At 60.0% G+C, this 453943-nt stretch carries 460 protein-coding genes, 7 tRNA genes, 3 rRNA genes, 1 other RNA gene, 3 pseudogenes and 3 riboswitches (2 of these 477 running past the window's edge); of the genes and pseudogenes, 192 read left to right on the plus strand and 282 right to left on the minus strand.

What is annotated here, in order from left to right; all coding sequences use genetic code 11:
* The 3 genes in view from AB1495_RS02165 to kdsA are tightly spaced (each overlapping or abutting the next) and all read left to right on the plus strand, a layout consistent with a single transcriptional unit that may run on beyond the window.
* Positions 1-432, plus strand: the 3' portion of a protein-coding gene (locus AB1495_RS02165; protein ID WP_005849402.1) for an ABC transporter ATP-binding protein. It extends 228 nt beyond the left edge of the window; only the last 432 of its 660 coding nucleotides appear in the window; the start codon falls outside the window, past its left edge; it ends in the stop codon at positions 430-432.
* Positions 410-2119, plus strand: a complete 1710-nt coding sequence (locus AB1495_RS02170; RefSeq protein ID WP_074634653.1) for a capsule biosynthesis protein — start codon at positions 410-412, stop codon at positions 2117-2119. Before AB1495_RS02165 ends, AB1495_RS02170 begins: the two co-directional genes overlap by 23 nt.
* On the plus strand, positions 2116-2949 hold the full coding sequence (kdsA, locus tag AB1495_RS02175) for a 3-deoxy-8-phosphooctulonate synthase (protein ID WP_074634654.1): 834 nt from the start codon (positions 2116-2118) through the stop codon (positions 2947-2949). Before AB1495_RS02170 ends, kdsA begins: the two co-directional genes overlap by 4 nt.
* A gap of 18 nt (positions 2950-2967) precedes the next feature.
* Here kdsA and AB1495_RS02180 read toward each other — a convergent pair whose 3' ends face one another.
* The 8 genes from AB1495_RS02180 to trmB form a co-directional block, all read right to left on the minus strand.
* A complete protein-coding gene (locus tag AB1495_RS02180) occupies positions 2968-3612 on the minus strand; it encodes a phosphoribosylanthranilate isomerase (RefSeq protein WP_074634655.1) in 645 nt (214 codons plus the stop codon).
* Positions 3613-3646: 34 nt separating this feature from the next.
* Positions 3647-3997, minus strand: a complete 351-nt coding sequence (locus AB1495_RS02185) for a LapA family protein (RefSeq protein ID WP_005849409.1) — start codon at positions 3995-3997, stop codon at positions 3647-3649.
* Positions 3997-4281: an integration host factor subunit beta gene (gene ihfB, locus AB1495_RS02190; RefSeq protein ID WP_005849411.1), complete on the minus strand. Its 285-nt coding sequence runs from the start codon at positions 4279-4281 to the stop codon at positions 3997-3999. The genes AB1495_RS02185 and ihfB overlap by 1 nt, the downstream gene beginning before the upstream one ends.
* A 275-nt stretch (positions 4282-4556) precedes the next feature.
* Entirely contained in the window at positions 4557-6233 is a 1677-nt protein-coding gene (rpsA, locus tag AB1495_RS02195) for a 30S ribosomal protein S1 (RefSeq protein WP_235183804.1), read from the minus strand.
* Between the two features lie 305 nt (positions 6234-6538).
* Positions 6539-6916, minus strand: a complete 378-nt coding sequence (locus AB1495_RS02200) for a rhodanese-like domain-containing protein (RefSeq protein ID WP_037944690.1) — start codon at positions 6914-6916, stop codon at positions 6539-6541.
* Positions 6917-7008: 92 nt separating this feature from the next.
* Positions 7009-7623 (minus strand): d(CMP) kinase, encoded by a 615-nt coding sequence (locus AB1495_RS02205; RefSeq protein ID WP_005849417.1) that lies wholly within the window; start codon positions 7621-7623, stop codon positions 7009-7011.
* Positions 7623-8975, minus strand: a complete 1353-nt coding sequence (gene aroA, locus AB1495_RS02210; RefSeq protein WP_074634656.1) for a 3-phosphoshikimate 1-carboxyvinyltransferase — start codon at positions 8973-8975, stop codon at positions 7623-7625. The genes AB1495_RS02205 and aroA overlap by 1 nt, the downstream gene beginning before the upstream one ends.
* A gap of 92 nt (positions 8976-9067) precedes the next feature.
* Positions 9068-9769 carry a tRNA (guanosine(46)-N7)-methyltransferase TrmB gene (trmB, locus tag AB1495_RS02215; RefSeq protein ID WP_244268809.1) on the minus strand — a complete coding sequence of 234 codons (702 nt, stop codon included), beginning with the start codon at positions 9767-9769 and terminating at the stop codon, positions 9068-9070.
* A 200-nt stretch (positions 9770-9969) separates the two neighbouring features.
* On the opposite strand from trmB, the gene AB1495_RS02220 reads away from it, so the two are divergent.
* Entirely contained in the window at positions 9970-11580 is a 1611-nt protein-coding gene (locus AB1495_RS02220) for a BCCT family transporter (RefSeq protein WP_074634658.1), read from the plus strand.
* Between the two features lie 66 nt (positions 11581-11646).
* On the opposite strand, the gene metK is transcribed toward AB1495_RS02220, so the two are convergent.
* The 8 genes from metK to miaB all read right to left on the minus strand — a co-directional run bounded on the left by metK (position 11647) and on the right by miaB (position 19516).
* Positions 11647-12831, minus strand: coding sequence for a methionine adenosyltransferase (metK, locus tag AB1495_RS02225; protein ID WP_074634659.1), 1185 nt, complete (start codon positions 12829-12831; stop codon positions 11647-11649).
* A gap of 4 nt (positions 12832-12835) precedes the next feature.
* Positions 12836-12883, minus strand: a riboswitch (SAM-SAH riboswitch).
* Between the two features lie 8 nt (positions 12884-12891).
* Positions 12892-14409 carry an apolipoprotein N-acyltransferase gene (lnt, locus tag AB1495_RS02230; protein ID WP_074634660.1) on the minus strand — a complete coding sequence of 506 codons (1518 nt, stop codon included), beginning with the start codon at positions 14407-14409 and terminating at the stop codon, positions 12892-12894.
* Positions 14409-15317 (minus strand): hemolysin family protein, encoded by a 909-nt coding sequence (locus tag AB1495_RS02235; RefSeq protein ID WP_005849427.1) that lies wholly within the window; start codon positions 15315-15317, stop codon positions 14409-14411. Before AB1495_RS02235 ends, lnt begins: the two co-directional genes overlap by 1 nt.
* Before the next feature lie 20 nt (positions 15318-15337).
* The gene (gene ybeY, locus AB1495_RS02240) at positions 15338-15862 is read right to left on the minus strand and encodes an rRNA maturation RNase YbeY (protein WP_074634661.1); all 525 of its coding nucleotides are present in this window, start codon (positions 15860-15862) and stop codon (positions 15338-15340) included.
* Positions 15863-15929: 67 nt separating this feature from the next.
* The gene (locus AB1495_RS02245; protein WP_009825126.1) at positions 15930-16919 is read right to left on the minus strand and encodes a PhoH family protein; all 990 of its coding nucleotides are present in this window, start codon (positions 16917-16919) and stop codon (positions 15930-15932) included.
* 154 nt (positions 16920-17073) lie between these two features.
* Positions 17074-17385, minus strand: a complete 312-nt coding sequence (locus AB1495_RS02250) for a hypothetical protein (protein WP_005849430.1) — start codon at positions 17383-17385, stop codon at positions 17074-17076.
* Between the two features lie 15 nt (positions 17386-17400).
* Entirely contained in the window at positions 17401-17976 is a 576-nt protein-coding gene (locus AB1495_RS02255) for an OmpA family protein (RefSeq protein ID WP_005849431.1), read from the minus strand.
* A 220-nt stretch (positions 17977-18196) separates the two neighbouring features.
* A complete protein-coding gene (gene miaB / locus AB1495_RS02260; RefSeq protein ID WP_074634662.1) occupies positions 18197-19516 on the minus strand; it encodes a tRNA (N6-isopentenyl adenosine(37)-C2)-methylthiotransferase MiaB in 1320 nt (439 codons plus the stop codon).
* A gap of 114 nt (positions 19517-19630) precedes the next feature.
* On the opposite strand from miaB, the gene AB1495_RS02265 reads away from it, so the two are divergent.
* Complete coding sequence (locus AB1495_RS02265) at positions 19631-20506, plus strand: glycosyltransferase family 2 protein (protein WP_037966229.1); 876 nt, start codon at positions 19631-19633, stop codon at positions 20504-20506.
* Between the two features lie 42 nt (positions 20507-20548).
* Here the strand turns inward: AB1495_RS02265 and irrA are convergent, their stop codons facing one another.
* Complete coding sequence (irrA, locus tag AB1495_RS02270; RefSeq protein ID WP_005849434.1) at positions 20549-20968, minus strand: iron response transcriptional regulator IrrA; 420 nt, start codon at positions 20966-20968, stop codon at positions 20549-20551.
* A 193-nt stretch (positions 20969-21161) separates the two neighbouring features.
* On the opposite strand from irrA, the gene fabA reads away from it, so the two are divergent.
* The 3 genes from fabA to AB1495_RS02285 all read left to right on the plus strand — a co-directional run bounded on the left by fabA (position 21162) and on the right by AB1495_RS02285 (position 23879).
* On the plus strand, positions 21162-21671 hold the full coding sequence (gene fabA, locus AB1495_RS02275; RefSeq protein WP_005849435.1) for a bifunctional 3-hydroxydecanoyl-ACP dehydratase/trans-2-decenoyl-ACP isomerase: 510 nt from the start codon (positions 21162-21164) through the stop codon (positions 21669-21671).
* Positions 21672-21848: 177 nt separating this feature from the next.
* Positions 21849-23078, plus strand: coding sequence for a beta-ketoacyl-ACP synthase I (gene fabB, locus AB1495_RS02280; RefSeq protein WP_005849436.1), 1230 nt, complete (start codon positions 21849-21851; stop codon positions 23076-23078).
* Between the two features lie 9 nt (positions 23079-23087).
* Positions 23088-23879 (plus strand): enoyl-ACP reductase, encoded by a 792-nt coding sequence (locus AB1495_RS02285; protein ID WP_074634663.1) that lies wholly within the window; start codon positions 23088-23090, stop codon positions 23877-23879.
* 97 nt (positions 23880-23976) lie between these two features.
* Here the strand turns inward: AB1495_RS02285 and AB1495_RS02290 are convergent, their stop codons facing one another.
* Together AB1495_RS02290 and AB1495_RS02295 are read right to left on the minus strand one after the other, a co-directional pair.
* On the minus strand, positions 23977-25089 hold the full coding sequence (locus tag AB1495_RS02290; protein WP_074634664.1) for a class I SAM-dependent RNA methyltransferase: 1113 nt from the start codon (positions 25087-25089) through the stop codon (positions 23977-23979).
* A 96-nt stretch (positions 25090-25185) separates the two neighbouring features.
* Positions 25186-25614, minus strand: coding sequence for a peptidylprolyl isomerase (locus AB1495_RS02295; RefSeq protein ID WP_005849439.1), 429 nt, complete (start codon positions 25612-25614; stop codon positions 25186-25188).
* Positions 25615-25797: 183 nt separating this feature from the next.
* On the opposite strand from AB1495_RS02295, the gene AB1495_RS02300 reads away from it, so the two are divergent.
* The 9 genes and pseudogenes from AB1495_RS02300 to AB1495_RS02340 all read left to right on the plus strand — a co-directional run bounded on the left by AB1495_RS02300 (position 25798) and on the right by AB1495_RS02340 (position 33942).
* Positions 25798-26484 (plus strand): haloacid dehalogenase type II, encoded by a 687-nt coding sequence (locus AB1495_RS02300; RefSeq protein ID WP_074634665.1) that lies wholly within the window; start codon positions 25798-25800, stop codon positions 26482-26484.
* Positions 26484-27308 carry an alpha/beta fold hydrolase gene (locus AB1495_RS02305; RefSeq protein WP_074634666.1) on the plus strand — a complete coding sequence of 275 codons (825 nt, stop codon included), beginning with the start codon at positions 26484-26486 and terminating at the stop codon, positions 27306-27308. The genes AB1495_RS02300 and AB1495_RS02305 overlap by 1 nt, the downstream gene beginning before the upstream one ends.
* Positions 27305-28276, plus strand: coding sequence for a threonine/serine dehydratase (locus AB1495_RS02310; RefSeq protein WP_074634667.1), 972 nt, complete (start codon positions 27305-27307; stop codon positions 28274-28276). Before AB1495_RS02305 ends, AB1495_RS02310 begins: the two co-directional genes overlap by 4 nt.
* A 20-nt stretch (positions 28277-28296) precedes the next feature.
* Positions 28297-29085 carry a 3-oxoadipate enol-lactonase gene (gene pcaD / locus AB1495_RS02315; RefSeq protein WP_074634668.1) on the plus strand — a complete coding sequence of 263 codons (789 nt, stop codon included), beginning with the start codon at positions 28297-28299 and terminating at the stop codon, positions 29083-29085.
* Positions 29078-29788 (plus strand): alpha/beta fold hydrolase, encoded by a 711-nt coding sequence (locus AB1495_RS02320; RefSeq protein ID WP_074634669.1) that lies wholly within the window; start codon positions 29078-29080, stop codon positions 29786-29788. The genes pcaD and AB1495_RS02320 overlap by 8 nt, the downstream gene beginning before the upstream one ends.
* A gap of 3 nt (positions 29789-29791) precedes the next feature.
* On the plus strand, positions 29792-31117 hold the full coding sequence (locus AB1495_RS02325; protein WP_074634670.1) for a lyase family protein: 1326 nt from the start codon (positions 29792-29794) through the stop codon (positions 31115-31117).
* Positions 31118-31142: 25 nt separating this feature from the next.
* A pseudogene (locus tag AB1495_RS02330) lies at positions 31143-31409 on the plus strand (MFS transporter); the annotation flags it as partial.
* Between the two features lie 145 nt (positions 31410-31554).
* On the plus strand, positions 31555-32646 hold the full coding sequence (locus AB1495_RS02335) for a zinc-binding dehydrogenase (RefSeq protein WP_074634672.1): 1092 nt from the start codon (positions 31555-31557) through the stop codon (positions 32644-32646).
* 63 nt (positions 32647-32709) lie between these two features.
* Entirely contained in the window at positions 32710-33942 is a 1233-nt protein-coding gene (locus AB1495_RS02340) for a mandelate racemase/muconate lactonizing enzyme family protein (protein ID WP_074634673.1), read from the plus strand.
* 45 nt (positions 33943-33987) lie between these two features.
* Here AB1495_RS02340 and AB1495_RS02345 read toward each other — a convergent pair whose 3' ends face one another.
* Complete coding sequence (locus AB1495_RS02345; RefSeq protein ID WP_005849449.1) at positions 33988-35211, minus strand: acyl-CoA dehydrogenase; 1224 nt, start codon at positions 35209-35211, stop codon at positions 33988-33990.
* Between the two features lie 98 nt (positions 35212-35309).
* Between AB1495_RS02345 and AB1495_RS02350 the strand changes: the two genes are divergently transcribed.
* Positions 35310-36203, plus strand: a complete 894-nt coding sequence (locus AB1495_RS02350; protein ID WP_037966280.1) for a LysR substrate-binding domain-containing protein — start codon at positions 35310-35312, stop codon at positions 36201-36203.
* Between the two features lie 111 nt (positions 36204-36314).
* Positions 36315-36671, plus strand: a complete 357-nt coding sequence (locus AB1495_RS02355) for a hypothetical protein (protein WP_005849451.1) — start codon at positions 36315-36317, stop codon at positions 36669-36671.
* A gap of 98 nt (positions 36672-36769) precedes the next feature.
* On the opposite strand, the gene AB1495_RS02360 is transcribed toward AB1495_RS02355, so the two are convergent.
* Positions 36770-38326 carry a bifunctional UDP-sugar hydrolase/5'-nucleotidase gene (locus AB1495_RS02360; RefSeq protein WP_037944716.1) on the minus strand — a complete coding sequence of 519 codons (1557 nt, stop codon included), beginning with the start codon at positions 38324-38326 and terminating at the stop codon, positions 36770-36772.
* A gap of 169 nt (positions 38327-38495) precedes the next feature.
* On the opposite strand from AB1495_RS02360, the gene AB1495_RS02365 reads away from it, so the two are divergent.
* The 3 genes from AB1495_RS02365 to AB1495_RS02375 are packed head-to-tail and all read left to right on the plus strand — an operon-like array spanning position 38496 to position 40314.
* Positions 38496-38843 (plus strand): DUF952 domain-containing protein, encoded by a 348-nt coding sequence (locus tag AB1495_RS02365; protein WP_074634797.1) that lies wholly within the window; start codon positions 38496-38498, stop codon positions 38841-38843.
* Positions 38843-39274: a DUF1330 domain-containing protein gene (locus AB1495_RS02370; protein WP_037954495.1), complete on the plus strand. Its 432-nt coding sequence runs from the start codon at positions 38843-38845 to the stop codon at positions 39272-39274. The genes AB1495_RS02365 and AB1495_RS02370 overlap by 1 nt, the downstream gene beginning before the upstream one ends.
* Positions 39271-40314 (plus strand): quinone-dependent dihydroorotate dehydrogenase, encoded by a 1044-nt coding sequence (locus tag AB1495_RS02375; RefSeq protein ID WP_074634674.1) that lies wholly within the window; start codon positions 39271-39273, stop codon positions 40312-40314. The genes AB1495_RS02370 and AB1495_RS02375 overlap by 4 nt, the downstream gene beginning before the upstream one ends.
* A 67-nt stretch (positions 40315-40381) precedes the next feature.
* Here the strand turns inward: AB1495_RS02375 and AB1495_RS02380 are convergent, their stop codons facing one another.
* From AB1495_RS02380 to AB1495_RS02390, 3 genes are read right to left on the minus strand one after another with little or no spacing between them, the layout of a single operon-like run.
* Complete coding sequence (locus AB1495_RS02380; RefSeq protein ID WP_074634675.1) at positions 40382-41746, minus strand: MATE family efflux transporter; 1365 nt, start codon at positions 41744-41746, stop codon at positions 40382-40384.
* Positions 41739-42251, minus strand: coding sequence for a PaaI family thioesterase (locus tag AB1495_RS02385; RefSeq protein ID WP_064217103.1), 513 nt, complete (start codon positions 42249-42251; stop codon positions 41739-41741). The genes AB1495_RS02380 and AB1495_RS02385 overlap by 8 nt, the downstream gene beginning before the upstream one ends.
* The gene (locus tag AB1495_RS02390; protein ID WP_074634676.1) at positions 42248-42670 is read right to left on the minus strand and encodes a PaaI family thioesterase; all 423 of its coding nucleotides are present in this window, start codon (positions 42668-42670) and stop codon (positions 42248-42250) included. Before AB1495_RS02390 ends, AB1495_RS02385 begins: the two co-directional genes overlap by 4 nt.
* A 114-nt stretch (positions 42671-42784) precedes the next feature.
* On the opposite strand from AB1495_RS02390, the gene AB1495_RS02395 reads away from it, so the two are divergent.
* A complete protein-coding gene (locus tag AB1495_RS02395) occupies positions 42785-43162 on the plus strand; it encodes a MerR family DNA-binding transcriptional regulator (protein ID WP_005849459.1) in 378 nt (125 codons plus the stop codon).
* 119 nt (positions 43163-43281) lie between these two features.
* Here AB1495_RS02395 and AB1495_RS02400 read toward each other — a convergent pair whose 3' ends face one another.
* Positions 43282-43527, minus strand: a complete 246-nt coding sequence (locus AB1495_RS02400; RefSeq protein WP_005849460.1) for a hypothetical protein — start codon at positions 43525-43527, stop codon at positions 43282-43284.
* Between the two features lie 99 nt (positions 43528-43626).
* Complete coding sequence (locus tag AB1495_RS02405) at positions 43627-44373, minus strand: LuxR family transcriptional regulator (RefSeq protein ID WP_037966187.1); 747 nt, start codon at positions 44371-44373, stop codon at positions 43627-43629.
* A 228-nt stretch (positions 44374-44601) separates the two neighbouring features.
* Between AB1495_RS02405 and AB1495_RS02410 the strand changes: the two genes are divergently transcribed.
* The 7 genes from AB1495_RS02410 to AB1495_RS02440 all read left to right on the plus strand — a co-directional run bounded on the left by AB1495_RS02410 (position 44602) and on the right by AB1495_RS02440 (position 51838).
* Positions 44602-45003: a MerR family DNA-binding transcriptional regulator gene (locus AB1495_RS02410; protein WP_037944722.1), complete on the plus strand. Its 402-nt coding sequence runs from the start codon at positions 44602-44604 to the stop codon at positions 45001-45003.
* An 88-nt stretch (positions 45004-45091) separates the two neighbouring features.
* Positions 45092-46873, plus strand: a complete 1782-nt coding sequence (locus AB1495_RS02415) for an acyl-CoA dehydrogenase C-terminal domain-containing protein (protein ID WP_074634798.1) — start codon at positions 45092-45094, stop codon at positions 46871-46873.
* Positions 46874-46927: 54 nt separating this feature from the next.
* A complete protein-coding gene (locus tag AB1495_RS02420; RefSeq protein ID WP_005849464.1) occupies positions 46928-47140 on the plus strand; it encodes a hypothetical protein in 213 nt (70 codons plus the stop codon).
* Positions 47141-47442: 302 nt separating this feature from the next.
* Positions 47443-48081 (plus strand): glutathione S-transferase family protein, encoded by a 639-nt coding sequence (locus AB1495_RS02425; RefSeq protein ID WP_074634677.1) that lies wholly within the window; start codon positions 47443-47445, stop codon positions 48079-48081.
* 18 nt (positions 48082-48099) lie between these two features.
* The gene (locus AB1495_RS02430; protein ID WP_005849466.1) at positions 48100-49311 is read left to right on the plus strand and encodes an acetyl-CoA C-acetyltransferase; all 1212 of its coding nucleotides are present in this window, start codon (positions 48100-48102) and stop codon (positions 49309-49311) included.
* A gap of 97 nt (positions 49312-49408) precedes the next feature.
* Positions 49409-49636: a hypothetical protein gene (locus AB1495_RS02435; protein ID WP_244268811.1), complete on the plus strand. Its 228-nt coding sequence runs from the start codon at positions 49409-49411 to the stop codon at positions 49634-49636.
* Positions 49637-51838 carry a 3-hydroxyacyl-CoA dehydrogenase NAD-binding domain-containing protein gene (locus AB1495_RS02440; protein ID WP_074634678.1) on the plus strand — a complete coding sequence of 734 codons (2202 nt, stop codon included), beginning with the start codon at positions 49637-49639 and terminating at the stop codon, positions 51836-51838.
* Positions 51839-51924: 86 nt separating this feature from the next.
* Here the strand turns inward: AB1495_RS02440 and AB1495_RS02445 are convergent, their stop codons facing one another.
* Positions 51925-52575 carry a sulfotransferase family 2 domain-containing protein gene (locus AB1495_RS02445; RefSeq protein ID WP_074634679.1) on the minus strand — a complete coding sequence of 217 codons (651 nt, stop codon included), beginning with the start codon at positions 52573-52575 and terminating at the stop codon, positions 51925-51927.
* Between the two features lie 140 nt (positions 52576-52715).
* Between AB1495_RS02445 and AB1495_RS02450 the strand changes: the two genes are divergently transcribed.
* Positions 52716-54341 carry an AMP-binding protein gene (locus AB1495_RS02450; RefSeq protein ID WP_074634680.1) on the plus strand — a complete coding sequence of 542 codons (1626 nt, stop codon included), beginning with the start codon at positions 52716-52718 and terminating at the stop codon, positions 54339-54341.
* A 6-nt stretch (positions 54342-54347) separates the two neighbouring features.
* On the opposite strand, the gene AB1495_RS02455 is transcribed toward AB1495_RS02450, so the two are convergent.
* A complete protein-coding gene (locus AB1495_RS02455; protein WP_005849471.1) occupies positions 54348-54872 on the minus strand; it encodes a GNAT family N-acetyltransferase in 525 nt (174 codons plus the stop codon).
* Positions 54873-54977: 105 nt separating this feature from the next.
* Here AB1495_RS02455 and AB1495_RS02460 point away from each other — a divergent pair, with 105 nt between their 5' ends.
* Positions 54978-55991 carry a hypothetical protein gene (locus AB1495_RS02460; RefSeq protein WP_037966171.1) on the plus strand — a complete coding sequence of 338 codons (1014 nt, stop codon included), beginning with the start codon at positions 54978-54980 and terminating at the stop codon, positions 55989-55991.
* Positions 55992-56078: 87 nt separating this feature from the next.
* Here AB1495_RS02460 and AB1495_RS02465 read toward each other — a convergent pair whose 3' ends face one another.
* From AB1495_RS02465 to AB1495_RS02485, 5 genes are all read right to left on the minus strand, one after another.
* Entirely contained in the window at positions 56079-57404 is a 1326-nt protein-coding gene (locus tag AB1495_RS02465; protein WP_244268813.1) for an SPOR domain-containing protein, read from the minus strand.
* Positions 57405-57494: 90 nt separating this feature from the next.
* Positions 57495-58127: a uracil phosphoribosyltransferase gene (upp, locus tag AB1495_RS02470; protein WP_037945097.1), complete on the minus strand. Its 633-nt coding sequence runs from the start codon at positions 58125-58127 to the stop codon at positions 57495-57497.
* A 175-nt stretch (positions 58128-58302) separates the two neighbouring features.
* The gene (locus AB1495_RS02475; protein WP_074634682.1) at positions 58303-59496 is read right to left on the minus strand and encodes a phosphopentomutase; all 1194 of its coding nucleotides are present in this window, start codon (positions 59494-59496) and stop codon (positions 58303-58305) included.
* Positions 59496-60800, minus strand: a complete 1305-nt coding sequence (locus tag AB1495_RS02480) for a thymidine phosphorylase (protein WP_074634683.1) — start codon at positions 60798-60800, stop codon at positions 59496-59498. The genes AB1495_RS02475 and AB1495_RS02480 overlap by 1 nt, the downstream gene beginning before the upstream one ends.
* Positions 60801-60803: 3 nt before the next feature.
* The gene (locus tag AB1495_RS02485; protein ID WP_074634684.1) at positions 60804-61199 is read right to left on the minus strand and encodes a cytidine deaminase; all 396 of its coding nucleotides are present in this window, start codon (positions 61197-61199) and stop codon (positions 60804-60806) included.
* 252 nt (positions 61200-61451) lie between these two features.
* On the opposite strand from AB1495_RS02485, the gene AB1495_RS02490 reads away from it, so the two are divergent.
* Entirely contained in the window at positions 61452-63725 is a 2274-nt protein-coding gene (locus AB1495_RS02490; protein WP_005849479.1) for an NADP-dependent malic enzyme, read from the plus strand.
* Between the two features lie 60 nt (positions 63726-63785).
* On the opposite strand, the gene AB1495_RS02495 is transcribed toward AB1495_RS02490, so the two are convergent.
* On the minus strand, positions 63786-63914 hold the full coding sequence (locus tag AB1495_RS02495; RefSeq protein ID WP_074634685.1) for a malic enzyme: 129 nt from the start codon (positions 63912-63914) through the stop codon (positions 63786-63788).
* A gap of 304 nt (positions 63915-64218) precedes the next feature.
* Here AB1495_RS02495 and AB1495_RS02500 point away from each other — a divergent pair, with 304 nt between their 5' ends.
* Positions 64219-66114, plus strand: a complete 1896-nt coding sequence (locus AB1495_RS02500) for a propionyl-CoA synthetase (RefSeq protein ID WP_005849483.1) — start codon at positions 64219-64221, stop codon at positions 66112-66114.
* 71 nt (positions 66115-66185) lie between these two features.
* On the opposite strand, the gene AB1495_RS02505 is transcribed toward AB1495_RS02500, so the two are convergent.
* A complete protein-coding gene (locus AB1495_RS02505) occupies positions 66186-66383 on the minus strand; it encodes a CsbD family protein (protein WP_005849485.1) in 198 nt (65 codons plus the stop codon).
* A gap of 111 nt (positions 66384-66494) precedes the next feature.
* Positions 66495-67250 (minus strand): NAD kinase, encoded by a 756-nt coding sequence (locus AB1495_RS02510; RefSeq protein WP_005849487.1) that lies wholly within the window; start codon positions 67248-67250, stop codon positions 66495-66497.
* 171 nt (positions 67251-67421) lie between these two features.
* Between AB1495_RS02510 and glyA the strand changes: the two genes are divergently transcribed.
* On the plus strand, positions 67422-68699 hold the full coding sequence (gene glyA / locus AB1495_RS02515; RefSeq protein ID WP_074634686.1) for a serine hydroxymethyltransferase: 1278 nt from the start codon (positions 67422-67424) through the stop codon (positions 68697-68699).
* A gap of 163 nt (positions 68700-68862) precedes the next feature.
* On the opposite strand, the gene AB1495_RS02520 is transcribed toward glyA, so the two are convergent.
* The gene (locus AB1495_RS02520) at positions 68863-69237 is read right to left on the minus strand and encodes a hypothetical protein (RefSeq protein ID WP_074634687.1); all 375 of its coding nucleotides are present in this window, start codon (positions 69235-69237) and stop codon (positions 68863-68865) included.
* A 54-nt stretch (positions 69238-69291) separates the two neighbouring features.
* Here AB1495_RS02520 and AB1495_RS02525 point away from each other — a divergent pair, with 54 nt between their 5' ends.
* The 4 genes from AB1495_RS02525 to AB1495_RS02540 all read left to right on the plus strand — a co-directional run bounded on the left by AB1495_RS02525 (position 69292) and on the right by AB1495_RS02540 (position 75566).
* Entirely contained in the window at positions 69292-70056 is a 765-nt protein-coding gene (locus AB1495_RS02525) for an alpha/beta fold hydrolase (protein WP_074634688.1), read from the plus strand.
* Between the two features lie 148 nt (positions 70057-70204).
* Entirely contained in the window at positions 70205-73564 is a 3360-nt protein-coding gene (carB, locus tag AB1495_RS02530; RefSeq protein ID WP_074634689.1) for a carbamoyl-phosphate synthase large subunit, read from the plus strand.
* A 164-nt stretch (positions 73565-73728) separates the two neighbouring features.
* Entirely contained in the window at positions 73729-74853 is a 1125-nt protein-coding gene (locus AB1495_RS02535; protein WP_074634690.1) for a beta-ketoacyl-ACP synthase III, read from the plus strand.
* Between the two features lie 134 nt (positions 74854-74987).
* Positions 74988-75566 carry a thymidine kinase gene (locus tag AB1495_RS02540; protein WP_005849498.1) on the plus strand — a complete coding sequence of 193 codons (579 nt, stop codon included), beginning with the start codon at positions 74988-74990 and terminating at the stop codon, positions 75564-75566.
* On the opposite strand, the gene AB1495_RS02545 is transcribed toward AB1495_RS02540, so the two are convergent.
* The 5 genes from AB1495_RS02545 to AB1495_RS02565 all read right to left on the minus strand — a co-directional run bounded on the left by AB1495_RS02545 (position 75563) and on the right by AB1495_RS02565 (position 78765).
* A complete protein-coding gene (locus AB1495_RS02545) occupies positions 75563-76513 on the minus strand; it encodes a D-glycerate dehydrogenase (RefSeq protein WP_074634691.1) in 951 nt (316 codons plus the stop codon). The genes AB1495_RS02540 and AB1495_RS02545 overlap by 4 nt on opposite strands.
* Positions 76510-76848: a tRNA-binding protein gene (locus AB1495_RS02550; RefSeq protein ID WP_074634692.1), complete on the minus strand. Its 339-nt coding sequence runs from the start codon at positions 76846-76848 to the stop codon at positions 76510-76512. The genes AB1495_RS02545 and AB1495_RS02550 overlap by 4 nt, the downstream gene beginning before the upstream one ends.
* Positions 76841-77656, minus strand: coding sequence for a pyrroline-5-carboxylate reductase (proC, locus tag AB1495_RS02555; protein WP_074634693.1), 816 nt, complete (start codon positions 77654-77656; stop codon positions 76841-76843). Before proC ends, AB1495_RS02550 begins: the two co-directional genes overlap by 8 nt.
* 34 nt (positions 77657-77690) lie before the next feature.
* Complete coding sequence (locus AB1495_RS02560; RefSeq protein WP_005849506.1) at positions 77691-78191, minus strand: YbjN domain-containing protein; 501 nt, start codon at positions 78189-78191, stop codon at positions 77691-77693.
* A 331-nt stretch (positions 78192-78522) separates the two neighbouring features.
* The gene (locus tag AB1495_RS02565; protein WP_005849508.1) at positions 78523-78765 is read right to left on the minus strand and encodes an accessory factor UbiK family protein; all 243 of its coding nucleotides are present in this window, start codon (positions 78763-78765) and stop codon (positions 78523-78525) included.
* A gap of 96 nt (positions 78766-78861) precedes the next feature.
* Here AB1495_RS02565 and lgt point away from each other — a divergent pair, with 96 nt between their 5' ends.
* From lgt to AB1495_RS02590, 5 genes are all read left to right on the plus strand, one after another.
* A complete protein-coding gene (gene lgt, locus AB1495_RS02570; RefSeq protein ID WP_074634694.1) occupies positions 78862-79746 on the plus strand; it encodes a prolipoprotein diacylglyceryl transferase in 885 nt (294 codons plus the stop codon).
* Positions 79743-80807, plus strand: a complete 1065-nt coding sequence (locus AB1495_RS02575) for a class I SAM-dependent methyltransferase (RefSeq protein WP_074634695.1) — start codon at positions 79743-79745, stop codon at positions 80805-80807. The genes lgt and AB1495_RS02575 overlap by 4 nt, the downstream gene beginning before the upstream one ends.
* Positions 80804-81559, plus strand: a complete 756-nt coding sequence (pgeF, locus tag AB1495_RS02580; RefSeq protein WP_074634696.1) for a peptidoglycan editing factor PgeF — start codon at positions 80804-80806, stop codon at positions 81557-81559. Before AB1495_RS02575 ends, pgeF begins: the two co-directional genes overlap by 4 nt.
* Before the next feature lie 267 nt (positions 81560-81826).
* Positions 81827-81970 (plus strand): hypothetical protein, encoded by a 144-nt coding sequence (locus AB1495_RS02585; RefSeq protein ID WP_005849514.1) that lies wholly within the window; start codon positions 81827-81829, stop codon positions 81968-81970.
* A 200-nt stretch (positions 81971-82170) separates the two neighbouring features.
* Positions 82171-82953: a Hint domain-containing protein gene (locus AB1495_RS02590; RefSeq protein WP_074634697.1), complete on the plus strand. Its 783-nt coding sequence runs from the start codon at positions 82171-82173 to the stop codon at positions 82951-82953.
* Between the two features lie 3 nt (positions 82954-82956).
* Here the strand turns inward: AB1495_RS02590 and AB1495_RS02595 are convergent, their stop codons facing one another.
* Entirely contained in the window at positions 82957-83457 is a 501-nt protein-coding gene (locus AB1495_RS02595; RefSeq protein ID WP_005849518.1) for an Lrp/AsnC family transcriptional regulator, read from the minus strand.
* Between the two features lie 219 nt (positions 83458-83676).
* Here AB1495_RS02595 and trxB point away from each other — a divergent pair, with 219 nt between their 5' ends.
* Together trxB and AB1495_RS02605 are read left to right on the plus strand one after the other, a co-directional pair.
* Positions 83677-84681 (plus strand): thioredoxin-disulfide reductase, encoded by a 1005-nt coding sequence (gene trxB, locus AB1495_RS02600; RefSeq protein WP_005849520.1) that lies wholly within the window; start codon positions 83677-83679, stop codon positions 84679-84681.
* A gap of 167 nt (positions 84682-84848) precedes the next feature.
* Positions 84849-86561 carry a bifunctional sulfate adenylyltransferase/adenylylsulfate kinase gene (locus AB1495_RS02605; protein ID WP_074634799.1) on the plus strand — a complete coding sequence of 571 codons (1713 nt, stop codon included), beginning with the start codon at positions 84849-84851 and terminating at the stop codon, positions 86559-86561.
* A gap of 132 nt (positions 86562-86693) precedes the next feature.
* Here the strand turns inward: AB1495_RS02605 and AB1495_RS02610 are convergent, their stop codons facing one another.
* Both AB1495_RS02610 and AB1495_RS02615 read right to left on the minus strand, forming a co-directional pair.
* Positions 86694-86912: a DUF1150 family protein gene (locus AB1495_RS02610; protein ID WP_009825186.1), complete on the minus strand. Its 219-nt coding sequence runs from the start codon at positions 86910-86912 to the stop codon at positions 86694-86696.
* 1 nt (position 86913) lies between these two features.
* A complete protein-coding gene (locus tag AB1495_RS02615; RefSeq protein ID WP_005849527.1) occupies positions 86914-87330 on the minus strand; it encodes an Hsp20 family protein in 417 nt (138 codons plus the stop codon).
* Positions 87331-87491: 161 nt separating this feature from the next.
* Between AB1495_RS02615 and AB1495_RS02620 the strand changes: the two genes are divergently transcribed.
* The 3 genes from AB1495_RS02620 to AB1495_RS02630 all read left to right on the plus strand — a co-directional run bounded on the left by AB1495_RS02620 (position 87492) and on the right by AB1495_RS02630 (position 89353).
* Entirely contained in the window at positions 87492-87716 is a 225-nt protein-coding gene (locus tag AB1495_RS02620; RefSeq protein WP_005849528.1) for a YdcH family protein, read from the plus strand.
* 82 nt (positions 87717-87798) lie between these two features.
* On the plus strand, positions 87799-88287 hold the full coding sequence (gene purE, locus AB1495_RS02625) for a 5-(carboxyamino)imidazole ribonucleotide mutase (RefSeq protein ID WP_197145821.1): 489 nt from the start codon (positions 87799-87801) through the stop codon (positions 88285-88287).
* Positions 88280-89353 (plus strand): 5-(carboxyamino)imidazole ribonucleotide synthase, encoded by a 1074-nt coding sequence (locus tag AB1495_RS02630; RefSeq protein WP_074634698.1) that lies wholly within the window; start codon positions 88280-88282, stop codon positions 89351-89353. Before purE ends, AB1495_RS02630 begins: the two co-directional genes overlap by 8 nt.
* Before the next feature lie 18 nt (positions 89354-89371).
* On the opposite strand, the gene AB1495_RS02635 is transcribed toward AB1495_RS02630, so the two are convergent.
* Positions 89372-90514: an alpha-D-ribose 1-methylphosphonate 5-triphosphate diphosphatase gene (locus AB1495_RS02635; RefSeq protein WP_074634699.1), complete on the minus strand. Its 1143-nt coding sequence runs from the start codon at positions 90512-90514 to the stop codon at positions 89372-89374.
* Positions 90501-91310 (minus strand): triacylglycerol lipase, encoded by an 810-nt coding sequence (locus tag AB1495_RS02640; RefSeq protein WP_074634700.1) that lies wholly within the window; start codon positions 91308-91310, stop codon positions 90501-90503. Before AB1495_RS02640 ends, AB1495_RS02635 begins: the two co-directional genes overlap by 14 nt.
* A 49-nt stretch (positions 91311-91359) precedes the next feature.
* Between AB1495_RS02640 and AB1495_RS02645 the strand changes: the two genes are divergently transcribed.
* The gene (locus AB1495_RS02645; protein WP_083350858.1) at positions 91360-91836 is read left to right on the plus strand and encodes an NUDIX domain-containing protein; all 477 of its coding nucleotides are present in this window, start codon (positions 91360-91362) and stop codon (positions 91834-91836) included.
* Here AB1495_RS02645 and AB1495_RS02650 read toward each other — a convergent pair.
* The 4 genes from AB1495_RS02650 to AB1495_RS02665 all read right to left on the minus strand — a co-directional run bounded on the left by AB1495_RS02650 (position 91802) and on the right by AB1495_RS02665 (position 95633).
* Positions 91802-92650: a DMT family transporter gene (locus AB1495_RS02650; protein ID WP_074634701.1), complete on the minus strand. Its 849-nt coding sequence runs from the start codon at positions 92648-92650 to the stop codon at positions 91802-91804. The two genes, AB1495_RS02645 and AB1495_RS02650, sit on opposite strands and share 35 nt — an antisense overlap.
* A gap of 110 nt (positions 92651-92760) precedes the next feature.
* Positions 92761-94413 (minus strand): chaperonin GroEL, encoded by a 1653-nt coding sequence (gene groL, locus AB1495_RS02655; RefSeq protein ID WP_074634702.1) that lies wholly within the window; start codon positions 94411-94413, stop codon positions 92761-92763.
* Positions 94414-94486: 73 nt separating this feature from the next.
* A complete protein-coding gene (locus AB1495_RS02660) occupies positions 94487-94774 on the minus strand; it encodes a co-chaperone GroES (protein WP_005849542.1) in 288 nt (95 codons plus the stop codon).
* A gap of 178 nt (positions 94775-94952) precedes the next feature.
* Entirely contained in the window at positions 94953-95633 is a 681-nt protein-coding gene (locus tag AB1495_RS02665) for a DUF2161 domain-containing phosphodiesterase (protein WP_074634703.1), read from the minus strand.
* 132 nt (positions 95634-95765) lie between these two features.
* Here AB1495_RS02665 and AB1495_RS02670 point away from each other — a divergent pair, with 132 nt between their 5' ends.
* Positions 95766-96686: a manganese-dependent inorganic pyrophosphatase gene (locus AB1495_RS02670; protein WP_074634704.1), complete on the plus strand. Its 921-nt coding sequence runs from the start codon at positions 95766-95768 to the stop codon at positions 96684-96686.
* Positions 96687-96790: 104 nt separating this feature from the next.
* Here the strand turns inward: AB1495_RS02670 and AB1495_RS02675 are convergent, their stop codons facing one another.
* A complete protein-coding gene (locus AB1495_RS02675) occupies positions 96791-97357 on the minus strand; it encodes a carboxymuconolactone decarboxylase family protein (RefSeq protein ID WP_005849548.1) in 567 nt (188 codons plus the stop codon).
* A gap of 99 nt (positions 97358-97456) precedes the next feature.
* Between AB1495_RS02675 and AB1495_RS02680 the strand changes: the two genes are divergently transcribed.
* From AB1495_RS02680 to AB1495_RS02705, 6 genes are all read left to right on the plus strand, one after another.
* Entirely contained in the window at positions 97457-98029 is a 573-nt protein-coding gene (locus AB1495_RS02680; RefSeq protein WP_074634705.1) for a TetR/AcrR family transcriptional regulator, read from the plus strand.
* A 98-nt stretch (positions 98030-98127) separates the two neighbouring features.
* Positions 98128-99000: a TIGR01459 family HAD-type hydrolase gene (locus tag AB1495_RS02685; RefSeq protein WP_074634706.1), complete on the plus strand. Its 873-nt coding sequence runs from the start codon at positions 98128-98130 to the stop codon at positions 98998-99000.
* Positions 99001-99090: 90 nt separating this feature from the next.
* Complete coding sequence (locus AB1495_RS02690; protein WP_009825199.1) at positions 99091-99534, plus strand: MaoC family dehydratase; 444 nt, start codon at positions 99091-99093, stop codon at positions 99532-99534.
* Between the two features lie 105 nt (positions 99535-99639).
* Positions 99640-100572: a bifunctional riboflavin kinase/FAD synthetase gene (locus tag AB1495_RS02695; protein ID WP_074634707.1), complete on the plus strand. Its 933-nt coding sequence runs from the start codon at positions 99640-99642 to the stop codon at positions 100570-100572.
* On the plus strand, positions 100569-101039 hold the full coding sequence (locus tag AB1495_RS02700; RefSeq protein WP_037944761.1) for a YcgN family cysteine cluster protein: 471 nt from the start codon (positions 100569-100571) through the stop codon (positions 101037-101039). The genes AB1495_RS02695 and AB1495_RS02700 overlap by 4 nt, the downstream gene beginning before the upstream one ends.
* Positions 101039-102076, plus strand: a complete 1038-nt coding sequence (locus AB1495_RS02705) for a low specificity L-threonine aldolase (RefSeq protein ID WP_074634708.1) — start codon at positions 101039-101041, stop codon at positions 102074-102076. Before AB1495_RS02700 ends, AB1495_RS02705 begins: the two co-directional genes overlap by 1 nt.
* A gap of 3 nt (positions 102077-102079) precedes the next feature.
* On the opposite strand, the gene AB1495_RS02710 is transcribed toward AB1495_RS02705, so the two are convergent.
* Together AB1495_RS02710 and AB1495_RS02715 are read right to left on the minus strand one after the other, a co-directional pair.
* On the minus strand, positions 102080-102868 hold the full coding sequence (locus tag AB1495_RS02710) for an alpha/beta fold hydrolase (RefSeq protein ID WP_074634709.1): 789 nt from the start codon (positions 102866-102868) through the stop codon (positions 102080-102082).
* Positions 102865-103461: a 2-hydroxychromene-2-carboxylate isomerase gene (locus tag AB1495_RS02715; protein WP_074634710.1), complete on the minus strand. Its 597-nt coding sequence runs from the start codon at positions 103459-103461 to the stop codon at positions 102865-102867. Before AB1495_RS02715 ends, AB1495_RS02710 begins: the two co-directional genes overlap by 4 nt.
* A gap of 108 nt (positions 103462-103569) precedes the next feature.
* Between AB1495_RS02715 and AB1495_RS02720 the strand changes: the two genes are divergently transcribed.
* The gene (locus AB1495_RS02720) at positions 103570-104589 is read left to right on the plus strand and encodes a ribose-phosphate pyrophosphokinase (protein WP_005849565.1); all 1020 of its coding nucleotides are present in this window, start codon (positions 103570-103572) and stop codon (positions 104587-104589) included.
* Between the two features lie 31 nt (positions 104590-104620).
* Here the strand turns inward: AB1495_RS02720 and AB1495_RS02725 are convergent, their stop codons facing one another.
* The 7 genes from AB1495_RS02725 to AB1495_RS02755 form a co-directional block, all read right to left on the minus strand.
* Positions 104621-104959 carry an H-type lectin domain-containing protein gene (locus AB1495_RS02725; protein WP_081858800.1) on the minus strand — a complete coding sequence of 113 codons (339 nt, stop codon included), beginning with the start codon at positions 104957-104959 and terminating at the stop codon, positions 104621-104623.
* Between the two features lie 127 nt (positions 104960-105086).
* Positions 105087-105524, minus strand: coding sequence for a F0F1 ATP synthase subunit epsilon (locus AB1495_RS02730; RefSeq protein WP_005849569.1), 438 nt, complete (start codon positions 105522-105524; stop codon positions 105087-105089).
* A 12-nt stretch (positions 105525-105536) separates the two neighbouring features.
* Complete coding sequence (gene atpD / locus AB1495_RS02735; RefSeq protein WP_009825206.1) at positions 105537-106961, minus strand: F0F1 ATP synthase subunit beta; 1425 nt, start codon at positions 106959-106961, stop codon at positions 105537-105539.
* A 19-nt stretch (positions 106962-106980) separates the two neighbouring features.
* Entirely contained in the window at positions 106981-107859 is an 879-nt protein-coding gene (locus tag AB1495_RS02740; protein WP_009825207.1) for a F0F1 ATP synthase subunit gamma, read from the minus strand.
* Between the two features lie 14 nt (positions 107860-107873).
* Positions 107874-109412, minus strand: coding sequence for a F0F1 ATP synthase subunit alpha (gene atpA, locus AB1495_RS02745; RefSeq protein ID WP_005849573.1), 1539 nt, complete (start codon positions 109410-109412; stop codon positions 107874-107876).
* A complete protein-coding gene (locus AB1495_RS02750; RefSeq protein WP_174226613.1) occupies positions 109413-109973 on the minus strand; it encodes a F0F1 ATP synthase subunit delta in 561 nt (186 codons plus the stop codon).
* A 278-nt stretch (positions 109974-110251) separates the two neighbouring features.
* Positions 110252-111022, minus strand: coding sequence for a methyltransferase domain-containing protein (locus tag AB1495_RS02755; RefSeq protein ID WP_005849577.1), 771 nt, complete (start codon positions 111020-111022; stop codon positions 110252-110254).
* A gap of 151 nt (positions 111023-111173) precedes the next feature.
* Between AB1495_RS02755 and gloB the strand changes: the two genes are divergently transcribed.
* From gloB to AB1495_RS02770, 3 genes are all read left to right on the plus strand, one after another.
* Positions 111174-111941: a hydroxyacylglutathione hydrolase gene (gene gloB / locus AB1495_RS02760; protein ID WP_074634711.1), complete on the plus strand. Its 768-nt coding sequence runs from the start codon at positions 111174-111176 to the stop codon at positions 111939-111941.
* 175 nt (positions 111942-112116) lie between these two features.
* Positions 112117-114438 (plus strand): ATP-dependent Clp protease ATP-binding subunit ClpA, encoded by a 2322-nt coding sequence (gene clpA, locus AB1495_RS02765; RefSeq protein ID WP_005849580.1) that lies wholly within the window; start codon positions 112117-112119, stop codon positions 114436-114438.
* Positions 114435-115403, plus strand: coding sequence for a M23 family metallopeptidase (locus tag AB1495_RS02770; protein WP_074634712.1), 969 nt, complete (start codon positions 114435-114437; stop codon positions 115401-115403). Before clpA ends, AB1495_RS02770 begins: the two co-directional genes overlap by 4 nt.
* Positions 115404-115405: 2 nt before the next feature.
* Here AB1495_RS02770 and AB1495_RS02775 read toward each other — a convergent pair whose 3' ends face one another.
* The 3 genes from AB1495_RS02775 to AB1495_RS02785 all read right to left on the minus strand — a co-directional run bounded on the left by AB1495_RS02775 (position 115406) and on the right by AB1495_RS02785 (position 118964).
* Positions 115406-117154 (minus strand): peptidoglycan -binding protein, encoded by a 1749-nt coding sequence (locus AB1495_RS02775; RefSeq protein ID WP_074634713.1) that lies wholly within the window; start codon positions 117152-117154, stop codon positions 115406-115408.
* A 2-nt stretch (positions 117155-117156) separates the two neighbouring features.
* Complete coding sequence (locus tag AB1495_RS02780) at positions 117157-118359, minus strand: hypothetical protein (RefSeq protein WP_005849585.1); 1203 nt, start codon at positions 118357-118359, stop codon at positions 117157-117159.
* A 74-nt stretch (positions 118360-118433) separates the two neighbouring features.
* Positions 118434-118964, minus strand: a complete 531-nt coding sequence (locus AB1495_RS02785) for a gamma-glutamylcyclotransferase (protein ID WP_005849587.1) — start codon at positions 118962-118964, stop codon at positions 118434-118436.
* 70 nt (positions 118965-119034) lie between these two features.
* On the opposite strand from AB1495_RS02785, the gene AB1495_RS02790 reads away from it, so the two are divergent.
* Positions 119035-120057, plus strand: coding sequence for a DUF2125 domain-containing protein (locus tag AB1495_RS02790; RefSeq protein WP_074634714.1), 1023 nt, complete (start codon positions 119035-119037; stop codon positions 120055-120057).
* Positions 120058-120068: 11 nt separating this feature from the next.
* Here the strand turns inward: AB1495_RS02790 and AB1495_RS02795 are convergent, their stop codons facing one another.
* The 4 genes from AB1495_RS02795 to rpsD all read right to left on the minus strand — a co-directional run bounded on the left by AB1495_RS02795 (position 120069) and on the right by rpsD (position 123631).
* Positions 120069-120842, minus strand: a complete 774-nt coding sequence (locus AB1495_RS02795; protein WP_074634715.1) for an extensin family protein — start codon at positions 120840-120842, stop codon at positions 120069-120071.
* Positions 120839-121759 carry a prephenate/arogenate dehydrogenase family protein gene (locus AB1495_RS02800; protein WP_074634716.1) on the minus strand — a complete coding sequence of 307 codons (921 nt, stop codon included), beginning with the start codon at positions 121757-121759 and terminating at the stop codon, positions 120839-120841. The genes AB1495_RS02795 and AB1495_RS02800 overlap by 4 nt, the downstream gene beginning before the upstream one ends.
* Before the next feature lies 1 nt (position 121760).
* Positions 121761-122843, minus strand: a complete 1083-nt coding sequence (hisC, locus tag AB1495_RS02805) for a histidinol-phosphate transaminase (protein ID WP_074634717.1) — start codon at positions 122841-122843, stop codon at positions 121761-121763.
* A gap of 167 nt (positions 122844-123010) precedes the next feature.
* Positions 123011-123631: a 30S ribosomal protein S4 gene (rpsD, locus tag AB1495_RS02810; RefSeq protein ID WP_005849596.1), complete on the minus strand. Its 621-nt coding sequence runs from the start codon at positions 123629-123631 to the stop codon at positions 123011-123013.
* A 486-nt stretch (positions 123632-124117) separates the two neighbouring features.
* On the opposite strand from rpsD, the gene AB1495_RS02815 reads away from it, so the two are divergent.
* Positions 124118-125041 (plus strand): PleD family two-component system response regulator, encoded by a 924-nt coding sequence (locus AB1495_RS02815; protein ID WP_074634718.1) that lies wholly within the window; start codon positions 124118-124120, stop codon positions 125039-125041.
* 15 nt (positions 125042-125056) lie between these two features.
* On the opposite strand, the gene AB1495_RS02820 is transcribed toward AB1495_RS02815, so the two are convergent.
* The gene (locus AB1495_RS02820) at positions 125057-125644 is read right to left on the minus strand and encodes a DNA-3-methyladenine glycosylase I (RefSeq protein ID WP_367581976.1); all 588 of its coding nucleotides are present in this window, start codon (positions 125642-125644) and stop codon (positions 125057-125059) included.
* Positions 125645-125740: 96 nt separating this feature from the next.
* On the opposite strand from AB1495_RS02820, the gene AB1495_RS02825 reads away from it, so the two are divergent.
* From AB1495_RS02825 to phbB, 3 genes are all read left to right on the plus strand, one after another.
* Positions 125741-126613 (plus strand): EAL domain-containing protein, encoded by an 873-nt coding sequence (locus AB1495_RS02825; protein ID WP_340287908.1) that lies wholly within the window; start codon positions 125741-125743, stop codon positions 126611-126613.
* 121 nt (positions 126614-126734) lie between these two features.
* Positions 126735-127910, plus strand: coding sequence for an acetyl-CoA C-acetyltransferase (locus AB1495_RS02830; RefSeq protein WP_005849602.1), 1176 nt, complete (start codon positions 126735-126737; stop codon positions 127908-127910).
* A gap of 183 nt (positions 127911-128093) precedes the next feature.
* Positions 128094-128816, plus strand: coding sequence for an acetoacetyl-CoA reductase (gene phbB, locus AB1495_RS02835; protein WP_005849603.1), 723 nt, complete (start codon positions 128094-128096; stop codon positions 128814-128816).
* 92 nt (positions 128817-128908) lie between these two features.
* Here the strand turns inward: phbB and AB1495_RS02840 are convergent, their stop codons facing one another.
* The 3 genes from AB1495_RS02840 to AB1495_RS02850 form a co-directional block, all read right to left on the minus strand.
* Positions 128909-129073 (minus strand): YdcH family protein, encoded by a 165-nt coding sequence (locus AB1495_RS02840; RefSeq protein WP_005849604.1) that lies wholly within the window; start codon positions 129071-129073, stop codon positions 128909-128911.
* Positions 129074-129185: 112 nt separating this feature from the next.
* Entirely contained in the window at positions 129186-129935 is a 750-nt protein-coding gene (locus tag AB1495_RS02845; protein WP_074634720.1) for a tRNA1(Val) (adenine(37)-N6)-methyltransferase, read from the minus strand.
* A 5-nt stretch (positions 129936-129940) separates the two neighbouring features.
* The gene (locus AB1495_RS02850) at positions 129941-130162 is read right to left on the minus strand and encodes a DUF2007 domain-containing protein (protein ID WP_074634802.1); all 222 of its coding nucleotides are present in this window, start codon (positions 130160-130162) and stop codon (positions 129941-129943) included.
* A gap of 59 nt (positions 130163-130221) precedes the next feature.
* Between AB1495_RS02850 and AB1495_RS02855 the strand changes: the two genes are divergently transcribed.
* Positions 130222-131220, plus strand: a complete 999-nt coding sequence (locus AB1495_RS02855) for a polyprenyl synthetase family protein (RefSeq protein ID WP_074634721.1) — start codon at positions 130222-130224, stop codon at positions 131218-131220.
* A 27-nt stretch (positions 131221-131247) separates the two neighbouring features.
* On the opposite strand, the gene AB1495_RS02860 is transcribed toward AB1495_RS02855, so the two are convergent.
* From AB1495_RS02860 to soxR, 4 genes are all read right to left on the minus strand, one after another.
* The gene (locus AB1495_RS02860; RefSeq protein ID WP_074634722.1) at positions 131248-132105 is read right to left on the minus strand and encodes a 4-(cytidine 5'-diphospho)-2-C-methyl-D-erythritol kinase; all 858 of its coding nucleotides are present in this window, start codon (positions 132103-132105) and stop codon (positions 131248-131250) included.
* Positions 132102-133820, minus strand: a complete 1719-nt coding sequence (locus AB1495_RS02865) for a tetratricopeptide repeat protein (RefSeq protein ID WP_074634723.1) — start codon at positions 133818-133820, stop codon at positions 132102-132104. Before AB1495_RS02865 ends, AB1495_RS02860 begins: the two co-directional genes overlap by 4 nt.
* Positions 133821-134064: 244 nt before the next feature.
* A complete protein-coding gene (locus AB1495_RS02870) occupies positions 134065-135714 on the minus strand; it encodes an electron transfer flavoprotein-ubiquinone oxidoreductase (protein ID WP_074634724.1) in 1650 nt (549 codons plus the stop codon).
* A 152-nt stretch (positions 135715-135866) separates the two neighbouring features.
* A complete protein-coding gene (gene soxR / locus AB1495_RS02875; RefSeq protein ID WP_074634725.1) occupies positions 135867-136319 on the minus strand; it encodes a redox-sensitive transcriptional activator SoxR in 453 nt (150 codons plus the stop codon).
* 93 nt (positions 136320-136412) lie between these two features.
* Here soxR and AB1495_RS02880 point away from each other — a divergent pair, with 93 nt between their 5' ends.
* From AB1495_RS02880 to AB1495_RS02890, 3 genes are all read left to right on the plus strand, one after another.
* Entirely contained in the window at positions 136413-136796 is a 384-nt protein-coding gene (locus AB1495_RS02880) for a VOC family protein (protein ID WP_064217159.1), read from the plus strand.
* 138 nt (positions 136797-136934) lie between these two features.
* Entirely contained in the window at positions 136935-137405 is a 471-nt protein-coding gene (gene greA, locus AB1495_RS02885) for a transcription elongation factor GreA (protein WP_005849618.1), read from the plus strand.
* A gap of 15 nt (positions 137406-137420) precedes the next feature.
* The gene (locus AB1495_RS02890; RefSeq protein WP_074634726.1) at positions 137421-138455 is read left to right on the plus strand and encodes a hypothetical protein; all 1035 of its coding nucleotides are present in this window, start codon (positions 137421-137423) and stop codon (positions 138453-138455) included.
* 3 nt (positions 138456-138458) lie between these two features.
* On the opposite strand, the gene glp is transcribed toward AB1495_RS02890, so the two are convergent.
* Genes glp through AB1495_RS02910 form a run of 4 tightly spaced genes read right to left on the minus strand, consistent with a single transcriptional unit; the run spans position 138459 to position 142505 of the window.
* Positions 138459-140534: a gephyrin-like molybdotransferase Glp gene (gene glp, locus AB1495_RS02895; protein WP_074634727.1), complete on the minus strand. Its 2076-nt coding sequence runs from the start codon at positions 140532-140534 to the stop codon at positions 138459-138461.
* Positions 140531-141022 carry a molybdopterin-guanine dinucleotide biosynthesis protein B gene (gene mobB / locus AB1495_RS02900; RefSeq protein ID WP_005849624.1) on the minus strand — a complete coding sequence of 164 codons (492 nt, stop codon included), beginning with the start codon at positions 141020-141022 and terminating at the stop codon, positions 140531-140533. The genes glp and mobB overlap by 4 nt, the downstream gene beginning before the upstream one ends.
* Positions 141019-141621, minus strand: a complete 603-nt coding sequence (mobA, locus tag AB1495_RS02905; RefSeq protein WP_074634728.1) for a molybdenum cofactor guanylyltransferase MobA — start codon at positions 141619-141621, stop codon at positions 141019-141021. The genes mobB and mobA overlap by 4 nt, the downstream gene beginning before the upstream one ends.
* On the minus strand, positions 141618-142505 hold the full coding sequence (locus AB1495_RS02910; protein WP_074634729.1) for a formate dehydrogenase accessory sulfurtransferase FdhD: 888 nt from the start codon (positions 142503-142505) through the stop codon (positions 141618-141620). The genes mobA and AB1495_RS02910 overlap by 4 nt, the downstream gene beginning before the upstream one ends.
* Before the next feature lie 48 nt (positions 142506-142553).
* Between AB1495_RS02910 and AB1495_RS02915 the strand changes: the two genes are divergently transcribed.
* Entirely contained in the window at positions 142554-143288 is a 735-nt protein-coding gene (locus AB1495_RS02915) for an AzlC family ABC transporter permease (RefSeq protein ID WP_005849629.1), read from the plus strand.
* The gene (locus tag AB1495_RS02920; RefSeq protein ID WP_009825231.1) at positions 143288-143620 is read left to right on the plus strand and encodes an AzlD domain-containing protein; all 333 of its coding nucleotides are present in this window, start codon (positions 143288-143290) and stop codon (positions 143618-143620) included. Before AB1495_RS02915 ends, AB1495_RS02920 begins: the two co-directional genes overlap by 1 nt.
* Here the strand turns inward: AB1495_RS02920 and AB1495_RS02925 are convergent.
* The 5 genes from AB1495_RS02925 to AB1495_RS02945 all read right to left on the minus strand — a co-directional run bounded on the left by AB1495_RS02925 (position 143609) and on the right by AB1495_RS02945 (position 147720).
* A complete protein-coding gene (locus AB1495_RS02925; protein ID WP_074634730.1) occupies positions 143609-144211 on the minus strand; it encodes a hypothetical protein in 603 nt (200 codons plus the stop codon). The two genes, AB1495_RS02920 and AB1495_RS02925, sit on opposite strands and share 12 nt — an antisense overlap.
* A 31-nt stretch (positions 144212-144242) precedes the next feature.
* Positions 144243-144377: an aa3-type cytochrome c oxidase subunit IV gene (locus AB1495_RS02930; RefSeq protein WP_009825233.1), complete on the minus strand. Its 135-nt coding sequence runs from the start codon at positions 144375-144377 to the stop codon at positions 144243-144245.
* 89 nt (positions 144378-144466) lie between these two features.
* Complete coding sequence (locus AB1495_RS02935) at positions 144467-144952, minus strand: DUF6173 family protein (protein WP_005849637.1); 486 nt, start codon at positions 144950-144952, stop codon at positions 144467-144469.
* A gap of 3 nt (positions 144953-144955) precedes the next feature.
* Entirely contained in the window at positions 144956-146005 is a 1050-nt protein-coding gene (locus tag AB1495_RS02940; protein WP_074634731.1) for an MBL fold metallo-hydrolase, read from the minus strand.
* Entirely contained in the window at positions 146005-147720 is a 1716-nt protein-coding gene (locus tag AB1495_RS02945; protein ID WP_074634732.1) for an acyl-CoA dehydrogenase, read from the minus strand. Before AB1495_RS02945 ends, AB1495_RS02940 begins: the two co-directional genes overlap by 1 nt.
* A gap of 152 nt (positions 147721-147872) precedes the next feature.
* On the opposite strand from AB1495_RS02945, the gene AB1495_RS02950 reads away from it, so the two are divergent.
* The gene (locus tag AB1495_RS02950) at positions 147873-148817 is read left to right on the plus strand and encodes an L-threonylcarbamoyladenylate synthase (protein WP_074634733.1); all 945 of its coding nucleotides are present in this window, start codon (positions 147873-147875) and stop codon (positions 148815-148817) included.
* Between the two features lie 27 nt (positions 148818-148844).
* On the opposite strand, the gene AB1495_RS02955 is transcribed toward AB1495_RS02950, so the two are convergent.
* A complete protein-coding gene (locus AB1495_RS02955; protein WP_244268817.1) occupies positions 148845-149426 on the minus strand; it encodes a YqgE/AlgH family protein in 582 nt (193 codons plus the stop codon).
* Positions 149427-149534: 108 nt separating this feature from the next.
* Here AB1495_RS02955 and AB1495_RS02960 point away from each other — a divergent pair, with 108 nt between their 5' ends.
* Positions 149535-150332, plus strand: a complete 798-nt coding sequence (locus tag AB1495_RS02960) for a protein-disulfide reductase DsbD domain-containing protein (RefSeq protein WP_244268819.1) — start codon at positions 149535-149537, stop codon at positions 150330-150332.
* On the opposite strand, the gene AB1495_RS02965 is transcribed toward AB1495_RS02960, so the two are convergent.
* The 5 genes from AB1495_RS02965 to AB1495_RS02985 all read right to left on the minus strand — a co-directional run bounded on the left by AB1495_RS02965 (position 150333) and on the right by AB1495_RS02985 (position 157255).
* Positions 150333-153734, minus strand: coding sequence for an efflux RND transporter permease subunit (locus tag AB1495_RS02965; RefSeq protein WP_074634736.1), 3402 nt, complete (start codon positions 153732-153734; stop codon positions 150333-150335).
* Positions 153735-153738: 4 nt separating this feature from the next.
* Entirely contained in the window at positions 153739-155199 is a 1461-nt protein-coding gene (locus tag AB1495_RS02970) for an efflux RND transporter periplasmic adaptor subunit (protein WP_074634737.1), read from the minus strand.
* Positions 155200-155341: 142 nt separating this feature from the next.
* On the minus strand, positions 155342-155884 hold the full coding sequence (gene moaB, locus AB1495_RS02975; protein ID WP_005849653.1) for a molybdenum cofactor biosynthesis protein B: 543 nt from the start codon (positions 155882-155884) through the stop codon (positions 155342-155344).
* The gene (locus AB1495_RS02980) at positions 155881-156489 is read right to left on the minus strand and encodes a LysE family translocator (protein ID WP_074634738.1); all 609 of its coding nucleotides are present in this window, start codon (positions 156487-156489) and stop codon (positions 155881-155883) included. Before AB1495_RS02980 ends, moaB begins: the two co-directional genes overlap by 4 nt.
* The gene (locus AB1495_RS02985; RefSeq protein WP_074634739.1) at positions 156482-157255 is read right to left on the minus strand and encodes a uracil-DNA glycosylase family protein; all 774 of its coding nucleotides are present in this window, start codon (positions 157253-157255) and stop codon (positions 156482-156484) included. Before AB1495_RS02985 ends, AB1495_RS02980 begins: the two co-directional genes overlap by 8 nt.
* Before the next feature lie 156 nt (positions 157256-157411).
* Between AB1495_RS02985 and AB1495_RS02990 the strand changes: the two genes are divergently transcribed.
* The 7 genes from AB1495_RS02990 (at position 157412) to AB1495_RS03020 (ending at position 162171) form a co-directional block, all read left to right on the plus strand.
* Positions 157412-158359 (plus strand): aspartate carbamoyltransferase catalytic subunit, encoded by a 948-nt coding sequence (locus AB1495_RS02990; protein ID WP_009825243.1) that lies wholly within the window; start codon positions 157412-157414, stop codon positions 158357-158359.
* Positions 158356-158796 (plus strand): hypothetical protein, encoded by a 441-nt coding sequence (locus AB1495_RS02995; RefSeq protein WP_074634740.1) that lies wholly within the window; start codon positions 158356-158358, stop codon positions 158794-158796. The genes AB1495_RS02990 and AB1495_RS02995 overlap by 4 nt, the downstream gene beginning before the upstream one ends.
* Positions 158793-159308, plus strand: a complete 516-nt coding sequence (locus AB1495_RS03000; RefSeq protein ID WP_074634741.1) for a hypothetical protein — start codon at positions 158793-158795, stop codon at positions 159306-159308. Before AB1495_RS02995 ends, AB1495_RS03000 begins: the two co-directional genes overlap by 4 nt.
* Complete coding sequence (locus AB1495_RS03005; protein WP_037944808.1) at positions 159305-159841, plus strand: hypothetical protein; 537 nt, start codon at positions 159305-159307, stop codon at positions 159839-159841. Before AB1495_RS03000 ends, AB1495_RS03005 begins: the two co-directional genes overlap by 4 nt.
* Before the next feature lie 155 nt (positions 159842-159996).
* Positions 159997-161277 carry a dihydroorotase gene (gene pyrC, locus AB1495_RS03010; RefSeq protein WP_074634742.1) on the plus strand — a complete coding sequence of 427 codons (1281 nt, stop codon included), beginning with the start codon at positions 159997-159999 and terminating at the stop codon, positions 161275-161277.
* A 2-nt stretch (positions 161278-161279) separates the two neighbouring features.
* Positions 161280-161891 carry a glycerol-3-phosphate 1-O-acyltransferase PlsY gene (plsY, locus tag AB1495_RS03015; protein WP_005849669.1) on the plus strand — a complete coding sequence of 204 codons (612 nt, stop codon included), beginning with the start codon at positions 161280-161282 and terminating at the stop codon, positions 161889-161891.
* Positions 161892-161895: 4 nt separating this feature from the next.
* The gene (locus AB1495_RS03020) at positions 161896-162171 is read left to right on the plus strand and encodes a hypothetical protein (RefSeq protein WP_074634743.1); all 276 of its coding nucleotides are present in this window, start codon (positions 161896-161898) and stop codon (positions 162169-162171) included.
* Here the strand turns inward: AB1495_RS03020 and AB1495_RS03025 are convergent.
* The 3 genes from AB1495_RS03025 to AB1495_RS03035 form a co-directional block, all read right to left on the minus strand.
* Positions 162165-163535 (minus strand): glutamate--cysteine ligase, encoded by a 1371-nt coding sequence (locus tag AB1495_RS03025; protein ID WP_074634744.1) that lies wholly within the window; start codon positions 163533-163535, stop codon positions 162165-162167. The genes AB1495_RS03020 and AB1495_RS03025 overlap by 7 nt on opposite strands.
* A 60-nt stretch (positions 163536-163595) precedes the next feature.
* On the minus strand, positions 163596-164123 hold the full coding sequence (locus AB1495_RS03030) for a hypothetical protein (protein WP_005849675.1): 528 nt from the start codon (positions 164121-164123) through the stop codon (positions 163596-163598).
* Between the two features lie 97 nt (positions 164124-164220).
* On the minus strand, positions 164221-164943 hold the full coding sequence (locus AB1495_RS03035) for a 16S rRNA (uracil(1498)-N(3))-methyltransferase (RefSeq protein ID WP_074634745.1): 723 nt from the start codon (positions 164941-164943) through the stop codon (positions 164221-164223).
* A gap of 12 nt (positions 164944-164955) precedes the next feature.
* On the opposite strand from AB1495_RS03035, the gene ubiA reads away from it, so the two are divergent.
* The 3 genes from ubiA (at position 164956) to AB1495_RS03050 (ending at position 168220) form a co-directional block, all read left to right on the plus strand.
* A complete protein-coding gene (gene ubiA / locus AB1495_RS03040) occupies positions 164956-165930 on the plus strand; it encodes a 4-hydroxybenzoate octaprenyltransferase (protein WP_074634746.1) in 975 nt (324 codons plus the stop codon).
* A gap of 63 nt (positions 165931-165993) precedes the next feature.
* Complete coding sequence (locus AB1495_RS03045) at positions 165994-167892, plus strand: OmpA family protein (protein WP_074634747.1); 1899 nt, start codon at positions 165994-165996, stop codon at positions 167890-167892.
* A gap of 1 nt (position 167893) precedes the next feature.
* Complete coding sequence (locus AB1495_RS03050) at positions 167894-168220, plus strand: hypothetical protein (RefSeq protein ID WP_005849689.1); 327 nt, start codon at positions 167894-167896, stop codon at positions 168218-168220.
* A 16-nt stretch (positions 168221-168236) separates the two neighbouring features.
* Here the strand turns inward: AB1495_RS03050 and AB1495_RS03055 are convergent, their stop codons facing one another.
* The 16 genes from AB1495_RS03055 to AB1495_RS03130 all read right to left on the minus strand — a co-directional run bounded on the left by AB1495_RS03055 (position 168237) and on the right by AB1495_RS03130 (position 182798).
* Positions 168237-168680, minus strand: coding sequence for a molybdenum cofactor biosynthesis protein MoaE (locus tag AB1495_RS03055; RefSeq protein WP_009825254.1), 444 nt, complete (start codon positions 168678-168680; stop codon positions 168237-168239).
* A gap of 1 nt (position 168681) precedes the next feature.
* The gene (moaD, locus tag AB1495_RS03060; RefSeq protein ID WP_005849691.1) at positions 168682-168927 is read right to left on the minus strand and encodes a molybdopterin converting factor subunit 1; all 246 of its coding nucleotides are present in this window, start codon (positions 168925-168927) and stop codon (positions 168682-168684) included.
* Positions 168927-169592: a CDP-diacylglycerol--glycerol-3-phosphate 3-phosphatidyltransferase gene (gene pgsA / locus AB1495_RS03065; RefSeq protein WP_074634748.1), complete on the minus strand. Its 666-nt coding sequence runs from the start codon at positions 169590-169592 to the stop codon at positions 168927-168929. The genes moaD and pgsA overlap by 1 nt, the downstream gene beginning before the upstream one ends.
* Positions 169593-169714: 122 nt before the next feature.
* Positions 169715-171580 carry an excinuclease ABC subunit UvrC gene (uvrC, locus tag AB1495_RS03070; protein WP_074634749.1) on the minus strand — a complete coding sequence of 622 codons (1866 nt, stop codon included), beginning with the start codon at positions 171578-171580 and terminating at the stop codon, positions 169715-169717.
* A 284-nt stretch (positions 171581-171864) separates the two neighbouring features.
* Complete coding sequence (locus AB1495_RS03075) at positions 171865-172644, minus strand: SDR family oxidoreductase (RefSeq protein WP_074634750.1); 780 nt, start codon at positions 172642-172644, stop codon at positions 171865-171867.
* Positions 172645-172656: 12 nt separating this feature from the next.
* On the minus strand, positions 172657-173610 hold the full coding sequence (locus AB1495_RS03080; RefSeq protein WP_074634751.1) for a calcium/sodium antiporter: 954 nt from the start codon (positions 173608-173610) through the stop codon (positions 172657-172659).
* Positions 173611-173783: 173 nt separating this feature from the next.
* Positions 173784-174581, minus strand: a complete 798-nt coding sequence (locus AB1495_RS03085; RefSeq protein WP_037944821.1) for a S49 family peptidase — start codon at positions 174579-174581, stop codon at positions 173784-173786.
* Positions 174582-174633: 52 nt separating this feature from the next.
* The gene (locus tag AB1495_RS03090) at positions 174634-175395 is read right to left on the minus strand and encodes an ABC transporter permease (RefSeq protein ID WP_005849702.1); all 762 of its coding nucleotides are present in this window, start codon (positions 175393-175395) and stop codon (positions 174634-174636) included.
* Positions 175392-176321, minus strand: a complete 930-nt coding sequence (locus AB1495_RS03095) for an ABC transporter ATP-binding protein (protein WP_074634752.1) — start codon at positions 176319-176321, stop codon at positions 175392-175394. The genes AB1495_RS03090 and AB1495_RS03095 overlap by 4 nt, the downstream gene beginning before the upstream one ends.
* Before the next feature lie 65 nt (positions 176322-176386).
* Positions 176387-176911 (minus strand): CoxG family protein, encoded by a 525-nt coding sequence (locus tag AB1495_RS03100; RefSeq protein ID WP_064215833.1) that lies wholly within the window; start codon positions 176909-176911, stop codon positions 176387-176389.
* Positions 176912-177049: 138 nt separating this feature from the next.
* Positions 177050-178012 (minus strand): NADPH:quinone oxidoreductase family protein, encoded by a 963-nt coding sequence (locus AB1495_RS03105; RefSeq protein WP_009825263.1) that lies wholly within the window; start codon positions 178010-178012, stop codon positions 177050-177052.
* Positions 178013-178131: 119 nt separating this feature from the next.
* The gene (locus tag AB1495_RS03110; RefSeq protein ID WP_005849709.1) at positions 178132-178242 is read right to left on the minus strand and encodes a DUF2474 family protein; all 111 of its coding nucleotides are present in this window, start codon (positions 178240-178242) and stop codon (positions 178132-178134) included.
* A complete protein-coding gene (gene cydB, locus AB1495_RS03115) occupies positions 178242-179249 on the minus strand; it encodes a cytochrome d ubiquinol oxidase subunit II (RefSeq protein WP_005849712.1) in 1008 nt (335 codons plus the stop codon). Before cydB ends, AB1495_RS03110 begins: the two co-directional genes overlap by 1 nt.
* A 10-nt stretch (positions 179250-179259) precedes the next feature.
* A complete protein-coding gene (locus AB1495_RS03120; protein ID WP_074634753.1) occupies positions 179260-180675 on the minus strand; it encodes a cytochrome ubiquinol oxidase subunit I in 1416 nt (471 codons plus the stop codon).
* Positions 180676-180786: 111 nt separating this feature from the next.
* The gene (locus AB1495_RS03125) at positions 180787-182130 is read right to left on the minus strand and encodes a HAMP domain-containing sensor histidine kinase (RefSeq protein ID WP_074634754.1); all 1344 of its coding nucleotides are present in this window, start codon (positions 182128-182130) and stop codon (positions 180787-180789) included.
* Complete coding sequence (locus AB1495_RS03130) at positions 182127-182798, minus strand: response regulator transcription factor (protein WP_005849717.1); 672 nt, start codon at positions 182796-182798, stop codon at positions 182127-182129. The genes AB1495_RS03125 and AB1495_RS03130 overlap by 4 nt, the downstream gene beginning before the upstream one ends.
* Before the next feature lie 157 nt (positions 182799-182955).
* On the opposite strand from AB1495_RS03130, the gene AB1495_RS03135 reads away from it, so the two are divergent.
* Entirely contained in the window at positions 182956-184074 is a 1119-nt protein-coding gene (locus AB1495_RS03135; protein WP_074634755.1) for a Do family serine endopeptidase, read from the plus strand.
* Between the two features lie 152 nt (positions 184075-184226).
* On the opposite strand, the gene AB1495_RS03140 is transcribed toward AB1495_RS03135, so the two are convergent.
* From AB1495_RS03140 to AB1495_RS03170, 7 genes are all read right to left on the minus strand, one after another.
* Entirely contained in the window at positions 184227-185372 is a 1146-nt protein-coding gene (locus tag AB1495_RS03140) for an iron-containing alcohol dehydrogenase (protein ID WP_074634756.1), read from the minus strand.
* 5 nt (positions 185373-185377) lie between these two features.
* Positions 185378-186754 (minus strand): aldehyde dehydrogenase family protein, encoded by a 1377-nt coding sequence (locus tag AB1495_RS03145; protein WP_074634757.1) that lies wholly within the window; start codon positions 186752-186754, stop codon positions 185378-185380.
* A gap of 3 nt (positions 186755-186757) precedes the next feature.
* Complete coding sequence (locus AB1495_RS03150; RefSeq protein WP_005849725.1) at positions 186758-188119, minus strand: glutamine synthetase family protein; 1362 nt, start codon at positions 188117-188119, stop codon at positions 186758-186760.
* A gap of 73 nt (positions 188120-188192) precedes the next feature.
* Entirely contained in the window at positions 188193-189230 is a 1038-nt protein-coding gene (locus AB1495_RS03155) for a TRAP transporter substrate-binding protein (RefSeq protein ID WP_005849726.1), read from the minus strand.
* A gap of 67 nt (positions 189231-189297) precedes the next feature.
* Entirely contained in the window at positions 189298-190623 is a 1326-nt protein-coding gene (locus AB1495_RS03160) for a TRAP transporter large permease subunit (RefSeq protein WP_074634758.1), read from the minus strand.
* Positions 190613-191134 carry a TRAP transporter small permease subunit gene (locus tag AB1495_RS03165; protein ID WP_005849730.1) on the minus strand — a complete coding sequence of 174 codons (522 nt, stop codon included), beginning with the start codon at positions 191132-191134 and terminating at the stop codon, positions 190613-190615. The genes AB1495_RS03160 and AB1495_RS03165 overlap by 11 nt, the downstream gene beginning before the upstream one ends.
* Positions 191131-191898, minus strand: coding sequence for an N-formylglutamate amidohydrolase (locus AB1495_RS03170; protein ID WP_074634759.1), 768 nt, complete (start codon positions 191896-191898; stop codon positions 191131-191133). Before AB1495_RS03170 ends, AB1495_RS03165 begins: the two co-directional genes overlap by 4 nt.
* A 114-nt stretch (positions 191899-192012) precedes the next feature.
* Here AB1495_RS03170 and AB1495_RS03175 point away from each other — a divergent pair, with 114 nt between their 5' ends.
* The 3 genes from AB1495_RS03175 to AB1495_RS03185 all read left to right on the plus strand — a co-directional run bounded on the left by AB1495_RS03175 (position 192013) and on the right by AB1495_RS03185 (position 195373).
* Complete coding sequence (locus tag AB1495_RS03175) at positions 192013-192873, plus strand: MurR/RpiR family transcriptional regulator (RefSeq protein WP_005849734.1); 861 nt, start codon at positions 192013-192015, stop codon at positions 192871-192873.
* A gap of 127 nt (positions 192874-193000) precedes the next feature.
* The gene (nspC, locus tag AB1495_RS03180) at positions 193001-194095 is read left to right on the plus strand and encodes a carboxynorspermidine decarboxylase (RefSeq protein ID WP_074634760.1); all 1095 of its coding nucleotides are present in this window, start codon (positions 193001-193003) and stop codon (positions 194093-194095) included.
* A 30-nt stretch (positions 194096-194125) separates the two neighbouring features.
* On the plus strand, positions 194126-195373 hold the full coding sequence (locus AB1495_RS03185) for a saccharopine dehydrogenase family protein (RefSeq protein ID WP_074634761.1): 1248 nt from the start codon (positions 194126-194128) through the stop codon (positions 195371-195373).
* Positions 195374-195581: 208 nt separating this feature from the next.
* Here AB1495_RS03185 and AB1495_RS03190 read toward each other — a convergent pair.
* The 4 genes from AB1495_RS03190 to AB1495_RS03205 form a co-directional block, all read right to left on the minus strand.
* Positions 195582-195658: transfer RNA gene (locus tag AB1495_RS03190), tRNA-Arg, on the minus strand.
* 77 nt (positions 195659-195735) lie between these two features.
* Entirely contained in the window at positions 195736-197121 is a 1386-nt protein-coding gene (locus tag AB1495_RS03195) for a HAMP domain-containing sensor histidine kinase (protein WP_074634762.1), read from the minus strand.
* Positions 197122-197132: 11 nt separating this feature from the next.
* A complete protein-coding gene (locus AB1495_RS03200; RefSeq protein WP_074634763.1) occupies positions 197133-198551 on the minus strand; it encodes an NAD(P)/FAD-dependent oxidoreductase in 1419 nt (472 codons plus the stop codon).
* On the minus strand, positions 198548-199282 hold the full coding sequence (locus AB1495_RS03205; protein WP_074634764.1) for a TVP38/TMEM64 family protein: 735 nt from the start codon (positions 199280-199282) through the stop codon (positions 198548-198550). The genes AB1495_RS03200 and AB1495_RS03205 overlap by 4 nt, the downstream gene beginning before the upstream one ends.
* A 298-nt stretch (positions 199283-199580) precedes the next feature.
* On the opposite strand from AB1495_RS03205, the gene rpmH reads away from it, so the two are divergent.
* The 9 genes from rpmH to AB1495_RS03250 all read left to right on the plus strand — a co-directional run bounded on the left by rpmH (position 199581) and on the right by AB1495_RS03250 (position 206986).
* Complete coding sequence (rpmH, locus tag AB1495_RS03210; protein WP_005849748.1) at positions 199581-199715, plus strand: 50S ribosomal protein L34; 135 nt, start codon at positions 199581-199583, stop codon at positions 199713-199715.
* A gap of 46 nt (positions 199716-199761) precedes the next feature.
* Positions 199762-200172 carry a ribonuclease P protein component gene (rnpA, locus tag AB1495_RS03215; RefSeq protein ID WP_005849750.1) on the plus strand — a complete coding sequence of 137 codons (411 nt, stop codon included), beginning with the start codon at positions 199762-199764 and terminating at the stop codon, positions 200170-200172.
* Entirely contained in the window at positions 200169-200390 is a 222-nt protein-coding gene (gene yidD, locus AB1495_RS03220; protein WP_074634766.1) for a membrane protein insertion efficiency factor YidD, read from the plus strand. The genes rnpA and yidD overlap by 4 nt, the downstream gene beginning before the upstream one ends.
* Before the next feature lie 95 nt (positions 200391-200485).
* Positions 200486-201313 carry a tRNA 2-thiocytidine(32) synthetase TtcA gene (gene ttcA / locus AB1495_RS03225; protein ID WP_074634767.1) on the plus strand — a complete coding sequence of 276 codons (828 nt, stop codon included), beginning with the start codon at positions 200486-200488 and terminating at the stop codon, positions 201311-201313.
* Between the two features lie 390 nt (positions 201314-201703).
* Positions 201704-202474, plus strand: coding sequence for an EAL domain-containing protein (locus AB1495_RS03230; protein WP_074634768.1), 771 nt, complete (start codon positions 201704-201706; stop codon positions 202472-202474).
* 115 nt (positions 202475-202589) lie between these two features.
* Positions 202590-204404, plus strand: coding sequence for a membrane protein insertase YidC (yidC, locus tag AB1495_RS03235; RefSeq protein ID WP_074634769.1), 1815 nt, complete (start codon positions 202590-202592; stop codon positions 204402-204404).
* 447 nt (positions 204405-204851) lie between these two features.
* Positions 204852-205502, plus strand: a complete 651-nt coding sequence (gene yihA, locus AB1495_RS03240; protein WP_074634771.1) for a ribosome biogenesis GTP-binding protein YihA/YsxC — start codon at positions 204852-204854, stop codon at positions 205500-205502.
* 30 nt (positions 205503-205532) lie between these two features.
* Complete coding sequence (gene argB, locus AB1495_RS03245; RefSeq protein WP_174226614.1) at positions 205533-206396, plus strand: acetylglutamate kinase; 864 nt, start codon at positions 205533-205535, stop codon at positions 206394-206396.
* A 92-nt stretch (positions 206397-206488) separates the two neighbouring features.
* Positions 206489-206986: a histidine phosphatase family protein gene (locus tag AB1495_RS03250; RefSeq protein WP_064215818.1), complete on the plus strand. Its 498-nt coding sequence runs from the start codon at positions 206489-206491 to the stop codon at positions 206984-206986.
* A gap of 31 nt (positions 206987-207017) precedes the next feature.
* Here AB1495_RS03250 and AB1495_RS03255 read toward each other — a convergent pair whose 3' ends face one another.
* From AB1495_RS03255 to rpmC, 27 genes are all read right to left on the minus strand, one after another.
* A complete protein-coding gene (locus AB1495_RS03255) occupies positions 207018-207788 on the minus strand; it encodes an amino acid ABC transporter ATP-binding protein (RefSeq protein WP_005849767.1) in 771 nt (256 codons plus the stop codon).
* A gap of 15 nt (positions 207789-207803) precedes the next feature.
* Positions 207804-209099: an amino acid ABC transporter permease gene (locus AB1495_RS03260; protein ID WP_009825287.1), complete on the minus strand. Its 1296-nt coding sequence runs from the start codon at positions 209097-209099 to the stop codon at positions 207804-207806.
* A 1-nt stretch (position 209100) separates the two neighbouring features.
* Complete coding sequence (locus tag AB1495_RS03265) at positions 209101-210315, minus strand: amino acid ABC transporter permease (protein ID WP_037944857.1); 1215 nt, start codon at positions 210313-210315, stop codon at positions 209101-209103.
* 124 nt (positions 210316-210439) lie between these two features.
* On the minus strand, positions 210440-211456 hold the full coding sequence (locus AB1495_RS03270) for an amino acid ABC transporter substrate-binding protein (protein ID WP_037944858.1): 1017 nt from the start codon (positions 211454-211456) through the stop codon (positions 210440-210442).
* Positions 211457-211641: 185 nt separating this feature from the next.
* Positions 211642-212355: an ATP12 family chaperone protein gene (locus AB1495_RS03275; RefSeq protein WP_074634772.1), complete on the minus strand. Its 714-nt coding sequence runs from the start codon at positions 212353-212355 to the stop codon at positions 211642-211644.
* Positions 212352-213401 (minus strand): RluA family pseudouridine synthase, encoded by a 1050-nt coding sequence (locus AB1495_RS03280; RefSeq protein ID WP_005849777.1) that lies wholly within the window; start codon positions 213399-213401, stop codon positions 212352-212354. The genes AB1495_RS03275 and AB1495_RS03280 overlap by 4 nt, the downstream gene beginning before the upstream one ends.
* Positions 213398-213778, minus strand: a complete 381-nt coding sequence (gene crcB / locus AB1495_RS03285; protein ID WP_074634773.1) for a fluoride efflux transporter CrcB — start codon at positions 213776-213778, stop codon at positions 213398-213400. Before crcB ends, AB1495_RS03280 begins: the two co-directional genes overlap by 4 nt.
* A gap of 31 nt (positions 213779-213809) precedes the next feature.
* Complete coding sequence (locus tag AB1495_RS03290; protein ID WP_074634774.1) at positions 213810-215117, minus strand: replication-associated recombination protein A; 1308 nt, start codon at positions 215115-215117, stop codon at positions 213810-213812.
* A 4-nt stretch (positions 215118-215121) separates the two neighbouring features.
* Positions 215122-216492, minus strand: coding sequence for a trypsin-like peptidase domain-containing protein (locus tag AB1495_RS03295; protein ID WP_074634775.1), 1371 nt, complete (start codon positions 216490-216492; stop codon positions 215122-215124).
* 138 nt (positions 216493-216630) lie between these two features.
* Complete coding sequence (gene rplQ / locus AB1495_RS03300) at positions 216631-217050, minus strand: 50S ribosomal protein L17 (RefSeq protein ID WP_005849785.1); 420 nt, start codon at positions 217048-217050, stop codon at positions 216631-216633.
* Between the two features lie 131 nt (positions 217051-217181).
* Complete coding sequence (locus AB1495_RS03305) at positions 217182-218198, minus strand: DNA-directed RNA polymerase subunit alpha (protein WP_005849787.1); 1017 nt, start codon at positions 218196-218198, stop codon at positions 217182-217184.
* Positions 218199-218314: 116 nt separating this feature from the next.
* Entirely contained in the window at positions 218315-218704 is a 390-nt protein-coding gene (rpsK, locus tag AB1495_RS03310) for a 30S ribosomal protein S11 (protein ID WP_005849789.1), read from the minus strand.
* A 15-nt stretch (positions 218705-218719) separates the two neighbouring features.
* Positions 218720-219088, minus strand: coding sequence for a 30S ribosomal protein S13 (rpsM, locus tag AB1495_RS03315; RefSeq protein WP_005849790.1), 369 nt, complete (start codon positions 219086-219088; stop codon positions 218720-218722).
* Between the two features lie 311 nt (positions 219089-219399).
* Positions 219400-220047, minus strand: coding sequence for an adenylate kinase (locus AB1495_RS03320; protein WP_037965940.1), 648 nt, complete (start codon positions 220045-220047; stop codon positions 219400-219402).
* On the minus strand, positions 220044-221408 hold the full coding sequence (gene secY / locus AB1495_RS03325) for a preprotein translocase subunit SecY (RefSeq protein WP_037945112.1): 1365 nt from the start codon (positions 221406-221408) through the stop codon (positions 220044-220046). The genes AB1495_RS03320 and secY overlap by 4 nt, the downstream gene beginning before the upstream one ends.
* A gap of 120 nt (positions 221409-221528) precedes the next feature.
* Positions 221529-222011: a 50S ribosomal protein L15 gene (gene rplO, locus AB1495_RS03330; RefSeq protein WP_009825296.1), complete on the minus strand. Its 483-nt coding sequence runs from the start codon at positions 222009-222011 to the stop codon at positions 221529-221531.
* A 236-nt stretch (positions 222012-222247) separates the two neighbouring features.
* Complete coding sequence (rpmD, locus tag AB1495_RS03335; protein WP_005849797.1) at positions 222248-222436, minus strand: 50S ribosomal protein L30; 189 nt, start codon at positions 222434-222436, stop codon at positions 222248-222250.
* 2 nt (positions 222437-222438) lie between these two features.
* A complete protein-coding gene (gene rpsE / locus AB1495_RS03340; RefSeq protein ID WP_005849799.1) occupies positions 222439-223020 on the minus strand; it encodes a 30S ribosomal protein S5 in 582 nt (193 codons plus the stop codon).
* A 109-nt stretch (positions 223021-223129) separates the two neighbouring features.
* Positions 223130-223489, minus strand: coding sequence for a 50S ribosomal protein L18 (rplR, locus tag AB1495_RS03345; RefSeq protein ID WP_005849801.1), 360 nt, complete (start codon positions 223487-223489; stop codon positions 223130-223132).
* 11 nt (positions 223490-223500) lie between these two features.
* A complete protein-coding gene (gene rplF / locus AB1495_RS03350; RefSeq protein WP_005849804.1) occupies positions 223501-224034 on the minus strand; it encodes a 50S ribosomal protein L6 in 534 nt (177 codons plus the stop codon).
* A 10-nt stretch (positions 224035-224044) separates the two neighbouring features.
* Entirely contained in the window at positions 224045-224437 is a 393-nt protein-coding gene (rpsH, locus tag AB1495_RS03355; protein WP_005849806.1) for a 30S ribosomal protein S8, read from the minus strand.
* 12 nt (positions 224438-224449) lie between these two features.
* Entirely contained in the window at positions 224450-224755 is a 306-nt protein-coding gene (rpsN, locus tag AB1495_RS03360) for a 30S ribosomal protein S14 (RefSeq protein WP_005849808.1), read from the minus strand.
* A 19-nt stretch (positions 224756-224774) separates the two neighbouring features.
* Positions 224775-225338, minus strand: coding sequence for a 50S ribosomal protein L5 (gene rplE / locus AB1495_RS03365; protein ID WP_005849810.1), 564 nt, complete (start codon positions 225336-225338; stop codon positions 224775-224777).
* Positions 225331-225642: a 50S ribosomal protein L24 gene (rplX, locus tag AB1495_RS03370; RefSeq protein ID WP_005849812.1), complete on the minus strand. Its 312-nt coding sequence runs from the start codon at positions 225640-225642 to the stop codon at positions 225331-225333. The genes rplE and rplX overlap by 8 nt, the downstream gene beginning before the upstream one ends.
* On the minus strand, positions 225642-226010 hold the full coding sequence (gene rplN / locus AB1495_RS03375) for a 50S ribosomal protein L14 (protein WP_005849814.1): 369 nt from the start codon (positions 226008-226010) through the stop codon (positions 225642-225644). The genes rplX and rplN overlap by 1 nt, the downstream gene beginning before the upstream one ends.
* 157 nt (positions 226011-226167) lie before the next feature.
* Positions 226168-226407 carry a 30S ribosomal protein S17 gene (gene rpsQ, locus AB1495_RS03380; RefSeq protein ID WP_005849816.1) on the minus strand — a complete coding sequence of 80 codons (240 nt, stop codon included), beginning with the start codon at positions 226405-226407 and terminating at the stop codon, positions 226168-226170.
* 15 nt (positions 226408-226422) lie between these two features.
* Positions 226423-226629 carry a 50S ribosomal protein L29 gene (rpmC, locus tag AB1495_RS03385; protein ID WP_005849818.1) on the minus strand — a complete coding sequence of 69 codons (207 nt, stop codon included), beginning with the start codon at positions 226627-226629 and terminating at the stop codon, positions 226423-226425.
* 161 nt (positions 226630-226790) lie between these two features.
* Here rpmC and AB1495_RS03390 point away from each other — a divergent pair, with 161 nt between their 5' ends.
* Positions 226791-227411 (plus strand): TIGR02466 family protein, encoded by a 621-nt coding sequence (locus AB1495_RS03390; RefSeq protein ID WP_009825297.1) that lies wholly within the window; start codon positions 226791-226793, stop codon positions 227409-227411.
* Here the strand turns inward: AB1495_RS03390 and AB1495_RS03395 are convergent.
* On the minus strand, positions 227408-227620 hold the full coding sequence (locus tag AB1495_RS03395; RefSeq protein ID WP_005849822.1) for a hypothetical protein: 213 nt from the start codon (positions 227618-227620) through the stop codon (positions 227408-227410). The genes AB1495_RS03390 and AB1495_RS03395 overlap by 4 nt on opposite strands.
* Before the next feature lie 213 nt (positions 227621-227833).
* Here AB1495_RS03395 and AB1495_RS03400 point away from each other — a divergent pair, with 213 nt between their 5' ends.
* Positions 227834-228298, plus strand: a complete 465-nt coding sequence (locus AB1495_RS03400; protein WP_074634776.1) for a hypothetical protein — start codon at positions 227834-227836, stop codon at positions 228296-228298.
* A 92-nt stretch (positions 228299-228390) separates the two neighbouring features.
* Here the strand turns inward: AB1495_RS03400 and rplP are convergent, their stop codons facing one another.
* The 14 genes from rplP to rpsL form a co-directional block, all read right to left on the minus strand.
* Positions 228391-228804 (minus strand): 50S ribosomal protein L16, encoded by a 414-nt coding sequence (gene rplP, locus AB1495_RS03405; RefSeq protein ID WP_005849828.1) that lies wholly within the window; start codon positions 228802-228804, stop codon positions 228391-228393.
* Positions 228805-228817: 13 nt separating this feature from the next.
* The gene (gene rpsC / locus AB1495_RS03410) at positions 228818-229525 is read right to left on the minus strand and encodes a 30S ribosomal protein S3 (RefSeq protein ID WP_005849830.1); all 708 of its coding nucleotides are present in this window, start codon (positions 229523-229525) and stop codon (positions 228818-228820) included.
* A complete protein-coding gene (gene rplV / locus AB1495_RS03415; RefSeq protein ID WP_005849831.1) occupies positions 229525-229905 on the minus strand; it encodes a 50S ribosomal protein L22 in 381 nt (126 codons plus the stop codon). Before rplV ends, rpsC begins: the two co-directional genes overlap by 1 nt.
* A gap of 3 nt (positions 229906-229908) precedes the next feature.
* Complete coding sequence (gene rpsS / locus AB1495_RS03420; protein ID WP_005849833.1) at positions 229909-230187, minus strand: 30S ribosomal protein S19; 279 nt, start codon at positions 230185-230187, stop codon at positions 229909-229911.
* 3 nt (positions 230188-230190) lie between these two features.
* Positions 230191-231033 (minus strand): 50S ribosomal protein L2, encoded by an 843-nt coding sequence (gene rplB / locus AB1495_RS03425; RefSeq protein WP_005849835.1) that lies wholly within the window; start codon positions 231031-231033, stop codon positions 230191-230193.
* A 272-nt stretch (positions 231034-231305) separates the two neighbouring features.
* Positions 231306-232181, minus strand: a complete 876-nt coding sequence (locus AB1495_RS03430) for a DUF1206 domain-containing protein (RefSeq protein WP_074634777.1) — start codon at positions 232179-232181, stop codon at positions 231306-231308.
* A 204-nt stretch (positions 232182-232385) separates the two neighbouring features.
* Positions 232386-232682, minus strand: coding sequence for a 50S ribosomal protein L23 (locus AB1495_RS03435; protein WP_005849839.1), 297 nt, complete (start codon positions 232680-232682; stop codon positions 232386-232388).
* Positions 232679-233296, minus strand: a complete 618-nt coding sequence (gene rplD / locus AB1495_RS03440; RefSeq protein ID WP_009825301.1) for a 50S ribosomal protein L4 — start codon at positions 233294-233296, stop codon at positions 232679-232681. The genes AB1495_RS03435 and rplD overlap by 4 nt, the downstream gene beginning before the upstream one ends.
* Positions 233293-234135, minus strand: a complete 843-nt coding sequence (gene rplC / locus AB1495_RS03445; RefSeq protein ID WP_005849843.1) for a 50S ribosomal protein L3 — start codon at positions 234133-234135, stop codon at positions 233293-233295. Before rplC ends, rplD begins: the two co-directional genes overlap by 4 nt.
* Before the next feature lie 18 nt (positions 234136-234153).
* Complete coding sequence (rpsJ, locus tag AB1495_RS03450) at positions 234154-234471, minus strand: 30S ribosomal protein S10 (RefSeq protein ID WP_005849850.1); 318 nt, start codon at positions 234469-234471, stop codon at positions 234154-234156.
* Positions 234472-234791: 320 nt separating this feature from the next.
* On the minus strand, positions 234792-235967 hold the full coding sequence (gene tuf, locus AB1495_RS03455) for an elongation factor Tu (protein ID WP_005849852.1): 1176 nt from the start codon (positions 235965-235967) through the stop codon (positions 234792-234794).
* A gap of 104 nt (positions 235968-236071) precedes the next feature.
* Entirely contained in the window at positions 236072-238198 is a 2127-nt protein-coding gene (gene fusA / locus AB1495_RS03460) for an elongation factor G (protein WP_037941636.1), read from the minus strand.
* A gap of 83 nt (positions 238199-238281) precedes the next feature.
* A complete protein-coding gene (gene rpsG, locus AB1495_RS03465) occupies positions 238282-238752 on the minus strand; it encodes a 30S ribosomal protein S7 (protein ID WP_005849857.1) in 471 nt (156 codons plus the stop codon).
* A gap of 176 nt (positions 238753-238928) precedes the next feature.
* The gene (gene rpsL, locus AB1495_RS03470) at positions 238929-239300 is read right to left on the minus strand and encodes a 30S ribosomal protein S12 (RefSeq protein ID WP_005849863.1); all 372 of its coding nucleotides are present in this window, start codon (positions 239298-239300) and stop codon (positions 238929-238931) included.
* A 404-nt stretch (positions 239301-239704) separates the two neighbouring features.
* Between rpsL and AB1495_RS03475 the strand changes: the two genes are divergently transcribed.
* Positions 239705-240511, plus strand: coding sequence for a putative rhamnosyl transferase (locus AB1495_RS03475; protein ID WP_074637834.1), 807 nt, complete (start codon positions 239705-239707; stop codon positions 240509-240511).
* Here the strand turns inward: AB1495_RS03475 and AB1495_RS03480 are convergent.
* The 12 genes from AB1495_RS03480 to AB1495_RS03535 all read right to left on the minus strand — a co-directional run bounded on the left by AB1495_RS03480 (position 240508) and on the right by AB1495_RS03535 (position 256175).
* Entirely contained in the window at positions 240508-241386 is an 879-nt protein-coding gene (locus tag AB1495_RS03480; protein ID WP_074637836.1) for a DMT family transporter, read from the minus strand. The two genes, AB1495_RS03475 and AB1495_RS03480, sit on opposite strands and share 4 nt — an antisense overlap.
* 167 nt (positions 241387-241553) lie before the next feature.
* The gene (rpoC, locus tag AB1495_RS03485) at positions 241554-245801 is read right to left on the minus strand and encodes a DNA-directed RNA polymerase subunit beta' (RefSeq protein WP_005849869.1); all 4248 of its coding nucleotides are present in this window, start codon (positions 245799-245801) and stop codon (positions 241554-241556) included.
* 94 nt (positions 245802-245895) lie between these two features.
* Positions 245896-250032, minus strand: a complete 4137-nt coding sequence (gene rpoB / locus AB1495_RS03490; RefSeq protein ID WP_005849870.1) for a DNA-directed RNA polymerase subunit beta — start codon at positions 250030-250032, stop codon at positions 245896-245898.
* A 284-nt stretch (positions 250033-250316) separates the two neighbouring features.
* Positions 250317-250688 (minus strand): 50S ribosomal protein L7/L12, encoded by a 372-nt coding sequence (rplL, locus tag AB1495_RS03495; protein WP_005849872.1) that lies wholly within the window; start codon positions 250686-250688, stop codon positions 250317-250319.
* Positions 250689-250763: 75 nt separating this feature from the next.
* Positions 250764-251279 (minus strand): 50S ribosomal protein L10, encoded by a 516-nt coding sequence (rplJ, locus tag AB1495_RS03500; protein ID WP_037941629.1) that lies wholly within the window; start codon positions 251277-251279, stop codon positions 250764-250766.
* 399 nt (positions 251280-251678) lie between these two features.
* Entirely contained in the window at positions 251679-252377 is a 699-nt protein-coding gene (gene rplA / locus AB1495_RS03505; RefSeq protein ID WP_074637838.1) for a 50S ribosomal protein L1, read from the minus strand.
* 1 nt (position 252378) lies between these two features.
* Positions 252379-252804 (minus strand): 50S ribosomal protein L11, encoded by a 426-nt coding sequence (gene rplK, locus AB1495_RS03510; protein WP_005849876.1) that lies wholly within the window; start codon positions 252802-252804, stop codon positions 252379-252381.
* Positions 252805-252963: 159 nt separating this feature from the next.
* Complete coding sequence (gene nusG / locus AB1495_RS03515) at positions 252964-253497, minus strand: transcription termination/antitermination protein NusG (protein WP_005849878.1); 534 nt, start codon at positions 253495-253497, stop codon at positions 252964-252966.
* Between the two features lie 205 nt (positions 253498-253702).
* A complete protein-coding gene (gene secE, locus AB1495_RS03520) occupies positions 253703-253900 on the minus strand; it encodes a preprotein translocase subunit SecE (RefSeq protein ID WP_005849880.1) in 198 nt (65 codons plus the stop codon).
* 130 nt (positions 253901-254030) lie between these two features.
* Positions 254031-254106, minus strand: a tRNA-Trp gene (locus AB1495_RS03525).
* Positions 254107-254267: 161 nt separating this feature from the next.
* Positions 254268-255443 (minus strand): elongation factor Tu, encoded by a 1176-nt coding sequence (gene tuf, locus AB1495_RS03530; RefSeq protein WP_197145831.1) that lies wholly within the window; start codon positions 255441-255443, stop codon positions 254268-254270.
* A gap of 132 nt (positions 255444-255575) precedes the next feature.
* Entirely contained in the window at positions 255576-256175 is a 600-nt protein-coding gene (locus tag AB1495_RS03535) for a hypothetical protein (RefSeq protein WP_235208576.1), read from the minus strand.
* 127 nt (positions 256176-256302) lie between these two features.
* On the opposite strand from AB1495_RS03535, the gene AB1495_RS03540 reads away from it, so the two are divergent.
* The gene (locus AB1495_RS03540) at positions 256303-257652 is read left to right on the plus strand and encodes a cytochrome P450 (RefSeq protein WP_074637183.1); all 1350 of its coding nucleotides are present in this window, start codon (positions 256303-256305) and stop codon (positions 257650-257652) included.
* Here the strand turns inward: AB1495_RS03540 and AB1495_RS03545 are convergent.
* The 3 genes from AB1495_RS03545 to AB1495_RS03555 are packed head-to-tail and all read right to left on the minus strand — an operon-like array spanning position 257649 to position 262383.
* Positions 257649-258743, minus strand: coding sequence for a M48 family metallopeptidase (locus tag AB1495_RS03545; protein WP_074637185.1), 1095 nt, complete (start codon positions 258741-258743; stop codon positions 257649-257651). The two genes, AB1495_RS03540 and AB1495_RS03545, sit on opposite strands and share 4 nt — an antisense overlap.
* On the minus strand, positions 258740-259999 hold the full coding sequence (locus AB1495_RS03550; protein WP_074637330.1) for a DUF898 family protein: 1260 nt from the start codon (positions 259997-259999) through the stop codon (positions 258740-258742). The genes AB1495_RS03545 and AB1495_RS03550 overlap by 4 nt, the downstream gene beginning before the upstream one ends.
* 56 nt (positions 260000-260055) lie before the next feature.
* On the minus strand, positions 260056-262383 hold the full coding sequence (locus tag AB1495_RS03555) for a DNA topoisomerase IV subunit A (protein ID WP_074637187.1): 2328 nt from the start codon (positions 262381-262383) through the stop codon (positions 260056-260058).
* 201 nt (positions 262384-262584) lie between these two features.
* Here AB1495_RS03555 and AB1495_RS03560 point away from each other — a divergent pair, with 201 nt between their 5' ends.
* The 6 genes from AB1495_RS03560 to AB1495_RS03585 all read left to right on the plus strand — a co-directional run bounded on the left by AB1495_RS03560 (position 262585) and on the right by AB1495_RS03585 (position 266764).
* Entirely contained in the window at positions 262585-263238 is a 654-nt protein-coding gene (locus tag AB1495_RS03560; protein ID WP_074637189.1) for an SH3 domain-containing protein, read from the plus strand.
* Positions 263239-263268: 30 nt separating this feature from the next.
* The gene (locus AB1495_RS03565) at positions 263269-264096 is read left to right on the plus strand and encodes an SDR family oxidoreductase (protein WP_074637190.1); all 828 of its coding nucleotides are present in this window, start codon (positions 263269-263271) and stop codon (positions 264094-264096) included.
* 58 nt (positions 264097-264154) lie between these two features.
* On the plus strand, positions 264155-264361 hold the full coding sequence (locus AB1495_RS03570; protein ID WP_074637192.1) for a twin transmembrane helix small protein: 207 nt from the start codon (positions 264155-264157) through the stop codon (positions 264359-264361).
* Complete coding sequence (locus AB1495_RS03575; protein WP_074637195.1) at positions 264361-264933, plus strand: cob(I)yrinic acid a,c-diamide adenosyltransferase; 573 nt, start codon at positions 264361-264363, stop codon at positions 264931-264933. The genes AB1495_RS03570 and AB1495_RS03575 overlap by 1 nt, the downstream gene beginning before the upstream one ends.
* Before the next feature lie 146 nt (positions 264934-265079).
* Positions 265080-265838, plus strand: coding sequence for an electron transfer flavoprotein subunit beta/FixA family protein (locus AB1495_RS03580; protein ID WP_005849900.1), 759 nt, complete (start codon positions 265080-265082; stop codon positions 265836-265838).
* Entirely contained in the window at positions 265838-266764 is a 927-nt protein-coding gene (locus AB1495_RS03585; RefSeq protein ID WP_005849902.1) for an electron transfer flavoprotein subunit alpha/FixB family protein, read from the plus strand. Before AB1495_RS03580 ends, AB1495_RS03585 begins: the two co-directional genes overlap by 1 nt.
* A gap of 50 nt (positions 266765-266814) precedes the next feature.
* On the opposite strand, the gene AB1495_RS03590 is transcribed toward AB1495_RS03585, so the two are convergent.
* Positions 266815-267639, minus strand: a complete 825-nt coding sequence (locus AB1495_RS03590) for a DUF6473 family protein (protein ID WP_074637197.1) — start codon at positions 267637-267639, stop codon at positions 266815-266817.
* 158 nt (positions 267640-267797) lie between these two features.
* Here AB1495_RS03590 and AB1495_RS03595 point away from each other — a divergent pair, with 158 nt between their 5' ends.
* Positions 267798-268673 carry a 3-hydroxybutyryl-CoA dehydrogenase gene (locus AB1495_RS03595; RefSeq protein ID WP_005849905.1) on the plus strand — a complete coding sequence of 292 codons (876 nt, stop codon included), beginning with the start codon at positions 267798-267800 and terminating at the stop codon, positions 268671-268673.
* Positions 268674-268738: 65 nt separating this feature from the next.
* Here the strand turns inward: AB1495_RS03595 and AB1495_RS03600 are convergent, their stop codons facing one another.
* The 7 genes from AB1495_RS03600 to AB1495_RS03630 form a co-directional block, all read right to left on the minus strand.
* On the minus strand, positions 268739-269629 hold the full coding sequence (locus AB1495_RS03600) for a lysophospholipid acyltransferase family protein (protein ID WP_074637199.1): 891 nt from the start codon (positions 269627-269629) through the stop codon (positions 268739-268741).
* Positions 269630-269684: 55 nt separating this feature from the next.
* The gene (locus tag AB1495_RS03605) at positions 269685-269954 is read right to left on the minus strand and encodes an HPr family phosphocarrier protein (RefSeq protein ID WP_005849908.1); all 270 of its coding nucleotides are present in this window, start codon (positions 269952-269954) and stop codon (positions 269685-269687) included.
* A 15-nt stretch (positions 269955-269969) separates the two neighbouring features.
* The gene (locus AB1495_RS03610; protein ID WP_005849910.1) at positions 269970-270362 is read right to left on the minus strand and encodes a PTS sugar transporter subunit IIA; all 393 of its coding nucleotides are present in this window, start codon (positions 270360-270362) and stop codon (positions 269970-269972) included.
* On the minus strand, positions 270359-271252 hold the full coding sequence (rapZ, locus tag AB1495_RS03615; protein WP_009825323.1) for an RNase adapter RapZ: 894 nt from the start codon (positions 271250-271252) through the stop codon (positions 270359-270361). Before rapZ ends, AB1495_RS03610 begins: the two co-directional genes overlap by 4 nt.
* Positions 271245-271562, minus strand: coding sequence for an HPr kinase/phosphorylase (locus tag AB1495_RS03620; RefSeq protein WP_367581969.1), 318 nt, complete (start codon positions 271560-271562; stop codon positions 271245-271247). The genes rapZ and AB1495_RS03620 overlap by 8 nt, the downstream gene beginning before the upstream one ends.
* A gap of 117 nt (positions 271563-271679) precedes the next feature.
* Positions 271680-273359, minus strand: coding sequence for a sensor histidine kinase (locus AB1495_RS03625; RefSeq protein WP_244269017.1), 1680 nt, complete (start codon positions 273357-273359; stop codon positions 271680-271682).
* A 41-nt stretch (positions 273360-273400) separates the two neighbouring features.
* Positions 273401-274102 carry a response regulator transcription factor gene (locus AB1495_RS03630; RefSeq protein ID WP_005849917.1) on the minus strand — a complete coding sequence of 234 codons (702 nt, stop codon included), beginning with the start codon at positions 274100-274102 and terminating at the stop codon, positions 273401-273403.
* Positions 274103-274466: 364 nt separating this feature from the next.
* On the opposite strand from AB1495_RS03630, the gene AB1495_RS03635 reads away from it, so the two are divergent.
* Positions 274467-276065, plus strand: a complete 1599-nt coding sequence (locus tag AB1495_RS03635; protein ID WP_074637202.1) for a phosphoenolpyruvate carboxykinase — start codon at positions 274467-274469, stop codon at positions 276063-276065.
* A 47-nt stretch (positions 276066-276112) separates the two neighbouring features.
* Here the strand turns inward: AB1495_RS03635 and AB1495_RS03640 are convergent, their stop codons facing one another.
* Both AB1495_RS03640 and AB1495_RS03645 read right to left on the minus strand, forming a co-directional pair.
* A complete protein-coding gene (locus AB1495_RS03640; protein WP_074637204.1) occupies positions 276113-276829 on the minus strand; it encodes a hypothetical protein in 717 nt (238 codons plus the stop codon).
* A gap of 78 nt (positions 276830-276907) precedes the next feature.
* Entirely contained in the window at positions 276908-277738 is an 831-nt protein-coding gene (locus tag AB1495_RS03645; RefSeq protein ID WP_009825327.1) for a LysR family transcriptional regulator, read from the minus strand.
* 220 nt (positions 277739-277958) lie between these two features.
* Between AB1495_RS03645 and AB1495_RS03650 the strand changes: the two genes are divergently transcribed.
* Entirely contained in the window at positions 277959-278318 is a 360-nt protein-coding gene (locus AB1495_RS03650) for a helix-turn-helix domain-containing protein (RefSeq protein ID WP_005849925.1), read from the plus strand.
* 3 nt (positions 278319-278321) lie between these two features.
* On the opposite strand, the gene AB1495_RS03655 is transcribed toward AB1495_RS03650, so the two are convergent.
* The gene (locus AB1495_RS03655) at positions 278322-279089 is read right to left on the minus strand and encodes a sulfite exporter TauE/SafE family protein (RefSeq protein WP_074637206.1); all 768 of its coding nucleotides are present in this window, start codon (positions 279087-279089) and stop codon (positions 278322-278324) included.
* A gap of 146 nt (positions 279090-279235) precedes the next feature.
* On the opposite strand from AB1495_RS03655, the gene AB1495_RS03660 reads away from it, so the two are divergent.
* Entirely contained in the window at positions 279236-280921 is a 1686-nt protein-coding gene (locus AB1495_RS03660; protein ID WP_074637207.1) for an acyl-CoA dehydrogenase family protein, read from the plus strand.
* A gap of 50 nt (positions 280922-280971) precedes the next feature.
* Positions 280972-281367, plus strand: a complete 396-nt coding sequence (locus AB1495_RS03665) for an META domain-containing protein (protein ID WP_074637209.1) — start codon at positions 280972-280974, stop codon at positions 281365-281367.
* On the opposite strand, the gene recO is transcribed toward AB1495_RS03665, so the two are convergent.
* From recO to folK, 11 genes are all read right to left on the minus strand, one after another.
* Positions 281339-282076, minus strand: coding sequence for a DNA repair protein RecO (recO, locus tag AB1495_RS03670; protein ID WP_005849930.1), 738 nt, complete (start codon positions 282074-282076; stop codon positions 281339-281341). The two genes, AB1495_RS03665 and recO, sit on opposite strands and share 29 nt — an antisense overlap.
* Positions 282076-282405, minus strand: coding sequence for a DUF1491 family protein (locus tag AB1495_RS03675; protein WP_037966773.1), 330 nt, complete (start codon positions 282403-282405; stop codon positions 282076-282078). Before AB1495_RS03675 ends, recO begins: the two co-directional genes overlap by 1 nt.
* A 60-nt stretch (positions 282406-282465) precedes the next feature.
* On the minus strand, positions 282466-283374 hold the full coding sequence (gene era, locus AB1495_RS03680) for a GTPase Era (protein WP_037966775.1): 909 nt from the start codon (positions 283372-283374) through the stop codon (positions 282466-282468).
* The gene (gene rnc / locus AB1495_RS03685; protein ID WP_005849933.1) at positions 283371-284057 is read right to left on the minus strand and encodes a ribonuclease III; all 687 of its coding nucleotides are present in this window, start codon (positions 284055-284057) and stop codon (positions 283371-283373) included. Before rnc ends, era begins: the two co-directional genes overlap by 4 nt.
* Positions 284054-284890, minus strand: coding sequence for a signal peptidase I (lepB, locus tag AB1495_RS03690; RefSeq protein ID WP_074637211.1), 837 nt, complete (start codon positions 284888-284890; stop codon positions 284054-284056). The genes rnc and lepB overlap by 4 nt, the downstream gene beginning before the upstream one ends.
* Before the next feature lie 105 nt (positions 284891-284995).
* Positions 284996-285409: a holo-ACP synthase gene (acpS, locus tag AB1495_RS03695; RefSeq protein WP_074637213.1), complete on the minus strand. Its 414-nt coding sequence runs from the start codon at positions 285407-285409 to the stop codon at positions 284996-284998.
* A gap of 9 nt (positions 285410-285418) precedes the next feature.
* On the minus strand, positions 285419-286171 hold the full coding sequence (locus AB1495_RS03700; RefSeq protein ID WP_009825335.1) for a pyridoxine 5'-phosphate synthase: 753 nt from the start codon (positions 286169-286171) through the stop codon (positions 285419-285421).
* A complete protein-coding gene (locus AB1495_RS03705) occupies positions 286155-286850 on the minus strand; it encodes a DUF2062 domain-containing protein (protein ID WP_064215905.1) in 696 nt (231 codons plus the stop codon). The genes AB1495_RS03700 and AB1495_RS03705 overlap by 17 nt, the downstream gene beginning before the upstream one ends.
* A gap of 34 nt (positions 286851-286884) precedes the next feature.
* The gene (locus AB1495_RS03710; protein ID WP_074637215.1) at positions 286885-289035 is read right to left on the minus strand and encodes a bifunctional (p)ppGpp synthetase/guanosine-3',5'-bis(diphosphate) 3'-pyrophosphohydrolase; all 2151 of its coding nucleotides are present in this window, start codon (positions 289033-289035) and stop codon (positions 286885-286887) included.
* A 36-nt stretch (positions 289036-289071) separates the two neighbouring features.
* Complete coding sequence (gene rpoZ, locus AB1495_RS03715; RefSeq protein WP_005849941.1) at positions 289072-289425, minus strand: DNA-directed RNA polymerase subunit omega; 354 nt, start codon at positions 289423-289425, stop codon at positions 289072-289074.
* Positions 289426-289495: 70 nt separating this feature from the next.
* Positions 289496-290098 carry a 2-amino-4-hydroxy-6-hydroxymethyldihydropteridine diphosphokinase gene (gene folK / locus AB1495_RS03720; protein ID WP_244269019.1) on the minus strand — a complete coding sequence of 201 codons (603 nt, stop codon included), beginning with the start codon at positions 290096-290098 and terminating at the stop codon, positions 289496-289498.
* Positions 290099-290226: 128 nt separating this feature from the next.
* Between folK and AB1495_RS03725 the strand changes: the two genes are divergently transcribed.
* The 5 genes from AB1495_RS03725 to AB1495_RS03745 all read left to right on the plus strand — a co-directional run bounded on the left by AB1495_RS03725 (position 290227) and on the right by AB1495_RS03745 (position 293461).
* Complete coding sequence (locus tag AB1495_RS03725; protein WP_005849944.1) at positions 290227-290772, plus strand: NYN domain-containing protein; 546 nt, start codon at positions 290227-290229, stop codon at positions 290770-290772.
* A gap of 144 nt (positions 290773-290916) precedes the next feature.
* Positions 290917-291867 (plus strand): 4-hydroxy-3-methylbut-2-enyl diphosphate reductase, encoded by a 951-nt coding sequence (gene ispH, locus AB1495_RS03730; protein WP_064215903.1) that lies wholly within the window; start codon positions 290917-290919, stop codon positions 291865-291867.
* Positions 291864-292316 (plus strand): DUF3429 domain-containing protein, encoded by a 453-nt coding sequence (locus tag AB1495_RS03735; protein WP_074637217.1) that lies wholly within the window; start codon positions 291864-291866, stop codon positions 292314-292316. The genes ispH and AB1495_RS03735 overlap by 4 nt, the downstream gene beginning before the upstream one ends.
* A 69-nt stretch (positions 292317-292385) precedes the next feature.
* A complete protein-coding gene (rnhA, locus tag AB1495_RS03740) occupies positions 292386-292841 on the plus strand; it encodes a ribonuclease HI (protein WP_005849948.1) in 456 nt (151 codons plus the stop codon).
* Positions 292838-293461, plus strand: coding sequence for a trimeric intracellular cation channel family protein (locus AB1495_RS03745; RefSeq protein ID WP_009825341.1), 624 nt, complete (start codon positions 292838-292840; stop codon positions 293459-293461). Before rnhA ends, AB1495_RS03745 begins: the two co-directional genes overlap by 4 nt.
* A 2-nt stretch (positions 293462-293463) precedes the next feature.
* Here the strand turns inward: AB1495_RS03745 and AB1495_RS03750 are convergent, their stop codons facing one another.
* Genes AB1495_RS03750 through def (AB1495_RS03770) form a run of 5 tightly spaced genes read right to left on the minus strand, consistent with a single transcriptional unit; the run spans position 293464 to position 296128 of the window.
* Entirely contained in the window at positions 293464-293703 is a 240-nt protein-coding gene (locus AB1495_RS03750; protein ID WP_005849950.1) for a hypothetical protein, read from the minus strand.
* A gap of 3 nt (positions 293704-293706) precedes the next feature.
* Positions 293707-294621 carry a methionyl-tRNA formyltransferase gene (gene fmt / locus AB1495_RS03755; protein ID WP_074637218.1) on the minus strand — a complete coding sequence of 305 codons (915 nt, stop codon included), beginning with the start codon at positions 294619-294621 and terminating at the stop codon, positions 293707-293709.
* Positions 294622-294651: 30 nt separating this feature from the next.
* Positions 294652-295149, minus strand: coding sequence for a peptide deformylase (gene def, locus AB1495_RS03760; RefSeq protein WP_074637220.1), 498 nt, complete (start codon positions 295147-295149; stop codon positions 294652-294654).
* The gene (def, locus tag AB1495_RS03765; protein ID WP_074637222.1) at positions 295146-295613 is read right to left on the minus strand and encodes a peptide deformylase; all 468 of its coding nucleotides are present in this window, start codon (positions 295611-295613) and stop codon (positions 295146-295148) included. The genes def (AB1495_RS03760) and def (AB1495_RS03765) overlap by 4 nt, the downstream gene beginning before the upstream one ends.
* Entirely contained in the window at positions 295610-296128 is a 519-nt protein-coding gene (gene def / locus AB1495_RS03770) for a peptide deformylase (RefSeq protein ID WP_037941269.1), read from the minus strand. Before def (AB1495_RS03770) ends, def (AB1495_RS03765) begins: the two co-directional genes overlap by 4 nt.
* 99 nt (positions 296129-296227) lie before the next feature.
* Here def (AB1495_RS03770) and AB1495_RS03775 point away from each other — a divergent pair, with 99 nt between their 5' ends.
* Entirely contained in the window at positions 296228-297397 is a 1170-nt protein-coding gene (locus AB1495_RS03775) for a MalY/PatB family protein (protein WP_074637224.1), read from the plus strand.
* 2 nt (positions 297398-297399) lie between these two features.
* Here AB1495_RS03775 and AB1495_RS03780 read toward each other — a convergent pair whose 3' ends face one another.
* Positions 297400-297759 (minus strand): hypothetical protein, encoded by a 360-nt coding sequence (locus AB1495_RS03780; protein WP_005849957.1) that lies wholly within the window; start codon positions 297757-297759, stop codon positions 297400-297402.
* A gap of 174 nt (positions 297760-297933) precedes the next feature.
* Between AB1495_RS03780 and AB1495_RS03785 the strand changes: the two genes are divergently transcribed.
* Positions 297934-298908 carry a glutathione S-transferase family protein gene (locus AB1495_RS03785; RefSeq protein WP_074637226.1) on the plus strand — a complete coding sequence of 325 codons (975 nt, stop codon included), beginning with the start codon at positions 297934-297936 and terminating at the stop codon, positions 298906-298908.
* An 11-nt stretch (positions 298909-298919) separates the two neighbouring features.
* Here the strand turns inward: AB1495_RS03785 and smc are convergent, their stop codons facing one another.
* Positions 298920-302375, minus strand: a complete 3456-nt coding sequence (gene smc, locus AB1495_RS03790; RefSeq protein WP_074637228.1) for a chromosome segregation protein SMC — start codon at positions 302373-302375, stop codon at positions 298920-298922.
* A 173-nt stretch (positions 302376-302548) separates the two neighbouring features.
* Complete coding sequence (locus tag AB1495_RS03795; protein WP_340248260.1) at positions 302549-302857, minus strand: hypothetical protein; 309 nt, start codon at positions 302855-302857, stop codon at positions 302549-302551.
* Positions 302858-302982: 125 nt separating this feature from the next.
* Here AB1495_RS03795 and AB1495_RS03800 point away from each other — a divergent pair, with 125 nt between their 5' ends.
* Positions 302983-303750 carry an FCD domain-containing protein gene (locus tag AB1495_RS03800; protein WP_074637232.1) on the plus strand — a complete coding sequence of 256 codons (768 nt, stop codon included), beginning with the start codon at positions 302983-302985 and terminating at the stop codon, positions 303748-303750.
* A gap of 57 nt (positions 303751-303807) precedes the next feature.
* On the opposite strand, the gene AB1495_RS03805 is transcribed toward AB1495_RS03800, so the two are convergent.
* From AB1495_RS03805 to AB1495_RS03825, 5 genes are all read right to left on the minus strand, one after another.
* The gene (locus AB1495_RS03805; protein ID WP_083350906.1) at positions 303808-304368 is read right to left on the minus strand and encodes a F0F1 ATP synthase subunit B; all 561 of its coding nucleotides are present in this window, start codon (positions 304366-304368) and stop codon (positions 303808-303810) included.
* Positions 304369-304371: 3 nt separating this feature from the next.
* The gene (locus AB1495_RS03810) at positions 304372-304923 is read right to left on the minus strand and encodes a F0F1 ATP synthase subunit B' (protein ID WP_005849969.1); all 552 of its coding nucleotides are present in this window, start codon (positions 304921-304923) and stop codon (positions 304372-304374) included.
* Positions 304924-305009: 86 nt separating this feature from the next.
* Positions 305010-305246, minus strand: coding sequence for a F0F1 ATP synthase subunit C (locus tag AB1495_RS03815; RefSeq protein ID WP_005849971.1), 237 nt, complete (start codon positions 305244-305246; stop codon positions 305010-305012).
* A 61-nt stretch (positions 305247-305307) separates the two neighbouring features.
* Positions 305308-306066, minus strand: coding sequence for a F0F1 ATP synthase subunit A (locus tag AB1495_RS03820; protein WP_037941251.1), 759 nt, complete (start codon positions 306064-306066; stop codon positions 305308-305310).
* A gap of 1 nt (position 306067) precedes the next feature.
* Positions 306068-306397: an AtpZ/AtpI family protein gene (locus AB1495_RS03825; RefSeq protein WP_005849975.1), complete on the minus strand. Its 330-nt coding sequence runs from the start codon at positions 306395-306397 to the stop codon at positions 306068-306070.
* Positions 306398-306648: 251 nt separating this feature from the next.
* Between AB1495_RS03825 and AB1495_RS03830 the strand changes: the two genes are divergently transcribed.
* Entirely contained in the window at positions 306649-307029 is a 381-nt protein-coding gene (locus AB1495_RS03830) for a helix-turn-helix transcriptional regulator (protein ID WP_074637233.1), read from the plus strand.
* 206 nt (positions 307030-307235) lie between these two features.
* Here the strand turns inward: AB1495_RS03830 and AB1495_RS03835 are convergent, their stop codons facing one another.
* Complete coding sequence (locus AB1495_RS03835; RefSeq protein WP_074637235.1) at positions 307236-308126, minus strand: DMT family transporter; 891 nt, start codon at positions 308124-308126, stop codon at positions 307236-307238.
* On the minus strand, positions 308126-309001 hold the full coding sequence (locus AB1495_RS03840; RefSeq protein WP_005849981.1) for a LysR family transcriptional regulator: 876 nt from the start codon (positions 308999-309001) through the stop codon (positions 308126-308128). Before AB1495_RS03840 ends, AB1495_RS03835 begins: the two co-directional genes overlap by 1 nt.
* Positions 309002-309124: 123 nt before the next feature.
* On the opposite strand from AB1495_RS03840, the gene AB1495_RS03845 reads away from it, so the two are divergent.
* From AB1495_RS03845 to AB1495_RS03900, 12 genes are all read left to right on the plus strand, one after another.
* Positions 309125-309706: an FMN-dependent NADH-azoreductase gene (locus AB1495_RS03845; RefSeq protein ID WP_074637237.1), complete on the plus strand. Its 582-nt coding sequence runs from the start codon at positions 309125-309127 to the stop codon at positions 309704-309706.
* A gap of 202 nt (positions 309707-309908) precedes the next feature.
* Positions 309909-311417, plus strand: coding sequence for a signal recognition particle protein (gene ffh / locus AB1495_RS03850; protein WP_005849983.1), 1509 nt, complete (start codon positions 309909-309911; stop codon positions 311415-311417).
* A gap of 88 nt (positions 311418-311505) precedes the next feature.
* Entirely contained in the window at positions 311506-311802 is a 297-nt protein-coding gene (locus AB1495_RS03855) for a chorismate mutase (RefSeq protein ID WP_005849985.1), read from the plus strand.
* A gap of 46 nt (positions 311803-311848) precedes the next feature.
* Entirely contained in the window at positions 311849-312235 is a 387-nt protein-coding gene (gene rpsP / locus AB1495_RS03860) for a 30S ribosomal protein S16 (protein WP_005849986.1), read from the plus strand.
* A 181-nt stretch (positions 312236-312416) separates the two neighbouring features.
* On the plus strand, positions 312417-312566 hold the full coding sequence (locus tag AB1495_RS03865; protein ID WP_005849987.1) for a hypothetical protein: 150 nt from the start codon (positions 312417-312419) through the stop codon (positions 312564-312566).
* Positions 312563-313084 carry a ribosome maturation factor RimM gene (gene rimM, locus AB1495_RS03870; RefSeq protein ID WP_005849988.1) on the plus strand — a complete coding sequence of 174 codons (522 nt, stop codon included), beginning with the start codon at positions 312563-312565 and terminating at the stop codon, positions 313082-313084. The genes AB1495_RS03865 and rimM overlap by 4 nt, the downstream gene beginning before the upstream one ends.
* A gap of 39 nt (positions 313085-313123) precedes the next feature.
* Positions 313124-313915, plus strand: coding sequence for a tRNA (guanosine(37)-N1)-methyltransferase TrmD (gene trmD / locus AB1495_RS03875; protein ID WP_037941238.1), 792 nt, complete (start codon positions 313124-313126; stop codon positions 313913-313915).
* 19 nt (positions 313916-313934) lie between these two features.
* Positions 313935-314894 (plus strand): phosphoribosylaminoimidazolesuccinocarboxamide synthase, encoded by a 960-nt coding sequence (locus AB1495_RS03880; RefSeq protein WP_074637239.1) that lies wholly within the window; start codon positions 313935-313937, stop codon positions 314892-314894.
* 235 nt (positions 314895-315129) lie between these two features.
* A complete protein-coding gene (gene rplS, locus AB1495_RS03885) occupies positions 315130-315513 on the plus strand; it encodes a 50S ribosomal protein L19 (RefSeq protein ID WP_005849991.1) in 384 nt (127 codons plus the stop codon).
* A gap of 11 nt (positions 315514-315524) precedes the next feature.
* Positions 315525-315746 (plus strand): 50S ribosomal protein L31, encoded by a 222-nt coding sequence (gene rpmE, locus AB1495_RS03890; RefSeq protein WP_005849993.1) that lies wholly within the window; start codon positions 315525-315527, stop codon positions 315744-315746.
* Between the two features lie 205 nt (positions 315747-315951).
* A complete protein-coding gene (locus AB1495_RS03895; RefSeq protein ID WP_074637241.1) occupies positions 315952-316269 on the plus strand; it encodes a hypothetical protein in 318 nt (105 codons plus the stop codon).
* A 155-nt stretch (positions 316270-316424) separates the two neighbouring features.
* On the plus strand, positions 316425-317234 hold the full coding sequence (locus AB1495_RS03900) for a division plane positioning ATPase MipZ (protein WP_074637243.1): 810 nt from the start codon (positions 316425-316427) through the stop codon (positions 317232-317234).
* A 93-nt stretch (positions 317235-317327) separates the two neighbouring features.
* On the opposite strand, the gene AB1495_RS03905 is transcribed toward AB1495_RS03900, so the two are convergent.
* Positions 317328-317774, minus strand: a complete 447-nt coding sequence (locus tag AB1495_RS03905) for a MarR family winged helix-turn-helix transcriptional regulator (RefSeq protein WP_037966814.1) — start codon at positions 317772-317774, stop codon at positions 317328-317330.
* 99 nt (positions 317775-317873) lie between these two features.
* On the opposite strand from AB1495_RS03905, the gene fahA reads away from it, so the two are divergent.
* Both fahA and AB1495_RS03915 read left to right on the plus strand, forming a co-directional pair.
* The gene (gene fahA / locus AB1495_RS03910; RefSeq protein WP_074637244.1) at positions 317874-319127 is read left to right on the plus strand and encodes a fumarylacetoacetase; all 1254 of its coding nucleotides are present in this window, start codon (positions 317874-317876) and stop codon (positions 319125-319127) included.
* Between the two features lie 301 nt (positions 319128-319428).
* On the plus strand, positions 319429-321096 hold the full coding sequence (locus tag AB1495_RS03915) for an ABC transporter substrate-binding protein (RefSeq protein WP_074637246.1): 1668 nt from the start codon (positions 319429-319431) through the stop codon (positions 321094-321096).
* Between the two features lie 77 nt (positions 321097-321173).
* On the opposite strand, the gene AB1495_RS03920 is transcribed toward AB1495_RS03915, so the two are convergent.
* From AB1495_RS03920 to hemE, 5 genes are all read right to left on the minus strand, one after another.
* Positions 321174-322490 (minus strand): TRAP transporter large permease, encoded by a 1317-nt coding sequence (locus AB1495_RS03920; RefSeq protein ID WP_074637248.1) that lies wholly within the window; start codon positions 322488-322490, stop codon positions 321174-321176.
* Between the two features lies 1 nt (position 322491).
* The gene (locus AB1495_RS03925; protein WP_074637250.1) at positions 322492-323073 is read right to left on the minus strand and encodes a TRAP transporter small permease; all 582 of its coding nucleotides are present in this window, start codon (positions 323071-323073) and stop codon (positions 322492-322494) included.
* 95 nt (positions 323074-323168) lie between these two features.
* Positions 323169-324203 carry a TRAP transporter substrate-binding protein gene (locus AB1495_RS03930; RefSeq protein ID WP_037941222.1) on the minus strand — a complete coding sequence of 345 codons (1035 nt, stop codon included), beginning with the start codon at positions 324201-324203 and terminating at the stop codon, positions 323169-323171.
* 215 nt (positions 324204-324418) lie between these two features.
* Positions 324419-324495: transfer RNA gene (locus AB1495_RS03935), tRNA-Met, on the minus strand.
* A 62-nt stretch (positions 324496-324557) separates the two neighbouring features.
* Entirely contained in the window at positions 324558-325607 is a 1050-nt protein-coding gene (gene hemE, locus AB1495_RS03940) for a uroporphyrinogen decarboxylase (RefSeq protein WP_005850013.1), read from the minus strand.
* 109 nt (positions 325608-325716) lie between these two features.
* Here hemE and hemC point away from each other — a divergent pair, with 109 nt between their 5' ends.
* Both hemC and AB1495_RS03950 read left to right on the plus strand, forming a co-directional pair.
* Entirely contained in the window at positions 325717-326670 is a 954-nt protein-coding gene (gene hemC, locus AB1495_RS03945; protein ID WP_005850014.1) for a hydroxymethylbilane synthase, read from the plus strand.
* 102 nt (positions 326671-326772) lie between these two features.
* Entirely contained in the window at positions 326773-327339 is a 567-nt protein-coding gene (locus AB1495_RS03950; RefSeq protein ID WP_037953936.1) for a fasciclin domain-containing protein, read from the plus strand.
* A gap of 107 nt (positions 327340-327446) precedes the next feature.
* On the opposite strand, the gene hemF is transcribed toward AB1495_RS03950, so the two are convergent.
* From hemF to clpS, 4 genes are read right to left on the minus strand one after another with little or no spacing between them, the layout of a single operon-like run.
* Positions 327447-328340 carry an oxygen-dependent coproporphyrinogen oxidase gene (hemF, locus tag AB1495_RS03955; protein ID WP_005850020.1) on the minus strand — a complete coding sequence of 298 codons (894 nt, stop codon included), beginning with the start codon at positions 328338-328340 and terminating at the stop codon, positions 327447-327449.
* Between the two features lie 27 nt (positions 328341-328367).
* On the minus strand, positions 328368-329168 hold the full coding sequence (locus AB1495_RS03960; protein WP_009825372.1) for an SDR family NAD(P)-dependent oxidoreductase: 801 nt from the start codon (positions 329166-329168) through the stop codon (positions 328368-328370).
* Between the two features lie 29 nt (positions 329169-329197).
* Positions 329198-330190, minus strand: a complete 993-nt coding sequence (locus AB1495_RS03965; protein WP_074637252.1) for a class I SAM-dependent methyltransferase — start codon at positions 330188-330190, stop codon at positions 329198-329200.
* 3 nt (positions 330191-330193) lie between these two features.
* Positions 330194-330535: an ATP-dependent Clp protease adapter ClpS gene (gene clpS / locus AB1495_RS03970; RefSeq protein WP_005850026.1), complete on the minus strand. Its 342-nt coding sequence runs from the start codon at positions 330533-330535 to the stop codon at positions 330194-330196.
* A 90-nt stretch (positions 330536-330625) separates the two neighbouring features.
* Between clpS and AB1495_RS03975 the strand changes: the two genes are divergently transcribed.
* Both AB1495_RS03975 and AB1495_RS03980 read left to right on the plus strand, forming a co-directional pair.
* Positions 330626-331318, plus strand: a complete 693-nt coding sequence (locus tag AB1495_RS03975; protein ID WP_074637254.1) for an HAD family hydrolase — start codon at positions 330626-330628, stop codon at positions 331316-331318.
* 245 nt (positions 331319-331563) lie between these two features.
* Positions 331564-333072: a D-alanyl-D-alanine carboxypeptidase family protein gene (locus tag AB1495_RS03980; protein ID WP_037941210.1), complete on the plus strand. Its 1509-nt coding sequence runs from the start codon at positions 331564-331566 to the stop codon at positions 333070-333072.
* An 11-nt stretch (positions 333073-333083) separates the two neighbouring features.
* Here AB1495_RS03980 and AB1495_RS03985 read toward each other — a convergent pair whose 3' ends face one another.
* The 5 genes from AB1495_RS03985 to AB1495_RS04005 form a co-directional block, all read right to left on the minus strand.
* The gene (locus AB1495_RS03985) at positions 333084-334682 is read right to left on the minus strand and encodes an ABC transporter ATP-binding protein (protein WP_009825375.1); all 1599 of its coding nucleotides are present in this window, start codon (positions 334680-334682) and stop codon (positions 333084-333086) included.
* A complete protein-coding gene (locus tag AB1495_RS03990; RefSeq protein WP_074637256.1) occupies positions 334679-335785 on the minus strand; it encodes an ABC transporter permease in 1107 nt (368 codons plus the stop codon). The genes AB1495_RS03985 and AB1495_RS03990 overlap by 4 nt, the downstream gene beginning before the upstream one ends.
* Before the next feature lie 5 nt (positions 335786-335790).
* Positions 335791-336879 carry a microcin C ABC transporter permease YejB gene (locus AB1495_RS03995; protein ID WP_005850034.1) on the minus strand — a complete coding sequence of 363 codons (1089 nt, stop codon included), beginning with the start codon at positions 336877-336879 and terminating at the stop codon, positions 335791-335793.
* Positions 336880-336888: 9 nt separating this feature from the next.
* The gene (locus AB1495_RS04000; RefSeq protein ID WP_074637258.1) at positions 336889-338838 is read right to left on the minus strand and encodes an extracellular solute-binding protein; all 1950 of its coding nucleotides are present in this window, start codon (positions 338836-338838) and stop codon (positions 336889-336891) included.
* A gap of 187 nt (positions 338839-339025) precedes the next feature.
* Positions 339026-339535 carry a cytochrome c family protein gene (locus AB1495_RS04005; protein ID WP_074637260.1) on the minus strand — a complete coding sequence of 170 codons (510 nt, stop codon included), beginning with the start codon at positions 339533-339535 and terminating at the stop codon, positions 339026-339028.
* Between the two features lie 132 nt (positions 339536-339667).
* On the opposite strand from AB1495_RS04005, the gene AB1495_RS04010 reads away from it, so the two are divergent.
* Complete coding sequence (locus tag AB1495_RS04010; RefSeq protein ID WP_037941199.1) at positions 339668-340516, plus strand: prephenate dehydratase; 849 nt, start codon at positions 339668-339670, stop codon at positions 340514-340516.
* A gap of 23 nt (positions 340517-340539) precedes the next feature.
* On the opposite strand, the gene AB1495_RS04015 is transcribed toward AB1495_RS04010, so the two are convergent.
* On the minus strand, positions 340540-341007 hold the full coding sequence (locus AB1495_RS04015) for an SRPBCC family protein (protein WP_005850040.1): 468 nt from the start codon (positions 341005-341007) through the stop codon (positions 340540-340542).
* Between the two features lie 36 nt (positions 341008-341043).
* The gene (gene nudC / locus AB1495_RS04020; RefSeq protein ID WP_074637262.1) at positions 341044-342012 is read right to left on the minus strand and encodes an NAD(+) diphosphatase; all 969 of its coding nucleotides are present in this window, start codon (positions 342010-342012) and stop codon (positions 341044-341046) included.
* A 148-nt stretch (positions 342013-342160) separates the two neighbouring features.
* On the opposite strand from nudC, the gene ffs reads away from it, so the two are divergent.
* Positions 342161-342258, plus strand: an RNA gene (gene ffs, locus AB1495_RS04025) — signal recognition particle sRNA small type.
* Between the two features lie 237 nt (positions 342259-342495).
* On the opposite strand, the gene AB1495_RS04030 is transcribed toward ffs, so the two are convergent.
* Positions 342496-343341, minus strand: a complete 846-nt coding sequence (locus tag AB1495_RS04030; RefSeq protein ID WP_005850043.1) for a neutral zinc metallopeptidase — start codon at positions 343339-343341, stop codon at positions 342496-342498.
* Positions 343342-343404: 63 nt separating this feature from the next.
* Between AB1495_RS04030 and AB1495_RS04035 the strand changes: the two genes are divergently transcribed.
* The 4 genes from AB1495_RS04035 (at position 343405) to recR (ending at position 346671) form a co-directional block, all read left to right on the plus strand.
* Complete coding sequence (locus AB1495_RS04035; protein ID WP_037966831.1) at positions 343405-343767, plus strand: DUF202 domain-containing protein; 363 nt, start codon at positions 343405-343407, stop codon at positions 343765-343767.
* A 34-nt stretch (positions 343768-343801) separates the two neighbouring features.
* A complete protein-coding gene (locus AB1495_RS04040) occupies positions 343802-345550 on the plus strand; it encodes a DNA polymerase III subunit gamma/tau (protein ID WP_074637264.1) in 1749 nt (582 codons plus the stop codon).
* Between the two features lie 110 nt (positions 345551-345660).
* Positions 345661-346005: a YbaB/EbfC family nucleoid-associated protein gene (locus AB1495_RS04045; protein ID WP_005850050.1), complete on the plus strand. Its 345-nt coding sequence runs from the start codon at positions 345661-345663 to the stop codon at positions 346003-346005.
* Between the two features lie 72 nt (positions 346006-346077).
* Entirely contained in the window at positions 346078-346671 is a 594-nt protein-coding gene (gene recR, locus AB1495_RS04050; RefSeq protein ID WP_005850052.1) for a recombination mediator RecR, read from the plus strand.
* A gap of 12 nt (positions 346672-346683) precedes the next feature.
* Here recR and AB1495_RS04055 read toward each other — a convergent pair whose 3' ends face one another.
* Genes AB1495_RS04055 through AB1495_RS04065 form a run of 3 tightly spaced genes read right to left on the minus strand, consistent with a single transcriptional unit; the run spans position 346684 to position 348904 of the window.
* Positions 346684-347631, minus strand: a complete 948-nt coding sequence (locus tag AB1495_RS04055) for a 3-hydroxyacyl-CoA dehydrogenase NAD-binding domain-containing protein (protein WP_074637266.1) — start codon at positions 347629-347631, stop codon at positions 346684-346686.
* On the minus strand, positions 347624-348202 hold the full coding sequence (locus AB1495_RS04060; protein WP_074637267.1) for a histidine phosphatase family protein: 579 nt from the start codon (positions 348200-348202) through the stop codon (positions 347624-347626). Before AB1495_RS04060 ends, AB1495_RS04055 begins: the two co-directional genes overlap by 8 nt.
* Before the next feature lie 30 nt (positions 348203-348232).
* On the minus strand, positions 348233-348904 hold the full coding sequence (locus AB1495_RS04065) for a TetR/AcrR family transcriptional regulator (protein ID WP_037966840.1): 672 nt from the start codon (positions 348902-348904) through the stop codon (positions 348233-348235).
* A 519-nt stretch (positions 348905-349423) separates the two neighbouring features.
* Here AB1495_RS04065 and AB1495_RS04070 point away from each other — a divergent pair.
* From AB1495_RS04070 to AB1495_RS04090, 5 genes are all read left to right on the plus strand, one after another.
* A complete protein-coding gene (locus AB1495_RS04070; RefSeq protein ID WP_074637269.1) occupies positions 349424-351637 on the plus strand; it encodes an NADP-dependent isocitrate dehydrogenase in 2214 nt (737 codons plus the stop codon).
* 216 nt (positions 351638-351853) lie between these two features.
* Complete coding sequence (locus AB1495_RS04075) at positions 351854-353338, plus strand: phosphomannomutase/phosphoglucomutase (RefSeq protein ID WP_074637270.1); 1485 nt, start codon at positions 351854-351856, stop codon at positions 353336-353338.
* A gap of 91 nt (positions 353339-353429) precedes the next feature.
* Complete coding sequence (gene gmd / locus AB1495_RS04080) at positions 353430-354554, plus strand: GDP-mannose 4,6-dehydratase (RefSeq protein ID WP_074637272.1); 1125 nt, start codon at positions 353430-353432, stop codon at positions 354552-354554.
* 4 nt (positions 354555-354558) lie between these two features.
* Positions 354559-355527: a GDP-L-fucose synthase gene (locus AB1495_RS04085; RefSeq protein ID WP_074637274.1), complete on the plus strand. Its 969-nt coding sequence runs from the start codon at positions 354559-354561 to the stop codon at positions 355525-355527.
* 54 nt (positions 355528-355581) lie between these two features.
* Positions 355582-357003 carry a mannose-1-phosphate guanylyltransferase/mannose-6-phosphate isomerase gene (locus tag AB1495_RS04090; protein WP_074637275.1) on the plus strand — a complete coding sequence of 474 codons (1422 nt, stop codon included), beginning with the start codon at positions 355582-355584 and terminating at the stop codon, positions 357001-357003.
* Positions 357004-357078: 75 nt separating this feature from the next.
* On the opposite strand, the gene AB1495_RS04095 is transcribed toward AB1495_RS04090, so the two are convergent.
* On the minus strand, positions 357079-357624 hold the full coding sequence (locus AB1495_RS04095) for a biotin transporter BioY (protein ID WP_074637277.1): 546 nt from the start codon (positions 357622-357624) through the stop codon (positions 357079-357081).
* Between the two features lie 95 nt (positions 357625-357719).
* Positions 357720-359180: a cobyric acid synthase gene (locus tag AB1495_RS04100; protein WP_074637279.1), complete on the minus strand. Its 1461-nt coding sequence runs from the start codon at positions 359178-359180 to the stop codon at positions 357720-357722.
* Between the two features lie 167 nt (positions 359181-359347).
* Positions 359348-359566, plus strand: a riboswitch (cobalamin riboswitch).
* Positions 359567-359659: 93 nt separating this feature from the next.
* Between AB1495_RS04100 and AB1495_RS04105 the strand changes: the two genes are divergently transcribed.
* The 7 genes from AB1495_RS04105 to cobJ are packed head-to-tail and all read left to right on the plus strand — an operon-like array spanning position 359660 to position 367560.
* A complete protein-coding gene (locus AB1495_RS04105) occupies positions 359660-360040 on the plus strand; it encodes a DUF1636 domain-containing protein (protein ID WP_074637282.1) in 381 nt (126 codons plus the stop codon).
* On the plus strand, positions 360037-361071 hold the full coding sequence (gene cobW / locus AB1495_RS04110; protein WP_074637283.1) for a cobalamin biosynthesis protein CobW: 1035 nt from the start codon (positions 360037-360039) through the stop codon (positions 361069-361071). Before AB1495_RS04105 ends, cobW begins: the two co-directional genes overlap by 4 nt.
* 6 nt (positions 361072-361077) lie before the next feature.
* Entirely contained in the window at positions 361078-364338 is a 3261-nt protein-coding gene (gene cobN / locus AB1495_RS04115; RefSeq protein ID WP_074637285.1) for a cobaltochelatase subunit CobN, read from the plus strand.
* Positions 364335-365477: a precorrin-3B synthase gene (cobG, locus tag AB1495_RS04120; RefSeq protein WP_074637286.1), complete on the plus strand. Its 1143-nt coding sequence runs from the start codon at positions 364335-364337 to the stop codon at positions 365475-365477. The genes cobN and cobG overlap by 4 nt, the downstream gene beginning before the upstream one ends.
* Complete coding sequence (locus AB1495_RS04125; RefSeq protein ID WP_074637288.1) at positions 365478-366107, plus strand: precorrin-8X methylmutase; 630 nt, start codon at positions 365478-365480, stop codon at positions 366105-366107. It abuts the gene before it with no gap.
* Positions 366108-366109: 2 nt separating this feature from the next.
* Entirely contained in the window at positions 366110-366826 is a 717-nt protein-coding gene (locus AB1495_RS04130; RefSeq protein ID WP_074637290.1) for a precorrin-2 C(20)-methyltransferase, read from the plus strand.
* On the plus strand, positions 366823-367560 hold the full coding sequence (gene cobJ, locus AB1495_RS04135) for a precorrin-3B C(17)-methyltransferase (protein WP_074637292.1): 738 nt from the start codon (positions 366823-366825) through the stop codon (positions 367558-367560). The genes AB1495_RS04130 and cobJ overlap by 4 nt, the downstream gene beginning before the upstream one ends.
* On the opposite strand, the gene AB1495_RS04140 is transcribed toward cobJ, so the two are convergent.
* Positions 367536-368285 (minus strand): cobalt-precorrin-6A reductase, encoded by a 750-nt coding sequence (locus AB1495_RS04140; protein ID WP_074637294.1) that lies wholly within the window; start codon positions 368283-368285, stop codon positions 367536-367538. The genes cobJ and AB1495_RS04140 overlap by 25 nt on opposite strands.
* Between AB1495_RS04140 and cbiE the strand changes: the two genes are divergently transcribed.
* The 7 genes from cbiE (at position 368284) to cobF (ending at position 374465) form a co-directional block, all read left to right on the plus strand.
* Positions 368284-369480 (plus strand): precorrin-6y C5,15-methyltransferase (decarboxylating) subunit CbiE, encoded by a 1197-nt coding sequence (gene cbiE, locus AB1495_RS04145; RefSeq protein WP_074637296.1) that lies wholly within the window; start codon positions 368284-368286, stop codon positions 369478-369480. The genes AB1495_RS04140 and cbiE overlap by 2 nt on opposite strands.
* On the plus strand, positions 369477-369836 hold the full coding sequence (locus AB1495_RS04150; RefSeq protein WP_074637335.1) for a cobalamin biosynthesis protein: 360 nt from the start codon (positions 369477-369479) through the stop codon (positions 369834-369836). Before cbiE ends, AB1495_RS04150 begins: the two co-directional genes overlap by 4 nt.
* Positions 369833-370618 (plus strand): precorrin-4 C(11)-methyltransferase, encoded by a 786-nt coding sequence (gene cobM / locus AB1495_RS04155; RefSeq protein WP_074637298.1) that lies wholly within the window; start codon positions 369833-369835, stop codon positions 370616-370618. The genes AB1495_RS04150 and cobM overlap by 4 nt, the downstream gene beginning before the upstream one ends.
* The gene (locus tag AB1495_RS04160; RefSeq protein ID WP_039911596.1) at positions 370615-371940 is read left to right on the plus strand and encodes a cobyrinate a,c-diamide synthase; all 1326 of its coding nucleotides are present in this window, start codon (positions 370615-370617) and stop codon (positions 371938-371940) included. Before cobM ends, AB1495_RS04160 begins: the two co-directional genes overlap by 4 nt.
* Complete coding sequence (gene cobA, locus AB1495_RS04165) at positions 371937-372653, plus strand: uroporphyrinogen-III C-methyltransferase (protein WP_009825406.1); 717 nt, start codon at positions 371937-371939, stop codon at positions 372651-372653. Before AB1495_RS04160 ends, cobA begins: the two co-directional genes overlap by 4 nt.
* A 26-nt stretch (positions 372654-372679) precedes the next feature.
* A riboswitch (cobalamin riboswitch) is annotated at positions 372680-372896 on the plus strand.
* Positions 372897-372967: 71 nt separating this feature from the next.
* Positions 372968-373651 (plus strand): energy-coupling factor ABC transporter permease, encoded by a 684-nt coding sequence (locus AB1495_RS04170; RefSeq protein ID WP_074637300.1) that lies wholly within the window; start codon positions 372968-372970, stop codon positions 373649-373651.
* A gap of 61 nt (positions 373652-373712) precedes the next feature.
* Positions 373713-374465, plus strand: coding sequence for a precorrin-6A synthase (deacetylating) (cobF, locus tag AB1495_RS04175; protein WP_074637303.1), 753 nt, complete (start codon positions 373713-373715; stop codon positions 374463-374465).
* A 9-nt stretch (positions 374466-374474) separates the two neighbouring features.
* On the opposite strand, the gene cueR is transcribed toward cobF, so the two are convergent.
* A complete protein-coding gene (cueR, locus tag AB1495_RS04180) occupies positions 374475-374861 on the minus strand; it encodes a Cu(I)-responsive transcriptional regulator (protein ID WP_074637305.1) in 387 nt (128 codons plus the stop codon).
* A gap of 20 nt (positions 374862-374881) precedes the next feature.
* Complete coding sequence (locus AB1495_RS04185; protein ID WP_074637307.1) at positions 374882-377338, minus strand: heavy metal translocating P-type ATPase; 2457 nt, start codon at positions 377336-377338, stop codon at positions 374882-374884.
* Between the two features lie 205 nt (positions 377339-377543).
* Here AB1495_RS04185 and AB1495_RS04190 point away from each other — a divergent pair, with 205 nt between their 5' ends.
* On the plus strand, positions 377544-378497 hold the full coding sequence (locus AB1495_RS04190; RefSeq protein ID WP_244269022.1) for a NodZ family protein: 954 nt from the start codon (positions 377544-377546) through the stop codon (positions 378495-378497).
* Here AB1495_RS04190 and AB1495_RS04195 read toward each other — a convergent pair.
* From AB1495_RS04195 to AB1495_RS04205, 3 genes are all read right to left on the minus strand, one after another.
* On the minus strand, positions 378488-379456 hold the full coding sequence (locus AB1495_RS04195; RefSeq protein WP_074637309.1) for a glycosyltransferase family 2 protein: 969 nt from the start codon (positions 379454-379456) through the stop codon (positions 378488-378490). The genes AB1495_RS04190 and AB1495_RS04195 overlap by 10 nt on opposite strands.
* Entirely contained in the window at positions 379450-380130 is a 681-nt protein-coding gene (locus tag AB1495_RS04200; RefSeq protein WP_074637311.1) for a sugar transferase, read from the minus strand. Before AB1495_RS04200 ends, AB1495_RS04195 begins: the two co-directional genes overlap by 7 nt.
* 211 nt (positions 380131-380341) lie before the next feature.
* Entirely contained in the window at positions 380342-381691 is a 1350-nt protein-coding gene (locus tag AB1495_RS04205) for a glycosyltransferase family 4 protein (RefSeq protein ID WP_244269024.1), read from the minus strand.
* 105 nt (positions 381692-381796) lie between these two features.
* Between AB1495_RS04205 and AB1495_RS04210 the strand changes: the two genes are divergently transcribed.
* Together AB1495_RS04210 and serA are read left to right on the plus strand one after the other, a co-directional pair.
* Positions 381797-382936: a phosphoserine transaminase gene (locus tag AB1495_RS04210; protein ID WP_074637315.1), complete on the plus strand. Its 1140-nt coding sequence runs from the start codon at positions 381797-381799 to the stop codon at positions 382934-382936.
* Positions 382937-383017: 81 nt separating this feature from the next.
* Positions 383018-384613 (plus strand): phosphoglycerate dehydrogenase, encoded by a 1596-nt coding sequence (gene serA, locus AB1495_RS04215; protein ID WP_009825417.1) that lies wholly within the window; start codon positions 383018-383020, stop codon positions 384611-384613.
* 153 nt (positions 384614-384766) lie between these two features.
* On the opposite strand, the gene tdh is transcribed toward serA, so the two are convergent.
* The 5 genes from tdh to ubiE all read right to left on the minus strand — a co-directional run bounded on the left by tdh (position 384767) and on the right by ubiE (position 390013).
* Positions 384767-385810 (minus strand): L-threonine 3-dehydrogenase, encoded by a 1044-nt coding sequence (tdh, locus tag AB1495_RS04220; RefSeq protein WP_074637317.1) that lies wholly within the window; start codon positions 385808-385810, stop codon positions 384767-384769.
* The gene (locus AB1495_RS04225; RefSeq protein ID WP_064215849.1) at positions 385807-386994 is read right to left on the minus strand and encodes a glycine C-acetyltransferase; all 1188 of its coding nucleotides are present in this window, start codon (positions 386992-386994) and stop codon (positions 385807-385809) included. The genes tdh and AB1495_RS04225 overlap by 4 nt, the downstream gene beginning before the upstream one ends.
* Positions 386995-387112: 118 nt before the next feature.
* Complete coding sequence (locus AB1495_RS04230) at positions 387113-387679, minus strand: helix-turn-helix domain-containing protein (RefSeq protein WP_074637319.1); 567 nt, start codon at positions 387677-387679, stop codon at positions 387113-387115.
* Positions 387680-387724: 45 nt separating this feature from the next.
* Positions 387725-389257: a 2-polyprenylphenol 6-hydroxylase gene (gene ubiB, locus AB1495_RS04235; protein ID WP_074637321.1), complete on the minus strand. Its 1533-nt coding sequence runs from the start codon at positions 389255-389257 to the stop codon at positions 387725-387727.
* A 3-nt stretch (positions 389258-389260) separates the two neighbouring features.
* Positions 389261-390013: a bifunctional demethylmenaquinone methyltransferase/2-methoxy-6-polyprenyl-1,4-benzoquinol methylase UbiE gene (gene ubiE, locus AB1495_RS04240; protein WP_005850121.1), complete on the minus strand. Its 753-nt coding sequence runs from the start codon at positions 390011-390013 to the stop codon at positions 389261-389263.
* 89 nt (positions 390014-390102) lie between these two features.
* Between ubiE and mutM the strand changes: the two genes are divergently transcribed.
* The 10 genes from mutM (at position 390103) to AB1495_RS04290 (ending at position 401729) form a co-directional block, all read left to right on the plus strand.
* Positions 390103-390954, plus strand: a complete 852-nt coding sequence (gene mutM, locus AB1495_RS04245) for a bifunctional DNA-formamidopyrimidine glycosylase/DNA-(apurinic or apyrimidinic site) lyase (RefSeq protein ID WP_037941132.1) — start codon at positions 390103-390105, stop codon at positions 390952-390954.
* A 64-nt stretch (positions 390955-391018) separates the two neighbouring features.
* The gene (locus tag AB1495_RS04250) at positions 391019-391795 is read left to right on the plus strand and encodes an enoyl-CoA hydratase (protein ID WP_005850125.1); all 777 of its coding nucleotides are present in this window, start codon (positions 391019-391021) and stop codon (positions 391793-391795) included.
* A 168-nt stretch (positions 391796-391963) separates the two neighbouring features.
* Entirely contained in the window at positions 391964-392227 is a 264-nt protein-coding gene (gene rpsT, locus AB1495_RS04255) for a 30S ribosomal protein S20 (protein WP_005850127.1), read from the plus strand.
* A 525-nt stretch (positions 392228-392752) separates the two neighbouring features.
* Positions 392753-394111, plus strand: coding sequence for a chromosomal replication initiator protein DnaA (gene dnaA, locus AB1495_RS04260; protein ID WP_005850129.1), 1359 nt, complete (start codon positions 392753-392755; stop codon positions 394109-394111).
* 135 nt (positions 394112-394246) lie between these two features.
* Positions 394247-395365: a DNA polymerase III subunit beta gene (gene dnaN / locus AB1495_RS04265; protein WP_005850131.1), complete on the plus strand. Its 1119-nt coding sequence runs from the start codon at positions 394247-394249 to the stop codon at positions 395363-395365.
* Between the two features lie 46 nt (positions 395366-395411).
* A complete protein-coding gene (gene recF / locus AB1495_RS04270; RefSeq protein ID WP_074637322.1) occupies positions 395412-396509 on the plus strand; it encodes a DNA replication/repair protein RecF in 1098 nt (365 codons plus the stop codon).
* On the plus strand, positions 396506-397126 hold the full coding sequence (locus tag AB1495_RS04275) for a LysE family translocator (protein WP_074637324.1): 621 nt from the start codon (positions 396506-396508) through the stop codon (positions 397124-397126). The genes recF and AB1495_RS04275 overlap by 4 nt, the downstream gene beginning before the upstream one ends.
* Positions 397127-397204: 78 nt before the next feature.
* Positions 397205-399619 carry a DNA topoisomerase (ATP-hydrolyzing) subunit B gene (gene gyrB, locus AB1495_RS04280; protein ID WP_074637326.1) on the plus strand — a complete coding sequence of 805 codons (2415 nt, stop codon included), beginning with the start codon at positions 397205-397207 and terminating at the stop codon, positions 399617-399619.
* A gap of 672 nt (positions 399620-400291) precedes the next feature.
* Positions 400292-400855 (plus strand): TetR/AcrR family transcriptional regulator, encoded by a 564-nt coding sequence (locus tag AB1495_RS04285; RefSeq protein WP_244269026.1) that lies wholly within the window; start codon positions 400292-400294, stop codon positions 400853-400855.
* A gap of 19 nt (positions 400856-400874) precedes the next feature.
* Positions 400875-401729: an SDR family oxidoreductase gene (locus AB1495_RS04290; protein WP_074637328.1), complete on the plus strand. Its 855-nt coding sequence runs from the start codon at positions 400875-400877 to the stop codon at positions 401727-401729.
* A gap of 42 nt (positions 401730-401771) precedes the next feature.
* Here AB1495_RS04290 and AB1495_RS04295 read toward each other — a convergent pair.
* Both AB1495_RS04295 and AB1495_RS04300 read right to left on the minus strand, forming a co-directional pair.
* A pseudogene (locus AB1495_RS04295) lies at positions 401772-402941 on the minus strand (IS3 family transposase).
* A 104-nt stretch (positions 402942-403045) separates the two neighbouring features.
* A pseudogene (locus AB1495_RS04300) lies at positions 403046-403355 on the minus strand (IS3 family transposase); the annotation flags it as partial.
* Between AB1495_RS04300 and AB1495_RS04305 the strand changes: the two are divergent.
* The gene (locus tag AB1495_RS04305; RefSeq protein ID WP_139283891.1) at positions 403327-404085 is read left to right on the plus strand and encodes a zinc ribbon domain-containing protein; all 759 of its coding nucleotides are present in this window, start codon (positions 403327-403329) and stop codon (positions 404083-404085) included. The pseudogene AB1495_RS04300 and the gene AB1495_RS04305 sit on opposite strands and share 29 nt — an antisense overlap.
* Here the strand turns inward: AB1495_RS04305 and AB1495_RS04310 are convergent.
* From AB1495_RS04310 to clpB, 9 genes are all read right to left on the minus strand, one after another.
* A tRNA-Met gene (locus AB1495_RS04310) sits at positions 404042-404118 on the minus strand. The two genes, AB1495_RS04305 and AB1495_RS04310, sit on opposite strands and share 44 nt — an antisense overlap.
* A gap of 70 nt (positions 404119-404188) precedes the next feature.
* A 5S ribosomal RNA gene (gene rrf, locus AB1495_RS04315) occupies positions 404189-404303 on the minus strand.
* A 183-nt stretch (positions 404304-404486) separates the two neighbouring features.
* Positions 404487-407394, minus strand: a 23S ribosomal RNA gene (locus tag AB1495_RS04320).
* A 603-nt stretch (positions 407395-407997) separates the two neighbouring features.
* A tRNA-Ile gene (locus AB1495_RS04325) sits at positions 407998-408074 on the minus strand.
* Between the two features lie 100 nt (positions 408075-408174).
* A tRNA-Ala gene (locus tag AB1495_RS04330) sits at positions 408175-408250 on the minus strand.
* A gap of 248 nt (positions 408251-408498) precedes the next feature.
* Positions 408499-409958 (minus strand): 16S ribosomal RNA (locus tag AB1495_RS04335).
* The 16S, 23S and 5S rRNA genes sit together here with 3 tRNA genes alongside, the layout of an rRNA operon.
* A 683-nt stretch (positions 409959-410641) precedes the next feature.
* Complete coding sequence (gene msrQ / locus AB1495_RS04340; RefSeq protein WP_074636298.1) at positions 410642-411226, minus strand: protein-methionine-sulfoxide reductase heme-binding subunit MsrQ; 585 nt, start codon at positions 411224-411226, stop codon at positions 410642-410644.
* A 33-nt stretch (positions 411227-411259) separates the two neighbouring features.
* Positions 411260-412168, minus strand: coding sequence for a protein-methionine-sulfoxide reductase catalytic subunit MsrP (gene msrP, locus AB1495_RS04345; protein ID WP_074636300.1), 909 nt, complete (start codon positions 412166-412168; stop codon positions 411260-411262).
* 174 nt (positions 412169-412342) lie between these two features.
* Positions 412343-414958: an ATP-dependent chaperone ClpB gene (gene clpB, locus AB1495_RS04350; protein ID WP_074636301.1), complete on the minus strand. Its 2616-nt coding sequence runs from the start codon at positions 414956-414958 to the stop codon at positions 412343-412345.
* Between the two features lie 417 nt (positions 414959-415375).
* Here clpB and AB1495_RS04355 point away from each other — a divergent pair, with 417 nt between their 5' ends.
* From AB1495_RS04355 to AB1495_RS04365, 3 genes are all read left to right on the plus strand, one after another.
* On the plus strand, positions 415376-415690 hold the full coding sequence (locus AB1495_RS04355; protein WP_005850153.1) for a hypothetical protein: 315 nt from the start codon (positions 415376-415378) through the stop codon (positions 415688-415690).
* Between the two features lie 218 nt (positions 415691-415908).
* On the plus strand, positions 415909-416598 hold the full coding sequence (pyrF, locus tag AB1495_RS04360) for an orotidine-5'-phosphate decarboxylase (RefSeq protein WP_005850154.1): 690 nt from the start codon (positions 415909-415911) through the stop codon (positions 416596-416598).
* Positions 416599-416921: 323 nt separating this feature from the next.
* The gene (locus tag AB1495_RS04365; protein ID WP_074636303.1) at positions 416922-418175 is read left to right on the plus strand and encodes a DNA polymerase IV; all 1254 of its coding nucleotides are present in this window, start codon (positions 416922-416924) and stop codon (positions 418173-418175) included.
* On the opposite strand, the gene AB1495_RS04370 is transcribed toward AB1495_RS04365, so the two are convergent.
* Entirely contained in the window at positions 418176-419036 is an 861-nt protein-coding gene (locus AB1495_RS04370) for an N-formylglutamate amidohydrolase (RefSeq protein WP_074636305.1), read from the minus strand.
* A 150-nt stretch (positions 419037-419186) separates the two neighbouring features.
* Here AB1495_RS04370 and AB1495_RS04375 point away from each other — a divergent pair.
* The 4 genes from AB1495_RS04375 to AB1495_RS04390 all read left to right on the plus strand — a co-directional run bounded on the left by AB1495_RS04375 (position 419187) and on the right by AB1495_RS04390 (position 421649).
* A tRNA-Val gene (locus AB1495_RS04375) sits at positions 419187-419261 on the plus strand.
* A gap of 76 nt (positions 419262-419337) precedes the next feature.
* The gene (gene ykgO / locus AB1495_RS04380) at positions 419338-419463 is read left to right on the plus strand and encodes a type B 50S ribosomal protein L36 (RefSeq protein WP_005850168.1); all 126 of its coding nucleotides are present in this window, start codon (positions 419338-419340) and stop codon (positions 419461-419463) included.
* 172 nt (positions 419464-419635) lie between these two features.
* Entirely contained in the window at positions 419636-420502 is an 867-nt protein-coding gene (gene yghU, locus AB1495_RS04385; protein WP_074636307.1) for a glutathione-dependent disulfide-bond oxidoreductase, read from the plus strand.
* 130 nt (positions 420503-420632) lie between these two features.
* Positions 420633-421649, plus strand: coding sequence for a Fe(3+) ABC transporter substrate-binding protein (locus tag AB1495_RS04390; protein WP_074636309.1), 1017 nt, complete (start codon positions 420633-420635; stop codon positions 421647-421649).
* Positions 421650-421732: 83 nt separating this feature from the next.
* On the opposite strand, the gene AB1495_RS04395 is transcribed toward AB1495_RS04390, so the two are convergent.
* From AB1495_RS04395 to AB1495_RS04430, 8 genes are all read right to left on the minus strand, one after another.
* On the minus strand, positions 421733-423403 hold the full coding sequence (locus tag AB1495_RS04395; RefSeq protein WP_074636744.1) for an iron ABC transporter permease: 1671 nt from the start codon (positions 423401-423403) through the stop codon (positions 421733-421735).
* Between the two features lie 136 nt (positions 423404-423539).
* Positions 423540-424766 (minus strand): phenylacetate--CoA ligase family protein, encoded by a 1227-nt coding sequence (locus tag AB1495_RS04400; RefSeq protein WP_074636311.1) that lies wholly within the window; start codon positions 424764-424766, stop codon positions 423540-423542.
* Between the two features lie 63 nt (positions 424767-424829).
* A complete protein-coding gene (locus tag AB1495_RS04405; RefSeq protein WP_037942846.1) occupies positions 424830-425666 on the minus strand; it encodes an ABC transporter ATP-binding protein in 837 nt (278 codons plus the stop codon).
* A 76-nt stretch (positions 425667-425742) separates the two neighbouring features.
* Positions 425743-427023: an ABC transporter substrate-binding protein gene (locus AB1495_RS04410; protein WP_009825439.1), complete on the minus strand. Its 1281-nt coding sequence runs from the start codon at positions 427021-427023 to the stop codon at positions 425743-425745.
* Positions 427024-427120: 97 nt separating this feature from the next.
* Positions 427121-428197 carry a branched-chain amino acid ABC transporter permease gene (locus tag AB1495_RS04415; RefSeq protein ID WP_005850182.1) on the minus strand — a complete coding sequence of 359 codons (1077 nt, stop codon included), beginning with the start codon at positions 428195-428197 and terminating at the stop codon, positions 427121-427123.
* A gap of 75 nt (positions 428198-428272) precedes the next feature.
* Positions 428273-429262: a branched-chain amino acid ABC transporter permease gene (locus AB1495_RS04420; RefSeq protein ID WP_005850184.1), complete on the minus strand. Its 990-nt coding sequence runs from the start codon at positions 429260-429262 to the stop codon at positions 428273-428275.
* A gap of 35 nt (positions 429263-429297) precedes the next feature.
* Positions 429298-430107 carry an ABC transporter ATP-binding protein gene (locus AB1495_RS04425; RefSeq protein ID WP_174226616.1) on the minus strand — a complete coding sequence of 270 codons (810 nt, stop codon included), beginning with the start codon at positions 430105-430107 and terminating at the stop codon, positions 429298-429300.
* 85 nt (positions 430108-430192) lie between these two features.
* A complete protein-coding gene (locus tag AB1495_RS04430) occupies positions 430193-432163 on the minus strand; it encodes an AMP-binding protein (protein WP_074636313.1) in 1971 nt (656 codons plus the stop codon).
* Between the two features lie 205 nt (positions 432164-432368).
* On the opposite strand from AB1495_RS04430, the gene AB1495_RS04435 reads away from it, so the two are divergent.
* The 4 genes from AB1495_RS04435 (at position 432369) to AB1495_RS04450 (ending at position 435772) form a co-directional block, all read left to right on the plus strand.
* Positions 432369-434279, plus strand: coding sequence for a PAS-domain containing protein (locus tag AB1495_RS04435; protein WP_074636746.1), 1911 nt, complete (start codon positions 432369-432371; stop codon positions 434277-434279).
* Positions 434276-434977: a response regulator transcription factor gene (locus tag AB1495_RS04440; RefSeq protein ID WP_005850190.1), complete on the plus strand. Its 702-nt coding sequence runs from the start codon at positions 434276-434278 to the stop codon at positions 434975-434977. Before AB1495_RS04435 ends, AB1495_RS04440 begins: the two co-directional genes overlap by 4 nt.
* On the plus strand, positions 434968-435438 hold the full coding sequence (locus tag AB1495_RS04445; RefSeq protein ID WP_074636315.1) for an N-acetyltransferase: 471 nt from the start codon (positions 434968-434970) through the stop codon (positions 435436-435438). Before AB1495_RS04440 ends, AB1495_RS04445 begins: the two co-directional genes overlap by 10 nt.
* 106 nt (positions 435439-435544) lie before the next feature.
* Positions 435545-435772 carry a WGR domain-containing protein gene (locus AB1495_RS04450; RefSeq protein ID WP_005850193.1) on the plus strand — a complete coding sequence of 76 codons (228 nt, stop codon included), beginning with the start codon at positions 435545-435547 and terminating at the stop codon, positions 435770-435772.
* Here AB1495_RS04450 and AB1495_RS04455 read toward each other — a convergent pair.
* Positions 435761-436966, minus strand: a complete 1206-nt coding sequence (locus AB1495_RS04455; protein ID WP_074636317.1) for a Zn-dependent hydrolase — start codon at positions 436964-436966, stop codon at positions 435761-435763. The genes AB1495_RS04450 and AB1495_RS04455 overlap by 12 nt on opposite strands.
* 2 nt (positions 436967-436968) lie before the next feature.
* Complete coding sequence (gene fdhF, locus AB1495_RS04460; RefSeq protein ID WP_074636318.1) at positions 436969-439737, minus strand: formate dehydrogenase subunit alpha; 2769 nt, start codon at positions 439735-439737, stop codon at positions 436969-436971.
* Between the two features lie 210 nt (positions 439738-439947).
* Between fdhF and AB1495_RS04465 the strand changes: the two genes are divergently transcribed.
* From AB1495_RS04465 to AB1495_RS04475, 3 genes are read left to right on the plus strand one after another with little or no spacing between them, the layout of a single operon-like run.
* On the plus strand, positions 439948-440601 hold the full coding sequence (locus AB1495_RS04465) for a histidine phosphatase family protein (RefSeq protein ID WP_005850200.1): 654 nt from the start codon (positions 439948-439950) through the stop codon (positions 440599-440601).
* Positions 440602-440612: 11 nt separating this feature from the next.
* The gene (locus AB1495_RS04470) at positions 440613-441233 is read left to right on the plus strand and encodes a glutathione S-transferase family protein (protein ID WP_074636320.1); all 621 of its coding nucleotides are present in this window, start codon (positions 440613-440615) and stop codon (positions 441231-441233) included.
* Positions 441230-442285, plus strand: coding sequence for a saccharopine dehydrogenase (locus tag AB1495_RS04475; RefSeq protein ID WP_074636322.1), 1056 nt, complete (start codon positions 441230-441232; stop codon positions 442283-442285). The genes AB1495_RS04470 and AB1495_RS04475 overlap by 4 nt, the downstream gene beginning before the upstream one ends.
* A 36-nt stretch (positions 442286-442321) precedes the next feature.
* On the opposite strand, the gene AB1495_RS04480 is transcribed toward AB1495_RS04475, so the two are convergent.
* From AB1495_RS04480 to AB1495_RS04530, 11 genes are all read right to left on the minus strand, one after another.
* Positions 442322-443053: an SDR family oxidoreductase gene (locus AB1495_RS04480; protein WP_074636324.1), complete on the minus strand. Its 732-nt coding sequence runs from the start codon at positions 443051-443053 to the stop codon at positions 442322-442324.
* Positions 443050-443613, minus strand: coding sequence for a DUF3833 family protein (locus tag AB1495_RS04485; protein WP_074636326.1), 564 nt, complete (start codon positions 443611-443613; stop codon positions 443050-443052). The genes AB1495_RS04480 and AB1495_RS04485 overlap by 4 nt, the downstream gene beginning before the upstream one ends.
* The gene (locus AB1495_RS04490) at positions 443610-444851 is read right to left on the minus strand and encodes an MFS transporter (protein ID WP_074636328.1); all 1242 of its coding nucleotides are present in this window, start codon (positions 444849-444851) and stop codon (positions 443610-443612) included. Before AB1495_RS04490 ends, AB1495_RS04485 begins: the two co-directional genes overlap by 4 nt.
* Entirely contained in the window at positions 444848-445609 is a 762-nt protein-coding gene (locus AB1495_RS04495; protein WP_074636330.1) for a DUF1365 domain-containing protein, read from the minus strand. The genes AB1495_RS04490 and AB1495_RS04495 overlap by 4 nt, the downstream gene beginning before the upstream one ends.
* A complete protein-coding gene (locus AB1495_RS04500; protein ID WP_074636331.1) occupies positions 445606-446925 on the minus strand; it encodes an NAD(P)/FAD-dependent oxidoreductase in 1320 nt (439 codons plus the stop codon). Before AB1495_RS04500 ends, AB1495_RS04495 begins: the two co-directional genes overlap by 4 nt.
* Before the next feature lie 143 nt (positions 446926-447068).
* Entirely contained in the window at positions 447069-448310 is a 1242-nt protein-coding gene (locus AB1495_RS04505) for a DNA recombination protein RmuC (RefSeq protein ID WP_074636333.1), read from the minus strand.
* The gene (gene mutL, locus AB1495_RS04510) at positions 448307-450205 is read right to left on the minus strand and encodes a DNA mismatch repair endonuclease MutL (RefSeq protein WP_074636335.1); all 1899 of its coding nucleotides are present in this window, start codon (positions 450203-450205) and stop codon (positions 448307-448309) included. Before mutL ends, AB1495_RS04505 begins: the two co-directional genes overlap by 4 nt.
* A 73-nt stretch (positions 450206-450278) precedes the next feature.
* Positions 450279-451502 carry a urate hydroxylase PuuD gene (locus AB1495_RS04515; RefSeq protein ID WP_037965249.1) on the minus strand — a complete coding sequence of 408 codons (1224 nt, stop codon included), beginning with the start codon at positions 451500-451502 and terminating at the stop codon, positions 450279-450281.
* A gap of 11 nt (positions 451503-451513) precedes the next feature.
* The gene (locus tag AB1495_RS04520) at positions 451514-452956 is read right to left on the minus strand and encodes a uracil-xanthine permease family protein (RefSeq protein WP_005850223.1); all 1443 of its coding nucleotides are present in this window, start codon (positions 452954-452956) and stop codon (positions 451514-451516) included.
* 59 nt (positions 452957-453015) lie between these two features.
* On the minus strand, positions 453016-453507 hold the full coding sequence (locus tag AB1495_RS04525; protein WP_074636338.1) for an ureidoglycolate lyase: 492 nt from the start codon (positions 453505-453507) through the stop codon (positions 453016-453018).
* Positions 453504-453943 carry the 3' portion of a bifunctional allantoicase/(S)-ureidoglycine aminohydrolase gene (locus tag AB1495_RS04530; protein WP_074636340.1) on the minus strand. The gene runs 376 nt beyond the window's last position, so the window shows 440 of its 816 coding nt (coding positions 377-816); its start codon lies beyond the right edge, outside the window; it ends in the stop codon at positions 453504-453506. Before AB1495_RS04530 ends, AB1495_RS04525 begins: the two co-directional genes overlap by 4 nt.

Raw genomic sequence — 453943 nt, forward strand, 5'->3', positions numbered from 1 at the left:
GGTGTCGTCAACAAGGTTTCCGCGGTAGAGAATGCCCGCTATATTGCCCGTCTCTATGGGCTGGACCCTGACTACGTCGAAAGCTTTTGTCGCTGGCTGTGTGGGTTGGGGGAATATTTTGACCAGCCCGTCGGGACATATTCGGCCGGGATGAAATCACGGTTTTCGTTTTCACTGCTGCTTGCGCTTGATTTCGACATCTATTTGATCGACGAAGGCATGCCGAGCACCACAGATGTGGAGTTCAACCGCAAGGCGGGCGAAATTCTGCAAGAACGGCTGCGCACGACGACGATCATCATCGTTTCGCACCAAGCCGAGACGTTGGAACAATTCGCGCGGTCCGCTGCTGTCTTGCTTGGCGGAAAGCTACATATCTTCGACACCTTGGAAGAGGCCAAACAGCTTTATGACTACGAAACCCAAGGCTAGAAAATTCCGCATCAAACGTGCGACCCCTGCTGCGGCCCCCAAGGGGAACGATGCGGTCGAACGTGATGCCCCCGCGTCAGCCACGCCAAAGCCGCAGGCCCCTGACGCGCCACGCGCTGCGGCTGCATCACGCGGCGAAGCACCGAAAGCTGCAGCGCCCAGCCAAGCTGCCGCTGCCTCCGCTGCGCGCCCGACCCCGCCCTCCGACGCCCGCAGCGGCGAGGTGTCATCAGCGACCGAAGTCAGTGGAGAGCAGGACATCGACGCGATCCGCCGCGAAGGGCTGACCGGCCGCCAGCTGCGCATGGCCCGTCGCGTGGCGCAAAAACACGGGCTTGCCCCGACCTCTGACTTCGATGCGGTGCGGTTGCTGCGCGCCGAAGGGATCGACCCGTTCCAACGCTCCAACATGCTGGAACTGGTCGTTCCTCAGGACAAGCAATCCACCGGCACGGCACTGCAAAAAGGGCGCATCCAGCTTCCCCAGACAGTCCCTGCCGGGGGGCGCAATCTGCCCTCGACCGACGTTAATCCGATGGAACGCCGCATGCGCGAGATCTCGGACATCCAGCGTGACATCACCAAGCGCCGCCGTCGCAAGATGGGGCTGCTTATGGTGCGTCTGGCGTTCTTTGTCGGGCTGCCCACAATCATGGGCGGGTATTATTTCTACAACATCGCCACGCCGATGTATGCGACAGACAGCCAGTTCCTGATTATCCAGAACGAAGGCACGGGCGGGCTTGGCCCCCTTGGCGGACTGCTGCCGACGCAATTTGCCAACTCTGCCGATAGTATCGCGACACAAAGCTACCTGCAGTCAAAAGACGCGATGCTGCGGCTGGACCGTGATGTCGGCTTTATGAAGCATTTCTCGGACCCGGCCATCGACCCGATCCAGCGGATGAACCCTGACGCGTCGAACGAGGAAGCGTATAAACACTATAAAGACAACGTTAAAATCGGATACGATCCGACCGAAGGCATGATCCGGATGGAGGTGATTGCCGCCGATCCCGAGGTCGCGAAAGACTTTTCCGAACACCTGCTGGAATATGCCGAAGAACGCGTGAACGCCCTGTCGCAGCAAAAGCGCGAAGATGGCATGCGCGACGCCCGCGAAGCCTATGAGCAGACGGTCGCCAAACGCCGCGAGGCGCAGGAAGCGCTGATCAAGCTGCAGGTCGACAACGGGGTGGACCCGCAGGCGGTGATCGCATCGATCCGCGGGCAGATCACCAATTATGAAACCTTGCTGCTGGAAAAAGAGCTTGAACTTGCCGCCCTGCTCGACAACCCGCGCCCGAACCGCGCCAAGGTGGACGGCGCCCAAGGCGACGTGCGCCGGCTTAGCGCACAGCTGGACAAGCTGAACGAACGCATGAACAGCGCGACCGAGGGCACCAACTCGCTTGCACAACAAGCGGTCAGCTTGCAACTGGCGCAGGCCGATCTGGCCGCGGCAGATGCCGCCTTGCAGGCGTCCCAGACCCAGATGGAACAAGCCCGAACAGAGGCCAGCCGTCAGGTCCGCTATCTGACCGTCGCGGTGCGTCCGGTGGCGTCGCAAAGCGCCTCATACCCACGCAAGTTCGAGAACACGATTTTGACATTCCTGATCTTTGCGGGCATCTACCTCATGCTATCGCTGACCTCCTCTATTCTGAAAGAACAGGTAACAAAATGACCCAAGTCACCGTTGGAAATGTCGTCATCGGGAATGATCGCCCGCTGACGGTGATCGCAGGCCCCTGCCAGCTGGAAAGCGAAACCCACGCCCAGATGATCGCCGGCCAGATGAAAGAGGCATGCGACGCCGTGGGCGCCCAGTTCGTGTTCAAGGCGAGCTATGACAAAGCCAACCGCACCTCCCTTGGCGGTAAACGCGGGCTTGGCATCGACGAAGGTCTGGCTGTGCTGCAATCGGTGGGCAAATCCATCGGCGTGCCCGTCCTGACCGACGTGCATACCGAAGCGCAATGCGCCATCGCGGCCGAGGCTGTCGACATCCTGCAAATCCCCGCCTTCCTGTGCCGCCAGACCGATATGCTGCTGGCCGCGGGCAATACGGGCAAGGTTGTGAACGTCAAAAAAGGTCAGTTTCTGGCACCGTGGGATATGCCAAACGTCGTCGCCAAGATCGAATCCACCGGTAACAAGCGCATCCTGCTGACCGAACGCGGCACCTCCTTTGGCTACAACACGCTGGTCGCTGACATGCGCAGCCTGCCGCAGATGGCGCAAACCGGATACCCTGTCGTCATGGACGCGACCCATTCAGTCCAGCAGCCCGGCGGGCAAGGTGGCTCCAGCGGCGGACAGCGCGAGTTCGCCCCCGTCATGGCGCGCGCAGCGGTCGCGATTGGCGTAGGCGCGGTATTCATTGAAACCCACGAAGACCCGGACAACGCACCGTCGGACGGGCCGAACATGATCTATCTGGATCAGATGCCTTCGCTGGTTGCGTCGTTGATGAAATTCGACGCGCTGGCCAAGGAATACCCCCTCACCTTCTAAGGGGCCATCCTGCCAATACTAGACCTTCGCGGCGTTTCCGAATGCCGCGATCAGCCCCGCGTCCTTTACACCCGGCACACTTTCCACACCGGAAGAGACATCTACCTGCCGTGCCCCGGTCATACGGGCGGCCTGAGCCACATTGTCAGGGGTCAGCCCCCCTGCCAGCATCCACGGCTTGTCCCATGTGCGATCTGCGATCAGGCGCCAGTCAAACGACAATCCATTGCCACCGGGCAGCGCGGCCCCTTTGGGCGGTTTCGCGTCGATCAGGATCTGGTCCGCCACGGCCATATAGGCATCAATCTGTGGCAGGTCATCTGCATCGGCCACACCGACCGCTTTCATCACCGGCAGCCCATAGCGCGCCTTGACCTCGACGACACGCTCGGGCGTTTCCTTGCCGTGTAGCTGCAGCATATCAATAGGCACAGCGGCCGTCAGCGCATCCAGAAAGGCGTCATCCGCGTTGACCGTCAACGCGACCTTACACAGCCCCATTGGCACCTCTACAGCCAGTTCAGCGGCTTGAGCAATCGTGACGTGCCGAGGGGATTTTTCAAAGAAGACAAAGCCGACATAGCGCGCACCGGCCGCAGCGGCCGCCGCAATATCCTGCGTGCTGCGCAAGCCGCAGAATTTCACGTGCAAATTTTGGGTCATCGGATACTTCCTGCGCTAAGGGGCATAGGCCCGCTTAGCTTGCTTGATCCAGCAGCGCCAGAACCTCGTCCTGGTCCTGATACTTCTCGCCCTTCAGGCGTGCGACTTCACGTTCCAGCCGGCGCATTTCGCGGGCCTGACGTGCGGCTTCGGCACGCTGGCCGTATTCGCGGATCCACTCCCAGACGAAACCCACCAGCAGACCGGCGATGATGCTGCCCAGAATAACAAGGAACAGCGGCACCTGAATTTCAGGGTTCAACGCGAACCAGCCCGATACCTCGGTCGGTAGCAACTTCAGCGACACCATAGACCGGTTGGCCAAGGCAACCGCGATCAGTGCAATGGCGAAGATTGCGATGCAGAGGTAGCGAACATAACGCATTAGGAATTCCCGTTTAAACGATCTCTAAGCAGTTTACCGGTCTTGAAGAACGGCACGTGCTTTTCTTCTACATGAACCGTTTCCCCAGTGCGAGGGTTCCGGCCCACACGGGCGTCACGTTTTTTCACTGAAAAGGCACCAAAACCGCGCAGCTCTACCCGATCACCATCGGACATCGCGCCGGTGATCTCTTCGAAGATGGTATTTACGATCCGTTCCACGTCGCGCTGATAGAGATGGGGATTGTCGTCGGCAATCTTCTGGATCAGTTCTGACCGGATCATTTAACGTCCTCCGAGGTGCGCAATTAATGTCTTAACTAGATGGGACTATAGCAAACCAAACGCGTTCGTGAAGTCATGCATATTTCTATTATTGCGATTAAGTAGCGGGAAGTCGCTGTTTTCCAGTCATTTTTTAGTCACATTTCACGCAACCACCCGGAACAGCGCTGCCAGCCGCCCTTCCTTGCCCCTCGCCACAGATTGCGATTCGCAACGAAAAAGGGCCCCGCAGTCTGCACTGCGAGGCCCCTGATCTGTGCAACAAGCGCTAAGGCTTATTCGTCGCCTTTCAGAGCGGCACCCAGGATATCACCCAAGGATGCGCCGGAGTCAGAGGAGCCATACTGCTCGACTGCTTCTTTCTCTTCTGCGATTTCACGTGCTTTGATCGACACGCCCAGACGGTGCGCTTTCGCGTCAACGTTGGTGATGCGGACGTCAACCTTGTCACCAACCGAGAAACGCTCGGGGCGCTGTTCGGCACGGTCACGCGACAGATCGGAGCGACGAATGAAGGCTTTCATGCCTTCGTATTCGACTTCGATGCCACCGTCTTCGATGGAGGTCACGGTCACAGTCACAACGGAACCGCGCTTCACGCCGCCCACTGCTTCTGCGAACTTGTCGCCGCCCACACCTTTGATCGACAGGCTGATGCGTTCTTTTTCCACGTCAACTTCGGAAACAACGGCCTGAACCGTGTCACCTTTGCGGTAGTCCTGGATCGCTTCTTCGCCGCGCTGGTCCCAGCTCAGGTCCGACAGGTGAACCATGCCGTCGATGTCGCCTGGCAGGCCAACAAACAGACCGAATTCGGTGATGTTTTTGACTTCGCCTTCAACTTCGGTGCCTTCTGGGTGTGTTTCAGCAAACACTTCCCATGGGTTGCGCATGGTCTGTTTCAGACCAAGGGAAACGCGACGCTTGGCACCATCGATTTCCAGAACCATGACTTCGACTTCTTGGCTGGTGGAAACGATCTTGCCGGGGTGTACGTTCTTCTTTGTCCAGGACATTTCGGAAACGTGAACCAGACCTTCAACGCCTGGCTCCAGCTCAACAAATGCACCGTAATCGGTGATGTTGGTGACACGGCCAGTGTGCGTGGATTCCAGCGGGTACTTGGCTTGAACCAGATCCCATGGATCTTCTTGCAGCTGTTTCATACCCAAGGAGATGCGGTGCGTCTCTTTGTTGATCTTGATGACCTGAACCTTGATGGTTTCGCCGATCGACAGGATCTCGGATGGGTGGTTCACACGGCGCCATGCCATGTCTGTGACGTGCAGCAGGCCGTCAACACCGCCCAGGTCAACGAAGGCACCGTATTCGGTGATGTTCTTGACCACACCGTCAACTTCCTGACCTTCGGTCAGGTTGCCGATAACTTCGGCACGCTGTTCGGCACGGGATTCTTCAAGGATTGCACGACGCGATACAACGATGTTGCCACGACGACGGTCCATTTTCAGAACTTGGAACGGCTGCTTCAGACCCATCAGAGGGCCGGCATCGCGCACGGGGCGCACGTCAACTTGGGAACCGGGAAGAAAGGCAACTGCGCCGCCCAGATCAACGGTAAAGCCACCTTTAACGCGGCCAAAGATCGCGCCTTCAACGCGCTCTTCTGCGGCATAGGCTTTTTCCAGACGGTCCCAGGCTTCTTCGCGACGGGCCATCTCGCGCGAGATGACAGCTTCGCCACGGGAGTTTTCTACCTGACGCAGGAATACTTCGACTTCGTCGCCGACTTCCACTTTGGGTGCTTCGCCAGGCTCGGCAAATTCTTTCAGTTCAACGCGGCCTTCCATCTTGTAGCCTACGTCGATAATAGCTTGGCCCGCTTCGATCGCGATAACCTTGCCTTTGACAACAGAGCCCTCTTCGGGCGTGTCCATTTCAAAGCTTTCTTCCAAAAGTGCTTCGAAGTCTTCCATTGAGTTCATAGCCATGTAGCTTGATTTTCCTTTAGCATTTGGTTTCTGGCCGCGCGGTTGTCTCCGCCGGTCTGTGGTTAAAATTGTCATCCGCGATGGGATTCGATCCGCAAAACAAAGAGGGCCGGATGAAACCGACCCTGCCTGATATCTCGCGCCCGAAACGTGTATCCGCCCCTTAGACAGTCGCGCGTATAGCCCTGTTTCGGGGCAAAGGCAAGGGCTGGCACGGGTGAACCCCTGTTCATACAGGGCGATGTCAGCAAAAAGGGCAGACCGTAGCCTGCCCTTGTCCATTCCGTCATCCGCGCAATGTGGTATCAGCTTTCGGTAGGGCCGCCCGCGTCTTTCCAGCCGGGGAAACCGCCGATGTTGGTGACATTGGTATAGCCCATGTCGTGCAGCGTCTTACCCGACAGCGCGGCCTGACCGCCCGCGCCGCAGACCAGGTAAATCTCCGCGTCTTTTTCGAAGATCGGGTTATACATCTCTTCCTTGTTGGGGTCGGCGCGGAACTCGATCATGCCGCGCGGCACACGATGCGCGCCCTTGATGGTCCCGCTTTTAGCGATGTCGCCGGAATCGCGCACGTCGATAAAGACACCCTTGCCTTCGGCATGTTTCGCAATCGCGTCCTTGGCGTCCATCTTGGGGACAACGGCATTCGCATCGTCGAGATAGTCTTGAGCGGTCTTCATAGTCAGCACCTCTTGTTTATTCCTATCGTGCCCAGCCTACCGCCAGACACATCCCAAACCAACGTCGGGCACCGACATTCGTTCCGCCGCGTTTAGTCACGTCGACGTGCGGCCACCAGTTCGATGGCGCGGGCCACGGCTGTTTCGATATCCATGGTCGAGGTATCCATCAGCTCTGCATCCTCGGCGGGCTTCAGCGGTGCTTCGGCGCGGGTGCTGTCGCGGGCATCGCGGGCCTGCACATCGGCCAACACCCCTTCCAGCGTGACCTCGGCCCCCTTGGCGCTAAGCTCGGCAAAGCGGCGCTGTGCACGGACCTCGGGCGTGGCGGTAATGAACAGCTTGACCGGCGCATCGGGGCAGATCACCGTGCCGATGTCGCGCCCGTCCAGCACCGCGCCCCCTGCCCGCATGGCAAAGCTGCGCTGGAAATCGACCAAGGCGGCCCGCACAGCCGGGATCGCAGCGGCGCGGCTCGCGGCCTCTGCCACGGCGTTGGTGCGCAGTTGGTCATTCTCAAGATCATCGGCTTGCAGGGTCAAGGCGGCCTCTTCGGCGGTCATGCCCTCCAGCACTTTCGCCCCTACGGCGCGATACAGCAGGCCGGTATCCAGATGCGCAAAGCCGAAATGCGCCGCAACAGCGCGCCCCACGGTGCCCTTGCCCGCCGCAGCCGGCCCGTCAATCGCAACGGTAAAGCCCAGCATCACGCATCCCCCCGCGTCACATCCGCGCCAAGGCGTTTCATCAGCGGCTCGAAGATCGGGAAGGACGTGGTGATTGGCGACCCGTCGTCCACACTGACAGGCGAGGTTGCGGCCATGCCAAGGATCATAAAGGACATCGCGATGCGGTGGTCCAGCTGGCTGGCGCAGGTGGCCCCGCCCGGCACGTTCCCGTGCCCCCGTCCGGTGACCGCCCACCAATCGGGGCCCTCGTCCACTTCGATCCCGTTGGCGCGCAGCCCCTTGGCCATCGCGTCGATCCGATCGCTTTCTTTGACCCGCAGCTCTTTCACGCCGCGCATCATGGTCTGGCCCTGCGCAAAGGCGGCCACGACAGAAAGCACCGGATATTCGTCGATCATCGACGCCGCGCGCGCTGGCGGCACCTCGATCCCTTTGAGGTCGGGCGAGAATTTGGCGCGCAGGTCGGCGACGGGCTCGCCGCCCTCCGTCCGCTCATTCTCATAGGTCAGATCGGCCCCCATCTCGCGCAGCGTGGTGAACAGCCCTGCCCGTGTCGGATTCAGCCCGATCCCCGGCACCAGCACGTCGGATCCCGGAACGATCAAGGCGGCACAGACCGGAAACGCAGCCGAGGACGGATCGCGCGGCACATCAACATGTTGGGCCTGTAGCTCTGGCTGGCCGGTCAGGGTGATCACACGGCCCTCATCCGTGTCTTCCACCGAGATCTCGGCACCGAAGCCCGCCAACATCCGCTCTGTATGGTCGCGCGTTGCCTCGGCCTCGATCACGACGGTCTTGCCGGGGGCGTTCAGCCCTGCCAGCAAGACGGCGGATTTCACCTGTGCGGACGGCACTGGCACGGTGTAGCGCACGGGCACCGGGTCAGCCGCCCCCACGATGGTCATGGGCAAGCGTCCGCCCTTGCGCCCGACAGATTGCGTGCCGAACAAGGCCAACGGATCGGTGACCCGCGCCATGGGGCGGCCGTTCAGGCTGGCGTCGCCGGTGAATGTCGCGGTGATGGGGGAGGTCGCCATTGACCCCATGATCAAGCGCACCCCTGTGCCCGAGTTTCCGCAATCGATCACCCCGTCCGGTTCTGCGAAACCGCCCACGCCCACACCGCGCACAGACCAGTTGCCGCCGCCCATATTGGTGACTTCCGCGCCAAAGGCCTGCATCGCCTTGGCCGTGTCCAGCACGTCGTCGCCTTCAAGCAATCCGCTGATGGTGGTTTCGCCAATGCACATCGCGCCCAAAATCAAGGACCGGTGCGAGATCGACTTGTCCCCCGGCACCTCGGCCACGCCGGACAGCGGGCCGCAAGCGGTAGAGGTCATCGGGACGGGCGTGGCGTGGCTGGACATGGATAACCCTCAAAAAAACTTCCTGAAAGCCCGTCTTAAACCAGCGATCCCGCCCCGTCCATTGCCAGCGTTCTTGGCCCGCGCCCGCCCGCTCAGGTCTTGCGGAAAGTCAGGTAGTGCGGCACGCGCCCCTCGCGCAGGGCTTTTTGTTCGTAGCGGGTAGAAATCCAGTCGCCCCACGGCTCTTTCCAGTCGCCGGGGCGTTCCGCCAGCCATTCGAACCCGTGGCGTGGCACCTGCTCAAGCGTCTGGCGCACATAGTCTTCGATGTCCGTGGCAACGCGAAAGATCGCGCCGGGCTTGAGCACCTTTGCCAGCGGCTCAAGATGTTCCGGCGTCACAAAGCGGCGGCGGTGGTGGCGCGTTTTCGGCCACGGATCAGGGTACAGCAGGAAAGCGCGGTCAATCGACGCCTCTGGCAGCACGTCAAAGATATCGCGTGCATCGCCCGGATGGATCGCCACATTATCAACACCCGCGCGGCGGATCTTGCCCAACAGCATCGCGACCCCGTTGATGTAGGGTTCGCAGCCGATGATGCCTACGTCAGGGTTTTGCGCCGCCTGATGCACCATATGTTCGCCGCCGCCAAAACCGACCTCCAGCCAGACGGGTTTGCCGCCAAACAGCGTCGGCAGGTCCAGCGGTGTACGGTCGGGGTTCACATCCCAATCGACAGGACCGGGCGACAGCGCCTCTAGATCCTCTTCGATATAGCCTTTCTGGCTTTGCTTAAGCGATTTGCCTTTAAGGCGACCGTAGAAATTGCGGCGGGGGCGTTCAGGATGTGTCATGGCGCTGGCTTTAGCCTGCGCGGGGGACGGGCGCAACATTTCGCGTAATCCTGCGCCGCAAAAGCCAACGCGCCCCATGCGCAACGGCGGTGCCGCCCCTGTGAAGCGCAGCAAACCCGGAACGATCACGAAGACTTTACGTTGAGCTACAGGGTTCTACCTGACCAAGAACCGATAATAATGCAGCGGAGGACATGCGAATGCGGGAACTGGCAAGCCGACTAGGACTACGAACGGATCCTACGATATTCTTTGTTTCCGCCCTGTGTACCGCCCTATTTGTACTGGCTCTTGTCCTTGCCCCTGAACCTATCGGGGATGCGTTCGCTACAGGCCGCGCTTGGATCGTATCACATCTGGGGTGGTTCTTTATTCTTGGCGTCAACGTCTGGCTGGGCTTTCTGATCTGGGCCGCGATGAGCCGTCACGGCCATATCCGCCTTGGCCCGCGCGACAGCCGCCCCGACTATACAAACCTGTCGTGGTTCACCATGCTATTCGCGGGCGGCATCGGCACCGTGCTGATGTTCTGGGGCGTGGCAGAGCCGATCAGCCATTTTTCGGACCCGCCCCTGCCCGGCGTTGAACCTTTTACGGAACAGGCCGCACAAGACGCCATCTCTATCGCCACATACCACCTTGCGCTGCACACCTGGACGATCTTCGCGCTGCCCGGTCTGGCCTTTGCGTATTTCATCAACCGCTATGATCTGCCCGTGCGGGTCAGTTCGGTCTTTTACCCGCTGTTGAAAGAGCGCATCCACGGCCCTTGGGGCAAGGCGATCGACATTGCGTCGATCCTCGGCACGCTGTTCGGCGTCGCGGTCTCGCTTGGGTTGGGGTCATCGCAGATCGCAGCGGGTCTGTCGGCGCTATTTGGGTGGGACGACGGCGTGCCGCTTCAGGTCGGCATCCTGATCGCGCTGACAGCCGTAGCCGTGGTGTCTATCGTGGCGGGGCTCGATAAGGGGGTAAAGCTGCTGTCCAACCTCAATATCGGCATGGCCGTGGCGTTGATGGTCTTTGTGCTGGTGACCGGTTCGACCCTGTTCCTGCTGCGCGGCATGGTCGAGACCTTTGGCCTGTACCTAAGCAACCTGCCACGGCTCGCCTTCTGGAATGATATGCTTGCCGATACCAACCCCTCGAATGGGGATTGGGGCTGGCAGGGCAGCTGGACGGTGTTCTACTGGGCCTGGACGGTCACGTGGTCGCCCTTCATCGGGCTTTTCGTCGCGCGGATTTCGCGGGGGCGCACGATACGGGAGTTCGTCTTTGGCGTGCTGCTGGCGCCGTCGCTGTTCACGTTGATCTGGTTCTCGATCTTCGGCTGGCAAGCGATGGAGATTGATGGCATCGGCACCGCCGCGCGCACGGCTCTTGGCGCGCAGGCCGGTTCGCTGAGCGCTGCTGTGGCTGACTCAGTCCCGCTTGCCATGTTCGCGTTTTTCGAAAGCTTCCCTTTCGCCGATATTGTGCAGGGTATCGCCGTGCTGGTGGTGGCAATCTTCTTTGCAACATCTTCGGATTCCGCATCGCTGGTTGTCGACATGCTGTGCACCGGTTCGCCCGAACCCGGCCCCACCCGCCAGCGGGTGTTCTGGGGCGTGTCAGAAGGGCTGGTCGCCGCGATGCTGTTGATCCTTGCAGGGGACTTGGGGCTGACCGCCTTGCAACAGGTGATCACGGTCGTCGGCTTGCCGATCTTCCTGCTGGTCTTTGCGATGATCCCCTCGCTGATCAAAGGGTTCCGGACCGAAGATATCGACCACGTCTCTATCGGCAAACGCCCCCGTCTAGGGGATCTGTAGCAGCCCCCACCAACGCAGAAGGGCAGCCCATTGGGGCTGCCCTTTCCTGTGCCATGACGCATGTGTTTACAGCGCAGATTTTAGCGCATCGACCAGATCGGTCTTTTCCCAGCTAAAGCCGCCATCCGCTTCGGGCGCGCGTCCAAAGTGGCCGTAGGCCGCGGTGCGTTCAAAGATGGGGCGGTTCAACTGCAGATGCTCGCGGATGCCGCGCGGTGTCAGGTCGATGATCTGACGGATCGCCTTTTCAATCGCCGCATCCGTAACATCCGCGTCGCCACCATAGGTATCGCAGTAGATCGACAGAGGCTTGGACACGCCGATGGCATAGCTCAGCTGGATCGTACACTTTTCGGCCAGACCGGCAGCCACGACGTTTTTCGCCAGATAGCGCGCCACATAGGCGGCAGAGCGGTCAACCTTCGTCGGATCTTTCCCCGAGAACGCGCCGCCCCCATGAGGAGCCGCACCGCCATAGGTATCCACAATGATCTTGCGCCCGGTCAGGCCCGCGTCGCCGTCAGGGCCGCCGATGACAAAGGTCCCCGTCGGGTTCACCCACCATTCGGTGTCGGGGGTGATCCAGCCTTCGGGCAGAACCTGGGTGATATAGGGTTCGACGATGTCGCGGATGTCGGCACTGGTCTGGCCTGCATCGGCGTGTTGCGTCGACAAGACGATAGAGGACACGCCAACAGGCTTGCCGTCTTCATAGCGCACGGAAAGCTGGCTTTTGGCGTCGGGGCGCAATGTCGGCTCTGTCCCGTCTTTGCGCACCTCGGCCAGACGGCGCAGGATCGCATGGGCATAGTGGATCGGTGCCGGCATCAGCTCTGGCGTCTCGTTGGTGGCGAAACCGAACATGATGCCCTGATCGCCTGCGCCTTCTTCCTTGTCGCCTGACGCGTCCACGCCTTGCGCGATATGTGCCGACTGCGGGTGCAGCAGGTTGGTGATCTCGCAGGTGGCGTGGTGGAATTCATCCTGCTCGTAGCCGATGTCCTTGATGCAGGCGCGGGCGATGCCGTCGATCTTGCCAAGGTATTCATCCAGCTTGTCCTTGTTCGACAGGCCAACCTCGCCGCCGATGACCACGCGATTGGTGGTCGCAAAGGTCTCCGCTGCGACACGCGCTTCGGGTTCTTCGGTCAGAAAGGCATCAAGTACGGCGTCGGAAATCCGGTCGCAGACCTTATCCGGGTGGCCCTCGGAAACGGATTCCGAAGTGAACGTGTAGTTTTTGCGGGACATTTAGTGCTCCAATAGATTTCTTAGCCACGTCAGGAAGCCGTTGTGGCCGATTAACGGGGCTTAGCTTTGCCTGCCCCTTTGGTCAAACTTTAAGTTGCGTCGTCGGCGCAGGATAACAAGGGCAAACCCCGCCAAAGTTATGAAAAGAAACGGCCATTCGCCCCATCTGCTATAGGGTGTCGCAGGGCGTGGAGCGGGCAGAGGGGCATCCAGAAAGCCTGCCTCGTTCAGGGCCAAACTCTTTGTGATGCGGCCCCAGGGGTCAATCATCGCCGAAACGCCCGTGTTGGCGACGCGTGCCATGGGCAGACCTTGCTCTATCGCGCGCATCCGGGCCTGAGCCAGATGCTGCAACGGCCCCTGCCCCTTGCCGAACCACGCATCATTCGTGAGCTGCATCAAGAACGCAGGCCGCGCAGGTGCGGCGTTAACGTCCCGCGCAAAGACGGCCTCGTAGCAGATCAGGGGCAGCGCCTGGCCCAAGGGCCCCAGATCCATCAGCGCGGCCCCCGGACCCGAGGAAAACCCGCTGCCAAACTGCGCCGCCATGCCGCGCAGACCGATACGGCCCAACAGATCGCCAAAGGGGATATATTCGCCAAAGGGCACGAGGTGGTGCTTGTCATAGGTCTGCACAACCTCGGCATCTGGCCCCAGCACCACGGCCGAGTTGTAATAGGCCATGTCGTCGCGCCGCTGCACCCCCAGCACCACAGGCGTACCGGCGGCGGCTTCGCTGATATAGGTCAGCGCGCCATGGGCCAAATCAAGCGGCCATGCGATGGCGGTTTCGGACCAGAGGATCAGATCAGGCGCCGCATCCCCCTGCGCAGGCGGTGCAGCGGTCAGCGCCAGCTGACGATCAAAGAATTCGGGGATTTTGACGGGGTCCCATTTGTCTTTCTGCGCCGCGTTCGGCTGCACCATACGGATCATATGGTCGGTGATCGGCGCGTCGCCACCCCAAAAGGGCACCGTCAACGCCGCCACGCCCAAGACCCGCGCGCCCCAGACAGCGCCCTGCCGCAGCAACGGCCCCCGCGCGCGCTGTACCACCGCCACAGCCAGCGCGACAAAGGCAAGGGTCATGCCGTAGGGCCCCACCAGCGCAAGCCCCTGCCCGGGCCAATGGTTGACCAAAGACTGAGAGAACATCCCCCACGGGAAGCCGGTGAACAGATAACCGCGCAGCATTTCGGCGGCGGGCAGGACGAAGATCAGCGGCCAGACCTGTGCCGACAACCGGCGGGACACGTAGAACGCCAAAGCCCAATACAACGCCAAACCGCCCGTCAGCCCTGCCACAGCAAAAGGTGCCATCCAGGCATAGCGTTCAGGGTCGACCATGAAGGGCGATACCAGCCACGACCATCCGTGCAAGAAATAGCCAAAGCCAAAGCCCCAGCCGATCGCTGCGGCCTGCCGAGGCGTCGCAGCAAAGCGGTAGATCAACAGAACAGCCGCAAGTGCAGCCAGCAAGACCAGCGGCAGGTCATACGGCGCCTGCCCAAAGGCGGCGACAACGCCCGCAAGCACCGCGGCCCCGAACCGCATCCAAGCGGCACTACGCAAAGTCATCAGTGAGATCCGGCCATACGCACGCGCAAACGCTTGATCCGGCGCGGATCGGCGTCGATCACCTCGAACTCGGGGCCATCGGGATGCACGACCACTTCGCCACGTGCCGGCACCCGTCCCGACAGCATGAAGACCAACCCGCCGAGGGTGTCGATCTCTTCTTCGTCAACATCATCGTGGTCGGTCAGCGAATGGCCAATCTCGGCCTCGAAATCATCCAGAGGCGTCTTGGCCAGCGCAAGGTAGCAGCCGGGCTTTTCGACCGTCCAATACTTGCCTTCGTCCACGTCGTGTTCGTCTTCGATCTCGCCGATGACCTGTTCGATCAGATCCTCGATCGTGACCAGCCCGTCGACGCCGCCGTATTCGTCAATCACCAGCGCCATGTGGCGCCGTTCGGCCTGCATCTTGGTCAGCAAGACGCCAATGGTCATGGACGGCGGCACGAACAGCAAGGGACGCAGCATCGCCTGCAGGTCAAATTCGGTGTTTCGGCCGTTAAAGCCGTGGGTCAGCGCCAGATCCTTGAGGTGGGCCATGCCAACGGGCGTATCGAGCGTGCCGTCATACACCGGCAGGCGCGTCAGACCGCTGTCCTTGAACACGCCGACCAGCTCATCCAGCGTCGAGGTCACCGGCACGGCGGTGATATCCGCCTTGGGCACCGCCACATCATCCACCCGCATCCGGCGCAGGTTCATCATGCCGCGGGTCGACAGCCTGTCAGCCTGTGCCGCGGTGATCTCCTCCTCTTCCTCGTTGTCCGACGCGCTGAGTGCGCCCATGACCCGGGAAAAGAAGCCACCGGATTTCGGGGTGTCTTCGGTTTCTTCGGCCTCGGAGGCCGGTATGATGTCTTCCAACTGCGCGCTCTGCGCCGCCTCAGATGATCCGTCTGTGTCGCCCATCGGGTCCTGTCTTTATGTGTTTAGGCAGGCGGTTGCACTGCGTCGTCTCTATATGGGTCATCCAACCCCAATTTGCCAAGTATTTCTACCTCTAACCGTTCCATCAGGGTCGCATCCCCGTCCCGTTCGTGGTCATACCCCAACAGGTGAAGCAGCCCGTGCACGATCAAATGGGTCACGTGATCGGCCATCGGGCGGCCTGCGGCCTCTGCCTCGGCGTGGCAGGTGTCATATGAAATCGCGATGTCGCCCAGTTCCAGCATATTGTCGAACCCCGGCGTGACCGGTAGCGGAAGTTCGCCGTCGCGCGCGGCTCCGCGTTCCTCGGCAGGCCAGCTAAGCACATTTGTCGGCGTGGGCTTGTCGCGGAAATCTGCGTTCAACGTGGCGATATGGGCATCGTCGCAGGCCAGCACCGTCACCTCGGCGGTGTCGGCATCCAGCGACAGATGCGCCAATGTGGCGCGCATCGCGCGGGGGCATAGGGCATCAAGGTCCAGACCGGCCCAACGGGGGTCTTCCTCTATCACGTCAAGCGCCTGCATCAGCGCCCCACCGGGGGCCAGCCCCCGGCCCCCCGGAGTTTATCTGGCAAAATGAAGCAGCCGGGCATCACGCGTGGCCTGCATCTGCTTCATAGGCTTCGATGATCGCGGCCACGAGCGGGTGGCGCACCACGTCTTTCGAGGTGAAGTAGTTAAAGCTGATCTTGGGGATCGTCTTGAGCAGCCGTTCCGCGTCTTGCAAACCCGATGGCACGCCGCGTGGCAAGTCGATCTGGGTCCGGTCACCGGTGATCACCATCCGCGAGCCTTCGCCCAGACGGGTCAGGAACATCTTCATCTGCATCGAGGTCGCGTTCTGCGCTTCGTCCAGCACAACAAAGGCGTTGGACAGGGTCCGCCCGCGCATGAAGGCGAGCGGCGCGATCTCGATCTTTTTCTCTTCGATCAGTTTGGCCAGTTGTTTACCGGGCAAGAAATCGTTCAGCGCGTCATAAAGGGGCTGCATGTAGGGATCGACCTTGTCCTTCATGTCACCGGGCAGGTAGCCGAGTTTCTCCCCCGCCTCAACGGCAGGACGCGACAGGATGATGCGGTCCACGTGGCCCCCGATGAACATCGACACGCCGACGGCCACCGCAAGATAGGTTTTACCCGTACCGGCAGGGCCGATGCCGAAGGCCAGTTCGTTATCGAACAGTGATTGCACATAGGCTTTCTGCGCAGCCGTGCGGGGTTCGACGCGTTTCTTGCGGGTCTGGATTTCGACGCCGCCCAAATTCGGCATCTCGATCTGGTCGCCCGGGCGCACCCCCGTCCCAGCCGCTGAATCGCCCATGCGCAGCAAACTGGTGACATCGGCGGGCTCCACACTGCGCCCGCCTTCCAGTCGGGCGTAAAGCCCTTCGAGCACAGAGGCCGCGCGGGTGGTCGCGTCTTCCTCTCCCATCACCGACAGATGGTTGCCCCGACGCACGATCTGGACCTCAAGCGCCGTCTCTACGGCGGTCAGGTTGGCGTCATAGGGGCCGCAGAGATCGATCAGAAGCCGGTTGTCCGGAAATTCAAGCTGCTGCGCGTGAGAAGCGGGAGGCGTCATTGTGTCACTAGATGGCAAAGCGTTTTCCTAATTGGAGGTGTCTTTGGATTAATATGGGTCCCATATTCAAACTATGTACCCCTTTGAGCCGACAAAAAAGGGCCGGAGCGTAAAACGCGCCGGCCCGATCCTATGTGCAGGAGTGGTCGCAAGATCAGTTGGGATCTCGGACGCGCGAGCCGCCTTTGAAGTCGCCCGCCGTATATGTGGGCTGGGCCACGCCAGAGCAGACCGGCTTGCCGTATTTGTCCAGTCGCTGGCTCAGGTAGCCTTCGACGCCGTCATCGATGATCCAGTGGTCGCAGCCGTTGGGATCGACCCAGATGCCGGCCTGAAGCTGGCTCAGGTGCTTTTTGTCAAAGCCACGGTCGACGGTTTTATCGGCGGGATAGCCCCGGCCTTCGTAGTCAGCGCAGGCACCCAGTGTCAGGGCGCAGGCGGTGACCATCATAATCTTAGCTTTCATCACGTTACTGTCCCTTTAGCGAATGCAGATGATTTCGACGCGGCGATTCTTGGCCATACCGCCCGCTGTGCCATTGGACGCCGCTGGCATCCGTTCGCCATAGCCACGGACATCCGCGATGCGGGCCCCCGATTGCTGGGCGATGCTGGCAACCGCATTGGCACGGTTCAGCGACAGCTTCATGTTATAGGCATCCGACGCGCGGCTGTCTGTGTGCCCGCTGATGATATAGGACACGGCACCCGTGGTCTTGAAGAATTCAGCCAGACGGGCGCGGCCCTGCGGGTGCACACGGTAGCTGTCGGTGTTGAAAAACTGGTCCGTATTCATCACGCCGCAGACGTTACCCCGGCGGCAGACCGGAATACCCTGACGGGTGACATGCGGTGTCATATAGCCTTCGGCACCGTCATCCATGACCCAATGTTCACACCCATCGGGGTCAACCCAGATCGTTGGAATATACTGGCCCTTGTCGCGGCCCTGTTGAGATCTTGTTTGTGCATCGGCAGCAGATGCCTGAAGCACGAATGTTGCGGCAATCATCGTGCCCGCAAACAGCCGTAGCCCCTTGGAAATTGTATTAAACACAGCCCTCGTCCTTTTCTTACTGTCCCCCAGCCGGAAGACCCACAGATACCCCAGGCACCACGGTCGTCCGCTATATGTTGTGAGATTAAGAGGTAAACGCGCTTCTGTGAAGCGCGAATGCGGCCATATTTACTATATTACTGCCACACTTACGCCATTTTCCGGCCATTGCAGCCGTTTTGGTCTACAATCATTGCGGGCAAATCGCGACCGGTGACACCTAAATCTGACGCGCCGTCAGCGAATTGGTTTTGGCATCAACGATTCTGACGCGGACAACGTCGCCAATTTCGGCCTGCGCCTCGTCGATATGCACAGAGTGGAGGTATTCGGATTTCCCCACCATCTGCCCCGCCTCGCGGCCCGCTTTTTCGACAAGAACAGAAACATCGCGCCCCACCATGCTGTTCTGGATCTCGCGCTGTTGACCGGTGATCAGCCCTTGCAAGCGCTGGAGGCGTTCGTCGGCTATGGCGGGCTCTACCTGCGGGCGTTCGGCGGCGGGGGTGCCGGGACGGGTCGAGTATTTGAACGAATAGGCGTAGCCGTATTTCACCTCGCGGACGAGCGCCATCGTGGCTTCGAAGTCTGCGTCGGTTTCTTCGGGGAAGCCGACGATGAAATCGCCCGACATCACGATATCGGGGCGAGCGGCGCGGATGCGTTCGATCAGCCGCAGATAGCTTTCGGCGGTGTGGCTGCGGTTCATCCGCTTGAGGATACGGTCCGAGCCGGATTGCACGGGCAGGTGCAGATAGGGCATCAGCTTGTCGATCTCGCCATGGGCGGCGATCAGCGCATCGTCCATATCGTTGGGGTGGCTGGTGGTGTAGCGAATACGCTCTAGCCCGTCGATCTTGGCCAACTCCTTGATCAGGCGGGCGAGCGTGTAATCCGCCCCCTCTTCCCCCACGCCGTGATAGGCGTTGACGTTCTGACCCAGCAGGGTGACTTCGCGCACGCCGCGTTCTACCAGTTCGCGCGCTTCGGTCAGCACGCGGGTCGCGGGGCGCGAGACTTCGGCCCCGCGGGTATAGGGCACCACGCAGAAGGCGCAGAATTTGTCGCAGCCTTCCTGCACCGTCAGAAACGCAGACGGCGCACGCGTCGCTTTGCCGCGGCCTTTCAGCTTTTCGAATTTATCCTCTTCGGGGAAATCCGTATCAAGCGCGGTTTTGCCAGAGCGCACGCGCGCCTCCATCGCGGGAAGGCGGTGATAGGATTGCGGCCCCACGACCAGATCGACGGCCGGCTGACGGCGCATGATCTCTGCCCCTTCGGCCTGCGCCACGCAGCCTGCGACGCCAATCTTCAAATCGGGGTTCAGTTCTTTAAGCGGCTTTAGGCGGCCCAGTTCGGAATAGACTTTTTCTGCTGCCTTTTCACGGATGTGACAGGTGTTCAGCAGGATCATATCGGCGTCAGCTGCGGTCTTTGTCTCGACGTAGTTATCGCCCAGAGACTCGGCCATACGTTCACTGTCGTAGACATTCATCTGGCAGCCGTAGGTCTTGATGAACAGCTTTTTTGGCGCGGTCATGGCAGGGTCCGTTGATCAAAGGTGCAAAAGCGCGGTCTAACAGCGCCAGCGTTCTCTTGCAATGCGTCCCGATTTGACAGATTTAAGGCACAGTACAAATAGAGCCGGGGTGTCATGCAGTACCGCAGTCTTGACCATTTTATCAGCGACAGCAAAGCGGTGCTGAGCAAGGGGCCCATTGCCCTCATCATGGTCGAGGACGCGATAGAGATCGAGACGACCCTGCGCCACCACCAGCAGCTTGGCTTTGCCACCGTTGTCGCCTTTATGCCCGCCAGCTTCGCGCTGGCCCGTGATGTCGCCGAAAGCAAAGGCGTGCTGCGCGTGGACTACGACATGGACCGCGAGGGCGCGCTGGAAAATGCCGTAAACGCCGTGATCGAGGCCGCACCGGGGCAATGGCTTTATACCTGCTACAACGCCGAATATCTGTTCTACCCTTTCTGCGAGACGCGCACCGTGGGGGAGTTGCTGGCCTTTCACACGGAAGAGCGCCGCGATGCAATGCTCACCTATGTCGTTGATCTTTATGCAGATGATCTAGATGCCGCCCCGAACGCGGTATCGCTGGACAACGCCTTTCTGGACCGGTCCGGCTATTACGCGCTGGCGCGGCCTGACGGCACGCCGGACAACCATCCCAAGGAACGGCAGCTTGATTTCTTTGGCGGATTGCGTTGGCGGTTCGAGGAACATGTGCCCGCCGCGCGGCGCAAGATCGACCGTATCTCGCTGTTCCGCGCCAAGCCCGGCTTGCGGATGCGGGACGATCACACCTTCACGGATGAAGAATACAACACCTACGCCTGCCCGTGGCACCACAATATCACGGCGTCGATCTGTTCTTTCCGCACGGCCAAGGCGCTCAAGTCCAACCCGGGCAGCAGGGATAGTATCGCCAGCTTCAAATGGCACAACTCCGCGCCGTTTGAATGGCATTCTCGCCAACTGCTGGATCTGGGGTTGATGGAACCGGGGCAGTGGTTCTGAACGCACGGGACCGGTAAAAACCGTGCCCCAGACCGAACGACCCTAGCCCTTGCGGCGCAGACGGATCACCACATCGACCGAGGCGATCTCGGCCCCTTCGGGGGCGTCGGGCAGTTGCGCGATCACCAATTGGTCAGAGGGCGCATCGGACAGGCGTGCCTCGTCCTCCCAGAAAAAGTGGGGGTGATCATGGGTGTTGGTATCGAAATAGCTTTTGGACCCGTCAACCGTGACTTCCTGCATCAGCCCCGCGTCGCAAAAGGCGCGCAGGGTGTTGTAGACCGTTGCCAGCGACACGGCATCGCCCTGCCCCTTGGCCGCGTCAAACAGGCTTTCGGCGGTGACATGGCGGTGCTGACCGTCGCCCACCAACAGATGCGCCAGCGTCATGCGCTGCCGCGTGGGGCGCAGGCCCGCCTTGGCAAGCCACTCAGAACTGATCTGCTGTGTTGTTTGGGTCATTGGCTATAAGTCCCTCTCATGCGCTATATATAAGGGGCAATGGGGGCGGTTTTCAAACGGAAATCCGGAAACTCTTGCCAGCGCAGCCTTTCGCCGTCGCGTAAATGCGGTGTGCCTGCGCCCTTGCGGGCCTGCGGCGCGCAATGCTAAACCTGCCGGGATTTGAAATTCAGCCCTCAGGAGCCGCGATAATATGGCCGACTACCCCACCAGCTTTGACAAAGAAGCCCTGCTCAAATGCGCCCGTGGCGAGCTTTTCGGCGAAGGCAATGCGCAGCTGCCCGCCCCGCCGATGCTGATGATGGACCGGATCACAGACGTCTCCGCCGATGGCGGTGCCCATGGCAAAGGCCACATCACGGCGGAATTCGACATCACGCCGGACCTGTGGTTCTTTGACTGCCACTTCCCCGGCAACCCGATCATGCCCGGCTGCCTTGGCCTGGATGGTCTGTGGCAGCTGACCGGCTTTAACCTGGGCTGGCGCGGCTGGCAGGGGCGCGGCTATGCGCTTGGCGTGGGCGAAGTGAAGCTGACCGGCATGGTACGCCCTGACCGCAAGATGCTGACCTACAAGATCGACTTTACCAAAGCGATCCAGACCCGCCGCCTGACCATGGGCGTTGCCGATGGCATCGTCGAAGCCGACGGCGAAGTGATCTATCAGGTCAAGGACATGAAGGTCGCGCTAAGCGAGAGCTAAGCCCACCCGTCAGATCATCGCTCGGATCACCTTGCTGATCATCCAGACAGACTGATGACTTGATTTGTCGCCCCATAGGCGGCAAACGGGTAACGAACGTGCGGCCCCGCGACAAGCGTGCGGGCCGCGCAGCATCAAGAGGGCACCCGCCCCACACAGATTAAGGGAGTGCAGCCCATGCGCCGCGTCGTCGTCACAGGATTGGGAATTGTCTCGTCCATCGGAAACAATGCAGAAGAAGTTCTGGCATCGCTGAAAGACGGGACCAGCGGCATCGTCGCCAGCCCCGAAATGACAGAGCACGGCTTTCGCAGCCGCGTTGCAGGGACGCTCAAGATTGATGTGGCCGACCACATCGACAAACGCGCGCTGCGTTTCATGGGCGGCGGTGCGGCTTATGCCTATATCGCCATGCAGCAAGCCATCGCGGATGCGGGCCTGAGCGAAGACCAGATCAGCAACCCGCGCACCGGCCTTGTGGCGGGCTCTGGCGGGCCGTCGACATCAGCGCTGTTCACCGCACATAACGTGGTACGCGACACCGGCGCGACCAAGCGGATCGGACCGTTTGCCGTGCCGAAATGCATGTCCTCCACCGTCAGCGCGAACCTGTCCACCGCCTTCAAGATCAAGGGCATCAACTATTCCATCACCTCGGCCTGCTCTACCTCGCTGCATTGCATCGGCAACGCGGCGGAACAGATCATGCTGGGAAAACAGGACGTGATGTTCGCTGGCGGCGGCGAAGAGCTTGACTGGACGCTGTCCTGCCTGTTCGACGCCATGGGCGCGATGAGCAGCAAATATAACGACGCCCCCGAAACCGCGAGCCGCGCCTTTGACGCCAACCGCGACGGGTTCGTCATCTCGGGCGGCGGCGGTATGCTGGTGCTCGAAGAGCTTGAGCACGCCAAGGCGCGCGGTGCCACGATCTATGCCGAAGTCACCGGCTATGCGGCGACATCCGATGGTCATGACATGGTGGCCCCGTCCGGCGAGGGCGGCGAACGCGCCATGCGCTTGGCACTGGAAACCCTGCCCGAGGGCCGCAAGGTCGGCTATATCAACGCGCACGGCACCTCCACACCTGTCGGCGACGTGGGCGAGATCGAAGCGGTCCGTCGCGTCTTTGGCCAAGGCAGCACGCCCCCCGTCAGCTCGACCAAGTCGATGACCGGCCACGCCCAAGGCGCCGCCGGCGCGCTCGAGGCGATCTTCTGCCTGCTGATGCTCAAGAATGACTTTATCGCCAAGTCCATCAACGTCGTTGATCTGGACCCGAAACTGGACCCGTCCGAAATCGCGCTGGAGCGTGTGGACAATGCCGGCCTAGATTCGGTGATGACCAACTCCTTCGGGTTCGGCGGCACCAACGGATCGATGATCCTTTCCAAATTCCAAGAGTAAGGGCAGCAGATGTCAGACATGCTTAAAGGAAAACGCGGCCTGATCATGGGTGTCGCGAACGAACGCTCCATCGCTTGGGGCATTGCCAAGGCGATGGCCGAAGCCGGTGCGGAACTGGCGTTCACCTATCAGGGCGAGGCCTTTGGGAAGCGTCTCGAACCTCTGGCGCAGAGTGTAGCGTCGGACTTCATGGTCGATGTCGATGTCACCGACGACGCCTCGCTTGATGCCGCGTTTGACCAATTGGGCGCGCGTTGGCCAACGATCGATTTCGTCGTCCACGCCATCGCCTTTTCCGACAAGTCCGAGCTGACTGGCCGCTTCCTGAACACCAGTCGCGCGAACTTCAAGAACTCCATGGATATCTCAGCCTACTCCTTCATCGAGATCGCCCGCCGTGCGCACCCGCTGATGGTCGAGAATGGCGGCACCCTGCTGACGCTGACCTATATGGGATCCAACCGCGTGACGCCCAACTACAACGTCATGGGCGTGGCAAAGGCCGCACTGGAAAGCGCCACGCGCTATCTGGCGAATGATCTGGGCCCCGAAGGCATCCGCGTCAACGCGATCAGCCCCGGCCCGATGAAAACGCTTGCCGGTGCCGCGATTGGCGGGGCGCGCAAGACCTATAAGCACACCGACACAAACGCCCCCATGCGCGCCAATGCGACGTTGGAAGCGGTTGGCGGGACCGCGGTCTATCTGGCCTCGGATGCCGGGGCTTGTACAACGGGCGAGATCATCCGCGTCGACGGCGGGTTCCATGTGCTGGGGATGCCGCAAGCCGAGCATCTTTGACGGTACTGGCGGACCGGGGCGCTGCCACAAAGTTCTATTTACGGGGCTCTGCCCCGGACCCCGGGATTTCAGACCATTTGGAAATAGGGCGTCGCGTTTAGCGCAGGGGCGGGGTTTGGTAGAGCCAGACCTTCATGCCGCCATGGGCGATCGCAGGGCCTTGGGGTTTCCACGGCAGGCCCGTGGCTTTGGCCAAGGGCGGCTCGGACGTGACGAGGCCAACGCGCCAGCCTTTAAAGCGGGTCAGCAGCGTTTGGCCGAGCGTACCATAAAGCGGATAAAGCAGTTTCTTGTTGCCGATGCGCCCGCCGTAGGGCGGGTTCACCATGACAAGGCCGGGGGGGCCATCGGGCGGCGTCAGCTCCCCCGCGGCGTGGTTTTCGAAGGTTACGGCATCGGCCACCCCTGCCCGTTCGGCATTCATACGGCTCATCCGGACGGCACCGGCGTCGCGGTCGGAACCGTAGAACCGCAGCGGCGTCGACGTGGCGGGGGTGTCTCGCATGGCGGCCCATTGGTCAGCGTCAAAACTGGCGAGGTCTTCGAAAGCGAAATGGCGCGAGCGGCCGGGGTTGAGGCCCATGGCGATCTCGGCCGCCTCGATTACGAAGGTCCCTGAGCCGCACATCGGATCGACCACCGTCTCGGTGCCCGTGTACCCCGCCTGACGCAGCATCAGATAGGCCAGATTTTCGCGCATCGGCGCTTTGCCCACGGCTTCCTTGTGGCCGCGCTTGTGCAGCGCATCACCCGAAGTATCGAGGCTGATGGTCACCACATTGTCGTCGATCCGGACCTTGAGCACGAGTGCCGCCTCGGGCGAGATCGTAACCCCGAGACTTTCGCGCAAGGCGGTTTCAATCCGCTGCGTCGCGGCACCGGCGTGATAGATTTTAGAGGCTTTCGTGGTCACCTGCACCCGTAGCGGCACATCGGCTCGCAGCACATCGCCCCAGGGGAACTTGCGCGCGCGCTTGTCCAGCTGCGCCAGATGGAACGCCATGAAGGACCCGATCCGCGCCAGCACGCGCGAGGCTCCGCGCAGTTGCAGGTTCGCGCGCCAGACCTCGGGCCAGCCGCCCTGCACCGTGATCCCGCCGGGCGAGGCCACAGGATTGGCAAAGCCTTTCTCTGTCACCTCGGCGAGAAGCATGTCTTCCAGACCGGGGGTGGCCACAATAAAAATGTCGAAGGTGTTTTGACTGTCCATAACCGCTGCTTACTGCGCGGCGCGCGAGGTTTCGAGCGGTTTCTTAGGACAAGACAGTCCGGCGCGATCAAAAGCGCCGGACTGTATGGGCCTGGTTCAAGCGATTTTTACCAGTTCGATGTCGAACTGCAGGTCTTTGCCCGCCAGCGGGTGGTTGGCGTCAAGTGTCACAGTGGCGTCGTCAACCTCGACAACCATCACCGGCATCGCCTGCCCGTCCGGGGTTTGCATCTGCAACTGCGTGCCGATTTCCAGCGGGATATCCGCAGGGATGCCTTCGCGTGGCACGGCCTGACGCATCTCGGGGTTCACATCGCCGTAGGCCTCTGCGCTACCGATCTTGACGACTTTCTTGTCGCCGACTTCCATGCCGGGCATCGCGCTGTCGAGGCCGGGGATGATCTGGCCGGACCCGACCGTGAACTCCAAAGGCTCGCGCCCTTCCGAGCTGTCGAAGGTGCTGCCGTCAAGCAGGGTACCAGTGTAGTGAATAGCAACAGTATCGCCGGATTTAACCTGCGTCATAGAAAGCTCCGATCCATAAAGGGAAAATACAGGAGGCCGCGTATCTGCGCGGGTGCTCCGGGTTCGGCGCGCAGTGTTTCAAGCCTGCGTCCCGTCGTAAACCCCCATGAGGCCAGTTTTTCGGCCTTTTCTGTCGTGACGGGTCGTGACAGTCTTGCGAAAGAAATATTCAGGGGGGAAATCATGGCGATTACAACATGCGTGTTCGACGCATATGGCACCTTGTTCGATGTGGCCGCAGCCGCACGACAAGCCGCGTCAGAGCCGGATTTTGCAGCGATAAAAGACAGCTGGCCGCAGGTCGCCGAACATTGGCGGCAAAAGCAGCTTGGCTATTCCTGGCTGCGCGCTGTCACCGGTGCACACGATGATTTCTGGCAGGTCACCCAAAACGGGTTGGACTGGGCTTTGGCCAAGACCGGCCACGATAACGACCCCGCCCTGCGCGAACGCCTGCTGGCGCTTTACTGGGAGCTTCAGGCCTTCCCCGAAGTACCCAAGATGCTGAAAACACTGAAGGAAGCTGGGCTGAATACCGCGATCTTGTCGAACGGATCACCAGCCATGCTGGACGGTGCGGTTTCCTCCGCCAATCTGGGTGACACGCTGGATGCGGTGCTGTCGGTGGAAAGCGTCGGCGTCTTCAAACCACATGCGAAAGTCTATGAACTGGTCGGACAGCGCTTTGATTGCGCGACCTCAGAGGTGTTGTTCGTCTCGTCCAACGGATGGGATGCGGCGGCGGCGACAGGCTTTGGCTTTACCACCGCCTGGGTCAACCGCGCGGGAGAGCCGATGGACCGGCTGCCGTGGCAACCGGCCCATGTGCTGCAGGACCTCAACGGCATCCCAGAACTGGCAGGCGTATAATGGCTCATTTCACCACATCCGACGGGCTATCGCTCTATTTCACCGACGAAGGGGCGGGTCTGCCGATTCTCTGTCTTGCAGGATTGACCCGGACCACAGCGGATTTCGACTATGTCACCCCCCATCTGAAGGGCGTGCGTCTGATCAAGATGGACTATCGCGGGCGCGGGCAATCTGACTTCGACCCTGACTGGTCACACTATTCCCCCCCTATTGAATGTCGTGATGCGCTGGAGCTGCTGGATCATCTTGGCATCGACAAGGCCGCCGTGCTTGGCACCTCGCGCGGGGGGCTGAATGCATTGGGGCTGGCCAAGGGAGCCAAGGATAGGTTGCTGGGCGTCGCCTTTAACGACGTTGGCCCGCATATTGACCCGCAGGGGCTGGATTTCATCATGGGCTATATCGGCCGCAACCCTGCCGCCAAGACCCATGCCGAGGCCGCCGCCGCCATGCCGCGTGTGTTTCCCGAATTTGACGACGTGCCCGACAGCCGGTGGATGGAAGAGGCGCAAAAGCATTACACCCAGACCGAAAGCGGCTTGCAGATCACGTATGACAAGCACCTGCGCGATGCGGTGGCCAAGGCGTTCTCTGCCCCCTCCCCCGACCTGTGGCCATTCTTTGACGCGCTTGACGGGCTGCCAATTGCCTGCATCCGTGGCATGGCGTCCAATCTGCTGAGCGAGGAAACCTTGCAAGAGATGGAACGCCGCCGCCCCGATATGGTGGTCGCGCGGGTGCCGGGACGTGGGCATATTCCGTTTCTGGACGAACCAGAGGCGGTTGCGGCCTTGAACGAATGGATCGGGAAGATGCAATGAATATCGACATGATCCGCGCGGCAGCGCGGCGGCTGGAGGGGCACGTGCGGCGCACGCCTTTGCTGAACTCTCCGTTTCTGGATGACATCGCGGGGCGGCGCGTTTGGGTCAAGCCCGAGTGCCTGCAACACACCGGCAGCTTCAAATTTCGCGGCGGCTGGTCGGCGGTGTCAGCACTGGAGCCCTCCGTGCGCGCCAAGGGGGTCATCGCCTTTTCCAGTGGCAACCACGCCCAAGGTGTTGCCTATGCGGCCAAGCTGCACGGGGTGCCTGCGGTCATCATCATGCCCGCCGACGCCCCCCGTCTGAAGATCGCCAACACCCGCGCGCTTGGGGCCGAGGTCGTGCTTTATGACCGCATGACCGAGGACCGCGACGCCATCGGCGCGGCTATGGCGGAGGAACGCGAATTGACGCTGATCAAACCGTTCGACGACCCGCTGGTGATTGCCGGTCAGGGGACAACGGGGCTCGAGATCGCGCAGCAGGCCGCCGAAGCGGGGATCGCCCGCGCCGATGTGATTGCCTGCTGTGGTGGCGGGGGGCTGACCTCTGGCATTGCGCTGGCGCTTGAAGCCGAGGCACCGGGGCTGCGCGCGCGTACCGCCGAGCCCGAAGGCTTTGACGATGCCGCGCGGTCGCTCGCCGCAGGAGAGATCACGCGCAACGCCGCCCTTGGCGGGTCGATCTGCGATGCCATCGTCACGCCGCAACCGGGCGATCTGACCTTTCCGATCTTCAAGCGGCTTTGCGGCCCCGGCCTTGTGGTCAGCGACGCAGAGGCGCTGCAGGCGATTGGCCATGCGTTCAACCGGCTGAAACTTGTGGCCGAACCCGGCGGGGCTGTGGCCCTCGCCGCCGCGCTGTTCCGGCAAGACGAGATCGACGGCGACGATGTGATCGTCACCATCTCGGGCGGGAATGTAGACAGTGATATTTTCTCGCGGGCGCTTGCCACGCTTGACTGACGCCCACAGGAGGTTCTGACATGAAGATTTTCGATACTGGCGACGTGCGTCTGCATTACCGTGTGGATGGCCCCGAGGACGGTGCGCCTGTGGTCTTTGCCAATTCACTGGGGACTGATCTGCGCCTGTGGGATCCGATCCTGCCGCTGCTGCCCAAGGGTCTGCGCATCATTCGTTTTGACAAACGCGGCCATGGGCTGTCGTCCTGCCCGCCTGCGCCCTATGCGATGGGGGCGCTGATTGGTGATACGGAAAAACTGCTGGATCATCTGGGCGTAAAGGGCTGCGTCTTTGTCGGGCTGTCCATTGGCGGAATGATCGCCCAAGGGCTCGCCACCAAGCGGCTGGACCTGATCCGCGCCATGGTGCTGTCCAATACCGCCGCCAAGATCGGCACCAAGGACATGTGGGCAGACCGTGTGCGCGCAGTGCAAGAAAGCGGGATCGAACCGATGGCGGACACCATCATGGAACGCTGGTTCGCCGCCCCCTTCCGCGCCACGCCCGAGCTTGAGCTTTGGCGCAATATGGTCGTACGCCAACCGGCAGAAGGCTATGCCGGTTGCTCTGCCGCGATTTCGGGGACGGATTTCTACACGCCCACGGCGGCGCTGCGCCTGCCAGTGCTGGGGATCGCGGGCTCCGAAGACGGGTCCACCCCCCCTGATCTGGTGCGCGAGACCATCGACCTGATCCCGGGATCCAAGTTCAAGATCATCCGCAAGGCCGGCCACCTGCCCTGTGTCGAACACCCACAGAAGTATGCAGCGCTGCTCACCGAGTTTTTGCAGAGCGTCGGCCATGTCTGACATCCTTTTGGTCCACGGCTCGTGCCACGGTGCGTGGTGCTGGCGTGATCTGATCCCTGCGTTGCAAGAATTGGGCCACAGCCCCCGTGCGATTGACCTGCCCAGCCACGGCGACGACACGACGCCGGTCAACGCGGTCACGCTCGATAGCTATGCCGATGCGGTGCTTGCGGCCTCTACCCCCGATACGGTGGTGGTGGGTCATTCGATGGGCGGTTTTGCCATCGGGGCGGCGGCACAGAAAGATCCAAGCGCCATGGCGCGGCTGATCTATCTATGTGCCTACGTCCCTGCGGCGGGGCTGTCGCTGGCCGAGATGCGCAAACAGGCCCCGTCGCAACCGCTGATGCCCGCTGTGCGCCTCGCCCCCGACGGCAAAAGCTTTACCCTTGATCCCGCGATGACAGAGGCGCTGTTCTATCACGACTGCCCGCCGGATGTCGCAGGTTTTGCCGCACCGCGCCTCTGCGCGCAGGCCGTGGCCCCGACGATCAAGCCTCTGGCGGATACTGCCCGTGCGGACGCCATGCCACGCAGCTATATCCGCTGTATGGACGACCGCACCATCCCGCCCGCCTATCAGGTCACGATGACGAAAGACTGGCCAAGCGCGGATGTTCATGAGATGGCCTGCGGGCATTCACCCTTCTTTACCGATCCCGCCGGTCTGGCGCGGATCATTGACGACATTATCCCGAGGTAACCCATGGCCGCCAGCGTCTTTGACAGCCCCCTGTTCGCACAGCTTTTCAACACCGGTGACGCAGGCCGCCTGTTCTCGGACAGCGCTGCGATCCGCGCGATGCTGCTGGTCGAAGGGGCGCTGGCCAAGGTGCAGGGCAGCCTTGGTATCATCCCCGAGATGAGCGCCGCCGCGATCCACCGCGCCTCTCTCGAGATTCAGGTCGACCCCGGGGCGATCGCCGCCTCTACCGGAGAAAACGGCGTGTCCGTGCCGGGGCTTCTGGCCCAATTCCGCGCCGAGATGCAGGCACCGGAATTTGCCCAGCACGTGCATTGGGGCGCGACCAGTCAGGACATCATCGATACCGCGCTGATGCTGCGCCTGCGTCAGGCGCTCAAGCTGGCGGAAACCGATCTGCGCGAGATCATTGCGGCCTTTGCGGCAGGTGCCGAACAGCACCAATCCCTGCCGATGCCTGCCCGCACCTATGGCCAGCACGCCACCCCCACCAGCTGGGGCGCGGTGCTGGCGGAATGGGGCATGCCACTGTGCGATGCGCTCGACCAGCTTGAGGCGCTGCGCGAAGGGGCGCTGTTCGTGTCCCTGTCGGGGGCGGCGGGGACGGGCTCTGCCCTTGGTCCCAAGGCTGCCGAGACCCGCGCGCAGCTGGCCCAAGCGCTTGGGCTGCAAGACCCCGGGCGCAGCTGGCATGTGGACCGCGGCCCCGTGCTGCGCATCGCCGATTGGCAGGGCCGCGTGATGGCAGCGCTGGCGCATATCGCGCAAAGCACGCTGGCGCTGACCATGACCGAAACCGCCGAGCTTGCCCTTGGGGCGGCAGGCGCGTCGTCGACCATGCCGCAAAAACAGAACCCCGTGGGGCCCTCGGCGATTGTCGCCCTCGGGCACCAGTTCACCGGCCAGCGCGCCACGCTACAGGCCGCCGCGGCGCATCAGCATCAGCGTGATGGCGGCGCGTGGTTCGCGGAATGGATGGCCGTGCCCCAGCTGGCACTGAGCCTTGCCGCCGCGCTGAACCACACAAAAAGCCTTGTCGCGAGGCTGACGCCGCACCCTGTGAAAATGCACAGCGCGCTGACAGAAGGGCTAGGCCTGATCCACGCCGAAGCGCTGAGCTTCGCCCTGGCCAAGACGATGCCCCGCCCCGCGGCCCAGAAGATCACCAAACAGCTTTGTCAGGATGCGCTGGCCAAACAGGTGCCGCTGGCCGATCTGGTCCACGCGGATTACCCCGACGTGGCCGAGACCCTTTTCGACCCGTCAACCCAGATGGGACAGACCCCCGCAGATGCAGCCGCTTTTGTGGCCCGCGCGCGTGCGCTGTAACCGCGCAACCGGCGCGCGATAGCCCATGCGTCCGGCGGTCATATTTATCATCCTGACCGTCATGATCGATGCCATGGGCATTGGTCTGATCATCCCTGTGATGCCGGACCTGATCGCGCAGGTCCAATCCGCCGATCTGTCACGCGCCGCGCTGTGGGGCGGTGTGTTGGCGACGACATTCGCGGTGATGCAATTCCTCTTCAGCCCGCTGGTGGGCAGCCTGTCCGACCGCTTCGGGCGCAGGCCGGTGCTGCTGACCTCGCTGACCGTAATGGCGCGGGTGGTCGCCTTGGTGCTCTTCCGGCGCGTGCGTATAAATCCCGCGCATGTGGACTGACATAACGTAAGCCTGACGCAGCGCGGCGCATATAGCGCTTGCGGGAGGGGGCAGAGCTTGCCACCCTCCCCCAAAACTCACGCGCCCGGAAGGACCCGTTATGCCGTTGATCAAAGCCGCCGTTTGCCATGAATTTGGTGCTCCTCTGAAAATCGAAGACGTAGAACTCCGCGCCCCCGAGGGGGCAGAGGTCGAGGTGACGCTGGATGCCGTAGCGATCTGCCATTCGGACATTTCCTTTGCCAGTGGGGGCTGGGGCGGATCGCTGCCCGCGGTCTATGGTCACGAGGCCGCGGGACGGGTGACCGCTGTGGGCGACAGGGTAAGCGGCGTCTCGGTCGGGGATAGCGTCGTGGTCACGCTGATCCGCGCCTGCGGCAGCTGCCCCAACTGCGCCAGCGGTCGTCCTGTGATCTGCGAAACCCCCTATGACGGCGACACCGGCCCGCTGAAAACCAAAGACGGCGGCAAGCTGCATCAGGCCATGGCATCCGGTGCCTTTGCCGAAAAAGTCGTTGTGGATCAGGCGCAGGTCGTCAGGATCAGCGCCGATATTCCCAAGGATGCCGCCAGCCTGATCGCCTGCGGGGTGATCACCGGCGTCGGTGCGGTGGTCAATGCTGCGCAATTGCGGGCCGGTCAAGACGTTGTGGTCATCGGCGCCGGTGGCGTCGGGCTGAACGCCATTCAGGGCGCGCGCATCGCCGGGGCCCGCCGCATCGTCGCCGTGGATATGAGCGCCGAGAAGCTGGAGATCGCCAAGGAGTTCGGGGCCACGGATGGTATCCTTGCCACCGAAGACAAACCCTGGGGGCAGTTGGGACAGGCGATTGGCCGCAAGGGCGTGGATGCGGTGATCGTGACCGTTGGGGCGATCCCTGCCTATAACGACGCCCCGAAATACCTTGCCGCGGGGGGGCGTGTGGTCATGGTCGGCATGCCTCATATCGGCGACGGCGCGACCTATGACCCCGGCACATTCGCCGCAATGGGTCAGGGCACGGTCGGCTCCAAAATGGGCGATGTGGTGATCCAGCGCGATATTCCGTGGATGGTCGATCTATATGCCCAAGGACGGCTGAAACTGGACGAGCTTATCTCGGGGCGGTGGTCGCTGGAGCAGATCAACGACGCGATCGAGGATACCAAGACCGGTGCCGCGCGGCGCAATGTCATCCTGTTTGACCGCTAGCGCCACGGGGGCCAGCCCCCGCACCCCCGGGATTTTGAACCATTTGGAAAAGAGGATCACGCGATGAAATTGCAAGATCTTGAGGTTATCGTCACAGCGCCCCCTGCCCCCGGTTGGGGCGGGCGCTATTGGATATTGGTCAAGCTGACCACGGATACCGGCATTGTAGGCTGGGGCGAATGCTATGCCGCGTCGGTCGGGCCGCAGGCCATGCGCGCGGTGATCGAGGATGTTTTTGCACGTCACATGCAGGGCGAGAATCCCGAAAACATCGAGCTGATGTACCGCCGCGCCTATTCGTCAGGCTTTACCCAGCGGCCCGACCCGACCGTCATGGGCGCGTTTTCGGGGCTGGAGATCGCCTGCTGGGATATTCTGGGCAAGGATCGGGATCGTCCGGTCTATGCCTTGATCGGCGGCAGGATGAACGAGCGCGTGCGGGGCTATACCTATCTCTACCCGCTGCCGCATCACGATATGACCGCCTTCTGGACCTCGCCCGAGATGGCGGCGGAATCGGCGCTGGACTGTGTGGCGCGTGGCTATACCGCGATCAAGTTCGATCCGGCGGGGCCCTATACCATGCGCGGCGGGCATATGCCGGCGATGACCGACATCTCGCAATCTGTCGCCTTTTGCAAAGCGATCCGCGCGGCCGTTGGCGACAAGGCCGATCTGCTGTTCGGCACCCACGGGCAATTCACCACCGCAGGCGCGATCCGTTTGGGGAACGCCATCGCGCCCTATAGCCCGCTCTGGTACGAAGAGCCGATCCCGCCGGATGCGGTGGAGCAGATGGCCGCCGTAGCGCGTGCCGTGCCGATCCCAGTCGCGACCGGAGAACGGCTGACCACCAAGGCCGAGTTTGCGCCGGTGCTGCGGTCCGGGGCGGCGGCGATCCTGCAGCCTGCCTTGGGCCGTGTCGGTGGCATCTGGGAAGCCAAGAAGATCGCCGCCATGGCAGAGGTCTATAACGCGCAAATTGCGCCGCATCTTTATGCGGGCCCGGTGGAATGGGCGGCCAATATCCATCTGGCCACGTCGATCCCCAATATCCTGATGTGCGAATGTATCGAGACGCCCTTCCACGACCAGTTGATCAAGAGCACGATCAAGGTGGAGGACGGGTTTATCACAGCCCCCACCGCAGCCGGTTTGGGCATTGAGGTGGACGAGGCATTGGCCCGCGCGCATCCGTATACCGGCAACGGGCTGCACCTGGAAATGCAGTCAGCGCCTTGTGATTACGTCAACGGGAATGCGTTTGAAGGGGGGGCACCGTCGGTCAAATCCTGACGGGTCCGGTGGTATGAGGGGGCCGCAGCCCCCTCAGCCAGAGATTTAGAAGAACGCCTGCAGGCCGGTCTGGGCGCGGCCCAGGATCAGCGCGTGCACGTCGTGCGTGCCTTCATAGGTGTTCACCGTCTCGAGGTTCATCATATGGCGGATCACCTGGAATTCGCCGCTGATGCCGTTGCCGCCGTGCATGTCGCGGGACATGCGGGCGATGTCCAGCGCCTTGCCGCAATTGTTGCGCTTGACGATAGAGATCATCTCGGGCGCGGCGTTGGCGTTGTCCATCAGACGACCCACTTGCAACGAGGCTTGCAGGCCAAGCGCGATTTCGGTCTGCATGTCGGCAAGTTTCTTTTGGAACAGCTGTGTCTGCGCCAGCGGCTTGTTGAACTGTTTGCGGTCCAGACCGTATTGACGCGAGGCGTGCCAGCAGAATTCAGCGGCCCCCAGTGCACCCCAGCTGATGCCATAGCGGGCGCGGTTAAGACAGCCGAACGGGCCTTTCAGACCTTCGACATGAGGCAGCAGGGCATCTTCGCCGACTTCGACGTTGTCCATCACGATCTCGCCAGTGATCGAGGCACGCAGCGACAGTTTGTTGCCGATTTTGGGCGCGGACAGACCCTTCATGCCTTTTTCAAGGATGAAGCCGCGGATCTTGCCGCCGTGCTCTTCGGACTTGGCCCAGACCACGAAGACATCCGCGATCGGCGCGTTCGAAATCCACATCTTGGAGCCGGTCAGCTTGTAGCCGTTGGCGGTTTTCACCGCACGGGTTTTCATGCCCGCAGGGTCAGAGCCTGCATCGGGTTCTGTCAGGCCAAAGCAGCCGATGAATTCGCCGCTGGACAGTTTGGGTAGATACTTCATCCGCTGCTCTTCCGAGCCATAGGCGTAGATCGGGTACATGACGAGGCTGGATTGCACGGACATCATCGACCGATAGCCGCTGTCCACACGTTCCACTTCGCGCGCAACCAGACCGTAAGACACATAATTGCCGCCCAAGCCGCCGTATTGTTCGGGCACGGTGACACCCAGAAGGCCCATGTCGCCCATCTCGCGGAAGATCGCGGGGTCGGTGGTTTCATTGGCGAAAGCGTCGATCACGCGGGGCTGCAGTTTTTCCTGCGCATAGGCGCGCGCGCTTTCCTGGATCATGCGTTCGTCTTCGGTCAGCTGTTCGTTCAGGCGGAACGCATCCGCCCAATCAAAGCTGCCCATGTCGGGGGCGTCTTTGGCTTTCAATACGGGCAATTCGGTGCTCATGGTATGTCCTCCTCGGGGTTCGGATTTGGGCGCAGTATTGCAAAGCCCGGCGGCAATGACTATCGCTGGTTACTCCTGAACCTATGAGTCAAAGTCATATGATCGCCCCGCGTCGCTTCCTTCCGTCGGTCAACGCCCTGCTCGCATTCGAGGCAGTGGCACGCTTGGGCAGTGCCACATTGGCGGCGCAGGAACTGTCCCTGACGCAAAGCGCGATCAGCCGGCAACTCAAGACGCTAGAGGCGCAGTTGAATGTGGCGCTGCTGGATCGCCAGGGGCGTCAGCTGGTACTGACAGAGGCGGGAAAAAGCTATGTTATTCAGGTGCGTGACGTTTTGAACAGGCTGGCTCAGGCATCCATCACCGCGCGCACGAACCCGATTGCGGGGGCGCTGAACCTTGCCATTCTGCCGGGGTTCGGCATGCATTGGCTGGCCCCGCGGTTGCGCGACTTTGCCCAGTCCCACCCGGAGGTGACGGTGAACCTCAGCACGCGGTTGCATCCGTTTTCCTTCCAGAACAGCCCCTTTGACGCTGCAATACATTTTGGCAAGGAAGACTGGCCCGGCGTGCGCTATTTGCCGCTGATGCCCGAGACGGTGGTCCCCGTCTGCGCGCCCGAACTGCTGACCGAACCGCTGGAGGATCCCAGCCAGATCCTGAGGTATGCGCTGCTGCATCTGGAGACCCGCCCGCGCGGCTGGTCGCGGTGGCTGAGCGCGCTTGGTGTCACGCAAGAACCCCCTGCCGGCATGATGTTCGACCAGTTCTCAACCATGGCGCAGGCGGCGGTGCACGGGTTGGGCGTGGCGCTGCTTCCTACCTTTTCGGCCGAGCCCTACCTGCGAGACGGGCAGCTTGTGCTGGCATCAACGCAGACGACACAGAGCATCGGGAATTACTACCTCGTCTGGCCCGAGGACCGTGCCGAAACCGCGGCCTTGCAGTCGTTCAAGACGTGGCTCGACGGGCAAACGGGTCAGGTTCTTTAGCATAGGCCAAGGTTCTGAGGCATATCCGCCCTATTTCCGCCGCAATCCTGCATTAGCACACCCTTCATCAGTTTTAAGGGGGGGGGGCCCCTTTTGAAAGGGAGCATGGATATGCCAATTTCACTTACCAAACTCATTTCTGCTGGCGCGACAGCGGTCACACTTGCGGCTGCCACCGCAGCGACCGCGCAAACCCACGACGTCGTGATCTTTGACGACGCCTTCTTTCCTGCCGTGATCTATGTCGACGCCGGGGACGAGCTGCGCTTTGTCAACAACGCCAGCGCCGCGCGCAACGTCAGCGCGGGTGACGGGTCGTGGTCATCCGGCACGCTGGAAACCGGCAGCAGCTTTAGCCAAACGGTAGAGGCAAACAGCCAAGTGACCTTTATCGGCACGTCGCTTGGGGAAAACCCCAAAAGCTACTCCGGCGAGATCAGCTTTGACCCCGCACCGCTGAGCGAGTGATCGGGTCCATCTCTGCGCTTGTCGCAGGTGCTTGAAATAAAAACGGCGCGCCCCTGTTTCCAGCGGCGCGCCGTTTCGCATTGACATGGCGATGTGGCTTACTTCACCGTGATGCGGCCATCGGTATAGGGCGTATAGGCCCCGTTGGCGGCGATGAATTCAGCCGTCACATCCGCCAGATCGGGACCGTAGTCATAGGCGTTCTGCGCAGAGGTAAACGGCGCATAGCCGTCGCCGCCATTGCGCACATAGTTGTTGGACACGACGCCATAGGTTTTTTCGGGATCAAGCGGCATGCCGGATACGGTGACATCGCTGATGCGGCTGCCCGGCTCGGCGCTGGTGTCCACGGTAAAGGTCATGCCCGCCACTTGCGGGAAACGACCTGCGACCTCTTCGATCTGGCTCACGCCATTTTCCAGCGCCTCTACCAATGCCGCACCGGTGACCTGAAAGGTCGACAGGGTGTTCTGGAACGGCAGCACCGCCAGCACTTCGCCCATGGTCACCTCTCCGGCGTCGATGGAAGAGCGCAAGCCGCCGCTGTTCTGGATCGCGACCTCGATCCCCTGATCCGCCACACGGGCCAGCATCGCATCGGCGACGAGATTGCCCATCTGACATTCCTGCACGCGGCAGACCGACCGGTCGCCCTCGATCGGTTCGGTGGTTTCGGCGACGACTTTGCTGCGCAGTTCTTCAAGCGGTTGGGCCAGTTCGCCGATACGGGCGACGGTGGTCTCGTCCTCTGCGACGCCTGCGTCGATCAGGATCGGATCGCCCGACGCTTCCTTGATCTTACCCTCGTCATCGAAGGTCACGTTCAGCTCGCCCAGATATTTACCGTAGGCATAGGCCTGCACGATCGCCGTATCCTTGACCATCGTCGGATAGGCCCCTTCGGCTTTTTCATCGGTATTGGACAGCAGCGTATTGGTGTGCCCGCCGACGATCACATCAACACCTGTGGTATTCTCGGCGACCATCTGATCGACCCCATAGCCCGAGTGGCTGAGCACGATGATCTTGTTGATACCCTGCGCGGTCAGCAGATCGACCTCGCCCTGAACGGCAGCTACGGAATCGGTAAAGACAACGTTGTCTCCGGGGCTCGATAGTTCGTGAGTGTCTTCGGTGGTCAGCCCGATCAGGCCGATCTTTTCACCGCCACGCTCGATCACGGCAGATTTCGCCAGCTTGTCCGCCAGCAGCGGTTCGGCAGAGACATCGGCATTCGACATCAGGATGGGAAAGTCGATCGCCTCCATGAAACCGGCAAGCACTTCGGGGCCATCGTCGAATTCGTGGTTGCCCACAGTCATGCCGTCATAGCCCAGCATGTTCATCATCTCGGCTGCCATCTTGCCCTTGTAGTGGGTGTAGAACAGCGAGCCCTGAAACTGGTCCCCGCCGTCGACCAGCACATAGTTGTTGGTGCGGGCCTTGGCATCCTTGATCGCGTTGACCAGCCGTGCGGTGCCCCCGAAACATTCACCGGCGGTATTGTCCTCGGCGGAACAAGGGCCATCGTATTTGCTGATCGGTTCAAACCGCGCGTGGAAATCATTGGTGTGCAGAATGGTCAGACTATAATCCGCCGCTGCCATGCCCGAGGTCAGCGCAAGCGCTGCCGTGGCTGTCAGGAATCGTTTCATGATGGGTCCCCCCTTTGGGTTGAATTATGCACCTATGGTGACCCCCAGTTTGCCCCCTTGTCAAAGACCATCTGAGCGCAAACCCGCCCTTCCCCAAGGTCACCGCCCTACACTGCCGCAAAGCGCACAGCCCTTGACCGTTTGCACCGACCAAGGCATCACAGCGGCTATGTTGATTTACAAAATTTTCCGCTCCGATGAATGGCAGGCCCTGCGCCGCGACGGCTCTACCACGGGCGCGCCGGTTGATGTCGCCGATGGCTATGTGCATTTCTCGACCTCTGAACAAGCGGCTGAAACCGCTGCGAAACACTTTGCCGGTGAGGCAGACCTGTTTCTTCTGGCCGTAGAGACCGACCGCCTTGGTGATGCGCTGAAATGGGAGGTGTCGCGCGGCGGCGCCAAGTTCCCGCATCTGTACCGCATGCTCATGCTAGAGGATGTGGTTTGGGCCCAGCCCCTGCCCTTGCTGAACGGGGCGCATGAATTTCCCGCTGGCTTTAAGGAAGCTGAATGATGACAGGATATATCGACCCGGATCGCGCACAGTTCGACGCCTTCAAGGGGCTGGACCGCGACACGCCGCTGAATATGGTGAACCTTGTCAAACTGCGCGACAAGGCCGCCTACCCAGACGATCACGCGCTGGCCGCCAAGGCGCTGACAGGGGCGCAAGCCTATAAGAACTACGGTGCGGAAAGTGGGCCGGTGCTGGCAGATGTCGGCGGATCGATCCTGTGGCGCGGCCAGTTCGAGGCGACGCTGATCGGCCCCTCGGACGAGGATTGGGATGTGATGTTCATCGCACAATACCCCAACGCCCACGCCTTTTTGCAGATGATCTCGGACCCGCGGTACAAACAGGCTGTGGTGCACCGTCAGGCCGCGGTTGTGACATCGCGCCTGATCCGCAGCGCACCGCTGCCCCTGACGGATGAATTTGCATGAAGCGCATGGCCGAGCAGCTGGGGCTGCGCGCCCTGCATCAGGTTGACCCCGAAACGGCCCATGGTCTGGCAATCACCGCGCTGCGGCTTGGCTTGGCCCCTACCCCCGGTCCGGTCACATCGAAGCGGCTGAAAACCTCGCTTGCCGGGATGAGCCTGCCCAACCCTGTCGGCCTTGCCGCGGGGTTTGACAAGAACGCAACCGCCGTCGCGCCGCTGTCCAACGCGGGTTTCGGCTTTATCGAGGTCGGGGCCGCCACGCCCCTGCCCCAACCCGGCAATGACAAACCCCGTCTGTTCCGCCTGACCGAGGACCGCGCGGCGATCAACCGCTTTGGCTTCAACAACGAAGGCATGCAGGCGATCTGCACGCGTCTGGCGCGCCGTGGCGCGGGCGTGCCCGTGGGGCTCAACCTTGGGGCCAACAAGACCAGCACCGACCGCGCCGCCGATTTCGCCCGCGTGATGGAGCTTGCCCGCGATCACGTGGATTTCGCCACGGTCAATGTATCCTCGCCCAATACCGAAAAGCTGCGTGACCTGCAGGGCAAGGCCGCCCTCGCAGCACTTCTGGCCGGCGTGATGGAGGTGCGCGGCGATACGCCCGTGTTCCTGAAAATCGCCCCCGACCTCACCGAGGCGGAGATCGCCGATGTGGCCGAGGTCGCCAATGACGCAGATGTTGCCGCGATCATTGCCACGAATACAACGCTGGACCGCACCGGCCTGAAGAACGCGCAGCGTGACCAGATGGGGGGGCTGTCGGGCGAGCCCCTGTTCGAAAAATCCACGCGCGTGCTGGCGCGCCTGTCGACGCTTACCGATATTCCGCTGGTGGGCGTCGGGGGCATCAGCTCGGCCGAGGATGCCTATGCCAAAATCTGCGCAGGCGCTTCGGCGGTGCAGCTTTATACGGCGCTGGTCTATGGCGGGCTGTCACTGGCGGCGGATATCGCCAAGGGGCTCGACAAACTGCTGAAGCAGGACGGGTTTGACACCGTGGCCGATGCCGTGGGCAGCAACCGCAGCGCTTGGCTTTGACAGGACGCCCCGGCGCAGATCGGGGCGCTATCCGCGCGACTTCGCCCCGACCCTGCGCGGGCGGGGCCTATCCCGCCGCACGCTCCAACGCGGGGTACCGCAGCGCCAGCGTGACCCCACGCGCGACAAAGGACACCAGCAGCGAAATCCACAGCCCGTGGTTGCCCAGCCACGGCACCAGCAGCGCCGCACTTGCACAGTAGATCACAAAGGACACCGCCATCATGTTGCGCATGTCCCGCGACCGCGTGGCCCCGATAAAGATTCCGTCCAGCATCCATGACGCCCACCCCAGCAGCGGGGCCGCGACCATATAGGGCAAGAACACCCGCGCCTCTTCGCGCACAAGCGGGGCCGTGGTCATGAGGTCGATGATCATGCCCCCGCCCCATGCGAAGCCCACGGTCATCAAGGCACAGGTCAGCAGACCCCAGCCGCTGGTCAGCACCGCGCCCCGTCGCAGAACATCACGCTGCTTGCCGCCCATGGCCCGCCCGACCAGCGCCTCGGCCGCAAAGGCGAAACCGTCAAGCGCAAAGGCCGTGATCATCAGGAATTGCAGGAGCACCTGGTTGGCGGCGAGCTTTACATCCCCCAACCCCGATCCCAGAAACAGGAACGAGACGAACACCGCCTGCAACAGAAGCGACCGCACAAGGATGTCGCCGTTGACCTTCATCATGTTGATCCAGCGCGGCCCGTCGAACACCTGCGCCCAGTCCCGCCATGCGGGCACTCCAAAAGCCGCACGGCAGAACCACAGCCCAAGCGCCGCCCCCGACCATTCAGCCAGAAAGGTCGCGATGGCGACGCCCTGGATACCCCAGCCGAGCCCCAGCACGAACCACAGGTCCAGCGCGATATTCAGCCCGTTCATCCACAGTTGCACCACCAGCACGGCACGGGTGCGTTCCTGCGCGATCAGCCAGCCGGTGATCGCGTATATCGCAATCGCCGCCGGGGCGGACCAGACGCGGATCCCCATATAGGACCGGGCGAGGTTCTCAACCTCGACGCTGGCCGGAGAAACCTGAAACGCCGCCCAGAACAGCGGTATCTGCAGCATCACCAGCGCAAGGCCCGCCAGCCCGCCGATCAGCAGCCCGCGTGTCAGCAGTGCCGCGACCTCTGCCGCGTCGTTGTTGCCTGCCGCCTGCGCGGTCAGCCCGACGGTGCCCATCCGCAGAAAGCCGAATACCCAGTAGAGCGATGACAGGATGATCGCGCCGATTCCCACGGCTCCGATAGGGGCCGCCAGCCCGATCTGCCCGACGACGCCGGTATCCACCGCGCCCAAGATGGGCACGGTGGCGTTGGAGATAACAATCGGGATGGCGATGTTCAGCACGCGGCGGTGGGTCACCACCTCTTTCGCGGATAGTTTGCCTTGGGCGACGGCGCTGACTTCGCCCTTGGGAATCGCGTCAGTCACGGCGTTGGGGCATCAGGAAATGGCCCGTTGCCTGCGCGAAAAGCTTGCTGCGGTTGTCCTGCCATGCCTCGACATGCACCGAGGCATAGCGCCGCCCCGACCGGTTGATCCGCGCGCGCGCATAGGCATCGCGCGGCAGACCCGAACGCAGGTAATCGACGGTGAAGTCGATGGTCTTGGGCAGCCGTGGCAAATGCGTCGCATCCATCTTGTCGACGGCCAGCGCACCGGATTCAAGATCCTCCCACAGGTATTCCCAGCTGAGCGTGATGATCGACGTGACCTCAAGGAACGAGGCCGTGACCCCACCGTGCAGCGCCTGCAACAGCGGGTTGCCGATCAGCTTGTCGGAAAACGGCAGAACGCCGGTCAGCTCGTCGCCACGGCGGTCGAACTCGATCCCCAGAAAGCTGATGTAGGGCACGCCGTCCACCAGCGCGCGCAGCGCCGCATCGCGACGCTTTTTGACGACCTGTACCGCCTCGGGTTTGCTCCGTGTGCTCATCGTTTGCCCTCCACCGTGAAACTGCCGGTGGCGGTGGCGACCGGGCTGCCGTCTTCTTCGTCCTGTGCCGTGGCGCGCACAAAGGCGACATTCCGCGTCACGTGATAACATTCTGCCCGCGCCGTGATCCGTTGACCGGGCACAGCCGCGCGCAGATATTCGATGCGCAAATCAATCGTCGCCGTCCCGCCGGGGTTGCTGGGGTGGCTCATCACCGCGGCCCCGCAGCAAGTATCCATCAACGCCGACACGGCCCCGCCATGCAAGACACCTGTGCGCGGATCGCCGATCAGCCGTTCATCATACGGCATGTCGATCACGGCGACGCCGCCGTCCAGCTCTTGCAGTCCCATGCCCAGGGCACCGCTGTAAGGCAGCGCCGCTATGAACTGCTTGGCGATGCGAAGTTTGTCTGACATTTTTTACTTCCTTGGCGTTATTCTCCCCATATCAACCGAGCGGCCAAGCAAGAGCAACCCCAGTGTTGCGCTTGGAAAGTGAACCGCATAGTTTCCGAACTTGAGGAGACCAAGATGACAGACAAACGCCTGAACTTTAAAGAAATGTGTGCGGAGTTTGACGTCACGCCGCGCACGTTGCGCTATTACGAGTACATTGAACTGCTCCACCCCGAGCGCGAAGGCCGGTCCCGCAGCTATGGCGCGCGGGAAATCGCCCGCATGAAGCTGATCATGCGGGGGCGCAAGTTCGGGTATTCGCTGGAAGGCATCCGCCAGTGGCTGCTGATCTATGAGAACGAAGGCACCGAAGCGCAAATGCGGGCGTGGGTCGTGAGCGCGGACCGCCAGTTGGGAGAGTTGGCAGAACAGCGCAAGCAGTTGGACGAGGCCATCGAAGAACTGCAAAAATCCCGCGACGATACAGAGGCCGCATTGGCCAAGCGCGACTGATATTTGTGTAGCGCCTTGGGTTTACGGGGCGCTACCATATCTGACAGCCGCTGGCTGGAGGGTGCCGTCGTTGGCAGCATCGAGCTATGGTATGAGAAACCGATGCGATGCGGGCCGGCTTACGCCTGCCGCGCGGCCATCCGACCCATCACATCGGAAAGACGGGTCAGGTCTGCTGCTGTCACAATCAGCTCCGACAGTGAATCAGCGTCGAGGCAGGCAGCAAATTCATACGCCACGTCTTCAACGAGCTTGGCCGCATCCTTGAGCCCCCGCGATGCGGAAGACGCGGAAATCACCGGCCCCTGCGCAAGATCATAGGTATTCGGTGTTGTTGAGGGTTTCGGGGGTTTGTTCTGCGCCACGGCCTGTCCACTTACAGTTGAGAATTCGCCACGACTATGCGTCCGACGGGTGATGCGCACGTCCCGTAAGTGCGCGACATCCGGTCACGCTCCCTTGCATTACGACAGGTTATCCAGCGACGGGTCGATCAGGCCAAAGGCCAGCCCCCGCACCGCAGCGCGGGTCCGGTCGGTCACATCCAGTTTGCCAAACAGACGCCGCATGATCGTATCGACCGTGTGTCGCGACACCCCCATGATCTGCGCGATCGAGGTGTTGCTCTTGCCGCGCGCGATCCAACGCAGCAATTCCAGCTCGCGCGGGGACAAGCGCCGATTGGGTGCAGCAGGGCCTGCCACAAGCGCGCAAAACCGCATATGGGCAAACTGGCTGGCGACGTGCAGGTCCAGAACCTCTGCATCGGTCGGGCGCGGCCTGTCGTGGTGGAAGCCGATACTGACCAAAGCATTGCGCGCCTGTGGCCCAAAGACCTGACAGACCAGCCCATCGGCAAAGCCGAACTCTCTCGCTCTGTTCAGATAGGCTTTCTGCTTTTCGGTCAAGGTGGTCAGCTGCGGCAGGTCACGCCAGAAAAACGGGGTAATCTGTGAGGCCGCGAAGGGAGGAAACGGATCGTCCAGATACAGGTGCTCTTCGGTATACATCCGGTGAAACTCTGCCGGGATACCGATCGCGACAGCGCCAAAGCTGGAGTCCCCAAGCGATTGCACATCAATACTGTGATAGGTGACCGTGCGAAAATCCTGCGCTTTGGCAAAGCGTTGCACCAGCAGCCATAGCGCCGAAACGCTGCTGACCTCGCGCAGACACTCTGTGAATAATCGCGGATCCATATCCTCGGACATATCCCCCCCGGCCGATAAAACTTGCTCCCCCACATCACTTAGTCGGCGCGAGATACCTATCAATGACCGCCTCGGGAAAATCCCCGTGGGGTTACGCAGATTTACTCAACGTAAAGCAAATGTTTGACGTAGCGTCCAAGTTACGTAAGCTTGTTTCTGGGTTATACCGCTCCCAGTTTAGGTGAAGTTGACCGTTCTACAGCAGTGATAGAATAGCGAGTAACTGATATGTCCAACACTACGATGACCATCCGCGAGATGTGCACCGCCTTCGATGTGACCCCGCGCACCTTGCGGTTCTACGAAGCGAAAGAACTGCTTTTCCCCGAACGTCAGGGACAAAAGCGCCTGTTTACCAAACGGGACCGTGCGCGGCTGAAACTGATCCTGCGTGGCAAGCGCTTTGGCTTCAGCCTCGAAGAAATCCGCCAGTTGCTGGACCTGTACCACATGGGCGACCAGCAACAGACCCAATTGGCGCGCACCTATGACATCGCGCGCGAACGTCTGGCCGACCTCGAAGCACAGCGCGAGGATCTGAACAACGCCATCGACGACCTGCAAAACCAGTTGAAATGGGGGGAGAAAATGATCGCCTCCATCAACAGCGCCCGCAACGCGGCAGAATAGGCCCGCAGTCCGGCGCACCCGAACACCTGATACACCGACCTAGATATACTGACCAAACGACGGCCAGATGGCCAAGGGAGAACACCACATGCCGAGCTACACCGCCCCGATCAAGGATATGCAATTCGTCCTGCACGATGTGCTGAACGTCACCGCGTCGTCCACCCCCGGTTACGACGAGCTTGAGGCGGATTTCACCTCTGCCATTCTGGAAGAAGCAGGCAAGCTGACCTCCGAAGTCCTCGCCCCGCTGAACGCGGTGGGTGATCAGGAAGGCTGCCGTCTGGAGAACGGCGTCGTCTACACCCCCAAAGGGTTCAAGGACGCCTTTGCGAAGGTCAAGGAAGGCGGCTGGACCGGTCTGGACATGCCAGAGCAATACGGCGGCCAGAACATGCCCTATATCCTCGGCACCGCCGTGGGCGAGATGTTCTCGGCGTCCAACCAGGCGTTCACCATGTATCAGGGCCTGACCCACGGTGCGGCCTCGGCGATCCTCGCCCACGGCTCTGACGCACAAAAAGATACGTATCTGCCCAACATGGTGTCCTGCGAATGGACCGGCACCATGAACCTGACAGAGCCCCACTGCGGCACCGATCTGGGCCTGATGCGCACCAAGGCAGCGCCACAGGAAGACGGCAGCTATAAGATCACCGGCCAGAAGATCTTTATCTCGTCCGGTGAACACGACATGGCCGATAACATCATCCATCTGGTGCTGGCCAAGATCGAAGGCGGCCCCGAAGGCATCAAGGGCGTATCGCTGTTCATCGTGCCCAAGTTCATGGTCAAGGAAGACGGCGCGCTTGGCGAACGCAACGCGGTGTCCGTCGGCTCCATCGAAGAGAAAATGGGCATCCACGGCAACTCTACCTGTGTGATGAACTATGACGGCGCGGTCGGCTACCTGCTGGGTGACGAACACAAAGGCATGCGCGCGATGTTCACCATGATGAACGAAGCCCGCGTGGGCGTCGGCATGCAGGGTCTGGCGCAGGCCGATGTGGCCTATCAGAACGCGCTGGCCTACGCCAAGGACCGCCTGCAAGGCCGTGCCGTCACCGGCACAGAGCACCCCGACAAGCCTGCCGATCCGCTGATCGTCCACCCCGATATCCGTCGCAGCCTGATGGAGCAGAAATCCTTTGTCGAAGGGGCGCGGGCGTTCATTCTCTGGGGGGCCAGCCTGATCGACGCGGCGCACCGCGCGGATGACAAGGATGCCGACGGGCTTGTCTCGCTGATGACCCCCGTCATCAAAGGCTTCCTGACCGACATCGGCTATGACATGACGGTCAAGGCGCAGCAGGTCTATGGCGGCCACGGCTATATCGAGGAATGGGGCATGTCCCAGTTCACCCGCGACGCCCGTATCGCCATGATCTACGAAGGGGCCAATGGCGTTCAGGCGCTGGACCTCGTGGGCCGCAAGCTGGCGCAGGACGGTGGCAAACACGTCATGGCCTTCTTTGATATGGTCAAGACCTTCATCAAGGAAAACGCAGGCCAGGACGCCGAGTTCGACGCCAGCTTTATGGAGCCGCTGAAGGCTGCCAGCAAAGATCTGCAGTCGGCGGGCATGTACTTCATGCAGAACGGCATGAAGAACCCCAACAACGCGCTCTCGGGGTCGAATGACTTCATGCATATGTTCGGGCATGTCTGTCTGGGCCTGATGTGGGCGAAAATGGGTCTAGCCGCGAAGAAAGCGCTGAAAGATGGCACCGGCGACGCGTCTTTCTACGAGACCAAGCTGGCAACCGGCCGTTTCTACATGGCCCGTCAACTGCCCGCGACTTCGCTGCACCTAAAGCGGATCGAAACCGGCGCGGATACTGTGATGGCGCTGGACGCGGCAAACTTCTAGGTTGCACCGGGGTGGGGACATCCCCCACTCCGATGCTGACTGAAAGGACGCCCGATGCCCAAACGTTTCCGCCTGACCCGCCGCTTCCCTGTCGCCATGACCGAAGACGGCTACCGCCGCCTGAAGAAATTTGCGGCAGAGGCCGGATTGGATGAAGGCGAAGCGCTGTCGTTTCTCTTCGAGAACTTCAACAGCGTGATCGACGAAGAGAACCTGACCGCGCGACTGCGGCTGTTCAACGCGGAACTGGACGGACGAAAGAGGTAGCACACCACCACGCCCTGAACGCCCTGCCGAACCCGACCCTTCGGGGAGAGTTTAAGGGGCAAAATGAAGCGCAAACACCCTGCCCTGATCCTGCGACCCGCACGACCAAAGCAGGGCTTCACTTTGCACGCGGCTCAGCTCTCCAGCCTGCCGCGCGGGGGTTGAATACGACAGGATGATTAGTAACTGATTAACGCAAACCCGCGCATCTTCATTTTGCCGGATAAACTCCACGGGGGTGTGGGGGTGTGAAACCCCCCACGGGACGACGATCGACACACAGGACTTGAGGGAGGGTTCAGATGACCATCAAACTGCATTGCTTCGGCGAAAGCGGAAACGCCTATAAGGCGGCGCTTGCGCTGCAGCTGTCGGGGCTCGACTGGGAGCCGGTGAAAGTTGATTTCTTCGGCGGCGAAACCCGCACGCAGGATTACCGCACGACGATCAACAACATGGGCGAAGCGCCGGTGATGATTGATGGCGATATCCGTCTGACCCAATCCGGCGTGATCCAGGATTATGTCTCGGAGCAATCCGGCAAATTCGGCGGGGGCAATCCCGAAGAGCGCCGCGAGATCCTGCGGTGGGTGCTGTGGGACAACCACAAGCTCAGCTCGAACGCCGGTATGACGCGTTTTTTGATGAACTTCCTGCCCGAAGACAAGCAGCCCAAAGAAGTCATCGGCTTTATGCAGGGGCGTTTGTCTGCTGCCTATGCCGTGCTGAACGACCATCTGAACGGCCGCGACTGGATTGTCGGCGACGGGATCACCAACGCCGATCTGAGCTGCTGCGGCTATCTGTATTACCCCGAGCCTTTCGGCTTTGTCCGCAAGGACTGGCCCCATATCGACGCGTGGCTCACGCGTCTGAGCGACACACCGGGCTGGAAAGCCCCCTACGACCTGATGCCCGGCAGCCCTGCTGACCGCGCCTGACCCAAAGGGAGACACCACATGACCGAAGCATATATCTACGACGCCCTGCGCACCCCGCGTGGCAAGGGCCGCAAAGACGGCGCCCTGCACGAGCTGACTTCGTTGCGCTTGTCCGCGCTGACGCTCAATGCGATGAAAGAGCGCAACAACCTCGAAGGCCACGCCGTCGAGGACGTGATCTGGGGGAACGTGACCCAGGTGATGGAACAGGGCGGCTGTCTGGCGCGCTCGGCCGTGCTGGCATCCGATCTGGATGAACGCATCCCCGGCCTTGCCATCAACCGTTTCTGCGCCTCTGGCATGGAAGCTGTGAACCTTGCCGCCAACCAGGTGCGCGGTGGCGCGGGCATGGGCTATATCGCCGGTGGCGTTGAAATGATGGGCCGCGTGGCGATGGGCAGCGACGGTGCTGCGATTGCCGTTGACCCTTCGCTCGCAATGGAGCGGTATTTCGTGCCGCAGGGCATCTCGGCTGACATCATCGCGACCGAATACGGCTTTACCCGTGACGAGGCCGACAAGCTGGCGATGCAGTCGCAGCAGCGTGCCAAGAAAGCCTGGGACGAAGGACGCTTTGATAAATCCGTGATCGAGATCAAGGACCAGAACGGCCTGTCGATCCTCAGCCATGACGAATACATGCGCCCCCAGACCGACATGCAGTCGCTCGGGTCGCTGAACCCTGCGTTCCAGCAGATGGGCGAGGTCATGCCTGGCTTTGATAAGGTCGCGCTGATGAAATATCCGCACCTCGAGAAGATCAACCACATCCACCACGCGGGGAACTCCTCGGGCATCGTGGACGGTGCGGCGGCTGTGCTGATCGGGAACAAGGAATTCGGCGAGAAATACGGCCTCAAGCCACGCGCGCGCATCCGTGCAACCGCCAAGATCGGGACCGACCCGACCATCATGCTGACCGGTCCTGTTCCCGTGACCGAAAAGATCCTTGCCGACAATGGCATGAACATCAACGACATCGATCTGTTCGAGGTCAACGAAGCCTTTGCCGCCGTGGTCATGCGCTTCATGCAGGCGTTCGACGTTGATGAAAGCAAGGTCAACGTGAACGGCGGGTCGATCGCCATGGGTCACCCCTTGGGTGCCACCGGCGCGATGATCATCGGCACGCTGCTGGACGAGCTTGAGCGTTCGGACAAGGAAGTCGGGATGGCCACGCTCTGTATCGCCTCCGGCATGGGCGCCGCCACCATCATCGAGCGCGTTTGATGGGCGACCAGCCGCATCCTTTCCACGCTGTGGCCGATCTGGCAGCGCGGCGTGGGTTGAGGGACCTTAAGCTCGCAGAAGAACGCGGGGGCAATATGTGCGCCTGTATCAGGCCACGCCGCCGCTGTTCTTCAAGCATCGCAACGATCCAAGCGACAGCTATGACCGCGAGCGGTTCAAGGACTTCAAACGGATACTGCTAAGCGAGGAAGACTGCGACAAAGGCCCAGAAGCCACCATCGCCTTGATCCGCTCACTGCTTGAAAAATTCGCTGACTATACGCCTCAGCGCTCGCAACACACTCCAAATCAGGGAGAGATTTAAATGACCGATTTCACCATGAAGACAGACGCCGACGGCGTCGCCATCATCACCTGGGACGTGCCCGGAAAATCCATGAACGTCATGTCGATCGAGGGCCTGTCCGAGCTGGACAGCATCATCGACACGGTCCTGTCCGACGACGCCATCAAGGGGGCCGTGATCACCTCTGGCAAGGACGGGTCCTTTGCCGGTGGTATGGACCTGAACCTGCTTGCCAAGATGCGCGAAGACGCGGGCGATGATCCGGCGCAAGGGCTGTTTGACGGCACGATGAAAATGCATGCTCTGCTGCGCAAGATCGAACGCGCGGGCATGGACGCCAAGACCAACAAGGGCGGCAAGCCGATTGCCTCTGCCCTGCCCGGCACAGCCGCGGGCATCGGGCTTGAACTGCCGCTCGCCACGCACCGCATCTTTGTCGCAGACAACCCCAAGGCGCGTATCGGCCTGCCCGAGATTATGGTCGGTATCTTCCCCGGCGCGGGCGGTACCACCCGTCTGGCGCGCAAACTCGGCGCGATGGCCGCATCGCCCTTCTTGCTGGAAGGCAAGATGGTTGCGCCTGCTGCTGCGAAATCTGCCGGTCTGATCGACGAAGTCGTCGCTGATCCGGTAGCCGCCGCGAAAGAATGGGTGCTGAATGCCAAGGATGCGGACATTCTGAAACCCTGGGACGCCAAGGGCTACAAGATGCCCGGTGGTGCCCCCTATCACCCTGCGGGCTTCATGACCTTCGTCGGGGCCAATGCGATGGTCAACGGCAAGACCCAAGGTGCCTTCCCTGCGGCCAAGGCCCTGCTGAGCGCCGTTTACGAAGGTTCGCTTGTGCCGTTTGATACCGCGCTGAAGATCGAGGCGCGCTGGTTCACCAACATCCTGCTGAACCCGTCCTCCTCTGCCATGATCCGGTCGCTGTTCCTGAACAAGGAAGCGCTGGAAAAAGGCGCGGTACGTCCCGAAGGTGTTACCGATCAGCGCGTCAAGAAACTGGGCGTTCTGGGCGCTGGCATGATGGGTGCGGGCATCACGCTTGTGTCCGTGCAAGCCGGGATCGAAGTCGTGCTGATCGACCAAACCCAAGAAGCCGCTGACAAGGGCAAAGCCTATTCCGCCAGCTTCTTTGACAAGGGCATCGCGCGCAAGAAATCCACCGAGGAGAAGAAAGCCGCCGCCCTTGATCTGATCACCGCGACCACCGATCTGGACGCGCTGAAAGGCTGTGACCTGATCATCGAAGCCGTCTTCGAAGACCCTGCCGTCAAGGCCGAGATGACCAAGAAGGTCGAAGCCGTGATCCCCGAGGATTGCATCTTTGCCTCCAACACCTCGACCCTGCCGATCACCGAGCTGGCCAAAGCGTCTAGCCGGGCGGATCAGTTCATCGGCATCCACTTCTTCTCGCCCGTCGAAAAAATGGCGCTGGTCGAGATCATCAAGGGTGCCGAGACTGGCGACCGTGCGGTGGCCAAATCGCTCGACTATGTGCGCCAGATCCGCAAGACGCCAATCGTGGTCAACGACGCGCGTTTCTTCTATGCCAACCGCTGCATCATCCCCTATGCCAACGAAGGCGCGCGGATGATCACCGAAGGGGCGGCACCGCAACTGGTCGATCACGCGGCACAGCTTCTGGGTTTCCCTGTGGGGCCGGTGCAGCTGACCGATGAGACCTCGATCGATCTGGGGGCCAAGATTGCCCGCGCGACCAAGGCGGCCATGGGCAATGCCTATCCTGCCAGCCAAGCCGATGATCTGATCTTCTGGATGGAAGATCTGGGCCGTCTGGGCCGCAAGGCGAACGCGGGCTTCTTTGACTATGACGAAAAGGGCAAGCGTCAGGGCTATTGGAAGGGGATGCACGACAAGTTCCCGCTGGCCGAGGAACAGCCAGACCTGCGCGATGTGCAGGACCGTCTGATGTTCGTGCAAGTGCTCGAAGCGGTACGTGCGCTGGAAGAAGGCGTGCTGGAAGACATCCGCGAAGGCGACGTGGGCGCGATCCTTGGCTGGGGCTTTGCGCCCTGGTCCGGCGGCCCGTTCAGCTGGCTCGACATCATCGGCACGCCCTATGCCGCGGAACGTTGTGACCAGCTTGAAGCGCAGTTCGGCGAGCGGTTCAAATGCCCTGACCTGCTGCGTGAAATGGCCGAGAAGAACCAGACCTTCTATGGTCGCTTCGGGCCGGACGCCAAAGCCGCCTAAGACGGCAACGCCCGATAGAGAAAACGGAAGCGGCCAGCAGTTCTTGCTGGCCGTTTTGCTTTGCGGGAGATGTACCGCCCGCGCGCTCAGCCGTCGAAGCTGTAGCCGAAACGCGCGATATCCTCGGCGCAGGTCGTGGCGATCAGGTCGCGGGTTTGGGGGGTGTAGTAGTCCCGATAGCCCGCCGCGCGGTCCGACGCATTCGCATGCGGCAACGTCAGATCAAAGCCCAGATGGTCGAACAGCGGCTGCGCGTCCTGCGCGAAATGCTCGATCCGGATGAACAGGTTGCTTTGATCCTCGCCTGCCCCGTCACGCATATATGACCCGTAGGGAGAGGCCAGAAGGCTGCCCTGCACGGTAGGCGTCTGCACGAAGGCGTCAAACGCCAGCGACTTGGCAAGCCCCACGGCGGGATGATCGAACCCCTGCGCGCGCAGCCAATGGTAATAGCTGACCATCCGGTCCCACGGGTTACGCACAAGCGCAAAGGCGAACATCTGGGCAATCTCTTGGCGGGTGACCACGCCCTCGATATCGGCGAGGGTTGCGTGTTTCCAAAGCCGCCCTGCCGACGCGGCCCCTGCCAGACGCTTGCGCCGCTTGACCGCCTTGGGCGTGTCGCCCAGCATCAGATCCTCTTTCATTGCGCGCGCTTCCAGCGCGAGCGCAAGGGACGTGCCTCCGGTCTTGGGGATATGCACAAAGATATAATTGCGCCCGCGGCTGATGATCATGACCGCCCCGCCGCATCTGTGGTTGGCCGCTTTACGCTCGTGCCCATATCCTGCCTCTGCCCTGCTTTTATCATCCTTCCCAAAACGGGGGATGCTGCGCAATAGTAACCGGGACAAAGCGAAAAAAGACAGGGTGCGCCATGGGCTGGATGACGAACGAAAACGGGTTGGACAAATGCGCCGCGAATTACGTGCCGCTCACGCCGCTGTCGCACCTGAAACGCGCGGCCCATGTCTTTGCCGATATGACGGCGGTGATCTACGGCGCGCATCGGGTGAGCTATGCGCAGTACCATGCGCGCTGTTCGCAGCTTGCTTCGGCCTTGGTGGCGACGGGGGTTGAACCGGGTCAGGTTGTGGCGACGATCCTGCCCAATATCCCCGCGCAGGCAGAGGCGCATTTCGGCGTGCCCGCCTGCGGTGCCGTGCTTAACACCATCAACACGCGGCTGGATGTGGATACGGTGGGCTACATTCTCGACCACGGCGAAGCGCGGGTGCTGCTGGTCGATACGCAGTTCGTCGATCTGGCAGAAGCGGCCTGTGCAACGCTCGACGGCCCGCCGCCGCTGCTGATCGAAGTGCCTGACCCTGCGGCGGGGTTCCCGGCAACGGGTCGCCACACCACATACGATGATTTCATCGCCACCGGCGACCCTGCGTTCAACTGGATCATGCCCGACGACGAATGGGAAAGCCTTGCGCTAAACTATACCTCTGGCACGACGGGGCGGCCCAAGGGCGTGGTCTATCACCATCGCGGTGCCTATCTGATGACCATGGGCACGGTGGTCAGCTGGCGTATGGTGATGCGGCCCGTGTTCATGCAGATCGTACCGCTGTTCCACTGCAACGGCTGGAACCACACGTGGATGATGCCCCTCTTGGGGGGCACACTGGTCTGCTGCCGCGACATCACTGCCGCCGCGATCTATGACGCCATCGCCAACGAAGGCGTGACCCATTTTGGCGGTGCCCCCATCGTGCTGAACATGATGGTGAACGCGACGGAAGACGAACGCCGCGCCTTTGATCATCAGGTGGAGGTCTTCACCGCCGGTGCGCCCCCTGCCCCTGCCACCCTGTCCAAGATCGAAGCTTTGGGGTTCAACGTCACGCAGGTCTACGGGCTGACCGAGACCTACGGCCATGTCACTGAATGTCTGTGGGATCCCGCATGGGACAGCGCCCAAGGGGCCGAGCGCGCCGCGATCAAGGCCCGTCAGGGCGTCGCCATGCCGATGATGGAAGAGATCACCGTCATGGACAGCGAAATGGCCCAAGTCCCGCTGGACGCTGCCACACAGGGAGAGATCATGATCCGCGGCAATTCGGTGATGAAAGGGTATTTCAAGAACCCCGCCGCCACGCGCGCGGCCTTTGCGGGCGGGTATTTCCATTCGGGCGATCTGGCGGTGCAGCATCCGAACGGACATATGCAGATCGCCGACCGCGCCAAGGACATCATCATCTCGGGCGGCGAGAACATCTCGTCCGTCGAGGTCGAAGGCGTATTGATGGGCCATCCGGATGTGAACCTCGCCGCCGTTGTCGCGCAACCGGACGAGAAATGGGGCGAAGTGCCCTGTGCTTTTGTCGAGCTGAAACCCGGCCGGAGCGGAGACGAAGCCGCCATGATCGCCTTTGCGCGCGACACGCTTGCGGGGTTCAAAGCACCCAAACGCGTGGTGTTTCAAGAGCTGCCGAAAACCTCGACCGGGAAGATCCAGAAATTCGAACTGCGCGCGCAGGCCGCCAGGCTTTAGTGCAGTCTACATCGCGCGCTGTGTGACAACCGGATCGGCGACGATCACCGCCTCTGCCTGCTCTTGCGGGCCGAGCCGTTTTTCGTACCGCCAAACGTCAATCTGCAACGGCCCCTCGCCGGTTTCGACCTCGTAAGGGATTGTGCCCGCCTGCACCCAGCCGCAGGCCTCATAGAACCGCGCGGCACGGGTGTTGCCAACCGAACAGGCCAGCCATTTCAGCCCATGTCCCAGTTCTGCTTCCGTCGCCGCCATCATCTGCTGCGCCAGACCGCTGCCCTGAAAGGCATCACTGACGTAGAACTGGTAGATCTCGTCATGGTCCACCATGAAGAACCCGGCGATCTGCCCTTCGACCCAGACCACCTGCGTATGCTTAAGGTGCACCCGCATCCGCATCGTGAACTCTTCGAAACTGCGCAGGGCGGTCAAGGCGGGCGGCACGACATCGGCATGGGCCTGATGCCAACCACGATACCAGATCTCGACAAGTCTGGCGGCATCATCGGGATGTGCGGGCTTGATCTGCATGGGACGCTCCTTTCGAATTCTCCTATGCTGTCTTAAGTCCACCCATTGCTCAACCCGTGTCAGGTGGTAAACTATCCAAAACAGTTAGGCACTATACTTCAGGATATGACAGCCCTTTCCAAATACGCCCGGTTGGAAGCAACCGGACTATGGCGTTCGGCCCCCGATGCCCAACGTCGCGAGGTCATCGTGTCGATCGGCGATGCGACACTGGTGATTTCCGACCTCAAGGATCAGGCGCTGACCCATTGGTCACTGGCGGCTTTGGCGCGTTCAAACCCCGGCACCCGCCCCGCGATTTTCCACCCCGACGGCGACCCCAGTGAAACGCTGGAAATCCCCGACAGCGAGGGAGAGATGATCGACGCCATCGAAACCCTGCGCCGCGTGGTCGAACGCCGTCGCCCCCGCCCGGGGCGGCTGCGCTTTGCCGGGGTGCTGACCTCGGCGCTGGTGGTGGCGGCGGTGGCGCTGTTCTGGCTGCCGGGTGCGCTGCAAGATCACACGCTGCGGGTGGTGCCCAAGGTCAAACGCGCCTCCATCGGGGCGGCGCTGCTGAAAAAGATCGAACGGGTGTCCGGCCCCGCCTGTACCAACGCCCGCGGGCGCACGGCGCTGGCAAAGCTCGGCGCGCGGCTGTCGTCTGATCCGATGGTGGTTCTGCCCGCCATGACCCGCCCCAGCCTGCACCTGCCCGGCGGGCTGATCGTGCTGAACAAGACCCTGTTCGAGGATTACGAGTCCCCCGATATCGCGGGCGGCTATATTCTGGCGGAGCAAGCGAAACGCGCCGTCACGGACCCGCTTGAACATATGCTCGCCACCATCGGCATCCGCGAAAACTTCCGCCTGCTGACCACAGGCGATGTCTCGGATGCGGCCCTCACACGCTACGCCGAACATCTGATGGCCGAACCCGCGCCGGAACCGCCCGTTGACGCCCTGCTTGCCCGTTTCGAAAAACAGCGCCTGCACAGCACGCCTTACGCGCAAGCCCGTGACATCACCGGAGAGACGGTGCTGCCCCTGATCGAAGGCGATCCGATGAACGGCAAGGAAACCGACCCTCTGCTGAACGATGCCGACTGGCTACGGCTGCAAAATATCTGCGGCGGCTAAGGCAGAGATACACACTCCGACCTTCAACGCAAAAGGCCAGCCGGATCGCCCCGACTGGCCTTTTATCTGCACTGTCGTGCGGTTGCGTCAGCGGATGTAGGCATCGCCGTAACCGGCACCGCGCAACTTACCCAAAGCCGCAGGTGCAGAGGACGCGCCAAAGGGCCCCGCCTGCACCGACAGATAGGTCTTGCCGCCGCGGGTGGACTTGCCGATGCGCGCGCCCATCCCCATCCGCGCGATACGTTGTGCCGCACGCTGCGCGTTCGCGCTGTCCCCATAGACGCCGATCTGCACATAGGTCTTGCCCGCGGCACGCGGGGTCGCTGGGGCTGTGGCGACTGGCTTGGGGGTCGAACGGCTAGAGTAAACCGGCTTGCGCGCGGCAGGCGCTGCGTTCTTGTTGCGTACGATACGTTTGACCAGCTGGCCGTTGCGCTTGGCAAAGGTCACCTCGCCCAACTCGCGGCGCTGCTGCTCGACCGAGGTATAGGGGTAGACCAGCGGCAAACGCGCGGTCACGTCCTGCCCTGTGCTTTGGTTCACTAGACGGCGCGGCACGGTGTTGGTCCAGATCAACAACATCTTGGACCGCCCCTCAAGGTTCTGTTCGGCCCGCTTGGGGTTCAGACGGTCGTCTTCCCACACGGGGCGGTATCCTTTGGGCACCGAGACGTTGGCATAGGTGTTCTGGCGGTTGATCGCGACATGTTTCGGCACGATCCGCGTATGCGCATGCGCCGCTGCGGGTCTCGCCGTAGTTGTGACGCTGCCTGTGGCTGCCCCATAGGACGGCGCAGATGCCACGGCCCCGGCCTGCGCGGTGGAGGGCAGGATCGGCGCGGTTTGTGGGCCGCAACGCACGGCGAGCCCCTTGGTCCGCGACCCGGAGTATTGCTGGCTGATGGCAGAGCGTCCGGCACAGGTGGTCGGCACCTGCGCCACCGCCACCGGCGCTTGCGCGCGCGGTGCGGCTGGCACGTCGACCGAGCGTGGTACCGGCTGGCGCACCGGCTTGGGTGCTTTCTGGCGTACAACAACCGGCTTGGCCTTGCGCTGTGGCAGAGGGCGTGCCGCAACCGTGGGCTGTTTGGCCGCGGCGGGCGCGTTGTTCACGGTGATCTGCACCGGCGCATCAGCACCACCGGCAGGCGCGCTGGCCGCTGTCTGCACATTGGTCGGCTTGAAGCCGCAGACACCCTGACGTTTGCGCGACACGCGCGGCACCCAGGTCACATTGCCGTCGATACCGGCCCGAATAAACACACAGCCTTTGCTGTCGACATATTGCTTGCCCTTATACGAGGCCGACGGGAATTCCGCCGGTTGATCGCGAAAGCTTTGCGCTTGGGAAATACCTGCCCCAAACGTCGTCATCAATGCCGCAACTGCCACAATACTAGTAAATTTCATCTGCGCCCCCACACAATGTAGTAAATAAACCATGCGCGATCCCGGTTTCAGAGTAAAGCACCCTGATCACCGGATCGCCCATTTTGCGCCTTACTTGGTCCCGAACATCCGGTCACCGGCGTCACCAAGCCCGGGAATGATATACCCCTGCTCGTTCAGCTTCTCGTCGACCGCCGCGGTGACGATCGGCACATCGGGATGCGCCTCTTTCATGCGGGCCACGCCTTCGGGGGCCGCCAGCAGACACAGGAAGCGGATATTGGTCGCACCGGCTTTCTTCAGCATGTCGATCGCAGCCACGGATGAATTACCAGTGGCGAGCATCGGGTCCACGGCGATCACCAGACGGTCGTCCATACCCTCTGGCACTTTGAAATAGTATTCTACCGGCTGCAACGTTTCCTCGTCACGATACAGGCCAACAAAACCTACCCGTGCCGACGGGATCAGCTCAAGCACGCCGTCCATCAAGCCGTTGCCCGCCCGCAGGATAGAGATCAACGCCAGCTTCTTGCCGTCCAGCGTAGGTGCGTCCATCGGCTGCATCGGCGTGTCGATCCGCTTGGTCGTCATCGGCAGGCCGCGGGTCACCTCATAGGCCAGAAGCTGGCTGATCTCGCGCAGCAACTGGCGGAACGCCGCGGTCGATGTGGATTTATCCCGCATGATTGTCAGCTTGTGCTGCACCAGCGGATGATTAACGACGGTCAGGTGTTCAACGATATCGGACATCGGGGCGCTCTCCATATTACTTGGCTGAACTCATGCCCCGAAAAGCCGTGCCCCGCAACCATCGCATCTTCGCCAGCTTCATTTTGCCAGTCAAACTCCGGGGGGATCGCGGCCCTGCCGCGATGGGGGCTGGCCCCCACCCGACCGATACGCCGCCGAACAGGGTTTAGTCGGGCACCGCAACCCCAAGATGCCGCGCCACCAGCCCAGCGACATCGCGAAAACCGATCTGCCCCAAGCTGCCAGCGCCCTGCCCTGCCACCAGAACCGGCGCCCGTTCGCGGGTGTGGTCGGTGCCCACCCATGTCGGGTCGTTCCCGTGATCTGCGGTCAGCACCAGCAAATCCCCGTCACGCGGTTGCCCCAGCAGCTTACCGATCTCGGCATCAAACCACTCAAGCGCGCGGGCATAGCCCGACACATCGCGCCGATGCCCATAAAGACTGTCAAACTCCACAAAATTCGCAAACGTCAGGCTGCCGTCCTCGGCGCTTTCAACCAGATCACCAAGATGCCCCATCAACGTCTCGTCAGACCCTTTGCGCACCTCGTCAAAACCGGTCATCGAAAAGATGTCACCGATCTTTCCAACGGCATAAACACGGGCACCACTGTCCTGCACCCAGTTGCTCAGCACCGGCGCGGGTGGCGTGATCGCAAAATCACGACGGTTGGTGGTGCGGGTAAAACCGCTTTGCGCATCCCCGACGAAGGGACGCGCGATCACCCGTCCGACTTTCATCTCATGCGCGATCGGGGCCATGTTTTCGCATAGCTCCAACAGCCGTTGCAGGCCGAAACTCTCTTCATGCGCGGCGATCTGCAACACGCTGTCGGCCGAGGTATAGCAGATCGGGAAACCGGTCTTTATATGCTGCGCGCCGAACTCCTCGATAATGGCGGTGCCGGGGGCGTGGCAATTCCCCAAAATCTCGTCCGTGCCGGCAAAGGCCGCAAGCTGCGCAACAAGCGCAGGCGGAAAGGACTTCGACACATCGGGAAAGTAATGCCACTCCCACGGGACCGGCAAACCGGCCAATTCCCAATGGCCCGAGGGCGTATCCTTGCCGCGCGAGATTTCGGTCGCCGCGCCCCATGTGCCGCTGACGGCGCCATCAAGGCTTGCGATATGCAGCCCGCTGGCCAGTTCAATCGCGGGGCCAAGCCCCAGCGACGCCATATGCGGCACGTTCAATGGGCCGCTGCGCCCGTCTTCTGCACGGCCCTCCGCACAGGCCTGCGCGATATGACCAAGGGTATTCGCGCCGGTGTCCGGCACGCGCCCGTTAAAGAAGGTGTCCGCATCGGGGGCACCGCCGATACCGACTGAATCCATCACAACCAGAAAAGCACGCGCCATCAGCCGACCCTCTCTACAATCAAATCCGGCACGGCGACCGGCTTCGGGCCGATGGTAATCGCACCGCGCACCGCCTGTGCGGCCCGCTCTGCGTCACCGGCGCGGGCGGCATGAACCACCGCCAGTGGCCCCTTGGACGATACTTTCGCGCCTAGGCGGACGACATCCGAAATCCCCACGGCCGGGTTGATCTGGTCCGTCTCGACCGCACGCCCGCCGCCCAAAGCGACGACCGCAAGGCCCAAGGCCTCGCCATCAATCGCGGTTACATATCCGGTTTTCGGTGAGGGGACCTCTCCGATGATCGTCGCCTCGGGCAGGAACCGCGTCCAGTTTTCGACAAACTTCGCAGGCCCGCCCATGGCCGCGATCATCACGCCAAAGCGTTCCGCCGCGCGGCCCGACCGGATCGCCTGCACGATCATATCCGCCCCGACCTGCACATCGCCCGCCAGACCTGCATTGGCCAGCAACACCCCCCCAAGAGCCGCACAGACCGAGACAATCGGCCCCTTGTTGTGCCCCGTCAGCACGCGCATCACCTCGGCCACTTCCAGCGCGTTCCCAAGGCTCGGCACCAGGGGCTGGCTCATATCGCTGATAACCGCCGTCGTCCGGCACCCGCTGGCGTTTGCGGTCTTGGTCAGCGCCGTCGCCAGCGCCTGCGCCTGCGCCAGATCTTTCATGAAGGCACCGCTGCCGACCTTGACGTCCAACACCAAACCATCCAGCCCCGCCGCCAGCTTCTTCGACAGGATCGACGCGGTGATCAGATCGAGGCTGTCCACGGTCGATGACACATCGCGCACCGCATAAAGCCGCTTGTCTGCGGGGGCGATACCGTCGGTCGCACTGACAATCGCACAGCCTGCCTTCGCCACCACGGCGCGAAACTGCGCCTCGTCCAATGTGGTATTCACACCCGGAATGGCCTCAAGCTTATCCAGCGTCCCGCCGGTATGCCCCAGCCCACGGCCCGAGATCATCGGCACATAGGCCCCGCAGGCGGCCAAGGCAGGGGCCAGCACAAGGCTGACGCAATCGCCCACACCGCCCGTCGAATGTTTATCCAGCACCGGCCCGTTCAGATCCCAGTCGAACACCCGCCCGCTGTCGCGCATGGCGAGCGTCAGGGCCACACGGCCGACATCGCTCAGCCCGACCTGACAGACCCCCATCGCAAAGGCCCCCGCCTGCGCATCACTGACCCGCCCGTCGGCAAGGGCCATCGCGAACCAGACAAGCTCTTCTCGGTTCAGCGACCGCCGGTGCCGCAGTTTGGACAGGATCGCGCGGGCATCCATGACTTAGCCCTCCATATGCGCGCGGCCAAAGGCACCGGGCAACAGCTCGGCCATGGTCATCACCTCTTCCACGCCCGACAGGGTCGCCATGGTCACCCGCGCGTCCCCCTCACCGAATTCCGCCAGTTTCTGACGGCAGCCGCCACAGGGGGTGACGGGCGTGGGGCTGCCCGCAATCACATAAGCCTCGACAAAAGCCGTCTCGCCCGCCGCGATCATGGCGGCGATGGCACCGGCTTCGGCACAGGTGCCTTCCGGGTAAGCGACGTTTTCCACGTTGCAGCCGACAAACACCGCACCCGAGGCCGTGCGCAACGCGGCCCCCACCTTGAAATTGGAATAGGGCGCATAGGCATTTTCCTGCACGGCGCTGGCGTGCTGTCGCAAATCACTGGTCATAATTCCCCCAAGTTTCACAAAACTATAAAAACCTTTCGCCAAAGTTGCGATGCCAAAAGCGGAAAAATGCCATGCTTCATTTTGCCAGACAAACTCCGGGGGAATCGTGGCCTGCCACGATGGGGGCTGGCCCCCTTCCCGCCCTACAATCTGCGCCGCATGGGCGGTGACACGCCCCGCTCCAAAAGTCGTGTTGGCGCGGCTGGTAAAATAGTTTAACGCTAAACTACTCTCTTAAAGGACCGCCAAAACATGACCGATGCGCCCAATCTGCGCCAAGCCGCACTTGACTATCACGCTTTCCCCAAGCCCGGAAAACTCGAAGTGCGCGCGACCAAACCACTGGCGAACGGCCGCGATCTGGCGCGCGCCTATTCCCCCGGCGTGGCCGAAGCCTGCCTTGAGATCAAGGCCGACCCGACCACAGCCGCGCATTACACCACCCGCGCGAACCTTGTGGGTGTGGTGACCAATGGCACGGCGGTTCTGGGGCTCGGCAACATCGGCGCGCTGGCCTCCAAACCGGTGATGGAGGGCAAGGCCGTCCTTTTCAAGAAATTCGCCAATATCGATTGTTTCGACATCGAGCTGGACCAGAATGACCCCGAAAAGCTCGCCGAACTGGTGTGCGCACTAGAGCCGACCTTCGGCGCGATCAACCTCGAAGACATCAAGGCCCCCGATTGCTTTACCGTCGAACGCATCTGCCGCGAGCGAATGAACATTCCGGTTTTCCACGACGACCAGCACGGCACTGCGATTGTCGTTGGGGCCGCCGTGAAGAACGCGCTTTTCGTGGCGGGCAAGAAGTTCGAGGACATCAAGATCGTCTCCACAGGCGGCGGCGCGGCGGGCATTGCTTGTCTGAACATGCTGCTGAAACTCGGCGTGAAGCGCGAGAACGTCTGGCTTTGTGACATTCACGGTCTGGTCTACGAGGGCCGCGAGATCGACATGAACCCGATCAAATCGGAATACGCGCAGAAATCCGACCTGCGTGATCTGGCCGACGTGATCCATGATGCCGACCTGTTCCTCGGGCTCTCTGGTCCCGGTGTCCTGAGCCCCGAAATGGTGCAGAAAATGGCGCCGCAGCCGATCATTTTTGCGCTGGCCAACCCCACGCCGGAGATCATGCCCGATCTCGCCCGCGCGGTGGCCCCTGACGCGATTATCGCAACGGGCCGGTCGGATTTTCCCAATCAGGTCAACAACGTATTGTGCTTCCCCTTTATCTTCCGCGGTGCGCTGGATGTGGGGGCAACCACCATCAATGACGAGATGAAGATCGCCTGTATCGACGGGATCGCCGCGCTTGCCCGTGCCACCACCTCGGCCGAGGCTGCCGCCGCCTATCAGGGCGAACAGCTGACCTTTGGCCCCGACTACCTGATCCCCAAACCCTTTGACCCGCGCCTGATCGGGGTCGTGTCTACCGCCGTGGCGAAAGCCGCGATGGACACCGGCGTCGCCACCCGCCCGATCGAGGATCTGGCCGCCTATCGCCACAAGCTGGACAGCTCGGTCTTCAAATCGTCCATGCTGATGCGCCCCGTGTTCGAGGCCGCGCGCGTGGCCCCGCGCCGGATCGTCTTTGCCGAAGGCGAAGACGAACGCGTGCTGCGCGCCGCCCAAGCCATGGTGGAGGAAACCAAGGAACGCCCGATCCTGATCGGCCGCCCCGAGGTGATCGAACGGCGCATCGAAAAGGCTGGTCTGACAATCAAGCTGGGCGAGACGGTGGATCTGGTGAACCCCGAAAACGACCCGCGCTACCGCGACTATTGGGAGACCTATCACAACCTGATGGCCCGCCGCGGCGTGTCGCCTGATATCGCGCGCGCCATCATGCGCACCAATACCACCGCCATCGGCGCGGTGATGGTGCACCGCGAAGAGGCCGACAGTCTGATCTGCGGCACCTTCGGGGAATTCCGCTGGCATATGAATTATATCGAACAGGTTCTCGGTCGCGACGGGCGGCGCCCCCATGGGGCCCTGTCGCTGATGATCCTGGAAGATGGGCCGCTGTTTATCGCGGATACGCAGGTGCATCTGCACCCCACCCCCGAACAGATCGCCGAGATCGCCATCGGTGCCGCGCGCCATGTGCAACGTTTCGGCATCGAGCCCAAGATCGCCCTGTGTTCGCAAAGCCAGTTCGGCAATCAGGGCGAAGGGTCGGGCAAACGTCTGCGCGCGGCGCTGCGGCTGCTGGATGCGGGCAACCATGATTTCTGCTATGAGGGCGAGATGAACATCGATGCCGCACTCGACCCCGAGCTGCGCAGCCGTCTGCTGCCCTCGAACCGGATGGAAGGTGCTGCGAATGTTCTTGTCTTTGCCCATGCGGATGCGGCATCGGGCGTGCGCAATATTCTGAAGATGAAGGGAGGCGGGCTTGAGGTTGGGCCGATCCTGATGGGGATGGGCAACCGTGCCCATATCGTCTCTCCGTCGATCACCGCGCGCGGGCTGCTGAACGTCGGTGCGATCGCCGGTACGCCGGTCGCCGAATACGGCTGACGCCCCGCGTGAAAACGCCGCCCTTATACGGGGCGGCGCATGGACCGGAACCGGCCGGAATTACTTGGCCGGTTTGGCGCCCTTGGCCGCAAAGGGTGCCTTGATGTCAGACACGCTGCTTGGCATCGGCTTGGCAGGCCGTGCGTCTGCTTTGGCCTTTTTCTTCTTGTTGGCGAGCTTATCACCCATTGTTCTGAACCTTTGTTCAAAGACGAAGGGCGGCGACATGCCGTCCCTAACCGCGATGCTGCGCCCCTTTGCGCGATTGATCTGATCCAAATTCGACGCGGTAGGTCATATTCGACATGAGCTGCGCGAAATTCTGTGCGCTACCGGAAATAGGCCGAAACGCGCTTGTAAATTTTGACACCGCGCGCGGGGGAGCGGCTGTAAACTTTGTTGCCGGATGGCCGCGATATAGGCGCAAGCTCTTGCTCTTTCCCGCGGCCGTGGCCTACCAAATGGTATTCGCGTTCACGGGAGGGAGCCGCATATGGGATATCACGACATTTACAAAAGCTGTCAGGACAACCCTGAAGCCTACTGGCTAGAGCAGTCCAAAGCCATCGATTGGGAGGAAGCGCCCCGTCAGGCGTTGTTCGACAAGGGCAATGATCTGTACGAATGGTTCGCCGACGCCAAAGTAAATGCGTGCTACAACGCCGTTGACCGCCATGTGGAAAACGGCCGTGCCGATCAGGTGGCGATCATCCATGACAGCCCGATCACCGGCACCCAGACCAAGATCACCTTTGCCGAGCTGCAAACCCGCGTCGCCGCTGTCGCCGGTGCGCTACAGGCCAATGGCGTGGGCAAAGGCGACCGCGTGATCATCTATATGCCGATGGTGCCCGAAGCGCTTGAGGCGATGCTCGCCTGCGCACGGATCGGGGCGGTACATTCGGTCGTGTTCGGCGGCTTTGCCTCGAACGAACTCGCCGTGCGGATCAACGACTGCACCCCCAAAGCGATCATCGCCGCTTCCTGCGGGTTGGAACCAGCGCGCGTCGTGGCCTATAAGCCGCTGCTTGACGGGGCCATTGAACAGGCCGACCACAAACCCGATTTCTGCCTGATCCTGCAACGCGAACAGGCCCCCTGCGATCTGACACCGGGGCGCGATCTGGATTGGCACGCGGCGCAAAAAGGCACCACCCCCGCGCCCTGCGTCGCGGTGGAGGGCAACCACCCCGCCTACATTCTTTACACCTCGGGCACGACCGGCGCGCCCAAGGGCGTGGTGCGCCAAACCGCGGGGCATCTGGTGGCGCTGAACTGGACGATGAAGAACATCTACAACGTCGATCCGGGCGATGTCTTCTGGGCCGCCTCCGATGTGGGCTGGGTCGTGGGGCACAGCTATATCTGCTATGGCCCGCTGGTGCATGGCAACACCACCGTCGTGTTCGAAGGCAAGCCCGTGGGCACACCCGATGCGGGCACCTTCTGGCGCGTCATTTCCGAACACAATGTCCGCAGCTTCTTTACCGCCCCCACCGCGATCCGCGCCGTCAAACGCGAAGATCCCAAGGGCGAGGAGATTGGCAAATATGACATTTCCTGCCTGCGCGCGCTGTATCTCGCGGGCGAGCGCGCTGACCCAGACACCGTGATCTGGGCGCAGGAAAAGCTGGGCATACCCGTCTATGACCATTGGTGGCAAACCGAAACCGGCTATACCATCGTGGGCAACCCCGCCGGACTAGAGGCGCTGCCGGTCAAGGTCGGCTCCCCCACGGTGCCGATGCCGGGTTATGACGTGCAAATCCTGAACGAGGCGGGTGAACCGCAACCCGCTGGCACTTTGGGGTCTATCGCGATCAAGCTGCCCCTGCCTCCCGGCACGTTGCCCACCCTGTGGAATGCCGAAGATCGCTTCCGCAAAAGTTACCTTACGACCTATCCCGGATACTACGAAACGGGGGATGCGGGCAGGATCGACGAGGATGGATATCTTTATATCATGGCGCGCACCGATGACGTGATCAACGTCGCCGGTCACCGCTTGTCCACCGGCGCGATGGAGGAGGTTCTGGCAGGCCACCCCGATGTGGCTGAATGTGCCGTGATCGGCGTCAGCGATCCGCTGAAAGGACAGGCTCCGATGGGGTTTGTGTGCCTGTCCAAAGGGGTCGACCGCCCCCATGCCGAGATTGCAGCCGAATGCCAGCAACGGGTGCGTGACCAGATCGGGCCAGTGGCTGCCTATAAGATGACGCTGGTGGTGGATCGCTTGCCCAAGACGCGTTCAGGCAAGATCCTGCGGGCGACGATGGTCAAACTGGCCGATGCAGAGCCGTTCAAGCTGCCCGCGACGATCGACGATCCGGCCATTCTGGACGAGATAAAGTCGGCGCTGCAAACCATCGGCTACGCCAAGGACACCTGATAGATCCGGCACCCCAGAACGCGAAAAAGGCGGCTGTAACAGCCGCCTTTTCTATTCAATATCCAGGCCAGTTAGTGTTTGGCCACGAAGCTGTCTACCTGACGCTCCGCCTCGTCTTTGGCAACGCCGTAGCGCGCCTGAATCTTGCCGACCAGCTGGTCGCGTTCGCCGGCGGCTTCTGTCAGGTCATCGTCGGTCAGATCACCCCATTCTTCTTTGACCTTACCGGTCATCTGGCTCCAGTTACCTTTGATTGTATCCCAATTCATGTCAGGTCTCCTTTTGCTAAAATTCCAAACGATGAAAGCACCTGAATGGCCTCTCATGCGTCTCGCAATATCAACGCGCCAAAGGCACCGCGGTTCCGCCTGAAACGCGGATTAGTTGAACTGCTCGCTGATCAGCCGTTCTTCCAGACCGTGGCCCGGATCGAACAGGATACGGTGCTTGATCAACGGGTCCGAGGTGATCTCGACCGCAACGACATCGCGGTAGGAATTCCCGTCGGCGTCGGCCATCACAGGACGTTTGGCGGGCTCCAGCACATCAAAGCGCACGGTCACCGTTTTCGGCAGCAAAGCCCCGCGCCAGCGCCGTGGCCGAAACGCCGCCATCGCCGTCAGGGCCAGCACATCCGCGCCAATCGGCAGGATCGGGCCGTGCGCGGAGTAATTATAGGCGGTGGACCCGGCAGGCGTCGCCACCAGCGCACCATCGCAGACCAGCTCTTCCATCCGCACGCGCCCGTCGACGCTGATCCGCAGCTTGGCGGCCTGCGGCCCCTCGCGCAGCAAGGCGACCTCGTTCAAGGCCAGCGCCTTGGAAGTCTCGCCATTCGCATGTGTGGCGACCATCACCAGCGGGTTGATCACCGCCTCTTCTGCTGCGCGTAGACGATCCACCAGATCCTCTTCGGCATAGGCGTTCATCAAGAACCCGATGGTGCCGCGGTTCATGCCATAGACCGGCGTCGACAGCTCTTGCGAGTCGTGCAGCGCCTGCAGCATGAACCCGTCCCCCCCGAGCGCGACGATAACCTCTGCCTCCTCGCGCGTGACATTGCCGTATCGCGCGCTCAGCGCCGTCAACGCATCCTGTGCTACATCAGAGCGGCTGGCGATAAAAGCGATCTTCATGGGCGGATGTTTCCAATGAGGGATATTCACAGTCAAAAGAACCACATATCGCGCCGACCTACCAGCTTTGCCGCATATGACGGTGCGACCGGCGCATTACGACCTTCACCCCCGTGCCGGATTAAGCTAGATAGCCCGCAACCCGCACACGTAGTCAAAGGAACCACGCCCATGTCCGGTTTTTTCACCACCCCCCTGTCCGAAGCCGATCCCGAAATCTTCGGGTCCATTACAGACGAGCTGGGTCGCCAGCGTAACGAGATCGAACTGATCGCCTCCGAAAACATCGTGTCTGCGGCTGTCATGGCGGCGCAGGGGTCGGTGATGACCAACAAATACGCCGAAGGCTACCCGGGCCGTCGCTATTATGGCGGGTGTGATTTTGTCGATGTGGCGGAAAACCTGGCGATTGAACGCGCGTGCAAATTGTTCAACTGCGATTTCGCCAACGTGCAGCCGAATTCGGGCAGCCAAGCCAACCAAGGCGTGTTCACCGCGCTGCTGCAACCCGGTGACACCATTCTGGGCATGAGCCTCGACGCGGGCGGCCACCTGACCCACGGGGCCAAGCCGAACCAATCCGGCAAATGGTTCAACGCCATCCAGTACGGCGTGCGCAAACAAGACAACCAGCTTGACTATGACCAGGTCGAAGCGCTCGCGAAGGAACACCAGCCCAAGCTGATCATCGCCGGCGGTTCCGCCATCCCGCGCCAGATCGACTTCAAGCGGATGCGCGAGATTGCCGATATGGTCGGTGCCTACCTGCAGGTGGACATGGCCCATTTTGCCGGTCTGGTCGCTGCGGGCGAACACCCCTCCCCCTTCCCCCATGCGCATGTGGCGACAACCACCACGCATAAAACCCTGCGCGGTCCGCGCGGCGGCATGATCCTGACCAACGACGAAGCGCTGGCGAAAAAGTTCAACTCGGCCATCTTCCCCGGTATTCAGGGTGGCCCGCTGATGCATGTGATCGCGGCCAAGGCCGTGGCCTTTGGTGAAGCGCTCAAGCCCGAGTTCAAGACCTACATCCAACAGGTCATCAAGAACGCCCAAGCACTCAGCGACCAGCTGATCAAAGGCGGGCTCGACACGATCACCCATGGCACCGACACCCACCTGCTGCTGGTCGACCTGCGCCCCAAAGGCGTCAAAGGGAACGACACCGAAAAAGCTCTGGGCCGCGCGCATATCACCTGCAACAAGAACGGTGTGCCGTTTGACCCTGAAAAGCCCATGGTCACCTCCGGCATCCGTTTGGGCTCGCCTGCGGCAACAACACGCGGGTTTGGTGAGGATGAATTCCGTCAGATCGCCGACTGGATCATCGAGGTTGTCGACGGGCTGGCTGCCAATGGTGCCGATGGCAACGCCGAGGTCGAAACCAAGGTCAAAGCCGAAGTCGAAGCGCTCTGCGCCCGCTTCCCGATCTACCCCAACCTCTAAAGCCCCAACCTTCAAAGCGATGTGCCCCGGGCCCTTCCAAATGGATTAAATCCCGGGGGGCCCGCAAGGGCGGGGCAGCGCCCCAAACCACGCCTAAAAACAAAGCCCCGCTTGCAGGTCCGCAGCGGGGCTTTTGCGTATTCGATCGTAACAGCAGCGCCCGTCAGACGTAGCCGCGCCACCACAGAAATGTGATGAACGCCACCGCAACGCACATCAGGTTGAACGCCACACTGGCCGCAAGACCAAGCCAGCGGTCCTTGCGCCGTTCGGCCACGTCGATCCCGGCAAGATGCTCCATCACGCGGTCATAGGCGGACTGCACCGTTGCCCCCTCGAGCCTGCGTGCCATCTTGGGGTTGCGCGCCATAAAAGCCGCCTGTGCAAAGACCTTGCCCTCACGCCGCACCCGCGCGGGCAGACGGCGCCCTGCGCGCGCCAACGCATGAGAGACATCGCGCCCCTGCACACCCAGCTTTGCCTGCAAGCCGCGCTGCATTTCACGTGCCTTGGTCTCTAGGTCTTTTTGATCCAGCATGTTTCAACCCTAAACGGTCTGGCACATCGGCTGCAATGGCCCTACATCTTGGGCATGTTGAATTACACTGAATATGGCACCGCAGGCGACGCCCCTGCCCTGCTGATCGTGCATGGTCTTTTCGGGTCAGGCCGCAATTGGGGCGTGATCGCCAAACGGATGTCCGATCAGCGCCGCGTGGTGACCGTCGACATGCGCAACCACGGGGACAGCCCGCGCGCGCAGACGCAAAGCTACCCCGAAATGGCCGCCGATCTGGCAGAGGTCATCACCCATCTTGGCGCGCCAATGGACGTCTGCGGGCATTCGATGGGCGGTAAGGCGGCCATGATGCTGGCGCTGAACCATCCCGAACTGGTGAAACGCCTGGTGGTCGCCGATATCGCTCCTGTCGCTTATGGCCACAGCCAGCAAGAGTTTATCGATGCGATGCGCACGGTCGATCTGGGTACGCTCACCCGCCGCTCCGACGCCTCTGACCAATTGGCGGCTGCGGGGGTCGAGCCCGCATTGCAAAGCTTTTTCACCCAGTCTCTGGATGTGCCCAACAAGGTGTGGAAGCTGAACCTTGATGTGCTTGAGGCAGAGATGTCCAAGATCGTCGGCTGGCCCGATGGGGTCGATGGACAATACGAGGGGGAGGTGCTGTTCCTGTCCGGCGGCAACTCAACCTATGTCAAACCCGAAGACCGCCCCGTGATCAAGGCGCTGTTCCCGCAAGCGCGCTTTGCCAAGCTGCCGGACACGGGCCATTGGCTGCATGCAGAAAAGCCGCGCGACTTCGAGGCGTCTTTGCGGGCCTTCCTGACGCTGGGGTGAGGCAAAGGGGCACCGCATCGGGCGGTGCTGCGCCCCTGCCACATGGGTGTTGCCTGAAAACACGCCCCATATCCCGACATGCCCCCTTGCACCTCTCCCCCCAAAGCCTATAACGCGGAGAATTTGCAAACATCCGGGGGCCTGAGCCATGCCAAAAAGAACCGATATCCAGTCGATCATGATCATTGGAGCGGGGCCCATTGTCATCGGTCAGGCGTGCGAGTTCGACTACTCCGGCGCGCAGGCCTGTAAGGCCCTGAAAGAGGAAGGCTACCGCGTCATCCTCGTGAACTCCAACCCTGCGACGATCATGACCGATCCGGGGCTGGCAGATGCCACCTACATCGAACCCATCACCCCTGAAATCGTCGCCAAGATCATCGAGAAAGAACGCCCCGACGCGCTGCTGCCAACGATGGGCGGGCAGACCGGTCTGAACACCTCGCTCGCGCTCGAAGAGATGGGCGTGCTCGAGAAATTCAACGTCGAGATGATCGGCGCGAAACGCGAAGCCATTGAAATGGCAGAGGATCGTAAGCTTTTCCGCGAGGCAATGGACCGTCTGGGCATCGAAAATCCCAAGGCGACCATCGTCACCGCGCCCGTTGCCGCCAGCGGTAAAAAAGACCTTGCGGCGGGCGTTCAGCTTGCGCTCGACGCGCTGGAATATGTCGGCCTGCCCGCGATCATCCGCCCTGCCTTCACCATGGGCGGCACCGGCGGCGGCGTGGCCTATAACCGCGACGATTACGAATTCTACTGCCGCTCGGGGATGGACGCGTCGCCGATGGGGCAGATCCTGATTGATGAGAGCCTGCTTGGCTGGAAAGAATACGAGATGGAAGTGGTGCGCGACACTGCTGACAACGCGATCATCGTATGCTCGATCGAGAACGTCGACCCGATGGGCGTGCACACAGGCGATTCGATCACCGTGGCCCCTGCCCTGACGCTGACCGACAAAGAATACCAGATCATGCGTAACCACTCGATCGCCGTGCTGCGCGAAATCGGCGTGGAAACAGGCGGATCGAACGTGCAATGGGCCGTGAACCCCGAAGACGGCCGCATGGTCGTGATCGAGATGAACCCGCGTGTATCGCGCTCCTCTGCGCTGGCGTCCAAGGCGACGGGTTTCCCCATCGCCAAGATCGCGGCCAAGCTGGCGGTGGGCTTTACCCTAGACGAGCTGGACAACGACATCACCGGTGTGACGCCTGCCTCCTTCGAGCCGACAATCGATTATGTCGTCACCAAGATCCCGAAATTCGCGTTCGAGAAATTTCCCGGCTCCGAACCCTACCTGACGACCGCGATGAAGTCTGTCGGCGAAGCGATGGCGATTGGCCGCACGATCCACGAGTCGCTGCAAAAAGCGCTGGCGTCGATGGAATCCGGGCTGACCGGCTTTGACGAAATCGACATCCCCGGTCTGGACAGTGACCTGCCCGCCGACGCACCACAGAACGAAGCCGCGCTGATTGCCGCGATCAGCAAGCAAACCCCCGACCGGATGCGCACCATTGCTCAGGCGATGCGTCACGGCATGTCTGACGTGGATATCCACGGTGTGACCATGTTCGACCCGTGGTTCCTTGCCCGCATCCGCGAGATCGTCGACGCCGAAGCGCAAGTCCGCAAAGACGGGCTGCCGCTGACCGAAGACGGGATGCGCAAGCTCAAGATGATGGGCTTTACCGATGCGCGCCTTGGCACGCTGACCGGTCGCGACGAAGACAACGTGCGCCGCGCGCGTCTGAACCTTGGCGTCAAGGCCGTGTTCAAACGGATCGACACCTGCGCCGCAGAATTCGAAGCGCAAACGCCCTACATGTATTCTACCTACGAGGCACCCGCCTTTGACGAGGTTGAATGCGAAGCCCGCCCCAGCGACCGTCAGAAAGTCGTCATTCTGGGCGGCGGACCGAACCGGATCGGCCAAGGGATCGAGTTCGACTATTGCTGCTGTCACGCCTGCTATGCGCTGACCGATGCGGGCTACGAAACGATCATGGTCAACTGTAACCCCGAAACCGTCTCGACCGACTATGACACCTCGGACCGGCTGTATTTCGAACCCGTCACCTTTGAACACGTGATGGAAATCCTGCGGGTTGAACAGGAAAACGGCACGCTGCACGGCGTCATCGTGCAGTTCGGCGGCCAGACACCGCTGAAAATCGCGCAAGCGCTGCAAGAGGCGGGCATCCCGATCCTTGGCACCACGCCCGACATGATCGACCTTGCCGAAGACCGCGAACGGTTCCAGCAGCTGGTGCAATCGCTGGGCCTGAAGCAGCCGCATAACGGTATCGCCCACTCCGACGCCGAAGCGCTTGAGATCGCAGCAGACATCGGCTTTCCGCTGGTGATCCGCCCGTCTTACGTTCTGGGCGGCCGCGCGATGGAGATCGTGCGCGATCAGGCCAGCCTTGAACGCTATATCCGCGACGCGGTGGTCGTATCAGGCAAAAGCCCCGTGTTGCTGGACCACTACCTGTCCGGTGCGGTCGAACTTGACGTAGACGCGCTGTCAGACGGCACGGATGTCCACGTTGCGGGTATCATGCAGCACATCGAAGAGGCCGGCGTTCATTCGGGCGACAGCGCCTGTTCGTTGCCCCCCTATTCGCTGAGCCGCGACATCATTGCCGAGGTCGAAAAACAGACCAAGGCGCTGGCGCTGGCGTTGAATGTAGTGGGCCTGATGAACATCCAGTTCGCGGTCAAGGACGGCGAGATCTACCTGATCGAAGTCAACCCCCGCGCCTCGCGCACCGTGCCCTTTGTCGCCAAGGCGACGGACAGCGCGATTGCGTCAATCGCTGCGCGGATCATGGCGGGCGAAAAGCTGTCGGCCTTCCCGCAACGCGCGCCCTACCGTGACGATGCCGCCTATGACGACGTGCTGCCTTTGGGTGATCCAATGACATTGGCGGACCCGAACATGCCTTGGTTCTCGGTCAAGGAAGCCGTGCTGCCCTTCGCCCGCTTCCCCGGCGTCGACACGCTACTTGGGCCGGAAATGCGGTCAACGGGCGAGGTTATGGGCTGGGACCGCGATTTCCCGCGTGCCTTCCTCAAGGCGCAGATGGGCGCGGGCAACCCGCTGCCGCGTAACGGCTGTGTGTTCTTCTCGATCAAGGATATGGACAAGTCGGATGACATGCTGACCGCCGCGCGTATCCTGCTGGAGCAAGGGTTCACCCTGCGCGCCACCCGTGGCACCGCCGCCTGGCTGACAGAGCATGACATCGCCTGCGAGATCGTGAACAAGGTCTACGAGGGTCGCCCGAACATCACCGACATGATGAAGGACGAAGCGATCCAACTGGTGATGAACACCACCGAAGGCGCGCAGGCGGTCGAGGACAGCAAATCCATCCGCTCTATCGCGCTGTATGACAAGATCCCGTATTTCACCACGGCCGCCGGTGCCTATGCCGCAGCGCTGGCCATCAAGGCACAAGCCGAAGACGAGATCGGCGTTAAATCGCTTCAGGGCTAACCTGCCCTTTCTGACCTGCGCCGCGTCTTTGATGCGTGGCGCAGGTCTTTCCCCTTTCCTCCCCCCCCCTCTCATTGTCCGTCGCCCTTGCATGCCAGCCCCGCTGGACTTGACCCCGCAGCCGTTTCTTGGCCTACTCGGACAACGCTGAAAAAGGTTTACCCATGTACACACCCGCCATTACTGGTAGCGGCATCTTTACGCCGGAACAGGTCATCACCAACGCCGAGCTGGTCAAGGCGTTCAACGCCTATGCCGATCTGTACAATGCCGAACACGCCGCTGAGATCGAGGCCGGAGAGTTTCCCGCCAAGGAACACTCGTCAGAGGAGTTCATCGTCAAGGCGTCGGGGATCGAACAGCGCTATGTCATGGATAAGACGGGTATTCTGGACCCCAAAGTGATGCACCCCCTGCTGCGCCAACGGTCCGACGACGAACCCGGCCTGATGGCCGAGATGGCGCTGGATGCGGCGCAAAAGGCGTTGCAGGCGGCGGGGAAAACCGCGGCTGATGTTGATGCCGTCATCTGCGCGGCGTCGAACCTTGAACGCGCCTATCCGGCGGTGGCGATCGAAATCCAGCAGTTGCTGGATATCAACGGCTTTGCCTTTGACATGAACGTCGCCTGTTCGTCCGCGACCTTCGGCATTCAAGCGGCGGCGGATATGATCCGCTCCGGCTCGATCCGCTCGGCGCTGGTGGTCTGCCCCGAGATATGCTCGGCTCATCTGGAATGGCGCGACCGTGACTGCCACTTCATCTTTGGGGACGTGGCCACCGCCGTGCTGATTGAACGCGCCGAAGACGCAGCCGGTGCTTATTTCGAGATCAAGTCGACCCGTTGCGCGACCGAGTTCTCGAACAACATCCGCAACAACAACGGCTTCTTACGCCGGTCCCGCCCCGATGGCGTCGCAGACCGCCGCGACATGCAGTTCATGCAGAACGGGCGCAAGGTGTTCAAAGAAGTGCTGCCGATGGTTGCCGAACACATCGCGGGCCACATGGCTGACGAAGGCGTTGAGGCCACTGATCTAAAGCGTCTGTGGCTGCATCAGGCGAATAAATCGATGAATGACTTCATCGGTCGCAAAGTGCTAGGGCGCGCGCCCGAAGCGGGCGAGCAGCCCAACATCCTGCAAGACTACGCCAACACCTCCTCTGCCGGGTCGATCATCGCGTTCTCAAAATACTCCGACGATCTGACTGATGGGGACACCGGGCTGATCTGTTCCTTCGGGGCCGGATATTCCGTGGGGTCTGTGCTGGTACAGCGCCACGGCTAGGCCCACCGGCAAAGAGCCACCGGCAAAGAGCCACCTCAACACCTGTGACATGTGGGGCGCGGTCTGCGACAGACGCGTCCCCGCTGCCCTCCCCCCACCTTGAACGCCAAGGTCGCCTGACGCTAAAGAGGGCCATGGCAAAGCTTTACTTTCATTATTCGACCATGAACGCGGGCAAATCGACCGTGCTTCTGCAGGCGGCTCATAACTATGTCGAACGCGGCATGGTCCCCTATCTGATGACCGCGAAATTCGACCACCGCGCCGGACACGGGCGGATCGCATCGCGTATCGGGATTGGGCACGAGGCCGACACTTTCGAGACGGACGAAGACCTTTTGGCGAAGATCGAAAAGCGTTTGGCTGAAGGCCCTTGCGCCTGCATCTTCATCGACGAGGCGCAGTTCCTCAGCCCTGATCAGGTCTGGCAATTGGCCCGAGCGGTGGATGACCTGCGGGTGCCTATCATGTGCTATGGGCTGCGCGTGGACTTCCGTGGTCTGCTCTTCCCCGGGTCTGCGACGCTGCTCGCCCTTGCCGATGAAATGCGCGAGGTGCGCACGATCTGCCACTGCGGCAAGAAAGCGACGATGGTGGTGCGACAGGATGCCGAAGGCAAAGCGATCCGCGAAGGGGCGCAGGTGCAGATCGGCGGCAACGAGACCTATATCTCATTGTGCCGCCGACATTGGCGCGAAGCCGTGGGCCGTTAAACGAGGTTCGGGGGCGTTTCGCCCGCGACGCCCGCTTTCAAATTCTCAACCGCCATCATCCACATATCCACACGCACCTCCCGGGAAGACGTGCCTAGATGCGGTAATAGCACCACGTTATCCAGATCCCGCAGGGCTTGCGGCACCTCTGGCTCGAACTCATACACATCCAGCCCTGCGCCGCCGATGGTGCCCGCTTGCAGGGCCTGGATCAAAGCGGCTTCCTCGACGATATTGCCGCGCGCGATGTTGATCAGGAAGGCATGCGGCTGCATCGCCGCTAGCACATCCGCATTGATCAGATGCTGCGTGTCGTCCCCGCCCGGCACGGCGATAACAACCACATCAACAGCGGCAACCAACCGTTTGAGATCACTGATATGTTCCGCCGGATAGGCGACGCTTTTCGCGCTGCGGCTAAAGTATTTCACATCCATCGAAAAGCCGTAGTGACAGCGCCGCGCGACGGCTTGACCAATACGCCCCATCCCGACGATCCCGACAGTCTTGCCCGTCAGATGCATGCCCAAAAGCTGCGAAGGCTCCCATCCGGACCATTGACCTGACCGCACAAGCCGTTCGCCTTCTCCCGCACGGCGTGCGGCCATCAGCATCAGCGTCATGGCGATATCGGCGGTGGCATCGGTCACAGCACCGGGCGTGTTAGAGACCTGAAGCCCCGCCGCCTTTGCCGCCTCGACATCGATGTGGTTATAGCCCACCCCGAAATTGGCGAGCATCTTGCACCGTGGCATGCCGACCTTGCCAAAGACATCCGCGGTAAAGCGGTCGCCCAAGGTGGCCAGCACCCCGTCATAGTCGCGCAGGGCGTCCTGCATCTCGTCCTCGGACAGGGGCGCGCTGTCCTCACGATAGGTCACGTCAAAGCCTTCCAGGGCCTCGTGCACTTCGGGGGGTGCAGGGCGGGCGATCAGTAGTTTCGTCAATGCAGACGTCCTCCGTTCGGGGTGGGTTGCGTGGGGCGCATCAGCACAATCGCCCCGTCCTCGTCCGGTACCCCAAGCACCAAAACTTCGGACATGAACGGCCCGATCTGACGCGGCGGGAAGTTGACCACCCCCATCACCTGCGTGCCGATCAGCGTCTCGGGCGTGTAATGCACCGTCACCTGGGCCGAGGTTATACGCTCACCGATATCGGGACCAAAGTCGATCCACATCTTGATCGCGGGCTTGCGCGCCTCGGGGAAGGGTTCGGCACGGGTGACCGTCCCGACCCTGATGTCGACTTTCATGAAGTCGTCAAAGCTGATCTCAGCCATTCGAAAGCTCGCGCGATCGGTCGGCGGCCGCCGCCACAGCGCGTTTGAGCAAGACCGGAAAGCCGTCTTGCTCGTTCATCAGCACGTCCAGCGCGGCCTGTGTGGTGCCGTTGGGGCTGGTCACGTTGACGCGCAGCTGGTCCGGGCCTTCGTCCGCGGATTTCGCCAGCGCCCCGGCCCCTGCGACCGTGGCCGTGGCGAGCTTTAGCGCGAGCTCGGGGCTAAGCCCCTGCGCGATCCCGCCCGCGGCCATGGTTTCGATCATGTGGAAGACATAGGCCGGACCCGAGCCGCTGACCCCTGTGACCGCGTCGATCTGGGATTCTTCCTCCAGCCGGACAACGTCGCCCACGGCCGACAGCAGCTCTTCAGCTTCATCCATACCCTTGGCGTCGACGTGGTCGTTGCCGACGATGGCGGTGATGCCTTGGCTGATGGCGGCGGGTGTGTTGGGCATGGCGCGCACGATCGGCGTCTGCTCCCCCAGCGTTTTCTCAAACGTCGCGATGGTGGTGCCGGCGGCGACGCTGACAAACACCGTCTTGCCGTTGCCCATGGCCTGCAACGTGGGCAGCGCGTCACCCATCATCTGGGGCTTCACCGCCACAAGAACCACAGCCGGCTCCTTGGGCAGATCGACGTTCAACTGCACGCCCTGCTCTTTCAACCAGTCAGAGGGTTTCGGATCGATGACATATACCGAAGATGTCGGAAGCCCGCGTGCCAGCCAGCCCGCCAGCATCGCGGATCCCATCTTGCCACAGCCCAGTAGAACCAAACCGTCTTTGGCGATGCGCGTATCTTTCATATCTGTACCCCTAAATTAACATTCGGGGATACACCTATGCGTGGCCGTACGCCTCTGCAATGGCAACCTGAAGGGCTTGTCGGGGCGTCTGGTCGCCCCAAACCGCCAGTTGCACCGCGGGATAATACCGCTCTGCGTTGCTCACGGCGGCGTTGATCATGGTATCAATCTGCTGCGCAGAGGCATCCTGCCCCCCGGCAAGAACCAGCCCGTAGCGATAAACCATCAGCTTTTGTTCCGGCCAATATGTGAAGGCACCGGTCCAGCATTGATCGTTCACATCGTTGAGCAAGTGATAGAGCACCGGCAGTTTTTCCGCGGGCGGATCCATTTCGAAGGTGCAGACAAGGCGCAGGGTTTCGTCAAAGGGCGACCACGCGAGGGTGATGGAATAGGTCCGCCACTGCCCTTCGACGGCCATCGCGATCTGTTCGTCCGATATACGGTCGAAGTCCCAGTCGTGATACGCCGCGAGATTTTCTACGATGTCGATGGGGTGAATGTCTTCTTCAAGATACTGCTCTGTCAGGGCCATGTGGTCACCTCTTTGGATCCGGGTATTCATATGCGCAGGCACATCAATACATGGGTGCATCTACCATAAATCGCCGAAGCTCTTAGCGACCTATACCAAATATGGTGCGCGCAACGCGGCCCTGAGGCAAGTCTTTTTCTGGGGGTAACCACGAAAGATAGGGGATAACCTCAGTATCTTGTGGATAAAAGCAGCATAACCCCCAATCTATAGAGCACTGACCCCGACAGACAGCATTAGAGGCGAAGATGCCACCCCGAAAATGAACACACCCGCCAAAAGGCGGGTGCGGATCACATCGTTCAACGTAGGCCGAAGGTAAGCGCGGCGATCAGCCCTTGCTGTCCATCGCATCAAGCCGCGCCTTCAGCGCTTCATTCTCTTCGCGGGCTTTTTGCGCCATGGCGCGCACCGCGTCGAATTCTTCGCGTGTCACGAAATCACGGTCTGCCAGCCAACGGTCCAGCATGCCCTTCATCGCGGTCTCTGCTTCGGTCTTGGCCCCTTGGGCCACGCCCATGGCATTGGTCATCATCTGCGAGATGTCGTCGAAAATCTTGTTGCGCGTTTGCATGGTCATTCTCTCCTGATCGGCTGTTGCTCACTATATGGTGTGCAAAGCGGGTTCTCGCAAGGTTGACTTCCGTTTACGGTCAGGCTCAATCAGCGCATGAATGCAATGCTCCCCTTCCCCGACCTGTCGCCCGAGATTTTCTCGTTCACGTTATTTGGCATGACCGTCGCCCTGCGCTGGTATGCGCTGGCCTATATCGTCGGCATCCTTGTCGGCTGGCGCATCGTTGTGCGCGCCGTTGAACGGCCCCGGCTTTGGGCGGGCAATACCCCCGTCATGACCAAACAGCAGGTCGAGGATCTGCTTTTCTGGGTCATTCTCGGCGTCATTCTGGGCGGGCGTCTGGGATATGTACTGTTCTATCAACCGGGCTATTACCTCAGCAATCCCGCGCAGATCCTACGGATCTGGGAGGGGGGCATGTCGTTCCACGGCGGCGCGCTTGGGGTGATCTTTGCGGGCATCGCCTATACCAAACGTCACGGCATCAGCACGATCTCTACCGGTGATGTCGTCTGTCTGGGGCTGGCACCCGGCCTGTTTCTGGGGCGTCTGGCGAATTTCATCAATGCAGAGCTTTGGGGCCGCCCCACCGATCTGCCCTGGGGCGTGGCCTTTCCCACGGTGGCCGCACAGGACTGCCCGGACATTGCGACGATCTGTGCACGGCATCCCTCGCAGCTATATGAGGCGCTGCTTGAAGGGCTGATCCTTGGGGCCCTGCTGATCTATCTGGCATGGCGCCGCGGCGGGCTGAAATCAGAGGGGCTGATTGGCGGAGTCTTTCTGGCCGGCTACGGGGCCGCGCGTTTCATCGTCGAATTCGTACGCCAACCTGATGCGCAATTTGTCAGCGCCAACAACCCGCTGGGGCTGGCGTGGCATGTGAACGGCTGGGGGCTGACCATGGGCCAACTGCTGAGCCTGCCGATGATTGCAATCGGGGTGTTCCTGATCTTGCGGGCGACGCGCAAGGCATGACCACACTACGCGACATTCTACACAGCCGCATCGCGTCCAACGGGCCGATGCGGATCGACGAATATATGGCCACCTGCCTGCTGCACCCAACGCAGGGCTATTATACCACCCGTGACCCCTTTGGTGCCCAAGGCGATTTCACCACTGCCCCCGAGATCAGCCAGATGTTCGGAGAGCTGTTGGGCCTGTGTCTCGCGCAGAGCTGGCTCGCCCAAGACGCGCCTTCGGCCTTCACCTTGGCCGAGCTTGGCCCCGGCCGCGGCACCCTGATGGCCGATATCCTGCGCGCGACCCGTAACGTGCCCGGCTTTATCGAGGCGGCGCGAGTTACGCTGGTAGAGGCGTCCCCGACGCTGCGCGATGTGCAGGCCAAGACCCTTGCGGGGCATCAGGTGATCTGGGCCGACGGGACCGACGCGCTGCCCGACCAGCCGCTTTTTCTGGTGGCGAATGAATTTTTCGACGCGCTGCCGATCCGCCAGTTCGTCCGTGGCGATACATCGTGGCGCGAACGACAGGTTGGGCTGGCGGACGGCGCGTTGAGCTTTGGGCTGGGGCCCGAGCTGCCGCAACCCGCGTTGGCCGACCGGCTGGCCGATACCACACCCGGCGATCTGGTCGAGGATTGCACCCAGCTTGCGCCGATCCTCCACCCGGTGTCGGAACGGATCGCGACCCACGGCGGTGCCGCGCTGATCGTGGATTATGGCGACTGGCACAGTCTGGGCGATACCTTGCAGGCGCTGCAGGGCCATGAAAAAGCCGATCCGCTGGCCGCCCCTGGCCAAGCCGATTTGACAGCACACGTCGATTTTGAAAAGCTTGCCCTCGCAGCCGCACCGGCTAGCCACACTCGCATCACCCCGCAGGGCGTCTTTCTTGAACGCCTCGGGATCACTCAACGCGCACAGACCCTTGCCAAGAGCATGACCGAGGACGCGCTGAACGCCCATGTCGCCGCACATAGACGCTTGACGCATCCGTCAGAAATGGGAAATTTGTTTAAAGTGATGGGGATTTATCCTCCGCACCATAGCCCGCCCCCAGGATTGGAACCATGACGCTGGAAATACTCACCTCCGATAGTCTTGGCGACGTGCGCCACGGTTTCTTTACGCGCCGCGGCGGTGCTTCCTCTGGCGTGTTTGTCGGGCTGAATTGCGGGGTTGGCAGTTCCGACCAGCGCGAGGTCGTAGAGATCAATCGTGCCCGTGTCGCCGATGCAATGGACGTGGCACCGGACCATCTGGTTGGCGTGCATCAGATCCATTCCGCCACCGTCATTAGCGTCGATGGCCCCCTGAACGAGAAACCCCGCGCCGATGCGCTGGTCACCGCGACACCGGGGCTGGCCTTGTCGATCCTGACCGCTGATTGCCAGCCTGTGCTGTTCCACGACGCAGAGGCCGGCGTGATCGGGGCGGCGCATGCCGGTTGGCGCGGCGCGCTCGACGGGGTGCTGACGGCCACGGTCGAGGCGATGGAAGACCTTGGCGCCACGCGCGACAATATCACAGCGGTGATCGGCCCCTGCATCAGCCAGCGCGCCTATGAGGTCGGGCCAGAGTTCATCGACGCCTTCCTAGCAGAAGATCCGACATTCGCCCGCTATTTCGCAAATGGCACCGATGACCGGATGCAGTTCGATCTTGCGGGCTTTGGCCTGAACCGCCTGCGCGCCGCGGGTGTGGGCCATGCGGAATGGACGCGCCACTGCACCTATAGCGATGCTGATCGTTTCTATAGCTACCGTCGCAGCACCCACGCGAAAGAGGCTGACTATGGCCGGCTGATCGCTGCGATTGTGCTATAGAAGCGTGAATTTAGGCAGCAATGCGACAGGCACCTGCCCAGATTTCGCCCCATAGCTGGCCAGCAGCCTGTTTGAATGGCGGCGCATTTTCTACCACAGGTCATAAATTCAAGGGTGTTCCGCGCTTTTGAGGCCGTGCCACAAACCGCGCCCAGGTCTGCTCGAATTATCTGTATTTTTTCGCGAAATGTCCAATCGGTGCCCGAAAGCATTTGCATAGTGATCCTCGACGAAAGGGCATTGCCCATAGACAATAGGATACAGAGCATGAAAACCAACGCACGCTTCATCAAATCGGTTATCGACGCTTCCAACAAGGAAGGCGTGAACCTGCCTTGGTCCCGTGGCACACGCCGCGCCGCGTTTATCGCGAAACGCGCTGCCCTGACGTCCCAGCAAAAAGCCGCCTGAACAGGGTCGGCTTACGGCCCCGGGGTTCTTGGGCCAGCCGGTGACCCTGCGCGCGACGGGCGGGTGCCTGTCCACACAGATGGTTTGAGACCGATCACAAACATTCTCTGCGCGCGGGCCTCTCTCGCGCGGATTAATCCGGATCGCAGGTGTTTCAGCGGGGGCTAGGCACGTGGGATCGACCATATAAAGGTCACATTATGACATTGCATACTGCCCCCGATTTCATCCCCTCCCCTACACATACGGCGCAATCAGCAGCCTCCCGTTCGGTTATGCGGGAGGCGCGTGCCAGATCTACCGGACGCACCCGCGCGTATGAGATTGCGGTGCTGCGTCAGGACGGCTCCGTCTTTGTGACCGAAGGCTACGCCCCTGCCACACCGTTGTTCGAAGAACCGTTTTCCGCTTTCGCCCATGGCACGTTGATCAGCACGACCCAAGGGGAAATCCCGGTCGAAGACCTTTGCCCCGGTGACCGGATCGTACAGGCCGACGGGCTGCACACTCCGCTTCTTTGGGTTGGATCAAGCAAGTTCGTCCCTGCGGATATCGGCCATCGCACGCCGCTTGTACGGGTCATGGCGGACAGTCTAGGGCTGGCGCGCCCCTCTGGTTTCCTGACCTTCGGCCCCGCTGCGCGCATCCTGCATACGCCACAAAGTCTTCGCGGCGCAGAACAGACGCGCAAGGTCTTTACCCTGATGCGAGATCTGGTGGACGGGGTGAATATAATCGAAATTCAGCCTCCGACGCCGGTACGGCTGTATCACTTGGGTCTTGCCCGTCATGCCGCGATCAGCGTCAGCGGTCTGGAGATGGAGACATTTCACCCCGGCCCGTCGACAATCGCAGCCCTGCCGCTGCATCAACGTGACGCGTTTTTATCAATGTTTCCGCATATCGGTGGTGCCAAAGACTTTGGCCCGCTGTGCCACCCCCGCGCGTCAGAACGGTCAGACCCGATCTACGCTGCGCAATAGCCCTTAGGGTTCGCTTTTCAGACGGCTTTCCAGCACATCAAAAGGCACGCCCGGTTCGTCTTTGGCCGGGCGGATCACAAGGCTGGTTTTGACGCTTTCCACATTGGGAGTCGTCAGCAATTGTCCGGTCAGAAAGCTCTGGAAGCTGGACAGATCGGGGGCGACGCATTTCAGCAGGAAATCCACCTCGCCGTTGAGCATGTGACATTCGCGGACCAGCGGCCAGTTGCGGCACTTCTCTTCAAAGGCGGTGAGGTCGGATTCAGCCTGGCTGGCCAGACCGACCATCGCGAAGACCTGTACCTCGAACCCCAGCTCGCGCGCGTTAACATTCGCGTGGTAGCCGCGGATATATCCGCTTTCCTCAAGGGTCCGGACCCGGCGCAGGCACGGCGGTGCAGAGATGCCTACACGTTTGGCCAACTCAACGTTGGTCATGCGCCCGTCCGCCTGCAATTCGGCTAAAATTTTCCGATCAATCGGATCAAGCCGCGTCCCTGCCATAATACCCCCATAGGATTTTCAATTGTTATAGCACCAACATCGTTGGACGCAATAATCTTTCGCCGGTGCGCAATGTTCTGAATTCAAGCAAAAATCAACCGCATTTTCGATGACGGCGATCTTTGCAGGGCGGATATGCAAACTTGGGGTTTAAGGCAACCCGAGGGGCGTCTATATCGGTTGGAACGCAACAAATGACACATTCTGGGGTTCTTTATCATGGCCGAAACTCGCGAAACCAAGCTTTTGATCATCGGCTCCGGCCCTGCTGGATATACTGCCGGTGTCTATGCCAGCCGCGCGATGCTGAACCCGATCCTTGTACAAGGCATCGAACCGGGCGGGCAGTTGACCACCACAACCGAGGTTGAAAACTGGCCCGGCGACAGCGAGGTGCAGGGCCCCGATCTGATGATCCGCATGCAGGACCACGCCAAGGCGATGGGGACCGAGATCATCGGCGACATCATCACCGATCTGGACCTGTCCAGCCGCCCCTTCCACGCCAAGGGCGACAGCGGCACGACCTATGTGGCCGACGCCGTGATCCTTGCAACAGGTGCACGGGCAAAATGGCTGGGGCTTGAGACCGAAGAGAAGTTCAAAGGCTTCGGCGTTTCGGCCTGTGCCACCTGCGACGGCTTCTTCTATCGCAATCAGGAAATCGTGGTCATCGGGGGTGGCAACACCGCCGTGGAAGAAGCGCTGTTCCTGACCAACTTCGCCTCCAAGGTCACCTTGATCCACCGCCGGGACGAGCTGCGCGCCGAGAAGATCCTGATCGACCGGCTGATGAAAAATCCAAAGATCGAACCGCTGTGGTTCCACCAACTGGATGAAGTCTATGGTACCGATGCGCCGCTTGGTGTCGAAGGGGTCAAGGTCAAGCATGTCGAAACCGGCGAGATCACCGATATTCCGTGCAAAGGTGTCTTCGTCGCCATCGGCCACGCGCCCGCGAATGAACTGGTCAAGGATACGCTGGAAACGCATATGGGCGGCTATGTCGTCACCAAGCCGGACAGCACCGAAACCTCTGTCCCCGGTGTATTCGCGGCGGGCGACCTGACCGACCACAAATACCGTCAGGCCGTGACCAGCGCCGGCATGGGCTGCATGGCCGCGCTAGAGGCTGAACGATTCCTTGCGGAAGTTGGCGATGACGAAGGCAAAGACACATCGCTGCCGCTTGGCTATGGAGCCGAGGTAAAAGACGACGCATAACGTTCGCCTAGGATGGCATTTGCTGGGATAAGATTGCCTTTTCCCAGCAAAAAACACGTCGCTGTCCGTAATTCGCCGCAAAGCGGCTACAAAGGTTGCCTAGCCCAATCGGTGCGGTCTATCAGCCCGAATATTCGAATTTGAACCTAAAATATTGCGAGACGCCCATGCAAACGCCCAACCTTGCTCCGATCCCTGAACTCTATGTCTCTTACGACTCGGCGCAGAAGCTGAAGGTGGAAGCTGGCGATCTGGTCAGCCATGACCTGACGCCGCGCCAGATCTGCGATCTAGAGCTGCTGATGAACGGTGGCTTCAACCCTCTTAAGGGTTTCTTGACCGAAGAAGACTATGACGGTGTTGTCGAAAACATGCGTCTGGCGGATGGGTCGCTGTGGCCGATGCCGATCAACCTTGATGTGTCCGAAAAGTTTGCCGAAGGGCTCGAGATCGGGCAGGACATTGCGCTGCGCGATCAGGAAGGCGTGATTTTGGCGGTCATGACCGTCACCGACCGTTGGGCCCCAAACAAGGCCCGCGAGGCAGAGAAAGTCTTTGGCGCGGATGACAGCGCGCATCCGGCGGTGAACTATCTGCACAACACCGCGGGCAACGTCTATCTGGGCGGCCCTGTGACGGGCATCCAGCAGCCCGTCCACTATGATTTCAAGGCGCGTCGCGACACGCCGAACGAGCTGCGCGCCTATTTCCGCAAGATGGGTTGGCGCAAGGTTGTGGCCTTCCAGACCCGCAACCCCCTGCACCGGGCACACCAGGAACTGACCTTCCGCGCCGCGCGTGAAGCGCAGGCGAACCTTCTGATCCACCCCGTTGTCGGCCTGACCAAGCCCGGCGATGTGGACCACTTTACCCGCGTGCGCTGCTACGAGGCCGTGCTGAACAAATACCCCGCCGCCACCACCGCGATGAGCCTGCTGAACCTCGCCATGCGCATGGCCGGCCCCCGCGAGGCGGTGTGGCACGGTCTGATCCGCAAGAACCACGGCTGCACCCATTTCATCGTGGGCCGCGACCATGCGGGCCCCGGCAAGAACTCTGCCGGTGAGGATTTCTATGGTCCCTATGACGCGCAGGATCTGTTCCGCGCCCATGAGGAAGAAATGGGCATCGAAATGGTTGACTTCAAACATATGGTTTGGGTCGCCGAGCGCGCACAATACGAGGCGATTGACGAGATCGAAGACAAGGATGACATCACCATCCTCAACATCTCGGGCACCGAGTTGCGTCGCCGGCTGCAGGAAGGGCTGGAAATCCCCGAATGGTTCTCCTTCCCCGAGGTGGTTGAAGAGCTGCGCCGCACCAAGCCGCCACGCAACAAGCAGGGCTTTACCGTCTTCTTCACCGGTTTCTCAGGCTCGGGGAAATCGACAATCGCCAATGCTTTAATGGTCAAACTGATGGAGATGGGCGGCCGTCCCGTCACGCTTCTGGATGGCGATATCGTTCGCAAAAACCTGTCGTCGGAATTGGGCTTTAGCAAAGAGCACCGCGATCTGAACATCCGCCGCATCGGCTATGTCGCCTCCGAGATCACCAAGAACGGCGGCATCGCCATCTGTGCGCCGATTGCACCTTACGCCACCACCCGCCGCGCCGTGCGCGAAGACGTGGAAAGCTTTGGCGCCTTCGTCGAGGTCCATGTCGCCACCTCCATCGAGGAATGCGAACGCCGCGACCGCAAGGGGCTGTACAAGCTGGCGCGCGAAGGCAAGATCAAGGAATTCACAGGGATTTCAGACCCCTATGACGTTCCCGAAACCCCCGAACTGCGCGTCGAGACAGAGAATGTCGACGTGGACAACTGCGCGCATCAGGTGCTGCTCAAGCTGGAAAGCATGGGGCTGATTAAGGGGTAACCCTTTCGCCAAGTCGGATACAGAAAGGCCAGCCCTCATAGGCTGGCCTTTTACGTGCGCGTTGTTGGACGTCGTGCACAAAAAAGGGCCGCAAAACAGCGACCCTTTTTGTTTAATTTTATATGTTGCGCCTTAATGCACCATCACGGGCGCATAGTCATGATCGCGCGCGAGGCTAAAGGCGAGCTTGCGGTCACCGACCAGCGCCAGCTGCTGCCCTTCGGCGTCATGCACGGCGTATAGCTGTTTTAGCCCTTCCGCCTGCTCGCGCACTTCGAGGGGAAGGTCGGACACGGCAATCATCTTGACGTAGACGGTACGGTCCTGAACATGCGTTTCTTCGTTATGCATTTTATTCCCCTTTTCTGATCTTGATGGTCTGAACGACTTTTTCGGGCTTCGCGCGGGTGAGATCGACGTGTAACAGGCCGTTTTCAATCAGCGCTTCGCCAACGTCTACACCGTCGGCCAGTACGAAGGATCGTTGGAACTGGCGTGCGGCGATCCCGCGGTGCAAAAAGATTCGGTCTTCTTGCGTGTCGACCTGACGGCCACGGATCACAAGCTGTCTATCCTCAACGGTTATAGAGAGATCTTGTTCCGCAAAACCTGCGACCGCAAGCGTAATGCGGTAGCTATAGTCCGATGTTTGTTCAATGTTGAACGGTGGATAGCCTTCGTTTCCGGCCTTCGCCGTACGTTCCATCACCCGTTCCAACTGCTCGAAACCCAGCATATGCGGGTAGGAAGCCAGCGTTAATTTCGTCATAAGACACGTCCTTTAAGATAAGCGACAGTCAGTCATCCGGCCCCGTATTCGGCGACCTGCATCAAATATGGGGGCCATGGGGGCAGGACGCAAGGGCTATGCCTTTGAATTGCAACCGCCTATATTCGCAGGCCTAGATATAGCAAGAATCAGCCAAACCTATGAATCCTCCCTCCGACCTGTCGATGAAGAATGACGATGTCCTGCGTGTCGAGCTTGAGGTGTTTCGCCGCGAGCATCGCGATCTGGATGATGCCATTCAGGCGCTGGTCGACAAGGGGACAGGCGATCAGCTGACGCTGCAGCGGCTGAAAAAACGCAAGCTGCGCCTGAAAGACCTGATTGCCCAGATCGAAGACCGGCTGACCCCCGATATTACCGCCTGACAGCGCCCGCCAGCGGATTGCCACGCGGGCGATCATGGCTATAGTGCGCGCTTCTTATACGCTCTAGCAAAGGCCCCTTTTCATGGAAAATCCACCTGTCGGCATCATCATGGGCTCGCAGTCCGATTGGGCCACGATGCGCGAAGCAGCGACGCTGCTGGATGAACTTGGTATCGCTTATGAGGCCAAGATCGTATCGGCACACCGCACTCCCGACCGGTTGTGGAGCTATGGGAAAACCGCCGCCGACCGTGGCCTGCAGGTGATCATCGCCGGTGCGGGTGGTGCTGCGCATTTGCCCGGCATGATGGCGTCCAAGACCCGCGTGCCGGTGATCGGCGTGCCGGTGCAGACCAAGGCGCTGTCGGGTGTGGATTCGCTTTATTCTATCGTGCAGATGCCCCGGGGCTTTCCGGTCGCGACCATGGCGATCGGTGCAGCAGGTGCCGCGAATGCCGCGTTGATGGCTGCGGGCATTCTGGCCCTCCAAGACCCTGCCCTTGCCGCCCGTCTTGACGCTTGGCGCGATGCGCTCAGCGCGTCTATCCCAGAGGAGCCTTTGGATGACTGAAGCATTGAAGACAGGGGCCACCATCGGGATTTTGGGCGGCGGGCAATTGGGGCGCATGCTGTCCGTTGCCGCCGCACGTCTGGGGTTTCGCACGCATATCTTTGAACCCGGTGCCAACCCGCCTGCAGGTGATGTCGCCCATGCGCTGACCACCGCTGGCTATGATGACGTCGACGCGCTGACCGCCTTTGCCAAATCGGTTGATATCGTCACCTTCGAGTTTGAAAACATCCCGACTGATGCGCTGGATGTGATCGAAAACATCACCCCCATCCGTCCCAACCGCGAGGCGCTGCGCACCAGTCAGGACCGTCTGGTGGAGAAACAGTTCCTCGAAGGTTTGGGCCTGACTGTCGCGCCCTTTGCCGATATCGCCAATGCCGCCGATCTGGAGGCCGCGATGACGACCATTGGCGCGCCGTCGATCCTGAAAACCCGTCGCTTCGGCTATGACGGCAAGGGCCAGTCGCGTCTGCGCAGTGCGGATGATGCGGCGGGTGCCTTGGCGGATATGGCTGGCAATCCTGCGGTGCTGGAAGGCTTTGTGAACTTCACCGCCGAAGTGTCCGTGATCGCCGCGCGCAGCCCCTCGGGCGAGGTTGCTTGTTTCGATCCGGGCGAGAACGTGCACCGCGACGGCATCCTGCACACCACCACCGTCCCTGCCCGGCTAAGCGCCGCACAGCGCATGGATGCGGTACTGCTGGCCGCCAAGATCCTGAATGCACTGGATTATGTCGGCGTGCTGGGGGTCGAGCTTTTCGTCACGCCGCAAGGTTTCATCGTGAACGAGATCGCGCCACGGGTGCATAACTCGGGTCATTGGACGCAGAACGGCTGTGCGGTGGACCAGTTCGAACAGCACATCCGTGCCGTGGCGGGATGGCCCTTGGGCGACGGCAGCCGCTATGCAGATGTGGTGATGGAGAACTTGATCGGCGACGATATGGACCGCGTGCCCGAGCTGGCGAAACAGCGCGACACGGCGCTGCATCTGTACGGCAAGGCTGATGTCAAACCGGGCCGTAAGATGGGCCATGTGAACATCGTCAAACGGCCCAGCTAGGGCACTATCCGCGCGGGCCTAGCGAAGGAACCGCGCGGCAATATCACCGGACATATAGCTGACGCGCCCGCCCGACATCGTCAGGGCCACACGGCGCGTCTGCGCGTCGAGCACCAGCAGATCAGCCCGCTTTCCGGTGGCGATCACGCCCCGATCCGACAGCCCCAACACCGCCGCGGGCCCTGCCGATACCAAGTGCCACGCCTGCACCAAGGGCAATACACCACGATCCGCCAGCATGAAGGCCGCGCGTCGTGGCGACGGGTAATGGTAGTCAGAGGCAAGCGCCCCGCCGATCCCCATCGAAATCAGGTCAAGCGCGGAAACATTGCCGTTGTGCGACCCGCCGCGCACCACATTGGGCGACCCCAGCACCACATGATCCCCCGCCGCCGCTGCGGCTTCGGCTGCCTCCTGCGTCTCGGGGAACTCGGCGACGCGCACGCCACGCTTGCGCCATAGGGCGCGCCCTTCGGCGGTGGTGTCATCATGGCTGCCCATCTGGATGCCCCGCGCCGCCAGCACCTTGCACAGCCAGTCCAGCGCGCCGGGGACATCGGCGCTTTGGGCGTGCAGGTCTTCCATCATCCGCAGATGGTCGTCCGGGTTGCGCCCCGCCTTAAGCGCTTGACCTACCATGCGTTTGGGCACCTGCCCTTTCGCCAGCCGGTCGTGCGGCAGATGGTCGTTGAACACGACATAGGACAGCCCCCAATCCTGCATGCGCTGCGGCAGATCGGCGTAAAGGTCCAGCAGATGCGTCTCGAGCCGGAGCTGTCCGCGCAGGTCCGTAACCAACGTATCCGACACCTGCTGGATCGCGCCAAAGACCTGTTCGGCAAATTCATAGCCGCGCAAGCCGCCTTCCCAGCTGATGAACTGCGCCAGCACGGCGGTGGTGATGCCATTGGCGGCCAGCTCTGCCTCGGCGGCGACCAGACCCTCTTGCATGGTTTTCATCGCACCGCGACGGGGGGCGAGGTGCCGTTCGAACCCGTCCCCATGCACATCGACGATCCCCGGCAGTATCATGTAACCGTCAAGATCAACGCGTGCGGCTTGCGCCACATCGGTAATCAGCCCCTGCGCAACCGCCAGCGGGCGGGGTTCAAGCGCATCCGCGCCCAGGACGTGCGCCCCCGTAAATTCAACGTTCAGCATCGTTAGCCTTTTGTCCCGGCAAGCAGGCCCCATCGGGGCAGCCGATTGAATCCAGCACCGCGTCCACGAACCCCAGCGACCGGTCGAATTTCCCTGTGTCCAGATAGGTCATCGTCTGCGCAATCACCGTCGGGTTCATCATCATGAACGTATGCGTCACCGGCAGCATCAGAAAATCGCGCATCCCGTCGACCCGCGCGGATTGGACGGACACTTTGCCATCATCGCGCCCCGGCAGCAGCGACGAGAAATAGGGGTTCAGCGATTGCGTCCCCGCGATTACGCCCAGATCAAAGGTAACCGGAGGCAACCGCAGCGGGAGGGAGTTTTCACCCGTCCCCATCTGCGCCCCTGCGGGACCGTTCATCCAGTCAAAGGCGGCAAGATCACCCAGCGTGTCCACGACCTCGCTGCCGTGATTGGGCGGGGCCAGCATGACGACGCGGCCAATACGCGCATCGCCCGTTTCGGCAACCCATTGCCGCAGAAGGATACCGCCCATGGAATGGGTCACAAAATCAACCTTTTGCGTCCCGCAGGCCGCAACTGCGTCGGGTAAGGTGCGGCGGGTCAGCTCTTCGACGGGGGCGGTGGTTGACGGGTAGCCGGGGCGCACCACGGTGTAGCCCTCGGTCTCGAGCGCGGCCTCCATCACGGCAAAGGAGGTCTCTGTTCGGGCGAGCCCGTGCAACAGCACCACGCAACGCCCCTCTCCGGCGGTGGAAAGCGGCGCTTGCGCCTGTGCCATGCCCGACAGCACGCCAAGCGAGAAAGTGATTGTGACCAGTGTTTTCATAGCTAGGGTCAAATAGACTGAAAACGCCGCATGTGAAATGCTTTGACGCATGCGCCGCGAGATTGAGGGTAAGATGGCGGAAAATAGCCCGCGTTTGGCGGTTCGTGCCGTGTTGGTCCATGAAGGCCGCTTGCTGCTGGTCAACGCCTATCCCGATGGCAAAAGCGACCTGATGTGCGCGCCCGGCGGCGGGGTAGAACGCGGCAGCGCCCTGCCCGACAATCTGGTCCGCGAGGTGTTTGAGGAAACCGGCCTGCAGATCGCCGTAGGGGTGCCCTGCTTGGTGAATGAATTCCACGACCCCGAGGGGGATTTCCATCAGGTGGATATCTACTTTCGCTGCACGGTGACCGGCTCTGCCGATGTGGACCCCGCGTGGCAGGACGCCGAAAGCATCGTGACCGACCGCCGCTGGGTCACCCCGGACGAGATGCGCGGCCTGCGGGTCAAGCCGGACAGTCTGGCGCAGGTCGCCTTTGGCAACGACCCGATCAGCTACGACCCGCTGGAGCCGATCGTGCGCTGACCGCCAGCCCGATCCCGCCAAGCACCAACGCGGTGGCAATGATCACCTTTGCGCCCAAAGGCTCTGCCAGCAAAAGCGCACCGGCAAGAATCGCGATGACCGGCACCGACAGTTGCACCACCGCCGCCGTCGCCTGCGCCAGCCTTGGCAGCACCGCATACCACAGCGCGTATCCGAGGCCCGAGGTGACGGCCCCGCAGACCACGCCAAGAGCAATGCCCGTGGGGGTGTAGAATGTCGGCTGCACCAGCAGCAGGATAGCGACCAAGGGCGTGCAGATCACAAAGTTCCCCGCGCTGCCTGCCAGCGGGTCGGAGGCACCTCGGCCAATGATCGTATAGGCGGCCCAGCCGAGCCCTGCGGCGATCATCAATACGGCGCCCAATGGGTCAACCGCCACGCCTTGCGACGGCCAAAGCACCAGCACCAATCCGGCAAAGGCCACCCCCGCCCCCAATAGCTTGCGCGGTGTCGGTGTCACGCCGAACAGCGCACCGTGGGCGAACATGGCGATCTGAACCACACCGAACAGGATCAGCGCGCCCAACCCTGCGTCCAGCGTGAGATAGGCGAGCGAGAAACCGATGATATAGATGGCCAGCGTGACCGCCCCCAGCCCCCGTTGACGTCGCAGCAAGGGCACCCGCCCGCCGCGCAGCACGACCAGCAGCGCCAAGAGCACCGCCCCCGACAACACCCGCACCAAGGCAAATCCGGTGGGGTCAATATGCCCGCCGGCAATGGCAAAGCGGGTCAGGACAGAATTGGCCGCGAAGGCGACCATCACAAGGGCGGTGACGAAGAAAATACGCATGGCGCCTGCTTAGGCTACCGACGCGCGACGTACCACGAAAAAGGGGCGCATCTGGTGATGCGCCCCTTCATTCTGTCAGCACAAGGGCGTGATCGCCCCCGCAGCGTGATTTACATCATGCCGCCCATGCCGCCCATGCCACCCATGTCGGGCATGCCGCCGCCGGCTGCGCCGCCGTCTTTCGACGGTTTGTCGGCAACCATGGCTTCGGTTGTGATCAGCAGACCAGCAACGGATGCCGCGTCTTGCAGCGCTGTACGCACAACTTTGGCAGGGTCGATAACACCGAATTTGAACATGTCGCCATATTCTTCGGTCTGAGCGTTGAAGCCGAACTTCAGGTCGTCGCTTTCGCGGATTTTGCCGGCCACTACGGAACCGTCAACACCAGCGTTTTCAGCGATCTGACGCAGAGGCGCTTCGAGCGCTTTGCGGACGATGCCGATACCAACGTTCTGGTCTGCGTTGTCGCCTGTCAGCCCTTCGAGCTTTTTGCCCGCTTGGACCAGTGCAACACCACCACCAACAACGATACCTTCTTGAACAGCGGCACGTGTCGCGTTCAGGGCATCATCAACGCGGTCTTTGCGCTCTTTCACTTCAACTTCGGACATGCCGCCAACGCGGATCACGGCAACACCGCCTGCCAGTTTGGCAACGCGTTCTTGCAGCTTCTCTTTGTCGTAGTCGGATGTGGTTTCTTCGATCTGGTTACGGATCTGAGCAACACGTGCTTCGATCTCTGCCTTCTCGCCAGCGCCGTCAACGATTGTTGTTTCGTCTTTGGTGATGGTGACTTTCTTGGCCGAACCCAGCATGTCCATTGTAACGGACTCGAGCTTCATGCCCAGATCTTCGGAGATCACTTGACCGCCTGTCAGGATTGCAAGGTCTTGCAGCATAGCTTTGCGGCGATCGCCGAAACCAGGTGCTTTGACCGCTGCGATTTTCAGGCCGCCGCGCAGTTTGTTGACAACCAGAGTTGCCAGCGCTTCGCCTTCAACATCTTCCGAGATGATCAGCAGTGGTTTTTGCGACTGGATCACTTGCTCAAGCAGGGGAACCATTGGCTGCAGCGAGGACAGTTTTTTCTCGTGCAGCAGGATGATCGCGTCTTCCAGCTCGACAGTCATCTTGTCGGAGTTGGTGACGAAGTAAGGGGACAGGTAACCGCGGTCGAACTGCATGCCTTCAACAACATCGGTCTCTGTTTCCAGACCTTTGTTTTCTTCGACGGTGATCACACCTTCGTTGCCGACTTTCTGCATCGCGTCCGCGATCTGACGGCCGATTTCTTTCTCGCCGTTTGCAGAGATGGTACCGACTTGGGCAACTTCGTCGCTGTCGTTGACAGGGCGCGCTGCTGCTTTGATCGCTTCGACGACAGTGGTGGTCGCCATGTCGATGCCGCGCTTCAGGTCCATCGGGTTCATGCCAGCGGCAACCGATTTCATGCCTTCTTTGACGATGGCTTGGGCCAGAACGGTTGCGGTTGTTGTACCGTCACCCGCTTCGTCGTTGGTCCGGGAAGCAACTTCCTTGACCATCTGTGCGCCCATGTTTTCGAACTTGTCTTCCAGTTCGATTTCTTTCGCTACGGATACACCGTCTTTGGTGATGCGAGGCGCGCCAAAGGATTTGTCCAGCACAACGTTACGGCCTTTGGGGCCCAGTGTGACTTTGACGGCATCGGCAAGGATGTTCACACCCTTAAGCATCTTGTTACGGGCGTCGGTCCCGAATTTTACGTCCTTAGCAGACATAGTGTCTCTCCTAAAATCTTGGGTTGATGTCAGCGTATCTTGGGTGAGGCGCTAGGCCCCGGTCTGCCTGAGCTCAGGACAGGATCCCCATGATGTCGCTTTCTTTCATCATCAGCAGTTCTTCGCCGTCCAGGGTGACTTCTGTGCCGGACCATTTGCCGAACAGAACCTTGTCGCCGGCTTTTACAGCCATTGCGATCAGCTCACCGCTGTCCTTGCGCGCGCCTTCGCCACAAGAAACAACTTCACCCTCGGAGGGTTTTTCTTTTGCGGAATCAGGGATGATCAAGCCACCCTTGGTTTTTTCTTCGCTTTCGGTGCGGCGCACCAGCACACGGTCATGCAGCGGTTTAAATGCCATCTTTCAGCTCCTTAAGGCTCAAAGTTATTCTCCCAAGCCGCCCCTCCGGTCGAGGGGTGCAGCCATTAGCACTCAGCCCTGCCGAGTGCTAACGAGGGATAGCTAAGGATGTGCACGGCCCTAGTCAACCACGGTAATTTGAAAAATTTTAGCCAACTTGCACCGTGGCCCGAGCAGGCTAGTCCGACCCGAGCACCCGCCCCGCGGCGGAAACGGCTTCGGCACCTGTCGGGGTCAGGCCGTATATGCCTGTCTCGATCTTTTCAAACCATCCGTAGTGATTGTCGCGCATCATGGCGGTTGCCCGCTGAACCTGGGTTTCGCGCGCGACATGGGCACCTTTGCTGGCCCCTGCCTCGAATAGATACATCGCAAGCTTCAGCGCATCCTGCCGGTACGCAGTGACCAGCCCTGCCCGCGTCTGCCCGCCGTCATTCGGGTCGCCCTGACGCCGTGCGAATTCACGCAGCAGCCGCGCCTGCCGCTTGGCGCTTTTGCGCGGCGCATAAGGGCCCGGATCGCAATGCACTTCGACCAGACCATCCTGCAGCCGCACCGTGATCAACCCCAACCCCAAACGCCGCGCCAGTGCCGTGTTGTCCTTGACCGCCTTGGCAAAACGTTTGCCCGGCTGACGGGCGACCGCCAGATAGACATCATCGCTAACCGACAGACGCGCGATACATTGATGAAACAGCGCGAGGCTAAAGCCCAGCTTCAGCTCGACCACCACCGGCGGCTCTGCCCCGCGAACGGCCACGACATCGGCAGCCCCCACCTCTGACTTCACGACATAGCCCTGATCCTCGAGAAAGGATTTAATCGGCGGGTAAAGGTCGGTTTCGCGCGGGTTTGTCATGGGTGCAGTGCTACCAGCTTTGCCCCGCTGCTGAGAACCCCAAAGCCGCGGCTATCAGGCAGGTGGTGACAACTGCGCCAACCAACCATATAAGGCGCGCAAATCAACACTCTCCCACTGCAGGACATTCTTATGACAACGCTTGTTTTTGGCCATAAATCCCCCGACACAGACAGCACCGGCAGCCCGATCATCTGGGCATGGTATCTGAATGAAATCAAAGGCGTCGACGCCGCCCCCGCTCTGCTGGGCGAGCCCAACACCGAAGCGCTGTTCATGCTGGACCACTGGAAGCTGGACAAGCCGCAGATCATCGACGACGTGCAAGCCGACCAGCCCGTTGTGATCGTTGACACCAACAACCCTGCCGAGCTGCCCGCCAGCATCAATGACGCGGACATCACCGCCATCATCGACCACCACCGTCTGGTGGGCGGGCTTGAAACCAAAGGCCCCGTCAACATCGTGATGGAGACGCTCGCCTGCACCGCGACGATCATGTACAAGATGATCGGTGATGACATGGCGCAGATGCCGACCAATATCAAAGGCGCGATGCTGACCTGCATCCTGTCCGACACGCTGGAATTCCGCAGCCCTACCACAACGCAAGAAGACACCGCCATCGCCCACGCGCTGGCCAAGGATCTGGGTATCGACATCCCTGAATATGCGGCGCAGATGTTTGCGGCGAAATCCGACGTCTCGTCCTTCTCCGAAGCAGAGCTGCTGCGCATGGATTCGAAAGAATACGAAGTCGACGGCAAGAAATTCCGCGTCTCCGTTCTGGAAACCACATCGCCCGCAGCCGTGCTGAACCGCAAAGACGCGCTGATGGCCGCAATGCCCGGCGTTGCCACAGAAGACGGGGCCGATCAGGTATTGCTTTTCGTAGTCGACATCCTGAACGAAGAAGCCACCATGCTGATCCCCAACGACTTTACCAAGTCTGTGGCAGAGAAAAGCTTTGGCGCGACCGTCACCGGTGACAGCGTTGTCCTGCCCGGTGTGATGAGCCGTAAGAAGCAGATCATCCCGAACATCAAAGTCTAAACGGACCTATCCGGCCCCCTGCTTGGCGGGGGCACAAACGCAAAAGCCCCCCTGAGATCAGGGGGGCTTTTGTCATTTCAGCGCCGCGCCGAAGCGCGAGGGGCTTATACCTTCAATGGGGTATCGCCGCGTTCCCATGCCAGCGGCTTGAACACGTCGTCGACGGGTGTCTGCGCGACGTGGTTCACGTAGTTGGAGATGGTTTTCTGCGCCATCCCAAGGATCACATCCAGCACCGCGCGGTGGCCATAGCCCGCGTCAAAAAACGCTTTCATCTGATCGTCAGACACGTTGCCGCGCTGGCGGAACATCTGGACGGTAAAGGTGCGCAGCGCTTCCAGCTTGGGTGTCGGCAGCGCGGTTTCGTTGCGCAGCGCGTCAGAGATTTCGTCCGATACCTTCATCATCTTGGCGATACCTGTGTGCGCGGGGACGCAGTAGTGGCATTCGTTCTCGACGTTGATCGCCTGCCAGACCACTGTCAGCTCTTCCGCATCAAAATCGGTTTCGGTGAACAGCTTGTGCAGCACCTGATAGCCTTCGTAAGCCTGTGGGCTTTCGGCCAGAACCTTGTGCAAACCGGGCAGACGGCCAAAGGCTTTTTGCGACTGCTCAAGCAGCGGCTTGGAGGCTTCGGGTGCGGTATCAAGATCGTGAGAGGGGAAGGACATGGAAAAGCTCCTGTAAATGTTTCGCTAAAGTACATTTAGGGTTTATTGAGCGATCACTCAAGTATATAATTGAGCAATCATTCAAGAAAAGGTGATCCCATGCCCCGCAAACCCAGCTATGACCGTGAAGATCTGATCGAACGCGCCCGCGATCTGTTCTGGCAACGCGGCTGGGCGGGCACGTCGCTGAAGGACCTGGAGGCGAGCCTCAAGATGAAGCCGGGTAGCTTCTATGCAGCGTTCGGGTCAAAGGATGCTCTGTTCGAACTGGCGCTGGACCGTTACGCCGCTGACGGGTCAGAGCGGATGAAGACGCTTGCCCGTAACGAAGGCCCCCTGCCCGCGCTGCAAAAATTTCCCCGCATGGTGATTTCGAATGACACCGCACCGGCCAAAGCCTGCATGCTGTCGAAAACCCTGCTTGAACTACAAGCCCACCGTCACCCGCTGGCGCAAAAGGCAAACGCCCATCTGCTGAAAATGGAGCAGATGTTCGCAGAGCTGTTTGCCCAAGCCCAAGCCGCCGGTGACATCAGCACCGATCACGATCCGCGCAGCCTGGCGCGGCGCTACCAGTCCGATGTGCTGGGGCTGCGCGTCTCTGCGGAACGTGAGGGGGTGGATGCCGCCGCCATCGCGGGCGAAATCGCGGACGGGTTGGCGCGGCTCTGACGCGCATCACGGCTCGGGCCTGTTGCGCTGCCCAGTTGCCCCGCGGGGAGATGTGTGTTTTCTGCGGTGCAAAGCTCTTGCAGATTGGAAAGCGGCCGATGACCCAGATTATCAATAACCTTTTCGAAATCTCTGACCGCTATGACGCCTTGTTCGTCGACCTTTGGGGCTGCGTCCACGACGGGGTCAAGGCGCTGCCAGATGCGGTCACCGCGCTGCAAGCCTATCGCAACGGCGGCGGCAAGGTGGTGCTTGTCACAAACTCCCCCCGCCCCCGCGACGGCGTGATCAAACAACTGGCGCATTTCGGCGTACCGGATGATGCGTGGGACGATATTGCCACCTCGGGCGATTCTGCGCGTACGGCGATGTATCGCGGCATGGTGGGCACGCAGGTCTGGCACCTTGGCCCGCCCACGGACAAGCACTTCTTTGATCCCAGCGACGTGCTTGATGATCCTGTCGATATCCAGCGCGTTGATCTGGAAGACGCCGAAGGCATCGTTTGCACCGGCCCGTTCGATCCGTCCGAAGACCCCTCCGTGCTGCGCCCGCAACTTCTTTATGCCAAGCAAAAGGGGCTCAAGCTGCTTTGCGCGAACCCCGATATCGTGGTGGACCGTGGCGATGTGCGCGAATGGTGCGCTGGTGCCATCGCGGCGCTTTATACCGAGATGGGCGGGGAAAGCCTGTATTTCGGCAAGCCGCACCCGCCGATCTATGATCTGGCCCGCCGCAAGCTCTACGCATTGGACAAGGACATCACCGACAATGGCATTCTCGCCATCGGCGACGGGATCCATACCGATGTCAAAGGGGCCATGGGCGAGGATATCGATTCGCTTTTCATCTCTGGCGGTCTGGCCGCGCGGGAAACCGAAACGCAGACCCAGCCCGATCCCGAGGCGCTAATCCGTTATTTGGAAAAGGAAACATCGGCTCCGACCTACACAATTGGGCACCTACGCTGACCTACTTTTTCCTTGCGTTTCTGCGCCTGCAAAGTAATTAAGTTTCACACTGGATAAAACTGGCGTCACTTTATTACTGAAAGGGCTGGCATGTTGGATAATCTGCCCCGTGGAACGATCTGTATTGAAGATATCGAAATCGGCATGACGCGCTATCTGCGCAAGGTCATCACCGACGAAGACATCGAGATGTTCGCGCAAGTGTCCACTGATCGTAATCCGGTACATCTGGACGACGCCTATGCGCAGGACACGATCTTTGAGGGGCGGATCGCCCACGGCATGCTGACTGCGGGCCTGATCTCTGCCGTGATCGGAGAGCAGTTGCCGGGGCATGGCACCGTCTACATGGCGCAGTCGCTCAAGTTTCTGGCCCCCGTGCGCCCCGGCGATCTGGTCTATGCCGAGGTGAAGGTCACCAATATCGAATTCGACAAGCGGCGTGTGAAACTGGATTGTCACTGTGCGATTGAGGGCAAAAAGGTCCTGATTGGCGAAGCAACCGTTCTGGCCCCGTCGCGCAAGTTCGACTGACGACACCCCTGCGACCAGCCCCCGTCCCGGGACGCTGCGGTTTTTCGGTACCGTGACCCGCCCCGCTGCTTGTCAGCACCGGCAGAGGGGGCTACCACCAAGCGCATGGAAATCATTCGCGACTATCAATTTGTATCCGCTTCCGATCAGGGGGCGACCGCCGCTATTGGCAACTTTGACGGCGTGCATCTGGGACATCTGTCGGTCATCGACATGGCCCGTGCTGCCCTGCCCGACGCGCCCTTGGGTGTGGTCACATTCGAGCCACATCCCCGCGAATATTTCGCCCCCGACGCCCCGCCTTTCCGCCTGATGGGCGCAGAGGCGCGCGCGCACCAGTTGCAAAAGATCGGCGTCGACAAGCTGTATGAGCTGGGGTTCGATGCCGCTCTATCCGGCCTCAGCCCCCGCGCCTTTGCGCAGGAGGTGATCGTTGATGGTCTGGGCCTGCGCCATGTGGTCGTGGGTGCGGACTTCCGCTTTGGCAAGGCGCGCGCGGGCACCGCTGAACAGCTGCAGGCCTTCGGTGCCGAGATGGGGTTCGGCGTGACCATCGCGCCGCTGATGGCGAAGGGCCCCGACACCGTGTCTTCGACCGCGATCCGCAACGCGCTGACAGAGGCACGCCCCCGCGATGCCGCCGCGATGCTGGGCCATTGGCACCGTGTTGAAGGCCCGATCCTGCACGGTGAAAAGCGCGGGCGCGAACTGGGCTACCCGACGGCGAATATGTCGATCGACGGGCTGCACCCGCCAGCCTTTGGTGTCTATGCCGTGCTTGTCGATGTGCTTGAAGGGCCGCAGGCAGGGCGCTACCACGGCGTTGCCAGCCTTGGCGTGCGCCCTATGTTCGGCGAGAACAAGGCCAACCTCGAGACATTCATCTTCGACTTCAAAGGCGATCTCTACGGCAAGCATGTCTCGGTCGCGCTGGTCGACCACCTGCGCGGCGAGGAAAAATTCGACAGTCTTGAGGCGTTGATCACCCAGATGGATGCGGACAGCGCTCAGGCCCGCAGCATTCTGGCCGCGCTATGACCGATCCGATTGCCGCCAAAGGTCTTGCCAAACGGTTCTGGGAAAAGAAGCCGCTGACGAAGATGTCGCAAGACGAATGGGAAGCGCTGTGTGACGGCTGCGGAAAATGCTGCCTGAACAAGCTTGAAGACGAAGACACCGAAGAAGTCGCCCTGACCCGCGTGGCCTGCCGCCTGCTGGATGATGCGACCTGCCGGTGCAGCCACTACGAGAACCGGCACCAGTTTGTGCCCGACTGCATCGTTCTGAAGCCCGACAATCTGGATACCCACGCCTATTGGATGCCGCTCACCTGCGCCTATCGGCTGCTATGGCAGGGCAAGCCGCTGTATGACTGGCACCCGCTGATCAGCGGTGACCCTGATAGCGTGCACCGCGCGGGAATCTCGGTGCAGCATAACACCGTCTCGGAATTCGACACCCCGTTCGAGGAATGGGAAGACCACATCATCGAGGAGCCAACCTGATGTTTTTTGCCTCTGACAACGCGGGCCCTGTTCACCCCCAGATCATGAACCGTCTGGCTCAGGCAAACACCGGACACGCGATGCCCTATGGCAATGATCCCATCATGGACGAAGTCCGCGACGCGATCCGCACCGCGTTCGAGGCACCCGAGGCCGCGGTCTATCTGGTCGCAACCGGCACCGCGGCCAATGCGCTCGCGCTGGCGTGCTACACCCAACCGTGGCAGACGATCTTTTGCTCCGTCACCTCGCATATCCACGAAGACGAATGTAACGCGCCCGAGTTCTATGCCGGTGCCGCAAAGCTGACCGTGGTTGAAACCGACGACAAGATGACGCCCGAGGCGCTGACAAAGGCGATCGAGAAACACCCCGAGGGCAATGTACATGGCGCGCAGCGCGGGCCGGTGTCGATCACGCAGGTGACCGAACGGGGCTCGGTCCACTCGCTAAAAGAGCTGAACGCCCTCACCGCTGTTGCCAAAAGCTACGACCTGCCGGTGCATCTGGACGGGGCGCGCTTTGCCAATGCGCTGGTTGCCCTGGGCTGCACCCCGGCAGAGATGACGTGGAAAGCGGGCGTGGATGTCGTCAGCTTTGGCGGCACCAAGAACGGTTGCATGGGTGTCGAGGCGGTGATTTTCTTCGACCCCGCCAAGGCGTGGGAGTTCGAGCTGCGGCGCAAACGCGGGGCGCATCTGTTTTCCAAACACCGGTTCCTGTCTGCGCAGATGGCGGGCTATATGCAGGACGAACTGTGGAAGACGACCGCCGCCCGGGCCAATGCCAACGCGCGCCATCTGGCCGAGGGTTTGCGCACCGCAGGGGCAACGCTGCTACATAAACCCGACGCCAACATGATCTTTGCCAAATGGCCCCGCCGCATCCACCAGAAGCTGCATGATGCGGGGGCGAAATACTATGTCATGGATGGCCCGTTAGAGGGCGACGACCCGAATGAGCCTTTATCGGCGCGGCTGGTCTGTGACTGGTCGATCGGCACAGAGGCGATCGACCAGTTCCTATCGTATTTCTGACGGCTATACCGTTTCGAGAAAGCTGCGGATTTCAGCGGCGACGGCCTGCGGGTGCGTGATCGGAGCCATGTGCCCCGCCCCTTCGATTGCCTTGCGTGTCACGTTCGGCAAACGGCGGGCGATGGACGTGCTGATCGCATCTACCATATCCGCCGATGTGCCCCCGTCCATCAACAGCACCGGCATCGCGGCGCGGGCAAACTTGCCCGGTTCTAGCAATCCGGCATTGTCGTCCCGCAAAAACGGCTGGCTGGCGGGCACATAATGGATACGGTCAGCCATATACTGGCGCAGCTTTTCCGGCGTCTGCTCCCATCCGCTGCCGTCGCCCCAGCCGGTGTTGAAGATGCGCGCGGCCTCCATCCGGTCGCCCGCGTCAAAAGCCGCATCGAACCCGTCAGAGTTGCGATCCGCGGCCGCCACCCGTGCCGGATCGTCAGCCAGGGCCGCCGCGAAATAGACCGGTTCAATCATCGTCAGGCTGCGCACCAGTTCGGGGTTCTCGATGGCGATCCGCAAGCCGATCGTCGCGCCAAAAGAATGGCCGATAATATCAATCGGTTCGGTCACCAGCTCCCGCACCAGATCGGTCGCCCGGGCATGGATATCCCCCTGCCCGTCCCAATCGGCGGATTTCCCGTGGGAGGGCAGATCGGGACACAGCAGCGTCAGTTCATCTGCCAACGCCTCGCCCACGCCGCGCCACGCGCCGGAATGGGCAAGCGTGCAGTGAACAGCCAGCGCGTGTCGTGGGCCATGCCCGAATTGCCGTGTATATAAACCTGAACTCACAATTTACCTGCCATCACGAGGTCAAGGTCTTCAAGCCGGTCCTGGCCCCAGAACTTGTGGCTGTCGTCCAGAATATAGAATGGCGCGCCAAAGACGCCCTTTTCGACCGCCTCTTCCAGATTGCGCGCGTAGGTATCAGCCCCCTGCAGCAAGCCTTTATCGGCCAGCGCGGGGTCAAAGCCCGCTTTTTCAAGACAGTCGCGCACGACCGCATCTTCGGCAATATCGCGTTCCTCGGCCCAGACGGCGGTCATGATCAGCTGGCACAGCTTGCCTACGTCGCCTCCTTCGTTCTGCGCTGCGATGATCGCATAGGATGAAGGCGCACCGTTGGTGGGCCAATGCGCGGGTTTGAGATTGAACGGCATGCCCAGCTTCTTGGCCTGACGCGGCAGTTCAATCGCGCGATACTCTTGCCGCGACGGATGCCGATCTTTCGGAGGCTGCCCGCCCGTGCGCCCGAAAGCGGTAATCAGATCGAAAGGTTTATAGCTGATCGTCGCCCCGTGTTTGGCGGCGATTTCCTCAAGCCGGTTTCCCGCCAGATAGGCATATGGTGAAAGTGTCGCAAAAAAATAGTCGATATGGGGCATTTGGGTCTCCGATCAGGGCTGTGCAGCTTTGCCAGACCGTAAGGCCATGCTAAGCGGTGTCAACGTCACGATTCTGTCACATGTTCTGCATCCAGGGACCCTTTGCACATGGCTCAAACCACCGAACCCAAACTGATCTCAGGTAACGCGAACATGCCGTTGGCCAAAGCCATCGCACGGCGGATGTCGCTGCATCGGGGGGTCAACGTAGGGCTGGTCGACGCACGGGTCGAACGGTTCAATGACGGCGAAATCTTTGTGGAGGTTTACGAGAACGTCCGCGGCGAGGATATGTTCATCATCCAGCCAACGTCGAACCCTGCCAATGACAACCTGATGGAACTGCTGGTCATGGCCGACGCGCTGCGCCGGTCCTCTGCGGCGCGTGTCACGGCTGTTCTGCCCTATTTCGGCTATGCCCGTCAGGACCGCCGCACCAAGGCACGCACGCCGATCACCGCCAAGATGGTCGCGAATATGATGGTCGGCAGCGGCATTGAGCGTATCCTGACGATGGACCTGCACGCCGCACAGATCCAGGGTTTCTTCGATATCCCTGTCGACAACCTCTATGCCTCCCCCGTTTTTGCGCTGGACATCCAGAACGAATTCAAGGGCCGCATGGACGAGCTGATGGTCATCTCGCCGGATGTGGGCGGCGTGGCCCGCGCACGCGAACTGGCGAAGCGCATCAACTCCCCCCTCGCCATCGTGGACAAGCGCCGCGAAAAGCCCGGCGAGATTGCAGAGATGACCGTGATCGGCGATGTGACCGACAAGGTCTGCCTGATCGTGGACGACATCTGTGACACCGCCGGCACCCTGTGCAAAGCGGCCGAAGTGCTGATGGAAAACGGCGCGAAGGAAGTCCACTCCTACATCAGCCACGGCGTTATGTCCGGCCCTGCGGTCGAACGCGTCAGCAATTCGGTGATGAAATCGCTGGTCATCACGGACAGCATCGCGCCCACGCCCGCCGTCAAGCAAGCTACAAACATCCGGATCGTGCCCACGGCGCCGATCTTTGCGCAGGCGATCCTGAACATCTGGAACGGCACTTCGGTCTCGTCCCTGTTCGACGCCGACACGCTAGAGCCGATCTACGACGGCATGTACAAACCCGGCTAAGCGCCCCTGAAACAACGGCTGGGGGCGCTGCTTAAAGCTCCCAGTCGTCTTGCTGCGGCAACGGCCCGATGGCCATCCAAGACGCCCTGACGCGCGCGATACGCGTATCGCCCCAGGTGCGGAACACCAGTTCAAAACCTTCCTTCGTCACATTCTCTGATCGCAGATCCGCGCGCATGACCGTGGCGTTATCCACGTCCCACAGCGCAAGCGAGGCGTGTACCGTGGGGATATCGCGGTACGGCGTGGAGAAGGTGATATGGTTGCGCCGCTCGCGCTGGCCCTTCCCCGTCCACATCTCGCCACCATCCTGAAAATCGGAGAACAACACCGTTTCTCCGCTATCGATACCAACGCTGCTTGCGTTCATTCTTTTCATCGTGATGGCCTGCCCCAACCTGTCCTACCCCTACAACCTGACAACCATAAGTTAAGGTTAACAAATAGAAAAGGCCCCGCGGATGCAGGGCCTTTTCATCAAAACGGGCAAGGAAACGTCAGAGGCTGGGTTGCTTGCTCGACAAGCCGATTTCGTCCCCCATGGCGACCATGTCGGACAGCAGCTTGGCTGCGTCGTCTACGGGGCCAGGTTCATTCACGAAACCCTCTTTTGCCGTTGTGTACATGGCTTTGGCTTCGGCGATCATTTCGTCCAGATGCTCTTGGGTCATATCACCCTTGGACACCGCGCGTTCGGCCAGAACCGATACGCCTTCGGAAGAGATCTCGGCAAAGCCGCCGGTTACCACATACTCAGCAGTGCCTTCCGGGCCTTCAACACGCAGCACACCGGGGCGCAGCGTGGTGATGGTGGGAGCATGATCAGGCATGGCTGTCATGTCCCCGTCCGCACCCGGAATCTGAACGGCCGTCACCTGCATCGAGGCCAGCCGCCGCTCGGGCGAAACGAGGTCGAATTGCATTGTGTCTGCCATTTTCAGCGCTCCTTAAGCGGCGTCTGCCGCCATTTTTTCAGCTTTCGCTTTCACTTCTTCGATGCCGCCAACCATGTAGAAGGCACCTTCGGGCAGGTGATCGTATTCACCGGCAACAACCGCCTTGAAGGAGGTGATTGTCTCTTCCAGTGGAACCTGCTTACCGTCGGAGCCGGTGAACACTTTCGCAACGTCGAAAGGCTGGCTCAGGAAGCGTTCGATCTTACGCGCACGGGCAACGGTCAGTTTGTCGTCCTCCGACAGTTCGTCCATGCCGAGAATCGCGATGATGTCCTGCAGCGACTTGTAGCGTTGCAGGATACCCTGAACGTCACGTGCCACGTTGTAGTGCTCTTCGCCAACGATGGATGGGTCCATCAGACGCGATGTGGAGCCGAGCGGATCAACAGCAGGGTAGATACCCTTTTCCGAGATCGAACGGTCCAGAACGGTTGTCGCGTCAAGGTGCGCAAAGGATGTCGCCGGCGCAGGGTCGGTAAGGTCATCCGCAGGAACGTAAACGGCCTGAACCGATGTAATCGAACCGGATTTGGTCGATGTAATACGTTCTTGCATCGCACCCATGTCGGTCGCCAGTGTTGGCTGGTAGCCCACGGCCGAAGGAATACGACCCAGCAGAGCCGAAACCTCGGAACCGGCTTGGGTAAAGCGGAAAATGTTGTCGACGAAGAACAGAACGTCGGTACCGGATTGGTCGCGGAACTGTTCGGCCAGTGTCAGACCGGTCAGAGCAACGCGCATACGCGCTCCGGGAGGCTCGTTCATCTGGCCGTACACCAGCGCAACCTGCGATTTTTCCAGATCATCAGGGTTGATAACGTTGGATTCGATCATCTCGTGGTACAGGTCGTTCCCTTCACGGGTACGTTCACCAACGCCCGCGAAAACCGAATAACCGGAGTGCACTTTGGCGATGTTGTTGATCAGTTCCATGATCAGAACGGTTTTACCAACACCGGCACCACCGAACAGACCGATTTTACCACCCTTGGCGTAAGGTGCCAGAAGGTCGATAACCTTGATGCCTGTTTCCAGTACTTCGGATGTGGTCGACTGTTCCGCGAATTCGGGCGCGTCCGCGTGGATCGAGCGACGCTCGGCCGACTGGATGTCGCCTTTTTCGTCGATGGCTTCGCCAACAACGTTCATGATGCGGCCCAATGTGGCGTTGCCCACTGGGATCGAGATTGGCGCATCTGTGTCTTCGACGCGCTGGCCGCGAACCAGACCTTCGGTCGCGTCCATCGCGATGGTACGCACGGTGTTTTCGCCAAGGTGCTGAGCCACTTCGAGGATCAGTTTCTTGCCGTGGTTTTCAGTTACAACAGCGTTAAGGATCTCTGGCAGGTGATCCTCGAACTGCACATCGACGACGGCGCCGATGACTTGTGTGATTTTGCCGACTGCATTTGCCATGTCGTTTCTCCGATTTGTCCTACAGCGCTTCCGCGCCGGAAATGATTTCGATCAGCTCGTTGGTGATGACGGCCTGACGCGAACGGTTATACTCGATGGTCAGATCTTCGATCATGTCACCGGCGTTCCGTGTCGCGTTGTCCATTGCCGACATCCGGGCACCCTGTTCAGAGGCCGCGTTTTCCAGCAGAGCCGAGAAGATCGCCGTTGCAACGCCGCGCGGCAGCAGGTCGGCCAGGATGGCCTCTTCGCTGGGCTCGTAGTCGAACAGTGTCGTCGCCTCGTCCGCGCCTTCGGTCTCTTCGAAGGTCGCCGGGATGATCTGCTGTGCCGTCGGGATCTGGCTGACGACGTTCACGAACTTCGAATAGAAGATCGTGGCGATGTCATATTCACCCGCGTCAAAACGGCCAAGTACGTCCTTGGCGATCCCCTGCGCATCGGCATAGCCAAGGCGCTTGACGTCGCTGAGGTCAACGTGACCGACCAAAAGGTCGCCAAAGTCACGACGGATGCTGTCGCGGCCTTTCTTGCCAACGGTCAAAATCTTGACCTCCTTACCCTTGGCGATAAGGCCACGGGCATGGGCTTTGGCAAGCTTGGCGATGTTGGCGTTAAAGCCACCGCACAGGCCACGTTCAGCGGTCATGACAACCAACAGGTGAACCTGATCCGACCCCGTGCCGCTCAGCAGCTTGGGGGCGGTGTCAGACCCACCTACCGATGCAGCCAACCGCGACATCACAGCGTTAAAACGCTCTGTGTAGGGGCGGGATTGCTCGGCAGCTTCCTGCGCGCGGCGAAGCTTCGCCGCGGCAACCATTTGCATGGCTTTCGTGATCTTGCGGGTCGATTTGACCGACGCGATCCGGTTTTTTAGGTCCTTGAGGTTTGGCATGTGCCCTCCCTCCCTTAAGCGAAGTCAGCGGCGAAAGAATCGATGGCAGCTTTGATCTTGTCTTCCAGCTCACCCTTCACCTTGCGGTCGTTGTTGGTGATGTCAGCCATCAGGTCGGCGTGCTTGCTGCGCAGATGCGCCAGCAGGCCCGCTTCAAAGCGGCCGACTTCTTTGACGTCGATCTTGTCGAGGTAGCCGTTTGTACCCGCATAGATCACGCAGACGATTTCCGCGTTGGTCAGGGGGGAGTACTGAGGCTGCTTCATCAGCTCTGTCAGGCGCGCACCACGGTTCAGCAGCTGCTGAGTGGACGCGTCAAGGTCGGAACCGAACTGAGCAAAGGCCGCCATTTCGCGGTACTGAGCCAAGGACAGCTTAACCGGACCAGCAACAGAAGACATCGCTTTGGTCTGAGCCGAGGACCCAACGCGCGAAACCGACAGACCGGTGTTCACAGCAGGACGGATACCTTGGTAGAACAATTCGGTTTCCAGGAAGATCTGACCGTCGGTGATCGAGATCACGTTGGTTGGAATAAACGCGGAAACGTCACCACCCTGGGTTTCGATGATCGGCAGCGCTGTCAAAGAGCCGTTGCCTGCGTCATCGCCCAGCTTCGCCGAACGCTCGAGCAGACGGGAGTGGAGATAGAAAACGTCACCTGGGTAAGCTTCACGCCCGGGCGGACGACGCAGCAGCAGGGACATCTGGCGGTAGGACACGGCTTGCTTGGAAAGGTCATCATAGATGATCAGCGCGTGACGGCCGTTGTCGCGGAAGAATTCCGCCATAGCTGTTGCGGAGTATGGTGCGAGGTACTGCATAGGCGCAGGCTCGGACGCGGTGGCGGCAACAACGATGGAATAATCAATCGCGCCTGTTTCTTCGAGCTTTTTAACCAGCTGGGCAACAGTCGAACGTTTTTGGCCGATCGCAACGTACACGCAGTACATTTTCTTGCTCTCGTCGTCGCCTGCGGCGTCGTTGATCTGCTGTTGGTTCAGGATCGCGTCCAGAGCAACGGCAGTTTTACCGGTCTGACGGTCACCAATGATCAGCTCACGCTGGCCACGGCCAACGGGGATCATCGCGTCAACGGATTTCAGGCCAGTCGCCATTGGCTCGTGTACCGATTTCCGTGGGATAATGCCGGGGGCTTTAACGTCCGCGAGGCCACGCTCGGTGGATTCGATGGGGCCTTTGCCGTCGATGGGGTTACCCAGACCGTCAACAACACGACCCAGCAGACCGTTGCCGATTGGCACGTCCACGATGGAGTTGGTGCGCTTGACGGTGTCGCCTTCTTTGATGTCGCGGTCGGAACCGAAGATAACAACACCAACGTTGTCTGTCTCGAGGTTCAGGGCCATGCCCATGATGCCGCCGGGGAATTCGACCATCTCGCCAGCCTGGACGTTGTCCAGACCATACACGCGAGCGATACCATCACCAACGGACAGAACGCGGCCAACTTCGGCAACTTCTGCTTCTTGACCAAAGTTCTTGATCTGGTCCTTCAGGATCGCAGAAATCTCTGCAGCTTGGATACCCATTTATCCGACCTCTTTCATTACATTCTGGAGGGAATTGAGCTTTGCGCGGATCGACGTGTCGATCATCTTAGAGCCCACTTTTACGATAAGACCGCCAATGAGGGAGTCATCAACGGTCGCATTCAACGTTACTTTTTTGCCTGTGGTCGCGGCGAGCGACTTGGACAGTTTTTCGGACTGCGCTTTGGTCAGCGCCTTGGCCGAAATCACATCAGCAGTCACTTCGCCTTTTTCAACGGCGATGATGTCACGCAGGTTCTGGACCAGCTGCGGCAGGACAAACAGACGGCGCTTGTTGGCCATCAGTTCCAGCGTGCTGGCGAGCGTCTGGGACAGGTCCATCTTTTTGGCGATGGCACTGATCGACGCGGCTTGCTGTTCGCGCGTGTAGATCGGCGAATTGATCAGATCGCGGAAATCTTCGCTTTCGGCCAATGCGGCTTGCAGCGCATCAAGATCTTTCTCGATCTGGGGAAGGGCTTTGGCCTCTTGGGCCAGCTCGTACACGGCGGTCGCATAGCGTTGTGCGATACCTGTAGAGATTGATGCTGTTTCGGACACGTCCATCCTCTCATACGTCAGGGCCGGATAAGCGAATACATCGCGTCACCGGGGTGTTGGCGCGACTTGAAATTACCCAAGACGTCTAAATCAGGGCGGATGTAGCAGACGGACCCGCATCCCGCAACACAGTATAGTGAGGTTGCCACAGGAAAGCGCCCCTTATTCTTAGCGCAATGCACCCCTGCGACGCTTTGACCTGATCAACCTGCCTAAAAATCAATAGACATCCGGCAATTTCGGGTGTGGCAGCGATTCTTGCCGCCGTGGCGCGGGGGTCACATAGGCTGCGGCAGGACCGCCTGAACGGCCGAAGGCGTCACCGCGCCGACCCCTTCCAGAACGCGGATCGACCGGCGCGCTGGCGTGCGTGCAACCTTGCCCTTGGGCGGGTACACCAGCTTGGTCACCTCGACCATAAACGCCCCGCCCGCCATGATCGTCGGCATGTGCCGCCCGACCTTTTCAAACAGCGGCCCCGCGCGCCGGAACGTCCGTCTGGTCGAGGGCATCAGATACAGCGCACCCAACTGGCGCTCTGGCAGGAACTGGTGTTTGCGCAGTTGCGTTTCGAGCTGCCCCAGCGAATAGGGCCGCCCATATCCGAAGGGCGTGATATCGCTACGCGCCCAGAACCCTGCACGGTTGGGCACGATGAACAGCGCCCTGCCCCCCGGCCCCAACACGCGCCAGCATTCCTCCAGCAGGTCGCCCTGCCGGTCAGACGTTTCAAGCCCGTGCATCAGAACCAGCCGGTCGACATGTCCGGTTTCGATCGGCCAAAGCGTTTCTTCGGTCAGCACAGAGGTATTGGGCATGCCCGCAGGCCAAGGCATGACCCCCTGCGGCCCCGGCATCAGCGTCATCACCCGCCGCGCATCCGCCAGATAGGGGCGCAGCAAGGGGGCAGCGAAACCAAAGCCCACAACGGTCTGCCCCTTGGCCTCGGGCCAAAGCTCAAGCATGCGGGTACGCAAGGAATGCTGCGCCGCGCGGCCAAGGGCACTGCGATAGTAAAAGTTGCGCAGGTCTTGGACATCAAGGTGCATGGACAAAGGGCCTTGTTGGGTGGATCGCCCCGACCCTAGACCAAAGCCACGCGCCGCAAAAGAGCGGACTGCGCGAAACCCGTTTGCAGCACCGCCCCGCCCGCGCTAGCGTGGTGATCCGCACCCCGAAACCCCGACCGGAGCCGCTGCTATGTCCTTTGATCTTGTGACCATCCCCTGCCTGTCCGACAACTACGCCTTCCTGCTACGCGATCAGACCAGCGGCAAGGTCGCCTTGATCGACGTGCCCGAGGCCGCGCCGATCGCTGCCAAGCTGGACGAGCTGGGCTGGACGCTGACAGAAATCTGGCTGACCCATCACCACCCCGACCACATTCAGGGCGTGCCCGCGCTGATTGCCGACCACCCTGCCCGCGTGATCGGTGCCAAGGCTGATGCCGAACGCCTGCCCCCGCTGGACGCGGCCTATGACGACGGGCAATCCTTCAGCTTCGGCGCGCATACGGTCGATGTGATCGACGTGTCGGGCCATACGGTCGGACATATCGCCTTTCACGTCCCCGCGGCCAAATGCGTCTTTACCGCCGACAGCCTGATGGCGCTTGGTTGCGGTCGCCTGTTCGAAGGCACGCCCGCGCAGATGTGGGACAGCCTGCAAAAGCTGATGCGCCTGCCCGCCGATACCACCGTATGTTCGGGTCACGAATACACGCAGTCGAACGCAAAATTCGCCCTGACGGTTGATCCGGAAAACACGGCACTTATATCTCGTGCAAGAGAGATCGATCAGGCCCGTGCTGATGGCGAGCCGACAGTTCCCTCGACGCTTTCAACGGAACTTGAAACCAACCCCTTCCTGCGCCCGTCCGATCCGGGCATCCGTGCGCAACTGGGGATGGTCAACGCCACCGACACCGATGTGTTTGCCGAAATTCGCGCGCGCAAAGACCGTTTCTGACCGCCGCAATCATGGTCTAAAATCGACGTTCACGATAAATGTGACAGCGATATTGCAGAAAAACCTTGAAGCTGCGCCGTGATCAACCAAACTCTAATACTATGAGGCCATGCTCGGTTGCGGCGCGTCCTGTTTCTGACGCCCCCTCCGACACAGATCGAAAAGGAGCACGCCTGTGCCTTCATTCTCGTCTACCCTAGAACAAGCCATTCACGCGGCGCTGGCCCTTGCCAATGCGCGCAAACATGAATTCGCTACGCTTGAACATCTTCTTTTGGCCCTGATCGACGAACCCGACGCCGTGCAGGTGATGAAAGCTTGTTCCGTCGATATGACCGAACTGCGCGAAACGCTGGTCGAATTTGTCGATGAAGACCTGAACAATCTGGTCACCGATGTTGACGGCTCCGAAGCGGTGCCAACGGCAGCGTTCCAGCGGGTGATCCAGCGTGCGGCGATCCATGTGCAATCCTCTGGTCGGACCGAAGTGACCGGCGCGAACGTGCTGGTCGCGATCTTTGCAGAACGCGAAAGCAACGCCGCCTACTTCCTGCAAGAACAGGATATGACGCGCTATGATGCGGTCAATTACATCGCGCATGGCGTCGCCAAGGATCCGGCTTTCGGTGAACCACGCCCCGTGTCCGGTGCGCCGGATCACGAGGAAGAAGCCCAAGGCGTCACCGATGGCGACAAGAAAGAATCCGCGCTGGCGAAATACACCGTCGATCTGAACGCGAAATCCCGCGAAGGCGACGTTGACCCGCTGATCGGCCGGTCGGACGAGGTGGAACGCTGCATCCAGGTGCTGTGCCGCCGCCGCAAGAACAACCCGCTGCTGGTAGGTGACCCCGGCGTCGGGAAAACCGCCATCGCCGAAGGGCTGGCGCGCAAGATCGTTGCCGGTGAAACGCCCGAGGTCTTGGCCGAAACCACGATCTACTCGCTCGACATGGGCGCGTTGCTGGCCGGCACCCGCTACCGCGGTGATTTCGAAGAACGCCTGAAAGCCGTCGTGACCGAGCTGGAAGAACATGACAACGCCGTCCTGTTCATCGACGAGATCCACACCGTTATCGGTGCCGGTGCCACATCCGGCGGCGCGATGGATGCCTCCAACCTGCTGAAACCCGCGCTTGCGGGCGGCAAGCTGCGCACCATGGGGTCGACCACCTACAAGGAATTCCGCCAGCATTTCGAAAAAGACCGTGCCCTTGCGCGTCGTTTCCAAAAGATCGATGTGAACGAGCCTTCGGTCGAGGATGCGGTGAAAATCCTGCGGGGCATCAAACCCTATTTCGAGGATCACCACTCGGTCAAATATACCTCTGACGCGATCCGGACCTCGGTTGAACTGGCGCACCGCTATATCAACGACCGCAAACTACCTGACTCCGCCATCGATGTGATCGACGAAGCGGGCGCGGCGCAGCATCTGCTGGCGGCCTCTAAACGGCGCAAGACCATCGGCACCAAAGAAGTCGAGGCCGTGGTGGCGAAGATCGCGCGCATCCCGCCCAAGAACGTATCCAAGGATGATGTGATTGTGCTCAAGGATCTTGAGGCATCGCTGAAACGCGTCGTCTTCGGTCAGGACAAGGCGATCGAAGCCCTGTCGTCCGCGATCAAACTGGCCCGTGCCGGCCTGCGCGAGCCGGAAAAACCCATCGGCAACTACCTGTTCGCAGGGCCGACAGGTGTGGGTAAGACCGAGGTGGCGAAACAGCTGGCCGACACGCTTGGTGTGGAACTGCTGCGTTTCGACATGTCTGAATACATGGAGAAACACGCCGTGTCCCGCCTGATCGGTGCCCCTCCCGGCTATGTCGGGTTTGATCAGGGCGGCATGTTGACCGATGGCGTTGACCAGCACCCGCACTGCGTTCTGCTGCTCGACGAGATGGAGAAAGCCCACCCGGACGTCTACAACATCCTGTTGCAGGTGATGGATCACGGCAAGCTGACGGACCATAACGGCCGGACAGTGGATTTCCGCAATGTCGTGCTGATCATGACGTCGAACGCAGGCGCGTCCGAGCAGGCGAAGGAAGCGATCGGCTTTGGCCGTGACCGTCGCACCGGCGAGGATACCGCCGCGATCGAACGGACCTTCACGCCCGAATTCCGCAACCGTCTGGACGCGGTGATCAGCTTTGCGCCGCTGCCGAAAGACGTGATCTTGCGGGTGGTCGAGAAGTTCGTGCTGCAGCTTGAAGCTCAGCTGATGGACCGCAACGTGACGATTGAACTGTCCACCAAAGCCGCCGAATGGCTGGGCGACAAAGGCTATGATGCACGAATGGGTGCGCGCCCCCTTGGACGCGTCATCCAAGAGCACATCAAAAAGCCCCTCGCCGAAGAGCTGCTGTTCGGCAAGCTGGCGAAAGGTGGTGTGGTCAAGGTCAACGTCAAGAAGGGCGAGCTGGACCTGACGATCCTCGGGTCGGAAAACCCCAAGCTGACAGGCAACAAGCCACCGTTGCTGACAGCTGAATGATACCACGCAGCGCCGTATTTGCGCTTGCCCTGCCCTTTGCCAGCCCCGTGCTGGCAGAGGGTTTTCTTATCTCCCGGCCCCTTGACTGCGACCTTGGCACAGACTGCTTCATCCAGCAGTATGTCGATAGCGATCCGTCGTCTGATGCGATGGATTTCACCTGTGCCGCGTTAAGCTATGACGGGCACAAAGGCACGGATTTCGCACTGTCCAGCCGGGCCCGTATCGCCGACAACATCCCCGTCCTTGCCAGCGCTGCAGGCCGTGTCACCGGTATGCGCGACGGTATGGCTGACAGCGGCTATACCAGAGAAAACGCCGCCGGTATTGATGGTAAGGAATGTGGCAACGGCGTCGTGCTTGACCACGGGAACGGTTGGGAAACCCAGTACTGCCACCTCAAACAAGGCTCGGTCAGCGTTACCAGGGGGCAAGAGGTCGCTTTGGGCGATACCATCGGCTTTGTCGGGCAGTCGGGAAAGGCCGCCTTCCCCCATGTGCATCTGTCGGTGCGCAACGATGGGGCCGTCGTTGATCCCTTCGATCCCGATGGGACCACCAGCTGCGACGCCCCCGGTGATAGCAATCTATGGGCTGAACGACCCGACTACCGCGCCGGTGGGCTGATCAGCATTGGTTTTGCCGATGCGGTCCCCGCCTATGACGCCATCAAACAAGGCGAGGCAGCGGCGGCGTCCCTGCCCGTGGATGCGGATGCGCTGGTTGTCTGGGGCTATATGTTTGGCACGCGGGCGGATGACATCGTGAACCTGTCCATCACCGGCCCTGACGGCATGGTGATCGCGGATGATGTGACGCTGACCAAAACCCAGGCCCAAGCCTTTCGCGCCATCGGCAAACGTGGCCGCGTGGACTGGCCCGCGGGCACCTATACCGGCACGGTGACGATGATCCGCGGCCTGCAGATCATCAGCCAACGCAGCACGGAAATCGAGGTTAAGTAGCGCTACCTCTCGGTCAGCTTCAGCTCGATCCGGCGGTTTTGTGCGCGGGCGGCTTCGGTGTTGCCACTGGCAACGGGCTGATATTGGCCAAAGCCGTTCGCGGCCAGCCGTTCCGGTGCGATCCCGAGGAAGTTGATCATATATTTGACCACCGACAGGGCGCGCGCCTGACTAAGCTCCCAGTTATCCGCAAATTCGCCCAACCCCGACAGCGGCTGGTTGTCGGTATGCCCGTCTACGCGAATGACCCAGTCGATTTCAGGCGGGATATCGGCCGCAATGTTGCGCAGGATACCGGCGACCTTGGCGATCTCTCCGCGACCATCGGCGGACAGCGTGGCGGCCCCCGGGGGGAACAACACCTCGGAAGAGAAGACGAAACGGTCCCCCTCGATGCGCACACCCTCCTGATTGCCCAAAAGCGCGCGCAAGCGGCCAAAGAACTCGGACCGGTATTGTTCAAGGTTCTTTGTCTCGGCCTCAAGCCGCGCACGTTCAGCCGCTTCAAGCTCGGCGCGGCGGCGTTCTTCGGCGGCGACCCGTGCGAGGGCGGTGTTCAGATCTGACCCCAACGATTGCAACTGCACCTCCTTCGCGGCATCGCGTGCGACGGCATCATCCAGCAGGGATTGCAGTTCCCCCAACTGGCCGCGCAGGGCGGCGACCTGCTGGTTCAATAGTTCTGTTTGGCGCTGCGCGGCGGCAGTCGCCGCTTCTTCCTGCGCCAGCTCGGACCGGGCGGCATCCAGCAAAGCGGCCTGTTTCTCTGCATCCGACAGCTCTGCCTCGGCGCGGTTCTCAGCGGCAAGCTTTGCCGCAAGCGCATCCGCCAGTTTGGCGCGCAGCTCTGCCCGATCGGCCTGAGTTGCTTCAAGAGTTTCGGTTTCCGCCAGCGCAGCGGCAAGTTCTGCATCCAGCGTTTCCTTGGCAGCGCGGGCGGCGGCCAGCAGGGTCAGCGTATCCTCGGCCTCTTGGCGCTGCGTCTCTAGCGCCAGCGTCATTGCGGTCAGCTCTGCATCGGCATTTTCCAGCTTTTCGCGCAAGCGTTCGGCGGCGGCAGCTTCGGCCAGACGGGCGGCTTCGGCCTCTGACAGCGCGGCGGCGTTCTGTGCGGCGGCGGTTTCCAATGCGGCCTGCGCATCCTGATTTTGCGCCCGCAGATCATCCACCAGCGCCGTCAGCGCATCACGGCGGGCGGCGGCAAGGCGGGCGGCTTCGGCCTGGGCGTCCGTCTCTGACCGCGCCTGCGCCAAGGCAAGGTTCAACGCCTCTTGCGCGCTCAGCAGTTCTTCTTGTCGCGTCTCAAGCGCCTCTCCACGGGCGACCGCCGCGTCCCGCTGAGACAACAGGCTTGCCACCTGCGCCTCGAAACCGGTGATCTTGGCCTCTGCCGCATCAAGCTGTGCGGCCTGCGCATCGCGTGTCGCGGTCAAGGAGGCGATCATCGCCGCCTGCTCTGCCGCCTGATCGCGGGCAGCGGTGAGGGATGTGTTCAGCGTCCCCAGTTCTGCCTCAAGCTCGGCCGTGGTTTGCCGTTCCATCCCAAGCGCTTGCGCCAGCGCCGCGACTTCACCCGACAGTGAATTCAGTTCGTTCTCTTGCCCGTTGATCCGCTGGGTCTGTACGGCTTGCAGCACCATAAAGATGGTCAACACGAACATCAGCACCAGCAAAAGACCCGTCATCGCATCCACGAATCCCGGCCAGATCGAGCCCTGAAACCGTGCCCCAGTGCGTCGGGAAAGCGCCATGATCAGCTGCCCTCGGTGTCGGTACGGTCAGGGGTGCGCAAGCGGCGCGGCTCAGCGCCACGCGGGGCCGACAGCGCCTTGGCCAGCAAAGATATATCCTTGCGCAACTCGGCCATCGTCTCCTGCCGTCCGGCTGAAATCTCTTCGAGAATACGCAGCATCTGCACGTCGATCGACCGCAGGCGCATCCGGCTTTCCGCATCCGCGCGTTCGTGTTCACCCTGCCCTTCAAGCACGGCCACCATGCGCTCCTGCCCTTTGGCGATCCGATCAAGGCTTTCGGCCGGCGTATCGGTCTGTGCGGCCCGCGCTGACAGTTCCTCCATCGTGGCGGCCAGCGCACCGATCTTGCTGTTCAGCGCGGTCTGGCTTTCCGCCGATTGTCCGATCAGCTGACGCAGGCTGTCCATCTGTTCGGCCATGTGATCCAGCACACCAGCCACCGCGTTTTGATCCGACGCCCCGTCCTCGCCCGAGGAAAAACCAACGCGGGTGATCGAGCTGAGCCAATCTTCAAGCTCTTGATAAAAGCGGTTCTGCCCGTGACCGGCAAAGAGTTCAAGCAAGCCAACCACCAGCGATCCCGCCAGCCCCAAAAGGGACGACCCGAACGCCACCCCCATACCGCCAAGCTGCGATTCCAGCCCTGTCATCAGGCGCGCGAACATATCGGTGCTGCCATCCCCTTCTTGCGGGGCGAGGCTGCGGATGGTTTCAACCACCGCCGGTACGGTCGTCGCCAAGCCGTAGAACGTGCCCAGAAGCCCGAGGAAGATCAGCATGTTGACGATATAACGCGTGATCTCGCGCGCTTCGTCGATGCGGGTGGCGACGGAATCCAGGATAGATCGGGTAGAGGTCGCGTTCACCTGCATCCGCGCGCCGCGTGTGCGCAGCAGCGATGCCAGCGGTGCCAGCAGTTGCGGGGCGACGGCATCGGCATTGGGCGCGTCAGAGGCAAAATTCTCGATCCAGCGCACAGAGCCGATCAACTGCACCACCTGATAAAAGCAGGCGATCACACCGATGAAGAAAACGACAATGATGACCCCGTTCAAATAGGGGTTCGCCGCAAAAATAGGCAAAACGCTTGGCAGCGCTAGAAAAGCCCCGATGCAGGTCAACCCGAGGGCGATCAGCATCAGCGTGATCTGCCGCACCGGCTGGGAAAACTGTGGTTTGGATTCGCGATCTGACTGCGCCATGCCTCGTGGCTCCTGACACTTTTGTGCTTCTGTTGCCGCAGCCTACACTTAATCCCGACGGTTATGCCACGGGTTTATGCGCATAAAGTCTTTACGCGGTCGTGCAGCCACGCCAGCGACGGATCATGCAGCCCGATCTGCGTCAGATGCGCTGCGGTGTTGAACAGATATTCGGTATTCGGCCCCATGCCGCCAACCGCGCCCGAGATGATCTGCGCCTGCTCTTCCAGCGGCAAGCCGCCGCAGTATTGGTCATGTTCCGCGTCAATCACATAGACCAAGGCCGCAACCGTGCGCCCGTCCTCTAGCTGCACATCCAGCGTTTTCTCTACATAAGCCGACGACACAAGCTCGCGTTCGCGCAAATAGGCCAGCGTCGCTTCTTCGGTGCCCGGTGCCACGCGCAGCGCCATGCCATCGCAGGCCGTGCCCGTATCCGCATCCAGCGCCAGCACAAGCCCCGGACGTTCGACCGAGCCACGGTGGTGGATGGAGCGCATGCAGAACGACCGCGCATACCCGGGCAACCGCCCGATCACGCTTTCCGCGACGTCAAACCCCGGTTTCCACAATAAGCTGCCGTAACCGAACACCCACATTGCCATGTCTCTGGTCCTTTATCATTGGCTTGTTTAAAGCTGCGCTATCGCAGGCGTTAATAAGGTGTTGGGTAAAATGGGCAAGGTCGTGTTGGTTATTGTCGTTCTGGCGGCGGTTTGGTGCGGATGGTGGGTCGCTGCCTCGTCTGGATTGCAGCGTGGCATCGCGAAACTGATCGAAACGCGCCGCGCAGCCGGATGGCAGGCAGACGTGGGCGAAATGAAAAAGCAGGGCTTCCCCTCACGGTTGCAAACCCGTCTGACCGATGTGACCCTGACCCCGCCGGCCCAAAGTGCCGGGCGCGGGATCGCCAGTGCCGTCGCGGCAAAGCGCATCGACATCTCTACCCCCGCATACTGGCCCGGATATGTCACCGTAGCCTCGCCCTATATCGAACTTGGCCTGTCCGGCCCCAACTTGCGCGCCATGTTGTCGGCCGAGGACGTGACAACCGATCTGCGCCTACGCCCCAGTGTTTCCGGCCAGCTTGACCGGTTGACGCTGGACGGCGGGGCCTGGGTGCTTGACCTGCCCGTCACCGGCCCTGTCGAGGGGCGCGGGTTGAACGTCAGCGCTGTGCAACAGACCGTCGGCCAGCCGATCTATGAACTGGCGCTGGACGCGCAAAACGTCACCCCCAGTGCCGCACTGCGCGGCCTGTTCGGCCTGCCCGACGATTGGGCAGAGGCGTTTGACACCGTCACCGCCAAAGCGACCATCACCTTTGACCGGCTGTGGGACCGTAAGGCCCTTGGCCGGACCCGCCCCCAGCCCCGCGTGATCGACCTGCGTCATGCCAAGCTTGCCTGGGGCGACATCGCCCTGTCCCTGCGCGGTACAATTGCGGTCGCCGAAGATGGTCTGGCAACAGGGACATTGTCGGTCGCGGCACAAGACTGGCCGACGATGCTGACCATGGCCGAGAGCGCGGGATACATCCCCCCCAACTTCCGCCCCCAAGCGGAACAAATGCTGAAGGGGTTGGCGCAAATGTCGGGGAACACCGATGCGCTGGATCTGGACATCACCGTGAAGGACGGAAAGATGTCTATGGGTTTCATCCCCTTGGGCCGAGCACCCAAGATTATCTTGCGCTGAATTGCGTTAAATCAACGGCAATAGGTCCCCTTGCGATACCGCGCCGTGTCGAAATGAAAGTGATCCAGATGGAAACGGTTCGCTTTCGGGCCAAGCACCGTGCCAAAGGTCCCGCAGGCTCCCTTGTGCACCCGACGCATGGCCTTACGGCTCGCGGGGGCATTCCAGCCCTTCAACACACTGACCTCGGCTCCGCTGTGCATCTGGAAACCCGAGATATCGATCGCCCGCCCGCGCCCGTGCTCTGATATCTTGCCACCCGGCTGGTTGTTGCGCGTCCGGCAGGCGTAATGGGCGGCGACACGCAGCCCTCGCAGGCCACCCTGACCGGCAAAAGCGGGCTTTGCCGATTGATCAATCCATGTTTTCAATGCTTTGGCAGTCTTGCAGTCCATCACCGCTGCTTGGCTCAACCGCACGCCCGACACCGATTGGATCTGCACCGCATCGCTGACGCCGCAGCCCTTGAGCTTGGGTTGCACCCGTCCGATCGCCTTGCCCTGAATGGAAATATCCCCGCATACCGCGCCCTTGGCCAGCAGGCGGCGTTTGGCCTTGGCCGCTTGCTCTGCCTTACGGCTGCGCAGGCTGGGCCGTAGCGAGGAGGCGATCCCGCCCGTGGCCGCTATCGCGCGTTTGGCCCCCGCATTGCGCGGCGGCGTGGCAATCGACCCTTGGGGTGTCAGCGCAGCCCCCCCGGCCAAAGCCGGCGGGCGCAAAGAGGTATCGGGGCCGGCCAGTGCGGCACCGGAAAGCAGCGCGTATATCAGCGCCGTCCGGATCATTTATTGCCGGGTTGGCGACCAAAGTTCGGCGCGTCCGTGTCCTGCCCCGCTTCGATAATCCCGCGACGGATCGCGCGGGTACGGGTGAAGTAATCATGTAGATGATCGCCATCCCCCATACGGATCGCGCGCTGCAATGCGAAAAGCTCTTCCGTAAAGCGGCCCAGAATCTCGAGCGTGGCCTCCTTGTTGGTCAGGAACACATCGCGCCACATGGTCGGATCGCTTGCCGCGATGCGGGTAAAGTCGCGAAAGCCCGCGGCGGAATATTTGATCACTTCGCTATCGGTCACGCGGCGCAAATCATCGGCCACGCCCACCATCGTATACGCGATCAAGTGCGGCGCGTGGCTGGTCACTGCAAGCACCAGATCGTGATGCTCCGCATCCATTTCCTCGACATTGGCACCCATACCATCCCAGAGGTTCCGCAACCTTGAGACCGCATTGGCGTTGGTGTCGGGCACAGGCACCAGCAGGCACCAGCGGTTGTCAAAAAGCTCTGCAAAGCCGCTGCGTGGGCCGGAGTGTTCGGTCCCCGCCAAAGGGTGTGCCGGGATGAAATGCACCCCGTCGGGCAGCAGTGGGCCCACTTGCGCGATCACATCCGCCTTGACCGACCCCACATCCGTCACCGTGCAGCCGGGTTTGAGATGCCCGGCCATCTCGGCCGCGACCGACCCCATGACGCCGACGGGTACACAAAGCACCACAAGATCCGCGTCTTTCACTGTCTTGGCGATGGAATCGCAGACCTCGTCGCACAGGCCAATCTCGCGGGCGGTGTCGCGGGTTTCGGCGCTGCGTGCAAAGCCCGACACATGGCCCGCAAGCCCGCCGCGCTTCATCGCCCAGAACATCGAAGAGGCGATCAGCCCCAAGCCGATCAGCGCGACTTTCTCATAAATTACGGGCATATCAGTCGCCTTTAAACTGTCGGATCGCATGCACCACGCGGCGGCATGCGCTTTCATCGCCCACGGTGATCCGCAAGCAGGTCGGCAGCTGGTAGCCCGCCACGCGCCGCACGATCAACCCTTGGGTCTTGAGGTATTCATCACAGGCCTCGGCCTCGTCCTGCGACTTGAACCGTGCGAGGATGAAGTTCGCGCAAGACACATCAGACGGCACGCCGATCTCTGCCAGCGCATCAGCCATCCAATTGCGCCATTTGGCGTTCTCGCTCCGGCAATGGGCGGCGTAGCCGGTATCCTTGATCGCCGCCGTCGCGGCATTCAGCGCGGCCTGCGACAGGTTGAACGGCCCGCGCACACGATTCAGCACGTCGATAATATGCGCCGGAGCATAGCCCCAACCGATCCGCAGCCCGCCCAGACCGTAAAGCTTGGAGAACGTCCGCGTCATCACGATATTATCGTGGCTATCGACCAAAGCCGCGCCGCCGTCATAGCCTTCGACATATTCGGCATAGGCCCCGTCGAGCACCAGAATTGCCTGTTTGGGGATACCGGCGGCAAGACGTTCAATCTCGCTCAGCCCGATCATGGTGCCGGTGGGGTTGTTCGGGTTCGCAATGAACACCAGCCGCGTTTTGTCGGTGCACCCCGCGAGCAGCGCGTCCACATCCGTGACCCGTTCGTTTTCGGGCACCTCGACCGGGGTCGCGCCGTTGGCCAGCGCGGAGATCCGGTACATGCCAAAGCCGTGCACCGTGTGCAGCACCTCTGTCCCCTCGCCCGAGAACGCTTGGCACAAAAAGGCGATGATCTCGTCCGAGCCGGCCCCGCAAATAATGCGGTCAGCGTCCAGCCCGTGCACCTGCGCGATCGCCTGACGCAGCGCGGTATGATCAGAGGACGGATAGCGATGCAGATCATAGGACGCATCGCGGAACGCTTTGACGGCCGCGTCGGACGGGCCAAGCGGGTTCTCGTTCGAGCTGAGCTTGATCACATTATCAAGCCCCGCCACATGGGACGCCCCGCCTTGATACAGCGCGATGTCCATAATGCCGGGTTGCGGGCGAATAGCGGTTGTCATCTGTCATGTCTCCTGTCGGGCGGACCATAAACGCGCGCCGTCGCCAGCGCCACTACGATCTTGTCCCAGCGTCATATGGCCCCGCGCTAAAGGCGCGTCACCAAACGCAAAAAGGGCCACGCCGGTCTTTCCAGCGTGGCCCCTTCGGCATTGATATGCGAGGAACCTTAGTTCTTCGCGTAGAATTCGACCACGAGGTTCGGTTCCATCATGACAGGGTATGGCACGTCGCCCAAAGCGGGGGTGCGCACAAATGTCGCTGTCATCTTGGAGTGATCCGCCTCGATGTAGTCAGGCACGTCACGCTCTGCCAGTTGCGTCGCTTCGAGCAGGGCAACCATTTGCTTGGAACGGTCACGCACTTCGATCACGTCGCCTTCTTTGACGCGGTAGGAAGGAATGTTAACCTTCTTGCCGTTCACTTTGACGTGGCCGTGGTTCACGAACTGGCGCGCAGCGAAAACGGTCGCGACGAATTTGGCGCGGTATACAACGGCGTCCAGACGACGCTCCAGCAGACCGATCAGGTTTTCACCTGTGTCACCTTTTACACGCTCGGCTTCGCCGTAGATGCGGCGGAATTGCTTTTCGGTCAGATCGCCGTAGTAGCCTTTCAGCTTCTGCTTGGCGCGCAGCTGAATGCCGAAGTCGGACATTTTGCCCTTGCGGCGCTGACCGTGCTGGCCGGGGCCGTATTCACGACGGTTCACTGGGGACTTAGGACGGCCCCAGATGTTTTCGCCCATACGGCGGTCAATTTTGTGCTTGGCAGCTGTACGCTTAGTCACGGCTGTTCTCCTTTTTGAGGCCCCCGCAGGATTGCGACGGGCGGTAAAGGGCGTTGTCCTCTGGCCGAAGCCTGACAGGGTTCCCCTTGCGGGGTCCACCAACACCAATCAAGCGGCGCTTATACGGTGCTGCGGGTTGGAGTCAATGCACGAACTTGGCCCAATTAGCCTCAAATCGTAGCTAATTAGGCAGTAGCGGTCGGGAAGTCCGCGAAAATGCGCATTTCGATGAACGCTCCGCCGCCCTACGTCATGTGACCCGCCGAACGTTGCCTTAAAATCGCCAAAATCGTTAACAAAAAGTTAAAGCGGGCACTTTTAAGTTGAAATGTTAACGATTGTCACGCAGCATCAAGGTGTTGAACGGTTTGAGGGGGCTAGTGTGACGCATAACATGGGCTATCGCGGCGGATACTGTTTGCATCCAATGCACTTCATCGGAACTCATAACGCAGTTGTGGTGCATCGCGTCGAAAGACCACGCGCATGAGGATCTTGGCCGTCGAGGACAATCAAGATCTGCGCAATTTGCTAGAAGAATATCTTCGGACGCAAGATCACGAATATGTCCGCACGGCCGCCTCCGGCAAGGAGGCGCTTGAAGTCATCCATAGCGCGCCGGTTATTTTCGACTGCCTACTGCTCGACATCCAGATGCCGGAAATGTCCGGCGTAGAGCTGATCCCCCACATCCGACAAATCGACGGGTACGAATTCGTGCCCATCATCATGCTCACCGGGGTAAAGAACAGCGAAAGCATCGCGAAATCCTTCGTGGCGGGCGCGTGGGACTATATCATCAAACCGTTCGAGTTCTTCGACCTTGAGGCACGCATTCATGGTGCGGAAATGCGCAACGCCGAATTTGTCCGGCACCTGAAACGCCCGCATGAATCCCCCAACCAAGAGAATTTCGACGTTCTGAAAGAGCTCGCGCTCGACCGTCCAATGTCGCCGTCCGAGCTTTCCGAGAGCGGCCTTGTCCCGCAGGACGCCTTTGAAAACTGCATTATGCGCATGCAATCCGAGTTTGGTGGCGGCATGCAGATCGCTGTGATCGTGCTGCAGAACTTTGCGGATGTGCTTGCGCAGGTTCCGCAAGACCAGCGCGTCGAGTTTTCTGTCGGATTGGCACGCAGGTTGACCGATGCGCTCAGCAGCCTGAACCTTATCGTGACATATCGATCAAACGGCACCTTCGCCGCGCTCTCGCCCGCGCTTAAAACGCAATCCACGCTCAATATTGCTGACGTGGTGAAGAGCGCGGTCCAGACCTCGCCAGAGGCAGCATGTCATCGCGATATCGTGGTCAACGTCGACTACTGCCGCACCAAGGCATTCTCGACCAGCGGCGACACGATTGTGATGCTTGACCAACTCGCAAAGCGCCTAAGTACCGTTACCGCCTAACACGGTAACAGCGGCCTAGCCGGCGTCCCAGTCGTGTTTGGGCCTTTGCGCCACAGCCTGATGACGGGGACAGCACGTCAAATGGTCATTCACCATGCCCACAGCCTCCATAAACGCATAGACGATTGTCGGGCCGCAGAACTTAAACCCCCGTTTTTTCAAATCAGCCGATATCTGCTTTGAAAGCGGCGTCCATGCGGGAACATCCGACTGACGCTCAAACCGGTTTTGCAGTGGCTCGAACCCCACGTATTTCCATAAGCACCGATCAAATCCCTCCTTCTTTTCAATCTCTTGCCAAACGCGTGCATTTGTAATCGCCGCCTCGATCTTTCCGCGGTGGCGGATAATGCCGGGGTTGGCGAGCAAGCGTTCAACCTCGGCTTCACCCCATGTAGCGATGACATTAGGGTCAAAACCGGCAAAAGCCTCGCGGAAATTCTCTCGCTTTTTAAGTATCGTGATCCAACTCAGCCCTGCCTGAAAGCCATCAAGGATCAGTTTTTCCCAAAGCGCGCGGCTGTCATACTCCGGCACACCCCAGTCAGTGTCATGATAATCCAGATAAATTTGCTCTGGCCCAGCCCAGTCACACCGCTGCATCCACATCCCCTTCTCCGACGGATCTGGCCGGATGGCTAAAATTTGTACTGCATTGCCGCGTTAACCCGGCGTTACAAGTTTCCGCGCCAAGGTGACATGAGTACAGCGATAAATGGAAGCGCCACTTTGGAAGATATATCACCACACCCGCTCGCCGACCTGCCCGAGGGGACGAAAAACCCGCTCGACTACGCGCTGACCCAACGCGACGGCAGCACATTGGCCATGGTCAGGGCTGCTGTCGCGCATAATCAGACATTGATGGCATACCAGCCTGTCATGCGGGACGCGGACGACCCAAAAATCGCCTTTTACGAAGGTTTCATTCGCATTCTGGATCCCACCGGTCGCGTCATTCCCGCCCGCGAATTCATGCCCGTGGTCGAGAAGACCCAGCTTGGCCGCGAGATTGATGTGCTATCGCTCAATGCGGGGCTTGCCGCGCTGAGCGAAAACAAAGGGTTACGCCTTTCCATCAACATGTCCGCGCGCTCTATCGGGTATGCGGGATGGACGACCCTTTTGAACCGGTGGCTGTCGCGCGACGGCACCATTGGCGAACGTCTCATCCTAGAAATTAGCGAAAAATCGGCGATGCAGATGCCAGAGCTTGTCGCCAGCTTTATGGACCAGCTCCAGACACGGGGCGTTTGCTTTGCATTGGATAACTTTGGCTCTGACTACATCGCCATCCGCTATTTGAAAGAGATGTTCTTTGACATTCTGAAGATCGACGGGCAGTTCGCCCGCGGCGTAAGCGACCACCCCGACAATCGTGCAATCGTGTCGATCATGGTGTCGATTGCCCGCAACTTCGACATGATTACCGTCGCCGAACAGGTGGAAAATCAAGACGATGCATCCCTGCTTCTCGCGCTTGGGGTCGATTGCCAACAGGGCTTTCTGTATGGCGCACCAACCACCCAACCCTACTGGCAGAGCACGCCGGAAGAGCGCAAAAATGCGTAAGCGAACATGGCGCGATTGCCGCATGTGCAGCAATGGGATATGTCCAAACCATAGAAGACGGGGGAACGGGAAAACGCCGTATTATATTACCCCACGTCAGTAGTTCAGGGGAAGAACACATATGACCAACGTTGTCATCGCATCCGCAGCGCGCACGCCTGTCGGCAGCTTCAGCGGATCCTTTGCAAATACACCAGCGCACGATCTGGGCGCCGCGGTGCTGAAAGAGATCGTCGCCCGCGCAGGCATCGACCCTTCCGAGGTCAATGAAACAATTCTGGGTCAGGTTCTGACCGCCGCTCAGGGGCAAAACCCTGCCCGTCAGGCACATGTGAACGCGGGTCTGCCTATCGAAAGTGCTGCATGGTCGATCAACCAGGTCTGCGGCTCTGGTCTACGCGCGGTCGCTTTGGCAGCGCAGCACATCCAATTGGGCGACGCCGATATTGTGGCAGCCGGTGGTCAGGAAAACATGTCGATGAGCCCCCACGCACAAAATCTGCGTCCGGGTCAGAAAATGGGCGACATGCAACTTATCGATACGATGATCCGCGACGGTCTGTGGGATGCGTTCCACGGGTACCATATGGGCCAAACAGCTGAAAACGTTGCCGCTAAATGGGATATCAGTCGCGACGCCCAAGACGCATTCGCGGTCGCCTCGCAGAACAAAGCCGAAGCCGCCCAGAAGGCCGGTAAATTCCAAGACGAAATCGTGCCTTTCACCGTCAAAACCCGCAAGGGCGAGGTGGTTGTCGATCAAGATGAATACATCCGCCACGGTGCCACGATGGAAGCGATGCAGAAACTGCGCCCCGCCTTCACCAAAGACGGTTCCGTCACCGCAGCCAATGCGTCCGGCCTGAACGACGGCGCCGCTGGCGCATTGCTGATGTCCGCAGACAACGCCGAAAAGCGCGGCATCACACCTTTGGCGCGCATCGCGTCCTATGCGACCGTTGGCCTGGACCCGACGATCATGGGTGCCGGCCCGATCTATGCATCGCGTAAAGCGCTTGAGAAAGCGGGCTGGAAGGCCGAGGATCTAGACCTTGTCGAAGCCAACGAAGCGTTCGCGGCGCAGGCCTGCGCGGTCAACAAGGACATGGGGTGGGATCCATCGATCGTGAACGTGAACGGCGGTGCCATCGCAATCGGCCACCCCATCGGTGCCTCCGGTGCCCGCATCCTGAACACCCTTTTGTTCGAGATGCAGCGACGCGGCGCGAAAAAAGGGCTCGCGACCCTGTGCATCGGCGGCGGCATGGGCGTGGCCATGTGCCTTGAGCGTCCATAACGCTGTTTAATCAATCAGGCGTGGCGCGCGTTCGGCAAGAACGCGCGCCACGCGAAAAACATCTGCTTTTTCCCTGCGTAAACTGTTGCAATGAATTTCAAGCCTGACTACAAATTCTCCACGTAATTAAATTGCGAAATTAACAAGGCAAACGAAACAACATTGCCTTAAGGGGAGAGATTTATGTCACGTGTTGCACTTGTAACAGGGGGAAGCCGCGGGATCGGGGCGGCTATTTCCACAGCTTTGAAAGACGCAGGATACACCGTCGCGGCAACATATGCCGGGAACGACGAGGCAGCTGCGCAGTTTACAGAAACCACGGGCATCAAAACCTACAAGTGGAACGTCGCCGACTATGACGATTCCAAAGCCGGGATTGCCAAAGTCGAAGAAGATTTAGGCCCGATCGACGTGGTCGTAGCGAACGCAGGTATCACCCGCGACGCACCTTTCCACAAGATGACGCCCGACCAGTGGAACGAAGTGGTTGGCACCAATTTGACGGGTGTTTTCAATACGATCCACCCGGTTTGGCCTGGCATGCGCGAACGCAAGTTCGGTCGGATCGTCGTCATAAGTTCGATCAACGGGCAGAAAGGTCAGTTCGCCCAGGTGAACTATGCCGCGACCAAAGCAGGCGATCTGGGCATTGTGAAGTCACTCGCGCAGGAAGGCGCGCGCGCCAATATTACCGCGAATGCGATCTGCCCCGGCTATATCGCGACGGATATGGTGATGGCGGTGCCCGAGAAGGTGCGCGACTCTATCGTGGCGCAAATCCCGACCGGCCGCTTGGGCGAACCCGAAGAAATCGCCCGCGCGGTTGTATTCCTAGTCAGTGATGACGCGGGCTTTATCAACGGGTCCACGATCACCGCGAATGGTGCACAGCATCTGGTCTAAACGGCCTACCTGAACGCAAAAGGCCAGCGCATTTCGCGCTGGCCTTTTTGTCGGCGGCCCACCAATGGGCACGCCAACGGAATTGAAATCTATCAGGCGGAAAGCCGGGTAATTTCCTCTTTCAAGCGCAGCTTTTCCTTTTTCATATTCGCAACCTTTAGCCCGTCCATACTCGGCGATCGTTGGGCCTGTTCTACAGCGTCACTCATTGCCAAATGCTTCCGTTTCAGAGCATCCAGATGTGCGTCAAAAGCCATGTAACTCTCCTTAGGTTATGTTGCGTAGAATGATTGAAGCACGAAATATTCCACCTGTCACGCGGCAGCGCAGCAAAACTATCGACAAGTTGAGATATCGGCGAGAGGCTGCTTAGAATGGCAGCGCTGCGCCCTCGCGCAGGACCGCTCGTATTTCGGGCACATAGCTGTCGCCGTCGCTCAAATGTTGTGCGCCTTCGTGCATGACAAGGGGCGCGTTCAAGCGAAACGCCCCCCGCCCGCTTTTGCGCGCACGCAGGATGACCAGTTCAGCCATGCGACCAATGCGCGGTGCGATCGGCAGCACCTCTATGCTGCCCATATCATGGGGTAGCGCGCGGATCAGATCGGGCAGGCGTTCCGCCCGATGGATAAAATGCGCCTGCCCTTTCGGGGCAAGGCGTTTGGCCGCGATCTTGACCCAGGTTTCCAAAGGGGTCGCTTCACCCAAGGCGGTTTCACGACCGCTGTTCGTCGCAGCGACTGAGGCGTGGCGATCAAAATACGGCGGGTTGGCAAGAACGTGGTCAAATTGTCGCTGCCGCAGGGCCAGCGGCATGGCATCAATGTCGGCCTCAACCACTTCAAATGCTGGATTATTGCGCCGTGCAAGCGCGGCATAGGCAGGCTGAATCTCGACCCCTGTCAGCTGCAAGCCCGGCACCCGCGCGCCCAGACAAAGCGACGCCGCCCCTACCCCGCAGCCCAGCTCTAGCACGCGCTGACCGGCCTGCGCCGGCACCGTTGCAGCCAATAAAACAGGGTCAACGCCCGCACGGTAGCCTTTACGCGGCTGCCACAAATGCAGCTTGCCGCCCAGAAACGCATCCCGCGTGAGCGCGTCGGGATCAAAGACGTCCACAGCGGTTATTTGGGCAACCCGGTGGGGATGTCGTTGTCGCGCAGGACCCGCGTTGCGGCGGTGTAATCGTCGTCGTGCACCATCAAGCGGCGGGGGAAAATGCCGATCCCGCCTTCAAGCACGCTCATGTTTACGTCCAGCGGAAAGCAGTCTATATCCTCGCCCTGAAGAAGGGCGCTGGCAAAGGCGATTATTGTCGGATCGGTTGTGCGCAAAAGTTCCTTCATAACAGAGATGTAAGGGCAATCGACGTTGATTGTCGAGCCTTCCAATTAAGGTCGTGTAAATGACGAGCGAAAACACCCAGAAACCACATGACCGGATGGCGGCCTATCTTAACGCGGATATGACCGCGGTGAACGATCTGATCCGCGACCGCATGGCGTCAGAACATGCGCCGCGCATCCCCGAGGTCACGGCGCATCTGGTAGAGGCAGGCGGCAAGCGGCTGCGCCCGATGCTGACCCTCGCTGCGGCGCGTCTGTGCGGCTATGACGGCCCCTACCACGTGCACCTTGCCGCCACGGTAGAATTCATTCACACCGCGACCCTGCTGCACGACGATGTGGTCGATGAAAGCGCGCAGCGTCGCGGGCGACCGACGGCCAACTTGCTGTGGGATAACAAATCTTCGGTGCTGGTGGGCGATTACCTTTTCGCGCGCAGCTTCCAGCTGATGACCGAGACGAATAACATGCGCGTGCTGGCGATCCTTGCCAATGCCTCCGCCACGATTGCAGAGGGCGAGGTGTTGCAACTGACCGCCGCGCAGAATCTGGCCACGGATGAAGGCATCTACCTACAGGTCGTGCGCGGGAAGACGGCGGCGTTGTTTTCGGCAGCGACGCAGGTGGGCGGGGTGATTGCCACGGCCCCTGACGCACAGGTTCATGCCCTGTTTGACTATGGTGATGCCTTGGGGATCGCGTTCCAGATTGTCGACGATCTGCTGGACTACCAAGGCGACCCGAATGCCACCGGCAAGAACATCGGTGATGACTTCCGCGAGCGTAAGCTGACCCTGCCCGTGATCAAGGCGATCGCCAAAGGCGACGCGGCCGAACGTGCCTTCTGGACCCGCACCATCGAGAAGGGCAAGCAGGAAGACGGCGATCTTGAACACGCTCTGTCGCTGCTGAATGCACATGGCACTCTGGATGAAACCAAGGCAGAGGCGCTGGCATGGGCGGAACAGGCCAAGACTGCGCTGAACACCCTGCCGGATCACGAGCTGACGCAGATGCTGCGCGATCTGGCCGATTACGTCGTTGCGCGTATCAGCTAATCGTCACCCCACCTTGGCGTGTCGAAGCTACCCCAGCATCGGTGCGGCGGTGACCCACCAGCCGGGCTGTGCCGCGGCAATACGCGTGGCGGCGCGCTGCGCCAGTGCCTCGGTCTCGTAAAGGCCAAAGCAGGTCGCACCAGAGCCTGACATACGCGCCAGCAGCGCGTCCTGTAGGCTGCCCAGACACTCTGCCACCTCTGGCACCACCTGGATCGCCGGTGCCTCCAGATCGTTGCGCTGCGTGGCCAGCCAGGCGGCGAAGGCAGGTGCGCTGGTGAATGCGGGCAGCTCTTTGGGCATGGGCGCGTTGGCGCGGGACTCGAGCCGCGAGAAGACCTCGGGCGTGGCGGCGGATTTATTCGGGTTGATCAGCACCAGCCAGCAGGGCGGCAGCTTGGGCGCGGGCGTCAATCGCTCGCCAATCCCTTCCATCCGCTGGGGGGTGTCATGCAGGCAAACCGGAACATCGGCACCCAGTCGCGCCACATCCTCGGGCACCGGAAGCCCCCAATGCGCCGAGAGCAAGCGCAGCGCCGTGGCTGCATCTGCCGACCCTCCGCCGATCCCTGCCGCGGCGGGGAGGTTTTTCGTCAGATGCAACCGCGCCCCCCTGCCCGCGCCCGCGTCCAGCAGCCTTGCCGCACGCACCACGAGGTTGCGATCATCATGGGGGGCGGCACCGCCATAGGGACCATCGATAAACAGCTCAAGCTGGTCAGAGGGAGATACCGCGATCCGGTCGCCCACGCCCGCGCGCACCACAAGACTATCCAGCAGATGGTAGCCATCGCTGCGCTGCCCCGTGACATGCAGGGTCAGGTTCACCTTGGCCCAGGCGAAACCCGCGTTGGCAACCCCGAGGGCAGCGCCTTGGGTCGTCATTTCTCGGCAGAGGCTTTGCTGAGCGGCTCGGCCCCTTCTTCGGCCAATACCGCGTCCAGCCCCACCTCGAGTTTGCGGCGCATGCGGACGGGATCGGCCTCGCTGTCTTTGTCTTCGGGATCAACAAACGATAGCGCCCGACGCCATTGGAATTCAGCCTCGCGTTGACGGCCAACGGACCAGTAAACGTCGCCCAAATGGTCGTTGACCACCGGATCAACGGCAACCAGTTCAACGGCCCTTTCCATCTGGTCGACGGCCTCTTCGTAGCGGCCCAAACGGTACAAGACCCAGCCCAGTGAATCGACGATATAGCCTGAGTCAGGGCTCGCCGCGACGGCGCGTTCGATCATGTTCAACGCTTCGTCCAGGTTCCGCCCCTGTTCGACCAGTGAATAGCCGAGGTAGTTCAGCACCTGAGGCTGATCGGGGTTGATCTCGAGAGCGACGCGGAAATCCCGTTCGGACGCCTCGCCATTGCCAGAGCGTTCTTCGGCAATGCCGCGCGCGTAATACAGCACCCAGCGTTGCGGATTGCTGTCGGGTGTAAGCTCTATCGCGCGGTCATAGGATTTGATTGCGGCCTTGAAGTTGTCCTGCGCACGCAACGCATCGCCCAAGGCGGAATGGACCGACGGCAATGTGCCGTGGCTGCGGGTCAGCTGTTGCAGAACCTCGATCGCCTGTTCCGGTTTGTTCGACCGTCGCAGCGCCGCCGCACGCCCGAGCTCGGCTGCGTGATAGGCGGGGTTGTCGGCGGGTACGTCCTGCAGCTCCTCGATCGCAAGCTCGTACTGGCCGATGTTTTCCAGCAGATCCGCGGTCAGTAGCAGATCGTCGATATGATCGGGGCGCAGGTAACGCGCGATGCGCGAATAAAGCAGCACATAGTAGTCACCGGCACTTTCATTGCGCAGCACGGCCGCGAAGGTAAAGAAGACTTCGGCAATGCCTGCCTTGGCATCGGGGATCTGGGTAAAGGCGACCTGCCCCTCCCCCTGCAAGGCGGCGACCAACCCGTCAAGCTCGGGGTCGCTGCTGGCCCCGAAACTATCGGTCAGCAGCGCAAGCGCCTGTTCATTTCGCCCGAGCTGGCCAAGGATTTCCGCCCGCGCGATCACACCGCGCCGTGTTTGCCCTGCCGATCCCGCTTGGTTCGAAGCAAAGATCGCCTCCGCCCCTTCGTAGTCGCCGACCGACGCCAGTGCCAAAGCCTTGTGATACAGCACGAACCCCTGCATGCCGGCTTCTTTGCTCAGATCGTCGAACTGGGTGATGGCGGCGGTCATGTCGCCCACGCCCACATGCGCCCAAGCCTTGACCAAACCGTCCACCCAAGGGCCGATCCCGCCCTCGTCTGCGGATTGTTCGATCAGACCCGCATAGTTTTCTTCCTGCGCCATGCCAGCGGTTGTCACCAGATAGGCGATCTGCCCGGGCTGGTCCGACGCGGCCATGATGCGCGCCAAAGGCAGGGCGCGGTCGATATCCCCCAGCGAGAGCAGCGCCAGAACCGTGCTTTCAAGGAATTCGGGGTTCTTAGGATCAAGCGCCAGCGCTTCGCCATAATACTTGGCAGATTCCGCAAAATCACTGCGCACCGCAGCATGCCGACCGGCAAGATAGGCCCCCGCCGCCGATTGCGCCTGTACGGGCATTGCAACGGCTCCGGTCAGCGCCAAAACGCTTGCGGTCAACAGAAGGTTACGGATCATACTGGCACGCCTCATTTGTATTTGCGCGCAAGGCTAACAGGTTCACGACCAAGCGCAATGCCGCCTATCCAAAGGGACATCCCGCTTATCCTCTATCGGCGGAACCTTGCATGAAAAAAGGCGCGCCGCAGCACGCCTTTGATCGATTTCATCCAGTAAGTGATGCTTACACGTTAGGCCCGCAAGCGACGCTTACATATTAGGCCCGTAAGCGACGCTTACATATTAGGCCCGTAAGCGACGCTTACATATTAGGATAGTTCGGGCCATCCCCACCCTGCGGCGTGGTCCAGACGATATTCTGCGTCGGATCCTTGATGTCGCAGGTCTTGCAGTGCACGCAGTTCTGGAAGTTGATGACAAAGCGCGGGTCCTTGCCGTCTTCCTCGACGAATTCATACACGCCGGCAGGGCAATACCGCGCCGAGGGGCCAGCGTATTCCGGCAGGTTGATGTTCACCGGCACCGACGGATCCTTCAGCGTCAAATGCGCGGGCTGGCTTTCGTCGTGGTTGGTGAATGAAAACGCCACGTTGGTCAGACGGTCAAAGCTGAGCTTGCCATCGGGCTTGGGGTAGTCGATCTTCTTGTGCTTGTCGGCCTTTTCGGTCGCTTCAGCATCGGATTTACCATGCCCCAGCGTCCCCAGCAGCGAGAAGCCGAAGGTATTGGTCCACATGTCGAACCCACCCACGGCGAGCGAGGTCACAAGGCCGTATTTGCTCCACAACGGTTTGACGTTGCGCACTTTTTTTAGATCTTTCCCGATCTCGCCGCTGCGGACATCTTCCTCGTAGGCGGTCAGCTCGTCACCGGCGCGGCCCGCCTGGATCGCGTCATAGGCCGCTTCGGCGGCAGCTTTGCCCGACAGCATCGCGTTGTGGTTGCCCTTGATGCGCGGCACGTTGACCATGCCCACCGAACAGCCCAGCAACGCCACACCGGGTGCGACCATCTTGGGCATCGACTGATAGCCGCCTTCGGTGATGGCGCGCGCGCCGTAGGCCACGCGCTTGCCGCCTTTCAGCAGCTCAGCAACCATCGGGTGGTGCTTGAAGCGCTGGAATTCCATGTAGGGGAAGACATGCGGGTTTTTGTAGCCAAGGTGGACAACGAAACCGACGTACACCTGGTTGTTTTCGATGTGATAGATGAACGACCCGCCGCCCGCGTTGCTGTTCAAAGGCCAGCCCATCGTGTGGGTCACGGTGCCCTCTTTGTGCTTGGCGGGGTCGATCTCCCAGATTTCTTTCATGCCAAGACCGTATTTCTGCGGCTCTTTACCGGCGTCCAGATCGTATTTCGCGATCACCTGCTTGGACAGGCTGCCGCGCACGCCTTCGGACAGGAAGACGTATTTGCCGTGCAGTTCCATGCCGGGCTCATAGCCGTCGCCCTTGGTGCCATCGGCGCTGATGCCGAATTCACCGGCCACAACGCCTTTGATCTCACCATTTTCGCCATAAACAAGTTCGGAGCACGCCATGCCGGGGAAAATCTCGACCCCCAGCTCTTCGGCCTGTTCTGCCATCCAGCGGCAGACATTGGCCATGGAAACGATGTAGTTCCCGTGGTTGTTCATCAGCGGTGGCATGGGGAAGTTCGGCACCCGGATTTTACCCGCCTCGCCCAGCATGTAAAAGTTGTCTTCCTCGACCTTGGTCTTGATCGGCGCGCCTTTTTCTTTCCAGTCGGGCATCAGGGCGTCCAGACCGATCGGGTCCAGAACCGCACCCGACAGGATATGCGCCCCCACCTCAGAGCCCTTTTCCAGCACGACCACATTGCAGTCGGCGTCGAGTTGTTTCAGACGGATCGCGGCGGACAGACCGGCAGGGCCCGCACCGACGATAACGACGTCATATTCCATTGCTTCGCGTTCAACTTCGGCCATTTGGGGCTCCTCTTCGGGCAGAAAACGGTTTGGATTTCGCTAAACCAGCACGGTCGCTATTGCAATCGCAACACAGCGTAAATTAGCGCACCCACGACAGTTTGCATCTTAAATGTTGCAGGTGCAGCAATATTGTTTCGCATCGCAAAATGCTAGCTGCGCGGATCTCCCATTAGATAGCGCGGCCCCTGCCCTTTCTCCCCCGCGCGGTCTTGAGGGTTATAAAGCGCACAGGCCTGTAGGCTCAGGCAGCCGCATCCGATACACCCATCTAGGTCGTCACGCAGGCGGGTCAACGTCGCGATCCGGTCGTCCAGCGTTGTACGAAACGCCTGGCTGATCCGCGCCCAGTCCTGTTTGGTTGGGGTGCGCCCATCTGGCAGGCGGTCCAGCTCTTGCTTGATCTGCGGCAAGGTAAAGCCGAGTTGCTGCGCGATCATCACAAAGCTAAGCCGCCGCAGATCGGCACGCTCGAACCGTCGCTGCCCGCCGCTGTTGCGCCACGGTTTGATCAACCCTTGCGCCTCGTAATAGCGGATGGCGGACACCGCCAAGCCTGTGCGCCGCGCCAAAGCGCCAATCGACAACCCGTCATTCACCGCCATAGACATTCCCCGAAATAATCCTTGACCTAAAGTTAGGTTTAGAAATTACACACCATAGGGTCAACGTCACAAACACGGAAGGAAGACCCGACAATGCCAGCACAATTGGAACATGCCAACATCACCGTAACCGACCCGCAAGCCACCGCCGCCTGGATGGCGCAGATCTTTGGCTGGCGTATCCGCTGGCAAGGCGATGCGATAGCGGGCGGACATACTATTCACATCGGAACCGACAGTTCATACGTGGCGCTTTACACACCGAAAAAGACGCCGGCCACGGGCACCAGCAGCTATGACACCACCGGCGCGCTGAACCATATCGGGGTGACCGTCGATGATCTGGACGCCGCCGAAACCTTGGTCAAAGCGCAGGGCTTCACGCCGGTGAACCACGCCGATTACGAACCCGGGCGGCGCTTCTATTTTCGCGATCACGACGGTGTCGAATACGAGCTGGTCCAATACGATGACTAAGCGCGGATTGCCGCGGACCGGCTGACTCTGCTCTTGCAATCGCGGGGCAGTTTGGGTCAGGTAAGGATCAATTCAAATCGGTTGCACCCTCGGACGACAGTTCGGGGGCTGTGACCCTCATTGCGTGGACGCCCCCTGATGGAAAAAATCCCCATGACCCGCGCCGGTCACACGGCTTTGGAAACCGAACTCAAGCATCTGAAGTCGGTTGAACGCCCTGCCATCATCAAAGCCATCGCCGAAGCCCGCGAACACGGTGACCTGTCCGAGAACGCCGAATACCATTCCGCCAAGGAAAAGCAGTCCTTCATCGAAGGCCGCATCAAAGAGCTTGAAGGCGTGATCTCCCTTGCGGATGTGATTGACCCGGCCAAGATGTCCGGCGCGATCAAGTTCGGCGCGACCGTGACCCTCGTGGACGAAGACACCGACGAAGAGAAGACCTACCAGATTGTTGGTGAATACGAGGCCAACATCGAAAAAGGCCTGCTGAACATCAAATCCCCTATCGCCCGCGCCCTGATCGGCAAGGAAGAAGGCGACAGCGTCGAGGTGCGGACACCCGGGGGGGACAAATCCTATGAGGTTCTCAAAATCGTCTACGCATAAGCCGGGGACAAAGAGATGACCGACAAACCGCAGCTGACACCGAACGCGCCGCGCCAATCCGCGCGGTCGACCCCCTTTGGCGTCTATTCGCGCCCGAACGACGGCGGGATCTCGAACATTGAACTCATCGCCGCAGCGCTAAGCGCTGTATGGTTGCTGGGGTCCGCGATCTTTTTCCTGATGCTGCCGTCGGATCAGCAACCCGATACGGGCGGCGCCGGCTTGCGGTTCCTGATGATGATGCTGGCAATCTTCATGCCCGTTGGCATGATCTGGGTCGCCGCCACAGCGGCCCGCGCCAGCCGTGTCATGCGCGAGGAAAGCAAACGCTTGCAGGCCGCGATCGACGCGATCCGGCAGGCGTATATCGCGCAACAGCAAGGGCAGAACCTTGGCGCAGACGCGACCGTCGCGCGCAAGCTGGATGAAATCGCCGCCGCCGCCCGCAAGACCGAAAGCACGCTGGCCACCTTCCAAAGCCGCCGCGACGCCAGCACCCGCCTCGCGCCTCTCAAGCCTGCGGTGGTCGATGACCAGCCCGCGCTGGCGCTTGGCACCTCGGCCGCGGATATGACCCCGCCGCTGTCGCATGAAGATTTCATTCGCGCGCTGAATTTCCCCGAAACCGCAGAGGATACCGAAGGCTTTTCGGCACTGCGCAAGGCATTGAAAGACCGCAATGCGTCCCAGCTGGTGCAGGCCTCGCAGGACGTGCTGACGCTGCTCAGTCAGGATGGTATCTATATGGATGACCTGCGCCCCGACCGTGCACGCCCCGAAATCTGGCGCCAATTCGCCCAAGGGGCCCGAGGCCGTCCGATCGCAGCTTTGGGCGGCATCCGCGACCGGTCCTCGCTGGCGCTGACCAGTGCCCGCATGAAGCAAGACCCGATCTTCCGCGATGCCGCGCATCACTTCCTGCGCCGTTTCGACCGCGCCTTTGCCGCCTTTGAAGCCGAGGCCTCTGACGCCGACATCTCGGCACTGACCGACACGCGCACCGTGCGGGCCTTCATGTTGCTGGGCCGCGTGGCAGGGACGTTCGACTAGCGGTCAGGTGATCCCGAAAGACCCATAGGGAATATAGCGCACCAGATCGCCCGGCTGGATGTCGGCCGCGGCGTCCGGGAGTTCCACCAATCCTTCGGCCCAAGCCAGCCCGCTGATCCGCCCCGACCCCTCCGATGCAAAGACCTCCACCCGCCCGTCGCGCATCCGCGCGCGCAGATACTCGCGCCGCCCCGGTTTCTTGCGTTTGCTGAAATCTGCGGGCACGTCGAACCCCTGCGGTACAGGCCAGTCCTGCCCGGCCAGCCGTGCCAACGCAGGGCGCGCGAAAATCAAGGTGCAGACCATAGCCGCCACGGGGTTGCCCGGCAGACCAAAGACCGGCGCGCCTTGCCACATGCCAAGCGCTAAGGGCCGCCCCGGTTTGACCGCAATGCGCCACAGGTCAAGCGCCCCCGCCTCGGACAAAAGGGCCGACACGTGGTCCTCATCCCCCGCCGACGCACCACCGCTGGTCAGGATCGCGTCAACACGTCCCTGCGTCTCATCCAGCCGCCTGCGCAAAGCTGCGCGATCGTCACCCACATGTCCCAGATCCACGCCCTGATGTCCGAACTGCGATACCAACCCCAGCAACATCGGGCGGTTCGCATCGAATATCTGCCCGTCGGCCGCGGTTTGACCGGCCTCGACGATCTCATCCCCTGTCGATAGCACGCCAACGCGCAACGGCCGATGGGTCGACACAGACGCCGTCCCCGTGGCCGCGAGCAAGGCGATATCCGCCGCTGTGATCCGCCGTCCTGCGCGCAGTGTCACGGCACCCGCTGTCACGTCCTCCCCCGCTTTGCGGGTATTGGCACCCTGTTTCACCGGACCGTTAAACCGCAGGGTGCGCCCGTCGCTGGTCACGTCTTCTTGCAACACCACGGTATCGACGCCTTCGGGCAGCGCGGCCCCTGTCAGCACGCGGATCGCCTGCCCTTCGGCCAGCACCCCCGGCGCGTCCCCCGCCGCCGCGCGCCCCTCGGCCAGCGGCATCGCATGGGCCCCGGCCGCGCGCCCGCCTGCAAAGCCATAGCCATCAACAGCCGTATTTGGCAGCGGCGGATTGGCGCGGCGTGCCAGCGCGTCCGCCGCGGCGATGCGCCCCAAGGCGGCAGCCAAAGGCACGTCTTCGACAGGGGTCACCGGATGCAGCCGTTCCCGCAGCTGCGCCAGCGCCTCGTCCACCGGCGTCCAGTGCACGCCCGGCGGCAGGGCAAAACAATCGTTGCGCAGGGGGGGCGGGGCCTTGAGCAGATGTTCGAAGCCCAGACCGAAAATCCACCCCTCTTCCGCTGCCTCGACATCCTGCATCTGCGCCAGATCGGCGGCGGGGACGGCGGCCAGCTGCCGTGCAAGCTCCTGCACCTGCCACGCATCCTTGATCATGTTGTCAGGGGCGGGCCCCACGGTGAGCGACGGCCAGATCTCGGCAAAGACCACCTGCGCATCCGGCCTTTCAAAAGGCCAGACCGCGACATGATCGGCAAAACGAGCACGCAGGCGTGACAGCACAGGCAGCCCCATGACCACCTGCGACCCGACAGCCCCTGCCCCGGCCATTTGCCAGCAGGTGAAACTGCCCTTGGCACGCTGTTCCCCCGCGCGCTTGTCGGGAAACGGGTTGGCGTAGCCTGCCTTGGTGCGCGGCAGCCCTGCGATATCGCGGTTGGGCAGCCCGTTGGCCCAGAAAGGGCCGCTGCCATCGCCCAGACCCAGATTGATCTCGGCCACCAGATCGAAACGGTTGTTACGGTCTGGCGCATCTTCGACCCGCGCCTCGAACCACTCCCACAGGGCGAAGGGATCGTCGCTGCCCGTCAGGGCCTCGGCAAAACCGCTGGGGTAGGCAAAGGGGAAATCGAAGCCGATGAACAGACGGCGACCCTGCGCCAGCTCTGCTTCGATCAACGCGGCGATCCACGCCTCTGCCTCGGACCGGTTGCGCAGATAGACAGGCGGGTCCGAGATGCCCCCGCGCGACACCCCCGCCCAAATCGCATCTTTGCGCGGGGTTGGTCCGGTGTCATTACCGCCGGACCAATCGACCACAACAAGCGTGTCGAAAGGGCTCACAACCCCACCTCGGCCAGAATGAAATCGGCGATGGTGCTGGTGTCATTCAGATCGAATACGGGGCGATCCAACGTCATGGGGGTGTCGCTGGCAATCGCCTTGATCGTCGGATCCTCCGGCGCGATCAGCGCGTTGCCGGTTTCGGCCCGATGCGCTTCGACCTTGGCGTGACCGTCGCGTTTGTAGCCTTCGACCAGCACCAGATCGACGGGCGCAAGCTTGGCCAGCAGCGCGTCGAGCGTCGGCTCATCCTCGCCCTGCAGCTCATGCATCAGGGCAAAGCGGTTGCGCGAGGCCAACAGCACCTCGCGCGCGCCAGCGACGCGGTGGCGGTGGCTGTCCTTGCCCGGATGATCCACATCAAAACTGTGGTGCGCATGTTTCACGGTAGACACTGAAAACCCGCGGCCCGTGATTTCGGTCACAAGGCGTTCCATCAGCCCCGTTTTGCCTGCGTTTTTCCAGCCGACAACGCCGTAAACTCTCATAGCATCTCCTGTGCGCGGGCCAGATCTTGGGGGGTGTTGATGTTAAAGAACGCGACCTCATGGGGGAACAGCGCTTCGCGCCCCTCATGCGTTTGTGTCCACATCACGACCTTGCGCAGCCCCCCTTGCAAGGCGGCGCGCAGATCGTCGCGTAAGGCCACGGGCCAGAGGCCAAAGGTCGGATGCCGCGCGGTGCCGCGTTTGGCATCCGGCGTGGCGGCCAGCACCAGCGGATGGGTCATCCCCTCGCTTGCCAGCAACAGCTGCGGCACCAGATCACCGGGGAAGAACGGCGTGTCTGCCGCCGCCGTGACGATGGTATCCGCGCCCTGTTCAGCGGCCCAATCCAGCCCGGCCAGCACGCCCGCAAGGGGACCGGCGAACCCGTCGATACTATCGGGCAACACCGGCAGCTTCAGCCCCGCAAACCGCGCGGCATCACCATTGGCATTCAACGCGACGCGATCCACCTGCGGGGTCAGCCGTTCAATCACATGACCCAGCACGCTTTGAACGCCAAGCTGCAACAGCCCCTTGTCGCCGCCGCCCATCCGCGTCGCCTGCCCACCGGCAAGGATCACCCCAAGTGGCTGTTTCATGCGCTGCCCTTTCGCCCAGATCGTTTCGGTTCATCCGCGATTCCGTCGGGGTCCGCGTCACGGATCAACCGGTCCTCGCCCGCCAGACAGATAAAGCGTTTGCCCTTCATCCGGCCGATCAGCGTCAGCCCGACCTGCTGCGCGATCTCTACCCCCCAGGCGGTAAAGCCGGAGCGCGACACCAGCGCGGGGATGCCCATCATCGCGGTCTTGATCACCATCTCGGAGGTTAGCCGCCCCGTGGTATAGAGGATCTTATCCTCGGCCGGGACTTGCTCAGAAAGCATCCAGCCCGCGATCTTGTCGACCGCGTTGTGGCGACCCACGTCCTCCATATAGACCAGCGGGCGATTGCCCTGACACAGCACCGTGCCGTGAATCGCCCCGGCTTCCAGGTACAGGCTCGGCGTGCGGTTGATCTGCGCGCTAAGATCATACAGCCACGAGGTCCGCAGCGGGGTCGTGGGCAGAGACACATCCTCTAGCCCCTCCATCATATCGCCGAAAACCGTACCGACCGCACAGCCGGAGGTACGGGTCTTCTTGCGCATCTTGTCTTCGTAATCGGTTTTGCGGGCGGTGCGGACCACGACGACCTCAAGCTCTTCGTCATAGTCTACACTAGTGATATCCTCACCGTCGCGCAGCATGCCCTGATTGCGCAAGAACCCAAGCGCGAGGTATTCGGGGTAATCGCCGATCGTCATCGCGGTGACGATTTCCTGCGCATTCAGATATATCGTCAGCGGGCGTTCCTCGACCACATTGATCGTTGTTTCAGCCCCTGTTTGGTCGCGCCCGGTCACGGCACGGGTCAGCCGCGCCAACCCCGGTTGCGGTGCGATCAAATAAGCATCGGTGTCTGTCTTGACGGACAATTGCATCCCCCCAAAGCGGCAGTTAAGCATGTCCCGGCAATCTAGGGGGAACGCATGGCCATCACCACCACGAAATCGGCCTTTCGAAAAGGTCTTGCCGACGCCGCACCCTTTGTTCTGGTGATCATCCCCTTTGCGTCGCTGTTTGGCATCCTCGCCACCGAGGCAGGATTGAACGTATTCGAAACGCTCGCCTTTTCGGTTGTGGTCATTGCGGGGGCAGCACAGTTCACCGCGTTGCAACTGATGCAGGAACATGCCCCGACGGCGATCGTGCTGGCCTCTGCGCTGGCGGTGAACCTGCGGATGGCGATGTATTCCGCGTCGCTGACCCCTTACATCGGCTCCGCCCCGCTGTGGCAGCGCGCGCTGGCGGCCTATCTGACGGTCGATCAATCCTATGTCTGCGCGATGGCGCAGTACGAGAAGCAGCCCGATATGACGATCCCGCAACGGATGGCGTATTTCTTTGGCTGCGTGACCCCGATTGTACCGCTGTGGTATTTGTTCACGCTGGTGGGGGCGATGGTGGGCGCGCAGATCCCCGAAAGCTGGGCGCTGGACTTTGCGCTGCCGATCACCTTTCTGGCCATGATCGCGCCGATGTTCCGCACGCCGGCCCATGTGGTCGCGGCGCTGGTTGCCTCTGTCGCGGGGCTGCTGACGGCGGGAGTGCCCTATTCGCTGGGGCTGATCATCGCGGGGCTTGCGGGGATGATGGCCGGTGCGCAGACAGAGCTTTGGCTGGAACGGCGCCAGCCCCAACACCCTGAACAGGATGCGGTATAATGGATCATATCAACACCGGCACACTTTGGTTCGTGATCATCGCCCTTGGCATCGGCAGTTTCGGGCTGCGCTTTGTCTTTACCGGATTGGTTGGCGACCGCGAGATGCCCGCATGGCTGCTGCGGCACCTGCGCTATACGGCGGTGGCGATCCTGCCCGCGCTTGTGGCTCCGCAGGTGATCTGGCCCGCAGCCACGGACGGGCAGCTTGACCTGCCGCGCATGGCGGCAGCGGCTGCGGCCCTGACAATCGGGGTGATCACCAAAAACGTGCTGCTCGCCATCATCAGCGGTGCAGCAACGCTTTACAGTCTGCTTTGGTTACTGGGCTAGAAGCGACGCCCGCACCGCGTCGATCACATCGCCATCGTCATTCTCGTAGTATTTTGTCGTCGTGACACCGGGCAAGCTGGCGAACTGTTCGCTGAGCTTGGCCGGATAGAAGGTCTTGGAGATGCTTTCGAACCCTTGGACCTGCGACAGAATGCCCGAGGTCGCATTGGCGCAGAACGCCCCTGCTACCGTGCCGTTCGACATCACAAGCTGCAAAATCTGTTCCGCTTGCGCGTCCGTCACCTGAATTTCCTGACTGACAACATGGTAGGTGCTGCGTGCGTGCGAGGATTTGTAGCCTTGAATCCACTTGGGCGTCATACCGTAAAGCACGTCGCCGCGTTCGATCACGCGCGGATCGCGGAAGGAACCGGCGGGGTCAAAGATCACCTGCTGCGAGCCATTGACCACCAGCGCCGTATGGCCGCCGCTGCCGGTGCGGTTGTTGATCATCGTCATCAACGTGATGGATCGCGGCCCCGGTGCCACATAGGCGGCCGCCGCGACTTCTGCCGGTGTGTTATCAATCCCGGTATCATTCGCACAGGCCGCAAGCAGCCCGACGCAGGCCAAAGCCATCCAAACACGCATAGAAATATCCTGTCGGTTAGGTTTGCCCGCCTTAGCGCGCGAAGATCGCCATAAAGACCAGAATGGCAATAATCACGATGCTCGACCATTTGACGAAGTTCATGAAGCTGTCAAAAGTCTTCTCGTGCGTGCTGGTGTCCATCGAGCCGTGTTCATGTTTGGCCATTTGCGCGATCCTTGTCTTAACGTGCGTATGATTTGAACTGGGGAATACTGTATTCATCTGCCTATGTCACGGCATCAAAATGCGCGGGATCAGGTGTTTTCGCCTGTCTGTGCCGGCTCTTGCGTCTCGAGGTCTTGCGCCAAGCGGAAACCGATACGATTCGCTGGGGCTTCCTGCACCGCTTTGGGCAGCGCACGCAGGGCGACATTTAACTGGGTGACATGCTGCACCAGCTGCATCCGTGCCCCCGCGTTGTCCTTGCCGTAAAAGGTCACGATGTCCGGATCGAAATAGCCCATACCCTCGATCCGCAGCACACCGGCGTCACCGCCTGCGAACCCCATCGCGACCTCGTGATCGCCATCCAGCTGCTCTTCGAAATTTCTAAGGTAAAGCACGACCCGCTCGTAGGCCCATTGCGCTGGTGATTTCTGCGCGGCGGGTTTTTGGGTCATCCCCTTGGGCACCGGCTGGTCAGAGGCATTGCGTCTGTCGGGGTCCGAATGCACCTCGTAGAGGCGCGGCAGCGCGTCGGCCTCGATCGCTTCGGCCGCTGTCTTGATCTCGTTATCCATCGGTCAGCCCCTTGATTGATATACCCAAGCCCCGTCCAGCGCCCGCAAGCTGCGTGTGGCACGGCCCGTTTGGTAAAGATGGCTGAGATGGGCGACCGCTTCAACCAGCGCCAGACCGTATTCGCCTTCGCCAATGTTGCGCTTGAACAGGGTCGAGAAACATTCAGACGCCGACTTCGGCTCTGCAATCGCCTTTTCCAGACGGCGCAGGGCGCTGTGGTGATTCTCTATCAACTGGCGCATGCGGGTGGGCAGACCGGTGAAGGGCAGCTTGTGCCCGCCAAGCACCAGATGATCCTCGCGCGCCAGCAACGACAGACGGTCACAGGCCTCGATCCATTCGCCAATGGGGTCGGCCATGGGTTCGGTGGCATAGACCCCGACGTTAGGGCTGATGGACGACAGGATCTGATCGCCTGCAATCACCAGATTGTCATCACGGCTCCAGAAGGTGGCGTGTTCGGGGGCGTGCCCATTGCCCATATGCACGTCAAACACGCGTCCCCCGATGGTGATCTCGTCGCCCTGTTTGATCCGCGTAAAGCCAAGCGGCAGAGGCGAGACGATGTCGGCAAAGTTGAATGGCCGCTCGGAGGCGCGTTTCTCGTACAGCGCGGCATCCATCCCCGACAGTTTGTAGAAAGCCAAAGTCTCGGCTGGCGGTGCCTCTTGCGGGTCCAGGGTCAGCATCCGCGCGGTCAACCACGCGGTGCGCGTCGTCACCAGCTCTGCCCCGTGTTCGGTCTGGAACCAGCCCGCCAGCCCGATGTGATCGGGGTGGTGGTGGGTCACGATCACCCGCGACACCGGCTTGCCGCCCAAGGGCCCCGCGATCAGGTCCGTCCACAGCGCCTTGGACTTTTTCGACGCGAACCCCGTGTCGATGATCGTCCAGCTGTCGCCTTCGTCAAAGGCATAGACGTTGACGTGATCCAGCTTCATCGGCAGCGGCAGACGCAGCCAAAGCACGCCGGGGGCGACCTCTATCGCCGCATCATGGGCGGGCGGCGTCTCCCAGGGGAAACGCAAACCGGTGGGTGCGGTATCAGGCATCAGGCGGCCAGTTCGTCAGCAGAAAGCGCGAAAAGATCAGCCTCGCCCGCTTGGGCATGGGCCAGCAGGCCAACGTGTTCCGGCAGCAAGCGCAGGATGTAGAACCGCGCCAGCTTTTCGCGTGGCCCGCCCTTATCGGCCAGCGCCGCCTTGAGGTGCATATGCGCGCCAAGCACCCGTGCAAAGGCCCGCAGGTATGGCACCGCTCCGGCAAAGCGCGTGTCCATGCTCGATTGCTCGGTCAGCCAGTCGGTCGCCTCGCGCAGGGTTTCCGAGGCTTGCCACAGGGCATCCGTCATATTCGGAAAAACGTCGCGGGCGGCTTCGGCGTCTGCCTCGATCTCGTCCAGCAGACGGTTCGCGGCCTCGCCCCCGTCCATCATCTTGCGCGCGACCAGATCCATCGCCTGAATGCCATTGGTGCCTTCGTAAATGGCGGTCACCCGCACGTCGCGGCTGTACTGCGCGGCACCGGTTTCTTCGATAAAGCCCATGCCACCGTGGACCTGAACGCCCATCTCAGCGACGGCCATGCCGGTGTCAGTGCCAAAAGCCTTGGCGATCGGGGTCAGGAAGGCCGCGCGGGCTTTCCACTCGGCCTGACCGGTGGCGTTTGTCATGTCGATGGCCTTGGCACAGCACAGCGCGATGGCGCGGGCGGCAAAGGTTTCGGCCTTCATCGTCATCAGCATGCGGCGCACATCGGCGTGATCCACGATGGTGCCAGTGCCGTCGGGGCGCGATGTCTTGCCCTGTTTACGGTCCAGCGCATAGGCCAGCGCGTGTTGATAGGCCGCTTCGGCGATGCCGATACCCTGCCCGCCAACGCCAAGCCGCGCGTTGTTCATCATCGTGAACATCGCCGCCATGCCGCCTTGCTCGGGCCCGACCAGCCAGCCGGTCGCCTTGTCATATTGCATCACGCATGTCGGAGACCCGTGAATCCCCAGCTTGTGCTCGAGGCTCACCACCTTGAGGCTATTGGCATTGCCAAGGCTGCCGTCGTCATTGGGCAGGTATTTCGGCACGAGGAACAGGCTGATGCCTTTGGTGCCCGCAGGCGCACCGGGCAGACGCGCCAGGACAAGGTGGCAGATGTTGCCGCCAAAGTCATTGTCGCCCCAGGTGATATAGACCTTCTGACCCGAGATCGCATAGGTGCCGTCGCCATTGTCTTCGGCCTTGGTCGCCAGCGCCCCCACGTCCGACCCCGCTTGCGGTTCGGTCAGGTTCATCGTGCCGGTCCATTCGCCGCTGATCAGCTTGGGCAGGTACAGCTCCTTGATCGCGTCGCTGGCGTGATGCTCAAGCGCTTCGATCTGGCCTTGGCTCATCAAGGGGGCAAGTTGCAGGGACAGGCAGGCGCCGCTCATCATTTCGTTGACGGCGGTCGTCAGGGTCATGGGCAGGCCCATGCCGCCGAATTCGGGGTCGGCCGACATGCCGATCCAGCCGCCTTCGGCCACGGCCTTGAACCCGTCGGCGAAACCGGGCGAGGTGCGCACGACGCCGTTTTCAAGCTTGGCGGGGGTCTGGTCGCCGGCGCGTTGCAGCGGGGCCAGAACGTCATTGGTCATCTTGCCCGCCTCTTCGAGGATCGCGCGGGTGACGTCTTCGCTGGCGTCCTCGAAGCGGTCGGTCTGACGCACAGCGTCCAGCCCTACGACATGATCAAACAGAAAGGCAAAATCTTCGACAGGGGCGCGATAGGGCATAGTTTTCCTCCATTAACGCGTTCGTCTGCTTGGCAAACCGAACAGCGACCTGATAAGCCCAAGGCGATACTCCGGGCTGTTGCGGCGAGAATGTCGCTCAAGCCTGCGCACCGCAACCCAAAACGCGGCGTCATCCCCCGTGAGAGAAGCCAATGACCGAGATTCTTCCAGCCGACCCTTCCGGTATTTCCCGCGCCGCCACCCTGCTGCAGCAAGGCGCATTGGTCGCGCTGCCGACTGAAACGGTCTATGGTCTGGGGGCGGATGCGCGTAACGGGACGGCGGTGGCGGGCATCTACGAGGCCAAGGGGCGGCCCAGCTTCAACCCGCTGATCATCCATGTCGCCGATGTGGATCAGGCGCGACGCTACGGGCGCTGGTCCGACACCGCCGAGATTTTGGCAAGCGCCTTCTGGCCCGGTCCGATGACACTCGTGCTGCCTCTGGCCGACGGGCACGGGCTATCGTCGCTGGTGACGGCGGGGCTGGACAGCGTCGGCATCCGCGTGCCCGCGCACCCCACGGCCCGCGCCATTCTGCGTGCGCTTGGCGGTCCGGTGGCGGCCCCCTCGGCCAACCCCTCGGGCAAGATCAGCGCCACAACGGCGCAACATGTTCTGACGGGGCTTGGGGGGCGGATCGCCGCTGTGGTTGATGACGGCCCCTCCACGGTGGGCCTGGAAAGCACCATCATCGGCCTGAACCAGCCCCGCCCCACGTTGCTGCGCGCAGGCGGGCTGCCGTCGGAGGCGATAGAGGCAGCTCTTGGCGCACCGCTGGATGTGGCCGACGGGGCAGAGATTATCGCCCCGGGTCAGCTCGCCTCTCACTACGCGCCCCGTGCCAGCGTGCGTCTGAACGCCCAAACGGCGACGGATGGAGAGGTTTATCTTGGCTTTGGCGCAGCAAGCGGGAGCGGGCCGGATGACCTGACCCTATCGGCCAGTGGCGATCTGGTGGAAGCGGCGGCGCATCTGTTTGACCGACTGCACGCGCTTGACCGGCTGCGAAAGCCGATTGCGGTGGCCTCGATCCCTGAAACCGGTCTGGGCCGTGCCATCAATGACCGTTTGCGCCGTGCGGCGGCACCGCGTTAGGGCTTTTGCCCCGCAAATCGTGGCAGTTCAGGCGCGCCCTGCTGTCGCGCTGAGCCCCAAAGGGTCCACCCCGATAGAGCTCAGCGCCGCTTCCCATTTGCGCGCATCGGGCAGGTCGAACAGGATGGCGCTATCGCCTTGGCAGGTCAGCCAGCCGTTCTGGGCGATCTCAGCCTCTAGCTGGCCGGCCGCCCAACCGGCATAACCCAGCATCAACATCGCCCGACGCGGCCCCTTGCCGCGGGCGATGTCTTCGAGGATGTCCAGCGTCGCTGTCATCGCCACCCCGTCCGCGATATCCGTCGTCTGCATCACGGACCGGTATTCGGCGCTGTGCAGGACAAATCCGCGCTCTGTCTCGACGGGGCCGCCCACATGCACCCCCAGTCCGGAAACATCGTCCATGTCCACATCGCTGAGCCGGTCAAGCACATCGCCAAGCTTCAGATCAGCGGCGGGTTTATTGACGATCAACCCCATCGCGCCTTCGTCGTCATGCGAGCAGATAAAGATCACCGAATGATCGAACCGAGGATCCCCCATGCCGGGCATCGCCACTAAAAGCTGGCCGGTCAGATCCATTTTTATGCTGTCGTCCTTATGCGTCATTCCAATAGCATGACCTGCGCCCCTGCGGCTTTCAACCCCCGCGACTGCAACACATCATAATGCAAACGTGACTTGGCAAACGGGGGGCAGATGGCCCATGAAAGCGCCATGATCAGAAAAATTCTTGGCCTGATGGCCGCTGCCCTTATCGCCCCGCTGCCCGCTTCTGCAATGGAAGTGATCCACGGGGAAATACTGCAAGGCTGGGTGCTGCCCGATGGCAACCGCATGGCCGCGATCCGCATGACGGTGGAGCCGGGCTGGAAAACCTACTGGCGCGCGCCCGGTGACATGGGTATCCCGCCCAGCTTCGACTGGTCCGGCTCGCGCAACCTGTCGGCGGTGGCAGTGGAGTGGCCTGCGCCCACGGTGTTCCGCGAACCCAATCTGACCACCATCGGGTATAAGGATCAGGTCGTGCTGCCGCTGCGGATCAGCGTGCCCGACAAAGGGGCCCCCGTCACGGTCCAGACCACCATTGATCTGGGCGTGTGCAGTGACATCTGCGTGCCCGCCTCGCTTGAACTGAGCGGCGTGATCGACACCACCACAACCCGCGCCGATCCAGCGATTGCCGCCTCATTGGCGCAGCGGCCGTTTTCGGCGAAAGAGGCCCGTGTGAAAGACGTGACCTGCACCATCGGTATGGCAGGCGCGGACCTGACACTGGACGCCGCGATCACCCTTCCCCCCGCGGGCGGGCAAGAGCTGGTGGTGATCGAAACCGGCAACCCAGATCTTTGGGTCAGCGAGGCAGATACCACCCGCAAGGGCAACGTCCTACATGCGCGGGTGGACGTGGGCCACGTCAGCGGCGGCCCCGTGGCACTGAACCGGTCGCACATCCGCATGACGGTATTGGGCAGCAAGCAGGCCGTCGATATTGTGGGATGCAACGCGGGCTGATCACAGGGCCCGTTTGCGGCGCGACAGCAGCAACGCCACCGCGCCGACGATATAGCCCACCAGCGCGATCAAAGCCGCCCCGGCCAGGAACAGCAGCAGCGCCGCGCTGCGCGGGGCCATCGCCCCCAGCTTAGGCAGCAGCTCGACCAGTGCGGGATGCAAGCCGCCTGTCACCGCAACCCACCCCAGCGTGGCCCCGCCCCACAGCACCACCAGCACCCAAAGCGCCAGAATGCCGAGGCGCAGACCCCCTGCCCGTGCCCGCATGGCCCGACGCATCGCCCGGATCTGGCGACCGATATCATGCTGCGCCGCGACCAGCGCAGGCACGACCAGCAACACCAGAAACATGCCAAAACCCAAACCATAGACCAGCGTGATCACCGTGGGCTTCAGGAACTGCGCCTGCTGGCTTTGCTCATAAAGCAGCGGGGCCATGCCAAGGACCGTGGTCAGCGTGGTCAGCATCACCGGCCGTAACCGGTCCGCCGCGCCATCAATGATCGACGGGATCACTCCACGGGTGGCACCGTATTCGTCAATCGTACCCACCAGAACAATGGAATCGTTGATGATGATCCCTGTCATCCCCAACAGGCCCACGACCGTGAACATGCTCAGCGGCACCTCCCACAGAGCGTGCCCGTAGATTGTGCCGACCAGACCAAAGGGGATCACCGCCATCACCACCATGGGCCGCGTCCAACTGCCAAAAACCCAGGCGAGAACAAGGTAGATGCCCGTCAGCACAAGGATCAGGCCGGTCAGCGCATCCGACAGAAACGTATCTTCCTGCTCGCTCAATCCGCCGATGCGGAAATCCACCTGCCGTTCAGAGGCGATGCGCGGCAGGATATCCTCGCGCAGGGCCGTCGTGATCTCGCTCGCGCGGGCGGGGTCATCCTCTGATATGTCGCCCGTGACTGAGATGAGCCGGATGCCATTCTCGCGCCGCACCGTGCTGAAGCCGGTGCGTCGGTCCACGCTGACGATATCGGCCAGCGGCACATATTGCCCGTCCGGCGTGCGCATCTGCGTCCGTTCAAGGAAATCCGCCGTCAGCTCACCCTCGGGCAGTTCAACCCGGATTGTCGCCGATCGTGGACCGTCGGGATAGGTCGCCGCCTCGATCCCGCCCAGACGGTGGCGCAGCACCCGCCCCAAGGTATCAATCGTGAACCCAAGCGCCTGTCCTTGCGGCGTCAGATCAAGGATCAGCTCTTCCTTGTCGTAGGCCAGGTTATCCTGCACCGCGCTGACTTCGGGATATTGCCGCAGGGCATCCTGCAGATCCTGCGATGCGGCTTTCAACACCTGCGTGTCAGCGCCGTAGAACTGCACATCCAGCGCGTCCCCCCCGGGACCCGACCGCCAGCCGCGAAAGCTGACGGTTTCGGCAAGGGGATGATTTACCACCGCGTCTTGCAGTTCAGCGACAAAGGCGAAGCTGGAATAGGGGCGCAGATCGGCGTCGATCAGCTCGATCGAGATGCCGCCCAGCAGATCGGCGTCCTTGCTGTCGGCCCCGTCCAGACCACGCCCCGCATTGCCCCCGACCTGCGCGATCACATAGTCGATGGGGTTGGTGCCGTATTCCTCGGCGTATTGCGCGCCCAGCGCTTCTGTCGCGCGTTGCATTTCGCGCATCATCGCCAGCGTATCGGCGCGGGTGGCCCCTTCGGCCATGGCAAAATTACCCGTCACCGACCCGCGTTCAGGCGCATTGAAGAACCGCCATTGCACGTCACCCCGGATGAACAGCGCCACCTGCGAGGCAAGCACAGCGACCACACCGGCAAGCACCACATAGCGCGCGCGGATCACCCCCGCCATGAAGGGGCGGAACAGCCGTTCGCGCACCCAAAGAAACCCGCGATTGACCACTCGGCTGGGCAGGTCATACCACCGTTGCTTGGCCCCTGCTGCCATCGCATGGGCCATATGGTTCGGTAGGATCAGAAAACATTCAACCAGTGACGCGGCCAGCACGGCAATCACTGTAAGGGGGATATCCCCGATCAGACTGCCAAAGCGCCCGCCCACGGCAAGCAGACCGAAAAAAGCAATGATCGTTGTCATCGTTGCGGCAAAGACCGGCATCGCCATCCGCCGCGCCGCGTTCTCTGCCGCTTGCATGGGGGGCTCGCCCAGCTCTTTGTGGCGATAATCCGCGTGTTCGCCCACAACGATCGCATCATCAACCACGATGCCAAGCGTGATGATCAACCCGAACAAAGAGATCATATTGATCGTGATCCCCCCCGCATACATCAGCGCAATCGCCGCGGCCATCGACGCAGGTATGCCCGCGGCCACCCAAAAGGCCGTGCGCGCATTAAGAAAGAGGAACAGCAACCCCACCACCAGTGCGAGCCCCATCAGCCCGTTATCAATCAGCAGGTCCAACCGCCCGGTGATCGCCTCGGCCCGCGTGCGGATCAGCTCTATCGTCACGCCCCTCGGCAGCATCACAGCCATATCCGCCGCGACGCTTTCGACGCTGTGCTGGATACCGATGGCATCCCCCCCGTCAGAGCGGTCAATACGCACAGAGATCGCGGGGTCATCCCCCACGAAATATCCTACCTCTCGGTCGGAGCCCTGCTCGATCACCCGCGCCACGTCCCCGACCAGCAATGACGACCCGTCCGCATTGCTGCGCAACACCACACGCGACAGGGCGTCCGCGCTACGCTTCGCGGTGCCGGTGCGCACGCGCGCATTGGCACCTGTCACATCACCGGCGGGGTTGGCGTCCACCTCGGCCGCGATCACGGCGGCGATTTCGGCCATGGTGATGTCGTGACGGATCAGTCTGGTCGACGGCACCTCGATCAGGGTTTGCGGTGCCGCGACCCCCTGAATGGTGCTGCGCGTTACACCCGCCGCGAACAGCCGCGTGACGAATTCATCCGCGAAACGCCCCAGCTGTTCCGCGCTGATCGCGCCGGTGATCACGACATCGGTCACACGGTCGCGCCAGATACCACGCCGGACCACCGGATCTTCGGCATCTTCTGGCAGTGTGGTAACCGAATCCACCGCCGTTTGCACATCCGTCGCGGCGCGGGCAATGTCCCAATTGGGCTCGAACTCAAGCGAGACGGTCCCGCTGCCCTCGCGCGAGGCAGCGGTGGAGCTTTCGACCCCTTCGACCGCCAGCAAGACCGGTTCAAGCACCTGCACGATAGCGCTGTCCACATCGTCGGCCCCCGCCCCCTCCCAAACGGTTGTGACCGACACGCTGTCGATGATCACATCGGGAAAGAACTGCGCCCGCATATTCGGCGCAGCGGCCGCCCCGCAGACCAGCAGCACCACAAGCAGCAGGTTGGCTGCCGTCCGGTGACGGGTGAAATACGACAGGATCCCCCCTGCACGACCGGACATGCTGCGCGCCATCTCCCTAGCCTCCCATCCGGCTTTCAAGGCGTTCGATCATGCGCGCCGGCACCTGCGGCTCGGCCAGCTGCGCCAGCACGCGCGCCTTCGCCTCTTGGGGCATTCGGCTATTCCCCTCGATAAAGGCCACAAGCTTTGCCCGACGCTCCTCTGTCAGGGCGATCATGCTGGGGACATCTCCCTGCGCGGTCTCATCCGCCCCCGGACGCAACGGCTTGACCGCGATACCGGCCCCCAGCAGGGGCGACCGCGCCTCGACCACGTCGCGACCCTCGACCGGACCACGGACCAACACGTCGTCGCCCACGCGGCGCAGAACAGAGACCTGAATGCTTTCCAATCGGTTCTCCGCATCCAGCACCAAGACCGCCCCGGTGGCATCAAGGGCAGAGCTTGGCAGGCGGATCACATCGTCCAGGGCAGGTTCGCGCACATGTACCGTCGCGAAATCGCCCGGCTTGAACCCCGGTGCCTGCATCAGCGTGGCAAAGATCAACCGGCCGCTGGCCCCCTCGCCCGCTGCGGCCCCTGCACGGGTGATCTGGCCGCGGGCCTCAAGGTCCACGCCCGCGACATCAAGGCGCGCCGTAACCTCTGCCTTGATCAACCGGCCCTGTGCATCCAGCAGACGCGCGTATTGCGCGGTCGAGATGCGAAAGGAAATCTCCAGATCATCCGGCGCGATCAGCTCTGCCAGCCTCTCGTTCGCAGAGACCAAGCGCCCTTCGACGACCGAGGTTTCGCTTAGCGCCCCATCGAACGGCGCGGTGATCGTGGTTTCCTTTAACGCACGCTGCGCATCCTCCAACGCGATTTGAGCGTTGGACAACAAGCGCACCGCGTTATCCACGCGCGCTTCTGTCTGGGTCACCACCTGTCGACGTGCAAGAACGGCCTGTCGCGCGCTTGAGGCAGCAAGCTCTGCCGTTTCCGTCGCCGTCGCGGTGCCGACACCGCGTTCGCCCAGATCACGCTGGCGGTCAAACGCGCGAGTGCGCAGCGCGGCCTGCTCTTCGGCGGCGGCAAGCTCGTCCAGTCCCAAAGCCAGCGCGCGGTCCGCATCGCGCCCCTCTGCCTCTGCATCGCGTACGGCACTTTGCGCCCGCGCGACCTCGGCCAAAGCGTCCGAACGGTCAAGGCGCACCAGAACCTGACCCGCCGTGACCTGCCCGCCCTCTTCGAAGTCCGGTGCCAGCTCGACCACGCGCCCGCCAACGGCCGCACGCAGCTCTAGCGTGCGGCGGCTTTGCACCGCGCCAAAACTTTGCAGGATCGGCACTTCGGTCCCAGACTGCGCACGCACCACATTGACCGAGAATACCCGTTCTCGCGGGACGCGCTCGGGCGGCGTGTCGGTCAGACGCTGCTGAACCGCCCCGCCAATGAGGTCCGCCGCAAGCACCAGAAACCCCAAAGTCGCCGCTGCCAGAAACAACCCGATCATGCTTTGCCGTAGAAAACGCATCTTGCCCCGATCCTATTTCGTCCGTGCCAGCTTACCCCGCAGGCCTGCAGAACAAAATCACAGTTGTGACAGCCACGCACGGCTTATCAGGCGCATCGCAAAGCAGCGCGGGAAAATTGGGTTAAATTCATCGCCCCAGCTGTTATTTCCGGCGCTGGTGTTCATCCAGACGCGGCATGATCTCAACGAAGTTGCAGGGCTTGTGCCGGTAATCGAGCTGCTTGATCAAAATCTCGTCCCACGCATCCTTGCACGCCCCCGGAGACCCGGGCAGCGCAAAGAGATACGTCCCCTGGGCGACGCCGGCGGTGGCCCGGCTTTGCACCGCCGAGGTGCCGATCTTCTGCATGGATACGATCGTGAACACGGTGCCGAATGCATCGATCTCTTTCTCGTAGACATCGCGATGTGCCTCGACCGTCACATCGCGCCCCGTCAGCCCTGTGCCCCCCGTGCTGATCACCACGTCAATCTCAGGGTCGGCACACCAGTCGCGCAACTGGTCGGCAATCTCGCCGCGCTCATCGCGGATGATGCTGCGTGCCGCGAGGAAATGCCCCGCTTCGGCGATGCGCGCGACCAAGACATCGCCTGACCTGTCTTCGGCCAAACCCCGGGTATCGGATACTGTCAGCACCGCGATCCGCACGGGGATAAAATCAATCGTCTCGTCAATCCGGCTCATGTCCGCTCCAATACTGCAAGACGTGCGGCGAGGGCCACGAAAATACCGCTGCTGATCCAGCGCAGCGCCTGCCCGCCCCCCACCATCCGGCGGCCCAGGCCACTGGCAAACACACCAACCAAGGCGTTGATAATCAACCCGCCAAGCGACAGCACCGACCCCAGCATCAGAAACTGCAGCAAAACCGGCCCCGCTTCTGGCACGACGAACTGCGGGACAAAGGCCAGCACGAAAAGGATCACCTTGGGGTTCGTCAGGTTCACGATCAAACCGCTGCGAAACGCGGATTTCGGCGCAGGCACGGGATTTGCGGCCGCGCCGCTGCTACGCCAGGTCTGCACGGCCAGCCACAAAAGATAGGCAACCCCGATCCAGCGGATCACGTCAAAGGCCCACGGCAGGGCTGCCACCACCGCACCAAGGCCGAGCCCCGCCAAGGTCACATGCACCATACCGCCAAGGGCGACCCCCGCACTTGCCGCAACCGAGGCGCGCGGACCAAAGCGCATGCCCTGCCCCAGACAAAACATCATATCCGCGCCCGGTGTCAGGTTCAGCGCCAGGGCGGCGGGCACAAAGGCCAGCAATGTGAGGGGATCAACCATGCGTCAATTTCGCTTTCAGTGAGAGTAAATCGGCCCAGGCCTCGCGTTTGAACTCGGGGCTGCGCAGCAGATAGGCGGGGTGGAACATGGGCAATGCGGGTAACCCCTCGGCTTGCGTCCACTGACCGCGCAAGCGGGTGATGCCACGTTTGCCCAGCAACGCCTGCGCGGACCAATTGCCAACGATGACCAACACCTCGGGCTTGGCCAAAGCGATATGCCGCGCCAGAAATGGCTTCATCATCGCGATTTCATCCGGCTTCGGATCGCGGTTCTGCGGCGGCCGCCAGGGCAAGACATTGGTGATATAGACAGGCGACGTCTGGTGATGGCGCCCCATGTCGATGGCCGCGAGCATCTTGTCCAGCAACACGCCGGCACGCCCGACAAAGGGCCGGCCCTCGCGGTCTTCGTCCCGCCCTGGTGCCTCGCCCACGATCATCACCTGTGCCCCCGGCGTCCCGTCCGAGAAAACCATTTTGCGCGCGCCGCGTTTCAGCTCGCAATGCTCGAAGGCGGCCATGGCGGCACGCAATTCATCCAGCGTCGCAGCCCCAGCCGCGGCCAGTGTCGCCTCTGCCACCACATCCGGCCCTTGGGCAGCCAAAGGCACTGGTCCGCTCTTGCCCTTTTGCGCCTTCGGCTTCTCGACCGCGGCGGGCACCTCGTAACGGTTCACCGGCGCATCGCAAATCGCCTCGGTCGCGCCAAGTTCGATCTGCCAATGCAAAAGCGCAAGCGCCTGATGATAATCCACTGATTCCATGCGCCCAACTTACGCGCTGGTGTCGGCAATAAAAATGCCAACTTCCAAATGGTCTTAAATCCAACGCGGCCCCCACGGCCGGATGCCCCCGCCCGACGACTTGCCCCGCCCTGCGCCGCCGCCTATAACGCCAAAAATAACGTGGGGTCCCCCGTCATGAGTTTCGCACACCGCCATCTTCTGGGCATTGAACACCTGTCCCAGGACGACATCACAACCCTGCTTGATCTGGCCGACAGCTATGCCGATCTGAACCGCCAGCCCCATAAACACAGCGACGCGCTGAGCGGGCTGACACAGATCAATATGTTCTTCGAAAACTCCACCCGGACGCAGGCGAGCTTCGAGATCGCGGGCAAGCGGTTGGGTGCGGATGTGATGAATATGGCGATGCAGGCGTCCTCGATCAAAAAGGGCGAAACCCTGATTGATACGGCGATGACGCTGAACGCCATGCACCCCGATCTGCTGGTGGTCCGCCATCCGCAATCCGGTGCCGTCGATCTTCTGGCACAGAAGGTGAACTGCGCGGTGCTCAATGCGGGTGACGGGCGGCATGAACACCCTACGCAAGCACTGCTGGACGCGCTGACGATCCGCCGTGCCAAGGGCCGCTTGCATCGCCTGTCCATCGCCATCTGCGGCGACATTGCCCATAGTCGCGTGGCACGGTCCAACATCATGCTGCTTGGCAAGATGGAGAACCGCATCCGCCTTATCGCGCCGCCCACGCTGATGCCCGCGCAAATCGGTGAATTCGGCGTCGAAGTCTTCGATGACATGGAAGAAGGGCTGAAGGACGTTGACGTTGTGATGATGCTCCGCTTGCAAAAAGAACGCATGGATGGCGGCTTTATCCCCAGCGAACGCGAGTATTATCACAGATATGGGCTGGACGCCGAAAAACTGGCCCATGCCAAGCCCGATGCCATCGTGATGCACCCCGGCCCGATGAACCGCGGGGTAGAGATCGACGGAACGCTTGCCGATGACATCAACCGCAGCGTCATTCAGGATCAGGTAGAGATGGGCGTCGCCGTGCGCATGGCCGCGATGGACCTGCTGGCGCGCAACCTTGTCGACAGCCGCAAGGCCACCGCATGACCGCAGCCCCGCCCGAAGAACAGGACCTGCTGCACTGGCGTATCTCGCCGCGGGCGTTCTTTTGGCGGTGCGTGGCGCTGGCGGTGCTGACCATGTTGTTCACACTGCCCTTGCTCATCTGGCTGGACCCGTTCACGTGGCTGCTTGCCTCGGTCCTGATTGCGGTGTTCTACATGTGGGTGTTTGAGGAATTCCAGATCTGGTACAGCAACCGCAATACCGTCTGGCGGCTGACCAACCGTGCGCTCTATATCAACTCCCCCGATACGGCAGAGCCGCTGGTCCTGCCGTTGACCGACATCCGGTCGATCGGGAAACTGTCCTTGTGGTCGATCAGCCTTGGCCTGCCCGACGGCCAGCGGATCACCTTGCCGCTGGTGCCGAACCGGGCAGAGACCAAGGCCCGCCTTGCCCAAGCGATAGAGGCTGCATCATGAGCGATCGTTTTTGGCAAGACCTGCTTGAACCCGAGGAAGAACTGCTCTGGACGGGGCGCCCCCGCCCCAAGCTGTCGCTGCGCAATTTTCAGCTGTTCGGCCCCTTTGTCGGGGCCATTGGCACCGTGATCGCGGGGGCGTTTGTGCTGCGGGGCAACACCCTGCCCGTGTCGCAATCGGTCGTGGTGGCTGTGATCGTCGCGCTGGTGGCGCTGTCGTTGCTGCGCGGGATGAAACGTCTGACCGACCTGCGCCGCACCCGCTATGCGCTGACCAACCACCGCGCCCTGTTTTTCAAACTGACCCGCGACGGCACCCGTGCCAAAGCTTTCCCCCGCAGCGCCGAGACGAAACCCGATCTGCGCCCGACCAGCCCGCCGTCGGTTTTCTTTATCCGGCATGAACAGCCGGGCAATCCGGCACGCGCCGCGCATCTAGGATTTGAATATGTCGAAGACAGCGACAGATTAAGTGCATTGATGGTAACCCCGTACAAAGGTGCAACACGATGACACAACTCGAAATCCCCAAGGGCGAGATCGGCCAGATCCGCCTGTTTGCCGTGAACCGCCCGATTGACGAATTGGCCCGCGATCTGCGCAACGACAGCAAAGAGGCGTTGATTGCTGATCTGCTGGGCCGCCCTATGCCCGAAGGCGCGGCCGAGCTGTTCCCCGTGTCGGATCTGACCGGCGTAGGTCTCGCCTCCTACCTGGGGGATGGCTATGCGGTGCCGCGTGAACAGATCAGCCGCGACCGCGCGCGACTGGATGCGCTGGACGGCTATGTATTGCTGCTGTTCTCCTCGGCCTTTGACGGGCAGGAAGCGACGCTGGACCTTGGCCCCGAACTGACGATGATCGGCACCTATGGCGAGGCGCAGCCCGATATGTCCGTCACCCCGCTTGAGGCTGACTCTGCACAGCCCTACACCGGTGCCGCGGATATGACCCCGAAATCCCCGCCCAAGGGCGGTGCCGGCGGTATGATCGTGCTTTTGGCGGTGATCGTGCTGATCGGTCTTATTCTATGGTGGCTGCTGTGAAAGAACCCAAACCCGATCCCAAGATGTCCGGACGTATCGCCATGATTGCCCTGCTTGTCGCCTTTGGCGTGGCGGGCATGATGGTGTGGATCGGGTCCTGACCTTTCTGACTGCCCCCGCGGCACCCCTGTTTTCCTAACGACGAAGGCTCCTCCATGACCCTGCATTTTATCAACGCGCAGCTGATCGACCCCGAAGCAGGCACCGTCACCCGCGGCACGCTTCGGGTCGAGGATGGCAAGATCGCGGCGGTACTGGACGATACCGCACCGATCCCCGGAGATGCGCAGGTCGTGGATTGCCGTGGGAAATACCTCGCCCCCGGTATCGTCGATCTGGGCGTCAAGGTTTGTGAACCCGGGGAGCGACACAAGGAAAGCTTCCGCTCTGCGGGGCTGGCAGCGGCTGCGGGTGGGGTCACGACAATGGTCACCCGCCCCGACACCGACCCCACCATCGACAGCCCCGAAGTGCTTGAATTCGTCACCCGCCGTGCGAACGAGGCCGCGCCGGTCAACGTCGTGCCCATGGCCGCGCTGACCAAGGGCCGCGAAGGCCGCGAGATGACAGAGATCGGATTTCTCATGGATGCCGGTGCCGTGGGCTTTACCGATTGTGATCGCGTGGTGACGGATACCAAAGTGTTCTCCCGCGCGCTGACCTATGCCCGTAGCCTTGGCGCGCTTGTCATCGCTCACCCGCAGGAACCCATTCTGAGCAAGGGGGCGGCGGTGACCTCTGGTAAATTCGCGTCGCTGCGCGGGCTGCCTGCCGTCTCGCCCATGGCGGAACGCATGGGGCTGGACCGCGACATCGCCCTGATCGAAATGACGGGTGCCCGCTATCACGCCGACCAGATCACCACCGCCCGCGCCCTACCCGCGCTGGAGCGCGCAAAGAAGAACGGTCTGGATATCACCGCCGGGGTCGGCATCCACCACCTGACGCTGAACGCGCTGGATGTGGCCGACTATCGCACCTTCTTCAAGCTCAAGCCCCCCCTGCGCGACGAAGAGGATCGCATCGCCGTGATAGAGGCCGTGGCCTCTGGTCTGATCGATATCATCTGTTCCATGCACACCCCGCAGGACGAGGAATCCAAACGGCTCCCGTTCGAGGAAGCCGCATCGGGGGCCGTCGCATTGGAAACCCTGCTGCCGGCAGCCTTGCGACTGGTCCACTCCGAGATGATCGATATCGCAACATTGTGGCGTGCGCTGTCGTTCAACCCTGCGAAACGTCTGGGGCTGCCCGGGGGGCGGATGTCCGTCGGTGCCCCCGCCGATCTGGTGCTGTTTGATGATGGCGCGCCTTTCGTGATGAACCGCGAGGTTTTGCGGTCGAAATCGCGCAACACCCCCTTTGACGGGATGCGCATGCAAGGTAAGGTCTTGGAAACTTACGTTTCCGGCACCTGCATCTATAAGGCCTCCTGAATATGCCCCTGATCGACTCTTCCCTATTCGTGCTCCTGTTCTGGGCCGTTGCGGCCTATCTGATCGGGTCGGTCCCCTTTGGCATGGTGCTGACCCGCGCGATGAATCTAGGCGATCTGCGCAGCATCGGGTCGGGCAATATCGGTGCCACCAATGTCCTGCGCACTGGTTCCAAAAAAGCGGCGGCGCTGACGTTGATCCTGGATGGGGGCAAAGGGGCCGTTGCAGTGCTGCTGGCACGGCTCTTCGCGGGCGAGGACGCCGCCCAAATTGCCGCATTGGCCGCGATGCTGGGTCATTGCTATCCGGTCTGGCTGGGGTTCAAGGGCGGCAAGGGCGTCGCGACATTCCTTGGTGTGTTGCTGGCACTTGCATGGCCCGTCGGCCTCGCCTGCTGTCTGGCGTGGCTGATCGCCATGGCCGTCACCCGCACCTCGTCCATCGGGGGGCTGGCATCCGCCGCGGCATCGACCTTTTTTATGATCTTCCTGGGCTACGGCAGCGCCTTGTTTCTGGGCATTCTGCTGACCCTGCTGGTGTTCTGGCGCCACCGCGAGAACATCAAACGCATCCGCGCGGGCACCGAACCCAAGATCGGTGCCAAGAAAGACTGACCCTGTGACGGCTACCGTAGACGCGCGCTTTTTGGACGCGTTCCACGCGCTGCCTGACGGCACTCACACCGGCAGATATCAAACCCGCCGCTATGTTTGGTCAAAAAGCACCTTCAACACAGGTAAAAGCTGGAAACTGGTTGCCGAGGAATTGGGCGGTCCGGACTATATCAGCCTGAACCTCTATGCGCTCGCCAGCGGCGCACGTCTTTATCCCTGCGAAATGCCCGCGGCCAAGGTCATCGCCTTTGTCCGCGGGCTGATCATCGAGGATCAGTAAGAATAATCGGCGTAGATCCGGCTGAGGTCGCCCTTCCACTTGCCGTTGTAATCCTCCAGCAGCTCGTCCGCAGGGACCTTGCCGGTCTCGATGCTTTCCTTCAGCGCGTTCAGGAAATGCGTCTCGTCCGGGACCATACCGCCCGCACCGCTGCGCGCCCGTGCTTTCAGCCCTTGTTCGGACAGGGCCACGGCCTCGCGCGCGATGTCGTGCATGCGCACGCCGCCCACCTTGGCCTGCAACCCGTCGACAGAGGCCGCGACCCGCAGCGCCTCGCGCGTTTCCGCGTCCCAGCCTTTAACCAGATCCCAAGCACCATCCAGCGCCTGTTGGTCATAAGTCAGCCCGACCCAGAACGCGGGCAAGGCACACAGACGACGCCAAGGCCCACCGTCGGCACCGCGCATTTCGATGAATTTCTTGATCCGCGCCTCGGGGAAGGCGGTGGTCAGGTGGTCCGCCCAATCGCTCAGCGTCGGCATTTCCCCGGGCAGCGCAGGCAGCTTGCCTTTCAGGAAGTCGCGGAAAGACTGCCCCAGGGCATCGATATATTTTCCATCGCGGTATACAAAATACATCGGCACATCGAGCGCATATTCCACCCAACGCTCAAAGCCCATGCCGTCTTCAAACACCCAGGGCAACATGCCCGTACGCGCCGCATCCAGATCACGCCACACGCGGCTGCGCCATGACTTATGGCCGTTGGGCTTACCTTCAAAAAACGGCGAATTCGCAAACAGCGCCGTCGCGACAGGTTGCAAGGCCAGCGCCACGCGCAGCTTTTGCACCATGTCCGCCTCGGACCCGAAATCAAGGTTCACCTGCACCGTGCAGGTCCGACGCATCATGACCCGGCCCATAGTCCCGACCTTGGTCATATATTCGTTCATCAGCTTGTACCGGCCCTTGGGCATCAGATCCATCTGGTCGTGGGACCATTCCGGTGCCGCGCCCAAGCCAATGAACCCCGCCCCAATCCGGTCCGCCACATCGCGCACTTCGCGCAGATGGGTGTTCACCTCGTCGCAGGTCTCGTGGATGGTTTCGACGGGCGCGCCCGACAGCTCCAACTGACCGCCCGGCTCGAGCGAGATATTGGCCCCGTCCTTGACCAACCCGATCAGCTTGCCGCCCTCTTCCACAGGATCCCAGCCATGGCCGTCGCGCAGCCCTTCCAACATGGCGCGGATCGAACAATCGCCCTCATAGGGCAAGGGCAGCAGCGTCTCTTTGTTGTAGCCGAATTTCTCGTGCTCGGTGCCGATGCGCCAATCTTCCTTGGGCTTGCACCCGTCCGCGAGATAGTTGACCAGCTGGTCGTAACTTTCGATCGGGCCGCCGCCGGATTGAGGGATAGACATGTGGGGTGGCTCCGAGTTCAATTTCTGTGGTCTAAGGGATGGTGCGATTTGGACGGGGTGTCAATGCAACAGGGTCGAGGCCGGCCGCATCGAACGCCGCTCCCAAATCACGACGGACAGGGTCTTGTCATCGGCCAATTCGGCCAACATTCTTTCGGTACGCAGCCCCGGAAGTGCGGCAAAAGCGTCAAAAAGCGCGTCCGCCCCCGCGGCATCCACGGGGATCATCACGGGATTTTGTCCAGGCTGTTCCAGTTTCCAATGCGCCGGATAGGCCCCGCGCTCAAGGCTCAGACGCTCCATCTCGCGTAGGGCGATGACGCCGCCGGTCAGGGGACCGAAATAGGCGATCTGCCCCTCATCCACCTGCACCGCTCCGGCCCCGAGTCCGGTCTTGCGAAACCGCACACGCTGCCCGCCGATCCAGACAAAGATCACCCCCGCAAGGATCAGCGCATAGCCCGGTATCGCCAACAGCAACCCCGGCCCCGCCACCAGCCAAAGCCCGATCAAAGCGACCGCGATTCCGCCCAGAACCTCGCGCCAACGCCACAGTTCAGCCTTCGCCTCAGGTCGCAGAAAACTCATCGTGCTCTCCTACTGCAGGCTTCATTTTGCCAGATAAACTCCACGGGGGCGTGGGGGTGTGAAACCCCCACTCCGACGCGCGTGCCAGAAACCGCACTCACGCCCAATCTCCCAACGTCTTTTGCCACAGGGTCATGGCCGCCACTGCTGCCGTATCCGCCCGCAAGATGCGCGGCCCCAATGCGACGGGGCGCGACCAGTCCAACCCGCGCAAACGTGTGCGTTCACTGTCCGAAAACCCGCCCTCCGGCCCAATCAGGATGGCCCAAGGACCAGGCCGCGCGGACGCGAGCCCCTCTTCCTCGCCCGCCAGCGCCTCGTCGCAGAACATCAAGGACCGCTCGGGCTCCCAACGATCGATCAGACGGTCCAGCCGGACCATATCGGCCACCTCCGGAACGAAAGTCCCGCCGCATTGCTCCGCTGCCTCGACCGCGTGGGCTTGCAGACGATCGCGCTGCACGCGGCCGGCGTTGGTAAATTCACTTTGCACCGGCACAATACGCCGCGCCCCCATTTCGGCAGCTTTCTCGACAATGAAATCCGTGCGCGCCTTTTTGATCGGCGCAAAGATCAGCCACAGGTCGGGCGGCATCTGCAGCGGTTTCGTCTGCTGGGCACAGACCAGCACACCGCCGCGTTTACCCGCCTCGGCGACCTCGGCGCGCCATTCGCCATCAATGCCATTAAACAAAAGAACCGACGCGCCCACCGATTGGCGCATCACGCCAAAGAGATAATGCGCCTGCGCCTTGTCCAAAGGAACGGATTGCCCCTGCCCCAACGGATGATCTACATAAAGTCTGATTTTCGCGTTCATGGGCACAGATATATGTACGACACCTCGCCGACACCAGATGGGAATGATGCGACACGCGTGGTCGATGCCCCTGCGGACAATTGGGTCGACCGTTTTGCGCCGCGTTTCACCCGCCCCTACCTGCGGCTCAGCCGCGCCGACCGCCCTATTGGCACCTGGCTGTTGCTGCTGCCCTGCTGGTGGGGGCTGACGCTGGCGATGCTGTTTGACCAGCAACCGCGCTGGTTTGACCTGTGGATCTTCATCGGCTGCGGTGCCGGTGCTTGGCTGATGCGCGGCGCGGGGTGCACGTGGAACGACATCACCGACCGGCATATCGATGGCAAGGTCGCCCGCACGCGGTCACGCCCCATCCCCTCGGGTCAGGTCAGCGTCAAAGCTGCGCTGGCATGGATGATCGCACAGATGCTGATCGCGCTTGGCATTTTGCTGACCTTCAACGGGGCTGCCATCGCCCTTGGTGTGCTGGCCCTGCTGCCCGTCGCCGTTTACCCTTTTGCCAAACGTTTCACGTGGTGGCCGCAGGTTTTCCTTGGCATCGCCTTTAACTGGGGCGCGCTGCTGGCCTGGACCGCCCATACCGGCAGCCTCGGCGCGCCTGCGGTGGTGCTCTATGCTGCGGGAATCGCGTGGACGCTGTTCTATGACACGATCTATGCCCATCAGGACAAGGAAGATGACGCCCTGATCGGGGTCAAATCCACAGCCCGCCTGTTCGGAGACAATACCGGCCATTGGCTGCGGCGCTTCCTGATCGCCACCGTGGGCCTGATGGGGCTGGCGGTGATCTTTGCCCTGCGCGATTCCGCATCCTTTCTGGCGATGGTCATCGCCCTTGGCGGGCCTTGGGCAATGGGGTGGCATATGGCGTGGCAGCTGCGTGGTATCGACATCAACGACAACGACAAGCTTCTACGCCTGTTTCGTGTGAACCGCGATACCGGCATGATCCCGCTGGTGTTTTTTGCCGCAGCCCTGCTGGTGTGATTGCACCCCTGCCCCCTCGGGCGTATCAAAGGCTCCAACGTTAACGGTTTCAGAAACGAGCTTATGCGCCTATCTGCACTCCTGATCATCGCGATGACCTTTACCGCCGCTGCGACCGTCTCATTGGTGGCCGCGAATTTTTCGGTAACCCTGATCGAGGAAAACTCCGAGATCGGCGTGCGTGATGCGCTTGATGCAAAAGAGATGACATGGGCCGAAGTGCAGGCAGACGGGTTGCAGGTCACCCTGTCGGGCACCGCGCCGGACGAAGTCGCGCGGTTCAATGCGCTAAGCACCGCAGGCACCATCGTCGATGCTGCCCGCGTGATTGACCAGATGGATGTGACCGCGCAGGCCGCAATCGCCGCGCCGAAGTTCTCGGTCGAGATTTTGCGCAATGATTCCGGCGTTTCGATCATCGGGCTGATTCCCACGACCACGGACCGCGATGCGGCCATCGACCGTTTCCAATCTATCGCCGGTCAAGATCATGTCGCCGACCTACTGGAATCAGCGAATTACCCTGCCCCCGACGGATGGGAAGACGCCTTCGGTTTCGCCATTTCCGCGATGGAGAAACTGCCCCGTGCCAAAGTCTCTGCCGAAGCGGGGCGTGTGGCGATCACGGCCATTTCCGACAGCGCAGAAGCCAAGGCACGGCTGGAAAACCAGCTGAAACGTGCGGCCCCTCCCGGGCTGGTGGTGACACTGGAGATCGCCGCGCCGCGCCCGGTGATCACGCCCTTCACCCTGCGCTTCCAGATCGAGGAAGACAGCACCGGCTTTGACGCCTGTAGCGCGGATACCGAACAGGCCAGCGCCCGGATCCTCAAGGCGGCCGTTGCGGCTGGCGCACCGGGGTCGGCACGCTGCACGGTGGGTCTTGGCGTGCCAAGCCCGCGGTGGTCGGAAGCCGTGGAAAAAGCCATCGGCGCGCTGTCCAAGATCGGTGGCGGCTCCGTCAGCTTTGCCGATGCGGATATCAGCCTGATCGCCGCCGAAGGCACCGAACGCGCCGTCTTTGACCGCGTCGTCGGAGAGCTGGAAAACGCCCTACCTGACGTCTTTGCGCTGAATGCCCGCCTGCCCCAAGCTGTCGACCCCGACGCCGGCCCGCCCGAATTTGTCGCCACGCTCTCGCCCGAAGGTCAGGTGCAGCTGCGCGGCCGTCTGACAGACGACGCGCTGCGCGAATTGGCCGACAGCTACGCCAAGGCGAGCTTTGGCTCGGACAAGGTCTATACCGCCGCGCGGATTGTCGATGATCTGCCCGCCGATTGGCCGACGCGCGTGCTGTCGGCGCTCGACGCGCTGTCCAAGCTCGCCAATGGCACGGTCATCGTGACCCCCGATAGCGTCAGCGTCGCGGGCAACACCGGTAACCCCGATGCCAGCACGCAGATCGCAACCTTGTTGGCGGGCAAACTGGGCGAAGGCAAAGACTATGAGGTCAAAGTCGCCTATCAAGAAAAGCTCGACCCCGTTCTGGGCCTGCCCACCCCGCAGGAATGCGAAGCCGAGATCGGCAAAGTTGTGGCCAAGGGCAAGATCAACTTCGAACCCGGCAGCGCCACCATTGACGCCTCGGCGCTTGGTACGATGGATCAAATTGCCGAAATCCTGCAAGACTGCCGCGACATAGCACTTGAGGTACAGGGCTATACTGACAGCCAGGGCCGCGAGGAAATGAACCTCGCGCTCAGCCAGTCGCGGGCCCAATCGGTGCTGAACGAACTGCGCGCCCGCCGCGTAATCACCGGCTCCTTCGTGGCCAAGGGCTATGGTGAAGAATCGCCCGTTGCCTCCAACGACACCGAAGAAGGCCGCGAGGCGAACCGCCGGATCGAATTTAAGCTGATCAATGAAGGCCCGTCGGAAGATTCTGACGAAACAGCGCTGGAAAATGGCGCGGATACAGGCGATACAGACACACCATCCGAACAGACCCAAGAAGGCAACTAACATGAGCAGAACCGAATTTGTCATCGCGACAGCGATTATCCTATTCGTCGCCTTCTGCCTTGGATGGTTTGCCAACTGGCTGCTGCACCGCTTTACCCGCGTGGCGGCCGACGATGTTGCCCAGCTTGACCGGATGAGCCAGGAATTGCACGAAGCCGAAGAAACCCGCGATCAGGCGATCACCTATCTGCAACAGCGCGAGGCAGAGCTGACGAACCAGCTCAACCAGACCGAGGCAGAGCTGCGCGCGGCGATGGACGGGTTGCGCGATGCACGCCATGAAGCGGAAGAAATGCGCGCCTACATCGATCGTCAACAGGCCAGCTGAAAGGCCGACGTGCCGCTTACCATCGGGCCAGCGCGTCTTCGTCTTCTGCCTTTGATGCAACCCAATCCGCCCCTTTGGCAGTGATCTCACGCTTCCAGAAGGGCGCGCGCGACTTCAGGTAATCCATCAGGAATTCAGCCGCTTCAAACGCATCCTTGCGGTGGCGCGCAGCGGTGGCGACCATCATGATCATCTCGCCCGGCAGCAATCGGCCAAAGCGGTGAATGACCAGCGCATCCCCCAGCGAAAACCGCGCCATCGCGGTTTCGGCCATCTCGGTCAGGGCAGATTCGGTCATGCCGGGGTAGTGTTCAATCTCCATCGCCTGCAACGGATCATCGGGCAGATCGCGCACGATGCCGGTGAAGGTCACGATGGCTCCCATATCCCGATGACCGGCAGCAAAATCCTGGCTTTCCTGCCCCAGATCAAAACCCGCTTCCTGAACCGAGATCTTCATCTCAACCCCCTGTCATCGGCGGGAAAAACGCCACTTCGCGCACCCCTTCCAACGAGGCATCGAAATCGGCAAGTTCCTGATCCACGGCGACACGCAGGCCGGACAGATCGGAAAAGGCGACAGCATAGCGCTCTTCGCGCGCGCGCAGTTCCTCTACAAGATCCAAGACGGTGCGCGCCGATGTCTCGACCTTCTCACGAGGAAGCCCGATACGTTCGCGAACCCATGCAAAATACAGAATATTCATTAGCGTGGCTCCACCAGATGGGGCATGGATTTGCGCAGATAATCATAGCCGGTGATCGCCGTCAGCGCCGCCGCGATCCAAAGCAGCACCAACCCGATCCGGCCGGCCCAGATCATCCCGTGGAACTTCCAAGTGAGCCCTAGAACGTCCTCTTCCTCGCCAGAGAGTATGGCACCGACCAAGGCGTTATCCATGCCGAAAATCGACATGCCAAAGTAATGTTCAAACAGCCCCTGCCCGAACAATACGGCGATCGCGACCATCTGCGCGGTTGTCTTCCACTTGGCCAGCGCCGTGACCTTCAAGGTGCCGGACACATCCCCCAGAAACTCCCGCAGGCCCGAAACAAAGACTTCGCGAAACAAGATCACGGTGGCAGGGAGCACCAGCCATGGCGACCAGCTTGAAAACGCGACGATCACCATCAGCGCAATCACCACCATCGCCTTGTCAGCAATCGGGTCCAGCATGGTCCCCAGCTTGGTTTCCTGCCCCCATGCGCGCGCAAGATAGCCGTCAAACCAATCGGTGACTGCGGCGGCGATGAACAGGAACATCGCCAAAGCGTCCGCATAGGGACGCGAAAAATACAAGAACATCACAGCCACACCCGGGGCCGCGACAAGACGCAAGAGCGTCAGGATATTGGGGATATTCCACTTCATAGCGTCACCCTACAGTGGCAAGACGACAGGGGAAAGTGCCAAGACATCGCCTTCATTTTGCAAAATAAACTCCCCGCGGAGCGTCCTGCCCCCACCACGTGCCCGACGGCTGAAATTTTGGGCTATCCGCGTTCATGGAAAAACGCATAAATCCGTTCGGCCAAAGCAACCGACACCCCGTCGACGGCCTTCAAGTCGCTCAAGTTCGCGCGACCAACGGCCTTGGCTGACCCGAAATGGGCCAGCAGCGCGCGTTTGCGGGCGGCACCGACGCCGGGCACGTCATCAAGGGGCGTCGCCCCCACGGCCTTGGCACGTTTGGCGCGGTGGGTGCCGATGGCGAAACGGTGGGCTTCGTCGCGCAAACGCTGGATGAAATACAAAACCGGATCATTATGCCGCAAGGCCATCGGGCGCTTGCCGACGCGGTAAAATTCCTCTTTGCCCGCATCACGATCCACACCTTTGGCCACGCCGACCATCGGAATATCCTCGACCCCGTATTCGCGCATGATGGACGCCACAGCACTCACCTGCCCTGCACCACCGTCGATCAACAGCAGGTCGGGCCACATGCCAAGCTTGCGGTCCGGGTCTTCCTTGAGCAACCGTTTGAAACGGCGGGTCAGCACCTCTTTCATCATGCCAAAGTCATCCCCCGGCGTCAGGTCATCGCCGCGAATGTTGAACTTGCGGTACTGATTTTTCATCATCCCGTCGGGGCCGGCGACAATCATACCGCCAACCGCGTTCGTCCCCTGGATGTGGGAGTTATCGTAGACCTCGATCCGTTGCGGCGGCGCAGGCAGATCAAAGGCGTCAGCGATACCTTTAAGAAGGTTCGACTGGGTCGCTGTCTCTGCCAGTTTACGCGCCAGAGATTCGCGCGCGTTGCGCAGCGCCCCATCGACCAGCTCTGCTTTTTCGCCACGTTTGGGGACCACAATATCAACTTTACGTCCCAGCTTGCCCGACAGCGCCTCGACCATCAGATCGGGGCTTTCGATGTCGTTCGACAGGATCAACTGGCGCGGTGGTTCGCGGGTGTCATAAAACTGACCGATAAAGGCCTCCAGCACCTCGGCGGCATCCACATCGGGGCCCACACGGGGATAGTAGTCGCGGTTCCCCCAGTTCTGGTTGGCGCGGATAAAGAAGACCTGCACGCAAGCCTGCCCCTGATCCAGGTGCAGCGCGATAATATCCGCTTCCGCAACGCCTTGCGGGTTGATCCCCTGTGCCGTTTGCACCTGCGTCAGCGCCTTGATCCGGTCGCGCAGGGCGGCGGCGCGTTCAAACTCCATCGCCTCCGACGCCTCGGCCATCTCGGTCGCCAGCCTGCCCTGAATATCGGTGGACTTACCGTTGAGGAATTTCTCCGCATCCTGCACCGTCTTGCGATATTCCTCGGGCGAGATCTTACCCACACAGGGGGCAGAGCAACGCTTGATCTGATGCTGCAAACAGGGGCGCGAGCGGCTTTCGAACATCGCGTCAGAGCAATCGCGCAGCAGGAACACCCGTTGCAGCTGGTTCAGCGTACGGTTCACCGCACCGGCGCTGGCGAAGGGCCCATAGTAATTGCCCTTTTCTTTTTTGGCCCCACGGTGCTTTTTGATCTGCGGATAATCATGCGTGGCCGTGACCAGAATATTGGGAAAGCTCTTGTCATCGCGCAGCAGCACGTTGAATTTCGGCTTGAGCTGTTTGATCAGGTTCTGTTCAAGCAGCAACGCCTCGGTCTCTGTTTTCGTGGTCAGAAACATCATCGATGCGGTGTTTGATATCATCCGCGCGATCCGGCCCGAATGACCCGACGGCCGCGCGTAGTTGCTTACCCGCGCCCGCAAATTCCGCGCCTTGCCCACGTAAAGGACACGGCTTTCCGAATCGAGCATCCGGTACACACCAGGAGAGCCATCAATCGTTTTCAGGTACGATTGAATCACCTCATGGCCGGTTTTGGGTTTTTCGTTAGCGTCTGACATTGATTCGAGCGTTCGGACCTTTTGGCTGCAACAGTGTTAGCGGTAGGACAAGATTAAACATACCCACGACTCTTGTGGATAACCTTGCAGATAACTTTCAAACAGCGCGGATTTTCTCATGTATTAATGGGGCTTCCAGTGTTTGCCTAATTTTTAGGCATATATGCAAGTCATTGATTTTAGGCGTTATTTTTATTAACACTTTCCAACCCACTGAAAACACGCCCCTTTTTGTAACGGTTTTGTTACCGATGTGACCGCGGTGCACAACTTGCGTGGAAAGCCTATTCTAGGCCTTGCGCGTCGGGGGTTTTCCAGCCTAGGTGCTGCCCCCCGTCAGTGCAGATCAACTGCCCCGTGACCGACGGCGCATCAAGGAAATAGCCCAATGCAGCGGTAATATCGCGGGGATTCGCCCCCCGTTCGAGAATCACCTTGGACCGCTGCCGCGCAAAGTGTTCGTCGGTCTGCTTGGCCCCCTTCAGGGTCGGCCCCGGACCGATTGCATTGACCCGTATCGCCGGCGCCAGTGCTTGGGAAGATGTCTGGGTCAGCGCCCACAACCCCATTTTGCCGATAGTATATGTCATGAACTCCGGCGTGAGCTTGCGCACACGCTGGTCCAGCATATTGATGATCAGCCCCACGGCGACGGGCTCGTCCTGTGCGTCAGCCTCCGGAGCCAATCCTTGCGCGGCCATGGCCTGCGTCAGAATGAAAGGTGCCCGCAGGTTGCTGCCGATATGGCGGTTCCAGCTTTCCTCTGTCGCGGTAGAGATGTTGTCGTATTCAAAAATCGACGCATTGTTCACAAGGCAGGTGATCGGCCCGCCAAGCGCCACTGCCGCGCGTGGCAGCAGATCATGCGTCGCGGTCTCGTCCAGCAGATCGGCTTGTAGGGCGACAGCCTGCCGCCCCTTTGCCTTCAATTCGGACACAACCTCGTCGGCACCGTCGGACGAGCTGTTGTAATGCACCGCAACGTCATACCCGCTATCCCCGAGATATAGCGCCATCGCACGCCCCAAGCGGGCTCCGGCTCCGGTTACCAACGCGTGTTTCATACCGCACCTCTTTTAGATCAGAACAGCCGCCATATAGCCCGCATAGACGGCACATAGAACGATGCCCCAGATGCGGTTGATGTCACGCCCCAGATACACAAAGGGGATCAGCAGCAGCGACGCCCCCAGCATGACCCACAGATCGAACCGCAGGAATTCCGGATCAACATGGATCGGACCTACAAGGCTCGCGATACCGATAATGCCCAGCAGGTTGAACAGGTTGGACCCAATCACGTTACCCAAGGCGACATCGGCCTGACGACGCAGCGCAGCCATAACAGTTGTGGCGAGTTCGGGCATCGAGGTTCCAATCGCCACCAGCGTCAGCCCGATGACCGTGTCGCTAACCCCGTAGGCGCGCGCGATCATGGACGCATTATCCACCAGCAGCCCCGCCCCGAGGGGCAAACCCACCAACCCGAGCATAAGGAATACCGCGATGCGCCAGCCCGGCATATCGGGATCGGCCCCTTCGGGCTCTTCCAGGTCAGCGGCGGCAGCGTTTTTACATTCGCGGCGATGCTCTTTGCCGTCGCGGTACATGTCGTACAGCACATAGGCCAAGGCCCCCAGCAACACGAAACCCGCCCAGAAATCGAAAACGCCACGATACGCCAGCCCGATGAACAACACCGAAGCGGCAATCATCATGTTGAACGTCTTGCGCGTGCTACACTCTGACGTGTGCATCGTCGCCAGTAAGGCGGGCACCCCGAGGACCAGCAGGATGTTCGCGGTGTTCGACCCCACGACATTGCCCAATGCGATCCCCGGTGAATCGTCCAGCACCGCCTTGATCGACACCAGCAATTCGGGCGCAGACGTCCCGAACGCCACAATCGTCAGGCTGACGATCAAAGCGGGCACGCCGAGGCGCAAGGACAGGTTGACCGCCCCCTTAACCAACGCATCCCCGGCCAGCAACAAAATTACCAGCCCCAAAACACTTAGAACCCAAGGCATAATCATCCGCGTTTACCCCCGCATCCGCAGGGAGATTTCCCAATGCGATAGCGTCCACAATTATTACATTTCTTCTGGCTCAGGCGCTTACCGCCCAGCCAGTGCATCTTTCCAAACCATGCGAGCGTGCCCATGGCGACCAGAAACAATAAGACAATCTTAAAGACCATGCGTCAGAGCCCGAACCGCGCATAGGCCGCGCGCTCTTCAATACTGTCGACCGCGTCGCCGATGATCTGCGCACCAAAGCGGGACAGCAGCCCTTTTTTGGTGCCGTAGCGGTTGAACTTCACCTTGTCGCCAAAGCGTTGCTTGATCATCGGGCGCAGGTGGCCGATGCCGTCGATCAGCCCCAGCTCGGTGGCGCGTTTCGCCAGCCAGACCTCTCCGGTGAACAGGTCAGTATCAGAGGAAAGCTTGCTCCCGCGGCGTGATGTGACGTGATCGATAAAGTTCCCGTGGATATCCTCCAGCAGTTGCTTCAACCGCGCGACATCTTCGGGCTTTTCAGGGCGGAACGGGTCGAGCATGGATTTGGACTGGCCCGCAGTATAAACCCGCCGCTCTACCCCGTGGCGTTGGATAAATTCATCCGCACCAAAAGACGCCGAGATCACACCGATGGACCCCAGAACGGAACTGGGATCGGCATAGATTTCATCCGCAGCCGCGGCCAGCCAATATCCGCCAGAGGCCGCGACATCTTCGACAAAGGCGATGACGGGGATGTTCTTTTCCTCAGCCAGACGCCGGATGCGTGCGCCGATCAACGACGATTGCACCGGGCTACCGCCGGGACTGCTGATTTCCAGAACCACAGCCGCGGGTTTGCCGCGGTTGAATGCTTTGTCGATGGCAGGGCCAATGCCGCTGTCGTTCAGACCACCACGGGTGCGGCCCCCGATCACGCCGGACAGTCGCACCACGGAAACCGTCGGACGGGAGGCCAAAAAGGGAAGGTATTTTCTCATACCTTCCCATGTAGAGTGCACCATACCTGCAAACAAGGAGGGCACCCGATACTTACTGCCTAATCCGCCAGCCGGTACGGAAAATCCAACCGATCACCGCAAGACACAGCGCCGTAAAGCCCGCGATGGCCAAAAGGCTCGTCACAATCGGCACATCCGCCGATCCGAAGAAGGCCCAGCGGAAGCCCGAGATCAGATACACCACCGGGTTAAAGTGAGAGATCACCTGCCACACCGGCGGCAGCATAGAGATCGAATAGAACGATCCCCCAAGGAAAACCAAGGGCGTCACAATCAACAGCGGCACAAGCTGCAACTGTTCAAAGTTGCCCGCCCAGATACCGATGATGAAGCCCATCAGCGAAAAGCTGATGCAGGTCAGCACCAGAAAGGCCACCATCCAGATCGGATGCTGAATGGTGATGTCCACAAAGAAGAACGCCGTGAGCAGGATGATCACCCCGATAAACAGTGCTTTGGTCGCCGCAGCCCCGACATAGCCGCAGACAATTTCGATAAAGTTAACCGGCGCGGATAAAAGTTCGAACACGGTGCCGATGAACTTGGGGAAATAGATGCCAAAGGACGCGTTCGAGATCGATTGCGTGATCACGCTCAGCATGATCAGCCCCGGTACGATAAACGCGCCATAGCTGATGCCTTCGACCTCTTGGATGCGGCTGCCGATCGCCGCGCCGAACACCACGAAATACAGCGATGTCGACAACACCGGAGAGATCAGACTCTGCGTGATGGTGCGAAAGAAGCGCGCCATTTCAAACGTGTAAATGGATTTGACAGCGATCCAGTTCATGCCGCGTCCTCCTTGACCAGATCGACAAAAATATCCTCAAGACTGCTTTGCGACGTCTCAAGATCAGACAGTACAAGCCCCGCGGCCGCCACATCGGACAACAGCTTGGTGATGCCCGTCCGCTCTGCCCGCGTGTCATAGGAATAGATCAACGCGTGCCCGTCGTCGGACAGGGTCAGCGCGTCAGAAGCAAGACTGTCGGGGATCGCGTCAATCGGTTGGGTCAGCTGCACCACCAACTGCTTTTTCCCCATGCGTGACATCAACGTGTCTTTATCCTCGACCAGCAGGAGCTCGCCGTGGGCGATCACACCGATCCGGTCGGCAATCGCCTCGGCTTCCTCGATATAGTGGGTGGTGAGGATGATGGTCACGCCACTGGCCTTCAGGTCCGCGACGATATTCCACATATCGCGGCGCAGCTCTACGTCGACGCCGGCGGTGGGTTCATCCAGGAACAGGACGCGGGGCTCGTGTGCCAATGCCTTGGCGATCAAGACACGACGTTTCATCCCGCCCGACAAGGCGCGGATCTGGCTGTCTTTCTTGTCCCACAGCGATAGCTGCCGCAGGATCTTTTCAACTGCTGCATCATCCTTGGGCTTCCCAAACAACCCGCGCGAGAAACGCACAGTGCTGATGACTTTTTCAAAGGGTTCAAGGTTAATCTCTTGCGGTACCAGCCCGACCATCGACCGCGCACCACGGTAGTCGTTTACCGTGTCGAAACCGCCCACAGTGACGCTACCGCCTGTGCCGGTCGTGATCCCGCAAATGGTTGAAATAAGTGTTGTTTTCCCTGCGCCATTAGGGCCAAGCAGGGCAAGGATTTCGCCCTCTCGGATGTTCAGCGACACGCCTTTCAGCGCCTCGAACCCATCTGCATAGGCCTTGCGCAGGTCGGTGATCTTTACGATGTCAGGCATGGGCGTCTCCGGTATTGTTGGCCGGAAACTAGACTGATTATCCCAAAGTGAACAGGCCCTACCCGTCAGCTTTTGCTGCGTCCGAACCAGCCCTTTTTCTCGGCTGGTGCATCCGCTGCCTCTGCCGCTTCCGCCGGCGCATCCTCGGCTGGGCCCTCAAGCGTTTCTTGCAGGTTGTTAAAGAACTGGTCCGCCATCTTTTTGGCAAACCCGTCGATGATCCGGCTGCCAAGCTGTGCAAGCTTGCCGCCGACCTTGGCCTCGACATCATAGGAAAGCTCGGTCCCGCCATCGACAGCAGCCAGCGTCACGTCCGCCTCGCCCTTGGCAAAGCCCGCAGCACCGCCTTTGCCTTCGCCGCTGATCTTGATCGACTGGTCGGGCACCATATCGGTCATGGTGACCTGCCCCTTGAACGTGGCTTTGACGGGGCCGACCTTCTGCACCACGGTCGCCTCGAACCCTTCTTCCGGCGAACCGGTCACCTCGGTCGCGCCGGGGACGCATTTGATCAGCATGTCAGGGTCCAGCAGCGCGGCATATACCTCTGCCGGGCTGGCTGCGATCTGGCGGGTCTCTGACATTTTCATGGGGGCTCTCCGTTGATGGCTTTGCGACAACCTAGCGCACATCAATTGGCAACGCCAAGGTCAAACGCGCGGGTCCAGCTTTTGCGATAGGGCCGCTAAAGACCTCAACAGTCGCCACATCGCCAATAAAACGCAGACCTAGCTGACCCGTACGATGACCTTGCCCGTCGCCTTGCGCGTGCGCAGCAGATCCAGCGCTTCGTTCGCTTGATCCAGCGGCAGTACGTGGCTCACATGGGGTTTCAGCTTGCCCGCGCTATACCAGTCGATCAGCACCTTGAAGCTGTCTGTCAGCACCTGCGGTTTGAAGTTCTTGTACCCGCCCCAGAAAAAACCCAGCACGTCGATGTTCTTGACCAGCAGGATATTGGCAGGGATCTGCGGCACCTCGCCCGAGGCAAACCCAAGCGGCAGGATACGGGCCTCGGGGTTGCAGGCCCGCAGCGCCGCCTTGAACTGGTCGCCGCCGATCGGGTCATAGACGACATCTGCCCCGCCCAAGGATTTCACCACCTCGCGGATGTCATCGGTTTCTGAATCGATCAGATGGTCGGCCCCGGCAGCGCGGCAAATCTCGAGCTTGGCCGCACCACGGGCGCAAGCGATGACCTCTGCCCCCATGAGCTTGCCCAGCTCCACCGCCGTCAGCCCGACCCCGCCTGATGCCCCCAGCACCAGCAGACGTTCCCCCGGTTGCAGCCGCGCCTTGTAGTCCAGCGCCACATGACTGGTGCCATAGGCCACAAGAAAGGCTGCGGCATCCTCGGCCGGCATATCGTCGGGGATCGGCACGCAGACATTGGCGGGAATGGCGGCATATTCGGCCAGCCCCAGCAGGCCGCTATAGGCTGCGATCCGTTGACCAACGGCCAGATCGGTCACGCCCTCCCCCACGGCGGCGACGCTGCCCGAAAGCTCCATCCCCAGCGTGAAGGGCAGATCCGGCTTTTGCTGATAGGTGCCCTTGATCATCAGCAGGTCACCAAAGTTCAACCCGCAGGCATCGACCTTGATCAACACTTCGCCAGCGGCGGGGACGGGCATTTCCAGCTCTTGTTCGGACAGGGGCTGGTCATAGGCGGTGACTTGCATGGCGCGCATCGGGGGATCCTTTTGCTATTTCACGCAAAAGGGCCAGAGCATTGGCGGCTTTGCAACCCCCTTGCCCCGACCCTTGTGAAATTACCCAACGGCAGATGCCTAGCCCCGCCATAGCCCCCTTAGGGCATGATCATCAATCGGATCCCATAGGCCACCAGCCCAAGCGCTGCGACGCTCAGCACCCAGATCAGGACAAACCACCCGGTGCGTGTCATCCAGTTGCGTCGCATCAGTGGTAGCCCTCTTCGGGGTCGATCTTCCCGCGGAACACCCAGTAGGTATAGATCGTGTAAGACAGGATCATCGGCAGCAGGACCAAGGTGCCGACCAAGGCGAACTTGAGGCTACTGTCTGGTGCCGCGGCCTCGACGATGGTCAGCGAGGAAGGCACGATATAGGGGTAGAAACTGATCCCGATCCCGATAAAACCCAGCACGAACAGCGCCAGCGCGCAGAGGAACGGCGTCACATCCCAGTGGCGTTGCAGCCCGTGGAACAGCCCATAGACGGCCGCGGCCACCAAGGCAGGCACCAGAAAGCTGAAGATCGCGGTCGGAAAGGCGAACCAGCGGCCAAAGAAAGCGTCGTTCAGGAAGGGTGTCCAAAGGCTGACGAGCCCCATGAACACCAGTGTCGCAATGGCAAAGGGCCAGGCCAGCCGCCGCATATGCGCCTGAATACGGCCCTCGAGCTTCATGTTCAGCCAAGTCGCGCCCAGCATCGCATAGCCGACGGTCACCGCGAAACCGGTCAGGACAGAGAAGGGCGTCAGCCAGTCCCACCAGCCGCCGGCATAGGCGCGATTCTCGATCTCGATCCCCTGCACCAGCGCGCCAAGCGCGATCCCCTGACACATGGAGGCCACCAGCGAGCCCCCGAAGAACGAGATATCCCACAGATGTTTGCCCCGCACCGTGCGCCAGCGGTATTCAAAAGCGACGCCACGAAAGACCAACCCCAGCAGCATCAGAATGATCGGCATATAAAGCGCGGGCATCACAGTGGCATAGGCCAGCGGGAAAACGGCGAATAAACCGCCGCCACCCAGAACCAGCCAAGTTTCATTGCCGTCCCAGATCGGCGCGACAGAGTTCATCATCACATCGCGTTCGCCCTCGTCCTTGGACAACGGGAACAACAGCCCGACCCCAAGGTCGAACCCGTCGAGGATGACATAGATCAGCACCGCAAGCGCGATGATGCCGGCCCAGATAAACGAAAGCTCTAATCCAAACATCTGCTGTCTCCTACTCTGACGCTGCTATGTCTTGGGTCTTGTCCTGCGCCACCGGAGTCGTCCCCGCCGCCCGCACCGGCCCGTCGGTAATCTCTCCTTGCGCGCCCACATGGGGGCGTTTGCGCATCAGCCCGAGGATATAGAACACCCCCGCCCCGAAGACGAAGAAATAGACCACGATGAAAGAGATCAACGATGCGCCAACCGCAGGCGCGCTGACCGGCGCAAGGCTGTCACTGGTGCGCAGCAGCCCGTAGACGGTAAAGGGCTGACGCCCGACCTCGGTCGTGATCCAACCGGCCAACACGGCTACAAAGCCCATCGGCCCCATGACGATCGCCGCCCGATGCAACCAGCGCGAGCTGTGCAGCGTCCCGCGCCAGCGCGCGATCCCACCCCAAAGGCCAAAACCCAGCATGGCAAATCCAAGCCCCACCATCACCCGGAACGAGAAAAAGACGATGGCAACCGGCGGCTCGTCCTCGTCAGGGATCGTGTCCAGCCCGGCCAGCGGCGCGTTCAGGTCATGCTTGAGGATCAGCGACGACAGTTTCGGCACCTCGATGGCGTAATCGACCCGTTTTTCTGCCTGATTGGGGATGCCGAACAGGATCAGCGGCGCGCCGTCGGGGTGGCTGTCGAAATGCCCTTCCATCGCCATGACCTTGGCGGGCTGATGCTCTAGCGTGTTGATGCCGTGGAAATCCCCTGCCGCGATCTGCAAGGGGGTGACAAGTAGCAGCATCCACATCGCCATAGAGAACATGCGCCGCGATGCAGGCCCCTGATTGTCCTTCAGCAAATGCCACGCACCCACGGCGCCCACAACCAGCGCCGTCGTCAGATAAGCCGCCAGCACCATATGCAGCAAGCGGTAGGGGAAGGACGGGTTGAAGACGATCTTCCACCAATCCAGCGGAATGAACTGCCCCACGTCGTTAATGCCATAGCCCGCAGGGGTCTGCATCCAGCTGTTCACCGACAGGATCCAAGTGGCCGAAAGCAACGTGCCAAAGGCAACCATCGCCGTTGCGAACATATGCAGCCCCGGCCCGACCCGTTTCAGACCAAACAGCATGATGCCCAGAAAGCCGGCCTCAAGGAAGAAGGCCGACAGCACCTCATAGGCCATCAGCGGCCCGACCACCGGCCCCGCCTTGTCAGAGAAGACCGACCAGTTGGTGCCGAATTGATAGGACATCACAATGCCCGACACGACGCCCATGCCAAAGGCCACGGCAAAGATCTTTTTCCAGTAGTCGAAAAGCACCCGATAGGTTTCGTCCTTGGTCCAAAGCCAAAGCGCATTCACCACCGCCAGAAAGCTGGCCAACCCGATCGAGAACGCCGGAAAGATAATGTGAAACGAAACGGTAAAGGCGAATTGGACCCGTGCCAGAACCTCGGCGGAAAACCCATCAAGCATGTCGTACCTCGTAGTGAATGGCCAAAAACAACGGGTTTCGGCCCTTACACCCTAGATAGCGCTGCACCCCTCATAAGTCACATGCTCAAATCGCCGCAGAAGACGGGCGTGCTATAGGGTGATGCGCACAAGTAGCCCCGGCGCATTGTCCAGCAGCGCGATCTGCCCGCCGTGCAGTTTTACCACCCCCTCCACAAGGCTGAGCCCCAGACCGTTGCCCGGCGTGTGGCGGCTGGCATCCAATCGGTACAAGCGGCGCAGCACTTTGTCGCGCGCGTCTTCGGGGATGCCGGGGCCATTGTCGGCCACCTCGATCACAGGCCGTCCCTGCGCACGGGAAAGCGTCAGGGTGATCTCGCTGCCCTCGGGTGTGTGGCGCATGGCGTTTTCCAGCAGGTTCGACATCATCTGCCCCAACAGGTTCTTGTCGCCCGAGACGGTGATTTGCGCGTCGGGCACGGCACTGTGCAACCGCTGCTGCTTGGCCGCGGCGGCGGGCTCGTACACTTCGGTGAGGGTCTCGCAAAGCTGGTTCAGATCGACAGAGGCGAAATGCGTCTTGGGCGACCCTGCCTCGACCGAAGCGATCTGTAGCAGCGATTGAAAGACCGAAGCGATGCCCGCGACCTCCTCCTGCGCCTTCGCCAGCAAGATGCCTTCGTCCGTGTCTTCGGGCAGGCTGCGCGCCAGATCGTCCAGATGCACCGCGACGCGCTGGATCGGCGTCTTGAGGTCATGCGCAATGTCCGACGATACCTGCCGCAGCATCTGGGTCTGCGCCTCTTGTGCGCCTGCCATCTGGTTCACTTTGCTGCCGATACGTTGCAGATCATCCGCCCACCCCGGCGACACGGTCACCCGCGCAGCAAGATCGCCGGTCGTCAGGTCATCCAGCGTGCGCCCGATGACATCCACATGCCGCTTGCTGCGCCGCGCCAGATAAAGCCCGCCCGACAAGGCCACCAGCACCGTGGGCAGCAGGCTGATCAGCAGGATATTGAGAAACACCGTGCGCAGCCCTTCGATCTGTGCACGGCTACGGGCGACGGTCAGCTGCCCGCCATACAGCGGCGTTGTCAGCGACAGGTAGACCCCGTCATATTCGGCCCGTCCCTCGGCCAGCGACACGATATGATAGCCTTCGTCATCCCGCGCAATGGCCCCGTTGCCATAGATGCGCCCCGACGGGGTGATATAGCTGAGCACAACGCGGCTGGGATCGGCGTCGCGCGATTCAGCGTCCACCAGCAGGGCCACGGCGCGGGCATTGGGGGCCGCGCGAAAGCCCGCGATATCCTGCTCAAGATCCGCACGGATCGCGGTTTCAAATGAATTCTGCGTCACCGCATAGCTGGCCGCCAACCCCATCAGACTGACGGTTGAGAACAGCAAGACCAACAGCAGCGCCAACCGCACCGGCATGGACCGCCATAGCTGCGCCAGCCGCGCGGTCATCCGTCGATCCGGTAGCCGGCACCGCGCACGGTCTGGATCAGCTCGCGGTCAAAGGGTTTGTCTACCTTGGCCCGCAAACGGCTGATGTGGGTTTCGACAACGTTGGTCATCGGGTCAAAGCTGATGTCCCAGACTGCTTCCAGCAACATGGTCCGGGTCTGCACCCTGCCCTTGCGACGCAGCAGATGTTCAAGCAGCGCGAATTCACGAGGCAGCAGGTCGATCTCCTGTCCGGCGCGGGTCACCTTGCGGGTGATCAGTTGCATTTCAAGATCGCCTGCACGCAGCACGGTTTCCTGCTCCATCGCTTGGGGGCGCCGTGCGAGGGCGGTGACACGCGCCGAAAGCTCGCCAAAGGCAAAGGGCTTGACAAGATAGTCGTCGCCGCCTGCGTTCAATCCGCTGATACGGTCATCGACGCTGCCCATGGCGGTCAGAAACAGCACCGGCGTCAGGTTACCCGCGCCACGCAAGGTCTTGACCAGGGTCAGCCCGTCGATCTCTGGCAGCATCCGGTCGACGATCAGCACGTCGTAAGCACCCGAGGTCGCCTGTATCAGACCCTCGCGCCCTTCGGCGACAAGATCAACGGTATGCCCTTCTTCGCGCAACCCCCGCGCGATATAGGTTCCGGTGGTGGCATCATCTTCGACGACAAGCAGTTTCATATACAATGGTCCATTGAGGCTTTGATCCTTCGATACCTGATATAGGGCGTGCTGCCACCTGCGAGAGACAAGTTTACACATTTGTATAGCCCGCAAAAACCCGCTGTTAGAATGGGCTGCCATTTGGGTGTCATCCCTGAAGACGAAGGAACCACGCATGACATCTCTTTTCTCCTCCCCCCGCCGCGCCGCACCTTTTGTGCTCGCAGCGGCCCTCGCCTCTACCTCGGCCATGACGCTTGCCCCGACGGCGGCTCTGGCGGTCCCCGCTGGCGGCTATGCCGATCTGGTAGAACAAATCTCACCCGCTGTTGTATTCATCGAGGTGACCGGCACGGCAAAGCAGGCCAGCGCGCAGGTGCAACTCCCCGAAGGCATGCCAGAGGAACTGCGCAAACGTTTTGAACAACTGATGCCACAAGGACCGGCTGGCGCACAGCCGATGCGCGGGCTTGGGTCGGGCTTCATCGTGTCCAAGGACGGATCGATCGTGACGAACAACCACGTTGTCGCCGGTGCTGACACGGTCAAGGTCAAGCTGGCCGATGGCCGCAGCTTTGACGCCAAGGTGGTCGGCAGCGATGTGCTGACAGATATTGCCGTGCTCAAGGTTGAAGCGGATGTGGACCTTCCAGCGGTGAAATTCGGGTCTTCCGATGACATGCGCGTCGGCGACGAGGTGGTCGCCATGGGCAACCCCTTTGGTCTGGGTGGCACGGTCACCACCGGCATCATCTCGGCCAAGTCGCGCAATATCAACGCGGGCCCCTATGATGACTTCATCCAGACCGATGCGGCGATCAACCGTGGCAACTCCGGCGGGCCGCTGTTCAATAACGCGGGCGAAGTGATTGGCGTGAACACCGCGATCCTGTCGCCTGATGGCGGCTCTGTCGGGATCGGCTTTTCCGTACCATCCGATCTGGTGCAGGACATCGTAGCCGACCTGTCCGACGACGGGGAAATCACCCGCGGCTGGCTTGGCGTACAAATCCGCCCGATGACGGCAGAGGTCGCGCAAGTGCTGGGGCTGGACGCGCCGAAAGGGGCGGTGATCGAAGCCATCGGCGATGACAGCCCCGCCAAGAAAGCGGGTCTTGAGAAAGGCGATATCATCCTGTCGTTCAACGACACAGAGATCAAGGAACTGCGCGATCTGACCCGCGCTGTGGCCGAAACCGACCCGGAAGCGAAAGCCGAGGTCATGGTCCTGCACAAGGGCAAAGAGGTCACGCGGACGGTCACCATCGGCACATTGGCCGATCAAAAAGCGTAAGCGTCTTCCAGCGGGCTTACCTCGTTCCCTGCTGGATTTGCCCGACCGCGTTCCCCAACGCGGCGGGCCCCACCGCCCGTCCCCCCGGTGCGGCAGACCACCTCCGACGCAGACCGTCGGGGGTGGTTTTCGTTTGGGTCCTCTGCAGAGGCTTAGATTGTCGCCTCGAACAGCTTGCGCAGGTTTTCCGTGGTCAATGTCACAGGGTTGCCACCGCAAGACGGGTCTTCAAGCGCCATCGCGACCAGATCGTCGATCCGGTCAGCGCTCACGCCCATTTCCGACAGTTTGCGCGGGATACCGAAGCTATCGTTGAACTCCTGCACGAAGGCGCGGAAGCCGTCATAGCCGCCGTCGATCCCCAGATACCCTGCCGCGCGGTCAAAGCGTTCGCGGATTTCAGGCTCGTTCAGGTCCAGCACCGCGGGCATGCAGACCGCATTGGTGGTCCCGTGGTGCGTGTTGAACACCGCGCCGATCGGGTGGCTCATGGCGTGGATCGCGCCCAGACCCTTCTGGAACGCCGTCGCCCCCATCGCCGCCGCCGACATCAGCTGCGCGCGCGCTTCAATGTCGTTGCCGTCTGCATAGGCCCGCGGCAGATAGTCGATGACCAGCCGCATGCCCTCCAGCGCGATACCCTGCGACATGGGGTGGTAATGCGGGCTGCTAAACGCCTCGACGCAATGGGCAAAGGCATCAAGGCCGGTGCCTGCCGTGATATGTTTGGGCATCCCCACCGTCAGCTCGGGATCGCAGATCACGATGCTGGGCAGCACTTTGGGGTGGAAAATGATCTTTTTCACATGGGTTTCAGAGTTGGTCAGAACCGACGCGCGCCCCACTTCGGACCCGGTGCCTGCCGTGGTGGGCACGGCGATGATCGGCGCGATGGCGTCGGAATCGGCGCGGGTCCACCAATCGCCCACATCCTCGTAATCCCACACAGGCCGCGACTGTCCCGCCATGAAGGCGACCATCTTGCCCAGATCAAGGCCGGAACCACCGCCAAAGGCGATCACACCGTCATGCCCGCCCTCGCGGTAGACCTTCAGCCCCGCCTCGAGGTTCAGCTCGGTCGGGTTTGCGTCCACTTCCGAGAACATCGCACGGCCAAAGCCTGCGCCGTCCAGCAGGTCCAGCGTGCGCGTCGTGATCTCCATCGAGGCAAGGCCCTTGTCCGTCACCAGCAAGGGGTTTTTCATCCCCGTGGCCACGCAGGCCTCTCCGATTTCAGAAATACGGCCCGCGCCAAAGCGGATGGCGGTGGGGTAGGACCAGTTGTTTTGCAGTGCCATAAGGATCAAGCCTTTTTCAGGTGGTAAGATTTGGGGCGCGTCAGCGCCTGATAGCCAAGCTCGGACAGGCCCGCGCCCTGCCCTGTGTCCTTGCAACCGGTCCAGCAAAGGGCTGGATCAAGGTAATCGCAGCGGTTCATGAACACGGTGCCGGTTTCCAGCTGCGCGCCGATGGCATCGGCAGCATCGGCATCCTTGGTAAAGATCGCGGCGGTCAGCCCGAACTGGCAGTCGTTCATCAGCGCAATCGCTTCGGCGTCGTCCTTGACGGGCATGATGCCCACGACAGGCCCAAAGCTCTCGTCGCGCATTACCCGCATGTCGTGGGTGACGTTGGTCAGAATCTGCGGCGTGAGATACGCGCCGCCGTCATCCGCCTCAAAGGTATCGATCAGCGCAGTCGCGCCGGCGGCGACGGCCTCGGATATCTGGGCGCGGACCTCGGCGGCGAAACGGACGTTCGCCATGGGGCCGATATCGGTATCCGCCTCAAGCGGATTGCCTAGCTTGAGCGCATTGACCCAAGCCACAGCCTTTTCGACAAAGGCATCATACAGGCTTTCGTGCACATAAATCCGTTCGATCCCGCAGCAGCACTGCCCCGCGTTGAACATCGCCCCATCCATCAGCCCGTCAACGGCGGCGTCAACATCCGCGTCGGCGCGCACATAGCCGGGGTCTTTACCCCCCAGTTCGGTCGCGACGGGGGTGAAGGTGCCTGCGGCTGCAATCTCCATCGCCTTGCCGCCCCCGACCGAGCCGGTGAAGTTCACGAAACCGAACTGCCGTTCGGCGATCAGCGCCGAGGTGGTGTCGTGATCAAGAAAGACGTTCTGGAACACATCATCGGGGATGCCGGCGGCGTGGAAAGCTTCGGCCAGACGTTCACCCACTTGCAGGGTTTGGGTGGCGTGTTTCAGCACCACGGTATTCCCCGCGATCAGCGCTGGCGCGACCGTGTTGATCGCCGTCATATAGGGATAGTTCCACGGGGCCACGACCAGCACAACGCCGCGCGCCTCGCGGGTGATCTTGCGGGTGGCCTTGTCGCTGTCTTCGACAATCGTCGGGGCCAGCGCCTTTTCGGCGATGTCGGCCATATAGTTGCCGCGCTCGGCAAAGCCGCCGAACTCGCCGCCATAGCGCACGGGACGGCCCATCTGATGCGCCAGTTCCTGCGCCATACGATCGGTGGTTTTGCCCACCTCGGCAATGGCATCGCGCACCAGTTGGACACGTTCGGCCAAGGGGCGCGCGGCCCATGCGCTTTGTGCTGCCTTGGCGCGGGCGCAGACATCGCGTGCCGCCTCCAGCGACAGGACAGGGCGTTCAAAGTAAACCGATCCGTCAATCGGGGAGATACATTTCAAAGTGTTTGTCATGGTTTATGCTCGCTCAAATCCGCGGTTGATTTCCCAGTCGGTCACGACCTTGTCGTATTCCTCCTGCTCCCATTCGGCTGCGCGGGTGTAGTGGTCAACCACGTCGTCGCCAAGGGCCTCGCGCAGCATGGCAGAGTTGCGCAGCGTTTGGGTCGCGGCACGCAGGGTGCGGGGGATTTCGGTGACGTTGGCGTCTTCGTAGACATCGCCCATCGTCGGCTCTTGCAGGGGCAGCTTTTCTTCGATCCCCTTCAGCCCTGCCGCAAGCAGCACAGCCTGCGCCAGATAGGGGTTCAGGTCAGACCCGCCGATGCGACATTCAACCCGAATACCCTTGGTGCCATCGCCACACAGCCGGAAGCCGGCGGTGCGGTTATCGACAGACCAGACGGTTTTCGTAGGCGCAAAGGTGCCTTTGGCAAAGCGTTTGTAGCTGTTGATATAGGGAGCGAAGAAATAGGTGATATCAGGGGCATAGGCGATGAGACCAGCCATGAAATGCTGCATCATCTGCGACATGCCCAGCTTGGCGTCCTTGTCATAGAACGCGGGCGTGCCGTCTTTCCACAGCGACATATGCACGTGGCTGGACGACCCCACCTTATCCGCCGACCACTTGGGCAGGAAGGACGCAGAGAACCCCTGCTGATAGGCGATCTCTTTCACCGCTTGTTTCGAAATCGTGTGGTGATCGGCACAGGCCAGCGCGTCGGCGTAGCGGATGTTCAGCTCTTGCTGCCCAACCTCGGCCTCGCCCTTGGTGCATTCGACCGGAATCCCCGCCCCTACCAGATGGTTGCGCAGCGGCTGCAGGAAGCTTTCCTCTTTCGTGGTCTGGAACAGGCAGTAGTCTTCGTTATGGCCGTTCAGGGGCACGAGGTTGGCGTATTTCTCTTTCTGCAAGGTGCGGTAGTCGCCCTCGAACAGAAAGAACTCAAGCTCGGTTGCCATCATCGCGTCAAAACCAAGCGCATCCAGTCGGGCGATCTGCTTTTTCAGCATGGCGCGCGGCGAATGGGAAACAGGTTCGTGGGTGTGGTGATCCAGCACGTCGCCAAGCACCAGCACGGTTTTATCCAGCCACGGCACATGGCGCATTGTCGACAGATCAGGCCGCAGCACATAGTCGCCATAGCCGGTTTCCCAGCTGGTCGAGGCAAAGCCCTCGGGCGTGGACATCACCAGATCGGTTGCCAGCAGATAGTTGCAGCAATGGGTTTCCGCGTGGGAATGGTCGATGAAATTCGTGACGTGAAAACGCTTGCCCATCAGGCGGCCCTGCATGTCCACCAGTGCCACCAGCACCGTGTCCACCTCGCCTTTGGCGGCCAGGTCCTTGAGCGTGTCGAAAGTAAGGTTGCCCATCTGCAAACGTCCCTTTTGATGTGAGGGGGCGGCACAGATGCGCCGCCCCGATGGTCATGATGCCAAAGCTGGATCAGCCGAAAGTATAGGGCGGGCCCGCTTTCGAGATGACGTTGTTATAGTCGCGGAAAATCTGCACGATCTTGGCGGCGGTTTCGCCTTCTTCCGCCATCTCGTCCCAGAATTTCACCGCCGCTTCCTCGACCACTTTCCATTCGTCCTGCGGTACGGATGTCAGCTCCAGCTTCTCACCGGATGCACGCAGACGCGCCTCGCCGCCCCAGTACCATTGGTTGCGGTAGGTGTGGCTCGCCTCGATCGCGGAGTTCACGATCTGCTTGAGGTGATCCGGCAGCTCTGCCCATTTCTCGGCGTTGACAAAGAACGACCCGATCCATGCGCCCGAGATGTTGTTGGTGCAGAAGTAGTTGGTCACATCGGCCCAGCCGACGGTGTAGTCTTCGGTGATGCCCGACCACGCCATACCGTCCAGCTCGCCCGTCTGCACCGCGACTTCAGCGTCCTCGTAAGGGATGTTGACCGGCACGACGCCGAATTGCGACAGGAAGCGACCCGCCGTCGGGAAGGTATAAAGCTTGAGCCCGTCCATATCGGCCAGCGATTTGATCGGTTTGACGGTGTTGAAGTTACACGGGTCTTGCCCCGCCGCAGACAGCCAATGCACGCCAACCTTGGCGTATTCCTCGCGCCAGATGTCGGCCAGACCGTATTGGTTGAACAGCACCGGCACGTCGAGCGCGTGTTTCGTCGCCAGCGGGAAATACCCGCCGAAGGACCGCACAGGCGTGGGCGACGCCATGGAGTCATCATCCGAGTGCACGCCGTCGATGGTGCCGCGCTGCAGCGCTTGGAAAAGCTCGCCCGTGGGGACGATCTGGTCGGCATAGAAAAGCTCGATTTCCAGCTCACCTTGGGCAGCGGCGTTGATCGCGTCGATGGCCGGTTTCGTCACCTCTTCGCCCAGTGCGGACCCCGCATAGGTCTGGAAACGCCAGCGGATCGGCTCTTGGGCGTGCAGGATCGATGGTGCGGCAAGGGTTGCCGGACCGGCAACGGCGGCACCTTTCAGGAACTTACGTCTTGTTGTCATGTCTCATACTCCTTGTTGGGGTTGGGATGAAAAGGGCCAGTTGCTCTGACCGCTTGGTTGTTAATGCTTATTTTCCATAGACATAGTCCGGCAGCCAAAGCGCGATCTGCGGGAAGACCATGACCACCGCGAGCGCCAGCACCATGACCCCGACAAAGGGGATGATCGACCGGTAGATATCGCGGATCGTGATCTCTGGCGGGGCCATGGCGCGCATCAGGAACAGGTTATAACCAAAGGGCGGCGTCATATAGGCGATCTGGCAGGTGATCGTATAAAGCACACCATACCACACCAGATCGAACCCGAGCGCGCCCACCAGCGGCACGTAAAGCGGAGCCACGATGACTAGCATCGCCGTGTCGTCCAGAAACGTCCCCATGACCAGAAACGACAGCTGCATCAGGATCAGGATCACCCAAGGGTTCAGGCCCCATTGTTCGGTAAACAGGTTTTCAATCGCCTTGACCGCCCCAAGCCCGTCGAACACCGCACCAAACGCCAGCGCGGCGAGGATGATCCACATGAACATGCAGGTGATCGCAAGGGTCTGGCGCACCGAAGTCTCAAACACCGCCCGCGTCATCCGCCCCTTGAGCACAGCAGCCAGAAAGGCCGCAATCGCACCAATGGCAGAGCTTTCGACAAGCGAGGTCCAGCCGTTCACAAAGGGCACCATCATCACGGCAAAGATCACCACAGGCAGCAGGCCCGCCCGCAGCAGACGTAGCTTTTCGGGCCAGCCCACATCGCGTTCCTCGGCAGATAGCGCCGGCCCCAGCTCAGGGTTCATCCGGCAGCGGATGGCGATATAGATGATGAACATCGTGGCCATCATCAGCCCCGGGATCGCGCCCGCCAGCCACAGCTGCCCCACAGGTTGCCGCGCAATCATCGCATAGAGCACCAGCACGACCGACGGCGGCACTAGGATGCCAAGGCTGGACCCCGCCTGAATGACCCCTGTCACCATCAGCTTGTCATAGTTGCGTTTCAACAGCTCGGGCAGCGCAATCGTGGCCCCAATCGCCATGCCCGCCACCGACAGGCCGTTCATAGCAGAGATCAGCACCATCAGCCCGATCGTCCCGATGGCCAGCCCGCCGCGCAAACCGCCCATCCACACGTGAAACATTTTATATAGATCGTCGGCAATTTTACTTTCCGACAGCACGTACCCCATGAAGATGAACATCGGCAGGGTCAGCAGCGGGTACCAACGCATCAGCTTGATCGCGGCAGAGAACCCGATATCATAGCCGCCGCGATCCCCCCAAAGAAACAGCGCCGCAATCACCGCGACAAAACCGATGGCCCCGAACACCCGCTGACCGGTCAGCAGCATCAGCATCATGGTCGAAAACATCAGGATGGCGATCAACTCATAGGGCATCGCGGGTCTCCTCTGCCGATTTAAGGAAAAGGATGTCCTTGAACAGTTCAGAGACAGCTTGAAGCAGCATCAGGGTGATGCCGATGCACATGGTCACTTTGACCGGCCACATATAGGGGCGCCACGCGGTCGGGCTGCGCTCTCCGCCGTATTTGAACGAATACATCGTGGATTCGATACCGCCCCACAGCAGGATCACCAGATAGATCAGCAGGAAAAAGACGGTGATGCAATCGGTCCACGCCTTTTTGCGCGGGGTCAGCTCGGCATAAAATAGATCCATCCGCACGTTCGCGCCCATCTGCAATGCATAAGGCCCGCCAAGGATGTAGTAGCCCACCATCACGAACTGCGCCATTTCCAGCGTCCAGATCTGCGGCGAGGCGAATGTCTTGTTATAGGACGACCACAGCAGGATCCCCATGAGCACGAAAATCCCGTACATCATGATCCGGCCAAGGCCATAGTTAAAGCCGTCGACCACCCGGATATATCTGCGCATCGCGTTCATTCTGCGGCCTCGCTGTCGGGGATGGGAAAGGCTTGGGTCAGGCTTTCGGCCAGATGCCGCGCCATGTCCTGCGCTTTTTCGGGTGTATCGATCAGATCATTGCGAATCTCGATCATCACGGCGGGCAGCGCCTGCGCCTCGCCATGTTTTTCAAGCGTATAGGTCACGCCGTCCGTCGCGGCATAGGGTTCGTTCAGCGCCGACGCATAGCGCCCCCGCGCCTGTTCAACCGCCAGCAATGCTTGCGCGGCGGCGGGCTGCGCGTGATAGAGAAAGCCCAGTTCAACCGCGCGGGTCGCCCCGTTATAGACAGGCGTAAAGCTGTGGATCGTGACCAGCACCGGTGCGGCTTGGGTGGGCTGCCAGCTTTCGCGAACACGGGCGACCGCATCGTGAAATGGCGTATGCACCTGATCAAAACGCTGCTGCCGTCCGGCATCGTCCAAAGCGGCATTTCCGGGAATGTCATAGATCTCGCTGCGCGCCGGAATACAGTCCGGGGCCGCAAGCGGGCGGTTGCAATCATAGACCAGACGGGAGATGTCACCGGCCACCAAAGGCGCGTCCAGAGCATCTGACAGCGCGTGCGCCACATCCAGCGCGCCGATGTCCCACGCGGCGTGCGAACAGCTTGCCGCAGGGGACATCCCCAACCCGTCCAGCGCATCGGGTATCCGGCGCGAGGCGTGTTCACACACCAGCAGCCAGCCCCCCTGCCCCTGCGGGTTCACGATGTTTACGGCATTCCAGTCGGTATTGGTCACGGTGCCCCTATCGTCTTGTTGCCTCACAATCACTACAGAATTTTCTAGCCTGTCAAGATTTTTTCTGTAATCTTTGCTTCACACTGATCCGCGCTGTACCGAAAGGAACATGAGTTGCACAAAAAAGCACTGGTCCGCGATCTGCTGAAAGAAAAGCAGACCGAGCTAACGGCGGCAGAGCGTAAACTGTCGGCTGTTCTGCTGGACGACCAGTTGCTCACGGGGCTGCAATCCATCACACGGCTGGCCGAGCTGGCCGAGGTGTCATCGCCCACCATCATCCGGCTGGCGCGCAAGCTGGGGTTCGACGGTTTCTCGGATATGCAGGACGCCATCCGCGACGAAATCGGCGCACGGATGAAAAAGCCGCTGGCCAAGCTCGACACCCCCGGTGACAGCAGCGATCACATGGTATCGCGCTTTATTCAGGCGGTATCGGGCAATGTGAACCGCACGCTTGAACGGCTTGATCTGGCTGAATTCGACGAGGTTGCGGCGCTGCTGTCCGATCCGTCGCACAGGCTCTATCTGCTGGGTGGGCGGATCACACGGTCTAACGCGCATTACTTTTTCAACCACCTGCAGATCATCCGGCCGCAGGTCACCCTGCTCGATTCCTCCCCCAGTGCATGGCCGCAATCCTTGCTGGATATGGACGCGGGTTCGGTGCTGATCGTCTTTGACATCCGCCGCTATGAAAAAGAGCTGGAAAAGCTCGCCGATCTTGCGGTCAAGCAAGGCGCGACCATCGTGCTGTTCACCGATGCCTGGGGGTCGCCTATAGAAAAACACGCCCGCCACTGTTTCCGCGCCATGGTCGAGGTGCCGTCGAGCTGGGACTCAACGCTGGCGATTAACTTTCTGATCGAAGCGCTGGTCGCCGACGTGCAATCGCGCAGCTCCGACCAAAGTGCCGAAAGGATCGCGGCGCTGGAACAGATGATCGGCGAGTCGCGCATTTTTCGCAGCAACTAAGCACCAACCGCCCCCCGCACGCCGCCACTGCGACATCCATTCGTGACACATCAGAGTTTGCGTTGAACGGCAACATCCCCTAATCGGAACGCGCACCGCGTCTGCGTCGTTTTGTAAAGGATCTGCCATGAAGACCCCGTATTATCTGATCGACAAATCCCGCCTGCAGGCCAACATGGAAAAGATCGCCTGGCTGCGCGAGGCATCCGGCGCGAAATCCTTGCTGGCGCTGAAATGCTTTGCCACATGGTCGGTCTTTGACTTCATGGCGCAGTATATGGATGGGTCCACGTCCTCCTCGCTCTATGAGGTCAAACTGGGGTACGAGAAATTCGGCGGCGAAACCCACGCTTATTCAGTGGCCTACGACGATGACGAGATCGCCGAGGTGCTGGCCAATAGCGACAAGATCATCTTCAACTCCATCGGGCAGCTGGACCGTTTCGATGTGGCATCGGCAGGGCATACGCGCGGGCTGCGGGTGAACCCCGGTGTGTCGACATCGGAATTCGATCTGGCCGACCCCGCCCGCCCCTTCAGCCGTTTGGGGGAACATGATCCGGCGCAGATCGCCGCCGTGGCCGACCGCATCACCGGGCTGATGTTCCACAACAACTGCGAGAATGACGATTTTGACCGTTTCGCTGACATGCTGACGCTGATCGAGGACCGTTTTGGCGACACGATCCACCGGATGGACTGGATCAGCCTTGGTGGCGGCATCCATTTTACCGGCGAAGGCTACCCCCTGGACCGTCTGGCCGCGCGGTTGAAAACCCTGTCGGATACCTATGGCGTGCAGGTCTACCTCGAACCGGGCGAAGCCGCGATTACCGGTGCTGCCACGCTAGAGACGACCGTGCTCGACACGCTGCACAACGGCAAGAACCTTGCCATCGTCGACAGCTCGATCGAGGCGCATATGCTTGACCTGCTGATCTACCGCGAGCCCGCCAAAGTGGCTCCGAACACCGGCGACCACGACTGGATGATCTGCGGCAAATCCTGCCTTGCGGGCGACATCTTTGGCGAGTTCAAGTTCGACGCCCCGCTTAAACCGGGTGACCGCATTTCGTTTCAGGACGCTGCGGGCTATACTATGGTCAAGAAGAACTGGTTCAACGGCGTCAAGATGCCCGGCATCGCCATTCGTGAACTTGATGGAACGATCACATCGGTCCGGTCATTCGACTACGAGGATTTCAAATCCGCCCTCTCCTAACCCTTCCCTTACAAGAGGTGTACTGAATACATGAAACGTAACGTTCTTATCATCGGCGCCGGTGGCGTGGCTCAGGTCGTGGCGCATAAATGCGCGCAAAATAATGACGTGTTGGGCGATCTGCATATCGCTAGCCGCACCGTGTCAAAATGCGAAGCGATCATTGAAAGCGTGCATGCCAAAGGCGCGATGAAACAGGACGGCGTATTCAAGGCCCATGCGGTCGACGGGATGGACAGCGACGCGGTAGAGGCGCTGATCAACGACCTCGGCGTGCAGATCGTGATTAATGTCGGTTCGCCCTTCGTGAACATGACCGTGCTCGAAGCCTGCATCCGCACCGGTGTCGCCTATATCGACACGGCCATTCACGAAGACCCGACCAAAATCTGCGAAACACCCCCGTGGTACGGCAACTACGAATGGAAACGCCGCGAGGATTGCGCCAAGGCCAACACCACCGCCATTCTAGGGGCAGGCTTCGATCCCGGTATGGTGAACGCCTTCGCCCGTTTCGCCGTGGACGAATTCATGGACGACGTGAAGTCCATCGACATCGTCGACATCAACGCAGGCAATCACGGCAAGTATTTCTCGACCAACTTCGACCCCGAGATCAACTTCCGCGAATTCACCGGCACGGTCTACAGCTGGCAGGAAGGCGCGTGGCAAGAGAACAAGATGTTCGAGGTCGGCCGCGAATGGGATCTGCCCGTCGTTGGCAAGCAAAAGGCCTATATGTCCGGCCATGACGAGGTGCATTCGCTCGCCGCGAACTATCCGGAGGCCGACGTGCGCTTCTGGATGGGCTTTGGTGATCACTACATCAATGTCTTCACCGTGCTGCAGAACCTTGGCCTGCTGTCTGAACAGCCCGTTGTGACCGCAGAGGGGCTCGAGGTCGTGCCGCTGAAGGTGGTCAAAGCCGTACTACCCGACCCATCGACCCTTGCGCCGAACTATACTGGCAAGACCTGCATTGGCGATCTGGTCAAAGGCACCAAGGACGGCAAGGATGTAGAAGTGTTTGTCTACAACGTCGCCGACCACAAGGACGCCTATAACGAGGTCGGCAGCCAGGGCATTTCCTATACCGCTGGCGTGCCCCCCGTGGCGATGGCGATGCTGATTGCCGATGGCATATATGACACCGGCACGATGGTGAACGTCGAAGAGCTGGACCCAAAGCCGCTGTTCGCCCTGCTTGACACCATCGGTCTGCCGACCCGTGTCAAACTGGCGGATCAGGACACCGGCTGGGACGAGGCCATCGCCTAAGCCTGCCGCCTGAGGCACCCACACCAACAACCCGCGCGCCCTTGCACCCGCGCGGGTTACCTTGCCCCGAGGGGCCGTACCTCCATAAAATCAAACGATTAAACACAAACAGCCCAGCGCGCGATCATGCGTGCAGGGTGATCAATTTTATTATGAAATAATGTGGACGGTTGTGCCGCCAAGTTCAAAATCTAACGATGTTTGAAAGTGGCGGACCGAGGAGGATTCGAACCCCCGACCCCCTGATTCGTAGTCAGGTACTCTATCCAGCTGAGCTATCGGTCCGTTAAGGCGGGGTTTAGTTCTGGGCGCGGGGGTTTGCAACCCCTTCTTTTGCCTAACGTGAATTTTCTTCAAACAAATTAGAAAGACCCGCCGCCCTTGGGCAATGTCACAATGAAAACCGTACCCGACGCGCTTGTCTCTGACAGTTTGAGCGTCCCACCGTGACCGCGCACCAGCTCTGCCGCGATCGCAAGGCCCAGACCGGAGCCCCCCTTGCGCGCACCGCCCTTGAACGCAGTAAACAGATGCTCCCGCGCCTTGGGGGGAAGGCCGGGGCCGTTGTCGCTGACGCGGATCACCCAGTCGCGGGCCTGTTCACTGGCAGCAACGATGATTTCGCCGGATTTACCCGTGGCGATGATCGCCTGTCGGGCGTTGCGCACAAGATTCGCCAAGACCCTGAACAAATGCTCCGGATCGGCGCGCACGTGCAAATCTTGCGGCACGTCGCAGGTGAACGTCAGATCCGCCCCGTTGATCGCCAGCCGCTCGCTATCAACGACGTCATCGACGATGCGCAACAGTGGCGTGACCGTCAGCGTCGGACTTGGCTCTTCTGCGCGGCCAAAGGCCAGCGTGGATTCGCACAGGTGCACGGCGCGGGTGATTGAGCTGACCAGCTTGGGGGCCATGCGTTTGACCGTCGGATCCTCGGACATTTCGATCCGGTCGGTAAACAGTTGTGCCGATGTCAGTATGTTACGCAGATCGTGGCTGATCTTGCTCACCGCCTGCCCCAGCTGCGCCAGACGCTCTTTCTGGCGCAGGGCTTGGGTCAGTTCGGTTTCAAGCTTCATCAATGCTTCCTCGGCCTCGCGCACCTCTGTCACACCAGCAGAAGGTGAAATGATTCGTCGCGCATCCTCGGGGGCAAGAGCGTAGTTCTGCATATGCCCGACCACACCCTTGATCGGTTTCAGCAAAAACGCCCGCATGGTCAGAAACAGCAAAAACGCCGTGATCATCGAGATGGCGGCAGAAAGCACCAGAATGCGAATACCATAGTCGATCATGGCGGTCCGTAAGGAGCCCGCCTCCATCGTGATTTCGATCAGCAAGCCCGCATCCTGTACCGGGGCACCGATCACGCGGATCACCCCCGGCTCTGTTTCGGCCAGCTGATGAAACGCATCGCGAATCAACACCCATGCGGAGGCATCGCGCAGATCGTATGTCTCTTTGATCGTCTGCGACATCGGGGAGGACAGTGCCAATTGCCGTATACGGTCGCGCCGCAGCACCACATTAAACACCTGCGCGGTGCGCAACAGCTCTGCCTCAAGCTCGGGGTCGATCATATCGCTTGCGAGCAGGGTCAGCGACGCAATCTGCGCCCTCTCTAGCCGGTTCATCATGTATTCTTCGCGAAACCGTGCGATAGAGGGCACAAAGATCAACACTTCTGCCAGCATCACAAAGATGGTGGTCAGAATAAGAAGCCTGCCAGAGAGGGATTTGAGCATAGGCGCGCGCTTTATGGGATGAACCGCTGCACCAGTCGAACGACAGTCTTGACCAAATCGCTTTCGAACAGACGCGGGCTGAAATACGCCCCCGCCGCACGTTTGTTGATTTCGCCGATGGTAGGGTAAGGTGCAACCATAGACGCAATCTGGCTCATTTTCATGTTATTTGCCAGCGCCAAAGCCCACAGGTTGATCAACTCTCCTGCTTGGTAACCGACGATGCTTGCGCCCACGGGGCGCCCCTTGACCACCATAACCTTGATCAAACCTTTGGTTTTACGCTCCGCGATGGCGCGATCATTGTGGTTATAGTGAAAGCGCACGACCTCCAGCTTGTCACCGTGTTTCTCTTTGGCTTGCGCCTCGGTCAGGCCGACTTGCGACAGTTCTGGGTCGGTGTAGGTGGCCCAAGGGATATGCGCCGTCTTCGCCTTGGCAGGCAGCGCGAACATCAGCGACCGGATCACGACGCCGCCGTGATAGCCCGCAACATGGGTAAATTGCATCCCGCCTGCAACGTCGCCGATGGCATAGACCTTGCGGTTGGTGGTGCGCAGGGAATCGTCAACCTTGATCCCGTTCTTGATCGGTTCGATCCCCGCCTTTTCCAGGTCCAGACGATCCGTGTTTGCCTTGCGGCCGACGGCCACCAGAAGATGCGAGCCTTTGAACACGCGCCCGTCTTTTGCTTCCACCTCTATCGCGCCGACATCCCCACGGATTTCAGCGGCTTGCGCAGCTTCTGCAATCTCGATGCCTTCGTCCTTGAGCGTTTGCAAAACAATGGCGGCAAGTTCGGGGTCGTCCTTTGAAAGCGCTTTATCTCCCTCGATCACGGTAACCTTGCACCCCATGCGTATGTGGGCCTGCGCCATTTCCATCCCGATCGGCCCGCCACCGATGATCAGCAGATGCTCGGGCTTTTCGCGCAGATTGAACAAGGTCTCGTTCGTCTCGTACGGCGTTGTATCCAGACCTGTAATCGGGGGCACCAGCGGCGATGATCCCGTCGCGATGACGATGCGCCGCGCCTTGATCACCGAATCTCCGGCCTGCACTTCGTCTTCGGAGATGAAGCGCCCGTACTCCCGGATCACGTTGACCCCGAAGCCTTCGAAGCGTTCCTGACTATCGACCGGCGCGATCTGCGCAATCACGTCCGCCACATGATCTTTTGCAGCGGCGTAATCCACCTCGCCCGCCGCATTGGCCACGCCATATTCCGCGCTGTGCCGCTGCCCATAGGCCGCCTTGCCCGTAGCAATCAGCGCCTTCGACGGCACGCAGCCAAAGTTCAGGCAGTCGCCGCCCATCTTGTGCCCTTCAAGCAGCACAACATCCGCCCCCATTTGTGACGCCCCCGCCGCGACGGACAACCCGCCGGAGCCTGCGCCAATGATCAACAGGTCAGTTTTGATGCGGTTCATTTCAAAAGTTCCTTTTTGCCGGTGACAGCTTTCAACACGACGGGCAGCACCGACAAAGCGCAAAGCCCCAGAATGGGAAGCAGGATGTGAGGTTCGAATATAATGCCGAAGTCTGGCGTTTCACCCCGTGCAAAAACGGAACCCAGCCCAGCACCGATTGAGGTGAACACAAGCGACCCGGGAATGATCCCTAGAAAGGTAGAGATCACAAAGCGATAAAGAGGCACACCCAGAAAGGCAGGAATAAGGTTCGCCACAAAGAAGGGCACCACGGGCACCAATCGTATGAAGAAAAGCATCGACCACTGGTTTTCGTCAATGCCCGCTTTGACCTTCCGCACAAGCCCTTCCGACGCGTCCATGCGCGCCTTCAATGTCTCTCCGAGACCCATACGCGCGGCAAGAAAGATCACGACCGCCCCCAGTGTCGCGCCGGTGACATTTGCCAGAACGCCGAACACTGTCCCGAATAGAAAACCGCCAGTGATTGTTGCCACGCTCGCCCCTGGAAGGGAAAACCCCACAATCATGATATAAATGCCCAGAAAAACGAGGATCGTCAGCGCGTAGTGATGGTCACGAAAAGCGATCAGCGCCTCGCGGTTGTCGCGCAGCGTCTCGAAGGTAAGGTAATCGCGCAGGGCGAAATAGCCGATCACCGCGACCGCCAAGATGGCCACAAAGGGCAAGTAGCGAAACCATGAAGGCTTTTCAGAGGCTTGTGCGGACATACTGTCGAGTCACTTTCAAAAGGGTATAAGTTGCTCCTTATTAGATGGGTCAAATATCGCCAGCCAGATAGGGTGCTCACGTGTGGTTGATGTGAAGGCGGCTTTTATGACGATGTCACGGCAATTCCCAAGAAAACTGTAACATTGCGCAGATAAGCTGGCTTAATTTGTTGCAAAGGCCGAAATAACGGCACCAAGGGTTTGACTTGCCCGTGCTGCAGCTTTAGGAGCAGGGCTTGAAATGACAGTGACGCGCCGAATCTGGTCGCGTGCTAAAGTATAAAGTGGAGTCGGAGCGATGAAACGCACCTATCAACCTTCAAACCTTGTGCGCAAACGGCGCCACGGTTTCCGCGCACGCATGGCAACCAAAGCGGGTCGCAAGATCATCAACGCGCGCCGTGCACAAGGCCGGAAGGAACTGAGCGCGTAATACGCGACCTCGGTTTCAAAAAGATATGACACCGTCGGAGGCACCTATGGATGGCAGCATCGCCACACCAGAGGAAACGCTTCCGGCGGTTTCTTTACGTGTGCAAACGCTCAAAAACCGTCCCGACTTTCAACGGGCATCCCGTGCCCCTCGGGTCGCCATGCCCGGTTTCATCCTGCAGATGCGTAAACGCGCAGCGGGCGAAGCCGATGGCATACGGGTTGGGTTCACCTGCTCTAAAAAAGTGGGCAACGCCGTCGCGCGCAATCGGGCCAAACGACGTCTACGCGAAGTCGCACGCCTGACGCTCCCTCACGAGGGACGCGACGGTATGGATTATGTCCTCGTAGGTCGCAGCGATGCCACGGCATCCCTCCCTTTTGACAAATTGCAGTCGGATTTCACCAAAGCCTTGGGGATCCTGCACGGCAAGCAACGCTCTGGTTCAAAAAAGTGACCCCTTTGGCGCGCGTTTTGGCACTGCCTGTGAAAGGGTATCGCCTCGTCTTCAGCCCCTGGGTTGGCCACAACTGCCGATACCACCCGACATGCAGCGCATATGCGCTGGAAGCACTTGCTAAACATGGCGGCATCCAGGGCGGCTGGCTCACCCTGCGGCGCATCGCTCGCTGCCACCCTTGGGGCGATAGCGGCATCGACAACGTACCTGACTAGCCCTTCCGTTTCTCTCCTTTCTTTACATCACCAATCGCCGCCATACACATGCACTGGCGCTTGATCGGCAAACTCAGTTGCACTAAGCCAAGCCCATGCTTGATCATCCCGAAGATATTCACCCGCTCTTCAACGGTGCCCCCCAAAGCACCGAGTTTCGCAAACTGCGCAAACGTCTTGTGCGACAAACGCGCGAGGCGATTGAGCAATACGGGATGATCGAACCCGGCGGCAAATGGCTGGTTTGCATGTCCGGGGGCAAAGATAGCTACACCCTGCTGGCCATCTTGCACGAGCTCCAATGGCGCGGTCTTCTGCCCGTCGAACTGGTCGCCTGCAACCTCGATCAAGGTCAGCCCAATTTCCCCGCCACGGTCTTGCCCGCGTTTCTTGAAAAGATGGGTGTCAAACACCGCATCGAATACCAAGATACCTATTCCATCGTCATGGATAAAATACCCGCGGGCCGCACATTCTGTGCGTTGTGCAGTAGGCTTCGTCGGGGGCACCTCTATCGCATCGCACGCGAAGAAGGATGTACCGCTGTTGTCCTAGGCCACCACCGTGACGATATCCTAGAGACGTTTTTCATGAACCTGTTTCATGGCGGGCGCTTGGCAACCATGCCGCCAAAACTCGTGAACGAAGAAGGCGATCTGTTCCTATACCGCCCCCTCGCCCATGTTGCGGAGGTCGATTGCGAAAAATTCTCTACTGCCATGAATTATCCAATCATTCCGTGTGATTTGTGCGGCTCGCAAGACGGTCTGCAACGCCAGCAGGTAAAATCGATTCTAGACGGCTGGGAGGCGAATAGCCCCGGACGCCGTCAGGTGATGTTCCGCGCGCTGATGAACGCACGCCCTTCGCATCTGTTGGACCCGAACCTGTTTGATTTTGCAGGCCTCAGTCGAGACAAGTAAACCCTCGAAAAGCTGAGGGTTTAATTCAAATCCTTTAGATCAAAGGCAGAACATTAATCTTTTGGTCAGAGGCAAGGGCTATCGGTATGGCGGTAACACTGTCAGCCGAGGCTTCATTTGCAACATGATCTTCAATCTAATCGTTCCCAGCGTAGCGCAACCCGTCGCCATTTACCCGCTGGCCTCGTGCTTTTGCTGGGGTTTGCGTTGTCCGTGCTTTGGTTCGGCTGGCAGGGGTTGATTATCATCGGCTTTGTCGCTCCCCCTCTGCTGTATTTGGCTTCAGATAGCTGGCGCAGTACACCATCAGGACCATCGCACCCGCGCCCGCTGGATAGGACGGCCACTGCCCGACCAAGCGGCGGCACCGATCCTACACCTCGGGAACCGATGCAGCACGCTCGAACTCTATTTCAGCCTCAGATATCCACTCATTCCGGCATGATCACCGGATTCTCTGCAGTTCCGGCCTGCAACACCAGTATGAACACCGATATGGCCGCGCCGCTCAGCGCCTCGGAAATTGCAGAGGATGAAACTCCTTTCAGTCACTTCAGCAATCTGACTCACGCGCTGCACAGGGCCAAAACCCTGCAACGAACGTCTCACTTTCCTCTTATCATCACATGCAGCCTTTCTACCGAGCAAGTGGATGACGTGCAGCTGGCGGCAAAACTGGAATGGGAACTTGATCGTCTTGACGTCAAACCCGCTACTTTGCGACTAGCCCTGCCGCAACACCTTTGCCAGCATACGCCTTCTCACCCACTCATTTCTACATGCCGTGACCTTCGCACGCTAGGATGCGGTATCGCGCTTTACGGTTTTGGCAGCGGTCCGCACTGCGTTGAGATTATTCAAAAATGCGGCGTTGACCTCGCGATTATCGACCCGTCTCTCACCAATGACGTTGATAAACACCCCAACCGTCGCCGCATCCTGTCAGCGGTAGTTGCGATGGCTCATGATTTGGGCGTCGAAACCCTGGCCTGTGATATACGAACCGCCGGAGAGCATAGCTTATTGTCTCAACTGGGCTGCGACCATGTTCAAGGCGACGGCATCGCGCCGCCCATGCAGATACACGAAGCGACCACTTGGATGCATACACATAGCCAAAAACTGACACGTCTGCCCAGTGTGGTAGGTGGCATTCGTTGATGTATGGCTTCGGCAGATCAGTGTGCACCAAAGGGGAAAAGGCGAATCTACTTGACCTTTGGTGCCTTACTCTGTTGAACCCACGCTGATATTACAGGCATCAGGTGACGGTCACATGGACGATCAAAACAAGAATCTCATTTTCGCGACGGTTCTAAGTTTCATAGTCATCCTAGGATGGTTCGTGTTGTTCCCGCCTCCGGAAACCGAAACCATCACTGACCCGGCTGCCACACAGCAAGTGACGGACGCAACCTCGACAGAGGCTGTTGTCCCTTCAAGTGCAGGCGCGGCGGACAATGTGACCGACGCGTCGGACGACGCAACGGCAGCTCTCGAAGAAGCACCGCGTATTCCCGTTGAAACGGCTCGCATTTCCGGCTCAATCTCACTGCTAGGGGGGCGGGTCGATGACCTTCATTTGAAGGATTACAACACAACTATCGAAGAAGATGCTCCTATCGTAAGCTTGCTATCACCTGCAGGCACACCCGACGCCTACTATGCGCTTTACGGCTGGGCTCCAGGCGCGGGGATTGCCCCTGAACAGGTTCCAGGACCAAACACCCTTTGGACACTTAGCCAAGGTGAAACGCTGTCAGTCGAAACCCCGGTCACGCTCACTTGGGACAACAACGCCGGTCAGCTTTTCTCACGCACCATCTCAATCGACGAAAACTATATGTTCAAGATCGAACAGAAGGTTGAGAACACTTCCGAAAACTCAGTTTCGCTTGCACCTTACGGCCTAATTGCACGCCACGGTATTCCAAGCGACGCGCAGAATTTTTTCATTCTGCACGAGGGCCTTGTCGCCATGAACAATGGTGAACTGCTTGAGACCGCTTGGGATGACATTCCCGAGTTGGACGCCGTGAACGGCGTGCCATCCAAACGTATTGACGGTGTAACCAACGGCTGGATCGGCTTCACCGGGCACTATTTCATGACCAACCTTATCCCGGATCCGGCACAGCCAACGCGCTTGTCAGTCAAGTACCTGCCACGCACTGAGATTTTTCAAACCGAATCCGTGATGCCGACGCAAACTGTCGCAAGCGGGCAGACAGCAACGGTCACCACACAGTTGTTCGCCGGTGCCAAAGAGTGGGAAATTCTGCGCGACTATGAGGCGCAAGGCGTGTATAAGTTTATCGACTCCATCGATTGGGGCTGGTTCTTTTTCCTGACCAAACCGATCTTTTGGGTACTTCACCATCTAAACCTGCTGATCGGCAACATGGGTGTCGCGATCATCGGCCTGACGTTACTGATCAAAGCTCTGCTCTTCCCACTTGCGTATAAATCCTACGTTTCGATGGCGAAGATGAAAGAGCTTCAGCCACAGATGGAGAAGCTGAAAAAGGATGCAGGCGACGACCGTCAAAAGCTTCAACAGGGCATGATGGAGCTATATAAACGCGAGAAAGTGAACCCAGCCGCCGGCTGTCTGCCGATTTTGATGCAGATCCCGATTTTCTTTTCCCTCTACAAAGTGATCTTCGTCACGTTGGAACTGCGCCACGCGCCCTTCTTCGGCCCGTTTCAGGATTTGAGCGCCCCAGACCCGACATCCATCTTCAACTTCTATGGTCTGCTGCCATGGGCTGCGCCCGAAGCAGGGACCGTTCTGGCCCTGGTCTTTATCGGGATCCTACCGCTGCTGCTGGGTATTTCGATGTTCCTGCAGCAAAAACTGAACCCGGCCCCTACGGATCCCACGCAGCAGATGATCTTTGCATGGATGCCATGGGTCTTCATGTTCATGCTTGGCGGTTTCGCATCCGGCCTCGTTGTCTACTGGATCGCAAACAACACGATTACCTTTACGCAGCAGTACCTGATCATGCGCAGCCAGGGCTATAAGCCTGATATCCTAGGAAATATTAAAGGCAGCATGAAATTCGGACGGAAGGGTGATCCGAAATAATGACAACGGTGACCCAGCTCTATCGCCACCCGCTCAAAAGCCATGGTCGCGAAGAGCTGGATCATATAGCGCCCTCCACGGGGCAGTCGATGCCCTGGAACCAGACCTGGGCGGTGGCGCATGGCACGGTGCCTCTAGATGAGACCGAATGGTCGCATTGTGCAAATTTGAGCACCGGGTCAAAAGCACCATTGGTTTGATACCGCAACACCATGAAGCGAGCTTGATTAGGTCGGGAACGACGTGTCAGCTGGCGAAACTGTCCTAAGCGTACGGGAATCCATCAAGCGGTGCCAAGCTACCACCGCGAATCCACTCAACGGCGAGCGCGACATCGGCATGTTGCGCGTATTGAGCACTTGGGGTCACCAAGATTTCCGCGTATACGCTGAGGTCATTCACACGGGGTCCGTCGGAATTAGCGACCAGGTAAAGGTACTTTAACTCATGCAAGTCCAATTTAGCATCGCCGAAGAGCCTGATGCCTATGCAACCGAAAAGGGCCGCATGCTATTTGCAGGCGAAACGCTGTTTGTGAAAGGCGTTGTCGCGATGGACGGCCTGCCACCCGCCAACCGGATGGAGGTGTGTTTTGCAGGGCGATCAAACGTTGGTAAATCGACTTTGATCAATGCCTTGACGGGCACAAAAGCGCTGGCAAGAGCGTCCAACACGCCGGGGCGCACTCAAGAGATCAACTATTTTACCGCGGCCGACGATCACTACCTCGTCGATTTGCCCGGGTATGGCTATGCTAACGCCCCTCTACCCGTCGTCGAAAAATGGCAACGGTTGCTGAAACAGTACCTTTCAGGCCGGCAAACGCTCCGCCGTGCGTTTGTGCTGATCGACGCGCGGCATGGTGTGAAGAAAGTCGATGACGAAATCATGTCCTTGTTGGACAGCTCAGCCGTGACTTTTCAATGTGTCCTCACGAAAGCCGACAAGGTTAAAGAAGTAGAGCGTCAGAAGGTTCTGGATCAGGTCCGCGGTGCGCTTGCCAAGCACCCAGCCGCCTACCCCGAAATCGTGGTTACGTCTTCTGAAAAGGGCTGGGGCATCCCTACGCTCCGTGCCATTATCGCGACGTTGGAGTGACGAGCACTTCGGCGTTTACCGAGGCAGAGAATGAGAAAACAAGACATGAATCGCGACTGGATCGCCACCGCACGCACCCTGAGCCAAGCGCTCCCCTACTTGCAGCGTTACGCTGACGCGACCGTTGTTATAAAGCTGGGCGGTCACGCCATGGGCAGCGACGATGCGATGGAAGAGTTCGCGCGCGACGTAGCACTTATGCGCCAGGTCGGCGTGAACCCCGTCATCATTCACGGCGGCGGCCCGATGATCAATGACATGCTCGGCCGGCTGAACATCAAGTCCGAATTCGTAAACGGCAAACGGGTGACCGACGCTGCCACGATGGAAATCGTTGAAATGGTTCTGTCGGGCCTTGTGAACGCCCGCATTGTGCAAGCGATCACGGCACAGGGTGGGCGTTGCGTCGGTGTGTCTGGCAAGGATAGCGGCCTTATTATCTGTGACCAAGAGGACCCAGAGCTGGGGTTGGTTGGCGCACCGACCGAAGTAAACCCCCGTTTGCTACGCGATCTAGCCGACAAAGGAATTATCCCGGTGATTGCGCCCCTTGGCATGGGCCGCAACGGCGAAACATTTAACATCAACGGGGATACTGCGGCGGGCGCGATTGCAGCTGCGCTGAAGGCAGACCGCTTGCTGCTGCTTACCGACGTTGCGGGCGTGAAGAATGCCGAAGGCGACGTGCTGACGGAGCTAACAGCGAGCCAGATACGCGAGATGGTGGCAGACGGAACGATTGCCGGTGGTATGATACCCAAAACACAAACTGCGCTTGATGCGATCGACGGTGGCGTGCGCGCAGCGGTGATTTTGGACGGGAGAGCCCCTAATGCCTGCTTGTTGGAGCTTTTCACCGAACATGGTGCAGGGAGCATCATCCGCGGCCAGTAACAACGACTATATAAATTACTGCATAATGCCCCCCCCTGTTTCCGGCTGTTTGAGCTTCTTGTTTATGCGGCCGATACATTAAGGAAACGTTGATGAGACGCCTTATTCTGATGCGCCATGCAAAAGCAGGTTGGCCGGCGGGGATCGCGACGGACTTTGACCGGCCTTTGGATGACAAAGGTCGGCAAGACGCACATGCAATCGGGCGATGGCTCGACGCAGAAGACTACAGACCTGATCTTGTGCTATGCTCTGCATCTCGGCGAACGTCGGAAACGCTCGAACTTTTGGAAATTCCCTCCGCTGTTAAACGAATCTTCACAGACCGCCTTTATCTAGCAGATACAGAACGACTGATGGCGGCCATACAGGGCGCTGAAGGGTCCACAGTATTACTTCTGGCGCACAACCCCGGCGTGGCGGAGATGGCGCACCTCCTGCCCCGTGTGGGTGCCATAGCTCATCTTGCAGCCGGAACCCCACCGGGTGCGACAATGGTGATGTCATTCGAAGTGGACGACTGGAGGGGCGTGCACTGGCACAGCGGCGACGTACAGGCGTACATGACGCCACGGATGCTTGCCCAATAGAAAAGGGCGGGGAAATCCCCGCCCTTGAAACTTAGTGGCCCAAAATTTGGCTGAGGAAGAGCTTGGTCCTCGGGCTTTGGGGGTTGTTAAAGAACTCTTCAGGTTCGTTCTGTTCGACGATCTGGCCTTCATCCATAAAGATGACGCGGTTGGCCACCTGACGGGCAAAGCCCATCTCGTGCGTTACGCAGAGCATCGTCATGCCTTCCTCAGCCAGTTCGACCATCGTGTCCAGGACCTCTTTGATCATCTCCGGATCCAGGGCTGAGGTTGGTTCGTCAAACAACATGATACGCGGACGCATACACAGGCTGCGCGCGATCGCCACGCGTTGCTGCTGACCACCAGAAAGCTGACCTGGGTACTTGTCCGCCTGATCCGGGATCTTAACCTTCTCAAGGAAATGCATCGCGATTTCTTCGGCTTCCTTCTTAGGTGTTTTTCGCACCCAGATCGGAGCAAGCGTGCAGTTTTCGAGGATCGTCAAGTGTGGGAAAAGGTTGAAGTGCTGGAAACACATCCCGACTTCGGAGCGGATCTTGTCGATGTTCTTAACGTCCGAGGACAGCACCGTACCGTCGACTTCGATCCGGCCTTTCTGATGCTCTTCCAAGGCATTGATACAGCGGATCAGAGTTGACTTCCCCGAGCCCGACGGTCCGGCAATAACGATACGTTCACCACGGTACACGGTCAGATCAATATCCCGCAACACGTGAAACGTACCGTACCACTTGTTCATGTTCTCGATGCTGATCGCGACCTCGTTCGAGACTTTCAGCGCTTGTGCTTGTTCAGCCATAATTACAGCCTTTCCTTAATGGTGGTCGGTCTGGAGTTGACGTTCCAGCCATTGTGAATATTGCGAGATGCCGTAGCAGACGACGAAGAAGAGCAAGGCGGCAAAGCCCCAAAGTTCCCAGTAGACGCCGTTCCAGTCAGTCGACGCTAGGATCGGCCCGCGGATCATCCCAACCAGGTCGAACATCGAAATAATCGACACCAGCGTAGTATCCTTGAACAGCCCGACGGCCACGTTAACGATCCCTGGGATCGAGATTTTCAAGGCTTGGGGCAAAATAATCAGGCGCATGGCCTGCGCATAATCAAGGCCCAAGCTGTCTGCGGCCTCGTATTGACCACGTGGCAAGGCTGCCAACCCACCCCGGATCACCTCGGCGATATAGGCAGACGCGAACATGGTGATCATGATGATAACACGCAGGATCAGGTCGAAGTTTGTGCCCGGCGGCAGGAAGTAAGCCAGGACCACGTTGGCAACAAAAAGCAACGTAATCAGAGGTACCCCTCGGATAAACTCAATAAAAACAACGCAGATCAGTTTGATGATCGGCAAGCTCGACTGACGACCCAGCGCAAGCAGAATGCCCATCGGCAAGGACAAAGACACGCAGATCACGCCCAAGATCATGTTGAGCATAAAGCCCCCCATGTTTCGCGAGGCGACCGGTTCCAGCGCGAGTACGCCGGATAGGCTTGGCGTAATGAAGCCAAGGACAAACCACGTCACGACGCCTGCGATGAGACCCGCGAAAAGGCCGCCTGCAAAGCTTGTCTTAACGATTCTGCTGTAGACCACATAGCCGACCACTACGGCCAGCAACGCCGACAATGGCACCAAAAGGGAACCGCCCCAGATCAGCCAAAAGGCGATGAAAGGATAGATGACGGTAAAAAGGATGAGCCCACGTGGCAGATTGCTAAACAGCACCGGTGACACAGCGACGAACAGGAGCACGAATGCCAATGTCGGGCGCCAATAGCCGTCCTGTGGATAGGCGATACCAAACAACAGTTGGTTCCAGCGTTCTGTCAGCACCGAGAAACAGCCAGCTTGGACACCGTCCAATACTTCGCGACACTCGCGAATGTTGGATGTCGTCCAAACGCCGCCCAGCAACCAAGGAAGGAAGCCGGAAAGAATCAGATAGATAACGTAAAGCGCTGCGAGCGTGAGAATGGTATAAGGGATCGACGAAAACAGGCTTTCGCGGACCCATTTTACAGGCCCCTGCGCGGTTGGCGGGGGCGCGTGCTGTGGCAACATGGTGTCCCGCACATAAGGGACGGAGGCGGCGTGTGTATCTGACATCTTACCGCTCCTTCAAGCTGACAGAGTTGTTGTAAACGTTCATGATCGCAGAGATCGACAGCGAGATCGTGAGATAGAACAGCATCAGCAAAAGCACGCATTCGATTGCGCGGCCGGTCTGGTTCAATGTGATCCCCCCCAGTGTCGCAGTGATATCGGCATACCCTACGGCAATCGCGAGCGACGAGTTCTTCGTGATGTTGAGGTATTGCGAAATCAGCGGCGGAATGATCACACGCAACGCCTGCGGCAGAACCACAAGGTTCATGACCCGCTTCGGGCGCAAGCCCAATGACGATGCAGCTTCGGTCTGCCCTTTTGAGATCGCCTGAATACCTGCACGCACGTTTTCGGCGATGAAGGCACCGGTGTATACGGACAAAGCCAACCACAATGCGATCAGCGGCGCGCCGATCTGCAGACCACCACGGAAGTTAAAGCCCTTAAGCTCGGGGTAATCCAATGCGATGGGGCTGCCCATGATGAAGAACATCACAATCGTCGGCACCAGCAAGATCGCGACAGTGGGCCATCCCATAGGCAGCAGCTTGCCCGTACGGAACAGAAGGCTAACCGCATACCGGCGATAGATAATCGCGGCGATGATCGACAGCACAAAGGTCGCAACCACGATCATAGACCCCGGGCCCCAAACCGGTGCGGGAATGTAGATGCCGCGGTTGGTGAAGGCGAAGGCGTCGAAAAGCATGCTCGACGTGGCGTTGTCACCGCGGAACTTGTTGGGCGCGGGCAATACGGCCGTCATCAAGGTGTAGATCATCAGGATCCAGATCAGCACCGGAATATTCCGGAAAATCTCGACGTAGACCGACATCAGTTTGGACACGAGCCAGTTCTTGGACAGGCGCGCCACACCGGCGATCACACCAAGAATTGTCGCAGTGACACAGGCTAGAAACGCAACAAGAAGCGTGTTGATGATACCGACCATTGCGGCACGCAGGTTCGATGACTGGCTGTTATAATCGATTAAGGATTGGTTGATATCGTAGCCGGCTGGCACGTTCAAAAACCCGTAGGAGATGTTCAATCCGGCCTCTGCCAGATTTCGTACCAGGTTAATGCCCAGAAACGACATCAATGCGATAAGCAGTATCAGCGCGATAAACTGGAAAGTGTAGGATCTATAGCGGGTGTCGTTAAGCAACATCGACAGCCGGAACGAGCCCTGTTGAGGGTCGGACATTGTCGTCATCAGATTTTCCCTGTGTGCCGGACCTGTTTTTCACGCACCATTCGGTGTCGCGGGCCGGGTTTTATTTTTGCGTCGTATAGGCGCAAAGGGCGCGGAATTGCTCCGCGCCCCTCGACGGATGTGTTTAGCGGAAAGGAGGCGCGTACATCAGGCCGCCGTCTGTCCACTGAGCGTTCAGGCCACGGGCCAGACCGATTGGTGTTTCTTCGCCGATGTTCTTGGCAAAGATTTCGCCGTAGTTACCTTGCGACGCGATGGCTTTCTTCGCCCAATCAGCTTCCAGACCCAGCATTTCACCCAAAGTACCTTCGGTGCCAAGCAGACGGGCAACTTCTGGGTTTGTGGTGTTTGTTGTCATCTCTTCGACGTTTGCCGATGTGACACCCAGCTCTTCAGCTGCGATCAGAGCATAGAGAACCCAGCGCGTTACATCGCCCCAGTCGTTGTCGCCATGGCGAACAAGCGGGCCCAGAGGCTCTTTAGAGATGATTTCGGGCAGGATGATGTGCTCACCTGGGTTTTCAAAGGTCGCACGTGTCGCGGCCAGACCGGAGGCGTCGGTAGTATAGGTGTCGCACGCACCGGCCAGATACTGCTGTTGGCCTTCGGCGTTTGTTTCAACAGGCACGGGCTCGTAGCTGATGTTGTTGTTGCGGAAGAAGTCCGCGAGGTTCAGCTCGGTCGTGGTGCCGGTTTGGATGCAGACAGTCGCGCCATCCAGATCCTTGGCAGAGGAAACGCCAAGCTCTTTCGGAACCATGAAGCCCTGACCGTCATAGTAGTTCACGCCGATGAAGTCGAACTTGAGGTCGACATCGCGGCTGAAGGTCCATGTGGTGTTACGTGCAAGGAAATCGATCTCGCCCGATGCCAGCGCGGTGAAGCGTGTTTTGCCGGTTGTGGGGATGAATTCGACAGCTGCGGGGTCGCCCAGTACAGCAGCGGCAACGGCGCGGCATACCGCCACGTCAAAGCCTTCCCATTCACCATTGGCGTTAGGGGCCGCAAAGCCAGCCAGACCGGTGGTAACGCCGCAGTTCAGCTTGCCGCGCGCTTTGACATCGTCAAGCGTGGACGCAGCAGCTGCGCCAGCCGCAAGGCCGGCTACTGTTAGCGCACCAAAAAATACGGATTTGTTCATTTTAACCTCTTCCTGATTTTCCGCCACGTTTTAGGGCGGTTCACCCGGCACCTTTTCGGACCGGAGATGTTTTGGCGGGGTTATCCCCGTCAGTGGAAGGGAGTTTGGGCGAATTTACGCCGGAACGTCAAGTCAGTGTGCTTAAAAAATGCTCTCAATCCTATGTATTGGGGTCACCGTGAAACCTATTCGGGCACGCTCAGGTCAAACATCAACTTAGCGTGTAAGAAACTAGTCTTTTTCACTGCGGCCAAGGCGTCTGCCTCGTCATCATTGCCCCACTGTTCGGCCTGCCAAATCTCGTCCAGACGCGAAATTTCCCAAATCGATTCCGCTTCCTTTGCGTCAAGCGCCGCCGCAAAGCCCAAGATTAGTGAGCCAGACAGGCTCACAAGGTCGTGGAAGGCAGCGAGTTGAAAGTTGCTTAACGCATGGGTGCGCGCCGACAGGCGTGCGACATCCGCAGGTGACTGGGGTTCGTGCATGATCCCCACTCGGGTCTGCAAGCTCACGCCCAAGGTCTCGCGGGCCCACTCCAGCATGGGGTCCCATTGTTCGGCCTGCCGCGCGACCAGCTCAGCCGGGCTATCCGCGCGATAGCACAGCAGATCACAGTCGCCGTAGGCCGCCAACATATCCGCAACCTCGGCATGTTGCAGCGCAACCTTGTCGATCGCGGCATTGGCGGTTTTGGTGGCGGGCATGGTGTCGGGGTTGATCACCCCGTCCTGTGCCTCCCACTCGGCGGCAATTTTCTGCGCCATAGCGCGGGTTGGCACCACCAGCGCACGTTTGGCCGGGGTCTTGATCCCGCGCCCGTCAAGCTCGACAGTATAGCCCCCCTCCGCCTCGACAACGGCCGCCTCTTTCCAGAAACGTTTCGCTTTCCAATCGCTCACCCCCAATCCTCCTCGAACGGGTCAGCAGGCACGTCGGAGGGTGCCCACTGGAACGTGTCCCAGGTGCGCGCCATATGGTCCGGCAGCGGGGCCGTGAGGTTCAGCCGCGCCTTGGTGACAGGGTGCTCCAGCGTCAGGGATCGCGCATGCAAGTGCAGCTTCTTCGAGATATCGCCCCCCAGTTGCGCGCCCCATCCGTCGCCCATGTTTTCCTGACCTGAACCGCCATATTTACCATCTCCGACAATGGGATGCCCGATTTCAGCCATATGCGCACGCAGCTGGTGCGTCCGGCCCGTCACAGGGATCAGCGCCATCCAGCAGGTCCGCTTTCCGGCTTGTGCGAGGGTCGCATAATCGGTGGTCGCGCGTTTGGCACCTTCGGTTGTTTCCATGTCTTTCGGGTGGACGCAGTACATCTTTTCGCCCTCACCACGGGCGCCGTGACCGAAGGCTTTGACTAGGCCGAATTTGATCGTCCCGTTGCGCGGATGCGGGACGCCCGCGACCGCAGCCCAGTAGATCTTGCGGGTTTCACGATGGCGGAACGACGCTGTCAGCGCGGCGGCAATCGACCGTGTCCGCGCCATGATCAGCACGCCAGAGGTGTCTTTGTCCAACCGGTGCACAAGGCGCGGCTTTTCATCAAGCTCGAACATCAAAGCATCGGCAAGCGCGTCGACGTGGCGGTCCGATTGACCAGACCCGCCCTGCACCGGCAGCCCCGGCGGTTTGTTCAGCGCGATGATGTGATCGTCGCGATAGATCACACAGGACCGGATAAACTTGGTATCCGCCTCTGATATCCGCGTGCGCTTGGGCGGCGGCGGAGCCTTTTCATCAGGCAGCGGCGGGATACGCACGGTCTGCCCGACCTCAAGCCGAGTAGAGGCTTTGACCCGCCCCCCATCAACACGGATGTCACCTTTCCGGCACATCTTTTCGATCAGCCCTTGGCCAATCAACGGAAAGGTCCGTTTGAACCAACGGTCCAACCGTTGATCCCCGTCGCCTTCTTCTACGACCAGATGTTGAACCCGGCTCATGCAAATACCCCTCTGGCCACCAAAAGGCCCAGCATTAATCCTAGCACCGATAGCCCGACGGACAGTGCCACATATATCCCTGCCGCCCCGATCTGGCCGCGCTCCATCAACGTGACCGTCTCGAGCGAGAAGGACGAGAACGTTGTAAAGCCGCCAAGCACGCCGGTCATCACAAACGGGCTGATCTGCGTCAGCCCTTTTTGTGCGGCACACACCACAAAGAGGCCCATCAAGAACGACCCGATGATGTTGACCGTCAGGACCGCGATCGGAAAATCCGACAGCCCGACCAGCCGCGTCACGGCGACACCAAACAGATACCGCAAGGAGGCACCGATCGCGCCGCCCATAGCGACAAGGGACAGGGTTGAAATCATCTGCGGTCTCTCACGGTTCACGCCCCGAATGTCAAGTTTTCCGCGTTGCCCGCAGCTTTTCGAAATAATCGACGCGTTTTTTCAGGTCACGTTCAAAGCCTCGTTCGACAGGTTGATAGAATTGCGGTCGCTCCATCCCGTCGGGAAAGTAGTTCTGGCCGGAAAACCCGTCTTCGGCATCATGGTCATAGGCATACCCCGCGCCGTAGCCCTGTTCTTTCATCATCTTGGTGGGCGCGTTCATGATGTGCTTGGGCGGCAAAGAGGAGCCGGTTTGCTTGGCCGCACGCCGCGCAGCCTTATAGGCCACGTAGGCCGCGTTCGACTTCGGGGCCAGCGCGAGATAGGTCAACGCCTGCGCAATCGCCAGTTCCCCTTCGGGCGAGCCGAGCCGCTCGTAGGTCTCCCACGATTGCAGGCAAACAGACTGAGCTTGCGGATCGGCAAGCCCGATATCCTCGACCGCCATGCGCGTGATCCGGCGCATCAGATACCGCGGGTCTTCGCCCCCCTCCAGCATCCGCGCCAACCAGTACAGCGCCGCGTCAGGGTCAGAGCCGCGCACGGATTTATGCAGCGCTGAGATGAGGTTATAATGCGCGTCCCCCCCTTTGTCGTATTGCGCCGCGCGCCGCATCAAACGCGCCGAGAGGGCCTTGCCGTCCAGCTTGCCCTCGACCTTCCAAGCGGCGACCTGCTCTATCAGGTTGAGCAACGCACGCCCGTCGCCATCGGCCATCTCAAGCAGGTTTTCACGCGCAGGCCCGTCCAGTGGCAAGCCACGACCCAGTTCCTTTTCGGCCCTTTCGGCCAGCCGTTCCAGATCGGACAACGGCAAACGCTCCAACACCAGAACCTGCGACCGGCTCAGCACAGCGGCGTTCAGCTCGAACGATGGATTCTCGGTCGTGGCCCCGACCAGCAGGATCGTTCCATCCTCCATATGAGGCAGAAAGCCGTCCTGCTGCGCCTTGTTAAAGCGGTGGATCTCGTCGACGAACAGCAGTGTCCCCTGCCCGTTCTGTCGCCGGATTTTCGCCGCATCAAAGACCTTGCGCAGCTCAGGCACACCGCTGAAAATCGCGCTGATCTGCACGAAATGCAGGTCCGTCTCATCTGCCAGCAGTCGCGCGATCGTCGTTTTGCCAACGCCGGGCGGGCCCCAGAAAATCAGCGACCCGAGCGAGCCCGACTGCAGCATCACCGTCAGCGGCGCGTCCGGCCCCAGCACCTGTGACTGACCGATGACCTCGCCCAAACTGCGCGGGCGCAGCCGGTCCGCCAACGGGCGGTGCCCGCTTTCCACAGCCGGTGCGTCCGATCCAAATAAGTCCGCCATCGCGCTAGACCCGGAATTGCAGCGACAGACGCTGCACGCCACGCTGCACCACCATCGACACCTGACGGCTGCCCGCCATCTGGTCGCTGACATCCGACGGTGTTTGCACCTCGGCCCCGTTCACGGCCAGGATCACATCCCCCTGCCGCAACCCCACGCGCCCACCATAGGGCCCGGTATCCATCACCGCCACACCCGCTACCTCAAGCGGGAGGTTCAATTCAGCCATCACAGCAGGATTGATCCGCGCCAACGCCAACCCTGGTAGCAAGCTGCTTTCATCCAGCGTGAGCGCGGCACGCGATGGCTCTTCCGGTGCGGCGATCAAGGCGACCTCAACCTCTTCCACCGCGCCATCGCGCAGCCGCGTGATCCGCGCTTGTGCGCCCATCCCGGCCACGCTCATGCGGTAGATCATCTCGGCGGGTGTATGTACCTCTTGCCCATCGACCGCCGTGATCACATCGCCGACTGCAACACCGGCCTTCAGAAACGGGCTGGCAGGGTGCATCCCCGACACGATGATGCCACCAGGCCGGTCCAGCCCCAGCGGGCCCGCCATATCCGCATCCACCGGCTGCCCGCTCATCCCCGCCCAAGGTCGGGTAAATTCAACGGCCCCGTCGCGCGCCTGCGCCATGAACGCCGCGATCAAATTGGCAGGTATCGCAAAGCCAATCCCGTTTGACCCGCCAGAGCGTGTTAAGATCGAGGTGTTGATCCCGATCAACCGCCCCTCTACGTCGATCAACGCACCGCCAGAGTTGCCCGGGTTGATCGGTGCATCCGTCTGGATGAAGTATCCCTGCCCGCCACCGTTCATCCCGCCAGACCGCGCAAGGCCTGACACGATCCCGCTGCTCACCGTTTGCCCGACCCCAAAGGGGTTGCCGATGGCCAGCGTCAACTCTCCGACCTCGACGGTATCGCTATCGCGCAACGACAAAGGGGTAAGCCCGTCGACGTCATCGATTTTCAGGATAGCCAGATCGCTCTCTGCATCGCTCAGCAGCACACGGGCGGAAAACTCGCGACGGTCCGACAGGACGATCCGAATGTCCGTCGACATCCCGACCACATGATAATTCGACACGACGATCCCGTCCTCCGACAGGATCACGCCGGACCCGAGCGAGTTCTGAACCCGCGGGCGGCCGGCGTCTGGCCGCCGGAAGAAACGTTCAAAGAAGGGATCAGCCTGCAGCGGCGTGCGGCTTTGCTCGACGATGGTGCGGGCGTAGATGTTCACCACGGCGGGGGCGGCCTCGCGCACCAGCGGCGCAAAGCTCAACTGGATCTGCGCGGCAGAGCTTGGCACAGTTTGCGCAGCGACGGGGAAAGACAGAACGGTCAGCAGGATCAGAAGTATTCTCATGCCCCCAGATATGCGCAGCCATAGGCCCTTGCGCAACACCCGAGTTCCAAATGGATTTAAATCCTCGCCGAAGGCATAAAAGCAAAAAGCCCCTGCGTTGGCAGGGGCTTTTAGAATTCTTAACAAAAGCAGGTCGCTTTAGTCTTCGGCAACCTCATAGGCCGCGACGCGCGCCTTGTCGTTTGCACCCTTCGCGTCACGGTCGCGATCTACGAATTCGATGATGGCCATAGGTGCCATGTCGCCATAACGGAAGCCCGCTTTCAGAACGCGGACATAGCCACCCTGACGGTCTTTGTAGCGTGGGCCCAGGATGTCGAACAGTTTCGCGACATACTGGTCTTGCTTAAGCTTGCTTGCAGCCTGACGACGCGCGTGCAGGTCGCCGCGCTTTGCCAATGTGATCATCTTTTCGATGATTGGCTTCAATTCTTTGGCTTTTGGCAATGTTGTTTTGATTTGCTCATGTTCGATGAGCGAGCCTGCCATGTTCGAGAACAACGCCTTGCGGTGCTCATGTGTACGGTTCAGGCGGCGGTAACCACGTGCGTGACGCATTTTCTAGTCTCCAATTTAATGCCCTCTACGGGCGGTTTTGCTTTGTCTGGTTGGCGTGCGTAGCGCCAACTCTCCTTGGGGCCGATGCCCGGTCGTATTGTCGGGCGGGGAAACCCCACCCGACAAATCTCTTAGAACGAATCCTCGAACTTTTTCGCGAGGTCTTCGATGTTGTCTGGTGGCCAGTCCTCGACGTCCATACCAAGGTGCAGGCCCATGCCCGACAGCACTTCCTTGATCTCGTTCAAGGACTTGCGGCCAAAGTTCGGCGTGCGCAGCATTTCGGCTTCGGTCTTCTGGATCAGATCGCCGATGTAGACGATGTTGTCGTTCTTCAGGCAGTTTGCCGAACGGACGGACAGTTCCAGCTCGTCTACTTTCTTCAGCAGCAGCGGGTTGAATTCCAGACCGTCGTCGTCGTCCTGACGCGATGCGGATTCGGGTTCGTCGAAGTTGACGAAGATGCCCAGCTGATCCTGCAGAATACGCGCAGCAAAGGCCACGGCATCGTCGGGAGAGATGGAGCCGTCTGTTTCGACTTTCATCGTCAGCTTGTCATAATCCAGCACCTGACCTTCACGGGTCGGCTGCACGTCATAGGACACTTTCTTGACCGGCGAATAGATCGCGTCGATCGGGATAAGACCGATAGGCGCATCTTCTGGCTTGTTCTTGTCTGCCGCAACATAGCCCTTGCCGGTGTTGACCGTCAGTTCCATGTAAACGTCAGCGTTGTCATCCAGGTGGCAGATCACGTGATCGCGGTTCAGAATTTCGATACCAGCGCTTTCAGAGATGTCACCAGCTGTGACAACACCCGGCCCCTTGGCAGAAATCGACAGGCGCTTGGGCCCTTCGACTTCCATGCGCAGGGAAACGCCTTTGAGGTTCAGAACGATGTCGGTGACATCTTCGCGAACACCCGCAACGCTCGAAAATTCGTGCAAAACATTATCAATTTGTACAGATGTGATGGCGGCACCTTGCAGCGACGACATCAGAACGCGGCGCAGCGCGTTGCCCATTGTCAAACCAAAGCCACGCTCGAGCGGCTCTGCGATGACAGTAGCCTGACGTGCAGGGTCATTGCCCGGCTTGACGTCCAACTGCTGTGGCTTGATCAATTCAGCCCAATTTTTGTGGATCATACGTCCCTCCATTCCTGTTCTGCGCCCCATGTCCAAATGGCGAAGAACTCCCGAGGTTTCAACAAAGCAGTAAGAGGCCGTGCGCAAAGGCGCGGCCCCTTTTGTAACTTATACTCTTAGACGCGGCGGCGTTTCGGAGGGCGGCAGCCGTTGTGCGCCATTGGGGTCACGTCACGGATCGATGTGATGTTGAACCCGGCAGCTGCCAGCGCGCGCAGGGCGCTTTCACGGCCGGAGCCGGGGCCTTGCACTTCGACTTCCAGCGTTTTCACGCCGTGGTCCTGGGCTTTTTTACCTGCATCTTCAGCAGCCATCTGAGCCGCGTAAGGTGTCGATTTACGCGACCCTTTAAAGCCCATGGTACCTGCGGAGGACCAGGAAATTGCGTTACCCTGAACGTCAGAGATCAGGATCTTTGTGTTGTTGAAGCTGGAGTTAACATGCGCCACACCTGCGGCGATGTTCTTGGAAACCTTACGCTTCGTCTTTGTCTTTTCGCGTGCCATTGATCAGACCCTCCCTTACTTCTTCTTACCGGCAATGGCCTTTGCAGGGCCTTTGCGCGTACGAGCGTTGGTGTGGGTACGCTGACCACGAACCGGCAGGTTACGACGGTGGCGCAGGCCACGGTAGCAACCAAGGTCCATCAGACGCTTGATGTTCATCTGCGTGTCGCGACGCAGGTCACCTTCGACGGTGTAGTTTTCGTCGATATACTCACGGATTTTCAGAATTTCAGCATCCGAAAGTTCGTTGATACGACGTGTGGAATCGATGCCAACAGCTTCGCAGATTGCAGCTGCGGAGGAGTTACCGATACCGGTGATATATGTGAGGGCGATTGGAACCCGCTTTGCAGTCGGGATGTTTACGCCGGCAATACGTGCCACGTGTGTGCTTCCTTTTCGTTGCGGGTCCGTCATGCCAGACCCTTTTTTCACAACGTGAAGCCCGAGGCGAATGTGCCGTCGGGCTCCAGCTGATCAGGTGTTCATGCGCAGGGCGTGATCGGGGCCCGTTGCAATTCGATTCTCTTACGAGATACGGCTGGTTATGAGGAATTGACCGGCGCGTCAACCCATAGCGGCGGTACGCCGTATGGATATGTCTTTCAAACCGAAAGCGCCCCACCCTGCCCCATACAATAGCAAAACGGCGCGCTTCGAAAAGCGCGCCGTTGCCTATCGGTCGTAAGGTTGGATTAAGCGTCCAGAACCTTGGCGATGCTGTCCTGCACCTCTTTAATGTCTGCCAAACCGTCAACGCGCGTGAGCATGTTGTGGGCGTAGTAATAGCCCAACAGCGGTGAGGTCTTCTTGTAGTATTCCATCAAACGATTGCGGAGGCTTTCCTCGTTATCGTCTGCGCGGCGCTTGAAGTCAGACGCGCCGCATTTCTCGCACTTACCGTCGGCTGGCTGGGGCTTTGTCACGTCGTGATAGACTTCGCCACAGTTGCCGCAGGTCGACCGACCAGAGATACGCGCAACCAGCGCCTCGTCATCCACGCCCAGCTGAATCACGTGATCCAATGGCTTGCCTGTCGCTTCCAGCAGTTCACCAAGCGCAGTGGCCTGCGCCAGCGTGCGTGGGAAACCGTCAAAGATGAAACCGCCGTGGTCAGTGGTGTCTTCCAGCTTTTCGCGGATCAGGCCGATCACGATCTCGTCGGTCACCAGATCACCGCGCGCCATGACATCAGCAACCATGTTGCCCATCTCGGTCCCGCTGTCTTTGGCTTCACGCAGCATGTCACCAGTGGAAAGCTGTACCATATTGCGTGTCTCAACCAGATGACGCGCTTGTGTACCTTTACCCGCTCCGGGTGGTCCTAAGAGAATAATGTTCATCGACGTACCGGGCTCCGTTTTTTCCGTGGTTTGCCAGACTTACCGCGCAACTGGGAACGTTCAAGCAGACCTTCATACTGATGTGCAAGCAGATGGCTTTGTACCTGCTGGATCGTGTCCATGGTCACGGACACAACAATCAGCACCGACGTACCGCCAAAGTAGAACGGGATCGCAAACTGGCCGCGCAGGATTTCGGGCAGAATACAAACCGCTGCGAGGTAAAGCGACCCGAGCACAAGAATGCGGTTCACGACATATTCCAGATACTCGGCGGTTTTCTTACCGGGACGGATGCCGGGGACGAAACCGTTCTGGTTCTTCAGGTTGTCCGCAACCTCGTCAGGTTTGAAGCTGACGTTGAACGTGTAGAAATACGCAAAGAAGACGATCATCGCGACAAAGAACAGCAGGTACAGCGGCTGGCCGGGGCCGAAGTTGGCCAGCAGAACCGACATCACCGGACCGGTAGAATTGCCCGAGAACGTGCTGATCGTGACCGGCAGCAGCAACAAAGAGCTGGCAAAGATCGCAGGGATAACACCGGCGGGGTTCACCTTGACCGGCAGGTGCGAAGAACCGCCATCGTACATCTTTTGCCCAACCTGACGGCGCGGGTACTGGATGTGGATCTTGCGCAAGGCGCGTTCCATAAAGACGACGAACATGATCGTCGCGATAACCATAACCAGCACGCCAACGATAATCGCGGGGCTGATCGCACCAGAACGACCCGAAGAGAAGAACTGCGCAATCGCGGCAGGAACCTCGGCGATGATGCCAACAAAGATGATCAGCGAGATACCGTTACCGATGCCGCGTGCGGTGATCTGCTCACCCAGCCACATCAGGAACATCGTGCCACCGACCAGCGTGATCATACAAGCGATGCGGAAATACATGCCCGGATCAGCGGCGATATCACCAGCCTCAAGGGAGACAGCCAAGCCATAGGCCTGAAGAGTCGCCAGAGCCACCGTACCGAAGCGGGTGTATTGGTTGATCTTCTTGCGCCCCTGCTCGCCCTCTTTCTTGAGCTGCTCAAGCGCGGGCACCATCGAGGTCATCAGCTGAACGATGATCGATGCAGAGATGTAGGGCATGATACCCAAGGCAAAGATCCCCATACGGCCAAGTGCGCCGCCGGTGAACATGGAAACCATGCCGCCGATACCTTGACCCGCGCTTTCCATAAACTGGCGCAGGGCGGTGCCGTCGATCCCGGGAACCGGAATGAACGTGCCAAGGCGATAAACGATCAACAACCCCAGAGTGAATAGAATCCGGTTGCGCAGGTCTGTCGCCTTGCCCAACGCGGACCAACTGGTGTTGGCGGCCATGCTTTCGACGGCTGATACCATGATATAGGGCTCTTTCTTTGCAAAAACGCCGCCCAAGCCGTTTTCCGGCGGGCGGCATTTGGGAAAACTCGATTGACTATGTAAGCGGGACGCGTCCCGCTCACAAGGCAAAAGGTCGGGTTACGCGTCTGCGTTTGCCGCGGCAGGTGCTGTGACGGTCAGTTTGCCGCCCGCTTTTTCTACGGCTTCAACCGCGGATTTGGATGCACCGGATACCTGCAGATCAACCTTGGCGTTGAAATCGCCTTTGGCCAGAACGCGGATACCGTCCAACTTGCGACGGACCAGACCGGAGGAAATCAGGGCGTCCTCGGTGATCGCAGCGGAGGCGTCGATCTTTTTGGCGTCGATGAATTTCTGGATCAGGCCCAGGTTCACAACGGCATAGGACTTCCGGTTTGGCTTGGTAAAGCCGCGCTTTGGAAGACGTTGGTACAAGGGCATCTGACCGCCTTCGTAACCGTTGATCGATACACCCGAACGGGATTTCTGACCTTTGATACCACGGCCACCCATTTTACCGGTGCCGGAACCAGGACCACGGCCTACGCGCTTGCGTTTCTTGGTGGCGCCTTCGTTGTCAGACAGTTCATGAAGTTTCATGTCGCTTCTCCTTTTGCCGGATGTGGCCCCCAGCGACGGGAGCGGCCAAACGCGGCGTTGCATGATTCTTGTGGCGGACTGGTGGCCACTTGGGGCGTATAGACGGGAGGCCTAAAGGTTTCAAGCCCTGCCCCAACTCCCAGGTGCCCGAGACAAATGAAAACGCCCCGTAGTTTCCCACGGGGCGTCGATACCGAGCAACAAGACCAATATAAAGTCTCTAGCTTTCTAGGCGTTCAGCCTTTTTCTTCGATGATCTCAACCATGTGAGAGATCTTGCGGATCATGCCGCGAACGGAAGGCGTGTCTTCCAGTTCACGCACACGGTGCATTTTGTTCAGACCCAGACCAATCAACGTAGCGCGCTGGTCGGCGGGGCGGCGGATTGGCGAGCCAACCTGCTTGATTACGATCGTCTTAGCCATGCTTATGCCTCCTCAGCGACTTGTGCGGACGATTCAACATTGTCCTCACGCTTGGGCAGAATGTCTGCAACTTTCTTGCCGCGACGCTGAGCAACAGCACGTGGCGAAGATTCTTTTTTCAGGCCGTCCATGGTGGCGCGGATCATGTTGTAAGGGTTCTGGGTCCCGATGGACTTCGATACAACGTCCTTTACACCCAGCATTTCGAATACGGCACGCATTGGACCACCGGCGATGATCCCGGTACCTTCTGGTGCTGTGCGCATTACAACGCGACCGGCGCCGTGACGGCCTTCCATGTCGTGGTGCAAAGTGCGGCCTTCGCGCAGCTGAACGCGGATCATTTGGCGCTTAGCTTGCTCGGTGGCTTTGCGAATGGCTTCTGGAACCTCTTTCGCTTTACCTTTGCCGAAACCTACGCGGCCCTTTTGGTCGCCAACAACGACAAGTGCAGCGAAGCCAAAGCGCTTACCACCCTTAACGGTTTTGGAAACGCGGTTGATCGCCACTAGGCGGTCGGCGAATTCGGGTGTCTCGTCGCGTTGGTTGCGGCGGTTGCCACCCCGGTTGTCATCTCTTGCCATGCGGCATCATCCTTTTGGTGCTGCGCTTGCGCGCGTCATAGAGTCAATCCAAGTGGGCAAAGCCCCCGGATCATCGAGGCGGCGCGAGACCCGCGCCGCCTACGTTCGCTTAGATTTTCAGACCGCCTTCACGGGCTGCATCGGCCAAAGCTTTGATCTTGCCGTGGAACAGGAAACCGCCACGGTCAAAATACGCTTCGCTTACACCGGCCTTCTTGGCACGCTCGGCGATTGCCGAACCAACCTTGGTCGCTGCTTCGATGTTGTTCTTGCCAACAACGCCCAAGTCTTTTTCCATCGAGGACGCGGAAGCCAATGTGACCCCGTTTACGTCGTCGATCAGCTGGGCGCTGATGTTTTTGTTCGAGCGGTGAACGGAGAGGCGAAGACGCCCTGCGTTGACCCGGCGAAGTTTGTTCCGAACGCGCAGGCGGCGTTTCAGAAACAGTTGTCTTTTGCTGTTTGCCATCTGTGCGATCCTTACTTCTTCTTGCCTTCTTTGCGGAAGACGAACTCACCCTTATAGCGGATGCCTTTGCCCTTGTAGGGCTCGGGCTTACGCCATGCGCGGATGTTCGCAGCGACCTGACCAACAAGCTGTTCGTCAATGCCTTCTACCACAATCTCGGTCTGTTTCGGTGCTGTGACTGTCACACCTTCAGGTGCCACATAGTCAACATCATGGGACAGGCCCAGGTTCAGTTTCAGCGTGTTGCCGTTCATGGCAGCACGATAACCAACACCCTGGATCTCAAGCTCTTTTTTGAAGCCTTCGGTGACGCCGGCAACCAGGTTGCTTACCATTGTGCGGCTCATGCCCCACTGCTGGCGTGCGCGCTTGGATTTGCCGCGTGGTGTGATGGTGACCACGTTGTCTTCGACAGCCAATGTAACGTCGTCAGTTGCTTTGAAGGAACGTGTTCCCTTGGGGCCTTTGACTTCGATGGTCTGGCCGCTCACGGATGCTGTAACACCGCTTGGCAGGTCGACCGGTTTTTTACCAATACGAGACATTTTGCTCTCCTTAGAATACGGTGCAGAGCACTTCGCCGCCAACATTCTGGCTGCGTGCATTCTGATCCGACATCACACCCTTGGGGGTGGAGACAATCGACACACCAAGGCCCTGACGGACAACGGGAATGTCATTGACGCCCATGTAGACGCGGCGACCGGGCTTGGAAACCCGCTTCAGCTCACGAATAACAGGTTCGCCCTCGTAGTACTTCAGGCTGATTTCAATCGCGGGGTGGCCATCGGCGCCCGTTTTTGCTTCGTAGCCACGGATGTAGCCTTCGTCTGCAAGCACGTCCAGAACCCATGCACGCAGCTTGGAAGCAGGTGTCATGACAGTGGATTTGCCGCGCAGCGAAGAGTTACGGATGCGTGTCAGCATATCTGCGATAGGATCGTTCATCTGATGCGCTCCTTACCAGCTCGACTTGACCATGCCGGGGATTTGGCCCGAAGAGCCAAGGTCCCGCAGCGCGATCCGCGAAATTTTCAGTTTACGGTAGTAAGCGTGTGGACGGCCTGTCAGCTGGCAACGGTTGTGCAGACGCACAGCGCTGGAGTTGCGAGGCAGTTTTGCCAGCTTCAGGGAGGCGCGGAAACGCTCTTCCATCGGCTTGGATTCGTCGCTTACGATCTCTTTCAAGGCAGCGCGCTTGGCAGCGTACTTCTTGACCAGTGCTTCGCGCTTCTTTTCGCGCTCGATCATGGATTTCTTAGCCATATCTAAATCCTCCCCGCGCTTACGATGTGAAGGGCATGTTGAACGCTTTCAACAGTGCCTTCGCTTCAGCGTCGGTTTTCGCCGTGGTGGCGATCACGATGTCCATTCCCCAAGTCTCATCAACTTTATCAAAGTCGATTTCGGGGAACACGATGTGCTCTTTCAAGCCCATGGCGTAGTTGCCACGGCCGTCAAAGCTGTTGCCGTTGATGCCGCGGAAGTCGCGGATACGAGGCATTGCGATCGTGATCAGACGATCCAGGAATTCGTACATACGCTCGCCACGCAGGGTTACTTTCGCACCCAAAGGCATGTCTTCACGTACGCGGAAACCAGCGATGGATTTCTTGGCAACAGTTGTCAGCGCTTTTTGGCCGGCGATTGTTGTCAGGTCTTCCTGTGCGGATTTGGCTTTCTTGCTGTCACGAACAGCTTCTGCACCACAGCCGATGTTCAGAACGATTTTATCCAGACGCGGGATCTGCATTTCGTTCTTGTAACCGAACTCTTCCTTCAGAGCAGCGCGAATTTTGTCCGCGTATTCGCCCTTCAGGCGGGGTGTGTATGTTGCGTTATCAAGCATCGATCACGTCCCCCGTGGTTTTTGCAAAGCGCACTTTCTTGTCGCCTTCGATTTTAAAGCCAACGCGGGTTGCTTTGCCGTTGGCATCAACCAGCGCCAGGTTGCTCAGATCGATGGGCATCGCTTTGGGAATACGGCCGCCTTGCGACGTCTGGGACTGACGCGTGGCGCGGATTGCCATGTTGATACCATCTACGATTGCTTTGTTGGCCTTTGGGTCAACGGACGAGATGGAACCCGTCTTGCCCTTGTCCTTGCCAGCAAGCACGATGACTTTGTCACCTTTGCGAAGTTTAGCAGCCATTACAGCACCTCCGGCGCAAGCGAGATAATCTTCATGAAGTTTTTGGCGCGCAGTTCGCGAACAACTGGGCCGAAGATACGTGTACCTACAGGTTCATTCGAGTTGTTCAGGATGACGGCGGCGTTACGATCGAAACGGATGGCTGTGCCATCTTCACGACGAACTTCCTTGGCAGTGCGAACGACGACGGCTTTACGCACGTCACCCTTTTTCACACGACCGCGAGGGATGGCTTCCTTGACCGACACGACAATGATGTCGCCGACGGATGCGTATTTACGCTTGGAACCACCCAATACCTTGATGCACTGAACACGGCGCGCGCCGCTGTTGTCAGCAACATCCAGGTTGGTCTGCATCTGGATCATTTGGTTTCTCCCGACCTTCTGGGGGGCGATGCGTGCCCTAACCCCAGGGTTTCGATTATATTGGTCTGCCCGAAATGGGCATCTCGCTAGTGCCTTTGGGCCTTGCCGCCCTCAGAGTCAAGGGAAACAAGGACCTCAGGCCCGAGCGAGCAGTACCTTAAGCCTCAGCGGCTTGCAGCACTTCCCAACGTTTGGTTTTCGACTTTGGTGCACATTCGATGATGCGAACAGCGTCGCCCACTTTAAATGTGTTGTTCTCATCGTGCGCCCGGTATTTTTTGGACTTACGAATGGTTTTCTTCAGAACCGGGTGCGTAAAGCGACGCTCTACGGATACGGTTACTGTCTGTGCGTTGGCATCGCTTGTCACGGTGCCTGTCAGGATACGTTTGGGCATACTCTCAGGCTCCTATTATTCAGCAGATGCCGCGGCAGCGGCTTTCTGGTTCAGAACGGTTTTGACACGTGCGACGTCACGCTTAACGGTCTTCAAACGTGCGGAGTTCTCCAGCTGGCCTGTGGCTTGCTGGAAACGCAGGTTGAAGGATTCTTTTTTCAGGTTTACAAGCTCATCGCGGAGTTGATCCGGCGTCTTGTCGTGCAGTTCTTTGGCGTTCATCGCCTCTTCCTTTCGACATCACCAGTAGGCCCCTTATGGGTGACCATGATTCTGGTGGAGTTCATGTGAAAGGTTCCTCTACAGGCCCTACCCCTGTTTGGCAAGCAAGCTTTCTATAAAACCGTATCGCCACCCAGAACAGGCTGATATAGAACGACCCTATGTCACAGATAGAATCCCTTTTCGTCACCCGTCTTTACCGCGCCGCCCTGTCCGAGCACGGTCAACCCGTTGATCCGGCCGAGCTGGAGGCCGCGTGCCTGTCCATCGCCGAGGATGACGAGGCCGGGCAGGAATGGTGCGAGGAGCATGATTTCCCGGGCTACACCAGCTATGCGTCGCTCACCGATCTGCCGTGGCGCTTCCCGATCTTCAAGACCGTTAAGAAAGCGCTGGATAAACACGTCAAAGCCTTTGCAAAGGAACTGGCGTTTGATCTGGACGGGCGCAAGCTCAAGCTGGAAGACCTCTGGATTAACATCCTACCCGAAGGCGGTATCCATACGGCGCATATCCATCCCCATTCGGTGATCTCCGGCACGACCTATGTGGCGATGCCCGAAGGCACGAGCGCGCTTAAGCTCGAAGATCCGCGGCTGCCGATGATGATGGCTGCCCCCGGTCGCAAGAAAGACGCCCCGCGGGAGCTGCGCCAGTTCGTCTATGCAGAACCCGTCGTCGGTGACGTGCTGCTTTGGGAAAGCTGGCTGCGGCACGAAGTGCCGATGAACATGTCCGAAGACGATCGCATCTCGGTCTCGTTCAACTACGCCTGGGGTTAACCACGTTTGGGCGGCGTTGCCTTGCGCGCCGCCTCTTGCTCTTTGATCGCGGCCTTTTCCTCTTTCGTCAGCTTATTGCCCCACTGATTATTGCTAAGACCCAGATCATCCGGCATCGGCTTGGTCTTGCCCTTTTTGATCGTACCCCCCTTCTCAAGAAACGCTTTGATCAGGTCTTCGTCGGTGGTGGGCTTGGGCACATGTTTCATGTCAGCTCCTATAGGCAGGTTAGCCCGAGCCTATGCGCCACGCCTTGCGCTGGCTAGACCCTGCCGCCGCTTATTCATCATGCATTAATGTTTCAAAAACCGCGGGCTGGATCACGTCACCGCGGGTTCAGCAGCTTATGACTAGGATTGCATGTGTCCCGGTGCCATCTCGACCCCGTTACCGTAAACGATGCGCACATAAGGAAGCCCCACGTGGATACCCCAAACCAAATCCCCCTGCCCGCCCTTGCCCTTGCCGGTCTGGTCGGCGAACTCACATTCGAGGCCTACGCATGGCTCGCCTCTCCCGTCCTGTTCGGCGTCAAGCTAGAACCCGCGAACCTGGTCATCGGGCTAAGCAAAAAGCTTTTGGGCCTCGACCTGACTTACGGCGCGGCCTTCGCGGTCCACTTCCTGATTGGAGCGTTAGGATTTGCAGCGGTGGTCTATCTGACCAAGCGGATGACACAGCTCGGCTATTTCGGCGCGGGTGCCCTGGCCGGAGTCATCTTGTGGTTTGTCGCCCAAGGTATTTTGGCACCGCTGATGGGGCGTAGCTTCATGATGGGTTTTGGCACCTACACGCAGTCATCCTTCGTGGGGCACGTGGGCATGACCATTGTCATCGCGATGGTCTGGCAAAAACTGGCGCGCCGCCCCGCCAAGCTGTTTACCTAAACCCCGCACCGACCGACAAAAACAAAAGCCCCCGCTGATGTCTCAGCGGGGGCTTTTCTATTCATTCTCCGACAGATGTCGAAGCGAAGGTCTTACCAATCTTCGCGTACAACGACGCGGGTTTTGATAGGCAGCTTCATCGCGGCAAGACGCAGAGCTTCTTGTGCAACGTCCTCGGCGACACCGTCGATTTCGAACATAACACGGCCTGGCTTGACCTTGCAGACCCAACGATCCACGGAACCTTTACCTTTACCCATACGAACTTCGATGGGCTTTGCGGTGACAGGTACATCCGGGAAAATACGGATCCAGACACGACCTTGACGCTTCATGTGACGCGTCATGGCACGACGAGCAGCTTCGATCTGACGTGCAGTCACACGCTCGGGCTCGAGAGCCTTCAGACCGTAGGTGCCAAAGTTCAGGTCAGACCCGCCCTTTGCCACACCTTTGATACGGCCTTTGTGCTGCTTGCGGAATTTAGTACGCTTTGGTTGTAGCATCTTTCATTCCCCCTTAGCGACGACCGCCGGCACCGCGTGGTGCTGGGCCGTCTTGCATTTCTTGTGCCTTGCGGTCACGCGCAGCCGGGTCATGTTCCATGATCTCGCCTTTGAAGATCCAGGTTTTGATCCCGATGATGCCGTAAGCGGTCGACGCTTCAACATGCGCGTAATCGATGTCGGCACGCAGAGTGTGGAGCGGCACGCGGCCTTCACGGTACCATTCGGTACGCGCGATTTCTGCACCACCCAGACGACCAGCAACGTTCACACGGATACCCAGTGCACCCATACGCATGGCGTTCTGTACCGCACGCTTCATGGCGCGACGGAAAGAGACCCGGCGTTCCAGCTGCTGTGCGATGGATTCACCAACAAGGGCTGCGTCCAGCTCTGGCTTGCGCACTTCAACGATGTTGAGGTGCAGGTCAGATTTGGTGATCTTGGCGATTTTCTGACGCAGACCTTCGATGTCTGCACCTTTCTTGCCGATGATCACACCGGGGCGCGCTGTGTGGATCGTGACGCGGCACTTCTTGTGTGGGCGTTCGATGATCACACGGGCGATACCGGCCTGTGCACATTCTTTCTTGATGAAGTCACGGATGGCGAGGTCTTCGAGCAGAAGATCACCATAGTCCTTCGTATCGGCGTACCAGCGGCTGTCCCAGGTGCGGTTGACCTGAAGACGCATACCGATCGGATTTACTTTGTTACCCATCAGGCTTGCTCCTCAACTTGACGCACGACAATCGTGATTTCCGAAAACGGCTTGATGATCTTGCCGAAACGGCCACGCGCACGTGGACGACCACGTTTCATGATCAGGTTTTTGCCGACATATGCTTCGGCAACGACCAGCTCATCCACGTCAAGGTTGTGGTTGTTTTCGCCGTTCGCGATGGCGGACTGAAGGCACTTCTTCACGTCCTGTGCGATCCGCTTTTTCGAGAAGGTCAGGTCCGTCAGGGCCTTGTCTACCTTCTTGCCACGGATCATCGCGGCGACGAGGTTCAGTTTCTGCGGGCTTGTGCGAAGCATGCGCAGTTTTGCACGGGCTTCGTTGTCAGCCACGCGGCGGGGATTTTTATCCTTGCTCATGGCTTATTTCCGCTTCGCTTTTTTGTCAGCTGCGTGACCATAATAGGTGCGAGTTGGCGAATACTCACCAAACTTCTGACCGATCATTTCTTCGCTGACGTTTACTGGGATATGCTTGTGACCGTTGTACACGCCGAACGTCAGGCCAACAAACTGTGGCAGGATCGTGGAACGGCGCGACCAGATTTTGATCACTTCGCTGCGACCGCTTTCGCGGGAGGCTTCGGCCTTCTTGAGGACATAAGAGTCAACAAAAGGACCTTTCCATACTGAACGAGACATCTATTAACGCCCCTTCTTCTTGGCGTGGCGCGAGCGTAGGATAAGCTTGCTGGACGCTTTGTTCTTGTTGCGGGTTTTTGCACCCTTTGTGGGCTTGCCCCAAGGCGTAACAGGGTGACGACCACCCGATGTACGGCCTTCACCACCACCGTGAGGGTGGTCGATCGGGTTCATAACAACACCACGTACCGAAGGGCGGATACCCTTGTGACGCATGCGGCCCGCTTTACCGTAGTTCTGGTTGGAGTTGTCAGGGTTGGACACGGCACCAACGGTGGCCATGCATTCCTGACGCACCAGACGCAGTTCGCCCGAGGACAAACGGATCTGAGCGTATCCACCATCACGGCCTACGAACTGTGCGTAGGTACCGGCGGCGCGTGCGATCTGGCCGCCTTTGCCAGGCTTCATTTCGATGTTGTGAACGATTGTACCGATTGGCATGCCCGAAAATGGCATAGCGTTCCCAGGCTTGATGTCGGCCTTGGCCGAGGAAATCACCTTGTCGCCAACAGCGATACGCTGTGGGGCCAGGATGTAAGCCTGTTCGCCGTCTTCGTACTGGATCAGTGCGATGAATGCGGTCCGGTTAGGGTCATATTCGATACGTGCGACAACCGCGGACATGTCCAGCTTGTTGCGCTTGAAATCGACGATACGGTAAAGGCGCTTTGCCCCACCGCCTGTGCGACGCATTGTGATCCGTCCGGTGTTGTTCCGACCGCCAGATTTGGTCAAACCCTGTGTAAGGGATTTGACCGGGCGGCCTTTCCAAAGCTCCGAACGGTCGATCAGTACCAGCCCACGCTGGCCTGGCGTCGTCGGTTTGTACGACTTGAGTGCCATGTTCTCTGTCTTCCGTTTTGCTTGTCCCCGACGCCGTCGTGATGGTGCCGAGATGGTTGTAGGGCCCCGAAGGTCCCCAATTTGAAATGCCAGACAAAGAACCCCTTTGTCCAACCTCGCGCTTGGCTAGAACTCACCAATGCGCAAAACGACACAGCCCCGGACGAATCCGGGGCACTGCCGATGGGGTCGTTTAGGGGAGGATCAGCCGAGGGTCAAGGGAGCGTTCGGGAATAGTCTCGAAAACCCGACGTAGACCTACGCGGCGCCCTTCAAGACGCCATCGCCTTGACCTTGCGTGCGACGCTTTCAACCGACGGGTCGGCAGCCTTCGGTACAATACGGTAGACCGCATTCACAAAGCAGAACAGCGAAAACATCAGCAATCCGGCACAGAGCAGCCCGACCAGCACGCGCCCGTAGGCCTGCTGGTGCAACCACTCAAACGCCGCATCGATACCGCCTGCACTCGACGCATTGGCGCTTATCGCGGCATAGGCGATCAAACCACCGATGATCAGCACCACGACACCCTGCGCAGCCACGCCGATACGCAACAGCGGATTCCAATGCAGGGTAAAGTGGTTGGCCTCCAGATGCTCCCGGTACGACTGTGACGCTGCCTTGTAGAAATAGTAGAACCCCGTGCCCATCGTCGCCAGACCGATCCCGCCCACGACCCACACGCCCGCTGTCGTTTGCAAAAACTGGTTCAGCAGCTCCTTACTGCTAGAGCCAGACGACGCCACCCCCAGCACCGTCACGGCCAGTGCACCGATGGCACCGTGGATCAGGCCGGTGACCAGCATCCCGAAACGCGCGACGATGCCCTTGGCCCCGCTGCCATATGCCTCAAGGTCCCAAAAGCTATCAACCGCGCGCCAGATCGCATAGGCGAACATGCCCGTGGCGATCGCGAAGATCACTGCAAACCCCGTCGCGCCGTCTAATGACTGCAGCGTCGACTTGGTGCCCTCGGCCTGACCACCAGATACAACGGACCATAGCGACAGCCCGGCCACGACAAGGTAAACCAATCCGCGCCCGGCATACCCCGTCCGCATGATCGGCACGGCCCAGGCGAAATCGTCGGGGTCATTATCAGACAGTATCTCTGATCGGGTGGACTGGACGGAGTTGATCGACATTGTGGCGCTATCCCTTCGGGCAAAGCCGGCCCCCATTCAGCGGGGCCATTCCTTTGACGTGATGTGCAAGGTCAACGCGCCGTAGGTCGGCAGGTTCCCGCGCGACATGCGCAGCGGGTATCATGCAGGCATCACCGCCCTCAAAACGGAAAAGGCCCCCCGCCTTGCAGCGAGGGGCCCTTTAACTTTTACGTCCCGGCTGACTTACAGACCGGTGGATACGTCGATGGAGTTACCTTCTTCGAGCGTAACGTAAGCCTTTTTCACGTCTTTCCGGCGACCCATCTGGCCACGGAAACGCTTTGCCTTGCCTTTGGTGATGGTCGTGTTCACGGCCTTCACCTTGACACCAAAGAGAGCTTCAACAGCTTCTTTGATCATTGGCTTGTTGCTGTCGATCGCAACTTCGAAAACGACTGCATTGTGCTCGGAAGCCATTGTCGCTTTTTCAGTGATGATCGGCTTGCGGATCACATCGTAATGTTCGTGCTTGGCGCTCATTTCAAACGGGCCTCCAGTGCTTCGATCCCCGCTTTGGTGATCACGAGAGTGTCACGCTTGAGGATGTCATAGACGTTTGCACCCATCGTCGGCAGGATATCCAGACCTTCGATGTTGCGCGCGGCTTGCAAGAAGTTCTCATTTACCGAGGCACCGTCGATGATCAACGCGCGTTTCCAGCCCAGGTTCTTAACCTGTTTGGCCAAAGCAGCTGTTTTCCCATCGGATGTGGCATCGTCGATGATGACCAGGTTGCCGGTTTTTGCCTTGGAAGACAAAGCGTGGCGCAGACCCAGTTTGCGGAACTTCTTGGTCAGATCGTGGCCGTGGCTACGAGGGGTTGGACCCTTGTAGATACCACCCGAACGGAAGATCGGTGCAGAACGTGCGCCGTGGCGTGCGCCGCCGGTGCCTTTCTGACGGTAGATCTTCTTGGTCGAATAGCTGACCTCGGACCGTGTCTTGACCTTGTGCGTACCCTGCTGCGCGTTGTTACGCTGCCAGCGGACAACACGGTGCAGAATGTCGGCGCGTGGCTCAAGACCGAACAGGGCCTCGTCCAAGTCTACCGAACCGGCTGCGCCGCCGTCGAGTTTGATGACATCAAGTTTCATTCGTCACCTTCCTTCTTGTCCGACTCAATGGATGCTTCGGCTTCGGCAAGTGCGGCAGCTTCGGTCGCTGCTTGCTCTTCTGCCAAGCGTGCTGCTTCTGCTTCGGCCTCTGCAGCGGCTGCTGCGGCGGCTTCTTCAGCGGCTTTTGCGGCTTCGTCAGCGGCGGATTTCAAAGCGGCCGGCAGGATCGCGTCTGCTGGGAACGGCTTTTTCACCGCGTCCTTAACAGTCACCCAACCACCTTTGGAGCCTGGTACGGCGCCTTTGACCATGATCAGACCGCGTGCGCTGTCAGTTTTGACAACTTCGAGGTTCTGCGTGGTAACACGGGCAGCACCCATGTGACCGGCCATTTTCTTGCCTTTGAAAACCTTGCCTGGATCCTGACACTGACCTGTCGAACCGTGCGAACGGTGAGAGATCGAAACACCGTGTGTCGCACGCAGACCGCCAAAGTTGTGGCGTTTCATCGCACCGGCAAAACCTTTACCGATGGAGGTGCCTGCAACGTCAACATACTGACCAGCAAAGTAGTGATCGGCGATGATTTCTTCGCCAACGTTCAACATGGCTTCGGGGTCCACACGGAACTCCGCAACCTTACGCTTGGGTTCAACCTTTGCCGCAGCAAAGTGACCACGCATGGCCTGCGACGTCCGCTTGGCCTTGGCTGTACCTGCACCAAGCTGAACAGCTGTGTAGCCGTCCTTCTCGGGGGTACGCTGAGCAACAACCTGCAGTTTGTCGAGCTGAAGAACGGTCACAGGGATCTGCTTACCGTCTTCCATGAACAAACGGGTCATGCCCATCTTTTTTGCAATAACGCCTGAGCGCAACATATTATTACCCTCCTACGCTTATGACTGCAGCTTGATCTCGACGTCCACACCAGCGGCCAGGTCGAGCTTCATCAGCGCGTCCACGGTCTGGGGGGTCGGATCAACGATATCCAGCAGACGCTTGTGCGTGCGGATTTCGAACTGGTCACGGGATTTCTTGTCAACGTGTGGGCCACGCAGAACTGTGAATTTTTCGATCTTGTTCGGCAGCGGGATTGGGCCGCGAACAGATGCACCGGTACGCTTGGCGGTGTTAACGATTTCCTGTGTGGACGCATCCAGCACGCGGTAATCGAACGCCTTCAAACGGATGCGGATATTTTGGCTTTGTGCCATATGTCATCATCCCTCATTGGGAGTAGAAACGAAGAGGAAGAGACGCCTCATCACGGCCCTTCATTGCGTTTTGTCGTAAATCAAACGGGGCGCGTAAAAACGCACCCCGCTGAGACTTGCGCTCTATAGGTCGAGTCGCGCCATGTGGCAAGGGGGGAATCCGAGGTTTCGCTCGAATCCGCCCAGTACGACCGCAATCAGCGGTCAAACCGGTAGTGTCACAGCCAGCACCGCCCGTCCCCAAGCCACGAAAAAGGCCGCCCCTTGTGGGAGCGGCCTTCGTCTTGTTGCCGGTGCGCGGGGGTGACCCGCGGGTTGGCTTACTCGGTGATTTTGGAAACCACGCCCGCGCCAACGGTACGACCGCCTTCGCGGATCGCGAAGCGCAGACCGTCTTCCATCGCGATGGGGGCGATCAGTTCGACGTCGAACTGCAGGTTGTCGCCAGGCATAACCATTTCAGTGCCTTCTGGCAGTTGAACGGTACCGGTGACGTCTGTTGTCCGGAAGTAGAACTGTGGACGGTAGTTCGCGAAGAACGGCGTGTGACGGCCACCCTCTTCTTTGGTGAGGATATAGGCTTCGGCTGTGAACTTGGTGTGCGGCTTAACCGAACCTGGCTTACACAGAACCTGACCACGCTCAACACCTTCACGGTCGATACCGCGCAGCAGGGCACCGATGTTGTCGCCAGCTTCCCCACGGTCCAGCAGTTTGCGGAACATTTCAACGCCGGTACATGTGGTTTTCTTGGTGTCGCGGATGCCAACGATTTCGATTTCGTCGCCAACGTTGATCACGCCACGCTCAACACGGCCGGTCACAACTGTACCACGACCGGAGATCGAGAAGACGTCTTCCACAGGCATCAGGAACGGCTGGTCAACAGCGCGCTCTGGTGTCGGGATGTAGTTGTCGACTTCTTCCATCAGCTTGCGGATGGAGTTCTCGCCGATGTTCTCGTCACGGCCTTCCATCGCCGCCAGAGCGGAACCGGGGATCACAGGGATGTCGTCGCCTGGGTAGTCGTAGGAAGACAGCAGTTCGCGGATTTCCATTTCAACCAGTTCCAGCAGCTCTTCATCGTCCACCTGGTCTACTTTGTTCATGTAGACAACCATGGCGGGGATGCCGACCTGACGGCCCAGCAGGATGTGCTCGCGGGTCTGTGGCATGGGGCCATCAGCAGCGTTCACAACCAGGATCGCGCCGTCCATCTGCGCCGCACCGGTGATCATGTTTTTCACATAGTCAGCGTGGCCTGGGCAGTCGACGTGGGCGTAGTGACGGCCTTCGGTCTCATACTCGACGTGTGCGGTCGAGATGGTGATGCCGCGTGCTTTTTCTTCGGGCGCGCCGTCAATCTGGTCATAGGCGCGGAAGTCGCCGAAGTACTTGGTGATCGCCGCGGTCAACGTGGTTTTGCCGTGGTCAACGTGACCAATGGTACCGATGTTAACGTGTGGTTTATTACGTTCAAACTTTGCCTTAGCCATGGTGGCCTCCTTGGTTTTCAAATTGGGCGGTGGGTTGGACACCCACCCTACGGTTTGGGTAGGGCGGGGTTATCCCCGCCGTCCCAGTTATTGCAACGCGCCAGTTACGCGAATTTCGCTTGGATCTCGTCAGAGATGTTCTGCGGAACAGGTTCGTAGTGCGAGAACTGCATGGTGAAGTTCGCACGACCCGACGACATCGAACGCAGCGTGTTGATGTAGCCGAACATGTTGGCCAGCGGCACCTGTGCGTCGATCGCGATTGCGTTCCCGCGTGTGTCCTGACCCTGAACCTGACCGCGACGCGATGTCAGATCGCCGATGATCCCGCCTGTGTAGTCCTCAGGGGTGATAACTTCGACTTTCATGATCGGTTCGAGCAGTTTCGCACCAGCTTTACGCATGCCTTCGCGCATACCCATACGGGCCGCGATTTCAAACGCCAGAACGCTGGAGTCAACGTCGTGGAATTTACCGTCGATCAGAGCAACCTTGAAGTCGATGACCGGGAAGCCCGCCAAAGGACCGGAGTCCATGACCGAGTTGATCCCTTTTTCGACGCCCGGGATGTATTCTTTCGGAACGGCACCACCAACGATGCGGCTTTCGAAGGAATAGCCTTCGCCTGGCTCGGTTGGCATCAGGATCATCTTCACCTCGGCGAACTGACCGGAACCACCGGACTGTTTCTTGTGGGTGTAGGTGATTTCTGCTTCGCGCGAGATGGTCTCGCGGTAGGCAACCTGAGGCGCACCGATGTTCGCTTCAACTTTGAATTCACGACGCAGACGGTCCACCAGAATGTCGAGGTGAAGTTCGCCCATGCCCTTCATGATGGTCTGACCGGATTCCAGATCCGTTTCAACGCGGAAGGAGGGGTCTTCTGCAGCCAGACGCGCCAGACCGGTGGACATCTTCTCTTGGTCAGCCTTGGTTTTAGGCTCAACCGCGATTTCGATAACCGGATCGGGGAAGGTCATTGTTTCAAGAACAACAGGATCGTTGACGGCGCAAAGCGTGTCACCGGTTGTTGTGTCTTTCAGACCTGCCAGCGCGATGATGTCGCCCGCGAACGCTTCTTGAATCTCTTCACGATCGTTCGAGTGCATCATCATCATACGACCGACGCGCTCTTTCTTACCTTTGGTGGAGTTCAAGAGCGTGTCGCCCTTGTTCAGCACACCGGAGTAGATGCGGGTAAAGGTCAGCGAGCCAACAAAGGGGTCGTTCATGATTTTGAACGCCAGACCGGAGAAGGCCATGTCGTCATCCGCACGGCGTGGGATGTTACGTGTCTCTGTCTCGTCGCCTGGTTTGAAGCCCATGTAGTCAACAACGTCCATCGGGGATGGCAGATAGTCGATTACAGCGTTCAACAGAGGCTGAACACCTTTGTTTTTGAACGCGGAGCCGCAGAGTACGGGGATGAACTTGATCGCCAGTGTCCCTTTACGGATCAGACCGCGCAGGGTGTCGACGTCAGGCTCTGCGCCGTCCATCAGGTAGTTTTCCATGGCTTCGTCATCCATCTCGACCGCAGTCTCGATCAGATGCGCGCGCCATTCGTCGGCCAGGTCTTTCAACTCGGCACGGATTTCGCGTTGTTCCCAGCTCGCGCCAAGATCTTCACCGGCCCAGACCCATTCTTTCATGGTGACCAGATCGATCATGCCTTCCAGCTCGGTTTCGGCACCGATCGGGATCTGGATCGGCGCAGGTGTCGCACCGGTACGGTCTTTGATCATCTTCACGCAGTTGAAGAAGTCAGCGCCGATTTTGTCCATTTTGTTGACGAAAACGATGCGTGGAACCTTGTAGCGGTCCGCTTGGCGCCAAACGGTTTCGGTCTGGGGCTCAACACCGGCGTTGGCGTCAAGAACAGCAACCGCGCCGTCAAGAACGGCCAGCGAACGTTCAACTTCGATGGTGAAGTCAACGTGGCCGGGGGTGTCGATGATGTTCATCCGGTACTTGGTGTCGGATGTCGCGTCGGCTGTTGGCTCTTCCTGGCGCTGCCAGAAAGTTGTCGTCGCAGCGGAGGTAATTGTAATACCGCGTTCCTGCTCCTGCTCCATCCAGTCCATCGTGGCGGCACCGTCGTGCACTTCGCCGATGTTGTGGGACTTACCAGTGTAAAACAGGATCCGTTCGGAGCAGGTTGTTTTGCCTGCGTCGATGTGGGCCATGATGCCGAAATTGCGGTAGCGTGAGAGCGGATAGTCGCGTGCCATTGGGCTGCTTCCTCGAATATATCTGAAACGGATAAATCGCGCCCCGGGGTGGGACGCGACGGGAACGGCTTATGCCGCCCGAATTACCAGCGGTAGTGGCTGAACGCTTTGTTCGCGTCGGCCATCTTGTGGGTGTCTTCGCGCTTCTTAACAGCAGTACCGCGCGATTGAACAGCGTCCAGAAGCTCACCGGCAAGGCGCTCTTCCATCGTGTTCTCGTTGCGGGCGCGGGACGCTTTGATCAACCAGCGGATCGCCAGTGCTTCGCGACGCTCGGGGCGCACTTCGACAGGAACCTGATAGGTGGCACCACCAACGCGGCGCGAACGCACTTCGACGGACGGCTTGATGTTGTCCAGCGCTTCGTGGAAGACTTCGATGGGCGCGCGTTTGATTTTGTCTTCAACACGGTTCATCGCGTTGTAAACGATACGCTCCGCAACCGACTTCTTACCGTCGATCATCAGGTTGTTCATGAATTTGGTGAGAACCAGATCACCGTACTTGGCGTCTGGCAGTACTTCGCGTTTTTCAGCGGCGTGACGACGTGACATTTAAAGCTCCTAATTGTCAGTTGCCGAGGAAGGTTTGGTCCAGTGCGTCTGGTGCATATTGCACCCCGATCGTCCGGCGCTCAGTCTTACTCGGCTCACTCCCTTACGGGAAAACATGGCGGGCGGCGGGATCCGGCATCGTGTATCCGCGATGCGCGACCCCAAACCGACCCAAATTACTTTGGCTTCTTTGCACCATATTTGGAGCGACGCTGCTTACGGTCTTTAACGCCTTGCGTATCGAGAACACCGCGCAGGATGTGATAGCGCACACCGGGAAGGTCTTTTACACGGCCGCCGCGGATCAGAACAACGGAGTGTTCTTGCAGGTTGTGCGATTCACCCGGGATGTAGCTGATGACTTCGAAACCGTTGGTCAGGCGCACTTTGGCAACCTTACGCATGGCCGAGTTCGGCTTCTTAGGTGTGGTGGTGTAAACACGTGTACAAACGCCGCGCTTTTGCGGGCATTCTTGCAGGTGCATGGATTTCGAACGTTTGATTTTAGGCTGGCGCGGTTTGCGGATCAGCTGTTGGATCGTTGGCATTCCGGTTTTATCCCCGTTTAGCTCACATAAGTGGTGCAGCGGGGCGGACCCCAGTGCGGTTTCAAATTCGGTCACTTCGCACGTCCACGAAGCCTATCTTTCGCCCTACACCACTGGCGCAAAGCAAAATCACCGCAGCGTTCCCGTACCGAGGAAAACGAAGCGGTGGGGTAACAGAGGATCGAGTCAGCAGTAGACCGGATCGTGACCACAGTAGATATGATGTCGGCAAAGCAGGGCGACCCCCGCATCCGAGATAAGGGGCGTATAGGCAGAGTCGTCCACGCTGTCAACAGCCCCCGCCCCCAAGCCGCCCATGGCACGCCAAACGGGTATTCCGCCTTGCAAGATACCCCGGCTACCGCGCATATTTATGCCACATTATTCGGACAGGGCGGATCACGATGCAGGTACTTGGGCTATGCCGCTTTTCCTATCCGGCGCTTGGCGGGTTTCAGGTCGGGCATGACACCACCGCTGATCGTATCGCCTACCTTTATGATCCCGCGCGGCTTGAAGAAAGGTTCCGCCTGTTCGAAACCGTCGCCCTACCCTGTCTGATGGCGCAAACAGACCCGGATTTCGAGATGATCGTGCTGGTCGGCGATCGTTTTCCCCCTGTCCATCTGGAACGGCTGAAGGCCCTGCTCGCCCCCCTGCCCCAAGCGCGGATTGTGGTAGAGCCGCCACGCCCGCACCGCGAGGTGATGAAAGAGATTCTAAACAAGGCCCGCCACGCGCGCTCTGAACCCTGTGTGCAATTCCGCTTTGATGACGACGACGCAATTGCGGTCGATTTCGTGGCCAAGTTACGTAAAGCTGTTGATGACGCCGCCCCGCTCCTGGTCCAGCACAAGTCCGTCGCGCTTGACTGGAACAAGGGCTACGTGGCCGAGTTCGGTGCAGATGGCATCGCGGCGACCCCGTCGTTCCGGCCGTTCTACACCGCGGCGTTGGCAATGTTCGTGAACGCGGGGTGTCCGCTTACGATCATGAACTTTGCCCATGACAAGCTGCCCCGCTTCATGCCTGCGCTGAGCTTTCCCGACCCTGCGATGTATGTCCGCGGCCACAACGGATTTAACGATTCACGCCAAAAGAATGCACGGGCGGTCGACCTATCCCCCCTCAGCCCCGAGGAAGAGATCTTGTTCAAGGACCGCTTTGCCATCGACATCGACACTGTGCGCCGCGTCTTTGCCAAAGGTTAAAGCGGCGGCAGCGGGCGGGTGGTGATGCGTTCACGGTAGAGTGTGAACAGCCCCGTCGCAGCGACGATAGATGCCCCGGCGAGTGTTGACGGCACCGGCCAGTCGCCGAACACCAACCACCCGAGAATAAGCGCCCAGATCAGCCCCGTATAGCGGAACGGCGCGATGAACGATACGTCGCCCACCCGCATCGTCTGCACGCTGAAATAATACCCCATCAGCACAAAGACCGCGGCCGCCGTAATGGCGACCCAATGCGCGGAAGAGACCGGAGCCCACGGCGTGGTGAACTGCGCGAAGGTCGAAAACCCCGTCACGGCCAGCACAGCGGCGAAGGTCACGGTCATCGACGGCACCTCTTTCGACAGGCGACGGGTGCTGAGGTCGCGCACGGTGACAAAGAACACCGCGATCAGCGCGTAGATCGACCAGATGTTGAAGCCCTCGGTGCCCGGCTTGACGATCAGCATCACGCCGAAGAACCCCACAAGGATCGCAGAGAAGCGCCGCCAGCCGACCTTTTCGCGATAGACCAGCGCCGCGCCCAAAGTCACCGTCAGCGGCAGGGACTGCAGAATGGCGCTAAGGTTCGCCAAGGGCATATTGAACAACGCGGTCACGAAGAAAAAGCTCGCCCCGACTTCGGCACCAGACCGGATTGCGACCAGTTTCCAATCGCGCCGGCTAAGACGCAGGTGCATCGGGCCGAGCCGCCCCCATAGCATCACGATCAACGAGATAGAGATCACACCGCGCAAGAACAGCAGTTGGAACAGGGGCACCGCCCCGCCGGTCGTCTTGGTCATCGTGTCGTTCAACACAAAGGCCGCCATGGAGCCCATCATGAAAAGTGCTCCGGCAAGGTTTGGCGACATCGGGTGGCTTTCAGTTTATTAGGTTGGCTTATCATTGGCGCAAGCCGCGGTGGAAAACCAGCCCACCGGCGCAAATTTTCGACGCTATTTCATCCCCCTGCCCCACAACGAAAAACCCCCGCCGATCTCTCGGCGGGGGCTCTGTTGGTCAGGTTTCAAGCCTAGGCTTAGCTGCGGCTTTCGTCGTCGCTGGGGACGTTGTCGAAGACATCGCCACCAACGACATCGTCGGCTGTAGGCTCTGGCGCGGCCAGACGTGCTGCGGCTTCGGCTTCTTCGCGACGGGCCTCGATGACCACGTTGTCACGATCTGTCGCAACCTTGCGCATCTGCTGCGTCGCACCACCGGTACCGGCTGGGATCAGACGGCCCACGATGACGTTCTCTTTCAGGCCAACCAGCTTGTCGCGCTTACCCTGAACCGATGCTTCGGTCAGAACGCGAGTGGTTTCCTGGAAGGACGCCGCCGAGATGAAGCTGCGGGTTTGCAGCGACGCCTTGGTGATCCCCAGCAGGATCGGTTCGCCCTGCGCAGGACGCCCGCCTTTGGACAGCGCTTTGGCACAGGCCTGGTCGAACTCTTGCTTGTCGACGTGTTCGCCTTTCAACAGGGTGGTATCACCGCTGTCCTGGACTTCCCACTTCTGCAACATCTGACGCACGATCACTTCGATATGCTTATCGTTGATCTTAACGCCCTGCAGACGATAAACATCCTGCACTTCGTCGATCATGTAGTCAGCCAGCGCTTCGACACCCATAATCGCGAGGATGTCATGCGGCGCGGGGTTGCCGTCCATGATGTAGTCGCCCTTCTGGACAAAGTCACCTTCCGCAACGGGAATGTGCTTACCCTTAGGCACCATGTATTCGACCTTGTGATCCGGATCCTCGGACGACTCGATCGAGATACGACGCTTGTTTTTGTAGTCCTTGCCGTAGCGGACGTAGCCGTCGATCTCGGCGATGATCGCGTGGTCTTTGGGGCGACGTGCCTCAAAGAGTTCCGCAACACGTGGCAGACCACCGGTAATATCCTTGGTCTTGGCACCTTCACGCGGGATACGCGCAACGATGTCACCGGCCTTGATTTCAGTCTGGTCCTCAACGGACAGAATGGCATCAACGGACATTGGGTAGGTCACCGGGTTGCCCGCATCGTTGCGGACCGGTTCGCCATCGGCATCTACCAGAATGATTTCCGGCTTCAGCTCATTGCCTTTCGGTGCTGCACGCCAGTCGATCACGATCTTCTGTGTCATACCGGTTGCATCATCGGTTTCATCCTTGACCGCGATCCCCGACGTCAGGTCGACGAACTTGGTCATACCGGATTTCTCCGCGATGATCGGCAGCGTGTAGGGGTCCCATTCGAACAGCTTGTCGCCGCGCAGGATCGACTGACCCTCCTTGACGAACAGCTTGGTCCCGTAGCCGACCTTGTGGCTGGCGCGCTCGTCGCCGTTATCATCAACGATGGCGAGCTTCATGTTCCGGCCCATTACCATGATCTCGCCTGCGGCGTTCTCAAGGGTTTGAGCGTTCTCGAACACAACCTTACCGGACTGCGATGCCTCGAGGAAGGACTGCTGGCCACCCTGCGCAACACCACCAATGTGGAATGTACGCATGGTCAGCTGCGTGCCGGGTTCACCGATCGACTGAGCAGCGATAATGCCGACAGCTTCACCTTGGTTCACCAGCGTACCGCGTGCAAGGTCACGACCATAGCACATGGCGCAGACGCCCTCTTCGGCCTCACAGGTCAGCGGGCTTCGGATCCGTGCGGATTGAACCGCTGCTTCGTCGATGATGTCAGCCAGACGTTCGTCGATCACAGTCTGCGCAGGCACCAACACTTCGTCGGTCCCGGGGCGCAGGATGTCATCCGCCGCAACGCGACCCAGCAGACGTTCCGCCAGCGAAGAGACGACCTCACCATCGTTCACAGCCGCTTCGGCCGTGATCGCGGTTTCGGTGCCACAGTCATGCATACGCACGATACAATCCTGTGCCACGTCCACCAGACGACGGGTCAGGTAACCCGAGTTCGCTGTTTTCAAAGCGGTATCCGACAGACCCTTACGGGCACCGTGGGTGGAGTTAAAGTACTCCAGAACGGTCAGACCTTCTTTAAAGTTCGAGATAATCGGAGTCTCGATGATGTCGCCGTTCGGCTTCGCCATCAGACCGCGCATCCCGCCCAGCTGTTTCATCTGTGTGACCGAGCCACGCGCACCGGAGTGCGCCATCATGTAGACCGAGTTCGGCTCCATCACCGCGCCGTCATCGTTGCGACGTTCGGCCGAAATGGCCCCCATCATCGCGTCGGTGACCTTGTCGTTACACTTGGACCAGGCGTCGACGACTTTGTTGTACTTTTCACCCTGAGTGATCAGGCCGTCCATGTACTGCTGTTCAAAGTCTTTAACCTGCTCGCGCGTTTCGTCCACCAATGTCCACTTGGTTTCCGGGATCAGCATGTCGTCCTTACCGAAGGAAATGCCGGCACGGAAAGCTTCACGGAAGCCCATGGTCATGATCTGGTCACAGAAGATAACGGATTCTTTCTGACCACAGTAGCGGTAGACCGTATCGATGACCTGCTGCACTTCTTTCTTACGCAGCAGACGGTTCACCAGATCGAACGGCGCTTTGGCGTTCAGCGGCAGCAACGCGCCAAGGCGGATACGGCCGGGCGTGGTGTCGTAACGCTTCATCACCTCGTTGCCTTCGGCATCGATCTGTTTGATCCGCGCCTTGATCTTGGAATGCAAGTGGATCGCACCGGCACCAAGCGCGTGCTCGACTTCCTCGACAGAGCCAAACACCATGCCTTCGCCCGGCATGCCTTCGCGTTCCAGGGTCGTGTAGTACAGACCCAAGATCATATCCTGCGACGGAACGATGATCGGCGCGCCGTTTGCTGGCGACAGAACGTTGTTCGTCGACATCATCAGGACGCGTGCTTCCAGCTGTGCTTCCAGCGAAAGCGGCACGTGCACAGCCATTTGGTCGCCGTCAAAGTCAGCGTTAAAGGCGGAACAGACCAGCGGGTGAAGCTGGATCGCTTTACCTTCGATCAGTACCGGTTCGAACGCCTGAATACCCAAACGGTGCAAGGTAGGCGCACGGTTCAGCATGACGGGGTGTTCGCGGATCACTTCGTCCAGGATGTCCCACACTTCGGGACGCTCTTTTTCCACCAACTTCTTGGCTTGCTTCACAGTGGAAGACAGACCTTTGGCCTCCAAGCGCGAGTAAATGAACGGCTTGAACAGCTCGAGCGCCATCTTCTTGGGCAGACCGCACTGGTGCAACTTCAGCTCGGGGCCGGTCACAATGACCGAACGGCCGGAGAAGTCGACGCGCTTACCCAAAAGGTTCTGACGGAAGCGACCTTGCTTACCTTTCAGCATGTCGGACAGCGACTTCAGCGGGCGCTTGTTGGCACCGGTGATAACGCGGCCGCGACGGCCGTTGTCGAACAAGGCATCGACGGATTCCTGCAACATCCGCTTTTCGTTGCGGACGATGATGTCAGGCGCGCGCAGTTCGATCAGACGCTTCAAGCGGTTGTTCCGGTTGATCACGCGGCGATACAGGTCGTTCAGATCCGACGTGGCGAAACGGCCACCGTCCAGCGGCACCAGCGGGCGCAGCTCTGGCGGGATCACGGGAATGACGGTCATGATCATCCACTCGGGCCGGTTGCCGGACTCGAGGAAGGATTCAACGACTTTCAGACGCTTGATGATCTTCTTGGGCTTCAGTTCGCCGGTCGCCTCTTTCAGATCGGCACGCAGCTGGTCTGCTTCGGCTTCCAGATCGATGGCGGCCAGCATTTCGCGGATCGCTTCGGCACCGATATTGGCGGTGAACGCGTCCATGCCATAGGCATCCTGCGCGTCCATATACTCTTCCTCGGTCATCATCTGACCATAGGTGAGGTCCGTCAGACCGGGTTCGATCACAACGTAGTTTTCAAAGTAAAGAACACGTTCCAGATCGCGCAGGGTCATGTCCAGCATCAGGCCGATGCGCGATGGCAGCGACTTGAGGAACCAGATGTGCGCAACTGGCGACGCCAGCTCGATGTGGCCCATACGCTCGCGGCGGACCTTTTGCAGCGTGACTTCGACACCACATTTCTCGCAGACAACGCCGCGATACTTCATGCGCTTATATTTACCGCACAGGCATTCGTAGTCTTTGATCGGGCCAAAGATACGCGCGCAGAACAGGCCGTCACGCTCTGGTTTGAACGTCCGGTAGTTAATGGTTTCTGGTTTCTTGATTTCACCGAACGACCACGACAGGATCCGCTCTGGCGATGCCAGAGAGACCTTGATTTCGTCGAACGTCTTCATCGGCGCGACGGGGTTGAACGGGTTGTTTGTCAGTTCCTGGTTCATCTTAAATCCTTAGATAAGTCTCGAAAGCGGAGGGAGTGAGGTGTTTCCTGCTTCAGGAAACGGTCCGGGGTTTATGAAAACCCCGGCGCGTGCCTCACTCGTCTTCCTCCGCATCCAGGAGTTCCATGTTCAGGCCAAGACCGCGTACCTCTTTCACAAGTACGTTGAACGATTCCGGAATACCGGCTTCGAAGTTGTCTTCGCCTTTGACGATGCTTTCATAGACCTTGGTCCGTCCGGCCACGTCATCCGATTTCACAGTCAGCATCTCCTGCAGGGTGTATGCAGCGCCGTAAGCTTCCAGAGCCCAGACCTCCATCTCACCGAAGCGCTGACCACCGAACTGCGCTTTACCGCCCAATGGCTGCTGGGTGACCAGCGAGTATGGACCAGTTGAACGCGCGTGGATTTTATCGTCCACAAGGTGGTGCAGTTTCAGCAGGTATTTCACGCCGACGGTCACCGGACGTGCAAACTGCTCGCCCGTGCGGCCGTCAAACAGGACCGACTGACCGGAGCTGTCGAAACCGGCCCGTGTCAGGCTGTCGTTCACATCCGCTTCCTTGGCACCATCGAATACCGGCGTGGCGATTGGGACACCGCGCGCGACGTTCTTGGCGGCGTCCAGCAATGTTTCCTCGTCCATACCCGAGATGCCTTCTTCGTAGACATCGTCGCCATAGGCGTGGTGCATTGCTTCGCGCACAGGTGTCAGATCGCCGGAGCGTTTGTATTCCTGCAGCGCCTCGTCGATGTTGATGCCCAGGCCACGTGCGGCCCAACCCATGTGGGTTTCAAGGATCTGACCGACGTTCATACGCGACGGAACACCCAGCGGGTTCAAACAGAAGTCGACCGGCGTACCATCCGCGAGGAACGGCATGTCTTCCATCGGTACAACCTTGGAAATAACACCTTTGTTGCCGTGACGACCGGCCATCTTGTCGCCCGGTTGCAGCTTGCGCTTCACCGCGACGAAGACTTTGACCATCTTCATCACACCCGGGGGCAGATCGTCACCACGACGGACTTTTTCGACTTTATCCTCGAAACGTGCATCCAAGGTCCGTTTCTGGATCTCGTATTGCTCGTTCAGGGCTTCGACGATCTTGGCATCATCTTCGTCGGCCAAAGCCAACTGCCACCACTGACCGCGCGACAAGGATGCCAGCAGGTCTTCGGTGATTTCAGAGTTTGCCTTGACGCCTTTCGGGCCTTTGACAGCCGTCTTGCCGATGATCATCGACTGCAGACGCGCGTAGATGTTGCGGTCAAGAATGCCAAGTTCGTCGTCCCGGTCACGAGCCAGACGTTCGACTTCTTCACGTTCGATCTGCAGCGCACGTTCGTCTTTTTCAACGCCGTGACGGTTGAACACGCGGACTTCAACAACGGTACCGAAATCACCGGGCTTCACACGCAGCGATGTATCGCGCACGTCCGAGGCTTTCTCACCGAAGATGGCGCGCAGCAGTTTTTCTTCTGGCGTCATCGGGCTTTCGCCCTTGGGAGTGATCTTGCCGACGAGAATGTCACCGGGTTCAACATCCGCGCCGATGTACACGATGCCCGCCTCGTCGAGGTTGCGCAGCGCTTCTTCACCGACGTTCGGAATATCGCGTGTGATTTCCTCTGGTCCCAGCTTTGTATCACGGGCGGCGACTTCGAATTCCTCGATGTGGATCGAGGTAAACACGTCGTCACGCGATACACGTTCAGAGATCAGGATGGAGTCTTCGTAGTTGTAGCCGTTCCAGGGCATGAACGCGACGACCACGTTCTTACCAAGCGCCAGTTCACCCATATCGGTCGATGGACCGTCCGCGATAACCTGACCCTTTTGAACCGTCTCGCCCACTTTCACCAGCGGACGCTGGTTGATGCAGGTGTTCTGGTTCGAACGCTGGAATTTGCGCATGCGGTAGATGTCTACGCCCGCGTCGCCCAGTTCAAGGTCTTCGGTGGCGCGGATAACGATACGGCTGGCGTCGACTTGGTCGATGATACCACCGCGTTTCGCCATATAGGCAGCACCGGAATCCCGTGCGACGACTTCTTCGATACCTGTGCCCACCAGTGGTGCTTCGGCTTGAAGCAAAGGCACCGCCTGACGTTGCATGTTCGAGCCCATCAAGGCCCTGTTCGCATCGTCGTTTTCAAGGAACGGGATCAAGGACGCCGCGACCGAGACCAACTGTTTCGGCGAAACGTCGATCAGATCGACATTCTCGGAAGGCGACAGCGTGTAGTCACCGGATTTCCGTGTCGACACCAGATCGTTGACGAACTTCATGTTCTCATCAAGGTTCGCGTTCGCCTGCGCCACCGTGTGACGCATTTCTTCGGTCGCGGACATGTACTGCACGTCATCGGAAACAACGCCGTTCGTTACTTTACGGTAGGGTGTTTCGATAAAGCCGTATTTGTTTACGCGGGCGAATGTTGCCAACGAGTTGATCAGACCAATGTTCGGACCTTCGGGCGTTTCAATCGGACACATACGACCGTAGTGGGTCGCGTGAACGTCACGCACCTCAAAGCCGGCACGTTCGCGTGTCAGACCACCTGGCCCAAGCGCGGACAGACGACGCTTGTGCGTCACCTCGGACAGCGGGTTGGTTTGGTCCATGAACTGCGACAGCTGGCTGGAGCCGAAGAATTCACGTACCGCAGCAGCCGCTGGCTTCGCGTTGATCAGGTCTTGTGGCATGACAGTGTCGATCTCGACCGAGGACATACGTTCCTTGATCGCGCGCTCCATACGAAGCAGGCCGACGCGGTACTGGTTTTCCATCAGTTCGCCAACGGAGCGTACACGGCGGTTCCCAAGGTGGTCGATGTCGTCGATGTCGCCACGGCCGTCACGCAGATCAACCAACGCCTTGATACAGGCGACGATGTCGTCACGGTCCAGCGTGCGCTGCGTGTCTTCTTTGTCGAGCGCAAGACGCATGTTCATCTTAACGCGGCCAACCGCGGAAAGGTCATAGCGGTCCGCATCAAAGAACAGCGTGTCGAACAGGTTCGACGCGGCTTCGACTGTGGGCGGCTCGCCCGGGCGCATCACACGGTAGATGTCCATGAGCGCGGTGTCGCGGTTCATGTTCTTATCCGCCGCCATGGTGTTACGCATGTAGGGGCCGACGTTGATGTTGTCGATGTCGAGAAGTGGGATCTCGGTGATGCCCGCGTCGATCAGCTCTTTCGCTGTACCGCCGATGAGCGTGCCGTCTTTATCGTGCTCGAGCGTCAGCTCGTCGCCCGCTTCGACATAGATCGCGCCGGTTTCTTCGTTGATGATGTCACGCGCGGCGAATTTACCAGCGATGTGACCGAAGGGCAGCAGCAGTTCTGTCACTTTGCCTTCGTCGATCAACTGCTTAACGGCACGAGGTGTAACCTTCTTGCCCTTCTCGAACAGGATCTCGCCGGTTGCGGCGTCAACCAGATCATACGATGGACGTGTGCCCCGCACACGGTCAGGGAAGAAAGGTGCAACCCAGCCTTCGCCGTCTTTCAGCGTATAGTTCACGGTGTTGTAATACGCGTTCATGATCGCTTCTTGGTCAAGGCCAAGCGCGTAGAGCAGCGTTGTTACAGGCAGCTTACGACGACGGTCGATGCGCGCGAACACGATGTCTTTGGCGTCGAATTCAAAGTCGAGCCACGACCCGCGGTATGGGATGATGCGGCAAGCAAACAGCAGCTTACCCGAAGAGTGGGTTTTGCCTTTGTCGTGGTCAAAGAAAACGCCGGGCGAACGGTGCATCTGGGATACGATAACACGCTCTGTACCGTTCACAACAAAGGTACCGTTTGGCGTCATCAGGGGCATGTCGCCCATGAACACGTCTTGTTCTTTGATGTCTTTCACCGATTTCGCACCGGTGTCTTCATCCACATCAAATACGATGAGGCGCAGCGTCACCTTCAAAGGCGCGCTGTAGGTCATGTCGCGTTGCTGACATTCCTCGACATCGTATTTGGGTTTCTCGAGCTCGTACTTGACGTATTCAAGCACCGACGTCTCGTTGAAGTCCTTGATCGGGAAAACCGACTGGAACACGCCTTGGATGCCGTCACCGTCTGTCGGTGTTTCCGCATCGCCGGAGCGCAGGAACAAATCATAAGAGGATTTCTGAACCTCGATCAGGTTCGGCATCTCCAGCACTTCGCGGATTTTGCCATAGTATTTACGTAGACGTTTCTGGCCAAGGAAGGTTTGCGCCATGTGTCTGTCACCTTTCGTATCTCTTGCCGAGCTCGCCATCACCGGGGCCGTGATGCGCGCCCATAAGAGCGGTAAATCCTGATCAATTCTTGAGGCACGTCCCACCGTACCTCTTCCGACCACTAGGACCTATCCAGAGAAGTATTTCGCGCGAAATACTTTTCAAAACAGATCAGGCTGGACAGGGAATTCCCCGTCCAGCCTTAATTTTTATGGGCTTGCCCAAAGCTTTACAAACTTCGGTCTGCTTTCATCAAGCAAAAACAGCACCCAGATCTAATGGCTTAGGCCAGTTCGATCTCTGCGCCAGCTGCTTCCAGCTTGGCTTTGATGTCTTCGGCTTCGGCTTTGTCGATGCCTTCTTTGATCTTGCCGCCAGCTTCAACCAGATCTTTGGCTTCTTTCAGGCCCAGACCGGTGATGCCGCGAACTTCTTTGATCACGTTGATTTTGGATGCGCCGGCGTTCTTCAGAACGACGTCGAATTCAGTTTTCTCTTCAGCAGCCGCGCCTGCATCGGCAGGGCCAGCCATCATCACTGCGCCGCCAGCTGCGGGCTCGATGCCATACTCGTCTTTGAGGATGGTTTTCAGTTCTTGTGCTTCCAGCAGTGTCAGACCAACGATGTCTTCTGCCAGTTTTTTCAGATCAGCCATGTTTAGCTCTTTCCGTTAACGATATGTGTGTTCCAACGCGAGTGTTCAACCCTGCGCCAGCTTGACGATATTGCTTTACGCAGCCGCCTTGTCCTCGATGGTGGACAAGATGGAAGCGATGTTGCTTGCAGGTGCGCCAATGGCCCCGGCGATGTTGGAAGCAGGTGCGCCCAGCATACCCGCGATGGTGGAGATAAGCTCCTCCCGCGAAGGCATCTTGGACACGGCTTCAACACCGGCGACATCCAGTGCGTTCTCACCCATTGCGCCGCCGAGAATGACAAACTTTTGATTCTCTTTAGCGAATTCCTGAGCGACCTTGGCAGCTGCCACGGGGTCTTCGGAATAGGTCAGAACGGTCATACCCGTCAGGAGATCTGCAATGCTTTCGCATGGCTTTCCGTCTAGGGCAATTTTGGCGAGCCTGTTTTTGGCAACACGCACGGCCCCGCCCGCAGCGCGAGCGCGCGCACGAAGGTCCTGCATATCAGCAACTGTCAGGCCGACGTAGTGGCTTACCACAACGACGCCAGAGCTTTCGAAGATTTGGCCGAGCTCTTCGACCAACTGTTCTTTCTGGGCTCTATCCACAGTTTCACTCCAAATCTGGGGGTTACCCCCCGGCTCAATTAAGTCCGCTTACGCGAACAGTCTTGGTCCATTTTACGGGAATAAGCCAAAATAGCCCCACGCTTACGCGAACGGTAATTCTTGCATCTCCCATCTCAGAAAGGAATTAAGGCTTGCGCCACCCTTCGTCTCGGACAGAAGACTCACCATGCGATGCATAGTGAATCGAGGGCTTCTTAGGGAATGCAGCGCGGAATGCCAAGGGGAAACTCGACTTTCTTGCGCGGAGTTTAAGCTAATCTGTTTCAAACGCCAACAGACCGCGCTTAGCCGGCAGGTTTCCGCATAAAAAAATCCCCGCATCGGATGACCAATGCGGGGATCTGATCGCAGGCGCAGGACTGCGCCTATCGCTGGACCTTACTCGGTTACAGCGTTGTCGACTTCTACAGTCACACCTGGGCCCATTGTGGAGCTCAGCGCGATCTTTTTCATGTAGGCACCCTTGGAGCCGGTAGGCTTGGCTTTGGACACGGCACCAACAAAGGCACGTACGTTTTCAACCAGCTTGACTTCGTCAAAGGACAGTTTGCCGATGCCAGCATGCACAACGCCGCCTTTTTCAGCTTTGAATTGAACCTGACCGCCTTTAGCAGCTTCAACAGCTTCTTTGATGTCCATTGTAACTGTGCCGACTTTTGGGTTTGGCATCAGGTTACGTGGGCCAAGAACCTTACCAAGACGACCAACGATGGGCATCATGTCAGGTGTCGCGATGCAGCGATCAAAGTCGATCTTGCCGCCTTGGACAGCTTCCATCAGGTCTTCGGCACCAACGATGTCGGCACCTGCTGCTTGTGCTTCGTCAGCCTTGGGGCCACGGGCGAATACAGCAACGCGAACGGATTTACCGGTGCCGTTTGGCAGGCCGACAACGCCGCGAACCATTTGGTCGGCGTGACGGGGGTCAACACCGAGGTTCATCGCGATTTCGATGGTTTCGTCAAATTTCGCGGTTGCGTTGGCTTTGATCAGTGCGACTGCTTCTTCAACGGTCAGATCTTCTTTGCCTACGAATGCTTCGCGTGCGGCGCGGGTGCGTTTTCCGAGTTTTGCCATCTTACTTAACCTCGATGCCCATGGAGCGGGCAGAGCCCAGAATGATTTTCATCGCGGATTCAACATCCACAGCGCTCAGGTCGGCCATTTTGGCTTCTGCGATTTCGCGCAGTTGCTTGGTGGTCACGGTGCCGACGGTCTCGCGGCTTGGTGTTTTCGCGCCGGAGTTAACCTTGGCAGCTTTCTTCAGGTAGTAGGACGCAGGAGGCGTCTTGATGTCCATGGTGAAGGACTTGTCCTGATAGTAGCTGATCACGGTCGGGCAAGGGGCACCTGGCTCCATGTCCGCTGTCTTGGCGTTGAACGCCTTACAGAATTCCATGATGTTGATCCCGCGCTGACCCAATGCGGGGCCGACGGGTGGGGATGGGTTCGCTTGACCCGCTTTAACTTGCAACTTCATCGTACCGACGAGTTTCTTGGCCATTGGCCTTCTCCTTTTAATGTCGGTGAACTTTCGTTCACCCTATACAACCACATCGCGATGTGGCCGCTTGCTAGCGTGGTGCGGTTGGGCGGCGCGCCGCTGTCCCCTCCCACAAACGAACGGTGTTGCCACCGTATGGCGGGTCGCCCCGCCGATCGCTCAGACCTGTTTGTTGACCTGAGTGAATTCCAATTCGACCGGTGTTTCCCGGCCAAAGATCGACACCGACACCTTGAGGCGCTGGTTCTCGTCGTCGACCTCTTCGATCATACCGTCGAAGTCTTCGAACGGGCCGTCCGCAACTTTGACCTTCTCACCCACTTCGAAGTGGATCAGCGTGCGTGGTGCTTCTTCGCCCTCTTGGACGCGGCCCAGGATCGCGGTGACCTCGGCGTCACGCATCGGCATCGGACGGCCCTGCGGCCCTAGGAAACCGGTGACGCGGTTGATCGAGTTGATCAGGTGATACCCGCGATCAGACATCTCCATATGAACCAGGACATAGCCGGGCATAAAGCGACGCTCTGTCGTGACTTTCTTGCCGCGCCGGACCTCGATCACCTCTTCGGTGGGGACCAGCACCTCGTCGATTTGGTCCTCAAGCTCTTGCTCGGCGACCGTGGTGCGGATTTGCTCGGCAATCTTCTTTTCGAAGTTCGACAAAACACTGACCGAATACCATCTTTTCGCCATCTGAACTTGGTCCCTGTCTTGTGATGCAGCAACGGCCACATCTAATTCTCGTAAAAACCAGCCTGTCGCAGCATGCCGGCGGTGAACAAAAAATCGGCGCGCAACACGAATCGCCGCACGCCCCTCTTGATCAGGTCTGCGGGATAGCCCGCAATCGCACATGTTTCAAGAGGGCCACGGCGTTTTAAGGTGCCGCGCCCCTGGATCAGCCGAAGGCGGCCAGGATGTACTGCAATCCGCCACGGATGAGGATATCGACGATCGCAAAGAACACCGCTGTCAACGCGGCAAGGATGAACACCATAACCGTGGTGAGCATGACCTCGCGACGGGTGGGCCAGACGACCTTGGATACTTCGGAACGCACTTGCTGGATGAACTGAAGCGGGTTGACTGTGGCCATGTCGGTTTTCCTGTATACGAACGATTGTGGGGATGTATCTGTCAAAAGCACTGAATTCAAGGCTTCATATCAAGCTCGCCTACTGGCGAAGCTGGTACACCAAAGTGCGCGTCCTCACATGTGTTGAGATTGGCAGGGGCTGAGGGACTCGAACCCACGACCCTCGGTTTTGGAGACCGATGCTCTACCAACTGAGCTAAACCCCTATGCCGAGTGGTGAGGTAGTCGATATTCGCTGGGGGATCAAGGGCAGATAGACGCATTGCGCAGGAATAATGCCGCCCGCCCCCAAGCCACGAAAAAGGCCGCCCCGATTGGGAGCGGCCTTCGTCTTGTTGCCGGTGCGCGGGGTGACCCGCGGGTTGGCTTACTCGGTGATTTTGGAAACCACGCCCGCGCCAACGGTACGACCGCCTTCGCGGATCGCGAAGCGCAGACCGTCTTCCATCGCGATGGGGGCGATCAGCTCCACGTCGAACTGCAGGTTGTCGCCAGGCATAACCATTTCAGTGCCTTCTGGCAGCTGAACGGTACCGGTGACGTCTGTTGTCCGGAAGTAGAACTGTGGACGGTAGTTCGCGAAGAACGGCGTGTGACGGCCACCCTCTTCCTTGGTGAGGATATAGGCTTCGGCTGTGAACTTGGTGTGCGGCTTAACCGAACCTGGCTTACACAGAACCTGACCACGCTCAACGCCTTCACGGTCGATACCGCGCAGCAGGGCGCCGATGTTGTCGCCAGCTTCCCCACGGTCCAGCAGTTTGCGGAACATTTCAACGCCGGTACATGTGGTTTTCTTGGTGTCGCGGATGCCGACGATTTCAATTTCGTCGCCAACGTTGATCACGCCACGCTCAACACGGCCGGTCACAACTGTACCACGACCGGAGATCGAGAAGACGTCTTCCACAGGCATCAGGAACGGCTGGTCAACAGCGCGCTCTGGTGTCGGGATGTAGTTGTCGACTTCTTCCATCAGCTTGCGGATCGAATCTTCGCCGATGTTATTGTCACGGCCTTCCATCGCCGCCAGAGCGGAGCCTGGAACAACGGGGATGTCGTCGCCTGGGTAGTCGTAGGAAGACAGCAGCTCGCGGATTTCCATTTCAACCAGTTCCAGCAGCTCTTCATCGTCCACCTGGTCTACTTTGTTCATGTAGACAACCATGGCGGGGATGCCGACCTGACGGCCCAGCAGGATGTGCTCGCGGGTCTGTGGCATGGGGCCATCAGCAGCGTTCACAACCAGGATCGCGCCGTCCATCTGCGCCGCACCGGTGATCATGTTTTTCACATAGTCAGCGTGGCCTGGGCAGTCGACGTGGGCGTAGTGACGGCCTTCGGTCTCATACTCAACGTGCGCGGTCGAGATGGTGATGCCGCGTGCTTTTTCTTCGGGCGCGCCGTCAATCTGGTCATAGGCGCGGAAGTCGCCGAAGTATTTGGTGATCGCCGCGGTCAACGTGGTTTTGCCGTGGTCAACGTGACCAATGGTACCGATGTTAACGTGTGGTTTATTACGTTCAAACTTTGCCTTAGCCATGGAGCAGCCCTTTATATTAATGAGGGCCTGAACCCAGACCCAAACCTATCTGGCGGGCGATGTATTGGGTCTGGCGCATAAAATCAAGCACCTGTTCGCCTCACACCGCCGCAGAATTCATGTAAATGCGCACTAGTTCGCTGTTACCGCCGGCGCAGAGGGGATTTCAGCGCGCTCGATGACCGCGTCCGCCGGGCGTTCGAACCAGCCTTCGGCCTTATTTTGCTTGACCAAATAGGTCTCGATCGACTTTGCCGCATTCTGGCTGAGGTTCTTAAGCTGTTCTTCAGCAGTCTTGGTGTAGCCAGACCCCACGATAGGCCCCTGATCAAGGGATTCGAAAACGGTGATCTGGTGCGGTTCGTCCGTAAGCTTCTTACCCGCGGCGTCGTCCCAAACGGTAAGGTTCAGGATCATGATCGACTTGGGCGCAAGCACAAGCGGAATACCAGGAGGCGCAAGAACATAGCCTTCGACACTGACGCCAAAGTGGTAATTGCGCGCGCCTTCATAGCGGTCAAAGCGTTCGGCAATGGCGTCTTTGACAGCCGTCGTCAGCACCTCTTCACTGACTTCGCGGCTGATCGGCAGTTTCTGTACCTTCGGCGCAACAACGATGTTGTGGTAGAGATTAAAGTCACCCAAAGGCACCGCCGGCTTGTCGAGGTCGGATGCCCCGTTACACGCAGAAAGGACCACGATACTGATCAAAGCGGATAAAATTCGAACCATTTCATGCCTCCTCGGCGCATTTATGCCCTTTGCGATACCCTAAGGCTGAATAGGGTGCAACGTTTGCTAAAGTGGCACGCACCGGGAGGCGTGCTACCTTATGTCCGTCTGATTTAGGATAATTGCCATGGATCGCCCCCTGCCCGCCCGCGTGGCCTTGGTTAACCAACCCCTAGGCCTGTTTCGCAGCCTCGCTATGGCGCGACGTAATGTGCTTAGCATTATTCCTGAAATAGCTGTCAAACAGCCGATGGTCTCTGGCAAAATGGGCAAGCGTTGGCACATGGTTATGGACCCGACTGCCATCCGCGAGATGCTGTTGGATCGGGTTGACGACTACCCCAAATCCTTAGTGACAAAAAACCTTTTGCGCCCCGCGATCGGAGACTCCCTTTTCATTGCGGAGGGTGCGCATTGGCGCTGGCAACGCCGCGCGGTGGCACCGGCCTTTTCGCACCGCAATATGCTGAACCTGTCGCCCATCATGACCGCCGCAGCGCAAAGGTCGGCCGACCGGATCGCCGCCGCTGGCCCGCGGGCCATCAATATGCTGGACGAGATGGTCACGTCGACATTCGACGTCATCTCGGATGTCACATTCTCGGGCGGCGACGGGTTTGACCGCGGCGCCGTGCACCGCGCCATCGACGACTATATTGCAGAGGCCGGAAAACTGAGCCTTTTCGATATTCTTGGCTTGCCAGACTGGCTTCCGCGCCCAGGACGGGCGATGTTGGGCCGTGCCCTGAAAGACATGAAACGCATTGCCGACGGCGCGATAGATGCGCGGGCCGAACGGGGGCCCAGCGATACGCCGGACCTGCTGGATCTTCTCCTTGACGGCACCGACCCCAAGACCAAACGTCAGATGAATACGGCCGAGCTACGGGACAATTTGTTAACCTTCATCGTCGCAGGGCATGAGACGACGGCCCTTACCCTGTCTTGGGCGCTCTATCTGATGGGCTTTGATCAGGCCGTGCAGCAGAAAGCCCGCGCCGAGGCGCAAACCGTGCTGCAGGGGCGCGCGGCGACGGGTGCAGACGTCGAAAACCTACCATACATCCGCCAAATTATCGACGAAACCCTGCGCCTGTACCCGCCGGCGGGGGTGATTTCACGCACCGCGCAGAGAAACGACACCTTATGCGGCAGGGAAGTTCGGCCCGGCGATACTGTCATGGTGCCGATTTACGCGCTTGGCCGCCATCAGCAGCTTTGGGATCAGCCCGACGTTTTCGATCCCGACCGTTTCAAAGATCGCAAAGCGATCGACCGATACGCCTACCTGCCCTTTGGCGATGGCCCGCGTATCTGCATCGGCGCGTCCTTTGCGCAGCAAGAAGCGGTGATCATCCTTGCGACCTTGCTTTCGCGGTTTCGTTTCACACCTGTCGCCGGGAAAAGCCCTGAACCGGTTATGATCCTGACCCTACGCCCCGAAGGCGGAGTATGGTTAACCGCAACGCCTGCCTAGTCGCAAATCCGCCGCAAGTCGCCCCAGGCGTCCGCGTCGACAATAGCTGCGTATTCAGACTGCGCGCGCGCCGCATTTTGCGCTGCCGTGATGCGGTCATCGAATGATGGATGGCTCAGGAAATGGGCCATCAGTGGGTTCGCTTCGCCTTGGGTCTCGCGCATGCGCTCGAACATGGCCCCCATCGCTTTCGGTGACACGCCCGCAGTCGCCAGAAGTTTATGCCCGAACGCGTCTGCCTCTGTTTCGGCCTGCTGGGAATAGGTCGCGCTGATCAAACGCTCTGCCAGAAACAACACCACGGCACCGCCTGCGAAGTCACCGAACAAAAGCCCCAATACGCCGATCGATCCGGCGGATCGCAACGCATGGCGTGTCGGGTCTCGACTGACAACGTGACCAATTTCATGCGCCAGCACAGCGGCGACCTCATCCGGGGACTGGGCTTGCTGGATCAGCCCGTCGAACAGCACGACAATCCCGCCGGGTAGCGCAAAAGCGTTCACCATCGGGTGGTCCAGGACCAGGACATTCAAATCCTGCACTGCCCCCTCGCCCGCGTTAAGCGCGGTGATCATGCCGGTGAGCGCCGCTTCGCCCGCCGAGGCGTCGCAAATGGCGAGGGGCTGCATGCCGGTTTCGTCCAAGGCCCTGCGAATTTGGCCCAATGTCGCCTCACCCAAGGCCGCCTCTCCTGCTGGTGGGATGAAATTCGCCAAACGGTCCGCCAAAAAAGGCACCAGCACTGTAATCTGAAGCACAACAGCCGCGACAGCTGCGATTGCCCAAGCGAACAAGCGGCCCCGCCCTCGGGCCGGCGCAGGACGCCGGGCGGCAGGAAGATGTCGTAGCAGCGTCTTATCCGCAACGACAAGCCGCGCCAGCGGATCTGTAACTGAGCGCAGGGTATAGTCTTTCCCACGCGCCTGATCGGGCACCAACCGAATATCGCCAAGCCGCCAGAAGATAATATCTTCGCTATCCAGTCCAATCTGCAGATTATCGTTCGCAATATGCAGGCTGACATCTTCGGCAACCGGACGATCACCATCAAAATAGGCCGCCCCCATGCCGTTAAACCCGACGCTCATATCGCGGCTCCCAGGTCCAACGCCTCTGCAAACCCTTCGGCTTCGGCAAAGTCATCCCGCCCCGACTGGCTGATGCTTTGCAAACCGTCATACCGCGGAAGCGCACAGGTTTTGGCCATGTGACGCATTAACGGAAAGGTGACGAATGTGTTGTAGCAAACGTTCCACATCAAAAAGACCGAGAGGTAAAAACCCGCCAACACCACGATCGCCAAAGCCCGCGGGATCGGAAGCGTTTCAATGTCGATCCCCAAATCAAACCCCATAAAGGCGCTTGGTCCAATCACGACAAATGCCCCTAGCACTAGCAAAATCACCCCCAGAACGAGGACCGAATATGCGATAAAGCTGCCGAAGACGTAGATGAACGCGATACGCGGTGCGCTTAGCCTCGACGTTATGGCGATACCATTCGCTGACTTGTGGTTTGCCATTAGCCTTTTCGAAACAAAGCGATAGTGCACTGCACCGTAGACCATGCCTAGCAAGCTCACGGGGAAAAGGAGCAACCACCAAGCGCCTCGCATAGAAAATGCTGCGCCCTGCCCGTCAGCCAGCGTTTCGAGCATCTTCGAGGCAAAGCCAGATGTGTCGAAAGTCTGGGACGCGGCAGATATGTACGCGTGGGCCACGCTACCAAGAAGCAGCAAGGTGAACAAAGCAAACGGAATCGCGGCACGATAGAGCATGCCCCAACGCCCCCCTTGATGCAGCTGTGCCGATCCGAAAAAGGTGCGGTCCGTCATGTATTTTTCAAGGTAGAAGGTCATACGTGGCCAAAGCAGCCCTAGCGAGAAAATGGTGACCAACCAATGCAGCATAGCGCGCCAGACATACCCCCATGCACCTTTATCAAGGCCAAACCGCACCCCGCGCCATCGCGTCCGTCCCAAAACGTACCGTCGCGCACGATATCGGGCATAGAACCAAAAAGGAACAACCCCGAATCCCGCTGCGAAGTACCCTAAGGTCGCGCTCGAAAACACCGAGAAGCTGACGAACATCAGAATCAGATTAATGATTCCGATGTAGAAGGTGAGGATCACAACGGCGATGAAGAAGCCCAATAGCTTTTCAATCGGATCGCCGACGTATTCCATCGGATGCCCGCCCGGCCGGATTGCAGACCAATACCATCGCCGCAAACGGGTCTTCATCCAGAACCGGTAAAACCCTAGCGTCATAATCGTGAGGAAACCGGTTTTGAACGCCAACCAAAAGAGCGCGCCGCGCCCCCCGACGAATTGAACCGACATCGCGGGTGCCGAACCACTGGGGTATGACAGTTCGGCGTCACTCACGTCGCTTGCGATCAACCGAAGCGGTTATCACGCGGGAACCCACGCGGTGCCATGCGCCCCGCTGTCGCGCGTTTGCCAGTCCATTCGGTCAGGTCAGCTTCGGTGCGTGTCCGTCCCGCGGGATCCTGCCAGCTTAGCCCGTTCTCGCGGCTAAACGTGATCGCATCAGACATGCCCCCGTCTTTGTATTTTTGCAGCCGCACACCTTTGCCGCGTCCCATTTCGGGAAGTTCGTCCAAGCCGAACACCAAGACTTTGCGATTTTCGCCCACAACGGCAACGGCATCCGCATCACCGGCCACCGGCGCGCAAATCATTGCTTTCGCGTCGCCGCGCACGTTCAGCACCTGTTTACCGCTGCGTGTCTGCGCCAGAACATCATCCTCCGGCACGATAAATCCATCCCCGGCCGAGGAAGCCACCAAGAGCTTGCGCCCCGCCTTGTGGATCAAAATATCGACAATTTGAACTTCGTTGGGCAGATCCACCATCAACCGCAAGGGCTCTCCCATGCCGCGCCCGCCGGGCAAGGTCGATGCAGACACCGTGTAAAAGCGCCCGTTCGACCCGAAAACCAGCAGCCTGTCTGTCGTCTCTGCATGGAAAATAAAGCGGGGGCCGTCCCCATCCTTGAACTTCAACTCGCGGTTCAAATCGATATGTCCCGTCATCGCACGGATCCAGCCCATCTGCGAACAGACAACTGTAATCGGTTCGCGGTCGATCATCGCCTCCAGCGGGACTTCCTCGATCACGCCAGCTTCGGAGAAGCTCGTTCTACGACGACCGATATTCTTACCGTCCAGCGACCAGTCCTTGCCGAACTGCTTTTTCGTCTCGCGCAGCTGGTCGATGATCGTATCCCATTGGGTACCTTCATTTTCCAACAGATCTTCGAGGCCCGAGCGCTCCTCCATCAAGGCGGATTGCTCGCGCAGCAACTCAATTTCTTCCAAGCGGCGCAACGACCGCAGGCGCATGTTCAAAATCGCGTCCGCTTGGACTTCGGATAGCGAGTTCTCAGCGGAGGGCGCTGGCGGTACATAGCTCGCCTCGTCCATCGCGCGCACGTGATCCTTACCCCAATCCTCGGCCATCAACGCCGATTTCGGGTCCTCGTCATAGCGAATGATATCGATCACGCGATCGAGGTTAAGAAACGCGACGATAAAACCTTCCAAGACCTCTAGTCGGTGGTCGATTTTCTCCATCCGGTGGGTCGAGCGCCGCTGAAGCACCTCGCGCCGATGATCAAGAAATGCGCGCAGCACTTCCTTCATCGAACATACTTTAGGCGTCACACCGTCGATCAAGACGTTCATGTTCAACGAGAATCGCACCTCAAGATCAGAGCTGCGATACAGCATCCCCATCAGGACCTCGGGATCAACGTTCTTGGAACGCGGCTCGATGATCAGACGAATATCGTCGGCCGATTCGTCGCGTACATCGCCCAGAATCGGAATTTTCTTGGTCTGAATAAGCTCTGCGATCTTTTCGATCAGCTTGGATTTCTGCACCTGATAGGGAATTTCAGTGATGACAATTTGCCAAGCACCGCGCCCCAGATCCTCTGTTTCCCACCGACAGCGCAGACGGAAACCGCCTTTACCCGTACGATAGGCATTCGCAATGTTTTCAGGGGGTTCAACGATAATACCGCCGGTCGGAAAATCAGGACCGGGAACGTATTTAAGCAAGGTATCGTCGCGGGCATCGGGCGTTTTGATCAGGTGAATACAGGCGTCTACCAGTTCCGAGATATTATGCGGCGGAATGTTGGTGGCCATGCCGACAGCAATGCCCGACGACCCGTTTGCCAGAAGGTTCGGGAACTGCGCGGGCAGAACGGCAGGCTCGGTCAGTGTGCCGTCGTAATTCTCTCTAAAATCGACAGCATTTTCATTCAGACCTTCCAGCATGGCCTCGGCCACGGCGGTCATCCGCGCTTCGGTATATCGGCTTGCAGCGGGGTTATCCCCGTCGATGTTGCCAAAGTTCCCCTGCCCGTCAACCAACGGATAACGCACGTTAAAGTCTTGCGCGAGACGCGCCATCGCGTCGTAAATCGCAGCGTCGCCGTGCGGGTGATAGTTCCCCATTACGTCGCCGGAAATTTTCGCAGACTTCCGGAATCCCCCGGTGCTGTTAAGCCTCAGTTCACGCATCGCGAATAGAATTCGACGGTGAACGGGCTTTAATCCGTCGCGCGCATCCGGCAGCGCGCGGTGCATAATAGTAGACAGCGCATAGGTCAGATACCGGTCGCCCAATGCACGGCGCAAAGGCTCTGACGAATTGCGAGAATCTGGATCGGCGGGGGTGGTTACATCTGACATCTTCATTGTTTAGCCAAGGCCGCGAGACGCGGCAAGCGACTGTTTGGCGCGCAGCGCCCCAGCACGGTGCGCGGTGTCTCTGTCATGCAACTTTGCAAACATATTGGAACGATTAGGCAGCATTTTATGTTATACTTGATAATACAGCCTTGGGGAGACCTGCTGCGGGTCTAGGCTGTCTGCTATTTCGAGGAATGTGTGATGAAGCGGTTTATTTTGTTGACCTTCGGGTTTCTTGGTTGGGCATTCTACGAGATGAGCGGCGGGGCCGATTTTCAACCCGCGAGCGCTCAGATGGCTGCGAATGCAGACCAAATGCCAGCACAGGAGAACGAAATCACCGCCGAAACCTCAAACGAACCAGTCGAGACGGCAAAGGCCATCCCGGCGGTCGCGACGGCTCCGGTTGATACGACCCCGCCAGGTTTTGAAAGCACCGCGCAAGCGGATGATGCCGACCGCGTTTCTGTCACCCTCACAACCGCATTGAATACCGCGGACACCGGTGCTGCGACTGACGTATCGTATGTGCCTGTTGCCCAGAATATCGCGGCGAACGGGGCGGACACACCCGCAATTATTCCCAGTCTGATCGTTCCGAACGACAGCGGTGCCGCGATCGTAGAGGCACGTGCTGAAACGAACCTGAGCAACGAGGCGGATATTCGTTCTGTATCCGGCAACCGTGTGAATGTCCGTGGTGGCCCTGGCACCGAGTTTCAGGTCGTGAGCAAGCTAGGTCGCGGCGATTCGGTCGAGATCATTCAGGATAACGGCGATGGATGGGTAAAGATGCGTCCCGTAGACGGCGGGCCAGAGGGCTGGATGGCCGATTTCCTGTTGTCGAACGGGTAAACTACTCAACAACTCCCGAGACAACAGTTAATGCAACAACGTACAATTTTAATTACCGGCTGCTCCTCCGGGATCGGCTACGCGGCTGCGCATACGCTGCGCGAACGCGGCTGGAGGGTTTTCGCTTCGTGCCGCCAAACACGCGATTGCGAGAGGTTAGCCGCTGAAGGATTTGATGCGCCCCAGCTCGACTATACGGATGCCAGTAGCATCGCCACTGCGGTGGATCATGTACTTGAGCAAACCGGTGGCACGCTCGATGCCCTTTATAATAACGGTGCCCATGCGACACCCGGTGCCGTCGAAGACCTCCCCACAGATGCGCTGCGCGAGATATTCGAAAGCAATTTCTTCGGCTGGCATGAGCTTACGCGCAAGATCATCCCTGTGATGCGGGCACAGGGTCACGGGCGCATTATCCAATGTTCGTCCGTATTGGGTTTTGTCACAATGCCGTGGCGTGGCGCTTACAATTCTACGAAATTCGCGCTGGAAGGCTTAACGGACACGCTGCGCATTGAACTGCGCGACACCCCCATTCACGTGACCCTGATCGAGCCCGGGCCCATTACATCCAACATCCGCGCGAACTCTATCCCGCACTTCGAGCGTTGGATCGATTGGAAAAGCTCTGCCCGAAAGGCGCAATACGAAAGCGCGTTATTAGACAGGCTATACACTGCGAGAGGGCCCGACAGGTTCGAGCTTCCGCCACAAGCAGTCGTTGACAAGCTTATCCATGCGCTGGAGGCCGACCGCCCACGGCCGCGGTATTATGTCACGACGCCGACGCGTATCTCGGGCATTTTAAAGCGTATTTTACCAACACGTGCCTTAGACTGGGTGCTCTCTCGATAAATTCGGGTTGCGCTACTGCATGACCCCGCTACATCTTTCAGCAACACAAAGGATGCTTATGTTCGCTGATCCGTTATATATCCTGACCGTCGTTGCCGTGATTGCGGTGGTTATCGTATTGATTTTTGGGCTTGGGGGCTTCGCTGGTGGCGGAGAATTCAATAAGCGCAATTCAAATAAACTTATGCGCATGCGCATCATCGCACAGTTCATCGCTGTCATTCTCATCGTCATATATGTGTACCTGCGAAAGGACGCTGGCTGATGGTTGTTCTTAATAAAATCTACACCCGCACCGGCGACAAAGGCGAAACCGCGTTGGGGAACGGGGACCGTGTGGCCAAACACGACCTCCGGGTCGAGGCATATGGCACATCCGACGAATTGAACTGTTTTGTTGGTGTCGCGCGGCTTGAGGCGAAAGGCGAAACCGACGCCGCCCTGTCGCGTATCCAGAACGACCTGTTCGACCTGGGCGCTGACCTGTGCCGCCCCGATATGGAAGCGGATGCAGGCGCCGAATACCCGCCTCTGCGCCTCGCGGCGGAGCAGGTCGACAGGCTTGAACGTGAGATCGACGTGATGAACGCGGATCTGTCTCCGCTGAGAAGCTTTATTCTACCCGGCGGCACCGCACTTGCCGCGCATTTGCACGTGTGCCGGACAGTTGCGCGCCGCGCCGAACGGCTTGCGGTGCATTTGGCTGACAGGGATTCTATCAATCCGGCCACCGTCAAATATCTGAACCGGCTAAGCGATTGGTTTTTCGTCGCGGCCAGGGCTTCAAATAACGGCGGTAAGGACGATGTATTGTGGGTGCCCGGGGCAAATCGCTAAGGCCGTCAGTCAGAAACGCCGCGTCGAAAGACAATAAATTACTATTTTTGACTGTTTTGCATTCGATTGCTTCGTTACACCGACGAAGAGTTCACATGATCGGGGCCGAACCGGCCCGGATCGTCAACTGAGGAGAGAGAACGCTCATGAAGGTACTGGTACCTGTAAAGCGCGTGATCGACTACAACGTGAAAGTACGCGTCAAAGCGGACGGCACGGGTGTTGATCTTGCCAACGTAAAGATGTCGATGAACCCGTTTGACGAGATTTCCGTCGAACAAGCGATCCGCATGAAAGAGGCCGGCCAGGTCGAAGAAGTTGTGGTCGTCTCTATCGGCGTAAAACAGGCGCAGGAAACACTGCGCACAGCGCTGGCAATGGGCGCCGACCGCGCGATTCTGATCGTGGCGGCCGACGATGTGCACAACGATATCGAGCCTTTGACCGTTGCCAAAATTCTGAAAGGCGTCGTCGAAGAAGAGAAGCCCGACCTTGTTCTTTGCGGTAAGCAGGCGATCGACAACGACATGAACGCCACTGGCCAGATGCTGTCCGCTCTGCTGGGGTGGTCGCAAGCGACCTTCGCCTCCAAAGTCGACATCGATGGCGACAGCGCTGTTGTGACACGTGAAGTCGACGGTGGTTTGCAGACTATTAAGGTTTCCATGCCTACAGTCGTGACTGTGGATCTGCGCCTGAACGAACCACGCTATGCGTCGCTACCCAACATCATGAAGGCAAAGAAAAAGCCTTTGGATGAAAAGACACCTGCCGATTATGGCGTCGAGGTTTCCAACCGTTTGGAAATCATCAAGACGGCTGAGCCAGCAGAACGTGCTGCGGGCATCAAGGTCGAGTCGGTCGATGAACTGGTTGCGAAACTTAAAGAAGCGGGGGCTGTGTAATGGCTGTTCTACTCCTTGCAGAAGTAACTGATGGCGAACTGGCACTTGACGCGACATCCAAAGCCGTTGCTGCGGCCAAGATGCTCGGCGATGTTACTGTTCTCTGCGCTGGTGGTTCCGCCGCTGCGGCGGGCGAAGCGGCGGCGAAAATCAACGGTGTTTCCAAAGTTCTGGTCGCCGAGGATGAGACCCTTGGCCACCGCCTCGCGGAATCCACTGCGGCGTTGATCGTATCGCTCGCCGGTGATTACGATCACATCACCGCGCCAGCGACCACAGACGCCAAAAACGTGATGCCACGTGTTGCTGCGTTGCTTGACGTCATGTTGCTGTCCGATGTGTCCGGTGTTGTCGATGCCGACACGTTCGAACGTCCCATCTATGCGGGCAACGCGATCCAGACGGTCAAATCCTCGGATGCGAAAAAGGTTATCACCTTCCGCACCACGACGTTTGACGCCGCTGGCGACGGTGGCTCTGCCTCTGTAGAGACGGTATCCGCTGCGGCCGATCCCGGCCTGTCTTCCTGGGTTGAAGACCACGTTGCAGAAAGCGATCGCCCCGAGCTGACATCGGCTGGCGTGGTTGTTTCCGGCGGCCGTGGCGTTGGCTCCGAAGAAGACTTCGCCTTGATCGAAAAGCTGGCTGACAAGCTGGGTGCCGCTGTTGGCGCTTCGCGCGCTGCCGTTGATTCGGGCTATGCTCCGAACGACTGGCAAGTTGGCCAGACCGGTAAGGTTGTCGCGCCCGAGCTTTATGTGGCGGTTGGCATCTCCGGTGCGATCCAGCACTTGGCCGGCATGAAAGACAGCAAAATCATCGTCGCCATCAACAAAGACGAAGAAGCGCCGATCTTCCAGGTCGCCGACTATGGTCTGGTGGCAGATCTGTTCGAAGCCGTTCCCGAGCTGATCGAGAAACTGTAAGCCTTTAAGGTTTTCACGGATAAGGCCCGCAATCACCTGCGGGCCTTTTTCTATTTCAGGCGTGCAATCGCCTGCGCGACCGCCTTCGCAATCTCTTGATGTGCCCGAACGCCGGGGAGCTGTAACGCCCGCTCTTTTTCTATTGGAGGGAACACCATCCCCGCCGTCCCCTCGGATATGGCCGCGTGTGACGGTGTCACATATACCACCCCGGCCGCCAGTCGACTCACCTGAGAAACCATAGCTTTGGTCACGAACAGAGGCCCCGCGCGAGCCTGCGCCCCCATGTCACGCGTGGGCTTTTCGGGACCAAGGTGAAGCAGCACGCATGGTCCCGTCATCCGGCCAAGCAGCAGGGTCATCCGCGCGATCCAAGCCTGCTGAAGCTCACGCACCACCATCGCGAACCGAGTGGGCGAGACTTGCTTGAGCGCTTCCAATAGGTGACGTGTGAAATGAAACTCCGCAAAATCAACCTCGGGGTAGATGGAGCAAAGCAGTTTCGACGGTGCGATAAATCTGTCGTTTCGACGCGGGTGCACTGAGTAGTAACGATTCGACATATTATGTGCCCCCAACACTTGCACCACGGTCACATGCGCCCCGGCGGCAATTTTCATGACTTCGGTATCATGTAGAAACACATCCAGACCCGCATTTTGTAACCCGAAATTGATGCAAGGCACCCCGCTAGACAGTTCTACCAACGCGGGGAACGGAGTTTCGACGTAGCGGCCAAACGTCTGGGTGCCGCCAACAAAAACCACATAGGGCGAGGAAGTTCCCCGAAGAGGTCCGCGAAACAGTAGCTTCGACGTGCCATAGCGACACAACGCGTAGTCCAACCGCCGCTTGCCATCATCCGTAGCGCCCATACCGTTCACCCTGTTCCACCGCTTTACGGACGCAGAATCGCCCTAAGTATTTTCGATTTCCTTAATGTTCGGATTTGAGAAAAGCTGTCGTGAATTCCGACCCTTGCGGCTGCTACCCCGCCCGCTTTATGCTGCGGCGAAACAAAAGGGGACAGCGCATGGATATCCAGACAATCGGCATCGTTGGCGCGGGCCAAATGGGCAACGGCATCGCCCATGTTATGGCTTTGGCGGGCTACGACGTGCTGTTGAATGATGTAAGCGCTGAAGCACTGCAAAAGGCGGTTGATACCATTACCGGCAACCTCGACCGTCAGGTTGGCCGCGGTAAGGTAACCGAAGCAGACCGTGACGCGACGCTCAAAAGAATCGTGACAACCCAAACACTTGCAGAACTGGGCCAAAGCGATCTGGTGATCGAGGCGGCGACTGAACGCGAGACCGTCAAGCAAGCGATTTTTGAAGATCTGATCCCCCACCTCAAACCGACCACAATCCTGACGTCGAACACGTCGTCGATTTCGATTACAAGGCTCGCCAGCCGAACCGATCGCCCTGAAAAGTTTATGGGGTTCCACTTCATGAACCCGGTGCCCGTGATGCAGCTGGTGGAGCTGATCCGCGGGATTGCGACGGACAAGGAAACTTTTGAGGCCTGCCGCGGCGTTGTTGATAAACTGGGCAAAACTGCGGCCTCTGCCGAAGACTTCCCAGCATTTATCGTAAATCGTATCTTGATGCCGATGATCAACGAGGCTGTCTATACACTCTATGAAGGTGTGGGCTCTGTCGAATCTATCGATAGTTCACTCAAGCTGGGGGCCAACCACCCGATGGGGCCGCTGGAGCTTGCAGATTTCATCGGTCTAGACACCTGCCTGGCGATTATGAACGTGTTGCATGACGGGCTGGCCGATACGAAATATCGTCCCTGCCCGCTCCTGACAAAATACGTCGAAGCGGGCTGGCTGGGGCGTAAATCTCAGCGGGGTTTCTATGACTACCGCGGCGATGTGCCTGTCCCCACGCGATAAATCTGCAGCAAGCAGCGGGAGCCAGCCCCCGCGCCCCCGGGATTTATCCCATTTGGAAGATAGCGTTAGTCTTTAAGCGCAAGTGTATGCGCCCGTAGCCACGCCATGAAACCGCGCGGGTCGTCCGCATGAGCGGCCATGTGCTCTGGCGAAAGCGGCGCGCCTACGATCGGGCCCTGCGGCTTGTCGCATGCGTGCACAATCTCGTGGAGCAGAAGCCCCTGCCGCAAGATGGGCGAGATTTTATTCGCAATTTGATAGGCTCTGCTATTTTGCCCTGGAAAGCGCATTGGAACCACTTGCGCGCCCGAGCGCCGGATCATTTTCGCGGTGAAAACATTCCACTCCGCCTCTATGGCAGGGCCGAACATGGTATCCGAAGCCGCTACGACCCCGGAGGGGAACAGCGCGACAACACCGCAATCCTTCAGATGCGCCATCGCTTTGGCGCGCATTTCGACACCTTTGCGCTGCGCATCAGGGTCATGGGGAAACGGCACGGGGATCATATAGCTGCCCGCGACCTCGTCGATAGAGGTCAACAAAGAGCGCGTCAGGATCCGATAATCAGGGCGTACCCGTCCGATCAGATCGGCGAAAATCATGCCATCGACCATCCCGTGCGGGTGGTTCGCGACAACGACCACTGGACCCGTTTTCGGAATGCGATCCAGCTGTTCCTGCGGGGTCGTCAGGTCGATCCCCATGGTATCGAGTGCCGCACGCCAGAAACCCTGCCCTGTGGGCGCGCCCTGTTTCTCGAACTGTCGGATCAGGCGCAGAACCTTGAGCTTGCCGGTGAAAAGTTCGATAGCGCTGATGATCCCCGATTTGACAGGATGATCAAACGTGGATGCATAGGACAGGCTGCGGCGGTCATACTTCGTGAAGGTCACCGGTTCGCCGCTGCCATCGTTCAGTAGGGGCGCAGGGCCGGTTGGCGCATTCTCCGTCATGTGGTTAACCCTTTACGCATCACAGTGACCACCGGCCGCATTGCAAACACCGCCGTTACTGGCCTTCGCCGAACTTGTCAGCCACCAAGGCTGTTAACGCATCGGCCAATGCGTCCTGATCCGGGCCGGAGGTCTGTACATCAATCGTACACCCTTTGGACGCCGCAAGCATCAGCAGCCCCATAATGCTGTCACCAGAGGCGGACATCCCGTCCTTGCTGACTTCGGCGCGCGCATCAAAAGCCTCGACGACCTCAACCAGCTTGGCGGAGGCGCGGGCATGCAGGCCTTTTTCGTTTACGATTTTCAATGAGACTTGGGTCATACAATAGGGGCCTTGCTATTCCGCACTAACATTCTGGCTATCAATATATTTTCTGCCGGCCGCCAGGGCCGCGCGCACCGCCTCGGGCACTTCCAGATCACGTGACTTTGCCAGCTTGATCAACATGGGAAGGTTTGCGCCGTAAAGGATCCGACGGTTTTCAGGACGGCATGCAAGCAAACTGAGGTTCGACGGGGACCCACCGAAAAGGTCCGTTACGACGACAACACCATTGCCCGTATCCACGGCATCGGCTGCCTCGCAGATTTCCCGCTGCTTTTCGGTACGATCATGGTCTGCATGGATCGCAATAGCGCGCACGCCGTTTTGCGACCCAACAACATGTTCGATCGCAGCCAAATATTCTTTGGCCAATCCGCCGTGTGCAACAATCACAATACCAATCAACGCGATGTCTCTTCCCGTTTACTACGATCCAGTTCGCGGTGTCTGATGGACACCTGCCAGCCGTCGTTCGAAAGTTTGAACGCCAGATGTTCGGCCAAAGTTACGGAACGGTGTTGCCCCCCTGTGCAGCCAAACGCAAGAGAGATATGCGATTTACCTTCAGTCTTGCAGGCTGGCAGGATCAATTGACACAGAGAGTTTACCTGTGCGGCAAAGCTTTCGAACAGCGGGTCGGCATGCACGTAATCGGCGACCTCTTTTTGTGTGCCGTTCATACCACGCAGGGAGGGTTCCCAATAGGGATTGCGCAAAAACCGGCAGTCAAACACCATATCCGCACTGCGGGGCAAGCCGCGCTTATACGAGAAAGACTGTACGGATACGCTGAGGTGATGCTCCCCATCAAGCGCGAACCAGCGCTCCACTTCCGCACGCAACTGGTGCACATTCAGCTCGGACGTGTCGATCAGGACATCCGCCAGCGCCAGCACCGGTTCAAGCAGCTCTTTCTCGCGCACGATCCCCTCGACAGGTGTAGCGGTGGCCGCCATGGGGTGACGCCGGCGTGTTTCGGAGAAGCGCCGAAGCAGGACGTTGGTCGCACAATCCAGATATAGCAATTCAATATCTACATCGGGACGAGACCGCATGTCCGACATCAGTTCGATCACGCGATCGGTCGAAAAATCGCGGTTCCGCAAATCGACACCAAGAGCCATCGGACGCAGTTGACCCGGCGCTTCGAGCAAAGCGCGCAGCATCCGCATGGGAATATTGTCGATCGCTTCAAAGCCTGCATCCTCCAACACATTTAGCGTCGAAGATCGCCCTGCCCCCGCGGGGCCGGTCACCAGCACCATACGCCGGTTGGGTGTTACATCATCAGTCATCTGCTGTGTATTTCATCATCTTTGCCATCAAGTAAACAGAGGCAGCAAAATGAGGCCCGTCGCATCGTTTCAGGCATCGGATTTGGATGCCCATCACGTCTTGGTACGTGATTTCGGGAAGGCGGTCAGGCTCATCTTGGTCAAGGTCTACGATAAGAAAGATCGGTATCGCACTGCGATGTTTCAAGGTCAGCAAGCCGACGCCGCGCGCCTCGATCAACCCTTTGATCGCGGCGGGTGGGTGCGCGATAACCTGGGCATCCTGAACGATCAAATCCGTGCGGTCATCGGCAACCAGCTCGGCTCCCATCGCAATCATCTGCAGCGCCAGCGCGGACTTGCCTTTACCCGAGCCCCCCTGATCATCACGCCACGCCCATCAATTGCGACGGTGGTGGCGTGGATCATGCTTTTGGTCATGGCCGGTTCAGGTGGGCAGGCCGACTACAAAGCGCGCGCCAAGGGGATCCGAGGAGATATCGGCATCCGTGGGCCGGATATTTTCTGCCCAGATCACGCCGCCATGCGCTTCGACAATCTGCTTCGAGATCGCCAGCCCGAGGCCGGAGTTATTGCCAAAATGCTCTTCCGGGCGCTGCGAATAAAAACGCTTAAATATCTTCGACAGAGCTTGCTCTGGAATGCCGGGTCCCGTGTCTTCGACGACCACAAGAACGCGATTTTCACGTTTACGTGCCCAGACCCGAATGGCATCGCCGTCTTCGCAGAACGAGACGGCATTGCTGATCAGATTCACAAAAACCTGTGCCAAGCGTGCTTCCAACCCGTGCACGATGATCGGTTGTTCGGGCAGATCGGTGATAAAATCGATGCCACGTTTGCGCGCATCTTCGCCAAGATACTGACCCAGATTGCTGATCATCATCAGCAGATCAAACGGCTCTTCCTCTTCCTTGACCAATTCGCTGTCCAGACGGGACGCATTCGAAATATCACTCACCAAACGATCCAACCGGCGAACGTCATGGTCGATGACATCCAGCAGTTTTTCGCGCTGGTCCTCACGCTTGATCAGGCGCAGCGTGCCTACCGCAGAACGGAGCGAAGCAAGCGGATTCTTGATCTCATGCGCGACATCGGCGGCAAACTGTTCGTTTCCGTCGATGCGGTTGTATAATGCGGAAACCATCCCGCGCAGTGCGCCCGACAAGCGCCCTATTTCATCAGGACGCGCCGTCAAATCAGGGATACGAATGCGGCCCGGGTTCATCTTTCGCGCATCTTTATCACGCCCAAGCTCTGCCGCGGCAGCAAGATCGGACAACGGATTTGCAATGGTCGAGGCCAGCACGAGGCTCAACCCGATCGAAACCAGCGTCGCGATCACGAACATCTGGAGCACCCTCTCCCGTTCGCCGCGAACCAGTTTGTCAATTTCACCCGCCGCCGAGGTGACGGCGACAACGCCGACTGGCAATCCGTTCTGCACAATCGGCGTAGCAACGGAGAAAAGCGTGCCACCAGTGCCGACAAGATCGTTCCGCACCTTGGTCCCGCCTACCAATGCACCCGATACCAACGGCTGCAACTGTTCCGCCAACGGAGCAGGATCTGCCGCGGCGGCGCTTTCGAACGGTCGGGAGAGCAGCCCCCAAAGCCAGCTCAACCCATCGGAAATCAGCGCCGTGTCATCTTCGGCACCGACGTTATTTCGCGCGGCGGCACCCGCGTTCTGCGCAACAAGGCTTTCGGTAGAATCGAATACAAACACCTCGATCCCGCTGCGCAAATCAAGCCGGCCAAGGCTTGCATCCACATCTATCGCGTCGCTCAGGCTGTCAGGCGTACCCGCCGTTGCCAACTGCGCCTCAAAAACGTCAGCGATCAGTTCAGCTTCCGAAACCAGTGACGCACCACGCTGCACGGCCAGGCTATCGCGAGAAGAGTTAAGATAAAGAATACCGGCGGCCAAAACATTCAACGCAATCAAGTTAAATGTGATGATCTTGCGCGTCAGCGGCGACGCACGCAGAGAGAAGAGCCCCCGCCGCGCGCGTTTGCTGCGCAGTTCATCTGTCGCGGTTTTGTCCGGAGCGACCCAATCGTCGCCCAATACAACATCACCGTCCCGATAAGGTGTGGTCATGTCTCGCACAAAATTCCTTTCGACAATGGCCATGGCTCAGGTCACTCTTCGTTGTATCTGTAGCCGATGCCATAGAGTGTTTCGATCGCGGAAAACTCGTCATCCGCAGTCCGCATTTTTTTGCGCAACCGTTTGATATGACTATCGATTGTACGGTCGTCGACGTACACTTGATCATCATATGCCACGTCCATCAACTGGTCACGCGACTTCACAAAGCCGGGGCGCTGTGCAAGCGCTTGCAGCAGCAGGAATTCTGTCACCGTCAGGGATACGTCCTTACCCTTCCAGCTGACTGCATGGCGCAACGGATCCATGCGCAAATCACCACGTTCGATCACTTTGGTTTCTTCGGTGTCGCCGACCTCATTGGTTTCCACCGCATCCTGACGGCGCAACAGCGCACGGATACGTTCAACCAAAAGCCGCTGACTAAAGGGTTTTTTCACGTAGTCGTCAGCCCCCATCCGCAGGCCGAGCACTTCATCAATCTCGTCATCTTTGGATGTCAGAAAGATCACGGGCATCGCGGTTTTCTGGCGAAGCCTTTGCAGCAAATCCATGCCATCCATGCGAGGCATCTTGATGTCCAACACCGCCATGTCGGGCAGTTTTTTGTTGAACGCGTCCAACGCGGCCTGCCCGTCATTATATGTCTCGACTTCGAAACCTTCGGCTTCCAACGTCATTGAAACCGACGTCAGGATATTCCTGTCGTCATCCACCAATGCAATTTTAGACATTGCCTGTTCCTTTTATATGCTGCTCAACTGCCATAATATTTTTTCTTTCATTGATCATCAATTTACGCGGCCGAATCAATCGGAAACTGCGAATCGCTCCTCATCTTGGCCATAATCACGCCACAATTTGCCAATGAATGGCTAAATTGCCGCACATGTGGGGTGCAGACGCCACGTTACCCCATCGCACTTTACGTTCAATTAACGACAGTTTCCGCAAACAGTTACATGGTGGCGCTAACTGCGACTAACCTACCTGTTCATACTGTAAATCAACGTGCTAAGAGGCGGACACGACCCCTTGGGTCGAGCCATTTGTGCAAGAATTGGCACCTTTTCTCGGTGCAGCTACAGGAGACATCACATGACGTTAGGCCGCGTAAATCCGCAATTCCGCCTCGAAGACCAAGGCATAAGCGGGCTTGGTGATGTCTATTATAACATGATCGAACCCGCGTTGGTCGAAGCCGCGCTGAAACGGGAAGAAGGCACGTTGGGCAGGGGCGGCGCGTTTCTTGTGACGACGGGCAAATTCACCGGACGCTCCCCCAAGGATAAACATGTCGTAAAAACCGACAGCGTTGCCGATAAAATCTGGTGGGAAAACAACGCCGAGATGTCGCCTGAAGGCTTTGATGCGCTTCACAAGGACATGTTGGCGCACATGCAGGGGCGTGATTACTTCGTCCAGGATCTGGTCGGTGGGGCCGATCCGAAACACGCGATCAACGTGCGTATGGTAACCGAGCTGGCTTGGCACGGTCTGTTCATTCGCCACATGCTGCGCCGCCCCGAGCGCGACGCGCTGGATGATTTCATCGCGGACTTCACCGTGATCAACTGCCCGAGCTTTTCGGCTGATCCAGCCAAACACGATTGCCGCTCGGAAACCGTCATTGCGATGAACTTCGACAAGAAGATGATCTTGATCGGCGGCACAGAATACGCAGGTGAGAACAAGAAATCTGTATTCACCCTGCTGAACTACCTGTTGCCGGAAAAAGGGATCATGCCGATGCACTGCTCGGCCAACCATGCTACCGGCAATCCCGTTGATACCGCTGTATTCTTCGGTCTGTCAGGCACAGGAAAGACCACGCTATCCGCCGATCCGGGCCGCACATTGATTGGTGACGATGAACACGGCTGGTCGGATAACGGGACCTTTAATTTCGAAGGCGGCTGCTACGCCAAGACGATCAACCTCAGCCGCGAGGCAGAGCCCGAGATTTACGCGACTACCGAAAAATTCGGCACCGTGATCGAGAACATGATCTTTGATGAAGACACCAAAGAGCTTGATTTCGACGATGACAGCCTCACCGCCAATATGCGTTGCGCTTACCCGCTTCACTACATTTCTAACGCCTCGGCGAAAGCGACGGGTGGGCACCCCAAGAATATCATCATGCTAACCTGTGATGCGTTCGGTGTTCTTCCCCCTATCGCGCGCTTGACCCCGGCGCAGGCCATGTACCACTTCCTGTCTGGCTTCACCTCCAAGGTTGCCGGTACCGAACGTGGCGTGACTGAACCCGAGCCTACATTCTCGACCTGCTTTGGTGCGCCCTTCATGCCGCGTCGCCCCGAAGTCTACGGGAACCTTCTCCGCGAGAAGATCGCGGCGCATGGCGCAACCTGCTGGCTGGTAAACACTGGCTGGACTGGGGGCGCTTATGGCACAGGCAGCCGCATGCCGATCAAAGCAACGCGCGCGCTGCTGACCGCAGCATTGGAAGGGGCGCTCGCGGGCGTAGAGTACCGCAAAGATCCAAACTTCGGCTTTGATGTTCCCGTGGCGGTTACGGGTGTTGCTGACATCCTGCTGGATCCACGCCGGACATGGGACAACCCTGAATCCTACGATCGTCAGGCTGACAAGCTGGTCAAGATGTTTGCAGAAAACTTCGAACAATACCTCCCTTATATTGATGACGACGTGAAAGCGGCCGCCATCGGCTAAAGCTTAACAGAGCCGCGCCAATGCGCGGCTCTTTTTCCATGCGCAGACTATGCCGCTTTCGACGCTCGGCCCGAGAGCGGCATATCCAGAATAAAGCGCAAATCATCGCGCCCCATATAGGCCATGAACCCCTCGACCGGCGCATCCATTCCGTTGATGAACCAGCGCAATGTGCCTGGCTCCGTATGCATATAGCCGTGCCGCGCTGGAAAGCCCTTATACACGACCGAGTTGGTCATAAACGCGATGACATGGTCAGGATCCCAATGCTGCATCGCCTGCCAGAATGCATAGCGCCCCAGCACAGAAGATAGACCTGCGTTTCTGAACTCTCGCGGCGTTGTGCCCACCCAGAACTCCCCATGATAGCACACGTCGCCAGCGATGCGCTGCGCACCCGGCCCCGCCCGATACCGTGATCGAAGAAAATCGATGTCAACGCCGGGCGGCGGAAACTCGATAAATGAACGACGAAGATATTCGGCTAGCTTGGCTCCTTTCAAATCCAGCATACGCATTGCCTGCGTATGCATAACATCGCCTTTGGCATTTCGGCCGACAATCCAAAAGGCATTGGTTTCGTTCAGGTCGTGCGTTTCAGGGTCAAACGGCAGCCCTAGCAAGTGATCCGGACGCGCGTCCTGCAATATCGTCTTATACTCAGCAAAATCATAACCGACCGTTAATGTAATCCCGGCCTCATGCAAAAGTGCGGAACTGCTGGCGATAAACCGTTCGCCGTCTTGAAAACTTAACAACGTCATACTGAACTCTCCTTTGATGCAAGCTGATCAAAGGGTAGCTTATTTATCGGGAATTTTCTTCGATTTTTCGGTAACCGGCTAGAAGCCGACGATCGCATCCTCGGGCATGCCAACCATCGCGTCTTGATCCAACCCTGAGATGGTGACGTGACGTGATCTATCTACCGCGGATATCAAAGCAAAGCTTCCGTCAGGGAAACGGCTCGCCATCAAAAGTCGTTTATAGGCCAATGGGATAAGCTCTCCGCCTGCCGTGTTTCTTGGCATTTGCGTCACAACCTCGTCAAGGCGGACCCCGCCATTCGCCTGAACCTCCCGAAAGGGGAAATCCAGCATCGCCTCAAACTCGGGACCGCCCGGAAAATTGCCGAGAGGGCGGCCAATACTGCTGCGCGCATTCTCCCAACCCCACCAACTTGTGTAAAATGATTCTTGTCCGACTTCGATACAGATCCAACCACTGGGTGAGTCGCGATACACTAGGACATAGGGGCGAATTTGTTGAAAATTCTCATGTTCCAACCGGCCCTCGCTCTGCACCCAGGCCGAGAATGCCTCCTTGATCATTTCAGATTCACCGTCCCAAATCTGGGTAAGTGGCCGTTGCTGCTGATAAAAATTCCATCCGTTGGGTGTTTCGTGGGACAGCCGTAAAAGCCCACCCGTGCTCCGCGTGTTGCCCTTGATCCAGACTTTGCCCCGCGCGAGAAACTCACGCGCTTCTGGCAAAGCTTCTTCACCACGCTGTGTTAATTTGTACCGGCGCTCATCAACCTCAAACATAGGAGCCCCCAAGAACTCCTCAATTTGGGCAATATGGCGCCGAACCGTCTGCCGCGTACTTCCCAACAAGCGCACAGCTTGACTAAGGTTCAACGTATCCGCGAGGACGGTAAAAGATCTAACCATTTCATATAGTAACGGCGGAATTCGGTCCGCGTCAAAATCAACTGGCTTTGGGCTGTCGACAGTGTTCATTCGTCACCAATGGTAAATTAATCATACATTAAGGCATTATTCATAATACACCCTTGGCCACTTTGTAACCACAAATTGAATAAATCTATCCAATTGAACGGAAAGAGTGATTTGGGGATGACTAATTCAACAACAACCGGAGGTAATTAATATGTCGCATCCAGTGGACATCCACGTCGGCAAAAAACTTAAACAGATCCGTACGCTGCGTCGGCTTTCCCAAACTGATGTGGCCAAGCGGTTAAACCTGTCGTTCCAGCAAATCCAGAAATACGAAATCGGGTCAAACCGGGTCGCGGCAAGCCGCCTGTTTGAACTGTCCCAGATTTTAGACGTAACGCCCGCGTATTTCTTTGAAGGTCTGCATGACAACACGAATGATGCGCCCAAAGCCGACCCGAGCATCGAGATTGTCAGCGCCTTGGCCGCAATAAACGACGACGCGCTTAAAACGCGTATTGTGACGTTTATCGAAGATGTGTCTGGGCTAACGGTCGCGCGTCAGGGCTAAGCCTTAACCAAACACGCCTCGGCGCACCAAGTTTGCGCCTGCAATCAATAGGATGACCAGCGTCGCTTTCTTAAAGGACGCTTGGTCAATCTTATCCATGACTTTGCTGCCAAGCCACATACCGGTAAGCGACGGCAAGATCATGACGGCAGAAAAGGGCACGGTTTCAGCGCGAAGCACGCCAGATCCGAAGTGCGAAAACAACAATAGCACCGCGCCGAGTCCGTAGATGACACCCTGAACCCGCATTTGGTCGTGCTTGGGCGTGCCCAATGCGGTCAGGTAGGCGACGGTAGGCGGCCCCCAAACGGCCGATACGCCACCGACCGCCCCGGCGAAGGCACCTATAAATGCTTCTAGTTTTGTAGATCGGTGCGACAGGGTGAAGCTACGCCCCGTCACCTGCCACAGCGCGAACAATGTGATCGGAACACCAATCACCAGCAGCATCGTATCGGTGGCGAGAAAACGCACGGTCTGCGCTGACAAGCTAAGCGCTATGCCGCCCGCAATCAGGAAAACCTTAAACTTTTTGATGGAGTCCCAAGCCGCAGCCACCCCCTGCCGTAGTGCCTGAAACATATTGGTAATTACAGTCGGGAAGATCAGCCCCGCAAGGGCAAGCTCAGGTGACAAGAACATCGTCAGCCCTGAAATCAGCACCAGCGGCATCGCGAAGCCCACGACGCCCTTAATGAATCCCGCCACAAGGCCAATTCCAAAGGCGAACGCCCATTCTGACGGCGTCAATAAACTGAAAAACATGTCCATACCGCACGTCATACCAAGATTGCGGCGGAGCGCACGCGAAATCCTCAGCGTAATTTTAAACCAAATTGACGCAGCAAAACGTATCTTTATTGTGCTGCACCTGCGAAAAGGTTATGCCGTGCTTAACCAAACAAGGGAGCTTACAGATGGCACATGATGGACAAGACGTGATTTCTGGCGCGAACATCGTGATCGATGACCTGCTCGCAACCACCAGATCAACGCTGGCCCCGGTAGACCGCCTTTTAGAAGCCGCTAAATCCGCGGTTCGTGCGACCGTTTCTCAAGACGGGAAAGTGTCGAATACACTGGTCGAAGAAAACCAAACCGCCGCGCATGGTCTTGCGTGGCTTGCAACCTACGCCCAATCGCTTCACCAGATGCAGCTATGGGCAGAGAAGCTCGACGCAGATGGCACGTTTTCCGAAACAGAACAGTTGATCCATCAAATCGCATTCGGCGAATACCTGTGCCAGATTTCCGGCGGCATTCAGATGAACCAAGGGGAAATTCTGCGCCTGCATGATCTTGGCGTCTCTACCACAGATCAAAACGCGTTTTCCAATGCCGGCATCACGACACTGCAGCAACGAGGCAATTCGCAGGCTGCACGCACGCGCCTTGTCGAACTCATGCAAGAGCAAAGCGCCAACATCACCGTCGGGCGGTCCGGCCTTGACGAAGAGCTGGAGATGATCCGCGAACAGTTCCGTCGTTACGCTGTTGAAAAAGTGGAACCATTTGCCCACGAATGGCACCTGAAGGACGAGCTGATCCCGATTGAAGTCATCAATGAATTGGCGGAAATGGGCGTTTTCGGCCTGACGATCCCCGAAGAATTTGGTGGCTTTGGGCTGTCCAAAGCCTCTATGTGCGTCGTCTCGGAAGAGCTGTCGCGCGGCTATATCGGCGTGGGCTCGCTCGGCACGCGGTCTGAAATCGCGGCCGAACTGATCATCGCCGGCGGGACGGACGCCCAAAAAGAAAAGTGGCTCCCGCGGATCGCCAGCGCCGAGACCTTGCCCACAGCCGTATTCACGGAACCGAACACCGGCTCTGACCTTGGTTCTTTGCGCACGCGCGCGGTGAAAGATGGCGACGATTATAAGATAACTGGCAATAAAACCTGGATCACGCACGCGGCCCGGACCCATGTGATGACGCTGCTCGCGCGCACGGATCCGCAGACGTCGAACTACAAGGGCCTGTCGATGTTCTTGGCCGAGAAAACGCCGGGCGCCGACGCGAACCCTTTCCCTTCAGAAGGCATGACCGGCGGCGAGATCGAAGTGCTCGGCTATCGCGGCATGAAGGAATACGAGCTTGGTTTCGACGGGTTCCACGTCAAAGGTGAAAACCTGTTGGGCGGCGAAGAGGGCAAAGGGTTCAAACAGTTGATGGAAACCTTTGAAAGCGCGCGCATCCAGACAGCCGCGCGTGCCATCGGGGTCGCGCAATCCGCGCTCGACATTTCGATGCAATACGCGATTGATCGCAAGCAGTTCGGCAAGTCTCTCATCAACTTCCCTCGCGTGTCGTCCAAACTGGCGATGATGGCGGTCGAAATCATGATCGCCCGCCAACTCACCTATTTCTCGGCGTTTGAAAAAGACGAAGGCCGGCGCTGTGATGTCGAAGCGGGCATGGCCAAACTGCTCGGCGCACGGGTCGCTTGGGCCGCAGCTGACAATGGCTTGCAGATCCATGGCGGCAACGGTTTTGCACTCGAATACAAAATCAGCCGTGTCCTATGCGACGCACGTATCCTCAACATTTTCGAAGGCGCGGCAGAGATTCAGGCGCAGGTCATCTCGCGCCGTTTGCTCGGATGAAGTTCGGGCAGCCTGACGCGTGAAATCGTCGGGCTGCCTATCCGGACCCCATGATCAAGCTGACCTCCCTCTTTCTGGCCATAGCCCTGACGACCCAGTGCAGTCAGGACGAAACTCTGCGGGCGTATGGGGCCGCCGATCGCCTATGGCGCTTGCAAGAACTAAACGGGGTCCCGTTCTCAGCAAACACACAGCTGTCCTTTCCAGAAAAAGAACAGGTTACCGTTCAAGGCCCCTGCAATCGGATGTCCGGCACGAACAAGCTGCCCTACCCTTGGTTTTCTTTTACGCTCATATCCTCCACCAAAAAGGCATGTCCTGATCTCGGCCAAGAAAACATTGTTATCGACGCGCTCAACAACGCCACCCTCGTCGAGATTCTGAATGACGTCATGATCCTGTCTAACACCGAGGATCTTAATATGGTGTTTCGCGCCGTCGACTAAATGCCTCGACGTAGCGCGCGCGCGCCTCGGGTAGGGGCTTGTCCCCTAGATCGCGCGCCAAATGCCGCTCTAGGAAATATCCCGTGGTTTTGAACGCCAGCGCAATATCCGCATCGCTCGCATCCCCTTCCCCCCGTAAAACGGGCGACAATGGCAGCATTTTATCAACCCACTCCCCCGCCCCTTCTCGGGTCACAGCACGCCCCGTTTTCGGAGATACAAAGACCAGCCCGCTGGTCCGTCCGGTCACCGCACAGGCGCTCAGATCAAGCCCATAGCCAAGCTCGTCTAACAGGCTGATTTCCCATTGAAGATAGGCCAACGGCCACAGGTCCCCCTGCCCCAATAGATCCAGAAGCGCTTCAGTTCGACGATATAATGGCGCATGCGCTTCGCGTTCGGGCAATGCAAAGGCAAGCAGCCCCGTCACCGCATTCAACCCCGCAAGGCTCAGCCGATCATGCATTGCCAATGCGGCGCGGCTGCGGACGGGCTCTACAGTAAACGCGCCGATATGATCCTCAAGCCGTGCGCGCCATGCAATGTCTAACTGTGCGCCCGGTTGGAGAATTGGGGCAATCTTGCGACTGGTACCGCCGCGTACGATCCCGGCGTGGCGGCCGCGCTCGGGGGTGAACACCTCGATGATGGCCGATGTCTCACCATGGCGGCGCGCGCTGAGCAAAATGCCTTGATCGCGCCATTCCATCAGCTCAGCCCGTCCTCATGCAGCAGATGCCGACCTTGCCTGTCTTCTACCTCGATCACCCATAGGTCTGGATCAAAGCTGCGCTGTCGGCTGATCGACGCATCAACCTCCGGCTCCTGTCCGCTTGTCATTTCGACCCAGGTCCGCTCACCACTGATTAAATCGAAACTTTTCTGAAAAAGCTGTGCATTTCCATCGAGCGTTGCAAGCTTCACCAGAACAGCGCCGCCAGTGTCATCCCCATGCGCGACCACGAACGCGGGAATATCATACACCCGCAGCCGCGCCAGATAGGCATCGACCCAGAACCGCGCGGTCAGCCGGGCCATGACAGCCCCGTCGTTCCAAATGGTGTAAAATCCTCCCCGAAGGGTCGGGCCGCACCAGATCTAGACATTGCCGTCTTTGAACTCCAACCCCATCTCCGAGTAGCGCTCCGCCTCGTCCAACCAGTTCGGGCGCACTTTGACCTGCAAAAACAGGTGCACTTTCCGCCCCAGAAACTCTTCAAGCTCCTCGCGAGAGGCTTTGCTGACCGCCTTGATCGTCTCGCCCTTGCTGCCAAGCACGATCCCCTTGTGACCGTCGCGCACCACATAGATCAACTGATCCACCCGCGCAGAGCCGTCTTTACGCTCTTCCCAGTTCTCCGTCTCGACCGTCAGCTGATAGGGCAGCTCCTGATGCAGACGCAGGGTCAGTTTCTCACGGGTCATTTCGGCGGCGATCATGCGCATGGGCAGATCGGCGATCTGGTCTTCGGGATAGAGCCACGGCCCCTCGGGCAATTCGCCTGCCAGCCATTGGCGCAACGTATCCACACCATGCCCCCGCTCGGCCGAGATCATGAATGTTTCGGCAAAATCATAGCGGTCGTTCATCTCTTTGCTCAGCCCCAACAGGACCGGCGCTTCGACACGGTCGATCTTGTTGATTGCAAGCGCGACCTTGCGCCCCTGACCGATGTCGGCGAGGCCTTCCAGGATACGTTCGACCCCTTCGGTGATCCCGCGGTTGGCCTCGATCAGCAGAATGACAACATCGGCATCCGCAGCGCCCCCCCAAGCCGCGGCCACCATGGCGCGGTCCAGACGGCGACGGGGCTGGAACAGACCGGGCGTATCCACGAACACAAGCTGGCTTTCCCCTTCCATCGCGACCCCACGAATACGGGCGCGTGTGGTCTGCACCTTATGGGTCACGATCGACACTTTCGCGCCGACCATGCGGTTCAGCAACGTCGATTTGCCCGCGTTGGGCTCGCCGATCAGGGCGATAAATCCGGCGCGCGTGGTCATGAGGGTCTCTCCAATTGGGCCAAGAGCGTCTTGGCAGCGGCCTGTTCGGCCTGACGTTTCGATGGGGCGGACGCGACGGCGCTGGCCCCGTTTTCAATCCGGGCGGTGATGGTAAACACCGGGGCGTGGTCTGGCCCCTGCCGGTCGGTCTGAACATAGGCGGGGGGCGGCAAGCCGCGCGCTTGCGCCCATTCTTGCAGCGCGGTCTTGGCGTCGCGGGCGTCTTGCTTGACCTGCATCACGCGGTCACCCCACAATCGCAGGATCAACGCTTTGGCCTCGTCAAATCCGCCATCCAGATAGACAGCAGCGATGATAGCCTCGATCGCGTCCCCCAACAACGCCTGCTTGCGGCGGCCGCCAGACAACATCTCTGACCGGCCAAGCTTCAGCACAGCGCCCATGTCGATCTCGCGCGCGACCTCGGCGCAGGCTTCCTTGCGCACCAAAGCGTTGAACCGCGGGGCCAGCTGCCCTTCGGTTGCGGCCGGATCAAGTTTCAGCAGCGCTTCGGCCATCACCAGCCCCAGAACGCGATCCCCCAGAAACTCGAGCCGCTGGTTGTCGTCACGATTGGCCGACGACATAGAGGCATGGGTCACCGCGCGGTTCAACAGCTCCGGCTTGGCAAAGTGGTACCCGATGCGGCCTTCAAAGGCCCGGAGATCAGCATTCAACTTCACTTGATCGCCTTAAAGAAACGATCGCTGCGCCATGTCCAGAAGAACAACATCGACCGACCGGCCGAGCTGAACATGATCCGGTCAGCGCGACCGATCAGGTTTTCGTACGGCACGAAACCGACGCCACCGGCCTGCTGTGCCAGACGGCTATCGGCAGAGTTGTCGCGGTTGTCACCCATGAAAAAGTAATGCCCTTCTGGCACCGTGTAGACACCGGTATTATCCGACGCCTGATTGCCAATGTTCAGGATCGCATGTTCGACCCCGTTAGGGAGCACTTCGATCTGACGGGATTTTTCGCATACACCACCGGCACCGACGGCACCGTTCTCGCAACGCGGACGCATACCCTGCGGGCCCTGACGGTCCATCACCTCTTCGAAGACACCATCGTCACGCAGTTCGACCGCCGTGCCATTGATGCTAACCACACCACCAGTGATCTGAACCTTGTCACCCGGCAAGCCGATCAGACGCTTGATGTAATCGCGACCAGACACGGGGTGACGGAAGACCACCACATCGCCGCGCTCGGGCTCTGACCCGAACAAACGCGTGTTGTCACCGTCGAACACACCGCAGACGTCTTTTGCGTCGACCTCAATGCCGAACCGCGGCATCATCACGCTGGGACAGGATGCATAGGAATAGCCATAGGCCATTTTGTTCACGAACAGGAAATCCCCGATCAACAACGTCTCTTTCATCGACCCCGAAGGGATCCAGAAAGGCTGGAAAAACAGGGTCCGAAAGACCCCTGCGATCAACAGCGCATAGACGATTGTTTTGATGGTTTCGACAAAGGCGTTGCCGGATTTCTCTTTGGCGGCCATTTTGGCGCTCCTGTTCATGCGTTCGAGCGTTACATGCGGGTGCCATTGACGCAAGTCAAGCAACCCTGCCCCCGATCCATCGACCGAATGGGCCATGATCTGCCGTTAGGTCTGAATACCTGCCTTGGGGCGGGCTTCGATGACGACAAAAGCCTGTGCCCAAGGATGGTCATCTGTCAGCGTGACGTGAATGATCGCCTCGTGGCCGTCGGGTGTCATCTTGGCCAAACGCTCCGCCGCCCAGCCGGTGACCTCCATCACGGGCTGGCCGGTGCGCAGGTTGCTCACCGCCATATCGCGCCAAGCGATGCCCATGCGCAGACCGGTGCCAAGCGCCTTTGAACATGCCTCTTTCGCGGCCCAGCGTTTGGCGTAGGTGCCCGCGACATCACGGCGACGTTCGGCCTTTTGCTGTTCAACCTCGGTGAACACGCGATTGCGGAAACGGTCGCCAAAGCGGTCCAGCGTGCCTTGAATCCGTTCGATATTCGCGAGGTCGGTGCCGATTCCCAAAATCATGCCGCGCCCTCAGCCCTTGCGGGCGTCATCCATCAGGCGGCGCATCTCGGCGATGGCGGGGCCAAGGCCCAGAAAGATCGCCTCGCCAATCAGGAAATGCCCGATGTTCAGCTCTTGCACCTCGGGGAAAGCTGCGACGGGGCTGACGGTATCATAGGTCAGGCCGTGGCCCGCGTGCACTTCAAGCCCCAGATCATGGGCGAATTTTGACATCTCTTCGAGCTTTTGCAGCTCCTTTTGCGCTTCCTCCCAATGCCCTTCGGCATAGGCGTCGCAATAGGCACCGGTGTGCAGTTCGATCACCTCTGCCCCGATGCGGTTCGCCGCCTCGATCTGGCGCTGATCGGCGGCGATGAAGATGCTGACGCGGCTGCCCGCTTCGCGCAGAGGAGCAATAAAATGCGCCAGCCGGTTTTCCTCGCGTGCGACTTCAAGCCCGCCTTCGGTTGTCCGCTCTTCGCGCTTTTCCGGCACGATGCAGACGGCATGGGGTTTGTGGCGCAGGGCGATGGCCTGCATCTCTTCCGTGGCGGCCATCTCGAAGTTGAGCGGCACGTTCAACACCTCTTGCAGCCCTTCGATATCCGCATCGGTGATGTGGCGACGATCCTCACGCAGGTGCGCGGTGATCCCATCAGCGCCTGCCTCTTGCGCGGCGCGGGCCGCGCGCAGCGGGTCCGGATAGGCACCGCCGCGCGCGTTCCGCACAGTCGCCACGTGGTCAATATTTACGCCCAGCCGAAGCTTACCTTGTGCCGCCATGGTCTTTCCCTTCCAGAGCCGCCTGCTCTGCCTTGCGTTTCGCCTCTGCCTTGGCCGAGGCTTTCTTTTTCAACAAATCGAACTTGGCCTTGATCGCGCCCTTGCGCCGCTTTTGATAGGCCCGCAGCAAGGGCACGGCCAGATAATAGGCGATCGTGGCGCAGATCATGCCGGGCACGATCCCCCCGATCAGATACGGATAGAACACCTGATGCCAGAAGACCTCAAGCCCCGACCAATCCATGTCACGGCTGGTAAAGATCGCCACAAAGTTGGCCAACAAGTCGTGACCGGCGTCAAAGAATTTGCCCCCGAAGGACCGATGCTCCCCCGTCTGCATGTGGGAACCGAGAATCCAGTGTCCCATGGACAGCGATGACAACCCGATCGGGACATAGGTCAGCGGGTTGCCAAAAAACGTCCCCATCAATGCGGCCAGCAGATTGCCTCGCATGACACGCGATACCAGCGCCGCCACGATAAAATGCATACCGTAGAAGGGCGTAAACGTGGTAAAAACACCGGCCCAGATGCCACGCGCAATGCGTTCGGGCGTATCGGGCAAGCGGCGCATCCGGTGTTTGACATAGTGAAACGCCCGCGTCCAACCACCCCGAGGCCACATGAATTCAGCCATCGCGCGCACTGTCGGCTTTGGATCGCGGCGTTTGAAAATCAACAGTTCGTCCTTGGGTCAGTGCAGTCCGGGCGGATCATGCGTCTTTGGTACCTGCCTTGAACAAGTCGGGGTTCCGGTATCGGCTGATCTCGGCCACCTCGCTTTCGGCCTCCAACATCGGGATCAAAGAATGCAGATGCGCAATGTCTCGCAGTTCTACGTAGATCAACAACCGGTAAAAGTCAGGCTTGCGGTCCAAAAATTCCAGATCTGCGATATTGGCAGAGGATTGGCCGATGAGCGTACAAATCCGCCCCAGCACGCCCGCCCCATTGCCGATGGTCAAATCCAGTGTCGCCCCATAGATCGCGGGATGTGGCCCGTCGTGCCAACGCAGGTCCAGCCAGCGTTCGGGCTGGTCCTCGTAATGCGACAGACGCTCGCAATCGATGGTGTGGATTTTGACGCCCTGCCCGCGGAAGGTGATGCCGACAATGCGTTCCCCCGGCAGCGCCTGACAACAAGGCGACCGGTCAAAGGATTGCCCCGCTTCCAGCCCCACCACCGCGCGCTTGCGGTCGACATGTTCGCCGGGTTTGGGGCGCAGGTTGGGATAGACGGCCTGCACCACTTCTTGGCCCGTCAGTTCGGCAGAGCCAAGTTGCGCCAAAAGCTCCTCCGCGCTGGAGAGGCGCAGGTTGCGCGCCGCGGTGCGCAGCACTTTCTCCGTCGCCGATTTATTCATCTGCTCGAAGGCAGAGCGGGCAAGTTCGCGCCCGAGGCTGACAAAGCGCGCGCGATCCAGTTCACGCAGCGACCGACGGATCGCCGTCTTGGCCTTGCCCGTCGTTGCGATATCCAGCCATGTCGCCTGCGGTGTCTGACCTTGGGCGGTAATGATCTCGATCGACTGGCCGTTTTTCACCCGCGTCCACAAAGGCACGCGCATCCCGTCGATCTTGGCACCCACGCAGGCAGACCCGATTCGCGTGTGGATCGCATAGGCGAAATCAATCGGCGTCGCCCCACGCGGCAGCTTGACCACCTCGCCTTTGGGGGTAAAGCAGAACACCTGATCGGCGTACATCTCAAGCTTGACCGCCTCGAGGAAATCCTCGTGATCCTCCTCGGAATCAAGCTGCTCTGTCAGTTGCGCGACCCATTTGACCGGATCAACAGCAAAGGGGTTCCGCGACCGCACGCCGTCACGATAGGACCAATGCGCCGCCACACCGGATTCAGCGACATCATGCATCTGCCGCGTTCTGATCTGCACCTCGACCCGTTTGCCGTCACGGCCAGAGACGGTGGTATGGATCGACCGGTAACCGTTCGTCTTGGGCTGGCTGATATAATCCTTGAACCGGCCCGGCACGGCCCGCCAGCGCCGATGGATAGTGCCAAGCGCGCGATAACATTCATCCTCCGAGGCGGTGATAACGCGGAAACCGTAAATATCCGATAAACGGGAAAAGGATTGCTGCTTTTCCTGCATCTTGCGCCAGATCGAATACGGTTTTTTCGCCCGCCCAAAGACTTCGGCCTCGATCCCGGCTTTCTCAAGCTCGTGCCGCATGTCGCCGGTGATTCGTTGGATGACATCGCCAGTTTCGCGCTGAAGGGTGATAAAGCGCCGGATGATCGACTGCCGCCCTTCGGGGTTGAGCACGCGAAAGGCCAGATCCTCAAGCTCTTCGCGCATCCATTGCATGCCCATACGCCCCGCAAGAGGCGCATAGATATCCATTGTTTCACGAGCTTTCTGGATCTGCTTGTCAGGGCGCATCGACTTGATCGTGCGCATATTATGCAGCCGATCCGCCAACTTAACCAAAATAACCCGCAGATCTTTCGACATTGCCATGAACAGCTTGCGAAAGTTCTCGGCCTGTTTTGTCTCGTTGGAATTCAGTTGCAGGTTGGTCAGCTTGGTCACGCCATCGACCAGTTCAGCGACATCATGCCCGAACTTTTCATCGACGCTGCTATAAGACGCTTTCGTGTCCTCGATCGTGTCGTGCAGCAATGCGGTGATGATGGTCGCGTCATCCAGCTGCTGTTCGGTCAAAATGGCCGCGACAGAGACCGGATGCGTGAAATAGGGCTCTCCGGAATGGCGGAACTGGCCCTCGTGCATCTGCTGGCCATAGTCATAGGCCAGCCTGATCTGATTTTCGTTCGTCTTAGGGTTATAGGCGCGCACAAGCGCGATAAGGTCGTCAGCCGTAATGTCGGCGGTATTCATACCTGTCCTGCCTATAAGCCCCGAAGGGCGCGGGCCTTAGCCCTGCCCTTGTGCCGCCATCAACTGCCGCAGCAGCATTTCTTCGGACATGCTGTCCTCTTCGGGCTTGTCTTGCTCAGCCCCCATAAGAAGCGCCATTGCGTCCTCTTCGGGTTCATCAACCTCGATCTGGTTCTGGTTGCTTTCGATCAGGCGCTCGCGCAGCTCATCGGCCGATTGGGTTTCATCCGCAATCTCGCGCAGGGACACGACAGGGTTTTTGTCGTTATCGCGATCAACAGTAACCGTAGAACCAGCCGCAATTTCACGCGCACGATGCGCGGCAAGCATGACAAGCTCGAACCGGTTTGGCACTTTATCTACACAATCTTCGACAGTGACGCGGGCCATGGGGATGCTCCAATCATGAATGCTGCAAGAAGCCGACTATTTAGAAGCCATCGGCGGAATTTACAAGGGCCTATTCCAGCGGCCACACCCCCTTTTTATCTGCCTCTGGCAGGTCATTCAACATCTCGCGAACGGTTTTGCCGATCAGTGGGTGACACCAGTCCGGCGCGATGTCCGCCAGCGGCACCAAAACAAAGGCACGATCCTGAAGCCGCGGGTGCGGCAGGATCAGCTGGTCAGGCGCTTTGAGCATCTGCTGTTCAAGCGGAATCTCCCGCCAATCGGTCTGCGTCTGTACATCCGGCAACACCACATCCCCCATCGCGATGAGATCCAGATCGACCGTCCGAGGGGCCCACCGGCTTTGCCGCTCGCGCCCAAGCCCTGCTTCGACGGCATGAAGAATAGCTAAAACTTGATCCGGCTCCCCTTCCACCCTTATACTAGCGGTTGTATTTACGAAATTCGGGCCCGACCCCTCGGGAAACGCATAGGTTGAGTAAAACGGGCTAAGAGCGGCAACCCGCGCGCCCATACCGACCATAATATCAAGGGCCCGACGCAGAGTTTCCGCCGGCCCTCCCGCAACTGATGATTGATTGCTCCCGAGGGCGATCAGCGCGCACTTGCCGATTTCACCCCCCTTGGGGTCAGGGATGGCCAATGTCTTCACTTGCTGCCTCTCGAAAAAACCTTAGTTAGTATTGCATTCATAGTCGGAAACTAAATTTGAAACATTTCGTTTTATAGCGGCTCTACACGACGCAAATTTCCGAACGACGTGTATTAGGAAGGCACTTCATGTTCTACAAGGACGAACGGCTCGCTTTATTCATCGACGGCTCCAACCTTTACGCAGCAGCCAAGAACCTGGGTTTTGACATTGATTACAAGCTACTGCGGCAGGAGTTCATGCGTCGCGGCAAACTGCTGCGTGCCTTTTACTACACCGCTTTGCTGGAAAATGACGAATACTCTCCCATACGCCCGCTGGTCGACTGGCTGAACTATAACGGGTTCTCCATGGTGACCAAACCGGCCAAGGAATACACCGACAGCATGGGCCGCCGGAAGGTCAAAGGGAACATGGATATTGAGCTTGCGGTCGACGCGATGGAGCTTGCGCCACATCTTGACCACATCGTGATCTTCTCTGGTGACGGCGATTTCCGCCCGTTGGTCGAAAGCCTTCAACGTCAGGGCGTGCGCGTCTCTGTTGTCAGCACGATCCGCAGCCAACCGCCCATGATCTCGGACGAGCTGCGCCGCCAAGTGGACAACTTTATCGAACTCGAAGACCTGCGCGACGTTATTGGCCGGCCTCCACGTGAAACATCTGACGAATAACCCGCGACGGCGCGCCTAAATCTCCGCATCCCTCATGCCCCCGCAATACGTGCGCGCGCATTTGAAGCATCAGACTGTGCCTCCGGTGGTCTGGACGATGCGCCGCGCAACCCTTACCTATGGCCCATGCCCAAGGAGAGTGTGATGACCAAACCGCCTTTGACCCTGTATCTTGCCGCGCCACGCGGGTTCTGTGCGGGCGTCGACCGCGCAATCAAGATCGTCGAAATGGCCATCGAGAAATGGGGCGCGCCGGTTTATGTGCGCCACGAGATCGTGCACAATAAATTCGTCGTCGACGGGCTGCGCGAACGGGGTGCGATCTTTGTCGAGGAACTGTCGGAATGCCCCGATGACCGGCCCGTGATCTTCTCGGCGCACGGCGTACCGAAAGCCGTCCCCGCCAAGGCCGAGGCACGCAATATGGTCTATGTCGACGCGACCTGCCCGCTTGTCTCCAAGGTGCATATCGAGGCGCAACGCCACGCCGACGCCGGGCTGCAGATGATCATGATCGGCCACGCGGGCCACCCCGAAACCATTGGCACCATGGGGCAGCTCCCCCCGGGCGAGGTTTTGCTGGTTGAAACGCCCGCCGATGTCGAAACCGTCGAGGTGCGCGACCCGAGCAAGCTGGCCTATGTCACACAGACAACGTTAAGCGTTGATGACACAGCCGAGATTGTCGCCGCCCTGAACAAACGTTTCCCGCAGATCATCGGGCCGCACAAAGAAGACATCTGCTACGCCACGACCAACCGTCAAGAAGCGGTGAAGGCAATGGCGCCGAAGTGTGATGCGATGCTGGTTGTGGGCGCGCCAAACTCATCGAACTCCCGCCGTCTGGTCGAGGTCGGATCGCGTGCGGGCTGCGATTACGCCCAACTGGTGCAGCGCGCGACGGACATCGATTGGCGCAGCCTCGAGGGGATCAAAAGCATCGGGATCACCGCCGGTGCCTCGGCCCCCGAACAACTTATCAACGAGGTCATTGACGCGTTCAAAGACCGCTACGATGTGACCACCGAAATGGTCGAAACCGCGGTAGAGAATGTGGAATTCAAAGTCCCCCGTGTGCTTCGGGTACCCGCATGACCGGCATCCCCCGCGCGCCGCTTTGGCTTGGCCTTGCCGGGCTGATTCCTTTTATCTGGGGGGCCTTGACCGGGCTGGTCGATCCCTTGGCGAACTGGGGCGCGGCGACGTTCGGCGGCCGTTTTGTCGGGCCATATATCCAGCTGTTCTATGGCACAGTTATTCTTTCCTTCATGTCCGGCGTGCTATGGGGATTCGCAACCAAGACCAGCGGGGCGAAGGCGACGGCCGGCTATATCCTCGCCGTGATCCCGGCGCTTTGGGCGTTCTTCATGACCAGCGGCGGCCCCGTGGGTGCGGGGCTGAACCTGATGTTCGGTTTTGCGGGTCTACTGGTCCTTGATGCCGCCTTCTGGCACTGGCGTCTTGCGCCGCGCTGGTGGCTAAAGCTGCGCACGCTTCTGACCGCCGTCGTGCTGGCGTGTCTGGCTGTGGGCGTCTTTCTGTAGCAGCGAAACTTGCGGGCGGGGCGTAGATTAGGCTGGACGCCCCCACGCCAGACTGGATAAGGCAGCCCCATGACCAAGCTGATTGCATATACTGATGGTGCCTGTTCCGGCAATCCCGGCCCCGGTGGCTGGGGTGCCCTGATGCGGGCGATGGATGGCGACAAGATCGTTAAGGAACGCGAGTTGAAAGGCGGCGAACCCGCCACCACCAACAACCGGATGGAGCTGATGGCCGCCATCAGCGCGCTCGAAGCGCTAGCCCGCCCGACCGAGATCACGATCGTCACCGATAGCAACTATGTCAAAAATGGCATCACCGGCTGGATCTACGGCTGGAAGAAAAACGGCTGGAAGAATGCCGCTAAAAAGCCCGTCAAAAACGCGGAGCTTTGGCAGCGGCTGGATGCGGCAAATGCGCGGCATCAGGTCACCTGGGAATGGGTCAAAGGCCACGCCGGCCATCCCGAGAACGAGCGCGCGGATGAACTGGCGCGGGCGGGCATGGCCCCGTTCAAAACCAAATGAGCCTAATCACCCTGCTGGAATATGCCTCCGTTCTGGTCTTTGCGATTACGGGGGCGCTGGTCGCCAGCCGCGCCCAGCTTGACCTTGTAGGCTTCGCCTTTATCGCCTGTCTCACGGCCTTGGGCGGCGGCACACTGCGCGACCTGTTGCTGGATCGAAACCCGATTTTCTGGATTGCGAACCCCACCCATCTCGCCGTGGGCGTCACTGCCGCGATGGTGGTTTTCTTTACCGCGCATCTCCTCGAAAGCCGCTATCGCGCGCTGCTATGGCTCGATTCCGTGGCGCTCGCCGTGGCGGTTGCTGCGGGCACGGGTGTGGCGATCTCGCTTGATCAATCCGCTGTGGTCGTGGTGCTGATGGGGATGATCACCGGCTGCATGGGCGGGTTGATGCGCGATGTTGTCGTGGGGGAAGTGCCGCTTGTTCTGCAACAGGGCGAACTTTATGTGACTGCCGCTTTCGCGGGTGCCGCAACCGCTGTCATCATCCGTAGCATTCTGGGCGATGATGCGCTGGCGCTGTTTGCCGGTGCCTGTATGACGTGGATTTTGCGTGCCGGATCGCTGTATTTCGGATGGCACCTACCCGTGTACAAAAGCCGCCCGCCGCGGGTGTAACGTTACTTTCGACGCCAGTGAAACGGCACGATGATCAGCGCCCCGATAGAGGACGCGATGGCGTTCATGCCGGCCGAATTAAACCCGAAGCCGAACATCAACCGCACGAAATAAAACAGAAAAGCGCCGCCCACGCAGATGATAATCGAGGCAAGATAGCCGTTGCGGGTAAAGCCTGACTTTTCGGCGAAAAAGCCGACAAGCCCCGCGATCACAACCGTGCCAATAAGCGTCGGAAGCATGATTTACCCTTTGCTTAGAACTGTGCCCGCAGCAATCTGCGCACCACGCTGGAACGTTTGCGCATCTTGCGCCGCTTTCCCCGCCCGTTGCAAGCGGATCAGCTGAACCGCACCCTCCCCGCAACCGACGCGCAGAGTGTCATCCAGAGCCTCGCCCGCTGCACCCTCGCCCTCGGCAAGCTTCGATGCCAGCACCTTCACCCGCGTGCCGTCCAGATCGAACCATGCACCAGGAAACGGCGACAGCCCCCTGATTTGCCGGTCCACCTCTGTTGCGGGGCGCGACCAATCGATGCGCGCCTCGGCCTTGTCAATTTTACTGGCATAGGTCACGCCCTCTTCGGGCTGCGGTTCCGGTTGCAGGTCAGGCAGTTGTCGAAGTGCCTCCACGATCAACTCTGCGCCCATGGTGCTTAGTCGGTCATGCAGTTCGATCGTCGTCTCGGTGGTGCGGATCGGCGTCGCGGCGCGCAACAGCACGGGCCCCGTGTCCAGCCCCGCCTCCATCTGCATGATGCACACACCCGTTTCAACGTCGCCCGCCATGATCGCCCGATGGATCGGCGCGGCACCCCGCCATCGGGGCAACAAACTCGCGTGGATATTCAGACACCCGGATTTCGGCACATCCAGAACGGCTTGGGGCAAAATCAGACCATAGGCGACAACAACAGCCACATCCGCGCCGAGCGCTGCAAACTCCGCCTGCGCTTTGGCGGTTTTCAACGAAACGGGGTGACGTACCAGCAACCCCAAAGCCTCTGCCCGTTGCTGAACCGGGCTGGGGCGGTCCTTTTTGCCTCGCCCTGCAGGGCGCGGCGGCTGGCAATAGACGGCGGCGATTTCGTGGCCGGCCAAGACCAACGCATCCAACACTGGCACTGAAAAATCAGGTGTTCCCATAAAGATAACACGCATCGAACACTTCCCTTCAAACCGTAGAGGCAGTCAGCCCTTGTACTTGCGCGCCTTGCGCAGCAGCATATCACGGCGCGTTTTACTCAGATTGTCGACAAACATTTTTCCAGCAAGATGGTCGATCTGATGCTGCACGCTGGTCGCCTCCAACCCGACGAAATCGCGCGTCACTGTCGCGCCCTGCTCGTCAAGATACCGCACTTTCACACCGCGTGGACGCCGGATCTTGGCCGATATTCCGGGCAAATTCGGGCTCGCCTCTTCGTATTCATTCATGATCGCCGAAGCGTCGATGACGACAGGGTTTGCCAAACGGATCCGTTTATCCCGCGCTTGCGAGGCATCGACAACGGCGACCTGCAGCGACACTCCGATCTGCGGTGCGGCCAGCCCGACCCCCGGCATCGCGTCCATCGTGTCGATCATGTCGCCCCAGAGCGCACGAATTTCATCATTGATTTCTGCCACTTGGGCGGCGGGCGTCCGCAAACAGGCGTGCGGCCACGGAAGAATGCGACGAACGGTCATTGGCTTTGCTCCTGCGCGACACGGTCATAAATGACGATGCCATCAAGGTGATCATATTCATGCTGCACGATCACGGCCTCTGCGCCGCTGAACTTTCGTTCGTGGGTGCCATCAGCATCCGTCCACCGCAACGTAACCTCGGTCGCGCGGGCAATATCCATCGGCACGCCCGGGATCGACAAACATCCCTCTTCGCCAATCGCGCGAGTGTCAGACAGGCTGACAATCTGCGGATTGATACAGGCGACAGGCGTCGGGGTGCCTTCCTTCCAGCCCGCATCGAAAACGAAAATACGCTCGGTCCGGCCAACCTGCGGCGCCGCCAACCCGCGACCGGGCGCGGCATACATCGTCTCGAACATATCAGCGATCAACTGGTCGATCTCGGGCGTGCGCGTGGCGACGGGCGCGCACACAGCTGTCAGCCGCGCGTCAGGCCAGGTCACGATGTCCAGCACGCTCATCCGCGCGCCAGTTCGCGTTTCAGCTTGGTCATTTTGCGCGTGATCATCTGGCGTTTCATCGGTTTGAGATAATCGATAAAAAGCTTGCCATCCAGATGGTCGATCTCGTGCTGCACGCAGGTCGCCCATAGTTTGGTAAAGGTCTCGGTCTGCTCGTTCCCGTCGATATCGATCCAGCGCACGTCCACATCTGCGGGGCGCGTCACATCGGCAAACTGCTCGGGGATCGACAAACACCCTTCTTCATAGGTGTTCAGCGCGTCCGAGGCGGCGATGATTTCGGGGTTGAACATCACCAGCGGTCGCGGCGTCTCCCCCTCTTCCTTTACGCAATCCATGACGATCAGGCGGTTCATCACCCCGATCTGGGGGGCCGCAAGACCGATCCCCGGCGCGTCATACATCGTGGCGAGCATATCATCAGCCAAGCTGCGCAACTCGTCCGTCATATCGGTCACGGGGGCGCATGGCTTTTTCAGCCGCGGGTCAGGGTGTAGTAAAATATTGCGTATCATTTGGTTGATTTAGGCCAACACCTGCGCCGCTGCAACCTCGGGGCTTGCGGTCTGGCCGATTAGGTTTAGCGTGTCGGCCAAATCTGACAGGAGAACCCCATGAGCTTTGACGAAATCATCGACCGGCGTGGCACCCATTGCGCGAAATGGGACAAGATGGAGCCGATCTACGGCGTCCCCGCGGATACTGGCATTGCCATGTGGGTTGCGGATATGGATTTCCGCCCGCCTCAGGTGGTTCAAACCGCGCTGCAAGATATGTTGGACCATGGTGTCTATGGGTACTTTGGCGATGACAGCAAATATCTGGGCGCCATCCAATGGTGGATGGAGCATCGACACGGCTGGAAAGTTGCGCCCGAGTGGGTTTTCACCACGCACGGCTTGGTTAACGGAACCGCGATGTGCGTCGACGCCTTCACCAAGCCCGGGGACGGAGTTGTCCTGTTCACACCGGTTTACCACGCCTTTGCTCGGGTGATCTCCGCTGCAGGGCGGCAGGTGGTCGAATGTGAAATGGCGATAGAGGGCGGCCAGTATACGCTCGATTTCGATGCTTATGATGCGCAAATGACGGGCAAAGAGACGATGCTGGTGTTCTGTTCGCCCCATAACCCGGGCGGGCGTGTCTGGTCCAAATCAGAGCTGGAACAGGTCGCAGCCTTTGCCAAACGTCATGATCTGGTGCTGGTCTCGGACGAGATTCACCATGATTTGGTAATGCCTGGTCATACACACACCCCCATGGCGTTAATTGATGGGGTCGCGGACCGGTTGGTCATGATGACGGCAACCACTAAAACCTTTAACATCGCCGGTTCCCACTCCGGCAACGTGATCATCCCCGATCCAAAGCTTCGCGAGACCTTTGCGCAACGCGTCGCAGCTATGGGGCTGTCACCGAACTCCTTCGGACTTTTTATGGCGACCGCCGCCTATTCGTCGGAAGGGGCGGCATGGGTTGATGATCTGGTCAGCTACCTGGACGGCAACCGGCAGATCTTTGACGCTGCGATTCAGGACATACCCGGGCTGCAATCCATGTCGCTTCAATCAACCTACCTCGCTTGGGTCGATTTCAGCGGGACCGGAATGGACAGATCAGAGTTCACCCAACGGGTCGAAAACTCCGCTGGGATTGCTGCAAACCACGGGCCAACTTTTGGCAAGGGCGGGGAAAGCTTCCTGAGGTTCAACATCGCCACCCCGCGCGCTCGGGTAGAAGAAGCCTGCAACCGTCTGCGCGAGGCGTTCAAAGACCTGCAATAAAATCAATGCGGTGCGTCGACGGTGATCAAGCCCGCCGGCGCATCTGCAGCCCGTTCGAAATCCAGCGCCGCAGACTTCGCGACACGGGTCGCGCGTTTGAAATCAAACAGCATTTCGCCGCCCTCTTGCTCTACCGCGACGATCAAACATTGAAACAGATGAGCCGCGCCATCGAATAAATCGACCCGACCGCGCAACTGCGGTGCCGTCTGCGCATCAAGCGAGAAGCCGGTGTCCCAATAACGCAGGACCTTATGTTCCACCCCGTCCGCGTGTACCCGCAAACGCGACGATTTTCGCAGGCTATCCACCCGTGCGGCATCCAGCCCGGCCTGAATGTCTTTCGGCAATATGGCTTCCACAGCTTCCTCTCTCCAAAGGCTTCCAACATGAAGCGTGACGTGCTGGGATTCAAAATCAAGTGCGCCCCAAGAATTTATTCGACGTGCATCAACGCAGCCCCCCTGTGCGTCGCGTGCTATGGCCTTTCGCCCGTCTGAACTTACCTTGAACACAAACAAGTAAAGGAGTGGTGTATGGGACTGCTGATCGACGGAGAATGGCGCGATAAATGGTACGATACGGAGTCTACCGGAGGTAAGTTTGAACGCTCCATCTCCAAATTTCGCAACTGGGTCACAGCGGACGGCAGCGCGGGCCCGTCAGGAAAATCAGGCTTTCAGGCTCAATCAGGGCGGTATCACCTCTACGTCAGCTATGCCTGCCCTTGGGCACATCGCGCACTGATTTTCCGCGCGCTGAAAGACCTTACCGACCATATCAGCGTGTCGGTCGTACACCCCGATATGATGGAAGACGGCTGGACTTTCGCAACAGATTTCGAAGGCGCGACCGGAGACACCCTCTTTGGCAGTGACTTTTTGCGTGACATTTATATCAAAGCCGATCCAAATTTCACAGGCCGCGTCACGGTGCCTGTGCTTTGGGACAAGGCGCAGAACACGATCGTATCGAACGAATCGGCCGAGATCATTCGCATGTTCAACAGTGCGTTTAATGAAATCACCGGCAATACTGATGATTATTGGCCGACTGACCTGCGCGAACAAATCGCCGACATCAACGAACGCGTTTACGAGACCGTTAACAATGGCGTCTACAAGGCCGGGTTCGCGACGTCTCAAGATGCTTACGACGACGCGGTCCATCCGCTTTTTGACAGCCTGGCGTGGCTCGAGAGCATCCTCGAAAACAACCGTTTTCTCGCGGGCGACAAGTTGACCGAGGCCGACTGGCGGCTGTTCACGACCCTCGCGCGCTTTGACCTCGTGTATCACACCCATTTCAAGTGCAACCATAAGCGCCTTACCGATTACCCGAACCTTTGGGCCTATACTCGGCAACTTTATCAACACGCTGATATCGCCGAGACCGTGCATTTTGATCACATTGTTCGGCACTACCATTTCAGTCAGACCACGGTGAACCCGCATCAGATCATCCCGATTAACCCGACGGTCGATTTCACCGCCCCACATGGGCGCGATTAGGGACACGGGCGTTAGGCCACCAGCGTTTCTGCCTTCTTCAAATCGACAGAGACCAGCTGGCTGACGCCCTGTTCCGCCATGGTGACGCCGAACAGCCGATCCATTCGCGCCATGGTGACAGCATGGTGCGTGATGATCAAAAAGCGCGTGTCAGTCTGTCGGCACATCTCGTCCAACAGGTCACAAAAGCGCGTCACATTCGCATCATCCAAAGGCGCGTCAACCTCGTCCAACACACAAATCGGCGCAGGGTTCGCAAGGAACACTGCAAAAATCAGCGCCATCGCGGTCAAGGTCTGTTCGCCCCCCGACAATAGGCTAAGCGTGCTAAGCTTTTTGCCCGGCGGTTGGCACATAATCTCCAACCCCGCCTCCAGAGGATCGTCCGATTCGACCATCACCAGGTTGGCCTCACCCCCGTTAAAAAGATGTTTAAACAGCATAGAGAAATTGCTGTTCACCTCTTCGAATGCGGTCAGCAAGCGTTCACGGCCTTCTTTGTTCAGGCTCGCGATACCGCTGCGCAATGTCCGGATCGCCTCGGTCAAATCCGCCTTTTCGCCAACCAAAGTGTCGTGTTCCGCCTGAACCTCTTTCGCGTCTTCCTCGGCACGCAAGTTCACAGCACCCAAGGCTTCGCGCTGTCCCTTCAAACGGCTCAGCTGGCTTTCAAGAACCTCGACATCTGACATCTCATCTGCATTGATCTTAAGTGTCTCTGCCAGCGCTTCGGGGGTCGTGTCGCGTTCTTCATCAATGCGCTCTGCGGCAAGGGCCACCGTTTCCTTCGCCGCATCTGCGCGCGCCTCTGCCCGCGCCCGCGCCTCGCGCGCCTCCGACGCCAAGCGCTCTGCGTCACGCTCAGCCAATGTCATTTCGCGCAAATCGGCTTCCCCGGTAGACAACTGTGTGCTGGCCGCCTGCGTGCGGGTCTCTGCCGCAGAAATTGCGCCTGTCAACTCTTCACGTTTCGCCGCGATCTCTGCGGGGGCAGAGCTCGCTTCGGTCAACTCTCTTTCGGACGCTTCTTTACGCTCAAGAAGCTCGGCGCTGCGTTTTCCCGCCGTGTTCAGGCGGTTCCGCCAGCCGCCCAACTCCTTGGCGACATCCTGGGCACGTCTCTCGCGCGCGGTACCCTCGCGACGCAGTTCGTCCAGCGCAGAACGCCTCGTCATCATCGCAATGCGCGCGCCTTCAACGGTCTGTCGCAACATCTCCACATCGGCGCGGGCACTTGATACGTCGTCAAGCGCGGTAAGCGCATTCTCTGCCTCCGTCACCAAACGTCGACCCTCGATCGCCTCTTCCTCGTGGCGGGCGACGGCCAATCCCAAACTGTCCAACCGGCTCTCCGCCAGGTTCCGATCCGCCTCAGCCCGGCTTAGGGCCCGTCCTGCATCCGCAACAGCACGGTCTGCATCGCGCCGCAGCGCCCGCGCATTTTTGTCTGCCTCTGCCTGAGCAAGCAGAAGCTTTTGCAATGTTTCATGTGCATCACGCGCAGCCTCTGCCCGTTGATTCGTTTGCTCTAACCCCTGCTTGAGTACCTCTAAACGGTTAATTTGTTGCAAACGAAGCGCGGCGGCCGAGGGCGCATCCTCCGCCCACGCCCGGAAACCATCCCACCGCCACAAATCGCCCTCTGGCGAGACGAGACGCTGGCCCGGCAGCAGCAGCGGTTGAAGCCGCGTGCCGTCGTCCGCGTCGACCAGACCAATCTGGCTCATCCGGCGGTTCAGAACGTCAGGCACCGAGACATGCGCCGTCAGCGGGGTGATCCCCTCGGGTAGCGGCTGGACCGTTGAATAGGCAGGTAAATATGCCCACCCCGAGGGTCCGTCGGCTTCGACATCCGGGGCGCGCAGATCATCGGCCAGGGCAGCACCAAGCGCTTTTTCAAACCCGTGTTCGACCTGCAGGCGGTCCAGAATTTGACCACCCTCGGCGGTGTCACGCTCTACCAGCTTCGCCAGCGCGCCTGCTTCGGCGCGAATGGCGTTCAGCTCGCCCTCGGCCTCTGACCGTTCGGCACGGGCATCTGCTTCGCGACTTTGCGTGGCAGCGCGGTCGTCCTCCGCCTTTTGCAAGGCTTCCTCGGCAGCGACAGAGGCCGCATGCGCCTGCGTCTCTGCAGCTTGAGCGGCGCTGAAATCGGCGTTTGCCTTCTCGAGTGCGGCGGCACTCTGCGCGACGGCGGCGCGCGCTTTATCCGCTTCCGCTTCCGATCGTTGAAGCGTTTTGCGGTGATCGTTCAGCAAGCGTTCGGCAGAACTGTGACGCGCGACCAAACGGGCGACATCCTCGGTCAGCTTCGACAGATCCGCTTCCTGTTTTTCGAGCACGCCGGCGGCCTCTTTCGCGCGCTCTGCCGCCACCGCGACCGCAGCTTCATGGCCCTCGCCCGCATCCGACAGATCACGTTCTTCCCGCTCCAACCGCGTGATCGTTTCTTCGGCGTCGCGGTTTAACTCACCTTCGCGGTCCAGATCACGGGTCAACTGCGCGATGCGTTTGGTCAAGGCGTCAATCGCGGCCCGGGCGCGGTTTTCCTGATCGCTCAAGGTATCGCGCTGTACACCAAGCCGCTGCACGATAGCGGCCGCGATCGCTTCTTCCTCACGCAGGGGCGGCAAAGCCTCTTCCGCTTTTTGCCGTGCCACAGTGGCCTGACGCACGGCTTTTTCCGCCTCGGCGGCGACGGCCATCTGGCTGCGCAGCGCTTCGGTCGTCGTTAGACGCGCATCCTCAGCCACGCGCCAGCGCCGATACAGCAGCACCCCTTCGGTCCGGCGCAGGGCATCCCCGATATCGCGATAACGCGCAGCCTGACGGGCCTGGCGCGCCAATTGCGAAAGCTGACCGGCAAGCTGTTCAACCACATCGTCGACGCGCGCAAGGTTGGCTTCGGTACCATTCAGCTTCAGCTCAGCCTCGTGACGGCGGGCATAAAGGCCCGAAATACCCGCGGCTTCTTCAAGAATACGGCGCCGGTTCTTCGGTTTGGCGTTGATCAGTTCCGAAATCTGGCCTTGGCGTACCAACGCTGGCGAATGGGCTCCCGTTGATGCGTCGGCAAACAGCATTTGCACATCGCGCGCGCGCACATCCTTTCCAGCCGCCTTGTAGGCGCTACCGACATCACGGGTGATCCGCCGGATGATTTCGATGCTATCACCGTCGTTAAACCCAGCCGGCGCGAGACGTTCGGAGTTGTCGATATGCAACGCGACTTCGGCGAAGTTCTTGGCCGGACGAGAGGACGCGCCGGCGAAAATCACATCTTCCATACCGCCACCGCGCATAGCGGTCGGACGGTTTTCGCCCATCACCCAACGGAGCGCTTCAAGCAGGTTGGACTTGCCGCAACCATTCGGGCCAACAACGCCGGTTAGACCATCCGAGATGATCAGATCAGTGGGGTCTACAAAGCTTTTAAAGCCTGTCAGCCTGAGTTTGGAAAACCGCAATGTTCGTGCCCGCCTGATTCTTATGGATAGCCAGAATTGCGGATCATCGGGTTTAGAGTCAACGCGACCCCGCTAGGTAGAGCGGGAAGTAGCCGCCTTATCCACAAGATATTGTAATTCTATGCCTGTTATCGCGTTCCCCTTTCGCTATGGTTGTTTGACGGTTCTGCCCCTCATCCGCAGTCCAGCTTCCCGACGGCAAGCGCTTGATCCCCCGCGACATGCGTGACCTCGCACCCGCTGACCTGCGCCATCGCCCGCGCCGCACGGTCGCGGATCGGGCCGAAGCGGGGGGCGTATTCCATATTGGTGCGTATCGCTTCAGCCTGATCGCCGTTAACGCGCACGTCAAAGTCAGAACCGTCTACCGTTATGGCAGTTGCAGGCAGGCCGCTGAAATGCGCGCTCGGCATGTTGCAGCCCGTGACAAACAGCATCACCAAGGCGCACAGCAAGACGGTAAGGAATCGCGTATCTCTCATCATGAGCCCATCTAACGCGCGGCACCCTAAGCGAGTGTTAATTCGAACCAACATTGTGCAGAAAACAATCGCGTTGCCGCCCCGCCCCTCCGGTCATATAATTTGACCAATCCAAGGAAACGCCGATGCCCTTTCAGCCTATTGCCTCCGAAAAACTGTCAGCCGCTGTCGTTAGGCAGGTAGAACAGTTAATCCTGCGTGGCATTCTGCGGCCCGGCGAACGGCTACCCGCAGAGCGGGAGCTGGCAGAGCGTCTGGCCGTTTCGCGCCCCTCGCTTCGGGATGCTATTGCCCAGCTTCAGGCCAGCGGATTGCTGACCTCAAAGCCCGGCGCGGGGGTCTATGTCGCCGATGTGCTCGGCAGCGCGTTCTCCCCTGCCCTGACAGAGCTTTTTGCACGTCACGACGAAGCCGTGTTCGACTATCTTTCGTTCCGCCGCGACATGGAAGGACTGGCAGCCGAACGGGCCGCGCGGCTTGGTTCTGACACCGACCTTGGGGTCATTCAGGCGGTTTTCGACAAGATGGAAGCCGCACATCAGAAGCGTAACGCAGATGACGAAGCGCAACTGGACGCGCAGTTTCATATGGCGATCACAGAGGCGAGCCATAACGTCGTCATGCTGCATATGATGCGGTCGATGTATGACCTGCTGCGTGGCGGCGTGTTCTACAATCGCGAAGTCATGTTTAAACAGCGCACAACGCGCACCGCCCTGCTGGATCAACACCGCGCCATCAACGACGCATTACAGGCACGTGATCCCGCCGCGGCACAAGCCGCGGTAGAGGCGCATCTGACCTATGTCGAGAATGCGCTGCGCGATCATCAAAAGGCCGAGCGTAATGAAGATGTCGCGCGACAACGTCTTCAACACGAGACAAACACCTAGCCCAACGTAAAAGGCCCCGGTCAATACCGAGGCCTTTTAAAGTCAGTTCGTTAAAACTTAGTGAAGCTTCGCGTCGACTTCGGCAATTGCACTGTCGATCAACGCATTGCCTTCCGCGGCTGTCATCTTCTTGGCGATAACATCCTTGGCAGCGGCAATGGCCACAACGACAGCTTGATCGCGGACCTCTTTAACGGCAGCAGCCTGAGCGGAGTCGATCTGCTCTTCGGCGGCGGCCATACGGCGCGCGATGGATTTTTCCAGGTCGGCACGTGCCTGATCCGCGGCTTCGTTCGCTTCGGCCTTTGCCGATGTCACGATACGGTCCGCTTGCTCTTTCACTTCCTGCTGCTTGCGTTCGTAGCTGGCAAGAAGTGTCTGCGCTTCTTCACGCAGCGCACGGGCTTCGTCCAGTTCGGACTTGATGCCTTCGGCGCGGCTGTCGAGCATGCTGCCCATCATCTTTGGCACTTTGAAATAGATCAAAACACCGACGAAAAGCAGGAAAGCCAGCAGGACGATAAAGTCCGTATTGCGCAGCGAAAAGAACACGTCACCAGCTGCAAAAGCAGGAGAGGCAACCAGACCGGCGACGAGGGCTGAGAAGGTCAAACGCATGGCTTATCCTTTCATCCGGGCATCGACGGCCGCGGAAATTGTTTTCGCGTCAGCAGAGCCACCGACGGCGGCGACGATGGCCTCGGCGGTGTCTTTGGCGACAGCTTCAACGTTCTCCATCGCGGAGGCGCGGATTTCGCTGATCGCTTTTTCAGACTCGGCAGATTTGGCGGCGATCTCGGCGTCTGCCTTGGCAATCGCTTTGTCCAGATCGGCCTGAATGTCGGCTTTCGCGGCGGCGATGATCTGCTGTGCTTCTGCACGGGCGTCGATCAAGGCTTTGTCGTAAGCGGCCTCTGCTTCCGTCGCTTTGACCTTCAGGTCTTCGGCGGCGGCGATGTCATTGGTGATGGTGCCCTGGCGTTCCGCCAGAACAGCGCCGATGCGTGGCAGGGCAACGCGCGACAGAATAAAGTAAATTGCGACCAGAGCGACGATAAGCCAGAAAATCTGGTTGCCGAACCAATCAATGCAAAGCTGTGGCATACCAATGGCGCTGCCAAATTCGTTGACACATGTGCCAGCGATTTCCCTAGTAATCGGTTCCGTCGCCATAGCGGGCTCCTGTCAAAGCGTGGAAGTCTTTCGGGCAGCGCGCCATAGCGCACTGCCCGAAGCGTAAGGACGTAGGTGTCTTAAGCTTAGACAGCGAACATCAGCAGCAGAGCGACGAGGAACGAGAAGATCCCCAGGGCTTCTGCAAAGGCGATGCCGATGAACAGAGTTGCTGTTTGACCAGCAGCAGCAGATGGGTTGCGCAGTGCGCCAGCCAGGTAGTTGCCTGCAACGTTGCCCACACCGATGGCTGCGCCACCCATGCCGAATGCTGTCAGACCTGCGCCAATGAATTGGCCCATTTGTGCGAGTTCGCCTTCCATGTCATTTCTCCTTACAATGGAATTTTGGTGATTGGTCAGGCGGGAATATCCCGCCTTGGTGTTAGTGGTGCGGGTGCAATGCGTCTTTCAGATAAACGCATGTGAGGATCGCGAAAACATATGCCTGGATGAAGGAAACCAACACCTCGAGGCCATACATCGCCGTGATCGCAAGAACCGAGAAGGGGGCGATGGCAGCAAGTGCCGCGAAGCCCGCGAAAACCTTGATCACGGCGTGACCCGCCATCATGTTACCCGCAAGACGGATAGAGTGGCTGACCGGACGTACAAAGTACGAGATCAGCTCGATCACGGCCAGAACCGGACGCAGTGCCAGGGGCGCGCTGCTGACCCAGAACAGGCTCAGGAACGATGCGCCGTTCTTGACGAAACCCAGAATGGTCACACCGAAGAACACGGCAAAGGCCATCACGGCGGTGACCGAGATATGCGATGTCGGGGTAAACGCCATCGGCAGCAGGCCCAGGAAGTTCGAGAAGACGATAAACATGAACAGGGTCATGATGTAGGGGAAGTATTTCACCCCTTCTTTACCGCAGATATCCTCGACCATCTTGTAGATGAAGCCATAGGCCAGTTCAGCGACCGACTGCATGCGCGACGGGATAACCGACCGTTTGGAGGTGCCCAGAACCAGCAGCGCAAAGATCGCCAGAACGGCAACGGCCATCCAGACTGTTGCGTTGGTGATCGTGTACCAGGATACAGCGCCGTCGCCAAAGAATGGCTTGACGATGAACTGATCCATCGGGTGAAAAGCCAAACCGCCTGTTTCTTCGCCGTGTGCTTCTGCCGCCATGTCAGGGCCCTTTTTCTTCATCGGCCACATCGGCCATCTTCTTTTCCTGGATTTCCTGCGCGGAGCGGAGCATCGTCTTCACCCCTGCCGCAAGGCCCAGCATTACAAACAGCACCATGAAAATCGGGAGCGTTCCTAAGAACCAGTCCAACGAGTATCCGATGCCAAAACCGATCCCCAGACCGGCGCAAAGTTCGATCACCATCCGCCAGGCCAGCGATGCCTGGGAATAATGCTCATCCGCCCGGGGTTTTGGAGCCTGCGCCCGTTTGGCCGCTTCGATCTTTGCCTCAAGCTGCTTTAGCCGCTGCTGTTGGTCCGGATCGGTCACGCCAAAATCCCTGTTGGATGTGTTGCGCAGTAGCTACTTTCACACCGCTTCAGAGTCAACTCTGTTAGCCGACACCCCAAAGCATTGTAATAAAAAGGTTTTACGCTGAGCCGCGCTTCATATTCAGGTGCAAACTGCCCCCACCCCTTGCAAATTCGCGCGGCAATCATATTCAACCTTTTGGTTAAGCGTGGTTTCCGCTACCCCATAAGAACCGCCCCTACCCGCGCATCAAGGACATCCAGACAGCCGTGCCCCAACCGCCCGCCACACAGCTCGACGCGATTTTTGCCGCGCTCGCCGATCCCACGCGGCGCGCCATTCTGGCGATGCTTCTTGAGGATGATATGGCCGTCACAGACGTCGCCGACCCCTTCGGTATTTCGCTCGCTGCGATATCGAAACATCTGTCGGTGCTGGAACGTGCAGGTCTGATCGTGCAGGAAAAACGCGGGCGGCTCAAATGGTGCAAGCTTGAGCCGGCAGCCCTAAAGGCCCCGTCCGTGTGGATGCAGGGCTTCGGTCAATATGACCCGATCAATCTTGATGACTTTGAAAGGTTTCTGGCCGCCGAAATACGCGAAACGTCAGGGGATGCGGCGCAGAATGATCCGGGGACGTTGGAAGAGTAGATAAATATTGGCCCTCCTGCGACGAGGTTTTACACAGAAGGGCCAAACTTGATGTTATTAAATGACGCCGAACGCAAAGCGCAGGATCGCCAGAACAACAACAATCAAACCGATCAGATAAATAATGCTACGCATTAGAATAGTCCCTTTATAAACTTTATGTGATCTTAACGCTGGATATGTCGGATCGGTTCCCGCCCTTTTGATCAAACCGCTTTGGTATCGTCCCGCAACAGCAGATACAGCGCCACAATCGTCAGCCCGACGCCCCCGAAAACAAGCGGGCCGGGTGCGCCATTGCCCAATGCGACTTCCCACAGAATAACCCAGCTGGGCGTCAGATAGGTATAGGCCATTACCTTGGCCGACGGCAGCCGCAGGGACGCGAATTGCAGCAACACAAAAGTCGCGGCAGACGCAGCGATCGCGACGTAGAGGATGGTGATCCAGACAATCGCGGGCAGCGCGGTCCAGTCCGTCCCCAGCACATCGCGCCAGCCATAGATAAACAGCAACACACCGCCGGCGATCAGCGTGCCCAAGGTGAACACCACCGCCGGCTCTCCGCGGTTCAGCTTGCGCACCATCGGCGTATAAAGCGCATGGCTTACGCAGCCGACGAAATACACGGCTTCGCCATACCCGAGCTCGAACCGCCGCAGCGCGGCCAGATCAGCGCGAAAAATCACCCAAAGCGCGCCAACCGCACCGATGGCCAGCGCCAGCGCCATCCGCCCTGTCGTCACCTGCCGCAACAAGAGCCACCCAAACCCCGCAGCAATCACGGGCGTCAGCGTAAACACCGCCGCCGCACTGACGGGGCGCGCGGTCTTCAACCCCTCGAACATCAGCACGAAATAGACAGCGAAAAGCCCCCCAAGCACCAGATAGCGCCAAGGCGCGCGCGTGGCCCCTTTCGGCACACCCGTCGTCGCAGCGACCGCCACGGCAATCACCATGCCCGCGATCACGAACCGCGCCGCATTCAACGCCGTGGGCGAGATCAGATTGGCCGACAGCGACCCAAGCGAAAACGACCCCGCCACCAGCGCCGAAAATGCCAGCATCGCCAGATGCCCCTGCAGATCAGATCGCATCACAGCCCCGTCTTCACGGCTTTTTTCAGGTACGACAGCAAGGCCTGCACCTTGGGCGTGCGGTGCAGATCAACATGGGTGACCAGCCACAGCATCGAATCCCATTCCGGCAGATGCGGGTGCACCTCGACCAGATCGGGGTTGGCGCGCCCCTCGATCAGATCGACAAACCCGATCCCCGCCGCCTCCAGCACCGCAACACGGAGCGCGTCTGCATGTAGACCGCGAAAGGAGATCGCATGTGCCGGCACCACCTCGCGCATCCATTTGAAGAAGGGCGCACGCATCTGCGCGTCGTCATGGCCGACAAACCGATGGTTGCCATACTCCTCGACCCCCGACGGCATCCCGAAGGCCGCGATATAGTCCTTATGCGCGAACAGCCCCATCTGGAACTGATAGAACGGCTGCACGACGTTGTCCGGCTGCTCGGGCACCTGCCCCGCGCGGATCGCGATATGCGCCTCACCATACTCCAGCCGGAACAATCGCTCCCCGGTCAGAAAGCGCAGAGTCACATCGGGGTTTTCCCTCTGGAACGCGACCAACAAAGGCGTCATCCAGCTTGAAAGCTCCATCAGCGAGGTCACGACCAGCTCGCCCGACACCGCTTCGCCGCGCCCCTTGATGCGACTGGCAAGCTGGCTGAACTGGTCATCCGTGGCAGAGGCCACACGCAGCAGATCCTCGCCCGCCTCCGTCGTCTTGTAGCCGCGCGCGTGCCGTTGGAACAGCTTCACCGACAACCGTCGTTCCAGTGCATCCACATGGCGGATCACCGTCGCATGATGGACACCCAGAACCTCGGCCGCGCCACTGACGGTGCCCATGCGCGCCACCTGATAGGCCGTCTTGATTTCTTCCCAATTGTCCATTCTCGGCCCCTCGTCTGCCCGACTGTGCATTATTGATCACATCACCCGCAGTTTCGCCAGTTGCGTTCGCACGAGCAAGGGTCATGTAAAGGGAAGAAAGTTAACACGAAAGGATATCCTCCCATGTCTATCTTGCGTATCGATTCCTCTGCAAACACCACCAGCTCTGTGACCCGCGGCCTCACCGACCGGATCATCGCACAACTGGGCGACAATGATGTAACCGTCCGCGATCTGGCTCTCGAACCCCTGCCCCAGATCACCGAAACATGGGCCATCGCCCGCGCCACCCCCGAGACAGACCGCACGCCCGAGCAAAGCGAAGCGCTGGTTGAAACCGACAAGCTCGTCGCAGAGCTTCTGGCCGCCGACACCATCGTCATCGGCGCGCCCATCTATAACTTCAGCGTGCCAGCGTCGCTGAAGGCGTGGATCGATCTGGTCGCCCGTGTCGGCGTTACCTTTCGCTATACCGAAAACGGCCCCGAAGGTCTGGTCAAAGGCAAGCGCGTGATCGTGGCAATGGCTTCCGGTGGCGTGCCCGCCGGGTCCGAGGCGGATTTCAACACCGGCTACCTCAAGGCCGTTCTGGGCTTCATGGGCATGACCGACGTGACCATCGTGGCCGCCGACGCGCTGGCAACAGATGCCGAAGGCACCATCGCCCGCGCGAACGAAGCTGTGGATGCGCTCAAGGCAGCATAATCCTCGGGCGGCGCGGCGGGTTGACTCAGACCCGCCGCTCGCCTAAACGATCCGCAATCTCCGGAAGCACCATGTCTTCCGGTCTCTGGCGCGGCCAGAGATCGCCCCCCACCAGCGTGTTACGCCCGTGGGGGCATTTGCGTATTCAACGCGGGCATCCTATCTGAGGGGCACCGCAACCGATCGAAGGGGGCCATGGCCCATGTTTGAGAATCTTTCCGAACGCCTCTCCGGCGTCTTTGACCGTCTCACCAAACAGGGTGCCCTCTCGGAAGAGGATGTGAAAACCGCCCTGCGCGAAGTCCGCGTCGCCCTGCTCGAGGCCGATGTTTCCCTGCCCGTCGCACGTGATTTCGTCAAAGCGGTGCAGGACAAGGCCACCGGTCAGGCCGTCACCAAATCGATCACCCCCGGCCAGCAGGTCGTCAAGATCGTCCACGACGCGCTGATCGACACGCTGAAAGGCGAAGGCGAACCCGGCGCGCTGAAAATCGACAGCCCCCCCGCCCCGATCCTGATGGTCGGTCTGCAAGGTTCCGGTAAAACCACGACCACGGCCAAGCTCGCCAAACGTCTGAAAGACCGCGACGGCAAGCGCGTGCTGATGGCCTCGCTCGATGTGAACCGCCCTGCGGCGATGGAACAGCTGGCGATCCTCGGCGTGCAGATCGGCGTCGATACGCTGCCCATCGTCAAAGGCGAAAACCCCGTCCAGATTGCCAAACGCGCAAAGACGCAGGCATCGATGGGCGGCTACGACGTCTATATGCTCGACACCGCGGGCCGCCTGTCGATCGACGAAGAGCTGATGCGCCAGGTCGAAGCGGTGCGCGATGTCGCCAACCCCCGTGAAACCCTGCTGGTCGTCGATGGTCTCACCGGCCAGGACGCCGTGCAAACCGCCGAAAACTTCAACGACCGCATTGGCATCTCCGGCGTCGTGCTGACCCGTATGGACGGCGACGGCCGCGGCGGTGCTGCGCTGTCGATGCGCGCCGTCACCGGCAAACCCATCAAATTCGTCGGCCTGGGCGAAAAGATGGATGCGCTGGAAACCTTCGAACCCGAACGCATCGCGGGCCGTATCCTTGGCATGGGCGACATCGTCGCCCTGGTCGAGAAAGCGCAAGAAACCATCGAGGCTGAACAAGCCGAAAAGATGATGAAGCGCATGGCCAAAGGTCAGTTCAACATGAACGACCTGAAAATGCAGCTTGAACAGATGCTCAAGATGGGCGGCATGCAAGGCATGATGGGTATGATGCCCGGCATGGGCAAAATGGCGAAACAGGTCGAAGACGCGGGCTTTGATGACAAGATCCTCAAACGCCAGATCGCCCTGATCCAATCCATGACCAAGAAAGAGCGCGCCAACCCCGCGCTGCTTCAAGCCAGCCGCAAAAAGCGCATCGCCAAAGGCGCAGGCATGGAAGTGTCCGAACTCAACAAGCTCATGAAAATGCACCGCCAGATGGGCGACATGATGAAAAAGATGGGCAAAATGGGCAAGGGCGGCATGCTCAAACAAGCCATGAAGGGCATGATGGGCAAAGGCGGCATGCCCGGCGGCATGGACCCGTCCCAGATGGACCCCAAAGCGCTGGAAGCCGCGGCCAAACAGATGGGCGGCAAACTGCCTGGTGGTCTGGGCGGAATAGGCGGCGGTGCCGGCCTGCCCGGCGGCCTCTCCGGTTTCGGGAAAAAGAAATGATCCGCGCTTCATTTTGCCAAATAAACTCCCGCCGGAGGCGCCTGCCCGTGCAACGCGCCCTCCCCTTCGCCGTAAAAGGAGCCGCCGCATGACCGACCCCGTCACCCGCGCCGCCGAGGTTCTGAAAGAACACCGCGCCTCCATCGACCGTCTGGACGCGATCCTGGTCTATACTCTGGGCGAGCGGTTCAAACACACGCAGGCTGTGGGGAAACTCAAAGCCGAACACGACCTTCCCCCCTCTGATCCGGACCGCGAAGCGAACCAGATCAAGCGGCTCGAAGATTTGGCGAAAGAGGCTGACCTCGATCCCGAATTCGCCAAGAAGTTTCTGAACTTCATCATCGCTGAAGTCATTCAGCACCACAAACAACACCAATCATAGGTCCGGGCGCGTCCCTGACCCCAGTCTCAACTAAAGGAAACTACCTATGTCCATGAAAATTCGTCTCGCCCGTGGCGGTTCCAAAAAGCGCCCCTTCTACCGCATCGTTGCAGCGGACAGCCGCATGCCACGTGACGGCCGCTTCATCGAGAAGCTGGGCACCTACAACCCGCTGCTGGCAAAAGACAGCGAAGAGCGCGTGAAAATGGACGTCGAGCGCGTTCAATACTGGATCAGCCAGGGCGCGCAGCCAACCGACCGTGTTGCACGCATGCTGGAAGCCGCTGGCGTGAAAGAGAAAACCGAGCGGAACAACCCCAAGAAGGGTACCCCCGGCAAGAAAGCGCAAGAGCGCGTTGAAGAGAAAGCAGCAAAGGCCGCCGCTGCTGCCGAAGCCGCTGCTGCACCTGCAGAAGACGCCGCCGAAGAATAATCGGCACATCCCCCGGCGCGGTTCCTGCCGCGCCGGGGATTTCAGGTATATCCGACAGCCCGCATCTTTGCGCGTGCAGCCTGTCCGATGTACGTGGTACACGAAATGACACGTCCCGCCGCAGCGGCCCGCCCTCATCGGTCCCCTGCGCCCCGCCCCTGGACCAGATTGGAAGCTGACAATGTTTCGTCTTTTGCGCCTTCTTCTCATCCTCGGCATCGGTGTCGCCATCGGCATCTGGTTCGAACGCACCCTTATGAAATCGGAATGCCGCGCGGGCGAGGGTCAGTGGACCGGTACAATTTGCTTAAACTCGGAGCTTTTGCAGTGAGCGATAAAATTTCGGTGGGCGCGATCTCTGGCGCATATGGTGTCCGTGGGGAACTGCGGATCAAAAGCTACTGCGCGGTGCCCGAAGATATCGAAAGCTACAGCCCGCTCTCGAGCGAGGATGGCACGCGCAGTTTCAACCTCGCGCTGGTGCGTCCGGTCAAAAACGGCTTTGTCGCGCGCATCACCGATGTCACCTCTAAAGAAGAGGCCGACGCCTTGCGCGGCACCGTGCTGTTTGCGCAGCGCGACCAGCTGCCGTCGCTGCCCGACGATGAATTCTACCACACCGACCTGATCGGGCTAGAGGTCTATGACACCGGCGGCACGCTGATCGGCAAGGTCAAGACCGTCCAGAACCACGGCGCTGACGATCTGCTGGAAACGCAGCTTGCGGGCAGCGCGCAGACCGTGTTCCTGCCCTTTACGAAGGCGGCGGTGCCCACGGTCGATCTGGCCACGGGCCGCATCATCGCCGACCCGCCCGAGGGCATTCTGCCCGATGCAAAAGACGTCTAAGCCCGTACGAAAGGCCCGCATGACACAGGCCGCGATCACATGAGCACCCCTTCACGCTCCCACGGGCGGCAATCTGTCCGTCCGACGTTCAAGCCGCGCGAGCTGATGCAGGACACACCCGATTACGCCGGCGTCTGGCGGGCCGAGATCGTGACCCTCTTCCCCGAACTATTCCCCGGCGTGCTGGGGGCCAGCCTGACGGGCCGCGCCCTGCAGGAAGGCACATGGCAGCTGCGCACCCATGATCTGCGCGGCTACGGCGTAGGCAAACACCGCAATGTTGACGACACCCCCGCGGGCGGCGGCGCAGGTATGGTCATGCGCGCAGATGTCGTCGGCCCCGCGATCGAGGATGCGATGGCCGGTGCCGCCGGACGCTGGCCGATCCTCTATATGTCTCCACGCGGACGGCGGTTTGATCAGGCGATGGCGCAGGATCTGGCCACCTGTTCCGGCGTGACCATCCTTTGTGGCCGTTTCGAGGGCGTCGACGAGCGTGTGATCGACCATTACGGCATCACCGAAGTCTCCCTCGGCGATTTTGTCATGACCGGCGGAGAGTTGGCCGCGCAAGCCATGATCGACGCCACCGTGCGGCTCTTGCCCGGTGTCTTGGGCAACGCCGACAGCGTGGTCGAGGAAAGCCATTCCTCTGGCCTGCTGGAACACCCGCAATACACCCGCCCCGCCGAATGGAAAGACCGCCCCATTCCGCCGGTTCTCATGTCCGGCAACCACGGCGAGATCGCCAAATGGCGGCAGGCCCAGTCAGAAACCCTGACAGAACAACGACGCCCCGACATGTGGGCGACATATACGTCCAAGAAGTGACCCCCACGGAAGGCAGACCATGACAGACCTCACCCGCACCCTTGATCACGCCCGCATTGATGAGCTGCCGAACCCCTATTTCGGCAAGGTGCGTGACTGCTACGACCTGCCCGACGACCGGCGCATCCTGATTTCCTCTGACCGTATTTCGGCTTTTGACCGTATCCTCACCTCCATTCCGTTCAAGGGTCAGGTGTTGACCCAGACCGCGCGGTTCTGGTTCGACAACACCTCCGACATCTGCCCCAACCACGTGCTCGACTACCCCGACCCCAATGTGGTGATCGGCAAGCATCTGACCATCCTGCCCGTAGAGATCGTCGTGCGCGGCTATCTTGCCGGCTCCACAGGGACATCGGTGCTGACGCTATACAAGAAAGGTGAACGGGAGATGTACGGCCACCGCTTCCCCGATGGCCTGCGCGACAATCAGGCGCTGCCCGCGCCGATCATCACCCCCACCTCCAAGGAATTCGACGGCGGACACGATGCCCCGCTGACCGCCCAAGAGATCGTGGACCAAGGGCTGCTGACCCAGGCGCAATGGGACCAGATCAGCGACATCGCCCTGAAACTCTTTGCCCGCGGTCAGGAAATGGCGGCGAAAAACGGGCTGATCCTCGTGGACACAAAATATGAATTCGGCACCGATGCGCAGGGCAATATCCTGCTGGCCGATGAAATCCACACCCCCGACAGCTCGCGGTTCTGGCTCGCCGATGGCTATGACGCCGCGCTGGAAAACGGCACACGCCCGCCGTCCTTCGACAAGGATGTGATCCGGTCCTGGGTCGATGCCCGCTGCGACCCCTATCACGATGACATCCCCGAAATCCCCGCCGACCTGATCGCCGCCACCTCGCAAGTCTATATCGACGCGTTCGAGGCGATTACCGGCCAACGTTTCGTCCCCGATCTGGAGGGCGACACCGTGCTGGACCGCGTGCGGCACAATCTGCGCCCCTATTTCACCGGCTGAAAACATGCGCGCGTACGGGTGATACGCTCTTGATCTGAAGGGGCATCCCGCCTATACGACGCGCAAGTCTGGAATCGCGCATGTGCGGCTCCAGTCTTTTCTGCATCCGCAGATGACAAGCAAAGATGACCCTACCTTCGATGGGACGCCACGGCGGGCCCGCCAGACAGACCGAAGCTCTTGGATCGCACAAAACTTCGTGGACTAACCGCGAGCATTCATAGGAGACGATCAGATGAACCTGATTGCACAGATCGAGGCGGAACAAATCGCCGAACTGGGGAAAGAAATCCCAGACTTCCGCGCCGGTGACACCATCCGCGTGGGCTTTAAAGTGACCGAAGGTACACGTACCCGCGTTCAGAACTACGAAGGCGTCTGCATTGCACGCAACAACGGCCACGGCATTGCCGGTTCGTTCACCGTGCGCAAGATTTCCTTTGGTGAAGGCGTAGAGCGCGTATTCCCGCTGCACTCCACCAACATCGAAAGCATCACCGTTGTCCGTCGTGGCCGTGTGCGTCGTGCGAAACTGTACTACCTGCGCTCGCGTCGTGGTAAGTCGGCACGTATCGTTGAAAACGTACACTACAAGCCAAAATCTGGCGCGAACGCGTAAGGAGAGCTGTCATGAAAGCCGATACACACCCCGATTACCACACCATCAACGTCAAGATGACAGATGGCACCGTTGTGGAAATGAAATCGACCTACGGCAAAGAAGGCGACCAACTGGCGCTGGATATTGACCCCTCCGTGCACCCAGCATGGAACGGCGGCACATCCCGCCTGATGGATACCGGCGGCCGCGTGTCCAAGTTCAAAAACAAATACGCAGGTCTGGGCTTCTAAACCCTTTCCATTGCGGAATTCAGAAATGGCGTGCCCTCGCGGGCGCGCCATTTTTCGTTTCGCGACTGTGACTTAGCCCGAGGTGCGACATCGCGTCCTTGCCCAAGGGTCAGGTCACATTTTACGGAACAAAGCGGCGGCTGTTTAGGTTTTAGAAAGCAACTACGGCCCATAGTCCTCTCAGCCCTCCACGAAAGGTTCGCTGATGCCCGCTTTCCCGCTCTCTACCCCACCCCGACCGCCTCGCGGTGCCAACAGCAGCAAGGCCCCGCGCGCGCAGGCTGATCCCGCCCCCCTCCCGGCCGAGGATTTGACCGCGGCCCGTGATCTGGTCGCCCGTGGTTGCTATGCCCAAGCACTGGTGCTTGCTGGCGCGCTAGAACGTCTGCACGGGCCCCATGATGCGCTAACCCAGATCGCCGCTGATTGCCGCGCCCATCTGGATGTGACTCAGGATACTGCCGTCGCGATCGACACCGGCGGCATGGGTGCGCACACCCCGCCGCTGCGCCGATCGGGCTAGTAGGCACTGCGCTTGCACGGCGCGTTCCTGCGGGTGAATTTCGCAACAATAACCACAATCTAGAGCCACAAACGCTTTCAAAAGCGCCATCGCTGCCATATGGTTTTTCCCAATGTGACCCCGATAAAAACGGGGAGTGAAAGGGACAAAAGGCAATGGCGCATATCATCGTCGTCGGGAATGAAAAAGGCGGGGCGGGGAAATCCACCGTTTCGATGCATGTGGCAACAGCCCTTGCACGGATGGGGCATAAGACCAGCGTGCTGGATCTGGACCTGCGCCAGCGCACCTTCGGGCGCTATGTCGACAACCGTAAATCCTTCCTCGCCAGTGCCGAGCTTGACCTCCCCTCGCCCGAGATGCACGAATTGCCAGAGATCGAGGCAAGCAGCCTGCAGCCCGGCGAAAACATCTACGACCATCGCCTCAGCGCCGCCGTGGCAGAGCTTGAACCGACGTCCGATTTCATCCTGATCGACTGCCCGGGGTCCCACACCCGTCTCAGCCAGGTGGCACATTCGCTAGCCGACACGCTAATCACGCCGCTGAACGACAGCTTTATCGATTTCGATCTGCTGGCGCGCACCGATGCTATGGGCGACAAGATCACCGGCCCTTCCTTCTATTCCGAAATGGTCTGGAACGCGCGGCAGTTGCGGGCTCAGGCGGGCCTCGCCCCAATCGACTGGATCGTCGTGCGCAACCGCATGGGCGCGCAGCGCATGGTGAACAAGGACAAGATGGAACGCGCCATCGCCAACCTGAGCAAACGCATCGGGTTCCGCATTGCCCCCGGTTTTAACGAACGCGTCATCTTCCGCGAGCTTTTCCCCCGTGGCCTGACCCTGCTCGACCTCAAGGATATCGGCGTCAAGCAGCTGAACATTTCGAATGTCGCGGCACGGCAAGAGCTGCGCGACCTGATGAAAGCGCTGGACCTACCCGGCGTCGACATCAACTTTTGAACCTGCGCGCGGGGGCATGTGCCCCCGGTCGCCCTCCCCGTCGCCCTCCCCGTCGCCCTCCCCGTCGCCCTCCGCCCTCCCGACAGCCCGCTGTCAGCCCACGCTGCCCTGTCCCGCCGCCAGTTTGACCAGCAACCGCTTCAGCGTCTCCCGCTCCGCCGCCGTTAAATCCGCCGTCAGACGCGCGTCATAGGCCTTTGCCACCTCGTAAAGATGCTCATAGGCCGCGCGCCCCTGTGTCGTCAGCGACAGCATCTCGGTCCGCCGGTCCTGATCCCCGCGCAGCCGCGTGACGAACCGCCGCTCTGTCAGCTTTTGCACCGCACGGCTGATCTTGGTTTTATGCATATTCGCCCGCTGCCCGATATCGCTGGCCGTCATCTCGCCATAAAGCCCCAGATGAAACAGCACACGCCACTCGGTCCGCAGCATCCCGTAGCGATCTTTATAGGTGCGCTGAAACGCCAGACTGCTCGCTTCCGCTGCCTGGTTTAGAAGGTAGGGCAGGAAATGGGTCAGCTCGAAATTCTGGTCTGGCATCAGGGCAATCGCTTGTTAGTTACACAAAGGACTATTACCAACGAAGCAGATTTTGCAAGGTAGCTTTCCCGCACCCGCAGCGACACGCAAGGAACACCGATGACATTGCTGACCTCTTGGGTTGAAAGCGCGAACAGCGCCGACACCGACTTCCCGCTCAACAACCTGCCGTACGGTGTGTTTTCCACCGACACGCTCGAACCGCGCTGTGGCGTGGCGATCGGGGATATGGTGCTCGACATGGCCGCGGTAGAGGCCGAAGACCTGATCCTGCTCCACTTCGATCCTGTCTTCGATGTGCCCTATTGGAATGACGTCATGGATCTGGGCCCCGACGCATGGGCCACCCTGCGCGACCGCCTGACCGACCTGCTGGCAACCGGCAGCCCCGACCAGGCCAAGGTCGCCCCGCATCTTGTCCCCATTGCTGACATCCGCCTGCACATGCCGATTGTCGTCTCGGAATACACCGATTTCTACGCGGGCCGGCACCATGCCACCAACGTCGGCACCATGTTTCGGGGCGCGGAAAACGCGCTGCCCCCGAACTGGCTGCATATGCCCATCGGATACAACGGTCGCGCCTCGACCGTTGTCGTCTCTGGTACCGACATCCGGCGGCCCAACGGGCAAATCAAACCGGCGGAAGCCGAGACCCCGCATTTCGGCCCCAGCCAGCGCCTTGATATCGAGCTCGAGATGGGGGCTATCGTCGGCACCTCCACCGATATGGGCGACACCCCCAGCGTGGCCGAAGCGGACGAGATGATCTTTGGCTATGTGCTGCTGAACGATTGGTCCGCGCGCGACATTCAAGCGTGGGAGTATCAACCGCTCGGGCCGTTTCAGGCCAAGGCCTTCGCCACCAGCATCTCTCCGTGGATCGTGACGAAAGCGGCGCTTGAACCCTTCCGCGCCTCCACGCCCGAGCGCGAGGTTGATCTGCTGCCCTATCTGGCAGAGCCGAAACCGATGCTCTACGACATTGACCTATCTGTGATCATTCAGCCCGATGGCGGCGAACAACAGGTCATCGCGCGTACCAATTACAACACGATGTATTATTCCGCCCCGCAACAACTGGCGCATCACGCGGCGTCGGGCTGCGCGATGAACGCGGGCGATCTGCTCGGCTCCGGCACCATATCCGGCCCCGACAAAGATGCCCGCGGCAGCCTGCTCGAACTCAGCTGGGGCGGCGCGGAACCGATCGCGCTGAACGATGGCACCACCCGCAGCTTTGTGCAGGACGGGGATACGATGATCCTGACCGGCCACGCCGCAGGCGACGGGTATCGCATCGGCTTCGGGGCTTGCGCCGGTACGATCCTCCTCGCGAAACCCACGCCATAACCGCGCTTCATTTTGCCAGATAAACTCCCGCCGGAGGCGCCCAACAGCACGCCACGGGTCGCGCGTCTGATCCTGAACCGGGTCGGGCGCGCAGTGCGTTTTGCGCAAACCCCGGTGACCGCCGCTGCTGTGGGTTGACGCACCGCCGCGCAATGCTTGAAACTCTGTGATACATGCTAGTTACATTTCTAGTCAATAAACGCAGCAAAGCTGCATCACCGCAAAGCATCCAGCGCCTGTGCTTGTGCTTCGTATCCGCCGCCCGAACCACAGGGGCAGCACCCGACCAGAGAGGAAGATCATGACGTTCTTAACCCGTACCGGCACCCCCTTACCCGCCGCCATTCACGCCTCTGCCGAAGCTGCCAAACGCGATCCGGTCAACCGACGCGAGTTTCTGGCCCTCGCCAGCGCCTTTGGGGCCACGGCGACAACCGCCTATGCGATGATCGGCATGGCAGCGCCCGCTCATGCGGCCGCGCATAAATCCGGCGGCACCGTACGGATGCAGATGGAGGTCCGCGCGTTGAAAGACCCGCGCACCTACGACTGGTCGCAGATCGCCAACATCACCCGTGGCTGGCTTGAATATCTCGCGATCTGGGAGAATGACGGCACCTTCACCCCCGCGTTGCTCGAAAGCTGGGAGATCAACGAAGACGCCACCGAATATGTGCTGAATGTGCGAAAAGGTGTCACGTGGAACGATGGCACGCCCTTCACCGCCAACGATGTGGCGCGCAACATCACGGGCTGGTGCGATAAATCGGTCGAGGGCAACTCGATGGCCGGGCGCTTTGCCACGCTGATCGACGAGGACTCCGGTCAGGCGATCGAAGGCGCGATCACCGTGGTGGATGACCATACGGTCAAGCTGTCGCTGCCCCGCCCCGACATCACCCTGATCCCCGGCATGGCCGATTATCCCGCTGCCATCGTCCCCGAAGGGTTTGATCCGGAAACGATGCTCGACAACCCTGTCGGCACCGGCGCCTACCTGCCCGAATCTGTCGAAGTCGGGATCAAGGCCGTGTTGGTCAAGAACCCCGACCACACGTGGTGGGGCACCGAGGTCTACGGCGGGCCCTATATCGACCGGCTGGAATACATCGACTACGGCACTGACCCTTCGGCCTTTGTCGCCGCTGCCGAAGCAGAAGAGATCGACGCCACCTATTCCATCGAGGGTGAATTCATCGACGTGTTCAGCACGCTGGACGGCTGGAACCAGAACGAAATCGCCACGGGTGCGACTATTGTGATACGCCCCAACCAACTGGCCGAGGTGGATGGCAAGACACCCTATGCCGATGCGCGTGTCCGCCGGGCGCTGGCCATGGCGGTCGATAACGCCGTGCTGCTTGAACTGGGCTATGCCGGTCGCGGGCTGGTGGCCGAAAACCACCATGTCGGCCCGATGCACCCCGAATATGCCGAGCTTCCCCCGCGCGAGGCGGACCCCGAAGGTGCCCGCGCCCTGATGGAAGAGGCCGGCATGGCCGACTACGAACACGAGCTGTTTTCCATCGACGACGCATGGCGCAAGGACACCACAGATGCCGTCGCCGCACAGTTGCGCGACGCTGGCATCAAGGTGAAACGCACGATCCTGCCGGGGTCGACCTTCTGGAACGACTGGACGAAATACCCCTTCTCCTCGACCAACTGGAACGCGCGCCCGCTGGGTGTGCAGATCTGGGCGCTGGCCTATCGCTCGGGCGAGGCATGGAACGAATTTGGCTGGTCCAACCCCGAATTCGACGCCCTCCTGACCGAGGCCCTGTCGGTCGCCGATGTCGAAAAACGTCGCGCACTGATGGCCAAGGGCGAAGCGCTGATCCAGAACGAAGGCGTCACGATCCAGCCTTACTGGCGCTCGCTTTATAACCACACCCGCGAAGGGCTGGTCGGGGCCGGTCACCACATCGGCTTTGAGTACCACCCCGCGCGGATGGCCTGGACGTCGTAAACAAGAGTTTGCCATTCCCAAAACGAAAGGGCCGCGTCAGACGCGGCCCTTTTTTCATGTCACAGCGCTGTGCCCTGTCAGGGCAGCAGGAACAGCGTGATCGCGGGGAACATCACCAGAATGATCACCCGCACGATGTCGGAGCCGACAAAATACATCACGGCCTTATAGGTCTCTGTCATCGGAGTTTCACGGTCCATCGAGTTGATGATGAACAGGTTCATCCCCACCGGTGGCGTGATCAGACCGACCTCGACCACGATCAGCACAAGGATGCCGAACCAGATCGCCAGATGCTCTGTGCTCATCCCGAAATCCATCGCCGAGATCACGGGGAAAAAGATCGGCACTGTCAGCAGGATCATCGACAGGCTGTCCATCAGGCAGCCGAAAACGAGGTAGAAGACAAGGATCACGACCAACACGAACCACGGGCTATAGCCCTGCCCCACGACCCAGTCAGCCATGAACTGCGGCACGCCCGACAGGGCCAGAAAGCCGTTATAGAACCCTGCCCCCAGCACGATGAAAAAGATCATCCCCGTGGTTTTGGCCGTGCCTATCAGGCTTTCGCGCAAGACCGCCCAGTTCAGACTACCCGCCAGCAACGCCGCCAGACCGGTGCCCGCAGCGCCCACAGCAGCGCCTTCGGTCGGGGTGAACCACCCCAGATAGATGCCGCCCACGACGACGAAAAAGATCACCAGCACCGGCCATGTATTCGCCAGCGCCTTGAAGCGGTCCCCCATGGGCACCGCAGGGCGCACGCCCGCGGATTTGGGGTTCAGACGCACATAGATCGAGATCGTGATAACATAGCCGATGGCCGCCAGCACACCGGGCAGGAAGGCCGCCAGAAACAGCTTGGCGATATTCTGTTCTGTCAGGATCGCATAGATCACCAGAATGACCGACGGCGGGATCAGGATGCCCAATGTCCCCCCCGCGGCCAGTGTCGCGGTGGAAAACCCGCCGGAATAGCCATAGCGGCGCAGCTCGGGCAGCGCGACCTTCGACATGGTCGCCGCTGTCGCCAGCGAGCTGCCGCAGATCGCGCCAAAGCCCGCGCAGGCCCCCACGGCCGCCATCGCCACACCACCGCGACGATGCCCCAAAAAGCTCTCTGCCGCTTTGAACAGGGCTTGGCTCATCCCCGATAGGGTCGCGAATTGGCCCATCAGCAGGAACATGGGAATGATGCTCAGCGAATAGCTGGAAAACGTTGTGTAGGTCTCGGACTTGAGCTTTGACAGCAGCGGCGTGGGGTTGCCCCCCATCGCCAGATACCAGCCGCCAAACCCGCACAGCAGCATCGCCAGACCGATAGGGGCGCGCAAAAAGATCATCAGCAGCAGCACCGGAAAGGACCAGAAGCCCAGTTCTAGGTTGGTCATCTTAATGGGCCCCTTGTTCGCTGGGAAGAATATCGGTGCCGCGGATCGCCTCTATCACGCGGATCACGGCGCAATAGACGGACACAACACTGGCAATCACGCCGGACGCAAAGCTGGCGGCATAGGCCCACCACACCGGAAATTGCAGGAACAATGTCGTCTCGCCATTGCCAAGATAGCGTTGCATCCCCTCGTAGAGACGCCAGATGATCAGCACGATCACCGCGGCCAGAACGACCTCCCAAAAGGCCATGATCCAACGGTTCACCCGCGCCGGCAGGAAAGAGGTAAACACATCCACCGTGGCATGGGCGCCGTAATACTGGCAGATCGGCAGGAACGAGAAGATGGCGAAGGCGACCCCCGCCTCGAGCAATTCATAATTGCCGTTGATCTCGCCGATGCCCATGTCAATCAGCCCCTGCGACAGGCCGGTCAGCTTCGCCTGAAAGAAGGGGCTATGCAGCATCTTGTTGACCGTGCGCCCGATGATAGAGGCCGTGGTCATCAGCACCAGTGCCATCAGCACCAGCCCTCCGATCACGGCGGTAAAGCGGGCAAGAAAATATATCAGCCGACGCATGGTTCTCTCAATCTTGTCTAGGTATTTTGGGGTGTATCAAGCAATCAGGCCCGCGGCGCAGGGATGCACCGCGGGCCTGCTATCGTCGTCAGGAATTATTTGCCGTAGGCATCCATCAATTCACGCGCCTCATTGATCAGCGCCTGACCGTCGATGCCCTTGCTGTCCATATCGGCAATCCAGCTGTCGTAGATCGGCTGCGACGCATCGCGCCAGACCTGGGTCTCTTCTTCGTTCAGCTCGACAATGTTGTTGCCCAGATCAACCGCGACCTGACGCGCGGGGCCATCGGCATCCGCCTGTGTGCCCCCCGCAAAGACCGAGAATTCCAGACCGGAGTTTTCATCCAGAACCTTTTTCAGCTCGTCCGACAGCCCGTCATAACGGTCCTTGTTCATCGCCAGCACGAAGGTCAGCGTATAAAGTGCGGCACCGTCAAATTCGGTGTGGTTCTTCACCAGTTCCGGCACTTTCAACGATGGCGTCACTTCCCACGGGATCGTGGTGCCATCGATCACGCCCTTGGACAGACCTTCGGGAATCGCCGGAACCGGCATGCCCACTGGCGTCGCGCCGGTAATCTCGAGCAGCTGGTTCACCAGACGCGACCCGCCGCGAATCTTCAGACCCTGCATATCGTCGGGCGACCGCACTTCGGTGTTGGTGTGCAGCATGCCGGGGCCGTGAACCCAAGTGCCCAGAATATGTACGTCCTTGAACTCGGTGTCTTTCATATGCTTTTCGAACATCTGCCAATAGGCAGAGCTCGCCGCGCGGGCGTCGGTGACCATAAAGGGCAGCTCGAACACTTCGGTCGTGGGATAGCGACCGGGGGTATAGCCCACCACGGTCCAGACGATATCGGCCACACCGTCAATCGCCTGATCCATCAGCTCAGGTGGCTTCCCGCCAAGCTGCATGGAGGGGTAGCGTTCAATCTTGATCTTGTTGTCGCTGGCGGCTTCGACCTTATCGGCCCAGACATCCAGAATAAGTTTGGGCACATTGGCCTGTGGCGGCAGGAACTGGTGCATGCGCAGGGTAACCTCTTGCGCCATCGCGCCGGTCGCGCTCATGCCAACGGCAAGGGCCGCACCCGCGATCCCCATCAGGGTTCTTCTCATCATCATTCTAATCTCCCGTGTTCAGTCAAAACGGACCGCTCTGTTGCCGAGCAGTTCCGAGCCTTTAGCTGAGTGACACTCTGACACCAGCGACAGGGGATTATCAATCACCTCCGGTACAAGCGGATGAAAAACACGCAGCTCGGGAACACCAGCGCAGCACGCGCCAGACGGTGTTGAACAACACCTATCATGCAAAGGTCATGTGTGTGGGGGGGAGATGGTGGCGTTACCTGGATTTGAACCAGGGACCTAACGATTATGAGTCGTTCGCTCTAACCAACTGAGCTATAACGCCATCGGCGCTCCGAGTATGACAGGCTTCGGCCCCCGTCAAGAGCCAAAGCCAATCTTATTTGATTATTCGCCCTCGCGCACCGTATCAATCATGCGCTGCACGTTGTCAGGGTCGGCATCCGGGGTGATCCCGTGGCCTAGGTTAAAGATATGCGGGCCCTTGGAGAAGGCTTTGACGATCTGGCGCGTCTCATCCACCAGCGCCTGCCCGCCGGTGACCATATGGGTCGATGCAAGGTTGCCCTGCACGCAGCCGTCCACCTGCACATGTTTGGCCGCCCAATCCGCCGAAACGGAATTATCCAGCGCCACACAATCCACCCCCGTCGCCTTGGCGAACCCGATGTATTTATCGCCGGCCTCGCGCGGGAAACCGATGATCGGAATACCGGGGTGGCGCTTCTTCAGCTCTTGCGTGATCTCGCGCGCAGGGGCCAGCGCGTATTTCTCGAAAGCATCGCCCGGCAGCGACCCCGCCCAGCTGTCAAAGATCTTCATCACCTCGGCGCCTGCGTCAATTTGCGCAGACATATATTCGATGGTTGCCTTGGTAATCAGGTCCAACAGCTTCTCGAACAGGGCGTTATCCTGGGTGCGCAGCAGATGCGCAGGCCCCTGATCCTTGGTCCCCTGCCCCGCGATCATATAGGTCGCCACAGTCCAGGGCGCACCGGCAAAGCCGATCAACGTCGTCTCGCGCGGCAGTTCACCGGCAAGGTTGCGCACCGTCTGATAGATCGGGTTCAACGTCTCGTGGATATCGCCCACGGGCCGCAGCTGGTCAAAATCCGCCTGTGTGGTGACCGTGGACAGGCGCGGCCCTTCGCCGGTGACAAACCACAGATCAGCGCCAAGCGCCTGAGGTACAAGCAAAATATCCGCAAAGAGGATCGCCGCATCAAACCCGTAACGACGGATCGGCTGCAAGGTGACCTCGGTCGCCAGCTCGGGGTTGTAGCACAAAGACAGGAAATCCCCCGCCTGCGCCCGCGTCGCCTTATACTCGGGCAGATAGCGTCCGGCCTGCCGCATCATCCAGATCGGCGGCACCGGCAGCGTCTCTCCGGCCAATGAACGCAGAATGGTTTTGCTTTGCGTATCGGTCTGCGGCATCGGGGATTCCTACTCTTCAATGGTTTTGTCTTAGGTCAAGATGTAGCGCCGCGATGTCAAGGCAATGGCACCGCTTGTCAGATCAAATCCACACCCCTAAAGAAGGGCCATGACTGTGAACCTGCCCACCCCCGAAAACCCCATGCGCATCGGCACCCGCGGCTCGCCTCTGGCGATGGCCCAGGCCTATGAAACCCGCGCCCGTCTGGCCGCCGCCTTTGAAATCCCACAGGCGGCGTTTGAAATCGTCGTGATCAAAGTCACCGGCGATGTCATTCAGGATCGCCCGCTCAAGGACATCGGCGGCAAGGGCCTGTTCACCCGCGAAATCGAAGAAGACCTGCTGGCGGGCAAAATCGACATCGCCGTGCATTCGATGAAAGACATGCCCACGATCCAGCCGGGGGGCCTGCTGCTTGATACCTACCTGCCGCGCGAAGACCCACGCGACGCCTTTGTCGCGCCCACCCTGTCGGCGCTGGACCAACTGGCCGAAGGCGCGGTTGTCGGCACCTCCAGCCTGCGCCGCCGTGCGCAGCTGCTGCACCAGCGTCCCGACCTGCAGGTCGTCGAATTCCGCGGCAATGTGCAGACGCGGCTGAAAAAGCTTGCCGATGGTGTGGCCGAATGTACCTTCCTCGCCGTGGCCGGTCTGAACCGTTTGGGCATGCAACACGTCCCCGCCACGCCGATCGACGATACGCTGATGCTGCCCGCGGTGGCGCAAGGGGCCATTGGCATCGAACGCCGCGCCGGTGACCTTGATACCGAAGCCATGCTCGCCGCGATCCACGACACCCCCACGGGCCAACGTCTGGCCGCCGAGCGCGCCTTTCTGCTCACGCTTGACGGATCCTGCGAGACACCGATTGCGGGACTGGCCACGCTGGACGGCGACACGCTCCACCTGCGCGGCCAAGTCCTGCGCCCCGACGGGTCAGAGGCAATTGCCGGTGACCGCAGCGGCCCTATTGCGCAAGGCGGCCAGATGGGCGTCGATCTGGCGCAGGACCTGCTGGCCCAGGCAGGCCCCGGCTTCTTCGACTGGCACGTCAAAGGATAACATCCAAAATAAATTCGCGCTCTGTTTGAAACTAAGCGCAGCATGGCCCCGTTGCTTCGGCATGATCAACAAATGATCACGATATAAACCGAGGAGAACACCATGACTTTCGCTAAAAAGATGATGACCGCAACCGCAGCTCTGGCCCTGACTGCTGGTGCGGCTTTCGCCGACGAGATGAAGAACCCCATGGTCGGTGGTGCTGAAATGTTCGCCGACAAGAACATCGTTGAAAACGCCGTGAACTCTGCCGACCACACCACATTGGTTGCTGCTGTGAAAGCTGCCGGTCTGGTTGATACCCTCGCAGGCGAAGGCCCCTTCACCGTGTTCGCCCCCACCAACGCCGGTTTCGACCGTCTTGAGCCAGGCACCGTCGAAATGCTGGTCAAGCCAGAGAACAAAGAGCGTCTGACCGAAATCCTGACCTGCCACGTGGTGGGCAAGGCCGTGATGGCTGACGCGCTGCAGGGCATGATCAAGGACGACGGCGGCGAGCACCCCGTGCCGACACTGGGCGGCTGCACGCTGCAAGCCTCCTACGCCGATGATGGCCGCGTGATTCTGACGGACGAGAACGGCAATACGGCCTTCATCGAAATCGCAGATGTCAAACAGTCCAACGGTGTGATCCACGTTATCGACGGCGTGATGCTACCAAAGCAATAAGCTGATACCAGTTTAGACGAAAAGGCCCCCGACCTGCACGGTCGGGGGCCTTTTTCATTCCAAATGGCAGCTATCCCGGGGGAGCCCGCAGGGCGGGGGCTGGCCCCCTAGATCCACTTCGCCAAAGGTGGCAGGCTCATGAGAACCGCATTGGCGTCATGGCCCGTTTCCAGCCCGAATTTCGTACCGCGGTCATAGACAAGGTTATATTCGGCATAAAGCCCGCGATGCACCAGCTGCGCTTCCTTGTCTGCCTCTGACCAGTCTTGCGTGATCCGCTTTTGCACCAGCGGCAGATAGGCGGGCAGGAAGGCGCGGCCGATATCCTGTGTCAGGGCAAAATCCGCCTCCCAATCGCCTGTCGCGTGATCATCCATAAAGATACCGCCGACCCCGCGCGCGCGGTGGCGGTGCGGGATATAGAAATACTCGTCCGCCCAGGCCTTCAGCCGCGGGTAGAGATCGCTGCCATGAGGGTCCAGATGCGCCTTTTGCACGGCGTGGAAATGCGCAGTGTCTTCGTCATATTCGATGCAGGGATTCAGATCCGACCCGCCACCGAACCAGCTGGCATGGGGGGTCCAGAACATGCGGGTGTTCATATGGACCGCCGGGGCATGGGGGTTCTGCATATGCGCGACCAGACTGATGCCCGACGCCCAGAACCGCGGGTCTTCGGCCATGCCGGGGATGCCCTTGCGCGCCGCCATCGCGACCTGCGCGCGCTCTCCCAGGGTGCCGAACACCGTAGAGACGTTGACGCCGACCTTTTCGAACACACGCCCGCCGCGCATCACGCTCATCAGACCACCGCCCGCGTCACTGCCGTCGTCGCTGCTGCGTTTGGTCGGGGTCACCTCGAATGTGCCGGGCGCGGCATCAGACAGCGGGCCCTCGGCGTGGTCACGCTCCAGCGTCTCGAATGCCTCCACGATCTGGTCGCGCAGGCTGCGGAACCACTCAGCGGCGCGGGTCTTCTCCGCCTCGAAATCAACGGTCATGCGCAAAGCCTTTCGTTACTGCGTATTCTAGTGTGCCGGCGCGTCCACGGCGTCCAGCAAGGACCGCCCCCCGTCCACAACGATCACTTCGCCGGTCAGGAAACTGGAGCTGTCGGCGGCAAGATACTGGATCGTGTCGGCCAGCTCTGACGGCGAAGCGATGCGCCCCAGCGGCGTGTGGTTGCGGATGTCGTCGCGCCACTCGCGGTTCTCGGCGCAGGACGCTTTCAGCGACCCGCTCATCACCGACCCGAAGGCCACGGCGTTCACCCGGATGCGATGCGGTGCCAGCGTCAGCGCCATCGACCGCGTCATCTGCTCAAGCGCGGCCGCCGCCATGGAATAGGCCATCAACTCGGGCCGTGTGTGCCGCGAGGTGGTCGAGCTGAGGTTGACGATGCTGCCCACGCTGCCGTCTTCCTTGCCCTCGGATTGTTTGATCATGCGTTTGGCGACCTGCTGCGTCAGCTGCATCGCGGTCATCACGTTTTCCTGCCACAGGGTTTCAACGCTGGTGTCATCATTGTCCAGCGCATCCGTCGGCAGGAACTGCCGCGAGGCATTGACCAACACGTCAACCTCGTCAAAGGCGTCAATGGTGGCAGAGACGAGGTTCGCAATCGTCAGACGTTGCCGCAGATCGCCCGCGAAAAAGCGGATGTTGCCGTCGTCCTTGGCATCGCCCAGCTGTTCGACCAGCGCTTTCTCGTCGATGTCGGCACACATCACGTTTGCGCCCTTGTCGGCGAATTGCCGGGCAATCGCCAAACCGATGCCGTTCGCGGCCCCGGTGACGATGACGCTTTTGCCAGAGATTGAGAATGACATAAATCGTTCCTTAATCAGGCGCGGCCCGCCTATCGGCGTTTGCGCAAAGGCCGTGCCGCGTGAAACAGTTTGAACCGCGCATCGCCGCCGATTTCCTCGACATGGGCGAAACGGGTTTTCAGCTCTGCCTCATAGGGCAGATGACGGTTCGCGACCATCCACAGCTTGCCTTGCGGCGACAGGACGCGTGCTGCCGTGGCAACAAACGCCTGCCCGATCTGCGGTTCAGCCGCGCGACCGATGTGGAAGGGCGGGTTCATGATCACGCTGTCCATGCGGTGGGGCGGCTCCCAGCTTGTGGCATCCTCCCATGCAAAGGACGCGCGATCATCGGTGACATTGCGGCGCGCACATTCCAGCGCCATATGCCCCGCTTCAACAAGGTAAAGGTTCTTGATGTCAGGCCGTGTCAGCGCGTGGGCCGACAAAAAGCCCCAACCGGCCCCCAGATCGGCAACCTCGGACCCGAGCTTCTCGGGCAAGGCATCCACCAGCAGCGCCGAGGCCAGATCGACACCATCGGCGGAAAAGACCCCCGGCGCGGTCCAGAACCCGCCTTCGGTCAGCTCCGGCCCCTGACGCCAGTCGGAAAAGAACTCCGCCGCCGGTTCCGAGATCCAGAACATCTTGCCGTGAGCCTTCGAGATCGGGCCCTGCACGGTCACACGGTCGCGCATCTCGCGCAGGACACTATCGGCACCGTCGGTCTTTTGCCCGTCGATCACAACGATCCCGTCGCAGACCTCGCAGGCGGCGGCGATCACGGCGCGGGCTTCGGCCTTGGCGCGTGGCAGGCAGACGATACAGGCCGCATAGCGGTCCTTGATGGTGCGCACGACATCATAGCCGCGCGCGGCCCATGCGTCATAATCCGGTTTGAAATCATGGATAATCTGCACGCGGTCTTTGTCCAGACCTGGCAAATCACTGTCACGGGGGGGCTGAAAGACGGCAATCGCCCCTTCAGCTGGCAACTCAAGACCACCGCCGTCAAGCGCCAGTTGCAGACGTGCATCAATCACGTGTTATTCTTCTTTTTCCATGGTGCATTGCAGCGGGTGCTGGTGACGCCGGGCGAAATCCATCACCTGCGCGACTTTGGTTTCCGCGATCTCGTGGCTGAACACGCCCACGACCGCCAGCCCTTTTTTATGCACGGTCAACATGATCTCGAAGGCTTGGGCATGGTTCAGCCCGAAGAAGCGTTCAAGCACGATCACCACAAATTCCATCGGGGTGAAATCGTCGTTCAACAGCATCACCTTGTACAAAGGCGGCCGCTTGGTCTTTGGTTTGGTCTTGGTCAACAGATCGGTTTCGTCGTCGTCCCGGTCTTTGCCCGCCATCATAAGATCATCAAGGCGCATTGCTGCTCCTGCCTGAGAAGTCGTTTCAAGTGAGTCGTGTAGGCGTCTATATAACCCTAAAGCAGAATTAGAAAAGAGGGCGCGCCAAAGATGGGCAATCCGCTAACGACCATCGGTTTTGATGCCGATGACACTTTATGGCACAACGAACGCTTCTTTGCTTTGACACAGGTCAAATTCGCGGAACTTCTTGCCGATTACACCGACAGCGACAGCCTGATGGACCGGCTGCTTGAGGCAGAGCGGCGCAACATCCCCCACTACGGCTTTGGCATTAAGGGGTTCACCCTCTCGATGATCGAAACCGCGATAGAGATCACCGAGGGCCGCGTGCCGGCCGATGTCATCTCCGAACTGCTGGCGGCAGGGCGGGATATGCTGGCCCATCCGGTCGAACTGCTGCCCGATGTGCGCGAAACCCTCGAAACCCTGCAAGACGACTATCGGCTGGTGTTGGTGACCAAGGGCGATCTGCTGGATCAGGAACGCAAGCTCGCTGAATCCGGGCTGCGTGATATGTTCACCGCGATTGAAATCGTGTCGGACAAGACCCCGCAAACCTACCAGCGCATCTTTGATACCCACGGCGACGGCCCGGCCCGCGGCATGATGATCGGGAACTCCATGAAATCGGACGTGGTGCCGATGATCCACGCGGGCGGGCATGGCGTCTATATTCCCCACGGCGTCACCTGGGCGCTGGAGCACGCCCCCGCCCCGAGTGATTCGCCCCGCTTCCACCAGATCACGCGCCTGTCCGAAGTGGCAGAACTGCTGCCCTGAACGCCGCTGTATTCTCGCCTTACCTTCGCTGCGTTGTCGCCCAACTCTTGCCACATTCCCGCCACAATCGCCCCTATAGTGGCGGAGTTTTGGGCATACGCTATATGTGCTGCGCGGAAATCGCCGCTTTTCCGGGCTGCACCACATCGAACGCCTTTATCGAAAACACGTCCTATGGTAACCTTACCTTAATAATAATGGTCAGTTGAAAAATCGACGGCCGAGGCAGAGCAAAGGCAGTTATGATGAGAGTGCGGCGTGTGCAGCCAGCCCGGTATGGGCTATTTATTCTTGCGGCTATATGGATCTTGCTGATCCTGCCGCTCAGCGCAATGGCGGCCCCCTATGCCGCCTATGTGATCGACGCCCGAACCGGCGAAGTGTTGCACTCCCGAAACGCGGATACCCGTCTGCACCCGGCCTCCCTCACCAAAATGATGACACTTTATATCGCATTCGAGGCGATTAAACGCGGTGAGATCTCGCTCGACAGCAAGGTCAAGATCACCAGCCACGCGGCGTCCGAACCGCCCAGCAAATTGGGGCTGAAATCGGGCCAGACCATCGCCCTGCGCTACCTGATCCGCGCCGCGGCCGTCAAATCTGCCAATGACGCCGCCACCGCCATCGGGGAAGCCATCGAAGGGTCCGAAGCCAAATTCGCCCGCCGCATGAACCGCACCGCCAAGGCGCTTGGCATGACCAACACCACCTTCAAGAACGCCCACGGCCTGACCGAATCCGGCCACATGTCGACCGCGCATGACATGACCATCATGGGCCGCCACCTGCTCTATGATCACCCCGAATACTACAACCTGTTCTCGCGCATCACTGCCGATGCGGGCGTGCGCAAGGTCAGCCACACCAACCGTCGCTTCCTGTCGTCCTACAAAGGCGCCGACGGGATCAAGACCGGCTACACCCGCGCCGCTGGCTTCAACCTCACCGCCTCGGCCGAACGGGGCAATGAACGCATTATCGTGACCGTCTTCGGCGGCACCTCCACCAGCGCGCGGAACGCTAAAGTGGCCGAGCTGATGGATCTGGGCTTCCGCCGCGCCCCCTCCAGCGCACCGCTGAAAAAACCCTCCAAACCTGCTTACGCCGATGTCGAAGATACGCCCGTTGCATCCGACGGGGCCGCGGGCAAGGTCATCCGCCTCGTGGGGGCCGTCACCACCTCCAAACGTCCCACATTGCGTCCGGGCCACCAGCCTCAGGTCGTGGTTGCCACCGCAGAGGTGCCCCAAGCGACCTCGCCGATCCTGAACTCGGACATCACCGCCGCGCTGAAAGAGGCGCAGAAAACCGCGCCGCCCGTCGTGGCAGAGGCCCCTGCCCCGACACCGGAACCCGCAGCAGAGGCGGAAACCCTGCTCGCCTCGGTCTCGGTCCGGCCCACGCTGCGCCCCTCGGCTGCCGCATCGCTGGTTGAAACCGCCGCGGTCAAACAGGTCACACCCAAAGCGCCCCCCGCCCCCGAGGTCATCACACGCGTGTCGACATCTGGTGGCCGTCACTGGGGCGTGAATGTGGGCCGCTATCCCAGCCGCTATGCCGCCGAGAAAGTGTTGCTGAAAACCGCATTGTCCGAAATCTCGACCCTCGACGGCAGCCTGCGCAAAGTCGTGCGTCGCCCGCAAGGGTTCGACGCCAACTTCCTTGGCATGACCCGCGAGACAGCCGATCTGGCCTGTCGCCGTCTGGTCGCCCGCAATGTGAACTGCTTTATGATCGGGCCAAGCTCTTAAGCTTGGCCTGCTCAGGTCGTCGCCTGTAGCAAGGTGCGCGTATAATCGGACTGCGGATTGTCATACAGCGTATCGACATCGCCATATTCGACCACATCCCCCCGCTTCATCACCATCACCTTATGCGACATCGCGCGCACGACCTTCAGGTCGTGGCTGATGAACAGATAGGCCAGCCCGTATTTGCGCTGCAGATTGCGCAGCAGGTCCACGATCTGCACCTGCACGGTCATATCCAGCGCCGAGGTCGGCTCGTCCAGCACCAGTAACTTGGGCCGCAGCACCATCGCCCGCGCAATCGCGATCCGCTGACGTTGCCCGCCGGAAAACTCGTGCGGATAGCGGTCCATCGTGGCCGGGTCCAAGCCCACCTCGATCATCACATCGCGTACCAGTTCGCGCGGATTGCGGTCGGGGTCCACCTTATGCACGCTCAGCCCTTCGGCGATGATCTGCATACAGGTCATCCGCGGCGACAGGCTGCCGAACGGATCCTGGAACACGATCTGCATATCCTTGCGCAACCGTCGCAACTGCCGCGTGGACCAACTGCGCACGTCCTGCCCCATAAAGCTGATCCCCCCTTCAGAGGAGATCAAGCGCATGATCGCCAGTGCCAGCGTCGTCTTGCCCGACCCGGATTCACCCACGATACCAAGGGTTTCCCCCGCGCGCACCGACAGCGACGCGTCGTTTACCGCCTTCACGTGATCCACCGTCTTGCGCATGAACCCCTTCTGGATCGGGAACCAGACCTTCAGATGATCGGTGCTGGCGATCACCTCGGCATCGGGGGCAACCGGGTCCGGTCGGCCCGACGGCTCCGCTCCCAAAAGCTTGATCGTATAGGGGTGCTGCGGGTTATCAAAAATCTCGTGCGTGGGGCCGTGTTCGACAATCTCGCCCTGTTTCATCACGCAGACGCGGTCGGCAATGCGGCGCACGATGCCCAGATCATGGGTGATGAACAGCAGGCCCATGCCCTCGCTGTCTTTCAGCTCTTTCAGCAGGTCGAGTATCTGCGCTTGAATGGTCACGTCCAAGGCCGTGGTCGGCTCATCCGCGATCAACACATCGGGCTTGTTGGCCAGCGCCATCGCGATCATCACCCGTTGCCGTTGCCCACCCGACAGCTGATGCGGGTAGGCACCCAACCGGCTTTCCGCATCCACGATCCCGACCTTGTCCAGCAGTTCAAGGATACGCGCCCGCGCCTCGGCCCCTGCCACGCCCTGATGCAGCGCCAGCGATTCCGCCAGCTGCTTTTCGATCGTATGCAGCGGGTTCAGCGAGGTCATCGGCTCTTGAAAGATAAAGCTGATGTCATTGCCACGCACCTTGCGCAGCAGCTTGTCGCTCGCCCCGACCATCTGCTGCCCGTCATACAACACCGACCCCGACACCTCGGCACTGTCGCCCAACAGCGATACGGTGCTCAGCGCCGATACGGATTTACCCGAGCCGGACTCCCCCACCAGCGCCACGGTCTCCCCGCGCTGCACGGCAAAGCTCACGCCCTTGACCGCATGGGTCAACGCGCCTTCCTGACGGAAGGAGACGCGCAGGTCATCCACTTGCAGCACCGCGGCGTTCTGGGTCGAAGGCGTCATGAGAACGTCTTTCTCGGGTCAAAGGCGTCGCGGATCCCTTCAAAGATAAAGATCAGCAGCGACAGCATGATGGCAAAGGTGAAGAACGCGGTGAACGCCAGCCAGGGCGCTTGCAGGTTCTGCTTGGCTTGCAACGTCAGCTCGCCCAGGGACGGGGCCGACGACGGCAAGCCGAAGCCCAGAAAATCAAGGATCGCAAGCGTGCTGATCGTGCCGGTGATGATAAACGGCAGCATCGTCAGCATCGCGACCATCGCATTGGGCAGCATGTGGCGGAACATGATCGTCATATTCCCCACCCCAAGCGCGCGCGCTGCGCGCACATATTCAAGGTTCCGCGCGCGCAGGAACTCGGCCCGCACCACACCCACCAGCGATGTCCAACTGAACAGCACCAGCAAGAACACCAGTAGCCAGAAACTGCGCCCCAGAATGGCGAACATGATAATGATCACATAAAGCGACGGGGTCGAGGTCCAGATCTCGATCACGCGCTGGAAGATCAGATCCGTCCAGCCGCCAAAGAACCCCTGCACCGCCCCCGCGATGATCCCGATCAACGATGCGGCCCCCGTCACAATCAGGGTAAAGATGATCGACAGCCGGAAGCCATGAATGACCCGCGCCAGCACGTCACGTTTGGTGCCATCGGTGCCCAGCAGGTTCTGCCCGTTCGGCGGCAGCGGGGCCGCGCCGGGCCGGTCCACGGCGGTGTCAAAGCTATAGGGGATGGGCGGCCAGATCGACCAGCCCGCCGAAATCGGCTCGCCCGCGACCTCGCCATCCTGCGCGTCCTCGATGATCCCCTCGGGGTCGTCCAGACAGTCGATCAACCCGCCCGAGGCGATCAGACATTGCACTTCGGGGTCGCGGTACACCGCTTCGGTCAGGAAATCGCCGCCGAATTCGGTCTCGGGGTAGAACTTGAAGATCGGCATGTAATAGTCGCCGCGATAGTTCACGAGGATCGGTTTGTCGTTGGCCACAAATTCAGCGAACAGCGAGATGCCAAACAGGATCGCGAAAATCCAAAGGCTCCAATAGGCGCGGCGGTTACGGGTAAAGTTACGCCAGCGGCGTTGGTTCAGCGGGGATAGCGCCATGGGGTTCAGCCCTCGCGTTTTTCAAAGTCGATGCGCGGGTCGACGACCACATACATCAGGTCAGACAGGATACCGACCAGCAGACCGATAAGGCCAAAGATGAACAGCGTCCCGAAGACGATCGGATAATCCCGCGCAACCGCCGCCTCGAACCCCAGACGGCCCAGCCCATCAAGGCTAAAGATCGTCTCGATGATCAGCGAGCCGCCAAAGAACACACCGATAAACACCGCTGGAAAGCCCGCGATCACGATCAGCATCGCGTTGCGGAAGACGTGGCCGTACAACACCTTACGCTCTGACAGCCCCTTGGCCCGCGCCGTGACGACATATTGCTTCTTGATCTCGTCGAGAAAGCTGTTCTTGGTCAGCAACGTCAGCGTCGCAAAGGCCGAGATGGTCGAGGCCAGCACCGGCAGCGTGATGTGCCAGAAGTAATCCGCGACCTTGCCCAAGGGGCTCAGCTGGTCAAAATTGTCCGAGGTCAGCCCCCGCAGCGGGAATATCTGCCAGTAGGACCCGCCCGCGAACAGCACCAGCAGCAGGATCGCGAACAGAAAGCCCGGGATCGCATAGGCGGCGATAATCGCGCCCGATGTCCATGTATCAAAGGCCGTGCCATCCTTGACCGCCTTGCGGATGCCAAGGGGGATCGACACCAGATAGGCAATCAACGTGGACCACAGCCCCAGCGTGATCGACACGGGCAGCTTTTCCTTGATCAACTCGATCACGCTGATCGACCGGAAGTAGCTGTCGCCAAAATCGAACCGCATGTAATTCCACAGCATGTTCACGAACCGCTCTACCGGCGGTTTGTCAAAGCCGAACTCTTTCTCAAGCTCTGCGATGAATTCGGGCGGCAGGCCCCGTGCGCCAACGTAATTCTCGTTGCCGCCGGTATCTGCGGCATTCCCCGCATCCGATCCCCCGCCAGAGAACCCTTCGAACACGTCACCACCGCCCTGAATACGCGCGATCGCCTGCTCAACAGGGCCACCCGGCACAAACTGTACCAGTGCAAAGTTGATCAGCATGATCCCAAGCAACGTCGGTATGATCAGCAACAGCCGTCGAAGAATATATGCGCCCATGGCCGGCGTTTACCTCAGTGCGCCCGCAGCGCGCAAGGCGTCTGCTTTATCGGCATTGTACCACCAGAAATCGAGGTAACCCAAAGCGTAAGGCGGCTGCGTTTCGGGGTGTTCGTACTGGTCGTAATAGGCGGTCCAGAAACTGTCGTTATACCAGGTCGGGATCATGAAAAATTCATAGCGCAGTGCCCGATCCAGCGCCATCAGGCTGGCGTCCTCTTCCTCTTTCGTGTCGGCGGCCAGCGACGCGGTCACAATCGCATCCACCAGCGGGCTGGCAAGCCCCGCAGGGTTGAACAGCGAATAGGCCGCCGCCTCTGACCCATAGCGTTGTTCCAGCCCGGTGCCTGTGCCCAGAAACGCCCCATAGCTGTCATAGACCATGTCGTAATCGCGGTCCCGTTCGCGGGCCGTGTATTGGGAACTGTCGACTTTCTCGAGCACGGCATCAATGCCCATGTTCTGCAAATTCGACATAAAGTTTTCGATCACCGCCGACAGCGTCGCCGACCCCGAGGAGTTCAGCAAGAACCGCAACTGCAAGGGTTTGCCCTGCGCATTATAGCGTTTTCCGTCATCGCCCACGGCCCAACCGGCCTCGTCCAGCAGCTTCATCGCGCGGCGCAGGTTGCGACGGTCCGACAGGCGGCTCGCATCCGACGTATGCGGCATGACCGCGTCTTGCGTCAGCAGTTCGGGCGGCACGACATCGCCAAGGTTTTCCAGCAGCGCCAGTTCCGCCCCTTGGGGTGCGCCCGTGGCCATCAGCGGTGTGTCCTGCGTAAACGACGCCCGCTGTTTGAACAGCCCGTATTGTAGCGATTCATTGGTCCATTCAAAGTTGAACCCCAGGGCCACGGCCTCGCGCACGCGCTTGTCCTGCAAGACCTCGCGGCCAAGGTTGAACACGATGCCCGAGGGCGTAGGAGGCGACCCGTCGGGGATATCCTCTTTGACCACCTGCCCGGCGGTCACCTTGGGGAAGTCATAGGACGACGCCCATTGTTTCGAGCTGCCCTCGGTGCGGAAGGTATATTCACCCGCTTTGAAGGCCTCGAAAGCGGAATTCTCGTCGCCGAAGTATTCGACGCGGATTTTATCGAAATTGTTGCGGCCCACATTGAACGGCAAGTCCTTGCCCCAGTAATCGGGGTTGCGTTTATACACGATGCGACGGTTCACATCGATGCTGTCGATCATATAGGGGCCCGACCCGGGCGAGGTTTCCAGCCGCGATTCGTCGAGCCGCGCGCCGGTTTCCTCGTACCATTTTTTCGACCACGCCGGCACGCCGCCGACCTGTTCGATCAGGCTGCGCCGGGACACGCCGGGGCTGAAATAGAACTTGATGGTGTAATCGTCGATCACCTCGACCTTGGGGATCAGCTTGCGCACTGCATCGGCATAGGATTTCAGCCCCTGATCCAGCAGCAGGTTGTGGCTAAAGGCGATGTCATGGGCCGTCACCGGATCACCGGTCGAGAATTTCGCGTCCTTGCGCATGTGGAACACCACCCAATCCTTGCTCTCGGGGTATTCAAGGCTCTCACACAGCAGGCAATAGGCTTCGCCGTAAACATCCGCGGGCACGATCTCTCCGCCGACGCCCTCGCCAAGCAGGCTTTCATACATCACCGTGCTCAACGCGCCGCCACGGCCCTTGCGCGAATAGGGGTTCATCGAATCAAACGTCCCGAGGGTAGAGATTGAAATCTCGCCGCCTTTGGGGGCGTCGGGGTTCACATAGTCGAAATGGGTGTAATCGGCGGGGTATTTCAGATCGCCGTAAAAGGAATAGCCATGCGCGGTGATGATCTTGTCACTACCCTGCGTGGCGTCATCCTGCCCCCAAGCAGCACCGCCCAGCATCGCGGCCCCGAAAACAAGCAAGGCCGCACCAGCGACGCGCAGCATGGGGGTTTGCGATTTTGTGTCAGCACGGGCATGGGTCCGGGGCATCGGGCGTATCCTTTATAACAACAGGCGATAGACAAGGGTCGTCGCGGCAGATCACTACCGGATACACGCTAACGGCCCGACCGCCCAAGTTACAAGTTGCGAATATGTTACCTGACTGAAAACAGGGCACTTCACAGCAAAAGGCCGCCCACGAGGGGGCGGCCTTGCAATCGGGATATGGGGTGGATCAGTTGTCCAGGCTGTCGAGATAGGCGATCACATTCGCCCGGTCTTCGATCTTGGGCAGACCCGCGAAACCCATCGTAGTGCCTGGCGCGAAACCCGCAGGCTTGGTCAGGAAGGCGTTCAGGTTCTCGGGGGTCCATGTCTCAGCCGATTTCTCAAGCGCGCCGGAGTAGGACGCATACCCGTCAGCGGAATCAACCGGACGCCCGACAACACCGTAGAGGTAGGGACCAACCGCATTCGCACCATCTTCAACCTTGTGACAGGCGGAACATTTGCGGAAAACCTTTTCACCCTTGGCCGGATCAGCGGCCGCCATGATCTCGGCGAAATCGACTTCTTCAGCGGGCTCACCGCCACCAGAGGCGTCTGCCACTTCAATGACATAGCCTTGTTCGCCATACGCTTCGGCATGATAAAGCTCTTCGCCCGCGAATTTGCCAAGCAGAAGGACAAGCCAAGCGCCAAACAGGCCGGCAGCGATTTTGGTAACGGTCATTGTATCGAACATGCGTGAAGGTCCATCGTTGGTATTCGGGCATCGTATTGCAGGCGTATCTATTGCTTTCCCTTCGTCGGGGCAAGGTGTAGTTACCGCGACCAAACGCCATAGTTGGCAACGGCTTGAAGAAGGATGCCCCTGATGACCAGTAAAACCGCGCCGCGCATCGCTTTTCAAGGTGCTTTGGGGGCCTATAGCCACGAAGCCTGCCTGCAAGCCCGCCCCGACATGATCCCGGTGCCCTGCATGACCTTCGAAGGGGTGATCCGCGCCGTGCGCGAAGGCCGCGCCGATCTGGCGATGCTGCCGGTTGAAAACTCGACCTATGGGCGGGTTGCGGACATCCACCGGCTGTTGCCGCAAAGCGGGCTGCGCATCATTGCAGAGGCGTTCGTGCGCGTGCGCATCAGCCTGATGGCCCATGACGGTGTGAAGCTCGAAGACATCAAACACGTGCGCGCGCATATGGTGCTGATCCCGCAGGCGCGCAGCTGGCTGGACGCCCATGGCATCACCTCAGAGGCAGCGGCAGACAGCGCAGGGGCTGCGGCGGATCTTGCGGTGTCGGAGGAACGCGATGTCGGTGTGCTGGCAAGCGAGGTCGCGGCGGATATTCACGGGCTCAAGGTGCTGGCCCGCGACATCGAGGATCTGGACCATAACACCACCCGCTTTTTGCTGATGTCGCCCGAGCTGGACCAGACCCGCCGTGCGGAAAACATGCTGACCACCTTTGTCTTTCAGGTGCGCAACATCCCGGCGGCGCTTTACAAGGCCATGGGCGGTTTCGCGACCAATGGCGTCAACATGACCAAGCTGGAAAGCTACATGGCGGGCGGGTCGTTCACGGCGACACAGTTCTATGCCGATATCGAAGGCCACCCCGAAGACCCCGCCGTCGCCCGCGCGCTGGAGGAGTTGGCGCATTTCACCAACTTCATCGACATTCTGGGCGTCTACCCCGCGCATCCCGACCGTCACGGCCAGTAAGTGCGGCAACCACCGCAAACCCCCTAGCGGGGTTTGTGGTAGCGGTCTTCCATGTCCTTGGCGTAGTCGCCGACACGTTTCTTGAACTTCTTGGTCAGCGAATTTTTGGCCAGTTTCAACGACTGCACCAGCAGACGGGCCGACAGGTTTTGCGGCTTGAGCTCTAGCGCGACCATGATGCGGGTGCGGCTGCGTGACAGGGCGACGAGATCAAAGCTCATGTCGCCGGTCAGCCCCTGCGAACGGGTGTTCAGCTTCATTTCGGTCGGGCGGTCAAAACGGTCCATCTCGACCTGAAGCTCGCGTCGTTTGCCGCGCATGTCAAAGGCAGCTTCCCACTGCATCCCCGGCCCCGCTTCTGCCAGCCGGTCCACGCGCTGCACCTCTGCGCCGCGGCGCATGGCGGCGCGTTCGAACTGGTCAAATTCGCACAGCATGTCGAATACCGCATCAATCGGCGCGTCGATGTCTTCTTTGGTGGAAAATTTCATGTTCTGCCTTGTTCGTCGTCTTTCCCGAAGGTTGCCTTAATCCAGCGTATCCGCAAGCCAGTTTTCCAGCAGGAAATGCGCAATCGCCCCCTTTCGGGCCGGTTTGATCTTGGGGTGTTGCCCGGCAAAGACATCCATCATGTCCTCTTTGGACACCCAAAGGGCCTCTTCGATCTCTTTGGGGTCGATGGTGATCTCGTGGCTTGTCGCCTCTCCGGCGCAGCCGAACATGAGCGACGCGGGAAAGGGCCAAGGTTGGCTCGCAAGATAGCTGACCTGACCGACCTGCACGCCCGCCTCTTCAAACACCTCGCGGCGCACGGCGGCTTCGAGCGTTTCACCCGGTTCGACAAATCCCGCCAAAAGCGAGAACATCCCCTCGGTCCAGCCCGGCGACCGCCCCATCAGGACAGAGTTGCCGTGGGTAATCAGCATGATCACAACCGGATCAGTCCGCGGGAAATGCGAGGCGCGGCACGCGGGGCAGTTGCGTTGCCAGCCTGCGTCATTCACCACGGTTTCAAAGCCGCAGCGCGCGCAGTAGCCGTGGTTTTCGTGCCACGCCAGAATGGCCTTGCCGGTCGCGGCCAGCTCGGCGTCACGCGGGCTGAGCCACGTCATCACGCGGCGCATTTCGACGAAAGCATAGTCGGGCGGCAACATCGGGTGGCGCTGTTCGCTTTGATCCACGAAAGACCCCAGCTGGCGCGGGTCGAAGTCATCGGGCATCCACGGCGACAGGTCATAGGCAAACCGCGCGGCCCCCTCTTCGCGCCCCAGCAAAATCGGAGCAGAGCCGGCATCCGCCAGAACCGGGTGATCCAGTGGCAAACGCACAACAGACGCGGGGCGTGCGGGGTCGATCAGGACCTTGCCCCGCCAGAACAGAATGGCGCGGGCGGCGTCATCGGCGCGCAATGCGGCCACGGCCTCCTTGTCGGCGCGAACCTCTCCGGCGCGGTCAAGCGCTGACCCTCCGAAAGTGACCGTCTCGGCGTGCTTCATGCGTATCCTCCCGTTTGCGTGCACCATGCCTATTGGCCAAACCGCGCGATGCCAAGGCTGCATGGCGCCGTGCCCGATAAAAACGCCCGAGATAAAAACGCCTTTGGGCCCGTCTTGCATCCCATCCGGCCCTATACTATATGGGCGGTGAGAGGTTGGTGCGGGCAGGTGCCTCGCCAACCCGGTCAGATCCGGAAGGAAGCAGCCGTAACGAGACCCACTTGGGTCGTTATCAGCCTCTCACCCCAGCGTATTTTGCGCAGCAAAATACGCGTCGCCCCGCAGGGTCATCCAAAGGATGGCCCGAGAGGGGCACCCCACCCCGCCACACTATAGTTTTGCTTATTGCCCCTGCCCCGCAGTGCCTCCATGCGTTTGGATATTGGCATTTCGGCACGGCCACAGGCAACGGGTAAGGTTACCCATGGGTAACTTAACCTGTTGTTTATAATCATTATTTTTGCGTTATAGCATCGAACGCTGTTACAGCTGCTCTGCCGCGAATGTGTCGCATTGGCCGACCTGACCGCTATCGAACCCGCGCTGGAACCAGCTGGAGCGCTGCTCGGACGTGCCGTGGGTAAAGGTGTGGGGCTGGGGGACGCGACCGGCCTGACGTTGCAGGTGGTCATCGCCGATCTTGCGCGCGGCGTTCAATGCCTCGTCCAGATCGCCCCGCTCCATCAGACCTTTGACGTTCTTGGCCCAGATGCCCGAAAAACAATCGGCCATCAGCTCGAGCCGCACGGTCAGAGCGTTCGCCTCGGCGGTCGAGGATTGGCGGCGCAGCGCGTCGACCTTGGGCAGGATGCCCAGTTCGTTCTGGACGTGGTGGGCGACCTCGTGGGCAATCACATAGGCGGCGGCGAAATCCCCGCCTGCCCCCATGCGCTGCGCCAGAAGATCAAAGAATTGCGTGTCGATATAGGCCTTTTCATCCGCAGGGCAGTAAAACGGCCCCGTCGCGCCAGAGGCCCCGCCACAGGCACTTTGCGTGACGTTGGAAAAGACAACGAGCTTGGGCGGTACATATTCGCGACCCAACTGCTGTGGGAAAATCTCGCCCCAGACATCTTCGGTGGTGGCCAGCACCTGCGCGGTGAACTGCGTGGCCTGCGCGTCAGAGTCAGAGACCGGCGCGCCCTGCTGGGTTTGCGGCGCGCCGCCCCCGTTCAGCAAGGGCGATACGTCGATGCCGGTGAAATAGCCGATCGCCAGCACCGCCAAAACGCCGACGATCCCCAGACCGCCCGCACGCCCGGCACCGCCCCCGCGCCCGCCGCGGCGGACCTCAACGTTTTTGCTTCTTCTGATGCCGCGCAACCGCATAAATCTGTCCCCGCTATGTCAAATATTATTGTCAGCGTAACGCGCGACGCGCACAATAGTTCAATGAATAAAAGCAATGAGCTGGCCGAGAACCGCACCGACTGGGCCGAAGACCGCACGATTTTGGCGAACGAGCGCACCTTTGCTGGATGGATGCGCACGGGGATGGCGTCGCTTGCGGTGGCGATCGGGCTTAAGGCGGTGTTCGGGGATTTTGATCCGACATGGGCCGCGAAAAGCGTGGCGACGATCTTTGTCGTCGCGGCGGTCTATATCTTCTGGGCGGCCCATGATGCGGCGACCAAGACGCTGGACCGGCTGAACGACCACCATGCCAATGCGCAACCCAATGCGCGGATGAAGACCCTGGCGGTGATTTTCAGCTTTGCCTCGGTTGCGGTTGGCGGCATCCTTTGGATGCTCTAGGTTCAGGGCTTCAATCGAATCTTGCAGGATCGTCATGACAGCACCCTCTGCCTATCGCGTATTGGCCCGCAAATACCGGCCTGAAACCTTTGCCGATCTGGTCGGGCAGGACGCGATGGTGCGCACGCTGAAAAACGCGTTCGAGGCGGATCGCATTGCGCAGGCGTTTATCATGACCGGCATCCGCGGGACCGGTAAAACGACGACGGCGCGGATCATCGCCAAGGGGATGAACTGCATCGGGCCGGACGGGAATGGCGGGCCGACGACGGAACCCTGCGGGGTCTGCGAACATTGCGTCGCCATTATGGAGGGCCGCCACGTCGACGTGATGGAGATGGACGCCGCATCGAACACCGGCGTCGGCAATATCCGCGAGATCATCGACAGCGTGCATTACCGCGCGGCCTCGGCCCGGTACAAAGTCTATATCATCGATGAGGTGCACATGCTGTCGACCGGCGCGTTCAACGCGCTGCTCAAGACGCTTGAGGAACCGCCCGAGCACGTCAAATTCATCTTCGCCACGACCGAGATCCGCAAGGTGCCCGTGACCGTGCTGTCGCGCTGCCAACGCTTTGATTTGCGCCGGATCGAACCCGAGGTGATGATCGCGCTGATGCGCAAGATCGCCACCGCCGAAGGGGCCGAGATTGCAGAGGATGCGCTTGCGCTGATCACCCGTGCCGCCGAAGGGTCGGCGCGCGATGCCACGTCCTTGCTGGATCAGGCAATCAGCCACGGGGCGGGCGAAACGACGGCGGTGCAGGTGCGTGCGATGCTGGGGCTGGCGGATCGCGGGCGGGTGCTGGACCTGTTCGATATGATCCTGCGCGGCGATGCGGCCGGCGCGCTGGACGAGCTGGGCAACCAGTATTCCGACGGGGCCGACCCGATGGCCGTGCTGCGCGATCTGGCCGAGATCACCCATTGGGTATCGGTGGTCAAGATCACCCCCGATGCCGCCGAAGATCCCACCGTCTCGCCCGAGGAACGCAGCCGTGGCGTCACCATGGCGGAAACCCTGCCGATGCGCGTGCTGACCCGTCTGTGGCAGATGTTGCTGAAAGCGCTGGACGAGGTAGCAAGCGCGCCCAATGCGATGATGGCCGCCGAGATGGCCGTGATCCGCCTGACCCATGTCGCCGATCTGCCCAGCCCTGAAGAGCTTGCCCGCAAGCTGGCCAATACCACGCCTCCTCCCGCCCCGCCGCAGGGTCCGGGGGGCGGGGCCGCCGTGCCCGCCGGGGGTGGATCGACCAGCGCCATGGGCAGCCAGCAGATGTCGGGCGGGCCTGCGGGCGGCGCGACGATGGCGGCACTTGCCCCGGCGGTGGCGCAGGCTTTGGCGCATTACCCGACGTTTGAACATGTGGTCGAGCTCATCCGAAGCAACCGCGACGTGAAACTGCTGGTGGAGGTCGAGACCTCGGTCCGGCTGGCGGCCTATCAACCCGGGCGGATCGAATTCACCCCCACCGAAAGCGCCCCCCGCGATCTGGCGCAGCGCCTTGGCACGCGGCTGCAACTGTGGACCGGCAACCGCTGGGCCGTGACCATCGTGGGCGACAGCAGCGCGAAAACCATCGCCGAGATCCGCGACGCCAAGGAAAACGCGCTGAAATCGCAGGCGGAAAACCACCCGTTGATGCAGGCCGTCATGGCGAGCTTTCCGGGGGCCAAGATCCTGTCGATCCGCACGCCCGAGGAAATCGCCGCCGCCGCCGTGTCCGAAGCCCTGCCCGAGGTCGAAGACGAATGGGACCCTTTCGAGGACGACTGACCCCGCCGGCCCCTGCTCTGCCCGCGACCTGTCCACGCTGGGGCACCCCTTGTCGGGGGGCGGCAAAGACCGCATATACATAAGCAAATAAAGCTACAGGAGACGACCACATGCTTAAAGGTTTGGGTGCCATGGGTGACATGGCCAAGATGATGAAGACGGCGCAGCAGATGCAGGGCAAGATGGCGCAGCTGCAAGAAGACATGCACAATATCATCGTCGAAGGGGAATCCGGTGCCGGTCTGGTCAAGGCGACCTGCACTGCCAAGGGCGAGCTGAAGTCGCTGGATATCGATCCGTCGATCTTCAACGGCGACGAGAAAGAAGTCGTCGAGGACCTGATCCTCGCCGCGATCAAGGACGCGCAGACCAAAGCCACCGACCGCGCCCAGTCCGAGATGAGCAAGCTGACCGAAGGCATGGGTCTGCCCGCGGATATGAAGCTGCCGTTCTGATCCTTCCAAATGGGGTTAAATCCTCGCCGAAGGCATTAAACTCTTTCACATCAACGCCATGGGGGTCCACAGATGAGCAGCACACGCGACATTGATGCGCTCATCGACCTGATGGCGCGGCTGCCCGGATTGGGGCCACGCTCGGCCCGCCGGGCGGTGCTGCATCTGATCCGCAAGCGCGCTCTGTTGCTGACCCCTTTGGCCGATATGATGCAGACCGTGGCGGCGACGGCGCGCGAATGCATCAACTGCGGCAATGTGGGCACCGCCGATATCTGCGACATCTGCACGTCGGAGAAACGCGCCAATGGCGAGATTTGCGTGGTCGAGGATGTTGCCGATCTGTGGGCGATGGAACGGTCGGGCGTGTTCAAGGGGCGTTATCATGTGCTGGGTGGCACGCTGTCGGCGCTCGATGCCATTGGCCCGCAGGAATTGCGCATCCCCCGGCTGATGGACCGTGTGCGCGACGAGGCCGTGTCGGAGGTTATTCTGGCGCTGAACGCCACAATCGACGGGCAGACCACGGCGCATTACATCGCGGACCAGCTTGAGGGTCAGGTGCGGTTGACCTCTCTGGCCCAGGGTGTGCCGATCGGCGGGGAGCTTGATTACCTTGACGATGGGACGATCACCGCAGCGATGCGCGCGCGCAAATCGATCTAGGGCCGCGTGGCCTTAGGCTTTCCGATCCGCCAGCCGTTTGCGCATCTGTGCAAGTTCAATCAGGGCGGCGTCGCGTTCGGCCTCTAGCTGGGCGATGCTGCGGCCTGCGGCCTCAATGTTCACCCCGTCGACCAGACGCGCGCATGTCTCGGCGTCGAGCGTAGGCGCGCCGAGATTATCCCAACGTTTCTGCTGGCTTGGCCCGAGATGCGCCAGATAGCCCGCCATGCCTCCGGCGCCCCCGCCAAGGTGATAGGCCATATGCGCCCCCAGCACCGACCAGCGCAGCCCCGGGCCGTTGACCAGCGCCTGATCCACCGCGTCGACATCGGCGATGCCCTCGGCGACGATATGCACCGCCTCGCGCCAGAGCGCCGAGGACAGCCGGTTGGCGATATGCCCCACCGCATCTTTTTTCAGCCGTACGGGCGCAGAGCCGAGGCTGCGGTAGAACCCTTCGGCCCAGTCGAGCACGTTCGTGTCAGGGCCGTAGACTTCGACCAGCGGCACCAGATGGGGCGGATTGAAGGGATGTGCGGTGATCAGCCGGCCGGGGTGCCGCATCCCCGGCACAAGATCCGACCACGGGTGCGCCGAGGTGCTGGAGGCGATAATCACATCCGGCGCGACGATAGTTTCGATCTGTGCGTAAAGCTGGTGTTTCAGCGGCACGTTCTCGGGCGCGTTTTCCTGGATCAGCACAACGTCTTGCAGGGCGTCTTGCAAGCTCTCGTGGATTGAAAGCGCGCCTTGGGGGGCTGCCCCTGCCGAGATTTCTTGCAGTTGCGCCAAGGGCCCCGCCACGCGGGCGGCGAAACCGTCGCGGGCACCTGTGTCAGGGTCCCACGCGCGGACGCTGTGGCCTGCGTGCTGGAACAGCGCGGCCCAGCTTGCGCCGATCAACCCGCAGCCGATGACGGCCACGGTGCAGCGGGGCATCATCGAGGTCGTGTCAGTCAACCGACAGCACCGTTTCCTGCCCGTTTTCAAGCACATAGACGCAGCCCTGCCGGTTTGACAGCTGGCCCAGCTCGGCGCGGTTCAACCCGCAGAGCGCACCGCGCAAAAGCTGGCCGCTGAGCCCGTGAGCGACCACGACGGTGGGTTCGGTCAGCGTGTCGACAAAGGCATTCACCCGCGCCTGAAACACGTCAAAGCCTTCGCCACCGGGGGCGGCACAATAGAATTCCATATGCGGGCTTTGCGCCGTGATGCCTTCGGGGAGGTTCTTGAAGATATCGGCGCGCAGGTGGCCTTCCCAATCGCCGGCGAAGATCTCTTTCAGGCGGTCGTCGGTCTGGTAGTCCCGCCCGCCAAGCGCGATATCCGCGGTCTGGCGCGTGCGTTTAAGCGGCGACACGATGCAGGGCGGGTTCTGCGCAAGGATCGGGGCCATCAGTTCCGACTGCTGCTGCGCATGGACCCTGCCCCGTTCGGAGAGCACGGATTCGGTCTGGCCCTGCACCCTCCCTTCTGCGTTCCATTCGGTTTCACCGTGCCGCAGGAACCAGACTTTGGGATAGGATTTCATGACGTGGGGCCTTTTATCGCGTTGAGTTGCCTAGCACTTTGGCTCAAGCGCGCGCAGAACGCCACCCACACAAAAATCAAGCAAGAGCGGGCGATACACCATAGGGCTTTCGCGCCGATCACTTTGCGACAGGCCCGCGATGCGGATGCCGCTTGCGACGATAGACACCATCGAGGACACGGTCAGCGACAGCACCGCAGCAAGCTGTTCACGGTCGGAATCGGGACGCAGACGCTCCATTTCGTCAAGGTAGATAGAGGCAACGCGATCATAAAGCGGCCCTGCCTCGCGGTAATAGCGTTCGTCAGACATGATCCGCGCCACCAGCTGCGCATAGGCCCGCCATTGCGGATCCCCGCGCGAGGCGATTTCGAGATACGGGGTGACATAGGCATCGATCAGCGTTTCCAGCGTGAGCCGCTCTGTCGATTTGAGCGCATCAAGCCGCGCCATGCGCATGGCGTTGAGCGTTTCGACCCGCCGTTTCAGCACGGTCACGAAAAGCTCTTGCTTTGTTCCCCCGTGAAAGCCGACCACACCCAGCGTGACTTCGGCTTCGCGCGCGATCCGGCGGATGCTGACCGCATCAAAGCCAAGCTCGGCGAAGCAACGCTCTGCCGCGTCGAGCACGCGTTCGCGGGTGATCTCGCCGCGGGCGACGCGACCATCCTTGCTTGTGCCGTCTTCCTTTCGGTCCGTCATGACACCCCGGTCCCTCTGATCAGGCCATCAAGGTGCATGACCTGCGCGTTGCGCGGTCCGGCAGTGGTCACACATGCCCCGCAGTTGATATTATTGCGGCGCTTCAGCATTTTTCGCAAACTTTATCAAAAATCAAAGTAAACCAGTTCGTTGCCTCGGGATTTGGGTGCGCTTAGCGACATCGGCTTTGCTTTGCGACCAAGAATTGCACCGAATCACCTGTTACCAGAGGACACCTCCCCCTGATGGTTGAACAAATGGGCTGAGCGACACGGTATGGGCTAACGATCCACACTTACCGCGTGTGTAAGCGCTAACGGCATCAACCCCGATCTGGCTGCGGATAGGTGAGTGATTCGTTTTGCATTCCCGCGGGGTGCGCTATGTGGTGGCATGGGCGTCGCCCTGCGCGTTTCGCCGCCGCTGGTCGCAGTTTCGCTGCCTCTGCGACGCGGGGGAGGTGGATATTTCAAACTAAGTGTACTATCGCATACCAAACTTCAGGAAAGGCTGGATACCATGGCTGACACACAGACACCCGACATCATTTACACGCAGGTCGATGAGGCCCCCGAACTGGCAAGCTATTCGCTGCTGCCGATCATCCGCAGCTTTGCCGATGCGGCAGGGGTTTCTGTGGGCACCCGTGATATCTCTTTGTCGGGGCGTATTCTGGCAGCCTTCCCCGACGCGCTGACCGAGGCGCAAAAACAGTCCGACGATCTGGCGATCCTGGGCGATCTGGTGAAAACGCCCGACGCCAATGTGATCAAGCTGCCGAATATCTCTGCCTCGGTGCCGCAGTTGGTCGCCGCGATCAAGGAATTGCAGGGTCAGGGCTATGCGCTGCCCGACTATCCCGAAGCGCCAAGCACCGACGCGGAAAAGAAAGCCCGCGCGGCCTATGACGCGATCAAGGGCTCTGCGGTGAACCCCGTTCTGCGCGAAGGCAACTCGGACCGTCGCGCGGCCAATGCGGTCAAGAAATACGCGATGGCGAACCCCCATTCGATGGGCACATGGTCCAAGGACAGCAAAACCAAAGTATCGTCGATGTCGGGCGGTGATTTCTTCTCGAACGAGAAATCCCTGACGCTGACCGACGCGCAAGCCGGCGCGGCCAAGATCGTGCATGTCGCCGCCGACGGGACCGAGACCGTGTTGAAGGATGGCGTTTCTTTCCCCGCGGGCACTGTGGTCGACACCACCTTCATGTCTGCCAAGGCGCTGGACAAATTCCTGGCCGAGCAGATCGAAGAGACCAAGAAAGACGGCACGCTGTTCTCGTTGCACATGAAAGCGACGATGATGAAAGTGTCGGACCCGATCATCTTTGGCCACGCTGTGCGGGAATATCTGAAGCCCGTCTTCGACAAATACGGTGACGCGTTGAAAGCGGCGGGTGTGAACCCGAACGCAGGCATCGGCGACATGATGGAGCGGATCAAGGACAACGCCGAGATCACCCAAGCCGTCAAAGACGCGATGGATGCACGCCCGCCGATGTATATGGTGAATTCCGACAAAGGGATCACCAACCTGCACGTCCCATCCGACGTGATCATCGACGCGTCCATGCCCGCGCTGATCCGCGCTGGCGGCAAGGGCTGGGGCCCCGACAACAAGGAACACGACACCAACTGCGTGATCCCCGACAACTCTTACGCTCCGGTCTATGAAGAAAGCATTAATTACTTCAAGGAAACCGGCGCGCTGGACCCGACGACCTCGGGCACTGTGCAGAACATCGGTTTGATGGCGCAGAAAGCCGAGGAATACGGGTCGCACCCCACCACGTTCGAAATCCCCGCGGACGGCACCGTGAAAATGATCGCCGCCAATGGCGACGTGATTTCCGAGCACAGCGTAGAGGCGAACGACATCTGGCGCGCGGCCTCGGCCCGCAAGGCCCCGATCGAGGACTGGGTACAGCTGGCCATCGACCGTCAGAAAGCCGAAGGCTGCGAGGCGATCTTCTGGCTGGACGAGAACCGCGCCCACGACGCAGAGCTGATCGCCTACGTAAAGCCGATCCTTGAAGCCAAGGGCGTGGCCGACAAGTTCCAGATCATGTCCCCCGCCAAGGCCACGCGCCAGACGCTGGAGACAATCCGCAAGGGCGAGAATTCGATCGCGATCACCGGCAACGTGCTGCGCGACTATCTGACCGACCTGTTCCCCATTCTGGAACTGGGCACCTCGGCCAAGATGCTGTCGATCGTCAAGCTGATGCAGGGCGGTGGCTTGTTTGAAACGGGTGCCGGCGGGTCTGCCCCCAAGCACGTGCAGCAGCTTGTTGAAGAAAACCACCTGCGGTGGGACAGCCTGGGCGAGTTCTGTGCGCTTGGGGAGAGCCTCAAGTTCCTCGCGGACCAGAAGGACAATGCCAAGGCCGCCGTCCTGGGCAAAGCCGTAGACGCCGCGACCCAAGGCATTCTGGACAACAACAAATCGCCATCGCGCAAAGTGGGCGAGCCGGACAACCGCGCCAGCCACTATTACTTTGCCCTCTATTGGGCACAGGCGCTGGCCAGCCAAAGCGACGACGCCGCATTGGCTGAACATTTTGCCCCCATCGCTGAAAAACTGGCGGCGAATGAGGACAAGATCATGGCCGAGCTGGCAGAGGTTCAGGGCAAAGCGGTCGATCTGGGCGGGTACTTCCATTCGGACCCCGCCAAGACCGAAGCGGTGATGCGGCCGTCGGCCACGTTGAACGCCATCATCGGCTAAGGCACCACAGCATCGCGACCTATCCGCCCCGTCCTTTTGCAAAAGGGCGGGGCGTTTTCTTTGGGAACCATTCGCAGGCACTGCCGGTTGTTTGACCGGCACCTTGCCGCACCGTCGGCAACAAACCGTCCCGCGCCCTTGCTGTCAGTTGATCCCTGCACGCATTCCTTCTATCGAAGAGGGCAGTATTTTAACGCTGATAGATCAGGATATTTCATGACCAAGCCGTTGCCCAAAGTCACGCCGAACACATGGGAATTTCTGCGCGACCCCATGATCGCCCCCACCGGTTTTCGCGAATATGACGCGCGCTGGCAGTACCCCGAGGCGATCAACCTGCCCGGCATCACAGCACTTGGCCTTGGTCTGGGCACGCAGATGCAACAGCGCGGGATCGAGCCCGTTATCGCTGTGGGCAATGATTACCGCGACTATTCCCTATCGATTAAAAATGCGCTGATTTTGGGCCTGATGCAGGCGGGTATTCACGTCAAGGATATCGGCCCCTGCCTGTCGCCCATGGCCTATTTCGCGCAATTCCATCTGGATGCGCCCGCGGTGGCGATGGTCACCGCCTCGCATAACCCCAATGGCTGGACCGGCGTGAAGATGGGCTTTGAACGCCCGCTGACACACGGCCCCGACGAGATGGCCGAACTGCGCGATATCGTTCTGGAAGGGCGTGGCGAACAGCGCGAAGGCGGCAAGTATGAATTCGTCGACGGTGTGCGCGAAGCCTATCTGGATGATCTGGTGGGTGACTTCAAAATGACCCGTAAGCTCAAGGTCGTCTGCGCCACGGGGAACGGGACGGCCGCCGCCTTTGCGCCCGAACTGTTCCGCCGTCTGGGGGTCGAGGTGGTCGATAGCCACAACACGCTGGATTACACGTTCCCGCATTACAACCCGAACCCCGAAGCGATGGAAATGCTGCATGATATGTCCGACAGCGTAAAAGCCTCGGGCGCGGATTTCGCGCTTGGGTTTGACGGCGACGGCGACCGCTGCGGCGTGGTGGATGACGAGGGCGAAGAGATTTTCGCCGACAAGATGGGCGTCATCATGGCGCGCGATCTGTCCGCGATTTACCCCAACAGCACCTTTGTCGCCGATGTGAAATCGAGCGGGCTTTATGCCTCTGACCCTGTTTTGCAGGCCAATGGCGTTACGGCGGACTATTGGAAAACCGGCCACAGCCACATGAAACGGCGGGTCAAACAGTTGGGCGCGCTGGCGGGGTTCGAGAAGTCGGGCCACTACTTCCTGGCTGAACCCATCGGGCGTGGCTATGACTGCGGCATGCGCGTTGCGGTCGAAGTCTGCAAACTGATGGACCGTAACCCCGACATGAAGATGTCGGACCTGCGCCGCGCCCTGCCCCACACATATTCCACCCCCACCATGTCGCCCTATGCGTCGGACGAGGACAAATACGATATCCTCGACCGGATCGTCGCCAAGTTGAAAGACGTGACCGAGTTGGGCGGCCGCCCCGTGAAAGAGGTCGTGGCCGTGAATGGCGCGCGGGTGATCCTGGACAACGGCAGCTGGGGGCTGGTGCGCGCCTCTTCGAACACGCCGAACCTTGTGGTGGTCTGCGAAAGCTCTGAATCCGAGGAAGAATTGCGCGCGATCTTTGCCGATCTGGACGCGGTGATCCGGACAGAGCCGGAGGTTGGCGACTACGATCAAACCTTCTGATTGCATCAAGACTCGCCAGAATCCTCTAAGTTGAGTAAATGTTGATGTGTCTGCCCCCTCGGGCAGGCACATTTTTCGTTTAGGGGCCCTGATGGTAAAACGCGCGCTGATCACCGGTATCACCGGTCAAGACGGGTCCTATCTGGCGGAGTTTTTGCTGGACAAAGGATACGAGGTGCACGGGATCAAGCGGCGGTCGTCATCTCTTAATACGCAGCGGATTGATCATATTTATCAAGACCCTCACGAGGATGATCCCGATCTGATCCTGCATTATGGCGATCTCACCGACAGTTCGAACCTGACGCGGATCATGCGCGAGGTGCAGCCGGACGAGGTCTATAACCTTGGCGCGCAAAGCCATGTCGCGGTCAGTTTCGAGACGCCCGAATATACGACAGAGGTGAACGCCAACGGGGCTCTGCGGTTGCTAGAGGCGATCCGGTTTCTGGGGTTGGAAAAAAAGACCCGCTTTTACCAAGCATCAACTTCTGAGCTGTATGGCTTGGTGCAAGAGACACCACAGACGGAGGAAACACCCTTTCACCCGCGCAGCCCCTATGCGGTTGCCAAGATGTACGCCTATTGGATCACGGTTAATTATCGCGAGGCCTATGGGATCTATGCCTGCAACGGCATCCTTTTTAACCACGAAAGCGCCCGCCGTGGCGAAACCTTTGTCACGCGCAAGATCACGCGCGGCTTGGCCAATATCGCGCAGGGGTTGGAGGGGTGTCTTTATATGGGCAACCTCGACGCGCTGCGCGATTGGGGACACGCCAAGGATTATGTGCGCATGCAGTGGATGATGCTGCAGCAGGACGTGGCAGAGGATTTCGTGATCGCCACCGGCGTGCAGTATTCCGTGCGCCAGTTCATCACATGGTCGGCGGCAGAGCTTGGGATCAGCCTGCGGTTTGAAGGCACGGGCGTGGATGAATATGCTGTTGTCGATAGCGTTATTGGGGAGGATGCCCCCGCGGTCAGCCCCGGCGATGTGGTGATGCGTATTGATCCGCAGTATTTCCGCCCCGCCGAGGTGGAGACGTTGCTGGGATCGCCCGCCAAGGCGAAGAAGAAACTCGGGTGGGAGCCGCAAATCACCGCGCAAGAGATGTGTGCAGAGATGGTGGCGAATGACCTCAAGATCGCACGGCGGCATGCGTTGTTGAAAGAGCACGGGCTGGATCTGCCGATCCCGCTCGAGAACGGGTAGGCCCATGCGGAAATTCTATATCGCAGGGCATCGCGGCATGGTCGGCGGGGCGATCTTGCGGCAGTTGCAGGCGCGACAGGATGCTGGGGAGGCGTTGGAACTGGTGACGCGGACCCGTGCAGAACTGGACCTGACCGATCAAGCGGCGGTGCGCGAATTTATGGCGACGGAGCGTCCGGATGTGGTGATCCTCGCCGCGGCCAAGGTTGGCGGGATCATGGCGAACAACACATATCCCGCTGAGTTTATTTACGAAAACCTGATGATCGAATGTAATGTGATCCATCAGGCGTTCGCGGCGGGGGTTCAACAGCTGCTGCAACTGGGCAGCTCTTGCATCTATCCGCGTGACGCGGCGCAGCCGATGGCCGAAAATGCCCTGCTGACCGGCCCGCTTGAGCCCACGAACGAGCCCTACGCCATCGCCAAGATCGCCGGCATTAAACTTTGCGAAAGTTATAACCGGCAATATGGCGTGGATTATCGCAGTGTGATGCCAACGAATCTTTATGGGCCGGGGGATAATTTTCATCCGCAGAACAGCCATGTTTTGCCTGCCCTGATCCGCCGTTTCCATGAGGCCGCCCGAGACGGGGCGGCGGAGGTGGTGATTTGGGGCAGCGGCAAACCGATGCGGGAATTCCTGCATGTGGACGATATGGCGGAAGCGTCGCTGTTTGTGCTCGACCTGCCGCGTGATGTTTACGCTGCGCAGACGCACCCGATGCAAAGCCATATCAACGTGGGCACGGGCCGCGACATCAGCATCGCGGCGCTGGCGCAGATGGTGGCGGAGGTGACGGGGTTCAAAGGGCGGCTGGTGTTCGATACGTCGAAGCTAGACGGGACGATGCGCAAGCTGATGGATGTCTCGCGTTTGGCGGATATGGGGTGGCGCGCGCGGATCGATCTGAAAGACGGGCTGCGGGAGACGTATGATTGGTTTTTGCGACAGGATCACCTGCGCACCTAAATCTAAAGCATTTGATTAATCTCTCGTTAGAATTTTTCAGATTAACTGCTTCTCATGATGCACGCTATTCTCCTTTGCGGCGGGTCGGGCACACGTCTTTGGCCCCTGTCGCGCAAATGCTACCCCAAACAGTTTGCCAAGCTGATGGGGGATGAAAGCCTGTTCCAGATCTCGGCAAAACGTCTGAGCGGCCCCGGATTCGCCCCTCCGATTGTGGTGACCGGCGATCCGTTCCGGTTTATCGTGACCGAACAACTGGCGCAGGTTGAACGGGCGGCGCAGGCGATCCTGATCGAACCCGAGGGGCGCAATACCGCCCCTGCGATCCTTGCCGCGGCGCTGTATATCGCGCGCACTGACGCGCAAGCGCTGATGCTGGTCGCGCCGTCGGACCATGTGATTCCTGACTGCGATGCTTTTGCCCAGACGGTGCAGGCCGCGGTGCCGCGCGCGCAGGCGGGTGATCTGGTTACCTTTGGCGTCACGCCGACACGGGCCGAAACGGGCTATGGCTATCTTGAGTTGGCCGAGGGGGCGGACGCGCGCGCCAAAACCCCGCAACCCCTTGCGCGCTTTGTCGAAAAACCGGATCGCGCACAGGCGCAGGGGATGCTGCAGGCGGGGAATTTTCTGTGGAATGCTGGGATCTTCCTGTTCACCGCGCAGACGATTATTGACGCCTATCAGACCCACGCGCTCGAGATGCTTGGCGCGGTGCGCGCATCGCTTGACGGGGCGACCTCTGATCTGGGGTTGACCCGTCTCGCGCCCGAGGCTTGGGGCCAAGCCGATGATATCTCTATCGATTATGCGATCATGGAGAAGGCGGATAACCTCGCGGTGATGCCATTTGCCGCCGGCTGGTCCGATCTGGGCGGTTGGGATGCGGTCTGGCTGGAAAGCGGGCCTGACGCGGCGGGAAATGTCTGTTCAGACAATGCCACGGCGATTGATTGTGCGGGCACGCTGCTGCGATCGGAAACCGACGGGTTGCAACTGGTCGGCATCGGGCTGGACAACATCATCGCCGTCGCCATGGGCGATGCGGTACTGGTGGCGGATAAATCGCAAGCGCAGCGGGTGAAGGAAGCGGTTGATGCGCTCAAAAGGCGGGATGCCAGCCAAGCGGTGCAGCTGCCGCGCGATTACCGGCCGTGGGGGTGGTACGAAAGCCTTGTGATCGGCGGGCGGTTTCAGGTGAAACGCATCGTGGTGAACCCCGGCGCAGCCCTGAGCCTGCAAAGCCATCACCACCGGTCGGAACATTGGATCGTGGTCGAAGGCACCGCGAAAGTGACCGTGGACGATACCGTCAAATTAATCAGCGAGAACCAGTCCGTCTACATCCCGCTCGGGTCTGTGCACCGGATGGAGAACCCGGGGAAACTGCCCATGGTGCTGATCGAGGTGCAGACCGGCAGCTATTTTGGCGAGGATGATATTATCCGCTACGAAGATATCTATGCGCGGGGGTAAGGCTTCGTCTGCCTTGGCAACGAAAAAAGCGCCCCCCTTTAGGGGCGCTTTCGCTGTTCCAGGCTTTGCGTCGGATCAGCTGCGCGACAGGACGCTGGCAGGGCGCGCTTTGGCCAGACCGCTGGTGATAAAGCCTGCAAGCACTGCTTTGATCAGGTCTCCGGGGATGAACACGGTCACCAGCGCGGCGGATTCCAGCAGCGATTTATCCAGCGCAATCGACAGGCCGATGATCCCGAAGATATAAAGCACGACGATCCCGCCGATGACCGAAGCAACCGCCGCAACGATGATCAGCGAGGGCCCGTACCATTTTTCGACGATCAGGCCGGTGACAAAAGCCGCCACGGGGAAGCCGATCAGGAAGCCGGAGGACGGCAGCATGAAGGCACCCAGCCCACCGTTGCCACCGGCCAGAAGCGGCAGCCCCAAAGCGACCAGCAGCAAGAAGAGCAGCACGGCCAGCGCGCCGCGTTTGGCCCCCAGCACGGTCCCGCAAAGCATGATGCCCAAGCTTTGCGCCGTGATCGGCACGCCAAAGCCAAGCGAGAATTTCGGGATCAACGCAAGTGCTGCAATCAGGGCAGCGAACAGCGCAACGAGGGTCAGGTTACGTTCCATAACAAAGGGTCCTTTGCGTAAATTTGACGGCATGTATCCCCGCGATCACAAAATTAAGCAAGCGTCGTGATCGTGACCAAAGGTCAGCGCGGGTGTTATGCAACCGGTGCGGCACAGGCCAGCAGGGCGGACACGTCCAGATGGGTTTCCATATGGTCGGCCAGCGCGTCGAGCGTATCTTCCACGGTCTGACTGTAGGAGGTCGGCCCTGCCCCCAGCCCCAGTTGCGCCAACCAGGCACTGCGGAAACTATCGTTGGTAAAGAGCCCGTGCAGATAGGTGCCGGTGATCTTGCCATCGCGCGACCCTGCCCCGTCGGGGATGCCGTTGATATGCGCAAAGGGCGTGGCGCAATCGGCCCCCACCGTCTGTCCGATGTGGATTTCATAGCCGTCGATCTGCGTGCCCGTGGCGGCATGGTCGGCGGTGACGCGGGTCAGGGTCTTGTCCGGGGCCATGCGGGTTTCAACATCCAGCAGGCCCAGCCCCTCTTCGCGGCCCGCAGGTCCCTCGAAGCCCTGCGGATCCTCGATAAACCGGCCCAGCATCTGGTAGCCGCCGCAAATTCCCAGCACCGCGCCGCCGCGCCGCACATGGGCATAAAGGTCGATGTCCCAGCCTTGGGCGCGCAGGAAAGCCAGATCGCCGCGGGTGGATTTCGTGCCCGGCAGGATCACCAGATCGGCGTCCGCGGGCAGCGGCGTGCCGGGGGGGACCATGGTCAGCCGCACCGAAGCCTCCGCCGCCAGCGGGTCGAGGTCGTCGAAGTTCGAGATGCGCGAGAGCATGGGGCAGACGATGTGGAACCCCCCGTCGGAGGGCGCGCGCGACAGGTCTACCGCGTCTTCGGCGGGCAGCAGATGCGCGTTGGCGAACCACGGCAATGTGCCGAACCCCGTCCAGCCGGTGCGGCGTTCAATCTCGCGGTAGCCGTCGTCAAAAAGGCTGACATCGCCGCGGAACTTGTTGACCAGAAAGCCGGTGATCATTGCCGCGTCCTTTGGGTCCATCACCACTTGGGTGCCGACGATCTGGGCGATGACGCCGCCACGGTTGATATCTCCGGCCAAGACAACGGGGACACCTGCGGCGCGGGCAAAGCCCATATTGGCAAGGTCGTTCTGGCGCAGGTTCGTTTCAGCCGGGCTGCCCGCCCCTTCAACGATGATCAGATCGGCGCTTTGCCCGAGGATACCGAAGCTTTCGAGCACGGGGGCCATCAACCCTGCGCGGGCCTTGCTGAAGTCACGCGCTTGCAGGGTGCTGTGGCGCTGCCCTTGCACGATCACCTGCGACCCGCTGTCGGTTTCGGGTTTCAGCAGGATGGGGTTCATATGCACCGACAGGGGCCGTCTGCAGGCGATCGCTTGCAGGGCCTGTGCGCGGCCGATCTCTCCGCCGTCCTCGGTGACGGCGGCGTTGTTCGACATGTTCTGCGGCTTGAACGGCGCGACGGAAAGCCCCCGACGCGTGGCCGCGCGGCACAGGCCCGCCACCAGCATGGATTTCCCCACATTCGATCCGGTGCCCTGGATCATGATGGCGCGGGTGGGCATGGCGGGACCTCGTGTTTTTTGTGCAGTCATTGGTGTCAGCCTGCGGTGATCCCGTCAAGCGTCCGCGCGTGCCCCCTGCGCATTGGTCGCCCGCGGGAAAATCCGCGCAAAGCGGGTTTGGCCCCTGCGTTATGACAGGCGCAGCTTGACAGAGGCGGGCAAATGACCAATGCAGGGCGTATGTTGGTTCCTGTCCCAGACAGGCGAAGAGGGAACGCGATACGCATTGATCCAGCCTTGGGTCAGCGCCAAGCGCAGCCGCCCCCGCGACCGTGACCGGAGAGAGCTTTCAACCACTGGCCCGCAGGCTGGGAAGGTGAAGGTTCGCAAGGCAAGCTGCCTTAGATCCGCAAGCCGGGAGACCTGCCAGCATAGTTTGTAACGGGCGAACGGGGTGTTTCGCGACTGGCCTAGAACGCTGTTCGCATGTCGTTCGCTGCTGGCGATCCCCCTTGGCCCATCGACGTATGAGGCAAGATATGACCACCACGGATCAACCGGTCACCGTCACCATCTGCACCACCTGTCGCGCAGGTCAGATCACCGCCGAGGACGCGCCGCGCCCCGGCCAACAGCTGTTTGACGCGCTGTCGGGGCATCTGCCCGACGGTGTGCAGCTGCGCGGAGCCGAATGTCTGTCGGCCTGTTCGCGGGGCTGTTCGATGGTCCTGTCGGGTGGGCCGTCGCGCTGGACTTATGTGTATGGCGATCTCGACACTGACGCGCATTTGTCCGATATCGTGAATGGCGTCTCTGCCTATGCCCAGACCTCTGATGGCGTGGTGCCCTGGCGCGAACGCCCCGTGGTCTTCCGCAAACAATCCATCGCCCGCATTCCCCCACAGGAGCCTACCGAATGACCAACCTTACCAAAATCCCCGTTACCGTGATCACCGGCTTTCTGGGCGCTGGCAAAACCACCTTTATCCGTCACCTGATGGAGAACGCGGGCTCCAAGCGTCTGGCCGTGCTGGTCAATGAATTCGGCACCGCCGGTGTGGATGGCGACATCCTGAAATCCTGCGCGATTGACAATTGCCCCGCCGAGAACATCGTCGAGCTGGCAAACGGCTGTATCTGCTGCACCGTGGCCGATGACTTTATCCCCACCATCGAAGCCCTGATGGCCCTGCCCGAAACGCCTGATCATATCCTGATCGAGACGTCGGGGCTGGCGCTGCCAAAGCCCTTGCTCAAGGCGTTTGACTGGCCAGCGATCCGGTCGCGCATCACCGTGGACGGCGTGATTACGCTTGCCGATGCCGAAGCCGTGGTCAGCGGGCAGTTCGCCCCCGATCTGGAGGCCGTGGCCGCGCAGCGCGATGCCGACGACAGTCTGGACCACGAAACGCCTTTGTCCGAGGTGTTTGAAGACCAAATCGCCTGCGCCGACATCGTGCTGCTGTCGAAGGCCGATCTGGCGGGCCCCGAGGGCGTCGAGGCTGCGCGCAAGGTGATCGAGGCGCATGCGCCGCGCAAGCTGCCGATCATTCCGATGACCGAAGGCGTGATCGACCCGCGCGTTGTGCTGGGTCTGGAAGCCGCCGCCGAAGATGACATCGACGCGCGCCCCAGCCACCACGACGGGCATGATGATCACGAACATGACGACTTTGAAAGCGTGGTGATCGACATGGGCGAGGTCGCCGATGTCGCCACCCTTGAGGCCGCCGTGTTGCGCTTGGCGCGCGAACAGAAAATCCTGCGCGTCAAAGGGTATATCGCCGTTCAGGACAAACCGATGCGTCTGCTTGTGCAGGCCGTGGGCGAGCGCGTGCGCAGCCAGTTCGACCGCCCTTGGGGGGACACGCCGCGCCGCAGCCAACTGGTTGTGATCGCAGAGCATGATCACGTGAACGAAGCCGCGATCCGCGCGGTGCTGGAGGGCTAAGCCGCCATGCATGTCGTCTTTCGCGAAAGCCACGGACTGGACCAAAGCGATCTGCCCCAAGACCTGGGGCAGACGCCGGCGGATCTGGTGGTGCTGTCCTTTTCGGACAGTGATCTGGGGGCTTTCGCGGCGGGCTGGCATCGTGCGGAAGGGGGCTTGCCGTCGTTGCGGCTGGCCAATCTGGTCGCGCTGAAACATCCGTTGTCGGTCGATACCTATGCCGAACAGACCCTTGCAGGGGCCAAGGCGGTATTGGTGCGGCTGATCGGGGGCGAAAGCTATTGGCCTTACGGGCTGGCGACCTTGCAGGATATGGCGCGCAAACAGCAGATCGCGCTGGCGGTGCTGCCTGCGGACGGCCAACCCGACCCGCGGCTCGACGCACTGTCGACGCTGCCGCATTCGACGTTAAGACGCTTGCAACATCTGTGCGATACGGGCGGGGCGGTGGCTGCGCAGGCGGCACTGGCGCAGCTGTCGCTGGCCGCAGGGCTTTACGCGGGGCCGGCCAAAGGGGCCAAGACCGTGCCCGAGGCGGGGTTCTACCGCCCCCACACCGGTGTGATCCCCGCGCCGGAACCATCTGACAAGCCGCGCGCCATTGTGACCTTCTACCGGTCCTATTTGACGGCTGCCGATACCGATCCTGTGGATGCGCTGATCACCGCACTCGACGCGCGCGGCTTTGACGCCGTGGGGCTCTTCGCGCCCAGCCTCAAGGGGGACACCGCGCCGTGGATCGCGCAGCAGATCGCCCGGCTTGATCCGGCGGTGATCGTGAACGCCACCGCTTTCTCCGCCCAGCGCGGGCCGGATGAACCCTCGGTCCTGGGCGCATCGGATTGCCCCGTGGTGCAGGTCGCCCTATCGACCGCGCGTCGGCGCGATTGGGCCGAATCAGAGCGCGGGCTGTCGCCCACCGATCTGGCGATGCATGTCGTCTTGCCCGAGGTGGATGGCCGTCTGTTCGGCGGTGTCGTCAGCTTTAAGCAGCCCGGCAAACGGGACGAGGCGCTGCAATACAGCCGTTTCGCCCATCGCGCCGACGCGAACCGCGTGGATTTTATCGCCGATCGCGTGCAGCGCTTGCACCAGCTAGGGGTGCAGGACAACGCGGCAAAGTCTGTGGGGGTGGTGCTGTCCACCTACCCCGGCAAAGGTTGGAACATGGCCCATGCGCTGGGGTTGGATGCGCTGGCTTCGTTGCGGGTGATGACAGCGCAACTGGCGGCACAGGGCTATGACGTGGATGCGGGGGACTTTGCCGATACGCAAACGGTTGCCAGCCGTCTTTGCACCGAAACGCTCCGCTGGCCGCTGGCCGCGTATGAGGCCGCGCTTGCAAAGCTGCCACAGGCGTTGCGCGATGACCTGACCGACAGCTGGGGCGCGCCGCAGGATGATCCGCTGTTTCACGACGGGGCGTTCTGTTTTCCGGCGCTGCGCAGTGGCAAGCTGCTGGTCGCCTTGCAACCCGAACGCGGGGCGCTGGCCGAACGGGATGATGACTATCACGACCTGAGCCGCACGCCGCGCCCGGGCTATGTCGCCTTCTATCTGTGGCTGCAACAGCAGGCGGATGCGATGGTGCATGTCGGGGCCCATGGCACGCTGGAATGGCTGCCGGGCAAATCCGTCGCCCTGTCTGACGCCTGCTGGCCCGAGGCGCTGATCGGCCCGATGCCGGTGATCTATCCCTTTATCGTCAATGACCCCGGCGAGGCCGCGCAGGCCAAACGCCGTATCGGGGCCGTGACCGTGGGCCATATGCCTCCCCCGTTGGTGACATCGAAACTGCCCGATGCATTCGGACGGTTGGAACGGCTGCTGGATGAATACTCGACCGCGGACGGGCTGGACCCTGCGCGGCGCGACCGGCTGATCGCCGATATCCGAGCCGAGGCGCAGGGCCGCGGGGTTGAACAGGACCTCGGCCTAGATGCCAACGCCAGCGCGGCAGAGGCGCTGACCCGCATCGACCGCTTCGTCTGCGACATCAAGGAAACGCAATATGGCGACGGGCTGCATGTCTTTGGCGCGGGCGATCATGGGACGAGCGAGGTCGACGGGCTGATCGCGGCGCTGTCTGCGCGGTTTGTGCCCCCCGGCCCGTCGGGGTCCCCCTATCGCGGGCGCAGCGATGTGCGGCCCACGGGGCGCAACCTGTTTACCACCGATCCACGGGCCGTGCCGTCGCGCGCGGCCTATACCCAAGGGGTGAAGCTGGCCGAAGAATTGTTGCGCAAGCATTTGCAGGATCACGGCGACTGGCCCAAGGGGTTGGTCATGGACATGTGGGGCTCTGCCACCATCCGCACGGCGGGCGAGGAGTTTGCCATGGCGCTGCATCTGGCGGGTCTGTCCCCCCGCTGGGATGACGGCAGCGACCGTGTGAGCGGGTTCGACATTCTGCCGCTTGCGTTGTTGAACCGTCCGCGCATTGACGTGACTCTGCGGGTGTCCGGCCTGTTCCGCGATATGTTCCCCGGTCTGGCGCAGCTGTTTGAGGCCGCAATTGCCAAGCTGGCAGAGCGTCCCGAAACGGCTGCTGATAACCCCTATCTGGTGCAGACCCCGCGTGTCTTTGGCCCGCGCCCGGGATCCTATGGCTTGGGGATCGGCACCGCGATGGACGATTATTCCGACGAGGCTCGCACAGCGGCGGGCGAGGCGTGGCTGGCTGCGTCGTCCTACGCGATCGACGCGCGCGGAGAGATCACCTATGCCCGCGACGCGCTTGAGACGCAGCTGACGCGGGCCGATAGTTTCGTGCACCTGCAAGACCTGCCCGAGACCGATCTGCTGATGGCAGAGGATTACGCCGCCCATGAAGCCGGCTTTGCCGCCGCGATGCAGCGTTTGGGCAAGGGCGGGGCTGCCGCGCTGTACCATCTGGATGCCACCCGCCCCGACCAGCCTCGTGCCCGCACCCTGACCGAGGAGCTCGCCCGTGTGGTGCGCGCTCGTGCCGCCAACCCCGATTGGGCCACTGGCATGATGGCGCATGGTTTCCGCGGTGCCGCCGAGATTGCCGCGACACTGGATCACCTTGCCGCCTTTGCGCATCTGGCAGGCGTCGTGCCGGACCATCTGTTCGACGCCATGTTCGATGCCACGCTGGGGCGCGATGATCTGGTCGACTTCATGCAGGACGCCAACCCGCAAGCACTTGCTGCGTTGCGCGCGCGGTTTGATGCGCTGCACCGGGCGGGGCTTTGGACGTCGCGCCGCAACTCTGTCCTTGCCGAATTGGGCACCCCCGCATGAGCGCGCCGCAGGTCTTTGGCTGGTGCCCCGGTGCGCTGCGGCCGATGATGTCGGGTGACGGCCTGGTGGTGCGGCTGCGTGTGCCGATGGGGCGGCTGAGCCCTGACCAGATCCGCCGCGTTGCCACGCTGGCGCGCACCCATGGCAACGGGATGATCGACCTGTCGGCCCGCGCGAACCTGCAACTGCGCGGGGTGACAACGGATAGCCATGCCGCATTGGTCGACGGGCTGCGCGAGATTGGCCTTGTCGATGCCGATCTGGCGGCAGAGGCGCGGCGCAATATCACCGTGACGCCGTTCTGGCAGGATGGGGACGACAGCCACCGCGTGGCGCAAGCCCTGGCCCATGCGCTCTCCAGCGAAGACGCACCCGACCTGCCCAGCAAGTTCGGCTTTGCGATCGATTGCGGAGCACGGCCTGTGCTGACGTGCACCTCTGCCGATATCCGGATCGAACGTAGCGCCGCTGGCTTGATCTGCCGGGCGGACGGGGCAGAGGTGGGGCAGTCGGTGTGCGTCGAGACCGCCGCAGAGGCAGCACTGACGCTGGCCCGCTGGTTTCTGGACACCGGTGGCGTGACCGACGGACGGGGCCGCATGGCGGCGCATATCGCGACGCGGGGGGCTCAGCCGGGTGCGGATACCGCCCCCCTGCCCGCTGCGCCCGTCCCTGAGCCCGGTATGACCCCGCAAGGCACGCTTCTCGGGTTTGCCTTTGGCCAGACCACGGCGGAAAGCTTTGCGCAGCTGGCGGAGCTTGGTGCGCTGCGGCTGACCCCTTGGCGCATGGTGTTGATGGAAGAGGTCACCCCATCAGCTCCGCTGCCCGATTTCATCACCGACGCCCGCGATCTGCGCCGCCGTGTGCAGGTCTGCACCGGTGCCCCCGGCTGCCGTCAGGCTTTGTCGGACACACGCGATGCCGCCCGCGCCATTGCCGCGCATCTGTCGCCAGACAGCGACGACACGATCCATATCTCGGGCTGTGCCAAAGGCTGCGCCCATCCCGCCCCTGCCCCCGTCACGCTGACCGCCAGCCATGACGGGCATTTCACCCTTATCCGCCACGGGCGCGCAGGCGATCCGCCGCAAAGCGCGCCGCTGACAGTGACCCAAATTCAAGACAGGAGGCTTTGAGTGCCCCACACCTACGAGACCAACGGTGCCGCGATCTATCTGGAAAGCTTTGCCACCATCCGCGCCGAGGCCGATCTGGCGCGGTTCACCCCCGATGAAGAACGTGTCGCCGTTCGGATGATCCACGCCGCCGGTCTGGTCGGGCTGGAAAAGCACGTACAGTTTTCTGAAAACATGGCGCAGATTGCACGGGCGGCGCTGGCGGACGGTGCGCCAATCCTGTGTGACGCGCATATGGTGTCCGAAGGGATCACCCGCACGCGTCTGCCCGCTGACAACCAGATCATCTGCACCCTGCGCGACCCCAAGGTGCCAGAGCTGGCGCAGCAGATGGGCAACACACGCTCTGCCGCGGCGCTTGAACTGTGGCGGCCACATCTGGCGGGGGCCTTGGTGGCGATCGGCAATGCGCCCACAGCGCTGTTCCACCTGCTGAATATGCTCGAAGATCCCGACTGCCCGCGCCCTGTGGCCATCATCGGCTGCCCCGTCGGCTTTGTCGGCGCGGCGGAATCGAAAGAGGCGCTGATGCAGGATTTGCCCGTGCCGTCGATGATCGTGCAGGGGCGTTTGGGCGGTTCGGCGATTACAGTGGCGGCGGTGAACGCGCTGGCCACGTGGAAGGAATAACGATGGGCAAGGTCATTTGCATCGGGCTTGGCCCCGGCGATCCCGAATTGATGAGCGTCAAGGCGCACCGTTTGCTGACCGGCGCGCAGCACGTCGCGTTTTTCCGCAAACCCGGACGGCGCGGGCAGGCCCGCACCATCGTGGACGGCATCATGGCCGAGACGGCGGTGGAACATGCGATGGAATACCCCGTCACGACAGAGATCCACTTCAGCGATCCCGAGTACAACCGTCTGCTGTCGGCCTTCTACGACGATTGGGCTGACCGTTTGACCGACCTCGCGCAGAGTGAAGATGTGATCGTGCTTTGTGAAGGGGATCCGTTCTTTTACGGGTCGTTCATGCATCTGCACAGCCGCCTTCAGGGCCGCGCCGAGGTCGAGATCGTGCCCGGCATCACCGGCATGTCGGGCTGCTGGACCGCGACGGGGCATCCGATCACTTGGGGCGATGATGTGCTGACGGTGCTCATGGCGACGCTGGACGAGGAAGAGCTGGCCACGCGGGCCGCCAATACCGATGCGCTGGTGGTGATGAAGATCGGGCGCAACCTTGATAAGTTGAAGCGCGCACTGACCAAGGCGGGCCGCTTGCAAGACGCATGGCTGGTCGAGAAAGGCACGATGGCGGGGCAGACGGTGCAAAAGCTGACGGATGTCCCGGCCGAAGTGCCCTATTTCTCGATCGCGATCGTGCATGGGCAGGGGCGGCGGCCATGACGGGCTGGGTGCGCGTTGTCGGCCTTGGCCCCGGGGACGAGGCGCTGGTCACGCCAGAGGTGCGCGCCACCGTGGACGCGGCGACCGATATTGTCGGCTACATCCCCTATGTGCGCCGGATTGCCCCGCGGGACGGGCTGACCCTGCATGAAAGCGACAACCGGGTAGAGCTGGACCGCGCCGCACATGCGCTTGAAATGGCGGCAACGGGCCGGCGTGTTGTGGTGGTGTCTTCGGGCGATCCGGGGGTCTTTGCCATGGCCTCTGCCCTGTTCGAGGCGTTGGAGAAAGGCCCGGAAGACTGGCTGGCAATCGATATTCGCGTCCTGCCCGGCATCACCGCGATGCTCGCGGCGGCGGCGCGGTTGGGGGCACCGCTGGGGCATGATTTCTGCGCGATCAACCTGTCGGACAATCTGAAGCCCTGGTCGCTGATCGAAAAACGGCTGCGGCTGGCGGGGGAAGCGGGGTTTGCCATGGCGTTTTACAACCCGCGCTCTGCCTCGCGGCCGCATCAGTTCGCCACCGCGCTTGATATTCTGCGCGAGGCCTGCGGGCCGGAGACCTTGATCTCTTTCGCGCGCAACGTCAGCCACCCGGACGAGACATTGCGCACCGTCACGCTGGCCGAAGCGACGCCAGAGATGGCCGATATGCGCACGGTCGTGATCGTCGGCAACGCCGACACCCGCCGCGTCGGGCCCCATATCTACACGCCACGGTCCGTCGTATGATCAAGCCACGCCAGGATATCGTCGAGCCGCGCAAATGTGGTGCGAGGGGGCACCGCGGGGCGCTGGATCATCAGCACGCGCAGCCCCAGTTCGCGCGCGGCGATAAGCTTGGCCTCGGCCCCCGTGCCGCCGGCGTTCTTGGCGATGATCAGCTTGGTCCCGTGGTCGCGCAGCAGGGCGATGTCTCCGGCCACGTCGAACGGTCCGCGGGCGAGGGTCACGGTCGTATGCGGCAAGGGCAGCGGCGCGGCGGGCTGGTCCACCAGCCGCAGCAGATAATGGTGCTGCGGATGGTTGGCAAAGACGGACAGCGCCTGCTTGCCGATGGCCAGAAAGACCCGCGTCGGCACCTGCGGCAGGGATGCGGCGGCGGCTTCGATACTTGGCAGATGGGTCCAATTGTCGGCGGCAGTCTCGGGCCAAGGGGCACGCTCAAAAGCGGCCAGCGGGATGCCTGCCTGCGTGCTGGCGGCATGGGCGTTACGGCTCATCTGCGCGGCGAAGGGATGGGTCGCGTCGATCACGCGGGTGATATGGTTCTGCGCGATAAACGCCAGCAATCCGGCCACGCCGCCAAAGCCACCTACGCGGGTGGGCAGCGGCTGCGCCACGGGGGCGGCCGTGCGTCCGGCATAGCTGAACAGCGCATCATCGCCACGGTCGGCCAGCGCGCGCGCGAGGCTGGACGCCTCTGTCGTGCCGCCAAGAATGAGGGTGCGCGTCATGGCTGATCCTGTTGCTGCCTGGGTGACCCTGATTGGTCTGGGCGAAGATGGCCTTGGCGGGCTGACCGATGCAAGCCGAAAGGCGCTGGCAGAGGCCGACGTGATCTTTGGCGGGGCGCGGCATCTGGCGCTTTGTGACGCGGGCGCGCGGGGACGCGAATGGCCGTTGCCGTTCAGCGTAGAGCCGGTGTTGGAACATCGCGGGCGTGCGGTTGTGGTGCTCGCCTCGGGTGATCCGTTCTGGCACGGCGTGGGCGGTTCGCTGGCGCAGGTGCTGGCCCCGTCGGAATGGCGCTGCTTTCCCGCACCGTCCTGCATGACGCTGGCGGCTGCGCGGCTTGGCTGGCGGTTGGAGGAGGTCACGACCCTTGGCCTGCATGCTGCCCCGTTCGAGGTGTTGCTGCCCCATCTGGCGGCAGGCGCGCGGCTGATCTGCACTTTGCGCGATGGTGCGGCCCCTGCGGCGCTGGCAGACTATCTGACCGCGCAGGGTTTCGGCCCGTCCCGCCTGACGGTGATGGAGGCGCTTGGCGGTCCGCGTGAAATCGCGCGCGCGGCCGATGCCGCGACGTTTGACCTGGACGGCGTCGCCGCCCCTGTGGTGGTGGCGATTGCGGTATCGGGGGGGGCTGGGATCAGCCACGCGCCCGGACGGCCCGAGGCGCTTTTTGCCCATGACAGCCAGATCACCAAATCACCCATGCGCGCATTGACGCTGGCCGCGCTTGCGCCGCGTGCGGGGGAGCTGTTGTGGGATGTGGGGGGCGGGTCGGGCTCTGTCTCTGTTGAATGGTGTCTGGCCGCGCCGCAAGCGCAGTCCATTGCAATCGAGCCGCGCGAAAGCCGCTGCGATAATATCATTGAAAACGCCCGCCGCTTTGGGCTGGCGGGTCGGATGCGCTGCGTGCAGGGCACGGCCCCCGATGCGCTGGCCGATCTGCCCCTGCCCGCTGCGGTCTTTCTGGGTGGTGGCGCATCAGAGGATGTCTTGCAGGCGATCTGGGACAGGATCACGCCGGGCACGCGGCTGGTGGCGAATGCGGTGGCGCTTGAAACCCAAGCCTTGCTGATCCGCTGGCACGGGATGCACGGCGGGCAATTGCTGCGGATCGACTTGGCGCAGGCGGCCCCGTTGGGGACCATGCAGGGCTGGCATCCCAGCCGCCCGCAACTGCAATGGAGCGTGACCCGATGATCGTCGCGGGCATAGGATTGCGCGCAGATGCGACCGATGCGGATTTACACGCGGCCCTTGCGCTGACGCGGCGCAGGCCGGACACGCTCGCGACCCTCGCGATCAAGGTGACGCCGGCGCTACGGCGTTTTGCCGATAGTCTGGGATTGCCGCTGATCGAACTGTCGGAAGCCGATATCGCAGACATCCCGACGCGCACCGTGTCACCGCGCGTGCAGGCGCGGTTCGGGACCGGATCACTTGCCGAGGCCGCCGCATTGCGCGTTGCCGGTCGCGGTGCCAAATTGACGACCTTGCGTGTGACCAGCCCCAATGGCATGGCCACCGTAGCTATCGCGGAAGGAATTGCCCCATGACTGTTCACTTTATCGGCGCGGGCCCCGGTGCCCCTGATCTGCTGACCCTGCGGGGGCGCGACCTGATCGCGGCCTGCCCTGTGTGTCTTTATGCCGGATCGCTGGTCCCGTCAGAGCTGCTGTCCTACTGCCCTGCGGATGCGAAGATCGTGAACACCGCGTCGCTGTCGCTGGACGAGATCATGGCAGAGATCAAGGCCGCCGATGATGCGGGGCAGGATGTGGCGCGGCTTCATTCGGGAGATCTGTCGGTCTGGTCCGCCATGGGCGAGCAGCTGCGCCGCTTGCGCGAGCTGGACATCGAGTATGACATTACCCCCGGCGTGCCCGCCTTTGCCGCTGCCGCCGCCGCTTTGGGGAACGAGCTGACGCTGCCCGGTGTGGCGCAGTCGCTTGTTCTCACTCGGACATCTGGGCGGGCGTCAGCCATGCCCGAGGGTGAAACGCTCGAGAATTTTGCCGCCACGGGTGCCACGCTGGCGATCCACCTGTCGGTGCATGTGCTGGATGATGTGGTCGCGCGGCTCACCCCTCATTACGGAGAGGACTGCCCCGTCGCCATCGTCTGGCGCGCCAGCTGGCCGGATCAACGGGTGGTGCGGGCCACTTTGGGCAGCGTGATCGACGCCACCGACGGCGAACGCGGGCGCACGGCGCTGATCCTTGTGGGCCGCGCGCTGACGGCTGAGGAGTTCCGCGAAAGCTGTCTGTACGCGGGCGATTACGACCGCCGCTTCCGCCCCGTGGGCACAGAGCCGCGCTTTCCCGAGGGCACAGAATGATGGAGACTACGCAACTGCCCAAGGGCCTGATGATCTCGGCCCCCGCGTCGGGCACGGGCAAGACCACCTTGATGTTGGGCCTTTTGAACGCGCTCAGCCGTCGCGGCGTCGACGTGCGCCCGTTCAAGAGCGGGCCGGATTACATCGACCCCGGCTTCCACCGCGCGGCTTGCGGGCGGTCGTCCTACAATATCGATAGCTGGGCCATGGGCTCGGGTGTGTTGTGCAATCTGATCGGCACCGCCCATGGCGGCGATCTGGCCCTGATCGAAGGGTCAATGGGGCTGTTTGATGGTGTGGCGCAACCGGGGGAAACCTCGAACGGGGCGAGCGCGGATATCTCTGCCATGACGGGCTGGCCGGTGGTGTTGCTGCTGGATGTATCGGGTCAGGCGCAATCGGCTGCGGCCACCGCCCTTGGGTTCAAGACGATGCGCCCGGATGTGCATGTCGCGGGTGTGGTGCTGAACAAGGTCGCCAGCCCCCGTCACGAGGCGCTGCTGCGTCTGGGGATGGAGCAGGTCGGCATCCCCGTTCTGGGCGCGCTGCCCCGACAGGGATCGGTCACGCTGCCGGAACGCCACTTGGGTCTGGTGCAGGCCGAGGAACAGCCCGAGCTGATGAAGCTGCTGGATGCGGCGGGAGATTTCATCGCGCAGCATATCGATCTTGATCTGATCGTCTCTGCCGCCCAAGGGCGCAGTATTCCCGACGGGCCAGATGTGCTGCCCCCGCCCCCCGGTCAACGGATCGCTTTGGCCAAAGACGCCGCGTTTTCGTTCATCTATCCGCATTTGCTGGACCACTGGATCGCCGCGGGTGCGCAGGTGCTGCCGTTCTCGCCGCTGGCGGATGAGGCACCGGACGACAGCGCTGACATCTGCTGGCTGCCCGGCGGCTATCCCGAGCTGCATGCCGGACGCCTTGCCGCTGCCGCGCAGTTCCGCGACAGCCTGCAACAATTCGCCACGACGCGCCCGGTGCATGGGGAATGCGGTGGCTATATGGCGATGGGGGCCGGGTTGGTCGACAAGGAAGGCGTGCGGCACCAGATGGCGGGGCTGCTGGGGCTGGAAACCAGCTATGAGAAGCGCAAGATGCATCTGGGCTACCGGCTTGCCACGCTGAACGAACCCGGCCCCGGCTATGACGCGGGCGCGCGGTTGCGGGGACATGAATTCCACTACTCGACCATCCTGTCGCAACCAGACACGCCGCTGGCGCGGGTGGTCGATGCCAATGGGGCCGAAGTGCCCGAGACAGGCTCGCGCCGCGGCCATGCGACGGGCACCTTCTTTCACCTGATCGCGGGGGCGTCATGAGCGGTTTTGTCTCTTTCGTCTCCTCCGGTCCGGGTGATCCTGAACTGCTGACCGTGAAGGCGGTAAAGCGGTTGCAAGAGGCCGAAGTCGTGCTGTTCGACGATCTGTCGGCGGGTCCGATCCTTGAACATGTCTCGCCCGAGGCGGATCTGATCGGGGTCGGCAAACGCGCCGGACGGCTGTCTCCGAAGCAGGATCACGTGAGCCGTTTGCTGGTCGAACACGCATTGACCGGCGCGCGGGTGGTGCGGCTGAAAAGTGGGGACGCGGGCGTGTTTGGCCGGCTTGAAGAAGAGCTGACCGCGCTGAAAGCGGCAGGCGTCGCCTTCGAGATCATCCCCGGTGTGACGGCGGCGTCTTCGGCGGCGGCGGCGGCGATGATCCCGCTGACCCGACGGCTGACCGCGCGGCGGGTGCAATTCATCACCGGCCACGGCGAATCGGGTGCCTTGCCCGAAGATCTGAACATGGCGGCGCTGGCCGACCCTACGGCGACCACGGTCGTCTACATGGGCCGCCGCACCTTTGCAGGTTTCGCCGCGCGGCTGATCGAGGCGGGCTTGCCCCCCTCGACCCCAGCCCTGCTGGCAGAGGCGGTATCGACCCCCGATCAAAAGCTGAGCCGCCACACCGTGGAAAGCCTTGCCCATCTGCCGCTGGATCCCGCAACGTCAGCGCCTGCGCTGATCCTTTACGGGCCGTTGACCGAATAGATGACTTGACAAAACCAGCCCGAAAATGACCACCTATTCCGGACGGTTCCCCGTGCGCCTTCGGGCAATCGGGGTGAAAAGGGAATACGGTGCGGTGCCAAAGCAAAGGTGCCAAATCCGGAACTGCCCCCGCACCTGTAAGTGAAGAGCAACCCGCATTGCCACTGGGCCACACCGCCTGGGAAGGCGCGGCACGCATGGACGCACAAAGTCAGGAGACCTGCCGTCATGGGGATGATCCCTGTTCCAACTGGCTGCCCCCCGGGGCGGCTTTCACATTATGCCGTCGGGGAAGACGGTAAGGAGACCTGAATATGCATATCGAACCCGAAGTCGTGACCGGCGCCAAGCTGGTCCTGTCCTATGGCACCGCTGCCGGTGCTGCGGCCTATACCGCGAAAACCGCAATGGACTCTGTCCGTGAAAAAGGCGTCGTGCCTTTTGCGGGCGGGGCCGCGGTGGCCACCGCGCTCACCTTTGTCTTTTTCCAGGTCTTCCCGCATTTCCCCGTGGGCGTGAGCGAAGTGCACCTGATCCTCGGGTCGACCCTGTTCTTGCTGTTCGGCGTGGCCCCTGCGGCTGCCGGTCTGGCGCTTGGTCTGCTGGCGCAGGGCGTGTTCTTTGCCCCCATCGACCTGCCGCAATACACGATGAACGTCACCACGCTGCTAGTGCCCTTGTTCATGGTCTCGGCGCTGGCCAAACGCATCATCGCGCCCAACACCGCCTATGTTGATCTGACCTATGTTCAAGCGCTCAAGCTGTCGACCGCGTTTCAGGCGGGCGTTGTGGGCTGGGTGGCGTTCTGGGCCATCTACGGTCAGGGCTTTGCCGCCAGCAACATCGCCGCTGTGGCCAGCTTTGGCGGGGCCTATATGATGGTCATCCTGATCGAGCCGCTGGTGGATCTGGCCGTGCTCGCCGCCGCGAAAACCCTGCGTGATTTCGCGGGCAGCGCGCTGTTCACCAAACGTCTAACACAGACTGCCGCTGAATAATCCAAGACCCGACGCGGCCCCCTACTCTGCGGGCCGCGTCACCCCCTGCCGGAGCCTCAAGATGTTTACGCTTTCACTGATCGGCATCGGGTCCGGCAATCCCAAACACCTGACATTACAAGCCATCGACGCGCTGAATGCCTGCGATGTGATCCTGATTCCGTCCAAGGGCGCAGGCAAAGATGATCTGGCCGGCCTGCGGCACGAGATTTGCGCCCAGGTGCTGCGGTCGGACGGGCCTGATATTCACGAATTCACCCTGCCCAAACGCGACGCCGCCAACCCTGATTATCACGCGGGCGTCCACGATTGGCATGATGCCATTGCGCAGGTCTGGCTGGCCGAGATGCAGCGCACCCTGCCCAAAGGCGGCCGTGTCGGCTTTCTCGTCTGGGGGGATCCGTCGCTGTATGACAGCACCCTGCGCATTGCGGAGCGGTTGCAAAAGGCCGTCACACTCACCGTCGATGTCGTGCCGGGGATCACCTCTCTTCAGGTACTGACGGCGGGCCATGCGATCCCGCTGAACACCATCGGCAATCCCGTCACCATCACCACCGGTCGGCAGCTGCGCGATCATGGCTGGCCACTGGGTGTGGATACGATTGCCGTCATGCTGGACGGCACCTGCGCCTTCGAGGTGTTGCGGCAGCACAGCGACATACACATCTGGTGGACCGCCTATGCCGGCATGCCGAACGAGCGTCGCATCGCAGGCCCGCTGGATCAGGTCTGCGACCGCATCATCGCAACACGGGCAGAGGCCCGCGCCGCCCATGGCTGGATCATGGATATCTACCTGCTGCGCCGGTAGACACGCGCGCTACAGCTTTTCGAGCCGTTGCAAGATCGGGCAATCGGGGCGGTCATCGCCAGCGCATTCATGCACCAGATGGGTCAAGGTCTGACGAATATCTTGCAGGTCCGCGATCTTGCTTTCGATCTGCGCCAGATGTTGCTGGGCGATGGCGCGGACATCGGCGCTGGCGCGATCCTGATCATCCCAAAGCGCCAGCAGGTCGCGGCAATTCTCGATCGTGAAGCCCAAGGCCCGCGCACGGCCCAGAAACGTCAGCTTGTGCACGTCGCTGTCGGAAAAGCTGCGATACCCGTTCGTGTCGCGCGCAGGCGTGATCAGACCGATGTCTTCGTAGTAGCGGATGGTCTTGGCAGGCAGACCTGCGCTTTTCGACACGTCACCGATGTTCATGGACGTCTCCTTTCGTTGAATTAGGCGGTTGCTGCGGCGGCGATCCACCGCAGGCGCAGGGCGTTGAACAGGACAAAGACGCTCGACAATGCCATGGCGGCGGCGGCAAGCACGGGCGACAGCAGCACGCCGAACAGCGGATAGAGCACACCGGCTGCAACGGGGATCAGCAGCGCGTTATAGCCAAAGGCCCAAAAGAGGTTCTGGCGGATATTGCGCATGGTGTGCTGGCTGATGTGCAGGGCGTTCACCACCCCTTGCAGATCGCCCGACATCAGCACCACGTCGGCCGCTTCGATAGCGACATCCGTCCCGGTACCGATGGCGATACCCACGTCGACCCCCGCCAGCGCGGGCGCATCATTGATCCCGTCCCCGACAAAGGCGACCTTGTGGCCCGCCTGTTGCAGGTCCTCCAGCGCGGCGACCTTGCCATCGGGCAGCACTTCGGCGACCACGGTATCGATCCCCAAACGGTCGGCAATCGCCTGCGCCGTCGCCTTGTTGTCACCGGTGATCATTGCGATTTTCAGCCCCGCTTCGTGCAGTGCCTCCAGCGCCTGGGGCGTCGTTTCCTTGATCGGGTCGGCGACGCCGATCATCGCGACAAGCGCCCCATCCACGGCGGCGAAAAGCGGTGTCTTGCCCTCTGCCCCCCATGCTGCCGACCGCCCCTCTGCCGCGCCGAGAGAGACCCCTTCGGCCTGCATGAAACGGTCCGCCCCGACAAGCACGCGACGCCCCTCGACCTCGGCGCGTACGCCGTGGCCGGTTTGCGAGGCAAAAGAGGTCACCGCTGCCAGCGACAGCCCCTTTGTTTCGGCATGGCGCAGGATGGCGCTGGCAATCGGGTGCTCTGACTGCGCCTCGACCGACGCGACGAGCCGCAACGCATCGGCCTGCGACCAGCCGTTGAAGACATCCAGATCCGTCACCTCGGGCCGACCAGCGGTAAGCGTGCCGGTTTTATCAAGCGCGATGGTATCGACCTCGGCCAAGACCTGCAGCGCGTCCCCCTTGCGGAACAGTACGCCCATCTCGGCCCCTCGCCCTGTGCCCACCATGATAGAGGTCGGCGTGGCCAGCCCCATCGCACAGGGGCAGGCGATGATCAGCACCGCGACGCTTGCCACCAGAGCGTGCCCCAAGGACGGCTGCGGCCCGAAAGCCAGCCAGACAAGGAAGGTGGCCGCGGCAATCGCCATGACGACGGGCACGAACCACATGGTGATGCGGTTGACCATATCCTGCACCGGCAGCTTGGCACCTTGGGCGTCCTCGACCATGCGCACGATCTGCGACAGGGTCGTGTCCGCGCCCACATGGGTCGCGCAGTAGACCAGCGCGCCGGTGCCATTCACCGTCCCTCCGACCACACGCATGTCGGGCAGCTTTTCGACGGGCACGGGTTCGCCGGTGATCATGCTTTCATCGACATAGGAACTGCCACGTGTCACGGTCCCGTCTACGGCGATCTTTTCACCGGGGCGCGCATGGATCAGATCGCCGACGGTGATCGCGTCGATCGCAACCTCTGACACGTTGCCGTCTCGCTCTACCCGCGCGGTTTTGGGGCGCAGCCCGACCAGCTTGCGGATCGCTTGTCCGGTTTGGCCCTTGGCCCGCGCCTCTAGCGTGCGCCCCAGCAGGATCAGCGTGACGATCATCGCGGCGGCTTCGAAATAGACCGCTTGCGCACCGGCGGGCAGCAACTGTGGCAAGAACAGCGCCACGGTGGAAAAGCCCCATGCCGCCGTGGCCCCCAGAAACACCAGAGAGTTCATGTCAGGCGTGCGTTTCAACAGCGCTGGCACGCCGGTGACAAAAAAGCGCCGCCCGGGCCATGCCAGAACGATGGTGGTCAGTACGAACTGGATCGACCAGCTCAGCTGCTGCCCCAGCGTCGACATGACCCAATGGTGGAACGCGGGGATCATATGGCCGCCCATCTCGAGCACAAACACCGGCAGGGTCAGCGCCGCGGCCAGCAGCGTCATACGTTTAAGATGCGCGGCTTCTTCAACCTTGCGGTCCGGCGCGAGGGAAGATGCGGTGTCCGTCACGGGGGTGGCGGGGTAGCCCGCGGCTTGCGCAGCCTGCACAATGGCGGCATCCGGCTCTGCGCTAAGCGACTGCACCACGGCCTCTTCCCGGGCGAGGTTGACGCTGACATCGACCACACCCGGCACGGCCGCCAAGGCGCGTTCGACCCGCCCGACGCAGGATGCACAGGACATGTTTTCAATGGCATAGCGCCGCGTTTGCAAGGTGGCGGGGTAGCCTGCGGTCGCAAGTGCGGCGACGGCGTCCTTGGGGTCGAAACCCGATGCCACCTGCAGCGACGCGGTTTCCGAGGCGAGGTTCACGCGGGCGTCCTGCACACCCTCCACGCGCCCAAGCGCGGTCTCGACCCGCCCCACGCAAGAGGCGCAATTCATACCGCCAATGCCAAAATTTATCGCAACTACATCGCCCATCAGCCGTCTCCTTGGGGTGTCTTGCCCCTCAGATAGGGCTTCCAGTTAATGGAAGGTCAAGCGGTGATATGGATTTTATTCGATCTCGCTGCAGATTCCGGTGTCTGCCCTAGGCCGGTTAAGACTTTGGAAAGACATCTGCGCGATGGTGAGCGTCAAACGATGAGCGGAGGGTGTGTATCGACGGATGCAGTCAAGAACACTGGTGATCAAGGGAAAAGGCGGATTGGGCAACCGCATCCTGTCTGCGATCTCGGGTCTGGTTTACGCTGATCTCTCCGGCCGCAAGCCCGTGATCGACTGGCGCGACGGCAGCTATGCGCCGCTTGGTGAAAACGCTTATCCGCTGCTATTCCAGTCTCCGATCGGGGGCGAAGCGATTGGGGGTGCCACAATGGATGACGGGGCCGATGTTTGCCCCCCGATCTGGGCTGGCAATCTGAACCGCCAGCCTCAAGACATGATCGACGCCTATATGCCGCGGTCACACTCAAACCCCTGGGGCTATCGGCGGCTTTGCGTGGACCTCAAGCGGCTGGACCAGTCTCAGGCGGTGGCGGTCTATTGGTCTTACCTGCCAAAGCTGGGCCGCATGCGGCAGCATCTGCGCCGGGATGCACGCTTTGCCAAACGGGGGGAGCGCGAGGTTTTCGCCAATTATCTTGGCCGCTATTTTACCCCCAACGCACGGGTCCGCCATGCGCTATCGCACATGCGCCCCACGGCAAAACTGCCCAGCATCGGGGTTCATATCAGGTTCACCGATCGAAAAATCCCGCTTGGCCCAGTGCTAAAGACCCTGGAGCAGCTAAAGGCCCGCCATCCGACCGCGACCATCTTTCTTGCGACGGACAATGCCGAGATCGAGAATCGTTTGAAGCGTGCGTTCGACAAGGTCATAACCCATCCCAAACGGCTAGGCCCTGCCGGCGCGCGTTTGCATGGGCCGGATACAACATGCAACCCGCTGCAAGAGGCGGAAAATGCCCTGATCGACATGTGGCAATTGTCGCGTTGTGATCACCTGATCTATTCCCGCCGCTCGACCTTCTCTGTCACCTCTGGCTACTTGGGGCGTTTTGCCCCTGCGCGTATCCACGATGTCGAACGGTATTCTCCGACGCTTTGGGCGAAGGAACTGTTGCAACGCTATGCTTGATCATACCCCCGCAACCATGTCTTGCGGGCGGCCCAGACCGCCGCCCAATGCGCCGCCCGCGCCCGTCTTTGCGCCTTGCGCGAAGCCACGAACGGCCGCGTGGCCAAATACCGAAGCGCCGACCAAAGCCACATCAGAAAGACCCCCGCCCCCTGTTGCCACGCCGGCCAGTGATCGCGGACCAATGAAGCACGCGACGTCATCACCGCGATCGCCTTTGCCTCTGTCACCGTGGTCGAGGCCCCGACATGATGCACGATCTGCGCCTTCGGCGTGATCAGTGGCTGATGCCCCAAGTGAATCGCGCGCAGGCAAAGATCGGCATCCTCGCCATACATGAAATATTTCTCCGAAAAGCCGCCCAGTTGATGCCACAAGGAACGGTCGATCAACAGAAAACACCCCACAACGATATCGACAGGGCGCACAGAATCCCGCGGCCAGCGCCCGTAGGCTTCAGGGTTAATCACCGCGCTGCGCGGGAAAGCTGTGGTGAGCCCGATCGCTTTGAACAACAGGCTGGCCACGGTGGGCCGCGCCCAACAAGACGCGATGTTAAGCGACCCATCAGCAAAAATGGTGCGCCCACCCCATATCCCCGCCTGCGGATTTTCGCGCGCAAAGGCGACGAGTTGATCGACCGCATCTGTATGAAGTTCGGTATCAGGGTTCAGCAACAGTAAATAGTCGGAACAACACTGCTGCGCGGCAAGATTATTCGCGCGCGCAAAGCCCAGATTCTGTGCCGAGCGGACCAGACGGACCTGCGGAAACGCCGCAGCTATCGCATCTGCCGAACCGTCAGAGGAGGCGTTATCCCAAACAATACACTCAAATTGAGTCAACTGCGTGTGTTCATACAGCGTTTCTATCGCCCTAAGCGTCAATTCCCGCGTGTTGTAACTGACGATCACGACACTGAGGGCAGGCCCGCGATCAACCGTCGCCAGCTTCAGCACCCCGTCGCCCGCAACACGACACCCACGGTTGCCTTTAGTATTCGCAGATCCTCGGACAGTGACAGGGTGCTGAAGTATTGCGTGTCGAAATCTGCGCGCTCTGAAAACCTTGCTCTGTTCCGGGATGAGACCTGCCAGTTCCCACTGATCCCCGGCCGCATTCTTTCGTAGTGGTCACCCTGATAAAGCCCCCTTTGAGACACCAACATGGGTCGGGGCCCGACGAGGCTCATCTCTCCTCTCAGCACGTTAACGAACTGGGGTAGTTCATCCAGTGACGTGCAGCGCAAGAACCGGCCCACCGTTGTGACACGGGGATCGTGACGCAGCTTCTGGTTTTGTCGCCATTCATCCCTGGCCTTTGGATTTTGTGCTAAATAGTCTCTTAGCGAGTGTGGATCGTGGGGATGCATTGTTCGCAGCTTCCACATCTTGAAGACCCGCCCATCTTTACCGACGCGTTCCTGGGTGAAGAACGGAGACTGCCCAGTTGCTGCCACAAGACAGGCAAGAAGGCAGATCACGAGAACCACGATCGGTGCAGATAAAATGCAAAAGACGATGTCAAAACAGCGCTTGCCATATAGACGATAAAGCTCCCGATGCAGATCGCTCCGCTGCAGGGTGTCCACGCGTGGATAGGCTTGGCGTTTAAAGACATTTGTATGATGCACCGGAAACTCCTTCTTCGGCTCAGGCCAGGGGAAAGGTCGATGCATCAATGGTTATGGGGACAGGCTTACTACGGGGTTAAGGAAAAACATCCAATTTGAATGACTGTGTAGAAAAGCCGTTCATCATGACGCGTTCCAAACGCGACGACGGCGATAAACCCGTTACACTGCATGATGTAATTTACGGTAAACTATGGTTTGCGCCGGCCACTCAGCGCAGGCGCTTGTCGCCAAGTCGCGTATATGCCGCCAAGAGATGCGGTTCGGACGAAGACCATGCCAGCGCATTCACGACCCTCTCGCGCCCGGCCTTCCCCATCGCCGCTCTTAATGACGGGTCGTCGATGAGCTGTTTAATGCAATCGGCAAATCGAATCGGATCATTTGAAGCCGCGTAGAGGGAGGCCGTTTCGGCGGTGCGCCGACCTTCGGTCAGGTCGAACTGAACGACAGGTTTGCCCAGCGCCATGTATTCAACCACCTTGTTCATTGATGATATGTCGTTCATCGCATTGCAGGGATCTGGGGCAAGCCCCATATCTATCGTGTTCAAGGCGTCCACCAAAGCGCGGCCATAAAGTGCGCCGGTGAACGTAAAGTAACCCGTCAACCCAAGGTCATCGACCTGGCGTTTCATGTCGGGCAATGAGGGGCCGAAGCCAATAATCAAAAAGTGGATATCGCGCGTGCCCGAGGTCACAAGGTGATGCGCCGCGAAAAGCAACAGATCCATTCCCTCCTGCTGTCCGATCACGCCGACATACCCAAGAAGCGTCTTTCCCTCGCGCCGGTATCTCTGCGACCCTGGCCCAGGCGTAAAATCTGTCAGGTTCGGAGCGGAGCGCACAACGAATATGTCGTCGTGGCATTTGCCCCCCCGTGTCATCGCGATTTCGCGAAAGCTTTCATTCGGGGATATCACCACGAATGCAGCACGGTAGCTGAGCAATTCACACTTTCGCATGACGTGGTAACCTACGCCTTGTTTGTTAAACTTGGCGACAAAAAGTTCTGGGCAGACATCGTGCTGGTCAAACACATAAGAAACACCCTTGCGTCGGTACCACATGGCAAGAAGGCAGATCAGATCAGGTGGATTGCACCCGTGGATCGCCTGAAAAGGATTTTGCCGCCAAATACGCCGCGCAAGCCGAAACCAATGCCAGATTGCGCTAGCATATTCCCTAGCATATGAAACCGCGCCGCCTCCGGTTTCAGGAACAGCGGGGTACCGGTAAATATCCACGCCTTCGCGCCGTTCAAATGGCGCAACCCATCCCTGACCCGTGGGCGAAATGATAGAGACTTGGTAGCCTGCGCGGACCAACGTCGTCGCTTCCAGCCAGACCCGGCGATCGAGCGGCACTGGTAGGTTTTCAACCACGATCAAGATATGACGCACGGGCGGTTCGGGCATAGGTCCTTCAACATCAGAATCAGATTGGCGTCCGTTTTGGCAGCCACGGGTGAACATGAAGTTAATTCCGAAGCGCCGTCGCCCTAAGTTGTCTCCAATAGGAAACATCACCGCTCGGTTCAGCCAATTACCCGGTTTTTGCATCAATCTTGCTTGATTTGGGGGCTTGCCGCGCCCTTTCGCCCCGCGTATTCCAGCACGTGGGACACCCTTCCCCAACGAAGGGCGCTTATCTGAAAGGGTAGCTACATGGCTATTACGACACCGACCTCGCGGCCCACGAATCCGCGTTTTTCCTCTGGCCCGTGCGCCAAACCCCCCGCTTATGACCTGACCAAGCTTGCGAGCGCGCCTTTGGGGCGTAGCCACCGCGCGGCACCGGGCAAAGCGAAATTGCTTGAAGCAATTGAAACCACCCGCGAAATTCTGGGCGTGCCTGCCGACTATAAGATCGGCATCGTTCCGGCGTCTGACACTGGCGCTTATGAAATGGCGATGTGGTCGTTGCTGGGCGAACGCCCTGCGGAAATGGTCGCATGGGAATCCTTCGGCGCAGGCTGGGTGACCGACGCCGTGAAACAGCTCAAGATCGAGCACACGGTACATACCGCGGATTATGGTCAAATTGTCGACATGTCGGCGTTGAACTACGACAACGACGTGTGCTTCACTTGGAACGGGACAACCTCTGGCGTGCGCGTCCCAACGGGCGATGTTATCCCTGCCGACCGCAAGGGGCTGACACTATGCGATGCGACATCGGCTGCTTTTGCGATGGATCTGCCGTGGGACAAACTGGATGTGACGACATTCAGCTGGCAGAAAGTTCTGGGCGGCGAAGCAGCACACGGCATGCTGATCCTCAGCCCTCGTGCCGTCGAGCGGCTTGAAAACTATACGCCTGCTTGGCCCCTGCCCAAGATCTTCCGCCTGACCAAAGGTGGCAAGCTGATCGACGGGATTTTCAAGGGCGAGACGATCAACACGCCTTCGATGCTTTGCGTTGAAGATTACCTGCTGGCGCTTGATTGGGCGAAATCCGTCGGCGGCCTGCAAGGTCTGATCGCGCGCGCCGATGCGAATACGGCAGCGATCACGGATTTTGTGGACACGCATGACTGGATCGAATTCCTCGCGGTTGATCCGGCGACACGGTCGAACACATCGGTCTGCCTGAAATTCAATGACGACCGGATCGCAGACGGCGCAGCCTTCGCAAAAGCTGTCGCGAAACGTCTCGCGGACGAGGATGTCGCATTGGACATCGGTGCCTACCGCGATGCCCCTGCCGGTCTGCGGATCTGGTGCGGCGGCACCGTCGAAACCTCTGACATCCAGGCCATGCTGCCTTGGTTGGAATGGGCTTTCGAAGCCGAGATCAACGCTTAATTTCGGGTTCCCCGCTTGGCGATCACGCCAGGCGGGTGGCTAACCCACGCCCCCCTTCTATTCAAAAAAGGAGCGCCAATCATGGCCCCCAAAGTGCTTATTTCCGACAAACTCTCGGACGCCGCCGTTCAAATCTTCAAAGACCGCGGCATTGACGTCGACTTCCAACCCGATCTTGGCAAAGACAAGGACAAGCTTGCCGCTGTGATCGGCGATTACGACGGGCTCGCGATCCGGTCCGCGACGAAAGTGACCGAAAAGATCCTCGCCAATGCGACCAACCTCAAGGTGATCGCCCGCGCCGGTATCGGCACCGATAACATCGACAAGGATGCGGCCTCGAAAAAGGGTGTCATCGTCATGAACACCCCCTTCGGCAACATGATCACCACGGCAGAACACGCGATTGCGATGATGTTCGCCGTTGCCCGTCAAATCCCCGAGGCTTCGGCCTCCACCCATGCCGGCAAATGGGAAAAGTCCAAATTCATGGGGGTCGAGCTTACGGGTAAAACCCTTGGCGTCATCGGTGCCGGCAACATCGGCGGCATCGTCTGCGATCGCGCCCGCGGCCTGAAGATGAAAGTCGCGGCCTATGACCCCTTCCTGAGCGAAGAAAAAGCCAAGAAGATGGGTGTCGAGAAAGTCGAGCTGGACGATCTGCTGGCGCGCGCGGACTTCATCACGTTGCACGTGCCTTACACGGATCAAACCGCAAATATCCTGTCCAAGGAAGCCTTGGCGAAAACCAAAAAAGGTGTGCGGATCATCAACTGTGCCCGCGGCGGTCTGGTCGACGAAGAAGCATTGGCCGAAGCGCTGAAATCCGGCCATGTCGCTGGCGCAGCCTTCGACGTGTTCAAGGAAGAGCCCGCGACCGAAAACCCGCTGTTCGGCCTCCCCAACGTCGTCTGCACCCCCCACCTTGGGGCCGCCACGACGGAAGCACAGGAAAACGTGGCACTTCAGGTCGCTGAACAGATGTCCGACTACCTGCTGACCGGTGCCGTCACAAACGCCCTGAACATGCCGTCCGTCACCGCCGAAGAGGCAAAGGTCATGGGCCCGTGGATCACTTTGGCGGGTCACCTTGGGGCCTTCATTGGCCAGATGACGGATGAAGCCGTGAAGGCGATCAACATCCTTTACGACGGTCAGGTGTCCGAGATGAACCTGAACGCGCTGAACTGCGCGGTCGTGGCGGGCATCATGAAACGTGCCAACCCCGACGTGAACATGGTCAGCGCCCCCGTTGTTGCGCGCGAAAAAGGCATCCAGATCAGCACCACCAATCAGGACAAATCCGGTGTCTTCGACGGCTATGTGAAAGTTACCGTTGTCACCGAGAAACGTGAACGGTCGATCGCGGGCACCGTGTTCTCGGATGGCAAACCACGCTTCATCCAGATTAAAGGCATCAATATCGAAGCCGAAGTTGGTGCGCATATGCTCTACACCACCAACAACGACGTGCCCGGCATCATCGGGACGCTGGGTCAGACCCTGGGTGCAAACGACGTGAACATCGCGAACTTCACCCTCGGCCGGTCCACCGCCAAAGGGGAGGCGATTGCCTTGCTCTATATTGACGGCCCGCTGCCCGAGAAAGCGCTGAAAGACCTGCGTGATACAGGTCTGTTCAAACAGGTCAAAGAGCTCGAATTCGAAGTCGCCTAAGACCCACAGCGCATCAAGGAAACGCAAAGCGCCCCCATCACCGGGGGCGCTTTTGTTTTGCCTGCTTCCAATTGGCCTAAATCCCGGGGGAGCAGCCAAAGGCTGCGGGGGCAGCGCCCCTACAGGCTCACCCCTACCGCTGCCCCCGACGCATCACGCGCCCGTCCAGTCCAGCACCACTTTGCCAGAGGCCCCCGATTTCATCGTCGCAAACCCCGTCTGAAAGTCGTCGACGTCAAAACGATGGGTGATGATCTCACTCACGTCCAAGCCGTTTTCCAGCATGGCGATCATCTTGTACCACGTCTCGAAAATCTCGCGGCCATAGACCCCTTTGACGGTGATCGCCTTGAACACGATGCGCGACCAGTCGACGGGCGATTTGCCCGGCGGGATGCCCAGCATCGCGATCCGCCCGCCCATGGTCATCGCCTCGACCATCTGATCCAGTGCTACCTGATTGCCCGACATCTCCATCCCGACGTCGAAGCCCTGTTTCATCTTCAGCCGCGCGATGACATCGGCAAGGTCTTCGTGACGCACGTCGACGGGGACGACATCGGCGACCTTAGCGGCGAGCTCTAGCCGGGCGGGATTCACATCCGTGATCACCACATGACGCGCGCCGACGTGACGGGCGACCGCTGCGGCCATGATACCGATGGGGCCTGCACCGGTGATCAGCACATCTTCCCCGACCAGATCAAAGCTCAGCGCGGTGTGTACCGCATTGCCAAGCGGGTCGAGGATCGCTCCGATATCGTCCGAGATCGTGTCGGGCAGCGGGACGACATTGAACGCGGGCAGCCGCAGATATTGCGCGAAGGCACCTTGTTCATTCACGCCGATACCACGCGTGGCGGGATCAAGGTGGAACTTGCCGGACCGCGACTGACGCGAGGTTTTTCCGATCAGATGCCCCTCACCCGAGCAGCGCTGCCCGATCGCCAGATCCGTGACATTCCGGCCCAGTTCCACAATCTCTCCGGCAAATTCATGGCCGGTGATCAGCGGGACAGGCACGGTATTCTGCGCCCATTCATCCCAGTTCCAGATGTGGATATCCGTGCCACAAATGCCGGTTTTGTTGATCTTGATCAGCACGTCATCCGGCCCGATTTCCGGCACCGGCGCGCGGGTCATCCACAGCCCCTCGCGGGGCTCGGACTTACACAGCGCCTTCATTTCGTTGCTCATGACAGAACCCCACAGGCTTTGCCCGCCACCTTGAAGGCTTCGAGCGCGCGGTCGAGCTCATCGCGGGTCAGCGCGGCATTCATCTGGGTTCGGATGCGGGCCTGACCGCGAGGCACAACGGGAAAGAAAAAACCGCTGACATAGACGCCTTCTTCGAACAGGCGCGCTGCCATATCCTGCGCCAACTGCGCCTCGCCCAGCATCACGGGGATGATCGGATGTTCGCCGGGCAGCAGGTCAAAGCCGAGGTTGGTCAGCCCCTCGCGCCAGTATTTCGCGTTCTCGAACAGTTGCGTGCGACGATCATCCCCTTGTTCGACCAGTTCAAGTGCCTTGATCCCGGCCATGACAATCGACGGCGGCAGTGAATTCGAGAAGAGATAGGGCCGCGCGCGCTGGCGCAGCAGGTCGATCACCGGCTGCGGCCCTGCGATATAGCCGCCGATGGCCCCGCCAAGCGCCTTGCCCAAGGTGCCTGTCAGGATATCCACATCGACCCCGAAGTGCGCTGGCGTGCCCTCCCCCTTCGGGCCCATAAAGCCTGTCGCGTGGCAGTCGTCGACCATCACCAGCGCTTCGTATTTCTCGGCCAGTTTGGTGATCTCTGGCAGTTTCGCCAGATAGCCGTCCATGCTGAACACGCCGTCGGTTGCGATCATGATAAACCGCGCGCCTTCCTCGCGGGCGAGCTTGAGCTGCCCTTCAAGGTCGTCCATGTCCGAGTTGGCATAGCGGTAGCGTTTGGCTTTGCACAGGCGGATGCCGTCGATGATCGAGGCGTGGTTCAGACTGTCCGAGACAATGGCGTCCTCTGGCCCGAACAGGGGCTCGAACAGCCCGCCGTTGGCGTCAAAGCAAGCCGCAAACAGGATGGAATCGTCTTTCCCGAGGAAGGCGGCCAGCTTTTGCTCCAGCTCGCGGTGGATGTCCTGTGTGCCACAGATAAAGCGGACAGAGGCCATACCGAACCCCTTGGGGTCCATCGCGTCACGGGCCGCGGCGATGAGATCGGGGTGGTCTGCCAGCCCCAGGTAGTTGTTTGCGCAAAGATTAATCACCTGACGCCCGCCCACCGTGATCTCACCGGACTGGGGCGAGGTGATCATGCGCTCTTGCTTCATCATACCGTCAGCGGCGATGCCGGACAGGGTGGCGTTGACGTGATCTAGGTAGGCTTGGGTCATGATAGAACTCCTTTTCTCAGGCAGGTTCTATCATACCGGACACGGTTCCGAAATAGAGGAAATCCCTTATAGCGGATTTTTTCCTATATCGTGGATATCACCTCATAGCCCAGAGCGGTCAGGCGTCCTGTACGACCAGAAAAGCCCGCACAGGACCATCTGTCGCAGCGATCCGGTGCGGGACATCTGCAGGATAGCGCGCCGTGTCGCCAGCGTGGACAGTGCCGACGGCATCACCGCTTTTCAGCTCTACCGTGCCTTGCGATACTGTCAGATGCTCGCGCGCGCCGCGGGTATGGGGCTGGCTGTCCAGCATGCCGCCTGCGTCGATCAAGAGTTCGTAAACCTCGTGTTTGCCCGCCTCTTCGGGGGGCGACAGGATGCGGATGCGGCAGCCGGAGCCGAGATTGTTGATCGTCGGCACCTCAGCCGCGCGCAAAACCTCGATCTGCGCGGGCGTTGGCGCGCTGTCCAGAAGGCCCGCGAAATCCACCTGTAGCGCACGGGTCAGGTTCCACAGGGTGGCGATGGTGGGGCTGCTTTCACCGCGTTCGATCTGGCTGACCATGGACCGCGACACGCCCGAAAGCTTTGCCACCGCGTCAAGGCTCAGGCCCTGAGCGGTGCGCGCGGCCTTCAGGCGGGCGGGAAGTTGCGTCAGTATAGCGTCTGGATTATCCGTCATGCCGGATAGATGGGCCGCAGGGTGCCCCGCTGTCAATGGCAGGCGCTAGCTGAGCGCGTGTAAAATCGCGATAATCCCCGTCGCCGTCCCTGCCCCGACAAGAGCGGAAAGGATGATCCACCGGCGGAATGCCGGACGTTGTGGCGGTGTTTCGTCTTGCTGCCGGATCAAGGCATTCTCGACAAGCGCAGGCAAACGCGGGCCAAAACGGGCGAGGACCATAGCGGTCTTGCTCAGGTCCTTGATCACGGCGCGGGGGCCGATGGACTTAGAGATGTAGTCCGTCACGATCGGGTTCGACACTTCCCAGATGTTGATATGCGGATTGAGCGAACGGGCGACGCCTTCGACGACGACCATTGTGCGCTGTAGCAAGATCAGCTCTGTCCGTGTTTCCATGCCGAAACGTTCCGTGACCTCGAACAGGTAGGTCAGCAGCCGCGCCATCGAAATGCGGGTCGCGTCCATGCCAAAGATAGGCTCCCCCACGGCGCGCAGGGCGCGGGCGAATTCGTCAACATCCTTGTCGGCAGGCACGTAGCCCGCTTCGAAATGCACCTCTGCCACCCGTTTGTAATCCTTGCGGATAAAGCCGAACAGGATCTCGGCATATACGCGGCGGGTGTATTCATCGATGTGGCCCATAATGCCGAAATCATAGGCGATAATATCGCCGTTCGGCGCGACCTTGAGGTTGCCCTGATGCATATCCGCGTGGAAATACCCGTCGCGCAGCGCGTGGTTCAGGAACAGCTGCAACACGCGGTCGCCAAGCGCCACACGGTCATGGCCCGCGGCATCAATCGCGGCGTTGTCGCCCATCGGGACGCCATCTGCCCAGCCCAGGGTCATGACGCGGCGGGCAGAATATTCCCATTTGATCGCAGGCAGTTGGAAGCCGGCATCGCCCTTGGTGTTCGCCGCAAACTCCGACGCGGCGGAGGATTCGAGCCGCAGGTCCAGCTCGCCCCGCACCACACCATCGAAATGTTCGATCACCTCCATCGGGCGCAAGCGGCGCGATCCGGGCGAGAAAAGTTCGACCATTCGCGCGGCAAGATAGAAGGCATCGACATCCTTGCGAAAGGCTTTCTCGATCCCCGGACGCAGCACTTTGACAGCGACGTCTTCCTGCGTTTCGGCGATGGTGGCGCGGTGCACCTGCGCGATAGAGGCAGCGGCGACGGGCGCGCTAAAGTCAGAGAATATCGCATCGACCGGCAGGCCGAGCTCTTTTTCGACTTCGGCCTTGGCCTGTTCGATGGAAAACGGCGGCAGCTTGTCTTGCAGCACGCGCAGTTGCACAGCCAGCTCGTCGCCCACAACATCAGGGCGGGTAGAGAGCACCTGACCGAACTTGATATAGGCGGGGCCAAGCGCGGTGAGCGCACGGGTCGCGGGCGGCATGGACGGATCACCGGCATAGCCCAGAAACTTGAACGGTTTGCCAAGCGCCTTGGCGACAAAGCGCAACGCGGGCGTTGCATCAAAGGCGTCCAGCACGACATTCATCGCGCCGGTCCGCTCCAAAGTTGCACCGGTGCGGATCAACCGCCAGATATTATGAGGTCCGCGCATGGGTTAAATCTTCCAACCAGAATGAAGCGCCGCGATCCCCAGCGACAGGTTCCGGTACTTCGCCTGCCCAAAGCCCGCGGTGCGCAGCATGCCCAGGAAGGTTTCCTGATCGGGGAAGTTGCGGATCGATTCCACAAGGTACTGATAGCTGTCGCGGTCGTTCGCGATCATCTGCCCCATGCGGGGGATGACGTTAAAGCTATAAAGATCATAGGCTTTCTGCATCATCGGATTGGGCAGCTGGCTGAATTCAAGCACCATGAGACGCCCGCCGGGACGCAGCACGCGGTATGCTTCGTTCAGCGCTTCTTGGGGGCGGGTGACGTTCCGGATGCCAAAGCTGATGGTATAGACGTCAAAGGTATTATCCTCGAACGGCAGCGCCATGGCGTCGCCGACGACCCAATCAAGGCTATCGGCCATCGCTGCGGCCTCTGCGCGTTTGCGCCCTTCGACCAGCATCGGTTCGGTCAGATCCAGCACGGTGGCGTGGCCCGATCCGGCACGGCCCAGAAACTTGAACGACACATCGCCGGTCCCCCCGGCGACATCCAGCAGCTTTTGACCGGCGCGCGGTGCCAGCCAATCCATCATCGCCTCTTTCCAGACGCGGTGAATGCCGACGCTCATCACATCGTTCATAATGTCGTATTTGCTGGCCACAGAGTTGAAGACACCCTGCACGCGCCCGGCCTTGTCGCTTTCGGCTACGGTTTCAAATCCGAAATGAGTGGTTTTGTCGCTGTCGTTTGTCATGGGGTCTTGTAGTCCTTTGATCTGCACCTTTGTTATAGGGCGCGAGGGGGCAGGTACAATGCGCCCCTTTTGTCACAGGGGAAACAACCATGCCTGAGTTGCCAGAGGTCGAAACAGTGCGTCGCGGTCTATCCCCCGTGATGGAGGGGGAGGTGATCGCCCGCGCCGAGGTAAATCGCCCCGATCTGCGCTGGCCTTTCCCCCCAGATATGGCGGCACGGCTGACAGGACAACGGGTGACCCAGCTGCGGCGGCGGTCAAAATATATCCTCGCCGATCTGTCGTCGGGGGAATCGCTGCTGGTGCATCTGGGAATGTCGGGGCGGATGCTGATCTCGGGCGATCCATTGGGGCAGTTCGTGCATGACCACCCCGCCCCCGAGAAACACGATCATGTGGTGTTTCATATGGGCAACGGTGCACGGGTGACCTTTAACGACCCGCGCCGCTTTGGCGCGATGGACTTGTTGGACACTGCCAGCGCTGACAGCCACAAGCTACTGTCGTCGATCGGGCCGGAGCCGTTGGGCAATGATTTTCACGAAGACCACCTGATTGCCGCGCTCAAGGGCAAGAATACCCCGATCAAGACCGCGCTGCTGGACCAGCGGATCGTGGCGGGGCTGGGAAATATCTATGTCTGCGAAACCCTTTACCGTGCGGGCATCCACCCCGCGCGCAAGGCGGGGCGGATCGCGGCGAAACGGGTGGGCGGCTTGGTCCCGATCATCCGCGATGTGCTGAACGAAGCGATCACCGCAGGCGGGTCCACCTTACGCGATTTTAAACGCGCGGACGGTGAATTGGGCTATTTCCAGCACAGCTTTGACGTGTACGGCCGCGAGGCAGAACCCTGCCGCAGTGAAGGCTGCACCCATCAGATTGCGCGAATCGTCCAGTCGGGGCGGTCTTCCTTCTACTGCCCGCAATGCCAAAGATAACTTGAAACACCCCGCCCCCGTGGTATGCACATCTTTCAAAGCGTAACAAACGAGAGCATTCTTGATGGCTTATGAAACGATCACGGTCGACGTCGACAACCACATCGCGCTTGTCACGCTGAACCGTCCCGATGCGATGAACGCACTGAATGACCAGCTGATGACCGAGCTGGCCGATGCGTTGAAATCGGCTCAGGAAAACGAAAAAGTCCGCTGCATCGTGATCACCGGCTCGGAAAAGGCTTTTGCCGCCGGTGCCGATATCGCCATGATGCGCGACAAAAGCTTCGTCGATGTCTTTGCCGGTGACCTCTTCACCCCCGAGACAGACCAGATCATGCGCGTGCGCAAACCCATCATTGCTGCTGTGTCGGGCTATGCCCTTGGCGGCGGCTGCGAACTGGCGATGATGTGTGACTTTATCATCTGTTCCGAAAGCGCCAAATTCGGGCAGCCTGAAATCAACCTTGGCGTTGTTGCAGGTATTGGCGGCACGCAGCGCCTGACCCGCGCCATCGGCAAATCCAAAGCGATGGACATGAACCTGACCGGCCGCTTCATGGATGCCGCCGAGGCAGAGCGTGCGGGCCTTGTATCGCGCGTCGTCCCCGTCAAGAAACTGATGGAAGAAGCCATGGCCGCCGCCGCCAAGATCGCCGAGAAATCGATGATCTCGACCATGGTGGTAAAGGAAGCCGTTAACCGGTCGTTCGAAGTGCCCCTGCGCGAGGGCCTGCTGTTTGAGCGTCGTATTTTCCATTCGCTGTTCGCGACGGAAGACCAGAAAGAAGGCATGTCCGCCTTCCTTGAAAAGCGCGAAGCGCAGTTCCGGGACAAGTAAATGGCTTTGCGGGTTTGCATTGCGTGTCGGGTTGGACTATAGGCAGCCCTAATACATGCGCGTGCAGCCCGCTCTGGCTAGAATCACCTTATCGGATATCGGTTCCGGTCGTTGGGTTTGTGTCGCGTATTTGCAATTTGAACATACCCAAGATGAAGGCTGATCCTCATGGCAAACACACCTCAGGCTAAAAAACGCGCCCGCCAGAACGAAGCACGTTTCCAAATCAACAAAGCACGTCGTTCGCGCATCCGTACCTTCCTGCGCAAAGTCGAAGAAGCCATCGCATCCGGCGACAAAGAAGCAGCAACTGCCGCTCTGCGCGCCGCTCAGCCCGAGCTGATGCGCGGTGTGACAAAAGGCGTTTTCCACAAGAACACAGCGTCGCGCAAAATGTCGCGTCTGGCGTCGCGGGTCAAAGCACTGGGCTAAGCCCGGTTGACCTAACGTCATCTTTTACAACTTAAAAGCACCGCTTCGGCGGTGCTTTTTTTGTTTCTGTAGCACTCGCATCACGGGAATGAGATTCTTTTGCACCAATCTCTGAGTCAAGTTTGAAGATGTGTTGTATCAGTCCGACCGAGATTGCTAACACTATCAAACGCGATTCACTTCGCTTGGGGGGACAGGCCCGAACGGTTCGAGATATTTGCTAGAATATCGAACAGCCGCCGGGGAAATTTGGATGGTCTTGCTAGGGGCCACCTGACGTCTGCAGATGCTGCTGCCAGCACATTTGCCCTGTCTTTTTAAAAACGACGAACGGTGTGTTCGGCAGCGACGTTTGGCGATTTGCTTCGCCAACGCACGCGTCAGGCATGCCTTATGTAAAAATGTCCGAAGGACGGCGGGCCGGTTCTCTGTGTGGGACCGGGTAAACGGTCTGTTGTCTTTTGACTGGGTAAAATAGCGTTTCAGTATGTGCTGAAGCGATCAAAGAATGGGACGGCAGGGCGCATGATGCAGGCAGAATGGACGACAATTCGGGACCGGCTTTTAAAGACGGTTGGACAGAACAACTTTACCACCTGGATTGACCCGCTGACTGTTGGCCCCATCGAAGACGGCATTTGCACGTTGTTCGTACCGACCAATTTCTTTGGCAACTATGTCAGCCAGAACTTCGCCGATCTGCTGCTGCACGAAATGCAGTCCGAAGACATCAGCATCAGCCGTCTGAAATTCGCGGTCGCCCCACAGGACAAGCCCGCCGCCATTGATCCTGCCCCAGCCCGCCCCAAGCCCGCCGCCGCAGCCCAGCCTGCGAACAGCCAGATCAACGCCGCCCCGCTTGACGCCCGCTTTAGCTTTGACAACTTTGTTGTCGGCAAACCCAACGAACTGGCCCACGCCGCCGCACGCCGCGTTGCCGAAGGTGGCCCCGTCACCTTCAACCCGCTGTTTCTTTATGGTGGTGTCGGCTTGGGCAAAACCCACTTGATGCACGCCATCGCGCAAGAGCTTCAGGTTCGCAAACCCGAACTGAACGTGCTGTATCTGTCGGCTGAACAATTCATGTATCGCTTCGTGCAGGCGCTGCGTGATCGCAAGATGATGGACTTCAAGGAAATCTTCCGCTCGGTCGACGTGCTGATGGTGGACGATGTCCAGTTCATCGCGGGCAAAGACAGCACGCAGGAAGAATTCTTTCACACGTTCAACGCCCTCGTGGATCAGAACAAACAGATCATCATTTCCGCAGACCGCGCCCCGGGCGAGATCAAGGATCTTGAGGATCGCGTAAAATCGCGCCTGCAATGCGGTCTGGTCGTTGACCTGCATCCGACCGACTACGAACTGCGTCTTGGCATTCTGCAAAACAAGGTAGAAGCGCAGCGCAAGAACTACCCCGGTCTTGAGGTCGAAGCTGGCGTGCTCGAGTTTCTGGCGCATCGCATCACCACCAACGTCCGCGTGCTGGAAGGCGCGTTGACCCGTCTGTTCGCCTTTGCGTCGCTTGTCGGCCGCGAGATCAACATGGACCTGACGCAGGATTGTCTGGCCGACGTACTGCGTGCCTCTGAACGCAAAGTCAGCGTCGAAGAGATCCAGCGCAAAGTGTCCGAGCATTACAACATCCGCCTCAGCGATATGGTCGGCCCCAAGCGTCTGCGCAGCTATGCCCGCCCGCGTCAGGTCGCCATGTATCTGTGCAAGAAAATGACCAGCCGTTCGTTGCCCGAAATTGGCCGCCGTTTTGGCGGGCGCGACCACACGACCGTGATGCACGGCGTGAAACGTATCGAAGAGCTCAAGCAGAACGACGGTCAGATCGCCGAAGATCTGGAACTGCTGCGCCGCTCTCTCGAGGCTTAAGAGCACCAGCTTGCACAGAAGACACGCGAAGGCCTTGACGGGCCTTCGTTTCGTGCTGAAAAGTCAACAAAACTCTTGTGAATACATTGGTATCGGGTAGTTTGCCCTCCCGGACTGCCGGAATGGAGATGGCATATGAAATTCAGCATTGAACGCGCCGCGCTGCTTAAGGCCGTATCACAGGCCCAATCCGTGGTAGAGCGCCGCAATACCATCCCAATCCTCGCCAACGTGCTGATCGAGGCCGAAGGCTCGGACGCGTCGTTCCGCGCGACCGATCTGGACATCGAAGTGGTCGACAAGGCCGCGGCGCAGGTCGAACGTGCCGGTGCGACCACGGTTTCCGCGACCACATTGCATGAGATCGTGCGCAAGCTGCCTGATGGCGCGTTGATCAGCCTGACCGCCGACAGCGCCGCGGGGCGTCTGACGGTCGAAGCGGGCCGCTCCAACTTCTCGCTCGCGACACTGCCGCGCGAAGATTTCCCCGTCATGGCGACTTCTGAATACCAGTCGAACTTCAAGGCCCCTGCCCCCGTGCTGCGCCGCCTGTTCGACAAATCCAAATTCGCCATCTCGACCGAAGAAACACGGTACTATCTGAACGGAGTTTACATGCATATTTCGGACAGCGAAGGCAGCAAGGTGCTGCGCTGCGTTGCCACCGATGGCCACCGTCTGGCCCGCATCGACGCGCCCATGCCCGAGGGTGCCGCAGAAATGCCCGGCGTGATCGTGCCCCGCAAAACCGTGGGCGAGCTGCGCAAGCTGCTGGACGACGACGATATGGAAATCGCCGTTTCCGTGTCCGAGACCAAAATCCGCTTTGCCACACCGGACATCACTCTGACCTCCAAGGTCATCGACGGGACGTTCCCCGACTACACCCGCGTGATCCCGCAGGGCAATACCCGCAAGATGGAAGTCGACGCCAGCGATTTCGCCCGCGCCGTAGACCGTGTTGCGACCGTAAGCTCCGAACGGTCCCGCGCCGTCAAGCTGCAACTGGACGAAGATCGTCTGGTGCTGTCCGTCAACGCGCCTGACAGCGGTGCCGCCGAGGAAGAACTGGTCGTTGCCTATGCCGACGAACGGCTGGAGATCGGGTTTAACGCGAAATACCTGCTTGAGATCGCAAGCCAGGTAGACCGTGAAAACGCCGTGTTCCTGTTCAACTCCTCCGGTGATCCGACGTTGATGCGCGAAGGCAATGACATGTCTGCAGTCTATGTCGTTATGCCGATGCGTGTGTGACGCTGACAGGCTACGTCGAACATCTTAACGCATTCATACCAATCGTATGAGCGGGCTTTACCTCTCCCAGCTGACGCTGTCGCATTTTCGCTCGCATAAACGTGCGGTGATCGATTGCGACGCGCGGCCTGTGTCTATTTTCGGGCCCAATGGCGCGGGAAAGACCAATATTCTGGAAGCCGTGTCGTTGTTGTCCCCCGGCCGCGGCCTGCGCCGGTCAAGCGCGTCGGATATGACGCGCCGGCCAGAGGCGCTTGGCTGGAAGATCACCGCACATCTGCACAGTCTGGGCCAGATCCACGAGGTCGAGATCTGGTCAGAGGCGGGTGCCGCGCGGCAGGTGCGGATTGACGGCAAGGCGACAGCGCAGACCGGATTAGGGCGCATTGCGCGGGTGCTGTGGCTGATCCCGTCGATGGACCGTCTGTGGATCGAAGGCGCCGAAGGTCGCCGCCGTTTCCTTGACCGCATGACGCTCAGCTTTCTGCCTGACCATGCAGATCAGTCGCTTGCCTATGAAAAGGCCATGCGCGAACGCAACCGCCTACTGAAGGATATGGTGCGCGAACCGTCGTGGTATGTCGCGCTGGAACAGCAAATGGCCGAGGCCGGAAGCGCGATCCACGCCAACCGTGTCGCCGCCTTGCAAGCCATCACCGAAGCGCAGGCGCAGGCCGAGACCGCCTTTCCCACCGCGACGCTTGATCTGATCTGCGACATGCCCACCACCGCCGAGGGGTTGCGTCAGGCGCTCGCCGATAACCGGATGCGCGATCTGTCAGCAGGGCGGACCCTGATCGGGCCGCATCGCGCCGATCTTGAAGGGGTCTATGCCGCCAAGGACGTGCCCGCGCGTGATTGTTCAACCGGAGAGCAGAAAGCCCTGCTGGTGTCGCTGATCCTTGCGAACGCCCGCGCCCTGGCCGCTGATTTCGGCGCGCCGCCCCTGCTGCTGCTGGACGAGGTCGCTGCCCATCTGGACGCCGACCGTCGCGCCGCGCTCTATGACGAACTATGCGCCCTTGGTGCCCAAGCCTGGATGACCGGTACCGGAGAAGAGTTGTTCGACACGCTCGGCCCCCGCGCACAACGGCTTGAGGTGACAGAGACCCTCGGCCTATCAACTGCAAGGATGCTTCCATGACTATCGCCCTGCCCGACCTGCTGCTGTACTGCGGCGCGCTTGTGATCCTGTTTCTGACCCCGGGCCCTGTCTGGCTTGCCATTATGGCACGCGCGCTGTCGGGCGGGTTTGGCGCGGCCTGGCCGCTCGCCCTTGGGGTGGCGATCGGTGATATGCTCTGGCCGCTGGTGGCGGTGCTTGGCATCAGCTGGATCCTGTCGGTGTTTGATATGTTCATGCTTGGCATGCGCTGGATCGCCTGTGCCGTGTTCCTGATCATGGGCGTGTTGCTGATCCGCCATGCCGACGCCAAGATCGACCGCGACAACCGTCTGACCCGCCCCGGCGCGTGGGCCGGCTTCGGTGCCGGGTTGCTGGCCATTCTGGGCAACCCAAAGGCCGTTCTGTTCTATATCGGTGTGCTGCCGGGTTTCTTTGATCTGCGCCATGTCACCGCATTGGACGTGGGCGCGATCATCGCCGCATCCGTCGCGATCCCGCTGTTCGGGAACCTTGCGATCGCCGCTTTAGTGGGCAAATTGCGCGGCCTGATGACCGACCCGACGACCCTGAAACGCATCAACATCGTGGCCGGTGCGCTGCTGATCTGCGTAGGTTTGCTCATCCCCTTCGTCTAACGCAAAATCTTGTGTCAGGCGCGTGACAATCGTGGCGGAAAACACTATAAATTGGGTAACAAAAGAAGGTTTCCCAAAATGTCCGACACCGATCAGCTCCCCGAGGAATATGGCGCAGATTCCATTAAGGTTCTCAAAGGCTTAGAAGCGGTTCGCAAACGTCCGGGCATGTATATCGGTGACACCGATGACGGGTCGGGTCTGCACCACATGGTCTATGAGGTCGTGGACAACGGCATTGACGAGGCGCTGGCCGGTCATGCGGATGCGGTGAACGTCACAATTCACGACGACAGCTCTGTCTCGGTCAGTGACAACGGGCGCGGTATTCCCGTCGGTATCCACCAGGAAGAAGGCGTTTCCGCGGCCGAGGTCATCATGACCCAGTTGCACGCGGGCGGTAAGTTCGACAGCAACTCCTATAAGGTGTCGGGCGGTCTGCACGGCGTGGGTGTTTCGGTTGTGAACGCGCTGTCCGATTGGCTGGAACTGCGCATCTGGCGCGAAGGCAAGGAACATGTCGCGCGCTTTGAAGGCGGTTTCACCACCAAACACCTAGAGGTCGTGGGCCCCACCGAACGCACCGGCACCGAAGTCCGGTTCATGGCCTCGACCGAGACGTTTTCGAACCTCGACTATAGCTTCGAGACGCTGGAAAAACGTCTGCGCGAACTGGCGTTCCTGAACTCCGGCGTGCGCATCATCCTGACCGATGAACGCCCTGCCGAACCTCTGCGGACCGAGCTTTTCTATGAAGGCGGCGTGAAGGAATTCGTGAAATACCTCGACCGGTCGAAAACCTCTGTCATGCCCGAACCGATTTTCATCACGGGCGAGAAAGACGATATCGGCGTCGAAGTCGCGATGTGGTGGAACGACAGCTACCATGAAAACGTGCTGCCGTTTACCAACAACATCCCGCAGCGTGACGGCGGCACCCACACCGCGGGCTTCCGCGGGGCGCTGACGCGGACGATCAACAACTACGCGCAATCTTCAGGTATCGCGAAGAAGGAAAAAGTATCCTTCACCGGGGATGACGCCCGCGAAGGCCTGACCTGCGTGCTGTCGGTCAAGGTGCCCGACCCCAAGTTCAGCTCTCAGACCAAGGACAAACTTGTCAGCTCCGAAGTGCGCCCCGCCGTCGAAGGCCTGGTGAACGAAAAGCTGGCCGAATGGTTTGAAGAAAACCCGCAGATCGCCAAGATCGTTGTCGGCAAGATCATCGAAGCCGCCCACGCCCGCGAAGCAGCGCGCAAGGCCCGCGACCTGACCCGCCGCAAGACCGCGATGGATGTGAACTTCCTTGCGGGCAAGCTCAAGGATTGCTCCGAAAAAGACCCGTCCAAAACCGAAGTCTTTCTGGTGGAGGGTGACTCCGCCGGTGGCTCTGCGCAAACGGGCCGTGACCGCCAGACACAGGCGATCTTGCCCCTGAAAGGTAAGATCCTGAACGTCGAACGCGCCCGGTTTGACCGGATGCTGGGCAGTCAGGAAATCGGAAACCTTGTTATGGCGCTCGGCACCGGGATTGGCCGCGATGAATTCAACATCGATAAACTGCGCTACCACAAGATCGTCATCATGACCGATGCGGATGTTGACGGCGCACACATCCGTACGCTGTTGCTCACGTTCTTCTACCGTCAGATGCCGCAGCTGATCGAGAACGGCCACCTCTATATCGCGCAGCCGCCCTTGTACAAAGTGTCGCGTGGCAAGTCCGAGGTCTACCTCAAGGATCAGGCCGCGATGGAGGACTACCTGATCCAGCAGGGCATTGAAGGCGCTATGCTAAAACAGGGCAATGGCGAGGAAATCACAGGTCAGGATCTGGCCCGCGTTGTCGATCTGGCCCGCCAGATGCGTCGTGTTCTTGAAGCTTTCCCGACCCATTACCCCCGCCATATTCTGGAACAGGCCGCCATCGCCGGTGCCTTTGTGCCGGGCGCGGTCGATGCTGATCTGCAAGGCGTGGCCGACAAGGTCGCAGAGCGTCTGAACCTGATCGCATTGGAATGGGAACGTGGCTGGCAAGGCCGCATCACCCAAGACCACGGCGTTCGCCTCGCCCGCATCCTGCGCGGCGTGGAAGAGGTGCGTACCCTCGACGGTCGCATGCTGCGGTCGGGCGAGGCCAAACGCTCGGGCGGGTTCACAGAGCACCTGCAAGATGTCTACGGCACACCCGCCAAACTGGTGCGCAAAGACCGTAGCCAGCTGATCCACGGCCCCATGGACCTGCTTGAAGCGATCCTTGCCGAAGGTGAAAAAGGCCTGTCCCTGCAACGCTACAAAGGTCTGGGCGAAATGAACCCCGATCAGCTGTGGGAAACCACGCTTGACCCCGACGCCCGCACCCTGTTGCAGGTTAAGGTCGCGGATATGGCCGAAGCAGACGACCTGTTCACCAAGCTGATGGGCGACGTCGTAGAACCCCGCCGCGAATTCATCCAGCAAAACGCGCTGAGCGTCGAGAACCTGGATTTTTAAGCGATGTAGGGAAGCGGGTAAAATTGCGTGGCGTGCATAAGTTTGCGCGTCGCCGATGATGCCAAGCAATATGAAATCATTTTAATTCAATAACTTATTTGATTCATCCAAATACGGAGGGCTTATAGGATCGCGCCAGGCTTGCCGCCTCCCCCTTCAAATCCGAGTGAACATTCCAATTAGCCTTCAATCACTCTATGCCCATTGCCCATGACATTGGACTGGCCCCTTACCCCCCCCAATCAGCTCCGCGTTTTATGTTTACAATTACATTCGCTTAGGACAGGCGGCGATTACGGCCCTAAACTGCCACTCGTTGGGCAGATCATTGCTAGGCTGTTGCTTCCTCAAACCAGCCATCGGTGGCATCGTGCAGCATAATTTGGCAGGATGAGGTCAGCAGTGCGGGCAAACGTTGCATTGCAAGACGGTTACTATGGCCCTTGGCAGAACTTAGCTGCAAGCCACCTGCACGGACTGAACCAATAGCCATGTGACCTGCGAAGGTCGAGCCTTACGCTTAGCCAACAGCATCCGCACTGTGAGTGCTTCGGTCGCTTACCTAAAATCTTAAACATACAAAAGCATGAAAAATTGCAACACCGATATTGATAATGAATATTCATTACCTAAATTGACCATGGCCCGCGGTGAGGATGATAAATGCCCAGAATGAGCAAATCAGAAACCAGAGAAAAACTCCGCGACGCTTTGGTCGCCGAAGTTGTGGAAAACGGGATCTCCTCGTTAAATGTAGCAGGCATCGTTGCGCGGGCAAAGGTCTCCGCAGGCACGATCTACGTCCATTTTGAAAACAAGGATGACATGCTCCGGAAGGTGTACATGGAGCTCAAGGCAGACTTCCACCACACCGTCACCAAACACCAGGTCGAGACCGACAGCGCGCAACTTGTCCGAAATATGTGGTTTGCGATGTTCGACTTTGTGCGTATCCGCCCGCAGGACTTCCTGTTTCTCGATTATGTGAGTGCTGCAACGATACTCTCACCAGAGCAACAAGCCATCACGGACAAATATGCCGCTGATATTGCGGCACTCCTAAAACGTGGGGTGGATGACGGCACTTTGGCCGATCTTGATACCAGTCTGCTTTCACTTTTGTTGGTGGCTCCCGCCATGCAGCTCGCACGCAGTGCCGTCCTTTCAGGTCAGAAAATCCCCGAAAAACTGATCGAACAGACCTTTGAGCGGGTCTGGCTTTCGATCGCAAAATAGTAATCAAAAGGATCAAACCATGCCGAAAGTTATACTCATCACAGGCACATCCACTGGCCTTGGCGTGGCCACCGCCGTTCAGGCTGCACAGGCCGGACACACCGTGTACGCCACCATGCGCAACACCCAAAAACGCGGCACTCTCGATGCGGCTGCACAGGTTGCGGGGGTAACGCTGAACGTGCTGCAACTTGACGTGCAGGATGCGGACTCTGTCAACGCAGCAGTCGATACCGTTATTGACGAACAGGGCCGCATTGACGTGCTGATCAATAACGCTGGCATGGGGTATGTACGCAGCCTTGAGCAGGCCGAAGAAGCTGATATCCAAAAGATCCTCGACATCAACTACACAGGCGTCACGCGCTGCATCAAGGCGGTCATGCCACACATGCGCAAAGCCCGCGCCGGCCATGTGATTAACATCAGTTCTGTCGGTGGCTTGGTTGGTCAGCCGTTCAACGAAATCTACTGCGGCGCGAAATTTGCTGTCGAAGGCCTGACGGAAGCAATGGCCAGCTACATCACCCCAGCGTTCGGCATCCACTTCACCGCCGTTGAGCCAGGCGGCATAGCTTCTGAGTTTGCCAATACGGTGCTGGAGCAAGTCGAACAGACGGGTGGCATGTTGGAAGACGAATACCTGCCGATCCTTCAAAAATATATTGCGGGTTCACAAAACCGCCAAGAGACGGGCATCTACCAGACCGCGGATGAGGTCGCTGCGATTGTCATGAAGGTAATGGGTTCACAACAGCCTCCTGTCCGCACGCGGACTTCTGAATGGTCCGAAGACTTCAGCAAACTCAAGACTGGCCTTGATCCGGATGGACTAAAGCAACAATCGCTGGTCGCCGAACAGTTCCTGAAATAGTCGGGTAATCCCCCCATTTTTAATGGGGTCCAGCCGTAGAATTCAGGCGGCTGTTTTCAGTTTCATGGCGGGTGTCATGCCGCCGATACCCATGTTGGGTCGCTCGTTGTTGTAAGTCCAGAGCCATTCAGTTGCTTGGTCTTGTGCCTCCTCGATGGTTTCGAAGATGTATTGCCCAAGCCATTCGCCGCGAACGGTGCGGTTGTAGCGTTCAATGTAGGCATTTTGTTGTGGCTTGCCTGGCTGGATGTATTCCAGTCGAACATTGCGTTTTTCGGCCCATTCCATCAGCTTACCACTAATATATTCTGGGCCATTATCGACGCGAATTGTCTGCGGTTGACCGCGCCATTCGATGATCTGGTTTAAGCTTCTGACCACTCTCTCTGCGGGCAGCGAGAAGTCCACTTCGATGCATAGGCCCTCACGATTGAAGTCATCCAGCACGTTCAATGTCCTGATCGAGCGCCCATCTGCCAGCTGATCCGCCATGAAATCCATCGACCATGTCTCATTGGGCTTATCAGGCACAGACAGGGGTTCCGGCTTGTCCCGCTTCAAGCGTTTCTTGGGCTTGATACGCAGGTTTAGCTCCAGCTCGCAGTAGATCCGATAGACCCGCTTGTGGTTCCAGCCGTAACCCTGGACGTTGCGCAGATACAGAAAGCACAGGCCGAAGCCCCAGTTGCGCTTGTTTGCTGTCAGACGTTCCAGCCAATCGGCGATCTCTTCATTCTCGTCGCTCATTACAGGGCTGTATCTGTAGCAGGTCTCGCTGATCTCGAACGCCCGGCACGCCGACGCGATGCTTACGCCGTGTCGTGCGACCGCATTCATGGCCATCCGTTGACCGGCAGGGCATTGCGAAGCAATGTCCCGAGAGGTTCTCGTCGCAGAGACGGCCTTAACGCTTTTTTCCAAGGGCTTCCTTCAGCAGATCATTTTGCATGCTCATCTCGGCATACATGCGCTTCAGACGACGGTTCTCTTCCGCCATATCCTTCATCTCGGACATCAAGGACGCGTCCACTCTCGGGATCATGCTACGCATAACCCTGCCGTGCAGTGCATGCCGCCAAACTTAGCGCGCCACTTATAGAAACTAGCGCTGCTCATGCCATGCTCACGGCACAGCTCAGAGACCGGCACACCGCCCTCCGCCTGCTTCAACACTGCCATGATTTGCGCGTCGCTGTATCGTCCGTTCTTCATCGTAAATCTCCTCAGATATCTTGCCGAGAAAATTCTACTTTTGAACACCGCTAATTTTGGGGGGGATTACCCCGTGAGCATGGGATTGAATAGCCCCTCGTTTCCTAGACACCTTCTTGGTTCACATTGAACTGTCTGTTTTCGAAGTCGACAGGCGACAGCATACCGTTTCTGACATGTTTGCGTTTCGGGTTATAGAACATTTCGATGTAGTCGAAGATGTCCTGTCCGGCCTGCTCGCGGGTTTTATATGTTCGACGCCGGACGCGTTCCCGTTTGAGCAGGTTGAAGAAGCTCTCAGGCAAGTCTTTGTCCGCCATTGGTCCGAGGACAATGGACGCGCGCATTGTCATGGCAATTCCCGCGCCTGCTCATCGAGTGTTCGATGTTGTGGGCCCGCAGACGGAAGTATCTGCTTTCAGGACTGCTGAGCTGCGGCCAATGCGGCGGCAACCTTACTGTCGCAGGCAAAGGCGCGCGCCGACGCTATTACTGTGCCAACCATAAAGAGAAGGGCAAGGCTGTCTGCACCGGCATGCCCGGCCTGTCCGAGACCGACGCTGCCGAAAGCATCCTGAGCGGTCTGCGGACAGGTCTGATGCAAGACGCCGCCTACGGGGATTTTCGGAAGAAGTTTGTAGAAAAGGTCCGAGCCCAAGAGCACGAGACCGGTGAGGCCCTGCGCCGACACGATGACCGGATCTGGGAGACGGAGAAGACCCACGCCAATCTGGTGCGCGCCGGCGAGGGCGGCACCTTTTCGGAGGCACTGATCGAACGGCTGAATGCGGTGGACGCGGAGCTGAAGGCACTGCGGGCGGAGCGGGAAGCGCTTGTCCCGACTCCCATCGACCTGCCGGAAGACCTGCCATCCCTTTACAGGGCCTACGTGGCTGATCTCGCAAGCACGCTGTCGGATGAGGTAGTTGCCGGTGCAGCGGCTGACGAACTTCACACGTTGATCGACACGGTGGTGGTGAGCCGGAACGAACACAAGGAACATCACGAGCTCGATATCCAAGGTAAGCTGCTGGAACTATTGATCGTTGGGGACAGCAAAAAGGCCGCGAGTCTTTCGACTGCGGCCTGTTCTTTAAAGTTGGTTGCGGGAGTAGGATTTGAACCTACGACCTTCAGGTTATGAGCCTGACGAGCTACCGGGCTGCTCCATCCCGCGCCGGGTGCCAATGTTTTTGTATTGGCTTATTAATTGTCATCGTTTGAGAGATACGTAGAGGTTTTGCTAGGTTTGGCGGTGACCTACTCTCCCACGTCTTAAGACGCAGTACCATTGGCGCAGTAGCACTTAACTGCCGAGTTCGGGATGGGATCGGGTGTTTTGCTTACGCTATGACCACCAAACCGAGTAAAACCTCTATGTTGTTCCTTTTGCCATTGGCAAAAGAGCAACAAGCGGGAGAGAGCGTATCCGAAGGATGCGCGTTCCCGCCTCCTCACCGTTGTGGGTAAGGATATGTCCAAGTCAGTACGACTGATTGTATGTGTATGCTTTTGTCCTAGTAAGAAGTCTTTCTTCTACTGGATCAAATCAAGCCTATCGAGCAATTAGTACCAGTCAACTGAACGTATTACTACGCTTACATCTCTGGCCTATCGACGAGATGGTCTATCTCGGCTCTCAGGGATACCTTGTTTTGAGGGGGGCTTCCCGCTTAGATGCCTTCAGCGGTTATCCTGTCCGATCATAGCTACCCAGCACTGCTATTGGCATAACAACTGGTCCACCAGTGGATCGTTCACCCCGGTCCTCTCGTACTAGGGGCAACTCCTCTCAAGTATCCTACACCCACGGAAGATAGGGACCGAACTGTCTCACGACGTTCTAAACCCAGCTCACGTACCTCTTTAAACGGCGAACAGCCGTACCCTTGGGACCTGCTCCAGCCCCAGGATGAGATGAGCCGACATCGAGGTGCCAAACACTGCCGTCGATATGGACTCTTGGGCAGTATCAGCCTGTTATCCCCGGCGTACCTTTTATCCGTTGAGCGATGGCCCTCCCACTTGGGACCACCGGATCACTATGGCCGTCTTTCGACTCTGCTCGACTTGTCAGTCTCGCAGTCAGGCTGGCTTCTGCCATTGCACTCAACGAGCGATTTCCGACCGCTCTGAGCCAACCTTCGCGCGCCTCCGTTACGATTTAGGAGGCGACCGCCCCAGTCAAACTACCCACCACACAGGGTCCCGGATCCGGATAACGGACCGCGGTTAGACATCAAGCAGAACAAGGGTGGTATCTCAAGGGAGGCTCCACGCAGACTGGCGTCCACGTTTCAAAGCCCACCACCTATCCTGCACATGTTCGGCCTAATGCCAGTGTGAAGTTGTAGTAAAGGTGCACGGGGTCTTTCCGTCTAACCGCGGGTAACCGGCATCTTGACCGGTAATTCAATTTCGCTGAGTCTATGTTGGAGACAGCGGGGAAGTCGTTACGCCATTCGTGCAGGTCGGAACTTACCCGACAAGGAATTTCGCTACCTTAGGACCGTTATAGTTACGGCCGCCGTTTACCTGGGCTTCAATTCAGAGCTCTCACTCCTCCTTTTAACCTTCAGGCACCGGGCAGGCGTCAGACCCTATACGTCGTCTTACGACTTCGCAGAGCCCTGTGTTTTTAATAAACAGTCGCCACCCCCTGGTTTGTGCCCCCAGCCCCTAGTTGCCTAGGAACCGGGCCTCCTTCTCGCGAACTTACGGAGGTATTTTGCCGAGTTCCTTCAACATAGTTCTCTCAAGCGCCTTGGTATTCTCTACCTATCCACCTGTGTCGGTTTAGGGTACGATCTAGCGATGGAGCTATTTCCAGGGACCTCTAAGCAGCCCATTCAATCCGATAAGGATGAACTACCCTCGAGATCCGTCACTTCCATCTGGCCCAGGAATATTAACCTGGTTCCCATCGACTACGCCTTTCGGCCTCGCCTTAGGGGTCGGCTTACCCTGCTCAGATTAGCTTTAAGCAGGAACCCTTGGATTTTCGGCGAGAGTGTCTCTCACACTCTTTGTCGCTACTCATGTCATCATTCTCACTAGTGATCTCTCCACCGGATCGCTCACGCGCCGGCTTCACAGAAAAGACTTTATCTTGTGCTACCGCCTACGGCTACTTGAGCACGTTTACACGTACCAAACAGACGTTAAGCGATAATAAAGATAAGTCTTATGTCACACTACGCTCTGCTACCATGCAATTAATGCATCCTAAGCTTCGGCTCATGGCTTGAGCCCCGTTACATCTTCGCCGCAAGACAACTTATTTAGACCAGTGAGCTGTTACGCTATCTTTAAAGGATGGCTGCTTCTAAGCCAACCTCCTGGTTGTTTTGGTCGTCTCACCTGCTTTCCCACTTAGCCATGAATTAGGGGCCTTAGCTGTAGGTCAGGGTTGTTTCCCTCTTCACAACGGACGTTAGCATCCGCTGTGTGTCTGCCATCTAGTACTCCTCGGTATTCGGAGTTTGGTTAGGATCAGTAAGCCTGTGGGGCCCCATTACCCATCCAGTGCTCTACCCCCGAGGGTATTCGGATGACGCTCTACCTAAATAGATTTCGCAGAGAACCAGCTATCTCCGAGTTTGATTGGCCTTTCACCCCTAGGCACAGCTCATCCCGATCCTTTTCAACGGATGTGGGTTCGGTCCTCCAATAAGTGTTACCTTATCTTCAACCTGGCCATGCCTAGATCACTCGGTTTCGGGTCTGATCCCACAAACTCAACGCCCTATTAAGACTCGCTTTCGCTACGCCTACACCTAACGGCTTAAGCTTGCTTGTGAGACCAAGTCGATGACCCATTATACAAAAGGTACGCTGTCAGGCCGTAAAGACCCTCCAACTGATTGTAGGCGTTCGGTTTCAGGTACTGTTTCACTCCCCTCGTCGGGGTGCTTTTCACCTTTCCCTCACGGTACTGGTTCACTATCGGTCAGTAAGGAGTACTTAGCCTTCGAAGGTGGTCCTCCGATCTTCAGACAGAATTTCACGTGTTCCGCCCTACTTAATACGTCCAATCATGCTTCTTATACGGGACTATCACCCACTTTGGTTGCGCATTCCAACGCATTCTAACCACACTCATGGCTCGGCTGGTCCCCGTTCGCTCGCCGCTACTAGGGGAGTATCAATTGATTTCCTTTCCTCCGGGTACTTAGATGTTTCAGTTCCCCGGGTTTGCTTTTATAAACCTATGTATTCAGTCTATAAATACCTGGTTCTGCTTACTGATGAACCCACCGTCTGTTACCTGCGAACTTACGTCCTCAAGTAGCAAAGCGGTAGGACAACAATAAACAATCAGGTGGGTTGCCCCATTCAGAAATCCATGGATCAAAGCTTATTCTCAGCTCCCCATGGCTTATCGCAGAGTATCACGTCTTTCATCGCCTCTTACTGCCAAGGCATTCACCAAACGCCCTTTTCGCGCTTGATTTGATCCAGAAAAAGAAAGACTACCTAATATGCCCTACCGCTTCGCTACTTGAGGGCTATTTACACCAACAAACTAACGACGCTGCATAAGGCAGGCAGTCCAACGCGGGAGACAGAAGCTGGTAAGAAACTGTCTTCCCTTATTCCAGATCAAAAGCATACTTTTACCCGCCCACTCTCTCAGAGTGGACAGCGAGCAGTGCATCTAGCCTACCTTCCGTGCAGGAAGCAGGCGTCACTACTCTGGTTAGTGTACTTGACTTGGACAACACGTCGCTTTCAGTCGCGATACGTTCAAAAGACCGAGGAAACAGTCAAGTAAACGCCGGCTCCAATAGGAGCAGCAACCGAGATCATCACCTAACGCGGTGCGATCAGATCGTGTTGTTTGTTACTTCAAGATTACTCTTAAAGTAACTGTATCTCTCTTTACGATGTCAATCAGATGCATTCCAAAGGAATGTCACCCATGCGCTTGCGCGCCGTCCGATTGGACGATTAAGAACTGCGAACAGTGCTTAATGGTCAAATCGTGTGCTTGCCCAACGCGTGCTTTGCTGCGCAAAACCCTGTTTGGGCGACGATCTTTAGCTGGCAAAGATCTTGGTGGGTCGAGGAGGACTTGAACCTCCGACCTCACGCTTATCAGGCGTGCGCTCTAACCACCTGAGCTACCGACCCAGCGTGTTTTGCAAAGCAAAACCGCGACGTCCCGGCAGGGCATTCCGAAGGAATGTCCCGAGAGGGACCAGCCCAAGCGGTTATTCAAGGGCCGTATGCTTGGTGGAGCCTAGGAGGATCGAACTCCTGACCTCCTGAATGCAAATCAGGCGCTCTCCCAGCTGAGCTAAGGCCCCAGCGTAGCCCGAGGGCTGCGTGTTACGTTGGCTGCATGAAGCAACCCTACCCCTTCCGGGACATTTGCTGTGCAAATACCCTGTCGGGGCTTCGCGCCTCACTGCGTGAGACGCTTGCTGAAGAGATATGAGGACGGCTCGGTCCGAAAGGTCATCTTGCGATGCCTTGAATATGGTCAGTTTTGTTTACTGACCTGCTAAGTGATCTACGAGTGAGAACAAGTTCTCGCTGCTAAGATCATCCTTAGAAAGGAGGTGATCCAGCCGCAGGTTCCCCTACGGCTACCTTGTTACGACTTCACCCCAGTCGCTGATCCTACCGTGGCCGCCTGCCCCCCGAAGGTTAGCGCAGCGTCGTCGGGTAGAACCAACTCCCATGGTGTGACGGGCGGTGTGTACAAGGCCCGGGAACGTATTCACCGCGTCATGCTGTTACGCGATTACTAGCGATTCCGACTTCATGGGGTCGAGTTGCAGACCCCAATCCGAACTGAGACAGCTTTTTGGGATTAACCCATTGTCACTGCCATTGTAGCACGTGTGTAGCCCAACCCGTAAGGGCCATGAGGACTTGACGTCATCCACACCTTCCTCCCGCTTATCACGGGCAGTTTCCTTAGAGTGCCCAGCCGAACTGCTGGCAACTAAGGATGTGGGTTGCGCTCGTTGCCGGACTTAACCGAACATCTCACGACACGAGCTGACGACAGCCATGCAGCACCTGTCACTGCGTCACCGAAGTGAACGCCCGATCTCTCGGGTTAGCACAGGATGTCAAGGGTTGGTAAGGTTCTGCGCGTTGCTTCGAATTAAACCACATGCTCCACCGCTTGTGCGGGCCCCCGTCAATTCCTTTGAGTTTTAATCTTGCGACCGTACTCCCCAGGCGGAATGCTTAATCCGTTAGGTGTGTCACCGAACAGTATACTGCCCGACGACTGGCATTCATCGTTTACGGTGTGGACTACCAGGGTATCTAATCCTGTTTGCTCCCCACACTTTCGTACCTCAGCGTCAGTATCGAGCCAGTGAGCCGCCTTCGCCACTGGTGTTCCTCCAAATATCTACGAATTTCACCTCTACACTTGGAATTCCACTCACCTCTCTCGAACTCTAGACTGATAGTTTTGGAGGCAGTTCCAGGGTTGAGCCCTGGGATTTCACCCCCAACTTTCCAATCCGCCTACGTACGCTTTACGCCCAGTAATTCCGAACAACGCTAACCCCCTCCGTATTACCGCGGCTGCTGGCACGGAGTTAGCCGGGGTTTCTTTACCAGGTACTGTCATTATCATCCCTGGCGAAAGTGCTTTACGATCCTAAGACCTTCATCACACACGCGGCATGGCTAGATCAGGCTTGCGCCCATTGTCTAAGATTCCCCACTGCTGCCTCCCGTAGGAGTCTGGGCCGTGTCTCAGTCCCAGTGTTGCTGATCATCCTCTAAAACCAGCTATAGATCGTAGACTTGGTAGGCCATTACCCCACCAACTATCTAATCTAACGCGGGCCAATCCTTTCCCGATAAATCTTTCCCCCGAAGGGCTTATACGGTATTACTCTCAGTTTCCCGAGGCTATTCCGTAGAAAAGGGTATGTTCCCACGCGTTACTAACCCGTCCGCCGCTCACCCGAAGGTGCGCTCGACTTGCATGTGTTAGGCCTGCCGCCAGCGTTCGTTCTGAGCCAGGATCAAACTCTCAAGTTGAAACGCATTACTGCGTATCCTTGACGTCGAACCTCTGCACATCAAACCTGCATCACTTACTGAATGATACAGGCGTTTTCTCCGTTTGAAGTGCTTAAAGTTACCAAAGTAACAACAAGCCGTCCAAACAGTGAAGCTGACACTCCATCATCGGCCGAAGCCTAAGAGCGCGATATACAGACGTTGATCCATCGAATGAACCAAACCGCCCACATATCTCTTCAGATATCTATCAATTTCAAAGAGCGTCGAGACAAAAGAAACCAAGATGCGCCGTAAACTTCTCAGCGCGCCCCGCCTCAATTACCTCAGAATTTTCCCGCTACGTAAGACCCGAACCGTAACCCGTCGTCCCCGTCTAGCGCCCCGTGTCTGCATGTCTGCGTCTCCGGTAAGGGGCGTTCTAAGGTTTGTTCCAAATACCCGCAACCCCTTTTTTCGGATTATGACAGTTTTTCGCTACTTTCCGAATTTTCCTATAAAAACAACGGTTTGATTTTTGAAAATTCCGCGAGTCTGGCGTTTTGCGCAGCTTTATTTCGCACGCTAACACGTCATTGCCCCGCATCACTTACGCCCGCGCGGGTTATCCACAGACTCGCATCGCGAATGTGGATTGTTTCCCCCTCCCCCGGTCCGAATCCGGCACAGTCCCCGGCCCGAGCCACCGACCGGATTCGGAATCAGCGCCGTTTAGGAAGTCGTAGGACCAGCAAAGCCAGAATCGCCGCCATATAGAGGAGAGGTTCGATCTGGAAACCTTTGACCAGCCAGATGAAGTGCACCCCAGCCAGAATTGCAGCCAGATAGGTTAACCGGTGCAGCTTGCGCCACGTGGCCCCCAGCTTGCGGATCGAGAAGTTGTTCGATGTGGCCGCCAGGGGGACAAGACAAGCAAAACCCGCCATGCCGATCGTGATATACGGGCGCTTCAGAATGTCGGCCCAGATCTGCGACAGGATCCCGACGTCCAGCACCAGCCATACCAACAGGTGCAGCGAGACATATATAAAGGCGAGCAATCCCACGGCGCGGCGAAACTTGATGAGGTTCAGCCGAAGGTAGCGCCGCGCGGGCGTGATCGCCAACCCGGCGATCAACAGTTGCAAGGCCAGCAACCCCAGTTCTTTTTCCAACGCCTTGATCGGCTCCGCCCCCAGCCCGCCGGTCTGTGCCTGAAACAGCAACCACGGGATTGGCAGAAGCCCCACTATATATACGACCCATGTGGGAACACGTCGCGCGATGGTATTCAGGCGGTCGATCATACCGCCCTGCTCACTTCTATAGAGGACACGGGTTTAGATATCCTTGCTCAGGTCCATACCAGCATAGAGATCGGCGACCTCGGTCTCGTACCCGTTGAACATCAGCGTGGGGATACGCTTGGAGAAAAGCCCGCCACCAATGACCCTTTCGCTGGCCTGCGACCAACGGGGGTGATCGACCTCGGGGTTCACATTACTATAGAAGCCGTACTCCCCTGCATTCGCCTTGTTCCAACTGGTCGGGGGCTGAGTATCCGTGAGGGTGATCCGCACCACGGATTTGATCGACTTGTAGCCATATTTCCAAGGCACGACCAACCGCAGCGGTGCGCCGTTCTGTTTCGGGATGTCCTTGCCATAGATGCCGGTTGCCATAATCGTCAGCGGGTGCATCGCTTCGTCCAGACGCAACCCTTCGACGTAGGGCCAGTCGAGCACGTTATAGGCGACGCCGGGCATTTCATCAGGACGCAGCGCAGTCTCGAAGGAGACGTATTTTGCGCCGGACTGCACACCGGCCATATTCAGCAGGTCCGCCAGCTCGAACCCGTTCCACGGGACCACCATTGACCACGCCTCGACACAGCGAAAACGATAGATACGCTCTTCGATCGTCATCTGTTGCATGATGTCGTCGAACCCATAGGCACCGGGCTTGTCGACCAGCCCGTCAATCTGCACCGTCCAGGGTTCAATCGTCAGACGGTCCGCGTATCTGGCGGGGTCGTCCTTACCGGTGCCGAATTCATAGTAGTTATTGTAACTGGTGATATCTTCATAACTGTTCGGCTCTAACCCCTCCGGCGCGGCAGAGGTGCGCCCCGCGATACCGGCCAACCCGATCCCCGCCAAAGCGCCCCCCATGATCTGACGTCGGTTCATAAATGCAGCATGCGGGGTGACGTCTTTATCCGTGAGTGTGTTGATCCAGCGATAGGCCATAACAGGCGCTCCTTACCAATATACATGGGTAGCCTACTGCGGGTTGTCGCTCCTACCAAATGCAATCCGCTACATTTCAGGAGACACACCGGAATGTCAGGGCAACACATGCGAACAGGGCCGAGGTTTCCCCCGGCCCTGCCCGATCACATCACCACACTATATACTATGTACCTAGTGGACGGTCGCTTCGTCCGGTTTGGCGCGGTTGCTGGCAGCCACGCGGTCGCCGATGATCAGCCCTTCGGCACCAGCCTGCACCGGGATAAGATCCCCATCCAGCACGTCACCGGCCAGGATCATCTCGGCCAGCGGGTCTTGCAATGCACGCTGGATCACCCGCTTCAGCGGACGCGCCCCGAACACCGGATCATAGCCTTCGTCGGCGAGCCACTTGCGCGCGCCTTCGTCAAGCTCCAACCCGATCTTGCGACCGGCGAGACGCTTCAGCAGACGGTTCACCTGAATGTCGACGATCCCCGCCATGTCGGCACGTGCCAAGCGGTCAAAGATCACCGTTTCATCCAGTCGGTTCAGGAACTCGGGGCGGAAGTGAGCCCGCACCGCATCCATCACATCCCGTTTCGCCTGCGCCATGTCGCCCCCTTCGGGCAACTGGCTCAGCGCTTGCGCCCCAAGGTTGCTGGTCAGCACGATCAGCGTCTGCTTGAAGTCGACCTTACGGCCCTGACCATCCGTCAGTACACCATCATCCAAGACCTGCAGCAACACGTTGAACACGTCGGGGTGCGCCTTCTCGACCTCATCGAACAGCACGACCTGATAGGGTCTGCGCCGCACGGCTTCGGTCAATACGCCACCTTCGTCATAGCCAACATACCCGGGAGGCGCGCCGATCAGACGGGCCACGGCATGTTTCTCCATGAACTCAGACATGTCGATCCGCACCATCGCGTTCTCGTCGTCGAACAGGAATTCGGCCACGGCCTTGGTCAGCTCGGTCTTACCGACACCAGTCGGCCCGAGGAACAGGAAGCTGCCCAAGGGGCGGGCCTCGTCGTTCAGGCCAGCACGCGCACGGCGCACCGCGTTCGACACAGCTTTGACGGCGAGGTTCTGACCAATGACACGGTTGTGCAACTGGTCTTCCATGCGCAGCAACTTGTCCCGCTCGCCTTCCAGCATACGACCCGCGGGGATACCCGTCCAACGTTCGACGACGCTGGCGATCTGGTCCGGGCGCACGGCCTCTTCGACCATCACGTCGGCTTCGTTCTCTTCGGCCTCGCCCAGTTTGCGTTCAAGCTGCGGGATCACGCCATAGGAAAGCTCCCCCGCTTTGGCGAGGTTGCCTTCGCGCTTGGCGATCTCAAGCTCGGCGCGGGCACGGTCCAGCTGCTCTTTCAGCTCGCGCGCGCCCTCAAGGCGATCACGTTCGCCCTGCCACTGCGCGGTCATGGCATCGGCCTTTTCCTGCAGATCCCCCAGCTCTTTCTCCAACTTGTCTAGGCGGTCCTTGCTGGCAGCGTCGTCCTCTTTCTTCAACGCCTCGGCTTCGATCTGAAGCTGCATGATCTGACGATCCAGCGCATCCAGCTCTTCCGGTTTGCTGTCGACTTCCATCCGCAGACGGCTCGCGGCCTCGTCCACAAGGTCGATTGCCTTGTCGGGCAGGAAACGATCCGTGATATAGCGATGCGACAGGGTCGCCGCCGCCACAAGGGCAGAGTCGCTGATCCTCACACCATGGTGCAGCTCGTACTTCTCCTTAATGCCTCGCAGGATCGACACCGTATCCTCGACCGTAGGTTCGCTGACCATCACAGGCTGGAACCGACGGGCAAGTGCTGCGTCTTTTTCGACATACTTACGGTATTCGTCCAAGGTCGTCGCACCAACGCAGTGCAATTCACCCCGTGCCAAAGCCGGTTTGATGAGGTTGGCCGCGTCCATCGCACCATCCGCCTTACCGGCACCAACCAGCGTGTGCATCTCGTCAATGAACAGGATCACCTCGCCCGCGGCTTCGGTGACCTCGGTCAAGACGGCTTTCAACCGTTCTTCGAACTCGCCACGATACTTCGCGCCAGCAATCAGCGCGCCCATGTCCAGCGCCAGCAAGCGCTTGTTGCGCAGGGATTCAGGCACATCGCCATCCACGATCCGCAGGGCGAGCCCCTCGGCAATCGCGGTTTTACCTACGCCGGGCTCACCAATCAGCACCGGGTTGTTCTTGGTACGGCGGCTCAACACCTGCATGGCGCGACGAATTTCCTCGTCCCGACCGATGATCGGGTCGATTTTGCCTTCGCGGGCACGTTCCGTCAGATCAAGGCTGTACTTCTTGAGCGCCTCATACCCGTCTTCCGCACTGGCCGTATCAGCCGTGCGCCCTTTCCGGATATCATTGATAGCGGCGTTCAACCCCTGTGCGGTGACCTTGCCCGCATCCAGCGCGGTTTTCGCACCGGATTTCACCATCGCGAGTGCCATCAGCACGCGTTCGACCGGCACAAAGCTGTCGCCCGCTTTTTTGGCCAGTGTCTCTGCTTCGGCCAGCACCTTTGCGGTGGCATTATCAAGGTATACCTGCGCGGCGTCGCCCGACACCTTGGGCAGCTTGCCCAAAGACAGCGTCAGGGTTTCAGCCACACGTGCAGGATCGCCACCGGCAGCAGCAATCAGATTGCTCGCCAGCCCTTGGTCGTCATCCAGCAGTGCTTTCAATAAATGCTCCGGCGTCAGCCGTTGGTGGCTTTCACGCGTCGCGATTGTTTGCGCAGCCTGAATAAAGCCACGCGACCGTTCTGTGAACTTGCTCAAGTCCATGAGCTTCTCCTTTTTCTTAAAGCGACCACAAAGAAGATGCCTGCTTTGCAGCACATCATGGCGTGTTCCTCGGGATAGAATTTGGGGACAGAAGGAAGGGATTCAAGAGAGTCGCCTCACAAATACGTCAACAGAAAACATACACCTTTTAAGATTATTTGTCAGACTGGTGGGATTTCGCCACATTGCGAACATATTGGAATCTCACAAGAAAAATGCAGTTTCGCAATTTGTCGCTCATGGCAAGAATTAATTACAAAAATGTTAATTGACTGATTTTAGGCGAAAATTTATATTTATCCACATGACGGATGCGCCCCAGTGGAACCATTTAGTCACACATACGTTGTACTGGCAGATGAACGAAAACAAATCGAGCCGACTTTAACCAGTACAACAAATTCTTGAGGTACGAACATGCAGACGCGCCAGATCCAGATGAACGACGTTATCTACAACGCGGCAGAGCAATGCTTTGAAGCTTTGGTCACCGTCCACGATGGCGATCGGTCCCGCAAATATGCCTGCGCCATCAACGCGCCGATGACGATGTCCTTTGATCAAGCTGCCAAAGGCCTGACCAAACAAGCCGAGCGTCGCCATACGAGCCGCGGCGGCATGTATTCCGAGATCCGCGCCCAGAAGCCCGCACAACGCAGCGGCCGTCCTCGGTTCGACCCAAAAGCCTGGTTGCGCCATGTCGCCAACCTTCCCGGCCTTCGCGCCGCCTGATTTACAGTTTCGGCGGAACTGCCTGCGCGCCCGTCCCGGCGCGTGTCCCGCCCAATCCAGAGACAACTGCCTGCCTGCACGTCTCTGATACTCGCCCGGACAGCGATTGCGCTGCCCGGGCCTTTTTCTTTGCGCGGACCCTGTTTTCATAGACATGTCAGGTCGAACACCGTAAGCCTCCGGCGTTTGCCAAATCTCATCACTTCGGAGCCCGCCCCATGTCAGATGACCGCCTGATCGTTGCCCTTGATGTCCCCCACGCTGTTGCCGGCCTTGAACTGACCCAAAAGCTCGGCGATGCGGTGAGTTTTTATAAAATTGGTCTGGGCATGTTGACGGGCGGCGGCCTGGCGCTTGCGAACGAGCTGATTCAGGAACACGGCAAACGCATTTTTCTGGACATGAAACTGTTCGATATCAGCGCGACAGTCGAAGCAGCGGTGCGCGGGCTTGCACAGTTTGACCTCGATTTTCTGACCGTGCACGGTGACCCCCATGTTGTCCGCGCCGCGATGGAAGGGGCCGCGGGATCCCGCACCAAGATTTTGGCGGTGACCATCCTGACATCCCTGGACCGTAACGATCTGGACGCGGCGATGATCCAGTCGGGCGATATCCCCGATCTGGTCCAGACCCGCGCCGGGCGCGCGCTGGAGGCTGGTGCTGACGGCGTCATCGCCTCCCCGCAAGAGGCGGCCCTGATCCGTGCCCTACCCGAGGCGAACGGCAAGCTGATCGTCACCCCCGGCGTGCGACCAAGCGGGGCGGCCCTTGGCGACCAGAAACGCGTGGCAACACCTGGTCAGGCGATCTTGGACGGGGCGGATCACATCGTCGTTGGGCGCCCGATCTGGCAAGCCGAAGACCCCGCCGCCGCCGCCCGCGCGGTGCTGGCAGAGCTGCCCTAAACGCAGCCAAAATGCGCGAAACCCAACAAATAGCGCATTTTCGCCTATGTGATAAATCGGTAACAAACATGAACTGGCTGCCAGCCACTGGAAGTTCCGTGTATGTTTTATGACATTCATATGGCAACCTTACTTTGGTGATACTCCCCGACGGACTGGTTCTTCCTGAAGTCCGTCACCTCCCCCCGCTTCAGGCGGGGGTCTTTCTTTGCCCCCCCTTTCGATTTCCGCCCTTCAACCCGACGCTGCACGTATGTGCATGGCGAAGTCGCGTGTGATCGGGTAGACTTGCGTTAACCAGCCCTTAACCCTACCTGACCGCCATGCCCGCCCTCTGCCGAGACTGCCTGTCCGAAATCGCGCCCGCGCGCCGGTGCTCTGCCTGCGGCAGCCCGCGCATCTCGTCGCATCCCGAATTATTCGACCTTTCCATCGCCCATATGGATTGCGATGCCTTCTACGCATCCGTGGAGAAACGCGACAATCCGGCGCTGAATGGCAAGCCCGTGATCATCGGGGGCGGACGTCGTGGGGTCGTGTCGACCGCCTGCTATATCGCGCGGATCAAAGGGGTCCGGTCTGCCATGCCGATGTTCCAGGCGCTGAAACTCTGCCCCGAAGCGATCATCATCAAGCCACGCATGGATGCATATGTCGAAGCCTCCCGCGCGATCCGCGCCATGATGGAAGAGCTCACCCCCGCCCTGCAGCCGCTGTCGCTGGACGAGGCGTTTCTGGACATGACCGGCACAACCAAGCTGCACGGGGCACCCCCTGCCGTGATGCTTGCACGACTGGTGCGTCGCATGAAGGTCGAACTGGGGCTGACCGGCTCTATCGGACTGTCACACAACAAGTTTCTGGCCAAAGTCGCCTCTGACCTTGATAAGCCGCACGGGTTTTCAGTGATCGGCAAAGAGGAAACACAGAGGTTTCTGAACGACAAACCGGTGAGCATGATCTGGGGCGTGGGCGCGGCAACGCTTGGATCCCTGAACAAGGCCGGCATCCAGACCTTCGCGGACCTGCTGCGATGGGAAAGGACCGACCTGATCGCGCGTTTCGGCAGTATGGGCGACCGCCTCTGGCATCTGGCACGCGGCCAAGACAACCGCCGTGTTTCCGCGCATGAACCGATGAAATCCATCAGCAACGAAACCACCTTCAACGAAGACACCTCCGACCCTGACCTGCTGGACGGGCATCTGTGGCGCATGGCGCAAAAGGTGGCGGACCGCGCCAAGGCCAAAGACCTTGCCGGCCGCGTTGTCGTGCTCAAGCTCAAACGGGCCGATTTCTCGCTGATCACGCGGCGGGTGTCGCTGTATGACCCGACGCAACTGGCCGACCGCATCTACCGCACAGCGCGCGGGCTGTTTGACCAGCTTGGTGAACCGGGGCCTTTCCGGCTGCTCGGGTGTGGCATTTCGGACCTGAGCGCGGCTGACGGTGCCGATACCGCGGGCGACCTGCTGGACCCGGATGCCGCCCGCCGGGGTCAGGCAGAGCGGGCAACAGATGCCATCCGCAACCGGTTCGGGGACAAGGCAATCGTCAAGGGGCGTGCGCTGCGCTGATCACTCCGCCGCAAGGGCGAGGCTTTCTGGACGGATCCGCGCAATCTCTGCCACAACGCCGCGAAGCGCTTTTTGCACATCCTCGAAATCACCGTTGGGGCGCACCAGAGATTCGTTCATATACATCGACCGGTCCAATTCGACCTGTACCGCGTGCTGCCCCCGTGCCGGACGACCGTAAGCTTGGGTGATATAGGCCCCCGCAAACGGCGTATTGCGTGTGACAGTGAACCCTGCCTTGACGAAAGCGGCCTCTATCTGATCCACAACATCGCTGCTGGCTGCCGCACCGAACCGGTCACCCAAGACCACTTCAGGCCGTTTCAATCCCATACGCGCGACGCCATCCATCGCCTCATGCGGCATCGAATGGCAATCCACCAAGATCGCCTGCCCGTGATCCGCCCGCGCGTCGTTCAGCAGGCTTTGCAACATATCGTGGTACGGCACCCAATAGGTGGCGATTCGCGCCCGTGCTTCATCAAGCGTTAATTTGCCCTGATAAATCGACCGCCCGTTTGCCACGACACGCGGAATAACCCCCAATCCGGAGGCAACCCGCGGGTTATGCGCCTGCCGCCGAACCCCTTCGATCAGGGCCGGGTCAAGCTCGTCTCGGGACCGGTTCAGATCAAGGAACGCACGAGGGGCCCCCGCCATCAGAAACGGAGCCCCGAAATGGGGGGCAGAATTAAACAAAAGGTCAACAAACGCGTCCTCTGACGAGCGTATACTATGCCCGTCCAACACCGTGGACCGCAGGAAGGAAAAGCTGTAATTCCGCCCTGAATGAGGGGATGCAAACACCGCGCAGGAACGGGCTTGATCGGGGCGAACGACTTCGTAGGCGATGTGTGGCATTGTTGCACCTTTCAAGAATGATCATAGCGCATGTTTTTACAAAGCCAAAACCCCTTGATCATGCCTCCGACTCTATTTATAGACCCCGCTACCGGCGCGAATATCTCGCGCCCCGATTTGGTTTGGGGTGCAAATTTCGTGCTACATAGGGGGTGATTAGCTCAGCGGTAGAGCACTTCGTTGACATCGAAGGGGTCACTGGTTCGATCCCAGTATCGCCCACCACCTAATTCATGGTTCAGCATTCGCTGAACTGCCCGCAACCCGGCGCTGGCCCGCGCCACGACACAGGAGAACGACCATGAAGGTTCGCAATTCGCTCCGCTCGCTCAAGAACCGGCACCGTGACTGCCGCGTTGTGCGTCGCAAAGGCCGCGTTTACGTAATCAACAAAACGCAGCGCCGTTTCAAAGCCCGTCAGGGTTAAGCTTCGCGCGCATTTGATTAAAGGCCGCTCCTTCTGGGGCGGCTTTTTTCGTTTGGGCCGCCGTCAACCGCGCCTCCCCCCTGTCCCAGCCAATCTGTGCTGACCTCTTGCGATCCCCCCAATACCGCTTAGGTTCTCTTCAGACTTCATCAGACGAACTGAAAGGGATCTCATGACCGATCTGCCCGACTACACCCCACCCGCCGTATGGGAGTGGGAACCCGGCAATGGCGGTAAATTCGCCAATATCAACCGCCCCATCGCAGGCCCCACCGCAGACAAAGAGCTGCCGGTCGGCAAACATCCCTATCAGCTTTACTCCCTCGCGACGCCCAATGGCGTCAAAGTCACCGTGCTGCTGGAAGAACTACTGGCCGCCGGGCACAAGGGTGCCGAATATGACGCGTGGCTGATCAACATCGGCGAAGGGGATCAATTCGGATCCGGCTTTGTCGACATCAACCCGAACTCCAAAATTCCCGCGATGATGGACCGGTCCGGCGACGCGCCGCAGCGCCTGTTTGAATCCGGATCGATCATGCTGCATCTGGCCGAGAAATTCGGGGAATTCATCCCCAAAGACCCAAGCCAGCGCACCGAATGTATGTCGTGGCTGTTCTGGCAAATGGGCAGCGCGCCCTATCTTGGCGGCGGCTTTGGCCATTTCTACGCCTATGCGCCGGTCAAAATTAAGTACTGCATCGACCGTTTCGCGATGGAGACCAAGCGCCAGCTTGACGTGCTCGATCGTCACCTTGCCGATAACGAATACATGGCGGGCGAATATTCGATCGCGGATATGGCGATCTGGGCATGGTACGGGCAGCTGGTTCTGGGCCGTCTCTATGACGCGGCAGAGTTCCTGAATGTGGACTCCTACGAAAACCTGATGAAATGGGCCAAGAAGATCGACGCCCGCCCTGCCGTGCAACGGGGCCGCATGGTCAACCGCGCCTTCGGCGAGCCCGAAATGCAGCTGCACGAACGGCACGATGCCAGCGATTTTGATACAAAGACTCAGGACAAAATCGGCGACTAATCCCGCGCGTCTTGCCGCCCCCACGCGGCAAGACGCTTGTCCTATTAATTCACTCAAGTATTCCTTGATATCAGCCCTCAAATCTGTTTCTTACTCTTTTTATAAGTTTTACACAGATGGAGGTCACCTGATGACTCTGACGAAATCCGCTTTCACGGCCGCCTTGATGGCCACAGTTGCGATGCCAGCAATGGCCGAAGGGCAGCTGAACCTCTACTCCTCGCGTCACTACGACACAGACGAACGTCTGTATTCCGACTTTACCGAGCAGACCGGCATCACCATCAACCGCATCGAAGGCAAAGCAGACGAGCTGCTGGCGCGTATGGAAGCCGAGGGTGCGAACTCCCCCGCGGACGTTCTGATCACCGTCGACACCAGCCGCCTGAGCCGCGCCAAGGAAATGGGCCTGCTGCAATCCGTTGACAGCGACATCCTCGAAGAGCGTATCCCCAGCAACCTGCAAGACGCCGACAACGACTGGTTCGGCTTTTCGCAGCGCGCGCGGATCATCTTTTACAGCAAGGACGCTGTAGACAACCCGCCACAGAACTATCTGGATCTTGCCGATCCTGCCTATGAAGGTCAGGTCTGCATCCGTTCCTCCACCAACTCCTACAACCAGACCCTGCTGGCGGCGTTGGTCACGCACCACGGTGAAGAGAAAGCCACCGAATGGGCACAGGGCGTTGTGAACAACATGGCACGTGCACCACAGGGCGGTGACACCGACCAGCTGCGCGGTCTGGTATCGGGCGAATGCGAAATCTCCGTCTCGAACTCCTACTACTTTGCCCGTGCCATCCGCACCGAAGTAGACGGGCTGAGCGCCGATCTGGATAAAATCGGTCTGGTGTTCCCCGACCAGGAAGGCAACGGCGCGCATATGAACCTGTCGGGTGCCGGTGTTGCAGCCAATGCGCCAAACCGTGACAATGCGGTCAAGTTCCTCGAGTATCTGTCCTCCGACAGCGCGCAGTCCTACTTCTCTGCAGGGAACGACGAATTCCCCGCCGTCGAAGGCGTAGAGCTTGCGGACTCGGTCGAGAAGCTTGGCGAATTCAAAGCAGACGAGGTGAACCTGTCCGAAGTGGCCAAGAACATCCCCACAGCACAGAAAATCTTTAACGCGGTTGGCTGGGAATAATCCCAGCCTGCCACGGCAGAGACACGACATTGAACCGCATCGCCCTGGGCCGGTGCGGTTTTTTCATGCGCAAAGGGAAATGTTTATTTCTGCCGCCCGACCTGACGGCAGATCAGGATCACGGGGAGCAACCCCATTGCCACGATCACAAGGCTTGGCACCGCCGCCCCGTCCAGCCGCTCGTCGCTTGCCAGCCGGTAGGCCTGTACTGCCAGCGTGTCGTAGTTGAACGGCCGCATGATTAGCGTTGCAGGCAGCTCTTTCATCACATCGACGAAAACGATCAGCAGCGCGGTCAGCAGGCTTGGCGACAGGATCGGTAGATGCACACGGCGCAGCGTGCCCACAGGGGTTTCCCCCAATGACCGTGCGGCAGAGTCCATATTGGCATGCACCATCGCCTGCCCGCCCTCATACGCCCCCAGAGCCGCCGCAAGGAAGCGTACCATATAGGCGGCGACAAGCAGCCAGATCGACCCGGTGACCAGCAGCCCGGTCGATATGTCGAAAGTGCTGCGCATCCAGGCATCAAGCTGGTTATCAAAAGTCGCAAAGGGCACCATCAGCCCCACGGCAATCACCCCGCCCGGCACCGCATAGCCCAACCGCGCGATATAGCCCGCACCGAAGGACAGCTTGCCCGGACGCAACCGCTGGAAGAACCCCACGCAGACCGCAGCGGCAACGGTCAGCACCGCCGCCACCCCCGCCAGCGTGGCAGAGTTGCGGATGAAGCCCAGATAGCGCGGGCTCAGCAGGTCTTGCTCTGACCCGATGCCCATCCAGATCAGCACGATCACCGGCAGGATCGCCCCAAAGATAACGGGAACACCGCAGGCCAGCATCGCGGCGGCGGCCTGCCATCCCTTAAGCTGCGCGGGCGGCATCGCCACGGCACGACGCGCCGGATCGTGGTATTGCGCCTTGCCGCGCTGGATACGCTCCAGCATCGCGAGCAACAGCGCAAAACTGAGCAAACACAGTGCAAGCTGGGCCGCACCAGCGCGGTCGAACAGGGAAAACCAGCTGGTGTATATCCCTGTCGCAAAAGTCTGCACACTGAAATAGGCGACGGTGCCGAAATCAGCGATCGTCTCCATTACGGTCAGCAGAACACCTGCGGCAATCGCCGGGCGGGCCAGCGGCAGGCTCACCTTGAAGAAGGCCGCCCAGGCACTGCTACCCAAGGCACGTGCTGCCAGAAACGTCGTGGCGGATTGCTGCAAGAACGCGGCGCGCGCCAAGAGGTAGACGTAGGGATAAAGCACCAGCACCAGCATCAAGGCCGCGCCCCCAAGGGACCGGATTTCCGGGAACCAGTAGTCGCGCGGCCCCCAGCCCGTGACGTCACGCAGCACCGTTTGCACGATTCCGGGGTGGTCAAGGATATGCGTGTAGGCATAGGCCAGCACATAGGCGGGAAAAGCCAGCGGCAGCACCAGCGCGATTTCAAGCATGCGGGCACCGGGGAAGCGGGTCATGGTCACCAGCCACGCGGTCCCCACGCCCAAGGCAAAGGTGCCCGTGGCCACCATTGCGACCAACAGAACGGTGGTGCCCGCGTACCCCAGCAGCACCGTATCGATCAGGTGGCGCACGGTCTCGGTGCCCCCGACCAGCGCGGCCAGCAAAACGGCAACCATCGGCAAGGCACAGGTCGCCGCAATCGCGACCGCAACCCCCGCCAGCAAACGCACGCCGTCCCGCGATCTTTTCACGGCGGCGGGGCTTGTATTGATATCCTGTGTCGTCATGCGATCGGTTTCGACTAATTCAGTCGGAAATACCAGCGGGATGACTGAAAATTGTAGCGCTGCGCGCAGGTGCAAGGGCGTGATCCTGCCTTTGCAGCAGAATCTCCCGTGTCAGGATGCGTGCCTTCAGCACGGGTCAGTCATAGCTACGCTGGTCTTCGATCACCAATCCGTCGTTGGGCAGGCTGCCCGGCGCGGCCAGCACGACCTTGCCCTTCAGCTTGAGAAGCGCGGCAACAGAGGCACCGTAGCTGTCCGCGTCATCACCCGTCGTCTCAAGATGCACAGTCATGACGTCCTGTTCATTCGCACGGCTTGCCACCACGCGGGCCTTCGTGACCTCGGGGTGATTAGCAACAAGCGCCGCGACCTGTTCGGGGCGTACGAACATGCCCTTGATCTTGGTGGTCTGATCCGCACGGCCCATCCAGCCCTTGATGCGCATATTGGTCCGCCCGCAAGGAGACGCCCCCGGCAGCACGGCGCTCAGGTCCCCTGTGGCGAAACGGATCAGCGGATAGTCGGGGTTCAAGGTGGTCACGACAACCTCGCCCACCTCGCCCGAAGCGACGGGGGTGCCGGTGCCGGGGGTCACGATCTCGATGATTACATTCTCGTCCACGATCATACCTTCGGCGGCGGGGCTTTCGTAGGCGATATTGCCCAGATCCGCCGTCGCATAGCTTTGCAAACAGGTGATCCCCCGCTCTGCGTAATAGTCGCGCAAGGACGGGAACAGCGCGCCCCCGCCAACGGCAGCCTTGGTGATGCCAAGGGTCACCCCCATCTCATCCGCTTTTTCGAGAATGATCTTGAGGTAATCCGGCGTGCCAGCATAGGCGGTCGTGCCGATATCGCGCGCGGCAATGACCTGCAGTTCGGTCTGCCCGGTGCCCGCCGGCAGCACCGCCGCCCCCACAGCCCGCGCCCCGGATTCAAAGATCATGCCCGCAGGTGTCAGGTGATAGCCAAAACAGTTCTGGACGATGTCGCCCTCGCCAATCCCCACCGCATGCAGGAACCGCCCCATGCGCCACCAGTCCGGCGCGTCGGAGGAGGGTTCATAGATCGGACCGGGAGACTGGAAGATATGGGTGAACGCATGGGCGGGTTTGGTGGTGAAACCGCCAAAGGGGGCCGACTGCGCCTGCTGTTTCCCGATCTCGGATTTGCGCAGAACCGGCAGCGCGGCCAGCGCCTCGACATTGGTGATCGTGTCTGGCGCGATCCCGTCCAACGATCCGGCATAGCCCGGCAGCGCCTGCGCCCGTGCGATCTGCGCGGGCAAGGTCCGGGCAAGATCGGCCGCCCGTGTCTCGGGGCTGCGGGTCTCTAGGCTGTCAAAATAGGACGTCTGTGCCATGTCGCTTACTCGCAATTCATCTGGGTGGTCAGGAAATGGAAAACTCGTGGGCCGTGCGCTGGATCAGCTGAGCCAGCGTTTGCGGCGCCGATAGCTGCGGACATCGCGGAAAGACTTGCGCCCCTCATCCGACATGCCAAGGTAGAATTCCTTGACGTCCTGGTTCTCGCGCAGGTCGGCGGCAGGGCCGTCCATCACGACGCGACCGGATTCCAGAATATAGCCGTAGTGCGCAAAGCGCAGGGCAACGTTGGTGTTCTGTTCGGCCAGCAGGAATGTCACGCCTTCGTTTTCATTCACCGATTTGACGATCTCGAAAATCTGTTCGACCAACTGCGGCGCAAGACCCATCGATGGCTCGTCCAGCAGGATCGTTTCAGGGCGCGACATCAGGGCGCGACCAATGGCGCACATCTGCTGTTCCCCGCCCGAGGTATAGCCCGCCTGCGATTTGCGCCGTTCGCGCAGCCGTGGGAAATAGTCGTACACCATTTCCAGATCACGGGCGATCGCCGCCTTGCCGTCACTGCGGGTATAGGCACCGGTCAACAGGTTCTCTTCGATGGTGAGGTGTTCAAAGCAATGCCGTCCCTCCATCACCTGCACGACACCGCGTTTCACCATCTCTGCGGGGTCGAGCTTGTGCACCGGATCATTGCGATATTTGATCGACCCTTTGGTGACCTCACCCCGTTCGGAATGCAGCAGGTTGGAAATCGCCTTGAGCGTCGTGGTCTTGCCCGCGCCATTGCCGCCCAACAGGGCCGTGATACCGCCCTTGGGCACCTTCAGGCTCACGCCCTTCAGCACCAGAATGACCGAGTTATAGATCACCTCGATATTATTGACCTCAAGAAGGGTCTCGACCTGCGCGTCGGGCGTTGGGGTGGCATCCAGCATGGGTGTCTCTTTCACTAGGTGGCGTGGGGGTCGGGCGCGGCAACAATGCCGCCGCGCCCTTGTTCAAGGGCTGCGCTTAGCAGCTGGGTTCGATACCGGATTCCGCGGCAAAGGCCTGCGCATCTTCGGTTATCAGCGGGGCCAGCACGTCTTGGTCCGACTGGATGTAGTCGGTGATCAGGCTCCAGCTGTCGGCAGCAGCATCCCACTGCGCCACAGCACCATAGCCGTTACCGCCGTGGTTTTCACAAGACACCGTGAACTCTGGCCCAAAGTTCGGCAGACCCAGATCCGCCATCTTGGCTTCGGTGATTTCCAGTGCTTCCATGCCGTCACGCATCTGCGCCGGTGTCAGCGCCTTGGTGTCATGGATACCCTGCGCCGTTTTGGCAGCTTCGGCAGCCAGCATCGCGGCGTAAAGGCCACGGTTATACAAAGCGGTCCCGATCTGGTCGCCCGCACCTGCGGCCTTGCCAGTATCAACAACATACTTCTGGATGTCGTCGAACACGGGGAAGTCGTCGCCCACGTTGTGGAACGTCAGCGCCTTGTAGCCATTGGCTTTGTCACCCGCTGGACGCACGTCGTTCTCGGAACCGGACCACCAGATGCCGATGAACTGATCCATCGGATAGCGGATGTTCGCGGCTTCCTGCACGGCGACCTGGTTCATCACACCCCAACCGTACATGATCACATTGTCCGGCTTTTCACGACGGATCTGCAACCACTGGGATTTCTGTTCCTGACCGGGGTGGTCAACGGGCAACAGCGAAAGTTCGAACCCGTGCTTTTTGCCCAGTTCTTCCAGGGTGCGGATCGGCTCTTTGCCGTAGGCAGAGTTGTGATAGACCAGCGCGATCTTCTTACCTTCAAGGCTGCCACCGTTCAGATCCAGCAGGTGCTTGATCGCGACCGAAGCGCCGTCCCAGTAGTTGGTGGGGTAGTTGAAGATATTCTTGAACACCGACCCGTCTTTGGCGGATGTCCGGCCATACCCCATGGAGTGGACAGGGATGCCATCTGCCGTCGCTTTGGGGATCAGCTGATAGGTGATGCCGGTGGACAGCGGTTGATAGACCAGCGCGCCTTCGCCCTTGGTGCTTTCATAGCATTCCACACCCTTTTCGGTGTTATAGCCGGTTTCACATTCGATCATCCGGATCGGTTCGCCACCGATACCGCCATCACGTTCGTTCAGCAGCGTGAAGTAATCCGCATAGCCGTCGGCAAAGGGAATCCCGTTTGCCGCATAAGGGCCCGTGCGATAGCTGAGCGACGGGAATACAAGCTCTGCCATTGCGGGGCCCGCAGCCAGAGCAGCGCCAAGCGCCAACGTAGTCATCTTCAGTTTCATCGGTGTTTCCTCCCTTGGATGTATCCGATCTTGCCGGGTTGTCCCGGTCGTCTCTTCTTCGGCCTTGGGTCTCCTCCCCCCGGCCATGCGTCCTTCCCTAGTGCGGGAAGGGCCACAATCTCAGTTTTTCCTTGGCGACGCGCCACAACTGGGCCAGCCCATGCGGTTCCGCGATCAGGAAGATGATGATCAACCCGCCCACGATCACAAGCTGCAGATGCGCCACGATATCCGTCGGCCAGCCGAACCAGTCCACGCCCACGATTTTCAACGCAACCGGCAAGAGCACAAGGAACGCGGCCCCGGCAAAGCTGCCAAAGATCGATCCCAGCCCGCCGATGATGATCATAAAGAGCACAAGGAACGATTTCTGGATGCCAAAGGCCTCGCCCACTTCGACCGCACCCAGATAGACCGCAAAGAACAACGCCCCCGAGATGCCGATGAAGAAAGAGCTGACCGCAAAGGCCGTCAGTTTCGCCCGCAGCGGGTTTACCCCGATGATCTCGGCCGCGATGTCCATATCACGGATCGCCATCCATTTGCGCCCCACCGACCCACGGGTCAGGTTGCGTGCCACATAGGCGCTGAAGATCACGAACATCAGGCAGAACAGATAGGTCGCCCAGGCCTGCGTATTCGGTCCGGTGATCTCGATTCCGAAGAATGTCCGCTCCGGCGCGCTGATCTGGCCCGAGGCAGAGTAGTTGTAGAACCACGGCACACGGTTGAACAGCCAGACCAGAAAGAACTGCGCCGCCAGCGTTGCCACGGCCAGATAGAACCCTTTGATCCGCAGCGATGGCAGGCCGAACAACACACCGACACCGGCGGTCACCAGCCCCGACAGCAACACATGCACCAGCATGCTCACGTCAGGAAAGGCGGTCATGAATTTGTAGCAGGCATAGGCCCCCACGGCCATAAAGCCACCGGTCCCCAAGCTCACCTGCCCGCAATAGCCCACCAGAATGTTCAGCCCGATCGCCGCGATGGCGTAGATCAGGAACGGCAGGAACAGTGAGTTCACCCAATAGTCATTGATCACAAACGGGATCACGGCAATGGCGATGAACAACACCAGATAATAGCGATACCGGTCGAACTTGATCGGAAACGTCTGGCTGTCTTCTTCGTATGAGGCGCTGAAATCCCCGGCTTCACGATAGAACATCAGTTGCTCCCCCCGTTCCAAATGGTTTTAAATCCTGGGTTCCGGGGCAAAGCCCCGATCAGGGAGTTGCCAAAACTACACACGTTCAATGATCTTCTCCCCGAACAAGCCCTGCGGGCGGAACACCAGAAAGATCAGCGCCAGCATGTAGGCGAACCAGTTCTCTGTCGCACCGCCAAGGAAAGGTGCACCGATCAGGAATTCGAACAGCTTCTCCCCCACACCGATGATCAATCCGCCCACGATGGCACCGGGGATAGAGGTGAACCCCCCCAGCATCAGCACCGGCAACGCCTTCAGCGCGATCAGCGAGAGCGAGAATTGGACCCCCGATTTCGTGCCCCACATGATGCCCGCGACAAGGGCGACAAAGCCCGCCAGCGACCATACGAGGATCCAGATAAAGTTCAGTGACACGCCGACAGACAAAGCCGCTTGGTGGTCATCCGCCACAGCCCGCATGGCGCGGCCCTGTTTGGTGTATTGCGCGAACATCACCAAGCCGATCACCAGCAACGCGGCAATGATGCTGGCAACGATATCCAGATTATCGATAAAGAACCCGTAGCCAAAGGCGTTAAAGGTGGTGTCGTCGATCCAGGTGTTCAGCCCCTGCGGCAGCCCCACATCCATAGACTTGATGTCGGACCCCCACATCAGATCGCCCACCCCTTCCAGAAAATAGGCCAGACCGATGGTCGCCATGAAGAGGATGATCGGCTCTTGCCCGACCAGATGGCGGAAGACCAACCGCTGCACCGCATAGGCCAGCCCGATCATCACCACCATCGTCAGCAAAATCGCGAGGAACGCCGGCACGTGCCAGCCGAAATGGTGAATATCCGTGCCCAGGATTGCGTTGATCAGGTGGCTAAACGGCACCTGCCCATCGATGATCCCTGCCAGGGTCAGGGCCGCAAACAGCGCCATAACCCCTTGGGCATAGTTAAAAATACCCGAGGCTTTGTAGATCAGAACAAACCCCAGGGCGACCAGTGCATACAGCACCCCCGCCATCAGCCCGTTCAGGAACACCTCGATTGTAAAGGCCAGTTGCTCAGGCATATCAGACCCTCCCCATCGCAAAACCAGTGGCAAAATCAGTCATGGGCAACCCCCAGATATGCGTCGATCACGTCTTGGTTGTTGCGCACCTCGCTCGGGGTGCCGTCGCCGATCTTCTTGCCGTAATCCATCACGACCACACGGTCGCTCAGGTCCATCACAACGCCCATATCGTGTTCGATCAGGGCAATCGTCGTGCCGAATTCATCGTTCACATCCAGAATAAAGCGGCTCATGTCCTCTTTTTCCTCGACGTTCATCCCCGCCATCGGTTCATCCAGCAGCAGGATCGACGGCTCGGCGGCCAGCGCACGGGCCAGTTCGACCCGTTTCTTCAAGCCGTAGGACAGACGCGACACCGGCGTCTTGCGGATCGCCTGAATCTCAAGGAAATCGATGATCTTTTCGGCGACTTCGCGGTTCGCGGTCTCTTCCCGCTCCGCCTTGCCCTTCCAGATCGACTGCCAGAACATGCCGGTCTTCATATTGGTCAAACGCCCCGTCATGACGTTGTCCAGCACCGACATCCCTTCGAACAGGGCGATGTTCTGGAACGTGCGTGCGATCCCCTGCTGCGCCACCTCAAAGGGTTTCATCGCCGGACGGCGGCTGCCCTTGTACCAGACCTCGCCTTCCTGCGGCACATAGAACCCGCTGATCACGTTCAGCATGGATGATTTGCCCGCGCCATTCGGCCCGATGATCGCGCGGATCTCGCCCTGACGGATGTCGAAAGAGATATCCTTGATCGCCTCCACCCCACCGAACCGCAGGGTGATGTTTTTCATTTCCATCACAACGGGGCCAATCTGGCGCCCATCCGCTGTGACATAGCCGTCGGTCATATCTTTCACGCCGCAGCCCCCTTCCAAATGGTCTTAAAATCCACTGCGCAACCGCAGCGCCCGCATGCTCCGCCTGATGTCATGCTCATTGAGCGGCCATCTTGCGGGTGTCTGCGAACACCTTGGCGTCGCGCACCTCCAGCGTGGCCGAGATCGACCCCTTGCGCCCGTCTTCATAGGTCACTTCAGTAACCGTGCTGACAGAGGGCGACCCGTCGTAGAGCGCGGTGATGATATCGTCGAACTTCTCGCCGATGACCTTGCGACGGACTTTGCGCGTGCGCGTCAGCTCTCCGTCATCGGCATCAAGTTCCTTGTGCAGCACAACAAAGCGATGCACCTGACAGCCCGACAGCATTTCGTCTTCTGCGATAGAGGCGTTGACCTCTTCCACATGGCTCTGGATCGTGTCCATCACCTGCGGATGCCGCGCCAGTTCCTGATAGGACGCATAGCCGATGTTGTTGCGCTCCGCCCAGTTTCCGACCGCGGTCAGGTCGATATTGATAAAGGCGGTGCATGCGTCGCGTCCGTTGCCGAATACCACCGCTTCAAGGATGTTGGGGAAGAACTTGAGTTTGTTTTCCACGTATTTCGGCGCGAACAGGCTGCCATTGGCCATTTTGCCAACGTCTTTGGCGCGGTCGATAATGCGCAGGTGCCCGGTGCCTTCCTCGATAAAGCCCGCGTCGCCTGTCGCGACCCAGCCTTCGGCATCCTTGGTATCGGCGGTGCTTTCGGGGTTCTTGTAATACTCCACAAAAACGCCGGGGCTGCGGTAGAAGACTTCGCCGTTCTCGGCGATCTTCAGCTCCACGCCGGGGCAGGTCACGCCGACCGTGTCACTGCGCACTTCGCCATCGGGCTGCGCGGTGATGAAGACGGTGGCTTCGGTCTGGCCATAAAGCTGTTTCAGGTTGATCCCGAGCGAGCGGTAGAAATCGAAAATCTCCGGCCCGATCGCCTCGCCCGCGGTATAGCCGACGCGCACGCGGCTGAGGCCGAGCGTGTTTTTCAGCGGGCCATAGATCATCAGCTCGCCCAAGGCGTATTTCGCACGGTCCATCGCGCCGACGGGTTTACCGTCCAGAATGGCGGGACCCACCTTGCGCGCATGGGCCATGAATTTGTCGAACAGCCACTTTTTGAAACGGCTCGCGTCTTCCATCCGGATCATCACCGATGTCAGCTGGGTTTCGAACACGCGCGGTGGGGCGAAATAATAGGTCGGGCCGATCTCGCGCAGGTCCACATGCATCGTGTCCGCGCTTTCAGGGCAGTTCGTGCAGAACCCCGTCCATAGCGCCTGCCCGACGGAAAAGATGAAATCCCCCACCCAGGCCATCGGCAGATAGGCCAGAATATCGTCCGTCTGACGCAGCTTGTCGAAAGCGGAAGAGGATTTGGCCGTCTCGATAATATTGCGGTTGCTCAGCACCACACCTTTGGGCTTGCCCGTGGTGCCAGAGGTATAGAGCATGACGCCCGTGCTGTCGTAGTCCAGCTTGGCCTGACGCGCCTCAAGCTCTTTGATGTGCTTGTCGCGTGCCTTGCGGCCCATGTCCTGGACGGCGCTATACTGGTCCAGCGCGGCGTGGTCGTATTTGCGCAATCCGCGTGGATCAAGATAGACCATACGCTCGAACTGGGTCAGCTGATCCTGAACGTCCAGCACCTTGTCGACCTGTTCCTGATCACCGGCGATCACAAAACGCGCGCCACAATGATCCAGCACATAGGCCATCTCTTCTGCGTTGGCGTCCTGATACAGCGGCACAGGCACGGCACCGACCATCTCTGCGGCCATCATGGCCCAATACAGATAGGGACGGTTGCGGCCGATGATGGCGATAAAGTCGCCCTCGTTCGCGCCAAGCTCCAGCAGGCCAAGCGCAAGCGCCTCAACCTCGTCGCGGGTCTGTGCCCACGTCCAGCTTTGCCAGATGCCATATTCCTTTTCGCGATACGCAGGCGCGTTCGCAAATTGCTTTGCATTACGATGCAGCAGCGCCGGAACCGATTGCGGTCCGTCGGCGCTCACGAGCGTGTGAGCCAAATGTCTTCCTCCCAAACCCTGCTCTTTTTCGGCAGGTCGATCGCTGGTGCGATTCTGATGTCACACCATGATGTTGACCTGATGCTCTGCGTCAACTTTTACCTAATGATTTCTCAATTCTAACGAATTGTAACAGGCGTGATTTCCCAAGGTTGCGCTTGGCGGCGCTGTGGGGATGGTGCAGTCTGCCGCGGGGGGAGGCTGCATGCAGATCGACGATCATCAGACAAAACTCATGACGGCTGCGGGGCTGAACCTGATCGCGCAAGCGCTGACGATCTATGACGCGGATTTGCGGCTGGTGCTGTGTAATGCACCGTTCCAGCAGATGTTCGACCTTCCCAAAGCGCTGGTCACCCCAGGTGCGAGCTTTCAAGAAACGATCACCCTGCTGGCACAGTTGGGTGAATACGGCGACGTGGACGACGTGGCGCATTTCGTTGCCGAAAGGGTGGAACAGGCCCGCGCGTTTGAACCCCATTATATGGAACGTACCCGCGCCAATGGCCGCACCATCTCGGTCGAAGGCTCCCCCCTGCCCCAAGGCGGCTGGGTCACCGTCTACACCGACATCACCCGCACCAAACAGCAAGAGGCCCTGCTGCGCGCCCGGTCTGATGCGCTGTCGGGGCAGGTGCTGGCCCACGCCGAAGAACTGTCAGCCACCAACCGCGAACTTGCCGCGATGAACACCGCGCTGGAAGAGGCAAAACGCCAGCTCACCCTGTCCGAAGCCCGCACGCGGCTGACCACAGAAATGATGCCGGCCCATATCGCCCATGTGGATGCAAACGCCTGTTACACCTATTCAAACCGGCGGTTGGCCTCTGTCATGCCAGGGCGGCGCGCGGATCTGATCGGCCGCCATATCGCAGAGGTTCTGGGCCAGCAGGCCTACGATTCTATTGCCCCTTCGCTCACCCAAGCCTTTGCCGGAAAGCCGTCGGTGATCGAATTCACGGACGAGATGAGCGCCCGGCGCATCCGCGGAGCCTTCACCCCCGATACAAACGGCGGGGTCTATATCCTGTCGATGGATGTGACCGAGGAAACCCAGAACCGTGTCGCCCTGCAGCAGACCCGACGACGCGAAATCGCGGCGCAGGTGATCTCGGGGCTGGCGCATGATTTTTCCAACTTGCTGACGATCATCCTTGGCCTACAGTCCCGGCTGGGGCGGCTGGACGGCCAACCGGCAGAGGCCGCCCCCCTCATCGAAGGCACCCTTGCCGCGGCGCGCCGGGGCGGCACGTTGCTTAGCTCTATTGCCGATATGACAGGCGCGCGCACGCTGCGTCCGACTGCGACCCATATCCCGCGGCTGCTTGAAGATCTGACCCTGATCGCGCGCCCCACCCTGCCCAAGGGCATGACGCTAAGCATCGACAACCAGATGGGTGACACCCCCGTGCTGCTGGACAGCGGGCTGGTGCAGGACGGGCTGCTGAACCTGATCCTGAACGCCCGCGATGCCTGTGGCGCTGCGGGCGCGATCTCGCTTGAAATACGACAGGTCCATGACACATGGATCGAATGGGTCTTGCGCGATACCGGCCCCGGTTTTTCGCCCTCGGCGCTAGAACACGGGTTCGATCCGTTTTTTACCACCAAAGGGGCCGAAGGATCGGGGCTGGGGCTGCCGATGGTCTACGACATGGTGAAATCGGCGGGGGGCGATCTGCGCCTTGGCAATACGGCTCATGGCGCGCAGGTGACCATGCGGCTGCCCTACCGCCCCGCCGTGGCTGCCACCACCGGACTGGTCCTGCTGGTCGAAGACGCCGATGACCTGCGCGCGCTGGTGCGAGACATGTTGATGGGGCTGGGCCATTCCGTGATCGAAGCCGCCAGCGCGGATGAAGCCACCGCCCTGCTGGCCGATCTGCCCGACATCGCGCTGATCCTGTCCGACATCCAGCTTGTGGGCGAGGCGACGGGGCTGGACCTTGCCAAACGCCTACCCGCCGATGCCCCGCCGCTGGTATTGATGACCTCGCTCCCGCCCGATGATGCCCAGTTTTTCGAGGCGCAAACCCTTGCCCCCGTATTGCGCAAACCCTTCGAGATTGCGGATCTGACCGCGCTGATTGCCCCGAAAGAGAGTGCCGCCCAATGACCCGCCCCCTCGTCACCATTCTGGATGATGAACCCGAAATCCGCACGCTTCTCGCCGACGCTTTAGAGGAAGCGGGCTTTGACACGCTGTCGTTCAGCCGCGCCCGCGCGTTCGAGGCCGCCTTGGCGACCCACACCCCCGATGTCTGTCTGGTGGACCTGTCCCTGCCGGATTCAGACGGGCTGACGCTGGTGCATCGTCTGGCGCTAGAACAAGGGGCCATCGTGATCATCATTTCGGGCCGCGCACAGGTGCAGGACCGCGTCACGGGGCTGGAACTTGGCGCGGATGACTACATCATCAAGCCCTTTGATCCGGCAGAGGTCGTCGCCCGTATCCGCGCCCGCCTGCGCAGCGCCAAACCCACGCCGCAAGCCGGCACCGTCGCTGCGTTCAGCGGGTGGAAGGCGCATTTCGACCGCTACGCGCTTGAGGATGAAAGCGGCGTCGAAACCCCCTTCTCCCATGCGGAGGGGGAGGTGCTGCGCCTGTTTCTGGACGCGCCCAAACGTCTGCTCAGCCGCGCGCAGATGCAGTCGAGCCTTGGCGGCGTCGCCTCTGAAAGCTTTGACAGGGCGATGGACGTGCGGATTTCGCGGCTGCGGACCAAACTGCGCGAAGATCCCAAAAACCCGCAGTTGATCAAGACGATCTATGGCGCGGGCTACATCTTTCTGGGCGACGTCACATGGAGCTGACCCCCCGTCGCATCAGCGGTGGCAGCCCCCATCTGGGCGACGTGCTGCATCTGATGCGCGACTGCTTTGCCTATATGGATGGGCGCATTGACCCGCCAAGCTCGCTTGGCCAAACCACTTTGCCATCGCTGAAAGCCACAGCGGGTAGGGATGAAATCTGGGCGATCGGCGCGCCGCCTTTGGCGTGTGTGGTGCTGAGCGTGAAACCGGCGGTTCTTTATCTGGGCAAGCTCTGCGTCGCCCCCAGCCATCAGCGACTGGGGCTGGCACGCCATCTGATCACCCACGCCGAGAGCCGCGCCCGTGCCCTGCACCTTGGCCAGCTGGAACTGCAAACGCGGGTGGAGCTGTTGGACAATCACGCCACCTTTCGCGCGCTCGGCTTTCACGAATATGCCCGCACAGCGCACGCGGGGTTTGACCGCCCAACCAGCATCACCCTGCGTAAAACCGTGGCCTGAGCCACGAGGTGCCACCTGCCGCCACAGATGGCGCCGCTGTCTTTTCTAACACGGGCGCTGCCGTTTTTTATTGCGCGCCTGCCCCTTGGCCCGCTAGATTCTACCCATGATCGAATGCTTGCTGTACAGGACCAACCCCGCCCAGAGACGGTTGTTCTATCGCGTCGAAATCGCGATGAACCTGTTCAGCGAAGTCTCTGTCCTGCGCGAATGGGGCGTCGCAGGTGGCCAGCCCAAAGCGGTGATCCAGTGTTTCGGCAACCTGCGCGAGGCGTCAAAAATGGCGGACCGCTATCGCACAAGGGCCGAGCGTCGCGGCTATCTACGTCACTGACCCCAGCCGCGTCACCGCGCGGGCAAGCACCTGAACACCGGCCACCAGATCGGCCTCGCTCGTGTCTTCCTCGAAGGTATGGGACAGCCCTCCGATCGACGGCACAAACAGCATCGCCACCGGCATCTTGCGCGACACATTGGTCGCGTCATGCAGCGCGCCTGACGGCATCTTGCGCCAGTTGCCCGGCGCGACTTCTTCCGCGCCGGCTTCCAGCGCGGTGCGCAGGGTCGGGTCCATCGCGACGGGTTCCAGCCCCAGCATTGTGCCAAAGCTGACCGCCAGCCCCTGCTGCGCCGCGATCTCGGTGGCGGTGTCGCGGATGATCTGTTCCATCCGGCCCAGACGGTCCGCATCCGCATCGCGCCACTGCATCGAGAACACCGCACGCCCCGGCACGATAGAGGATGCATTTGGGTGCAGCGTGACATGGCCGATGGTCCAGACGGTCTGCGGTGTGACGACGTTGCGCAGCCGGTCGTTCAACGCGGCATTGAAGGCAGAGACCGCCTGAAACGCATCGCGGCGCAGATGCATCGGTGTGGTGCCCGCATGGTTCTGCTGCCCGTCAAAGGTGATCTTCATGTCGCGGATGCCGACGATATCGGTGACCACACCAATCTGTTCGCCGCTGGTATCCAGCGTCGGTCCCTGTTCGATATGCAACTCGACGAAGCCGGTGAACAGATCGGGCGACACCTCGCCCGTGACCAGATGCGCCACGGCCTGACGCGCGTCGCCAAGGGTCACGCCCGCATGATCGGTCAGCGCATCGGCGGCGGCCTGATCCAGATGCCCGCCCCAAACGGCGCTGCCCGTGGTGACGCCAAAGCGCCCCTCTTCGTCCTGAAACGACACGATAGAGATCGCGGGGCCGCCGGCCTCGGCTGCGGCGCGGGCGACCTCGAGCGCGGCGATCACGCCAAGCGCGCCGTCCAGCCATCCCCCTTCGGGCTGGCTATCGGAATGGGACCCCATCAATAGCGACGGCCCATCTGCCAAGCCGAAAAGATTGCCCATCTGGTCCATCTCGACCCGCAGTCCGGCATCGCGCATCTGATCGGCCAGCCAGTCCCGCGCGGCGACATCGGCGTCGCTATAGGCCGGGCGGATCACCCCTTTGCCCACCCCCGCTGCGCCGAACGAACGCAATTTGTGAAGGTCAGCGAGAAAGCGGTCGGGGTTGATCTGCATGGTTACTCCGCGGGTTGGGGGGCTGTTGCGGCCTCTACTTTCACGGCCGAGAATTTAAACTCGGGGATTTTTCCATAGGGGTCAACCGCTGGATTTGTCAGGATATTTGCCGCCGCTTCGACATAGGCAAAGGGAAGGAACACCATATCGGGCGACACGGCGCGGTCTTCGCGGGCCATCAGTTCGATCGACCCGCGCTTGGTCGTGAGCCGGATATAGCCCCCCGGCTCTATCCCCAACTTGCGTAAGGTAGACGGGTGGAGCGAACAGTTCGCCTCGGGCTCTAGCCCATCAAGCACATAGGACCGTCGCGTCATCGACCCCGTGTGCCAATGTTCAAGCTGCCGCCCCGTGGTCAGGATCATCGGATAGTCTTCATCCGGCGCATCGTCAGGCGCGATGATGCTGGCAGGGGTAAAGCGTGCGCGTCCGTCTTGCCGGGGGAAGCCATCGGCAAAGACAATCGCCTGCCCCGGATCGGTGGGGCTGGTGGACGGGTAGGTCACGGCCCCTTCGCTCTCCAACCGGCCCCAAGTGATGTTATTGAGCGACGACATATTCAGCTTCATCTCTGCGAAGACCTCGCTCGGGTCGGTATAGGTCCAGCCCAGCCCCAGACGTTTGGCCAGTTCAACCTCAATCCACCAATCCTCTTTCGCATCGCCGGGCGGCGGCACCGCGGGGCGGCCCATCTGCACCTGACGGTTGGTATTGGTTACCGTGCCGGATTTCTCGGCAAAGGCGCTGGCGGGCAGGATCACATCGGCAAAATTCGCGGTCTCGGTCAGGAAGATATCCTGCACCACCAGATGATCGAGCTTGGCCAGCGCATCGCGGGCGTGTTCCACATCGGGATCAGACATCGCCGGATTTTCACCCAGCACATAGAGACTGCGAATATCCCCGTCATGCACTGCGTCCATAATCTCGGTCACGGTGAGGCCCTTCTTGTCGCTGAAATCGCTGCTTTGCCACACGTCGGTAAAGGCAGCGCGGACGCCGTCATCGGACACCGGCTGATAATCGGGCAGGAACATCGGGATCAGCCCCGCGTCAGACGCGCCCTGCACATTGTTCTGCCCCCGCAACGGATGCAGCCCCGCGCCGGGCCGCCCGATCTGCCCCGTCATCAGCGCAAGCGAGATCAGGCAGCGCGAATTATCGGTGCCGTGGATGTGCTGCGAAATGCCCATCCCCCAGAAAATCATCGCCGCATTGGCCCCCGCAAAGGTCCGCGCCACATCGCGCAGCACCTCCGCGTCGATGCCGCAGATCTTGGACATCTTTTCAGGGGTGAAGGTTTTCAGGTGGGCTTTCTCGATCTCCCAGTTTTCCGTGTAGGCTTCGATATACTGCTGGTCGTAAAGCTTTTCCTCGACGATCACATGCATGATCGCGTTCAGCATCGATACATCGGTGCCGGGGCGGAATTGCAGCATATGCGACGCGTGCCGTTTTAGCGCTTGGCCGCGCGGGTCCATTACGATCAGCTTGCCGCCGCGCTTGGCGAACTGCTTGAAGAAGGTCGCCGCGACGGGGTGGTTCTCGGTCGGGTTTGCGCCGATCACAATCGCAACATCGGCGTTTTCGATCTGGTTGAAGGTCGCGGTGACGGCACCGGAACCGACATTCTCCATCAGAGCGGCCACTGACGAGGCATGACACAGCCGCGTGCAGTGATCGACGTTGTTATGACCAAAGCCCTGCCGGATGATCTTTTGAAACAGGTAGGCTTCTTCGTTCGTGCATTTCGCTGACCCAAAGCCCGCCACACCCGCGCCGCCGATCTTTTTCATACCGCCCGCAGCGAAATCCAGCGCCTCGTCCCAGGTGGCTTCGCGGAAGTGGGTTTGCCAGTTGCCCGGGTCCACGTTCAGTCCCTTGGGCGGGGCGTCCTTGCGACGGATCAGCGGTTTGGTCAGACGATGGGGATGGTGGATATAGTCAAAACCAAAGCGCCCTTTGACGCACAGCCGCCCTTCGTTCGCGGGACCGTTGATGCCCTCGACATATTTGATCTTGCCGTCTTTCACCTTCAGCGACACCTGACAGCCGACACCGCAGAACGGGCAAATGCTGTCGACTTCGCTATCAAAATCGGCGCTGTCGCCCACCTGCGCGTCATCGACCACGGTGGCGGGCATCAGCGCTCCCGTCGGGCAGGCCTGCACACATTCACCGCAGGCCACACATGAGGACGCGCCCATCGGGTCGGCCATGTCGAACACCGGATAGCTGTCATGCCCGCGACCGGCCATCCCGATCACATCATTGACCTGCACCTCGCGGCAGGCGCGCACACACAGGTTGCACTGGATACAGGCATCAAGGTTCACACGCATCGCCACATGGCTATCGTCGAGCAACGGGATGCGCCCCTCTTCCAGCTTGGGAAAGCGGCTTTCCGAGATACCTTCCATCGCGGCCATGTCCCACAGGTGGCTGGATTTATCGTGGGCGACTTCGGGGGCAGGCTGATCGGTGACCAGCAGTTCCATCACCATCTTGCGGGCATTTTCGGCGCGCGCGTTGTTGGTGGTGACGACCATACCGTCGCTCGGTTCGCGCAGGCAGGAGGCGGCCAGCACGCGTTCACCTTCGATCTCGACCATACAGGCACGGCAGTTGCCATCGGGGCGATACCCCGGCTCCGGTGTGAAACACAGATGCGGGATTTTCAGACCGCGCCCATTGGCGATTTCCCAGATGGTCAGCCCGGTGTCGGCCTCGACCTCTTCGCCGTCGAGCGTGAATTTTACCTTATCCGCCATGGGGAACCCTCCTGTACCGCCCCGCAGTATAGGCAGGGCACGCATGTGACGGCAGTCATATTCCCGACACCCTGCCCCGTTTTTGCGCCACCGGCGTTTCCGATACGCGACGCGGGGGGCCGCTTGCAAAAAATCGACATGCGAGGGGCGGGCAGGCTTTCCACCCGCGCATGGCTTGCCTATCAATGGCGCAACAGAAAAAGGCGCGTTATGTCCCATATTACCCTCATCCGCCACGGTCAGGCAAATTCCCAGGCCAAGGACGAAATCAGCTATGACAAGCTAAGCCCGCTTGGCCACGAACAGGCCGCGTGGCTGGGCGACCACCTGCGCCAGTCCGAAACCCACCACACGCGGCTGTATACCGGCACGCTGCGCCGCCATATCGAGACAGCAGAGGGGATGAACACCGGGCTTGAACCGATACGCGACGCGCGGCTGAACGAGCTTGAGTATTTCACCCTCGCCACCATGATGGAGCAGCAACACGGCATCCCTTTCCCCACGGAACAAGGCGGGTTCACCAACCACCTGCCGCTGGTGTTCGAGACGTGGAAAAGCGACAGGCTCGAAAACCCGCCCGAGAGCTACGCCAATTTCGAAGGGCGCATCAAATCCGTGCTATCAGAGATATCGGACGGGGACGGGCCGGCGCTGGTCGTGACCTCTGGGGGGCTGATCTCGATGGTGATGGCGCAGGCGATGGGGCTGGGCATTCCGGCCATGTCGCGCATCGCGCTGGCGATCATGCACACGTCGATGCACCGGCTGTTCCCCATTGGCGGCCACTGGTCGCCGGTGCTCTTCAACGCGGTGCCCCATCTGGATACCCCCGCACGCCGTGTCGCGCAGACCCATATCTGAAAGGCCAAACGATGCTTACGCTATATTACACGCCCGGAACCATCTCTGTCGCGGTGGCGATTGCCATCGAAGAAGCCGCCCTGCCCTATCAGCCGGTGCGCGTCGATTTCGCCACGGCTGAGCAGACGAAACCCGAATATCTGGCGATCAACCCCAAGGGACGCGTGCCTGCGCTACGGCTTGAGGATGATACGATCCTGACCGAAACCGGGGCGCTGCTGGACTATGTCGCTGCCATTGCGCCCAAAGCCGGGATGGTCCCCACGGACCCGACCGCCGCCGCACAGATGCGCAGCGCGATGTACTACCTCGCCTCGACCATGCATGTCGCCCATGCCCACAAGATGCGCGGATCGCGGTGGGCCAAACAACAATCCAGCTTCGAGGATATGACGGCTCAGGTGCCCGAAACCATGGCCGCCTGTGCCGATTTTGTCGAAAGCGATATCCTGCGCGGGCCCTATGTGTTGGGCGACGATTTCAGCCTTGCCGATCCCTATCTGTTCGTCGTGTGCAACTGGCTTGAGGGCGACGGCGTGGATACGGCGGCCTACCCCAAGATCACGACATTCATGCAGCAGATGACCGCCCGCGCCAGCGTGGCAGCGGTGAAAGACAAGGGGATGCTATGACCGCACCACATCTATGGGTCCGCGCCGAACAGCGCGACAATGAAACCCGCGTCGGCATCACACCCGAAGGGGTTACCGCGTTGATGGCGCAGGGGTTTCGCGTCACCGTCGAAGCCTCGGACAGCCGCGTGATCGCGACCGATGCCTATGCGGCCACGGGCTGCACCATCGCACCACAGAACAGCTGGCCCGACGCGCCTGCCGATGCGATCATCTTTGGCCTGAAGGAACTGCCAGAGGACGGCACACCGCTGGTGCACCGGCACATCATGTTCGGTCACGCCTACAAGGGCCAATCGGCGGGGCGTATCCTGTTGCAACGTTTCAAGGCGGGCGGCGGCACCTTGCTGGACCTTGAGTATCTGACCGACGAGACCGGCCGACGCGTCGCCGCCTTTGGCTATTGGGCGGGGTTCGCGGGGGCGGCGGTGGCCGTCAAATGCTGGGCCGCCCAAACCCGTGGGCAAGCTGTCGCCCCCATCACCCCCTACCCCAACGCCGATGCGCTGACCCGCGACCTCGCGGCAGAGATCGACGGGCTCGCCACGCCCGACGCTTTGGTCATCGGTGCACTTGGTCGGGTGGGCAGCGGTGCCGCCGATCTTTGCAGCCGTCTGGGGATCAAGGTCACCGGATGGGATATGAAGGAGACCGCCCACGGCGGCCCCTTCCCCGAGATTTTGCAGCATGTGCTGTTTTTCAACTGCATTCTGGCGGGGCCGCAGACACCGGTTTTCGTGCCCAAAAGCGCGCTGGACAGGGATCGCGCGCTGCGGGTGATCGGCGATATCGCCTGCGATCCCGACAGCGACTTCAACCCCGTGCCGGTCTATGACCGCGCGACCACATGGGAAGAGCCCGCCTTACGCGTGCATGACGCCCCACCTCTGGATGTCACCGCGATTGACAACCTGCCGTCAATGCTGCCGCTGGAAAGCTCTGAAGACTACGCCGCGCAGCTGCTGCCGACGCTCTCGGCACTGGCGGAAGATACCTCGCCCGTCTGGGCGCGGGCTCGTGCGCTGTTTGAAGAACACAGCGCCGCCGTGTGACGCGATCAGATCGGGCGGATCACGCGCCCGGTCAACTCATCCGAATAGACGGTAGTAGATGCCGTCGGGCAGGAACTGCGCCAGCCGGAAGAAAAGCGAGAACCCGAAGGGGAAGCTTTTCTTAAAGCTGCTGCCGCTCATATGCTCGACCACTTGCTGCGCAGCGGCCTCGGGCTCCATCAAAAAAGGCATCTTGAAGTCGTTCTTGTCGGTCAGCTGCGTGCGGATGAAACCAGGATTGATCACCTGAACTTTCACGCCGGTCTTGCGCAGGTCGGCGTGCATACATTCCGCCAAGGACAAGGTGCCCGCCTTGGACGCCGTATAGCCGATAGACTTTGGCAGCCCGCGATAGGCCGTGAGGCTAGAGGTGATCACGATGTGGCCCGCGTCGCGCTTGACCATATCGGGCACCACTTCGCCCATCACGCGCACCAGCCCGGTGAGGTTCACATCGATCATTGTGGTCGCATGCTCCGGCTCCCACTCCTGGGCCCCAAAGGGCCAATAGGCCCCCGCCAGATAGACAACCCCGTCCACCGGCCCGACGGCTTTGACCGCCACGCGGATGCTGTCGATATCCTGCACGTCGATGGTCTGGTAGCTTGCGGAAACGGGCAGCTCATCGACCAGCGCCACCAGCTTGTCTTCAGACCGGGCAGAGACGATGACCTCGGCCCCCAGTCGGCCCAGCTTATGTGCCAGCGCTTCGCCCAGTCCAGCGCTCGCCCCGATCAGCCAATAGCGTTTTCCTGTCCATTCGGTCATGCTGCGTCCTTTCTGCGGATGGTGGCGACCAATTCGGCCACCTTCACCCCAAATTTCCGGAACTGACTGCGGTTGATGATTGTGCCCTCGCCGGTCAGATACATCCAGTCCACGGTATTCAGCAGGTGCCCGCCCACGTCATCGGGCAGCCTGATGGTGTATTTCGACTGCACCGTCGCACCGACGTTGCGGCCCTTGGCCGTGCCTTTGACGTCCGGCGCGGTGGCGGTGAAATGCCCCGTCTCGCCCAATGTGATCGTCCATGTGCGGTCTTGGGTCGTGTTGTCATCATAGACGAAATGTTCGTCGATACGTGCGGTGTCGCCGTCCCATGTCACGTTGAAATCTGCCACGAAGCTGCTGGTGACCCGCCCCGCGGGGCCAAAGATCACGCCTTCGCAGACCATCGCCCCGTCCAGATGTTTCCTCATGTCAAAGACAGTGTAGTCATCCGCATAATCCGACGGCTTTTGCGCAGGGAAATCGGTGATCCGCCGCCGCGCCAGCCAGATTGCGGCCACCACTGCGGCCCCCAGAGCAAACTGCAACATGTCCATCATTCTTCACCTTCCTTTTGCATCGGCGTGGCGGCCAGAAAACCGATGGCCAACAGCTTGAGCCCGCAAGGCACGCCAGCATAGAGCCATATGAGCGTCGAGATTGCCACCGGTCCATTGCCCGTCGTACCGCTGTCAAAGCCGGACGCCTGCAGGGTGGGAAGTAGCGTTATCGCAGCGAAGGCAAGGGCGAATTTCGACACCAGCGACCACAGCCCGAACCCCTCGGCGGCCTGCGGGGCGACCACCGCCATCCGCGCGGAGAACATCGCGGGCAGTAGTGTCAGGTCGGCCCCCAGCACCGCGCCAGAGGCGATGCAGACCAGCACGAACCACGCCACATCCCCCGCCCCCAGCAGCAAAGTCCCTGCAAACACAAGGATCGCCAAGCCCATTGCGGACAGCAGGACGGGTTTGGGGCTGAAACGCTCTGCCAGCTTGCCCCATAGCGGGGCGGCCACAGCAGCCGAAAGAAAGAAGAGCAACAGCAGCGCCCCCGCCCACCCCGGTGCGCGCAGCACGCTTTCGACGTAGAACAGAAATAACGTAGATGTGACCGCGACAGGGGCCGCATTGAACAGCGCGATCAGCAGCAACCGACGGGCAATCGGATCGCGCAGGACCACGGCGATTCCCGTCGGACCCGCGATATCCGCGCCGCGCCATTCGCCCCGCATGGCAAAAACGCTGCCCAGTCCAAGCGCGGCAAAACCGATGGCAAACCCTGTAAACGGGGCCCCCATCACCAGCCCCAGCATCACAGGCAGTACCGAGGCCGCGCAGACACCCAACAACGCCCCCGTCTCGCGCCAGCGCGCCAGCACCAGATGCCCGCGCCCGGGCAGCAGCGCGGCTTTGGCGACCCCTTGCGCATAAAAGCAGATCGTCAGAAAGCTGAACGCCGAAAACACCCCCGTCAGTGTCAGCGCGAACCACATCAGCGGCGGCAGCAAGGGCGGCACTGCAAACAGGGCAAACATCGATACAGCCATCAGGGCGACACCGACGGCGACCGCCGCGCCACGCCTGTGACGCAAGGCTTGCGATAGCCGCCCCAGCAGCGGGTCCTGCACCACATCCAACAGGCGCAGCGCAAAAAGCACCGTGCCCAAAGCCCCAAGAGACACCCCGTATTCATCAACAAAGAACTTGGGTGCGTGAATATAAATCGGCAGCCCCGCCGCCGCCAGAAGCGACGCAAACAGCGCATAGGCAGGCAGTTGATGTGCCGAACGGGTCACGTGCCCGACACGTCTTTCACTGGCGGTTCAGGACGCGGGCGATAGCCGCCGCCTTTCCACCACAGCTTTAGTGCCTGCCAGTGGATCAAGGCCAACACCCGCCGCGCCCCGAAGGGACGCCGCAGCAGCGACCACAGGATTGCCCGGTTCGTGAGAGGGCCACGACGGCCCGTCAGGGTGGCGATCAAGCCCCCTTCGGACTGGGTATAATCGATCCACACACCAATACGGTCGGCGCGGATATCAAAGCGAAAACTGTATCCCCCTTCGACCGGCTGAAATGGTGATACGTGGAAAATCTTGGTCGCGTGCAGATGATCAGTGGCCGTGATCGGGCGCAGGTCATCGTGGCGGCATAGATAGCTGTGCCGGTCACCGAAAGTATTCGATACCTCTGATATCACGGCGATCAGCGCACCGTCCGCGCGGTGGCACAGCCAAAAGCTGACCGGGTTGAACACATGCCCCAACACGCGCGGTTGCGCCATCAGCTCTATCCGCGCGACGCCCGTGACATCGTGCTGTGCCAGAACATCCCGCACCCACGCGGCCCCGCGACCCGCGCCTTTGGTGCCGCCGTGGTCTTCGTCCCACAGCGATGTCACGGCCCCGCGGTTGCGCCCGAACAACGCCGGTGTTCGCAGCGATGCCTCTGCATCCAGAACCACGTAATCGACCGAATAGCGAAAGCTGTTTTCGACCGCCCCCTTGCGCCCATGATAGGTCACACCACGGATATGATCGACGCCGGCGCTCATTCTGCGGCCAATGCGACCTTTGCCTTGGCCCGCAGCCCCTGCACCACGTCAACAGCGCTAGAGAGCCCGTCCTCGTGGAAGCCATGCTTCATCCAAGCGCCGCAGAACCAGGTGTTCTGCGTGCCGTTGAAGGCGCGCACCTGCTCTTGTGCGGCCAGCGCGCCCAGATCATAGACCGGATGGCGCAGGGTGACCTGATCATAGATCAGCTCTTCGCGGATCGGGCGCTTGGTATTGAGCGTCACGAAATGCGGGTCGTCCATCGGGATCGGTTGCAGCGAGTTCATCCAGTAGGTCAGGTCGATCCGGTCGGACTTCTGCCCCTTATCCTCGGCATAGATCCACGAAGCCCAGGTCTTGCGCAGCTTGGGCATAACAGAGGCATCGGCATGTAGCACCACGTCGTTGGGCTGGTATTTCACCGCGCCCAAGGCCGCACGCTCTGCCGCGCTTGGGTCGGCCAGAAGGGCAAGCGTATCATCCGAATGGCTGGCAAAGACGACCTCGTCAAAGGCTTCCCATTCCGCGCCATGGGTTTTCACCTCTGCGCCCAAGGGCGTGCGGCGGACGGATTGCACTGGCGTGCCAAGGCGAATGTCGACGCCCTTGGCTGTCAGCGATGCCCCCAGACGGTTCACATATTCCTGCGACCCGCCCTTAACCGTATACCACTGGTGCTGACCTGTGTGGCTCAGCAAGGCGTGGTTCTCGAAGAAGTCGATCATGGAGTAGGCGGGGAAATCCATGATCTTGTCCACCGGCGTCGACCAGATCGCGCCCGACAGCGGCGTCAGGTAGTATTTGCGAAAATATTCACCCGCGCCCAGCTTGTCCAAGAACCCGGCAATGGTCAGCGTACGGTCTTGCGCCAGCTTGGTCGCCGTGCTGTTGAACCGCACGATATCGGTCAACATACGCAGGAATTTCGGATTCAGCGCATTGCGTCGCTGCGCGAAGATCGAATCCAGCGTCATCAGCCCGTATTCCAACCGCCCCCCGTCGATGGAGGCCCCGAAGCTCATGTTGGATTTGACCACCGGCACGTCGAGCTCTTTGAACAGCGCGGCGAGGTTGGGATAATTGGCGTAGTTGAACACGATAAAGCCCGTATCTACAGGCTGGTCGCCGTTCTTGCCCGCCATCTTCGTGCGCGCGTGGCCACCCAGACGGGGGCAGCTTTCGAACAAGGTCACCTGATGGTCGTCGCCCAGCATATGCGCCGCCCCCATGCCGGAAATACCCGCGCCGATGACGGCAATCTTTCGGTGGCCTGCCAAAGAGGTATTCTGTGGCGGGTCGATGGCTTCAAATGGCATAAGGCGAGAATTTCCAGTCTGTCAGGTTTGTATCGGCACTTTCGGTGATACACGGGCTGGACGGTACATGAGTTGCAGTTAATCAGACACTAACTACGACTTTTTGTGACACCCTTGTCGTGGCTCCTCGCTTAGATAGCCCGTCAGGGCCGTTTGTCAGGGCGCGAAAGCGGCACAACGCGATTATCCTGCTCTGACAGTTCTTCGAAATCGAAATTATCCAGTTTTGCCGCACGTTTACCCGCGCGTTCAGCAGCCGTGCCCAAGCCTTCAAGATCAGCGCGGGCCTGCCCGAAATGGGTGTTCAGCTTGCCAACACGTTCGACCACGATCTCGACATCGCGGTGCAGCATCTTGAGCGTTTTGCGGATAGCCCCTGCCTGTTCCCGCATCCGCGCATCCTTGAGGATCGCGCGCATCGTATTCAGCGTTGCCATGCAGGTGGTCGGCGAAACGATCCAGACCCGCGCATCAAAGCCTTCGCGGACGAGTTCAGGGAAGTTCGCATGCAGCTCGGCATAGACGGCTTCCGAGGGCAGGAACATCAGCGCGCCATCCGCGGTCTCGCCCTCGATGATGTATTTCGTGGTGATGGCCTGAATATGCGACTTGACCGCAACCCGCATGGCGCGGGCGGCATCCTTAACCTCGTATTCCGTCTTGGCACGACGTAGGGCTTCATAGGCTTCAAGCGGGAATTTACTGTCGATCACGATCGGGCCGGGCGGGTTCGGCAGGTGGATCAGGCAATCCGCGCGCCTGCCGTTGGAAAGCGTCGCCTGCATCGTATAGCTGTCACTTGGCAGCGCCTTAGCGACGATATCGTGCAGCTGGATTTCACCGAATGCGCCACGGGTCTGTTTGTTGCTCAGGATATCCTGCAGCGACAACACGTCGCCCGACAGTTTGGTGATATTGTCCTGCGCCTTGTCAATCGCGGCCAGCCGTTCCTGTAGCTGGGTCAGGCTGGTCGTCGTCTGCTTGCTGGAACCGTGAAGTGTCGCGCTCATGCGTTCCTGCATCTCTGCCAAGGACCGGGCAGAGCGGGCCGCGTTCTCTGCCAGCCGGTCCTGCATTTGTTGCTGCACATGGGCCATGCGGGCCTCGATGCTTTGCACCATCTGGGCCTGTGCATTGGCTTGGGTATCCGACACGGTTTGCAAGCCGCCGCGCAGTTGTTCCTGCCCCATGCCAAGCTGTTGCACATGGCCGCCCAGTATCTGCATCTGGCGCGCCAGCGGCGCCGCCACCCGCGCCGACCGCCCCGCCGCACGCACCGCCATCACCAACAGGATCAGCACCAGCAAGACCACGCCCCCGCCGCCAATCAGCAGCAGCATGGCAGGGCCTGTCAGCGCGTAGGTTTCACCGCCAAGCTGGATCATGTGCGCCCGAACAGACGTTCGATATCGCTCAACTTCAGCTCGACATAGGTGGGGCGGCCGTGGTTGCACTGGCCGGAATGGGGCGTCGCCTCCATCTCGCGCAGCAGCGCGTTCATTTCCTCGCCCCGCATCCAGCGGCCCGAACGGATGGAACCGTGACAGGCCACACGGCTGAGGATCGCCTCGATCCGGGCCTGTAACGTGTTGCTTTCGTTCTGATCCGCGAGCTCATCAAGGATATCCAGCACCATCGCCTTGGCGTCCACTGTGCCAAGGATCGCGGGCGTTTCGCGCACGGCAATGGCACTGCCGCCAAAGGGTTCGATCCCCAGTCCAAACCGCGCGAGGTCATCCGCGACCTCAAGCAGCCGCGCGCAGTCCGACGCTGACAGGTCCACGATCTCGGGGATCAGCAAGGCCTGCGCCGCGACACCGTTTTCGGCCATCTGGCGTTTCAGCTTTTCATAGACCAGTCGTTCATGTGCCGCGTGCTGGTCCACGATGACCATGCCAGTCGCCGTCTGTGCGATGATGTAATTCTCGTGCACCTGTCCCCGCGCGGTCCCGAGGGGGAAGTCCGGCGCGGGTTCGGCGGCGGGAGCGTGTGCGTCGTGGGTCTGAGTGTCGTGGGTCTGGACGTCAGCGCCGCCAGCCTCGTACTGGGGGGGCGTTTCAACACGGCCCCACATGCCGGCGGTTTCGGCAAAGCCGGGCTCGGGCGCTTGCGCCTGATGGGCAGCGCTGCGCGCCCCAAGCGAGGGGCGGTCCATCTGATACACCCGCGCACCGGGCTGTTCGGGGCGCATCGCCCCCAAAGTCGCATTCGCCACGGTGGTCGAGGCACGGTGCCCCGCATCCGCCAGCGCATGGCGCAGCGCCGATACGATCAACCCACGCGCCAGTCCGGGATCGCGAAAGCGCACTTCGGATTTGGCGGGGTGGACGTTCACATCCACAAGCTTGGGATCGCAATCGACAAAGAGCGCGGCGGCGGGATGGCGGTCACGGCTCAGCAGGTCGAAATAGGCCCCGCGCAACGCCCCCACCAGCAGCTTGTCACGGACGGGACGCCCGTTCACAAACAGGTATTGCGTCACGGCAGAGCCGCGCGAATAGGTCGGCAGGGCCGCGTAGCCCGTCAGGTGCAGCCCTTCGCGTTCGGCATCGATGGCCAGCGCGTTTTCAGCAAACTCGCGCCCCAGCACTTGCGCCAAACGCCCGTGCAGCGCGGCGAACATATCGCCCTGTTCGGCCTCGGCGCGAAACACCTCGCGGCCCGGTCCGTCGCCGGACACATCGCGCAGGGTGAAACGCACGAAGGGTTCCGCCATCGCCAGCCGCTTGATGATGTCAGAGATCGCCTGCGCCTCGGCGCGATCGGTGCGCAGGAATTTCAACCGCGCAGGCGTAGCAAAGAAGAGATCGCGCAGGGTGACGACGGTGCCACCATTCAGCGCAGCAGGGCGCACAGGGCCGGTCACGCCGCCGTTGACCGAAATCTCGGCCCCGTCCTGTCCGGCAACACGGCTGCAAATGGTCAGCCGCCCGACAGCCCCGAGCGAGGGCAGCGCCTCGCCGCGAAAACCGAAGGTGTGGATGTTCAGCAGGTCCGTCCCGTCGATCTTCGAGGTCGCGTGCCGGGACAGCGCCAGCGTCAGATCGTCCGCGGCGATGCCGCAGCCGTCGTCGGTGACGCGGATCAGGGTCTTGCCACCATCGGCATATTCGACCGTGATTTGCCGCGCGCCCGCATCAATTGCGTTCTCGACCAGCTCCTTGACCGCAGAGGCAGGGCGTTCAACGACCTCTCCGGCGGCGATACGGTTAATTGCCGAGTCGTCGAGCTGCCGGATCACCGGGCGATTTTCGCTTATATTGGGGTTTGGATGCGCCATGCGGCTAGACCTAGCATAGAGGCGCGCGATTCTGAAAGCCGCGAATACGGATGGTTAACGCTCGTCGGCGAGGTTAATCCTGTGTGGCTGCATTGAACCAGGCGACGATCTCGGCGCGTTCGCTGGCCTGCATATGGCTCAGGTTGGCAGGGGGCATTGCATCGGTCACACCCGCTTGCAAATAGATCTGTCTGGCCGCGCTGGCGATCTGATGTTCTGTTTCAAGCCGGATGGATTTCGGCGGCCAAAGCAGCCCGTCCCACGCGGGTTCTGCCGCATGACACATGCTGCACCGACCGCGCACGATATCATGCACCCGGTCAAACCCTTCGGCCTGGGCAAAGCGCAGTGCGGGGCCGGTGGCCTCTTCCGGCTCGACGCTGCGGAACATCGGCGCGGTCGACAGCCACATGATCGTGACGAACAACAGCGCGGTGACCGCCCATGTCCACGTCGGATTCCCCTGACGCGCGTGCAGGCTGTTGAAGTAATGGCGGATCGTGACCCCCATCAGAAACACCAGTGCCGCAATCAGCCAGTTCATTTCCGACGCGAAGGCCAGCGGGTAGTGGTTGCTGAGCATCAGGAAGATGACCGGCAAGGTCAGATAGTTATTATGTGTGCTGCGCTGTTTGGCGATCTTGCCGTATTTCGCATCCGGCACCCGCCCCGCCTTGAGGTCGGCCACCACGATCCGCTGGTTCGGCATGATAATAAAGAACACGTTCGCCGACATGATCGTCGCGGTGAACGCGCCCAGATGCAGCAACGCTGCACGCCCCGAAAAGACCGAGGTATAGAAATAGGCCATCCCCACAAGGATCACATAGAGGCCGATCATCAGCCTTGTGTTGTTATCGCCGAATTTGCTTTTGCAGATCTGGTCGTAGACCAGCCAACCAAAGCCAAGCGACAACAGGGAAATCCCCACGGCTTGCCAGTTCGCCAGTTCTGCGACGGTGGGATCGACAAGATAGAATTCCGCCCCGAGATAGTAGACCAGGATCAGCAAGGCAAAGCCGGAAAGCCACGTCGAATAGCTTTCCCATTTGAACCAGATCAGATCGTCGGGCATCTGCGCGGGGGCCACCAGATATTTCTGCACGTGATAGAACCCGCCGCCGTGGACCTGCCATTCCTCCCCGTCCGCGCCGGTTTTGAGGTTGCGGTCGCGGTGCAGGCCCAGATCCAGCGCGATAAAGTAGAACGATGACCCGATCCACGCGATGGCCGTGATGACATGCACCCAGCGAACGGCAAACTCGATCCAAGCGCCAATGGCGGCCATATCGTACATGGGGTGGCTCCTTAGTGTAGCGTCTTGGGTGTATGCGGCAGTTTACCCTTAGAACTGCCTGACAACCCGCCCGAGACTTCCTCGGTTGATTCCTCTGCCAGTTCTTCGGGCAGAAGCAGGTTCAGTACAATAGCAATCAGGGCCGCGGGTAGCAGACCGCTGGTCAGCAAGATCTTGGCCGTGTCGGGCAGGTGTTGCACCGCGCCGGGTTCCAGCTGAAGCCCCAGACCGATCGAGATCGAGATGGCAAAGATCACCATATTGCGGCGGTTCCAGTCCACGTCGGACAACATCGACATGCCAGCGGCCACGACCATGCCGAACATCACGATAACCCCGCCGCCCAAAACCTCGATCGGGATGGTGCGGATCACGCCGCCGACCTTGGGGACCAACCCGCAGAGGATCAGGAACAGCGCACCGACGGTGACGACGTGGCGGCTCATCACGCCTGTCATGGCGATCAGGCCGACGTTCTGGCTGAAGGATGTGTTGGGCAGACCACCGAAAAGACCGGCGACGGCGGACCCGATCCCGTCGGCATAGGTCGCGCCCTGGATTTCGCGGTCGGTCGCTTCGCGGCCCGCGCCGCCCTTTGTGATCCCGGCAACGTCGCCCACGGTTTCAATCGCCGAGATAAACGCCATCAGACAAAAGCCGATGATCGCCGCTGCCGAAAACTCGAACCCGTATTTCAGCGGATTGGGCAGCGCAAAGGCGGCAGAGCGTGACCACGACCCGCTGATGTCGCCAAAGCTGAGCATCCCCACGGCCAGCGCATAGATATACCCCACGATCAAGCCGATCAGCACAGCCGAGATCGACAGCATTCCGCGGGTGAAAAACTTGATCCCCAATGTGACAAAGATCACCACCAGCGCGGCCGACCAATTCAGCAGGCTGCCATAGGCAGGCGTGCCAATCGCGGGCACACCACCGGCAGCGTATTGGATCCCCACCTTGACCAGCGCCAGACCGATCATCGTGACCACCAACCCCGTAACAAGCGGCGGCAGCGCAAATCGGATCTTGCCGATGAACAGCCCCAGAAAGGCGTGGAACATACCGCCGATCACAACGCCTCCGAACAGCGCGGCAAGCCCGTCCACCCCCTTGCCCGCCACCAGTGGGATCATGATGGGGATGAACGCGAAAGACGTGCCCTGCACAATCGGCAGCCCTGCCCCGACAGGCCCCAGCGTCAGCGTTTGCAGCAGCGTCGCGACACCGGCAAACAGCATCGACATCTGGATCAGGTACAGCAGTTCGGGAAAGTCGGGCGAGTTCGACCCGAACCCAAAGCCCGCGGCGCCCGCGATGATGATGGCGGGGGTGACATTGGACACGAACATCGCCAGCACGTGCTGAACACCCAGAGGAATAGCGCGATACAGCGGCGGCATGTAATTGGGGTCGCGCAGTTGTTCCGGCGTGCCGATGGCGTGGCGTGTCATATCAAATGTCCCTTGTTGATCACTGGCCGCTATTTGTGCGGTCCGATTATCTGAGGGGTTTACCCCTTGATCACATAAGGCGGGTCCAGCGGGTATTCGTCAAGGTTGGGGCTGGTGCCGATGCGGTCCACCACGGCGAAAAGCCCGGGCTCTGCCAAAGGGGTAAGCACGCCGTGCCATGTCCCGCGGTGAAAGTTCACGCCTTGATGCGGTGCCGTCAAGAACGCCAGCGGTGTGCCGGGGGTATCGCCCTCGTCGGGTGCCACGATCACAAGAAACGGCGCGCCCGTCAGCGGCAGGAAAGCTTGCGACCCTTCGGGATGCCGTTCAAGCAGGTCCAACTGGTACGGCAGACGACGGGCCTGCGCGTTGAAGATGCTGATGCCCGCGCGACCGTCGGGCCCGAAATCCAGCTTTGCCAGATCATGGTGCCGCCCACACAGCCCCGCGTTGATAATCCGGTCCGGCGCGCCCGACGCGTCCAGCACTTCACCGAAAGGGGCGAAGGCATCTGCGGTCAGGGGCTGCACAGTGATCTCGCGCAGGCTCATAGCGACAGCGGCATGTGGCGGTTCACATCCTTATACAGCAGATAACGGAAGGGTTCTTGCCCCGTTGCAATACAGGCCTGCGGACAAAAAGCACGCAGCCACATGAAATCTCCCGCTTCAACCGGCACCCAGTCGCGGTTCAGCAAATAATCCGCCTTGCCCTGAATGACGTAAAGCCCGTGTTCCATCACATGGGTCTCTGCGAAAGGGATGCGCCCGCCCGGTTGGAAGGTCACGATATTGACGTGCATGTCGTGGCGCAGATCGCCTGGGTCCGCGAAACGCTGGGTCGCCCAAGCGCCATCGGTATCGGGCATGGCAATCGGCGCGACTTCGTCGTCATGGGTCACGAATGCCTCCGGCGCATCCATGCCCTCCACGGACACATAGCGCTTGCGCACCCAGTGCAAGCCGCAAGGCGTATCGCCGGTGTTCC

This window comes from Sulfitobacter pontiacus, from assembly GCF_040790665.1.
Taxonomy (GTDB): Bacteria; Pseudomonadota; Alphaproteobacteria; order Rhodobacterales; family Rhodobacteraceae; genus Sulfitobacter; species Sulfitobacter pontiacus.

Coding starts and splice junctions, on each gene's coding strand:
- cobW (WP_074637283.1), top strand. CDS start 360,037: ATGACCAACCTTACCAAAATCCCCGTTACCGTGATCACCGGCTTTCTG.
- AB1495_RS04415 (WP_005850182.1), bottom strand. CDS start 428,197: ATGTTCTATCGTGAAGCCGGGGATTTCAGCGCCTCATACGAAGAAGAC.
- AB1495_RS03750 (WP_005849950.1), bottom strand. CDS start 293,703: ATGCTTCCGACGCTTATTGGCACGGTTGTGATCGCGGGGCTTGTCGGC.
- AB1495_RS02540 (WP_005849498.1), top strand. CDS start 74,988: ATGGCAAAGCTTTACTTTCATTATTCGACCATGAACGCGGGCAAATCG.
- AB1495_RS04470 (WP_074636320.1), top strand. CDS start 440,613: ATGCTTACGCTATATTACACGCCCGGAACCATCTCTGTCGCGGTGGCG.
- AB1495_RS02355 (WP_005849451.1), top strand. CDS start 36,315: ATGCCAATTTCACTTACCAAACTCATTTCTGCTGGCGCGACAGCGGTC.
- AB1495_RS02200 (WP_037944690.1), bottom strand. CDS start 6,916: ATGAAGACCGCTCAAGACTATCTCGACGATGCGAATGCCGTTGTCCCC.
- moaB (WP_005849653.1), bottom strand. CDS start 155,884: ATGAGCCGGATTGACGAGACGATTGATTTTATCCCCGTGCGGATCGCG.
- AB1495_RS03995 (WP_005850034.1), bottom strand. CDS start 336,879: ATGGGCGCATATATTCTTCGACGGCTGTTGCTGATCATACCGACGTTG.
- atpA (WP_005849573.1), bottom strand. CDS start 109,412: ATGGGTATCCAAGCTGCAGAGATTTCTGCGATCCTGAAGGACCAGATC.
- secY (WP_037945112.1), bottom strand. CDS start 221,408: ATGGTATCAGCCGTCGAAAGCATGGCCGCCAACACCAGTTGGTCCGCG.
- dnaN (WP_005850131.1), top strand. CDS start 394,247: ATGAAATTCAGCATTGAACGCGCCGCGCTGCTTAAGGCCGTATCACAG.
- AB1495_RS02585 (WP_005849514.1), top strand. CDS start 81,827: ATGAAAACCAACGCACGCTTCATCAAATCGGTTATCGACGCTTCCAAC.
- AB1495_RS02460 (WP_037966171.1), top strand. CDS start 54,978: ATGACAGCCCTTTCCAAATACGCCCGGTTGGAAGCAACCGGACTATGG.
- rplF (WP_005849804.1), bottom strand. CDS start 224,034: ATGTCTCGTATTGGTAAAAAACCGGTCGACCTGCCAAGCGGTGTTACA.
- gloB (WP_074634711.1), top strand. CDS start 111,174: ATGTCCTTTGATCTTGTGACCATCCCCTGCCTGTCCGACAACTACGCC.
- hisC (WP_074634717.1), bottom strand. CDS start 122,843: ATGACAACCGCTATTCGCCCGCAACCCGGCATTATGGACATCGCGCTG.
- AB1495_RS03815 (WP_005849971.1), bottom strand. CDS start 305,246: ATGGAAGGCGAACTCGCACAAATGGGCCAATTCATTGGCGCAGGTCTG.
- AB1495_RS02740 (WP_009825207.1), bottom strand. CDS start 107,859: ATGCCAAACCTCAAGGACCTAAAAAACCGGATCGCGTCGGTCAAATCG.
- rnhA (WP_005849948.1), top strand. CDS start 292,386: ATGACCAAGCTGATTGCATATACTGATGGTGCCTGTTCCGGCAATCCC.
- metK (WP_074634659.1), bottom strand. CDS start 12,831: ATGTCCCGCAAAAACTACACGTTCACTTCGGAATCCGTTTCCGAGGGC.
- AB1495_RS02480 (WP_074634683.1), bottom strand. CDS start 60,800: ATGGATGCCCGCGCGATCCTGTCCAAACTGCGGCACCGGCGGTCGCTG.
- AB1495_RS03725 (WP_005849944.1), top strand. CDS start 290,227: ATGTTCTACAAGGACGAACGGCTCGCTTTATTCATCGACGGCTCCAAC.
- AB1495_RS02660 (WP_005849542.1), bottom strand. CDS start 94,774: ATGGCATTTAAACCGCTGCATGACCGTGTGCTGGTGCGCCGCACCGAA.
- trmD (WP_037941238.1), top strand. CDS start 313,124: ATGAGCACCCCTTCACGCTCCCACGGGCGGCAATCTGTCCGTCCGACG.
- AB1495_RS04515 (WP_037965249.1), bottom strand. CDS start 451,502: ATGTACGATATGGCCGCCATTGGCGCTTGGATCGAGTTTGCCGTTCGC.
- AB1495_RS03550 (WP_074637330.1), bottom strand. CDS start 259,999: ATGTCGGTTCAATTCGTCGGGGGGCGCGGCGCGCTCTTTTGGTTGGCG.
- rpoB (WP_005849870.1), bottom strand. CDS start 250,032: ATGGCGCAAACCTTCCTTGGCCAGAAACGTCTACGTAAATACTATGGC.
- AB1495_RS04445 (WP_074636315.1), top strand. CDS start 434,968: ATGGAGCTGACCCCCCGTCGCATCAGCGGTGGCAGCCCCCATCTGGGC.
- AB1495_RS03545 (WP_074637185.1), bottom strand. CDS start 258,743: ATGAGCGTCGGGTTTAACGGCATGGGGGCGGCCTATTTTGATGGTGAT.
- AB1495_RS03435 (WP_005849839.1), bottom strand. CDS start 232,682: ATGAGCGCCAAGCACGAACATTACGATGTGATCCGCAAGCCGATCATC.
- AB1495_RS03565 (WP_074637190.1), top strand. CDS start 263,269: ATGCAACAACGTACAATTTTAATTACCGGCTGCTCCTCCGGGATCGGC.
- AB1495_RS02370 (WP_037954495.1), top strand. CDS start 38,843: ATGACAGGATATATCGACCCGGATCGCGCACAGTTCGACGCCTTCAAG.
- AB1495_RS02350 (WP_037966280.1), top strand. CDS start 35,310: ATGATCGCCCCGCGTCGCTTCCTTCCGTCGGTCAACGCCCTGCTCGCA.
- AB1495_RS03100 (WP_064215833.1), bottom strand. CDS start 176,911: ATGAAAATGTCAGAGACCCGCCAGATCGCAGCCAGCCCGGCAGAGGTA.
- AB1495_RS02880 (WP_064217159.1), top strand. CDS start 136,413: ATGCCAGCACAATTGGAACATGCCAACATCACCGTAACCGACCCGCAA.
- AB1495_RS04035 (WP_037966831.1), top strand. CDS start 343,405: ATGAATAAAAGCAATGAGCTGGCCGAGAACCGCACCGACTGGGCCGAA.
- AB1495_RS03080 (WP_074634751.1), bottom strand. CDS start 173,610: ATGCCTTGGGTTCTAAGTGTTTTGGGGCTGGTAATTTTGTTGCTGGCC.
- rpsA (WP_235183804.1), bottom strand. CDS start 6,233: ATGGCTATGAACTCAATGGAAGACTTCGAAGCACTTTTGGAAGAAAGC.
- ffh (WP_005849983.1), top strand. CDS start 309,909: ATGTTTGAGAATCTTTCCGAACGCCTCTCCGGCGTCTTTGACCGTCTC.
- AB1495_RS03290 (WP_074634774.1), bottom strand. CDS start 215,117: ATGGCGGACTTATTTGGATCGGACGCACCGGCTGTGGAAAGCGGGCAC.
- AB1495_RS02890 (WP_074634726.1), top strand. CDS start 137,421: ATGACCGACAAACCGCAGCTGACACCGAACGCGCCGCGCCAATCCGCG.
- AB1495_RS04090 (WP_074637275.1), top strand. CDS start 355,582: ATGATGCACGCTATTCTCCTTTGCGGCGGGTCGGGCACACGTCTTTGG.
- AB1495_RS03185 (WP_074634761.1), top strand. CDS start 194,126: ATGAAACGTAACGTTCTTATCATCGGCGCCGGTGGCGTGGCTCAGGTC.
- recO (WP_005849930.1), bottom strand. CDS start 282,076: ATGGAATGGCGCGATCAAGGCATTTTGCTCAGCGCGCGCCGCCATGGT.
- pyrF (WP_005850154.1), top strand. CDS start 415,909: ATGTCAGATGACCGCCTGATCGTTGCCCTTGATGTCCCCCACGCTGTT.
- AB1495_RS02780 (WP_005849585.1), bottom strand. CDS start 118,359: ATGGCGCAGTCAGATCGCGAATCCAAACCACAGTTTTCCCAGCCGGTG.
- AB1495_RS03130 (WP_005849717.1), bottom strand. CDS start 182,798: ATGAAACTGCTTGTCGTCGAAGATGATGCCACCACCGGAACCTATATC.
- pgsA (WP_074634748.1), bottom strand. CDS start 169,592: ATGAAGTGGAATATCCCCAATATCCTGACGCTCTTGCGTCTTGTCGCG.
- AB1495_RS02590 (WP_074634697.1), top strand. CDS start 82,171: ATGACATTGCATACTGCCCCCGATTTCATCCCCTCCCCTACACATACG.
- AB1495_RS04000 (WP_074637258.1), bottom strand. CDS start 338,838: ATGCCCCGGACCCATGCCCGTGCTGACACAAAATCGCAAACCCCCATG.
- fabB (WP_005849436.1), top strand. CDS start 21,849: ATGCGCCGCGTCGTCGTCACAGGATTGGGAATTGTCTCGTCCATCGGA.
- AB1495_RS04065 (WP_037966840.1), bottom strand. CDS start 348,904: ATGACGGACCGAAAGGAAGACGGCACAAGCAAGGATGGTCGCGTCGCC.
- AB1495_RS04500 (WP_074636331.1), bottom strand. CDS start 446,925: ATGCCATTTGAAGCCATCGACCCGCCACAGAATACCTCTTTGGCAGGC.
- AB1495_RS03265 (WP_037944857.1), bottom strand. CDS start 210,315: ATGACGACAATGTCCGACCCTCAACAGGGCTCGTTCCGGCTGTCGATG.
- cueR (WP_074637305.1), bottom strand. CDS start 374,861: ATGAACATCGGTGACGTGTCGAAAAGCGCAGGTCTGCCTGCCAAGACC.
- AB1495_RS03930 (WP_037941222.1), bottom strand. CDS start 324,203: ATGATGATGAGAAGAACCCTGATGGGGATCGCGGGTGCGGCCCTTGCC.
- AB1495_RS03745 (WP_009825341.1), top strand. CDS start 292,838: ATGAGCCTAATCACCCTGCTGGAATATGCCTCCGTTCTGGTCTTTGCG.
- AB1495_RS03250 (WP_064215818.1), top strand. CDS start 206,489: ATGAGACGCCTTATTCTGATGCGCCATGCAAAAGCAGGTTGGCCGGCG.
- AB1495_RS02495 (WP_074634685.1), bottom strand. CDS start 63,914: ATGGGTGATAAGCTCGCCAACAAGAAGAAAAAGGCCAAAGCAGACGCA.
- AB1495_RS02490 (WP_005849479.1), top strand. CDS start 61,452: ATGACCGATGCGCCCAATCTGCGCCAAGCCGCACTTGACTATCACGCT.
- AB1495_RS03560 (WP_074637189.1), top strand. CDS start 262,585: ATGAAGCGGTTTATTTTGTTGACCTTCGGGTTTCTTGGTTGGGCATTC.
- lgt (WP_074634694.1), top strand. CDS start 78,862: ATGAATGCAATGCTCCCCTTCCCCGACCTGTCGCCCGAGATTTTCTCG.
- AB1495_RS03905 (WP_037966814.1), bottom strand. CDS start 317,774: ATGCCAGACCAGAATTTCGAGCTGACCCATTTCCTGCCCTACCTTCTA.
- AB1495_RS02820 (WP_367581976.1), bottom strand. CDS start 125,644: ATGCAGCGGTGTGACTGGGCTGGGCCAGAGCAAATTTATCTGGATTAT.
- AB1495_RS03625 (WP_244269017.1), bottom strand. CDS start 273,359: ATGACCACACCTTATCGGGACGGTGATGTTGTATTGGGCGACGATTGG.
- AB1495_RS03090 (WP_005849702.1), bottom strand. CDS start 175,395: ATGAACTGGATCGCTGTCAAATCCATTTACACGTTTGAAATGGCGCGC.
- AB1495_RS04140 (WP_074637294.1), bottom strand. CDS start 368,285: ATGACGCGCACCCTCATTCTTGGCGGCACGACAGAGGCGTCCAGCCTC.
- AB1495_RS03590 (WP_074637197.1), bottom strand. CDS start 267,639: ATGGGCGCTACGGATGATGGCAAGCGGCGGTTGGACTACGCGTTGTGT.
- pyrC (WP_074634742.1), top strand. CDS start 159,997: ATGACCCTGCATTTTATCAACGCGCAGCTGATCGACCCCGAAGCAGGC.
- AB1495_RS03895 (WP_074637241.1), top strand. CDS start 315,952: ATGCCCGCTTTCCCGCTCTCTACCCCACCCCGACCGCCTCGCGGTGCC.
- cobN (WP_074637285.1), top strand. CDS start 361,078: ATGCATGTCGTCTTTCGCGAAAGCCACGGACTGGACCAAAGCGATCTG.
- AB1495_RS02450 (WP_074634680.1), top strand. CDS start 52,716: ATGGGCTGGATGACGAACGAAAACGGGTTGGACAAATGCGCCGCGAAT.
- AB1495_RS03035 (WP_074634745.1), bottom strand. CDS start 164,943: ATGAACGCGAAAATCAGACTTTATGTAGATCATCCGTTGGGGCAGGGG.
- AB1495_RS02420 (WP_005849464.1), top strand. CDS start 46,928: ATGCCCAAACGTTTCCGCCTGACCCGCCGCTTCCCTGTCGCCATGACC.
- AB1495_RS03030 (WP_005849675.1), bottom strand. CDS start 164,123: ATGAGTTTTCTGCGACCTGAGGCGAAGGCTGAACTGTGGCGTTGGCGC.
- AB1495_RS04395 (WP_074636744.1), bottom strand. CDS start 423,403: ATGACGACACAGGATATCAATACAAGCCCCGCCGCCGTGAAAAGATCG.
- AB1495_RS02770 (WP_074634712.1), top strand. CDS start 114,435: ATGATACCACGCAGCGCCGTATTTGCGCTTGCCCTGCCCTTTGCCAGC.
- AB1495_RS02430 (WP_005849466.1), top strand. CDS start 48,100: ATGACCGAAGCATATATCTACGACGCCCTGCGCACCCCGCGTGGCAAG.
- AB1495_RS03150 (WP_005849725.1), bottom strand. CDS start 188,119: ATGGGCAACCTTACTTTCGACACGCTCAAGGACCTGGCCGCCAAAGGC.
- mobB (WP_005849624.1), bottom strand. CDS start 141,022: ATGAGAGTTTACGGCGTTGTCGGCTGGAAAAACGCAGGCAAAACGGGG.
- AB1495_RS03555 (WP_074637187.1), bottom strand. CDS start 262,383: ATGTCAGATGTAACCACCCCCGCCGATCCAGATTCTCGCAATTCGTCA.
- AB1495_RS02755 (WP_005849577.1), bottom strand. CDS start 111,022: ATGCACCTTGATGTCCAAGACCTGCGCAACTTTTACTATCGCAGTGCC.
- AB1495_RS02180 (WP_074634655.1), bottom strand. CDS start 3,612: ATGACCCAAAATTTGCACGTGAAATTCTGCGGCTTGCGCAGCACGCAG.
- rpsT (WP_005850127.1), top strand. CDS start 391,964: ATGGCAAACACACCTCAGGCTAAAAAACGCGCCCGCCAGAACGAAGCA.
- rpmD (WP_005849797.1), bottom strand. CDS start 222,436: ATGGCTAAGACGATCGTAATCAAGCAGGTTGGCTCGCCAATCCGCCGC.
- AB1495_RS04040 (WP_074637264.1), top strand. CDS start 343,802: ATGACAGCACCCTCTGCCTATCGCGTATTGGCCCGCAAATACCGGCCT.
- rpmH (WP_005849748.1), top strand. CDS start 199,581: ATGAAACGCACCTATCAACCTTCAAACCTTGTGCGCAAACGGCGCCAC.
- AB1495_RS03120 (WP_074634753.1), bottom strand. CDS start 180,675: ATGCTTGATGGGTTTTCCGCCGAGGTTCTGGCACGGGTCCAATTCGCC.
- AB1495_RS03840 (WP_005849981.1), bottom strand. CDS start 309,001: ATGGACAATTGGGAAGAAATCAAGACGGCCTATCAGGTGGCGCGCATG.
- rplV (WP_005849831.1), bottom strand. CDS start 229,905: ATGAGCAAGGATAAAAATCCCCGCCGCGTGGCTGACAACGAAGCCCGT.
- AB1495_RS03980 (WP_037941210.1), top strand. CDS start 331,564: ATGAGAGTGCGGCGTGTGCAGCCAGCCCGGTATGGGCTATTTATTCTT.
- ihfB (WP_005849411.1), bottom strand. CDS start 4,281: ATGATCCGGTCAGAACTGATCCAGAAGATTGCCGACGACAATCCCCAT.
- AB1495_RS04475 (WP_074636322.1), top strand. CDS start 441,230: ATGACCGCACCACATCTATGGGTCCGCGCCGAACAGCGCGACAATGAA.
- AB1495_RS03900 (WP_074637243.1), top strand. CDS start 316,425: ATGGCGCATATCATCGTCGTCGGGAATGAAAAAGGCGGGGCGGGGAAA.
- ykgO (WP_005850168.1), top strand. CDS start 419,338: ATGAAGGTTCGCAATTCGCTCCGCTCGCTCAAGAACCGGCACCGTGAC.
- AB1495_RS04075 (WP_074637270.1), top strand. CDS start 351,854: ATGACCAAGCCGTTGCCCAAAGTCACGCCGAACACATGGGAATTTCTG.
- yidC (WP_074634769.1), top strand. CDS start 202,590: ATGGACGATCAAAACAAGAATCTCATTTTCGCGACGGTTCTAAGTTTC.
- AB1495_RS03095 (WP_074634752.1), bottom strand. CDS start 176,321: ATGCCTGACATCGTAAAGATCACCGACCTGCGCAAGGCCTATGCAGAT.
- clpS (WP_005850026.1), bottom strand. CDS start 330,535: ATGCGCCTTGATGATCTTATGATGGCGGGCAAAGACCGGGACGACGAC.
- AB1495_RS04010 (WP_037941199.1), top strand. CDS start 339,668: ATGACCAGTAAAACCGCGCCGCGCATCGCTTTTCAAGGTGCTTTGGGG.
- cobM (WP_074637298.1), top strand. CDS start 369,833: ATGACTGTTCACTTTATCGGCGCGGGCCCCGGTGCCCCTGATCTGCTG.
- rpsQ (WP_005849816.1), bottom strand. CDS start 226,407: ATGCCCAAACGTATCCTGACAGGCACCGTGACAAGCGATGCCAACGCA.
- AB1495_RS04130 (WP_074637290.1), top strand. CDS start 366,110: ATGGGCAAGGTCATTTGCATCGGGCTTGGCCCCGGCGATCCCGAATTG.
- AB1495_RS04405 (WP_037942846.1), bottom strand. CDS start 425,666: ATGCTGGATGCCACCCCAACGCCCGACGCGCAGGTCGAGACCCTTCTT.
- rplP (WP_005849828.1), bottom strand. CDS start 228,804: ATGCTACAACCAAAGCGTACTAAATTCCGCAAGCAGCACAAAGGCCGT.
- AB1495_RS03055 (WP_009825254.1), bottom strand. CDS start 168,680: ATGAAGATCTCGGTTCAGGAAGCGGGTTTTGATCTGGGGCAGGAAAGC.
- AB1495_RS03675 (WP_037966773.1), bottom strand. CDS start 282,405: ATGGCCCGGCTGACCGCGCGGTTCTGGGTCGATGCCTATCTGGCGCGG.
- AB1495_RS04365 (WP_074636303.1), top strand. CDS start 416,922: ATGCCCGCCCTCTGCCGAGACTGCCTGTCCGAAATCGCGCCCGCGCGC.
- AB1495_RS03105 (WP_009825263.1), bottom strand. CDS start 178,012: ATGCGCGCCATGCAAGTCACCGCCTATGACCAGCCCCTGTCCGAACAA.
- irrA (WP_005849434.1), bottom strand. CDS start 20,968: ATGACCCAAACAACACAGCAGATCAGTTCTGAGTGGCTTGCCAAGGCG.
- AB1495_RS04480 (WP_074636324.1), bottom strand. CDS start 443,053: ATGACCGAATGGACAGGAAAACGCTATTGGCTGATCGGGGCGAGCGCT.
- AB1495_RS02990 (WP_009825243.1), top strand. CDS start 157,412: ATGAGTTTCGCACACCGCCATCTTCTGGGCATTGAACACCTGTCCCAG.
- purE (WP_197145821.1), top strand. CDS start 87,799: ATGGAAAATCCACCTGTCGGCATCATCATGGGCTCGCAGTCCGATTGG.
- pcaD (WP_074634668.1), top strand. CDS start 28,297: ATGAAGATTTTCGATACTGGCGACGTGCGTCTGCATTACCGTGTGGAT.
- AB1495_RS03580 (WP_005849900.1), top strand. CDS start 265,080: ATGAAGGTACTGGTACCTGTAAAGCGCGTGATCGACTACAACGTGAAA.
- AB1495_RS03025 (WP_074634744.1), bottom strand. CDS start 163,535: ATGTCTATCCCTCAATCCGGCGGCGGCCCGATCGAAAGTTACGACCAG.
- AB1495_RS03800 (WP_074637232.1), top strand. CDS start 302,983: ATGCCCTTTCAGCCTATTGCCTCCGAAAAACTGTCAGCCGCTGTCGTT.
- AB1495_RS03270 (WP_037944858.1), bottom strand. CDS start 211,456: ATGAACAAATCCGTATTTTTTGGTGCGCTAACAGTAGCCGGCCTTGCG.
- AB1495_RS03575 (WP_074637195.1), top strand. CDS start 264,361: ATGGTTGTTCTTAATAAAATCTACACCCGCACCGGCGACAAAGGCGAA.
- ybeY (WP_074634661.1), bottom strand. CDS start 15,862: ATGCAGGCGCTTGACGTGATAGAGGAAGACCCCCGTTGGGCCGGTCTG.
- AB1495_RS04105 (WP_074637282.1), top strand. CDS start 359,660: ATGACCACCACGGATCAACCGGTCACCGTCACCATCTGCACCACCTGT.
- carB (WP_074634689.1), top strand. CDS start 70,205: ATGCCAAAAAGAACCGATATCCAGTCGATCATGATCATTGGAGCGGGG.
- AB1495_RS03295 (WP_074634775.1), bottom strand. CDS start 216,492: ATGAGAATACTTCTGATCCTGCTGACCGTTCTGTCTTTCCCCGTCGCT.
- AB1495_RS04485 (WP_074636326.1), bottom strand. CDS start 443,613: ATGATGGACATGTTGCAGTTTGCTCTGGGGGCCGCAGTGGTGGCCGCA.
- AB1495_RS02785 (WP_005849587.1), bottom strand. CDS start 118,964: ATGGCAATGTGGGTGTTCGGTTACGGCAGCTTATTGTGGAAACCGGGG.
- nspC (WP_074634760.1), top strand. CDS start 193,001: ATGAAGACCCCGTATTATCTGATCGACAAATCCCGCCTGCAGGCCAAC.
- AB1495_RS02525 (WP_074634688.1), top strand. CDS start 69,292: ATGTTGAATTACACTGAATATGGCACCGCAGGCGACGCCCCTGCCCTG.
- AB1495_RS04455 (WP_074636317.1), bottom strand. CDS start 436,966: ATGCAGATCAACCCCGACCGCTTTCTCGCTGACCTTCACAAATTGCGT.
- AB1495_RS03845 (WP_074637237.1), top strand. CDS start 309,125: ATGTCTATCTTGCGTATCGATTCCTCTGCAAACACCACCAGCTCTGTG.
- AB1495_RS02375 (WP_074634674.1), top strand. CDS start 39,271: ATGAAGCGCATGGCCGAGCAGCTGGGGCTGCGCGCCCTGCATCAGGTT.
- AB1495_RS03145 (WP_074634757.1), bottom strand. CDS start 186,754: ATGACAAACACTTTGAAATGTATCTCCCCGATTGACGGATCGGTTTAC.
- AB1495_RS02295 (WP_005849439.1), bottom strand. CDS start 25,614: ATGACGCAGGTTAAATCCGGCGATACTGTTGCTATTCACTACACTGGT.
- AB1495_RS02440 (WP_074634678.1), top strand. CDS start 49,637: ATGACCGATTTCACCATGAAGACAGACGCCGACGGCGTCGCCATCATC.
- rpmE (WP_005849993.1), top strand. CDS start 315,525: ATGAAAGCCGATACACACCCCGATTACCACACCATCAACGTCAAGATG.
- AB1495_RS02620 (WP_005849528.1), top strand. CDS start 87,492: ATGAATCCTCCCTCCGACCTGTCGATGAAGAATGACGATGTCCTGCGT.
- AB1495_RS02955 (WP_244268817.1), bottom strand. CDS start 149,426: ATGACGCATAAGGACGACAGCATAAAAATGGATCTGACCGGCCAGCTT.
- trxB (WP_005849520.1), top strand. CDS start 83,677: ATGGCCGAAACTCGCGAAACCAAGCTTTTGATCATCGGCTCCGGCCCT.
- AB1495_RS02715 (WP_074634710.1), bottom strand. CDS start 103,461: ATGCCCCATATCGACTATTTTTTTGCGACACTTTCACCATATGCCTAT.
- AB1495_RS03650 (WP_005849925.1), top strand. CDS start 277,959: ATGTCGCATCCAGTGGACATCCACGTCGGCAAAAAACTTAAACAGATC.
- AB1495_RS02365 (WP_074634797.1), top strand. CDS start 38,496: ATGTTGATTTACAAAATTTTCCGCTCCGATGAATGGCAGGCCCTGCGC.
- AB1495_RS02265 (WP_037966229.1), top strand. CDS start 19,631: ATGCAGTACCGCAGTCTTGACCATTTTATCAGCGACAGCAAAGCGGTG.
- mutL (WP_074636335.1), bottom strand. CDS start 450,205: ATGGCGCATCCAAACCCCAATATAAGCGAAAATCGCCCGGTGATCCGG.
- trmB (WP_244268809.1), bottom strand. CDS start 9,769: ATGACACATCCTGAACGCCCCCGCCGCAATTTCTACGGTCGCCTTAAA.
- soxR (WP_074634725.1), bottom strand. CDS start 136,319: ATGGCGGTGAATGACGGGTTGTCGATTGGCGCTTTGGCGCGGCGCACA.
- AB1495_RS03630 (WP_005849917.1), bottom strand. CDS start 274,102: ATGTCTAAAATTGCATTGGTGGATGACGACAGGAATATCCTGACGTCG.
- AB1495_RS02840 (WP_005849604.1), bottom strand. CDS start 129,073: ATGGCTTTTGACGCACATCTGGATGCTCTGAAACGGAAGCATTTGGCA.
- rpsJ (WP_005849850.1), bottom strand. CDS start 234,471: ATGGCACAAAGCCAAAATATCCGCATCCGTTTGAAGGCGTTCGATTAC.
- rplB (WP_005849835.1), bottom strand. CDS start 231,033: ATGGCACTCAAGTCGTACAAACCGACGACGCCAGGCCAGCGTGGGCTG.
- AB1495_RS02730 (WP_005849569.1), bottom strand. CDS start 105,524: ATGGCAGACACAATGCAATTCGACCTCGTTTCGCCCGAGCGGCGGCTG.
- AB1495_RS02395 (WP_005849459.1), top strand. CDS start 42,785: ATGACAGACAAACGCCTGAACTTTAAAGAAATGTGTGCGGAGTTTGAC.
- era (WP_037966775.1), bottom strand. CDS start 283,374: ATGACCACGCGCGCCGGATTTATCGCCCTGATCGGCGAGCCCAACGCG.
- AB1495_RS04410 (WP_009825439.1), bottom strand. CDS start 427,023: ATGAAACTGAAGATGACTACGTTGGCGCTTGGCGCTGCTCTGGCTGCG.
- AB1495_RS03600 (WP_074637199.1), bottom strand. CDS start 269,629: ATGACGGAGAATGCGCCAACCGGCCCTGCGCCCCTACTGAACGATGGC.
- AB1495_RS04210 (WP_074637315.1), top strand. CDS start 381,797: ATGGCTATTACGACACCGACCTCGCGGCCCACGAATCCGCGTTTTTCC.
- AB1495_RS03710 (WP_074637215.1), bottom strand. CDS start 289,035: ATGAATACCGCCGACATTACGGCTGACGACCTTATCGCGCTTGTGCGC.
- AB1495_RS03260 (WP_009825287.1), bottom strand. CDS start 209,099: ATGTCAGATACACACGCCGCCTCCGTCCCTTATGTGCGGGACACCATG.
- moaD (WP_005849691.1), bottom strand. CDS start 168,927: ATGAATATTCTGTATTTTGCATGGGTTCGCGAACGTATCGGGCTTCCT.
- AB1495_RS03570 (WP_074637192.1), top strand. CDS start 264,155: ATGTTCGCTGATCCGTTATATATCCTGACCGTCGTTGCCGTGATTGCG.
- AB1495_RS04225 (WP_064215849.1), bottom strand. CDS start 386,994: ATGACCCAAGCCTACCTAGATCACGTCAACGCCACCCTGTCCGGCATC.
- AB1495_RS04290 (WP_074637328.1), top strand. CDS start 400,875: ATGCCGAAAGTTATACTCATCACAGGCACATCCACTGGCCTTGGCGTG.
- AB1495_RS02610 (WP_009825186.1), bottom strand. CDS start 86,912: ATGCATAACGAAGAAACGCATGTTCAGGACCGTACCGTCTACGTCAAG.
- AB1495_RS03795 (WP_340248260.1), bottom strand. CDS start 302,857: ATGAGAGATACGCGATTCCTTACCGTCTTGCTGTGCGCCTTGGTGATG.
- AB1495_RS03390 (WP_009825297.1), top strand. CDS start 226,791: ATGTCACAGATAGAATCCCTTTTCGTCACCCGTCTTTACCGCGCCGCC.
- AB1495_RS03975 (WP_074637254.1), top strand. CDS start 330,626: ATGGGCAATCCGCTAACGACCATCGGTTTTGATGCCGATGACACTTTA.
- AB1495_RS02615 (WP_005849527.1), bottom strand. CDS start 87,330: ATGACGAAATTAACGCTGGCTTCCTACCCGCATATGCTGGGTTTCGAG.
- ubiB (WP_074637321.1), bottom strand. CDS start 389,257: ATGCGCGGACCTCATAATATCTGGCGGTTGATCCGCACCGGTGCAACT.
- AB1495_RS02475 (WP_074634682.1), bottom strand. CDS start 59,496: ATGGCGCGTGCTTTTCTGGTTGTGATGGATTCAGTCGGTATCGGCGGT.
- AB1495_RS02565 (WP_005849508.1), bottom strand. CDS start 78,765: ATGCAAACGCGCAACAAGATTTTCGACGACATCTCGCAGATGATGACC.
- AB1495_RS02390 (WP_074634676.1), bottom strand. CDS start 42,670: ATGTCAGACAAACTTCGCATCGCCAAGCAGTTCATAGCGGCGCTGCCT.
- AB1495_RS02930 (WP_009825233.1), bottom strand. CDS start 144,377: ATGGCCAAACATGAACACGGCTCGATGGACACCAGCACGCACGAGAAG.
- AB1495_RS02965 (WP_074634736.1), bottom strand. CDS start 153,734: ATGGCGCGCAGCATGTCCGGTCGTGCAGGGGGGATCCTGTCGTATTTC.
- AB1495_RS02285 (WP_074634663.1), top strand. CDS start 23,088: ATGTCAGACATGCTTAAAGGAAAACGCGGCCTGATCATGGGTGTCGCG.
- gyrB (WP_074637326.1), top strand. CDS start 397,205: ATGTCCGACACCGATCAGCTCCCCGAGGAATATGGCGCAGATTCCATT.
- AB1495_RS03045 (WP_074634747.1), top strand. CDS start 165,994: ATGCGCCTATCTGCACTCCTGATCATCGCGATGACCTTTACCGCCGCT.
- rplE (WP_005849810.1), bottom strand. CDS start 225,338: ATGCTTGATAACGCAACATACACACCCCGCCTGAAGGGCGAATACGCG.
- AB1495_RS02910 (WP_074634729.1), bottom strand. CDS start 142,505: ATGCAATTGTCCGTCAAGACAGACACCGATGCTTATTTGATCGCACCG.
- AB1495_RS03835 (WP_074637235.1), bottom strand. CDS start 308,126: ATGCGATCTGATCTGCAGGGGCATCTGGCGATGCTGGCATTTTCGGCG.
- AB1495_RS02605 (WP_074634799.1), top strand. CDS start 84,849: ATGCAAACGCCCAACCTTGCTCCGATCCCTGAACTCTATGTCTCTTAC.
- yihA (WP_074634771.1), top strand. CDS start 204,852: ATGCAAGTCCAATTTAGCATCGCCGAAGAGCCTGATGCCTATGCAACC.
- AB1495_RS04030 (WP_005850043.1), bottom strand. CDS start 343,341: ATGCGGTTGCGCGGCATCAGAAGAAGCAAAAACGTTGAGGTCCGCCGC.
- AB1495_RS02245 (WP_009825126.1), bottom strand. CDS start 16,919: ATGACGCCTCCCGCTTCTCACGCGCAGCAGCTTGAATTTCCGGACAAC.
- phbB (WP_005849603.1), top strand. CDS start 128,094: ATGTCACGTGTTGCACTTGTAACAGGGGGAAGCCGCGGGATCGGGGCG.
- AB1495_RS03880 (WP_074637239.1), top strand. CDS start 313,935: ATGACAGACCTCACCCGCACCCTTGATCACGCCCGCATTGATGAGCTG.
- ubiA (WP_074634746.1), top strand. CDS start 164,956: ATGTACGACACCTCGCCGACACCAGATGGGAATGATGCGACACGCGTG.
- AB1495_RS02290 (WP_074634664.1), bottom strand. CDS start 25,089: ATGGACAGTCAAAACACCTTCGACATTTTTATTGTGGCCACCCCCGGT.
- AB1495_RS03200 (WP_074634763.1), bottom strand. CDS start 198,551: ATGAACCGCATCAAAACTGACCTGTTGATCATTGGCGCAGGCTCCGGC.
- AB1495_RS03305 (WP_005849787.1), bottom strand. CDS start 218,198: ATGATCCACAAAAATTGGGCTGAATTGATCAAGCCACAGCAGTTGGAC.
- AB1495_RS03865 (WP_005849987.1), top strand. CDS start 312,417: ATGTTTCGTCTTTTGCGCCTTCTTCTCATCCTCGGCATCGGTGTCGCC.
- ispH (WP_064215903.1), top strand. CDS start 290,917: ATGACCAAACCGCCTTTGACCCTGTATCTTGCCGCGCCACGCGGGTTC.
- argB (WP_174226614.1), top strand. CDS start 205,533: ATGAGAAAACAAGACATGAATCGCGACTGGATCGCCACCGCACGCACC.
- secE (WP_005849880.1), bottom strand. CDS start 253,900: ATGGCCACAGTCAACCCGCTTCAGTTCATCCAGCAAGTGCGTTCCGAA.
- AB1495_RS04185 (WP_074637307.1), bottom strand. CDS start 377,338: ATGGGCGATGTAGTTGCGATAAATTTTGGCATTGGCGGTATGAATTGC.
- AB1495_RS03125 (WP_074634754.1), bottom strand. CDS start 182,130: ATGACCGCGCGGCTGGCGCAGCTATGGCGGTCCATGCCGGTGCGGTTG.
- AB1495_RS03430 (WP_074634777.1), bottom strand. CDS start 232,181: ATGTCGATCAACTCCGTCCAGTCCACCCGATCAGAGATACTGTCTGAT.
- cobF (WP_074637303.1), top strand. CDS start 373,713: ATGTTTACGCTTTCACTGATCGGCATCGGGTCCGGCAATCCCAAACAC.
- AB1495_RS04150 (WP_074637335.1), top strand. CDS start 369,477: ATGATCGTCGCGGGCATAGGATTGCGCGCAGATGCGACCGATGCGGAT.
- AB1495_RS04465 (WP_005850200.1), top strand. CDS start 439,948: ATGTCCCATATTACCCTCATCCGCCACGGTCAGGCAAATTCCCAGGCC.
- AB1495_RS02775 (WP_074634713.1), bottom strand. CDS start 117,154: ATGGCGCTTTCCCGACGCACTGGGGCACGGTTTCAGGGCTCGATCTGG.
- AB1495_RS02520 (WP_074634687.1), bottom strand. CDS start 69,237: ATGCTGGATCAAAAAGACCTAGAGACCAAGGCACGTGAAATGCAGCGC.
- AB1495_RS03660 (WP_074637207.1), top strand. CDS start 279,236: ATGGCACATGATGGACAAGACGTGATTTCTGGCGCGAACATCGTGATC.
- AB1495_RS03920 (WP_074637248.1), bottom strand. CDS start 322,490: ATGACCAACCTAGAACTGGGCTTCTGGTCCTTTCCGGTGCTGCTGCTG.
- gmd (WP_074637272.1), top strand. CDS start 353,430: ATGGTAAAACGCGCGCTGATCACCGGTATCACCGGTCAAGACGGGTCC.
- AB1495_RS04250 (WP_005850125.1), top strand. CDS start 391,019: ATGGCTTATGAAACGATCACGGTCGACGTCGACAACCACATCGCGCTT.
- AB1495_RS02825 (WP_340287908.1), top strand. CDS start 125,741: ATGAGTACAGCGATAAATGGAAGCGCCACTTTGGAAGATATATCACCA.
- AB1495_RS03005 (WP_037944808.1), top strand. CDS start 159,305: ATGACACAACTCGAAATCCCCAAGGGCGAGATCGGCCAGATCCGCCTG.
- AB1495_RS02865 (WP_074634723.1), bottom strand. CDS start 133,820: ATGATCCGTAACCTTCTGTTGACCGCAAGCGTTTTGGCGCTGACCGGA.
- AB1495_RS02465 (WP_244268813.1), bottom strand. CDS start 57,404: ATGAAATTTACTAGTATTGTGGCAGTTGCGGCATTGATGACGACGTTT.
- AB1495_RS02505 (WP_005849485.1), bottom strand. CDS start 66,383: ATGAATTGGGATACAATCAAAGGTAACTGGAGCCAGATGACCGGTAAG.
- AB1495_RS03645 (WP_009825327.1), bottom strand. CDS start 277,738: ATGGTTAGATCTTTTACCGTCCTCGCGGATACGTTGAACCTTAGTCAA.
- AB1495_RS02850 (WP_074634802.1), bottom strand. CDS start 130,162: ATGAAGGAACTTTTGCGCACAACCGATCCGACAATAATCGCCTTTGCC.
- nudC (WP_074637262.1), bottom strand. CDS start 342,012: ATGAAGCACGCCGAGACGGTCACTTTCGGAGGGTCAGCGCTTGACCGC.
- AB1495_RS04100 (WP_074637279.1), bottom strand. CDS start 359,180: ATGCCCACCCGCGCCATCATGATCCAGGGCACCGGATCGAATGTGGGG.
- AB1495_RS03855 (WP_005849985.1), top strand. CDS start 311,506: ATGACCGACCCCGTCACCCGCGCCGCCGAGGTTCTGAAAGAACACCGC.
- AB1495_RS02935 (WP_005849637.1), bottom strand. CDS start 144,952: ATGGATAACGAGATCAAGACAGCGGCCGAAGCGATCGAGGCCGACGCG.
- AB1495_RS03785 (WP_074637226.1), top strand. CDS start 297,934: ATGGGACTGCTGATCGACGGAGAATGGCGCGATAAATGGTACGATACG.
- AB1495_RS03810 (WP_005849969.1), bottom strand. CDS start 304,923: ATGGCGACGGAACCGATTACTAGGGAAATCGCTGGCACATGTGTCAAC.
- AB1495_RS04370 (WP_074636305.1), bottom strand. CDS start 419,036: ATGCCACACATCGCCTACGAAGTCGTTCGCCCCGATCAAGCCCGTTCC.
- rplL (WP_005849872.1), bottom strand. CDS start 250,688: ATGGCTGATCTGAAAAAACTGGCAGAAGACATCGTTGGTCTGACACTG.
- AB1495_RS04285 (WP_244269026.1), top strand. CDS start 400,292: ATGAGCAAATCAGAAACCAGAGAAAAACTCCGCGACGCTTTGGTCGCC.
- plsY (WP_005849669.1), top strand. CDS start 161,280: ATGCCCCTGATCGACTCTTCCCTATTCGTGCTCCTGTTCTGGGCCGTT.
- AB1495_RS02855 (WP_074634721.1), top strand. CDS start 130,222: ATGACGAGCGAAAACACCCAGAAACCACATGACCGGATGGCGGCCTAT.
- AB1495_RS02550 (WP_074634692.1), bottom strand. CDS start 76,848: ATGGCTGAGATCAGCTTTGACGACTTCATGAAAGTCGACATCAGGGTC.
- cbiE (WP_074637296.1), top strand. CDS start 368,284: ATGGCTGATCCTGTTGCTGCCTGGGTGACCCTGATTGGTCTGGGCGAA.
- AB1495_RS04060 (WP_074637267.1), bottom strand. CDS start 348,202: ATGAAATCCTATCCCAAAGTCTGGTTCCTGCGGCACGGTGAAACCGAA.
- def (WP_074637222.1), bottom strand. CDS start 295,613: ATGAGCGTGCTGGACATCGTGACCTGGCCTGACGCGCGGCTGACAGCT.
- glyA (WP_074634686.1), top strand. CDS start 67,422: ATGTCCGGTTTTTTCACCACCCCCCTGTCCGAAGCCGATCCCGAAATC.
- cobA (WP_009825406.1), top strand. CDS start 371,937: ATGAGCGGTTTTGTCTCTTTCGTCTCCTCCGGTCCGGGTGATCCTGAA.
- nusG (WP_005849878.1), bottom strand. CDS start 253,497: ATGGCGAAAAGATGGTATTCGGTCAGTGTTTTGTCGAACTTCGAAAAG.
- lnt (WP_074634660.1), bottom strand. CDS start 14,409: ATGACTTTGCGTAGTGCCGCTTGGATGCGGTTCGGGGCCGCGGTGCTT.
- AB1495_RS02185 (WP_005849409.1), bottom strand. CDS start 3,997: ATGCGTTATGTTCGCTACCTCTGCATCGCAATCTTCGCCATTGCACTG.
- AB1495_RS02410 (WP_037944722.1), top strand. CDS start 44,602: ATGTCCAACACTACGATGACCATCCGCGAGATGTGCACCGCCTTCGAT.
- uvrC (WP_074634749.1), bottom strand. CDS start 171,580: ATGTCAGACGCTAACGAAAAACCCAAAACCGGCCATGAGGTGATTCAA.
- AB1495_RS03155 (WP_005849726.1), bottom strand. CDS start 189,230: ATGACAACAAGACGTAAGTTCCTGAAAGGTGCCGCCGTTGCCGGTCCG.
- mutM (WP_037941132.1), top strand. CDS start 390,103: ATGCCTGAGTTGCCAGAGGTCGAAACAGTGCGTCGCGGTCTATCCCCC.
- AB1495_RS02985 (WP_074634739.1), bottom strand. CDS start 157,255: ATGGAATCAGTGGATTATCATCAGGCGCTTGCGCTTTTGCATTGGCAG.
- fahA (WP_074637244.1), top strand. CDS start 317,874: ATGACATTGCTGACCTCTTGGGTTGAAAGCGCGAACAGCGCCGACACC.
- AB1495_RS03915 (WP_074637246.1), top strand. CDS start 319,429: ATGACGTTCTTAACCCGTACCGGCACCCCCTTACCCGCCGCCATTCAC.
- rplD (WP_009825301.1), bottom strand. CDS start 233,296: ATGAAACTTGATGTCATCAAACTCGACGGCGGCGCAGCCGGTTCGGTA.
- rpsE (WP_005849799.1), bottom strand. CDS start 223,020: ATGGCAAGAGATGACAACCGGGGTGGCAACCGCCGCAACCAACGCGAC.
- AB1495_RS03110 (WP_005849709.1), bottom strand. CDS start 178,242: ATGCGACGCAACTGGATGACACGCACCGGGTGGTTTGTCCTGATCTGG.
- yghU (WP_074636307.1), top strand. CDS start 419,636: ATGACCGATCTGCCCGACTACACCCCACCCGCCGTATGGGAGTGGGAA.
- AB1495_RS02680 (WP_074634705.1), top strand. CDS start 97,457: ATGCCCCGCAAACCCAGCTATGACCGTGAAGATCTGATCGAACGCGCC.
- AB1495_RS02335 (WP_074634672.1), top strand. CDS start 31,555: ATGCCGTTGATCAAAGCCGCCGTTTGCCATGAATTTGGTGCTCCTCTG.
- AB1495_RS03480 (WP_074637836.1), bottom strand. CDS start 241,386: ATGTCGCCAAACCTTGCCGGAGCACTTTTCATGATGGGCTCCATGGCG.
- AB1495_RS02630 (WP_074634698.1), top strand. CDS start 88,280: ATGACTGAAGCATTGAAGACAGGGGCCACCATCGGGATTTTGGGCGGC.
- AB1495_RS02915 (WP_005849629.1), top strand. CDS start 142,554: ATGGCCATCACCACCACGAAATCGGCCTTTCGAAAAGGTCTTGCCGAC.
- fabA (WP_005849435.1), top strand. CDS start 21,162: ATGGCCGACTACCCCACCAGCTTTGACAAAGAAGCCCTGCTCAAATGC.
- rpsS (WP_005849833.1), bottom strand. CDS start 230,187: ATGTCTCGTTCAGTATGGAAAGGTCCTTTTGTTGACTCTTATGTCCTC.
- AB1495_RS03820 (WP_037941251.1), bottom strand. CDS start 306,066: ATGGCGGCAGAAGCACACGGCGAAGAAACAGGCGGTTTGGCTTTTCAC.
- rplR (WP_005849801.1), bottom strand. CDS start 223,489: ATGGCAAACAGCAAAAGACAACTGTTTCTGAAACGCCGCCTGCGCGTT.
- cobG (WP_074637286.1), top strand. CDS start 364,335: ATGAGCGCGCCGCAGGTCTTTGGCTGGTGCCCCGGTGCGCTGCGGCCG.
- AB1495_RS02575 (WP_074634695.1), top strand. CDS start 79,743: ATGACCACACTACGCGACATTCTACACAGCCGCATCGCGTCCAACGGG.
- hemE (WP_005850013.1), bottom strand. CDS start 325,607: ATGCCGCAGACCGATACGCAAAGCAAAACCATTCTGCGTTCATTGGCC.
- AB1495_RS02790 (WP_074634714.1), top strand. CDS start 119,035: ATGGGCAAGGTCGTGTTGGTTATTGTCGTTCTGGCGGCGGTTTGGTGC.
- AB1495_RS02310 (WP_074634667.1), top strand. CDS start 27,305: ATGAATATCGACATGATCCGCGCGGCAGCGCGGCGGCTGGAGGGGCAC.
- AB1495_RS02220 (WP_074634658.1), top strand. CDS start 9,970: ATGCGGGAACTGGCAAGCCGACTAGGACTACGAACGGATCCTACGATA.
- AB1495_RS04275 (WP_074637324.1), top strand. CDS start 396,506: ATGACTATCGCCCTGCCCGACCTGCTGCTGTACTGCGGCGCGCTTGTG.
- AB1495_RS02645 (WP_083350858.1), top strand. CDS start 91,360: ATGCGCCGCGAGATTGAGGGTAAGATGGCGGAAAATAGCCCGCGTTTG.
- AB1495_RS03195 (WP_074634762.1), bottom strand. CDS start 197,121: ATGCTCAAATCCCTCTCTGGCAGGCTTCTTATTCTGACCACCATCTTT.
- AB1495_RS02445 (WP_074634679.1), bottom strand. CDS start 52,575: ATGATCATCAGCCGCGGGCGCAATTATATCTTTGTGCATATCCCCAAG.
- AB1495_RS02325 (WP_074634670.1), top strand. CDS start 29,792: ATGGCCGCCAGCGTCTTTGACAGCCCCCTGTTCGCACAGCTTTTCAAC.
- AB1495_RS04450 (WP_005850193.1), top strand. CDS start 435,545: ATGATCGAATGCTTGCTGTACAGGACCAACCCCGCCCAGAGACGGTTG.
- tuf (WP_197145831.1), bottom strand. CDS start 255,443: ATGGCTAAGGCAAAGTTTGAACGTAATAAACCACACGTTAACATCGGT.
- AB1495_RS03075 (WP_074634750.1), bottom strand. CDS start 172,644: ATGAAACACGCGTTGGTAACCGGAGCCGGAGCCCGCTTGGGGCGTGCG.
- rplA (WP_074637838.1), bottom strand. CDS start 252,377: ATGGCAAAACTCGGAAAACGCACCCGCGCCGCACGCGAAGCATTCGTA.
- miaB (WP_074634662.1), bottom strand. CDS start 19,516: ATGACCGCGCCAAAAAAGCTGTTCATCAAGACCTACGGCTGCCAGATG.
- AB1495_RS03535 (WP_235208576.1), bottom strand. CDS start 256,175: ATGGTTCGAATTTTATCCGCTTTGATCAGTATCGTGGTCCTTTCTGCG.
- rapZ (WP_009825323.1), bottom strand. CDS start 271,252: ATGACTGATGATGTAACACCCAACCGGCGTATGGTGCTGGTGACCGGC.
- crcB (WP_074634773.1), bottom strand. CDS start 213,778: ATGATTTCAACCCTGTCCCTTGTCGCTATGGGCGGCGCGATCGGTGCC.
- msrP (WP_074636300.1), bottom strand. CDS start 412,168: ATGGCCTATCGCTGGATCAACACACTCACGGATAAAGACGTCACCCCG.
- AB1495_RS02795 (WP_074634715.1), bottom strand. CDS start 120,842: ATGATCCGGACGGCGCTGATATACGCGCTGCTTTCCGGTGCCGCACTG.
- AB1495_RS04070 (WP_074637269.1), top strand. CDS start 349,424: ATGGCTGACACACAGACACCCGACATCATTTACACGCAGGTCGATGAG.
- aroA (WP_074634656.1), bottom strand. CDS start 8,975: ATGTCCAGCCACGCCACGCCCGTCCCGATGACCTCTACCGCTTGCGGC.
- AB1495_RS02800 (WP_074634716.1), bottom strand. CDS start 121,759: ATGCCCGTAATTTATGAGAAAGTCGCGCTGATCGGCTTGGGGCTGATC.
- cobJ (WP_074637292.1), top strand. CDS start 366,823: ATGACGGGCTGGGTGCGCGTTGTCGGCCTTGGCCCCGGGGACGAGGCG.
- AB1495_RS02970 (WP_074634737.1), bottom strand. CDS start 155,199: ATGCGTTTTCTACGGCAAAGCATGATCGGGTTGTTTCTGGCAGCGGCG.
- AB1495_RS02860 (WP_074634722.1), bottom strand. CDS start 132,105: ATGACGACCCAAGGCGCTGCCCTCGGGGTTGCCAACGCGGGTTTCGCC.
- AB1495_RS02425 (WP_074634677.1), top strand. CDS start 47,443: ATGACCATCAAACTGCATTGCTTCGGCGAAAGCGGAAACGCCTATAAG.
- rnpA (WP_005849750.1), top strand. CDS start 199,762: ATGGATGGCAGCATCGCCACACCAGAGGAAACGCTTCCGGCGGTTTCT.
- recF (WP_074637322.1), top strand. CDS start 395,412: ATGAGCGGGCTTTACCTCTCCCAGCTGACGCTGTCGCATTTTCGCTCG.
- AB1495_RS03960 (WP_009825372.1), bottom strand. CDS start 329,168: ATGTCATTCTCAATCTCTGGCAAAAGCGTCATCGTCACCGGGGCCGCG.
- AB1495_RS02995 (WP_074634740.1), top strand. CDS start 158,356: ATGACCGCAGCCCCGCCCGAAGAACAGGACCTGCTGCACTGGCGTATC.
- ubiE (WP_005850121.1), bottom strand. CDS start 390,013: ATGACAAACGACAGCGACAAAACCACTCATTTCGGATTTGAAACCGTA.
- AB1495_RS02675 (WP_005849548.1), bottom strand. CDS start 97,357: ATGTCCTTCCCCTCTCACGATCTTGATACCGCACCCGAAGCCTCCAAG.
- kdsA (WP_074634654.1), top strand. CDS start 2,116: ATGACCCAAGTCACCGTTGGAAATGTCGTCATCGGGAATGATCGCCCG.
- AB1495_RS03775 (WP_074637224.1), top strand. CDS start 296,228: ATGAGCTTTGACGAAATCATCGACCGGCGTGGCACCCATTGCGCGAAA.
- AB1495_RS02870 (WP_074634724.1), bottom strand. CDS start 135,714: ATGGCCGAAGTTGAACGCGAAGCAATGGAATATGACGTCGTTATCGTC.
- AB1495_RS04520 (WP_005850223.1), bottom strand. CDS start 452,956: ATGACACGCCACGCCATCGGCACGCCGGAACAACTGCGCGACCCCAAT.
- AB1495_RS03700 (WP_009825335.1), bottom strand. CDS start 286,171: ATGGCGGCACAAGGTAAGCTTCGGCTGGGCGTAAATATTGACCACGTG.
- AB1495_RS03950 (WP_037953936.1), top strand. CDS start 326,773: ATGACTTTCGCTAAAAAGATGATGACCGCAACCGCAGCTCTGGCCCTG.
- rpsH (WP_005849806.1), bottom strand. CDS start 224,437: ATGAACGATCCTATCGCAGATATGCTGACACGCATCCGTAACTCTTCG.
- AB1495_RS02665 (WP_074634703.1), bottom strand. CDS start 95,633: ATGACAAACCCGCGCGAAACCGACCTTTACCCGCCGATTAAATCCTTT.
- AB1495_RS04045 (WP_005850050.1), top strand. CDS start 345,661: ATGCTTAAAGGTTTGGGTGCCATGGGTGACATGGCCAAGATGATGAAG.
- AB1495_RS02830 (WP_005849602.1), top strand. CDS start 126,735: ATGACCAACGTTGTCATCGCATCCGCAGCGCGCACGCCTGTCGGCAGC.
- AB1495_RS03585 (WP_005849902.1), top strand. CDS start 265,838: ATGGCTGTTCTACTCCTTGCAGAAGTAACTGATGGCGAACTGGCACTT.
- AB1495_RS02170 (WP_074634653.1), top strand. CDS start 410: ATGACTACGAAACCCAAGGCTAGAAAATTCCGCATCAAACGTGCGACC.
- rpsC (WP_005849830.1), bottom strand. CDS start 229,525: ATGGGTAACAAAGTAAATCCGATCGGTATGCGTCTTCAGGTCAACCGC.
- def (WP_074637220.1), bottom strand. CDS start 295,149: ATGACCGTTCGTCGCATTCTTCCGTGGCCGCACGCCTGTTTGCGGACG.
- rpsK (WP_005849789.1), bottom strand. CDS start 218,704: ATGGCACGCGAAAAGACAAAGACGAAGCGTAAGGTTTCCAAGAACATC.
- AB1495_RS03605 (WP_005849908.1), bottom strand. CDS start 269,954: ATGACCCAAGTCTCATTGAAAATCGTAAACGAAAAAGGCCTGCATGCC.
- AB1495_RS04205 (WP_244269024.1), bottom strand. CDS start 381,691: ATGCAAAAACCGGGTAATTGGCTGAACCGAGCGGTGATGTTTCCTATT.
- AB1495_RS02235 (WP_005849427.1), bottom strand. CDS start 15,317: ATGGGCGACACAGACGGATCATCTGAGGCGGCGCAGAGCGCGCAGTTG.
- AB1495_RS02560 (WP_005849506.1), bottom strand. CDS start 78,191: ATGGCCCTGACAGAGCAGTATCTTGAAGAAGACATTCACCCCATCGAC.
- rplX (WP_005849812.1), bottom strand. CDS start 225,642: ATGGCTGCTAAACTTCGCAAAGGTGACAAAGTCATCGTGCTTGCTGGC.
- AB1495_RS04390 (WP_074636309.1), top strand. CDS start 420,633: ATGACTCTGACGAAATCCGCTTTCACGGCCGCCTTGATGGCCACAGTT.
- AB1495_RS03640 (WP_074637204.1), bottom strand. CDS start 276,829: ATGACGTTGTTAAGTTTTCAAGACGGCGAACGGTTTATCGCCAGCAGT.
- rpmC (WP_005849818.1), bottom strand. CDS start 226,629: ATGAACGCCAAAGAACTGCACGACAAGACGCCGGATCAACTCCGCGAT.
- greA (WP_005849618.1), top strand. CDS start 136,935: ATGGAAAAAATCCCCATGACCCGCGCCGGTCACACGGCTTTGGAAACC.
- AB1495_RS02500 (WP_005849483.1), top strand. CDS start 64,219: ATGGGATATCACGACATTTACAAAAGCTGTCAGGACAACCCTGAAGCC.
- AB1495_RS02385 (WP_064217103.1), bottom strand. CDS start 42,251: ATGAGCACACGGAGCAAACCCGAGGCGGTACAGGTCGTCAAAAAGCGT.
- groL (WP_074634702.1), bottom strand. CDS start 94,413: ATGTCTGCTAAGGACGTAAAATTCGGGACCGACGCCCGTAACAAGATG.
- AB1495_RS04425 (WP_174226616.1), bottom strand. CDS start 430,107: ATGACCGACGGCTATGTCACAGCGGATGGGCGCCAGATTGGCCCCGTT.
- AB1495_RS04440 (WP_005850190.1), top strand. CDS start 434,276: ATGACCCGCCCCCTCGTCACCATTCTGGATGATGAACCCGAAATCCGC.
- AB1495_RS03000 (WP_074634741.1), top strand. CDS start 158,793: ATGAGCGATCGTTTTTGGCAAGACCTGCTTGAACCCGAGGAAGAACTG.
- ttcA (WP_074634767.1), top strand. CDS start 200,486: ATGCTTGATCATCCCGAAGATATTCACCCGCTCTTCAACGGTGCCCCC.
- lepB (WP_074637211.1), bottom strand. CDS start 284,890: ATGGCCGCCAAAGAGAAATCCGGCAACGCCTTTGTCGAAACCATCAAA.
- AB1495_RS02945 (WP_074634732.1), bottom strand. CDS start 147,720: ATGCCCTATCGCGCCCCTGTCGAAGATTTTGCCTTTCTGTTTGATCAT.
- AB1495_RS03395 (WP_005849822.1), bottom strand. CDS start 227,620: ATGAAACATGTGCCCAAGCCCACCACCGACGAAGACCTGATCAAAGCG.
- AB1495_RS04495 (WP_074636330.1), bottom strand. CDS start 445,609: ATGAGCGCCGGCGTCGATCATATCCGTGGTGTGACCTATCATGGGCGC.
- proC (WP_074634693.1), bottom strand. CDS start 77,656: ATGAAAGATACGCGCATCGCCAAAGACGGTTTGGTTCTACTGGGCTGT.
- AB1495_RS02360 (WP_037944716.1), bottom strand. CDS start 38,326: ATGAAACGATTCCTGACAGCCACGGCAGCGCTTGCGCTGACCTCGGGC.
- AB1495_RS03665 (WP_074637209.1), top strand. CDS start 280,972: ATGATCAAGCTGACCTCCCTCTTTCTGGCCATAGCCCTGACGACCCAG.
- acpS (WP_074637213.1), bottom strand. CDS start 285,409: ATGATTTTGGGAATCGGCACCGACCTCGCGAATATCGAACGGATTCAA.
- AB1495_RS02940 (WP_074634731.1), bottom strand. CDS start 146,005: ATGCCTGATACCGCACCCACCGGTTTGCGTTTCCCCTGGGAGACGCCG.
- clpB (WP_074636301.1), bottom strand. CDS start 414,958: ATGGACTTGAGCAAGTTCACAGAACGGTCGCGTGGCTTTATTCAGGCT.
- AB1495_RS02695 (WP_074634707.1), top strand. CDS start 99,640: ATGGAAATCATTCGCGACTATCAATTTGTATCCGCTTCCGATCAGGGG.
- fusA (WP_037941636.1), bottom strand. CDS start 238,198: ATGGCACGCGACTATCCGCTCTCACGCTACCGCAATTTCGGCATCATG.
- AB1495_RS04170 (WP_074637300.1), top strand. CDS start 372,968: ATGCATATCGAACCCGAAGTCGTGACCGGCGCCAAGCTGGTCCTGTCC.
- rpsN (WP_005849808.1), bottom strand. CDS start 224,755: ATGGCTAAGAAATCCATGATCGAGCGCGAAAAGAAGCGCGAAGCACTG.
- AB1495_RS04525 (WP_074636338.1), bottom strand. CDS start 453,507: ATGAGCCTGCGCGAGATCACTGTGCAGCCCCTGACCGCAGATGCCTTC.
- AB1495_RS04085 (WP_074637274.1), top strand. CDS start 354,559: ATGCGGAAATTCTATATCGCAGGGCATCGCGGCATGGTCGGCGGGGCG.
- cydB (WP_005849712.1), bottom strand. CDS start 179,249: ATGTTTGGATTAGAGCTTTCGTTTATCTGGGCCGGCATCATCGCGCTT.
- rplC (WP_005849843.1), bottom strand. CDS start 234,135: ATGTTGCGCTCAGGCGTTATTGCAAAAAAGATGGGCATGACCCGTTTG.
- rpsG (WP_005849857.1), bottom strand. CDS start 238,752: ATGTCACGTCGTCACGCCGCTGAAAAACGCGAAGTACTGCCAGACGCC.
- AB1495_RS03280 (WP_005849777.1), bottom strand. CDS start 213,401: ATGAGCCGGGTTCAACATCTGGTCGTAGAAGAAGGCGACGGGGATCAA.
- tuf (WP_005849852.1), bottom strand. CDS start 235,967: ATGGCTAAGGCAAAGTTTGAACGTAATAAACCACACGTTAACATCGGT.
- AB1495_RS02920 (WP_009825231.1), top strand. CDS start 143,288: ATGGATCATATCAACACCGGCACACTTTGGTTCGTGATCATCGCCCTT.
- AB1495_RS03595 (WP_005849905.1), top strand. CDS start 267,798: ATGGATATCCAGACAATCGGCATCGTTGGCGCGGGCCAAATGGGCAAC.
- AB1495_RS02595 (WP_005849518.1), bottom strand. CDS start 83,457: ATGGCAGGGACGCGGCTTGATCCGATTGATCGGAAAATTTTAGCCGAA.
- AB1495_RS02925 (WP_074634730.1), bottom strand. CDS start 144,211: ATGCGTGTTTGGATGGCTTTGGCCTGCGTCGGGCTGCTTGCGGCCTGT.
- AB1495_RS02650 (WP_074634701.1), bottom strand. CDS start 92,650: ATGCGTATTTTCTTCGTCACCGCCCTTGTGATGGTCGCCTTCGCGGCC.
- AB1495_RS03985 (WP_009825375.1), bottom strand. CDS start 334,682: ATGACGCCTTCGACCCAGAACGCCGCGGTGCTGCAAGTGGATGACCTG.
- AB1495_RS04160 (WP_039911596.1), top strand. CDS start 370,615: ATGATGGAGACTACGCAACTGCCCAAGGGCCTGATGATCTCGGCCCCC.
- atpD (WP_009825206.1), bottom strand. CDS start 106,961: ATGGCAAATGCAGTCGGCAAAATCACACAAGTCATCGGCGCCGTCGTC.
- AB1495_RS03635 (WP_074637202.1), top strand. CDS start 274,467: ATGACGTTAGGCCGCGTAAATCCGCAATTCCGCCTCGAAGACCAAGGC.
- AB1495_RS02300 (WP_074634665.1), top strand. CDS start 25,798: ATGGCGATTACAACATGCGTGTTCGACGCATATGGCACCTTGTTCGAT.
- AB1495_RS02635 (WP_074634699.1), bottom strand. CDS start 90,514: ATGCTGAACGTTGAATTTACGGGGGCGCACGTCCTGGGCGCGGATGCG.
- AB1495_RS03990 (WP_074637256.1), bottom strand. CDS start 335,785: ATGGCGCTATCCCCGCTGAACCAACGCCGCTGGCGTAACTTTACCCGT.
- AB1495_RS02405 (WP_037966187.1), bottom strand. CDS start 44,373: ATGTCCGAGGATATGGATCCGCGATTATTCACAGAGTGTCTGCGCGAG.
- AB1495_RS03655 (WP_074637206.1), bottom strand. CDS start 279,089: ATGGACATGTTTTTCAGTTTATTGACGCCGTCAGAATGGGCGTTCGCC.
- AB1495_RS03620 (WP_367581969.1), bottom strand. CDS start 271,562: ATGGGAGCCGAGCTGGTTGCCGATGACCGCACGGATTTGATCGTTCAG.
- serA (WP_009825417.1), top strand. CDS start 383,018: ATGGCCCCCAAAGTGCTTATTTCCGACAAACTCTCGGACGCCGCCGTT.
- fdhF (WP_074636318.1), bottom strand. CDS start 439,737: ATGGCGGATAAGGTAAAATTCACGCTCGACGGCGAAGAGGTCGAGGCC.
- AB1495_RS03475 (WP_074637834.1), top strand. CDS start 239,705: ATGCAGGTACTTGGGCTATGCCGCTTTTCCTATCCGGCGCTTGGCGGG.
- AB1495_RS03140 (WP_074634756.1), bottom strand. CDS start 185,372: ATGGCACTGCAAAACAACTGGTCCTACCCCACCGCCATCCGCTTTGGC.
- AB1495_RS02950 (WP_074634733.1), top strand. CDS start 147,873: ATGACCGAGATTCTTCCAGCCGACCCTTCCGGTATTTCCCGCGCCGCC.
- AB1495_RS04305 (WP_139283891.1), top strand. CDS start 403,327: ATGTTGTGGGCCCGCAGACGGAAGTATCTGCTTTCAGGACTGCTGAGC.
- AB1495_RS02690 (WP_009825199.1), top strand. CDS start 99,091: ATGTTGGATAATCTGCCCCGTGGAACGATCTGTATTGAAGATATCGAA.
- AB1495_RS02705 (WP_074634708.1), top strand. CDS start 101,039: ATGTTTTTTGCCTCTGACAACGCGGGCCCTGTTCACCCCCAGATCATG.
- AB1495_RS02640 (WP_074634700.1), bottom strand. CDS start 91,310: ATGAAAACACTGGTCACAATCACTTTCTCGCTTGGCGTGCTGTCGGGC.
- AB1495_RS04230 (WP_074637319.1), bottom strand. CDS start 387,679: ATGACGGATAATCCAGACGCTATACTGACGCAACTTCCCGCCCGCCTG.
- AB1495_RS02535 (WP_074634690.1), top strand. CDS start 73,729: ATGTACACACCCGCCATTACTGGTAGCGGCATCTTTACGCCGGAACAG.
- AB1495_RS04505 (WP_074636333.1), bottom strand. CDS start 448,310: ATGATCCAGCTTGGCGGTGAAACCTACGCGCTGACAGGCCCTGCCATG.
- AB1495_RS02670 (WP_074634704.1), top strand. CDS start 95,766: ATGACAACGCTTGTTTTTGGCCATAAATCCCCCGACACAGACAGCACC.
- AB1495_RS03540 (WP_074637183.1), top strand. CDS start 256,303: ATGGATCGCCCCCTGCCCGCCCGCGTGGCCTTGGTTAACCAACCCCTA.
- AB1495_RS02205 (WP_005849417.1), bottom strand. CDS start 7,623: ATGCTGGGCTTTACCGTTGCGATTGACGGGCCGGCTGCGGCGGGCAAG.
- def (WP_037941269.1), bottom strand. CDS start 296,128: ATGATACGCAATATTTTACTACACCCTGACCCGCGGCTGAAAAAGCCA.
- AB1495_RS03165 (WP_005849730.1), bottom strand. CDS start 191,134: ATGAACGCGATGCGCAGATATATCCGGGTGGTCGACGGCTTTAACTAT.
- mobA (WP_074634728.1), bottom strand. CDS start 141,621: ATGAAACAGCCACTTGGGGTGATCCTTGCCGGTGGGCAGGCGACGCGG.
- rpoC (WP_005849869.1), bottom strand. CDS start 245,801: ATGAACCAGGAACTGACAAACAACCCGTTCAACCCCGTCGCGCCGATG.
- recR (WP_005850052.1), top strand. CDS start 346,078: ATGAGCAGCACACGCGACATTGATGCGCTCATCGACCTGATGGCGCGG.
- rpoZ (WP_005849941.1), bottom strand. CDS start 289,425: ATGGCCCGCGTCACTGTCGAAGATTGTGTAGATAAAGTGCCAAACCGG.
- AB1495_RS04005 (WP_074637260.1), bottom strand. CDS start 339,535: ATGTTCGATACAATGACCGTTACCAAAATCGCTGCCGGCCTGTTTGGC.
- AB1495_RS04435 (WP_074636746.1), top strand. CDS start 432,369: ATGCAGATCGACGATCATCAGACAAAACTCATGACGGCTGCGGGGCTG.
- AB1495_RS02415 (WP_074634798.1), top strand. CDS start 45,092: ATGCCGAGCTACACCGCCCCGATCAAGGATATGCAATTCGTCCTGCAC.
- rpsP (WP_005849986.1), top strand. CDS start 311,849: ATGTCCATGAAAATTCGTCTCGCCCGTGGCGGTTCCAAAAAGCGCCCC.
- rplS (WP_005849991.1), top strand. CDS start 315,130: ATGAACCTGATTGCACAGATCGAGGCGGAACAAATCGCCGAACTGGGG.
- AB1495_RS02510 (WP_005849487.1), bottom strand. CDS start 67,250: ATGAAGATCGCTTTTATCGCCAGCCGCTCTGATGTAGCACAGGATGCG.
- hemC (WP_005850014.1), top strand. CDS start 325,717: ATGACTGTGAACCTGCCCACCCCCGAAAACCCCATGCGCATCGGCACC.
- AB1495_RS02340 (WP_074634673.1), top strand. CDS start 32,710: ATGAAATTGCAAGATCTTGAGGTTATCGTCACAGCGCCCCCTGCCCCC.
- tdh (WP_074637317.1), bottom strand. CDS start 385,810: ATGAGCAACGAAATGAAGGCGCTGTGTAAGTCCGAGCCCCGCGAGGGG.
- AB1495_RS02725 (WP_081858800.1), bottom strand. CDS start 104,959: ATGAACGCAAGCAGCGTTGGTATCGATAGCGGAGAAACGGTGTTGTTC.
- dnaA (WP_005850129.1), top strand. CDS start 392,753: ATGATGCAGGCAGAATGGACGACAATTCGGGACCGGCTTTTAAAGACG.
- AB1495_RS03320 (WP_037965940.1), bottom strand. CDS start 220,047: ATGAACATTATTCTCTTAGGACCACCCGGAGCGGGTAAAGGTACACAA.
- AB1495_RS03135 (WP_074634755.1), top strand. CDS start 182,956: ATGACATCTCTTTTCTCCTCCCCCCGCCGCGCCGCACCTTTTGTGCTC.
- AB1495_RS04015 (WP_005850040.1), bottom strand. CDS start 341,007: ATGAAATTTTCCACCAAAGAAGACATCGACGCGCCGATTGATGCGGTA.
- AB1495_RS04355 (WP_005850153.1), top strand. CDS start 415,376: ATGCAGACGCGCCAGATCCAGATGAACGACGTTATCTACAACGCGGCA.
- AB1495_RS02250 (WP_005849430.1), bottom strand. CDS start 17,385: ATGAAAGCTAAGATTATGATGGTCACCGCCTGCGCCCTGACACTGGGT.
- AB1495_RS03085 (WP_037944821.1), bottom strand. CDS start 174,581: ATGAGAAAATACCTTCCCTTTTTGGCCTCCCGTCCGACGGTTTCCGTG.
- AB1495_RS03230 (WP_074634768.1), top strand. CDS start 201,704: ATGCAGCACGCTCGAACTCTATTTCAGCCTCAGATATCCACTCATTCC.
- AB1495_RS04095 (WP_074637277.1), bottom strand. CDS start 357,624: ATGGAACGTAACCTGACCCTCGTTGCGCTGTTCGCTGCCCTGATTGCA.
- AB1495_RS03255 (WP_005849767.1), bottom strand. CDS start 207,788: ATGGCTGAACAAGCACAAGCGCTGAAAGTCTCGAACGAGGTCGCGATC.
- pgeF (WP_074634696.1), top strand. CDS start 80,804: ATGACGCTGGAAATACTCACCTCCGATAGTCTTGGCGACGTGCGCCAC.
- AB1495_RS02305 (WP_074634666.1), top strand. CDS start 26,484: ATGGCTCATTTCACCACATCCGACGGGCTATCGCTCTATTTCACCGAC.
- AB1495_RS03050 (WP_005849689.1), top strand. CDS start 167,894: ATGAGCAGAACCGAATTTGTCATCGCGACAGCGATTATCCTATTCGTC.
- rplN (WP_005849814.1), bottom strand. CDS start 226,010: ATGATCCAGATGCAGACCAACCTGGATGTTGCTGACAACAGCGGCGCG.
- AB1495_RS02685 (WP_074634706.1), top strand. CDS start 98,128: ATGACCCAGATTATCAATAACCTTTTCGAAATCTCTGACCGCTATGAC.
- hemF (WP_005850020.1), bottom strand. CDS start 328,340: ATGACCGTTGATTTCGAGGCGGAGAAGACCCGCGCCGCTGAGTGGTTC.
- AB1495_RS03160 (WP_074634758.1), bottom strand. CDS start 190,623: ATGCCCTATGAGTTGATCGCCATCCTGATGTTTTCGACCATGATGCTG.
- AB1495_RS03735 (WP_074637217.1), top strand. CDS start 291,864: ATGACCGGCATCCCCCGCGCGCCGCTTTGGCTTGGCCTTGCCGGGCTG.
- AB1495_RS03205 (WP_074634764.1), bottom strand. CDS start 199,282: ATGTCCGCACAAGCCTCTGAAAAGCCTTCATGGTTTCGCTACTTGCCC.
- rplO (WP_009825296.1), bottom strand. CDS start 222,011: ATGAAACTTCATGAACTGTCTGACAACGAAGGCGCCACCAAGAAACGC.
- rplQ (WP_005849785.1), bottom strand. CDS start 217,050: ATGCGTCACGCACGTGGTTACCGCCGCCTGAACCGTACACATGAGCAC.
- AB1495_RS02455 (WP_005849471.1), bottom strand. CDS start 54,872: ATGCAGATCAAGCCCGCACATCCCGATGATGCCGCCAGACTTGTCGAG.
- AB1495_RS02980 (WP_074634738.1), bottom strand. CDS start 156,489: ATGGTTGATCCCCTCACATTGCTGGCCTTTGTGCCCGCCGCCCTGGCG.
- AB1495_RS02720 (WP_005849565.1), top strand. CDS start 103,570: ATGGCTCAAACCACCGAACCCAAACTGATCTCAGGTAACGCGAACATG.
- AB1495_RS02320 (WP_074634669.1), top strand. CDS start 29,078: ATGTCTGACATCCTTTTGGTCCACGGCTCGTGCCACGGTGCGTGGTGC.
- fmt (WP_074637218.1), bottom strand. CDS start 294,621: ATGCGTGTTATCTTTATGGGAACACCTGATTTTTCAGTGCCAGTGTTG.
- rplK (WP_005849876.1), bottom strand. CDS start 252,804: ATGGCCAAGAAACTCGTCGGTACGATGAAGTTGCAAGTTAAAGCGGGT.
- AB1495_RS03805 (WP_083350906.1), bottom strand. CDS start 304,368: ATGCGTTTGACCTTCTCAGCCCTCGTCGCCGGTCTGGTTGCCTCTCCT.
- AB1495_RS02815 (WP_074634718.1), top strand. CDS start 124,118: ATGAGGATCTTGGCCGTCGAGGACAATCAAGATCTGCGCAATTTGCTA.
- AB1495_RS02960 (WP_244268819.1), top strand. CDS start 149,535: ATGATCAGAAAAATTCTTGGCCTGATGGCCGCTGCCCTTATCGCCCCG.
- AB1495_RS03925 (WP_074637250.1), bottom strand. CDS start 323,073: ATGCGTCGGCTGATATATTTTCTTGCCCGCTTTACCGCCGTGATCGGA.
- AB1495_RS04420 (WP_005850184.1), bottom strand. CDS start 429,262: ATGCCTGAGCAACTGGCCTTTACAATCGAGGTGTTCCTGAACGGGCTG.
- AB1495_RS02485 (WP_074634684.1), bottom strand. CDS start 61,199: ATGACCAGTGATTTGCGACAGCACGCCAGCGCCGTGCAGGAAAATGCC.
- AB1495_RS02345 (WP_005849449.1), bottom strand. CDS start 35,211: ATGAGCACCGAATTGCCCGTATTGAAAGCCAAAGACGCCCCCGACATG.
- AB1495_RS04400 (WP_074636311.1), bottom strand. CDS start 424,766: ATGGCACAGACGTCCTATTTTGACAGCCTAGAGACCCGCAGCCCCGAG.
- msrQ (WP_074636298.1), bottom strand. CDS start 411,226: ATGATCGACCGCCTGAATACCATCGCGCGACGTGTTCCCACATGGGTC.
- AB1495_RS02700 (WP_037944761.1), top strand. CDS start 100,569: ATGACCGATCCGATTGCCGCCAAAGGTCTTGCCAAACGGTTCTGGGAA.
- rpsL (WP_005849863.1), bottom strand. CDS start 239,300: ATGCCAACGATCCAACAGCTGATCCGCAAACCGCGCCAGCCTAAAATC.